This is a genomic window from Dactylosporangium roseum, from assembly GCF_025264685.1.
Taxonomy (GTDB): Bacteria; Actinomycetota; Actinomycetes; order Mycobacteriales; family Micromonosporaceae; genus Dactylosporangium; species Dactylosporangium roseum.
The window spans coordinates 7,682,926-8,144,298 of the sequence record NZ_CP073721.1; the positions used below are offsets into that span (position 1 = coordinate 7,682,926).

The window sequence follows — 461,373 nt, forward strand, 5'->3', positions numbered from 1 at the left end:
CGGCGACGTGGGCCTGTCCGGCGAGGTTCTCCTGCGTCATGCCTTTGTCGATGCGTAGAGCGCGCAGCCGTACGGCGAGCATGTTGGCCTGCTCGCGGAACCGGCTTTCCTCACGTCGGGTGCGCCCTGCTGGCACGCAGAGCATTGTAGTGATAAATTTTGACCGGTCAAAATTTCCTACTACTGGCAATCAATCGGCCTGGCTACGTTGAGGGCTGGTGGAGGTGATGCCCGGTGGCGACCCGGACCGCGATCGAGTGGACAGAGGTCACCTGGAACCCGACCACGGGTTGCGACCAGATCTCGGCTGGTTGCGACAACTGCTATGCGCTGACGCTGGCCAAGCGGCTCAAGGCAATGGGTGCGGTCAAGTACCAGAATGACGGCGACCCGCGGACGTCCGGGCCCGGCTTCGGTCTCACCGTGCATGAGACCGCGCTGCGGCAGCCTTACACCTGGACCGCGCCGAGCGTGGTGTTCGTCAACTCGATGAGCGACCTGTTCCACGCCCGCGTCCCGATCGGGTTTGTCCGCGACGTCTTCGCCGTCATCGCCGACACCCCGCAGCACACCTACCAGGTGCTCACGAAACGGTCGACGCGACTGCGTAGGCTCGCCGAGCGGCTGGACTGGCCGGCGAATCTGTGGATGGGCGTGTCCGTCGAGGACGTCGCCACGCTTACCCGTATTAACGATCTCCGCGTCGTCCCGGCGGCTGTCCGGTTCGTCTCGTGCGAGCCGCTCCTCGGCCCGCTCGACACGATCGACCTTGACGGTGTCGGCTGGGTCATCGCGGGCGGTGAGTCCGGTCCACGGCACCGGCCGATCGACCCGGCCTGGGTGACCCAACTCCGGGACCGCTGCATCGCCGCTGAGGTGCCGTTTTTCTTCAAGCAGTGGGGAGGCCGCACGCCGAAAGCCGGCGGCCGGCTGCTGGAGGGCCGTACTTGGGACGAGATGCCAACGCCGATGCTGGCGGCTACGGCGTGACTTGGCCGGGCGGTGCGACGACGAAGTCTCGCAGTTGCTTCGCGTTGCCGACCACGGTCAGTCCGCCCGCACCCTGCACGGCACGCACGGCCTTGCGGACCGTCGATTCGGTGACCACGCCGTAGGCGTCACCGAATACCGCCCAGACATGATCGACAAGACGAACCTGGCCTTGGCCAGCTATCAGGGTCCGCAGGTTGCGGATCACGGCACCCTGCGCGGCACGTTGCTCCGCCTCGATCTGTTGATCGACGGTGTCGCCGAAGCTGAACAACGCGTCATCTTCGTCATCGTCGGCCGGGCCGAGCGCTCGCATCCACTCCTGTCGGGCTCGCGCGACCGCGTCGGCGAACACCCAGATTCCGTGGGTGCGGCGGCTGAGAAAGATCAGGTGGTAGATCGGCTGGTGATGTACGCGGCGCCGTACGGGAACGGTCACCGGATGCATGCCGCCCACAGCGGCCAGCCGGCGCGCATACTCCTCCGCCACCGCGAAGGTGGCGGACTCGAAGTCGCGGGCCGCCGAGGCATTGTGGGCGTCGAGCGCGCATTGGCGCCACCATGTACCGCCGCAGGTGCGGTCCATCACCGGCAACGCGTCGTGGTCGAGCAGCCCGGCCTTCAGCGCACCAGCGGCCCGGCGGGTCAGATCCGCACTGAAGTTCAGGAGAACCTCGGTCGAGGGCCACACTCCCCGACGCGTTCCACCAAGCACATTTGCTAGCTCCGTGAACGGAAGATTCGCCCCGCACGGGTCCAGGAACAGAAACAGCGGCACACCTTCCGCCTGCCGCAGGACTGCCGGTAGATGAGACAGGACTTCGCCGGGCTGCGCCTCCGACTGGACTCCCCGGGAGCGATACTCGGCAACCACCGCCGACAGTCGCTTGAAGTCAGACGGCTTCTTCTCCACCAGCACCGACTCGATGACCGCCTGCGCGGCGCTGGCCGACGTCTTCAGGATCAGCTCCGCCGAGCCCGGACTGCCATCCGGGTACCGACCCCGGCCGGCGAACCCGTCGAGGACGACGACCCGCCGACCGGGCGCTTTCGAGCCGGTCATCTCCGCGAAGGGCATCACGTAGGTGCCAAGGATCTTGTGCTTAAAGATCGACTGGGCATGCTGCTCGTCCAGCAACCCCGAGGACGTGCCCTTGGCCATGCCCACCTCCCATGCGGCGGACACTCATTGTATTGATTGGTGTTCGTAGTGTCACGGTCGCATGGCGTCGACGCCCCGTGAAACTTGCTCCCCGATTCACATGGACGGGCGTCGCTGAGCAGGATCTGTGCCGAGTCGCTATGGCGACCTGAGGTCGCGAGCTGCTTTCGAGGTCTGGTGAAACAGCAGGCAGACGGCATTGCCGAGCTGCAATTTGGAGGAAAGGCGCCGTACCGCGCACGATGCCCTGTGCCCGGACAGCGCCTCCGCAGTTGTCATCTGCCGATGGCTCGCACCGCGTCGTCGTAGTGCCGCTTGCGTTCGATGAAGATGCGGGTGTTGAAGCCCAAGGCGTCGAGCACGGACGGTGTCATGCTGTACGACTTCGCCTTCCACGCTTTCGCGGCGTCGACGCTGAGCGAGTACGCCATAAACAGCTGGAAGTCACCGGAAATCCCCGCCTGCTGTAGCAGCGCCACGTAGCCGGCCGCGTACCGCAGCGCGTAGTCGGTGTTGTAGATGAGATTGGTGCGCACCACGATGTCTTCGCTGTCGACCGTGGACCAGTCCCGGTAGACCTTCAACGCCACCAACTTCGCGGTGTCGACGCGCATCTGACCGATCCCGACCGACCCGGAGTACAGCATCTCCGACTTCTGTGTCGCGCCCTTGCGCGCGGACAGGTAGTTGCCGCCCTCGTGGTAGATGATGTGCGCCAAGGTCTGACCTTGGATCTTCGCGTTCGTGGCGGCCTTGTCGAGCTGCGGGGCCAGTTGTAGCAGAGCGCGCTCTCTGGCACCGGCATCACCGCGCAGCCTGATGTGGGTCGGGAAGTATCCGGCCGTGCCGCCGCTGTTGCTCGTCGACCCGCCAGAGGTTGCGCCGCCGGATGCCGAGGTGCCGCCGCCGGGCGCTGCGGTCCACGTGACGTGGTTGGACGTGACGCGCCCGTCCGCGACGACCCAGTGGTCCGGTCCGTCGCCGGAGTAGCAGTAGCTCTGCGTCGCGGCTGAACCAGTCGTGTTCGTCGTCAGGGTGAAGGTGTAGAAGCCGCCGGGAGAGACGGAGTCGTAGCAGCGGACGCTAACCGCGGTGTTCGGTGTGAATCCGGTCAATGTGATCGCGTACCGGTAGCCGGCCGGAGCGGCTGGGCCGCGAGCCAGCGTCACCGAAGCAGTGGAGGCCTCTGGTGCGCCGGGGGCGGCGCCGCAGTCCGGCACGGCGGGGTCGACCCACGGTGTGCCACGCAGGCTGCCGGAGGTCGCGCCGTTGTTGTAGAACGCGTCGGCGGACACGTAGAAGCTGTCGTTCCAGGGCGACGACCCGACTCGGTACCACCACGGATTGCCGTCTGCCACCTGGAAGCCACGCACCTTGCAGCTGATCTGCACGGTGGCGTAGGCCGCGATACGCGGCCCAGCGGTGCCGCCGGCGTTGGTGTAGTTGGTCCAGGTGTTCGCCGCGCCACCGGTCGTCTCGGCACGACCAACGGCGGCGTGTCCAGTGGCCGGCGCCAGTGCGACACCCAGCATAGGCACTGCAAGGAGCGTTGCAGCCATCCGAAGCCAGCGCGTCCGGGCGGTGCTCGGGATCCGCGAACCTGGTGTCATCTCTTCCACGACCTCTTGGACTATCGGGCACGGGTTCGTGCCGACGACTCGACGGTCCTCAGGATCGTTGACCATGGCGGCTATAGCAGCTGATTAACCCGGCCCAGCGCACCATACGGGCGATTTGCGGCCTCTGTCATTCGGGGATTCCCCCGATCCGTGGAATCAAGTGGTCAACTGCGCACGAGGGTGCGCGGCGTGGGCGGCGCCGACCTACATGCCAACCGGCGCCCCACAGCGGGCCTCACTGGCCACCGCGTCCTAGAGGGGACGCCCGCCTCAGGCGGCCGACACTGACGCTGCTGCCCTGATCTCGCCGTATTCGACGCGCCCGTCAGTGGTCCGACCGTCGGTTGACGCCGCACGTCAGTGGGATTGTCTCGACGTAGATCCGTCGTAATGACCACAGCCACCACGGTGGCCTGCCGCGCCACGTCTAAAGGCTATCGAGATAGGCGTTGCCGTTGTCGTGGGCCGATTGGAGCATCGCATGCGCTTGTTCCACCACGGCCGCGGCATTCCTCAAGTGCACAGTCGCATCGATCAGGTACTGGCTGTTGGCCGCAGTCTGTTCCAGGCGAACAGCGGCCCTGTTCAGCGCCTCGAAGTGCGCCGCCAGACCGGCCTGCGATCACGCCGCGGTGGCGAGGCATTTCCGGACGGCGGACCGGAGATCCCCGACGTTTCGGATCGGCCAGTTGAGATCGCCGTCGTCGTCGAAATAGTCCGATGACGACCATTCCGGGGTAATGCCGGGCGGTGACATGGCAATCACGCTAGGTGCGGTTGGGTCTGCCGGTCCATGACGCCATCGGGGCGGCACGATCCTGCCATGGGGTGTCTGGCTGGCGCACCGGCCGACGCGTCGACGAGGATCGACGAGCGCTTGTCCCCTGGTCTGGAGGAGGTCACGGTTCCATGCAGGTGCGGATCGCCGTGACGGATCCCCTGCCCGTCTTCCGGCACGGCGTCGTCGAGATTCTGCGCGACGCCGGCTTCGAGTCTGAGACGCCGGACGATCTCTTCGCGTGGGTCCGCGACGAGCAGACCACCATCGTCATCCTCACGCTGCAGGCCGAGGCGGACTGGCGCACGCTCGAGGGGCTGCACCGCACAGCCGCCGGCCTCGTGGTGGTGGCCCTGCTTGAGCAGATGTCGGTGCGTGACTCCGTGCGGGCACTGCGCGCCGGGGCGGCTTGTGTCATGGCCCGGGATGCCACCCCGTCGGCGTTCCGTGAGCGGTTCCGGGCGGTGGTGCGTGGCGAGAGCGTGGTTCCGGTCGAGGTGTTGCGCGAGTTGGCCGCACCCGTGGCGGACTCGACCGTGTCGACCGAGCCTTCGCAGACCGAGCGGGACGGCTGCGTAGCCTGGCGCGGGGCACCACTGTCGGTCGGTTGGCGGCCGAGGCCGGCTACTCCGAGCGCATGATGTTCCGCCTGCTCCGGGACCTGTATACCCGGATTGGTGCGCGGAACCGGACGGACGCGCTCATCACGGCGCAACACCACGGCTGGATCTGATCAGCCGAGCATTGCCCTCACCCGGGGCAGCGGACTGCCCGGCCAGTTCGCGGTCAGGGCGGCGAAGAGCTCGCGCCGCCGGAACCGTGCGCCTCCCAGGTTCAAGATCTGTTGGGCCGCCTGATAGGCGCTGAGCGCCGCCTGCTCGCCCAATTCGGGTCGCAGCAACGTGAGCCCCGCGAGCGCGAGACCTTCGACCTCATACGTACGATAGCTGCCAGGCGCCGTGGCCCGCAGGTCACGAGCCAGGTCGGCGGCCGTCGCGAAGGCATGCAGGGTGCGCTCACCCGTGTCGCCTTCGCGGAGAGCGGCGACGCCCTGCACGGCGAAGGCCTCGGCCGCAAACAGACCCTGGGCGTACCGGGTGGCCAGGCTCGCCGCGGCGAAGGCGCGATCCGGAGCGCCCAGGCTGAGCTCGACGACCGCCAGAGTCGTGCCTGCGGTGCTCCAGAGATCCGGATCGCCGACCCGGACCGCCACGTCATGTGCGTGCCTCGGCTCGACGGAGGTCTCGCCGGAGCAGCCACACCCACGCGGCCAGGTCGTCGCAGCGTGCGGTCACGACGCGTTTGTTCAGCTTCTCCGCCCGTTCCCGCGTCTGCTTCAGTTGCACGACGGTCAGACCGTCCTCGCCCCGTTCAAAGTTGATCAAAGCGCGCAGGTAGAGGAGTGGAAGTGCGACGTTCGGATCGGCGGACTGCACGTCCGATTCAGCAGCATCGAGATGTTGATCGGCAGCCGTGAAAGCGCCCGCCTCGGCCAGGCATAGCGCCAGACCCAGGTGCGCCGTAGACACACCCTTGTGCCCGGCGGGTGAGTGGTCGAGCAGGGTTTGATACTGCTCGGCCGCCTTTTCCACCTGGCCAGCCCGGAAGTAGTACGCGGCCAGTTGCACGAGGAACGCCAGGTGCGTCGTCCGTTCCTCCGGCCTGGCGCTCATCATCACACCGCCATCGATGACCTCGATGGCTTTCGCGAGTTTGCCCTGCTGGGCCAGCGCGCGGCCGGCCAGCATGACGTAGAGCACCTGTTCCCGGAACCCGGGAAGTCCGCCGGCAATCCGGGTCAGCCACGGCGTCAGTGCGGCGGTCTGCCCCCAGCCCCGGAGGTAACGGTCTTCGAGCGCGGCCATCAGCCGGACCGCCCGTCCGGGTACGTTCGCATCGACGAAGAGGTCGACGGCGTGGAAGGCGTCCTCAAGGTCGTCGAGGCGGACGGCTTCCCGTTTGAGGGCGGCGTTCTCCAGGTACTCCGCTGCTCGTCCGCGCTGCGCGGCGATCTCTGCGGCCGGGATATTGCCGGCTATCCGGCCGGCTTCGCCGCCCGGCAGGTAGTAGTGATCGTCGTGTCGCCGGATGAGCCGGCACAGGACGAGTCGGTCGAGCACGGCACGCACCTGGTGGGCGCTGCTGCGGTCGAGGTGGGCGATCACAGCTGGCCGGACGGGCCGGTCGAGGACCGCCAGCAGGCGCAGGGCGCGTTCCTGAGACTCGTCCAGGCTCAGCAGCAGTGTCTTCGTCAGCGCCGTGGCGTCCGATGCAACATCGAGCGGCTCGGCGGCGGACCGTGCGTTGATGGCCTGAATGCCGAGCACCAGTTCGGCGGTCCGCGGATGCCGGTGGGTCGCCTTGGCCAGCGCACCCACGCGCGGAGCAGGGGCGCCCGGAATCGCCAGATCGCCCAGGAAGTCCGGGAAGTTCGGTAAGGGCAGCCCTTCCGTTACCGACTCGGTCGCCTTGCGGGGAACGGGCAGTGGCACCTCGGTCGCCAGCAGGACCTTGACGCGGTGCCCGGGTCTGCTCCCCAGTTCGTCGAGGACCAGGCCGAGGGCCTCGTCGCGCCACTTGCCGGAACTGGCCGTGAAGAGATCCTGCGCGTCGTCGATCACCAGCCAGACCCGGCCGCTGCCAAGCTGCCCCAGCACATCGTTGAGCCGCATCAGAAGGTCCGAGTCGCCGTCGTTCAGCCGTTCGACCAGCAACTGCCGATCCGCCGGATCAGCGACGGCCGTGGCGAGCTTCTCCAGCACGGAGAAGGCGTTCACTCCGGGTTTCTCCGCACGGCGAGGTAGCCGGGCGCGACGTTGTCCGGCCGTTTTCGCAGCAGCTCCGCGACAATGGCGGTCTTGCCGATGCCGGGAACGCCGACCAACTCGACAAACACCCCATCCGGTTGCGTCATCTTCGCCGTGAGATCACCCAGCAGGTTCCGGCGGTCATGCAGCGTGCCGGGTACGAACTCGGGAAGTCCGGGCACGTCCCGGTCGTCACCTGCCGGTTCGGGCGAGGTCGGCGTTGCCTGCCGGGAGCCATGGTGCACGTCCCCGAAGATGTTCGTGACGTTGGTCGTCCCGCTGCCGGTCACCTGGCTGACGTTGCCAGAGCCGACGCTGATGCCTGGTGCGGCGTCGTCGCCGGATTCGCTGCTGAGACGCCACAACGGAATCGCCACAACGATGCCGACGACGGTGAGGACGATTACGGATGGCCAAGCGTGCGTTTGAATCAGCCGAAGCGGCCCCGGCCAGTGTTTGTCGTCGCCCGTCGCGCCGTTGATCGCGATGCCGACGAAGGTGGTCATGATGCCGGCGATAGCCACGAGGAGAGCTGCCGCGAGCGCCCGGAAACGGCCTTTCGATCGCACCGCCACCTCCCGCGAACCCGCCACGCCCGCTCACGATGACACGTCCCTGCCATTGATCGCCATCACGTTGTGCACAACTCCGCCAACTGGGTGTGAGCGGACTGGGGGTCCGGCATCGATCGACTTGCTACTGCCGACTTCACGACAACGCTCGGAGAGCCGCGGACAGGTTAGTTCAAGTCGGCACTGGCGTCGTTGCGGCATCTGCACCGTTTGAAGATCACACCTGGGTCCGCCATGGCCGTGCCCTTCTCCTCGCCCGTCCTGATGTTCAGGGTGAGGGCTGGGCATGCATGCGGATGTCACCTGAACGAGCGACAGGTCTGATCGCGGCAACTCACACAGCCGTGATGTCCCAAGGCCGGCGACGGTGGCCGAGCATGCCAGGATCAGGGCCGAGGGACATCGAGGCGCGGTCTTCCCCACGACCTCCTGCTCGGCATCGAGGACCTCCAGCGCCTCGCGGATGCGCCCCTCCACCCGAGCGACGCGGCTAGGCTACGTGTTTCCGGTGCAGGTTCTGGAGGTGCGATGCAACCCTCAATCGAGTCGGACCGTGCTCGCCCTTCGCGTCTTCCGTCTGGCGTGAAAGTTCGGCGCACGCGGGTTGGCGTGCATCTCTTCGATGCGGCTACCGGGCTCAACGTTCTCCTCGACGAGGTGCCGGTGGACCCGCAGGCATGGGATCAGGCACCTCGGCAGGTGTCCATCGCACTCACCAATACCTGCGATCTGGCTTGCCCTTATTGCTACGCACCCAAGCTGAATGCCCGCCTGAACGCGACGCGCGTTGTGGGCTGGCTGAGAGAACTCGACGACAACGGATGCCTTGGTGTGGGCTTCGGCGGTGGGGAGCCGACGCTGTTTCCGGGTTTCACGAGCCTGTGCTCGACGGTAGCTAGCCAAACCGGGCTGGCGGTCACATTCACGACGCACGGGCACCGGCTCACCGCCGGGCTGTGTGACGAGCTGCGCGGGTCCGTGCATTTCGTCAGGGTCAGCATGGACGGGGTCGGTGCCACGTACAAGCGGCTCAGAGGGCGTCCGTTCGCCACGCTGTTGGCGCGCCTGGCTGATGTCCGCCGAGTCGCACCGTTCGGGATCAACTTCGTGGTGAACGCCGATACGATAGGCGATCTCGACAGCGCAGTGGACATCGCGGTGAAGGCTGGCGCGTCGGAGTTCCTCCTGCTGCCGGAACAGCCGACCGTACACCGGTCCGGCATAGACGAGGACACGGCCACGCGGCTGCGCGAGTGGGTCTGCAACAACGATCCGGCGTTGCGCCTCACGGTCAGCGCTGCAGGGGCTGACGGGCTGCCCGTATGCGTACCGCTGACCGGAGAGCTGCCGTCGGAAGCCTATGCTCATGTGGATGCGCAGGGTGTTCTGAAGTGGTCGTCCTACGACTTGGAGGGGGTCGCCGTGGATGATGCCGGGGTCATGGCGGCGCTGCACGTTCTCCGCGAGGGCAGAGGCGCGGCGTGAGAATCTGGGTGGGGTACGGATCGGAACACTCAATGAACCTCGTGATGATCGGCCACTTCGCGACCGCCGGTGACGCGGAGGCAGTTAAGCAGGCCATCGAGGAGATGGAGACGGCGGCGAACATCGAGATGGAGGCTGGCCGCCTGGTCGTCGGTGAACCAACCAGGCGCTTCCCCGAAGCCTTGTCCAACGTCATCCGGGCGCTGCACCTCTACTCCCTCAGCGCCACCGAGCTGGAGCAGTTTTGCTACGACGTCACGACGAAGCTGCACGACAACACGGTGATTCTCAGGACCGACGAGCCCGATGTGTCCGCCTACATGAAGCTCTTGCTCGACAGGGGCGCCCGCATCGAGGTCTTCTCGGCGCACGACTTCCCAGAGCGGGCGAAGTCACTGTGATGAACCGGGCGTAGCCAACATGACCAGCGTGAATTGGGACGTCTTCGCCGCGCTTCCTGGCAGCCAGCAGAACAACTTCGAGAATCTCGCCCGCCACCTGATCCACCGCCACTACGGGTCTTTCGGAGACTTCAAGGCGCTGGCGAACCAACCTGGCGTGGAGTTCCACCTCAAGCTTCGGGAAGCCTGCTCGCTGGGCGATGCCGGGCGTTGGTACGGCTGGCAGTGCAAGTGGTACGACCTCCCGCCTGGTAGAGCGATCGGCAACACCCGTAAGAAGGTCATCGAGGACGGGATCAAGAAGACCGCCACCCACATCCCCGGCGTCACGGATTGGGTCTTGTGGACCAAGCACCCGCTCACCAAGGACGACCAAGATTGGTTCTACGGGCTCGACAGCTACGGCATGACCTTGACCTTGTGGACCGGCCACAACATCGAGGAACTTCTTGCTGGGCCGGGCGAGATCTACCGAAGCACCTACTTCGGGGAGTTGATTCTCACTGACGATGCGCTTCGCGCCCTGCACACCCGGGCTGTCGCGCCGGTCCTCTTCCGATGGTTGCCCGAGGCACATCAGCCGGTCGACGCCGAACGTGCGCTACTGCGGATGCTCGGTGGGAAGCACGCCCGGGAGGAACTCCACGGCGCCGTGACCCGACTTCGGGCGGCTCAGACAGCGATCAACGCTGACCGCGCCGGCCTACCCGAGGACTTGGGGAAGTCTGTCGAGCCGGTCCTCGCGCACCTTGAAGAGACAGCCGTTCACCTGTCCGAGGTGACTAACGCCCTCGCCGCCGGGGACTGGGAGTCGCTGCAGGACCTCGCTTTGAATGTGCCAACGCTTCCCAAGGACGCACGTCAGCTTCCCCGCCGGCTTCGTGCACGACGCCAGCCTTCTATGTCGGTGACCAACGCGCTGGACGACCTGAACCAGGCACATGAGCTCCTCCAGGTGACCGATCGAGACACCCAGGTGGAGATCGTCGCGATCACTGCGGCAGCCGGGAACGGCAAGACCCACCTGTCCGCTCAGGTAACGGCAGCGGAGGAGGCACGCCCGGCAGGCGTATTCCTCCGCGGACACGGGCTGTCCGCCCGGGGGACGCTCGACGACCTCGCCCGCCAGGTCACGGTGAACGGGCAGCCGTGTGCGAGCATGGATGCGCTGATCGCCGCCGTCGACGCCGCAGGCGAACGCGCTCGCCGCCGGTTGCCGATCATCATCGACGGGCTGAATGAAGCTGAAGATCCCCGTGTCTGGAAGACCCTAATCGCCGGCGTCAAGAGCGTCTTGTTGGAGTATCCGCACGTCCTACTGGTGTGCACACTGAGGTCGACGTTTGTGGAGGAGTGTCTGCCGTCCGACACGCTCCAGGTCACTATCGACGGGTTCGCCGCCGACCAGGAGTCGGCGGTCGCTCGCTACATGGAGTATTACAAGATCGACCCCGGCGACGCCGATCTGCCCGAGGGGTTACTCGATCATCCGTTGACGCTCCGGCTGTTCTGCGAGGTGGCCAACCCCGACCGGGAGCACGTTGTTGGTGTCGAGTCGATTCCGCACTCGTTGACCGCGGTGTTTGTCAGATATCTGGAGCAGGTCGCCGCACGGGTCGCAGAGTTGTCGCCCGTAGGACACCGCTTCTACGAGAGTGATGTCCACGAGGGCTTGGAGAAGATCGGCCTGCGCCTGTGGAAGTACAAGGCTTACGGATTCCGGGTCTCCAGGCTGCGCGGACTCATCGACAACGGCGCCAGATGGGAGGGCAGTCTGATGCGGGCGCTGGAGCAGGAGAGCGTGCTACTCCGGGACCCGATCGGCGATACCGGCGAGGTCGGGGTGATTGTCAGTTACGACGCCCTCGCTGGACACATCATCGCCCAGGCGATCATCGCCACCCGGAGCCGAGATCAGATGGGCGCATGGCTCAACGATCCGGCAACCGTCGCCGCTTTCGCCGGCGACCGGGGTGACAGGCATCCTCTCGCCGAAGACATCTTCGTCGCGTTGGCTGGCCTGCTGCCGCGCCTCCACCGTCGGCAGCTGTGGGCCATCGTGCCCGACGAGATGCGCATCTGGGCACTGACTCTGTCCGCAGGGCTGGAGTCCACGTACCTCGACACGCCAACCGTTGAGGCGTTGGCCGAACACGTTCGGACCGCGCCACCGAACTCATCCGCGATCGTTCTGCGCCGGCTACGAGAGACCCGGGCCTCCCGCAACCACCCGCTCAATGCCGACTTCCTCCACGTGACGCTCAAAGCGATGTCTGTCCACGAACGCGACCTTCGCTGGACCGAGTGGACGCGCAAGGACTGGCGGGCAATGGCGCGCGACCTTCGGGGCCTGGAAGCTGGATGGCGCGCATCACCAGTTCGGACGTCTCACGACCCGCTTCGGGCACGCTGGGCTATGTGGACCTTGACTAGCACCGTGCGGGCGCTACGGGATCAGGCCACCAGGTCGCTGTATTGGTTCGGGCGACACGATCCCAAGGCGCTGTTCACGATGACCGTGGAGTCGTTCGACATCAACGACGAGTACGTCTCCGAGCGGATGGCCGCGGCGAGCTACGGCGTCATCATGGCCCACCAGGTGCACGACACGACGATCGCCCAAGCGCTTCCTCCGTTCCTGGCAGCCCTCGCCGAAACGCTCATCGGGCCAGCCGCCCGCCACCCGACCAGCCACTGGCTAACCCGCCTACACGTCCACGGCATCTTCACCTTCGCAGCCACGCACTACCCCGACTCGGACACAGCGGTCCTGGACGGCGACGGACGGATCGCCTTCGGTGCCGGTCCCGCCATTAACATCCTTGCGGACTCCGATCCGCGCGTTCAGGACGTTCGTGGCGCCATGCATATGGACTTCGAGAACTACACCCTTGGACGGCTGCTACCAGAGCGCGGCAACTACGACTTCGACGATCCCGGATACCAGCAAGTTCTGGCCAACGTGCGCAGCGCGGTCGTAGAGCTGGGTTGGTCACACGACAAGTTCGGAGCTATCGATGCCATGATTGCCGAACGCTCGTACCGAGACGCAGATCGGGAAGGCAACCCCGAGCGATACGGCAAGAAGTACAGCTGGATCGCCTTTTACGGGCACGCCGGCGCGCTCGATGACCGGGGAGATCTGAAGCCCCGCTCCGAGCGTCTCTCCGACCTCGGAATCGATCCGTCATTCCCCGAGAGGCCAGCCCCGCTTCCCGTCGCCATCGGGGACTGGGCCACGCCGACGCCGGCCACTGACGAAGAGTGGGTCATCCTCGGCAAGGTAGACGTCTCCGACGAACTGATGTACCCGGCCGAACTCAACACTCACCCCGGACCCTGGGTCGCGGTCGGAGGGTACCTCTCCACCAAGGGACAGACCCCTGGCCGAAGGGTTTGGGGGCTACTCGTGACTGCACTGGTCGCACCCGAGCACGTCGACGTCATCCGAGAAGCGCTCCAGTCACGTCCGTACCCAGGCCGTCATTGGATTCCTGAAGCACCCGAAGACCACTACACATTCGCCGGCGAGATTCCCTGGCATCCGCATTTCGCCCACATCCATGAAGACGACCCCCAGGATGATCCGTATCTCGGGTCCATCCAGCTTGAAAACCAGACCCTGGTCCCAGCCGAGATCTTGATGCATCAATTCGGTTGGGAGGGGTATCACTCCCCCCTCAACGACGCCGGCCACCCGCTCGTCCCCTCACGCAACCTGTCCACGGCAATGCAACTCAAGGCCGAACCACAAACCTTTGGCCAACGCGGACCCGACGGAACCGTCGTGGCGTTGACCTTCAGTGCCCCCAGCCGCTTCGAGGGCAACCTGCTATACATCCGTGAAGACACCCTCCGCAGCTATGCGGCAGGAAGAACACTGATCGGATTGTTCTGGGGCGAACGGCTCCCTACCCCGTATCCACACGACCAACCGAAGTGGCTCCAGGAGGCACGGGCGCGAAACGCCGAAGTCTGGAGGCGAGTAGTAGTCCGCGACTTTACAGCAGTCCAGGCTTCTCGCCGATCCACCAGGTCTCCGAGATCCCGCTCGAATACGCCTTCGACGTAGACAGCTATCGTGCGGCACCGCCAAATCGCGCGGGGGTCAGCGTGCAGAATCGGAGATCATTCGCCGAGTTTGGAACTCGAACACTTCTTCACCTGCTGGCTCTGACAACGTACTCAGGGTCGTATCGCAAAGGGGACCGGCACGCCGGCACAGGCCGGCGGTCAGGGCACATGGACGGACACCGTCGGACACAAACGCCGGCCCAACGGCCTGACCGGATGGTTCTAGATCCGCAACGAAACCCGCCGACGCGATCGGAACCGGCATAATCGTCGGCCTAGTGTGCCGGTCCCTCCTGCTGCCCATCTCGATCGGGTCGGGGGAAGCAACGGCGACTGAAACGAGCCATGAATGATCGGCTGACGCGCACCGGGCATAACGGTTGCCGCTACGGCCCACCTGCCAGACTCGCGGCGGCCCGCGGAACGGATGTAGACCCAAAGGGGTCTGTCGATCTATTCCTGCTCGCGGATAAACCGCAGAAGGTCGCCGACGGTGGTGAAGGGCGTCTCTTCTCCGACGAATGCCGCCGGCACCGGGCGTCGGGTGACGAAGAGCGGTCGTACCACGTAGCCGGTGTCCGCGGGCAGCGGGGGAAGGCCGAGCTTGGCGGCGACCTCGGCGGCGTACGGCGCCAGGTCGGCGAGCTTGCGTTGCAGCTGAGTTAGGTACGCCGGTTTACTCCGGTGCCCCACGTAGAAGGTGTCGAGGTGCCGGCGGATCTCGGGCGTTACGAAGATGTCGGCCGGGTCCTTAACCTCGAGGAGCCAGATGATGCGCGAGCCCAGGTGCCCCGCAACTGTGTCGATCTCACCGGACAGCGAGGGCACGCCGAGCCGGCCAGGGTCCGTCTCCTTGACCTGTGACCGGGTGGTGTATCCCGCGCCGGCAAGCAGGTGGTCGACATCGCTTTCGAGTGCCTTGTTCCGTTCGTCGCGAATGTTTTCCAGAGCCCGATTAATCGCCTTGGGCGGCTCCGGCTGGCTCCAGGGCAGCAGGCCTTGCCGCAGATAGTTCAGGTAGACGGTCATGGCGGCGTAGCAAAAGAACGGGGCGATCATCAGCGTCCCGGCGGGCAGCTCGACGAGCGGCTGGATGAGGATGCGGCGTTTGCGACTCCGCGCGTGCCATGGTCGCCAATCAGCTGCCTGAAGATCAGGAACTGTGCTGGTGAGTACGGTAATGGCAGCGCTCGCTCGGTCCGGTCCGCCGGCGATCTCACCGAGGTCGGTAGCCTCTAGAAGATATGCGACGGCATCGTCGCGTTCGACGATCACGAGGTGGTCACCGACGGCGGGAACCGGCCACCGGGCCAACGCGACTAGTACAGTCAGGATGTCGCCCGCCGACGCGCCGTAGCTGCCCAGCATGGCCTTGTCCAGGTGCTCGGGAACGAGATCACCACTCGGACTGACGTGGACATCGGTTTCGGTGGCCGAGTCAACCTCAGGATCGAGTGACAGCGGTGCACCCATCTGCTCGAGCAACCGTGCCTGCCGGTATTTCGTGACGTTTACGGCGTAGACCCGGCCCTGGCCGGCTCCAGCGGTTGCGGCTGTGCCCGAGGTGTCCGGCACGGTCTTGATCTCGTAGCTGGTCGTGATGGTGAGCGCGGTCGGGTTGAGCTGATGGTGGATCGCCTCGCTCCGGCCGGTCGCTTCGAGGTAGGACCAGGCGGCGGCCAGGATCTGCATCCAGCCGATCTGGTCCACGCGTGCCGGCCCGGCGGGTTCAGCCCGCAGCGCGGCTTCGATCGCGGTCTCGTTGCACCGTCGCAGGCGCAGGTGCGTCTCCTCGACCTCTGCGGAGCGGGTGACGGGATCCCAGGACAGCTGCATCGTACGAGCCCGGCGGATGTCGGCGATTTCGCGTTCTTTGGCGGCGACCGTGCGATCGAGTTGGCGCATCCCCGTGGCCACGAGGTCGCCCAGAGCGTGTCGGCTAAGCAGTTGGGTTAGCTCGGCCAGTGCCGCACGGGCGAGAACCTGGCCATCGAGCCGCTTGGCTTCGTCACTGGTGTAGGTTCCCGGCTCGACTCCGGCGCGCCGTACGGCCTCGGCCACGGCCAGCTGCGCTCCGGCAACGAGGGCGTCATCGAGGGGCCAGGGTGCCGGCAGCGAGGGCCGAGCCGTCGGCGACGTGGTGCTTTCGACTACGTAGGTCGGCTTGGCCGCCTCCCATGCAGTTCGCACCGTTTCCGCGGCGCCTTCAGGAACTGTGGCCTGCCGGATCAGGTCGTGGAACGCTGCGGCCATGGCCAGGCCTGCGGCATTGCCGTCCGCGACCGTGTCCTCGATCAGCCGGTCGATGTCGACGTGCAGCTCAGCCCGCACGACCCGCCGTTTCGGACCATCGTGGAAATGCACGTTCGCCGGCTCGATCGAGCGTGACGAAGGCGGCTGATCCGGGGATTTACCGGACTGTGCCCGGTGAAGGGTGCTGAGATAACCGGCCACGTCGACGTCGTGGTGGGCCGCGTTCCATGGACCCGCGATCTGGTCGATGCCGTACGCGAACGCCCCGGCTAGAGTGTTTAACGTTTCCCGGTGGGTGGGGTCCCACGCGTCGTCGGCACAGCGGACCGCGACCGGGACCTCGCCGAGGTGGATCTGCCAGCCGATCGGCGTCGGCATCGTTGTATCGGCCGGGTCGCGGTGCGGCTCGGGCTCGCCCTGCAGTTGGACGCTGCAGGACGACCAGCCATACACCGACGGCGGCCCGACTGCGGGATCCGTGGCGCCCATCCAGTCCTGGATCGGTGACAGCTCAAGGGTAGCGAGCGCCTGTTCCAGGCCGGCGTGACCCGCGCTGCGCTCCCACTCGGCCATGCCCCAGTGCGGTTCGATCGAGATCATGTGGGGCGCGTGCGCACCGCCGAACAGCGTCTTGCCGTTGGCGTGCCACCACTGCCAGATGTTGATCGCCTCGAAGGCGAGCAACTTGCCTCTGGTACCTCGAGCGAGCTCGCGGCAGAACAGGTACAGGTCCGTCTCCTCGTCGGCCGTGGTCGAAGCCCAGATGACGTCGTCCAAGGACATGATCGGCAGGCCCTGCGGCTGAGAGGGCGGGGCGACGTGCCCCGACGACGCGACGACCAGCAGTGGGACCACCTCAAGCCCAGGGCCGAGGTCGAGCACCCCACCAGGAACGCGGACGCGGACCGGCCGATCGGGGTACCGACGTGCCGCTTGGGCTACCCGGTACGCCTCGGGAGGTCCTGGGTAGGGCGGAGGGCCCGGCTTGAGCTGCGTCACCAGCTGAACCGCAAGTGCCCGTCCGTCACCGATCAGCGCGACCCACTGCACGACGTCGTCGGTGGTGCTGACCGAAGGCCCGTCAACGCCATCGGGCGCGCCGAGTACTTCGTCGGCGAAACGGAATAGCGCCCGGCGAAGGCGATCGGCCGCCATCTGGGCGAACCGCCGAGCGACTCGGGGTTCCTCGGCGGCTCGCGCCGCCAGCTCAACGACGCCATGTGCTGTGGCCTCGGGCAAGAAGGCAGGCGGCAACCAGAACCGCTGCTCCGGCACGACTTCAGGCTTCGTCAGCGACACCGCCAGGTAGCGCCCGAAGGCACTGTTCGGATCTGTGACGTCGTAGCTCAGCGTCCCGAATGGTGCGGTCGCCCAGTCGTACGCGGCCTGAGCCTGCGGCGAGACCAGCAGTCCTGCCGGCACGGGCGAGCCAAGCAAGTTCTGAACCGCCGCCAGCTCATCCGGTTCGAGCGAGACGGACTCGTCGTCGTCCGCTGGCGCGGCCGGCCATGCCGGCGCAATCACGGTGACCGCGTAGTCGGCGTAGCGAAGGGCCAGCTCAGTAAAGTGGCTGATGCCGAACCCGAGCTCCTCGATCAAGTACGAGTCCGTAGCCTGCGCGACCAGGGCCCATCGGGCGAGGTCTGCGACCGGCCGTTCCACGGACCCAGGAAACAGTCGCACAACGTCCGCGCCGACACGTCCCAGAACAACGAGCCGGGGATCCGCCGGAACGAAGTCCTCGTACCGGCTGATGCGTGGGTCGTCGGTCAGGCACTCCTCGACCAAACCCGGCAGATCCACCACGTCAACCGCGCGTCCGCCGCTTGAGCTACGCAGCGCCAGCGACAGCAGATGGCCAACGGACGGCCAGCGGTGACGGATGCTCGGGCTCGCGCCCGCCGCGGTCAACAACGCAAGAAGGCTGTCACGGTTGCGGCTCGCGATCCGCTTGCCGAGCGACACCCGACCGGTTCCACGGCCTCGCTTACGCTCTGCCATTCCCGCCTCATACTGTGATTCGCCAACCTCGTGCGTGCCCCAGTCGAGGACGGTAACAACGAACCCACCGCTGGACGACTCGATAACCATTCGAGTGACATCAGCAAGCACTACGGATCAAAGGTTAGGGTTCGAGTCCCTTCGGGCAAGCTTGATCGACTGGCGCCTGGCCTGCTGAAACGCAGGCCAGGCGCCATCGTCGTTCGTCCGGTGTGGACAGTGGGTGTCACGTAGGTGCGCCGTGGGTGCCTGCGGTTGCACGGGCTGCTCGGCGTGTTTCGGCTTCCTGACCTGGGGCTTCTTCGTCTCGGGTTGTGTGCCCACCGGACATGGCGCTCGAACGGAAGCACGGTGGTCAGCGGCAGGATCGGCTTCAGGCCGAAGCGCTCGGTCACCTCGATCCTGTCGGTGTCGAACTTCGCCGACGACAGCAAAGCGAAGTCCTCATCCACGGACACTGCCTCACTGGCGTGTACCAGTCCTGCACGTACGTTGTGCAGCTCCTCGATCGGTATTCAGTTAGCCCCGCCTCACTGTCTATGCATAACCTCTAGCAATGTATCCGCGCGGGCTCAATGATGATCACGAAACGGCGGTGCGTGCGGCCGCGTCCGCATTCCGTGCAGGGCTGGAGCGAGGTGGCCTCCGGATGGTCAGCCTCGCCGAGTTTCCGAAGGGCTCATGCGGAGACGCGTGCGAGCTGCTGGGCCAGTTCCTCGCCGACTCGGGGCTCGGTGACTGGCAGTACCGGTCGGGCAAGCGGGACGAGCCGTTCCACACGCATGCGTGGCTCGAGCAGGACGGGCTGATCCTGGATATCACGGCAGATCAGTTCCCGGACATCGACGAGCCGGTCATCCTTACCCGAGACTCGGGTTGGCACGCACAGTTCCAGCTCATGGGCGGAGGGCACGTGGCAAACCTCGGCCGGTTCGACGGCCATGACCATGTAGGCGACGCGCAGTGGACGTACGCAGAGCTGGTACGGCGCGCCACCGAGCCTCCAGCGGCATAGGGTCACGCACCACTCCCGAGGCGCCGGCCGATGGCGAGCCGGCATGTCCCACACGAGGCGGCTCCGGTCGTTGAGTCAGGCATACCGACGAGATGACCCGAGTGCGAGGCAGCGTGCCGATCTTCCTGAAGAACCTTCCCCCGGCCGACCGGGACCAAGACCTTCGGGTCTTCCTGCAGCTCGAAGCGATCGCCGACTTGCGGTGGCCCGACGACGTGGTGCGGCAGTGGCTCTACGACCACGGTGAACACCTTGAATTCCTCAGAGACTACGAAGACCTCGACCTCGCACGAATCCGGTGGAACCTTGAGGACGTCCCCGTTGCAGAACTCAAATCGATACCCACCGGCCCCAGCGACCAGGAGTGGCTCGAGGAGGTCGCGGCAGATCACGTCTACTGGCTGAGCAAGCGCCCGCAACGAATTCAGGACGCCTGGGAGAACGAGGGAACGTGGCTCGTACCACCGATCATGATCTCCCGCGACCTGCTTCATCCAGAAAGCCGCGGGCTGCAAGTGATCGAAGGACGGATGCGCACCGGAATCCTGCAGGGACGACGATCCGGTGACCTGCACGTCGCCGACAGCCACCAGGCATGGGTCGGACGATCCCGCTGATCCGTCCGCCAGGCGGCCGCGCCGGAGGGCGGCTGCCATCGAGCGTGGGACCGATCGTCGGGATCGCGTTGTGTTCCTAGCGTGATCGGACGTAGCACAACTGTCGAGCACAACCCGCACCAAACCAGCACGGACGCCGAGCGCTCGCGAGTCCGGCGGTTCCGACGGGAAGCGAGATCGCGTGGACCTGCGGATACGTATCGCGCCGTTCGAGTACGGAGCCCTTGCGAAACGACACGTTTTCGTGAGATGGTACAAGTGGTCCTCTGCGCCCGAAGCGTCTGACTACGGATCAGAAGGTTAGGGGTTCGAGTCCCTTCGGGCGCCCCACACGAAAGCAGGGAATATAGCCAACCGGCTATATTCCCTGCTTTCGTGTGGGGCGCATGTGGGGCGCGGTCCTGCCTCACGTTTGTGCAGCTCAGAGGGCGTATCCGCCGCGATTCTCGGCTCGAACACATTCCGAACGCCCGATCACAACAGGAACACAACGGTCCCATCTGGCGGGACATCCGCTTGTGATCGTGGGACGGCGTTCACTGTTTTCGCAGCTCAGCGACATCTTCTCTTGCCGTACGCGAAGCGATTCCGAGTCCCGACCATCTGATAACACGTCAGAAGGTTCCGCCCGCTCTACGCCGGGCTGCCCTGGCGTTGCGCGCGACACGGCGTCGTTTGGCGGCCGGGACCTCGGCTGCGTTCGGTCGCTGACCTGCGTGAGGGCGTCGGGGACGCTGAATGACCCGTTTGGTGACGGGGCGGCCTGCCAGACGATCGTCGCCAACCCCGAGGATCAGCCGGGCGGTAGCTTCGGCCTCAGTGCGTTGCACGGCGGGGAGCACGTTGGTGTACACGTCCGCGGTCATCGCGATCGTGGAGTGCCCGAGGAGGCCCTGGATCGTCTTGAGATCGGCGCCGGCGCTGTGGGCGAGGCTGGCTGTTCCGTGGCGCAGGTCCTGCAGGCGAATCGGTGGCAGGTCAGCCCGGTCGATGAGCAGACGGAAGCGTTGGCTGAAGTAGCCGGGATGGAACGGCGCGCCGTCGGGCCTGGTGAAGAATACCCACTGGGCAGGCAAAGCTTTCCGGCGTCGTCACGGCGTTCCTGTCGCCGCTCCTGGCCTCGACGGTGCAGACGCAGGACCTGCACGCTGTAGGGGTCCAGCGCGACGATTCGGCGGCTGGTAGCGGACTTGGGTGCCCCTTCGTGGACGGTGTAGCCGACCGTGGTGCGCTGACGGGCGATGGCCAGCTGGGCGTTATCGAGGTCGACGTCGGTCCACCGCAGTCCGGCGGCTTCGCCACGGCGCAGGCCACGCGCCGCGAGGAGCCACCACAAGGCGTACAGGTTGTCGTGGCGTACTGATTGCAGAAACTCGGCGAGTTGTTCCGGCGTCCAGACCGCGACGACGGGGCGCTCGCCAGTAGCCCGCCACGCGGCCACCCGCGGCGGCGTCCAGACCTCGGCGTGTGAGCGTTCGCGGGCCGGTAGTTCCACCCCGACCGCCGGGTTGGTGACGATGATGCCGTCGCGGACCGCGGCGTTGAGCGCTGCCCGCAGTGTTCGGTGCAGATGTTGCAGCGTGCAGACGGTGTGCCTGTGCCCGTAGCGGTTGGTGGCCCTGCCGATCTCGGCGAAGGCTGCGGTGAGTTGCCGCGTGGTCAGCTCGGCGAGGGTGAGATGGCCGACGGCTGAGATCAGGAATCGCTGGATGTCGTGGCTGTAGTTCGCCGCCGTGGTGGGCCGGATCCGGGGTGCGGCCGGCTATCCAGTACTGCAGCCATCGTTTGACGGTCCAGTTCTGTGCGGTGCGTTCCTCGGCCGACAGCCGCAGGAACTCGTCGCGGGCTTCACGAGCGGCCTGCTCGCTGGGAAAGCCGCCGCAGCGCACGCGTTCGGTCCGCCCGAGCAGGTCGTGGATCGCACTGGTGAAGTACCAGCTGCCGTGGTCCGGTTCGGGTAGGCGTGGGCAGCGTTCGCCCCAGCGCCGCTTGGTCGTCGGGTCGATGCAGCCGCATCGTTTGAAGATTCCGGCAGTGTTGCTCATGTGATCCCCGTGTCTGTCGCTCGTACTTCTCGTTCCGGTTCAACGGCTAGTTGGCTGGCGATAGAGCCGTTTCACCGAGCTCGCGCCGTGCCGCATAGACGCGTGGATGGGTCGGCCTGTCACTGGGCGGCTGACAAGCAGCGGCGTGACACCGTGCAACAGGTTTCAGAGGTTGCGTTCTTAGCCAAGCCGTGCCCTGCGGGTTTGATCGGCATGACGGCGGCTGCGGCGTCCGAGCGGGACCAGTACCCGCTCTGTCGGGCCCAGGGCCCTGGCTTGTTCTCGCTGAGAGGCGCCGCACGACCATCGACGCCGAGCTGGCTGGTTAACACTGCCTGGCCCTTGACGGTGCCGCGGGCCGTGCTGGCTACCGGCGTAGCGCTGTAGTTGCAGCAGCTTAGAGCCTACGCCTGTTCACCATGCCTGTACATGGCTCACCATGGTTACCCCTCGGCGACTATGGGTCTCCGGCCGATGGGATGGTCAGGAGGTGATCGACCGTGAAGGGCCTACCCCGCTATACGTGCAGGTGGCAGACGCCATCCAGGCACGCATCGACGCGGGCGAACTTCTGCCGAACCGGCCGATCCCGTCGGAGAACCAGCTCGTCCAGGAGTATGCAGTCGCCCGAGGAACCGCCCGCAAAGCGATCCAACTCCTCCGCGACCGTGGACTCGTAGCCACGGTCGTAGGCCGTGGTACCTACGTCGCCACCACCGCCAACGGTTAGCGATGGGAGTTCGGGCCGTCGTCCGGTGGCGCCGCAGCTACGTGGGTCCCTCGCGTAACGACCTCCGATCGTCGGCGGCAGCGTTCAGCTCAAGGGGTTGGGGTGTCCGTCCGGCCGGAGACGAATTCCGTACCTGCGGCGACGACGGCTTCGAGAAACTCGATGGGCATCGCCGACCGCGCCGCCAACGCATCGAGGTGGACACCCTCGGAAGCGAGCAGGCGCACCGCCTGCCCCGCGATGGATGGCACTTCGCGCGGACCGAGATCGCCGGGCTCCGGGTAGCCCCACTCGGCGAGCAGGGTCATCCCGCGGCGGTAGGTGTGGTCACGGTAGACGCCGATCTTATGACCTCGATAGATAAGCGCCTTCAGCGACATACCCCAGCGCCTTTTGAGCTCATGAAGACGGTCGAAATCGAGCCGTCCAGGCAGTTCGTCCCGTAGGCGACTGGTCGGGACGAGGAACTGCGAGGCGAACGCGGTGGCCTGCCCTTCAAGGATCTGGCTTCCGGGCTCGGCGTCGTGGTGCAGCAGCAGGTGGCCGAGCTCATGGGCAGCGTCCATCCTTGACCGGGCTCTATCGTTCTTGCTGGGACTGGTAAAAACAAACGGTCGTTGTCCGTACCAGTGAGAGAAGGCGTCCACTCGGTCGGAGGCGTCGGGCAGGGTGAGAATGATGATGCCGTGCGACTCAAGCAGCCGTGTGACGTGGGGAATCGGCTCATCACCAAGTTCGAAAGCGGCACGGGCCTCGATCGCGGCGCCCTCGATGCCCGCTGTCGTCGCTGGTTCCGGCAGGTCGAGCTGTGGTAGCCGTAGATCAGGAAGGTGAACATAGCGCTGCAGCACGTCGATGACCCGCCATGCGATTTCCCCGAAGGCGAGGGCCTGATCGCGTTCGGCCTGCGTGGTGACCCGCAAGCTTCGGAAATGCGCATGACCCGGCGTGGCGAGTGTCGGAAACCCGGCGGCGAAGAACTCGACGGGCAACGCAAGGGCGAGAGCAAGCCGACCCAGGACGCCGGCGGAGGGTCGAGCCTGACCGAGTTCGTACTGGCTGACGGCGGCGGGCGTGACCCCGGTGTGTACCGCAAGCTGCTTCTTGGACATACGGCGCCACCGCCGTGCCAGCGTGAGCGCGTGCGGCTGGAACGCCGCCACCGCCAAGGCTGGCGTGGCGGCGCGACTCGATCCTCGGATCATGCAGACATCGACACGCCCGCACTACGGGTGGTGCGACGCAGTTGCAGTTCGATGTCTGGGATCGGCAGTTCGCCGTGATGCTGCTGCATGCGCTCGGACGCTGGACGAGCTGGCTCGGTAGCGGGGTGAGCGGGCGCGCCGAACCATAGGGCGACTTCGAACCACGGTGAGCCGCCGTTACGGTTGTCGCGCGGCAGACCGAGGTAGGCGACTGCCTCGCCGGTGTCGATATCACCGGCGTGCGCGACCCGGATGTGCCGTTTGCGGGGCACCAGCCCTGCGAACGCGTGTGGGAACTGTTCGTCGTCGTCGAGGGCTAACTGTCCGTCTGTGCTGTTCTCCACGGCCCCGCCAAGACGGGTCTCGCTGCCCTCCCAGCGGATCGACTCGACGTTGGATTCGGTGCCGCCGTGCAGTGAGTAGAGCCGCAGGATGTAACCGGCGGTGAGGATCTCCAGAGAGTTGTCCTCGATCCGCGCGTCCACGCCGGACTGGCTAGCGAGCTGAGCGGCGCCGAGGTTGGTCAGGTTCCGCCACACTGTGGTGCCGAAGCTCATCGCGTCGTCACCCAGGGCGGGCTCATGACGTTCCGCTGCTCGTCGGTACACCTGCTGGATTAGGTCGGCGAGCGGAGTGAGTACACCGCGCTGGTCCAGCGTGGTGATCGCGTCAGTCAGCAGATCCACGCCCGAAAACCTAGCAGAGCCACCTGTTGATGTTGCCGAAATCAAGCAGGACTCGCTGATCTGTCCTGCGATCCTTTGCTCGGTGCCTCCTTCACGTGGCGCTTGATCGTTCAAGGTCGCGTCCCTACACAGCATCCCGCTCTGAAAGACCGGTCGAAGTGCACGGCTGATCCTGCTGGCGAAGTCTGTATGTGCAGGTCAGGCTGCTGCCGGGGTGTAGGTAGTGCAGAGTTGGTGGATGCGGGTGGGTCGGCGTTGGGTGGCGGGTTTGGTATCGAAGTAGGTGCCGAGGCGGCTGATGTTGATGGCCATAGCGCTCACGACGTTCTGCAGGTGGGTCTTGGCTAGGCCCCGGTATCGGGCGTGGCGCAGGTTCGGGCCGCGGACAGCTTCGGAGACGGTGCCCTCGATCCCGGCGCGGGCGTGGTAGGTCTTGCGCCACTGGTCGCTGTGCTGGGCGGTGTGGGCTGCCATCCGCGCCTGGTGGATGGGCTCGGGGTGCACGGTGATCCGGCGGGCGATGTGTTCGGCGGCCAGGGTGCACCGGTCACGGATCGGGCAGGGCCGGCAGTCACGGCGGGAGAATGCGAAGGTGACCAGGTCTCGCTTGTCGGGTTTCATTGATCGGCTGGTGGCCCCGGCGGGGCAGGTCGCCACGCCCGCGGCCCAGTTGATGGTGAAGTCGGCGGGGGTGAAGGTGCCCTTGCCGGCGTTGCGGCCGGTCTGCACGACGATCGGGGCGAGCAGGGTGATGCCCCGTTGCGCGCTGGCGGTGATGGTGGCGGCGCTGGGGTAGCCGCCGTCCATGAGATGCTCGCCCGGGGTTAGGCCGCGGGCGATGAGCTTGTCCTGGATGGCGGTGGTGGCGGTCACGTCGGGTTCGGTGGCTGGCATGGTGTGCACGTCGGTGACCAGGTTGGGCAGGTCGGGGTCGCAGGACTCGGTCAGGTGAACCTTCGACCCGACCCACTCCGTCGGCCGCCCGGGCGGCTGTTCGCTGGGGTGTTTGCTGCTGTAGCGGGCCTCGGGGTCGTACGGGGAATGCACCCGCACGGCCGCTGGGGACAGTTCCTGGGTGGTCTTCAGCCGCGGCGGGCCGGTACTGGTGGTGACGTACTGCTGCTGCCAGACCAGCCGCAGGGTCGCCACCTCGGGCAGTTCGTTCATCCAGCCCGCGACCGGGTCGGCGTCGATCGCCGAGAGGAGTTTGGCTCCGTCGGCGCCGATCTGGTCGGCCAGGGCCTGCGCGGAGGCGTTCTTGCGGCGCAGCAGCCGGCTGGTCTCGACCTTGCGGCCGTACCGTTCGTCCCATCCGGCCTCCAGCAGCAGCCGCGATCCAGCCCGGGCTGATCCCGGCGATCGTCTCCAGCGCCGCCCGCAGGGTCTCCCCGACCGTCTCGATCCGGTTCAGCCGCCGCACCCCGGCGATCACGTGCGTGGAGTCCGTTCGCTGCCGGCCACCAGCGCGGACCAGCCCGGCGGCCTTGAGCCGGTCGAGCATCAGTTCCAGCAACGCGTTCGCGCGTTCGTCGACGACCAGCCGGGCCCGGAACTCGGTGAGTACCGACGGGTCGAACCCGGCGTCGTCGAGGTCCAGGCCCAAGGCGTACTTCCAGGAAATGCGGTCGGCCACCGCCTGCGCCGCGTCGGCATCGGACAGGTTGTGCCGAAACTGCAGGATCGTCACCATGGCCAGCAGGGCCGGGGACAGGCCCGGCTGTCCGAGCGGGGAGTACATCCCGGCGAACCGGCCGCTGGTGAAGTCGGTGTCGGTGAACAACGGACCCAACGCGTCGCGCACCCGCATCTCATCGGTCCCACGCCGATGAACCTTCCACGCCAACCCGGCAGTGGCCTGCGGGATCTGCGATATACCGGCAGCGGGACGCAACAACGACAACTCCCTCGTGACAGCGCGACAAGCCTGAAACAGGACAGGCCGTCACTCTCCCACAAGATCCGCAACCGACTTCGCCAGTGGAATCACGGCTTGGGATTGGCGCGCCTGGGCCTCAATACTGACCGCCGAGGCGATGACCGCGCCATGCGACGCATCACGTTGCCAGGCATGCCTGTCAACGTCGTACACACCGGCAACCTCATACCCGAAGCGTCCAGGTTTCCGGATCGCCCAACCAGCGGATGCCTCGCCGAGCGCGAACCGGTCGACGCTTAGTGGCACAACGGATCAGGCAATCGGGAGATGTTTGATGGGGGTGGCAGCCCGCCCAGCAGCAGATCCGGTGTCGTCCATCTGGCCTATGGAAGATCCAATGCCTCAGCCGCGCTCCTACTTGCTGTGCGGAGGCCGCGCAGCGCGCAAAGCGCCGCAGCAGAGTGCTCACTTGCGCGATCTGCCATCATATTCAACGCTCGCACTGACCTCATCCACTTGTGGTGAATAGCTTGATCACGTGTGCGCTCGAAACCTTGAAGAAGATTGTCGGCGTCAGCGCAAACGACTGCAACTTTCCGGAAAATAAGACGCCGCGCAGAAGCCAGGGGTCGATGGCGCCAATGGTAAAATTCAATACTTGCTTCGACGCGAAGATCATCGTGTATCTGCGCGTGTTTCGGATCCAGTGACGGAACTCCCGTTTCGTCGAAGAGGAGCAGGGCTACATCACGAGAGTCTGTCGGATCTAACAGCAGCGGGTGCTCGTTTTCGAGTGAGTCGGCGGGAACCTGCGCACGTTTACCACTTGGTGACAGCGGAAAGAAATCCTGCTTGCCACCAGATGTGCCGCCTTCGACATCAACGCGGCGACTATTGCAGAAGGTACATGACCAGCGATAGTTCTCGAGAGCGAAGGTTAGCCACCAGTAGCCGCCATGGCTCTCGCCAGCAACCCGACCTTTCGGCCTATAATGGTCAACGGGATGGTCGGATCGCACATCTCGGATTTCGCAATACCAGCACTTCCCTTCCATTACGGTAGCTAAATGACGGCCGGCTTCTCGCCAGAGATCCTCATTTGCCTTCACGATTGCCTTGCGTCCAGCAACAGTAGTCGCTGCCGCCAACTCCTCGTTGACCTTCTTTGCCTTGGCATGCCACTCGGCCGGAATTACCGACTCAACTCGATCAAGAGCGACATGTCTCATCCTGTCAACCCTCCGAATTTGTTCCGAGAATGTCATCGACGATCGCCTCTGCGCCCGACTGAAATGTAAAGGCTAGTTCCTCATCGGCGTGGTATTTGGCGCGGAGATAGTTTGCGTAATCCGGGTCTTGATCCTCCATCAAGTAGCCCATATTGGACAGTTCTGCTGCAAGCGTGGCCAACTCCTTGGCCTCCTCCGTCGACAAGACATCCTTGGCAGCGAGACGACGCTTTTGATCGATCTTCTCAAGAGTGTCGACGTCAAGCGGTGCGCGTAGTCCATAAACATCGCTCATAAGCAAATTGCTTACCCCCATCCCTTGGGGGTCCTCCTCGGGCGCAACCGCACGAATGCTTCCCTCGTTCGTGCGCTGCAAAATTCGAACTTCATGTTTCTTGAGCGCGCTGACTACAAGTGGGTCGTGACTAGCCATAATTACGTGCGATTTATCGTCAAGGCCACCGAATCTTTCGAGGAATCGACGATACTGAGCACTCCATGCAGGATTAAGGTGTGTGTCAGGTTCGTCGAGCAGGAATAGCGATTCGTCTTCTCGCGTGAATCGCATAAGTCCGAGAACCAGTAGCAACTGTTGTTCGCCTTCGCTGAGCTCACGAAAAGTGAGAGGGGCACCCGCCTTTCGTAGGGTTACCCGAATGCGAACATCGAAAATTAAATCGGAAATGTAAGTACTTTCCAGCGCCTTGAAAAATTCTTGATTGCTCCTGTAAAACGACCGCAGCCCTCGGATCTCGGCAAGAGATGGCAGGAACAGATATAGGTGATTTCTTCTCACGGATCTCCGGCCACCCGATGCGATCCGAGGGCTCAAGCGCATCGGCGCAAGCGAAAGTCGATACAGAGCATCGAGAAAGACCTGAACAGTGCCGCGAGCGTACCAAAATCTCGGATCTCCAGTTTTACTCTTCCACTCGGGCTGCTGGAGTTCGAACAGTACGGAGTCCAGGCGCTCAATTTCCAAGTGCTCTCGCAGCAACGCCTGGACCTGTGGATCGTCCTCAAGGAAGAATGCCAGAAGAACAAAATTCGAATGCACGGCGCGGGCATAGAAAAGGGGCCGAAGCGGGTTCTCGCGACCACGAACTAGATCTTGATAGAACCGCTCTTGGTGGTAGAAAAAGTGTTGCTCTAGTCGGTTTGAAGGGCCTGAATAGTAGCCGAACACGAAGTCAGGACGATACTTTCGACCGTTCTCGCCGACGACCGTGCGCGATGGAACCGATTGATGGTCAACCTCGACCCGATATTCTCTTGAACCGGCTGTGCCGTCGATTGACACTACACTGCGCCGGCACTCGTATCTAACGCTAAATGACAAAGATGGCGGTTGGCCGAGATCGAGATCACGGAAGATCAGAGTAAGAGCTTCGAGGACGTTCGACTTCCCGGTCCCATTCCGACCAACGAGTGCAGTAACCGAAGCCGTATCATCAAAGTCGATTTTGAAATTGTTTAAGTTCTTGAACGAATCTATATGTAGGAAGTGTAGCCTCATATCTCGTTAGCCACCATCGTGAGAACCGTAGATGGGCCCGGCGGGACCTCTATCTCTCCATTCGCGACCGCTTCTCTTAGCGCAAGATAGAAGCTGTCGACACCGACTTCACTGAGGTTGAGCCGAGTGAATACCTCTTCTGGCGTAGCACTGCCGCCTAGCTCTCTAAGGGTCAGAACGAGTTGCGCAGCATCAACAGCTGCCATACCCGACGTGGACACTGCGACTCCCTGTCGTACTTCTTTGGCACTCCTATGCGAGGCCGAGGGTTCCGCTGCGACCCCTGCGAGAGCTTCTCCGACTGCTTGCTGGTCCATAGGCGCAACACCGGCTAGACGGACCTCTGGCGTCCTGTCGGCCCAGATTTGCTGCCATTCGCTCGTTGCGCTATTAGCGATCTCTCCGTAAACGATTGACCGTAGCCCTTCTTGCTCCAGAGATTGGGCCCAATCTGTGCCGGACTCTATTGCCGAAGACAATAGCGCTGCTCGGCCAGCTATCTGTTCCAGTCGAGTGACGACTCGAATCTGTTCCTGCAAATCGGGGAGCGGAACAGGAAGCTTGCGAACATCGCGCAAGTTTAAGCCTGGCATATCGATACCACGCATATGACCCTGAAGCCAGGATTGAGCAGCTCGGCTTGAAAGCCAATGTGCTAGAAATCTGTAGTTCACGTCATCCGAAGCCCGCAGGCGTGCCGTACCTTGTGTGATGTTCGCACCATCGAGTTCGGCCGGTACCGTTGCCACCCGCGTATGGCGAATTATGCCAAGCAGGACATCGTTGTGGCGTAGAGTTGACCGAGAGTGACGATTCGCGACTTCTCGAGAGCAGCGCAGGAGGCCGTGAGTCCGGATCTCCCACTGTTGTAGGTCTTGCCCTCTAATATAGGGGACGCCGTCTTCAACGTCCGGCCCGGGCTTCAAAATGCCGTAGGTGATTGGTGCGTCTGGGGCAACTATGTCCGCCGCGGCTCTTAACCCCCAGGGGCTAGCTCCTGCTCTACCGGTGGACCAAGAGTTCGCATCTTCGCCAAGGATAGCCTGATCCGCAGCAATGGGCAGTAGGTCGCGAAGCGTAAGTTTGACCGATTTGATTAGAGCCATCGTCTGGTCCAGGAGCATTTGCAGAGCCGCAGACCGCGATGCTAGTTCTTGTTGGAGATCCAAGGGTGGCAGCGGAAAAGGCAAACCCCTGAATCGCCCAAGTCCTAGATTTACTATGCCTGTGGTGCCTTTGGAAATCCGCGAGAAGACGCCTGATTTTTGGTAGGCACGAAACACTTGAAGCGCGTACTCTGGCAAAACGTTGGGGCCGGGGCGGAACCTGATAATGTGATTTTGAAAGGCAGCGTTCGTTATCTGCCCTTCGAACAGGGCGGCTCGTCCGACCAATTCTTTACTTTGTCCCTCGCAGAGAAGGACGTCGCCTGGGTTTAAAAGGAAGCGGTCCCGATCCGAAAAGGGCATCTCCGCAATGTCTCCGAGATCGAGGAAGCCGTCCTGTACGTTCGCTACCCGCAAATACGGGAGACGTACCCCGGAGGAATCTCGGACCTTCTGCTGTCCGATGGTTGCTTCGCCTACTTGGTCAACCCGATAGGCGAGCCAATGCCTGGGAAGGCGAATCGAAGTCATCGCGGCAAGTCTCGCGAGTACGGTTCGGAAATGATTTGCGCCATGTCGCGAGCCATGTCGAGCGCGCTTTGCAACTGCTCAATCAGAGAGTCCACCATCAGTTCAGGCGTCAGCCCCGGGACGTGCGTGAAACTTCTGGGAGAGGGAATATCGAGTGTTTCACCCAGAGTCCCAAGCTCTTTCCTGCTGGTCGAGTAAAACGTCTCGGACTCTTCTCGAGGAGACATCCCAAGCGGGTCCGGGCCGTACGATGATATGAAGTATTTGAGGTCGCTGGAAGACAGCTGGCGTTTTTTGGTATAGGACGTACCGCCCGACCGCAGATCGTAGGTCCACACCGTTTCGGTCGGCTGCGTCTTCGCAAAGAACAGAACTGACGTGCGGACGCCGGTTGCGTAGAATATTCCCGGGGGCAGCCGGAGAATTGTATGGACATTATAATTGTCGAGCATATGGCTACGGATCGATGACGCAACACCGGATTCGAAAAGCACATTATCGGGCACGACCACTGCTGCTCGTCCGCCTTCCTCAAGCGACGTATAGGCGTGCTGCAGGAAGGCCAGCTGTTTGTTCGACGTAGGGTATTGAAGTAAATTTTGCTGATTCGGCGCCAAGCCACCACGAACGCCGAAAGGAGGATTGGTAAGGCAGAGCGTTACTGCTAGTCGTTCAGGACTAAGTGACAGAGTGTCGCCGACTCCGAGGTCACCTTCGAAGCCATGGATCATGATATTCATCAGTGCCATGCGATGCACGTCTGGCACTAGCTCTTGGCCCGCGATTTTTGCATAGTCGTTGCCTGCCTGGCTCGCGGCAGCCGCGGAAATCAGGAAGCCGGCGGTTCCCGCAGCTGGGTCGTATACAGAGTCAGAGTGTGTTGGCTGCGTTACCGCCACCATCGCCTCGACCAGCGCACGTGGGGTGAAGTATTGACCAGCTCCGTATCGCGACTCGGAGGCGTTTTTCTCGATCAGGCCCTCATAGATGTCGCCGACGATGTGCGATCGGTCAGTATACCAATCGATTTCCGAAATGCCAGTAACTAGCTTGCGCAACGCATGCGGAGACTTGAGCCTTGTTTCCGTCTCTGAAAATATTTCTCTTATTTTCGGATTGGCGGCCGTCCGCGCGTCCCAAATCATTTGACGATAGCTGGACAAAAGTTCTGCGTCGCTTGTATGTGCGAGGCTTGTCCACGACGGAACTCCTGCCAGTTGGACTCCGATCGCACGTTCTTCAGCAAGCTTCAGAAACAGCAACGTGCTTAGTTCCGAGAGGTATTCATGGTATGAGATGCCGTCGTCCCGGAGGAAGTTGCAGAGGCCCCAAAGTCTGCGTACGACGTCGGCGACGGTGTCCACGTGTCTCCCTTCGACGTGTCAGTGGGGGTCTGGCCGGAACCTAGATTCGGTCAGCGATGCCTGGCTGCCCATTGGGTACTGCCTGAGCCGTACTCTAACTTGAGATGGCCCACTTGATCACTTCCCTCACCGCGAGCTATCACTTGATCTCACATAGTTACTGAGTGTGCTCGTGTATGTGAGTTGAGCTAGTACTGGGGTTGGAGACGATGGCCGGGTTTGGTGACACGCAGGCGACCTTCGCCGCGCGCGTCACAGCCGGCGGCGGTGACGTTCTGTGCAGGCTGACTGCGTCGTCCGAGGTGGACCACGGTTGTCGGTGGGGGCCGGTCTCGAACCAGGGCGGGACATTGGAGACCGTGTCGCATGGATGGGCTAGGGTGTTGCCTTTGACGCTGTAGACGATCCCGCGTTCGTCGAGCGCAGACCGGCACCGGCTGACGTCGCAGCATGCCTGGCTACCGAGCGCTGGGCCCTACCACGACTGCTAGTCGTGCGTCAGCCTGAGTAGGACATCGGGCTCGATCGTCATGTGATGAGCCATTTTCATCGTGGGTAGTGGCTGGTCTCGACGCGGTGGAGGACGAGGATGGCTTGCACGATCGCGGTCGCTCGGCGTAGGCAGCTACGGAGCTTCGTCAGGACTTCCAGGTCTTGAGGGTGGCGACCGCGCGTTCGCCGCAGGCGCGGAGTTTCGCGTGGGTCTTGTTCACCGCCTTCTGCCGACGCGACAGTCGGGGCCGGTGACGGTGGCGCTTGAACGGTGTACGCACGGTCCCGCCGGCGCCCTGGTAGCCCTTGTCGGCGAACGTCATCACGTCGGTGCTGCGCAGGGCGTCGATGATGCCGTGGGCACGGGCGGCGGTCAGATCGTGGGTCGCGCCTGGCAGCGCCGGTGACGCCCACACGACGCGACCGGCGGCGTCTGCGACGACCTGCACGTTGACGCCGTGTCGTCGGTGTTTGCCGGAGTGGCACGGCCGCTGGTCGGCGACTCGGTCGATCGGTTCGGCTGCACAGCGGGACCGAGGCGGGGTAAGACAGCACAGCGAGGCTCCCGGTCGGGGCATCGGATCTTGGTCGACTGCTGTCTTACCTGGAGCCTCGCCCTCATCGATGCCCGGGTCCGTCGCACCCAGTCTGAGCTGCAAGGTCAGCTTGGAAATGGCTCGATGTAGTGATCGGACGTTCCGCCCTGCCTGGTTCGACCACTGCCGCTTCGTCGCCACGCTCCAGCCCGACGCGAACTGCGGCCGCTCTCTCGCCGCATACGTGGAAACCTCGTTCCCGGCTCCCCGGCTGGGCCGTGTCGTCAACCCACTTTTCGCCCGGACGCTTGCGGCCCCCTTCGGCGCCGCATCCGCCTCACCGGCGTCGTCGTCTCTGCAAGATCTGAGATCTGAACCGCGGAAACGCAGTCCGCTCGGTCGATGCCTTCCACCGCCAGCGGCTCGGTCAGGTATTGGGGCGGTTGAGCAAGAGCCGATGGAGCGGCCTACTCGTTGGTGAACGCGAGCCGGGTGCGGAGGCGGTTGAAGTGGCTGTACGGGATGGTCTTGTCGTGCTGGAGGCGGCCGACGACGATGCCGGGATGGACACCGGCTTCCTTCGCCAAGGCGACGGCCTGCGCTTGGGAACGGACGGTGGCCAGGCGGCTGTCGAACGATCGAGGTAGCAGGATCCGACCGGCGAAGTCGTCTGCTTCGAGTTCCATGGCGTTGTCGGTGTCGGGGCGGTCGATGCCGTCAACGATGGTGAACCTTCTGCGGTCGTGCAGAAGGACGTGTGCTGCCTCGTGGAAGAACGTGAACCAGAAGATATCCGCCCAGCGGTGCCGGACGCTGAGCTGGATGAGTGGTCGTTCGCTGGGGAGCCAGCGAACGGCGCCGTTGATGCGGGCGCCGACGATCTCGCGCTCGACGACGAGTGCGACGCCGGCGTCAGCGCACAGGGATTCGAGTTGCGCCAGCCAGATCTGGGGGTCCTCAATGTTGGTGAGGGCGCGTATGCGGGGGAGGTGGTCACGAAACCGGTTGCGGTCGAATGGTGGTAGGTCGGCTCGGTCGGCCCGGATCTCGCCGATGCGCAGCCACGCCGCGAGCGCGCCGTAGTCGACGTCGAAGGCGCGGGACTGCCGATAGGCGGTCGGTACCGCCCAGACCTGGTGCCACGCGTCCGGCGAGGCGACCTTGAAGAAGGCAAGGACCTCGCGCAGCCGTTCGACCGGCGACGTGTCGCTGCGGACGAAGCCTCTGCGGATGAGTTCCGCGACCGGGAGGTGGTTCAGCCAGTCGACGTGCGCCTGCAGCCGGGTGGTTTCCACCAGCCGGGTCTGCGCCACCTGGTAGGCCGCCTCCAGCCCGGTCCACACCTGCGCGGCCACGCCGGTGACCAGCTCAAGCCTCACGGCCGTCTCGGCGCTCAGCGTCGCCGTGCCGAGCACGATCTGGTTGATGTGCTTGGTGGACAACCCGGTCCGCCGTGCCAGGTCGGCCTGACTCATGCCACGTTCGGCGAGGACCTCGACCAGCGTCTCGCCGGGCGGGACCGCGTAGTCGGGCCGGAACCGCCGGGTGTTACCGGTGTTTGTCATCGGCGAGTCCTTCCCCCTGGTTGATCGCTGACGGAGAGCACACGCACGGTGCCAGCGCCGTCGGACGTCCGGTCGTCCAAGGCGAACCGGATGACCGCCACGCCGCCAGCGTTGATCATCCACGTGTCGTCCGTCGCGTCGCGGCGCAGGCCGCCCGGAAGTGCGTGCAGCGCCTCGACGGTCGGAGCGGCCTCGATCTGCAAGAGTCTGCGGCCGACCACCCTCCCGCCCGCCGCCCCCCAGCGCGCCGTCAGCTTGGCTGCCCGGCTGCACAACTCGGCGGTCTCGTCGTCGCCGAACCAGATGTCCATTACCCCGGACTCTAGCGTTCCATGCACGGGTCACCTCTACACAACTGTCTCGTAGACCTATTCGGTGCATGAAACGATCTGGCCGTGAAGTATCGTGAGAGCAAGGTCGACAACAGGCTCGGCCCGAGACGGAGGCACGCAGGTGGCGGAACGGGGACGGCCAGTGGGCGGCGATCGGTTCCAGATCCTGTCGCTGGACGGGGGCGGGCTGCGGGGCATGTTCTCGGCCGCGGTCCTGGCGGGTCTCGAAGAAGACCTCGACATCCGCATCGTCGACCACTTCGACCTGATCGCCGGAACGTCGACCGGCGGGATCATCGCACTGGGCCTGGGGCTGGGCCTCACCCCACGGGAGGTCCTGCAGTTCTACACCGATCACGGCTCGCGGATCTTCCGCGACCGCAGCCGGCTGCGCGGCGTGCGGCACCTGCTGCGCGCCAAGTACGCCGCCGAGCCGCTGCGCACCGCGCTGACCGAGGTATTCGGCGAGCGTACCTTCGGCGAGAGCACCAAGCGGCTGCTGATCACCTCGTACAACATCGGCGCGGACGACGTCTACCTGTTCCGCACCCCGCACCTGCCCACGCTGAAGCGGGACTGGCGTGAGCGTGCGGTCGACGTCGCCATGGCCACCGCCGCCGCGCCGACCTACCTGCCCGGCATGCCGCTGGGCGGTGCACGGCTCGTCGACGGCGGTATCTGGGCGAACAACCCGGCGATGGTTGCGCTGACCGAAGCGGTCGGCCCGCTCGGCGTGCCGCTCGAGCAGATCCGGGTGTTCAGCCTCGGCACCACGACTGACCGGCGGCACCGCAGCCGCCGCCTCGACCAGGGCGGCCTGTTCCCCTGGGCGCGCGACGCGGTCGAAGTCCTCATGCGCGCACAGAGCGAGAGCGCCGCCAAGCAGGCCCGCCACTTCCTGGGCAAGGACAACGTCCTGCGGCTCAACCCGACCGTGCCGACCGGCGCGCTCGCCCTGGACAAGGTCGACGCCGACGCCCTGATCGGCCTCGCTGGGCACCACAGCCGCGACGCCTCACCGGCCTTCACCCGCTGCTTCGCCGACCACACCGCGCCGGCGTACGTCCCGCACTACCCGGCCCGGAAGGACTGACCGTGCACACCGTGGAACATATGGACACCATGGAGGAGATGCTGTCGATGCTGCTCGACGGCGCCGTCGAAACCCTCGACATCTCCCCGCACCTGTACCAGCTCGCCGTCGACAAGTACGAGGAGGTCGGCACCTGGCTGGCCGAGCACGGCACCCCGGACTGGCGCATTTACCCGCAGGGCTCGTTCCGGCTCGGCACCGTCGTGCGGCCGAACACTCCGACCGGGCAATACGACATCGACCTGGTGTGCTGGCTGCCGATCGCCAAGGAGTCCACCACCCAGGCCGAACTCAAGGAGCGCGTCGGGCGCATGCTGCACGCCTTCGTGCGGTTCAAGCACCGCCAAGGCCACGGTGACGGCCCCGCCAGCTGCGAGTCCACCCGCCGCTGCTGGACCCTGAGCTACCCCGACGACGGCTTCCACCTCGACGTCCTGCCCACCATCCCGGACGCCGACCTGCCGCCCACCGGCATTCTGCTCACCGACAAGCAACTGCGGCTGTGGCAGCACTCCAACCCGATCGGCTACGCCACCTGGTTCCAGCAGCAGTCGCAGCTCGATCGCCGCCTCGTCGAGGCGAAGCGGCACGCGAACGTCGCCGACGTGCCCGACTGGCAGGTGCGCAGCACCCTGCAGCGGGTCGTGCAGATCCTCAAGTGGCACGCCATGCTGTACTTCGCCGACGACGCCGACCACCGGCCCCCGTCAATCCTCATCACCACCCTTGCCGCCCGCGCCTACCTCGGCGAATCCGACCTCTTCGCCGCCACCCGCGCCGTCATGAACGGGATGAACGCGTACGTTGAGAACCGCCACGGCCAGTTCTGGGTGCCCAACCCGGCGCACGAGGACGAGAACTTCGCCGACAAGTGGAACGAGTATCCGGAGCGGCGCAAAGCCTTCCTCCGCTGGCACGACGACCTCGCCGTGCTGCTCGACGAACTCGTGCATCTGCAGCACAAAGGACTCCCGGCCCTCGCCGCCCGGATGTCGGAAAGCTTTACCGCCGACGCCGTGCAACGCTCCTTCCAGAGGCTTGCCGAGCGCCGGACCACCGAGGTCAGGACCGGCAAGTTGCACATGGCCACCGGCGGCCTGCTCACCACGACCGCGGCCGGACCGCGGGTCCCACGACACACATTCCATGGTCAGCATCCCCACCCGCGCGGTTAACCTCACCCGGCAGTTCGTCGCGATCACCACGGTGCTGCCCAACGCCGAAGGTGCCGTCCGCGGCGGCGAGCTCACCTGTACCGTCCGGCTCCAGCCGTCGCCGGCCAGCCGGAACTACACCGTGCACCTGGCCTACCGGCACGGACTCCGTCCCAAGGTCACCGTCATCGACCCTCCCGTGCTCGAGTTGCACCCAGAAGCGGAGTCGCTCCCGCACGTCTACCCCGGCGACGAACTGTGCTTGTACTACCCAGGCGAGTGGAAACACCACATGCTCCTGGCGACCACGATCCTGCCCTGGACCACCGAATGGCTCTTGCACTACGAGCTGTGGCTCATCATCGGGTATTGGGCCGGCGGCGGTGACACTCACGCGACCGGAGGAGCGGTGCGCTACCGAGCGAACCGTAACGTCTGACCATCGACGTGGGACAGGTCGGGCCTGGAGATCGAAAGGCTAGAGGCTTGAGTCCCTTCGGGGTCGCCGACCGTCACCGATACGGCCGGAAGGCCCAGCTGATTCCTCCCGCCGAGGGAAATGGGAGGGGTGCCCGCCGTTCGAGCGCGCAACCGGTCGTTGGATCGCGTTGTGTTCCTGATGTGATCGGACGTAACGCAACCGTCGAGCACAACCCGAACCAAACCAGCACGCACGCCAAGGGCCCGCGAGTCCGTCGGTACCGGCGGGAGGCGAGATCGCGTGGACCTGCGGATACGCGCCGCACCGTTCGAGTACGGACCCTTGCAAAACAGCACGTTTTCGTGAGACGGTAATGGAGTAGGAGGCTGACTCCAGCGTCGGACTACGGATCAGAAGGTTAGGGGTTCGAGTCCCTTCGGGCGCGCCACCTGAGCAGGGAATATAGCCAGTTGGCTATATTCCCTGCTTTCATGTGAGGCGCACGTGGGGCGCGGTTGTGGCTCACGTTTGCGCAGGTCAGAGGGCATATGAACCGCGTTTTTGCGGCTCGAACACTTTCCGAACACAGGATCACTTTGGGAACACAACGGTCCCATTTGGCGGGACACTCAGACACGAGCGCGAGACGGCGTCGAGCTGTTTTCGCAGGTCAATGCCCTCTTATCCGGGCGCATGCAATGCGATCTTGAGCTCCGACCATCTGATACCCAGTCAGACGCTCCCACTCGCCGGAGAACGCGTCTCCCGTGTCCTGCGCCGGATCACCGTGATGCCGCGTGCGGCGCGACGTCGGTTCACGGCCGGGACCTTGGCTGCGTTCGGTCGCGGACGTCGTGGACGCGGGATGACCAGCTTGGAACCAGTGCGTTCCGACGGCCGATCGGCGACCCCGAGGATCAGCCGGGCGGTGGCTTCGGCCTCAGTGCGTTGGACGGCGGGGAGCACGTTGGCGTAGACGTCCGCGGTCAGCGCGATCGTGGAATGTCCGAGGAGGCCCTGGATCGTCTTGAGATCGGCGCCGGCGCTGTGGGCGAGGCTGGCTGTTCCATGGCGCAGGTCCTGCAGGCGAATCGGTGGCAGGCCGGCCCGGTCGATGAGCAGATGGAAGCGTTGGCTGAAGTAACCGGGATGGAACGGCGTGCCGTCGGGCCTGGTGAAGAGTATCCACTGGGCAGACAGGGCTTTCCGGCGTCGTCACGGCGTTGCTGTTGCCGTTGCTGGCGTCGATGGTGCAGGCGCAGGACGAGCACGGTGTGGGGATCCAGGGCAACGAGTCGGCGGCTGGTCGCGGATTTGGGTGCTCCTTCGTGGACGGTGTAGCCGACGGTGGTGCGCTGGCGGGTGATAGCAAGTTGGGCATGGTCGAGGTCGACGTCGGTCCAGCGCAGTCCTGCGGCTTCACCACGGCCACCGCGGCGAGCAGCCACCACAAGGCGTACAGGCCGTCGTGGCGTACCGATTGCAGGAACTCGGCGAGTTGTTCCGGCGTCCAGACCGCGACGACGGGGCGCTCGCCAGTAGCCCGCCACGCGGCCACCCGCGGCGGCGTCCAGACCTCGGCGTGTGAGCGTTCGCGGGCCGGTAGTTCCACCCCGACCGCCGGGTTGGTGACGATGATGCCGTCGCGGACCGCGGCGTTGAGCGCCGTCCGCAGTGTCCGGTGCAGATGTTGCAGCGTGCAGACGGTATGACGGTGCCCGTACCGATTGTTGGCCCTGCCGATCTCGGCGAACGCGGCGGTGAGTTGCCGGGCGGTCAGCTGGTCGAGGGTGAGACCGCCGACGGCCGGGATCAGGAACCGTTGGATGTCGTGGCTGTAGTTCGCCGCCGTGGTGGGCCGGATCCGGGGTGCGGCCGGCTATCCAGTACTGCAGCCATCGTTTGACGGTCCAGTTCTGTGCGGTGCGTTCCTCGGCCGACAGCCGCAGGAACTCGTCGCGGGCTTCACGAGCGGCCTGCTCGCTGGGAAAGCCGCCGCAGCGCACGCGTTCGGTCCGCCCGAGCAGGTCGCGGGTCGAGCTGGTGAAGTACCAGCTGCCGTGGTCCGGTTCGGGTAGGCGTGGGCAGCGTTCGCCCCAGCGCCGCTTGGTCGTCGGGTCGATGCAGCCGCATCGTTTGAAGATTCCGGCGGTGTCGCTCATGTCGTCCCCCGTGTCTGTCGTTCGTTCTTCTCTGGCCGGCCCTGGCGGATTGCTGGCCGGCGATAGCGCCGTTCTCGCCGAGCCTGAACCGTGCCGCGCGGATGGGCCGATGGGCCGCCGCTGTCACGGGTCGGCTGGTAAGCAGCGGCGTGACGCCGCGCAGCAGGTGACCGAGGTTTCCGTCCTCGGCCGGAGCCGATGCCCCTACCGGTTCGGTCGGCATGACGGCGACCGCCGGCCGTCCAAAGCGAGATCGGCGCCCACGCTGAGGGAGCGCTACACGACCGTTGACGTCAACGCCGAGCCGGCTTGTTCTGTACCGGTCGGTCCCTGATCCTGGGTGGTCTGGGCCCTGCGAGGCGGCGCTGTCCTAACAGCAGCTTTCGAGCCTACGCCTGTTCACCACGCCTGCACATGGTCCACCATGGTTCCCCCTCGGCGACTATAGGTCTCCGGCCGATGGGATGGTCGGAAGGTGATCGACCATGAAGGGCCTACCCCGCTGTACGTGCAGGTGGCAGATGCCATCCAGGCACGCATCAACGCGGGTGAACTTCTGCCGAACCGGCCGATCCCCTCGGAGAACCAGCTCGTCCAGGAATACGCCATAGCCCGAGGAACCGCCCGCAAAGCGATCCAACTCCTCCGCGAACGCGGCCTCGTAGTCACGGTCGTAGGCCGCGGCACCTACGTCGCCGCCGCCAGCGGTTAGCGTTGAAAGCTCGGGTCGTCGTCCGGTGGCGCGCAGCAGTTGGGCGGTGGCCTTGGCGCAACGACGCTGCACGGCGGGCAGGACGGTGGTGTAGACGTCCGCGGTGACCCGATGCTGGCGTGGCCGAGTTGGTGTTGCAGCGTCTTCATCAGACCCGGCGCCGACGGTGTGTGCCGAGCCGACCCTGTCTTGGCGTGCTACGTCGTATCCGTGTCTGGACGTTCGGCAGCAGCGTTCAGTTCGGCGGGTTCAGGGTGTCTGTCCAGTCGCCGAAGGGGGATTCCGTATCTGCGGCGACGACGGCTTCGAGCAGTTCGATGGGCATCGCCGAGCGCGTCACCAGCGCATCGAGGTGGATGCCCTCGGAGGCCAGCAGGCGCACCGCCTGTCGCGCGATGGACGGCGCTTCGCGCGGACCGAGATCGCCGGGTTCCGGGTAGCCCCACTCGGCGAGCAGGCTCATGCCGCGGCGGTAGGTGTGGTCGCGGTAGACGCCCATCGTGTGGCCTCGGTAGATGAGTGCCTTCAGGGACATGCCCCAATGCCGTTTGAGCTCGTGGAGGCGGTCGAAGTCGAGCCGGCCGGGCAGTTCGTCGCGCAGGCGGTTGGTCGGGGCGAGGAACTGTGAGGCGAACGTGGTGGCCTGCCGCTCAAGGATCTGGCTGCCAGGTTCGGCGTCGTGGTGCAGCAGGAGGTGGCCGAGTTCATGGGCGGCGTCCATCCTGGACCGGGCTTTGTCGTTCTTGCCGGGGCTGGCGAAGATGAACGGTCGTTGCCCGTACCAGTGGGAGAAGGCGTCGACCCGGTCGGAGGCGTCGGGCAGGGTGAGGACGATGATGCCCTGCGACTCGAGCAGCCGCGTGACGTGCGGAATCGGCCCATCACCGAGTCCGAACGCGGCACGGGCCTCGATCGCGGCGCCTTCGATGTCCGCTGTCGTGGCCGGTTCCGGCAGGTCGAGCTGCGGTAGCCGCAGCTGCGGCAGGTGAATGTAGCGCTGCAGCACGTCGATGACCCGCCATGCGATCTCACCGAAGGCGAGGGCCTGGTCGCGTTCGGCCTGTGTGGTGACTCGCAGGCTCCGGAAGTGGGCATGGCCCGGCGTTGCGGGCGTCGGGAACCCGGCGGCGAAGAACTCGACGGGCAGCGCGAGGGCGAGGGCGAGCCGGCCCAGGACGCCGGCGGAGGGCCGGGCCTGACCGAGCTCGTACTGGCTGACGGCGGCGGCCGTGACCCCGGTGTGCACCGCAAGCTGCTTCTTGGACATGCGCCGCCACCGCCGGGCCAGCGTGAGCGCGTTCGGCTGGAACGCCGCCACCGCCAATGCGGGCGTGGCGGCGCGACCCGATCCTCGGCTCATGCAGACATCGACGCGCCCGCGCTACGGCTGGCGCGGCGCAACTGCAGTTCGATGTCCGGGATCGTCAGCTCGTCGTGACGCGGCTGCGTACGCTCGGACGCCGGATCGGCTGGCCCGGTAGCGGGGCGGGCGGGCGTGCCGAACCACAGGGCCACCTCGAACCACGGTGAGCCGCCGGTGCGGTTGTCGCGGGGCAGACCGAGGTAGGCGACCGCCTCGCCGGTGTCGATATCACCGGCGTGCGCGACCCGGATGTGCCGCTTGCGGGGAACCAGCCCGGCGAACGCGTCCGGGAACTGCTCATCGTCGTCGAAGGCCAGCTGTCCGTCGGCGCTGTTCTCCACCGCCCCACCGAGACGTGCCTCGCTACCCTCCCAGCGGATCGACTCGACACTGGAGTCGGTGCCGCCCTGCAGCGAGTAGAGCCGCAGGATGTAGCCGGCGGCAAGGATCTCCAGCGAGTTGTCCTCGATCCGCGCGTCCACGCCGGGCTGACCATCGAACTGAGCGGCGCCGAGGTTGGTCAGGTTCCGCCACACGGTGGTGCCGAAGCTCATCGCGTCGTCACCCAGTGCGGGCTCGTGACGTTCCGCCGCCCGCCGGTACACCTGCCGGATGAGGTCGGCCAGCGGGGTGAGTACACCGCGCTCGTCCAGCGTGGCGATCGCGTCAGTCAACAGATCCACGCCCGAAAACCTAGCAGGGTCACCTGTTGATGTTGCGGGAATCAAGCAGGACTTGCCGGCGTGTCCTCCGAGTCTCCCGTTTCGGCGCCGCTTTCGCGTTGCGCTCGGTCGCCTGAAGCCGCGTCGCTGCACAGCATCGCGTCCTGAAAGACCAGTCGCCCTACAGGGCTTGGGACTGACGCGTCTGGGCCGGCACGACTGACCGGCGATGTGACGACTGCGCTACGCGACGCGTCATGGCGCCAGGCGCGCCTGCCAACGTCGTACACACCGGCCACCGCGTACGCAAAGCGCCCAGTCGCCGAGCCGGCCATCCAGTAGTGCCTCACCGAGCGCACAAAATTGGTCGACGCCTTGTGAGATGCAGCCGTCGTCCAACTCCCGCCCTGTAGGCTCGCTCCCGCGACCCCGTTGCGGCGCCGTGCGCCCCGTACCAAGCCAGCGGCGCAGTCCTGCCCAACCAATGGGCAACGGCGCACGGCGATCCGCTGCCGGCGAACCTGCTCTGTGACGGCGACAGCTTGGGAGCACATCAGCCGCCAACTGCCGGCTGCGACCTCGCCGCGCTCTACACAATCGGCGCGCACACTAGCCCCAATGCCGGGTAGTTAAGCCCAGCGGTGGCTGGTCAAGTGGTGTGTTGGTGTGGATGTGGGCAGCGGGACTCCGGTAGAGAGGTACGTCCGCCAAGACATGCCTTGCTGCCGGGAGTCCCGCTGTTGGTTCAGTCTGTCATTACGCGTGTGGTGCGGGTCGCGGCAGGTCCGTTCGCGCCGGGTCATCTGGGTGAGTTGACCCAGCAGGTGCCGTTCGAGATGGTCGATGCCGTACTTGCTCAGACCCGCTGCATGCAGCGGCGGGTGCGGGATCTGCCGTCGCGGGTGGTGGTGTATCTGCTGCTGGCGGGTTGTTTGTTCGCCGAGTTGGGGTATCGGCAGGTGTGGCAGCGTCTGGTCGCCGGTCTGGACGGGCTGCCGGTCGCGTACCCGAGCGAGGCCGCGTTGACCAAGGCCCGCCAGCGGGTCGGCCCGCAACCGTTGCGGGCGTTGTTCGACCTGCTGCGCGGCCCGGCGGCGGCGATGGCGGGGCCGGTGCGCTGGCGGGGGCTGCTGGTCTGCGCGATCGACGGGACCATGTTGTTCGCGGCGGACAGCGCGGCGAACCTGACCCGGTTCAGCAAGCAGCGCGGCGGGCGCACCGGCGGGTCGGGTTATCCGATGCTGCGGCTGGTGACGGTGATGGCGTGTGGCACCCGGTCGGTGATGGACGCGGTGTTCGGGGCGATCACCTGCGGCGAGACCACCTATGCCAGGGATCTGTTGGCCCGGCTGCCCGCCGGGGTGCTGCTGCTGGCCGACCGTAACTTCGCCGCCGGGCATCTGCTCAAGATCGTGACCGGCCGGCAGGCGCATCTGCTGGTGCGGGCCAAGACCGGCCGCGGCGGCCCGAAACTGTCGATGCTGCACCGTTTCCGGGACGGCTCCTACCGATCGGTGTTCGGCGGCCAGCCGGTACGGGTCATCGACGCCGAGATCAGCATCGCGACCAAGGCCGGCACGGTCACCGGTGTCTACCGGCTGATCACCACCCTGCTGGACCCGCAGGCCCATCCGGCCACCGCGATGCTGCGGCTCTACCACGAACGGTGGGAGATCGAGACCGCCTACCTGGAGATCAAGTCCAGCATCCTCGGCGGCCGGGTCCTGCGGGCCCGGACCCCGGCCGGCGTCGACCAGGAGATCCACGCCTTGCTGGTCACCTACCAGATCCTGCGCACCGCCATGACCGACGCCACCAACAGCGACACCGCAGTGGACCCTGACCGGGCCAGCTTCACCATCGCCCTGCACGCTGCCCGTGACCAGATCGTGCACGCCGCCGGGGTGATCGCCGACACCGTCATCGACCTGGTCGGCAACATCGGCCGCCTCGTCCTGAACGATCTCCTGCCCGAGCGACGGCTCCGCGTCAACGCCCGCACCGTCAAACGAGCAATCTCCAAATACAACGCCCGCGGCCCGAACATCGACCGACGCACCTACCAAGCCACCATCAGCCTCACGATCCTCGCCGAACCCCCTTGACGACCAGCCCCGACCCTTAACTACCCGGCATTGACACTAGCCCCGTCCTCGACCACGCGATCGCGGCCAGAGTAAGCCGTCGGGATCGGCGCGGCGTTCGCGATCAACGCGATGCTGCTGTTCTGTAGGGAGATCCGGATGCACAGGCGCCCAGCCGGGCGCGTCCGGACGGCTCGCTGCAATGCCCGCGCGGCACATCACGAACGTGTTCGTGGCCTCCTGCGGCTCGCCGATTCGTAGCGCACGGCCCGTGCAGCGCCACGCTCCGTGGCACCCGAAGCGGCCGGCAGGGAAGACCACGACGGGGCCGTCGACTCGGGTGGGAGCATTCGGGCGCTTCATGACACCAGTCGTGCCGTGACAGCGCGAAAACTGCAGCCGTTGCGTAACTCGATCTATCGCAGTTTTTTGGGTAATGTCACGGACGGAACCGCTCGAAACTACATACGTGTAGTTTGCGCCAGCGGGCCAGTTTTCGATCGGGGAGGGGTTGTGCGATGGGCGAACCGAAGGCAGTAGTCCTACTGAGCGGTGGGCTAGATTCGACCACTGTGTTGGCCATTGCCCGCACGGAGGGTTTCGAACTTTATGCGCTGAGCTTCCGATATGGGCAGCGCCACACGGTCGAGCTTGAAGCAGCGGCCCGCGTCGCTGCCGTCTACGGGGCCCGGCGCCACGTGATCGCCGACATTGACCTGCGGACATTCGGGGGCTCGGCGCTGACCGATGACGCCATTGCTGTGCCGCACCATGGCAGTGTCGACGAGTTGGCCTCGGACATCCCGGTCACGTACGTGCCGGCCCGGAATACGATCTTCCTCTCGTTCGCGTTGGCGTGGGCGGAAACACTCGGCGCATCGGACGTGTTCATCGGCGTCAACGCCATGGACTACAGCGGGTACCCAGACTGCCGCCCGGAATACATCGAGGCATATGAGCGGATGGCGGACCTGGCAACCAGGGCGGGAGTCGAAGGGACTCAACGACTGAAGATCCACACGCCGCTGATCGCCCTAACGAAGGCCCAGACCATCCAACGGGGTCTGGACCTCGGGGTCGACTACGCGTTGACCCACAGCTGCTACGACCCTGTCGACGGCCGTGCGTGCGGCACCTGCGATTCCTGCCTCCTGCGCGCACGCGGCTTCGCGGAACTCGGTCAGACAGACCCGGCACTCGCACCGGTCAACTAGCGGTGTACCGCGTCAAGGAGATCTTCTACACGCTGCAGGGCGAAGGCAGCCACGCTGGCCGCCCGGCAGTGTTCTGCCGGTTCACCAGCTGCAATCTGTGGACTGGGCGTGAACGCGACCGGCACCGCGCGATCTGCCAGTTCTGCGACACCGACTTCGTCGGCACGGACGGACCAGGCGGCGGACGCTTTGCCACAGCGACCGACCTTGCCGCCGCCGTGGCGAAAGCCTGGCAGGGCCTTGAGCATCCCCGCAGCCGTCGCTACGTCGTGTGCACTGGAGGGGAGCCGCTGCTGCAACTCGACAACGCGGCGGTGGATGCCCTGCATGCCGAGGGATTCGAGGTGGCCATCGAGACAAACGGCACCCGGCCGGCGCCGGACGGCATCGACTGGATCTGCGTCAGCCCTAAGGCCGGGGCCGACCTCGTCCTGACCAGCGGCGACGAGCTGAAACTCGTGTACCCGCAACCAGGGGCGATGCCGGAGCGGTTCGAGCACCTCAACTTCACTAGGTTTCTCCTGCAGCCGATGGACGGGACCGAGCGGGAAGCGAACACAGCGGCGACCGTGTCGTACTGCCTGGAGCATCCGCAGTGGCAATTGAGTCTGCAGACCCACAAGTTCCTAGGGATCGCATAGTGGAGATTTTCCGCGAGTTCACCTTCGAAGCCGCACACCGGCTGCCGCAGGTGCCGTCGGGCCACAAATGCGCCCGCCTGCATGGGCACTCCTACCGGCTCGAAGTCCACGTCCAGGGCGAGGTCAACCCGACCCCAGGCTGGGTCATGGACTTCGCAGACATCAAGGCGGCCGTCAAACCGGTGATCGATCAACTTGATCACTACTATCTGAACGAGGTGCCCGGGCTGGAGAACCCAACCAGCGAGAACCTAGCTCGCTGGACCTGGAACGAGCTGACCAAGGCCGACAAGCCGTTGCCGCTGTCGGCGATCGTGGTGCGGGAGACATGCACCTCGGGTTGCGTCTACCGGGGCGAGTCATGAGCCTTATCGACGTCCAAGCGCTGCCTGACACCCGCGGCGTCGGACTCGACGAGGTAGGTGTCGACGGGCTGCGTTATCCGGTGTTGGTCTGCGACGGACACGGCAACAAACGCGACACCGTCGCGACGATGACCATGTCGGTCGATGTTGCCAGAGAGGTCAAGGGCGCGCACCTGAGCCGGTTCGTTGAAGTGCTACATGCGTGGCGTGATCAACTGAGCGCCGCCAGCCTGGTGCTGATGACCGACGACCTGCGCCACCGGATGGGTAGTGGCCGGGCCACTGTCGCGACTGCATTCGTCTACTTCCTGGAGCGGCGTGCACCGGCGACCGGGGCGGTCTCGTTCATGGACTACCCGTGCACGGTCACCGCGACGGTCGGCCCGGACGGAAGCGTGGTGCGGCTGCGGGTTGAGGTGGCGGTGACCAGCGTGTGCCCGTGCAGCAAAGCAATCAGCGACCGTGGCGCCCACAACCAACGCGGCCGGGTCATTGTCGACGTTGAACTCGCCGATCCTGATGACGGCCTGTGGTTCGACGAACTCGTTGACATCGCGGAACGGTCCGCGTCCTCGCCGCTGTACGCGCTGCTGAAGCGGCCCGACGAGCGGCACGTCACGATGGCCGCCTATGACAACCCAGTATTCGTGGAAGACATGGCCCGCAACGTGGCGGTCGCCCTGCGCCATGACCGCCGAGTGGTGCGGGGCAGCGTCCGGGTCGTCAACGACGAGAGCATCCACAACCACGCCGCGTACGCGCAGGTCTCTTGGTCCTGTGCGGATCAGGGAGGTGACGATGCCGAAGCCCGTCACTGACCGGCCGTTGCACATCGTAGTGACTTGCAGCAACCGCAAGCGGCACGCTGTGCCAGCGCAGCTTCGCCTCGGCGACCTCACCCACCGGCGACCGGCCGCCCGGTTCGCCGCTTGGACCGCTAGGTTAGGTAATGGCGTCCACCCCCATTACCGAGCCGTCGACCTGTACGCCGGGGAGCACTGGCAGGTCGCCAGGACCTTTACCACCGACACGCCTGCGGCCAAGAAAGCAATGCTGTGGATCGCGTCAGCCGGCTATGGCCTTATCCCGGCCGACACGGCAATCTGCGCCTACAGTGCCACGTTCTCCGCAGCCGCCCGCGACACGGTCGGCGCGAGCCTCGCCGAGGTCGCCGACTGGTGGCAACGGCTCGGCGACTGGCCCGGCCCCGAACCGGACCGACCGCGCACCCTCACCGACCTCGCCCGCCGCGGGCCAGACGCGACGATCGTGGCCGTGCTGTCTGAGGCATACCAACGCGCATGTGGCGACGACCTACTCTCCGCCGCGACCATCCTCGGCACCGACGCGCTGTCGGTCGTTGGGCCACCCGACGCCCACCCTCAGTTGGCCGACGTGTTGGTGCCGGTCACCGCCACGATGCGGCACACCGTCGGCGGAAGCCTGCAGGCGCTCAACGTCCGCGCCGCCAAATACCTGCTCGAGCACACTGCCGACAGCAGCCGGGCGGCACTGCGGGAAGCCGCGTGTGCCGCCGTGCCGGCGAACCCGCCCGTGCCCCGCAAAGCGGGGCAGCGGATGTCCGACGCCGAGGTCCGCGCCTACATTCGGGCGCAGCCGTCCACCAGCGCTACCCAGTCGTTGCGCCAACTGCGCGATACCGGCCGCTCATGTGAGCAGGGACGCTTCGGGCGCCTGCACGCCGAGATACGTGAGCAGGTGCACCGACCATGACCGAAAATACCGACCTGGTGCGCCGTGCCCTCAAGCTTGTACAGACCAACAGCCACCCCCTATACCTGTTTACGCTGACCGCTGCAGAAGTGCTTCAGATAGCCGACGTGTCGCGCGTTAGCCGCGACGAGGCCGGCACGCTCATCGGATACCAGCGCCCCGAGGTGCAAAGCCACGTTCAGGACATCGTCGACTACCTCGACAGCGATCCGGTGATTTTCCCCAACGCGATCATCATGGCGTTGTCATCGACCGTGAAGTTCGTCGCCGGCCGCGGCCCCAAGACCACCGACGGACTCGCCACCATTGGCACCCTCACACTGCCACTGCCGACCGGCGGTCAACCGAGACCCGCGTGGATCGTCGATGGTCAGCAACGTGCCGTGGCACTGTCCCGCGCCAGGCGCACAGACCTCCCGGTCCCGATCACCGCGTTCGTTGCCGATGCGGTCAGTCTGCAGCGCGATCAGTTCCTGCGTGTCAACAACACCAAGCCCCTGCCACGGAGCCTTGTCACCGAGTTGCTACCGGAGGTCGACAGCCCGCTGCCGACGCATTTGACCGTCCGCAAGGCCCCATCGTTTCTGTGCGATCGCCTCAACAACGATCCGGACTCGCCGTTCTACCGCATGATCAAACGCGCGTCGACCAGCAAGAAGGACGCCGCCCGCGCGGTGATCGCGGACAACAGCGTCGTGCAGATGCTTCAGGAGAGCTACACCTCGCCTGCAGGCTGCCTCTACCCATACCGCAACCTCAGCACTGGCGACACCGACATCGACGGCATCCACCACGCCCTGTGCGTGTATTGGAGCGCGATACGTGACGCGTTCCCGGATGCCTGGGGCAAGTCCGCTATCGACAGCCGCCTCATGCACGGCGCCGGAATTCGGGCAATGGGCCGCCTCATGGACCGTGTCCTCGGCACCATAGATGTCCACCAACCGGAAGCGACCGCTGAAATTCGCAAGCACCTCGACCTGGTCGCCCCGCACTGCCGTTGGACGTCGGGTACATGGGAGGAGAGCGGCCTGCGCTGGGACGCGGTCGAAAACGTCCACGGGCACATCCAGAAACTGTCGAACTACCTCATCCGTGTCTACCTCACCGCAAGGGCCAACATCCGATGAGGTTCTTCTTTCCCGACAGCCAAGACCAAGTCGACCCCGGCTTCGACTTCCTCACCGAGGAGCGCGACCCATACCGGGTCCGACAACGCGATGACCTCTACGCCCACGAGGTCCTTGACCCGCCCCCGTTTCACGGGCTGCTCGTCTCGAAAGCGATCGTCGACGGCCGCTCCGACGGCAGCGCCGGCAAGTACAGCACGCCGCAACGTCACCGCCTGTACCGCGAGGGGGCCGAACGGTTCTTCCGCCTGGACCACGCCAGTGGACCGTTGAAGATCATGGGTGACTGCGGGGCCTTCTCCTACGTCAACGACGTCTACCCACCCTACACAGTTGATGAAGTGATCGACTTCTACGACGGGTGCGGCTTTGACTACGGCATCGCGGTCGATCACGTCATCTTCCAGTACGAGCCCCAGACAAACCGCGACGATGAGCGCGCGACCGAATGGGTGCGACGCCAGGACATCACACTCACACTGGCCAACGACTTCTGGAAACGCTGCAACGACCGGCGCGTCACCTTCGAGCCGCTCGGCGTCGCTCAGGGATGGAGCCCGCAGTCCTACGCCGATTCAGTCTCCACCCTGCAGCGCATCGGCTACCGCCGGATCGCCATGGGTGGCATGGTCCCGCTCAAAACCCGCGAAATCCTCGCCTGCCTCCGCGCGGTCGACGACGTCCGCGACAACGGCACCCAACTCCATCTACTCGGGATCAGTCGCTGCGATGATATCCCCACCTTCGCCAGCCACGGCGTCACCAGCTTCGACAGCACCTCACCGTTCCGGCAGGCGTTCAAAGACGACCGCGACAACTACTACACCGCCAACAGCACCTACGTCGCACTACGGGTGCCACAGGTCGAGGGCAACGTCAAACTCCGCAAACGCATCAGTTCCGGCGAGATCGACCAGAAGCGCGCCCTCACGCTTGAGCGGTCGGCGCTGCGCCTGCTCCGAGAGTATGACGCGGGCACGGCGTCGCTGGAGGACACGCTGCAAGCCCTGCAGGACTACAGCGATGTGTGGGATGGCAAGACCGACCGCGGCGATGCCTACCGTCGCACGCTTCACGACCGGCCATGGCGGGATTGCCAGTGCGAAATATGCCGCGCCCTCGGCATCCAGATCATCGTCTTCAGAGGCACCGAACGAAACAAGCGGCGTGGTTTTCATAACCTGTACGTCTTCAGACAGCGGCTGCGCGCTCAACTGGGAGAGGACCAAACGTGACCCGGGCACAGGCCACACCGGCAAAGACCAGACGGCAGCAAGCGCTACGACTGCCAGCGCTTGAGATCCGCCAGGGCCCGAACCGGCGCATCTATACCTTCGCCATCGACGGCAAACATGTCGGCGACATCGCCGCCGTCGCTCGCATCCGCCGCGATAACCAGACCCGCCTGCACGGCTACCAACGCCCGGAAAGTCTCGCGCACGTCGCCGCGATCCGCCGTTACCTCGACACCGACCCAAGCCCATTGCTGCCCAACGCTGTCGTCATCGCCTTCGACGAACGCGTCCGCTTCCAAGCCGACAAGAACACCGGCGAAGGACCCGCGTTCGTTCGGCCCGGCACGCTGATCATCCCCGTGGTCGACGAAGACGACCCAGACAAGCCTGGGTTTATCGTTGATGGACAGCAGCGTAGCGCGGCCATCCGCGACGCCAAGCTCGAAGAATTCCCAATCTGCGTCACCGCATTCATCGCAGACACCCACGCCGACCAGCGCTCGCAGTTCATCTTGGTCAACTCGACCAAGGCCCTGCCCAAGGGTCTCATCCACGAACTGCTGCCCGAGGCGTCCGGGGCACTGCCGGCGCCGTTGATGGTGCGCCAGTTGCCGGCCACCCTCGTCGAACGTCTGAACTTTTCCAAGACCTCGCCGCTGCACCGAATGATCCAAACTCCAACCAATCCGAACGGGCTCGTCAAGGACAACTCGGTGCTGCGAATGTTGGAGAACAGCCTCAGCGACGGGGCGCTCTATCCTTACCGTGGTGACAACGCCGGCCCGAACTTCGGCTGCATGATTGCGGTCCTGGATAACTTCTGGACGGCAGTCGCCGAAGTGTTCCCCGATGCCTGGAACAAGCCTCCCCGCCGATCCCGACTCATGCACGGGGCCGGTATTATCAGCATGGGCTACCTCATGGACGCCATCGCCCACCAACGCGCAACCGCCGACGAGATCGTCGAGGTATCGGAGTTCGCGGCTGACCTGAAGGCGATCGCCGACGACTGCCACTGGACCGAAGGCGTGTGGCCGTTCGACGACGGCGACCGGGCGTGGAATGATCTCCAGAATACGACGCGTGACATTCAACGACTGACTGACTACCTGCTTGCCAAGTACCGCAGCGTTACAAGCTCGAAGCGTCACAACAGCCGACGCGCAAGGCGGACGACCTAGGAAGTTGAGGTGAGCGGCGGTGCCCGCCGCATTGGGATCGGCCTGATCATGGGCCTCGTTGCCGGCTCGTTCGGAGAGCAAAGCATGCTATGCCTGGGTGGCCTGCAGGCATGACCCGACGGTGCATGCTCAGTTGTCCTTCACGTCAAGCACCGGCCGCGTCCGATGATCGTTTGACTGTGTACGGACTTTCCCTCCTGCACGGCAGGTCGGAACGGATCGGGGCGTTCTCGAGAGAACCTTTCCGGTGGGTGGTCAGGCTGGCACTTCCTGTTCTGCGTCAAGGACAACCAACCGGGTCTGTTCGCCGCCCTCGTGCCCTGCCCTGGCGGGAGGTGCCGATCACCCACACCACGACCAGCCGGGGACACGGCCGGATCGAAACCCGCACCCTGCAGGTCGGTCAGGCTGGTGCGAAGGGGCCAACTGTGGTAGATACTGGTCGCCGTCGCGAGGTGCCAGTTGCCGATGCGTGCGATGAAGCGCCCACAGCCAGGCCGGATGGCTGGGCGCCAGTCGCATTCACTTCCGCAGCCACAGCGGGCATTTCGGGTATTTCTCGTGATCTTAGCGTGACGGTTGCCTCTCGCCACTGATTGTCGGACCTTGATGGCAGGATGTAGTCCGAGGCGTTGGGCAAGGGAGCGCAAGATCGGAGGATTCGGTGGGTCAGGTCCGGTCCAGTCGCGCCTCCGCGGTGGGGTGGCACGCGTGGTCCGATGATCGGGGCTGGGGCAAGATCGGCGCTGTCGAAGGACAGCGGATTCGCGTCGACTTTTTCGAGTCACCCGCCCGCCCATGCGCTGAGTCAACATGGGTGGCGCTGGACCGCCTCAAGATCGCTACATTGCCGAAGCAGACTCGGGTCTATTGGGAAGAAGCAGGTCAGTGGTATGCCGGGCAGGTGATCGCCGGCGATGCCGAGAACGGTTATGCGGTTCAAAAGCCGAATGCTTACTATCATCAGCGTGTTTCGAGCCTCGAACTCTGGGTGCGTTGGTCGCGGCCGGTAGAGGATCCGGTACAGGTTCTGCTGGCTGGTGCCAGCGAAACTCCGTACTTCGCCGAGGCGCGGCTGCCGTTCCTTCGGACCATCGTCTCCCAGCGTGCGGCCTGCTGCAGTGTGCCGGCAATCTTTTCGAGCGCGGTGGAACTTTACCCGCATCAACTGCGGGCCGTGCTGCGGGTGTTGCGCGATCCCATTCAGCGGTATCTGTTGGCCGACGAAGTCGGCCTTGGCAAGACCATCGAGGCGGGATTGGTGGTGCGGCAGGTGTTGCTCGACAACTCTAACGCCGCGATCACATTCATCATCCCCGACGCCCTTCGCCGGCAGTGGCGCGAAGAACTTCGGGAAAAGTTCTTCATCGACGACTTCCCCAAGGCCCACATCCGCATCGTCGCGCACGAGGAGCCGCAGCGGTGGCGCGGGGAACCGACACCTGATCTTGTCGTGGTGGACGAGGCCCATCGGCTCGTGGCGGCCGATACACCGGATCCCTCGCGGTCGCTGCTGGCTGAGGTCTGCCACGCGAGCCCGCGGTTGCTGCTGTTGTCGGCGACACCCGTGCTGCACCACGAACAGGCCATGCTTGGCCTGCTTCACCTGCTCGACCCGGTGGTGTATCGCCAAGAGGATCTTGAGGGGCTTACCGCGCGGGTCCGGGCGCGCCACGAAATCGCGATGGCCTTCTACGCCCTCGACCCGACTTTTCCCGAACTCGTCGCGCTGCATCTCGTAGCCGTTCGGGCGGCGTTCCCAGCCGATGCGCAACTGCAACTCCTAGCCGACGCCGCCGAGTCTGCCGCAGACGCCGAGTCGGACGCGCTGCCGGCAGCGCTGGAGCGGCTGCGTGGCTACGTCAACGAAACCTACCGGCTGCACCGTCGAGTCATTCGACACCGTCGCGATCGTGTGCTAGGCGCGCCCGGCTGCGGCCCGGGCAGTCCAGCCTTTGAAGTGACCGGCCGGCGCGCTCCTGCACTGCTTGAGATGAACAACCCACGGAGCGACACTGGCGAGCAACTGCTCGAGCGATGGCGGCAGAGCGTCCGGGACCGTCTGGTGGAGACGGGTGCCGAGCGTGAGATATGGGCCGCCTACGCCGCAGTGCACGCAATTTTGATGGAGCGATCCAGGGACCTCGCCGACGGTCTGCGGTCGGCAATGCGGTTCCGCCTGGGCGAGGACGCCCCAGCTGCACAGGCCGGCCTCGACCGACGCGAGGCGGCCCTGCTGCGGGGGTGCCCGGCTTTGGGCGCTGACGAGGACCTGCGGCAGGCACTCGACGAATCCAGCGACCCGGATGATCCGGTACACGAGGCGGCCCGGTTGATCGGGACACTGTGCCGCATACACCGCAGGCTCGTCGTCTTTGCCGGCACCACGCCCGCCGGGCGCCGTCTCGTCGACACTCTGCGCGCCGCCGAGTCCGGCGTCGACGTTGTGGCACATCTGCAAGGCGATGATCTAGCCCAGGTTGAGCACGGTGTGCGGCGGTGGCTGGCCGGCCAGGCCAGGGTTCTGGTCTGCGACCGCAGCGGTGAGGAGGGTCGCAACTTCCAGACAGCCGACGCCGTCGTGCATGCTCACCTTCCTTGGTCGGTGAACCGGTTGGAGCAGCGTCTCGGCCGTGTTGACCGCCACGGCGACAACGATCCGGCCGCCCAGTACGTACTCGCGTCCTCCCTGGAGGGCTCCGCCGCAGGCGCCTGGCTGACCGCGTTGTGCGACGGGTTCGGCGTGTTCCGGGCATCATTGTCGATGCTGCAATACGCGGTCGATGAGGTAACACCAGACTTACTCATGGAGCTGCTACGCCGGGGCGCGCAGGGGCTGCTGGAAGGCACCGACGCCATCAAGACCGGCCTGGAGAAGCGGCGCAAAGAGATCGCCGCGGAGGACCTCCTCGAGGCCACCTTCACCGGTGAACACGACCGGGTCGCGGTGTTTGAACCACTGGATGCGATCGAATCGCGATGGAGGGACCTGGGGCGGGCCGTCGATGACCTGGCGTGCGACGCCAAAGGATCGTGGCAGATGCAGCGCAGGACGACGGCCGGCGACCGAGCGACCCGACGCTATGTTCCCGGCAGCCGGGCCCTGCTGCCCGCCTATTTGCTGGCGCAGGCGGGGCCAGGCACATGGAATACGCCAGGGTGCTTCAACCGCACTGCGGCGCTGCGCAGGCCGGGCACCCGTGTGCTGCGCCTGGGTGCCCCCTTCATCGATACCCTTTGGCGGTGGGCGCAGCAGGACGAGCGCGGGCAGGCGTCGGCACTTTGGCGGTTGGCCAGGACCGTCGAGGGCGACCAGGTCTTCGTCGGGTTTGAGTTCGTCGTGGAAGCCGACATCGACCATGTTCGCACCACCTTCCCGGAATTGCCCCACGAGGCATTGCGCCGTCGGCTCGACGGCTGGTTCGCGCCGTTTACTGAGACGGTCTGGCTCGACCTGTGGGCAGGAGATGCTCCCGGCCCCGAACACCGACCGCTCCTAGCGTTTTCCTACGATCCGGGCCAGCGCGATGTTCATCTCAACCCGGACCGCTTTCCTGTCCTGCATGGCCTCTTCGGCGGTGCCTACGCCTTCCGTGAGGCGGTGCTGCGGGCGCAACGGGAGGCCCCGAAGCATCTGCGGCAAATGCGTCGCCTTGAGCAGCGCTCGGTTGCCGCCGAAGCTGCGGTGGCGACCGACCTCGCGCGTGAGGAGCAGCAGGCGAAGGCTCGCCGCCAGGCTGGCGCCCATCTCGGCCCCGAATCAGACGGCGCCGATGCCGTCGGCGTGGCGGCGGCACTGCGCCAGGCTTGCCGGATGCCAGCAACGCGGCTGGTCGCGGTGTCGTGCACCGTGCTCAGCGATCGGCCCTTTGCATCGGCGGCAGGGGAGTTCGGTGTTGATTCACACTGAGGCATGGCAGTGCGTGGAGGCTGCACTCGAGACCAGCCACGATGTGTGCCCGACGGCCGCGAGTGTTGCCCGCCCTCACCGGCGTCTGCTTGACGCTCTACGTGATCCGGATCTCGGCCAAGCCGATCTCGCCGTTCTCGTCCGTCACGTCTTGGGATGGGAGGACGTGCGCCGCAGCGATTTCGGCTTGCGTACGTGGCCGCACGCGGGTCTGCCTGATCGGTCGCTGTGGCGCGCCGCTGGTGTGAGCTGCACAGACCTGGTCGACGGCCGGATATACCTGCAGCGCGAACCCTGGGCACCCACGGGCGATGAGACGGCCGCCTTGCGTGGCGACCCGCTGCGGGAGGTCTACCTCGAAGGCGAGTCCACGCAGCGCCGGCACCTCGATTCCGTACCATCGGATCCGTTCTGGGCCCACGTACTGGGCTACCACGACTACCAGACGGCTGGCCAGCGGCAGGCGGCCCTGTCGCTGGCGACCGCACCACCCGGCGTCACCCTTGTCGTGAACCTACCAACATCCACCGGCAAGACGTCATTGGCGCTCGCACCCGGGCTGCTGCGGTCCGAGCCGGTGGGCGTCAGCGTCGTCGTGGTGCCCACCGTGGTGTTGGCGCTCGACCAGGAACATCGGCTGCGTAAGATCATCGCGGCCCGGGGGCTTCGCGGCTCGCCCTCCGGCCGCTACGCCTATCTCGGGGACATGCACGAGGAGGACAAGGCGGCGATCCGCGAGGCGGTGCGATCCGGCGAGCAGCGCTTGGTGCTTACCTCACCGGAGGCGTTCACGTCGGGGCTCGCTCCGGCGTTGCACGCCGCGGCCCGCTCGGGTCATCTGCGCTATCTCGTCGTCGACGAGGCGCACATCATCGACCAGTGGGGGGCCGACTTCCGCCCGGAGTTCCAGGCGATGGTGGGACTGCGCCGAGCACTCGTGGACGAGTCGGCCGACGACGTCAAACCAGCCACCGTGCTCATGACCGGCACTCTGAGCGGCTCAACCGCCGACACTCTGCATCGGCTGTTCGCCGATGACCGGCCTTTTCGGCTGGTCAGCAGTTCCGCGCTGCGATGCGAACCGGAGTACTTCATCTCCCGGTGGGACAACGGCGAGGCGCGCCTGCACGCGCTGCGAGAACACCTGTTGCATCTGCCTCGTCCCGCCATTATCTACGTGTCTAAACCCGACCAGGTCGACGAGGTCCGGGCCGCCCTGACCGCGTGGGGTTTTCGGCGGCACGCCGGCGTGAGCGGACGCAGCGGCTCGGCTGAGCGTCGCCGGATCGTGGAGGGCTGGCGCGCCGATGCCGGTGTCGCCCGCTTCGACGTCGTCGTGGCGACCTCCGCCTTCGGGCTCGGTGTCGACATGCCCGACGTGCGCGCGGTGATCCATGCCTGCGAACCGGAGACCATCGACCGCTTCTACCAGGAGGTGGGGCGCGGTGGCCGGGACGGCTACCCCTCGGTGAGCTGCCTGTTGCTGGCCCCCGACGACCGGCGCATCGCGCACCAGTTGGCCACCCCGACCCTGATGCTTCCGGACACCGCACAAGGCCGATGGGACGCGATGGCGGACACCGCGCGAGCCCTGCCATCAACCCGCCTACGCGTCGACCTCGACACCCGGCCACCGAATGTAACTGTCGAGGGCCCTTCCAACCGCGAATGGAATGTCTGCCTGCTCACCGCCATGGCAAGGACAGGCGCACTCGACCTCATCGCGCGAGAAGATGCCGAGGCGCACGAGGACGTCTCCGACCAGAACAGGGTCGGGCGGCACATCGACATCGCCGTCAAGGATGAGGTGAGCTGGACAGCTTATGCCGCCGAGCGGCGGCGCATCGCTGCGGCCAGCGACGCCGGACTGCAAGCGCTGACTATGCTCGAGGAAGAAGACGAGTGCGTCGGCGAGACCCTGCACCGCTGGTACAGCTTCAGCCGGCCGTGGGGCTCCTCCGAGGTGCCCCGCTCCTGCCGGGGGTGCCCGTCATGCAGGCGCAACGGCCGGGCGCCCATCCAGGGTCTATTGCCGCTTCCCTGGGTCGCGGACTGGTGTCCGCATGCTGCCCGGCTGACCGCACGGCTCGAAGCGCTCATGCCGCACGCGCGACTCACCGTCCTCCTCGCCGCGAACGACGAACCGCAGTACCGGCGGATCGCCGCGCGGGTTCTCGACCGCCTAATCGTCGCTGGCGTCGGCCACATCCTTGACGTCAGCGGCATCATCGCCGATGCCGAGTGGCGGCGGCTACAGACCGCCGCCGGTCCGCGACCGGTCATCCGCTCGATCGGCGGCCCGGCGCCGGTCCAGCCGCCAGTCCCGACCGTGGCTGTGCTGCCCTTCGGCGAGCGGGCCGCACCGGCAGACCTGCCGGACTGGTTCGATCGGTACCCCGCTCTTGTCCTGCTGGTCCCCTCCGACCTCACCGCGCCAAGCCGATCCCACATACCCTGGTCCGATCTGCACCCACCCTGCGTGACCCACGTTCGACTGCTCGAGGACCTCTGATGCCACTGCTCAACCCGCCGAACATCCTGCCCAACGGAATGCACCTGATCGCGAAGTACCTGGCGATCCACGGCAAGCCGGTCGACAGGCAGCGGCTCAAAGCGGCCCTCCAGCCCTCGACGCTGCCGCTGCGCAGAGACGGCACGAACACGTTCGACGCCTGCCTGAAGGCGCTGCAGGATCTCACCTTGATCACCGCCGACGGCGCAGCCATGTCCGCCGCCCCCGATCTGAAGGCGGTCGCGGACGCGCGCGCCTTCGGTGAGGTCCTCCTGTTCGCCGTCTGTTCCGGCGCCGAGGCGGGGCAGGACGACGCGGCGACGCCTCAACGGGATCTTCTCGTTGCGCTGACCTGGTGGTGCGCCCAGGACCCGTACGGTCCGCCGATCGGCTGGCAGGAGGTCGGTCGTCTGCTGTCACACGACCTTGGGACAGGCTTCGCCTCGTTTCCCATCGGTAACACCAACCCCTGGCAGTCGTTCATCCGTTGGGCCACAGCGCTCGGGTTCGCCGAGCACGACGGGCTCGCGCCCAGATCAACCTCGACCCTGGTGCCGGACATCACCAGAGCAGTCAAGGCGGTCCTGCGTCCACGCCAAGCCGACGGCGAGACGACGGCCTCTCGACTGATCGGCCTGCTACAGACCCGGCTGCCGATGATCGACGGGGGACTGCTCGCGACGGCCCTGCGAAGCGATTGGAACCTGCCCGCCGGGCGTCGGGCAGCGGCAAACGCCCTGGACGTGGCGTTGAGTCATGCCCTGCTCAGGTGTGAGGAGGATGGCGTCTTGAAGTTGGCCAACCGGTCCGATGCGGAGAAAGTGTTGTTGTCCGACGGCCCCGAGGTGAGACCGTTCAGCCACGCCGTCTTCCATGAGGTGGCGTCGTGACGGACACTTTTGCCGGATACGTGTGCTGGACGCGCGCCTCGGTCGACGACACCATCAACACCGAGGCGGTACACGCCGAGCGGGCCGTGTTCCTGGCGACCCACCGTCCCTTGGCGATCATTCGACGGGCCTGGGGATCAACGGTTCAGGGCGAGCAGGTCGACGAGGAGACCGTGCTCGATGACTTCATCCACCGCCCCCCGACGGGCGGGGTCGTCCTGATGCCGATCAGGGGCGAGTCCGGCACCGGGAAATCCCACCTCGTGCGCTGGGTGAAAGAGAACCTGCCACCCGACGCCCCAGACCAGCGCGTGATCTACCTTCGCAAGACCGACACGAATCTTGCCGCAGTCGTCAATGCCCTGCTGATCGATCTCGACGGACCTCCGTTCGACGACATCCGAAGCCGGGTCAGCCGCAACATCGGCCAGTACGACCCGGAGCAGTTGCCCCACGAACTGCTGGACCGGCTCGCCCTGGCCGTGCAGTTCTCAACACCTGCCGAACAACCACGAGACCGTCTACAAGCCGGCATGCACAAGATGCTCACCAGCGAACGCGGACTGCCGACATTGCTACGCGACTACGCGTATCGCCGGCACCTGCTGCACCCCGATGGTGTCATCGTCCGGTTCGCGACCGAACTGCTGCGCGGTCGCAGCAGCGATGAAGCCGAACGACCCGCCGCGTTCACCTCCGACGATCTGAAGGCCGACATCGGCAGTGCAGCTCTCGGACCGGTCGCCAATGACTGCCTTCGCCAACTTCTAGCCTCAGAGCCACTGCTCGAGGAAGCGGCGCGATTGCTCACCGAGCACCTCGGCAGCGCCGTCCTGCGGCTGACCGAACTCGACGGGGGCCGGCTCGCCGCCGCAATGATCGACATCCGGCGTGCCGTGCATGCTCGCGGCCAAGAGATCATTCTCCTGATCGAAGATTTCGCGCTGATTCAAGGGATCCAGCGCGACCTCCTCGACGCGATCAGCGAGACCGGCGTGCGCGAGGGCCGCCAAGAGGTGGCAACAATCCGGACCCTGATGGCTGTCACCGGCGGCTACTTCGACAGCCTGCCGGAAACGTTGAAGACCCGCGCCGCGGCCAGTGTGCCCTACGTGTACGATCTCGACGTTCCGCTGGGTGAAGGCCCGGTCGGTGTCAGCGACAAGCAATTGGTCGATTTCACGGCGCGCTACCTCAATGCCGCTCGCCTCGGCCGGGCGGCGTTAGTGCACGCGCACAGCGGGGGCGGAGGCGACAGCGGATGGATACCCAACGCCTGCAAGCTCTGCGCGTACCGTCCGCAATGCCACGACGCCTTCGGGGTGTCCTCTGACGGGTTCGGGCTGTACCCATACAACGAATCCGCGATCCGCCAGACCGTGCGGGTAACCGCGGCCCGCAACGATGACACCTTCAACCCGCGAAATGTGCTCAGCCGCGTCGTGCGCGTCGTCCTGGACAACTACGACGTCGCGTTGCGCGAAGGCCGGTTCCCTCCACCGGCCTTTCACGCCGACTTTCCCAGCAGTCGCCTCGACCGGATGCTGCCACCCGAGGTGGAAGCCCGGCTGCTGAGGCTGGACCCGGCCGACCATCAACGGCGGGTCGATGTCCTGAACTTCTGGGGCGGTGCCCCCACCGCCGTGGTGAACCTTGATCCCGTGCTTCACCAGGCCATGGGGCTCCCGCTGCTCGCGGCCTCCGCAGTCGAGGCGGTACAGGTCGAATCTGAGCCGGTGGCGGCGCCAGGAGTCCGCATCGAGCCAACGCCCCCGTCCGCCTTGCAAATGAAACTCGCCGAGGTCGACGCGTGGCACGGCCGCGGGGAACTGTTGCCCCAGGATCTTGCCAACAATCTCCGGTCGTGGCTCAGGGACGCCGTCATTGCCCGGGTGCTCTGGAACGACCTGGGACTTCCTACGCCCACGCAGGCCATCCGCAAGGCAGTGCTGGGCGACCCGCGCGGCAACGCCGTCGTCATCGACGGGGCTTTTGGCGAAAAGGGTACAAGAGCGACGTTCAGGGCCACCATCGTCCTGAACAAGGGCCCTGTCACTGCGACCCTCCTCAAGGCGGTGCTGGAACGCATCGAACGCGGGCACTGGAACTTTCCTGGAGGACCGGCGCAACAGCGCCTGCTGTTCCGCCGCCTCGACGAATGGTCCGCGTCGATGGTCGACGCCATGCGCGAGCACCTCGGACTACACCTACCGGCAACCGTGACCGCCGCCATCGAGGCATCCCTGCTCGGCGCGCGTCTGTTGGATATCGAAGGCAGCCGCACGCTGAACCGCGAAGATCTGCTGACGGCGTTGTTCGCCCCGGGCCCCACAGCTCAAACCACGGGCGCAACCCACCGCGACGCCGGCTCCCGTACCCCAGAATGGACCAAGCTCGCCGCCCATCACCTAACAGTGCGAACCGCGCTGGTGACCCAACTTCGCCAGGCGGTCGGCGCCGCCCAGGGCGACGGCGGCGAACAACTCATCGACGCCGCGCTGCTCCTGCCCGCGATCGACACCCTCGTGTCGGACTGGCGGCCCAAATCCGATCCAGACGGCCTGCCGGAGTGGGTAGCCCAGGCATACACACCGCTGCGACGCGGCCTGGACCCGGCGGTGCACGCCCAATACGCGCACCTGCACGAGCTAACGAACGAGTACCGGCTGCTGACCGGCGACGCGGATCCGGAGATCTTGCTCAAGGAACTGGATGGAGCCATCGGTACCCTGGCGTTGATCGCCCCCAGGGCGGGCGGGCGTAGCCCGGAGGAGTGGCTTGAGGACTGCCGGCAGGCCAGACGCTATCCATGGAAGAAGTGGCAGCGGCTGGCCGCGGACTTTCCGGCCGGCGGCGCGGCCGATGGCGCCCCCGCGAAAGTGACGCCGACCGGGGAGGACGAATTCCTCCAGCGTCTGCGCGTGACGGCCCCCGACCGCGGTGAGCAGTTCTTCGCGACGCTGTCTTTTCTTCGGCAGTGTGGCCGGTGGCTCGAGGATGCGCTTCGTCGGGCAGAACACGAACGCGGCCTGCAGCCGACGGATTCACTCCCCGAACTCAGCGACGTGCTCGCCGAGGCCAGCAGAGTGTTGGGCGCGCTGCAGGAGACACCAGATGAGTGAGTCGCTGCTGGATAAGGCGCGCCGCCTGCAAGAGCTTGCTGCCGAGGTCAAGGCTGCCAAGAACGCGGTCCAACACGCCAAACGACTGCAGAACCGCGCCAGGGACCTACGCGCCGCGCTGGATGCGCCGTCAAGCGCCGCACAGACGTGGATTGCCTGCCGCGCGGCCGGCGCGGCCGACCTGCCCATGCCCGACGACGCAGGTCTGGCGCGTGCCATGGCCGACCTCGGGCGTCGGCTGAAGGCGTCCGAGCCGCCGCCGGACACGGACTTCGACGCGGTCGAAAACGGACTGCTGGCATGGGCGCGCCGCACCAACGACGCAGTCGCCCGAGCATGGCCTGCCTTCGCGCGGTCGAAAGCCGCCACGGCGTTGGCGTCGGTCAGGGTCCTTCCGCCAGCCGCCCGCCAGTCGCTGAGCGAGACGATCAGCGCAGTCGAGCAGGCGCTCACCCGCCCGCCGACCAACGCGGCTCAGGTTCGGATGTTCCTGCGCAACGCGGCCGCTGTCGAACGGGAAGTCAGCGCGGCACGCCTGCAGGACCTGCCCGCGCCGCTCCTGCCGGTGCTCGAACGCCTCGGCGATGGAGGGATTCCACTGTCCGAACTCACCGACGAACAGGTGCGCCTGCTACGCGAACGCGGACTGGCCGACGATTTGGTGGTGCGGTGGACGGCATGACCACCTCACCGGAGGTTCTCGGCCACGTGCTAAACGCCGTCGAAAACCGGGAACTGCCGCTGTTGTCCTGGGGCATCGTCGACAGTTGGCTCACCGAAGCCGAGGTGCGCGAAGCCATCGCAGATGCGCTCGCCGAACTCGATGGCGATTACAAGGTGGACCCCACCTTCGACGCGCTCGCCGAGCATGCCTTGATCACAGAGGTGGCCGACGGGCGCTGGAGGTCCCGGCTGGCCGAGACTCTGCGCCTGCTGGTGCACTCCCGCCAGTTGTTCAACACGGGAAACGGCGAGTGGTGGCTACGCGGGCGGCGCCTCATCTGCGACTTCCGGCTCCTCGCGCAACCGCGCCGATACCCGAAGCGCGAGGTTTCATTCTCGGCCCTGCTCGACCGGATCGAGGAGATTCAGCCGCTGAGCCCGGTCGGGCGTCAGGTGCTCGCCGCGCAGGTGCAGCGGCTGCCCACCGCACCGCTGTCCGCGCAGGTCGACCAGCGGCCGTTGGCGCAGTTCCAGGTCGACGCCACAGCGGCGGTGCTGGAGTCGCTACGCAGCGACGGCACCCAGGCGGTGATCGTGGCCGCCGGCACCGGCAGCGGTAAGACGTTGGCGTTCTACCTGCCGGCCTACCTGTGGATGGCCGAACACCTCGGCGGACACCAGGTGCAGACACTGGCGCTGTACCCGCGCAACGAGCTGCTCAAGGATCAAGTCGGAGAGGCCCTGCGAGCCGCGCTGGGCATCGCCCCCGCGCTCGCGACGGCCGGTCGGCGCCCGCTGCGCCTCGGGGCGCTCTACGGCGACACGCCGTGGCGGGGGGCCCTTCTGGACACGTCGCCGAGACTGGACAACGCCTGGCGCAAGGTGGCCAACGGCAGGGTCTGCCCCTACACCAGTTGCCCCGCCTGCGGCGGAGACCTGGTCTGGCCAAGTCAGGACCGCGCAACCGGACTGGAGCGGCTCGTCTGCGCTGCCTGTGGTATCGAGGTGCCCGCCGAGATGCTGGCGCTGACTCGGGAAAAGATGCTGCAGCAACCGCCGGACATACTGTTCTCCTCCACTGAGATGCTCAACCTGGCCTCGTCAGCTCCTCGGCTGGGTGGCCTGTTCGGCTTCACACCCGCAGGATCCCGCCCCCGGCTGCTCCTCCTCGACGAGGTGCACACCTACGAGGGCGTGCACGGTGCCCAGGTCGCGCTGCTGGTGCGGCGCTGGCGCAATGCCGTCGGCCCGAAGGTCACCGTTGTCGGTCTGAGCGCGACTCTGCGTGACGCCGGGCCGTTCATGAGCCGCCTTGTCGGCATCCCCGACGCCGACGTGACCCACGTCGAGCCGGCAGAGGACGACCTAATCGAGGAGGGCCGGCAGTACCAGGTCGCGGTACGCGCCGACCCGACCACCGGCGCGAGCATGCTCTCCGTCACCATCCAGGCGTCCATGTTGCTGGGCCGCATCCTTGACCTGCCCGGGCGGGAAACCACCCTCGCAGGCAGTAAAGGCTTCCTGTTCACCGACGACCTCGACGTCACCAACCGGCTGTTCCACGACCTCAAAGACGCCGAGGGCGACGGGTGGACGGCCCGACGACGGTCCGGCGCTCACAAGGTCCTGGCCAACCTGCGCTCGACGGCGCTACCCGACCGGGCACGCCGCGACAGCGACGGACAGGTGTGGGCCCTCCTCGAGCAAATCGGCCACATGCTGCCCGGCACGTATCCGGCACGCGGCCTGCGCATCGGCAAGACCTCGTCACAAGACCCCGGCGTCGCTGACAGCGCCGACCTGGTCGTGGCGACCGCATCACTCGACGTTGGCTTCAACGACCCGCGGGTCGGGCTAATCGTGCAGCACAAATCGCCGCGCGACCCGGCCCAGTTCGTGCAGCGTCGTGGCCGCGCCGGCCGTACGCGTCAGGTCCGCCCACTGACCACCGTCGTGTTGAGCGACTTCGGCCGCGACCGCCTGACCTACCAGGCCTACGACCGGCTCTTCGACCCGGAACTGCCGCCGCGGGCGCTGCCCGTCGGCAACCGGTACGTGCAGCGGATGCAGGCGACTTTCGCGTTGAAGGACTGGCTGACGCGACAGCTGCAATGGCGGTGCGACGCGCGGGAGGTGCTGACGGCGAAGACCGGCAAGGGGCACGCCGCCTCCGGGCAGGTCGCGACCCTCCTTGAACAACTCCTCACCGATCCGCTCACGCAGCACGAGTTCGGCGAGTACCTGCGGTGGTCGCTGCATCTCGATGACGACGAGATCCTCGCGGTGCTGTGGGATCCGCCCCGGGCGCTGCTGACGGCCGTCGTTCCTACGCTGCTGCGGCGCGTACGCAGCGACTGGACGCCTGTAGATGACGATCCGGGCGGGGTCGGCGATTCCTACGCTCCGGAGTTCGCTCCCCGCGCCCTGTTCGCGCCGCTGAACCTGCCCGAGGTCGAACTGCTGCTGCCAGACACCTTCCTCGCCCAGGTCGACAGTCGGATGCCGGTATCGCAGGCGTTACGCGAGACCGCGCCCGGCCGGGTCAGCAAGCGCTTCGCGGTGCGGTCCGGCGCGCAGCGCACCTGGGTTCCGGTGCCGCTGGACAGCCCTTCAGCTGTGCTGTCGCTACGGGACTTCGTGGACCAGGGCAGCGTCGAAGGGGTCTGGACTGACGACGTCACGGGTGAGCAATACACGGTCGTGCGCCCATACCGTATCCGGGTTGGTGAACCTCTCTCCGCTGTCGCCGACACGGCCAACAGCAGACCATCATGGCGCACTCAGATGGTGGTCCACGATGGTCCGCCAGCGCGGCTGGAAGTTCCCGAACCGTGGGCCGCCCACGTCGAGTACCTCTCCGTTCACACGCACGCCAACCGGCGGCCGCTGCAGGTGCGTCGGTTCACACCCGGAGCCACCGCATCGCTGAAGGTCAGAGGCAATCGGGCTGGCGGGGCGACGCCCGCTCAGACTCGCTTGACGTATGCCACCCACCAAGGCCAGCCGGCCGCGCTGGGCTTCGCCCTCGACGTTGACGGACTGCAGTTGCGGCTGCGCCTGCCCGACACTGCGACGCTCGCGGCCATGCCGCGCCTGTCCACACCGTCGTGGCGTTCACAGTCGTTCCGGCACGCCGTGGCCGCCGACGACAGCATGGACCCGGTAGCGGACAGCTTCGTGCGATTGTGGCTGGGCCCGGTCTTCGAACGTGCGATTGTGCTGCGCGTCCTCGCCCGCGACGAACCGGTCGCCGACGCGTGCGCCACAGTCACTTCTGAGGAGTTACGCGAGGCGGTCGGCCAGATCACCGGCGTGATCGGCGGCGACCTGGATCGCACCGATGCCATCGATCAATCCGAGGACGATCCGCGGCAGTTGCGGGTCAAGCTACTTGCCGCACTGCAAACGCCGACGACAACGGACCGGCTGCGCCAGCATGCCCAGCGTCTGCACCGCGCCACCGACGCCGACGTCTACCTCGCACGGCACGTACTGGGCCGTACCATCGGCGCGGCCGTACACACCGCGGCCCTGTGTCTCGTGCCTGACGCCACTGAGCAGGACCTTAACCTCGACCTGCACGTCGGCGACGGTGGCGCGGACGTGTGGCTCACCGAGAACACCATCGGCGGCGCCGGCGTCATCGAGAAGGTCGTCAAGTCCTACGTCGACGATCCCCGCCGGTTCTGGCGACTGGTCTGGGCCGCCTTGCGCCAAGGCGACTTCGAAATCGTCGACCGCGAACTGCGTCGGCTGCTCGCCGATGTGGTGACCGCGCCAACCGGCCCGCTCGGCGCGGCCCTGGTGGGCGTGCGGCAAGCGACCAACAACGCCGTGGCCCGCGAGGCATGGCAGGAGTTGCGCCGCGAACTCGACCGCCGCGGCTACCTGGTATCCCACCCAGTCATATCGGCCATGGCGGTGCGACTGCTTCGCCCGGGAACCGGTGAACGCCACGACGCCGCCCTGCTCCATGTAATACAGACCTGGGACGACGCGACGCGAACCGTCGGGTTCGAGATCGACGCACGCACCTGGTCGTCGGTCGTCCTCAACCGCCATGCCGAACAGGTCGGCGACGTCTACCGCACCCCCGACCAGGTGTACTCGAGCCTATGGCCGCGGGGGGCGGAGACCTTCAACCGCGATCTCGAGGTTCCCACGATGTACGAGGAGTTCCCGCCGCCCCTGGACCGCGAACTCGCCGCCGGCCTGATCGACGACGACGTCGCCGAGGTGCTCGTCACCGACGATGGATGGCAGGCCGCCTACGAAGCGGAGGTCACGGCCCGCGGAGTGGTCGACCTCGTCGCGCCGACGGAGGCGGCGACGAGGCTCCAACAGGCAGTACTGACCGCCAGCACCCAGCCAATCGACACGGGCTACCTGTTCGTCCACCCCGTCGTGCGGGGCGCTCGCCGCGAGGAGGGTCGGCTCAAAGTGCGCCTCGAACTGCGGGAGGTCGAGCAGTGAGCACCGCCCGCACGCTGCGACGCGGCCACACCCGGACCACCGAGGACCTCCGCGCGCTCCTGCAGGCCGCCTTCGTCGGTGAATTGTTGGCGCCCAGCGAGGAGATCTGGCTAATCTCCCCATGGGTAAGCGACATCGCCGTGATCGACAACGTAGACGGTGGCTTCACCGGACTGGAGCCGACCTGGGGCGCGCGGGAGGTCAGATTGTCGGAGGTCCTTGCCTGCCTGACGTCACGCGGAACACGGGTCTTCGTCGAAGTGCGTCCCGACGAGCACAACCGACGCTTCCTACAGCGGATGCAGGCCCAGACGGCGGCAGGCACCATGGAGGTGCGCCGATCCCAGGTGCTGCACGAGAAGGGTCTGCTCGGCGACCGTTTCCTGCTCAACGGCTCGATGAACTTCACCTACAGCGGAGTCCACCTCCTCGACGAATGGGTGCGTTTCGACACCGATGCACAGGCCATCGCCGAGGCCCGACTAGCCTTTCGTGCCCGGTGGGGGCAGGGGTGATCGACACTCCCCGGTTCCTCGCTCAGTTCTTCGGCGAGGGCAACGACTTCAGCCTTCCACCGACATGGCGAACCGACGACCGCTACGCGCGCCTGGCCGCCTTCATCGACGACCTGGACGCCGTGCCCACCAGGCCCGTTCTCCTCCCGCGCGGCTACGACCGTCGCCGCTACATCTACGCGAAAGCGTTCAGCGCGGCGATGGGCCGCCGCCTTGCGGAGGCGCTTGCCGCGTTCGTCGGCCCCACCTACTCGCACTTTGCCCCTGCCCCAGTAGCGCCCCGCCGCGGCGACCAGGTCGAGACGGCCCTGCACGGGCTGGGTCCGGGCCCGATGTGGCGCCTGGAAGTCCCGAACGACCATTGGCATGCCGCCTGGGACGCCCTCGGCTTGCTCCGCACAACCTGGCTGGACCGGCCAGTGCGCAACAACGACGACGTTGTCCCCGTCGGACGGCTGCTACGCGACTTCCGTATCTCCTTGATCAGCGCCGACGAGCAGTTGTCTGCGGCATGCATCGAGCGCCTCATCGCCTCCGGCGCCTTCGACGCCGCCAACATCGCCTTCATGAAGGTGCGTCGACACGACGCGCTCGGCTTCCCGGAGCGGGCGCTCGACGGCGCAGAGATCGACGATCTCTTCCGGATGCGGCTGCCCTCCGCCGTCCGGGAGGCACTGCTCGTCGCCATACATCGCCGCTACCTCGCCACCGCGGCCGCCGGTCGGGACGTCGACGCCGCGTGCGACCTGCTCAGGCAGCATCCGGAATTCGCCACAGCGCTCGCCGGCCCGCCGAAACTGGACCGAACCCAGGCGCAGGCGGCGCTGTTGGCCCTGGCCTTGACGTACCCGCCGTCGGCGGACATGGTCGGACTACACACCGCCACCCGCGACGCGCACGATCCCTGGCTAGCGACACTGCGCGACCGCCTGCCGCTTCCCTCGGCCCCCACCCACGCGCCGAGCGCCGCTGATATCCGCGACCTCCTCGAAGCTGGCGCCTACGACGCCGCATGGAGGAACCTCACAACCCTGCCAGAAGGCACCGTGCGCGACAGGCTCGCCGTCCACTGCGTGCTCAACCTCGCCGACCCAGTCCGCAGCGGTGAAGTCCACACCGCCCTCATGCGCCACGGCAGCGATTACCTCCGCGAGGTCCTGACCCAGCAGTGGCAACTCGACGCCTGGCAGCGCCACCTGGAAACCATCGGCCTGCTCGGCCACGACGTGCCAACCGGATGGTTCGAGTTCCTCGACCGGGTAGCCGCCGGCGAGGACCTCACCGCCATCTCCAACACCCTCGACGACGTCGCCCGCCATTGGTCCATCCCGCCAGGTAGCGACCACACGCTGGCAGGAAAGCTCGCCCGCGCACCACTCGAGCACCCAGCGATCGGCGTAGTTCTCGACGCCCTGCCACTGTTGCTGGAGTCGCTGGAGGACGGCCGAGCAGGCGAAAGCAGCGGAGTAGCGATCAGCCTCATCCTCCTGTCGGAGGATCTCAACGAAGCCGCCCTCGTCGCCCTCGCCCTGGCACTCAGATCGTTCCTTGCCTCAGGTCCAGACGTCTCCCGATACCGTGAAGCCGTCGGCTCCTTGTCCGACGTCGCCTCGCAACTCGTCCAGGTCCGCACCATCGACCGAGTACTGGACCTAGTCGACCTCTTATTGGCCGGACCGGCGGTAGACGAGGGTATCCGACTCGCCGTGTGCGAGAGTCTGCTCGCACGCACGCGCGGTCTCGCGCGGCGGCTGACGCCCGCTCAACTCGTGCTCGCAGCCGAACTGAGCGCGGAGGCCGAACTCGGCCTGGACTGGCCCTCTCTGCCCGAACGGTCCTGCGAAGGTGACACACCCCGCCAACCGGCACTTGACCGGACCGTACTGCTGTACAGCCTGCAGGAACGCGTACTCGACCGCGTCCGACGCACCCTCGTTCAAGTCGCCCCAGACATCACCGTTCATACCAGCAGCGAGCACGACGGCAGCGACCGGCTCAAGGACCAGGCACGGGCGAGCCAACTCGTGCTCCTCGCAACCCGACGGGCCACCCACGCCGCAACCGGCTTCATCGAGCGATGGGCTACCGGCAAAGTCATCTACGTACCCGGTGCAGGGTCAGCAAGCATGCTTCACGCAGTCCTCGAAGCCCTGCGCCAGCCCGGCGACTAGGTTTCGTCCGTCGGCACGTCTCCGGAACGACCGTCCGTGCGGCGGAGGCGACACCCACGAAACCGGAGGTTCCGTAGGTTACGTACCGAACCGCGGCGCGTGACCATCGACGTGACCGACGCGGCCCGGGGGCTCGGGGAAGGAAACTTGATCTTGGTCCGACATGGTAGCCGGTCATGAGGATCTTCCAGTTCTTCAGAGTGAAGTGGCGGGATTGGTGGGGCCACGCTCGGCTTCGGGACGTGGTCCGACCGTGGCTTTTGGTGTCGGTCAACGTCCACCCTTCTCCTTGCGTCAACGTCCACCTTCTCCTTGCAGCGATACGAACGTTTCGCTGAGCAGTAGCGATCCTGCGGGCGCACGTGGCCGTGGACGTCGTGCGCCGGTGCCTGGTTTCACGGGCGGACCTCGACGCAGCAGTCCGGGGTTCCCAGAGGTGGATCCGGGTGACAGGCAGCCCAGCTTGGATGAGCGTGCCGAGGATGTGCGGCGCGACCCGCTCGGCGGTGGGGTTGTCGATGCTGTCGTTGAGCAGTGTGGTCGAGGCGGTCGATGAGGGCTCTCTCGACGGCCGACTTGAGGTCAGCGAAGTCGATCACGATGCCGTTGGTTCCGACGGGTCCGGTGATGGTGACTTCGAGGCGATAGGTGTGGCCGTGCAGGCGTGGGCGATTTCCGGATGCCAAGGCAGTTGATGCGCCGCGTCGAAGCTGAATGATCGGGTGACGCTGGCGGTTCTTGTCACGTCTCCTCGCTTTGAGCCGAATCGGCACCGATTCCCGCCATCCCTATGGTGCCGAGGGCGACGGCGCCGAGGTCGACCGGTCCGGTTCCGCTGCCGTCATCGGCGTGCAGGACGCCGCAGGTGCCCACGATGCAGGAGCCCAGGCCGAGATCGGCTGCGGCTAGGTGGACGAGCATGAGCAGCGCGCCGGTTTCACGCCAGAGCAGGGAGATACCACCGGGGTAGCGGCTGAGGGTTCGGTCGGGGTGGGCAACGGCGAGCACCGCAGCCGGCGGTAGACGCGTCTGGTCAATCGCCTGCGCGAGTTCTTGTAGCGCCTGAGTTATCTGATCGGGCGAGTGTGCACCACGGCGCAGGACTGCCGCGTCGGGATCCAGAATCCAGCTTCCCGGATCGAGACCACGGACATGCCGGGCGAGCAGGACGAGGGTCAGCGGATGCCGGCCCCCGGCGGAGGGGGCGGCGCGGTGGGCGATGGGGGCGCCGGCAAGATCAGTCGACCTGCTGCGGGTGAGCCCGGCCCGGGCGAGGACGGTACCGACCTGCGCGAGGTTCGGCGGGTGCAGGTGTCGCTCGCTGCGACGGGCGGTCACAACCTCAGCGAACGGACGGGTGACACCGGTATCGGTGACGGGTATGTCGAGCGGGATAGCCGAGACGGCATGCGGCGCTGCCAGGTCATTGACCGGACTTCCGCCGGACGATGCGGCCCTGACAGGCCGGACGGTGCGGGCCTCGGCGAACGCTAACGCGGCACGGGCCGCCGCAGCGTCTCGCGGCACCCCGATCACGGACCCGGCGTTTGCAGCAAGCCAAGGCGTTCGAGGACCTTGGCGCGTTTCCAGCAGCCCGGACACTGGCCGCAGGGCAGACTCGCCCGGTGGCACGAGACCGTCCAGGCAAGAACGTCTTCGCCCAGTCCGCTCCTGCCCACCAGCGCCGTCGAGGTCTCGTCGATCGCCGGTGTCACGACGCGGACATCTCCTTCTTGAAGCGCGAAGAGCCGGTCTAGCGCAGCGTAGAAGGCCGGGCTGCCGTCAGCGTGACGGTCGCGGTCATCGATCACCGTACCGACCATCACGGTGTGCAGGTTGTTGCGGAGGGCGACTGCGGCGGCCGCGGTGACCAGGATCTGGTTCCGGAAGGGCCACCACTCCGGACTCGGCCCACCCGGCAGCGGCCTGTCGTCTCGGAGCAAGCCGCCACCGGTGTCGCCGAGGTCGAGGCGAAGGTGTTCTATCGGAAGGTCGAGCGCGTCGGTGACCGCGGTGGCCGCGCGCACCTCGGCGGGCGCCGGACGTTGTCCGTAGTCGATGACCAAACACAGTGTGGGCCGTTCCAGGGCTGCCAGGGCGGTGCTGTCCAGGCCGCCGGACAGCAGCAGGACGCTTCCGTCCCGGCGTGCCGAAGTCCGGACGTCGTTACCGCCCACGTCCATTCTGCTCACGCGTGACCCGTGACGCGGCTGGGCGTCAACGGATGACCTTGGGCTGCCCACACCGCGCGGTACAGGGCGCTGGAGAGATCCTGATGCAGTTCGGCACAGGTCCCTACGAGCATCTTCGTGCCCTCGTGCGATGGGCCCTGAAGGAAGCCGACCACCGGCAGCCCCTTGCGGTGCGCCCAGCCGACCTCATAGACGGTGCCGGGGTCCCAGCCGTCGAGCAGGGCGAAGACCGCATGCGCGCGGTCCAGGCCGTCAAGATCACGGGAGGCGACTTCATCGCCGCCGGGTCCGACGTCGTGTAGCGGGCTGAAGACCTGTGCCCCAAGGCCGATCAGGACGCTGCGGCATGTCTCCACAAGCCATCTTTCGGCGAGGTTGAAGAACGGAGCGGCGAGGTAAACGAGCGGATCATTGTCAGGAACGGCGAGTTCGGGGCCCGCGTCGGGGAGCACCTCGTCGACGGGTGCACCGCCGAGCACCTGGTGCGGCACGACCGTGGCCCGCGTCCCGCTCCACCAGGCGGCACTGCTGCTAGCGATGCGAGCGGCCTCGACCGGCTCGGCACCTTTATCCCACGCGTGGGCGTAGGCGGCGGCGAAGACATCCCCGCTGCCCAGGGGCCAAACCGTCCGGGTCGGATAGGGGCCAACCCGGGTCAGGGTCCCCTCGCCGTCTCCGGTCAGGACCATACAGCCGCGGGCGCTGTCCTTCACGACGACCGCGACAGCTCCGCTGGCGCCGCGGACGCGACGCGCGGCCGCCCGGAGGTCGGCGATGCCGCCTGCCAGTGCACGAGTCTCTCGGGCGTTCGCCACGACCGCTACAGCGTCCGCGTGTAGGCCGGTCAGGTCGAGTCGGGTCAGGTCGCGGGGCCGTTGCGGGTCGACGACGAGCCGCCGAGCCCGGATGCTGCGCGGGCCAGTCTCGACCATGCCGAACGCCAACACCGTTTCGTCGTCGGCACTCAAGGCCGCGGTATGGGCCGCCGACGGTCCATCGATCACAGGTGCGGTGACCGGGCTGAAGTAGCGGAACCCCACCGGCTGATCGCGTTCCACCGGGGTCATGGTCAATCCGAGGGCGGCTGCGACCGATGCCGCCAACGGCGCGGTGGGCTCGTCGACCGCCGTGACCAGACGGGCCCGGTTCGGGCCGAGGCACGCGGCGGCCCGAAGTCCGCTACCGGCAAGTTCCTGGTGCGGAGGGACCGTCACCTCTTCGTGGTAGGTGCCACCGACGATTATCACCGCGCAGCCCGTACCTCGACCTGTACGGCTCCGCCGTGGACCGTCAGCACACCGGCCTGGAATAGCACGCCTTGTCGGAGGCAGTTGATCAGTTGGATGGTCGGCGAGATTCCGCCTGCATCGCGACCCTGGTTGTCGATGGCGACGACCAGGTCGGGTGGCCCCTCACGCAACAGGATCTCTAACGTATCCCCGGGTGCGAGTCGATCGGCCACCCCGGGAACGGGTGCTTCGATGTTCCGGATGAGACGCAGGCCGGCGCAGGCATCAATACCACCGCCACCCCCGCCGGTTCCCGTGCCGACAGGTGCGTCACTTCCGCTCATCGTGGCTCCACTCTCGATCCCGCTCCTTCCGGCGACGTTACTCCACGGCGGCGCGTCTTCCTGGGACCCGGGCCGCGTGCGCCCGTTCGGACCAAATGACCGCGTCGAGATCGGCCGCCCGAACCCCGCCCTGACCGGCCCAGGCCAGAAAGAACGCTTCGAGCCGTGGGTAGTCGACTGTCGGTCTCCAGGCCGGGTCGAACACGCCGGCGTCTGTGCCGGCGCGGAGCACGTGCACGTCGATGATCGCCACTTCGTCGCTGCCCAGATGATTACGCACGATCCATCCGGCGGTTTTGGGGCCGATGCCCGCTACCGGCAACAACCAGTCCCGCAGTTCGTGTGAGATGGTGGGAGGCCGCTGGGTAGAAACGTAGCGCAGCGCGGCGGCCAGCCAGCGGGCACGCTGGGCCGGGAAGCGGTAGTGAACGGTGCGGCCGCTGACATCGAGTGGCGCCCGTAGCACCCGTTCAAGCTCACCCTCGTCTGCGCAGCGGGTCAGCAAGCCGGCGTCGCGAACCGCGTGGAAGGCGGCCAGCCCGGTCTCGTAGGGCATGCCGTGACCGCCCAGCAGGCACGCCGCCACCTCTTCGGCAAGATTCCTTCCGAGGCGATGACGATGCGGCCCACGGCGCAACGTTCCGTCTGCGGCGGCAGCTTCGGTCACCGTAACCCAATACGCGGCCGTGCCAACCTGCCAGCTACGCCCCCAGGCAAGCACTCTTTCCGGGTATCCCACCGGGGCAAGGACCACCGTCGGCCCACTGTCGCTAAGGTGCATCGCCCGCGTCATGGCGTCTGGCGCCCGTCGCTGTCCACCGGATCGGCCTCCCGGGACGCCTGCACGTGTAGCTCATCGAGGCTGAGTTCGAGCACTCGAGCGAGACGAGCGACGGTCAGAAACGCCGGTGTCGGGACCCGACCGTTCTCCAGACTACGAACCGTATCGATGGCGACCGACGAGTCGCGCGCAAGATCCGGAGCGGAAAGCTGCCTGCGCTCGCGCCGCTCGGCGATCAGGCGTCCCAGACGTCTGCCGTGCCCTCGATCCTCCTCCGACGTCCTCTTACGCGTCATAGCCGATAACAATACATGTATTATTATCGGCCAGATGACGCCGGGGAGTGGCAGTCGCGTGAGAGTGGCGTGATCAGTGCAGGCAAGGTCGGCATCCGGGCGTCGGTAACCGATTGTCTTGAGGGGCCCGAGTCCCTTCGGGCGCGCAAGATCACTAGGTCTTGAAGATCCTGCCTATCCGTCCCACAGGAGGCTGCGCCGGAGGGTGTCCGCCGTTGAACGCTGGATCGGTCGTTGGATCGCGTTGTGTTCCTAACGTGATCGGACGTAGCGCAACCGTCGAGCACAACCTGTGCCAAACCAGCACGGACGTCCAATGTTCGCGAGCCCGGTCGCGCCGACGGGACGTGAGATCGCGTGGACCTGCGGATACGCGCCGCACCGTTCGAGTACGGAGCCCTTGCGAAACCACACGCTTTCGTGAGATGTTAAGCGGTTAGGGGACTGCACGGATCGTCTGACTACGGATCAAAAGGTTAGGGGTTCGAGTCCCTTCGGGCGCGCACCATCAAGAGGCGGTTGACCTGCGGAAACGTAGATCAACCGCCTCTCACGTTTCGTCCACTGTGGACCTGTTGTGTTCCAAAAGGGATCCACTGTTTCGCAACGGTCCAGGTCGGGGCATGCTGGTGGGGATCCGTCCGTACGGGCTGGTCTGGATCTTGCACTGGGCACCATGGCGTCAGCCAAGATCAAGCAGAGTCCCCGGATCGTGATCCACGGTGGCGCCGACCGTCTTCAGTGAAGATCATCTGCCGGGTCGCATCGCCGTGCGGACGTCCGCGACAGCGCCGGCCGTCCGGGCTGCTGGCTCCATCGCGCCAGCCGCACCCCCCAGTCCCCGCACCCTGACTGGGGCACCACCGCCAACCCGACCCCCGTCCGGGCCCCCACCGCAACCGGCCGCCGACCATCTGACTGCACCACCGCAGCCGATACGCATCCGGATCTGGCTCCCCTCTAGGTCAAGAGGTTGAGGCGGGCGATGCTGTAGGCTCGTCGGAGGCGGGTTCAGCGTGTGACTTGTCCGAAGTGCCAGCTATCGGGATTGGGCTGGCCGCGCTGGATTGCAGAGTCGCTCCCGGTTGTCCGGCTGGACCCGCCGCCCCCGCTCAAGCCTTCCTCGCGTCGCGGACCATGCGTTTGAAGACCACGTCAGATAGCTGGCGTTTGAGCGCGCGCAGCGCTTCCATGCTGGTCTTGCCCTCGGTCAGACGCCGGCGGTAGTAGGCGCGGCCCGGGGTGTCATGGCGGAGTTGGACGATCGCCATGATGTGCAGGACCCGGTTGATGCGCCGGTTCCCGGCCCGGGACAACCGATGGCGGCGTTGATCGCCGGAGGATGCCTCGATAGGGGCGGTGCCGTTCCAGGACGCGAAGTGGGCGGCGGTGCGGAAGCGGTCGACGTCGCCGACATCACCGAGCAGTCAAGCCGCTCCGGACGGGCCGATACCATTGAGCTCTGTGAGGGTGCTGCCGGTCGCGGTGACGAACTCGCGCAGTTGTTTGTCCGCGGTCCGGATCTTGGCGTCGATCGTGGTGAGCTCGTCGATGAGCTCGCGAGCGAGCTGGTGGCGGGTCTGGGCCACGACGCCGACCGGCGCCGGTGCGGTGCGCAGCAGGTAACTGGCTTGCCCACGCGTGAGCAACTTCTTCGCCCCGCCGGGAACAAGCTCAAGCAGCAGGTGGTGGATCCGGCTGACGGTCTCGGTGCGGGCCCGGCCCAGTTCGTCGCGGCGGTCGACCAGCAGCCGCAGCACAACTGCGGTGTCGTCGGCCTGGATCTGACGCAGTCCCGGGCTGCGCAGACCAGCCACGGCAACGCTGTGCGCGTCGACCGGATCGGTCTTTCGACCCTGCCCGGTGTCGAACACCCGCACCCGCGCGGACAGTTTGGCCGGCACGTCGACGACGGTCTCGCCGTCAGCGACCAGACGCTGCGCGACGTGCCGGCCAATCCCGGCGCAACCGTCCACCGCCCACGTCCGATCCACGAAACGGCGGCCGGCCTCGCGCATTCGCGTGTAGCCACCGGTGTCCGTGCCGTACCGGCCCTTCGCGAGGACCTGTTCCCGTTGGTCGATCACCTCGATGGTGGCTGACCGTTTGTGCGGGTCCATCCCGATCACCACACGGCTCATCCGCTTACGCCTCCTCGTTCGTACACTGTGGACGATCGGCGAGGAGGGCAACGCTAATTCGAGCTGGGCATACCCCTCTTGAGCCGCTCCCGGCCACGGTGGCCAGCGGGCGCATGCCAAATGAGAGTCACACCCCGAGTCGCTGTGGACAGCCGAAAGAGAGCTACCCGCTGGTCACCTCGACCCAGCCTGGCCGGGCTGAGGTCGTACATCAAGTGAAACAAGTAGCCGATGACAGCGCACCTGATCAAGCGCTCTCTACAGGCGCCGGCGATCCCGGCGCAGTAAGCAGCGCTGCGGCGACGGTGTCGACGTACCAGCGCTGGAAGCGGTCGGGCGGCCAGCCGCGTTGGCGCACGAGCCAGTCGTAATTACGCACGTCCATGGCGAGCCACAGCACGTCGGCCGCGGTGTCGACGGTGTGCTCCGGCCGCAGTTCGCCGGTCGAGGCGAGTTCGGCGGCGAACATGGTCATGCCGTTGCGGCGATCGTCGACGTTCTTGCGCCAGATCGCCGCGGCCTCCGGATCGGCGGTCGCGGCAGCGGCGAGGGCGAGCATCACCTGGGCCTGCCGGGCATGGGTCTCGACGAGGTGCCAGGCGTAGCGGCCCAGCTTTGAGCGCGCCTCGGTCAGCGCCCGGATCTCCGCGACGAACGGGCGGTCGGGCAGCGCCACGGGCTCGTCGTCGCCAGCCACCGTGACGTCGACCAGCGCCGAGAGCAGCGCCTGCTTGCTACCGAAGACCTTGTACACCGTCTGGATCGCCACCCCCGCCTCGGCCGCGATGGCCGTCAGCGGGGTGGCCGCGTAGCCGGGCTCGACGAATAGGGCGGCGGCCGCGTCCAGGATCGCCCGGCGTGTCTGCCGGGCCTGCTCCTGTCGATGTGCCGACTCGTATCGCCTCTTGACAGCCACCGCACGAGTGTAGTGCTCTATTGGTTAGAGTTTAACTCTACCAAAGGAGTGCCGATGTCGGCCAACACAGCAGCGCAGCGGGGTGCCCGAGTGATCTTCATACCGCCACCGCTGTACTACGCCGCCGGTCTGGCTGGCGGCATGGCGGTCAACGGCGTGGTCGCATTCCCGCTCGGCGGGCGTCCCGCCACCGCAGTCGTCGGGGCGGTCGTCACCGTCCTCGGGCTGACGTTGGCCTTTGCTGGTGTCGCCGCCGTGATCCGGCACCGCACCACGATCGTGCCCCACCGTCCGGTCGCCACCTTGCTCACCGGCGGCGCCTACCGGCTGTCCCGCAACCCGATGTACACCGGCCTGGCCATCGCCTACCTCGGTCTGGCACTGCTATTCGGCTCCTGGTGGCCGCTGGCGCTGTGGCCGCTCGTGATCGTCACCGTGCGCCAACTGGTCATCCGCCCCGAAGAGCACTACCTCACCCAGCGATTCGGCCAGGCCTACACCGACTATCAGTCCCGCGTACGCCGGTGGCTCTAGCCACACGGCGCCCCACCAACCAGGTGCGATCATGAGCATCGAGGCCTTCACCCGGCTCTTCGACGAAGTCTTCACCAAGGGCCACCTCGACGCGGCCGACCAACTCGTCGCGCCAGAGATCATCGAACACCAGTGCCAATTAGTGGGTTTCTGTGGGTGGGGATAGGGGGCTGTAACGGACAAAATGGCGGCGCGCATGGGATGCCGGTTCGTTCACCAGGTTGCTGAAGACCGTTGTGAGCGAAGGGATCCACGTGCGCGCCGCTGCTGTGATCAACCGTCTGCTGGGCTTCGAGGGAACGGTTGTGGACGACGTGTGTTTCACGGATACCGCGATGGTGGTGCAGGTCCGGCTTCGCTCGCAGGTGCTGGTCTGCCCGTGCGGGCGGACCAGCCGGGCCCGGTACGACCGTTCCCGCAGGAAGTGGCGTCATGTCGACTTCGGCCGGTACCGGGTGGTGATCGAAGCGGAGATCCGCCGGGTCGACTGCCGCGGCTGCGGGCAGGTCCGCAGCGAGTGGATGCCGTGGGCCCGGCCCGGCGCCCGGCATACCCGCGACTTCGAGGATATGGCCTGCTGGCTGGCGAAACGGATGTCCAAGAGCGCCGCGGCCGCGCTGCTGGGCACCACCTGGCAGACCGTCGACCACCTCGTAGCCAGGCTCGTCGATACCCACCTGGACAGCGAGCGTCTCGACGCGATCTACCGCATCGGCGTCGACGAGATCGCCTACCGCCGGGGCCGCAAGTTCCTCACCGTGGTCGCCGACCACGACACCGGCCGGGTGGTGTTCGTCGGCGAGGGCCGCAGGCAGGACGTCTTCGGCAGATTCCTGGAGTCTCTCGGCGAGGACGGCCGAGCCCGGATCGAGGCGGTCAGCATGGACATGACCGCGATCTACCGCGGCGCCGCCACCACCCACGTGCCGCACGCGGCGATCTGCCTCGACCCGTTCCACGTGATCAAATGGGCCGGCGAAGCGCTTGACCTGGCCTACCAGACCTGCCGTGAACAGGGCGTAAAGATCGCCGTGGCTGGACTGACACCCGCCCAAACCTGGCAGAAGGCCCGCGGCGCCCTGCGCCAGCCCGCCGGGCAACACGACCCCACCCGCACCGCGATCATCGAACAGCTCCGCCGCAAACACCCCCGCATCCACCACGCCTGGCGCCTCAAAGAAGACCTCCGCCGCCTCTACCAGGTCCCCACCAGCGACGCAGCCGACCACCTACGACGCTGGATCAACCGGGCCAAACGCAGCGGTATCAACGCCTTCGTCACCCTCGCCCGGCGACTGCGCCGCCACCGCACCGGCATCCTCAACGCCATCCACCTCCAACTGTCGAACTCGCTCCTCGAGAGCATCAACGCCGGCATCCGCCTCATCCAACGCCGCTCCCACGGCTACGCCGACCTCGACAACCTCATCGAAATGATCCACCTCTGCCACGGCGGCATCACCACATCACTACCCACAGAAACCCATTAATTGGCACACCAGTTCGCCCCGGACGGCCATCTCGGTCGACGCTGACCCGAGACCAGTTCAAACGATTCGTGCAAATGCTCCGGGCCGGCTGTCAAGCCCCGGGTTTGATGGAGAGTTGGTTAGCTGGTTTCCAGGGATGCGGTGACCGGCTGGGTCATCGCGTGTAGTACCTCGTGCTCGGCAGGCGGGATGTGGCCGAGTTCGCCGTGCAGGCGCCGATTGTTGTACCAGTCGATGTACTCAATGGTGGCCACCCTATGTCGTCGAACCCGCGCCAGGGTCCTTTGTTGCGGACGAGTTCGGCCTTGTAGAGGGAGTTGAACGCCTCGGCCATGGCGTTGTCGTAGGAGTCGCCCTTGGAGCCGACCGAGGCGACAGCGCCGGCTTCGGCGAGCCGCTGACTGTAACGAATCGCTCGATATTGTACGCCCCGGTCCGAGTGGTGTACGAGTCCTTGCAGGTCAGCGCCCCGACTCTGCCGACGCCAGATCGCCGTCTTCAACGCGTCCAACGCCAGATCGGTGTAGAGGCTCGTGGACACCTGCCAGCCGACGATCATGCGGGAGTACACGTCCAGCACGAACGCCGCATACACCCAGCCCACGGCAGTGCGCACGTAGGTCAGGTCCGCGACCCACAGCCTGATTCGGCGCTGTGGCGGTGAAGTCGCGTCTGACCAGGTCACAAGGGCGCCCGGTCTCGGCCGCCGGTCGGGTCGTGCGAGGCGACTTGTCGCGCAGCAGCCCGCGGAGCGCATCAGCCGTTCGACGGTGCACCGGGCCACCTTGACACCGCGTCGGTGCAGCTCGTGCCAGACCTTGCGGGCGCCGTAGACGCTGTAGTTCTCCGCGTGGATCTGCTTGATCATCACGGTCAGTTCGGCGTCGCGGCGGGAGCGGGTGCTGGCGGGGCGGGTCTTGGCAGCGTAGTAGGTGGACGGTGCGATCCGTGCCGGCGTATCTTCAAGTGCCCGCAGGACCGGCTGGACACCGTGTTCGGCCTATTTGAGAGTCGACGAACTCGACCCTCATCGCGACGGACGGTCCAGCTCCGCCGCGAAGAAACTCGCGGCGGACTTCAGGATCTGGTTCGCCCGGCGCAGCTCACGATTCTCCCGTTCCAGCGCGGCGATACGTTCGGCGTCGCTGCTGGTCGTGCCCGGCCGATCACCGGCGTCGGTCTCAGCCTTCTTCACCCACGTCCGCAACGCCTCCGGATGAACCCCGAGCTGATCCGCAATCCGCCGGATCGCGCCGGTTGCGGACGCCGGGTCGCGACGGGCCTCGACCGCCAACCGGGTCGCGCGCTCACCCAGCTCATCGTTGTACTTCTTCGGTGCCGGCATAACGGTGAATCCTCCGGGTGTTCGATGTCTCCATCAAACCCGGGGCGGGACACACCGACCTAATGAAGTACTACTGGCGCCTGTTTCGAAACCGTACGCGGCGAAGGCAGGTTTCGCGGTGGGGCCAGCCGTACAACCGACTCACGGGTACAGCCCACTGTGCTGCAGGTCTTCGTTGCGTTAGATGGGGGTGGTGTCAAACCAGACCGCAGCCACCATCGGGGCATCTGCAACCCCGCATCCACGCCGGCGGCGGCCGGCGCAGTCAAGGTGCGGAAAGTGCACCGCAGTAGTGCGGCCGCGCCGCAACGTGTGGTGCGACGGTGGCGCAGGTTTGTCCGCCGCGCCCATCGGTCCGTCGGTGTCGGGTCGACCTACGTGCACCGCCCAGTCGGGCTCGACAACCTCGGCTGCGGTGCGGCGCTCCACGGCGAATCGCTGCGAGGCGCACTCCAGCACGATGGCGTTACAGCACATGGTGTCCACGGACCCAGGTCGCCACCTTCGCTCGGAACGCGCGCCACCCACCACCAGTGGCCTCGCCGCGCAACCTCCTCAATCCGCGCCACCCGCACCGGCGCGCTCATGGCCACCACGCAAGGATCGCCGCCCCTGCTGCCCTTGAGCTGCACCACGCACCGAAGGGAAATGTATGTCCAGACGTGTTTCAACTCGCTCACCGTGGCGACGGATCGGCCGGCTGGCACGACTCGTGCCGCTGCTGGTCGGCATCGTCGTGACCTCAGGTCTACCGATGGCCGCGGCTCCACGCGCGGCAGCCTCCGCGCCGCCAACAGTTCAGCTCAGGCTGCCCGCACCGACTGGTCGGCACGGTATTGGCACAGTCTCCCTGCACCTCGTCGACCCGTCCCGTCCCGACCCGTGGGTACCCACTCAACCGTTCCGAGAACTCATGATCCAGCTCTGGTACCCGGCCGCCGCGGTCGACGGGTACCCACTCGCGCCGTGGCTGGAACCCGCCACGGTGGCCGCGTACGAACAGTCGAACGGCCTGCCCGCCGGGGTGCTAAGCTGGCCATCGACCCACGCAAATGTCGGCGCTCCGATGGCCCGGCACGCAGGCCGACGGCCCGTGGTGCTCTACTCGCACGGGCTGGGTGGCGGACGCACCGAGAACACCGGCCTCGTCGAAGACCTCGCCAGTCACGGCTACATCGTGGTAGCCATCGACCACATCCACGACGCCCGTGTCGTCGGACTCCCTGACGGACGCCTGGAGACCACGGCGATCCCCGAACTCACCCATGACAACGAGCTGCGACTGACCACCCAGGCGGTCGACGCCAGAGTCCGCGACACTCGCTTCGTCCTCGACCAACTCGCTGCGATCAATGGTGGCGACAACCCCGATGCCGAACGTCGGCCGCTACCCCGTGGCCTGCGCGGCACACTCGACCTCAACCACATCGGCATGTTCGGCCACTCAGACGGCGGCGCCACCACCGCTGCGGCCATGCACCTCGACTCCCGTATCAGCGCCGGAGTCAACCTGGACGGCACACTCTGGACCCCAGAGGCCAGAGCCGGCAGCACCCGCCCGCTCTTGCTATTCGGTAAGCAGAACCTCGACCCGTTCCAGGCGAACACCTGGGCGGCGTTCTGGGCCAGCCATCGAGGGCCGAAACTGCGGCTCAGTCTGATCGGCTCAACCCACGCCACCTTCGAAGACGTCGCCGTCCTGGTGCCACAGGCCGCCTCGACCCTCGGCATATCCGCAGAACGACTCGCTGCGGCGTTCGGAGCTATCGACGGACAACGCGCCATCGTCATCCTGCGTGCCTACCTCAAGGCCTACTTCGACGTGTACCTGCGCCACCGCGGCGACCGGCTCCTGAACGGGCCAACAGTGCGCTACCCCGAGGTGCAGTTCGTTTGCTGATGCCATTTGGCCGCCCGCGTACGCCGTCCGGCCCGCGTGTCTTGACGTGTGGCGACCCGAATCCGCGGCAACGCCGTAGCCCCGACGCTGACCTCGTCACCTGCATCGTGGGCGCCTCGGATCAGCACGACTGAGGCGGCAGCGCCGTGCATGCGAAAAGGCGGAAGCGCGCCGGCGCTCGGCCACACCAAGCGGGTCGGGTCGGCGACCCGACCCGCCGGCGCCGTGTGCCGACGCTCCGGTTCCGGCCCAGATCGCCGCGAAACCGCCGTCCGGTGCGGCCACTACGAACCCAGAATCGACGCTTCGCGGGCTACACGGATGGCTGCTGCGGCGTTCGCCGAGTTCACCCAAGCGATCTGACTGCGGCCCCAACATAGGGTATACGCGTTCGTCGATCCGCAACGCAACGGCGCCCCTTCCCGAGACCAACGATGCCTACCCAACCCGTCGGGCATAACAGCGACCGGGGAAAGCCCGGGTTCCACAGATGAGTAGCATTCTGAGAACGGACATGGTCATCTGTGGCGGTGGCTGCGGTCTGGCCGCGACGCCGCGCCGAGTCGGGGTCGTTGGTAGAGCATGACTAGCGCCAGCGCTGTGAGAACGCTGCAGAGCCAGGCGAACCAGTCGCCGAGCCGAACGTAGAGTGTGGTGGAGGGTCCTGCCGGAAGGGTGACGGTCGTGGCCGTTGTGCCGGCTGTCGTCCTGATGTCGGCGAGGACCCGCCCGTTGGCGTCCGATGCGGTGAGACGACCGCGGCCCGCGGAGCGCGCGATGGGGACGGCGGTTTCGACTCCACGCACCATCGCGGAGCGGCTGTGCAGCCATCCGTCGCGGTCGACGTCCAGGGCGGGCACGAGCAGCACGCTGACGCCTTGCCCGGCGTATCGCCGTGCGAGTGCCGGATAGTCCATGTCCTTGCAGATCGCCAGACCTATCTGGGTGTCCGGCAGCGATACGAGTTCGTTTCCGGGCGTGAAGTCGTCTTCCCAGCCGGGGACGAGGTGTTGCTTGTCGTATCGGACGGCTCCGTTGGCGGTGTAGGCCATGGCAACGTTGTGCACGCCCGTATCGTCTTCGAAAGTCAGGCCGATCACGATCGTCGTTCGATTGACGGCAGCGGCCACGGTGAGGCGATCTCCGAGGTCCACGATGTCGGTGCTCGTTACTTTGAACACCTTCTCCGGCAGGACAGCGATCGTTGCCCCGGAGGACGCCAGGGCGGGAAGCTGCTCGAGATACGTATCGAGTACCGTGCGGCCCTCCGGCGACCTCAGCGGCAACGAGTCCTCCGATTGCCGCACGTCGAGCAGCGCGATCGTTACAGACGGCGCAGACTCGATGGTGTGAAGGTGCCAGAACCCGTACCCAAGCGTGACGGCGGAGAGGACGGCGACGAGGGCAACGACCTTCGGCCATGCGGCGCGCGCGACCGTCGGCACGCAGAGAACCGCGAGCGCCGCGGGTGTGGCCATCAGGACGAAGCTGACTCCCCAGACCCCGGTCGCTGACGCCAACTGTATGACGGGCAGCGTGTCCGCCTGGGTGTAGGCGAGGCCGGGAAAGGCGCCGCCAGGCGAGACGAGCGACATGAAATACTCGCCCGCCGCCCACGCCGCGGGTGCCGCGAGTACGGAAAGAACCACGCGCCGCCGCCGCATCAGGGCTCGGAAGAGCACGATCGTGCCGGCGAACATGGTGGCCTGGAAGGCGAGGAAGGCGACGACGACTCCCGCAGGCATCTGGAGGTCGTCGCGGAAGTACGTCCACATGTTCAGCTCTCCGGCCGACCATGCAAGAGCAGCGGCGCATGCCGCAGCCCAGCTCGACGCGCGGGCAGCCACCGCGAACAGGGGTAGTGGCGCGAGCCACGTCAAACCGCTTATCGGGTTCAGCCCGGTGCCGAACCACAGCAACACCGCCGACGTCGCCGTCGCAAGGACCAGCACCCACAGCGGCGTGGCCCGTTCCGCAGCCACGGATGCTTCCGGTGACTTCTTGGCCGGCCGTCCTCGGGCCATGTCAAGCACGGAACCCATCAAGCATCCTTCCCACGAAGCGGTGACACAGAGCGCGGAACTCCTCTTCGGACAGATCGATACGGCCTGCGCCATAGAGCCGAACAAGCCCGTGGATCATCGCGGCGAACATGAGGGCGAGCTCCCACTCGTCCTCATCACGTAACTCGCCGCGGCGGATGCCATCACGTACCACGTCCGCGACGAGGTTCAGGGACGGCGAACCCCCGTCCCGGAAGTTGTCGGGCCACCGGCGTGCGCCTTCGCGCCGCTCCGTGAAGAGGAAGTCATACAGGCGGGGTTGACCGAGCGCGAAATCGAGATGATCGTCGAGTAGCTCGATCACCCGTTTATCGAGATCCGCTGAGCGGGGCCGGTGCGTCCAGCGATGGCCGATCTCGGCGAAGCAGGCGTGCGCGACGCTGTTCAGCAGTGCCTCGCGATTGGCGTAATGCCGGTAGATGGTCATGGGCGTGACACCGGCGGCTGCCGCCACGCGCCGCATGCTTACCGCGTCGGCACCTTCGTCAATCACAATCTCCCGCGCTATTGCCAGGAGACGCTCTGCGGTCGCGCTCACGTCTACACCGTAGACTAAGTCTACGGTGTAGACAAGCATCACGGGACATTCCCCACACCGGCGCCTACACCGCCACGGCCCGCGCCCAACGTGCCGCGGCTGAACCACCCGGACGGCATCCGCGCCGCCGAACACAAGCCGCTACAACAACTCGCCACGGTCGCCCAGGTCAGGTTCACGGTGCCGCCGACGCTGTCACCAACGACCCAGCCCAGCCGCGAGCGTTCGCCGACGAGTACGGGCGGATCGTCCACAAACCGTTGACCGGCGGCATTCTCGACAACGGCAAGGTGATGTACGCCAGCCTGATCGATCCGGACGCTTTGGAAAACAAGCGTGGCGGCAACCGCGCAACTGCTTCAGCAACAGGTCCCGAAGACCACGAGTTGCGCGTGACGGTGGTCGACGGAACCGTGTTCACATCGAGGGCCGCCGAATCGGCTACTCACCAGTGCCCTTGGCACATGCGACGGTGGAGGCTCCCAGCCTCCGGTGAGCCATACCGTTCCACACGCCTCCTGCTGCTGTCAGTCCCGCTCGCGATCTTGGCGCTGCTCGACCGCGGCGCCGACCAGCACAAGGTCACGGCCCTCCTACCCGCGCGCAAGCCCGCGTGAACGCGGGCTTGCGGTGCCGCTGGCGGTGGCCGGGTAGAGCTGGCCGCTAGCAATCTTGCCCACGAGGTAACGGGCACGGCTGCCCGCCACCGTCCTGGAGGTTATGCGAACAGCACCGCTCAGCCGACCAGTCTGCACGAGCTGTCGGGTTCCATGGCCGCAGGCGTTGACCCTGGTGGCGAGCCCCCGGTTCGACTGGTCGCGCCGCCCACCAAAGAACCTTGATGATTGCGGTAAAGGAATCTTGCGCTACGCCCTCAACAAGGAGTACGAGCCCCACCCCTGCGGGGCCGACGACTTGATGGAGGACGGGCATGATCGATCCGATCGGGTTCGGCGCGGCGCTGCTCGGCGCCCACGGCGTCTGGCGGCTGGCGGCGCTGCTGATCGAGCGCCGCATGCTGCGCGACCGGGCAGAGTTCGTGCGCAACGCCGCCGCGCTGGCGCCCGGGACCCGTATCGTGAGCCGGGACCCGAAGGGCACCGTCACGATGCTGGTCTCGACCGCGCCCGGCCGGGATGCCCAGCGATGACCCTCGAACAGCTCGCGGAGGTCGACGAGGTGGACGCAGCCGGCCTGCCACCCGACGTCGACGAGCGCTTCACGCGCTTCTATATCGAGCACCACCCGGCGCTGCTGAAGTTCGTGCGCAAGCTGTGCAGGCGATACCGGCTGCCTGAGTCCCGGGTCGACCCGCAGGACATCGTGCAGGAGGTGTTCCTGGCGGCTTGGACGAACTGGTCCACCGTCGACCACCCGGTGCGCTGGACCTATGTCGTCGCGCGGCGGCGAGTCGGTGACCGCGCCGATACGGCCCGCCGGCTCCCCGACCACACGCTGCCCGAGCACGACGGCCGGCACTGCCAGCCGCTCGAGGACCTCAGCGTGGCCAAGGACGAGCCGTTCGACGCGCTGCTCGTCAGCGAGATCTACACGGCGTTCCTCGCGCTGCCGCCGCAGCAGCGCAACGCCACCGTCCTGCGCCACGTCGCGGGGTTCAGCTCCGCCGAGATCGCCGAGCGGCTCGGCTGCTCGACCGCCACCGCCGACGTCCACGTCCACCGCGGCGTCAACGCTGTGCGGCAGCGGCTGGCCGAGCAGGAGCCGCTGTTCGTCGACGACACCGGCCGCCGCGCCCGGCGTATCCGCAGGCTTGTGACCGGTGCCGCTGCTGCGGCGATCGCCCTGGCCCTGGCCTGGATTGCCACCATTCTGCGGCTGGCCGGGCCGGCGCCCGACCCGAACGGCCCCACGCCGGATCCCGGCCGACCGTGGATTCCGCTCGGTGGTGTCAGCAGCGGCGGTGTCAGCCGGGTGCTGATCGCGCTCGGCGCGCTGCTCGTCGGCTTCGGGATCGTCGCCATCATGCTCCTGCTGCGCCGCCGCGACGACGAGTGATCGATCGGGAGATTGCCGCGCCGACGCTCGCAGGCCTCGGGCGTCATTCCGCTCTCCAACTCGGCGGCGAGCGGAACGACGTCGCTGCGCCGGGCCGACGCCGCTGTTGTGGCTCCTCGGTCGGGCCGGGCGAGAGCCGCACCGTCCAGCGGTCTACGACCCGGCCGAGCGTCCACACACGGCGATCGCAACGACCGAGGCCAGTACGAACAGCCCGATGATGGCATGGCCAGCGCCAACCAGGGGCGATGCCGGCGATCCGCAGCGAGCGGCGCGGTGTGATGTCGGCCTGGTCGGCGAGGACGCCGGTGGGATCGCCCTGAACCGCGGCCTGGTCCTCACCGCCATCGGGCACCTGCTCTCCCGCGGCGGCGTGGTCGCGTTCGACCCCGAAGGAGCCGGTCTTTGCCCCTGTCGAAGGTCGAGGTCGAGGTCGACTGCACGGGTGCCCGTAGTCCTCTGCGCGCGCGAGCCCGCGTTGGTTGACGGTCACCGGTCGTCACGGGCCGGGCGCGACGCGGCCTCGCCGTCTTCAGTCAACCCAAATCGGAGAAGCTGGCTGGCGCCAACGTTGTTCCCAACATCCGTGCACAGTTCGGCCAATTCTTGCAGGGCGTGGGTGTTGCCGCGATCGATGGCTTGCCGGTACACGGTTTCTGCACCCTCGGTGTCGCCGGACCGGCGCCGCAGTCCCGTCAGGCTCAGCAGCGAGCCGGTGCGGCCGCGGTCCGCGCCTCGCTGGAACAGGGCTTCCGCGCCTGCGGTGTCTCCATTTATCTCCCGCATCACGGCTAGAGCGTCGAACACGGCCGGGTTGCCGCCGCGGTCGACAATTTGCACGGCCAAAGCCTCTGCGGCGTCGGCGTCTGCGGCTTGTTCGCGTAACCATGCCAGGAACCACAACGTTTCGGTGTTGCCGTAGTCGGCGGCCGGCACGGCCAGTGCCTCAGCGTCAACGCTGTTACCGGTCGTTTCCCGCCGTCTGGCCAGGTCGTGCAGGGCGCTGGTGTCGCCGCGGTCGGCGGTCAGCACGGCGAGTGCTTTCGCCCCTTCGTCGACCATAAGGTCTTACAACGCACACCTAAGCCGTCTTACGGATCGGCTGAGCTCTCATGCCGCGGACAGCGCGTTCGCGATGGTTGCAATCAGTGCTATCGCCGCTGTCGGCGGCCCTGGGTGTTGGGGCTCACGCTGCTCGACCTAGCCACGGAACCTGTTCAAGCTCACGGCGCGCGGGGCCGGTGTCATCACTTCTGTTGGGCGCGCGGCACCGTGGCCGCCACAACGACGAACGGGTGGCGCAGCCGGTGCATCGCCACCTCGCCGCGGTCGGACGCGCGCGACGCGACGGCGTCTTCCGGGGCGGTGGGTGGAGCAAGGAACGGTGTCGTACGGTCACTGAACGCAGCAGTCACGGGTGATCTCGTCTCTGATTCGGGGATGAGGCCTGTCATGTCATATCCGCGACGGGTACCGCTACACGGATGTGATCCGGTCGGTGAGACCCGAGCGGCGGGGTGTCCGGCTAGCGAACGGTGCGGGTCCTGCCTGCGTCGTGGGCGGCCGTTGGCGCGAGGGCGGGATGGCCGGGGCGCACGGTCGTGCAGTGCGGCTGGATGCCGGCGCTGGCCATCAGGTGGTGGATTTTGCGGCGCTGGTCGGCCGAGACGAGGGTGAGCACGGTTCCGCTGCGTCCGGCGCGGGCCGTGCGTCCGCCGCGGTGCAGATAGTCCTTGCCGTCGGCCGGCGGGTCGACGTTGACGACCAGGTCGAGATCGTCGATGTGCACGCCGCGGGCGGCCACGTTCGTCGCGACGAGGACTCGCAAGGCGCCGTTGCGGAACTGTTCGAGGGCCCGGGTGCGCTGTCCCTGCGACTTGCCGCCGTGGATCGCGGCGGCGAGCAGTCCGGTGGCGGTGAGGTGCCGGGCGAGCCGGTCGGCGCCGTGTTTGGTGGCGACGAACATCATTGTCCGCGTGTTGCGGGCGGCGATGTCGGCCACGGTGGCGGCCTTGTCGGCGGGGCCGACCTCGAGGAGGTGGTGGGCCATCGTGGTGACGGCCGCGGCGGGCGGGTCCGTGCTGTGGGTGACCGGGTCGGCGAGGAACCGGCGGACGAGCTTGTTGACGGCGGCGTCCAGGGTGGCGGAGAACAGCATGCGTTGCCCGCCGGGCAGGACCTGGTCGAGCAGCGCGGTGACCTGGGGAAGGAAACCGATGTCGGCCATCTGGTCGGCCTCGTCGACGACTGCGATCTCGACCATATCGAGTCGGCAGTGTCCCTGGTGGACGAGGTCGGCGAGGCGGCCTGGAGTGGCGACGAGGAGTTCGGCGCCACGGGCCAGGGCGGCCGCCTGCGCACGCGGCGACAGGCCGCCGACGACCGTGGCGCAGCGCAGTCCGAGCGCCTGCGCGTACGGGGCGAGCGCCGTGGTGACCTGTTGGGCCAGTTCGCGGGTGGGTACGAGCACGAGCGCGAGGGGCCGCTGCCGGGTCGCTCGGCGGCTGCGCAGGCGGTCGAGCAGCGGCAGGCCGAAGGCGAGGGTCTTGCCGGAACCGGTCTGCCCCCGGCCGAGGATGTCGCGGCCGGCCAACGCGTCGGCCAGCGTGGCCGCCTGGATGGGGAACGGGGCGGTCAGGCCCCGGGAACGCAGCGCGGCGACGAGACGCCGGTCGAGGCCGGACTCGGCGAAGGTGCCGGGGGCCGTCGCCGGGCGGGTGTCAGGTGTGCGCAGTCGTCGCCGCTGCGGCGGCATGATCGTCGTGGTCATGTGGTGCCTTCCTCAAACGGCGCGTCGCGGGGAAGGCACGGGCCGCAGGCCACGGGACATCGCAAGTACGAACCTGGACGGATGACGGTAGGTGCAGCGCCGAACGGCGGCCCGCTGAACCAGCGAGCCGCCGTGGAAAAGCGTGGATCAGAGCGCGCGAACGTTCGCCGCCTGCGGACCCTTCGGGCCCTGGGTGATGTCGAACTCCACCCGCTGGTTCTCCTCCAGGTTGCGAAAGCCGCTCGCCGAGATCGCCGAGTAGTGGGCGAAGACATCGTCGCCGCCGCCGTCCTGGCTGATGAAACCGAAGCCCTTTTCGCCGTTGAACCACTTCACGGTGCCGAAAGCCATGTCTGCTCCTTCGCAGGCTGGTAAGAGACCGCACCATGCGGACTCTCGCGCCGCCGCGTTGATCACCCGCGTCGGAAAGACACGACATACAAAAAGCGCCTGGATCGGGTTCAGATACCCACCAGGCGCTAAAAACGTCTACGGAAATCAAAACTGCAACCTCAATACCGTAGCACACTACGGATCAGAGGGTTTGGGTTCGCGTGGCCTGCGAGGGGTAGCCGCCGCGGCGGGCGCGTTCTGGGGGGGCCGAGCAGGTCGGTGGCGGAGCAGTGGAAGCACCAACTGCCGTGCCCACGATCGGCGAGCTGCGCAGTAGCACTACCGGCGATCATCGCTAGCGACCGCTGGCCGTCCCAACCGCCATGGCCGTCAGAATCAAGATTGCGGGATCCCCGGCGAGAAGGCTCCCCACCAGCCGGATGACATTCTCGGCAAGCGCAATGCCCCGACCCTGGCTGCGTGTACACGGACCAGCGCGTCGCCGTCGCCGATCGCGGACCGGTCATTGTTGCGAGGCGCACAACGGTCCTCGGCTCGGCCGTAGCGCACCCATGAACCATCCATTGTGGCCGCGGCACGCGCCTCGGGCATTGCGGGCATCGGCTGGTTCAGCCGAGCGGTCACGGGGGGACGGGACGAGGCTCACGGTGCGCTCGCCGGTCACAGGCTTTCGTTGGAAGGCAACGGTTTCGCCGTCGCTGCGGCGGTGGCCTCGCGAACCGGCGGTGTCAGCGTCGATCGATGACCTGGGCCGCCCGTGCGCGGCGCGGGCCGGACGGCGGCATGGTGGCATGGCCGAGGCGCAGCAGCAGGTACGGGTAGCCGACGCAGCCGATCATGATCTGGACCGCTTGTCGCGTGGCGAGCACCTCGACGGCCGCGCTGAGCGGCAGGACGGAGACGCCGGCGGCGGTCGCGGTCAGCCAGCCGGCGGACAGCGCCTCGCCCGCGCGAAGCCAGTCTTCCGGCTCGTCGGTGTGGCCGTATAGCAGCGCGAACGTCGCGCCGCGGCCATCGGCGAGGCCCGCCGGCCCGACGCCGATCGAGCGGTCCCCCGATCCGGACGGTACGGGCAGGCCACCAGAGGCGACCCGGGCAAGCTCGAGCACCTCGTCCGGGTAGAGCACGTGGAGCGACGTCTCCTCGGCCCGCACCGCGGAGGTGACGGCCTTGAGCTGCGCGGCTGCGATCGGCACGCCGGTAACCGGCGTCCGGTCGGTGCGGCGCAGGGGAATGCTGCTCATGAGCGCCGCACCCGCCGGCTCGGCCAGCGAGCGCTCCTCGAGCCGCAGCGACGCGAGCCGGTCCGGGTCGGCGGGGTCCGGCCGGCGGTTCATCGTGAGCCGCCAGCCCGCCGCCGCCAGCGCGATCCGTGCGTGATGCAGGGCCGCACCGCAACTGATGATGGCCAAACGGCCGTCGACATCGACGTCATGGTCGATGCAGGCGCGGTCGAGGTACAGGGCCAGGGTGTTGCCGGTCAGTCGCCACCGCCATGGCTGGCTGTCGAGGATGGAAGGTGCGAACCCGGCCATTTCGGCCGCGGCCCGCAGCGCATGGACGACGGCTTGGACGCCGATCGGATGGATCGTCGCTCCGGCCGGCGCCGCAGCGGCCGATTTCACGTTCGCCGGACCCGTCGAGTCGTGCCGACGATCGGGCCTGGGCTTGAACTGCATGACCTGCATTGGACAGAGACCTCCGAACCAGCGCCGCAGAAACGGCGGGTGAAGGCGAGAAGGAGTAGTCGCCCCGGCCACACGCGGCCGCATTACCACGGGCCGCGGACCAAGCCTACGCCAGTTCGCGCGCACGCCCTATGACGGCCGTCGCCTTGATGCCGGGCGCCCGAAACGCCGGACCGCGCATATGCGAACCGGCCGGCCGGTCACTGTCGCCGGCCGGGTCGGCCCGGCCGGCGACGCATCAGCGGCCGGTGGGCGGAATCAACGAGGTGGTGTCGCCGGCGGAGTCCAACCGCTGCGCGTGCTGCAGCGCGGACAGCGGTGCGAGCGTCGACTCGGCGCCCTGGTTTTCGTTGGGCCCGGAGGCGGTCGGCCCGTCGCAGCCGCCGGTCGACGGCTCGTGCGGCGGCATCACGATTGCGCGCATCGACGGCCGTACGCGGGCCGCCGCAGTGCCGAGGCCCACAGCGCCCGGCCCCACCAGGCACCGGTCGGCCGCTCGTCCTGCCACCGCCGGTCCGGTTCGAGCCGGTTGCGGAACGCGCCGGCGGGTCGCCGTCCCCCTGGCCGGCGGCCGCTATCGGGGTTGGGGTCAGGTGGCGCCGGTAATGCGGTCAGCGCCTTCGTCGATGGCCTGCGCTTCGGCGGTCACGGCGTCGCCGAGGCGGTCCAGTCGCTGCCCGGTTGCCGCGTCCGGGGAGCGGCGGGCACTGCGATGTAAGGTCGCCTCGGCCTCTTCCAGTTGCTGCGCGGTGTTGCGCATGGTGTCTGCGGTCCGTGCACGCTCGCCGGTTTCGTCACGCAACGTCACCCCACCCTGATACCCGGCGGCCAGCCTGGGTAACCGCCGCGGTCGTCAGCGCCGCTCATCTCGGCGTCAGTGGCGGTCCCGCCGGGCTGCGGCGCGACGGTCGAACGGGCGGCGCCGCTGGCGGGGGCCCGGCGGTGCCAGCGGTTATCGACGGCCCGATTGCCCGCCGGCCGGTGCGCCACGGCGGCCGCTGACCGGCCCCGCGCGATCGACGACCATGTCGGCGTGCCCGGCGGATTGAGCACCGTGGCCGGGCATCTGCCGCTGCGGCAGCCGCTTCAGCGGTCGTTCCCGTGAGGCGCCCGGCGCCAGGCGGGCAGCGGCGCTTCCCCGGAGCTTCGGTGGATCACCCAGAGAATCTGTGCTGGAGACACTAGACATGCTCTCCATCGCCGACTAATCTTCCTCGAGTCGAGAACAGGGAGTACGAGAGACGCTGACGATCCGCCCCGACAGTTGGGTGGAGAGCTGAGCCGGCAACATTACGGTTCGCTCAGTACGGCAGTACGAGATGGAAACCCCGGATGTTCGGGGGTGCAGGTGGGCGAGCCGGAAATTCGTTGGCGGCATCGCCCGTAGGGCAGTTCGGCCGCCGGTGGGGTCGCGAAGTTGCGTGGACCCGCAGCACCGGCGGAGTGCAGCACAGAGCAACACACGGCAACACGAAGAGAAGCAGAGGAAAGGGAGGGCTCTACACCGCTGGATCGCCCGCACCGGCCGCAGTTCAGCTGGGCGGACACCGTTGTTTCCATCGAACGAGAGGTGGTCTCCGGTCACGCTTATGCGATCCTCGCACCCGACGCTGTCTGTGGCGTTCGGGGCGGACAAGACAAGCCGACGCACGTGTCGGCAGATGGTGTGTAACCCATAACCCTTGGGCCCCGGCGCTATCGCGCCGGGGCCCTCGACGCGGAGGCGCTATGACCCAACCCGATGACCTGTTCGGCGACGAGGATTACCCCGCCTACACGATGGGCCGCGCCGCGGACATCGTCGGCACGTCACAGGACTTCCTTCGCCGCCTCGACGAGCTGAAACTCATCACCCCGCAACGCTCCGCCGGCGGACATCGCCGGTACTCCCGCTACCAGCTACGCCTCGCCGCCCGCGCCCGGGAGATGGTCGACCAGGGCACCGCCGTCGAGGCCGCCTGCCGGATCATCATCCTCGAAGACCAGCTCGAGGAAGCGCTGCGTATCAACGCAGAACGCCACTCCACCTGACCTCCACCCGCCCCGGCCAGGTGCAGGCGACAACCCCGGTGAAGCGCCATACCGAAGGTCGCACTACCGGCGGTGCTGCCCGGCGGGCCGCCATCGACCTCCAGCGCGGAGCCGGGCGGCGAGTTCCGCCACGGACCGGCCATCTGCGGGTGGCTCCGCCCAGCCAGTCGGCACCATCGGTGCGGGAGAACCCGCCGTAGCCGGTGAACGCGACCGGGTACGGCGACACCCGCGTATCGCGGTGCAGATCAAGCAGGGAGCGAAGGGCTGTCGCGGCCTTCTTCACATGTGCGGATTCCGGGGCGGTCGGATGCTTCCGGGGTCGCCACGGTGCTGCCCCTCGACGGTGGTCCGATGGGGCAGACGCTGCGGACGCAGCAGCCGCAGGTGTTTGATGGCGGCGGCGTGTGGACAGTGTGGGCGCCGGTGACGGAGCGCGGTGAGACGATCGGGCTGCTGGAGCTGGTACTGCCGGTCGAGCCGGACGCCTCGGCGCTGGTGGAGGTGGGCCGGGTTGCGCATCTGCTCGGGTTCGTGGTGATCGCGAACCGGCGGCACACGGACCTGTCCGAGTGGGGGCAGCGCACCACGCCGTTCAACCTGTCGGCGGAGATCCAGCGCCGGCTGCTGCCCGGGGCGTTCACCTGCGAAGCGGGCGCGTTCACCCTGTCCGGGTGGCTGGAACCGGCGGCGAGCATCGGCGGGACACGTTCGACTACTCCCTCGCCCGGGACCTGCTGCACTTCAGCGTCACCGACGCCATGGGCCACGGCGTCGCCAGCGCGCTGACCGCAACCCTCGGCGTCGGGAGCTTGCGCAACACCCGCCGCCAGGAGGCGTGGCGGTGGTGCTCAGGCGGAGATGTCGGCTTCTGCCGCGTCGATGTCCTCGCTGAGGCGGATCAGGCGGTCCGCCGACGTGAGTTGCAGGACGTTGCGCACGACCGGCCGGGCCGCGGCCACATAGACGCGGCCGTCGCGGTCGAGTAGCTCCTTGTGCAGCCACACCATCATGCCGAGCGCGGTGGAGTCGATGAGCCGCACGGCGGCCAGGTCCAGCACGACGAACCGCGCGCCGTCGTCCAGCGCCCGCCGCAGGTGTCGACGCACCGGCGGGACGGTGCCCAGGTCTGTGGGACCCTGGGCTCGTTCGGCGCCGGCGCCCTCCAGGCGTCGGGTGATGCGGCGGCAGCGCCGCCGTCATGTGCAGCCGCATCAAGAGGTCCCCGGTTCCGAAGCGTTCGGCGGGATCGACGTGCCGCCGAGTCGTACCGGCGTGATTACCCGCAGCAGGTGAGGCAAAACGGTCCCACGGTACTCGTGGGCCAGGTCCTGCCCGCGACCGGCGAGCACATCACATACCGCATCGTGTGCTGGCCGCCGGGAGACGCCGCGCCGGGGACAGCGGCAACGACCGGCCACAGTCGGGCCGCCCTGGGTTGAGTCACCAGTGCTCGCCGGGATCTCCTGCGATCGGGCTCAGGCCCCTGCCACCGCAGATGCTTGCCGTATGACAACGGTTGCAGCTTGCCATGCATCCGTTATGGTCGCTTTCGCGTATATGGGGATCGAGGTGGAGCGTGGCACTGTCGGTAGACGTCCAGACCCGAGTGGGCGGGCCGGTTGCGATCACCCTGCGCGGCGAACTCGATCAGAGCACCGCACAGCAGCTACGCGCCGCGGTGACCGCCGCGCTGGCCTCCAGCCCGCTTCGGCTGTGCCTCGACATGACCCTGGTGACCTTCGTCGACTCCTCCGGATTCGGTGCCATGGTCGCCTCGCACAAGGCATGCCACGAACGCGGCTGCAACCTCACCCTCGAAGGAGTCAGCCACACCCTCTACCAGCGGCTCCATGTCACCGGCCTCACCGACCTGTTCGGGCTGACCCGGCCGTCTACCTAGTCGGCATACCCGCTCGTCGAGCGCGACGGCGAACGGGTACCGTCCCTTCCTGACGGTCCGCGCTCCGACGTTGCGTTTGACCACGACGCTGCTCGCGGAGCGGACGGGTGCGGAAAGGTGCCCCGTCGCCGGGGCTGTTCCCCGGCCAGCCACGAACCTAGCGGCAGGCCGATTCGCGGCAGCGCCAGAAGGTCGTGGGCCACCTCAACGGGCAGCGCTGGATCGACGCCGAGAACGGCACCTACGCGCGGCTGTCCCACGAGGTCCCGGTAGCCGACGAAGTCCCCGGCGAGCGTCAGACCCTTCTCGAGCATGTCGATGCCGGAGAAGTCGCCGCCGTCGACGGCCCGGGCGCTCTCCTCGACGCTGAGGATGGCCACGCGCAGCAGTGCGTGCTCCGGCGGGTTGGCGCTCACCGGCTGCCCCCTTCCTGGTCGGCCGCAGGCCCGAACGAGAACGCGTCGGCTGTGCCGAAGTGCGCGTAGAGGCTGGCCTGCAGGGTGTAGAGCTCGTGGTAGAGGCCGCCGAGCGCCATGAGGGCCGAGTGGTCGCCCTCCTCGACGATCCGGCCCTCGCTGAACACGTAGATGCGGTCGGCGGCGGCGATGTTGGCCAGCCGGTGCGAGACCACCACGGTTGTGCCCCCTGGACTGGCGGTTGTTCCTGCCCGAGTCTTGGAATGCGGTCAAAGCCGGCCCAGCGGCGGTGAAAGCGGCCAAGGCCAAGCAGCACCGGACGTTGAGCAGCGCCCGGCGGGCGGCCCCGCCGGCAGCGCCTGCCGGGAATGAGATCGATGTGGAGGCGGTCACCGAGGCAGCGCGGCAGCGGCGGCTCAGGTCCGCGATCCCGGACAGTGAAGGGCACCGTCCGAAGTGGACCCTTGGCGATGGCTGCAACTCGCACCGCCGCCGTGCGACCTGACGGGAGGAGAAGGCGGTTGTCGGAAGGATCGTGGGATCAACGCCGATCCTGAACACCGTCGCCTCATCCGTGCGGCACCGACATGTACGGAATTTCAAGAATCAATCATCCAGTCCCTCATCATCACGACAAAGGTGAATCCGGCGCTCGTCGGACGACGTAGCGAAATGTCGCACTTGATCCGGCGCAGCACCTCGTTTCTGCTGAGGCCGAGCCCTTGCGCGATGAGCCGCTCCGGACGCACCGGCACCGGATCCTCGAAGACGACCTCCACCTGGACCGGCCACGCCTCGTCGAGCCATGCCGACGGGGTATCCAGCCGCCAGGCCCCCTGCCAGTCCAGGGTGAACCGGTTGCGCCGGGCGAGCAGCGGATCCAACAGCGTGGCCGCCACCAACTCCGGATCGTTGGCGTGGTAGCCGTCAAGCTCAGCCGGATCGAAGGATCTGACCGGCGCTCGCTCGTACACGGTGATCTTGCTCGTCCGATCGCAGGCCACGCACCGGACCAGCAGCCACACGTCCAGCAACTTGCCGTTGGCGTTGACGCGGAACCTGCCCTCACCGGTGGTGGCCGACTCCGACCGACAGTCCACGCACCGCAACGACAGCAGAGGCAGACTGGTCCGACGAACGACCCAGGGCAGCACAATATGAGGTTGTGAAGACATGATGATCTCTCTCAAGACCTGACACGAGGCCGATTGCGCGCGGCCTCAAACGCTGCATGAACGGGCGCATACGAGCAGCCCGACAGAACCGACGGGAGGGTCGGCCTGAAGATGAGCGGAAGAAGGCGTCAGGTCTAAAGAGCAGGCGGGGTCACGCGGTTTGTCCTCTATCCTCGCTGCGACGGGGCCACAGGCAACCTATGAGAACGCGGAAGGGAAGCTCAAACGGTTTTCCGCTGCCCGCGGAGAGCCCTCGACGCCCTGCGCCACCGCCTACATCTCCAGATCATCGATGCTCTCGCCCACCGGCCAGCGAGCCCGGCAGCTTGACGGTGAACACCACGTTCGGCTCGGGAACCTCGACCCGGCCCGCTCCACATAGCGGCGGCCCTGACGCACCGAAACGCCGTACTGGTCGGCCAGCACCCGCGCAGCCGTGCCAGCCGACAGCCCGGCCGCGACCAAGTCGGAAGCGGCATCCGCACCGCGGCGTCACGTTCGCTAGCGTAGATCATGTACACGTTCTGGACTGCGGTAAAGATCCAGTCTGCATGGTTGTCGTCGGCGTCCGCCAGCGCTCGCGCGACCAGCGCCAGACCGGCCGGGTCTTTCCGACGAAGCAGCGCATCCGCGGTCACGAGGGTGACGAACGTGTCGTCAGCATCAAGCAGGAGCCGTCGCAGCGGCTGTGCCGACTCCGGCATCTCCGCAAAACTCGCCAGGGCCCGGCCGGCATCCGCCCGGTCCTGGTAGGCGCCGCTGCCGGCCAGCCTCAGCAGCGCCGCAACCACGGCACGTCGAGCTTCCACGTCCATGCCCGTCATCATCGAGGACGTCCGTTCGCGTTTCCGCCCCGACTCCGACCTACCAGCCGCATGGGACCGACTATCGATGTCCGATGGCGAGCACACAGCGGCAGATGTGCGCGGTCAGCACTCGTTGGCTAACGGCGCAGGTTGTCCCACTACGGGCTTGACGCCGAGTTCACCTGTGCTGAACCCACAGGTTTTCCTCGACGTATACGCCGCGGTCCCGTTCCCGATCGATCAGCACGAGGTTGAGCGCTCCGGGGACTACATATTCCCGGCTGACGGGAAACACCATGTCCGCCCAACTCTCCCATTCAGCGACGGTTCCTTCGATCACCATCGACCGCGGAGCTGGACAGAGCACCCGGGCCCCCATGCGCTGGTGGGTGCGGATCCATGGATCGATCGAGAGTCCGTCCGGGCGACTCCATCCGGCGTACTCGGCCATCGACACCATCGGGTAGCGGTGCTTCCACGTCGGTCGAAGCGGAGCGACCACATGCGTAAGGCCGTCGCTGCACGCTCGTCGCGCCAACTCCTCAAGCACGACACCGGCCATACCGCGCCTGTCATGCGATGAGCCCACGGCAACCGCCATGAAGCTCAGGCTCGTGGGCTCGATGCCGGCTTCTCGGCCGTCCACCGCACGGATCAACGCGTCGTCGTAGCCCGGGGGCAGGTCGTCAGCGCTGCCGTCCCAGGCCATCGGCACTCCCCAACCGCCGGCGACGACAGAACCCCCATCGAGCACCATGACGTCGTATCGCGCGAAGTACTCCTCAACCCGGCCCATGTATCTCTTCGGCACGTTGTCGTGGAAAACGAACTCTGGCCAGCGTTCGCGGAACACGACGGCCGCCGCCTCGTGCAGCTCGGGCCGATCGGCGCGAGTCACAATCTCCACGCCGGCAAAATATCGGCGTCGCCAAGTGGGCGCAACGCCGTTGTTCGGGCAATCCCCTGCACTCAACTCGGCAGCCTCCAGTCCGGGTATGCGTGGCGGACGCGGCGCAGCGCGGGTGGGTGAGCCGAGTCCCGGTCGGCCGTGGGGCGGAACGAGTCCGTCGTGTCGTGCAACACGACCGGCCCGCAGCTTCGTGTTAGGGGGGAGCAGGGAGGGCCGGTTGATATTCGAGGAGTACGTGGCGGCGCGGTTGCCCGCGCTGCTGCGGCAGGCGACGGTGCTAGCCGGCGATCCGCACGTGGCTGAGGACGTCGTCCAGGACGTACTGATCAAAGCGCAGCCGAGGTGGGCGCGGATCAGCGAGCTGGACGTGCCGGACGCGTACCTGCGCAAGATGATCGTGAATGAGCTGCTGTCAGCCCGCCGCCGGGTCGCTGCCGTCCTCCGCCGGGAACGGGTCCACTGGCCGGCGCCGGCCCAGGATGGCGTCGACGTGGTCGTGCGGCGCGAGGCGATCTTGCAGGTGATCCGTACCCTCCCGGTCCGTCAGCGCCTCGTGATCGCTCTGCGCTTCTACGAGGACATGACCGACGGCGACATCGCCGCGCTGCTGGGCTGCACCGAGGGGACAGTACGCAGTCAAGCGTCGCGTGCGCTGGCCAAGCTGCGCGAGATCGCCGCGTTGCAGCCGGTACGGGAGGACTGATGATCGACACCGATGCCATCCGAAGCGCCTTCGCCGCCCTCGCCGACGAGGCCCCGCCATCGGACCGGATCCGCGCCTCGCTGACCATCCGCGCGCGGCGGCACCGCCAGCGCCGGCTGATCCTGCGGCTCGCCGGCGCCGGTACGGTCGCGGCCGCCACCGGTGTCGCGGCGACCGGAGCGTGGCGTCTCACCCAACCCCCCGCGTCGAGGTTCCCGGTGCTTCATGCCGGACCCGGGGGCGGCTGGCTGGAGGTTCCCCTGCGCTTCCGTCCAGCATGGCTGCCCCGCAGCTACGGCGAGGGCAAACGCACCGTCATCGTGGACGGGACACAGGCCCCCGTCCTCTCGCGGGACTGGCAGCCAGGCACCGCGAACCAGGCGATCTCGCTGCTGATCGGCTGGCACCCGTCGCTCGATCCCGACCGGCCGAGCGGTCGGCCGACAACCGTCGACGTCAATGGCGTGCCCGGCCGGCTCGTCCAGGTCGCCGATCAGACCCCCGGCACGTACCTCACCTGGCAGCCGCCCGGCCAACCGCAACTGTTGGTGAGCGTACACACCGATGACGTCGCGGACGCCCAACAGGACTTGGCCCTGCGGGTCGCGCGTTCAGTGCGGCCGGATCCGGAAGTCACCTGGGTCGGCCCCCGTTTCGGCTGGCTGCCGCCGGACCTCGCCACCGTGCCGTGGCGGCTGAACCACGGGTTCGAGGACACGAACTGGACCCAGGAGGTGGCGATGAGCGACCCCGGCGGACGGCAGCTCCTCATCAGCATGGGGACCAGCGCCGCGATGCGGCTGGAAAACACGTTCGCCACCACGCCGATCCGCATCCGCGAGTGGAGCGGCTGGCAGGTGCCCGAGATGAAACAACTCTTCCTGACCCTGCCCGACGGCGTCGAGGTGTTCGCCCAACTCGACGACGGACCCGGCGACGAGCAGGCAATGCCCACGCTGATCCGGATCATCGAGGAGTTTGAGTTCGGACCATGGCCGGACATGAGCTGGATCGGTGGACGGTGATGTCCAGGATTGCCCCCAGACGCACTGACATCGGCATTATGCAGGTAATCCTTGTCAAGGGTCTGGTGAAGTTGATCCTGGTGAGGGCTGGTTATGACGTCCTATGGCAGGAGCGCGACACGACACTCGCCCAATGGATCAGACTCCTCCGGCCGTCGGGAAGGCTCGTGTTCATCGAAGGCCGGTGGACTACAGGTGCCGGACTGTCAGCGGCAGAGGCAAGCGCGCTCCTTCGACGTCATGGTCGGAGGGCCGAGCTGCGGCTGCTCAACGATCACGCGCTCTGGGGCCAGACCATCACCGACGAGCGCTATCTGCTGCTCAGCCGGCAAGGATGACCGTCACTGAACAAGTCGGCATCCGGACGCGCCGCCGATCACCGTCGTCGGCTCGCCGGCTCCCATCACGTTCCGTCTTGGCCTCGACGACCCCGGGGCCTACACGTCGGTGCGCGCTCGTGCCGAATTGAGTGCACTCGATCATGGCAGCAAGCAAGCACGCGATCATGCTGGGGCGCTGCGCCACGACGGCGGACGCGGCTTGGCATGATCTCGCCATGGCCACCTATGAAGTTGCGTTGGTGCTTCTCGTCGACGCCTCGGGGGCGGTACTCATGCAGCATCGCGATGATTGGACCTCGATCTCTCCGAATCAGTGGAGCTTGCCAGGCGGCCATGTCGAGCAAGGTGAAACGCCAGAACAGGCGGCGCACCGAGAGTTGCTCGAGGAGGCGGGCCTGACGGCGGGAGAGCTGCGCCTGTTGTGGAGCGGCCCTCGTCCATACGAGACAGGATTCCCGCACACGGTGACCGTTCACGTCTTCCACGGCACGACCAACGCTACGCAGCGGGACGTGGTTGTCGGCGAAGGACGCGCGATGGTGTTCATCCCGCGGGAACAGGTTCTCGACCGCGACTTGGCTGTGACGACCGCTACGATCCTGCCACTCCATCTGGGCAGCGCTGGCGACGCTCACTGATCCGCCGCCGATCGTGCGCGGCGTTTGCCGGGGCTCCGCCACGGTCCGTGCTGGCCGTCAGGGCGGCAACCGGCAGCAAGGGTACTCCATCATGCCGATGACAGCGCACCCGATCAGGCCGAGTCGCAGCCGAGGTCTCGACGGTCCGGCTCAAAGACGATTTCGAGCTGGTACTGCGGCGAGTCGTTCGATCCATGCAGGGTGAACCGGACTTGCTGGCTGTCAAACCGCTGGCCGGCGCAGAGCAGGACGGTCAGACCGTCGGCCGCGACGCGCCACCCGCCCTCTTCGAGCAGGCCTCGGTAGTACGCGATCACCGCGTCCCGGGTCATGGACGCTTCGGCGGCAACCGCGGCCGCCGCGATGCCCTGCTTGTCGCTGTCGCGCTCGCACGGCGCCGCGTGGTAGCTGCCCGTGCGGGTCAGGCCGTGCCGGACCTCGGTGAGGATCGGGCTGGCCGCGAGCTGTTCGGTAAGCCGCCGGTCGTGCTCGGTGCACTCGGGGACGGCGAACGCCGACAGCATGGGCGACACGCCCATCCACGCGATCGTCCCCAGGGCAATCACGATGACGGCGGTCGTCACCGCCGCGGCGGCGACAGCCCATCGCAGCCATCGTTCCGGCGGTTGAGCTGTGTCCAAGGGATCCCACACTCGGACATCATCGAGCGCGATCGGCAACCAGGCAAACCTCGCCGGCCATCGGCCCCGACCCAGACGTCGATGAATACCAGCCGGCTATGCGAAGGGTGCCGCAGACGCGACCCCGAGGCAGCCCTACGGCCGGACCGCAGGTCCGCGACGCGCCCCAGCAGTCGCGCCTGCGCCCGTCCGGGGAAGTTCGACGAGGATGGCAACCCGATCCCCACCCGACCAGCCACGCAGGACCCGGCCGATGCGGTTCTTCGATGCCGCCACCACTGCCGGTCCGAACGCCGAACAAGCGGTCACTTGACCTCCCGCCGCCGCGGCTGGGGCCGGGGCCGCGACGACCCCAGGATGGTTGCCGACAGGAGGGTCCCCATCACGGGCGTTGGCCACCGGCCAGTGAGCCCCCGCGCGGACACCGGACCGTTCGTGAGCAGGTTCTCTGCGTATACCGCGACTGAGCTGGTCACGGTCGGCCCGTGTCCGCCGCGGCGGGCTTCACGTCGTAGGACTTACACGGATACCTACTGTCGAAGGTCGGTCGTCGTGGGACCGGCTGGGACGGCGGGGGTTCGAGGCCATGTCCAGGCGGCGCGCAGGATGAAGGCCAGGAGCAGCACCTCGAGTCCGATGGAGAGGCCGTAGAAGGAGGCCCAGGCCCAGGACTCCCCTGCCGCGTTGAACACCGAGTAGGGAATGTAGAGCAATGCAACGACGAGGTTCGTGGCGCGGTTCACCCGGGCGGGCAGCGTCATGGAGAGCATCACCATCAGGGCCGGGATCGCCACGGACGCGAGCATAATGGTCAACAACGTCGGGCTGATGTCGAACTCAAAGACGACGCCAGCCAGGATGTCGTCGACGGAGCCAGGCTTGTAGAGGTGCAAGTAGTCGACGTAGATGTAGAGGAACATGAAGCTGGTCCATGCGGCGGCGAGCTTGGCCTGCACGGGGATCGGCGGGTTGTCGAGCAGGTTCGGGGTGTTCGTTCGGATGGTCATCGGTTCTTCTTTCGAGAGGAGCGGTCTCTCCGCCGGAGTGGCGGCAGGTTTGGGCGCGCACACGCACGGCTGGGTCGTTCTCGCCGGTCCGGTCGTCAGACGGTGACGACGACCTTCCCTCGGGTGTGGCCGGCCGCGACGTAGCGGAGGGCATCGGCTGCTTCGTCGAGGGGGTAGGTGCGGTCGATGACGGGCGTGACCCGCCCGGTCGTGAGCAGGTCGGCCAGGGTGAGCAGGTCCTGGCGCTTCTCGACCGACAGGAATGGCTTTAGCTGCTGACGGGTGAACCCGGACAGCACGCGCGCTTTGACGATCCGACCGAGGGGGCCGAGCCAGCGGCCGCCGTGGCCGCTGTTGGGGATCAGGGTGCCGGTGGGCGTCAGCGCTCGGCGGACAGCCGCCAGGGGCTGGGCTTCCACGTTGTCGAGGATGACGTCGTAGCGCTTCTCGGTGCGGGTGAAGTCGATCCTCGTGTAGTCAACGACGTCGTCGGCACCGAGCGACCGGACTAGGTCGACGTTGCGGGTGCTGCACACACCGGTCACCTCGGCGCCAAACGCCTTGGCGATCTGTACGGCGAAGGAGCCCACGCCGCCCGACGCGCCCGTGACCAGCACCGTCTGGCCCGGTCGAACGTTCGCGATGTCGCGCAATGCCTGCAACGCCGTCATGGCCGACGTGGGCACCGCTGCCGCGTCCACGACCGACAGGTTGGCAGGCACGGACACGAGGTTGTCCGCCGGGACGCAGGCGTACTCCGCGAGCGTTCCAGCGGTGCTCCAGCCGAACACCTCGTCGCCGGGGCGGAGAGCGGCGACATCCTTCCCGACCGCTGCCACCACGCCGGCGAGGTCCCTGCCAGGGATGCCGTGGCGTGGCCGGCGGAGCCCGAACGCCAGCCGCACCACGTACGGCTCACCGGTCATGACGAAGTAGTCGCCAGGATGTACCGAGGCCGCGCCCACCTGCACGAGCACATCGCCTCGACCGGGCAGCGGTAGCCCGACCTCGGACGACTCGAGCACTGAGGGCGGGCCGTAGCGGTGCTGGACGGCGGCCCGCATCGTCGTCGCCCCGGCCGGACTCGCCCCCGGCACCAGGCGTGCTCCGGCATTCGATCGCTGTTCGATTCCCACAGAAGCCCCTCATGTCCGAGCTACGACTCTCACTGGTTCGTACATCGTACGTCGTACACTGTACTAAGAGCGTACACTGTACGATGAACGTAGGCTGGACGATTGTCAAGCCGTTCGAGCGAGCGAGGAGACCCGTGCCTGCGAGGAAACAACGCCAGGTCGCGTCAGACACGGGGCTGAGCAAGCAACGGGTGGTGGTCGAGGCGGTCCGGCTCGCCGACCGCGAGGGGGTCGACGGGCTGAGCATGCGCCGGCTGGCTGGCGCGCTCGGCGCGGGAGCGATGTCGCTCTACCACTACGTGGCGAGCAAGGAGGAGCTGCTGGACGCCATGATCGACGTCGTGTTCGAGGAAATCGAGCTCCCGCCCGAAGAGACCGACTGGCAGTCAGCGATGCGACGGCGGGCGGTATCCGCCCGACGGGTTCTCGCAAGCCACCCGTGGGCGATCGGCCTGATGGAGTCGCGGACATCGCCGGGGCCCGCGAACCTCCGCCACCGCGAAGCGGTCATCGCCTGCCTGCGGAGGGCTGGCTTCCCAGTCGTGATGGCGACGCACGCCAACTGGTTGCTCGACAGCTACGTCTACGGTTTCGCCCTGCAGGAAGCCAGCCTGCCGTTCGACACCGCCGATGAGTTCGCGGACATCACCGAGGACGTCTTCCTGCCCCAGCTTCCTCCTGACGAGTTCCCCTACCTCAACGAGTCCGCCGCGGCGCTCGTCGCTGCCGGCTACGACCCGGCGGAGGAGTTCATCTTCGGCCTCGACCTCGTCCTAGCCGCTCTCGAGCCCCTGAGAGCCTCCACATAGCGACGCTCACGGACCATCGCGCGGCCCTCTGCACCGCAGGCTCCGCAGACGGCGCCGAAGTGCTCCGCTGGTCGGCCCCGTACGGCTGGCGCCGCAACAACGTCACCGTCTAATGGTCACTCGCAGTAATCCGCACCCCGCCACGTGGTCAAAGGTCGAATCTCCCGTGCCTCACCCCGCCGACGAATGCGTTCCACTCGTGTAATGGACCGCCTCGGCGGGCAGCGACCGGCCACCTGCCGAGCGTCGACCTCTTGCGGCGAGGGCCAGCGCCAGCAGCGCCGATCCCACCACGGCGACCAGTATCGCTGCGGCGGCCATGGACGACCACATCGGGACGCGGGGCCGGCCGGAGCCGGTGTCTTCGAGCATCGCACCGAGCGGGTTCAGTGCGAGCATGCCGATCGGCGTAAGCAGGATCAGCAGCGCCCAGACACCGCGGTAGTCGTGCCGGGCGGCCAGGCCGAACGCGAGCAGCGTCACGCCGATCAGCAGCGTCGCCCCGGCGGCTGGCAATGCTGTAGCGGCGGGCAGATAGTAGTCGCCGTAGAAGTTCAGGCGCAGTTCCGCGGCAACGGTGACCGGCATGGTCAATGCTGCGGCGGCGAGCGGCGTCAGCCGAACCCACCGGCGGTGCCGTGTGGCGGCGCCCACCGCGACGATACCGAGGACGAGCTGGGGCAGCAGCACGATCAGCGGTGGGCGGGGTATTCCGGTCAGCATCGCGGCCGGCACGACACCGGCGGTGACTAGCACGGCGAGGACCGCCAGGCGACGAAACCACCGGCCGGGAGCGACGACGTACACGACGGCCGTCAGCAACCAGACCGCCCACGCCGCTACCCCGAGGGACATGAAAGGACCGGTATACCTAGACCGGAACACTGTGGGTGCCAGCGCCTCGAAGATCGCCCACCCGCTCGCGAACGCGCTCGTGGTCGTCAGTGCGAGCAGGCCGGCGAGCCGGAAGCCGGGGCCGAGGCCGAGTGCGGTCCGTAGGTGCTGACGCAGCCCACCGGCCGCGAGGTCCGCGATGTCGGCCCGCGAGGGTCTCCTACGGTTGGGCGCGGCCAGGGACAGGTAGGTGTCCACCAGCTCCGAGCCACGCGTCCGCTGATAGTCGGCCGGATAGAACAGCGCCGTCCAGCGCGCATAGCGCCGTTCGAGATCGGTCATCGCAGGACGTCCTTGGTGATGCCCTTCCGGACGGTCCGGCTGGCTTTGCGGCAGACTCATGCGAATCTCCGGCTCGGGTGGGGCGCGACCTTGGCGGCGCGTAGCCGGGTGGTTGCCGCCTTGACGTTGCGGCGCATGCGTTCAGTCTCGCCGGCCAGCAGTTCGCCGCCCGGCTCGGTGAGCCGGTAGTAGCGGCGTAGCCGGCCGTCGACGATCTCCTCGTGGTCGACGCCCACCAGGCCTGCGTCGACCAGCCGGTCCAGCGCGCCGTACAGCGTGCCGGGCCGCAGCGAGACACGGCCGTCGGACAGCCGGGCCACCTCGGCGATCAGGCCGTAACCGTGCATCGGCTCGCCGGCGAGGGCGATGAGGATCAGGAATGTGGGTTCACGCAGCGGGGTTTCCACGCGCACCAATATATCGGCTGCGAAGGTATGACGGAACATCGCCACCGCTTGCGACCAAACAATCCTCGATCCGCGATCTTGGTACACGCATCTGCCGCTGTCTTTGCGCGGCGTGGCGGGGCCGACGGGGCGTTGCGGTCGCACCGCCATGCGGACGTCCACGACAGCGCCGACCGTCCGGGCTGTCGGCTCCATCGCGCCAGCCGCGGCCCCCAGTCCCCGCACCCAGGCTGGGCACCACCGCCAAGCCGACCCCCGTCCGGGCCCCCCACCGCAACCGGCCGCCGACCATCTGACTGCACCACCGCAGGCACCCCACCGCAGCCCATACGCATCCGGATCTGCCGAATGAGTGTGCCCAGCCGAACGGGAAAGCCGTGTGCCTGGGTGCCCTCACTGTGGCTGCTACTCAGCGTTGCCGGTGAGTGGGATGCGGCGACGCCGAGCGGCTCCGGGCCGGGTGGACGCCTCCCGCGCCTCGAACCGTTCCTGAGCGTCAAGGACCGCATCGGCGTACCGGGTGGCCCAGGCACTCATTGCCTGCATCGGCTCCAGCAGCGCGCTGCCCGCTTCCGTGAGCGCGTAGTCCACGCGGGGTGGCGCTTCCGGGTACGGCCGGCGCTCCACCAGTCCGTTGTACTCCAGCCGGCGCAACGCGTCGTTGAGTACCTTAGGGCTGATCCCGCCGATCCGGGTGAGGAGTGCCGCCGGACGCATCGGACCGTAAATGGCGATGGTGAAGACCACGACGCTGTCCCAGCAGTTGGCGAGCACCTCAAATGCCACACGGGCCCGGCAGTCGGAGGTGTAGTCGTCGAGCTGATCAGCAGGAATACCCATGCGCCCATCCTGCGCGATGCATTGCACACCGTACGGTGTGCATCGGCCTGCCTATCGTCCTGCACGGCGGTCTGAACCGAGGAGCCGCAGAGCGAGAACGGAGCAGACGGATGAGGATCGGCATACTCGGCGCGGGTGGTATGGCGGCAGCGCTTGGCGGCGCATGGACTGTGGCCGGACACGACGTGGTGATCGGCGGCCGGAATCAAGGGCGGGCGGAGCAGACCGCCAGACGCATCGGCGCCGCCGGGCATGGCAGCCTCGTGAACGCGGCGGGCCACGGCGATGTCATCCTCGTGGCGGTTCCGGCGGCAGAGGCGCCGCAATTGGTGGGCAGCCTCGCCGGGAGCCTCGCCGGTCGGACGGTCATCGACTGCACCAACTCCCTCGTACCGACCAGCGACGGGCCGATGCTCAACACCGGTGGCACGACGCCTGTGGCGCGGCAACTGGCAGGCGCCGCGCCCGACGCGCATGTGGTCAAGGCGTTCAACCTCTGCCACGTAAGCATCTGGACACTGCGTCCGCCAACCTTCGAGGGTGTACCGCTGGCCGTGCCATACTGCGCGGACCACGCCGAGGCAGCCGCGGCGACGGAGACCCTGATCAGCTCGATCGGCTGCACGCCGGCGCCCTGCGGCGGGCTGGAACGAGCGGCCTACCTGGAGGCGACAGCGGCGCTTGCGATCGGGCTGTGGTGGGCGGGCCAGCAACCGCGCACCGCGTTCCCCCTTCCAGCAGAGGCGCCGCCTCGCTGAGTTGGTCGAGTACGGCGGATCCGGCAGACGTGGGCCCGGGCTCAGCCGGGGTTCGGGTATGCGTCAGCAACTACCGCACCCGACGCCGCCACATCATCGACTCGATACCGGACAGCTACACCGACGTGATTCCGCTCGGCCGCCCCCTGGACGCCGGCGAGATCACCGCACCGATCGCGTTTCTCGCGTCGGCGGCGAACACCGGCATCACCGGTCAGGTGGTTGCCATCGACGGCGGCGTCTAGAAAGCGTCGTCCAGGGCGTACGTCATTGCCGAGTTCTGCGCGTTGCGGTACCTCGGTCGCGCATGGTCACCACGGCGATCCGGTATCCGGGACTCTCGAAGTCTGATCTGAGGTGTTGTTGACGCCGCCATGTGGCCTGGCTAACGTGGTACACCTGCACACTTGAGCAAGCGCTTGGTTGGAGAACGGCATATGGGCAAGATCGCGGTCCGGCTCAGGCCGGCGTCCCGACGAAAGCCGTGACGAACTTGCGCCGGGCGCTCTCGTCCAACAACAAGCCTGACTTGTACCTGGACTCCGGCCCGTCGACGATCATCACTGCGGTCCTATCGTTTCTCGAACAGAGCAAGATCTTGTTCTTCAACATCGCACCGACCACCGAATCCGCCGATCCGAGCAAGTTCCCGCTGAACTTCAACCTGTCGCCCACGCTGGACACGCAGGGCAAGGGCATCGCGACGTACGCCAAGGAGCGGGCTACAAATCCGCGGGCATCATCCAGGGCTCGACCGCCTCTGGCGAGGATTTCGCCAGGTCGGTGTCCAACGCGCTCAAGAGCGAGGGCACCGATGTCGTGGGCTCGGAGGGCTGCGCCAATGAGGCCTTGGACAAGGGTGTCGAGCGCCTGGGCCGGGACGTGCCGTTGATCGGTGACCTGTCCGTCGCAGCCACCGGGCTGGTCGCGATGGCCCACCGGACGGCCTGGTCGGCACCCCGTGTGTCAAGAACCTCAACTTCCTGGTGTTCAAGAGCACTGCGTGGTGGCCGGCCTGGTTGGGTCGGCGTCGTGGCGATCACTTCCGACCGGGCAGGGATCAGCATGAACGCTTCTCGGGACACCACGCCGCTGCTCGCGGTCGACGGTGTCGGCACCGGCTACGGCGACTTGAAGGTGGTACGTGGCGTCTCACTGAACGCACGCAGTGGACGAGTCACCGCCCTGGTGGGGCGCAACGGGGCGGGCAAGAGCGCGCTGCTGCGCGCGATCTGCGGCCTCTTCCGGCGCTTGACCGTGGAGCAGAATCTGCTGCTCGGCGGGTCCGCAAAGCGCTACTCACGCAAGCAGGCCAGGCCGGTGATCGACGAGATCCTCGAACTCTTCCCAGTGCTGGCCGCACGCCGCAGTGACCTCGCCGCCGCGACCGGCCCCTGCCGACGAGTTCAGCGACACCTCGCGGCTGCGCGACCTGTACTTCCCTAAGTCTCCCAGCACCGACGTCGAGAGCGGTTCCCGTCCTGAACGGGAGAATTCAAAGGAGTTGACAACCCTATGGAGCGAATCACCTACGCCCGCAGCGTGCATGGCGACGAGGAGATCGAGGCCGTGATCTCACTGCTGCGCGGCGGACACCAGGCACTTCGTATCGGTAAAAACGTGGACGAGCTGGAGCGCCGGGTCGCCGAGCTGTTCGGCAAGCGCCGTGGCCTGATGGTCAACTCCGGCTCGTCGGCACTCTACGTCGCGGTGGAGCTGCTGGACCTGCCCAAGGGGTCGGAGGTGATCACGTCTCCGTTGACCTTCTCCACCGACGTCGCGCCGATCGTACGCGCTGGCCTCGTGCCAGTCTTCGTCGACGTGGAGCCGGACACCTTCAACATCAACGTCTCCAAGATCGAAGAAATGATCACCGAGCGCACCCGCGCGATCCTGGTGCCGAACCTCGTCGGCAACGCGCCGGACTGGGACGTCATCCGCGACATCGCCGACCGGCACCACCTCAAGGTCATCGAGGACGCGTGTGACTCACTCGGCGCCACGCTGCGCGGCACCCCGACCGGCACCCGCTCGGACATCAGCGTCACCAGCTTCGCGATGGCGCACATCATCACCTGCGCGGGCAACGGAGGCATGGTTCTCGTCGACGACGAGGAACTGCGCGACCGTGCCCTGATGCTGCGCCGCTGGGGACGCCGCTCCGAGCCGAACCTGTACGGCTCGGGGGAGCGGCGTCGGGTGTTCCGCGAGGATCTCGACGGCGTTGCCTACGACAACGACTTCATCTTCGATGTGCTGCCGTGGAACTTCGAGCCGTCCGAGTTGGGCGCCGCCTTCGGCCTCAAGCAGCTCGACAAGCTCGACCAGAACTACAAGCGCCGCGCCGAAATCTTCGCCGCCTACACCGCCGCCTACGGCGCGTACCCGAAGCTGTTCCGCACCCCGAAGCCGCTGCCGGAGCTGCACACCGCCTGGTTGTGCTACCCGGTGATGATCCAGAAGGACGCCGGCTTCTCGCGCAGCGGCCTGCAGGAGGCGATCGAAGCCGACGGCATCGACACCCGTACCGTGTGGAGCGGCAACATCACCCGGCACCCGATGATGGCCGGCGTCGAGTTCCGGACCCCGCCGGACGGACTGCCGGTCGCCGACGAGGTCTTCGAGTACGGCATGTCGCTCGGCATGAGCCACGGCCTCAGTGAGGCCGAGGTCGAGCGGGTGACGGCGAGCATCCACAAGTTCGCGTCCAAGTACGTGTGAGCGGGGGTAGCGGGCCATGATCGGTAGAGCCGTTGTGCGGCGGCACCGCGGCTCCGGGTCGACCGCCGAGTCGTAGCCGGTCCGCGACCTGGGCCCGGGCGCCGCTGGAGCCCTCGGCGAACACACAGACAGGGCGCATAATGGACACGACCTTGCCGGTCTTGTTGTGATGGCTTCCTCTTCAGTCATCAACAGCCGGCAAGGCCGCGTCGTCTTCGCCCTCGGCGACCTACCCCGCGCCCGGTTAGGCGCAGAACCTCTGTCAACCCGCTTAGACGCCGAATGGTGCCGGGTAGATGATGGTGCCGCTCGGGACCGGGAGGGTGTTGTCGAACACGAGCGCCATCATCGCCTCATCGGGCACCTCAAAAGACGGGCGGATCCCATAGGCGGAGGCCCGGCTGAACCCGAACCGCGGGTAGTACTCGGGGTGGCCGAGCACGAGGACGAGGTTTTCGCCCATGGTACGAGCGACCTTCAGGCCAGCGCGGATCGCGGCAGAGCCCGCGCCCTGCTTCTGGTAACGGGACAGGACGGCGCAGGGGCCGAGTGCCAGGGCCGGGACGTCGCCGACGTGGCAGCGGGTGAACAGTGCGTATCCGGCGACGGTACCGTCGGCGCCTTCGGCCACGATGGACAGCTCGGGTAGCCATGCCGGGTCGGTGCGCAGCGCCTCGACGAGGTCGGCTTCCAGCGGTGTGGGGAAGGCGTCGAGGGTGACCTCGCGGATTGAGGTGATGTCCTGATCGGTTTCGGGTCGAGTGGTCCAGCTATAGAGCATATTGGATGTTCCTTCGGCGTTCTTTGAGATGGAGACGTAGGCGGTGCGGTGAGGTTCGGGCCGAGAACCGTCGTGTTCTGCGGCCGGCTGGCTCATGACCGTCCCTGCTGATCGCGGAAGGTGTAGGTCTCGCGCAGAGATCGGGTGATGGCCTTCCTGTGATCCTCGCGTTGGGCGCGTAGCCGTGCGTCGCTGCGAGAAGTTGCCCAGGCGTTCTCCCGCTGGAGCTTGCGGTAGCTGTCCAGACGACGCCTGCTCAGCTCGCCGGAGGCAATCGCGGCTTGGACGGCGCAGCCGGGTTCGGAGTTGTGGCCGCAGTCGCTGAACCGACACTCCGGCGCGAGCCGCTCGATGTCGGCGAAGACCTGTTGCAGGCCGTCGTCAGCGTCGAACAGGCCGATTCCGCGCAGGCCCGGGGTGTCGATGAGCACGCCGCCGTTTGGCAGCGGGACCATCTGACGGCGGACCGTCGTGTGGCGACCTTTGCCGTCTTGGGATCGCACGGCGCCGGTCGCCAGTACCTCGGTTCCCAGTAGTGCGTTGCCCAACGTCGATTTGCCGGCTCCGGACGGGCCGAGCAGTACCACCGTGCCGGTGAGCGTGGCCGTAAGCAGTTCCAGCCCATGACCAGTGGCGGCGCTGGTGGTGATGATCTCTACGCCGGGGGCCAGTCGGGTCAGCTCGGCCGTGGCCACGCTGGGGTCGGCTGACCGGTCGGCCTTGGTCAGCACGATTACCGGGAGCGCGCCGCTCTCCCAGGCCAGGGCCAGCAGCCGTTCGATGCGCCCGGGGTTCAACGGAACCTCGGCAGAGACGACCAGAGCGGCCGTGTCGATGTTGGCGGCTAGGGCCTGACCATGCGAGGAGCGTGAGGCCGAGGAGCGGACGATGACACTGCGACGTGGCAGCAGAGCGGTCAGCTCGGGCTCGTGGCCCGAGCGCAGAGCGGCCCAGTCGCCGGTACACGGAGCCGAGACCGGGTCCGATGCGCCCACCAGCGAGGTGCCGGCCCGTGTCGGGCCGGTCTCGGTGATGACGTCACACCTGCCGCGATCGACGCCGATGATGCGTGCGGGGATGAAGCCTGCGGCGCGATGCGATGTGAAGGACCGTTCGAGCTCTGTGTCCCAGCCGTAGGCGAAAAGGCCGCCGGAGGGAGACGATCTAGGGGAAAAAGAATCGGAAGACAGCAACGTGAAACCCTTGTGAAAAGGGGCCCTCGGAAGCTCTGCGTTGCGTCCGCGCATTCGGCGCGGATGTTGCGGAGGGATTCAGCCGAGGGGCCGGGACGTGAGGATGGACCGGACGCTGCAGGCAGCAGCCGTCACCACGGCGGTCATCAACCTCACCTCCCTTAAGAGTTCCTGTTGCCACCCTAGACATGGACGGCGGCTATTTTAGCACACTTCAGCGACCATGCCAGGGACCTCCGCTTCTGCTGCGATGTCGACCGGTCCGAATTCGCCATGGTCGGTGACGTCCGCAAGGACCACGTTGTCCTCGCACAGGTGCCGTGTTGAATTGACGCACCTTCCCCACAACGTCTGCCTGATTAGTTGTATCTCCTCACGACGTTGCTACCGTGGAGGCATGAGCACCTTCACCCTGGACGAACTTCTGGCGCTCGAACATGCCGGTTGGCGCTCCCTCTGTGAGTCGAAAGGCGGCACTTTCTACGGGGAATTGATGACCCCCGAGGCGGTGTTTATCCTGGTCAACGGCACAGCGATGACCCGCGATGAAATTGCTGGCTCACTCGACGGTGCGCCAGCGTGGGACGCCTACGAAATCACCGACGCGCGCATGGTCGAGGTCGGACAGGACACCGCCGCTATCGTCTATCGCGCCTCGTCATCGCGCGCCGACCTTGACGAGCCTTTCGTCGCTATCATGTCGAGCGTCTACCGTCGCACCGACGGTGGTCCCCGACTCGCGCTGTATCAGCAGACCACCATCACTCACTGACCTCCAGGCCGCTCAGCGCACTCACCGTGCCATTCCGTAGACCTGCCTCGGATGAGCAACCACACGCTGGAGGCACCGTGGGTCGAGTGCGCGTCACGGTTCGCCGACACTCACCGTGCGTTACCGAACCGCGAGGGGCATGTGGTATTCGGATCTGCCGATGTGCAGATACCCCACGCCGTTCCAGCGCCGACTGCGATACAGCTTCGCGGCCCGGCAGCACTCGTGAACACCGGAGGTCGGGTATGCCCATGGGTGGCGGCGGTCGGCGGAGACTCGGTTACGGCGTCTCTTCCGCGGCGTTGTCGGTTAGTGGAACCGATGGCATGCCCGGGAGCCGCCGGTCATAGTGTTCGATCTCCAGCTCTGCCTTGCGCACCTCCAGCGCGGTCTGCCTGTTCTGCTCCTCGGCCAGCTTCGCCTTCGCCTGCTCCAACTTGACCTTTTCCTGGGCCATCGCCAATTTGAACCTGTGCCGGCGGGACTGGAGGTGCTGTACGAAGCCCGCGGTACTGCCGCCGAAGAGGAACAGGAATATGACGATGTACCAGAACACGTCGTTGAACTTCACAGCGCCTCCGTAGGCCGGGCGACTTTCCTGGGCGAGTTGACGGAACCGCGACGCGGCAAGGCCACCATACGGGCATGCGTCAAGTTCGATGGACCGAGGAAGTCATTCGAGCCTTCGTCGGCTTCCTGGAGGACGATCCCACGATCGCGCTTCGGTTCCCATGGCGCCCGTGCACCGTTTGAGTGGTGTGCCGGAGGACTGCAGGCTCACTGATCTGCCGCGATGGGAGTGTTTCGTGAAGCCCGGATGCCGGCAGGTGATCCTGCTTCAGGATCGAGATGACGCGCGCTCATGCCGTCGATCGTGTGCGGCGTCTGCTAGAGCTGGCGGAACCTGCGGATCACCGGCATCGCGAGCAGGGCGCCGTTGGCCAGGACCTGCCAGCCGACGCCGATCGCCAGTACCGTCTCGATCGAGGTGGCCTCGGCGACCGGTCCGCTCGCGGCGAGGCCGAGCGGGCCGAGGGAGAACGCCCCGAGCGCGACGTAGGAACGGATCCGCGACAGCGCGTCCGCCGGGACCCGCTGCTGGACCGCGGTGGAGAAGACGGCGCTGAATGTGGTGCTGCCGAAGCCGGCCAGGAACGCCGCGACCACCACCGCGGCGAGCTGTGCCCGCAACGCCAGCGCCGCGGACGGTGCGGCCCAGGCGATCGTGACCGCGGTGGCGAGCACCAGCGGCCGGGACGGGCGTCGGCCGAGCATCGCCGCGCCGCCGACGCCGTACACCGCCATGACGATGCCCGAGGCACCACCGCCGCCGTAGTGCGACTGCATCTGCACCGGGCCCAGGACCAGGAACGGCGCCCAGACGAGCAGGTTGAACATCGCGAACTGCAGCGTGATCGCCCACAGCCAGCGCTGCGAGCGGAACAACGTCCACCCCTGCCGTAGCTGGCGCAACATCGACGGCCGGCGCTCGCCGGAGGTGTCCTGCAGATGCTTGTCCTGTACCCGCAGCAGCACCGTGGTGACGCTGACGCCGTAGCCGGCGGCGCAAACCAGCAGCGCGGAGACCGGACCGGCGACCGCGACGAGCACACCGGCGATGGCGGGGCCGCCCACCGCCGCCGCGGAGCGCAGCAGCCCGAGCAGCGCGTTGGCGTCGTGCAGTTGCTCGGTGGTGGCCAGCTCGGGCACGAGGCCTTCGAAGGCCGGCTCGAACAGCGCCTCGCTGAAGCCGACGAACGCGCACAGCGCCAGCACCGCCGCCAACGGCGCCTGGTCGAACAGGAAGCACGCGGCCAGACCGAACTGCCCGAGTAGCCGCAGCGAGTCGGCCACGGCCAGCACGTAGCGGCGCGGGAACCGGTCGCCGATCACGCCGCCGCCGAGCAGGAACAGCGTCAGCGGCAGGATCCGGGCGGCCAGCACGAGGCTCAGGTCCGACAGCGAGCCGCCACGCGACAGCACCGCGAAGGTGAGCGCGACGGCCGCCATGTTGGCGCCGAGCAAGGAGGACGCGAACCCCGCCGCGAAGATCCGGAAGTTTCGCTGCTGCAGCAGGACCAGACTGTTGCGATCGAATCCGACCAGACGTACGACGAGAACGCTCCTTCCAGGACACGGAATGCGCCGCGCACATCGGCTAGAAGAGTGCGTCGATCTTGGCTTGTCGCGAGGGTGCACGACCGGCGGTCGAGGGTCTCGTAGCCCACGCCGCAGCGATCGCGTTGTGTTCCGGCGGTGATCGGATGTAGCGCAACCGTTCAGCACGGCGGGCACCGTTTCGGAATAGGCACCAGTTATGTTCCGAAAGGATCCGCTGTTTCGGAAAGGTCCAGGCCGGTCCGTGCTGGTCGGCGCGAGTCCGTACCAGCTCGCCGGGCGGGCTCGAGAGGGCTTGCCGGGACGGTAGGCTGTCGGCCCTTCTGCCGGTCAGCGGTGGCTGACAACGTTGACCACCTTGCCGTCCGGATCGCGGACGAAGAAGCGCCGGACGCCCCACTGCTCGTCGGTAATCTCATGCACGATCTCTGCGCCCGTCGCGCGTACCGCCTCGTAGACGGCATCGACGTCGTCGACCTCCACGCTGAGGTCCGGGTTTACAGAGGCCGCCGCATCTTTGGTGATGAGGATGACCTGGGCGGTGGGATTGGACGGTGAGACCAGGTTGACCACCCAGCCCAGGTTCATTTCCTCGCGGAAACCCAAAAGCTGGTAGAAGCCGCTGCTCGCGACCGGGTCGGCGGTTGTGATATCTGGCACGGCACGGCGAATCGTCATGCCGGATTTTGACATGCGAAGACTGGCTTGTACGGGTAGAGGCCCTGCCCACCAGCCGCCAGGGCGGACGCTGCGGAGCGTTCAAGCCATACCTGCTGCGGCATCCGGATCTGCCGCCGACCGCGAGCGCAAGGTCGACGAACTCCGTCGCGCCGCGTGACGAACGGCCGGCACCGTCAGGTGAAGAGAGATTTCAGCGCGCAGGCGGTACGGCCTCAACTCGGGCGGCGATCGCGACACCGAGAACAAGCCTGCCCATGATCGATCAAGGCCGCGAAGCTGAGCCGTGCGGTCATCCGTCAACCCCGGTATTGCGCAACGGGATGGTGCCGCACAGTCGTGCGGGTCGCGTCCGGTCGCTTGTGGTCGCCACTGGATCGGGCGGCGCGTTCCGGGCCGGGCGACTCCATGATCATGGGAATGATCTGGCTACCCCGACAGCCAGATCATTCCCATGATCATGAAGGTTGAGCGGCATGACGGCGGATTGCGCGAAGTTCTCGCCCCGATCTCCCAGCCGAGGCAGCCAGCCCCGGTAAGTACCGAAATGAAAACCGTTACCATCAGGCCGGGATGTGGTCGCGGGTGCGCCGATGTCCGCGGCGTCTTGTCCGTGGACTTGACATTGTCACTGTGACAGGCTTTTGACTGGGGTATCGGAGGTGGTGCCCCATGAGCTCGGCACATGGGCATGTGCAGCACACGCGGCTGCTCGAGGCATTATCGGGTGAGAACTCGTCGACGCGGCTGCAGGCGGCCCTGGCCATCGGTACGCATCCCGAGCCCGGTTCGGTCGACGTGCTCGTGGCGCGGTGCGCGATCGAGCCGAACTTCTTCGTGCGCGACATGCTCACGTGGGCGCTGACCCGTCTTCCGCCGGAGATCACGGTTCCGAAGCTGCGCGCGGAGCTACGGTCCGGATGCGCACAGGCTCGTAGCCAGGCGTTGCATACCCTGTCAAAGATCGGGGACAGCAGCGTGTGGCCCGCGATCACGCGGTCACTGCTGCACGACGCCGACGACGATGTTGCGCGCAGTGCGTGGCGCGCTGCCGTCGTTCTCGTGCCTGACGGGGACAAGGAGGCGCTGGCTACTGAACTGGCCGCGCAGTTTGGTCGCGGTGACCGAGAGATGCGGCTGAGTTTGAGCCGTGCCCTCGTCGCGCTCGGCGACGTGGTCGAGCCGATCCTGCGGACTGCGATGAGCCATCACGACCCGGCGGTACGCGCGCATGCAGGCGCGACGGCACGGCTGCGGCGCGACCCGGACGCCGGGTTCGACCTCGCCGTCGATGCGGCGAGGCGGGTCGTCGCGCTCGGTCTGGATTCGGAGGAAACCACTTCGTGCTGATCGGTGAGGTGGCACGCCGCTCGGGGGTGAGCGCCCGGATGCTCAGGCACTACCACGCCCTCGGGCTGGTACGGCCGACCGGTCGCACCGTGGGCGGCTACCGGGAGTACACCCCCGAAGACATCCGACGGATCCTGTACGTGGAGGGTCTGCGGTCGCTGGGACTGTCGCTGCGTCAGATCGCACGCACGCTCGACGATCCCGGATTCACCCCATCCGCACTGATCGGCGACCTCATCGAAGAGAGCGAGGCAAGGCTGAAGCGGGAGCATGAGCTCCTCGAACGGCTGCGAACGGTCGATGCGGCCGAGCCCGCCGGTTGGCCCGACGTCGCGCGCATCGTCGAGCTCCTGCACGGGCTGGGTTCGCAGAATGCCGCGCGGCGACAGCAGGCCGTCCTGGCCCCGGCCGAGCACGCATCGGTACCCGTCGAGGTGCTGGCCAGGGCGGTTCTCACCGAATCCGATCCGAACGTTGCCGGGGCCCTGCGGTGGGCCCTTGTGCGTGCCGGCGGTGACGGTGTGGCGAGCGTGGCATCCGGCATGGCCTCCGACGACGCCGACGTCCGGCGCCGCGCGGTCCTGGCGCTCGCTGAACTGCCCGGCGACGAGGCGACCGCGGTGCTCATGGACGCGCTCGGGGACGCGGACATGACGGTCCGCAGTCATGCCGCTCTCGCACTGGGCGTGCGGGGCGTGACCCGAGCCGTGCCGACGCTCCTCGGGATGGTGGTCGAGGGCGCGAACGACGTCGAAGCGGCCGAGCTGCTGGGAACGTTTGCGCGGGACGCAGCGTGGGCGGACCGGATCATGAGTGCGCTGGTCGATGCACTCGCCGCGCACACTGCGGACTCGTCGGTACGGATGCGACTCACCCAGGCACTCGCGGAGATGCCGGGAACCATCGCGCTGAACGTCCTGCGGCAACTGGCCCACGACGACGATCGGCCAGTGGCCCTCATCGCTGCGGCCCTCGTGGGCGTGCTCGAAGAACGGCCGAACGACGAAACCAAGACGCCGCAGACTAGTAAACGTCGAATCGGTCCACCGCGTCCCCACGCAGAGCGGCCCGCCGATCCGGACCCGACATGAATGCTGGGGAGAGCAGACGCGTTGCGGTGCCCCGCGACCGCCGGCCCGACCGCCGCGCCGAAATGGATCTGTCGGAGTGCGGGTAGAAGCGGTACCTCTTCTGCCGCGCACGGTCGTCCACGCGGCGTGACCGCGCTGGAACCGGCGCAGGCCCGCAAACTCAAGGACGCGCTGAGCGAACCCCACGGCATGCGGCGCGGCGTGCCAGGAGCGGGCTCAGCTACTCGGCGGACTCTCGTTTCCCGGCATACGAGCATTACCGGTGGGTAAAGCCGGGCGCATGTTGAAGCGAGCGGTATGGCAGGGCCTGGTCTCAGGTCTGGCCGGCGCGGCGGTGATGACCGTGGCGGAGAAGGTCGAGCAGCGGCTCACCGGGCGGCCGGACTCGTACGTGCCGGCGCGGGTGCTGGCCCGTTTGACAGGTCTGCCGGAACGGAACAAGTACCAGCGGTCGCTGAACCTGGCGATGCACTACGGACAGGGCGTATTCGTGGGCGTGCTCCGCAGCGTCATGGCACAGGCCGGGTTGCGGGGACCCGTCGCGTCGGGCATGTTCACGGTGGCACGCCTGACCAACGACCAGATTCTGGAGAACGCCACCGGGGTGGGTGCCCCGCCACAGACCTGGCCGCGCCGTGAACTCGCTGCTGATGTCCTCCACAAGACCATCTACGGGTTCGTCACCGGTGCTGTCGCCGATGCCCTCGCCGCTCGCGACGGTATGGGCCCAGGGCAACGCCACGCCGCGCTGTGCGGCGGCCGGCGCTTCGGCGTCGGCCCGCCGCGCCGCTCACGCGCGTCGGGCGGGCCTCCTACGCTCCCGTAGGCGGGATGTCGCCGCGCCATGCGCCGGTGGCGTCGCCGCGCTGCTCGATGAACTCCTTGAAGCGCCTGGTGTCGGCCTTCACCTGCCGCTCGTCGATGCCGAGGGTGTCGCCGGCCTTCTCGGCGATGCCCGATGGCTCCCAGCCCATCTCGACGGTAACGCGGGTGTCCTGCTCTCCGAGGGGTTGAAAGCTGACCGCACCGGCGTGCTTGCTTTCGCCGCCGGTGCTCCTCCACGCGATCCGCTGGTCCGGGTGCTGTTCGGTGATTTCGGCGTCGAACTCTCGGCGTACACCGCCGATCCTGGTCACCCAGTGCGTGTGCCGGTCGTCGAGCTGCCTGACCTCCTCGACACCGCCCATGAACTGCGGGAACGACTCGAACTGCGTCTACTGGTTGTACGCTGTGTGCACCGGCACGTGGACGTCGATGGACTCTGTGACCGTACTCATCACAACCTCCCTACGGTAGTCCTCGCCAAACGTGCCCAGTAACGGCCGCGTGTAACGTCTCATCCTCCGGTACCACTCGCCACGCAGCATCCTGATCGGCACCAGGCCATCGGGATTTCAACGTCCGCGAGCATGCTGCTGCTCATCGCCGCCCGGGTGCTAATCGCCGCCGGTGCGGCGATTGTGGCGAAGACGTCGAGGCATGGCGGCACGGTCGAATGAGCAGCCGCTCACCCTAGGGGCGTCCGGCCGCCAGGACCGGCTGGCTACCGGGATGTGCGCGATGCGACGGCACGCCCCATCCGCATCGTTCCGAGGCCGCACGCCGTGATCAGCACTCCGGTGATGACGTTGGTGGCCACGGTGCCGCCGGCGACGTCGCTACCCTGGATGACCCAGGGTGCCACGATGGTCCACAGTCCCAGGAGCACCGGTGCCCACGACAGGCCGTGCGTGCGGCCGTACACGGTCGCGTAGCTCGCTGCGAGCAGCGCGACGACGATCCCGATGATCAGGTTGTTGATGGCCAGGTCGCGCTCGGCGGATCGAAACCCGACGACCCATGGTGAGACCGCGAGGAATACTCCGGACAGGAACATCAACCCATCGACCGACTGTGACGTCGGCGTCTCGGCGGCCTGATCGTACCGGGCTCGCAGGGCGGCAACGTCGGGTCGTTCCTGGATTGCCGTTCGGGCTCCGCCGACACCGCCTCGTTGCGAGCTGCCATGTGCGGTGAAGCCTTCGGCGTCTGGGCGAGTCATCACATACTCCCTCACTCCGGGTATGGAGCACTAGCCGATCTGGCGCCGAACAAACCTGAAGTGCGGGCGCGGTTACGTCGGTGACGAAGCGGCCCGTCCGTCAAGGCCATGACGAAGTGAATCGCGGGGTTGTCCGGGGTTCTGATCTCGACGAGAAGGTCGGTTTCCGCCGCATGCCCTGGTGACCTTGCCGTGTTCCGGGTCGCCGGTGCCGGCCGCAACGCCGCCTGGCAACGTCGGTCGTGTGCCAGGCTGTGGGTGGCCGCGATGAGTTCTGGCCGCTCGTGCCGTCAATGGTGGCGTCGGCAACCGTCGACGGAACACGGACAAGGAGCCACGAGTGGGCATGATCTACGCATCGATGTTCCTGACGCTTGATGGGGTCATGGAAGCGCCGCAGGTATGGCACCCGGCGTATGCCAGCGAGGAGAGCATCACCATGCTCGCAGAGCAGATGGCCGGCGCCACAGCCATGCTGCTCGGTCGCCAGACCTATGAGGATTTCGCCGGGTACTGGCCACGCCAGCCGAGCGAGGTCCCGCTCGCCGACGCGACCAACAACATCCAGAAGTATGTACTGTCCAGGACCCTGTCGGAGGCGGGATGGAACAAGACCACCGTGCTGGACGGAGATCTCGTCGAGGTGGTGCGCACGTTGAAGGAACAGGAGCACAGCGTCCTGGTGCCGGGCAGTGCCCAGTTGGTCCGGGGGTTGCTGCACGAACACCTCCTCGATGAGCTGCGGATCACGCTCGACCCGATCGTGGTTGGGTCCGGTCGCAGGCTGTTCCCAGGGGGATCACCGACGACGCGGCTGGAGTTGCGGGACTGCCGCCCTCTCCCGCATGGGGTGATCTACCTGGTGTACCGGCCGGTGAGGGCTACGGGTCCGCAGGGAAGCCCGTCGTGACGCGGCCCAGCGCCAGCACCGGCCCGGACGCGGTCGAGGAAGCGGATCTGGTCCGTGCGGCCCGCCGCGGCGAGGACGCGGCCTTCGCGCAGTTGGTGGCACGCTACCGGCCTGATCTGCGGCTGCACTGCTACCGCATGCTCGGCTCGCTTGAGGAGTCCGAGGACATGGCCCAGGAAACGCTGCTTCGCGCCTGGCAGGCCATCGGCCAGTACGAGGCCCGCGCCAGCATGCGCACCTGGCTGCACCGCATCGCCACGAACGCATGCCTCGATCTTCTGGCGCGCCAACAGCGGCGGCGCCGACTGCTCATGGCCGCGCCCGCCGACGACACCGACGTGCCCGCCCCGGTCGCGGTGTCATGGTTGCAGCCCTATCCTGACAGCCTCCTCGACGAGGCTGCCGACACCGCTGCCGAGCCGGCCGCGGCAGCCGTGACCCGCGAGACGATCGAACTGGCGCTCATCGCCGCCCTCCAGTTCCTCCCGGAGGCTCAACGCGCCGCGTTGATCCTGCGCGACGTGCTCGGCTGGCCAGCCGCAGAGTGCGCGCAACTGCTCGGCCTGTCGGTGCCCGCGGTCAACAGCGCACTCCAGCGCGCCCGTACGACCCTGCGGGGCCGGCTCGGCACCGACCGGGGCCAGTGGCGCCGCAACACCAACGTCACCGCGCAGGAGGCCACACTGCTGAACCGCTACATGCGCGCGATCGAGGCCGCGGACGACCAAGCCCTCGCGACGCTGCTCGCACCGACCGCTCGGGTCAGCCACCAGCCGGGCGCCGGCGGCCACTACGGAACAGAACCCACCTGGTACGCCGGACGCGCGACTATCCTCGAACGGTGGGCGCCGGCGTTGCACGGCACGCACTCCATCCGCATGCGGATGCTGGCAACCAGAGCCAACCGGCAACCCGCCGCAGCCACCTACATCCACATCCCCGGCGAACCTGCCTACCGGGCCTTCTCTCTCTCCGTCGTCACCATCCACCAGGGCTTGCTCACCGACCTCGCACAATTCGGCCCCGAACTCTTCCCCGCCTTCCGACTCCCCGACAGCCTGCCCCTCCACGCCAGTCCACCACCGATCAACGGCAGCTAACGATCTGACGATGAACGCGCGTGACGTTCCTAGTCCGAGGCCAGCGCGGCGGGTCGATACTGGTTGCCGCGCAGCGGCCGGATGGGCCGACCCGCTGTCGTTGAGCCCGCCGTTCAGGTCCGTTCAGGTCCGTTCGAGGAGTTCGCGGACCTCACGCTCGGTGCTGGCCGTTGCGCCGGCCTCGTACGCCTCGACAACCCTGGGGTCGACGTACGAGGCCCGGGCGACCGTTGGCGTGTTGCCCAGCAGTTCGGCCACCTCACGCATGGCCTGTGCCACCGCCCTGCGGCGCCCGGCTCCGGTCGACCGCGTGCCGGCGTCGTCGAGGGCTTCGGCGGCCTTGACGGTGCCGTGCCAGGTCCGAAAGTCCTTCGCCGTCATGGACTCGCCGCTGATCTCGCGCAGGTACTCGTTGATCTCGGCGGCCACGACCTCATGCCAGCGGCGTGCGTGCGGGTCCCAGTAGGCGAAGAGCCGGTCCTCGCCGTGGCGGCGCCGACGCAGGTCCCGCAGAACCACGCAGATCTCGCCGTCGTCGACCGTTGTGGCGTGCTCCACGCCGGACTTGCCGGTGAATTCCAGCACCACGCAGCCGCGGCGACTGCGCACATGGTCGGGGCGCAGCGTCGACAGTCCGTAGGAAGGGTCCTCGTCGCGGTCGGCCGATGAGGCACCGCCGACCCGGAACACGCCGCGGTCGAGCAGCCCGACGACGGCGGCGAGTACTCGGTCGTGTCCCAGCCCGTGCCCGTGGGTGAGATCGCGCCGCAGCCGGTCCCGCAGATCCGGAAGCCGCTCGGCGACGTCGAGGACATGGTCGAATTTCGCGCGGTCGCGATGCTCACGCCACTGCGGGTGGTACAGGTACTGCGTACGCCCGGCGGCATCCACGCCGGTGGCCTGGATGTGGCCCCGATCGTCCGGGCTGATCCAGACGTCCCGCCACGCGGGCGGGATAACCAGGCCCTTGATCCGCTCGACGGCGCCGGGATCGTCGAGCCGCCGACCGTCGGTGCCCAGGTAGACGAAGCTTCGGCCGGATCGGCGCCGGCCGAAGCCAGGACGGTCCGGACGGCTGCGTCGAAGTCGCATGGCGTGGCGATACCCGTCGATCTCAACGTCAAACCGAAATCCGGTACGGACGGTCCCAGCGCCGACGACGACAAGATCCCGACACGTCAGCGCGGTGGACGAGCGCAGCCGGCGTCCTCGGGAAGCTGCGCTCCGGGCCGCGCCGGCGGTGCTCGCGCCCACCGCCCGCACCCGTATCGGTGCCGACGCCGGATCCGGATGCCCACGCTTGGCGGCGCATACAACGTTGGCGATGGCGCGCACCGGTCGTGAGCCACGACAACCGCGCCTTCGCGGCGATCGGTGACCACGGCATGTCCAGCCGCGCCCTCAACGTCGCCGCTCGTGGCCGTCGGGCTCGCGCAGCCTCACATCCGCGATCTCAACACGTCGAACTCGCAGCCTGGCAAGGACGGGTCGAAGCCGTGCTCGACCAGCCAGCGGACCGCCACCAGACTGCGCCACGACCACCATCCGCGGATCACGTCGAGATCGACATCGGTGCCGTAGCCGGCGACCACGTCGTCAAGGTGCTCCTCGTGTCCGAGCGTCAAGACGGCGAGGTCGTACAGGGCATCGCCCTGGGCGGCCTCGGACCAGTCGATCACGCCGGTAATCTTGTCATCGTCGACGCCCCGGGAGATGACGATCTCGCGGTCGGCCGCCGCGGACCGCGCCGGCGCTCCTCGTCCCGTCACGCTCATCAGCTACTCCTCCCGCCTTGCCTGCTTCAGGTCCTGCACGTATGCGTCCAGCCGGTCGAAGCTCTCGTTCCAGAACCGCTCGAACCCGCCGGTCCACTCGTGGACCGGCCGCAGCCCACGGGCGTCAAGGCCGTACAGGCGCTGCTTGCCTGCCCTGCGGTCCCGCACCAGCCCGACCTCCCGGAGCACCCGCAGGTGTTTGGACGCCCCTGGCTGGGTCATCCCCAACTCCCGGGCCAACTCGGTCACCGGACGCTCACCCGCCCGCAGCAGCGCCAGGATCTCCCGGCGCTGCGGCTCGGCGATCGCGTTGAAGACGTCCGACGTCGTCGCTGCTCGTGCCATGATCGCCATCATATTCCCATATCAGCACGTGTCAAGCCGACAGGAATCGAGCGGGTCTTGCCGGATGACGATCGCAACGCCGGGCGGATGGCCCGCGGCACAAGATCAAGGAGCGGCCGGCCTGCGGTGACCACGACACCGGAGTGGCCGATCAGGTCCCGCAGCGACAGGTTCACGTGCTCGCCGAACCGCCGTGCACCCACGTCGTCCGAGCAGCGTCCGCACGGCCTCCGGCAGTGATGGGACGAGTGTACCGGGTGTGCGTTACGCTCGTAACATGGATGAGCACGACGTCGAGCCGGAGCCCGCCAGGGAGGCGTTTGTGCTGGTGAGCGTCTCAACCGCGGGTGGATCACCGGGGTTGCGGATGGCGGTGTGGCGCAAGCTGCGCTCGTTGGGCGCGTTGTATCTGCAGCAGTCGGTGTGCCTGCTACCGGACCGGGAGCTGGTGCGTCGGGAGGTGCGCCGGCTGCTGGCGCGGGTCCGTTCCGACGGCGGCACCGGCCGGGCGCTTCGCGTCGCCCTCCCGGATCCGGCCGAGTACGCCGAGGTGGTGGCCGAGTTCAACGCGGCCCGTGACGAGGAGTACGCCGAGGTGCTGCAACGGGCCCCGGCCTTGCTCGAGGAGATCGCCACCGAGACCGAACGCGGCCGGGCCACGTACGCCGAGGTCGAGGAGTCCGAGGCCGACCTGGACCGGTTCCGCACCTGGCTGTCCAAGATCGAAGCTCGGGACTACTTCGATGCTCCGGGCCGGACGGCGGCACAAGCGGCGGTCACGCGATGCGCCACGGCACTCGCCGAGTTCGAGAACGCCGCACTGCGCGCCGAAGCCGGCGAGAGCGTCACCGCCACCACCAACGCCGCTACGAACGCCGGCACTGACACCCCGTCACGACCGGCTCCGGCTGATCACCGGCCACAGCACCACACCTGACCGCCGCACCGCCGTGGTGCACGGCCGCTGGAGACAGGAGCCATGACCGACGCGCCGATCGCCATCACGAGCGCATCCACGGGATCCGCGGGATTCACGGGATCGCTGACCGATCAGCCACTGGCCTGGCACGCCGTCACCGTGCCGGACGTACTGACCGCGCTGGACAGCACACCCGACGGGCTGGCCGAACCGCAGCGCGCCGCACGGCTGGCCGGCTGCGGGCCGAACACGGTGACCAGCCGCAAGCCGAAGCGGTGGCTGCCGGAGCTGGCCGAGTCGTTCACCGAGCCGCTGCAACTGCTGCTCATCGCGGTCGCGGTGCTCTCGGCCCTGTTCGGTGAACTGTCCGACGCCGTCGCGATCGCGGTCGTCATCGCCGCGGTCGCCGTGCTGGAGACCGCCACCGAGATGCGCACCGCCCGCGCCATCGACGCGCTCAGGACGATGAGCGCTCCCACCGCCCGCCTCACCGCCGGCCGGCCGGTCCCCGCGGCCGACCTCGTCCCCGGCGACGTCATCCAGATCGCTGCGGGCGATCTCGTGCCGGCCGACGCGCGGCTGCTCGCCGCGCGGGGACTGCGGGTGGACGAGTCCACCCGCACCGGCGAAGCCCACCCGGTCGGCAAAGACCCGCGCCCGGTCCCCGCAGACACGGCGTTGGCCGACCGGGCCAGCATCCTGTACGCGGGCACCGCCGTGCAGGCCGGCGAAGGCACCGCCGTGGTCGTGGCCACCAGCGCCCGCACCGAACTGGGCAGGCTCGGCAAGCTGGTCGCCGATGCCAAGGAACCCCCGACCCCGCTGCAGCGCACCCTGGCCCAGCTCGCCCGCGCCGTGCTCGTGCTGGCCATCGCCGCGAGCATCCTCGTCCCGGTCGTCGGGTTGCTGGCCGGGCAGCCGCTGCAAGACATGATCCTGTCCGGGCTCACCGTCGCGTTCGCCACCGTGCCCGAGGAACTGCCGATCCTCGTCGTCGTCCTGCTCGCCGTGGGTGGCCGGCAACTGGCCCGCCACGGCGCCCTGCTGCGCCGGCTGCGGGCCGGGGAAACGCTCGGTGCGGTCACCGTCGTCGTCACCGACAAGACCGGCACCCTGACCGAGCACCAGCTCCGCCTCGGCGACATCCACGGCGAGCGGCGCCACGTGCTCACCGTCGCGCTGGCCACCCAACCGCGGCCCGGCGCCGCCCGCGATCCGATGGAGACCCAGCTCGCCGGCGCCGCACATCGGCTCGGCCTGCCCGACCCGGCCGAAGACCTCGTCGCGTTCCCGTTCGACCCGCACCGCAAGCTCGTCTCCCGCGCACACCCCAACCCGAACATCGGTCCGCAGCCCAACCGTGATGCGGGCGGGGTGTGGCTGGCGGTCGCCGGTGCGCCCGAAGCCATCCTGGGCCGCTGCCGGCTCGACCCGGCCCAGCGGGCGAAGCTCGACGCGCACGTCCATGACCTGGCCCGGCAGGGTCTGCGGGTCATCGCGTTCGCCGAACGTGTGTTGCCGGGCATTCCCCAGAACCGCGACGCCGCCGAAACCGACCTCACCTACGTCGGGCTGGCCACCTTCACAGACCCGCTACGCCCCGGTGTCGCCGAAGCTGTCGCCGCACTCACCACCGCCGGCGTGGCCACCATCGTCGTCACCGGCGACCACCCCGACACCGCCGCCGCCATCGCCGCCCAAGCCGGTCTCACCGCCGGACGCTCCATCCCCCGTGGCGGCGACCTCACCGAGCTCCCCGACGCCGACCTGCAACCCCTGCTCACCCACGGCGCCGTCGTCGCGCGAGCCACGCCGGCCACGAAACACCGCGTCGTCACCGCTCTGCAGCAGCGCGGCGAGATCGTCGCGGTCACCGGCGACGGCGCCAACGACGCCCCCGCTCTCGCCGCCGCCGACGTCGGGATCGCCCTCGGCGCCCGCGGCGCGGACCTGGCCCGCGCCGCCGCCGACCTCGTCCTCACCGACGACGCCTACCCCACGGTCGTCACCGCGATCGCCAAGGGTCGCAACATCAGCGCTCAGCTCCGCCGCGCGGTCGCCTTCTATCTGGGCGCGAAGCTCGCCCTCGTCATCGTCCTGCTCGCCGCCCTCACCTGCGGGCTGCCGGTCCCGTTCGACCCGGTCCACATCGTGCTGCTGGAGGTCTTCATGGACCTCGGCGCCTCCGTGGCGTTCATCGCCGAACCCGCCGCTCCTGCGGCGATGCGCCAGCCGCCCCGTCCACCCGGCGCTCGGTTCCTCGACCGGCCCGAGCTCGCCGCCCTCGCCGCTGTCGCGGCCACCCTCACCGTCGCCACCCTGCCCGGCTATCTCTTGCTCGCCCATACCCACCTCGGCGCGGCACGGGCCGCGGCCATCCTCGGCTGGCTCGCCGGACACGCCGCGATCGCCTGGACGCTGCGCACCCGCCCCGGCCTGTCCTGGCGCGCCAACCCCGCCTTCCCCGCCTGGGCGGCCATCGCGACGCTCACGGGATTCATCGTCGCCCTTACCCCGGCCGGCCGGCTCATCCATCTCAGTGCCCCGTCCGCGGCGGCGCTCGCAGGCGTCGGCGCCGCCGTCCTCACCGCGATCGTCGCCGCCACGATCACGCGCCGGCTACTGCGCTTCACCGCCCGACTATGAACTGACACCCGCACGGCAGCGCTCGTGTCAGGTACAGAGTCATCGGCAGGCGAGCATGCGTAAGCGTGGACTCACCGTCGAAGCTCGGCCACCTTGCCCAGCCGCTCGAGCTTCTGCGGGTTGCGGATCGCGTAGATCCGGGTGATCCGGCCGTCCTCGATGACGAACGACACGGCCGTGTCGTTCTCGCCGCCGGGGTCGATGCGCGCCGCGATGCCGCCGTTGAGATCGACGATGAAAGCGCTGGCGCCGGGCGCGACCTCGGCGAAGCGGGCCATCACCGGGGCGAGCTTCGCGGCCCCGCGGACCGGCTTCGGGATGGTCGGGGCCAGGCCGCCGCCGTCGCCCACGACGAGCACGTCGGGCGCCAGCACCGCGAGCAGTCCGGGCACGTCGCCGGTGGTCAGCGCGGCGAGGAACCGCTCGACCACCTGCTCCTGCTCGGTGCGGCTCACCGACATCCGCGGCCGGCGCGCCGCCACGTGCTTGCGGGCCCGCGTCGCGATCTGGCGCACCGCCGCCGGCGACTTGTCCAGCGCCTCGGCGATCTCGTCGTACGGCACATCGAAGACCTCACGGAGCACGAAGACCGCGCGCTCCGCCGGTAGCAGCGTCTCGAGTACCGCCAGCATGGCGATCGACACGCTCTCCGCCAGCTCGACGTCCTCGGCGACGTCCGGGCTCGTCAGCAGGGGCTCGGGCAGCCACTCGCCCACGTACTCCTCGCGCTGCCGCGCGAGCGTGCGCAGCCGGTTGAGGCACAGGCGGGTCACGATCCGCACGAGGTACGCCCGGGGGTCCCGGACCTCGCAGCGCTCGGCGTCGACCAAGCCTGCCCACCGCAGCCAGGTCTCCTGCACCACGTCCTCGGCGTCGGCGACCGAGCCGAGCATCTCGTAGGCGACGGTGAACAGCAGGCTGCGATGGGCGACGAAGGGGTCCTCGCTCATGACGCGGACGCTACTCCCGGTCGCTGGGCCAGCGGCTTCAAGCCACACGCGGCGGCGAAGCCGTCGGACTCGATGCCGAGCGCCACATTGCCACGCGTGCTCATGTTCGCGAATGCGATCACCGAGGTGAGCTCGACCACGGCGGGAGGTCCCAGCTCGGCGTTCAGCCGGTCCACCAGCTCGTCGGTCACGGTCGGCGGTGTCTGGCTCATCGCCTCGGCGTACTCCAGGACATCCCGCTCCAGCGGAGTGAAGACGTCCGCCTCCCGCCACCGCGGGATCTCGCGCGCCTTCTCCACGTCGAGCCCCTTGTTGCGGGTCTCGAAGTAGTTGAAGTCAAGGCACCACGTGCAGCCGACCAGCGACGCGACCGCCATGTGGGCGAACGACTTCAGGTTTTCGTCGCAGGCGTCCCACTTCTGCAGCTTGCCGCCGAGGCCGAAGCTGGCGAACAGCACCTTGGGGTTGTGCCAGTAGACGCCCATAGCCGTCGGCACCTTGCCCAGCTTCTTCTCGATCATCCGCTTGATCAGCGCTCCCTTGACGCCGGTGATCTCGGCCGGGGGGATGCGGGTCGTGTGCTCCATGTCTCCTCCTGTGTCGGTGGCTTGTGCCGACGGGTCGGTAGGTCGTCACCCATGGAGACACCGGCCGGGCCGCGGATGTGACATCGAGCGGGAGAAACGCCGAGCATGTCGCCGGCAACGGGTGGGTTCGCGATGACCAGCGTTCCCGCGGTCAGCGACGCCGGTACGCGCGCCGGCCCGACCGAGTCAGCTACTGGCGCGGATTGCGGTCGAACAGGTGTTTTGAACGTATCTCGTGAAAATCGGCCGATCGACTCACCTACCGAAACTCGATGGCCCTGTCGATCCGGCCTGTGCGAAGATCGGCAACCGGGTCGCTAGCTCAATTGGTTAGAGCATTCGGCTGAGTAGCGCGTCCGCTCTCCGCCCGTGCGGTTATGGCAGCGCTTCCTTCTTCTTGTTGGACCGAAGGGTTCGGGGTTCGAATCCCCGGCGACCCACTGTGCCGTGGCTGCGAGCCGGCGTCGGCCCCCGGTGGGCCTCCGGTCTGCCGCACGGTCGAGGATCACCACCAGCGGAACGGAGGGCCGCGTGATCGAGAAGCTGATCATTCAGAAGACACTGCGCGTGCCGGCGAGCACCGGCGCGGCCGGCGACAGCACGCCGGTGGCCCGGCAACTGGATGCGGCGCTGCTCGATGTCGGGTTCTCGGCGTCGCGGGCTTTGCTGGAACACGTCGGTGCCCTGGCCACCGGGCCGGCGCTGGACCTCGCCGCCACGGTCGTGTCCGCGGTGCGTGAGCTGGTCGGCGACCATGTTCGGCACAACGCCTATTTCATCGGCTTCCCGCACGACGTGCCGGACACCGTCGAGTTCTGGACGGAGCGGCTGCGGGCGGCCGTCCGCACCGGCGGCGGCGACGCGACCGACGCGCAACTGCGGGACGCGGTCGCCTCGGGTGGCGTGAACCTGCTCGACCTGCCGGGCTACGGCACCTACCGGCACACCTACGCGGAGCTGCTGGCCGCGCACGACGCGCTGATCGCCGCGGCCGGTGACCGGGTGACCCTGCTGCGGCTCGGCGACACCGCCGACGTGGAGGCAGAGCGGCTCTATCTGGCCCTGGCCGGTAGTTCGACGCCACACGGCGAGGCGGACCTCGCGATCCTCAGCGAGCTCGCAGTCGCCTCCGTCGACGGAGCGCAGCCGGAGCAGATCCCGGTGCGGGAGAACCGTGCCGTGCTCAACGCGATCCGGCTCGTCCTGGGCCGGTCGCTGGTCGCCGTGGACACCACGACCGACGTGCTGCGCCTTGCCTGCCAGGCCTCCGGCGGGGACACCTCGCTCGTCACACCCACGCGTTTTCGTGCCTTCCGGCGCCGGGAACGGCGGATCCTGCTGGCCGCGCTGAACGAGGTCGTCGGGGCGAGCCCGGACAAGCTCGGTGACGTCGGGCGCTACGCGGAGCGGTGGAAGCGGCTCGGGGAGCGGCTGCACCCGCACGAGTACGCCGAGTGGCCGCACGCGCGGGAGGTGTTCGCAGTCGCGCGTGGCGAGCGGCGGGCACACAACCTCGCCGGCCGCGCGGAGGCGGCGATCCGCGCCGGAGCCGTCGGCCCGGCCGCGTCGGTGCTGTCGGCCGCGCCGGGCTTGCTCCTGCGCTCCGCGGACCGGCTGCTGCGGCTGGCGTCGGCATCGGAGCGGACCGTTGTGGTCGAAGCGGTCACGGACGCGCTCGGCTCGGCCTCGGGCCGGGTGCTGTGCTCGCTGCGGGAGCATGTCGGCAACCGGTTGACGCCCGCGTCCGCCCGGATGTACGTGAACCGCTCGCGGCGCGCGTGGGTCGGGCCGGACGAGCGGCCACCGCTGCCGGCCGAGCTGGTGGCCGAGTTGTCGATGCTGCTCGACGCGGAAATCAGCGCCCGGCTGCCGGAGCCGCAGCGACCGCTGGTGGTGGACCCGGAGGTGCTCGACGTCGCCCTGCCGCTGTCCGGAAAGGCGGCCGAAGACGGGTTCGCGGTGCTGCCGAGGGGCTCGCGGGCGTCGGTCTCCGGTGAGCTGCTGCGCTTCTTCACATACTGGCGCCAGACCAGCCGGCGCACCGACTACGACCTTTCGGTGCTGCTGCTCGACGCCGACTTCCGCACCGCGGGCCAGGTGTCCTGGACGAACTATCACCATGACGGCGTGGTGCACTCCGGCGACCTCACCGACGCGAAGAACGGTGCGACCGAGTTCATCGACGTGCCTTTGACGGTCGGCGGGCACTATGTGGTTCCACAGGTGTACATCTATGCGGGCGAGTCGTTCGACGAGGTCGCCGAGTCGATGTTCGGGTACCAGACACGCACACGAGACCAGCGCGGCGCCCCGTTCGACGCACGGACCGTGCGGGCGCGTTCGCACATGCGCGGCCAGGGCCGCGTCGCGCTGCCGATGGTGTTCGCCAAGGGCCCGCGTGGCTGGCAGGCCGTGTGGCTGCACCTGTACCTGCGGGGTAGGCCGTCGTTCAACCGGGTGGAGGAGAACACGTTCAACACCGCCGACCGCGTACGAGCACTGATGGAGCGGCGTTACCTCACCGTGTCCTACCTTGTCGACCGGTGGCGCACACGGGCCGAGGTGATGATGTGGAACGGCCCGCTGCCGGACGAGCCGGTCACGTTCATCGGCATCGAGGCGCCCGAGGACCTGCCGGACGGATCGGAGGCGTATACACTGGATCGGCTCGGTGAGCTGATTCCTGCTTGAGCCGCGACAGCCGAGGCCATGCGGGCGCTTCCTGCTATTCCGTTCGATTCGGGACCTCCGCGCAAGCGGAGGATCTGGTATTCAGCGCCCGCGCTCTCCTCGGGTCGCGGCCGGCGGGCACGTGTCCGCATAGGACACGGCATCCACACCGACGACCACGGCCATCCGCACAAGCATCAGGGGTTCGCTTCGACCAGCCGCGCGAGCGGGGCGGGGCCGCGGGTCATGCACCTGACGGGAGCGGCACCGCCACCGCGAGTGCGACCCGGTCCGGTAGCGTCGCTGTGCATGGTGGATCACCAGGTGCTCCAGGACGACCCGCATCGGCAGGTCGTACGTATCGGCGACACCGTGCGCCGTCCCATGCACCCGTGGTCCCCGACCATCCACGAGCTCTTACAGCACCTGGAAAGCGTCGGATTCCCGTACGCGCCTCGGCTACTCGGAATCGACGCGGACGGCCGGGAGGTCCTCACCTACATCGACGGCGAGTCGGGCGGTGCCGCGTGGGCAAAGGTCGTCGAGGAGGCCGGTCTGGTCGCGATGGCACGTCTCCTGCGGGATTACCACGATGCTGTACGCAGCTTCCGTCCCAGGGCCGAGTCCGGGTGGGCCGGCTGTGCCGGCCGCTTCGGCGCAAACGATCTGGTCTGTCATGGTGACTTCGGGCCGTGGAACCTGGTGTGGCGGGGCACCCAGCCGGTAGGCATCCTGGACTGGGACTACGCGTGGCCGGCCCCGCCCGTCCACGACGTCGCCTATGCCTTGGAATACGTGGCACCGTTCCGCGACGACGACGTCTGTACCCACTCGTTGCGCCACCCCACACCGCCGGACCGGCGGCAGAGGATGGAGCGATTCGCCGAGGCGTACGGGCTTACGACAACCGCTGGTCTCGTCGACGAGGTCATCGCCCAGCAACACCATGTGTGGCTGCGTGCCCGGCAACTCGCGGCCGAGGGCCGGCAGCCTCAGGTCGCATGGCAGGAAGCCGGTGTCCTCGATGAGGTAGCCGCGCGGATCCGATGGAGTCGCGCTCACCGTCACCTGTTTGCCTGATCCCCCGGCATCCGCCTACGCCGTCCCGACATCGGCGTGGCGCCAGGGTGCTGGCCGCATCCCGCCGGCGAGCAATGCTCGAAACCTGTGGATGCTCGTCGAGAGGCGTACTCTCCCGACGAGTCCGAACCAGGGAATCGAGTAAGGCCCGCGCGAACGCGGGTCGGAAAGGTATGCCCGTGCTCACGGTAGTCAACCCCGACGACGCCGCGCGTAACGCTCCCAATCCGCAACCGGCCGCATCGGCAGATCAGTCGCCCGGAAACCGATGGTGACATTGCCGGACCATACGGCCGTAGGATGAGCGCAACAGGGAGGTCAGCATGCTGAGGCCCCGCACCGCCGCGCGACGCCGGACGGCGCCGCGGTGGGCGGCCGGACTGCTCGCCGCCGTCCTGGTCAGTTTGTCCGGCTATACGGTGATTGCGAGCTGGCGTCAGACCGGAATCGTGCAGGCCTCGACCACCGAGAACGCGAACACGGACGCGTACCAACACGCCGCCTACATGGCGGTGTGGGAGACCGCCCTGATCCAGGCGTCGCTACGCGAACCCGACGGTGAGGAACGCCACGATCTACCGGCAGTCACCCAAGAGACCGACGCCGCGCTGGCCGAGATGGCCGCCATCGACCACGAACACGCCGGCGATGCCGCCGAGATCGCCCGCCGGCATCGGCAACTCGGACCCGTCATCGACCGCTACCTGGCAGCACTCGACGCCGATGACATCCCGGCCGCGCAGCAGTTGCTGGAGGACGACATCGAGCCGGCGGCCTCAGCACTCGTCGACGACGTGCTGCAGGAACAGCAGGAACATCTCGCCGTCCACAACCGTGAGCTGGCCGCCGCGCAGCGCAAGGCACGCCAAATGCTGTGGGGAACCGTCTTCATCTTCGGTCTCAGCCTGCTCGTGCTGACCTTGTACGGCTGGTCGATGCGTTCATACCGACACCAGGTGGAGTGGATGGCCGCCATCGACCGTCTGACCGGCCTGCCGAACCGGCAGGCGTTCGTCGTCCGCATCCAGCAGGCGTTGAGCGGGGCGCGGCACCGGCGCGGCACGGACGGCCGCGCTGGCCCGCCCACAATGCTGGTCGTCGACCTGGACGGGTTCCGCGACGTCAACGAACAGCTCGGCCATGATGTCGGTGACGCGCTGCTGATCCAGGTCGCCGACCGCCTGAACGCCGCCGTGCTGGAACAGGACGTCATCGCCCGCCTCGGCGGTGACGAGTTCGGGGTTCTGCTGTCCGGCAGCGACCCGCACATCGGTCAGTCCACCGCGGCACGGCTGGCCGAGGCGTTCACTGCCCCGTTCCTCGTCGGTGACATCAGCATCGACCTGGAGATCAGCGTCGGCGCCGCCACCGCCCAGCCCGGCCAGGACACCGCCACCCTGCTGCAACAGGCCGACATCGCGGTCCATACCGCCAAGCAGCAGCGGTGCGGCTTCTCGCATTTCGCCGCCGGCCACGCCCCGGACACCGCAGCCCGGCTGACCCTGCTCGGCGACCTGCGGCGCGCCCTGGACGCCGACGAGATCACCCTGTACTACCAGCCGAAAATCGACACACGAAGCGGCGCGCTCGCTGGCGTCGAAGCCCTCGCCCGCTGGCAGCACCCGAGCAAAGGCCCCATCTCCCCGGCACAGTTCATCCCCGTCCTGGAGGCCACCAGCCTGATCCACCGCTTCACCGACCAGGCCCTCACCCTGGCGTTACGGCAAACCTCCGCATGGCTCGACGCCGGATACCGCATCCCGGTCGCCGTCAACATCTCGACCCGATCCCTGCTGGACAGCGCGTTCCCCGACCGGATCGCCGCGCTGCTGCACCGCACCGGCGTCCCCGGCGACCTGCTCTGCATCGAGGTCACCGAACACGCCATGATGAGCGACCCCGACACCGCGACCACGGTGCTGCACCGCATCCGCGAACTCGGCGTGAGAAGCTCGATCGACGACTACGGCACCGGCTACTCATCCATGGCCTACCTCAAAGCACTACCGGTCGACGAACTCAAGATCGACCAGTCGTTCGTCAAGGACATGACCCGTGACCACAGCAACCTGGCACTCGTACGGTCAGCGATCGACCTCGGCCACAACCTCGGCCTGACCGTCGTGGCCGAGGGAGTCGAGGACGCCGCCACACTCGCCGCACTCCACGCCATCGGCTGTGACCTCGCCCAGGGCTACCACCTCGCCCGCCCCATGAGCCCCGCCGCCCTCACCGGCACCCTGCATGGACAGCCGGCCCGCTCGGCCGACACCACCCCGGTGTCCGGTACCGATGTGGAACTTCAGTGTTTGTCCTGACCGTTTGGCGGCGGACACGAACATGATCGACTCGCCGTGACAGCGGGATGTCAGCGGTCTTCGCAACTGTCGGTCGGCGCCTTCACACCGACGATCCGGAGCGCGAACTCGCCGTACTGCCGACCACGGTGTCCTCGGTCAGTTCGCCGTCCTCGCGGAACCAGACCGCAACCCCCAGTCCCAGGTCGAGGATGGCGTAGGAGGCGAGGCGGGCGGAGCCGACGCCGAAGCGGCCCGCGCTGGTCCCGGCGTTGACCAACTCGCCAAGACGTTCTGCGCCGAAGCGGTCTGGCGGGTGGTCGACCGGTCGCACTGCCCGGCGGGCGGACGGTTCTGAGCACGCCAGCATCAGCGAGCAACTTGTCTGACAATTGTTGACAGTCATCAGCTAAGTTGTTCAGACTGTGGCGCGGGCACCGGCGGATCAAGAAGGCCGCCCGGTATGCGAATTCGGAGGAAGCCGTGAGAGTTTCGTCGGGTCCGGCCCGGGTTCTGCTGTGCAGCGTCATGTTGTTGTCCTCTGTTCCATCGCCGCCGACGGCGGCGCCAACGGCGTGGCCCGGATAACCCGCAACGTGATCACACGATTCGCGGCCGAAGCACCGCGAATTCCCGACGAAGGAGAGACACATGTCGAGCCAGCGTGATACGCCCGTCGGCTACCGGTATCCCCGGTTCGCCCACGAACTGACCGACGAGCAGTTGACCATGCCCGCCGAGGAACTGGCGGCGATCTCCCGCTACCAGTTGACCATCCAACCGGACACGGCCACGCTCTACCGGCAGCTAGCCCGGGAAATGGCCGACGAGTTACGGGCCAACAACGAACGTGGTGAACCCACCCGGTGGATCCTGCCGGTCGGGCCGAAGACGCAGTACCCGCTACTCGCCCGCATCTGCAACGCGGAGCGGATAAGCTGGGCCCAGGTGCACGCCTTCCACATGGACGAGTTCCTGGACTGGCAGGGCCGTCCCGTGCCGTCCACGCATCCGTTCAGCTTCCGCGGCTACTGTGATCGCAATCTCTACGACCTGCTCGACCCCGACCTGAGGCCGCACCCCGATCAGGTGGTGTACCCCGACGTGTTCCAGCCGGACCGTTTCGGGGAGCGGCTCCGGGAGGTTGGTGGGGCGGACACTTGCTTCGCGGGGTTCGGCTACCGCGGTCATCTCGCCTTCAACGAACCGCCGGTAACCCGTTGGCACCACTACAGCGTCGACGAGTTCGCCGCGTCCACCACGCGGGTGGTCCCCTTGTTGGAGGACACGTTGGTCGCCCACTCGCACCGCACCACCGGTGGCTACACCCAGGCCATTCCACGAATGGCGGTCACGCTGGGCATGGCCGAAATCCTCTCGGCCCGGCGGTTGCACCTGATCACCGACGGCGGGCCGTGGAAACGTTTCGTCGTCCGGGTACTCCTGCTCACGACCGAGCCGGAGGTGACACTGCCGGTCACCCTGGTCCACCGGCATCCCGACGTGCGGGTGACGGTGGACGCCGACAGCATCGCTCCGTGCGCGCTGGGGATCGCCTGATGCCCTGCCCGATCGGGGTGGCCCGATGACGGTCATGACGGTCGGCGCCTACGCCGTCGACCTGTACATGTTCGCCGAGCGCCTGCCGACGCCGGGCGAGAGCATCACCGCTACCGACATGGCCCTCGCGCATGGCGGAAAGGCCGCGAACGCGGCGGTCGCCGCCGCGCGTCTCGGCGCCACCGTGGAGTTCGTGGGCGCGCTCGGGCGAGATCAGGAAGGCGACGCCGCGTTGGCAGCCCTACGAGCCGAGAACATCGACGTGGCCGCCTGCCAGCGTGGCGCGCGACGTACCGCGCACAGCTTTATCACGGTCGACACCCACGGCCGGCAACACGTGACCACCTGGCCGGGCGCCGCCGCGGACCTAACCGCCGAACACGTCAGGTCGCGGGTCGCCCGCCTGACGAACGGCGCCGTGCTCGTCCTCCAGGGCGAGATACCCGTCACCGTGTCGACGGCGGCAGCCCTCGCCGCCGGTCGGCGGGTCACCGTGCTGCTCAACCCCAGCCCGACCGGCGGGTTCACCGGCGGCGCGGGTGCGGAGCTGATGCGCCGGGCCGACGTGCTCGTACTCAACGCCGACGAGTGCGGGCAGTTGTCCGAAGGACCGGGCGGGGACATCGCGTCGTCCGCGGTGATCCTGCGGCAGCGCGTCCGCGCCCGGGCGGTGGTAGTGACACTGGGCGAACGCGGCGCACTGGTCGTCGACGAGTCGGGAACAACCGCGGTGCAGGCGCCGCCGGTGACCCCGGTCGACAGTACCGGCGCCGGCGACTGCTTCACCGGAGTGCTCGCGGCGGCCCTGGCGGCCGGTGTCGAGCTGGTCGCCGGTGCGGCACTCGCCTGCCGGGCGGCGGCCGTCTCGGTCACCCGCCGGTTCTGCATGCCCAGCTACCCCACCGCCGCCGACCTCGCCGTGGCGCCACTGCGCCCGGGGCACCCGGCAGCCGGACATGGGGGCGGCTGAACCGGTGCGCGATGCTTATCGGGTGACCACTCCACGACGCACCCTTGCCGTCCAGTTGCGCGACCAGATCCGAGACCTTGTCACCACGGAGAGACTCAACCCCGGAGACAAGTTGCCTTCGGAGAACGACCTCATCGCCCGGTTCGGCGTCGGTCGGACAACCGTCCGGGAAGCGCTGAAGCTGCTGGAGCAGGACGGTGTCGTGCAGACCAGGCAGGGCGACGGCCGGTACCTGACCGCCCAACTCGGTCTCGATCGGCCGCTGACCCGGCTGGAGGGCGTCACCGAAATGCTCGCCAGCCGTGACCTGGCGGTCCACAACACCGTCCTGGACATCCAACTGGTCGAACCCGACGAGGAGCAGCGGCATCGGCTCCGCCTCGCCGCCGGCGAGGCATTGGTACGGCTCGAACGACGGCGCCAGCATCGCGACGATCTCCTGCTCTACTCCATCGACCTGTTCCCACGCTCGCTCGTGCCGCAACCACTGTCCGAAGTGGACTGGACCGGCTCGCTCTTCACCCTGCTGAGCGAACACGGGCATCTGATCGCCTACGCGTCGGCCCAGGTGAGTGCCGTGACCCTGGACCGGGCGCTGGCCCGGCGCCTCGGCCAACCCGCCACCGTCGCGTGGCTTCTGCTCACCCAGACCCACCATGACTCCGCCGGCCGCCCGCTGCTCTACTCCGAGGACTATCACCGTGGCACCGACTTCTCCTTCCACCTCGTCCGCCGCCGAGATTGACGCACCGGCGGCCACTCGTGCCGTGATCATGGATCACGACGGCTCCCTCGACGACCTGCTCTCCCTCCTGCTGCTGTCCCGCTACCGGTCGGTGGACCTGCTCGGCGTCGCGATCACGCCGGCGGACTGCCTCATCGCACCCGCGGTCGCCACCACCCGCCGGATCCTCGACCTGACCGGCCGCGAGCACGTCGTCGCCGCCGCCGGGACGCTCACCGGGCCGAACCCGTTCCCGATGGCCTGGCGCACCGACGCACTGAGGGTCGCGGCACTTCCCGTCCTCAACCGGCACACGCCCCTGACGACACCGACGCCGGACAGCTCGCTCCCCGCGCACCAGCAGCTCGCCGACTGGCTGCGTGCGGCGGACAGGCCCGTGACCATCCTGGCCACCGGCCCGCTGACCAACCTGGCCTGGTGCCTCGAGCATCACACCACGCTCATCGACGCCATCGAAGAACTGGTCTTCATGGGAGGCGCGTTCGACGTACCGGGCAACGTCGACGAGCCCGGGCACGACGGCAGCGCGGAATGGAACGTCTACTGGGATCCGGCCGGCGCGGCCAAGGTCTTCGACTCCCCGATCCCCATCACGGTCTTCCCGCTCGATGTGACCAACACCGCACCGGTGACCGACGCCTTCGTCCGGTCCTTCGGCACGCACTACGGCAATCCGGTCAGCGACCTCGCCGGCAGCCTGCTGGCGCTCAGCTTCGGCACGCTGGAGTCGACCGGCATCGAGTACTGCTGCTGGGACAGCCTCACCACGTCGTACCTGGCACAGCCCGACCTGTTCTCGTTCGACGAAGTGCGGTGCGACATCGTGACCACCGGCCCGAGCCAAGGGCGGACGGTGGCGTGTGCCGCCGGCCGGCCGGTCAGACGCGCCGTCTCGGCCGACCCGGCCGGCTTCTACCAGCACTGTGTCCAGACCCTCACCTGATCGGGAGCCGCTGATGTCCCACCCGCACACCACACCCACCCTCGACCAGCTCCGCAGCGCACCGAAGGTGCTGCTCCACGACCACCTCGACGGCGGCATGCGCCCGGACACGATCGTCGACCTGGCCGCCGAGTCCGGGTATCGCGACCTGCCCGCCGACGATCCCGACAGCCTGCGTGACTGGTTCGCCGCCGCGAGCACCAGCGGTTCGCTTCCGGCATACCTCGCCACCTTCGAGCACACGTTCGGTGTCCTTCAGAGCACCGAGGCAATCGCACGGGCGGCGCGAGAGAACGTCGAGGACCTCGCCGCCGACGGCGTCGTCTACGCCGAGAGCCGCTTCGCGCCCGAACTGCACCTACGGCGCGGGCTCACGGCGAGTCAGGCGCTCGACGCCGTGCTCGCCGGCACCCGAGAAGGCGTCCAAGGGGTCAAAGCCGCCGGTCGCGACGTCGACGTGCGCATCATCGTCTGCGCCATGCGCGACCGCGGCGCGTTCCACGACATGGCCACCCTGGCCATCCGGCGGCGTGATCCCGGCGTGGCCGGCTTCGACCTCGGCGGACCTGAGGCCGGGAATCCCGCGGCGCGATTCCGCGACCGGTTCCACGAGCTCCGCGACGCCGGCGTCCGCCTGACCATCCACGCCGGCGAGGGCGACGGTGTCGAGTCCGTCCGGCAGGCCGCCGTCGAATGCCGCGCGGAACGGCTGGGCCACGGCGTGCGCGTCATCGACGATGTCGATGGCGACACACTCGGACCGGTGGCCCGCTTCGTCCACGACCACCGGATCGTCCTGGAAACCTCGCCATCGTCCAATGTGCACACCGGGGCGACCTCCTCCATGGCCGACCACCCGGCGCCACGGCTGCACCGGCTGGGCTTCGCCGTGACCGTCAACACCGACAACCGACTCATGAGCCAGACCACCCTCAGCGCGGAATTCGACCACCTTGTCCGGCTGCACCGGCTCACCTGGCCGGAGATCGCGCAGATGACCACGGTCGCGGCCGCAGCCGCGTTCCTGCCCCCCGACGAACGCGACGACCTCCACAGCCGAGTGGTCACATGGCACCGCCAGCTTCCGAGCACGGCCCGATGAGTCCGCACCGGGGGCGTCTGCGGCACCTGATGATGTGACGTCGCAGCGGCGTCACATCGGATCGAGGGGCCCCGGCGGTGCGCCGGAAGTCAGGCGGCGCTTCGCAACCGGGGGCGACGACTAGAGGGAGGGTCACAGCTACGCATGCCCGTCACCTCCTCGGACCGATCCAGCAAGGGCGGTGGTGCAGTGTGCCACCTACTTGCGTCAATACGCAAATAGGCATCCGGTCACAGCGCCACGGCCGTGCGAAGGTGCCCTGTCATCCGACAGCGACGCCGACCAGCCGGCCGATGCCGAAGGTGACGGCCATCGCCAGCGCACCACCGATCACCAGGCGAGTCACCGCCCTGGTCACGCCCGCGGAGCCGAGGCGGGCACTGACCGCCCCGGTCAACGCCAACGCCAGGAGCACCACGACGAACGCGATCGGAACACGGATGACAACGGGCGGCGTGAGGATCGCCGCCAGTGGCAGCAGCGAGCCGATGGTGAACGCCAGCGCCGACGCGCCTGCGGCGTGCCACGGGTTGGACAGTTCGTGGGGATCGATGCCCAGTTCGGCCTCGGCGTGCGCGGCGAACGCGTCGTTGGCGGTCAGTTCGATGGCGACCTGCCGCGCCGTCGTCTCCGACAGACCCTTGGCGGCGTAGATCGCGGTGAGCTCGTCGAGCTCGGCCTGCGGGTCCGTGGCCAGCTCGACCCGCTCCCTGCCCAGCAGTGCCCGCTCGGTGTCGCGCTGGCTGCTGACTGACACATACTCGCCCAGCGCCATGGACACCGCTCCGGCCACCAGGCCGGCCACCCCCGCGGTGAGGATCGCCGCGGCGGAGGTGGTGGCACTGGCGACACCGACCACCAAGCCGGCGGTGGACACGATGCCGTCGTTGGCGCCGAGCACGCCCGCACGCAGCCAGTTGAGCCGACCGGCCAGCCCGCCGCGATGCGGCTCGCCAGGGTGCCCTGCCGGAACAGATCCGTCCATTCGGTCCACCCGGCTCAGCCTAGCCGCGGTCGGCTACTGAGGGCCGTTCGGTCACCGCGGGTCCGGGGCGCGGGGTGGCCGCGACGACCCGCCGTGCGCGGCGGGCCTGGGTCAGCACTGCCGGCAGGCCGGACAGCTCGTCGCGGACCAGCACGCGTCGGCGGTCTGCAACGCCAGGTCGGAGCCGTTGCGACCCATCGCGACACCGAGTTGCGCGGCCGCCGTCGCGGGGGCGTCGTCGACCCCGTCACCGGCCAGCAACACACACCGCCCCCGGGCCTGCAGCCCGCGCACGTGGGTGACTTTGTCGCCGGGCAGCAACCCGGCAGCGACCTGCCCGATGCCCGTCTCGGCGGCCACGGCGGCCGCGGCGCCGCTGTTGTCATCGGTGAGCAGGGCCGGTGTGCGACCGGTCACCGCGCTCAGCACCGCCACCCTCTGTGCCGCGTGCGGGCGGAGCCGGTCGTGCGTTCGGCGGGCCCGGGAGAAGAGTGACCACGGCGGATGCGGCGGGTGACGTGTTGGCCGACGGTGGGCCAGCCGCTAGGTTTTGTTGCGTGGTGAGGCAAGAACAGTTCGGGGCGATGATGGACGTGTTGCGGGCGCTGGCCGAGCCGACCCGGCTGCGCCTGGTGTGGGCACTGGCGGCGCGTGAGCATTCCGTCGGCGAGCTGGCCGAGCTGGTAGATGCGCACGTGGCGGCGGTGTCCCAGCACCTGGCGAAGCTACGGGAGGCGGGCATGGTCGCCTCCCGCCGTGACGGCACCCGGATCTTCTACCGCGCCGCCACACCACACCTGGCGGACCTGCTGGACCAGCTTGTCGTGGTCGGCGGGCACGTGGCAGGCGAACTGGACCTGCCGCGGCCGACGACACCGGTGACATCGATGACGACCACGGCGGCAGCGGCGCGACGAGCCGCACCGTCGCGGTCCCGGCCCGCTACGGGATGATGACGCACAGTCGTGCGGGCGGTGGCTATCGATGACGATCACCGCCGAAACCGGGCGGCGCATTCCGGACCGGGCGACTGCTTGATCATGGGAAAGATTTGGCTGTCGGGGTAGCCAGTTCGTTCCCATGATCACGGTCGAGCGGCATGGCGACGGATCGCGCCGCCACACGCGCCGCCCGGCACACGTCGGGCGGCAACGCCTCGCGAGCCCGCGCCCGACTATCCGCCTTATCCGGGTTGACAAGGGGCGGTTGGGCCGAACTTCGCGGCCTTGCTCGATCATCCGCCCGTACTCGTCATCGCCGAGCGCGCCGACCCGCCGATCTCCTCCCAGATCTCCGCGAACAACTGGCGAGCAGCCCCACGCCACCCTCGGCCATGATGCGACTCCACCCCTCGCCGATGCGAACGATTCCGGATCGATGATCGTCAACGGCTCTTTCGCCGACGACGCGATCGTTTCACCGCCCAATGGGCCCGGCTCTCCGGCCACAGCCAACCGGCTCCATCCCATGCCGACCCGAACTGAACCGAACCGAACTGAACCGACTGGAACCGAACTGAACCGACCGGAACCCGCCCAGGACCACACCGGTGCCGACCAGAGCCGGCGCTCCGCGCTCGGACTATTTCGCCGACGCGCCCCCGGCCCGAAGCATGCCGAGGATGCACACCGTTGAGGCGCAGCGTAGGCGTGTCATGCCGGATCAGTCACATGGAGAGCGCACAGGTGCCGAAAGCCGCACTTCAGTGCGCGGTTGCCAGCGACGCGCACGCTATCAGATTTACGCCGTTGAATGTAACTGTGAGCGACGTTATGATCTCTCTTTGTGACGAACGTCTCACTCGACTCAAGAGAATCAATGCGCCACGATATTGAGGGGCCACTGATCCTTTTCGCAGTCGACCGAGTTGAAGCCAGAACCTCGTTGCTTGCAGAGCCGTCGAGCCAATCACCTACAGACGTCCATGGGCGTGGCGGTGCCCCCTGGCAACACGTGAGGTCAAGCTGACCGCGCCGAGCGAATGGACCAACCCAGGAGGAACAGCTCATGGGCGACCTGTCCGTCTTCGAGCATTTGAGTGGCCAGTTGGCACGCTTATGCCACGTGGCTGGAGCCGATCCGGGCACACCCATCGACCTATTGAGAGATCTACTCGGCCCTGCCGGATCGCGGCGGCTGTCCGAGTTACCGGCCTGGCCGTCCAACGTCGCGGACGACCACACGCCCGTCGAATTCTCTGTCGCCTTCAACAAGGGAGAGCCACCAGCGCTGCGGATCCTGGGTGAGGCAATCGGTTCACCACCCGGCCCGCTGCCGAATCTGTCCGCCGCGCGCAGCTTTCTCGACACACAGGTGCACCGGTTCGGTCTGTCGACCGCCAAATGGGACAGGGTGCAGGACCTCTTCGCCACGGAGCATCCACAGGGAGAGTTCGCCCTGTGGTGGTCGCTGGTGTTTCGCAGCGGCCGGCGGCCGGAATTCAAGGTGTACTTCAATCCGGAGGTCGACGGAGTGCAGCGGGCCCCGGTGCTGGTGGCCGAAGCGCTGCGCCGACTCGGGTTTGGCACGTCCTACCGGACCATGCTGGACCGCGGTGTCCGGCCGGGCGAGCTGGGGCGGGCCGACCGGCTGACGTTCTTCGCGCTGGACCTGCACGACGTGCCGCAAGCCCGGGTGAAGCTCTACCTCACCCATCACGGTGCCGAGGTCCGGGACGTGATCCGGGCGGCCGGCGCGGTCGACGACGTGGACGTGACCGCACTCGCCGACTTCTGCGCGGCTGCCGGAGGCGGCACCGGCCCGTTCGACCGCCGGCCGCTCGTGAGCAGCTACACCATCACCCAGGGCGCCGACAAGCCGGTCGGCTACAGCCTGTACGTGCCGATCCGAAGTTACGTCCACGACGACGAAGAAGCCCGGGACCGGGCGGCGGTGCTGCTCGCCCGGCACGGATTCGACAGCTCAGCGCTCGATCGGGCGATCACCGCGGTGACACAGCGGCCGCTTCGCGCCGGTGTCGGGCTGATCGCCCACGTCTCATTGCGGCTGGGCCCACCACGACCGGGCGTGACCGTCTACCTGTCGTCCGAGGCGTACCAGGTGAGTCCGCCACGCCCACGGCGGGCACCGGCGATCCGAACCCCAGCCGAGCACCCGTTCGAGCAATCGGTCGAACTGCCGGCCGAACGCAGCGCCGCCTGACACCCGCGAACGTTCGAGGAGCGAGGCTATGCCCACAGGCCCGGCCAAACTGCCGCCGCCATACCGGATCAAGGTCGTCGAACCGATTCCCTTCCTCAGCGCCGAGGAGCGCCGACTGGCCTTGACGGAAGCCGGCTACAACCCGTTCAACCTGCGCGCCGACCAGGTCACCATCGACCTGCTCTCCGACTCGGGCACCGGAGCCACCTCGGCTGCGCAGGAGGCCGCCGCCGCGCTCGGCGACGAGTCCTACGCGGGGGCCCGATCCTGGTTCCGGTTCCGCGACGAGGTCCGTGACCTCACCGGCTATCCGCACATCCTGCCGGTTCACCAGGGCCGGGCCGGCGAACGGATCCTGTTCGGCAGCCTCCTGAAACCCGGCCAGATCTGCATCAGCAACACCCATTTCGACACCACCCACGCCAACGTCGAACTGGCCGGCGCCGAGCCACGAGACCTGCCGTGTCCGGAAGCGGCCGATCTCGACAGTGACGAACCGTTCAAGGGCAACATCGACCTCGACGCGCTGGAACGAGTCCTGACCGGCCCGGAGGGGCACCGCGTCGGGCTGGTCCTGGTGACCATCACCAACAACGGCCTCGGTGCGCAGCCGGTATCCATGGCCAACCTCGAGGCCGTCCGGGAGCTGTGCCGGCGCCACGCCGTGCCGTTCTTCTTGGACGCGGCGCGGTTCGCGGAGAACGCCTGGCTGGTTCGCGAGCGGGAGCCGGCCTACAGCGACTGGACACCGCGGCAAATCGCCACCCGCGCTTTCCAGCTCGCTGACGGATGCGTGGTGTCCTTGAAGAAGGACGGGTTGACGGCGATCGGCGGACTCATCGGCCTGCGGGACGACGACCTGTATGCCGTGTGTGAGGCGAACCTGATCGCCACCGAAGGGTTCAGCACCTACGGCGGGCTGGCCGGCCACGACCTCGAACGGCTCGCCCAAGGACTGCAGGAGGTCGTCGACCCGGCATACCTGCGATCCCGCGCCGCGTCCACCGCACGACTGACCCAGATGATCAACGACGCCGGCGTGGACACCGTCCAGCCGCCCGGCATCCACGCCCTGTACCTCAACGCCGGCAGGCTGCTGCCCCACCTGGCGCCGCACGAGTTCCCCGGACACTCGCTGGGGTGTCAGTTGTATCTCGACGGCGGCATCCGCTGCGCCGAGCTCGGGTCGCTGTATCTGGGCGGCATGGACGACGAGCACCAGCTCGTGACCCCCGCGCCCTTCGAGCTCGTGCGGCTGGCGATCCCGCGCCGGGTCTACACCGACACTCACTTCGAATACGTGGCATCAGTGCTCGCCGACATCGCCAAGGCGCCCGAGCGGGTCCGCGGCTATCGGATCGTCTCGTCACCGCGCCTGCTGCGGCACTTCAAGGTACGGCTGGAACCGCTCGCCCCAGGAGTCGTGGCATAGACGGAGGTTCAAGGCGGTCCTGAAGGCCGCTGCTGTGCGTGCTGACCAAGACCTGACCTCGACCCTGTGAAGGATGCAGCGATGCGCAGAATCCTGATTGTGGGCGCGGGCCAATGTGGACTGCTGCTCGGCCACGGCCTGCTCCAGGCAGGTGACTACGATGTGACCATCCTGTCGGCGCGGACCCCCGACGAGCTCCGTCGGGCCCGGCCGACATCGACCCAGGTCATGTTCGGCCCAGCGGTGGCCGTCGAACGGCGGCTCGGACTCGATCTGTGGGCCGACGACACACCCGCCATCGCCGGGCTGCACTGGACCGTCGCGGCACCACCCGGCGGTGACCGCCTGGACATCTACGGTGCCCTGGACGCGCCGGCGCGCAGCACCGACCAGCGGGTCAAGATGGCCGGCTGGCTGGAGCTGTTCGAGGAGCTCGGCGGTACCGTCCGCACCGAGGAGACGGCCGTCAGCGGTCTCGACGAGATCGCCGAGTCGGGCCGCTACGACCTGATCGTCATCGCCGCCGGCCGCGGCGACCTGACCGCGCTGTTCGACCGGGATCCCTCCCGCTCCCCCTACACCACACCGCAACGCGGCCTGGCCGCCGCCTACGTCCACGGCATGGGCCGCGACCCGGACACCGACCTGTGGCCCAACGTCTCGTTCACGGTGCTGCCGGGCGCCGGCGAGCTGATCCTCATCCCGGCGCTGACCACAACGGGACAGTGCGACATCCTGTTCTGGGAGTCCGTCCCCGGCGGGCCGCTGGACGTGTTCGGCGACCGTCCCGACCCTGGCGAGCACCTGACGCGGGCGGTCGGGCTGATCGGCGAACACACCCCGTGGCTGTACGAGCGTTGTGCCCACCTGGAGCTGACGGACCCGCACGCCACCCTGACCGGCCGCTTCACCCCCACCGTGCGGCGACCGGTCGGCGAACTGCCGTCGGGCGGGCTGGTCCTCGGGGCCGCCGACGTGGTCGTCACCAACGACCCCATCGTCGCGCAGGGCGCCAACGCCGCCGCACGCTGCGCCGCCGGCTACCTGGCCGCGATCCTCGACCACGGCGACGATCCGTTCGACCGTGACTGGATGCACAACACCTTCGAGCGGTTCTGGGCGGACACCGCCGAGCAGGTGACCAACTTGACCAACGGGATGCTCCAGCCGCCACCCGAACACATCCAACGCGTCCTCGCCACGGCGGCGCAACTCCCCGAGGTGGCCGGCCGCCTCGCCAACGGGTTCGCCGACCCGAACAGCCTCACCGACTGGTTCATGACCCCGGACGGCGCCGACCGCTACCTCGGCCAGGTCGCAGCCCGCGCCGGTCGGCCGGCGGTGAGTGCTTCCGAGCCACCGATCAACTGACCGGCATGCGTGCCATCGCGTGCCGAACCAGGGTGATCAATGCTTGTTTGCTGGATGCCTTGTCGCGGGCGTCGACCCACAGGAACGGAACGGAGGGATCGAGCTCCAAGGCCGACCGAATCTCGTCCTGGCTGTACGGACACTCGCCGAAGAACCGGTTGACGGCAACGACGAACGGGATACCCCGCCGCTCGAAGTAGTCGACGGCGGGGAAGCTGGTGCCGAGCCTTCTGGTGTCGACCAGCACGATCGCACCCACCGCACCCTGCGCGAGTTCGTCCCACATGAACCAGAACCGGTCCTGCCCCGGCGTGCCGAACAGGTAAAGCACGACGTCCGGGCTGATGGTGATGCGCCCGAAGTCCAGGGCGACCGTGGTGTTCGTCTTGTCCTCGATGCCCGTCACGTCGTCGACGCCGACACTGGCCTGGGTGAGGACCTCCTCCGTGGTCAGTGGCGGAATCTCACTGACCGAGGCGACCAACGTGGTCTTGCCGGTACCGAAGCCGCCTGCCACAACGACCTTGACTGATTGGCGATTCACGTATGTCAGTCCTCTTGCCTAGAGTCTTTCGAGACCGGCGAGCACCGTTTCCAACATCCGACGATCCACGATCGTCTGCTGCGCCGGAAATCCGATGCCGAGATACCCCTGCTCCAGGAGCACGTCAACCATGACTTTCATGATGGTGAGCGGGCAGTTCAGGTAGGCGGCGAGCTCGGCGATGGACATCCAGTTCACGCACCGGTTGACGATGTCCTCGTACTCCGGCTCCAGCCGTCTCGCGTGGGCCGGGAGGGCGATGACCTGGGTGGCGAGGTCCAGGTTGTTGTTCCGTGGACTCGTCTTCCCGTTGACAAGGATGTACAGCGGGACGAGCCGCCCGCCCTCCGCCGCGTCGTCGCCGTCCCATACGTCATGCGCCATGGCCCAGGCCAGGTTGACCGTTGGCCGTCATCGCAGCCGAGCGTGCTTCGGTGCCGAGATACTCGCCGATGCGGGTCACCAGGCGGCGCATCTCGTAGGCGACCGTGCCCATGTCGACGACTGACTCGCACAGCACCGCCAGGCGGGCATTCGGGCCGGCCGCGGCGAGAAACAGGACTCCATCGTGATACTCGATGACGACCTGATCCACCGCGCCGCTGCCGATCCGCCGGCCCGTTCCCGCGGCAACGCTGTACATCGAAGACGACGCGGCGGCCAGGATCTCCGCGGTGTCCTGCGGCAGCGACGTGGATTTCTGAATGATCAGCCCATCGGTGGACACGACGACCGCATCGCGAACATGCGGAACCTTGACAAGATCGTCCAGCAACCAGGTCAGGTCATTCTGCGGTGTTGAGTGGTTCATGCTTCCCCACCTTGATCAGCACTGGTGAAAGTGTTGTCGTAGTTCGCCGTCCGACCGTCGGACGGCGTCAATCCGGCCCGTCCTCGCTGGTACCGCGCGTACCGGTCCCGGACGTCTTCCGGCGACTTCGCAACCGTCGTCTCCTGCGCTCTGGTGGCTGGCGCGTCTTCCTCCAGCAGTTCGGGCGCGAGGTGCTGTTGGGGTTGGCGGTGCGGTAGCGCCGGCCGGGTGGCGGCTTGCGGATTGGGCGGCTCGGCGCCAAATCCACTCGCGGTGAACGACGCCGGTTGACGGGGAATGACAGCGCTTCCGTTGGAAAAGTCACTGCTCATCACTCCGCCGGTGAGGTCGGCTCGGCGATGTGTGCCGGAGTGGACGGCGTGGGTCTCGTGGGATTCCAGGATCGACCCGCTGGAGGCCGCCGGGGCGGTCGCGACGGCCGCGACGGTCGCGACCCCGGCTGTGGGGCGCAGGTCGTACCGTCGGACGTCGTCAGGTCGAGTGGCTCTCGGCACGGCCGGATGAGTGCGGGCGTCGGTCCGCTCAGCGGCGGGCACGTCGGGCGACTCGGCCCCGACGGCCCCGACGGCGGAGAGCACCCGCTCGGGCAGCAGCACGATGGCCAACAGCCCGCCGTACGCCGACCTGCGGAGACTGACCTGGACGCCGTCGCGCTTGGCCAGCTCGGCCACGACGTGCAGGCCGACCTGGGTGCCGCCCTTGAGCTCCGTCACGTCCGGAGTGGGCGCGGTGGCCAGCAGCTCGTTGGCGCGCTCCACGGCTTCTGCGTTCATGCCGACGCCGGCGTCTTCGATTTCCACCGCGACGCCGTGCGGGACCTCGACGCACGTGACCCAGACCGTTGTCGTCGGCGAGGAGAACGCCAGCGCGTTGTCCAGCAGCTCGGCCAAGAGGTGGACGGTTCCGGCGATGGCCGGCCCGACCAGTGCCACGTCAGGCGCGTCACGCAACGTGATCCGCTGGTAATCCTGCGTCTCGGCGAACGCCGCCAGCAGCACCCGGCGCAGCGGCACCGGATTCTTGAAACGCCGGCCGATCTGGCCACCGGCCAGGATGACGAGGTTTTCCAGGAAGCGCCGGGTCTGGTTGAGCTGGTGGTGGATGTCGAAGAGCTGCGGGAGCACCTCCTCGTCACCGATTCGGTTCTGCAGGCCCTCGATCACCTGGAGGCCGCGTTGCAGAGGGCGCTGCGGGCGGCGCGCGACGCCCATGAGCATCGCGGTGCCGGCAGCCCGGGTCTTCGCCTCGTCAACAGCCGCACCCGCGGCAGCGTGCAGCGACCGGTTGATGACGTCCGCGACCTGACCGATCTCGTCGCTTCCGTAGTCCTTCGTCGGTAGCTCGACGTCGAGATCAACCGGTTCGCGTCGGCGCAGCCGGTCCATCATGGCGGGCAGCCGCTGATCGACCGTCTCGGCGGCATCCCTGCCCAGCCGCGCCAAGCGCACGGACAGGCCCTGGTCAACCAGGATCTGCGATTGACGGACCGCCCACAGGATCGCGGCGATCGCGACGCAGAGGGCGATCAGACTTCCCAACGATGCGACGAGGAGCTGATTGTTCCCGGTCCGCAGGGTCTGGGCCGACACCTGGTCGGCTTCCAGAACGGTCAGATTGATCAGATCGTCGGAAACCTGGCGGGTCAGCACCTGCCAGCGAGCAACGTCGACGGGCAGTGCGCGAGGCACGCCGCTGCGCCACGGACCGTTGGCGATGATCGCGTTCTCCGCGATGACCAATTGCTTCCACGTGTCGCTCGCCATGACGTTCTCGTACCGCTGACGTACCTCCGGCTGCAGGTGTGGAGCAACGCTCGTCAGGCCGAACCGGTAGGCGCCCACCAGGTTGACGAATGCGAGATGGTCCTGATCGCTGAGCGCTCGGGCCCCGAACGCGGCCTCGATCGCCGATCCAGCACGGGACATCAGGTCGCTGGCCCGCCACACCTCGGTCGCCGCGATGCCCCCCTTGGTCGCCGTGGCGTCGGGCACCATCCGAGCCTGCGTGTCGAACAGGGCGGTGGCGGCATCGAGCAACTGGTTGTAGAAGTCGTACGCATCCTGGGCGTCGGCCGACTTGGCGTCGATCGTGCTTCGTACACCCGAAAGCTGGTCAAGGAAGCCTGTCACCGCCTTCCACCGCGTCACGATGGACTCCGGAGCGTTGGCCAACCCCGCGTCGGCGACCGTCCGCAGCTTCGACAACCGCTGGTCGGTCTGCTGCCGTTGCTCAAGCAGGTCCTGCACGCCCTTGGACGGCTGGCTGAGGTAGGCGACGCTCAACCGCCGCTCCTGCTGGATCGACGCCAACGCGGAAACCGCCGGAATCGACACCGTGCGGACGCCGTTGGCGACCTCCCGGTTGTACCAGCCTTGAAACACGAGGTAACCGGACGCTACGAGCCACAGGAGGACCGCCACGACACCAGGGACGAGGACCAGTCTGATGATCCGCCGCTTGATGGACCGCTGCCGGCCGCCGCGGCGGCTCGACTGATCGCGATCATATGAATCGTGCTGTCTGCTTGTGGGGTCGGCCACTTTTCGCGCCAACTCTCATCCAATCATAGGCAGCCCAAGGGGACGGCGGGCGACAATTGCTGGCCAACGCCGATGCGGGTCCAACCCTACCGGTGCGGTCGGTGCTCGCACTACCCATCCGACAGTGCACTGTATGGCTGGATTGATTTGCAGTGGTCAGCGGCGATGCCGCCGGCATAACCGGTGGACCGGTCCCGACAAGGAGAATCTCGGCGACGAGTTCGGCGACGATTCCCCCGAATTGTGATTGAACCTTCGTCGGCCGTCCGCGCCCCGAGCCCCTGTGTTTCCGTGCGACCCGGCCGTGTGGTCGGGCCTGGTACGGCGGCGGCCGGCTGCGCGTGCGTGCGGCCCAGGTTCGCGAGTGCTGCCGGGTGGCGACCGCTGCCGTCGCCGGCGCTCCCGGTCCGATGCCGACACCGACGCTTTCCTCGAAACGAGCAGCCGGTAGGCACGGTGAAGCCACCGCATGCGCAACCGCGGGACATCAATAGGCGCATGACGATATTGTCATACTCCAATTGTTACCGGTATTTTACGTGTGAGTATCCTTGTCCGTGACCCGGCGGCCGAACAGCTCCTCGCGCTTGTCCGCGACAAGCCCTTCGACGGCGTGGACGGCGGCGGCGGCGCGGGCGTCCCACGAGTGTCGCTCGGCGAAGTCGCGGCGGGCCTCGACCAGCTCCGGCACGTGGGACTCCGTCGCCGCCTCCCGCACCGCCGCCACGAAGGTCTTCGGCGTGTCGGCGACCCTGATGAGCGGCGTGTCGAGCCAGTGCACCGCCGGCAGGTCGGTGCTGACCGCCGGCCTGCCCGCGGCCAGGGTCTCCAGCGTCTTGAGCGGGAACGACGCACGGTTGAAGGCGGTGTCGCGATACGGCGTGATCCCGACGTCGACGGCACGCAGGAACGATGGCACCGCCTCGAACGGCTGCCGCCCCGCCCAGTGCACGTTGTCGCGGGCGGCCAGCGCGGCGAAGCGCTCCGGCTCCCAGCGCGCGTCGTGGGGGCCGACGAGGAGCAGTGAAAGCCCGTCGTCGGCAAGCGCTTCGAGCAGGTCGATGTCGATGCGCTCGGAGAGGTGCCCGAGCGCGCCGACGACCGGGCCCGGAAGTGCCGAGGCGGGCTCGGCCGGGGCGATGCCGTCCAGATCGCGGTAGGCGGAGGTCTGCACCCCGTTGGGGATCAACTCCAGGTGCCGCGCGCCGAGTGACGACCAGCGCTCCGCCAGCACCGAGGAGACCGCGAGGACCAGATCGGCGTGGGCGAGCTGGCGCCGCTCGTCCCGCGCGACCCGCTTCGAGTCGTGCCCCATGAGGTCGGCGCCGGCGACGTAGTCGTCCGTGCCGTAGAGGACCTTCACCACCCCGGGGTGCCAGCCGCGGAGCACGTCGACGAGGTTGCACGCGATCACCGCGTGCGGCCGTCGGCCGAGGTGGCGCAGCGCCGCCCGGGTCTGCGCCCTGACCAGCGCGGCGGTGCTTACCTTGACGAAGGGTCGGGTGTGCAACGGCAGTGCACGGGGGGTGAGCCGGGTGATCCGATCGTTCAGGCGCGCGAGTTTGGGCGTGACGCCGAACCGGGATGCGCCGTACCGGTAGCGGTCCGAGGTCGCCACCGAGATCGGCGGGTCGACCCACAGGATCTCGGCGTGCGCCGCCAACGCGGTGGCCAGGAGCCGGTCAGGACTCACCACACCGTCCCACGACGTTCCGGCGAAGATGATGTAAAGCGGCTCTACCACTGCCGTGTCCTTCTCTGGCCCCGGACCGGAACCCCGTCAAGATCAATGAGACGAGGCCCTCTACCCGGGTTCCACAGTTCGACACCCACGGCGATCCACGAACATTCGACGCCACGACGCCACGGCGCTACGGACCGATCGCCACCGTCGTCCAGGCTCGCGCCACCTCGCCGTCGGTGAACTCCACCAGGCCGAGGTATCGCCGGGCCGTGGACAGCGCCGACCACGACACGTCGAAGGACACCGTCTCGTCCGGGGCCGCCGGCGCCGAGGCCGGCGTCACGGACAGATTGGCGGGTGCGCCCGCGCCGACCAGGAACAGGTGTGCCCGCACCTTCTGCTCGGCGACGCCGGCAGGCAGGCCGAACTGCACCACGTACACCTCGAAGACCCCCGCGGTCGACAGCGGGATCTCCTCGTCGGCCGTCGTGCCGTCGCCGCGGCCGATCAGCGTGGTGCCGTCGTAGACGTACAAGTCGAGGTCGGTGCCGAGGGCGTGGTCGGCGGCGAACGTGGACACCCGCGCGAGCTTCGTGCCCGGCGGGACCCTGACCTCGAACGTGAAGATGCTCGGCGCCACGCCGGGGGCGCTCGGCAGGAACGCCGCCGTGCTGCCGACGAGCTTGCGGGTGTGGACCATGGACGGGGCCAGGCCGTACGCGCGGGCCGTCACCGTGCCCGAGTAGCCCGACCGCAGGTCGATCGTGCCGCGGCCGGCCGGGCCGGTGCCGGCGATCTCGCCGGGGCCGGTGAGCGCGACCGGGCGGACGCCGACGGGGCTGCGCACCGCGTGGCCGCGCAGGTCCGTCCACGTCATCGAGCCGAACGTCCACTCGCGGAACGGCGCCGACGTGCGGGTCACGGTGACGGTGAACGTCGCGCTCTTGCCCGCTCCCACGCTGATCGTCGACGGCGTGACCGTCAGGGTCGTGCCCGGCGGCGGCGACACGGTCGCCGTGTAGACGCTGGGCTGCTCGCCGACGTTGGTCACGGTCCGGGTGACCGTTGCCGTGCCGGGCAGCGAGCCGATCGCGATCGAGGGGTAGTTGAGGTCGCTCGGGTCGATCGTGCCGACGACCGGGCACCAGTCGCTGACGAGCTGCAACTGGCCGAGGCCGCACGCGTAGCGGACCCAGTCCCGCACGCCGGATTCGTAGACCAGGCCGGGGTCGAAGGCGCGGTCCGGGCGTACGTGACCCGCGCCGTAGTCGAGGGGTGTGGCGTCGACGTCGCCGCGCTGGATCCGGCCGTTCGTGTTGTCGACGACGCCGGCGGTGGTCATCAGCGCCGACTGGACCGCCGACGGCGACCAGCCCGGGTGCTTCGCGCGCAGCAGCGCGGCGATGCCGGCGATGTGCGGGCTCGACATCGACGTGCCCGACTCGCCGTCATAGAGGTTGCCGTGGTGGCCGGCCGGGGAGACACCGGCGACGATGTCGACGCCGGGCGCGGTGATGTCGGGCTTGATGAGGTCGCCGCCACCCGCGACGGCGGGGCCGGCCGACGAGAAGGCCGCCATCGCCGGTGCGCGCGGCACGACCTTCGACACCGCGGACAGCGAAGCGGTCGGGGAGGGTTCCGAGACGTACGCCTTGATCGCCGCGCCCGCGACGTGGTCCACGTGCACCGTGGGGACGACGTGGTAGTCGGCGTTGAGGGAGTTCTCGTCGGCGTTGTAGAGCACCATCCCGATCCCGCCGGCGTCGCGGACGGCGATGCTCTTGTCGGTGCGCGGGTTGACGCCCCGCCTGCACAGCACGATCCGGCCCTTGACCTTCGCCGGGTCTAGCGTGCCGGGATGGCACAGCTCGACCTTCGTCGCCTCCGCGGCGGGCAGGCCGGCGGCGACGGAGTCCACGAGCGGGGCGGACGGCAGCGCCGGACCCTGGCCGACGCCGGTGTAGGTCTTGCCGTTGCCGAGGGTCACGGACTTGACCGCGCCACGGTCGTGTGAGCTGGCCGCGACGGTCGTGACCCATGGGGCGTTGTGCGCGACGGTGGAGGCGCCGGGCCCGGAGTTGCCGGCGGACGTGGCGACGAACACTCCGGCCGCGGCGGCGTTGAGGAAGGCCAGCTCGATCGGGTCGACCACGAGCGACGCCGAGCCGGAGACGGAGTAGTTGAGGACGTCGACGCCGTCGGCCACCGCGTCGTCGACCGCGTCGAGCAGGTCGACGGTGCCGCCGGAGCCCTCGCCGTCGGCCTGGCGCCACAGCGCCTTGTAGACCGCGATCCGCGCCGCGGGCGCCATACCGGAGACGTTTCCGACGAGCTCGTGGTTGACGGTCGCCGGCACGTCGTGCAGGCCCGCCGCGGTGGTCGCCGTATGTGTGCCGTGGCCGTCGTAGTCGCGCGGCGACCGGAACTCCCCCGGCCAGTCACCGAAGCCGCTGCTGTCGTAGTAGCGCGCGCCGATCACCTTGTTGTTGCAGGTGATCCGCTGCTGCGGGGGGCCGGTGCCCTCGTCGCACCTGTCGACGCCGTCGGCGTACCACTTCTTCTCGATCGTCGCCCGGTCGGGCCGGGGCTCGGGCAGCGGGGCCAGGCTTGGGCTCTCCGGCCAGAAGCCGGTGTCGACGACACCGATGATCATGCCTTCGCCGGCGTGGGTCGGGTCGCCGAAGCGCTTCTCCCACCCGCCACCGGCGCCGCTCAGGCCGAGGAAGGCCGGCGTGGAGAAGGTCTGGACCGTCCGCTTCTCGTTCTTCCACAGCCGCACGACCCCCGGAGTCCGCTCGACACGGGCCTTCTGCGCCGGGGTCAGCGCCGCGGCGAAGCCGTTGAAGACGGTCTCGTAGTCGGCGACGGTCTTCGTGACGCCGGCGGCTCGCAGGACCGCCGCCCGGTTGGACCGGATGCCCGCCCGCAGCGACTCGCGCCGGCCGGTCGGGTCACCGGCCAACTGGACGATGTAGAGCGCCGGGTCCGCCTTCGCGGAGGCCGCCGGGGCGGGCAGCGCGAAGACGGTTGACAGCACCAGGGTGAGTGCGAGAAGGATTCGGCCCACGTGGCCAGCCTAATTGTGGCGATTTGCCCTAGCTCAAGAACGCCAGATGATCCTTGAGCAGCGCGTATCCGACGAACGCCACGATGTCCAGCAGCGAGTGGGCGACGATCAGCGGCATGACCCGCCGCGTGCGGCGGAAGAAGTACCCGAAGACGAGGCCCATCACGAGGTTGCCGGCGAACCCGGCGCCGAAGCCCTGGTACAGGTGGTATGAACCGCGGATCACGGCACTCGTCATGATCGCGATCCAGCCGTTCCAGCCGAGGTCCCGCAGGCGCGTCAGCAGGTAGCCGATCATGACGATCTCTTCGAGCACCGCGTTTTGGATCGCGGCGAGGACCAGCACCGGAACCGCCCACCACACCGGCTCCAGGGCCGCGGGCACGATCTGCGCGCTGATGCCGATCTCGCGCGAGAGCCAGACGAGGCCGAGTCCGGGCAGCCCGATGAGCGCCGCGAGCGCCGCACCGGTCCCCAGGTCGAAACCGGGACGGCGGAAGTCCAGGCCGATCGCCGGAGGCGGAGTCGAGCGTCCCAGGAGGTGTACGGCCAGCAGCGCCGGCACGACCCCCAGCGTGATCCCGGCGAGCTGGTAGGCGAGGTCGAGCCACGGCCGGTCCGGGGTCACCGACGGGTTGAGGGTGGCGGTCTGCTCCGACAGCGGCTTGACGAACGTGAGCCGGTCGACGATGCGCAGGATCGCGTAGATCGCGGACGAGCCGAGCGACACCCCGAGGACCAGCAGCACCTCGACCCGGACACCCCGCCTGTCGATCACCGCGCAACTGTAGCCGCACCATGGCGGCCAGGCGGACAGGCCGGCGCCGCACTGCCGGCCCGTCCGCGCGGTCTTTCAGGAATCACCGAAGGCGTCGTACTTGATGCGTATGGCCGGGACCTGCATCTCCGCGAGGGTGCGCAGGGTGGCGCGGACCATCGTGGCGGAGCCGGAGACGAAGAAGTCGTGATCCTGCCACGGTCCGTAGCGGGCCACGACCTGCGAGATGTTGCCGTGTTCGCCGGGGAATTCCGGGTCGTCGCTGGTCGCGGTGACGACCGAGAGCCAGGGGTACCGCGCCGCGAGGCGGTTGAGGCAGTCCAGGTCGTACAGATCGTCGCGGTCCCGGGCGCCGAAGAAGACGTGGACCCAGCGCGTCCGGTTGGCCCGGGTCATCTCCTCGATGAGGGCCTTGATCGGGGCGAGACCGGTGCCGCCGGCCACGCAGACGATGTCCCGGGTCGACCGGCGGTCGAGGGTCATCGAACCCATCGGCGCGCCCAGGCGGATCATGTCACCGGGCTGCACCCGCCGTACCAGCGCGGAGGACACCCAGCCGGCGCCCACCGCGCGCACGTGGAAGTCGACGGAGCCGTCCTTGCGGGGCGCGTTGGCCATGGAGTAGGCCCGCCACAGGCGCGGCTGGTACCTGGTCTCGACGCTGACGTACTGCCCGGCGCGGAATTCGAGCGGCAGCATCGGCCGGCAGGTGATCACAGCGATGTCCCGGCTGCGGCGCTCGTGGTGGAGCACCTCGGCGTGCCAGTAGGGCGGGTTGGCGCTGTCGGCCTCGGCGCCCTCGATCATCTTGCGCGCGATCGCCGCATAGCCGTCGCGCCACGCCTGCTCGTACTCGTAGCCCCACTCCTCGCCGGCGAACGTCCGCAGCGCCTCGATCAACGCGTCGCCGACGATGTCGTAGTGCTGGGGCTCGACGTGGAACTTGCGGTGATCGCGGCCGAGCGCCTCGAGGTAGTCCGCGAACTGGTCGGGATCGCCGAACGTCTGTACCGCTGTGACGATGGCGCCCAGCAGACGGGAGCGCTGGACGTCCATCTGGACCGGGAACAGGTCCCGCAACTGGGGGTTGTTGAGGAACATGCGCGCGTAGAAGTAGCTCGCGACCTTGTCCTGTTGTTCCTCGACGAGTGTCCAGCTCTCCTTCAGTAATCGCGACAGATTGCTCATCGGTACCCTTCGCCGTCCAACGTTAGGAGCCGTCTATGAAGCAGCGTCACTACCTGGGCGGATTTCTCATCGCACTGGATGTGCGACGCGGGACGGAGACGGCCGATTTCCCCGTGACGCGCCGCCGCCCGCGCTGGACAGGCAGCTCGACCGGCGGGGCCGTCGCACCGGCTGTCCGGCCACCTCCCGGACGCGATGTCACGGTGGATGACACCGTGCTCACGCCCCGGAGGTAACCGTGCCCGCACTGTCGGACCGTCAGGTTCTGTCCGAGCTCGACGACCGGATGCGGCTCTTCATCCGACGCCAGGCGGTGATGTTCGTCGCGACCGGCGAGCCGGACGACGGTCACGACTGCACGTTCGTCACCGGCGGAACGGGCTTCGTGCGGGTGCTCGACGTCAACCGGCTGGCCTGGCCCGAGTTCGACGATGTGAGCCTGTCGGACGCGATCGCGGACATCACGCTGGATCCGCGGATCAGCCTGCTGTTCGTCGACTTCGCCCGCGGTGCGGTCGGGCTGCACGTCAACGGCAGGGCGAAGGTCGTCGACGACGACGCGATGCGGCGCGCCTACCGGTCGGTGCGCCTCGACCCGAGCCTTGCGCTGGTGGCCGACCGGCGCCCGTCGCGCTGGATCACGGTGTACGTCGAGGAGGCCTACCTCTCCGCCGCCGGCGAACTGCTGTGAGGTCGGACCGCGCGGTCCGCCGTCGACCCCGCCGAACGCTCCGCCGGGCCCGCCCGGCCGGCCTGCGCCGACCCGATCGGGCCGCACCCGGCACCTCGATTCGCCCCGGAAGGCGTAGCACCTCGTTGAGCGCGATCGCGGTGAGCACACCAAGGGTCAACGGGCCCTGCGTGTTCACGAACAAACCGGAGACCAACCCGACAAGCACCGCGACGCCGACCGTGAGAATCCGAATCGTCAGGACGAATCCCATTGACATTCGCTGCTGTGGCATAACGCGATAGAACCGGTATTCATTCATGTGCAGCTAGATCCCGAGGGGTTCACACCCGGTTCACGGTCATTCACACTATGTGGATGGGTGCGAGCCGGGTCCCCGCCGACCGTGACGACCCCGAAACAGGCGAGCTCTCCGCCGCACACGGGGCCTTCAGCGCCGAGGTCCGCCGGTTGAGGCTGCTCGCCGGCCTGTCGCAGAAGTCCCTGGCGAGGCGGATCGGCTGCAATACCTCCTACGTCTCGAAAATGGAGTGTGGCGCCGTCCCACCCACGGTGGATTTCGCGCGCCTGGCGGACGACGCACTACGGGCCGGCGGTGACCTGGTCGACCGCTGGCAGACCTGGTACGAACTGCGCCGGCGTGGGGATGCGGGACGGCAGACGGCGGTTTCCGAGGCAATCAACGTCGAGACAGCGTCGACCACCCTGCTCGTGACGCACGAGCGCACCACCCTCTCGTTCGACGGCGACGCCTACGCGATAACGGTGCTGCGCGAGCTCGAGAACCGAACCGAACGGTCGTACAACGGCTACGAGGTCCGGATCCACGTCGATGCCTTTCCGGACGACGTCGAACGCTCGCGGGTACACCACCGGGCACATCCCCTGGTCTGGGACCACCTCGGCTTTCGGTGTTGGTGGGCGCCGATGATGAGCGATCTCGACCCGCGAAAACCGGGTGCGGGCCCCACGATCGAACTCGTCGCCGACCCGACCCAGACCGTCACCGACAAGATGATCGAGGGCTGGATCCGCTTCGAGGGCAAACGGTACGGGGAACTGTTGACGCTGCACCCCGGACGCCGACTGGCGCTCATGTACTCCTACACGGTCAGCTCGACACAATGGGGCACCTGGTACCAGCGCCGGATGCGCGTGCCGACGCGACGCCTCGACGTGGAACTGGACTTCCCCCAGGGATTACGCACGCTGGTATGGGGCAAGGCAATCACGGCCGGTGACCGCATCGGACCCCTCGGCTCGCAGATCGACGAGCATACGGAAAACGGCCGCTCGATCTGGTCGTGGACGAACGGCAAGCCGGAATTCGGCGACCGCTACCGCTTCGAGTGGCGATTCGGCAATCCGCCTTCTCGGCAACCAGAGGAGCACCGATGACCAGCGATGTGGCCTATGGCCCACAGACCACGGAAGCCTTCGGCATCGTCGATCAGAGACCGAGCGAGGTGATGTCGGCGCTCGGCATCGTCCAGTTGGGCAACCCCATCCTCACCAGAGCGACCCGGCCATTCGTGCTCCCGGACGAACAGGACGAGGTGCTGCGCATCCTGGACCGGCTCACTGCGGTTGCGGACGCGGTTGGGCGGGTGCACAACTTCACCACCGGCGCCATGGGCCTGGCCGCACCACAGATCAACGAGCCACGGTCCATCGCGGTGTTCCGTGCGGCGGGCCAGCCCCAGCTCGTACTGGTCAACCCGCGGGTCGTCGAGGTGGGGCCGCCCAGCGAACAGGAGTGGGAGGAGACCAGCGAGGGCTGTCTGAGCTTCTTCGACTTCCGCTGTTACCTGCGACGGCCCCGGACCGCGGTGATCAGTTACCTCACGGTGACCGGCGAACCGGTGACGGTACGGTTCGACAAAGGCAGATTGGCCCGCGACGTGCTGCACGAGGTGGACCACCTCAACGGCATCTTGTGCCTGGATCGGCTCGAGCCCGGAACGCCGACGATCTCGGTGGTGTGACCCGACCTCAGACCGTCGCCGGGGAGCCGACCAGCCTCTCGAAGGTCGCTACGTCAACGTCACGCAACGAAGCCACGTGAACGTGAGCGAGCGGCGACCGCACCGTGCTGGAGACGTTGAGCACCAGGCAACCGGCGGCTGCGGCACTTTCCACGCCGCGCGCCGAATCCTCCACCGCCACGCAGGCGCCGGTGGGAACGCCCAGCCGAGCGGCCGCGACGGCGTACGATTCCGGATCGGGCTTGGGTCGGTGGCCGTCATCGCCGCAGACGACGACGTCGAACGCGTCCGAGCCGGCTTCGGCCAGCACGTACGCGACCAACTCCCGATACGTCGAGGTCACCAGGCCTGTTCGGAATCCCGCCGCCTTCACTGCCGTGAGAAGTTCCCGCGCACCCGGGAGCCACAGCACGCCACGCGCATACGACTGGGATACCTTTTGCTGAACAGCGGCGACGTCGGCCGCGATGTCGTGGCCGACCCAGCCGAACTGTTCGTGGATGTACCGCATGGCCAAGGTCGAATCCAGGCCGCTGAGGCTCCGCAGCAGTTCTTCGGTGACCCGGCCCTGACGCGAATGCACAAGGCTCGTATTCGCCGCACCCCAAACAGGTTCGCTGTCAATCAACGTGCCGTCGAGATCGAACAGAATGGCGCGCAACGCGACTCCTCGTTGAGTACCCCGGGGGAAGAGGGTCATCCTAGCGTCGGCGAAGGACCCGCCCATCACACGCGGCGGCATCTCGGTCCACCCGATCGAGTACGCCGGCCGCGCGCAGACCGTTACGCGCGGCCGGCTCCACGAAAGGGGGATCCGCCCAGTCCTCGGGCTCCTCGACGGCGCCCTCGGGACGGGTGCCGCGGAACCTCCATTCCAGCCGGTAGTAGTCATGCAGTGTCGCGGCCTCGGTGTGCCACGAGAACACCGCCCGACCATCCTCGGACAGTTCCTGGGTGATGGGGGTCCGCAGCGGAACCTCCTCAGCGGACAGCGAGGTCTGCACCCCCCAAACCACCGGACGCATTTGCGCCGGAAACTCGACCTCGACTGTGAGCTGGCGGGTGGGCAGCCGGATGGCCCGCTCGAACCAGTTTCCCCATTTGTCGATCCCGATGTGCCATGAATACGCGATCGTGGTGCGCTGGCCCGGATATAGCGGGAACCGGCCTTGCGCATTCTCGAACAGCAGCCACAGCTCCTTGAGCGTGTCGCGGTCGGTCTTCGCCCGCCAGTCCATCGGTTCACCGGCACAGCTCGCCACAAGCGCCAGCTCGCCAAGCGACAGCGGGTGATCATGATGGTGGCGATTGGAGCGCGCGGGATCGTCCGGGTAGCGATCCACGGAGATCCGAACCAGATACCGGGTGATCGGCTCGGTGCCGGCGTTGTAGAGGGCACGGCGGACCGTGCACCGGTATTTGCCGTCGACGTAGGACAGGCGGGCGGTCTCCCGCTCCACGACCAGTCCCGTGCCGGGCGGCAGCCACTGATCCGGTACGGGCGGATCCCTCCCCGGCGGCCCCACGCGGCTGCGGGCGGTCGCACGCAGTTCGTCGTACTCCTTGTACCGCTGCCAGATGGCCCCGCCGCTCTGCAGGATCGCCTCGGCGCGCCGGGCGAAGTCCTCGGTGGGGCGGTGGCGGCGCGCCTCGACATGGCTGACGTAGGAGGCGTCGAAGCCCATCGCGGCCGCCAACTGCTTCTTGGACATGCCCCGGTCGACGCGCCACCGCGCGAACTCCGCGACGAACGTCTCAGACGCCCGCTGCACGGGTGAAGAGTCGTTCGTGGTCATCTCCGGCCCAGCCCTACAGGGAGACGGCCCCTGTCCGTTTAGTGTCCCCGAGTCCGGCTGCCGACCAGGTCAAGCGGACAGATTCCTGACAAAATGGTTGACAACACCGCGACATCAGTCTTGATCAACGCATTTCGATCACCGCGCGCCCTCCCGTCGACTACGTAACGTAGCCGCTCTGGCGCGACGATCAAACACTGGTTAGGCTTACCTAATACCTGTATCGTGGGCGCTTGGCAGGCATGTCTGGGGGTATCTGACGGTGGTGAGCACCAAGCACGCGCACAGCACGGCCGCGCCGTCACGGTGCCACCGGCTCGGGCCACCCACCGTTTTCGGCGACCCAACGTGACCGCGCTCATCAGTCGCGGCTCGGCCGAGCCGCTGGCACCCGTCGTGGCGACCCTGGCCGCCTTACAGCACCGGCACGGCAAAGATTCACTCCAGGGGCTGGTGCCCGGACTCGTCGCCGGACCGGCGCAGGGCTGGCACAGCGCGGGTGAGCTCCGGGTCCCCGATCTGCTGGACACCGCGGCCCGGCGCTGGAGCGCGCAGCCGCACGCCGCCGCCGCGCTCGCGTGGAAGTGCTACTCCTACTGGCTGGCGCTGCCGGCCGTCCTCGGCTTCGCCGCCTCCCGACGCGTGCCGCTGATGACGCCCGATCACGTGCTGGTGCGCTACTCGCCGAATCAGCCCTTCCTCACCTTGGCGCTGCACGACCCGGTGACCGCGGTGCTGGCGACCGACCCGGTCGTCACCACCGACACGCCCGGCCTGCTCATCGTCGACGACGAGGAAGAACTGCTCGGCGTGCTGCGCCGGTCGCTGGTCGACGCGCACCTCGACCCGCTGATCGACGAGTTCCACAAACACGTCCGCATCGGCCGGCGCACGCTGTGGGGCTCGGTCGCCTCCGGCGTCGCCTACGGCCTGTCGCGCGCCGGCGACTCCCTGCCCGGCCCTACGATCGACATCGCACGCCGGGTCCTCACCGTGCTCGACGCCGAGTCGCTGGTCGACCTGGCGGAACGACCCGGCGGCGGCCTCGACATTCAGCGCCGCACCTGCTGTTTGGCCTTCACCCTGCCGACACCGAAAGTGTGCAGCACCTGCTGCATCCAGCAGCAACTGCCGTAGTTCCGGGATCTCGGCGCGCGGCGTTCCTGCGGACCGCGTAATTTGAAGACCATCAGCGAGAGCATTTCGACCAAGCACACCAGGCACGTCCGCCTGGGCGATCACCTCTGCCTGCCGTTCGCCAGTGACGTCGAGCAGCGTGAGGTGGTGTCCGCGTACATCGCCGACGGGCTGACCCGCGGCGAACGGGTGCTCTACTACTCGGACAAGACCGCACCCGACGCCATCGACGCGTGGCTCGACCCGCGGGGCATCGACGGCGCGCTCGCCATCGCCCGTGGCCAGCTCAAGGTGCGTCCGGCCAGCGAGGCGACGTTCGACCCGGTCGACCTCGTCGACGGCATCCAACACGCGATCCGCGAGGCCCGGGTCGCCGGCTTCCAGGGACTGCGGCTCACCGGCGAGATGAGCTGGGCACTGCGCAGCCTGCCGGACACTGTGCGGCTGCACGAGTACGAGTCCGGCGTCGCCTCGACGGTCGTGGAGTCGGGTGACCTGGCGGCGATCTGCCAGTACGACGAACGGCTCTTCGAACGGGCCGACATGACCGGCCTGGTGGCCTGCCACACCAGCGTCGTGCGCATCGACCCGCTCCACGACGACCGGCGGCTGCGCATCGTCCCCACCTTCTCCCCGCGCGGTCTCAAGGTCGCCGGCACCGTCGACGACGCGACCGCCGGAGCCTTCGCCGACGCGCTCGCGCAGGCCGGGGCCTGGACCACCGCCGAGCCGGTGATCGCGCTCGACCTCGCCGACCTCCAGTTCATCGACGTGGCCGGCATCCGGGCCATGGTCCGTTTCGCCGAGTCGATCGCGCCAGAACGCAAGCTGCTGGTTCGCCACCTGTCGCCGACCCTGCGCAAGGTGCTGCGCATCGTCGGCTGGGACGCGACGCCCGGCCTGTCCTTCGACGGGGAGCCGACGTGCTGATCCATCAGGCACTGCTGTTCGACTCCCCGTCGACGTTCCTCGCCGCCGCCGTGCCCTTCGTGACCGAGGGCCTGCACCGAGGCGACACGGTCGTCGCGGCGACCTCGTCCGACAACACCGAGCTCTTGCGCGACCACCTCGACCACGGCACCGCCTCCGAGGTCACGTTCCTGTCGCCGACGAACTGGTTCGACTCGCCGGGCCGCACCCTCAACGCCCACCACCGCCGCATCGACGCCCTGCGCGGCGACAGGGGCATCCTGCGGGTCCTCGGCGAGCCCGTGTGGACCGGGCTCGACGATCTGGAGACGGCGGAGTGGGGCCGCTACGAGTCGGTCATGAACGTCGCGCTCGCAAGCTCCCGCGCCTGGGTCATGTGCGGCTACGACAGTCGCACCCTGCCTCCCGCGATCGTGGACGACGCCCGGCGCACCCATCCCGAGCTGGCCGTCGGCACCGGCAGCGAGAGCAGCAGCACGTACGCCGACCCGGCCTACTACTACACCGAGCACAACGCGCCGCTGATCGCGCGCCCCGACCACGACGTCGAATGGTTGCCGATCTTCGGTGACCTCGCGCCGGTCCGGCAGTTCGTCGCCGACCACGCGGTCCGCATGGGCGTCCCGGCGGCCCGGCTCGACGACCTCACGCTCGCGGTCAACGAGGTGGCGACCAACGCGCTGCGCCACGGTGCCGGCCACGGCGAGGCCCGGATGTGGGCCACGGACCGGCGGGTCGTCTGCGAGGTCGTCGACCCGGGCGTGGCGGCGGGCAACTTCCTCGGCTTCCTCCGCGCCGATCCGCAGGCGGGCAAGGGGCACGGGCTGTGGATCGCCCGCCAGATCTGCGACCTGCTGGAGATGCGCACGGATGAGGCCGGGACGACGGTACGGCTGCACATACGGCGCTCGTCGTAGGCTGCCCTGCGATGGACACACGGTTCAGCGAGGACTTCGAGCTCGAGGGCGAGCCGGAGCGCGAGTTCCATCCGGGGATCGCCAACCGCATGGCGCACAAGACGGTCGCCGCCGGAGCCGTCATCCGCGACCCGGACGACCGGATCCTGTTCGTCGTGCCGAACTACAAGCCGTACCTCGACCTCCCGGGCGGCATCGTCGAGACGGGCGAGCCGCCCTCCGAGGCGTGCCGCCGGGAGGTGCTCGAGGAGGTCGGGCTCGACCTGTCGATCCGACGCCTGCTGGTCGTGGACTGGACGCCGGGGCGCGGGCCGTGGAGCGACCAGGTGCAGTTCGTCTTCGACGGCGGCGTGATCCCGGCCGGCACAGCGCTGCGCCCGCAGGCGTCGGAGCTCACCGGTGTGCGATGGTCGTCCCCGGCGGACGCGCATCTGCGCGCGTCGCTGCGCCGGCGCCTGTCACTGGCCCTGATCGCACTGGAGACCGGTGCGGTCTTCCACGCCGAGTTCGGTCACCTGCTCACCACACCGTGATCAGACACTCACCTGCGCTCGGGGGAGTCCGGACGGCTCGACCGGCCCCTGAGTTACTCGGGGTCTCACACCCCAAGGCCGCGAAGCTGAGCCCCACAGTCTCTGACCGACCCTGACAAGATCGAAATTCGGGCGCGGGCGTCGCCGCCGAGGCGCGCCGGCCGGCTCGATCCGCCGCCGCCGGACCGCTCGATCCCATGATCATGGGAAGGATGTGGCTGCCCCGCTAGCTAGAGGTTTCCCATGATCATGGAGCCGCCCGGACCGGAACACGCTGTCCCAGGTCCAGCGGCGACCACGAGCGGCAGACACCCGCCCGAACGACTGTGCGTCACCATCCCGTAGCGCAACACCGGGACTGACGGACGGTCGCACGGCTTGTCTACGCGGCCTTTGTCTCACACCCACCGGGGCATAGACGTTGGCCGTGGAGACGTCCCGCGCCGGTGCGACGGCGCGGGGGTGGTCTCCACGGCCGGCTGATTTCAGGTCAGTCGTCCAACCAGTCGAGCGAGCGGCGGTTGCCGTTGCCGCGCTGCGAGCGGGCGCCGTCGTCGCCGGCGCCGTTGGCGTTGCCGTAACCGCCACGCTGCTCGTAGTCACCGCCGCCGTTGTAGCCGTTGCCGGCCCGCGGCGGCTCGGGCCGCTCGTAGCCGTCGCGCTCGTAGCCAGCGGCCGGCTCGTACCCACCGCGCTGCTCGTAGCCGCCACGACCGGCATACGGGCCGTCGTAGTCACCGCCGCCGTTGTAGCCGTTGCCGGCGCTCGGGCCGTAACCGTCACCCGCGCTCGGGCCGTAGCCGTTGCCGGCGCTCGGTCCGTAACCGTCGCCCGCGCTGGGGCCGTAGCCGTTGTCACCGCCGTAGCCGCCCTGGCCACCGGATCCGCCGGGGCCGTAGCCGCCCGCCGCGGGGCCGCCGTAACCGCCGCCCTGGCCGTAGCCGCCGTGGGCACCGCCGGCACCCGGGCCGCCGCCGTAACCACCGCCTGCCGACGGACCGTCGGCGTCGTAACCGTTGGCCTGGCCGCCGTAACCGCCGCCACCGCCGTAGTTGCCGGCGTCCGGCTCGTACCGCTGGGTCGCCTCACCGTATCCGCCGCCCGCGCCCGCACCGGCGCTGTAGCCCGGATCGTAGGGGTCGACCGGCGGGCGGGACGCCGGGCCGTAGCCACCCCGGTCGTTGTAACCACCGGCGTCGTTGTAGCCACCGCCGGCCGCGGGGCCATAGCCCTGGGCGGGCGGCGGGGATGCGGCGAACCCGCCTGTGCGGGGCGGTGGCGCGCCATATGGGTCCGGTGGCACGTCGAAGTCGTTGAAGCCGCCGGGTCGCACGATCGCGGTCGCGTCGTTGGCGGTACCCCGGTTGATCATCGTCGGGGCACCCATGGCACCGACCATGGTCGGGTCGGCCTGCGGTGCGCGGTAGCCGGGACGCTGGCCGCCGGGGCCGCCGCGCCGCGGGGCCGCCTCGTCGACGTCGTCGTCGTCATCGTCGCCGCCGCGACGACGCAGGAGCAGCACGATCGCCACGATGCCGAAGATCACCAGCAGCGCGCCCAGCGCGATGAGGATCCAGGAGTAGCTGGTGCCGCCGTCGCCGGAGGTCTTGGTCGTGTTGTCCGGCGCGGCGACGCCACCGGTCGCCGTAGTGTCCGGCGTCGCGTCACCGGCGCTGGGCAACGGGGCGGCCGACTCACTCGGGGCGAGCGGAGCCAGCGGGATCTTCGGCATGGTCACGGACCTGCCGGCGGCGCCGGTGGCCTCCTTCTGACCGTTCGAATACCCATCGAATCCGGCGCTCACCGTGATGGTGCCCGGGGCGATCACGTTGCTCTCGTTGCCGACGAACCGGTATCGCCCGTTGTTGTCCGACTGCGTCGTGCGGCTCTTGCCCGCGCCGTCCTGCATGACGACTTGCGCACCCTTGATCGCGTTGCCGGTCGTGGAGTCAGAGACGGTGCCGGAGACCTCGGTGACGGTCTGCGCACCTTGCGTGGGCTGCGCGTTCGACTTCAGGGTGGCGGTGAAGTTCTTGGTTTCGGAGCCACCGTTGGTAAGAATGACCTTGCCGGCGCCCTGCTTGGACTGGCCGGCCGGAATTGTGCTCTGCGCCGGCGGCTTGACCCCGATCGGCAAGTTCTTCTTGTCGCCGTCTGAAAGGGTGGCCAACGTACACGTCAGATGAGTGCCACTTCCGCTGCACTCTTCCGGCTTGTTGTCGACCGCCAACTGCATGTCGCCCGGCAGATCGAAGGTGAACGAAACGCCGATAGCCGGCGTGTCACCCGTGTTCTCCACCACAACGTTCACCGGCTGAGCACCGCCGCCCACAGTGAGCGTCACATCACTGACGCTCACTGTTACCTTGGCCGCCGCGAACGCCGGTGTTGCCACGCCGAGCAGAGCACCTGCCGCCAGAACAGCCACCGCCCCTGCTCGCAGCAGCAGGGCTCGTCGGTGCGCAGTCACGTCCACACCCCTCCGGATCTTGACTTTCACCCGAGCGTCGCTGCCGAGCATGTCTGTCGATGGTCCAACATGCGAGCGAGACTCGCCTTGCATGGTGCGCCGCAGCAAACTATGCCTTGTCCAGAGGGGTCGGCGAAAGGCGGACGGTGTTGCGACCGTCGCGGTGGCGGTCGTATCGTCCCGACATGTCCAATGCGCACCGATATTCCGACACGGTGCAGACCGTCCTAGATGCACTGAACGGCGGGCTCGTTCCCGACCGGCTCGCCCTGCGTGACGCCGTTCGAGAACTCCTCGGCGACCTGCGGTCCCGCGCACCGGGACGTTCGGTGGAGGTCCGCGTTCCTCCATACGGCGCGATTCAGTGCATCGAGGGTCCGAGACACACGAGAGGTACGCCACCCAACGTCGTGGAGACCGACCCCACCACGTGGCTCGAGATCGCCACGGGTCGGAAATCGTGGCACGAAGCCGTCACGGCGGGGAAGATCCGCGCGAGCGGGGTTCGAGCTGATTTATCCCCCTATCTGCCCTTGTAGCCCGGCAGACCGTGGGGCAGACTGGCGACAAACCGCGTGCGTTCTGTGGCTGTCCGTCAGGCCTGAAACCTCGCGTACACTGTGTTCCGCGACGGCGACCAGACCGCGGCGTCGGACCGCCGCCCGGCCGACCAGTTCTCCCCGGCGAGACATGGGCGAGACGCAGCCAGTTTCTTCCGAAGACCATCCCAAATCCGGCCAACTGCGACGACAGGAGCGGCACGTGCCCCGAGGCGATGGCCGGTTGAGCCACGAGCTCGACCCCCAGCGTCCAGGTCCCCAAGACAAGTGCGGTGTGTTCGGCGTCTGGGCGCCGGGCGAAGAGGTCGCGAAGATGACCTACTACGGGCTGTATGCACTACAGCACCGTGGGCAGGAAGCGGCCGGCATCGCGGTCTCGGACGGATCCGGTGTGGTCGTCTACAAGGATCTCGGCCTGGTGTCCCAGGTCTTCGACGAGCCGACGCTCGCGAGCCTGCGCGGTCACATCGCGATCGGACACACACGCTATTCGACCACCGGCGGCTCCACGTGGGAGAACGCCCAGCCCACACTGCGGTCCACCGCCGCGGGCGGCGACCGGGCCGGCACGACGATCGCGCTCGCGCACAACGGCAACCTGGTCAACACCGCCGAGCTGGCCCGCCGCGTGGCCGACCTGGGCGAGCGCGACGCGATCAACTCGACCAACGACACCGCGCTCGTGACCGCACTGCTCGCCGCCCGTCCCGACCTGTCCGTCGAGGCCGCGGCACTGGAGGTCCTGCCGACACTGCGCGGCGCGTTCAGCTTCGTCTTCATGGACGAGGACACGCTGTATGCGGCCCGTGACGTCAACGGCGTCCGCCCGCTCGTCCTGGGCCGCCTGGAGCGCGGCTGGGTGGTCGCGAGCGAGACCGCCGCCCTCGACATCGTCGGCGCGAGCATCGTGCGCGAGATCGAGCCGGGCGAGCTGATCGCCATCGACGAGCACGGCCTGCGGTCCAGCCGGTTCGGCACCCCGGACCCGAAGGGCTGCCTGTTCGAATACGTCTACCTGGCCCGCCCCGACACCACGATCGTCGGGCGCAACGTGCACGCCGCGCGCGTCGCGATCGGCCGGGCCCTCGCCCGGGAGCACCCGGTCGAGGCCGACATGGTCATCCCGGTGCCGGAGTCGGGCACACCCGCCGCGATCGGTTACGCGACCGAGTCGGGCATCCCGTTCGGCCACGGCCTGATCAAGAACGCATACGTCGGGCGCACCTTCATCCAGCCGTCGCAGACGATCCGGCAGTTGGGCATCCGGCTCAAGCTCAACCCGCTGCGCGACAACGTGCGGGGCAAGCGGCTGGTCGTCGTCGACGACTCGATCGTGCGCGGCAACACTCAGCGTGCGATCGTGCGCATGCTGCGCGAAGCTGGAGCGATCGAAGTCCACGTGCGCATCTCCTCCCCGCCGGTCAAGTGGCCGTGCTTCTACGGCATCGACTTCGCCACACGGGCGGAGTTGCTGGCCAACGGCCTCGACCTGGAGGGCATCCGCCGGTCGATCGGCGCGGACTCGCTCGGCTACGTCTCACTGGCCGGCCTGGTCGCGGCGACCGAGCAGCCGGCGTCCCGGCTGTGCAGCGCCTGCTTCGACGGGCAGTATCCGATCGAGCTTCCCGCTGACAACGTGATCGGCAAACACGTCCTGGAAGGTGTCGCGCGCGCTGCGGGGGCCGCGCCGACCACGACCGACGGCGGCTCGGTGAGTGTCGCCGCCAGTCCGGGTGGCGCGGGCGCACTGCTGCGCCCGTGACCCACCCACCCGAAGCAAGTGCGGTGGCCGCCGCGAGGCAATCAAAGGGGAGAAAGTGACGCACGTGGATGAGCGCGCCGAGAAGGCCGGTGAGACCGGCCAGGGCAGCACCCCCGAGCGGCAGCTCTGGACCGCCGGCAACGGCAGGAGTCGCAGGCGCACCGTGACCTACGCGGACGCGGGCGTGTCGATCCACGCTGGCGAGCAGGCCGTCGAGCTGCTCCGTACCAAGGTGCACCGGACCCATCGGCCCGAAGTGATGGGCGACATCGGCGGGTTCGCCGGGTTGTTCAAGCTGGACCTCAAGAAGTACAAGAGCCCGATCCTCGCCTCGTCGACCGACGGCGTCGGGACGAAGCTGGCCATCGCCCAGGCCATGGGCATCCACGACACCGTCGGCATCGACCTCGTCGCGATGGTCGTCGACGACCTGGTGGCCTGCGGTGCCGAGCCGCTGTTCCTGCTCGACTACATCGCCTGCGGCGAGGTCGTGCCGGACCGGGTCGCCGAGATCGGCGCCGGCATCGCGGACGGCTGCCGCTACGCCGGCTGTGCGCTGCTGGGCGGCGAGACGGCGGAGCACCCGGGCGTGATGCGCCCGGACGAGTACGACATCTCCGGCACCGGCGTCGGCGTCGTGGAGGAGGACGCGATCCTCGGCCGCGACCGGGTCGAGGTCGGCGACGTCGTCATCGCACTGCGGTCGAGCGGCCTGCACTCCAACGGCTATTCGCTGGTGCGCCACGTGCTGCTCGGCGCCGGACGGATGCGGCTCGACAGCGTCATCGACGAGTTCGGCAAGCAGCGCACCCTCGGTGAGGAACTGCTCACGCCGACCCGCATCTACGCCAAGGACTGCCTCGACCTGATCAAGGAGAGCGAGGTCCACGCGTTCGCTCACGTGACCGGTGGTGGCATCCCGGGCAACCTGGTGCGGGTCCTGCCGGAGCACCTCGACGCCGTCGTCGACCGCGCGACCTGGCGCCCGCAGCCGATCTTCGAGCTGGTGCGCACGAAGGGGCGCATCGAGGACTCGGAGATGGAGAGCACCTTCAACATGGGCATCGGCATGCTGACCGTCGTCTCCGCCGAGGACGCCGACCGCACACTGGCGTTCCTGGCCGGCCGAGGTGTCGACGCCTGGCAGGTCGGCGAGGTCATCGAGGGCACCGGCACGGTCCAGATGGTGGGCTCGCACACCCGCGGCTGACGCTCACCGGCTCCAGAGCCGAGCACGACGCCACAGGGCACCCGCACGGGTGCCCTGTGGCGTTCCTACCGGATTGCGCGCCATTGTGAACTGTCGCGGATTCGATCTACCGGGGCTTACCGCAACGGAGTAATACACCTAGGCTGAATCGGCACGTCCCTACACCCAAAAGGAGGACGGGCCGTGTCGTGGAGCGGCATGCGGGGGATCTCACCGATCCCGAGTTATGTCGTGCTCCAACCCACGACATTGTGCAACCTTGACTGTACTTACTGCTACCTTCCCTTCCGAGCGCGCAACGACCGGATGAGCCCGGCGGTGGCCGAGGCGGTGGCGGCGTCGGTCAACCCCTGGGCGGCGGCCGATGAGCGCTTCTCCGTCGTCTGGCACGCCGGTGAGCCGCTCGCCGCCGGACGGGCCGCCCTGGCCGAGCTGATGGCGCCGTTCGAAGGCGTGGAGCACCACGTGCAGACCAATGCGACGCTGATCGACGATGCGTGGTGCGAGTTCTTCGCCGAGCACCGGATGCGCGTCAGCGTGAGCATCGACGGCCCGGAGCCGCTGAACGGCGAGCGGATCAATCGTGCGGGGCTCCCGGCGTACCGCCACATCCTCAGCGGCGTCGAGGCACTCCGGCGTCACGGGGTGCCATTCTCGGTACTCTGCGTGGTCAGCGATCCCGGCCCGGGTCTGGCCACCCGGCTGTACGACTACTTCCTCGACCTGGACTGCGACGTCCTCGGGGTCAACATCGAAGAGCAGGAGGGTGTCAACGCGCGCGCGAACGACTTCGGCGCCGACGCCGTGCGGTCGTTCTGGGCGGAACTCGTCGCGGCGTGGCGGCGGGACCCGCGCATCCATGTGCGGGAGATCGAGTGGACGCTGCGCTACGCCGGTGCGGTCCTCGCCGGCAGCGCGGACGGCATCCTGCCCGCCGCGCTCGACCCGATCCCGACGGTGGCCGCGGACGGACGGGTCTTCCTGCTGTCGCCGGAGCTCGCCGGGTTCACCGACGCGCGGTACGGCGACTTCTCCTCCGGCAACGTGCTGGACACCCCGCTGGCGACGATCCTGGCCGGCGCGACCACCTCGGCGGGGTGGGTGCCGGAGTACCTGCGAGGCGTCGAGGCATGCCGGCAGCGCTGCCCGTACTTCGGATTCTGCGGCGGTGCGCACGCGGCGAACCGCTACTTCGAGCACGGCAGGTTCGACACCACCGAGACGAACCACTGCCGGAACAGCAAGATCCGCCTTCTGGAGGGAGTACTGGACCATGCCGGAGCACGCTGACCCCGTCACCACGCGCGTCTACGAAGCCGCGGACGGTCTTCGGGTGTTGCTCGACGAGGCTGCCGCGGCACGGGCCGCCCGCGCAGAGACGAGCGGCGACGACGGCAGGAGCGCCGTCTGCGCCTGGAACCACTTCGAGAACATCCCGACGTTCTACAACTGGAACAACCGTCCTCGTTGACGGAACCCAGCGACGCCGAGACACCCGCACGCTGAACCGTCGAGAGAACGGTGCACCGTGCGGGTGCTTACGACACGACTCGGGCACGTGGGGTTGTCCACGTGCCCGTGAGCCGGGTTGACCATCGGTCAACGACCCCGTGAGCGCCAATCACCGTCGCTGGAGGGGTCGTCGTAGTTGCCGTCGTCCTCGTCGTCAGCCTCATCATCGACGTGATCACCATACTCGGCGTAATCGTCGCGTGACTTAGGGCTGCCCGCCGCGAGCTCGCGCTGCAGCGCGTCGAGGTCGGTGTTGGGAGAGTGATACTTCAACTCCCTGGCCACCCTAGTCTGTTTGGCCTTCGCACGGCCGCGCCCCATGGCTCGACCCCCTCGCACAGAATTACGGGGCAGCCATTACCGGCAGGCCCCGACAACGTCAGGCATCTCTCGTGGCTCTTACGGTACATGTCGCGGGCACCTTTCGGCATCTCGCCCCTACCGACCATTTCGGTGGCGTTGCTTACCCGACCGGACCGGTTGGGTAAGCACCGCCTTCGTCAGTTGGTCGTCACGGGCCCGCGAGGGTCACACCAAGATGGTACGGAGCCTTCCGACCTCGGCCATCCGCCGTTCGGCGAGGCGGTCGGCGGCGACCGCAGGAGGCACGCCTTCCGCCGAGGCGAGCTGCAGGATCTGCTTCGTGATGTCATAGATCCGCCCCGCCCGCTCCTTCGCCCGGGCGAAGTTGAAGCCCTCGATCTCGTCGGCGACCTGGATGACACCACCCGAGTTGACCACGTAGTCCGGGGCGTAGAGCACGTCACGCTCCGCGAGCAGCTTTTCCACCCCCGGATGAGCCAACTGGTTGTTCGCGGCGCCGGCGACGATCTTGGCCTGTAGCAGCGGGACGGTCTCGTCGTTGAGGGCACCACCCAGCGCGCAGGGCGCGTATACGTCGAGCGGTTGCTTGATCAACTCGTCGTTGCCGTCGACCAGCTCCACCTGCGGGTAGGTGGAACTCACCCAGTCCAGGGCCTTCTCCGACACGTCGGTCGCGACCACGGACGCGCCGTCGTCGATCAGGTGCTTGGTCAGGTGCTTGCCGACCTTGCCGAGGCCGGAGATCCCGACCCGGCGGCCGGCCAGCGTCGGACTGCCCCAGCGGTGCTCGGCGGCCGCGCGCATACCCTGGAACACCCCGTAGGCGGTGAGCACCGACGAGTCGCCGGCCCCGCCGTGGGCCTCGGAACGGCCGGTGACGAACTTCGTCTCCTTCGCCACGATGTCCATGTCCTGCACGTACGTGCCGACGTCGCACGCGGTGTAGTAGCGCCCGCCGAGCGACTGGACGAACCGCCCGTACGCCCGCAGCAGTTGCTCGCTCTTGTCCTTGTCCGGGTCGCCCCAGATGACAGCCTTGCCACCGCCGAGATCGAGGCCGGCCAGAGCGTTCTTGTACGCCATGCCGCGGGACAGCTCCAGCACGTCGTGCAGAGCGTCCTCTTCCGAGGCATACGGATAGAACCGGGTCCCGCCGAGCGCCGGACCGAGCGCGGTCGAATACACGGCGATGATCGCACGCAGGCCGGACTGCCGATCGTGACAGAACACGACCTGCTCGTGACTGGTGGTGAAGACACCCATGGATGCTCCTGAGACGACGAGGGCCGTCCTCGTGAGACGGCGCCTGAACGAGGTGCGGTGATCCGACCCTAATACGTTCAGACTCGCGGACGGCTTCGCGTCGTTCGGACCTTTCGTGCGACGATCGGCCCGTGCCGTCGCTCTTCGCGTCATACCTGCGGGTGTACGAGCCGCTGGCCGCCTTCGACCGCGACCATCAGCTCTACTGGCGTCGCTATGTCAAGGAAGGCCGGGCCGTCACCCTCACCGACGGCCCCGTCAGACAGCGCACGGCGGTGCTGGAGGCGCTCGGCGCCGGCTGGACCCGCCTTCCCGACCTTCCTGACGAGGCCTACGTCCTCGAAGCCGACGACACGCTCCTGGTCTGCCCCTGGAACCTGCGCATCAGGGTGGCCGAGGCGGCTCTGACGGCCCGCGACGGGGTCCCCAGTGTCATTGCCGATGCGTTTGTACCTCCCGTGCTCGCCGGCCTGGCACAGACCATCGTGGACGACTGGCGCAGCGGCGACCGGGTCCTCGAACGGGGCCTGCCGCGGGTCCACGAGCAGGTCGCCACGTGGGGTGTGCCGCTGCGCTGGTTCGTCTTCGTCGACCTCGAGGAGCGCGAGCTGTCGCTCCGCCCGGGCCGGCGCGTCCTGCGCTACCGCACCGAGATCTCCAAGGCTCGCCGGCGTGCCCACCGGGCATGTGCGGTGCTGCGCCGCGCGATCGGCGACGCCCCGATCACGGTGGCGGTCGAGGAGACGGCCCGTTGGCTGGAGGAGTTCCATTCCCGGTCGATCGTGGAACTGGACTACGGCGGGCTGGTCACCCTGATGTCGGACGACACACTGGCCGCCGACGACTCCCCCGGCCTGGTCTCGGCCGGCCTGTCGAACGTGGCCCGCGGCGACGCGGACGCGGCGACCGAGGTCTACGAGAAACTGGTCGACCGCTGGCGCGCCGTCCAACTCCTGGAGCGCTGCAACTGACGGTGGCCGGGGGACGATCCCGATCGACCCCGCCGGCCAGGCCCCGCCCCGGACGGCCCGTCGTCGCCGAGCCCACCCCCTAATGCGGTGTCCCCCAACGCTGACCGGCTCCACCTTTGCCGATCTTGCAGTTGTGGTGCCCTGACACTCCCTGAATGTCCGGGTTTGACAGGCACCACAACTGCAAGATCGACGCACGACAAGCCGGCGAACGTTGGTGGACACCGCGCTAGGCGGGGCGGCGTTCCGTCGACGTGGCCGCGGCCCCCGTCGCGGGTCGAGGTGGTCACCAATCGGCAACCGCAGCGACGGCCGTCAGCGGGAGGCCGACGGCGAGACTTCCATCGCCATAAATGTCCGGTTTTACACCCGATCGAGTGTCACCCTCAGCAACCGAATCGCACCCTAAGCGTGTCCGTTATGCCATGTTGGGTGCTCTTTGTGATCTACCCATCACCCGCCGAGTGAGCTAGATTCGTGTCTGATCACTCACCCAGCGTCATATTCGGTCACCCTTTATCCCATTTCGTAACGTCAAAATGGGAAAATTCACTTATTCATCATCCGTCCATACAGGGACCTTCAGCCGTTCGGCCCATGTCGGACATCGGGGACTAGCCGGACCATAGGAAACGCGTCGGCCGGCGGGACCCCGTCCGACGTTCCTGGGTACCTGTGGAGGAGTGACCGATGCCATCTCGCACGCATGAACCTGAGCCGTTGCTTACGCCGGCTGAGGTCGCGTCGATGTTCCGCGTCGACCCGAAGACCGTCACCCGTTGGGCGAAGGCGGGCAAGCTCAGCGCCATCCGCACCCTTGGCGGACACCGGCGCTACCGCGAGTCCGAGGTGCGAGCCCTGCTGCAGGGCCAAATCCCCCAGCAGCGCCAGGGCGACTGACGCGAACAGTACAACGCCCCACTCCCTGGTGCCAAACGACACGCTTGTTTCGCAACGCGCTCGGATCCTCACCCTCCGGTGATCCGAGCGCGTTGCTTTGCGCTGTGATCGCGGTTCGTGCCAACGCGATCCGGCACCGGCGTACCGTTCGCTCCGACGCGGCCGAGAGTTCGCCGCAAACGCCCAGTCGAGGGCCGCCGTCGGAGCACCACATCCCCAGCCGGGCATCACACGCAAGGGTGAGGGGAGGCTAGTCTGATGGTCCAGCCCGAACCCTTCGGAGATCGTGATGAAGCTGTCGATCCTGATGCCGGTCTACAACGAGGAAGAGCGCGTCGCTGACGCCGTGAAACAGGCACTCGACGTGAACTACCCGACCGAGACCGAGCTTGTGATCGTCGATGACGGCAGTCGCGACCGCACCGCCGAGATTCTGGGCGCCGTCACCGACCAGCGCGTCCGTGTTTTCCTTCACCCCCGCAACAAGGGTAAGGGCGCGGCCATCCGCACCGCGGTGGAGAACGCGACCGGTGACTACATGGTCATCCTCGACGCCGACCTCGAGTACGACCCCCAGGACATCCCGAAGCTGCTCGAGCCGGTGCTGGACGGCCGGGCCACCGTGGTTTACGGCAACCGCACGTTCGGCAGCCACAGCTCGTTCTCGTTCTGGTATGTCATGGGCAACAAGGCCGTCACCACCGCGGCCAACATGCTGTTCAACTGCTACCTCGGCGACCTCGAGACCTGCTTCAAGCTCCTGCCGATCGAGCTGTACCGGTCGATGCAGATCCGCTCCGCGGGCTTCGGCATGGAGGCCGAGGTGACCGGCAAGCTGCTGCGCAACCGCCACCGGCCCTATGAGGTGCCGATCAGCTACCGTGCGCGCACCCGCGAAGAGGGCAAGAAGATCACGTGGAAGGACGGGGTCGAAGCGCTCTGGATCCTGTCCCGCGAGCGCGTCCGCAAGCCGCACCGTGCCCGCTGACCTGCTGACCATCGGCGAGCTCTCCGCACGGAGCGGTGTCGCACCGTCCGCGCTGCGGTTCTACGAGAAGCTCGGCCTGATCCGCGCGACCCGCACCGGCGGCAACCAGCGACGATACGAGCGCACCGAACTGCGGCGGGTGGCCTTCATCCGGATCTCCGCGCAGCTCGGCATTCCGTTGGAGACGATCAAGGAAGCGCTGGCCTCACTGCCGGCGAACCGGACCCCCACCCGAGCCGACTGGGCGCGACTGTCCAAGGGCTGGCGCGGCCATCTCGATCACCAGATCGCCCTGCTCGAGCGACTCCGCGACACACTCAGCGGCTGCATCGGCTGCGGCTGCCTCTCCCTGAAGAGCTGCAGCCTCGCCAACACCGACGACCGCCTGGCCACCAAGGGTCCGGGACCGGTGATCCTGACTAGGCCGTGAGCAGGATCTTGCCGAAGTGCTCGTTGGACTCCAGGAGCCGATGCGCGTCGGCAGCCTGGGCCATCGGGATCGTCGTGTCGATGACCGGCCGGATGAGACCTTCCTCCAGCAGGGGCCAAAGCTCTTCCCGTACACCTCGAAGGATTGCGGTTTTCTGTGCGGAGGTGCGGGAGCGCAGTGCGGTGGCGGCCACGGTGCCGCGCTTCGCGAGCAGGGCACCGAGGTCCAGCTCCGCGCGGCGGCCGCCCTGGAGGCCGATCACGATGAGCCGCCCGCCGTCGTTGAGGGCCTTGACGTTCCGGCCGAGGTACGCGGCCCCCATGATGTCCAGGATGACGTCAGCCCGCACGCTCTCGCTGAAGTCTTCCTGCGTGTAGTCGATGACCCGATCGGCGCCGAGCTCGACGAGCCGGTCGTGCTTGCTCGCCCGCGCGGTGGTGATGACCGTCGCGCCGAGAGCCTTTCCGAGTTGTACGGCGAACGTGCCGATACCGCTGCCCCCGCCGTGAACGAGCAGCGTCTCACCCGGCCGGAGCCGCGCCAGGTCGACGACGTTCGAGAAGACGGTGGCCGCCACCTCGGGCAGGCCGGCAGCGTCGACGGTGCGCACGCCCTTCGGCACGGGCAGCAGATGGGCGGCCGGGGCGGTGACGAGCTCGGCGTAGCCACCTCCGCCGATCAGCGCCGCGACCTCCTGACCGACCCGCCAGGTGTGCACGCCCTCGCCGAGCGCCTTGATCCGGCCGGAGACCTCCATGCCCGGATACGGCGGGGCACCGTCCGGCGGCGGATAGTTCCCGGCGCGTTGGAGGGCGTCGGCGCGGTTGACGCCGGCCGCCGTCACCTCGATCAGCACTTCGTCCTGGGCGGGCACCGGGTCCGGGACTTCGGTCCACCGCAGAACTTCCGGACCACCTGGCTGCTCGATCGTGATGGCATGCACGGCTCCATCATGCCGTCGATTCGCCGTCGCGCCACCGGGGCCACGGCCAGTCGTGGTGGTGCGGCCGTCCGCTGTGGCCCCTCGCCTGGTCGGCGGTCGGCTCCAGAGTCGGTTCCAGAGTCGGCTCCAGGGTCGGCTCCGCTGTCGGTTCCACGGTCGGTTCCGGCGTAGGCTCCGTTGTGGGCTCTGCCGTGGGTTCCGGTGACGCGGTGGCCGTTTCGATCGGCACCGGCAGCACGGTAGGCGATCGTCTCGTTGCTTCGGGCCGCCGCGGCCGCTTCTTCTCACTCGCCGGCGGCACGGTCGTCCGGCCCGGTCCGGCAAGATCCAACACCGGCACGGGAGCGGCGGGCACGGCGGCGAGGTTCAGCGACGGGCTGCGGTCGATGGTCGGCCGCTGGGGCAGGGCCACGCCGTTGTCGGTCGGCCCGTAGTCAGCGGTCGGCGGTCCATGGAGATGGGTCGCGCCGATGGCGACGAGGGCGAGGGCTCCCACTCCCCCCACGACAAGCGCGGAGGATGGCAGTCGCCACACCCGGCGGTGCTTCGTGACGTAGTGGGCCCGAGGATCGTTGAAGAAGAGACGCATGCCCGAGTCTGCGCAGGCCAACCCCGCGAACGGCGGGATTTGTGGCGGGGTGTCACGATGTCATACGGTAGCGGTCGGTTGGTCGGATCGGCCGACCACGCCGGACGGCGTAGCTCGTGTGGGTGATCGTTCCGCGACGCGGGCGATCTGGCACACTGATCGTCGTTCCTCGGGAGGGCTCGCCTAGTGGCCGATGGCGCCGGTCTTGAAAACCGGTGAGGCGTTCCGCGTCTCCGTGGGTTCGAATCCCACGCCCTCCGCCAAAGATCAGCAGAGACGCCGCCGGAGCAGCGAGAATGCTGCCCGGCGACCAACTTCGTCTATCCGGCCGCGAGCCTGCTGAGTCTCGCTCGAACTCGCTGTGGCCCACTCGTTGTGCATGAGCTGTGCATGGCATCCCAGAGTAGACAGGCTCCCCCCGAGGACGACCGCGCTCAGACCCTCACGTGACTGATAGGGTGCTTCGTCCGCCTCGACATTCGACTTTTGGGATCGCCGTGGATCTTGACGCCTATACGATGGATTGGTTGGACGGACAGACCCGCGCTCCTTCTGGGGAAAAGCCCGGCCGCCACGAGCTCGACTTGTACCGAAAGTCGATGGGACGTGTCACCGACGTGTTCCTGGCGCTCGGCAAGGCTGGCCGGATCGATCTAGCCGAGAAAGTTCTGCGGGATGAGCGTCGGATTGGTTATACCGAGCGGATGAGCTACGCCCAGCTCGCCGCCGCCTCCGCAGTCGTCGCTGGTGACACTGGAATCCGAATGTTGGCGGAGGTGGCCGCTGGTGATAGCTACAAGTCTTGGGCCAGCTACGGGATCGAAGCTCTTTGGCTTGCGGCATCCGACAAACCACTGCCCGCCGAAGGTTACGCTTCCTCCGCCTCTGAAGTTCGGTTCGAGATTCCAAGCATGATTCGAGCAAAAGCGCGCGCAGCTTTAGACGAATTGATTGTGAACTCCAAGGAAAACAGAGCGCTGTTCGCGAAAATTCTCACGCTTGCAAGCAATGAAGCAAACAAGAATCAGATCGTGGGCGGTGTAAACGACTTCACCGAACACATCATGAAGGTACTGACCGCCGGCTCCATCGCGGTGCCGGCATCAATTCTTGATGACTTCGAGGAACTCGTCTCGAAAGATTTGCCCGAGGAGCGCTACCAAGAGTTCCTTAAGAGGTATCCAACTGTGCTCGACCCCCTGGCGGCCGCAGTCATTCCGAAGCATCGGATGGGTACCGAGTTCGTCACTGACTTTGTCATCCGGCGCCACGACCTGCGCTACCTTGTGGTCGAAATTGAAAAGCCTCAGGATCGGATCTTCACTACAAACGACGACTTTACCCGAGAATTTACACATGCTCTTGGGCAAGTCCTCGACTTTCAGGGCTGGGTAGCGGAGCACGGGCCATACGCCCGGAACGCACTACCGAACATCGAGAATCCGCGGGGCCTGCTGGTTATCGGTAGGCGGGCGGCACTCAGCGCCCGCCAAGAGCGCAAGCTTCGACGGTGGAGCGTTAATAGCAACTTGATTGATGTTGTGACGTTCGACGACTTGGTAACGTCGGGTCGACAATTGCTCAGTAGCCTTCGCTCGCTGGTCGACTAGGCTCGATGCATTCGCCGCAACGCCAACCGAACTCAATTGCCTGACCCATCAACAATCAGCATCAGGGCGCGGTTGGCATACATCTTCGGGTGGTTCGGTATTTTGCTGCAACGCTGCCTCAATGCGGCGTCGGGCAGCTTCGTCCTGGCCGTCGATGCACTTTGCGTATACCTTTAGCAGCACGTTCACACTGTGGCCGGCCCAATCGGCGACCTGCGTGGCCGGCACGCCAGCATTGAGCCAAAGCGACACGGCAGCATGCCGGAGGTGATACGGCACCTTCGCCAGCGGCGAGCGCTGCTGCACCTCGGTCAAGGCCATTGCCCGCGCTTGTCGCCAAACCCGGCTGTAGGTTTCCTTCGACACTGGTCCGTGCTGGAAATACCGGCGAACGAATAGTCGGCCGTCGGCAGCCACCCCGTGCTCGGCAACATGCTGTCGCAGCAGGCGCACCAGCTCAGGCGCAGCCGGAACGATGCGCGTCGCGCTGGCCGCGCGGTGCTTTAACGCGCGGTCCTCCATGACCTCACCGCTGTCACTCCATTCCTGGCCGGCACGCTGAGTCGATCCGGTCAGATGCAGCGAACCCCATCCGGACTTCGGTAGGTCACAGTCGTCCAGGCGGAGATGCAGAGCCTCGGCCGGCCGAAGGGCCGCGAAGTACATACAGGCGAAGAATGCCTTGAGGCGCGCGTCCTTCTTCGCCACAGCGTCCAGCAGCAAGCGTGCTTGCGCGGGATTGACGACGACGCGCCGGTCAACCTCCTCGTCGTTCTTCGGGGCAGACCACTGCACGAAGTCCATCGGGTGTGTGTCGAGCCGGCGTAGCTCAACTGCGTACCGCAACGCGCCGTAGAAGACGGCTCGCTTGCGAGCGACTGTGTTCGGTGCCGCCGCCTTGCCCGTCCGTCTTCAACGCCAACTGATCCAACGCTTTCCGAACGAGCCCCGCGTCCGTCAACGCCGCGAGCTTGACGGTGTTCCTCCTCAGCCAGTCGATGGCGCGGACGTGCTCGTCATGTGGTGGGCCGGCGTCTCGCTGAGCCTTGTTGAACGCCCACGCATACAGAGCACGTCGGATCTCCCTGTCGCTCGGAGCGCCGCGTTCGGTCAAAAGCAGCGCCGGTGTCACGGTTGCAAGACTCTCAGCGATCGACTTGCGCTGCGTGGCTGCAGCACGGGGCCATTTCATGTCAACGAATTCAGTAGCGTGCTCGAACCACGAGCAAGCGCGCAGTTCCCGCGCCATCGGTTCGGGAAGTCCGCTCGGCTCGTCAAACGCGACGCCTTCCCGCTGCGCGACGATGAGCCTAGACCGGAAGCTCTCCGCCAACGCTTGGGTCTGGAACGCCTTGCTGAACCGCTTGCCGGCGACCAGCCATCGGAGCTGGTAGGCAAGCTTCTTCTTGCCGGTCTTGCGGTCCTTTACTTCGTAGGTACTGATCCCCCAGATACGCACGTCGTACGTGCTCATGCTGCGGCGTCCTCCTCGTGGGCGGTGAGCCAGGCGTCGAGATCGGTGCGGCGGATGCGGAGACTGCCGTTGGGGTACTTGATCGTTCGGGGTGCCTTCCCGATGGCCTTCCAGCGGAAGAAGGTGGACTTCGGGACGTCCAACTCGGCGAGCACCTGGGCGAGCGTGAGCAGCTCGCCGCCACGTGTCTTGGGTAGCCGGCTGACGTTGGGCGTGGTCATGCGGTGGTCCTCCCCGTGGGCGGTGCGGTGGTCAGGGGTCGCTCGGTGCGGCAAGCGAGGGGCCTTTCGCCTCGATCCGGTCGGCTGCTGAGCGGGGGGCAGGGCGGCGGTCGGGGTGCCGCCGCGATATCCGCGAAATGCCGTGCGGGGCGAGGGTTCTGCGGATTACGCGGATTGTGCGGACGGCTCATCGGGTCGCCGCCGTGAGCGGATGCACGGTGCCGGTTGGGCGGATCACGTCCGGGTGCACCAGCCACGCCGGCGAGGGCGGGCGGCCGGCGCCGGCTCGCGTCGGCGTTGGCTCGGCGCGGATGTAGCCGTGCGCCTGCAAGAGGTTGAGCGGCGGGTCAAGGTCGCTCGCCTTCGGGAACCGGCCTCGGGCAACGGCGCTGAACAGCTCGCGCGAAATCCGCGATCCCTGAGCCGTACGGTCGCGAGGTCATCGTGGCCGTCCGAGACACTGGGCGGCCGGTGGCGATCGTCAGCAACAACTCGGCCGGCGCGATCGAGGCGTACCTGTCCGAGCATCGGCTTGCCGGCCACATCGCCTACGTCGCCGGCCGCGCCTATGCCCAGCCGGAGCGGATGAAGCCGAACCCCGAGCCGATCTGGCGCGCGGCGACGGCGCTCGACGTCGAGCCGGCGACGTGCGTGCTGGTCGGTGATTCACTGTTCGACATCGAAGGCGCGCAGGCGGCCGGCGTGCCAGTCATCGCCCATGCCAACAAACCGCCGAAGGCGCAGCGATTCACCGACGCGTCAGCCGACGTGGTGCTGACCAGCATGGGCGACATCGCTTCGGCACTGCTGGCACTGGGTGAAGGCCGGTAGCCGATGTGCTGCTACGCAGCCGGCAACGGACGGAGCGCGTCGACCGCTCGGGCGGTCTTGCTCACCGCGTCGAGCGCGGCACGCAGTTGGTCGACCTGCGCCAGCGTCAAGTCATGCGCACCGCGCTCGCCGTAGAACGTGTGAAACCTCAGCCCCACCAACGGCGCGCCACTGCGTTCAACGTACTCGACGTTCACGCCACAGCCGGAACGCTCGTCGTACCGCACCGTGCAGTCTGGCGCAACGTCACTGGCAATCTCCTGGTCAACGCCTACGTCAACGCTCCTCAGCGCAAGTTGAGTTGGTAGTCGGCTCCGGCGTCCAGCCGAGAAACCGGTCATAGAGTTCGGGCAACGCGGCGACCCCGAGATCTTCGGACGCCTCAGCGACCCGCGCCGCCATCAGCACCGTCAGCGCACCAAGATTGTTCGCAAACTCGTCCGCAAGGTGGCGTCGCACCGACCCGCACGGCCAAGGCCGCCCACACCGGACACAAACCCACTCCGGCCGCGCCGGCGCATGCCGATCATCGGGCTGCCCAAGCGCGGCGGCGAGTTGACGCGCGTGCGCGGAGGCACCAGCGGCAAGCCGCAGCGCCCCTCGGACCGCTTCCACGGTTGGCCCGTCGTTACCGCTCATCAGGTGCAGCCGGTGTACATCGTCGGTGACGACCAGGACGAGGCCGCTGTAGTGACGCTCGGTTCGCGCGGCGACCGAAGGAAAGCCAAGACCTATCAGCCCGGCCGATGCAGCGTCGCTGCGCGGCGGTGCCTGCTTACGCATCCGACCTCCCGACGTCATCGCGGACGCATGTCGGCTCACACCGCCGAGGGCCGGGCCTGCTGAGCGTCGCCGCTGCTCAGGTGTGATCCGGTGGTGACGATGTGGATGACAGCCGCGACGTTCGCGCCGCTGTCATGCCCGCAGCACAAGGCTAGAGCTATACGTCCCTGTACGTCTATAGACGTAGCTGAAGGATCGCTGATGTACCTGCACATCTACGTTGCCGACATGGTCGATCCGGACGGCCCCACGCCCGTATACGTGCAGATCGCCGACATCATCCAGCAGCGGATCGAGGCCGGCGAGCTACAGCCCAACCGGCCGATCCCAAGCGAACTCGCCCTCCAGCAAGAGTTCGGCGTGGCCCGAGGCACCGCCCGCCGCGCCGTCGAACTCCTCCGCGACCGCGGCCTCGTCTTCACCGTTCCGCAGCGCGGCACATTCGTTGCCGATCGGCCCGCCGACGACGCATAGATCCCATGGGTCATCCCACAGAATTTCAGGCCAAACACACCAGCCAGGCCTCAAGATCTCTAGCCCAGCGAGGGCATTTTTGATCATGGCCCGAGTGTGAAGCCGAACGGGCGAGCCCTTCCGGCAGTAACGGCCGGTTATCATGACCGGATGAGGAAGGGGCCTATTGTGGATCTTGATCCCGCAAGGGCTCACCGCCTAGTCGAGATCATGAGCCCATTCGACCAAGCGCTCTGGAACCGAATCCTACGGGGGCCACTTCCATCTGTCCCCGACTTGATTCCCCTCGACCGCATACCTTCCTTCCAGCTTACTGTCGAAGCGGCGATAGCCGTCGACGGAAACCCTCTCGAAGGCGTTCGACCTCGCGACGTACAGACGCACCTGGTGCAGTCTGGCGCTAGCGCCTTGATGGTAGTCGACTTCCCCGACGCGCCTTTCGTTTTGGCCGCCATACCGTCAGAGTTCTCCGGCGTCTTTCACCTCGTGTCCACGGTGCCCGTAACCGATGGACGATGGAAAAGGGTTGAACGCCGAATTAGCACCTCATCAACGGTAGCCTCATGCTATCTCAACGAGGCAGACTTCACAGCGGCCGGCGACGCGCTTACAGAATTCGGAGACGTTGAGGTAAGTCGAGTAACGGCACGCGATTCAACTGACTGGTCTTCGTTGTCACGCGGCTGGCAGCGCTCACCTTTCGGTCGCCTATCCCACAGAGACGTACTCCGCTATCTCGATGAGGTGAACGCCTCGGTCCGAACAATGACCCTTAGTGTCAAGGATCGGCTTCACATTCACCTAAGGCGACTAGCTGGAACTACGTACTACAGTGGCGATCGGGCTCCGTTTGCGCGAGTACTTGACGTAATCTCGGCGGCAGCGGCGCGTCGACGAGAACTGCTGATTGGCAGAGAGCGGAGAATCAGCGTACCGGCCTCGGCTCCGATCGCCGTAACATTGCCAACACCAAGATTCTCGGACGCGAGCGCCACAGGCGACCTACTAACCGAACTCTCTCGAATTCAGAACTCCGGGATCGCCGTTCTACATCGCAACCCGTACCTGCATGTAGTATTCACCGATTACCTCGATGGTTCGAACTTCGATCTCTTCGTAACGGAAGCTAACGTAATTGAGATCCATCCGGGCTTCCGAGCAAGCGTTGGTGCAATCGCGCGGCTCGCGGATCGGCTTGCGGAGAGATTCGCTGCGGTGAGTACGGTCGAGTCTGGAGTTGCCGATACAGTGACACTCGACGACCTAACAGTGGCCCTATAGCGAGGCGGCGTGGCCCAAACCTCAGCACAAGAGCGCGCAGAGCGACAGCTCCTCGAAAGCTTTGAACGATACGATCAGTACGTTGATATCGTATCGGCGTTCGAGTGGCTCTTCACGGACGTTCGAGTGAAACAAGTGCCCGAGTACGTGTTGCACTTTGAACGCTTCCCGCGTGCCAAGAACCCGTCGGGCGATGAATTGACGCCCGATTTTACCGCCGCCTTTAAATCAGGCAACGGACTAGTCGGAGAAATCGCCACCATCGCCATTCACGAGAATAGCGTTGACAAGCTGTGCAAGCAGATACTTCGATACGACTCACTTACAAGTCTGCCGGATGGAAGCGGTGGACGGATCCGTTGCACATGTGACGTTATCTTGCTGGTTCCGTTCAGCGTTGGAGCCGCTGCCGCCCAGCGAATCTTGGTCGATCGTATGGCTAATGCCGATGATTCGTACAAGCCAACTCGCGCTCCGATAATTGTTCAGTATGCACGAGAAGGAGAGGCGTACGTCTTTCAGCGCTACAGTGACCCCGCCAACGGTGTCCTCGTAGAAACAGGACGCGAGCCTCCGATCTTGCCAAGACTTAACATTGGGCTCAAGATTCGAGCGGCCCAATTTGTGGCAATCAAGGCAGCTCGTGCGTTCATCAATGACGGCACCGATCCACTCTACCTGAGTACCCATTTGTGGACGAAGACTTGGCCAACTCAGCACGGAGCACCAAGGCGTGATCCGATCAAGGTAAACCCAGCCTCAACAGCGAATCTGCTACGGCGACAACACGGTAGGGGCTCGGCCGGAGAGGTCCGTGCCGCACTGGAGTTGCTGGCTCAAGCCGGTCTAGCCGCACAACAAGCGAAGTCTGGAAGCTGGGAGGTGGCTTGGGCTCGTCTCACCAGGCAAGGCGACAGCGACATTCACAAGATCATCGCCCGGCGAGCGTGCGGGGGCACGCCAACTCGTTCTCGTCGACTCGCCACGAGGACGCCAAGCGCATACGAGCAGGGATCGCTTTTTTGACGCCTGCCGTTCGAGATCGAGTCGCAGTCGCACGGGCCGTGCGCAGCACCCATGCCCGACGAGTGTCATGGCTATGGATGTCTTCGCCGTTTCCGCAGGTCAACATCCATGCGGTCTCTGGTCTTGAATCCGGTGAGGCGTTCCGCGTCTCCGTGGGTTCGAATCCCACGCCCTCCGCACAGCACAAGCAAGAACGCCCGCTGGGCAGCAGAAACACTGCCCAGCGGGCGTTCTGGTCTATCGGCCGGCTGTCCCGCTCGATCTCACCGAAACCCGCCTCGGCCCACTGGTTGTGTCATCACCGTGTCATCGGATGCCCTGAGGGCGAGGCCATGGCGCCAGTTAGGACGTGCTTGCCATGAGGCGCCTCCGCAGGTCCTGCGGCCGAGACATGAAGTCCAACAGATACAGGTAGCCCAGGAGTGGTAGGTCGTGCGAAATCGTGCCGTCGTGATTCGCAAGAAGAGCGTTCGTCTCGGCTACTCGACCGGCGTTCTTTGCGCCGTGGCCGTGAGTGGCGTCACGTAGTAGCTTGACGTATTTGGCAGCGGCGTTGACCTTAGAAAGCCCAAAAATCTTCATCTCGTCAGGCTTGGTTGAGCTAGATCGGATGAAGAAGCCATCCTGGACAGACTTCAAGGCGGCAACGGCGCGTTCTGCGAGCGGCAATAGCACTTCGGCCGCAGTGGGGCTCATGGTGCCCCGAAGCCGAGTTAGTGCCCGCTCCGCTGTTACAAGATGAGCCGACTTCTCCACGCTTTGCTGACTGATTCGGTCGAGGATGTCGAGTACCGTGAACAGCAGGACCTGCTGTGCTTCTGCATCTCGATACGACGTGAGGATCGATCCGGTGCGCCGGAACAATTGCTCGGCTGTAAGTAGCTTCTGGTGGTGTCTAACTGGGTCATATGTGTTGGTCTTGTCGGCGAACACGACCGGATCGCTGAGAACCGAAAAGATCTCATTGAGCTGCTTGGTCCACCAAGCAATCGCATCGGAGCATGCTGCGGGGCTAAGCGTAGGGCTCGTCCACGTTCGCGACGTTTCGGTCGTTCGCGGAACGAGGTGTAACAGTTCGGCGGCTCCGGGGTTGAGCCCGGCAAGATGGCGCCCAAAGCTGTAGACGACTGCACCGAAGGTCCGGTGCGCCGAAAAGGCCCAGATCTGCGGCGTCATGCAGCCGATGAGGGGCGCGAGGTAGGCGTCGAAGGTGTAAATACCGTGTAGAAGTCCGTCTCCGCTAGAGAACGGTCGATCACCTTTGGCAAGACTGTTCTTTATATAGGTAAAATCACCCGCTCTGAGTTGGTCATCGTGCGCGATGCGAAGAAGCACCGCAGGGAACTTCACTCTTCTCACTAGTGCTTCAGATCGGGTAACTACGTGCACGGCAGAATTTTCAAGAAGGTGCTCATTCGAATCGCCTTCGAGGGCCATGATGTGAAGCCCACGGTAAACGCCTTCGGCGGTTCCGGCGAGATCCTGCGGCCCTGCAACCATGGTTTGCAGAATCCACAGGTAGAACACGTCGACGATGGAATTTGACTTTAGAATGCGCTGCTCGATGTTATGTATCTGCTTCTGGGTGAACTGATCCAGGCTACTGCTTTCGCCTGCTCTTGTTGAGATTTGCGAAAGTGTGGGGAAGGTGCTGGATTGCTGGCGCGGCCCGGCAATGTTCTGGCTGGCGACGAGTGCTGGACGGTTGCGGTAATAGGATTCCTTAGTCTGAATCGAGAAGAAGCCGCTTTGCCGAGAGCTGCGTCGGACATGCAGATCTGCGCCGTTGAAGAACTCCAGCGGCATTCCACCCCAAAGCCATGCTGGTACTGCCACGTTGACGCACGGGATTGGTCGACTACTGCTCACAAAAGCAGCGTACTCCCGAGCTGTTATCGGGGCGACGCCTTATCGCACGCTGATCGTTGAGCGACCGGCCCGGTGAACTGGCTGCTCATTCCGGCAACGCGGTGCCGTGATTGCTTGCTGTCAGCAGAGCTGCTTCGATTCGGTGGCGGGCTGCTTCGTCTTGACCGTCGATGCACTTGGCGTAGACCTTGAGCAGGACATTTACGCTGTGCCCAGCCCCTTCGGCAACCTGGGTTGCCGGGACGCCTGCGTTAAGCCACAACGACACAGCCGCGTGCCGCAGATGATAAGGCACCTTCGCCAAAGGCGAACGCTGCTGAGACTCAGTGAGAGCGAGAAGGCGAGCCTGCCGCCACACTCGACTGTAGGTCTCTTTCGAGAAGCGGACGAACTTCGCGGCCTTTTCGAGGGCTTCTTCCCTGGTTGACCGATTCCGCCATTTAGGCGGCCCTTGTCTGTGCTATTGGCGCCCTGAGCGAGACGCGATCCTGAACTCTGTCCTCTCGTCCATCAACGTCCGGCGGCGACCTCGATACCCCATCGTGCGGTTGACGTCCAGTTCACAGGCGCTGCAGGTCCTTCCGAGCATCGTGGACTGGACTCGAAGGGACGGGCGGATTTCTGCCCACGCGGTCTGGGCTTACGCCGCTTCTCCTTGGTGCCGTTCCAGATATTCCTCGACCGCTGCCCGGATGATTCCGGATCGGCCGGCCCTGTCGCGGCCGGCAGCGCTGTCCAGTCTGGCGACCATGTCGCTTGGCATCTTCACTGTTACGACTCGTTCGACTGCTTCGCCGGCCGGGTCGACCTGGACGAAGGTTCCTGTTGGGCTTGTGGGCTTTGCCCACTCGCGCCAAGGAGTGATGTCGTCGGCCTCCAGCAGCCAGTTGGCGATCTCATCCCTGCTCATACGGTCGAAGTCCGGTGTCCCGGTCATCGCTGATCTCCTCTCTGCATCCACTGCTGACCATCGGTGGCGCCAGCCGCACGAGCGCTGTGCACCCGCCAGACGAACGAGTCGTCATTGCGCACGAGGAGCACCCGTACGAGCACGCGCGCGTCTGTCTCGGCCACGACGAGGAGCAACAGGTCGTTGTACGCCCGAAGCTGCGACCGCTCGTCACGATCCAGTACCTCGGCAACGTCGGCCACGTTCAGCCCATCCCGCAGGGTCGCCTGCGGGAGTTCGTCCGGCTGCGGCATCCGCCACTGCAACTCACTCATGGGGTATCAGTATTACCGGTAATACCGGCGATCGGTAGCCGATCGGCGGGATCGCCGCCCGGTGTCTCTGCGGAACGGTCCGGATCAAGGTCGCCTGGCCCGTGGCGGTGCCGCCTGCATCCGCGGTGGTCCCGTGCCTGAGGAGTGTCATCGATCTCCCAGTTCGGTCTATCGGCGCAGGTCAAGCCAGGCGCACGCTCTGGTCTTGAAAACCGGTGAGGCGTTCCGCGTCTCCGTGGGTTCGAATCCCACGCCCTCCGCTCTCTGACCTGCGACAACCACCGTTGTCACACCGGTGGTTGTCCCGGACCATCCCACACGGCGTCGCTCGTTTGGCCACCACATGGCCACACAAGGCAGCATGCTTACTCGCTTGGCCGCGGAGTGGGCGGCGGCAACAGCGCCACCACAGCCTCGGCCGCCGCGTCGTGCACCGTCCGGCGAACATTTTGGTACAGGTTCCTGGTCTGGTGATGTTCGTGTTCGCGTGGCCGAGCTGGTCCGACACGACCTTCACGTCCAGGCCCGCCTCCAGACCGAGCGTCGCCGCAGTGTGCCGGCCCGGCGTCGAGCGAGCCGGAGGATTGCGTACAGGAGCCGTTCGAGCCTGGTCTGCGTCTCCTTCGCGATCATGTTCTTCAGCGTCTCGAAGACCACGAACATCACCAGCAGGCCAGCGAGTCCGCCAACCAAGTGCCAGATCGTCACGCAACACCGCCGGCCGGGCGCGACTGGACCGGCGCGCGGGTGTACCCGATGGCCTGGTGCAGCTCGGCAAGTGCCCGCCGGGCATGAACGGCGCCGTCCGTGGTGAGGGTGTAGTACCGCCGGGCGGGCCTGCCCGCTTCGGCCTCCTCGATGACCTCTCGGTGTCCTTCAATCCATTCCGCCGCTTCGAGCCTGGCGAGGATCGGGTAGAGCGCGCCGGACTTGAGGCCGGAGGCGCGCATGAGCGCGTAGCCGTAGTGCTGGCGGCCGGGGTCGTCGAGCAGCGCCCGGAGCACCCTGGCGACGTTGGTGGTGATCTGGAACGGTTGACCCATGCCACTATCTTACACATGTCATAACATTACATAGGGGTGCAGTACCGGAAACGTCGACTGATCGACATCCACCCCGCTGTGGCACTTCGTCTAGCGCACTAGATGATTTTCGTCTAGTACACTAGACTCAGTGCATGAAGCGAGTCGACCTCCTGAAGAAGATCCGCACGGCAGCGGCGGGCAAAGGAGTCGACTTCGGACTGCACCGCGAGGGCACGTCCCACAGCATCTACCGGTGCGATGGCCAGAACGTCGTCGTCCCTCGCCACACCGAGATCAACGAAATCACGGCTCGCGCCATCATGCGCGACCTCGAAGACCAACTCGGGAAAGGGTGGTGGCGGTGAAGACTTACACGGCTACCTGCCGGCGCTCGGGCGCCTGGTGGGCGATCAGCGTCCCCGAACTCAAGGGACTCCACACCCAGGCGCGTAGGCTCAGCGAGGCCGAGGCCATGGTCCGCGACGCCCTCGCGCTGTTCCTCGACGTGGCGCCCGACTCGTTCGCCGTCACGCTGCACCCCGAGGTTCCGGAAGCCCGGTGCGAGCTGGCCGAGGCGCTGGATGCCCGGCAGGCCGCCCGAGAAGCGGACCAGAAGTCCACGACCGCGACCGCGGCGGCGGTCCAGCGCCTCGCCGCTCTGGGGATCACCGGCCGGGACGCCGCACAACTGCTCGGACTGTCACCACAGCGAGTGTCGCAGATCGCCAGCAGCTCACCGGCGATCAGGAAGACGACCCAACCGTCCACGGCACTCCGCATCGAGAGGCACCGCAGGAAGGCGGCGGCGAACAGGGAACAGGCTGCCAGAAGAGCGCAGGAGCGGAAGGCCGCTAAGGCGCCGAGCGACAGCACGGCCGCGCGAAGCGGCACCTGACGACGCGACCGAACGCGCCGTACCGCGCCCTCGGAAACAGCACGGCGACTTCCCCGAGGGGTATCTTTAGATCCCCTCGGGGAAGGCAGCGCGGAACCATCCTGCCCAACCGCGGCGGCCTCCAGGGTCGGCGCGGTTGTCGCACCATCCGCTCGCCGCGGGTGCGTACCCTGCCCGCGTGAATGCCGAAAGCCTCATCGCGCTGGACGCAGCCCTGCTCGCCGCCGCAGTGGCCATCGTCGTGCCTGTCTGGACCTTCAAGCGGACGCTTGAGTTCCGCCGGCCATCCTTGGGGAGCCGGCGGCTTGTCCTAAGTCCTTCCTGAGCGCACCTAGTCCGGCGCGAGACCTACCGCCTACGGTGCTGACATGACGAGATCCCTGACATGACCACGCCCATCGAGATCGTCACGTCCGTGAAGGGCAGCACGATCGTCGCGCATTGGCGGAAGGGACGTCATCAGCGTGCTTGGTCCGCCGGGGGCCGATCGCCGCGAAGTACAGAGCGATGTGCATGAGCAGGCACTCGACGCCCTGGCCGGGGCGATCAAGCACGCCACCAATCCAGAACTCTGGCACTCCATTCGCGAACAGGAGCGGCGGGAGTGGCAGGCGCGCATCTGTAGTCTGCGAGGGAAGTGCTACGCAGAGGAAAGCGGCAGAGGAACCACCGCGGTTCGGACCAGCGCATGGAACTGCCCACATGGCACTGTCCCGCCGCCGTCGACGGTTCCCGCGGTTATTCGAGGGACGATCGACTATGTCACGCAGTGGCGCTGAGCCTCTACCCTTTAGCAATGACGGACCAGGAACAGCGCGAGACCGTCCAGCCCCGCGTGAGTGTGCCCGTCCCGAGTACCCGGCCCAGAGACGACTACGGCCCGCCTCCCCCCATGAGTGCGAGGGGTGGGGTCGAGCTGGCGGCCGCCTTCATCGCCAGCGCCGTCGCGCAACAGCTCGTCGGCATCGCGGCCTGGGAGGCGCTGAAGGCCGGGGCCCGTCAGGCCAGGCTTCGCTTCGGCTGGCAGAGCGAGGCCCAGCAGCGACCCTACGCCGAGGCCACGGCCAAGCTGGCCGTCGCGTCGAAGCTCGACGCCGACGCCGGCCTCGACGTCACGGAGTGCCGTCGACTCGGTGATCAGTGGCAGGCGATCGTGATCGGCGAAGGGCGGCGATACCGTGTCCTGATTCCGGCGAAGCCCAAGGAACCGGACGAGATCGCCGTGAGCCTCGAATTGGAGTGAGTGCGTCAGACCGGGGCGAACACGCCGTTGGTCAGGACCGGGACCATGGCGGAAACGCCGGACTGGACGGCCAGGCTCACGTCCTCCGCGAAGCCTCGCTGCCTCAGCTCCTGGCCGCTCACACACTTGCGCACCGCCGCGGGTACGTTGCGTACCGCCGCCAGAGCCGCCAGCGTCACAGCGGCCTCCACCGACAGCGGGGCGCCCAGCATCGACAAGCCGTCGAGGACCGACGCGGCGCCCAGCAGGTCCTCCACACACGGACGGAGCGTGCCGTCCGGCCACAGCTCGCCGGCCGCCACCACGCCGACCGGGGAGGCGGCCGTGCCGTGGCCCTGCGTCACGAGCCAGCGCGCGACGGCCGGGGCGTTGCGCAGGCAGGCCGCCACCACCGCGGCACCCGTGGAGGCGGCCGCGGAGCAGATCGTCGCGCCGTTCGGCGATGGAAGTACCAGATCAGCGGCTATCGGGGCGGTCGACAGGGCGGCCGGGGAGAGCGACCACGGGTGGTCCGCCGTCGCCTGCGAGCGGCCGACGGCAAACGCGGCACCCATGCGATCGGCGTAGGCGCGGGCCTGGTCGGACCAGGGGAAGGGGTGGACGCGCATGCCGCGCGCCACCGCGATGTCCACGGCTGTCGAGAATGACAGCACGTCGACCACGACCAGGACCGAGCAGACGCGGGCGAGTTCGGCCGCACCTGCCGGTCCCCAGTCGAAACGGGCGCCAGAGCCGGGCTGGCTGAAGACGCCCTCGGCCATGTCAGGCGTCTGGGTCGGTGTCACCGGGCGACGCGGGTACTTCCGGCGGCTCGACCGGCTCGAAGAACGTGTCCACGGTGGGCGGCACGTAGGCCGGTGCCTCCGTGGACACCTCACCGAACAGGGCCGGCAGGGTGCCGGTCCAGGCGGCCCGCAGCTCATCGAGCGAGATCGTGAACTGGCCTCGCACGTCGAGGGCCCGGCTACGCCCGTCGACCGAACCGATCACGGTGACCGGCAGGCCGTGCTGCGCACAGAGGGTGACGAACGCCTTCTCGTGGCCGCGCGGCACGGACACCAGCGCCCGGGCGGTCGACTCCGAGAACAGCGCCACGAACGGGTTGAGATCCTCGGGCAGCGTGATGTTGGCCCCGTGGTCGTACCGCAAGGTCGCCTCGACCAGCGCCTGGGCGAGGCCGCCGTCGGAGAGGTCGTGCGCCGACGACAGGTGGCCACGCTCGCCGGCCTCGGTGAGGACCGAGGCGAGGATGCGCTCGCGGGTGAGGTTGACCCGCGGCGGCCGCCCGCCGAGGTGCTGGTGGGTCACCCATGCCCACTCGGAGCCGGACAGCTCTTCGGTCGTCTCGCCGAGCAGCATGATCAGGTCACTGTCGCCGCCGAAGCCCATCGGAACGCGGCTGCCGACGTTGCCCATGACGCCGAGCACACCGACGACGGGCGTCGGGTGGATGGCCTGCGAGCCGGTCGAGTTGTAGAAGCTGACGTTGCCGCCGGTGACCGGGATGCCCAGTTCGGCGCAGCCGTCGGCCAGGCCGCGGACGGCCTCGGCGAACTGCCACATGACCTGCGGGTCCTCGGGGGAGCCGAAGTTGAGGCAGTTGGTCACCGCGAGCGGGGTGGCCCCGGCCGCGGCGACGTTGCGGTAGGCCTCGGCGAGGGCGAGCTTGGCGCCGTTGTACGGGTCGAGCCGCGCGAACCGCGCGTTGCCGTCGACGGACAGCGCGATGCCGAGCCCGGTCTGCTCGTCGATGCGGATCACGCCGGAGTTCTCCGGCTGGGCGAGGATCGTGTTGCCCTGGACGTATCGGTCGTACTGCTCGGTGACCCAGCTCTTGTCGCACAGGTTGGGGCTGGCGGCCAGCCGCAGCAGCGTCTCGCGCAGCTCGACGCCGGTGCGCGGCCGCGGCAGCGTCTCGGCGCGGTCGGCCTGGAGCAGGATGAGGTCGGCCGGCTCACGCATCGGCCGGGCGTAGATCGGGCCGTCGTCGGCGAGCGAGCCCGGCGGGACGTCGACGACGGTCTCACCGTGCCAGGTGATCACCAGCCGGCCGGTGTCGGTGACCTGGCCGATGGCGGTCGCGATGACGCCCCAGCGCTCGGCGACGTGCAGCACCTCGTCGAGCTTCGCCGGGTCGACGATGAGCAGCATCCGCTCCTGGGACTCGCTGGCGAGGACCTCCTGCGGGTCCATCGACGCCTCGCGCAGTGGCACCAGGTTGAGGTCGACGTCCATGCCGGTGCCGGCCGCGGCGCTGGTCTCGGTGAGAGCGCAGGTCAGGCCGGCGCCGCCGAGGTCCTGGACGCCGACGATGAGGTCCCGCTCGTACAACTCGAGGCAGCTCTCGATGAGCAGCTTCTCGATGAACGGGTCACCCACCTGCACCGACGGGCGGCGGGCCGGGCCGTCGCTGTCGAAGGTGGCGCTGGCCAGGACCGACACGCCGCCGATGCCGTCGCGGCCGGTCTTGGCGCCGAGGAGCACGACGATGTTGCCGGGGCCGTGCGCCTCCTTGTTCTGCAGGCGGTTGACCGGCAGGACGCCGACACACAGCGCGTTGACCAGTGGGTTGCCCTGGTAGCAGGGGTCGAAGACGACCTCGCCGCCGATGTTGGGCAGGCCGAGGCAGTTGCCGTAGCCGCCGACGCCGGCGACGACGCCGGGCAGGACACGCTTGGTGTCCTCGTGGTCGGCGGCGCCAAAGCGCAGCGGGTCCATGACGGCGACCGGCCGCGCGCCCATCGCGAGGATGTCGCGGACGATGCCGCCGACGCCGGTGGCCGCGCCCTGGTAGGGCTCGACGAAGCTGGGGTGGTTGTGCGACTCGACCTTGAAGGTCACGGCGATGTCTTCGGAGACCCGGACGACACCGGCGTTTTCCCCGATGCCGGCCAGCATCAGCTCGGACTTCGGAGCCTTCTCGCCGAACTGGCGCAGGTGGACCTTGCTGCTCTTGTACGAGCAGTGCTCGCTCCACATGATCGAATACATGGCGAGCTCGGAGGTGGTCGGCCGCCGGCCCAGAATCTGCCGGATGCGCCGGTACTCGTCCTCACGCAGGCCCAGCTCCTCGTAGGGCTGCTCCTCGTCAGGGGTCTTGCCGGCCTGCTCGACGGTGTCGAACTCGTGCGTCGTGGCGGTCATACGCGGGCTCCCAGGTGTGCGAGCACGGACGTGAAGATGCCGAGGCCGTCGATCGACGGGCCGGTCAGCACCTCAACGGCGTGCTCCGGGTGGGGCATGATCCCGACGACGTTGCCCGCGGCGTTGGTGATCGCCGCGATGTCGTGCAGCGAACCGTTGGGGTTTCCGCGGATGTACCTCGCGACGATCCGGCCCTCGGCCTCGAGCCCGTCGAGGGTGCGCCGGTCGGCCATGTAGCAGCCTTCGCCGTTCTTGACCGGGATCACGACCTCTTGGCGCGACTGGAAGCCGTTGGTCCAGGCGGTGGACGCGTTCTCGATCCGCAGGCCCTGGTCGCGGTTGCGGAAGTGCAGGTGCTGGTTGCGGGTGAGAGCGCCGGGCAGGAGGTGCGCCTCGCACAGCACCTGGAAGCCGTTGCAGATGCCCAGCACGGGCAGACCGTCGCCGGCCGCCTTGACGATCGACTCCATCACGGCGGAGAACCGGGCGATGGCGCCCGCGCGCAGATAGTCTCCATACGAGAAGCCGCCCGGCAGGACGACCGCGTCCACGCCGTAGAGCTCGGCGTCGGCGTGCCACAGCGGGATCGGCGCGCCGCCGGCGAGCTGCACGGCACGGGCGGCGTCACGGTCGTCGAGTGAACCGGGGAAGGTGACGACACCGATGCGGGCGGTCACCGGGACTCGACCTCCGCCGGCTCCTCCACCCGCAGCGTGAAGTCCTCGATCACCGGGTTCGCGAGCAGCTTGTCGGCGATCTCACGGGCACGGTCGAGGTCGGCGGCGCCGTCGAACTCGATCTCGATCCGCTTGCCGATGCGCACTGAGGCCACGTCGGCGACGCCGAGTCGCGGCAGCGCGTTCGCGACCGCCTGACCCTGGGGGTCCAGGATCTCCGGTTTGAGCATGACGTCCACCACGACGCGGGCCACGGGGCACTCCTGACGTTGAGTCGGGCGCTCGAGGGCGAGCGACACGAGCCTACCGGGCGGGACAACGCCGCAGATCACCGGCCGTGACCCGGCATGGCCGATCTTGTAGCGCGGTCCGAAACATCGCCCACCACGCATCTTAGCGGCCTCCCGGAGAACCAAGATCGGCGTCAGAGAATGGGCGGCGGCACGTACGCAGCGGCCTCCGGATGCCGGGCGAGAACCTCGTCGATCTCCGCCACCACCGCGCCGACCTGCGCGGATGCGGCGCCGATGAATACCGAGGGGTTCGCTACCAGGCCTTCTACCTCGGGCCGGGACAACCGCAGCCGCTCGTCGTCGGCGAGTCGCTGGAGCAGGTCGTTGTCCTGGGCACCCTTCTCGCGCATGGCGAGCGCCACCGCCACCGCGTGCTGCTTGATCGCTTCGTGAGCATCCTCACGGCCGACGCCGTGCCCGACAGCCGCGACGAGGACCCTGGTGGTCGCGAGGAACGGCAGATAGCGATCCAGCTCACGCGCCACCACTGCGGGGTAGGCGCCGAATTCGTCCAGAACCGTCAGGAACGTGGCGAACAGCCCGTCGACCGCGAAGAACGCGTCGGGCAGCGCCACGCGGCGCACCACCGAGCAGGACACGTCGCCCTCGTTCCACTGGTCGCCGGCCAGCTCGCCGATCATCGACAGGTAGCCCCGGACCACAACCGCCAGTCCGTTGACCCGCTCACACGAGCGCGTATTCATCTTGTGCGGCATCGCCGACGAACCGACCTGACCGGCCTTGAACCCCTCGGTCGCCAGCTCGTAGCCGGCCATGAGACGGATCGTGGTCGCCAGGCTCGACGGCCCGGCCACGGCCTGCGCCAGCGCGGACACCACGTCGAGGTCGAGCGAGCGCGGGTAGACCTGCCCGACGCTCATGAGCACGTGCCGGAAGCCGAGGTGCTCGGCGACCTTTCGCTCGAGCTCGGCGACCTTGCCGGCGTCGCTCCCGAACAGGTCGAGCTGGTCGGCGGCCGTGCCGACCGGACCCTTGATGCCGCGGAGCGGATAGCGCTCCAGCAGGTTTTCGATCCGTCGGTACGCGATGAGGAGCTCCTCCGCCGCACTCGCGAACCGCTTGCCGAGCGTCGTGGCCTGCGCCGGGACGTTGTGCGACCGCCCGACCATCACCAACTCGTCATACTGCCGGGCGCGTGCCGCGAGCCGGGCGAGTGCGGCGACCATCCGATCCCGGACCAGCTCCAGCGACTTGCGGATCTGTAGCTGCTCGACGTTCTCGGTGAGGTCGCGCGAGGTCATCCCCTTGTGGATGTGCTCGTGGCCGGCGAGCTCGGAGAACTCCTCGATACGCGCCTTGACGTCGTGCCGGGTGGCCCGCTCGCGCTCGGCGATGCTGATCAGGTCGACGTCGTCGACGACCCGCTCGTAGTCCTCGACGACCCCGTCGGGCACGGGCACCCCGAGATCCCGCTGCGCGGTGAGCACCGCGAGCCAGAGCCGCCGCTCGAGGCGGACCTTCTCCTCCGGCGACCAGATGGTGACCAGCTCAGGAGAGGCGTAACGGGAGGCGAGCACGTCGGGAATCCGCGGTTTGTTCACGAGGCCCATTCTGCCTGCCGGGTCCGAGGGGCACCGCAGCCGCCGACCTTGCGCGTCCTGAAAGGCGACATGCGGGATGTGCGAGGTTCGTCGCCGCTGCTTCCGATCCTCTGGACGCGAGCCGCGAAGCCGATCGACTCTCCGCCGCCGCGTCAGGTGCGGGGTGGGTGGTCGCGCTCGGGCAGACCGACCCGCAGCGCCACGCGGTCGAGGTACCACAACTGGGCGGCGACACCCAGGAGCAGGAACAGCAGGAGCATCGGCAGCGGGAGCAGCCGGCCGTACGGCAGCCGGTCGAGGTCGAACGTCTGGAGGACCTCGACCAGCAGGAGATGGGCCGTCATGTGGCGGCTGGTCGCGGAGATCAACGGCCACAGCAGGTTTTGCGCCTGGACCACCCAGGTCACCAGGTACGCGAGCCCGAGCATCGGCAGGGCCGGGAGGACGAGGCTCGACCACGGGGCCGGGCGGTTCTCCTGCCGGAGGGCCTCGCGGCGCAGCGCCTGACCCCGGAACACCAGCGCCAGGATGAACAGCGCCGGGATGGCCACCCGCGACGGCGAGATCAGGCCGATGAACGAGTTCAGCCGGCCCGCGGTGGCCCCCGCGGCGTAGGCGCGCAGGGCCAGCGGGGCGATACCGACGAACAGGAAGAGGCCGAACGGCAACAGCAGCCACTCACTGTGCCGGCCCAGGGGACGCAGGCCGCTGATGCCGAACGCCGCGAGCGCCGCCGCCGTGACCCCGACGAGGGTGGACACCAGCGGGGGCAACCAGGTGTTGCCCCAAGTGGGGTCGGCGACCGGCGACGGGTTGGTGATGTCGGACAGCCACGGCCACAGGGCGAACCCGGTGCCCACCAGCACGACGACCAGCAGGATCCCGCCGACGACCCAGGGCGTGGGGCTCTTCGCCGGGGCGGGCTCCGGTGACGAGCGGTCCACCTCGAGGCGCAGGCCGGTCAGCACGATGATCACGGTCGCGGCCAGGCCGAAGAGCATCAGCGGGAGCAGCACCGTGGCGGAGACGGCCGCGCCCACGCCGAAGTCGCGCGTCCGGAACGACGTGTCGAACATCAGCCGGGCCGGGGTCCCGGCGGGCGAGGTGCCGAAGCCCTCGATGTAGGAGTACGTGAACTCCTGCAGCCCGGCCGCGATGACGGCGAGGACCGCGAGCAGCGCCGTGACGCCCACGGCGGGCCACGGGCTGCGGGTGGCGTCGCGACGCCGGAAGGCCGCGAGGTAGACGACGACCCCGGCGGCCGAGACGAGGCCGAAGGTGCCCAGCCAGTAGATCGGCCGGACTTCGGGCCGGCCGTCGCCGGTCAGGTCACGCGCGCGGTACGCGAGCGCGACGGCCATCGGGGCGAAGGCGGCGAGCGGGATGGTCAGCAGCGCTCGGACCACCCACCGTCCGGCGCGCCCGGTGCGGGCGGCGGCCCAGGCCAGGGCCGGCGCGAGGAGCAGGACCAGGGCGAGCGGCACGGCGGCGAGGCTCAGCCCGAAGAGGAGACTGCCGCCCAGCCCCACGTCGAACGCCTTCGCGTAGTTGTCGAAGCCGGCACCCTCGCCGCCGGGGTTGAACCGCAGGCCGGTGAACCGGTTGAAGCTGGACCGGAACGTCCAGACGGCCGGCTCCACGTAGCTCGTGAGCAGCAGCACGAACGCCGGCAGCACGAGCACGAGGCCGACGGCCGTCTGCCAGGCGGGCCGCGGTGTGGCCGGACGGAGCATGGTGGGCTGGATGCCGGTCATGTCTCCACGATATTGGCGACAGCCGTTCCCCGCCGTTCGACACCATCCCCCCTTGCCCTTTGCCCCCCCTTTTGCGCGTTGATCTTGCAGTTGTGGTGCCTGACAAACCCGGACATCCTGGGAGTGTCGCGGCACCACAACTGCAAGATCAACGCGCAAAAAGGGGGGTCAGCGCGACAAGATGGCGGTCACGCCCTGGCCGCCGGCCGCGCAGATCGAGATCAGGCCGCGGCCCTGGCCCCGCTGGGAGAGGAGCTTCGCCAGGGTCGCCACGAGCCGGCCGCCGGTGGCCGCGAACGGGTGACCGGTCGCCAGCGACGAACCGTTGACGTTGAGGCGCGATCGGTCGATCGGGCCCAGTGGCTCGTCGAGGCCCAGGCGGTCCTTGCAGAACGCCGGGTCCTCCCATGCCCTCAGGCTGGCCAGGACCTGGGACGCGAACGCCTCGTGGATCTCGTAGAAGTCGAAGTCCTGGAGCTTGAGTCCGGCCCGGGCGAGCATCCGCGGCACCGCGTAGACCGGGGCCATGAGCAGCCCGTCGTCGCCGTGCACGAAGTCGACGGCGGCGGTCTCGGCGGTGTCGAAGTAGGCCAGCACCGGCAGCTTCCGGGCGGCCGCCCAGGCCTCGGACGCCAGCAGTACCACCGCCGCACCATCGGTCAGGGCCGACGAGTTTCCGGCCGTCATGGTCGCCGACGGCCCCTTGCCGAAGACCGGCTTCAGCTTGCCCAGCCGCTCCAGGGTGGTGTCCGGGCGCAGGGTCTGGTCGCGGGTGAGGCCGAGGTACGGCGTGACGAGGTCGTCGAAGAACCCGCGCTCGTAGGCGGCCGCGAGGTTGTGGTGCGAGGCCAGCGCGAGCTCGTCCTGCTCGGCACGGGGCACGCCGAAGTCGACGGCGGTCAGGGCGGCGGACTCGCCCATCGACAGCCCGGTCCGCGGCTCAGCGTTGCGCGGTATGTCCGGCTTGAGCTGAGTCGGCCGGAGTTTGCTCACCGCGCGCAAACGGGCACCCAGCGAGCGGGCCCGGTCGAACTCCATGAGGATCCGCCGCATGTCCTCGTTGACGCCGAGGGGCGCGTCGGAGGTCGTGTCGACCCCGCCCGCGATGCCGGCCTCGATCTGCCCGAGTGCGATCTTGTTCGCCACGAGGATGGCCGCCTCTAGACCGGTTCCGCAGGCCTGCTGGACGTCGTACGCCGGAGTCCGCGGGTCGAGGCGCGATCCGACCACGGATTCCCGCGTGAGGTTGAAGTCACGGCTGTGCTTGAGCACCGCACCCGCCGCGACCTCGCCGAGCCGCTCGCCGGCCAGGCCGAACCGCGCCACGAGTCCGTCTATAGCGGCGGTCAGCATGTCCTGGTTTGATGCAGTGGCGTAGGCGCTGCCCGAGCGCGCAAAAGGAATGCGATTACCGCCGACGATCGCGACTCGAACCGGGGCCATCGGTGTCTCCATTCTCGACGCGCCAGGGCATCGTGAAGTTACCCTACTCGCGAGTAGGGTAACGCGTTTGTTGTGACTGGGGAGGCACTGCAATGTCCGATCGTTACGCCAACTTCGCCCACTCGGGCGCCGGGCGGTTCCTCGTCAAACGCCTTGGCCTGCCCGATCCGCCCAGGCTGCGCCGCCACAGCGCGGGTGACCCGGTGCTGGCCGGACCCGCGCAGATCGGCGGGTCCGGCCGGCTGGTCGAACCGCTCCACAAGATCATCGAAGGGCTGCCGAAGGCGGAGGGCGGCGACCACAACGCCGTCCTGATCTTCGACGCCACCGCCATCGTCGACACCGCCGGGCTGCGCGCGCTCTACGACTTCTTCCATCCGGTCATCCGCTCGCTTACCCCGTCCGGGCGGGTCGTCGTCCTCGGCAGCCCGCCCGAGCTTTGCGCCAACGCCCGCGAGGCGACCGCGCAGCGCGCGCTGGAAGGCTTCGTCCGCTCGGTCGGCAAGGAGGTCGGCCACGGCTCCACCGCGCAACTGCTGTACGTCGCGCCCGGCGCCGAGGACGCGATCGAGTCGACCCTGCGGTTCCTGCTGTCGGGCCGGTCGGCGTACGTCTCGGGGCAGGTCGTCCGCATCGGCCCGACGAGCGTCGACGTGCCCGAAGACTGGGAGCGGCCGCTCGTCGGCAAGACGGCGATCGTGACCGGCGCGGCCCGGGGCATCGGCGCGGCGATCGCCGAGGTGCTCACCCGCGACGGCGCGCACGTCGTCTGCCTCGACGTGCCGGCCGCCGGCGAGGACCTGAGCCGGGTCGCCAACGAGCTCAAGGGCACGGCGCTGCAACTCGACCTGACCGCCGAGGACGCGCCACGCCGGCTCGCCGACTTCATCGCGACGCGGCACGTGCACGCCGACGTGTTCGTCCACAACGCCGGGATCACCCGCGACAAGACGCTCGGCCGCATGGACGAGCAGCAGTGGCGGTCGGTGCTCGACGTCAACCTGTCCAGCCAGGAACGGATCAACGACGTCCTGCTGGCCGAGAACCTGCTCGGCGGCAACGGCCGCATCGTCTCGGTATCCTCGGTGTCCGGCATCGCCGGCAACCGCGGCCAGACCAACTACGCCACGTCGAAGGCGGGCGTGATCGGCCTGGTCGAGGCCAACGCGGCCGCGGTCGCCGCGCGCGGGCTCACCCTCAACGGGGTCGCGCCCGGCTTCATCGAGACGAAGATGACCGCCGCCATGCCGATGTTCGTCCGCGAGGCGGGCCGCCGGATGAACAGCATGTCGCAGGGCGGCCTGCCGGTGGACGTGGCCGAGACCATCGCGTGGCTGGCCAATCCCGCATCGGGCGGGGTCAGCGGCAACGTGGTCCGGGTCTGCGGCCAGAGCCTCCTGGGGGCCTGATGGGGACCGAGGTCGTGGAACTGGACCGCCCGCCGCGGCTGGGCCCGCTCTACCGGGCTGCGGCGCTGCGCCGCGGCACGGCCGCCGATCCGCGGCTGCCCGAACGCGCGCTGGTGCTGCGGGGCGTGCGGGTCGACCGCGAGCACATGGCCGAATACGACCGGGTGTGCGGGTTCCGCCTGCGTGACGAACTGCCCGCCACCTATCCGCACGTCCTGGCGTTCCCCCTCACCCTGACCCTGATGACCGGCGCCGACTTCCCGTTCCCGCTGCTCGGCCTCGTGCACGTCGAGAACCGCATCCAGGTCCTCCGGCCGCTGCTGTCCTCGGATGCGTTTGACGTGGCAGTACGGGCTGAGGCGCTGCGCCCGCACGACCGCGGCACCCAACTGGACGTCGTCGCGACCGCCACGATCGACGACGAGCCGGTCTGGAGCTCCCGCTCGACGTACCTGCGCCGGACCGGCACCGGTTCGGACCGCTCGACACCGGACGGACCGAAGGAGCGGGCCCGGCCGCCCCGTCCCAGCGCGACGTGGCGGATCCCGCGGCGGACCGGCCCCGACTACGCCGCGGTGTCCGGCGACCGCAACCCCATCCACACGTCGCGGCTGCTGGCCAAGGCGTTCGGCTTCCCGCGCGCGATCGCCCACGGCATGTGGACCAAGGCGCGCTGCCTGGCGGGGTTGGAGGGCCGCCTGCCGGACACGTACGAGGCGCACGTCGCCTTCAAGCTGCCGATTCTCCTACCCGCAACCGTCGGTTTCAGCACCGCGACCGATGGTGCGAGGTGGACGATCGGAGTGCACGACACACGGACCGGCAAACCGCATCTGACCGGCTCGATCGACACTGTCGAGGGAGGTCACGGCAGCGGGCCGCCGGTTCGGTGACCGTGCGTCAATCCTTCACCGTGTCCGGGGGCCCAGAAGACCGTGCAGACGCCCATCGAGGTCACCCTCGCGGAAGACGACGACGCCGCGCCGGCCGACGCGCGGGCCACCGCCGGCCGGCGGCGCCTCGTGACGGCCGGCCGGCTGTCGCCGCTGTTGTTGCTCGTCGCGACGGTAGCGGTCCTCTGGTGCTACGAGGTCCCGCCCGCCACGACCGCGATCTTCGCGCTCTACCTGGCGCTGGGCATCACCCTGCCCGGCACCCTGTGGTGGCGGTACCTCCTGCGGGGACGCGGCTGGTTCGTGGCCGACGTCGCCGCCGGCCTGGTGCTCGGCTACCTCGGCGAGGTCTTCTGCTACGTCGCGGCCCGCCTGCTCGGGCAGCCCCTGCTCGTGCTCGCCTGGCCGCTCGCCACGGTGACGCTGTTCACGACCGTCCCCGGCCTGCGCCGCTACTGGCGCAGCGATCCGGGCGCCGATCGGCCGCCGCCGCTGTGGCGCTGGTGCATGACGGGGCTGGCGGCGGTCCCGCTGCTGTGGAGCGTCAAGTTCTACCGGATCTACGGGCTGCGCTTCCCGTACAACTCGGCGCCCGACACCGACTCGACGTTCCACCTGGCGCTGCTCGGCGAGGCGAAGCACCACATGCCGATGGTCGTGCCTTGGGTCACCGACGAGCCGCTGTACTACCACTGGTTCACCTACCCGGAGATGGCGGCGACGAGCTGGGTCACCGGCATCGAGCCCAACGTGCTGCTGCTGCGGCTGTCGATGCTGCCGATGCTGATGGCGTTCACGGTGCTCGTGGGGCTGCTCGCGGGCAAGGTCACCGGGCGCTGGTGGACCTCGGTGGCGGCGTCGGGGGTGACGCTGTTCGTGCTGTCGCCCCATCCGTACCAGTGGCGGGTCGGCGAGTTCTACCGCAATCTCGCGTTCAGCGGCCTCGACGACGGCTCCTCGCTGCGGCTCACGGTCTGGACCGGGCCGACGCAGACGTTCGGCGCGCTGCTGTTCGTGCCGCTCGTCCTCATGCTGGTCGACCTGCTGCGTGACCACCGCGACGGGCGCCGCTGGGCGCTCTTCACGCTGCTGCTCGCCGGGGTCATGGGCGGCAAGGCGACCTATGTGCCGCTGCTGCTCTGCGGCCTGCTCCTCGTCGTCGCCGTCGAGCTGCTCCTGCGCCGCCGGCTCCACCGCGGCGCGCTGATCGCGCTCGGCCCGGCCGTCGCCGCGCTCGCCTTCTCCCAGCTCGTCCTCTTCGGCGCGACGAGTCAGGGCACCGCGCTCAAGCCGCTCGCCGATGTGGTCACCGGCGGGCTGGGTATCAGCACCGGCTACTCCACCGGCGAGGTCACCGGCCGCCTGCTCGTGCTCGCCGCGCTCACCGTCTTCGCGTGGGTGTGCGTCTGGGCGGGGCTGGCCGGCCTGCTCCGCCGGCGCCTGCCCGCCCCGGAGCTCACCGTCCTCGTCGGCGTCGGGATCAGCGGCGCCGCGGCCACGATGCTGACCGGTCAGTCCGGCGACAGCCAGCGGTTCTTCCTCGAGGCGGCCCGCCCGTACCTGTCGGTCGCCGCGGTCGCCGGACTGGTCGCGCTGCTGCCGGCCGGACGGATGACGGTGCGCCGGGCGCTGCCCCTGCTCGGTGCGGCGCTGCTCGGCGTCGTGGTCGTCCAGGCGATCCAGAGCTCCGGGCGCGGCTCCGTGCCGAACGTCGGCAACACCGGGTCGTACGGCAATCTCACCCGCGCGATCGTCCTGCCCCACGTCGCCCTGCTCGGGTTCGCCGTGGTGTCCCTGGTCGCGCTGCTGGTGGCCCGCCGGTGGCTGCCGATCACGCGGGGCACGGCCGCGGCGCTCGTGGTGGCGCTGCTGGCCGGCTACGGGCTCAACACGACCGTGCAGAACTTCTACCTCGTGCTGCGGGAGTCGCGGCAACACGGCTGGCGCGACGTCATCCACGGCTCGCCACTGGTCTCCGAGGGCACGCTCGAGGCCGGGCGCTGGCTGCGCGACCACTCCTCACCCGACGACCTCGTGGCGACCAACGCGCATTGCGTCACGCTCGAGGGACGGTGCAGCAATCTACACTTCTCGATGACTGCCTACAGTGAGCGCCGCATGCTCGTCGAGGGGTGGGGCTTCTCGACCACCGCGCACGAGGAGGCCGCCCGGCTCGACACCTGGGTCGGCCACGTCCCCTACTGGAAGCCGCGGATCCTGGCCGACAACGACGCCGTGTTCGAGGATCCATCGCCCGAAACGGTGGACGTGCTCCGCGACCGATACCGGATACGTTGGCTATTCGTTGACGAGACGCAGAGCGACGTCTCGCCGGCTCTTTCGACCTTCGCTACCGAACGCTATCGGTCAGGGGTCTGCGTCGTGTACGAGCTGCCCCGTTCCTGACCTGGCCGCCCGGGCGTACCGAACCCGCACAATCGCAGCATCCGTTAGGTAGGCTCCAGTGATTCCCACGAACCAGCTCACGGTTCCATTCAACAAGGGCTATCTGACCGGCGCCGAGGCCGACTACATGCGGCAGGCGATGACGAGTGGTCCGATGACGGGGGACGGCCCCTTCACCAAGCGGGCCAGCGCACTACTGACCGAGATCATCGGCGCCCGGCAGGCGCTGCTCACGACCTCGTGCACCCACGCGCTCGACATGACCGCGCTGCTGCTCGACCTGGAACCCGGCGACGAGGTGATCGTCCCGTCGTTCACGTTCTGCTCCACCGCCAACGCCTACGCGCTGCGTGGTGCCGTGCCCGTGTTCGTCGATTGCCGGCCGGACACCCTCAACCTCGACGAGCGGCAGGTCGAGGCGGCGGTCACCGAGCGCACCAAGGCGATCGTCGTGGTCCACTACGCGGGCGTCGGCGTCGAGATGGAGGCCATCAACGCGATCGCCGAGAAGCACGACCTCGTCGTGATCGAGGACAACGCGCACGGCCTCGGCGGCACCAACCACGGGCGCAACCTCGGCTCGATCGGCGCGATGGCCACGCAGAGCTTCCACGAGACCAAGAACGTCCAATGCGGCGAGGGCGGCGCGTTGGTCTTCAACGACGACCGCTACTTCGAGCGGGCCGAGATCATCCGGGAGAAGGGCACCAACCGCGCCCAGTTCTTCCGCGGCATGGTCGACAAATACCGCTGGATCGACGTCGGCTCGTCCTACCTGCCGTCCGACCTGCTGGCCGCGTTCCTCACCGCGCAACTGGAGCACTTCGACGAGATCCAGCGCCGCCGCCAGCACGTCTGGGCCAGCTATCACGAGCGGCTCGCGGCCTGGGCCGCCGAGCACGACGTGGTCCAGCCGACCGTGCCGGAAGGCCACGAGCATCCCGCGCACCTCTACTACCTGCTGCTGCCCGACCTGGAGAGCCGCCAGAGCATGCTCAAGCACATGCTCAGCCATGGAGTGCTCGGCACGTTCCACTACCAGCCGCTGCACGTGTCCCCGGCCGGCCAGCAGTACGGCCGGGTCGGCCCGCAGGGCTGCCCGGTGACCGAGGACGTCGCCGACCGACTGCTGCGCCTGCCGCTCTACGCCGGCATGACCGACACCGACATCGACACCGTGATCACCACGGTCGAGACGTTCCGGCCACGCGGATAACCCGGTCGCCGTGGTCGCGGAGCAGCAAGCGGGCGAGAAGACCGCCCCGGCCCGGCCATGGCTCATCCGCACGATCGGCACGCTGGCCGGCGATCGCCGCGTCCGCTACCTCACCGTCGGCGGCGTCTCCTCGGTGTCGTACTACGCCTTCTTCGCGGGCATCTACCTGCTCACCCGCGATCACCTGCACTACCTGGTCCCGACGGTGATCGCCAACTTCCTGTGCGCGCTCGTGACGTATCCGCTGCAGCGGCGCTTCGTGTTCCGGTCGACGGGACGGGTCGTCTCCGGCTTCGTCAAGTTCTACCTGGTGTGCCTGTGGGCGCTGGCCTACACGTTCGTCGGCCTGCCGGTGCTGGTCGAGCTCGTGCACATCCCGGTGCTGATCGCGCAGGCGATCCTGATCGCAACCGCGCCGATCATCAACTACCAGTTGAGCAAGCTCTGGGTCTTCCGCACCAACCCCTAACGCCCCCGCCCCCACCCCCGCCCTTCGTGCGTTGATCTTGCAGTTGTGGTGCCGAGACACTCCCTGAATGCCCAGTTTGTTAGGCACCACAACTGCAAGATCAACGCACGAAGGGCGCGGTGAACGCTGGGCTAGCGGCGGTCGGCGGCGGCGCCTCGGTTGATGTGCTCGCGGATGACGTAGGTGGGGCGGCCCATGCCGTGGGAATGCACCCGGCCGAGGTACTCACCGAGCACGCCGATGCCAATGAGCTGCGCCGACGAGAAGATCGCGACCAGTGAGGCGAGCGTCGTGAAGCCCGCGACCGTGGTGTCGCCGTGGAAGTACTGCCAGACGAGGCGGATCGTCAGCAGCAGGCCGCAGACGCCGATCAGGGAGCCCAGGTAGGTGACCATCCGCAAGGGCTTGGTCGAGTAGCCCAGGATCATGTTGACCGCGTGCTTCATGAGCGAGCGGAGCGTGAAGCCGGAGGTGCCCTCGGTGCGCTGGTCCATACGCACCGACACCGAGCCGACCCGGGTCGTGGTCCACGACAGCACGATGTCGACCGACACGTGCGGCCCGCTGACCTGGTCGAAGCCCGACCGCAGGAAGGTGCGGAAGATGCGCAGCGCGCCCAGCACGTCGGCGTTGGGAATGCCCATCGTGCGGCCCATGACCAGCGTCTTGGCACCCCAGGAGGTCAGGTTGCGGACGGCGCCGTGCTCCTCGACCTCGGAAACCGCATACACCACGTCGAGGTCGTCGGTGAGGGCGTCGACGAGCTTCGGCAGTTCCTCCGGCGGGTGCTGGAGGTCGTCGTCCATCGTGATGATGCGGTCGTGGGCCGCCGCGCGGATGCCGGCGATGAGCGCATTGTGCTGCCCGTAGTTGCGAGCCATGCGGATCGCCTGGACGTGCTCGAACTTCCCGGCGAGTTCGCTCGCGACGCCCCAGGTCTCGTCCGTGCTGTCGACGACCAGGATCACCTCGTGATCCGGGTGGATCGTGGGCAGAACGCCGTTCAGGCGCTCCACGAGCGCCGGGAGGATGCGCGCCGAGCGGTAGCACGGGACGACGACAGACAGCGACACCTTCGGAGACTCCTCACAGTAACCGGGCATCTCACCCAACGCCGGTGACCACGGTTCGGACTCGCCAAAGCTCTCTGACCGGGGTTGTTCAGCCGATTCAGGTCTGGATCGTGATGATCCGGGTGAACTCGTGCAGCAGGTCGAGCCCGTCCCAGACCCCGGCGAACGTCAGCGCCTGCCCGAGCGGCACGATGCGGTCGATGCCCCGGCCGGCGAGCGTGGTCACGAAGTCATCGAGCTCCGACATGGTGAAACCGAACTGGCTGAGCGTCTGGTCCTTGCGCCGGATCACCGGCGCCAGCTCGGCGAGCGACCCGATCGTGACGTGACAGATCGTGCCGGCCCCGAGCCAGTGCCGCTGGACCTCGTCAAGCCCGCCCAGCTCCACATGGGCCACCGCGTTGCCGGCGAACGCGACCCGGGTCGCCGCGCCGGTCGCGGCCAGCCCGTAGGTGGCCACGCGCTTCTCCACCGCCATCGCGGCGTCGACCGCCCAGCCCCGCCGCGCGACCACCTCGCCCAGCAGCGTCGCAAACTCGGCCCTCGCCTCCTCTGCCGCCGCGGCGTCGCCGACCCAGAACAGGTCGCGCGGCGACGAGCAGGCCGCCTGGTCGAACCAGTAGAGGTCGTTGGCGAAGCCGTCGGCCGCCGCCCGGCGCCGGGCCGGCGTCGCCGCCTGCCACCCGGGCACCGAGATCGCCGCGAACGACGAACGGTCCGGGAACGCGAGGTCGCGGGTCAGCGGCCGCACCGGGTGCCTGCGGAGCAGGTTCACCGACTGGTCGCCGCCCCACAGCACCCGCAGGTCGCAGGCGCCCATGAGCGCGCCGGTGACGGCGTCGTCGCGGTCGTAGGCGACCATCCGCTGGGTCTGCGTGATCGCCGGGTGGGCGTCGGCGAGCACGTCGTTGAGCGCCTCGAGCACCGTCTGCGCGGCGCCGGCGGAACGGCTGGAGATCCGGACGATGTTGTGGTTGCCGGCGAGGGCCGAGAGCGCCCAGGAGTACACGAAAATCGTGTCCACATTGGCCGGCGGGAAGTGCACGACCAGCCCGCGCGGGGCGCGGCGCCGGCCGCCGACGCCGTCACCCAGCCGTTCGACGGCCCGGGCGAGCTCACCCTTGCGGAGGAAGAAGCCCAGCGAGCCGAGCTCCGGATGCCGGCGGGCCAGGTCGGGCTTGAGCAGCCGGCGGGAGAAGGCGATGAGGAACTCGCGGACCCGCTCGTCGCCGACGGCCAGCCGGCCGCCGTCGGGCTCCTGGGAGACCTCCGCGAGCAGTCGTTCGACGCCCGAGACCGGCGCACCGGCGGGGAAGCGCGGCTCGACGGCCGTCATGCCGATCCCCCGGCAAAGGTGTCGCTGCAGCCCCGGGCCTCGGCCCTCGCCAGGCGGCCGAGGATCGAGAACCGTTTGCCCGGCCAGGCGCCGTCGTCGATGCCGTTGATCACACCGAGGTCCTCGGTGAGCAGGACGTGCCCGGGGTACGACTCCGGCAGCGTGCTGACCACCTCCACCAGGCCCGGCCTGCCCGGGGGCAGGGGCTCCCACGTCTCCGGGTCGCGGATGACGACGTCGGCGAAGTCGGGACAGTAGAGCGAGTCGCCGTCGGGGCCTTCGAGGTAGACGACGCCGATCTGCTCGACCATGCCGTAGAAGTTGTGGATCCGGGTGAGGCCGGTGCCGGCCTGAAAGGCCCGGCGGAACTCGGCGTTGTCGACCTGGCGATCGACCAGCTTCTTCCAGCCGCCGGAGTGGACCAGGATGCCGTTGCTGAGGTCGAGGCCGTTGTCACGGGCGAGCTCGTAGAGGTACAGCCACACCATGAAGGTGAAGCCGAAAATCAGGAACGGCTGATCGCCGTGCTCGGCGAGGAAGCCGCGCACCGCCGCCACGTCGGGCTCGCCGTGCTCGTCCAGCGCCCACACGTGGTCGCGGCCGAACGTCACCATGCCCAGCACACCGGCGCCCCGGGCACTGAACGAGCGCCGGTTCTTGACGATCGCCGTCGAGTCGACGATGAGCATCGGCAGCCGCTTCGGCCCGAGCACCGTTTGCAGGGTCCGGCCCAGCATCCGGGTCTGCGCCGCGGCCGCCGCCTTGTCCAGGTAGACGCGGCTGACGTCACCGGTGGTCCCGCTCGACGTGAGAACCTTGAAGACCTCGTCGTCCGGGATGCTCTTGAGCTGCCGGGTCTTGAACAGCCGGACCGGCAGCCAGGGCAGATCGGCGATCGCCTGGTACTCGCGGCCGGAGCCGTGGCCGATCGCGGCGAGGATGTTGGCGTAGGCGGCGCCGCGGGCGCGGTGCCGATCGGTCAGCTCGACCAGCCGGGGCAGGAGCTGGGCCTCCCGCTCCGGCTGGGCCAGCGTGAAGACGTTCATCGCGCGGACTCCAACGTGCGGTAGTCGGTCTTGCCGTTGCTCAGCAGCGGCAGCGCCCCGATGTCACGGACCTCGAAGCCGGACCAGTGCAACTTGAGCCGTTCGGCGAGGTCCTGGCGGAGCCGCGTGGCGTCACCTGCGCCGCCCACGACGAAGACGATGATCTTGTCGTCGCCGGCCACCGCCGCCGCCGGGCCGGGCAGCATGCCCTCGATGTCGTCGAGGTTGAGCCGGACGCCGAAGACCTTGCCGAAGCGCTTGAGCCGGCCGTCGATGAAGAGGTAGCCGTCGGCGTCGAGGTGGCCGAGGTCGCCGGTCTCGAGCAGACCGCCCTGGTCGTCGCCGCGGGCCAGGTCGGCGGCCGTCTCGGCGTAGCCGAGCATCACGTTGGGGCCCCGGTAGAGCACCTCGCCGCGCACATCGGGCTCGGTCGACTCGGTGCCGTCATCGAGCCGCACGCTGAGTTGCCCGCCGGGCACCGCCGGGCCGACCGACCCGAGCTTCTCGGTCAACCGGTCCGCCGGCAACGTCGTGAGCCTCGGTGCGGCCTCGGTCTGCCCGTACATCACGAAGAGCCGGCCCGACACCGACTTCATGCGGCCGTGGAAGTCCTCGATGAGCTCGGTCCGCAGCCGGCCACCCGCCTGGGTGAGCGTATGCAGGCTCGGATACTTCGCCGGGTCGAAGCGCAGGCGCCGCAGGATCTCGTATTGCGAGGGGACCAGCGCCAGCGACGTCACGCCGTGCTCGGTGACGGCGGGCCAGAAACCCCGGCCGAGCAGCCCGTCCGCCTCGACGACCACCGTCGCACCCGCGGCCAGGTGCGTGTTGAGCACCGACATGCCGAACGAGTAGTAGAACGGCAGGCTGCTCACCGTGACGTCGGCGCCGGTGATGCCGAGCGCCTCGATGATCGAGGCGGTGTTGGCCGCGATCGCGGCACGGGAGAGGCGAACCAGCTTGGGGTTGCCGGTCGAGCCCGAGGTGGCGAGCAGGACGGCCAGGTCCGGATGGGGCACGGCGGCCGACGGTGTCTCGCGCTCCCACAGGGGACCGAGCCGCTCGTCCGACGTGAACCGGTAGCCCTTCGGGGTGTCGTCGGGAAGGGGGCCGGCCACCACGGCGGGCTCGAACCGGTCGACGAAGTCGGCCAGCGTCTCCGCCGGGAGCGTCGGGTCGAGCAGGGCCAGCGGGCGACCGGCCTCGAACGCGCTGACGTATCGCACGACGGCGTCGACCGTGGTCGGCATGGGGAGGAAGACGACACCGGGCGTGCGGCCGGCGTAGGCGCCGGCGGCGGCGGCGAGTGCCGTGCCCGGCACGACGGCGCCGGTGACGGCGTCGATCAGCCGGGCGTCCGGGTGCGGCAGGGTCATACCACGAGTCCGCCGTCGACCTCGATCACCTGGCCGGTGACGAACCGGGCGCCGGCGGAGAGCAGGAACGCGACCACGTCGGCGACGTCCTCGGGCTCGCCGAGGCGGCGCAGTGCCGTGGCGGCGACCCGCTCGGCGCGGCCGGCCTCGTCGAGAGAGTCGAGCATCTCGGTCGCGATGAAGCCGGGCGCGACCGCGTTGACCCTGATGCCGGCCGGGCCGAGCTCCTTGGCGGCGGCGCGGGTGAAGCCGGCGACCGCGGCCTTGGTCGCGCCGTAGACCACCTGGCCGGCGGCGCCGGCGGTGCCCATCACCGACGAGAGCAGGACGACGGCGGGCGCGGCGCCGCGGCGCAGCAGTTTGACCGACGCCTGGACGGTGTGGGTGGCGCCGACCGCGTTGACCGCGAAGAGCCGCTCGACGGCGGTGTCGCTCATCATGCCGAGCAGGCCGGCCTCGTGGACGCCCGCGTTGACGACCAGGGCGTCGAGGCGGCGGTGCCGCTCGAAGACGAGGCGGACCATCGCCGCGACGTCGGCGGCCCGGCTGACGTCGCCGTGCACGACGAGCGGGTCGATGCCGAACTCCGCCGCCAGCTCGTCGGCGGTCGGCTTGGCCGAGCCCTCGCGCATCCCGTGCAGGACCAGTTGGTAACCCTCGGTGGCGAGTTTTCGGGCGATCGCCCGGCCGATCCCCCGGGACGAACCGGTGACGAACGCGACCCTCGCCGCATCAGCCGGTGAGCTCAATGCCGTGCTTCCCCAGGATCTCGACGGCCTTGTCGAAGGAGCTCAGGTCGATGACCTCATCGGTGTCGATCATGACGTCGAACGCGTCCTCGATCTCCGCCACCAGGGTGAGGTGGGCCAGCGAGTCCCACTGTTCAATGCCTCGATATTCAAGCTTGTCGACTTCAACCTCCTCCGGGAGACCCAGCGCGGTGCGAAAGGCGGCACGGAGACGATCGAGATTGCTCATCAGATCTGGGTCCTGTCCGATCAGGGCTCAAGCCGGTCGGCCGCCACCGTCTCGGGGCGGCACCCGCGAGCGAGTGTACCGTTGGCGTTTGACCATCTCGGGAGGTTTTCGGTGCTGCGCGACGCTTTTGACACGGATGTGGAAACCATCCGTCAATGGCGTAACCATCCGAGGACCCGCGGGGCAAGCATCCATACCGCGTACATCACTCCTGAGGGTCATGCGCAGTGGTGGACGAAGGTTCGGGCAGACCCGACCAAGCGGGTGCTGATCTTCTCGTACCGTGGCCAGGACTGCGGCGTGGTGACCTTCAACGACCACGACGAGGCCGCGGGCACGGCCGAGTGGGGCTTCTTCCTCGACGTCGACGGCCTGACCGAGCGTGGTGAGCTGCTGCCGGCGTGGATGGAGCTGGAGAAGGCGGCGGTGGCCTATGCGTTCGACGAGATGCGGCTGGAGTCGTTCGGCGGGCGCACACTGGCATGGAACAAGCAGGTGATCGCCCTGCACCGCCGCTTCGGCTTCGTGGAGGTGCCGGAGCGTGCCTACACGACGGAGATCGACGGTCAGGAGCAGTCCGTCGTATGGACCGAGAAGACGCGCACAACCTGACGCAGGATGTTCGCCGGCCAGGTGATTCACGCCGTCCGCAGGGTCTCATGAGGGGGTCGGGTAGCCGTCCCGGCTCTCATGCGGGGTCGGCAGCCGGCCCGGCTCTCATGCAGGGTCGGGCAGCCGGCCCGGCGCGAGGCGGTCCTCGGGATCGAGGGCCCGCTTGAGCCGGACCGCCGCGTCCGTCAGGTGCCCCGGCCCGTAGGTCTCCACCAGGTCGCGCAGCTCCACCGGGGCGCGCAGCAGGGTGCAGCCCCCGCCGCCCCGGGCGAGCAGGACCGTGCGGGCCGCGGTCAGCATCCCGTCGAGCCGCTCCGGCGCGATCGAGTCAGGCAGCGCGACCTCGGCGACGCCCAGCCCGACCGACCCGCGCACGGGCACCGGCGTCCCGGCCGCGTCCCGCAGCGCATAGACGACCGCGAACAGCTCGCTCGGCCGGCCCCAGATCTTCAGCGCGACGTCGTCGGCTCCGAACGGATACCGCCCCCACCAGGCCGGCGGCAACTGCTCGACGGTCGCACCGCCACCGAGAAGCTTGGCGGCCGCCTCGGCGCGGGCCAGGGCGGCCTCACGCGAGCCCTCGAAAAGCGCGGAGAGCTCCGCAGGGCGAGCGCCGGATCCGCCGGGGAGGTCGGCCTCGATCGCGGCCGGTTCCAGCGACGATCCGACGACGGCCTCGGTGAGCCGCTGCACCTCGCGCGGCGTGGCGACCGGGCGGACGACCCAGGCCCGGGCGGCGGGCATCGGCTCCAGCCGGACGGTCGCCTCCGTGATCACGCCGAGCGTGCCATACGACCCGCAGGCGTCCCGGGCGAGATCGCGCCCGTCGACCTGCCGCTCCAGGCTGCCCTCGTCGAGCGCCATCCGCACCCCGACGACGAGGTCGCGCGGCGCACCGAACCGGTGGCGCAAAGGGCCGGCCTCGCCGGTCGCGAGGACACCGCCCAGCGTCGCGCCCGGCGACCCGACGTCGAGTGGCAGCCGCTGGCCCTCACGCAGCAACCGTGCCCGGATCGCCCGCATCGGCGTGCCCGCCGCGATCGTGGCGGTCAGCTCGCCGGGCGAGTGCTCGAGCACCCCGGTCAGCCGGGCGAGGTCGATCAGGACGTCCACGTGTGTGGGCGGCGCGCCCCAGTCGAGTTTGGTACCGGCTCCGGTGGGCACGACCGACAGGCCCTCGGCCGCGGCGAACCGCAGCACCTCGGACACCTCGTCGGCGTCGCCGGGTGACACCACCCAGCCGGCCGGCACCCCGTCGACGGTATCGGCCCGACCCGCCTCCCAAACGTGGCTAGGACCGCATACCACCGCCAACGCCTCGATCACCGTCACCGCTGCTCCCGCTTCCCTGTTCACCAAACGCCACCGTGAGTGCGGGGAAGATCGGTCGAAGGGAATCGCGGTAGCCGGTCCTGGCTTTCCCAAAGACGCGCTCGAACCAGTATCGAACATGCGTTCGAGAGCCTATGCCGTGGCTACCTCAGTCGCAAGGCCTTCTTGAAGAACGCTACCCGGTCGGTGCCGGCGGCGGCGAAGCCGACCAGGTCGTGGCCGGTGTCGTAGTCCTTGCGCTCCTTCGTTCCGGCGACGGCGTCCGCCAGCTCGGCCCGCTCCGCCGCCGGCACGATCTGGTCCTGCCGGCCGAACTGGAGCAGCACCGGCCGCTTGCCACCGGCCGCGACGTAGGGACCGGCGTCGAACCGCCCGAGCGCGTTCAGGTAGGCGTGCCAGTCGGGTGGCACGTGCTGCTTGACCATCCAGCGGGAGATGCGGCCGGTACCGGCGGCCAGCACCACGGCGGACAGCCGGGTCTCCAGCCCGAGCAGGATCGCGCCCTGGGCAGCGCCCCAGCTATGGCCGGCGAACCCGATCCGCGAGCCGTCGCAGTCGGAGCGGCGGGCGAGCAGGTCGAGGGCGCGCCGCTGGGCGACGACCGAGTCGGCGACGGCCTTCGCGTCGGCCGCGGCGTCGCCGGTCGGCTTGAGCGGCAGACCCGGCACGCAGACCAGGGCACCGTGCCGCGCGACCGCCATGGCCTCCTCGAGCAGCGTGTCCCGGTTGCCGTCGCCGCCGGGGGCGTAGACGACGGCCGGCAGTCGCCCGGTGAACGACGCCGGGCCGATCACGTAGGCCGGGACCTCGTCGTGGCCGCGGGTGTCCGAATACGTGACGTCCTCGAGGATCACGCCGTCGCCGGTGCGCTTGTCGGTGAGCGTCGCGTTGAGGGTGGCGTTCTTGTCGTAGTTGAAGAGCTTCTTCAGCTCGGCGAGCGGAACCGCGGCGGGAACGTACCCCGAGGGGTCGAACGTCGACGCGGCCGGCCCCGACGGGGCAGGCGAGCCACCCCCCGCCCGTGGTGTCGTCGTCGACCCCTCGGAGCACGCCTGGACCAGCATCCCTGCCAGCCCGATCACTCCGATGTGCAACACCTCGCGACGCCGCACCGCATCCCTCCGTGGTCTCGCCCGAACTACGAGACCATGACGGTACCGGCGTCACTTCCTCCTGTTGCTGAAGACCGACGAACGACACCGACGGTTGCACCGACTTCGATGACACCTGGGTGCCACCCGGAACCTAGTAACGTTGGCATGCGTGACGAGCGAGCAGCCGCCTACCGCGAAGCGGGTCCCCCACGAACGGACGCACCACGGTGACACTGTGGTCGACGAGTATTTCTGGCTCCAGCAGAAGGACGATCCGGACACGGTGGCCTATCTCGAGGCCGAAAACGCGTTTACCAGCGCGGCGACCGCCCACCTCGAAAAGCTGCGCGACACGATCTTCAACGAAATCAAGACGCGCACCAAGGAGACCGACCTCTCGGTGCCCACCCGGAAGGGCGGCCACTGGTACTACACCCGGACGGAGGCCGGCAAGCAGTACGGCATCCATTGCCGTGTGCCGGTGGTCGACGGCCAGCTCGACCCGCCCGACATCGGCGCCGGCGCCGGACTGCCCGGCGAGGAGATCCTGCTCGACGGCAACGATCTCGCCGGCGACTCGGACTTCTTCGCCCTCGGCACCTTCGACGTGAGCGTCGACGCCAACCTGCTCACCTACAGCACCGACTTCTCCGGCGACGAGCGCTTCACGCTGCGGGTCAAGGACCTGCGGACCGGTGAGCTGCTGCCCGACACGATCGAAAACGCGTTCTACGGCTCGGCCTGGTCCGCCGACGGGTCGACGCTGTTCTACCTGACGGTCGACGAGGCGTGGCGGCCGAACAGGGTCTGGCGCCACACGATCGGCACACCGTCCACCGACGACGTGGTGGTGCACGAGGAGCCCGACGAGCGCTTCTGGGTCGGCGTCGAGCTGACCCGCAGCGAGCGGTTCATCCTCATCGACATCAACAGCAAGATGACCAGCGAGGTCCTGGTCATCCCGGCCGACGCGCCGACCACGCCGCCGCGCCCGGTGGCACCCCGCCGACAGGGCGTCGAATACTCGGTCGAGCACCACGGCCACCGGTTCCTGATCCTGCACAACGACGGCGCCGAGGACTTCGCCGTCGCGTACACCTCGGTCGACAATCCCGGCGCGTGGACCACGCTCATCGAGCACGAGCCCGGCACCCGCCTGCTCCAGGTGGATGCCTTCTCCGGCCACCTCGTCGTGTCGCTGCGCCGCGACGGCCTGACCGGGATTCGGGTGGTCCCGCTGCACGGCGCCGCGCCCTACGACATCAGCTTCCCCGAGCCGATCTACGCCGTCGGCCCGGAGTCCAACCTGGAGTACGACACCACCTCGTTCCGGCTGCACTACGCGTCGCTCGTGACGCCCGACTCGGTGTACGACTGCAACCTGGACAGCGGCGCGCTGACCTTGCGCAAGCAGAAGCCGGTGCTCGGCGACTTCGATCCGACCCGCTATGAGCAGCATCGCGAGTGGGCGATCGCCGAGGACGGCACGCGTGTCCCGATCTCGATCGTGGCGGCGAAGGGCACCCCGCGCGACGGCTCGGCTCCGGCACTGCTCTACGGCTACGGTTCATACGAAGCGTCGATGGACCCGTGGTTCTCCATCCCGCGGCTGTCCCTGCTGGACCGCGGTGTGGTCTTCGCGGTCGCCCACATCCGCGGCGGCGGTGAGATGGGCCGCCGTTGGTATGACGAGGGCAAGCTCCTGGCGAAGAAGAACACGTTCACCGACTTCGTGGCCGGTGCCGAGCACCTGGTGAAGGCCGGCTGGACGGCCACCGATCGCCTGATCGCGCGCGGCGGCTCGGCGGGCGGCCTGCTCATGGGCGCGGTGGCGAATCTGGCGCCGGAGTCGTTCGCCGGCATCGTGGCCCAGGTCCCGTTCGTCGACGCCCTCAACACCATCCTCGACCCGTCGCTCCCGCTGACCGTCACGGAGTGGGAGGAGTGGGGCAACCCGCTGGCCGACCCCGAGGTGTACCGCTACATGAAGTCGTATACGCCGTATGAGAACGTGACGGAGCGCCCGTATCCGGCGATTCTGGCCGTCACGAGCCTCAACGACACGCGCGTCCTGTACCACGAGCCGGCCAAGTGGGTCGCCCGCCTCCGCGCCCTCTCCCCGTCGACGGACGTCCTGCTGAAAACCGAGATGGGCGCCGGCCACGGCGGCCCGAGCGGCCGCTACGACGCCTGGCGCGAGGAGGCGTTCATCACCGCGTGGGCGCTCGACAAGCTCGGCAAGGCCTAGTTTCGTTCCGCTTTCCCAAGTGCCGTTTTCCCCAGGTGCCGGTCCGGCGAGTTTGGCGCTGGACCGGCACTGACCGTTCGCGGACGAGGGGCGGTTTTGGCGAGGGCGGGCGACTTTCGCGGACGCGGGCGACCCGCGAATACGGGCGGCTTTGGGGGCACGGCCGCTTGCGGACGCGGGCGACCCCTACCTTTTGCAATGTGACGGTGACGTACGGTCGCGCAGATGGCGTCCGTCGATCATTGTCGCGACTGGACCCGGGCGGCGCGTTCCGAATCGGGCAGCTCCATGATCAAGCAAGGCCGCGAAGTTAAGCCCAACGGCCTCTTGTCAACCCGGACCAGGCTGACAATTCGGGCGCTGTCCTCGGAGGCGTCGCCGCCGAGGACGCCGACCGGCACACGCTCCTGCGCAATCCCGCCGCCAGGCCGGGCGACCCCATGATCATGGGAAAGATCTGGCCGCCCCGATAGCCAGATCTTTCCCATGATCATGAAGTCGGGAGGCAGGGGGCGGATTGAAGCGGATTGAAGCGTAACCGGGGCCAGTCGGCGCACCTCGGCGGGTGACACTTCTTGAGTCCGTGCGTGCTTTGCCGGTTTTGTCAGGTTTGACCAAGGGCTATTGGATGCCTTCGCGGCCTTGTCGTCGGGGCAGCAGATTGCTTCCCGTGATCTGGGCGGACGAGCGGGGGGCGTGCTCCACCGGCGCCGTGAAGTGGTCCGCGAAGGGGCTTGCCCGTAGCTGATCCACAGGCCCTATGTGGCGAAACAAGGAGTTTTGCGTTATCCACAAGAGGCTGTTCCCATCTGTGGATAACCTACTGGCAGCCTGTGGATGAGTGCTGGTTGGGCTGTGGATAAACACGTGGGTGCGCCTTGGGTTCATCCGTGTATCACCAGGTTGATGGCTGCTGGCTGACGAAGATGGTCGATCCGTGGTCGGGTTACGGTGGTGCTGCCCACAGGCGTTACCCACAGGCTGTGGATAACCGCTGCCAGCCACCCGCGGCGAGCCGGCACAGCCGGAGAACGAGCCCGCCGGAGATACAGGCCAGCGGACACGAACCAGCCAGCGGACACGAACCAGCCAGCGGACACGAACCAGCCAGCGGACACGAACCAGCCAGCGGACACGAACCAGCCAGCGGACACGAACCAGCCAGCGGACACGAACCAGCCAGCGGACACGAACCAGCCAGCGGACACGAACCAGCCAGCGGAGGACAGGGCAGCGGAGGACAGGGCAGCGGAGGACAGGGCAGCGGAGGACAGGGCAGCGGAGGACAGGGCAGCGGAGGACAGGGCAGCGGAGGACAGGGCAGCGGAGGACAGGGCAGCGGAGGACAGGGCAGCGGAGGACAGGGCAGCGGAGGACAGGGCAGCGGAGGACAGGGCAGCGGAGGACAGGGCAGCGGAGGACAGGGCAGCGGAGGACAGGGCAGCGGAGGACAGGGCAGCGGAGGACAGGGCAGCGGAGGACAGGGCAGCGGAGGACAGGGCAGCGGAGGACAGGGCAGCGGAGGAGAGCTGGGCGCTGGGTGGACGAACCGGCACCAGGACGGGGGTCGGGGGCGGGGGCGCCTAGGCGAACAGGCGGGCGGCCAGTGCCGGGTCCAGGTTGCCGCCGCTCACCACTGCCACTGTGCGGCCGGCGGGGAGTTCGTCGCGGTGGTGGAGCACCGCTGCCGTGGTCACGGCGCCGCTCGGCTCGGCGATCAGGCGGGCCTTGCCGGCCAGGGTCCGGACCGTCTCCAGGATCTCGTCCTCGCTCACCGTGACGATCGCGTCCAAGTATGCGCTGAGGTGGGCCAGCGTCAGCTCTGACAGTGGGGTCCGCAGGCCGTCGGCCACCGTGCTCAGCATCCTAGCCTCGGGCCAGACACGGACCATGCCGGCGGCCAGGCTCTCGGCGGCGTCGGCGGCCACCGCGGGCTCGACGCCGATCACGGCGACGTGCGGGGCCAGGGCCTTCACGGCGGTCGCGACGCCGGAGGACAGGCCGCCGCCGCCGACCGGGACGACCACCACGTCGACGCTGGACAGGTCCTCGAAGATCTCCAGGCCCACGGTGCCCTGGCCGGCGATGATGTCCGGGTGATCGTACGGCGGGATGAGCGTCAAGCCTCGCTCGGCGACGAGCTGCCGCGCGACGATCTCGCGCTGGGCCTGCGGCACCAGGATGACCTCGGCACCGTATCCCCGGGTGGCCTCGATCTTCAGCGGCGTCGACACGTCGGGCATGACCACCGTGACCGGGATGCCGAGCGCGCGGCCCGCGTAGGCGAGGGCCTGGCCGTGGTTGCCGGACGAGTGGGTCACCACGCCGGCGTCGCGGTGCTCCAGGTCGAGCCGGTGCAGGGCGTTGGTCGCGCCGCGGAGCTTGAACGCGCCGATGGGTTGCAGGCTTTCCGGCTTGAGCCACAGTTCGTCGGCCCAGGGGCAGGGCAGCAACGGGGTGCGCACCACGAGGCCGGAGATCCGCGCGGCCGCGGCGCGGATGTCGTCCAGGCGAACGAGGTCTTGCTGGAGGGTGGTCACGCCGCCCATCCTGACATCATCCGCGGATGATCGCCCTCCCCGACAACGGCCGATGAGAGATCCATAACGCTGGACTATCCGCTGCTGTAGTACCTTGCGGCCCCCGGATGGAGGGGGACCGGATCGGTGTTGGGCGCTGTCGCCTTGTCGTAGTTGCCGCCCTCCGGGTGAACGCGGGCCAGCTCCGTTTGATGCTCGAAGAGGATCTTGGTCAGGTCGTGTGCGAGCTGCTCAGGCATGTCCGGCGAGACCACGATGAGGTTGCCGACGACGATCGTGTCGACGTCGGTGGGCGTGTTGTAGGCCGCCTTCGGCAGTTTCGCCACGCCGTAGACGGCGCCGTAACGGTACGTCAGCGCCTGTTGCAGTTCGCCGAGCGGCAGGATCGAGAACTGGCCGGGGGCGTTGGCCAGCAGGTCAGTGATGCCGGGCGTGGGCAGGCCGCCGGCGAAGAACATCGCGTCGGTGGTGCCGGCCAGCATGCCCTTGGTGGTCTCCGGCAGCGAGAGTCGCTGCCGGACGATCTCGGTGTCCGGGTTGATCCCGCCGGCGAAGAGCAGCCGACCGGCGGCGATGTCGATACCCGAGCCCGCGGAGCCGGTGGAGATCCGCTTGCCCCGCAGCCCGGTGAAGTTCGTGATCTTCGAAGTGTTGCGAACGACGAGGTGGATGTAGCTCTTGTAGACCCGGGCGAGCGCCACAACCTTTTGCGGCCGACCCTCGAACGGCCCCTTGCCGGTGTACGCGTCGGCGGCGGTGTCCGCCAGCGTCAGCGCGACGTCCATGTCACCGACGGCGACCCGCTGGAGGTTCTCGCCGGAGGCGCCGGTCGGCTCGGCTCGTGCCTCGTAGCCCGGGACGTACTTGGTGATGAGGTCGGCGTAGCCGCCGCCGAGCGTGTAGAAGACGCCGGTGGTGTTGCCGGTGGCGATGTAGATCCGCCCGCCGTGCCACAGACCCGCGCCAGGACGCTGTGGCACGCTCGCGCAGCCGGCGAGGAGCAACGCTCCCGCCAGTACCGCTGCGAAGATTTTGCTCCTCAAACGCATCACTTGGACATCGCGTCGCGCGGCAGCGGATCCAGGGCGTCGGCGACCCGGTGGACCAGCATCGCGGTCTCGTAGCCGACCTGGCCGAGGTCACAGCCGGGGGCTGCGAGGACACCGAGGAGGGCACGGTCGCCGACCGCCATGACGATCATGACGCCGCCGTCCATGTCGACGATCGTCTGCCGCACGTTTCCCGCCTGCATGAGCCGGGCCGCACCGAAGACCAGGCTGGCGAGGCCGCTGATGACCGCGGAGAGGTGGTCCGCCTGGTCCACCGGCAGGTCGGCCGAGCTGGCGAGCCGCAGCCCGTCGCCGGAAACGGTGATCGCGTGCGCGACGTCCGGCACCTGCCGCGCGAAACTGGTCATGAGCCAGTCGAGCTGTCCGGCGCCGGAGGGTTGCTGTGGTATGGCCATCTACTGATCCTTCTGTCCTGGGGCTGCGCTGCTGGTGCGACGTGTGGCGGCCGAGACGCCCTCGGCGAACGCGGTCAGCCGGGAGCGGATGAGCTCCGGGTCGACCACGCCGCCACGAGACGTCGGCGGCGGCTGTTCGGTGGTACCTGGCGCGAGCTGCGCACCGGGCCGGCGGCGGGGAAGGTTCTCTTCGGTCATCGAGCCGCCTCCGGCGCCGGACGGGTTCCCCGGGCGTGGTGGCCATTCGCCGGGAGGGGCCCAGGTTGGCTGAACTGGCGGCGGCGTCGGGGTGGTGCCGCTGCTGAGGTACGGACGGAACCAGGGCGCGGCCGGTCGGCTCGCTGCTGCCGCCGCCGGGGTGGTGACCGGCTGCGACTGGGATGCGGAACGCGGTCGTCCGAGCGGGGCACCGACGGTCGACGACACATGGACCGGCGCTTGACGCTGCGGCTCCTGCCGGGCGGCGGGCAGCGCGCTCATCAGCTCCAGGACGCTATGCGGCAGGGCCACGTAGGCGACCGTGCCGCTGCCCGTGGCGTGGAGCTGGACGCGAATCCCGTGCCGCGCGGCGAGGTGGGAGACCACGTGCAGGCCCATCGTGCCGGCGGCGGCGCTGCTCAGCGTGCTGGGCATGGACAGCCGGGAGTTGATCTCGGTGAGCCGGGCCGGCATGACGCCGATGCCGCTGTCGTGGACTCGGATCATGGCGCCGTCGACCGTCGCGCGGGCGTCGACACGTACCGGCTGGTTCGGCGGGGAGAACGTCGTGGCGTTCTCCAGCAGCTCGGCGAGCAGATGCACGAGGTCACCGACGACCGGGCCGGTGATCGCCAGTTCGGAGGTCCGCACCTCGACCCGGTGGAAGTCCTCGATCTCGGACGCGGCGGCCGCGACGACGGCGCCGACCCGCACCGCCTGGGTGGCCGGGCGGCCGGGCTCGCCGCCGGCGAGGACCAGCAGGTTCTCCCCGTTGCGGCGCAGACGCGCGGCGAGGTGGTCGAGGGCGAACAGACGGGCCAGCACGTCGGGGTCGGTCTCGTCGCGCTCGAACTCGTCGAGGAGCCGTAGCTGGCGGGTGATGAGCGTCCGGATGCGCCGGGCCAGGACCTCGGCCATGCGCGCCACGTCGACACGCAGCGCGGCCTGCTCGCCCGCGAGGCGCAGCGCCGTGCGGTGCACGGTGGCGAACGCGTCGGCGACCTGGCCGATCTCGTCGTTCGTCGCGGCGATGCCGCGGGTGACGGCCGCCGCGCTCCGGCCGGACTCGGTCGTCGACGGCGCTGCCGAGCCGGTGATCACGGAGTCGATGGCGTCGGGCAGGTCGCGCCGGGCGAGCTGTAGGGCCGCGCCCCGCAGCCGGCGCAGTCGCCGCGCGGTCCGCACCGCGAGCGCGATGGCGATGGCGAGAGCGGCGAGACCGAGGACGGCGGTGCCGATGCCGGTCGCCCAGGCGCGGCGGGAGGCGTTGATCGCGATCTCTTCGGCGCGCAGGTCGAGACGGTCGGAGAGGCCGAGGCGGACCAGGTTGAGGCGACGGATCACGCCGCTCTGCGCCACGAACCACGCGTCGGCGTCGGCCTTGAGGCCGCCGGGGTTCCGCTCCGCGTCGCGGGCGGCGGCACTCATCTTGCCGGCGTTGTCGACGTCGCTGCCGCGCATCTCGTTGTCGAAGGCGCGAGCCTCCGCGGCGGTCGCCGCGCGCCGGAATTCGGCCTGCCGCTGCTCGCGCGCGCCGCGGACCTCGGACATCGTGCCGAGTTCCCCCGGCTCGAGGCTGCCTCGGCTGAAGACGGTGCGCAGGAGGTCGCGCTCCAGGGCCGCGTAGTGCTCGACGGCGGCGACCGCGGCGACCGCGCGTGCGGCGTTGGCGAGCTCGATGTCCTCGATCTGCGCGGGCACGGCGTCGGCGATGGCCAGCAGCGCCTCCGCCAGCCCGCGGTACACCGGGTCGCTCATCAGCGACACCGGTGCGCCGTTCTCGGCCGCCTCGCGGGTGCTGTCGAGCCGGCCGTAGAGCTCGTTGGCCGTGCGGATTCCAGGTCTCAGTGCCGGCACGGCCTCGACCGCCTTGCGACTGTCGGTGAGGTACCGGCGGGCGGCCGCGTCGGTGCGCTCGCGCTGGGCCACCACGAGCGCGGAGCCGGACTTGCCACCGCGCCGGTGCAACGCCGTCGTCTCGGAGACCTCCCGCTCGAGCTCGTGGCCGAAGAGCACCGCACTGGTGGCCGTGAGCGCGACGGTACGGGCACGACCCGCGTCACGGGCGGCGTCGGCCGCGGTGGCTGCCTGGGCGGTGCTCAGGGCGGCGAGGCCGACCATGGCCACGATGATCGGCGCGAGCAACTGGGTGCGAACGGAGCGCAGCCGGCCGGGACGGAGGCCGCCGCCGCGCCGGTGCCCGGCGACGGACGTGTCAGCGCCGCCCGGGCGGCGCGCCTGACCGCTGCCGCCACCGCGCGGAATCGGAACACTGGGCGAGCCACTGCCTGCCAACCCGGAGCCTCCTCACGACAACCACGTCAGTCAATATAGGCGTTGACTAACGGTCAAATCGACGGTGACGGAGCGTGTCGAAAGGTGCTCCCACAGCGCAGCGGCGGAGGCCGAGCCACTACGGATCACGATCAGGCACGCTACTGGAAAGCAGCCCTCGCGACGAGAGCCCCTGCGCTCATCGGCGGCGCGCAGGAGCCGAACGGCGGAGCGGTTGACGACTAAGCGTCACGACGTCGTCGCGTTACGAACCAGACGGCCGCACCGGCGATCACGACCACAACGCCGAGGCCGATCCCGGGCGCCGATCGGCGGCTCGCCCGCTTCGGCGGCGGCGTGCCAGCGGGTGAGGCCGCATGGCTGGTCAGAGGGGTTGTCGATGCGGGCGGCGACGCCGACACGGACACGGTCGGGCGCCCCGACGGCTCCCGGATGGAGGGCAGCGAAGCGAGTGGCGGAATGGAGGACGGCTCATGGAGAGCCGGCGAACGACCACCGGGCTCGACGAGTGGTGGCGGACCGGGCAGGGGAACACCCGGCGGCGGCGTCGGCCCGGGCGCCACCACGCCGGCGGGTGGAGCCGGCTCCCCGGCCGGAAAAGCCGGCACCGCGGCGGCGGAAGGAGCCAAAGCCCCGCCGGCCAACACCAACGACAGCAACAGCAGTGGCTTCACACCGGCCCCAACGGCACCGCCGGCGGCCGGTTGAGCCTTTCGGCGCAATCAACCACCGGCGGAAACGTCAGGGGGCTACCGGCGGCGCTGCCCGGTCCGCACGCGGACCGGGGCCGGCTCCTGTTCACGCAGGTTGAGCACGAACCGGCCCAGCAGCACGGCCGAGACGACCACGCACAGCGCCAGCACCGTTGCGGCCACCGCGGCGGCGCCCGACGTCGCCAACCAGGCCGCGTCCGCCAGCAGCACGAGCAGCCAGAGCGCGGCGGTCGCCTTCAGGTCCGCCCGGGGCCGGCCGACGCCTGCGACGCGTGGCCTCGGTGCACGGTTGCGGTATCGAGTCATGTGGGTTCACCTCCGTGCATTGATGGATACCCAGACTCGCCGAAATGAAGCGCGTCAAGCCGTCTCCACAAAAACCGCCACGGTGCGTGCGGGAACAATGAACGAACCGTGAGCACTGTCGAAGGTGGACTGTCGCACCACCGGGTCGGCGGAGGCCGCCTGGACGGGGTGCGGGGCGCCCCGGTGTAGCCGGTCCGTGCCGGGGCGAGGCCGTCGCCCCACAGATGCAGGCCCCACCCGGTGTAGCTGCCGCCCGTCCGTCCATAGTGGACGGAAATGCCGTGCCCGGCGTCACTGCCTGAGGGTCTCGACGATCTGTTGACTGATCTCGCGGAGCTGCTCGACCTGCTCGGGGGTGAGCGGGTCGAACAGGTGGGTGCGGACGGTTTCGACGTGGCCGGGCGCGGCGGCCTCCAGCGCGGCGAAGCCGTCGTCGGTCAGGTCGGCGAACTGGCCGCGCTTGTCGTCGTCGCAGTCGCGCCGCCGGACCCAGCCGCGGCTCTCCAGCCGCGTGACCGCGTGTGAGAGGCGACTGCGGGACGAGCGGGTCAGGACGGCCAGCTCACTCATGCGCAGCGACCGGCCGGGCGACTCGGAGAGCACGACGAGAATCTCGTAATACGCATGCGGCATACCGGCGTCATGCTGCAACTCCCGGTCGAGCCGGTCGATGAGCAGCGTGGCGGCGGCATAGAAGGCGCGCCAGGCGCGCTGCTCGTCATCGTCGAGCCAGCGGGTCACCCCGTTATTTTTGCACGTACGGAAATCTTACCGATCATGCCCGACTGCTCTACCTTGTGACGCAAGGTACCGTGCCTGGCATGGATGTGTCGTCCGCCGTCCCGGCGCCGAGCGCAGGCTCTGTCCGCTGCTCGCCCGCCTCCGCCGGGCCGGCTGGGTCGAGACCACCTGGCGGGAGTCGCCCGCCGGCCCGCCGCGCCGCTGTTCCGAGCTGCCCCCAGCGGCCGCTCGGCGCTGCGCCACTTCCGGGACACCGTTGACCGAATCGCGGGAACGAGGGCGGCATGAGCACCTACGATGGCCTGGTCAACGACTATCTCCGCGCCGTCGAGCAAGCCTTGGCGGGCGTGCCCGCCAGTCGGCGCGACGAGCTGCTCGCCGACCTGAGCGAGCACATCGCCGCCAAGCGGGCCGAGCTGGCTCCGGACCGCGAGACCGAGGTCGAGGTGCGGTCGATCCTCGAGCTGCTGGGCGACCCGGCCGACGTCGCCGCCGAGGCCATGCTGGACGCCGAGCCGCGGCCTCCGATGGTGATCCAGCCCGGCAAGAAACTCGGCGCGGTAGCGTGGGTGTTGATCACGATCGCGGCGGTGTCGACCCTCTGCGTGGGGACGGTCCTGGTCGGCGTGCTGCTGTTCGTGGCCGGCAGCGACAGCTCGGACTCCGAGACCACCCCGATCGAGTCACCCGCCGCGGTGTCGCGGTCCCCGGTCCCCTCACCCACCTGAGTGGCCAGTTCAGCGGTATCCACAGCGGCCCGCGCCAGCCCCGGTCCCGTGACCCACCTGAGTGGCGCCGATCCGAGCGATTCCGGCAACGGGCCGCTGGTCGTTTCCGCCATGGCGATAACCGAAGCGCAGAGCATCGGTTTCATCACGGAGCTTTCGTGTCGCGGGTGCACGATGTCGTTGACTTCAACGTTCCCGCAGGCGGCCGGCGACGACCGCCCGGCCCTGGCCGCCGACTGCATGCCGGCGGCCGTCGCGGCCGTGCACAAGGCCGCGAAGGTGTGCCCAACAGCCCTTTCAGCCCGAACAAGGCCGACAATTCGGGCGCGGTGGCTCGGAGGCTCCACCGCCGAGGCGTGCCGGCCAGCGCCGTTCCGCCGCCACGCCTCTCGATCTCATGATCATGGGAAAGATGTGGCTGCCCCGATAGCCACATCTTTCCCATGATCACGAGTCGGGCGGACCGGAGCGCGCCGACCCGGGTCCAGCGGCGACCACGAGCGACAGACACCACCCGCACGACCGTGCGTCACCATCCCGTAGCGCAACACCGAGGTTGACAGACGACCGCCCGGCTTGGCGACGCGGCCTTGCGTCGGAGCAGCCAGACGCTTCCAAATGATCATGAGATCGAGCGACATGCGGCGGACTGCGTCGGAACGCGCGCCACCCCGACACCCCGGCGGCGCCCGAGTTGCCGGCTCCATCCGGGTTGGCCAGGGGGCTGATGGGCCGAACTTCGCGGCCTCGCACCTGGGCAGCCGGATGCTTCCAACGATCAAGGAATCCGGGACGGGCCGCGCGCTGCACGGCCGCCATGTCAACGTCATCTAGTGCCCCGATGGGCGGACAGTAGGCCGCCGGGTCCGCGGACACATGCCTTCCCGTGCTGGGTTAGCTCAAGGGGATCAGTCCTTTGCCGGCGAGGCGCTCAAGCGCCAGCGGATTGTGCAACTGCGACCCAGCTCGCGACCCCGCCTCACAACACAGGGAGCCGCCCGTCAGTCGCGGCGCCGCGCAGAAGCGGCCGCGAGGCCCGGCGAGACCTCGCGACCGCAGCTCCTGGAAGACGTCGCCGAGCGGACGGCGCTTGCGCGAGTCCGCTCGGCGACCAACGTCCGCATCGCCCCGTCCTCCCCAATTCGATACGGACGTGCCACCGCCCCCGATCGTGTCCGACCCGCGACCACTCCCCCCGGTCCGACGCCTTGTGGCTGGTGGGTCCAGGTCAGCGTATCTAGACGTCTAGGTTCGCGCAATTGTTGATTTGGGGAATTGTCGATAGCCTTGCGGCGTGCATGGCCGCCTCTTTCCAGTCGCCGAGGACTGGTATGAATGGCGCCAGGACGACCCGCCCCTGGCCAGGACGGTCCGGGTGCGGATCGGAGTGGGTGCCGGCGGGCGGCTGGTGCTGACCGGGCTGCTCATCGACGGCACACCCAGCGCCGATCTGTTGCGCGCGATCCCCGTCGGTCGCATCGAGGCCGCGGCCAACGCGCAGTTGGCGGTCGTCGACACCCCCCTCGGTACGACTCCTGTGCTCAGCACCAGGGCCCGACCTGTCACGGCGCCGGTCGCCGAGGATGTCGGCTGGGAAATGGTGGAGCCGGCGCTCGCCGTGGCGCGGACGGTCCCGAGCACAGCGGTGCGCCTGCGCGGCCGGCCCGACGTGTTCTACCGCGAGGTCGCCGACGTCTATCTCAACTTCGCCCAGGTCTCGCCCCGGCCGGCATGCGACCTCGCCGACCAGCGCGGAGTGCCGGTCAGCACCGCGCACCGGTGGGTCAAGGAGGCCCGCCGGCGCGGGTTCCTCCCGCCGGGCCGGCCCGGCAAGAGCGGTTGACACGGATCACCCGAGCTCCAGCCGGATCGGCGGGGATGCATGGCCCCGGTATGGTGGGGCCGTGTCGATCGACGACGCGTTACGCGCGAAGGTGCACCGGCTGGTGACCGACTATGTCGGCGGCCAGGCGGTGCCGCCCGACCTCAGCACGGCACCGGTGGCGATCCGCAGCGGCACTGCCGTGCTTTACCTGCGGCTCATCGCCAACGCTCCACCACTGGTCCGGATCTTCTCGCCGCTGCTGCGCAAGATCGACCGCTCGCCCGAGCTGCTGGTCGAGCTCAACGAACTGAACGGCCGGCTCAACTTCCTCCGGATCTTCTGGCGCGACCAGTCGGTCATCGCCTCCACCGAGCTGCTGGCCGAGACGCTCGACCCGATCGAGCTGAGCAACGCCTGCGACTGGATCGCCGACGCCGCCGACTACTACGACGAGCGGCTGCACGACCAGTTCGGCGGGGAGCTGGCATTCAGTCCGCCGCCGGCCGTCGAACGGCCCTGAAACTGTCAGTCCCTGGGTCCAAGATGGGCCCATGACGATCTCCCCAGATCTGGAGTACCGCCTGCCGGCGAGTTGACCATCGGCGACGCTATGCGGGAACCGGGATCGGAGGGGCGGTGGAGGCGGTGCGGCGGGTGCGGAACAGCAGCAGCGACAACGCCGCCGCCGAGATCGACAAGCCGCCCGCGACGTACCAGGCCAGGTCGTAGTTGCCCAGCCTGTCGCGGAGCAGGCCCGTCGACGTGGCGGCGATCGCGGCGCCGATCTGGTGCGACGCGAACACCCAGCCGAACACCACTGAGCCCGACATCCCGAAGTATTCCCTGCACAACGACACCGTCGGGGGAACCGTCGCCACCCAGTCCAGGCCGTAGAACAGGATGAACACCATCATGCTCGGCTTCACCGTCGCGGCGAACAGCATCGGCACGACCAGCAGGGACACGCCGCGAAGGGCGTAGTACCAGCCCAAGAGGATTCTGCTGTCCATCCGGTCCGTCAGCCAGCCCGACAGGATCGTGCCCGCGATGTCGAACAGGCCGACCAGGGCCAGCAGTGAGGCCGCCGTGGGCTCGGCCATGCCGTGGTCGTGGGCCGCCGGGATGAAGTGGGTGCCGATCAGGCCGCTCGTCGTGGCGCCGCAGATCGCGAAACCGCCGGCCAGCAGCCAGAACGCCGGAGTCTTCGACGCCGCGCGCAGGGTGCCCACGGCCCGGGAGGCCGCGCCCATCGTCGGTGGCGGGGGCGGCGGCTCGTCGCTCGTTGCGCCGTACGCCGTCACGCCCAGGTCGGGCGGGTGGTCCCGCAGGCGCCACAGCACCAGCGGCACCACCAGCAGCGCCGCGCCGGCCACCGTCAGTGCCGCCGTCCGCCAGCCGTGGTCCTCGACGAGCACCGCCAGCACCGGCAGGAACACCAACTGGCCGGCCGCTCCACCGGCGGTCAGCACGCCGGTGACCAGGCCGCGCCGCCGCACGAACCACCGTCCGGTGACCGTGGCCACGAACGCCAGCGCCATCGACCCGGTGCCGACGCCGACCAGCACGCCCCACAGTGCGATGAGCTCCCAGCTATGCCGCATGAAGACCGTCAGTCCGCTGCCGGCGGACACGAGCAGCAGCGCATACGCCACGACCCGGCGGATGCCGAACCGCTCCATGAGCGCGGCGGCGAACGGGGCGGTCAGGCCGAAGAGCAGCAGGTTGATCGAGACGGCGAGCGAGATCGTGCCGAGCGACCAGCCAAACTCCTCGTGCAACGGGCGGATCATCACGCCGGGCGTCGCGCGGAAGCCCGCCGCGCCGACGAGCGCGACGAAGGTGACGACGGCGACCAGCCAGGCGGGGTGGAGTCGTTTCACGATCCGATCGTCGAGCGTCGCGACGAGAAAGACGAGTGGCCCGAAAGCCATAGTGCGCAACAATCGGGCCATGGCCGAGAAGCACCTCGTGACCGTCATCGCACTGGACGGCGTGGTCCCGTTCGACCTGGGCACTCCGACCCAGATCTTCGGCACCGCGCGTGACGAGCACGGGCACCGCAAGTACGAAACCCTCGTCTGTACACCCGGCAAGCAACCGGTCCGAACCGCCTCGGGTTACCAGGTCCTCCCCGACCACGGACTGGAGATCACGGAGCGGGCGGACACGGTGCTCGTGGCCGGCGTCTCCTCCGGCGACCCGGTCGAGCGGGGCACGGTGGATCCGCGAGTCACCACAGCACTGAACGACGCGCTCGCCCGCGGCGCCCGGGTGATGTCCATCTGCACCGGCGCGTTCGTGCTGGCCGCCGCCGGCCTGCTCGACAACCGGCCGGCGACCACACACTGGTGGTGGGCGGACCGCTTCCGGGAGCTGTTCCCGCACGTCAAGCTCGACCCCGAGGTGCTGTTCATCGACGACGGCCCGGTGCTCACGAGCGCCGGCGTCGGCGCGGGCATCGATCTCTGCCTCCACGTCGTCCGCACCGACTTCGGCAGCGAGATCGCCAACCGGGCGGCGCGCCGCACGGTGGTCCCGCCGTGGCGGGAGGGAGGGCAGGCGCAGTACATCGAGCGACCGCTGCCCCGGCTCACCGACACCACGACCGCGCCGACCCGCGCGTGGGCCCTGGAGCGACTGAGCGAGCCGTTGACGCTCCAGAACCTGGCGACGCACGCCACGATGAGCGTGCGCACGTTCACTCGACGGTTCCGCGAGGAGACCGGGGTGAGCCCGGCGCGCTGGCTGCTGCAACAGCGGGTGGACCACGCCCGGAGGCTCCTGGAGAGCACCGACCTGCCGGTGGAGGTGATCGCCAGGAGGTCCGGACTCGGGACGGCGTCGTCGCTACGCCAGCACTTGCAGACCACGATCGGTGTCGCGCCGAGTGCCTACCGTCGTACGTTCCGGGTTGTGCCGGAGGGCGCGGAGCGGTAGGCAAGATGAGCGATCACCGTCGATCCTCTGGGGAGGCACCGTGCGAAGGCTCCTACCGTTCGTCCTGGTTCCGTTCCTGTTCGTCCCGGCCACGACGGCCGAGGCGGCCCGACCGCCGACACCGAGCGGGCCGACCGCCACCGGCTACGGCGGGGCCGTGACCTCGGTCGATCCGACGGCTACCGCGGTGGGGCTCGAGGTCCTCCGCGAGGGTGGCAACGCCGTCGACGCCGCGGTCGCCGTGGCGGCGACGCTGGGGGTGACCGAGCCGTTCTCCGCCGGGATCGGCGGTGGCGGCTTCTTCGTCTACTACGACGCCAAGACCGGTCGGATCTCTACCCTCGACGGACGTGAGACGGCGCCGCGATCGATGACGGAGACCGCGTTCGTCAACCCGGAGACCGGCCAACCGTATGCGTTCCAGGAGGCCCGCGTCAGCGGCCTCTCCGCCGGCGTGCCCGGCACGCTCGCCACCTGGGACGCCGCGCTCCAGCGCTGGGGCAAGCGGTCCCTGGCGAAGAACCTGCGCCCGGCCGGCGACGTCGCCCGGCGCGGCTTCCCGGTCGACCAGACGTTCGCCCAGCAGGTGAAGGACAACGAGGCCGCGTTCGCGCAGTTCAGCTCGACCTCGGCGCTGTTCCTGCCGGGCGGCGAGGTTCCCGCGGCCGGCAGCACGCTGCGCAACCCCGACCTGGCGGCGACCTACGACCTGATCGCCCGCCGGGGCATCGGCGCCTTCTACGGCGGCGAGGTGGGCCGTGACATCGTCACCACCGTTCAGCGCCCGCCGCTGGCGGCCGACCCGGCGCTGGACTGGCAGTACGAGATCCGCCCCGGCGGCATGACGCTCGCCGACCTGCGCGCCTACGAGGTGCGCCGTCCGGCGCCGACGCACGTGAACTACCGCGGCTACGACGTCTACGGCATGCCGACCCCGTCATCCGGCGGTGCCACGGTCGGCGAGGCGCTCAACATCCTCGAGCGCTCCGACCTGAGCAGGCTCGACAAGACCCAGGCGCTGCACCGATACCTCGAGGCGAGCGCGCTCGCCTTCGCCGACCGCAACCGCTACGTCGGCGACTACACCCCGCGGCCACTCCTCGACGCGCTGCTGACCGACGGCTTCGCGGCCGAGCGGGCCTGCCGGATCGACCCCGCGAAGGCGCTCGCCAAGCCGGTGCTTCCGGGTGTACCGGACGGTCGCTACGACGGCTGCGCCACGACCTCCGGCGGCGCCGCGACGGACTTCGGCAAGTCGACGACCAACCTCACCGTCGCCGACAAGTGGGGCAACGTGGTCGAATACACGCTGACCATCGAGCAGACCGGCGGCAACGGCATCGTGGTGCCCGGCCGCGGTTTCCTGCTCAACAACGAGCTCACCGACTTCAACTTCACGCCGACCCAGGGCACCGCCCACGACCCGAACCTGCCCGGCCCCGGCAAGCGGCCGCGCAGCTCGATGGCGCCGACGATCGTCCTGCAGCACGGCAAGCCGTTCCTGGCGCTCGGCTCGCCGGGCGGGTCGACGATCATCACGACCGTCCTGCAGATTCTGGTCAACCGGCTCGACCTCGGCATGAGTCTGCCGGAGGCGCTGGCCGCGCCGCGGGCGACGCAGCGCAACACGGCGTCGGTCACGGCCGAGCCCGCGTTCAGCAGCTCGGCGGAGGGTGTCGCGCTGGCCGCGCTCGGCCACACGTACACCCCGACGGCCGAGATCGGCGCCGCGACCGCGATCGAGTTCCTCGGCCACGGCAGACTCCTGGCGTGCGCGGAACCCGTCCGCCGCGGCTCGGGTTCGGCGGGCACCGTCCGCTGACGGCCGTCCCGTTGATCATGCAGTTGTGCTGCCGACAAACCCGGACGTCATGGGAGCGTCACGGCACCACAACTGCAAGATCAACGCGAGGAGGAGAGGGAGGCGGCGCGCGCCTGGAGGTAGCGCTGCTCCGGGAGGCTTGTCGTGCGGCGGGCCGCCAGCGCGTACCACTCCCTCGCCTCGTCGCGGCGTCCGGCCATCTCCAGCAGGTGGGCACGCACCGCGGCGAGGCGATGGTGTTTCGCCATCCGGGTGTCGCCGTCCAGTGCGGCGAGGAGCTGCAGCCCGGCCTCGGGGCCCTGCACCATCGCGGTGGCGACGGCCTGGTTGAGGGTGACGATCGGGTTCGGCGCGACCTGGCCGAGGAGCCGGTACAGCGCGAGGATCTGCGGCCAGTCGGTCTCGTCCGCCCGCGATGCCTCGTCGTGGACGGCCGCGATGGCCGCCTGGAGCTGGTACGGGCCGGGCGGCCCCTGCGGCAGCGTCTTCGTGATCAGCTCGACGCCCTCTTCGAGCATCGGGCGGATCCACCGGCTCCGGTCCTGCTCGGCGAGGGGCACCAGCGTGCCGTCGGGCAGCGCCCGTGCCGGGCGGCGGGCCTCGGTGAGCAGCATGAGCGCGAGCAGGCCGGCGACCTCCCCGTCGTCGGGAAGCAGCCGGTGGACCTCGCGGGTCAGCCGGATCGCCTCCGCGGTGAGGTCGCCGCGGTGGAGGGCGGTGCCGGAACTCGTCGTGTAGCCCTCGTTGAAGATGAGGTACAGCACCTGGAGCACGACCTGGAGACGGGCCGGGCGCTCCGCGTCGGGCGGCATCACGAACTGCGCGCCGGCCGCCTTGATCTTCTGTTTGGCGCGGCTGATCCGCTGCGCCATCGTGGCCTCGGGCACGAGGAACGCACTCGCGATCTCGGCCGTGGTGAGGCCGCCGACGGCGCGCAGCGTCAGCGCCAACTGGGAGGCCGGCGACAGGGCGGGGTGGCAGCACAGGAAGAGCAGTGTCAGCGCGTCGTCGCGGTCGGGCACCTCCTCCTCGGTCGGGGCCATCATGGCGACGGTCACCTCGCGGCGGCGCCGGGCGTCCTCGCTGCGCCACTGGTCGGTGAGCCGCCGCACGGCGACGGTGATCAGCCAGCCGCGCGGATTCGTCGGGACGCCCTCCTCGGGCCACTGCAGGGCGGCGGCGAGCAACGCCTCCTGGACGGCGTCCTCACAAGCGTCGAACTGCCCGTGCCGCCGGATGAGCGTCCCCAGCACCTGCGGGGCCAGGGTGCGCAGTTCGTCCTCGACGACGGTCACACCCCCTTGTCTACACGACGACGGGGCGCGCCTTGTCCGTCGCCAGCTTCACGGCGATGAGGCCGAGGAGCGAACCGGTGACGTACCGCTGGATCCGCAACCAGCCCGGGCGCTTGGCGAGGAAGACGGCGATCGTCCCGGCGGCGAGCACGATGCCCGTGTTGACGAGCATGCTCACGGCGATCTGCACGCCGCCGAGGACGAATCCCTGCACCACGAGGTGCCCGGTGCGCACGTCGACGAACTGCGGGATCAGCGACGCGTACATGATCGCCGCCTTCGGGTTGAGCAGGTTCGTCATCAGGCCCATCGTGAAGAGCTTGCGCGTGGAGTCGGGCGGCAGGTCCACGGGCGCGAACACCGACGTGCCGCCCGGGCGCACCGCCTGCCAGGCCAGCCAGGCGAGGTATGCGGCGCCGGCCAGCTTGACCGCGAGGTACAGGCCGGGGACGGTCGCGAACACCACGGAGAGACCGAGTGTGGCCAGCGTCAGGTAGACCAGGAAGCCGACGGCGACGCCACCGAGGGACACCAACCCGGCGCGGCGGCCCTGCGTGATGCTGCGCGAAACGAGGTACATCATGTTGGGCCCGGGCGTGAGCACCATCCCGAGCGCGACGAACGCGACACCGACAACCGCACCGATCGTGACCATGACACCGACGCTGCCCGCCCGCGGACCGGACGTCGACAGCCAATCGGCGGTTACAGGCCCTTGACCCAGCGTCGCCGGTCCGGTGCTTGCGTCGATCAGTTCGGCATCCCATGGATGGTGAACATCGTCCAGCCGCAGAGCTGAGGCGATCAGCCGCATACAGGTGCCATAGGGTCGGGGCATGCACCCTGAGGAGTTGATCGCGCTCGACCGTGAGCTCGTCTGGCACCCGTATGCGCCGATGCCGGCCACCCAGCGACCGCTCGTGATCGAGTCCGCACAGGGCGTGCGGTTGCGACCGGCCGAGCCGGTGGCGGGCCACGAGGAGCTCGTCGACGGCATGTCCTCGTGGTGGGCGGCGATCCACGGGTACCGCCACCCGGTCCTCGACGCGGCCGTGCGGGAGCAGTTGGAGCGCATGAGCCACGTGATGTTCGGCGGACTCACGCACGAGCCGGCGGTGCGGCTCGCACAGACCCTCGTCGACATCACGCCCGACCCGCTGCGGCACGTCTTCTTCTCCGACTCCGGGTCGGTGGCCGTCGAGGTGGCCGTCAAGATGTGCCTGCAGTACTGGCGGTCGCTCGGCCGTCCGGAGAAGCATCGACTGTTCACGTGGCGCGGCGGCTACCACGGCGACACCTTCCACCCCATGTCGGTGACCGATCCAGACGGCGGGATGCACAGCCTCTGGCGGGGCATCCTGCCCGCGCAGATCTTCGCCCCGATGCCACCGGTGGAGTTCAACCCGGCGTACGTCGCCTCGCTCGACGCGCTGCTCGGCTCGCACGCCGACTCGGTGGCGGCGATCATCGTCGAGCCGGTCGTACAGGGCGCGGGCGGCATGCGGTTCCACAGCCCCGAGTACCTCCGCGCGCTGCGCTCGCTGGCCGACGCCCACGACGTGCTCCTGGTGTTCGACGAGATCGCGACCGGGTTCGGCCGCACGGGCGCGCTGTTCGCGGCCGACCACGCCGCCGTGACACCCGACGTGATGTGCGTCGGCAAGGCGCTGACGGGTGGCTATCTTTCGATGGGCGCGACGCTGTGCGTGCCGCGGGTTGCCGAGGGCATCAGCCGCGGCGAGACCCCGGTGCTGGCGCACGGCCCCACCTTCATGGCCAACCCGCTCGCGTCGGCCGTGGCCGACGCCTCGACAGCGCTGCTGCTCTCCGGGGACTGGGCGACAACGGTGAAGCGGATCTCGGCGGGATTGGCGCAGGGCCTGGCCCCGGCGTGGGACGTGCCGGGCGTCGTGGACGTGCGCGTGCTGGGCGCCATCGGCGTGGTCCAGCTAGATCACGAGGTCGACATGGCGGCGGCGACGAGAGCGGCGGTGGAGCACGGCGTTTGGCTCCGCCCGTTCCGCGACCTCGTCTACACGATGCCCCCCTACGTCACCGACGACGCCGACGTCGCGCGCATCGCCGCCGCGGTGGTGGCGGCGTCGGCTCGGGGCTAGCGCCAATGCCGGGTAGTTAAGCCCAGCGGTGGCTGGTCAAGTGGTGTGTTGGTGTGGATGTGGGCAGCGGGACTCCGGTAGAGAGGTACGTCCGCCAAGACATGCCTTGCTGCCGGGAGTCCCGCTGTTGGTTCAGTCTGTCATTACGCGTGTGGTGCGGGTCGCGGCAGGTCCGTTCGCGCCGGGTCATCTGGGTGAGTTGACCCAGCAGGTGCCGTTCGAGATGGTCGATGCCGTACTTGCTCAGACCCGCTGCATGCAGCGGCGGGTGCGGGATCTGCCGTCGCGGGTGGTGGTGTATCTGCTGCTGGCGGGTTGTTTGTTCGCCGAGTTGGGGTATCGGCAGGTGTGGCAGCGTCTGGTCGCCGGTCTGGACGGGCTGCCGGTCGCGTACCCGAGCGAGGCCGCGTTGACCAAGGCCCGCCAGCGGGTCGGCCCGCAACCGTTGCGGGCGTTGTTCGACCTGCTGCGCGGCCCGGCGGCGGCGATGGCGGGGCCGGTGCGCTGGCGGGGGCTGCTGGTCTGCGCGATCGACGGGACCATGTTGTTCGCGGCGGACAGCGCGGCGAACCTGACCCGGTTCAGCAAGCAGCGCGGCGGGCGCACCGGCGGGTCGGGTTATCCGATGCTGCGGCTGGTGACGGTGATGGCGTGTGGCACCCGGTCGGTGATGGACGCGGTGTTCGGGGCGATCACCTGCGGCGAGACCACCTATGCCAGGGATCTGTTGGCCCGGCTGCCCGCCGGGGTGCTGCTGCTGGCCGACCGTAACTTCGCCGCCGGGCATCTGCTCAAGATCGTGACCGGCCGGCAGGCGCATCTGCTGGTGCGGGCCAAGACCGGCCGCGGCGGCCCGAAACTGTCGATGCTGCACCGTTTCCGGGACGGCTCCTACCGATCGGTGTTCGGCGGCCAGCCGGTACGGGTCATCGACGCCGAGATCAGCATCGCGACCAAGGCCGGCACGGTCACCGGTGTCTACCGGCTGATCACCACCCTGCTGGACCCGCAGGCCCATCCGGCCACCGCGATGCTGCGGCTCTACCACGAACGGTGGGAGATCGAGACCGCCTACCTGGAGATCAAGTCCAGCATCCTCGGCGGCCGGGTCCTGCGGGCCCGGACCCCGGCCGGCGTCGACCAGGAGATCCACGCCTTGCTGGTCACCTACCAGATCCTGCGCACCGCCATGACCGACGCCACCAACAGCGACACCGCAGTGGACCCTGACCGGGCCAGCTTCACCATCGCCCTGCACGCTGCCCGTGACCAGATCGTGCACGCCGCCGGGGTGATCGCCGACACCGTCATCGACCTGGTCGGCAACATCGGCCGCCTCGTCCTGAACGATCTCCTGCCCGAGCGACGGCTCCGCGTCAACGCCCGCACCGTCAAACGAGCAATCTCCAAATACAACGCCCGCGGCCCGAACATCGACCGACGCACCTACCAAGCCACCATCAGCCTCACGATCCTCGCCGAACCCCCTTGACGACCAGCCCCGACCCTTAACTACCCGGCATTGGGGCTAGCGCCGAGCCCACGGGCTGCCACGCGAGCAGGTCGCACCCCACCCACACCTTGTCGATCTTGCAGTTGTGGTGCCTCACAAACCGGGCATTCAGGGAGTGTCCAGGCACCACAACTGCAAGATCGACACGCAAGAAGCGGCGGCCCCGGGCAAACCGCGACTACGCGACGGACAGGTTCACCGCGGCGCTGACCGGGAGCGCCACCATCACCAGGAGGAACGCGAGCAGTGCCGCCGCGCCCTTCTGCTGCTGGGCGTGGATCGTCCTCAGCGTGCACTCGCCGGTGAGGATGAACCAGTCGATCACGTACCGCGCGACGTAGAGGCCGACATAGGCGACGCCGAGCGCCACGCTGAAGCCGGTCAGGCTGTCGCCCCAGTTCGTGAAGTCGCCGGCGATCGCGCCGTAGAGGATCAGGCCGACCGACGTGAGCACCGCGGCGCTCTCCAGCCCCTCCGTCACCCCGCCGGCCACGACCGCCTTGCGCAGGTCGCTGCCGCGTATCACCAGGCTGTGCAGCGCGAACGCGATGACCAGGCCGGCGACCCCGGCGATCGTGAAGACGAGCGTGGCGAGCAGCGCGGTGCCCAGGTCCGGCGCCGCGCCGACGAACGTCGCCCGCACGACCAGGCCGAGGCCGAGGTAGAAGCCGAGACGGACCAGCCCGACGGAGAGCGGCACCGTGTCGAGTTGACCGAGCGGGGTGTGACGGGTCCGCAGGATCATCCAGTCGGTGATCATGAAGCCCAGGGCGGCCAGGATCGTGGCCCAGACGAGACCACCGCCGACCCAGGCGAGCGAGCTCCACCGGTCGATGTCCTGGCCCACCAGACTGGACACGCCGATCACCTGGACGAACACGAAACCGACTCGTTGGGCCAGATAGCCCCAGTTGTTCGCGATCCACAGCTCCTCGTGGTCGTCGAACGCGGTGAGGGCGTTGAGCAACCACCAGCCGCCACCGACGCCCACCACGACGATGAGCACCTGGAGCACCGCGATCAGAGGCGCCGCATCTTCCATGCTGTCAGTTCTCCTCGGCCGGCGGGGGTCAGCCGGTGTGGTCGATGGTGTGGGGGACGAAGTGACTCAAATTGTCGGTGACGAGGCCGGCACTCTCGCGGATACCGAGGCCGGCGGGTTCGCCGTCGACCAACCACAGGCCGAGCACCGGATGCCACGGCACGCCCTGCTCGTCGGGGAAGCCGGGCAGGGGCGCATACGCCTGGCAGACGAACGGGCCGTCGCCGTACGGCCCCGGCGTGCTGAGCACCGGCACACCGTCGACGACGATCGACACGTTGGCGCCTTCCCGCCCGAGCAGCGGTTTGCGCACGTAGGAGGTGAGCCAGGCGGGCCGTTCCTCCTCGAAGTAGGCCGGCAGCAGCAGATCACGGCGGGCGGGGTCGTCGCCGTAGAGCTTCCAGAGCACCGGCAGCAGGCCCTTGTTGCTCCAGAGCATCTTGTACGGCGGCTCGATCCAGACGGTGCCGTCGCGCAGCGGGTCGCCCATGTCGCGGAAGCACTGGCGGGCGAACCGCTCGTCGGTCATCCACTCCCACGGGTAGAGCTTGAAGATCACGTGGATGCGTTCGCCGTCGGCGTCGTAGAAGTGGTCACCGGCGGCGATGTCACCCGCACCGATCTGGCTCATCCACAGGAACTTCACCCGGCAGCCGGTCGGCCCCAGTGCCTGACGGGCGGTCTCCATCAGGTATTCGGTGTTGAAGACGTCTTCACCGCTGTCGTCGGCGTCGTCGCAGGCGAAGTGGATGGTCAGCGGGTCGGGCAGGGCGGGGCGCGCCTGCCGGAGCCGGCCGATGTTGCGCTGCCAGGCGGCGATGAGCCGTTCGTGCAACGCGTTCCACTGGTCCTTGCCCTGGGCGGTCTGCTGGTGCCAGTACCACTGGATCACCGCCGACTCGGGCAACGCGGTGGGGGTGTCGGCGTTGAACTCCAGCAGCCGTGGCCGGGTGCCGTCGGTGCCGGCATAGCGCAGGTCGAAGCGGCCGTAGACGCTGGGCGAGAAGTCGCCGCGGGAGCGGCCGCCCGGCTCGGTCTCGTCGTCGTACCAGGTGCGGGCGATCTGGTCCCAGGCGAACTCCGGGATGCCGAGCCGGCCGAGCAGCCGCTCGTCGAGCATGTGGTCGCCGGCCGCGACGCACATCTCGAACAGCGTCTCGGCATCGGCGTGCAGCGAGTCCACCTCGGCCGAGGTGAGGTCGTAGAACGGCCCCTCGCGCCAGTACGACACCGCGCCGCCGGTCGGCAGCGCGGTGTCGTTGTAGACCAGGCCCTGGCCGGCGATGATCTCGCGCCAGCCCGGCCGGACGACTCCCGTGGGGATCCGGCGCACCTCAGCCGCCGGAACTGCCGGAGCTGGAGCTGCCGAAGCCGCCCTTGATCACATGGCCGTTGCTCACCTTGCCGGTGCCGGGCAGTCCGTTGCGCTCCCGGGCCGCCTTGTCGTTGTAAGCGATCCGCGTGCCGCCGATGAGCTTCTGCCCCGGCTTGAGCCTGCGGTTGTAGTTGCCGGCCCAGAGGTAGTAGCGGTCGTCCCGCCCGTCACACCGGTCGTCGTCGACGATCACCCCGTCCCGGTCGGCACAGTAGACCTGCCGGTCGGGTTGCCTGGCGCACGCCGTCATCAGGCCGGCACTCGTCGCCAGACTCGCCAGCGCCAGGTAGCTGCGCCCCAGCGGTACGGCGGTGGATCGCCTCATCGTGTGCTCCCTCGGTCAAGCCGAGTAGCACAGTAGTTGACCTCCGCAAATACGCAGTCGGGTAAACGGTCAGTGGCTCGGGTCCAGTGCGACCTTCAGCCAGCCGGGCCGGCGCTGGTCGAACTCCTTGTAGGCCCGCATGACCTCCCGCATCGGCTCGTGCTGCGTGAGGATGCGGTCCGGATCGACCGTCCCCGACTCGACCATGGCCATGAGCTTGCGGATGTACCGCGGGTGGTTGCCGTTGCCCATGTTGATCGTGAGGTTGCGATTCATGGCCGTGCCGATCGGGAAGAACCGGTCGGTCGGCGGATACACCCCGATGATCCCCAGCGTGCCGGCCTTGGCCAGGCATTCGACGGCCCAGGCGTGGGCCTGCGTGGGCGCGTCGCCGGGCTTCCACTGCCCGTTGTGCTCGTTCGTCCGCGGCGCGATCTGCCGCAACTCTTCACCGTGCTGGTCCGCCTGCTCACGCGCCCGACCGGCGGCCGGGCCGGACTTCGGGCTCTCCGCGTCGACACCCACGGCGTCGATCACCCGGTCGGGGCCGATGCCGCGGGTCAACTCCAGCATCGCCGCCACCGGGTCGACCTCGTTGAAGTTGATCACCTCGGCGCCCAGCATCTGCGCGCGCTCCAGCCGGTCGCCGTGCCCGTCGACCGCGATCACCCGGGCCGCGCCGCGCTGGAACGCCGAAAGGATGGCGAACTGGCCGACCGGGCCGCAGCCGAAGACCCCGACCACGTCACCGTCGGAGACCTCGGCGATGACGGCGCCGAAGTAGCCGGTCGGATAGATGTCCGACAGCGGGATCGCCTGCGCGTCGGAGACTGACTCGGGCAGACGGAACATGTTCGTGTGGGCGCACGGGACGCGGGCGTATTCGGCCTGCAGCCCGTTGATCGCGCCGTTCGCGACGGGTGCGCCATAGGTGGCGGTGCCGGAGCGCGGTCCGTTGGGGTTGACGGTGTCGCACTGGGCGAAGTATCCCGCTCGGCAGTACGAGCAGGAGCCGCAGCCGAGCACCGCCGACAGCAGGACCCGGTCGCCGGGGCGGAAGTTGCGGATGCCCTCGCCGACGTCCTCGACCACGCCGACCCCCTCGTGGCCGAGGACGGTCCCCGGCTTCATCCCCGGCACGGTCCCTCGGATGAAGTGCAGGTCGGTGCCGCAGATCGCCGAGGTGGTGATCCGGACGACGGCGTCGGTCGCCTGCTCGATCTTGGGCTCCGGAACGTCGTCGAGACGGATGTCCCCGACGCCGTGGAACACGACAGCTTTCATCGATCTCCCCCTTCAGTACCGTCAAAGGCGTGCGGCACCGCTGCCCGCGATCCGCCGCCTCTACCGCACCCACGAGGGCACTGATCGGGTCGGTCGTCGACGCAAGGTCGCGAAGTTCAGCCCAACAGACGCTGGCCCACCCGGATAAGGCCGACGATTCGGGCGGGGTGTGTCGCCGCCGGGGCGTGCCGGCCGGCGCGATCCGCCGCCATGCCGCTCGATCTCATGATCATGAAACTGGCGCCCGCTCGGCGCCTCAAGTGGACGCCATGATCGGGAAACTCAAGCCGATCTACGCCATCACCCGGGGTAGTCGCCGAGGCTCGACAACCTCACCCCACCGGGTGATCTGAGTCACTGAGTGCAACGCAGAGCAGCGATTTCATGGCCCAGGTCACACCGCACACAAACGGTACGCTGCGCAAGCGGATTGCTGTAGGTAGGCTGGCCGTCGGTCTCGTCCAGGCAGGCACCGCCCCCCGGTGCCGGGCGGGGCTGCCGCCAAATCGCCGTCCGCGGCGAGCCGGGGACCCACCGTTACGTTGGGGTGAATCCGCCCGCCCGAAGCCGGGACGGCGGTAGGGGTCGTTCCGTCCCGAACCCGTCAGCTAACTCGGTCGGCGGCCGACGGAAGGAACAACGACCTCGATGTCATCACGACATCCCTACCGACGGGTGTTCGTCGCGGCCCTCGCGGCCGTGGTGCTTGCCGGGCTCACCGCCGCACCGGCCTCCGCCGAGCCGGGTGACGACACCGGCGACGAGGGTGCGGGCGCCAACCCGACACTCGCCCAGGTCCTCGACGAGAGCACCCGCGCCTGGCTCGAGGCCAAGGACAAGTTCGACGTCTCGGTGAAGCGCCAAGCCGAGCTGACCACGCAGCTACAGACCACCGAGACACAGCTCGCCGCCCTCACCGAGCAGGTGTCCTCGATCGCCGTCGCGGCCTTCCGCACCGGCCCCCTCACCACCGTCGCCGTCCTGGTCGACTCCGACAGCCCCGAAAGTTTCGCCGCCCGGGCCGGCTCGATCGACGAGATCGCCCACCACAACGACAAACTGCTGCGCCAGTTCAATGAGCTCAAGCGGAACCAGTCAGAGCAGAAGCGGGCCCTCGACGCCGAGACCGCGACGCAGCAGGAGCAGGTCAACGTCATGGCGGCGAAGAAGAAGGACGCCGAGAAGGCGCTCGCCCAGGCGGGCGGCCCCAGCAACGGCTTCGTCTCCGCCAACCTGCCGCTGGCCAAGCCCGCACCGCGCAACGCCAACGGTTCGTGGCCCAGGGAATCCTGCAACGTCAACGACCCCACCACCAGCGGCTGCATCACGCCGCGCCTGCTCCACGCCATGCAACAGGCCCAGGCCGCCGGGTTCAAGCGGTTCGTCTCCTGCTACCGCCCCGGTGGGCCGTACGAGCACCCCAAGGGACGCGCGTGCGACTTCTCGGTGCAGGCGAAGTCCGGCTTCGGCGGTGACGCCACCGGCGAGGACAAGGTCTACGGCGCCAACCTCGCCACGTACTTCGTGAAAAACGCCGACCGCCTCGGCGTCATGTACGTGATCTGGTACAGGCAGGTCTGGACCCCCGCGGTCGGCTGGCACCGCTACAGCGGCGCGGGTGGCGACCCGTCCAGCGACCACACCAACCACGTACACCTCTCGATCCTCTGAGGTTCGTCTCACATTTCGCGGTGGCCGGCCGATAGGGAACCTGTCGACCGGCCATCGCGCAGGTGAGGGGATCCGCAGTGAAGTACCGACTCGTGACCCGCAGCGACTTCGACGGCCTTGTCTGCGCCGTCCTGCTGCGTCACCTGAACCTCATCGGCGACATCACGTTCGTGCACCCGAAGGACGTTCAGGACGGCACGGTCGATATCGGTCCGACGGACATCCTCACCAACCTGCCGTACGCTCCCGGCGCCCATCTGGTCTTCGACCATCACCACTCGGAGGCGCTGCGCACCGGCGGCACGGCGGCGAACCACGTGATCGACGCGGGGGCCCCGTCGGCCGCCCGCGTCATCTATGACCATTTCGGCGGCCGTGAGCGCTTCCCCACCGTCTCCGACGACCTGATGGAGGCGGTCGACCGGGCGGACTCCGCGCAGTACGACATCACCGAGATCCTCCAGCCGACCGGCTGGACGCTGCTGAACTTCCTCATGGACAGCCGCACCGGGCTGGGCCGCTTCCGGCAGTTCCGTGTCTCCAACTACCAGCTCATGATGCTGCTCATCGACGCGTGCATCGACCACCAGGACGTCGAGGAGATCCTCGCCCTGCCCGACGTGGCCGAGCGGGCGGAACTGTTCCGGGACCAGCGGGAGCTGTTCGTCGATCAGCTCAAGCGGGTCAGCCACATACACGGCGACGTGGTTGTCGTGGACCTGCGCGACGAGGACGTCATCTTCGCCGGCAACCGGTTCATGATCTACGCGCTGTTCCCGGAGGCGCGGATCTCGATCCACGTGATCTGGGGCCGGCAGAGGCTCAACACCGTGTTCGCGGTCGGCAAGTCGATCCTGGACCGCAGCTCGCCCACCGACGTCGGCGCGATCATGCTCCAGTACGGCGGGGGTGGCCACCTCGCGGCCGGCACCTGCCAGGTGCCGCACGACCAGGCCGAGCGGGTGCTCCGTGAGCTCATCAGGAAGGTGGGCACGCCGATGAGTTCGGCGCTCGGCGGTCGTAGTTAGCGGTATGACGTATTCAGTCCTGGTCGGCCTGCCGATCGCCGACCGCCGCACCTCCTGCGACTTCTACCGCGCCGTCCTCGGCCTCGAGCCGTTCGGGGCGCCGGCCGACGACGGCGTGCCCGAGCCGCTCCAGTTCGCGCTCAACGACGGCATGCGCCTCATGCTCATCCCGACGGGCGGCTTCGGCTGGGTGATCGGCGGCCGCCGGGTGGCGGCGCCGGGCGACAGTGAGTGCGTCCTGTCGCTCGACGCGGCGGACAGCGCCGCGGTCGATGCCATGATCGACCGTGCCCGGGCCGCCGGCGCGAAGGTCGTGGCCGAGCCCGGCAGCCAGCCGTGGGCCTACGCGGGCACGTTCGAGGATCCCGACGGTCACGTCTGGATGGTCGCCGCTGCCCCGACAGCGTCGCCGTCGCCTCAACAGAACCGTGAACATTCTTCATAAAACGATGACGTTCACTCCTCGGGGCGGCTCGGGCTGGTCGGACGCGTCGGAGTCGTCTCGAAGGAGTGAACGAAAGGTGTCGAGAGTTCGCCTGCGGTGGCGGCGGCACGGCCGCAACCCGGCCCAGGTCCAGAGCCGCGTCCAGGCGTATCAGCGCCTCGTGGCGATCCTGGGCGTGGGCGTAGGCCCGGGCGCACTGAGCTGCTGAGCCACCCTACGGCAGCTTGTTCTGATACTCCCGCATCGCGCGACGGGCGAACACCTGCTGGAAGGTCGCCACCCGCTCCGATCGGCCGCGGCCGATGAAGCTGACGAACCAGTGCATGACGGCGGTGACCCGGTTCTTGAACCCGACCAGGTACAGCAGGTGGACGGCCAGCCAGAGCAGCCAGCCGAGCAGGCCGGCGAAGTGGAACCGGCCGACGCTCGCGACCGCGTGGAAGCGCGAGATGGTCGCAAGGCTGCCCTTGTCGTGGTACTTGAACGGCTGCCCCGCCGGCTCACCGGCGAGCCGGCGCTTGATCTGTCCGGCGGCGTGCCGGCCGCTCTGGATCGCCACCTGAGCCACGCCGGGTAGCTGGTCGAGCGCCATCATGTCGCCGACCGCGAAGATCTCCGGATGGCCCGGCACGGTGCAGTCCGGATCGACCTCGATCCGGCCCGCCCGGTCGGTCTTCGCGCCGGTCGCCTCGGCGATCTGCCGGGCCAGCGCCGGCGCCGCGACACCGGCCGCCCACATCTTCGTCATCGACTCGATCCGCTGGTGGCCGCTCTTCGTCTCGACCTCGATGCCGGTCTCGTCGACGTCGACGACCTTCGTGCCGAGCTCCACCTCCACGCCGAGCCGGTGCAACTGGCGCAGCGCCTGGGTGGACAGGTGGTTGCCGAACGTCGACAGCACCGTGGGGAGCGCGTCGATCAGGATGATGCGCGCCTGGCGCGGGTTGATGTTGCGGTACTGGCCGGGAAGGTGCCGGTGCGCGAGCTCGGCGATCTGCCCGGCCATCTCGACGCCGGTCGGACCGGCACCGACCACGACGAAGGTCAGCCACCGCTCGATCGCGGCCGGATCGGTCTCCAGCTCCGCGAGCTCGAACGCGCCGAAGATCCGCCCGCGCAGCTCCAGCGCGTCGTCGATGCTCTTCATGCCGGGCGCGTGCTCGGCGAAGTCGTCGTTGCCGAAGTACGACTGCGAGGCGCCGGCCGCGACGATCAGCGTGTCGTAGCCGACGGTGTACGTGATTCCCGGCGCGACGACGGTGACCGTGCGCGCCTCGGCGTCGATCCCGGTCACGGTGCCCAGCAGCACCGAGGCGTTCTGCTGCCGCTTGAGGACCTCGCGGATCGGCGGGGCGATCTCGCCCTCCGAGAGGATGCCGGTCGCCACCTGGTACAGCAAAGGCTGGAACAGGTGGTGTGACGTGCTGTTGATCAACGTGACGTCGACCGGCGCGTTGCGCAGCGCCTTCGTGGCGAACAGGCCACCGAAACCGGCGCCGACGACGACCACGCGATGCCGCTGCTCAGCCATGTACATCTCCCGATGTGCCGCGGTTGATCGTACTCGTCAAGTACACCACCAGAACCGGTCCGTTGCCCTGTGTCTTCGGTGACGTTTCAGGTGTTCCGGAGCGGATGATGCTCCATCGGTCAGTCCGGCAGCAGGCCCCGCACGTAGGCGGCCTGCCCGACGTGCTGGATGTCGTCGTCGAGGACGCTGACCAGGCGCACGCCCAGCGTCACCGGTGGGTCCCAGCGCTCGTCGACGATCCGGTCGAGGTCGTCGGCGGTCAGCGTGGCCAGCCAGCCGCGGGTCCGCTCGTAGACCGCGTCGAAGTAGGCGCTCAGGGCGTCGGGGCCGGCCGGCCGTACCGCCGCCACCTCCGCCGCGGTGTGACCGTAGCCCGTGTTGCCCGGGTCGGACTCCAGCCCGAACCGGGACGCGTGGCCGCCGGTCGCCCACACCTGCTCCGCGCCGTCGATCAGCTCGGTGATGTGGTCGTCCTGCACGCGGGTGAGGTGCCAGACCAGCCAGCCGACGGAGTTCGCCCCCGGCGCCGGCGCCCAGCGCAACTGCTCCGCGGTGAGCCCGTCGACCGCGCCGCGCACCAACTCGGGCAGCCGGCCGTAGCCCTCGATCAGCAGCTCGTTCACCTGCATCGCCGTCACTTTCCTCTCCGTTTCGCGGCGCGCCGCCGTGGCACGTTTCCGGGATTTGATCGTCCGCCGGGATCCGTACCGTCTTACCCATCGCAAGGACATAAATGAGCGCTGAAGGGAACAAAGGATAATGACCGAGTACGGCGAGATCGAGGCGGGCCAGCAGAGCGGCGAGATCGAGGAGCTGCACCAGACGTCCGGGAGCGAGGCGGGCTACCAGTCGGAGTTCGGCGTCTACGGCCAGGACCACGCGGCGGCCGAGTCCACCAGCTTGCAGCAGGGTCACCACATGGAGTACACCGACCCGTCGGGTGCCCGCTACGAGGAGACGGACTTCACCAACTACGAGCACTCCGCGGTCGAGACGGACTCGGTCTTCGCGGCCGAGGGTTCGGAGTCGGCGACCTTCCGCGAGTTCGGTGAGCTCAACGCGCTCCGCGCGCAATTCGAGACCGCGTTCGCCCAGGGGACGGTGGCGTCCGCCTGATGCCATTCCGTCAAAACGGCCCGCTCTTTTCGAGCGGGCCGTTTTCGGGTGTTTCCCCGACGGCGAACGGGCGCGCGTCTCCGCCGAATCGCCGGGGTGGGCTTGGTACCACGGTCATCAATCCCTAGGCTTGGTCACCGTGGATCAGCAGCCGCACGAGCGCCCACCGTTCCCGGCCGCCCCTCTTGCCCCTCCCACACCCCGCGTTCGTTCCGCACCCCTCGCCCCTTCCGCTTCCCTCGTTCCCGCCGGACCCTCTGGCCCTCCCCCTGCTCCGGCCCCCGCGTCATCCACCCGGCCGGTCCGCGCCGGGCAGGTGGTCACCGCCGCGCAGGCCACCGCACAGTTGGCGGCCGTTCGGGCGGCCGGCATCGCGGGCGCGGCCGGACGGCAGACGGTCCGCGGCGCGAAGCGGGTCGGGTCGGGAGTCGGTCACTTCTTCACCGGTGTCGGCTACGTGTTCGTCGGCGGCGGACACTTCCTGCGCAGCCCCCGGCTCTGGCTCCTCGTGCTGGTGCCGGTGGCGTTGACCGCCGTGGCCCTGCTCGGCCTGCACGAGGCCACCGCCGCGCTGGTCCAGATGCTGGTCGACTGGCTCCTCCACTTCCTCGATGGCTGGCCGACCGCGATCCGCTGGGCCGTCGAGGGTGTCGTCTGGGTCAGCGTGACGATGCTCTTCCACAGCGCGATGACCGCCATGACCGTGCCGCTCACGATGCTCTTCGGCGCGGCGTTCTTCCCGTTCATCACCAGGTCGGTCACACGGCAGGTCGGCGGTGCGGCGGTGCGGCCTCCCGCGTGGCACCGGGCCGCCGGCGTCTGTCTCCGCCAGACCCTGATCGTGACGGTGGTACTACAGGCGGGCTGGCTCGTCATCATCCCGCTGCTGTTGATCCCGGGCGTCAACCTGGCCGCGGCGGCGGCGGTCGGCCTGGTCTTCAACGGCTTCCTCATCGGGCTGCTCGTCCTGGCCGTGCCGATGCATCACCACGGTGTCCGGCGGGTGGGCGAGCAGCTACGGTTCGCGTGGCGCCACCTCAGCTACACCCTGGGCTTCGGCCTGACGAGCCTGTGTGTGCTCATCATCCCGGTGCTGTCACTGCGGCTGCTCGTCCTGCTCCCGGTGAGCCCGCTGGTGGCCGCGCCGGGCGTGGCGCTCTACCTGCTGACCGCCCCTGCGGTGCTGGTCGGCGCGGTGCGGCTGTTCCGGCGGATCACCGACGGCCCGGCGCGCCTCGGCACACCGAGCGGCGCACTGGTCACTAACGTTGACCATCGGCAACGCTGATCACACCACCGCGCCGAAGGCCGAAGCCGCCATCAAACGCACGCTTCCCGCCGTGTTCGGCGTCGTCGCGGGCTTCATCGGACTAATGCTGCTCGTGCAGTACCGGTACCCCACCCTCATCCGGTCGGTACGGGGCGATGGCGGTCATTGGGGCGGCATCCAGGTTCAACTTGAAGCCGACGTGGGTGGCGGCGAAGCCGAGCCGCTCGTAGAACCGGTGCGCGTCCGGCCGTGCGACATCGGAGGTGAGTTGCACCAGTCGGCAACCGCGCCGTCGGGCCTCGTCGATCGCCCACTGCGTCAGCGCCGCGCCGAGCCCGCCGCCCCGCTCGTCCCGCGCCACCCGCACGGCTTCGATCTGCCCCCGGCAGGCACCGCGTCGGGCCAGTCCGGGCAGGATCGTCAACTGCAACGTGCCCACCGCTCGTCCGTCTCGCTCGGCGACCACCAGCATCTGGTTCGGATCGGCGTCGACGGCGGCGAAGGCGGCCCGGTACGGTGCCAGGTCGTCCGGCGACTCACGACCCGCGCTGAGCGGGTCGTCCGCGAGCATCGCCACGATCGCCGGCACGTCCGCGCCGGTCGCCCTGCGAATCCGCAGCTCCGCCACGCCTTGTCCTCCCGCCGGGTGCCACTCGTCGCACAGTCACCGTTCCGCTGGCCGAGCGTACCGTCGTCGGCCGCTGCCGTGCGTTGCCCAGGATTCATTCGGACATGTCCGGCCAGAACGCTTCGATCATGATGTCCTGGAAGCCGTCCACCGGCGGCGTTGCACGAAGCGAATAGCGTGCACCGGCACGACGAAAGGCTAGAAGGGCACGTGCCAGGCTCTCGCCACTCAGGTCAACATAGTGATGCCACTCGGTCAAGACTGCCCGAAATGATCCAAGCTTACCTTCGCGTGCTAGTTCTTCAAGCACTTCCTCCTCGGATCCCTCGATGTCGAGTTTCAGGAGAAAAGCGGGCCCCGTGCGCTCAAGAAGGTCTAGCAGAGAGACGGCAGGCACCTCGAACGCGCGCGTCCAGGAGTTGCGGTGCTCCCAAATGCTTGTGCGCAGGCTTGCCTCACTAGCCGAGGAGTACAGGCGCACGGTATGCGCTCCACGCCCGCACAACGCCGCATTAACCGCCAACGTGCGTGTGGGCGCCATCATCTTCAGGTTGTGCGCAAGGAAGGCGAACGCCTCAGGGTTAGGTTCAACGGCGATCACCTGCGCTTCTGGATAGCGCTGGAGGAACCATGAGGTAGCCGTACCGACGTTGGCCCCAGCATCAATGATTACCGGCGCGCTACTCGGCCGGTAACCCGGGTCGAACACCAAGTCCGCCGGGAGGATCGAAAGTATCGCTCGCCGAAGGTCTACGACCTCCGAGCGAGCCTGGCCCCGCGGCGGGGGCACCGCACAATTGTATACTTGATTGTGGAAGATCTCAGAAGCCAACCAGGCCAGCTTTCCTTCGTCGGGGCCGACCAGTAGGTGAGACCCTACCCGGATCGTGGGCCTGTCAGCTAGAACAGGCTCGATGATCGGATCGCTGGACCTGAAGGTCATCGCGTAAACATCCTAGCGAGCGTGGATACGTTGTCGTCGATAGTTCCGGAAGTAACTACGTTATAGTCGCAAGCAACGAGATTCACATACCAGCCGGGCGGATCGCGATATACCTCGGCGAGATGTGAAACCTCTTCCTGGGACGTCCAGTCGTGCGCACCTCGATGGCAGACGCGTTGCCATGCCAGTTCTCCATCGAGATCGAGTACGACGAGACGGTCTGGTCTGAGCAGAAGGCCGCGATCCAATCCATCCTCAACCCAGGCCCGGGTTTCGCTCAGGAACGACACTGGAAGTGTTCCACGGCTAGCGCTCGCGATCGCGAACGCTAGTGTGGATGAGTAGGCCCGATCGGCAATCGTCGGGGACGGAGCGGCAAGGACCTGCGCTTGCGACTTCGCGATGTCGTTGATCCGGAACATCCGCTGCGGCGTTCCCGGCAGCTTGAGAAGAGTCTCGTACTCCACCACGAAACCGGGTATCCCGACTAATCCAGGCACGAGTAACTGATCCAGCACCAACCCGATCGCGGTGGTCTTGCCGACACCGTGTGTGCCCTCGACCACGACATGCACGACTTCCCGCCTTCCGTCCTCATCTCACGCCTGATCCTGAGTCGGATGAACAGACTCGATGTTCTGTTTTGCTGTCGGAGGTCTTGTCCCGCCGCGCCTGAGCACCAACCGGGCATGCAGTAGGATTCCCGCCGCATCGAGAACCGGCCGCGCTATGAGCCCCGGGATTAGGAAAAGGCGACCAAGGGGTCTATCGGATAACCGACCCGAGGCACGAGGATAGGTCCCCGCGTCCTGGTAGCTGTCCACCGGCAAGAAATCTCGTCCAAGAAGGACGGCCGGTGCCACACTGAGTACGACGAAGGCACCCGCCGCCGCAGCGGCTTGAGCGAAGTCTTTCTCGACGAGCAGGAGAATGAAACCGAAGAAGCCAACAATCGGCCCGAGGAGCCACGTGATGAACAACTCGGACACGCGCAGTGTCGCGCCGATAGGCCGCGCAGACAGTCGGGACCACGCTGCTTGAACATCGCCCCAGAACCATCGCGCAACCATGCGCGTCTGCTCCCCCAGAGCAGCCGGCCACTGCGCGACGTCCAAAGCGGTATCGCAGGCGAACACCTCTTCGGGCGGCAGTATTTCGCTGAGCCGATAGCCGAGAAGGAGGTCTTCGGCAAGCACGTCTGAGCTCAGTCCGACGTCGAGAAGCCGACGTCCCTCTACGCCGATCCCGTGACCAACCACGTACCACATGCGGCGTCGCGATGCCATGCCGTGTTCAAATCCCAGGGACCAGCAGGTCTGCCAAGCTGCGGAGCCAGCGAGGAGGAAACTGCACGCGGTGGTGACTTTGTAAACCGAGGGTATGGTCATGACCGCGCATTGCACGTCGATCACGCCTCTGGGACGACTGTCGGAGTCGAAGATCATGACGCCATTGGCGACATCCCCAAGTCCGATTGCGGAAGCCGTGATTAGTTCTGCCTTGCTTGTCCCCCGAGCGATCAGTACGGATTCGGACGAGTTGATGTCGGCGGGTGCCAGTGCTTTGGTTAGCACTGATTGGCTTTCCGAATCATGTTCACTCAGCACCAGGGCGAAGTTGACCCCAGAACGGCGGCTTTGCTCTTTCCAGAACCGCCATGCCGTCACTGCGGCCTCCGGCTCCGCCCATGCCGGGACGAGGATTACCCAATCAGAGCGAATCTCGAAGCCGGCCCGCCGCGTGCGCGCGAGCCGGCGACCAACCCGGTACATGCGGAAAAGCACCGGAAGGCGCCGCGCGATGAAGCACAGTACAGCAATGGCGGCCATGCTGGTGACCACGCTCTACACGTCACTTCGCGCGTCAAGATGGGCGAGGAAATGCGTCGCATCGTTGGTAGGGCCGTCAGCCAGACCCATGATGGCGGCACTGTGCATAGCATGAATGTAATTTAGATCCACCTCAAGGCATGCACATCTACCGATGTGTTCGTCCAGAATGGAGAGTGCGGAAGTATTCCGCGGGCTAATCTCGTGGACGCGAAGAGCGGTCGCTGCGGCTGCGCAATGTTCGCCGACCGCATCCCACTGGGCTGCAGCGAGGAGCAAAAGCTCCGGGACCTCAGACAGGTCATTGAATCCGAGCTGGGTAGGTAGCGCCGGCTCGCTGCTGAGCAGGTTGGTCGGCGCCAACCACATCGCTCGTGACCGGAGCCAACGTTCAGGCGAGGCGCCAGGTTCTAGCAGGTCGGTTTCAAGGCTCATTCGCCACCATGAGAAATCCGGAACCGGGATGGTCGCAGGATTTCCGAACCGGCCCTGACCACACGCTGCGGTAACCGCGACAGCCAGTTCCTGGACCGCCTCTGCCTGTTGGGAGCGCGCCGCCAACTCCGCCATCACCAATAGGTCGGCGGCTGCTGGCGCTCGATCGGCCGAGGAGTGGTCCGTGACTGATGCCGGACCTTCGGTCGACAACGGCCGGAATGACGTAAGAAGGGATGCGCGTGCCTGGTTGGCAGAGTGCTCATACAAGTCGACGGCCTCGCAAGAAGCGTCTGACGTGAGCAACCACTGCTGCTCCAGTCGACTCCGATCCCACCGCGCCCTGTCCCACCGGACGCCACGGTCGAGCAGCCACGCGAGGTGCTCGGCGAGCGCGTCCTTCAGGAGTTGCTCGAAGGAGAATCGTGGCAGACGCGACTGCGCGGCATTGACTACTTGCAAACGAAGAGCACGGTTATTACATACCGCGATGGCCTCGTCCGTGAGGGTGTCGAGGTCGTAGGGGATGTACTCCCGCCCAGGGCGCAGCGCGGATGCGACCGCTTCGTTGCTCGCCTCGGCCATGAGTACGCACCCCGAAGCAATCGCCTCGAAGGTTCGCAGGTTGATCTCGCCGCGAACGGAGTAGTTCAACATCACACGAGACCGTAATGCTAGCTGCCTATAGGTATCAGGCGCGAGCCATGTCGCAAGGACTACACGAAGCCCGGCCCGGGCTAGGCCGGTGGCAGCCGCAAGCACTCTTTCGCGACCACGGTGAATGGCTTCATTTCGGGATCCGACGAAGAGTAGATCAATGTCACGATCCTGGTCATGTCCGCCGGACGCAAGCGGCACGATCGGCCAGGAAACGGGTTGCCAGCCCCAGGGAAGGTGCGACCGAACCTCCTGTAGCCCTAAGCCTTGGAGAACCTGTAAGCCTGGCTGATCACTAAGCACGGGAATTTCTGGCGTTTGCAGAAGCCAAGAGACCAAGCGACCTGCCACATTCCAGTCACCGACCTGGACGGCTACTGCGGAACAGAGTGATGTGTCGGCTACATCAACAGGCAACGGTCGATACTCGGCACCCCACTGGAGGTAGAGGTCGGCGCGGTCCCAGCCGACTGCGGCAATGCCATGCTCGAGGAAGGTCCGGTCCGGCCTCGTCGAGTTACCAGGAGGCGGCCAGTAGCTGCCGTACGATGGCCAGAAGACAACCTCCAGACCATCTGAAGATATTGAACGTGGCGCGGTCATGACTTGGCTCCCGCTTGGGCCGGCGGCCGTGACCTCGCCAGGGAAATGGCCGACGAGCACCCGCACTGTCAATATAGGTCAACCTTCTTCATACCGCGTTGCTCGCTCCTCAGGCGAAGTCTGCACGACCCGTTTGTCGACCTGGAAGTTGCTGGCCTTATATTGCATCTCGACCTATGTCAGGTGTCGATCGAACGATCATCCATATCCACATCGGCAGTGCGGGCCGCAGCCAAGGTCAAGAATGCCCCTGGCCCTCCGACGTCACTTCAACACTTCAACCGTCGCGTGCGAGTCTGCGCTGCTAGCGGGATCGGCGGGCCCAGCAGCCCCTTTGTCAAACCGGCCGAGACCGACAATTCGGGCGATGGACGTCGCCGCCGAGGGGTGCTGGCTGGCACGCGTTCCGCCGCAATCCACCGCCATGCCGCTCAATCTCATGATCATGGGAAAGATTCGGCTGCCCCGATAGCCACATCTTTCCCATGATCAAGGGGGTGCCCGACCCGGAACGCGCCGCCCGGAGTCCAGCGGCGACCACGAGCGACAGACACCAGCCCGCACGACTGCTCGTCATCATCCCGCTGGCCGCCACCGGACTTGTCAAGCAGCGGACGGCCCCGCCGCCCTAAACCGACACCGAGACTCGAGATCTGAAGGCTAAGATCACTGGCTCTGACAGTCGGAGGGCGTCGACATGACTCTTCATGAGCAGTCATCGACATTGTCGAGTGGCATCGAGTGGGGCCGTCGGCTGGGAGTCGCCGCCCTCGCCGGCGGCGTTGCCGGGTTGGTCGCCGGAGGCATCGGCGGGCGGCTGTTCATGCTTGCCCTAGCCCGTCTGAACCACCCCCGGGCAACCGGGGTACTCAGCGATGACGGCTTCGTCATAGGTCAGTTCACTCTCGCCGGCACCATCAACCTCCTGCTGGTCTGCACCGTCCTCGGCGTGATCGGCGGGCTGGTCTGGGTCGCCATCCGGGGTCTGCGCTTCGGTCCACCGTGGTGGCGGCGGGTCAGCGTGCCGCTCGGGGCGACCCTCGTCATCGGGGCGATGATGGTGCACAGCGACGGTGTCGACTTCACCCTGCTCGACCCGCCGCTCGTCGCCGTTGCCCTCAGTCTCAGCGTCCCGCTGCTCGCAACCCTCCTTGTCACCTGGCTCGGCGACCGCTGGATCGGCAACGACCAGACCATCTGGCAACGCATGCCAGCGGTCGCGTGGATTGCCAGGGTCGCCTTGACGCTGCTCGCCGGCTGGGCTCTGGTCGATCTCGCCACCACCGTCAGTCGCATCCTGTGACGGACGCCTGCCTACAACCGCGCTGGGTTCGTGTTTTGGCGAGTAGATCGGGGAATCCCCCGGAGTTGGGCATACACGGGGACGTCATGCCGAAGTTGTTGTTCGCCCGCCCGGCGGTCGACGCGGCCGAGGAGCACACCGTGCGGAAATGGCTGGTCGAGCACCCGCGCACCCCAGGTTGGGGGACGGCGTGCTCCACCAACCCGCTCTCTACGACACCGCTTTGTCTACCACCTCTAACGAACGCAGCACCAGGCGGCGCGTATCCGCAGGTCCACGCCGCCAGTACACAACGGAGCGGCTCCAATGCCGAGAGTAGTGGAATCACTTCATAAGAGTTGACTATTCGGCGGGTGTTGGAATGAGAGCAAAATAGAGCTTGCTTGGAAGTTGTTCCCATGCTCCCGCTTCACTGAGGACGTCTACCGACAACGGCCCGTCAATAACGTCGTCCTTTGGCCATCTCAGCAAGTAGATCGAGGCTCGTCCTTGCCCAACAAAAGCTGCGGCAACTTCGCGTGAAATAGCCCGCGCGTCATCGTCGCTAATTGACTGATATTCGCCGGACCGTAACAGATCGAACAGCTCATACAGTCCGACCGAGCCGACGTCCAAGAGATCGCTGACCTCCTGAGCTAGCCACGTCTGAGCTGTTGTCATGTCAGTATCCCTCTTTGAGAGCGGGGTTGCCCGCCATGGGCACCTTGGTCTTCGTGCCGTTTTGAGAAACTACCACGTAGGGGCCGTGAGTCATGGCATCTGGACGGTTCCGATCGGAATAGCCAGGCATCACGCGAATCTGTCTGCCGAAATTGTCCGGATCACGGTATGTGATGCCGCCACCGCTCTTGCTCGGAACTCGTTCCCAATCGCTCGGAATTGCCGCATCGATTTCGGCGGCAGTGCGGCCGGTGAGCATATTCGGGTCAAAGGTGTTTGGATTGCCCCAGTCGGCTTTGCCGTCGGTCTCGGCCTTGCTCTCCCTTTCGGTGATTTCGGGTGCGTCGGGTTGGGGCCCTGTGGTGTTCTCGTTGGCCGGGTCGAGGTTTTCGAGCAGGTCAGGCCCGTCTGGTTGAGTGCTGTTCTCAGTGCCTTGGGCGACTTCCAGAGGTTCGATCGATGCTGCGGTGGTGTCGGTGGGTTCTGTAGTTGTGGGCTCGGGTTCCGGCGGTGTTAGGGCTGAGGGGTTGGGGTCGCCGGGTTTGGTGCCCGCTTCGCTCGGTCTCGGTGCGTCTGTCGGTGGTGGGGCCAGTTTGTCGACCGGGTGTTGGCTGTTGGCTGTACCGGCATCGGCGATGGGTTTTGCGGGCGCTGACCGGTCCGCTCGGTCCGTAGGTTCGGAGGGTTCGGGTGGTTTGGGCGGGTCGAGTGGGGGTCGTGGCGGGTACGGCCGGCTGCTGAGTTCGCTCACGGCGTCCCCCCGATCGAGTCCGTCGTGGCGGGAAGGAATGCCGCCGGCCAGCGGCGGGCAACGGTGAGGTCGGCGAGCGCTTGTTCGAGGGCGGTCGACCAGTCCGGGGTGTCGTGTCGGTGGCCGACGGCGTTTTCCAGCGCGGATGGTGTGGTGTTTCCGTATAGCACTGCGTCGACCGCGGTTTGGTCGGCCAGCAGTTGCAGGCACCATCGGCGGACCAGGTTCTCCTGCTCGTGGCCGGTCGCGCCGTCGATGGGCCGGCCGTATTCGGCGGTCCAACGTTCGCTGTCGGGGTGGCGGCCGGGGTGTGGGTTGCCGGCGCAGTGGGCCTTGAGGGCTAGGAGGACGGGGTTCCAGGCGAAGCACGCGGCCAGCCAGCGTCGTGGCCGGTCGGGACAGCGGCCGCTGGGAGCCCCGGCGAGCTGCGCCCGGAGTTCGGCCGCGATGTGTGTGGCGAACTCCGCCGGGCTGTGGGATGCGGCAAGTGCCGCCGATCTGCTGGTCACCGCCGCGTCGACCGCATGGCGTATCGCGCAGTCCAGCAGGCGTGGATCGAGGGCGACGAGGTCGGCGTGTAGGTTCGGCCCGGGTGCTGGCGCGGGCATCCCGGCGAGGTGGCCGAGCACGGCGAGTTCAGCCCAGACCACCAGCCGCGGGTCGCGGTGCAGCAGTCGCCGGGCGGTGGTCATCGTCCGCAGTGTGCAGGGGTCGGCTTTGCATACTGCCGGGCACGTACCGTGGGGTTGGGTGATCAGCGCCGCGGGGGATGAGGTCCGTGTCGCCAGGGTGGATGCCTCCACGGTGGTTCCGTCCGGGACGGCGACGAGGATCGGGTGGTCCATGCCGTCGGTGAAGAACGCGCCGGTGCCGGGTGGGACGGTGACGAGAAACCGGGACTGGTCGTCGGTGAGGTTCATGGTCGCGCCGACGGTCTGCCGGTCGTCGGCTGCCGGCAGTCGGTGCACGATCTTGACGGCGGTGTTCTTGATGACGTCGGGTGCGAGCTTGGCGGGAATCTGCTCGGCGATGACCAGTCCCTCGCGGTAGGCGCGGACCTCGGCAAGCAGGGCGGCGAAAAGCTCTACCGCGTGCGCTGCCGGGCCGGGTTGGTCGGTGCGGCGAAGCAGCCGGTGCGCTTCCTCGATCACGGTCAGATGACGCAGCCCGCCGGCCTCAGGCGGCAGGGTGCGCTCGCGCATCCGTAGGTGCTCGACGAGCTGGATCATGGTGGCGCCGATCAGGAACGCCTTGTCCCGGTCGTCGCCGACATCCTCGATCTCCAGGACCACATTGGCGTGCAGCAGTCGGTCGAAGTCCAGACGGTGGCCGCCCTCGAAGAATCGGCCCGTGGTGCCCAGACGCAGGCTGGACAGGCGGACCCCGACGTACCCTCGGACGTTGTCGGTGATCTCCCGGCCGTAGCCGATCGTCTCGATCACCTCGTTGGCGGTTGCCTGGAGGTCGGCCAGGGTCGGCAGCCGCGGCCGCACGCCGGGATGGGCGGGTTCGCCGAGGGTGAGGTCCCAGCCCAACCGTTCGTAGCAGCGGGTCAACGCGGCGGCGAGGACCTGCGGGAACGGCTCGTCGGTCTGGAACGCCGCGATGAACAGCGCCCTGGTGAGGTCGGCGTGGGTCTGCAACGGGAACCCTTCGGCGGGTTCCAGGGGGTTGAACCCGACCGGCGGCGTGTCCTTGTCACCCGGCCGCAGCACCACCACCTCAGCACCCGGGAGACGGGCGGCCATGCGTCGGTATTCGGCCTTGGCCGGTTCGATCACCAGCCACGGCAGCCCGGCCCGGGTGGCCTGTTCCAGCAGGTGGCGCACGGTCTGGGACTTGCCCGCGCCGGTGGCGCCGCAGACGAAGGTGTGCCGGTTGAGACTGGTCAGCGGTACTGGCAGGTCGCTGGCGGGGATGCCGTCGCGGTCGAGGACTGCGCCGAGTGTGACGCCTGCTTCGGGCGTGACGCCTGGATCAGGCCAGCCGGTTTCGGGGGTGACGTCGAAGGCGGGCCTGGGCAGCACCCGGACACCCGGGATCTCCGCCGTCGGCGGCTGGGTCAGCGTGGCCAGCATGGGTGAGCCGGCCAGGAACGGGCTTTCCGCCACGTCCGCCACGGGGCATGCGGTGGTGTCCAGGGTGTTGTCCAGGTCGGTCGTTGTGGTGCCGGGGACGAGTGCGTACGGCAGGCCGGTCAGGTCGGTCGCCGCGCACAGCAACCCGGCGACCGCCCGCGCGGCCGGGGCGTCAACGCCGCCGGTGAGCAGGTGGATGCGCCACAGACCGGTGGACTGCGCCGCCCGCAGCTCGTGGTGGCGGTGGTGCATCCGCTCCGCGTGCACCGCATGCTCCGGAGCGGCGGCGCGGGCGCGGGCGGCGCGTTCTTCTTCGGCCGCCCCCCGGGCGAGTTTCGTGATCTGCGGCGGAGCAACCGGTTGGGCGACCAGCAGCCAGGCGAACGACTGGTGCCAGGCGCCGAGCAGCCCGTCCGCGAGGGTGGGCCCGGGTTCGGCGCCGGGCCGGTCCGGGGTGGTGGCGAGCAGGCCGTCGACCACCGCGTGGATACGGGTCCAGCATGGCAGCGGCTCGAACAGAGCCAGCACGTCCGGTTCGGTGAGGGGACGACCGCGGGCGCCGGGCGGGAAGCTCAACGCGGCAGTACCGATGCCGGTGCCGGTGTGGGCGGCGGTGGTGAGTACGGTGACCGGCCTGTTAGCCGCTGGCCGTATCCAGCCGAACACCAAGGGCCCCCTGTCCGTGGCGACCGCCTGGTGGTAGACAGCCACCAGCGCCGCGAGCCGCCGCGACCGGTCCCCGCCACCGCCCTCACGGCCTGCCGCGTGTTCCGGCAGGGGTGTCCGCTCGTAGAGCTCCCGCACGGCGCACACCGACGACCGGCGCAGCACGGCGGTGATTCCGGTTCCGATGGCGTCAACGGATTCGGCGACTACCGACATCACGGCTGGTTCACCCGCTCGCATCGTCACCTGGCCGCGTATCACGCGCGCCGGTCGCGGCGCCGCCCACGGTCGGGGACCGGCGAGGGGAACGCGAGCCGGGACCTGTACGAGCCGGCGTAAATGGGGCAAGACGCGGGTGGAGCGGTTCGAGCGCGCCGGTCAAGATCGTCCCTCCCTACCACGGGAACAAACCAGGCAGTGGGGTCACGGCCAAACGCCCGTTCGGCAATTCCTGGATCGATCTGTTCCCCGAACTGTTTGACGGACGGCAATGCTGGGTTAATCCGTGCTGCCATCGATCATGATCTTTATGCTCATGCCGTTGATGATCGTCGCAAGCTCACGGCAGAGCGCCGACATAGCTTCTGGTGTATCAGACGTCGTGCATTTTCCGCCAGCCCCGAGGGCCATAACTGTCTATTCATAGAGCGCAATCCGACATTCTGGCAAGATCGATTTATGGCGCTCGTTCGATTGCACTGCGGCGACGCCTTCGGACACGTCACGGCGGCGGCACCTGGGTCATGATCAACATTTTTGTGGCCCGCGATCGGCGTTTCCCAACCATGCAGTATTCGCTGTGTGAGTGAGGTCCTGGTGGTCTTGATGTGCGGGGTGGTGAAATGGTGTGGGTTTCTGCTTGAGTGGCGCGTAGCTATCGGGGACTGTGTTTGCCTGGGGGACACGGATCATGGATGTACCGCCGGTCCATTCGCCTGCGGTGTTTCCCGCTGTGCTGTTCACGCCGGGCGAGCGGCTGGGGTGGTCGTTTCGTGATCCCGGCGTGCACCAGCGACCATTCCCGAAACCTGAACCGCAGGTGGAGCCGGTACCGCAGCGGCTGCACACGGTGGCGGAGCAGGCGTGGGCCAGAACGCGTCGCCGGCTGCTGCGGATCTCGGGGCGGGCGGTGCTGGTCACCGCCGCCGTGGGGCTCGCCGGTGCGGTGTTCCATTTGCCGATGCGGGGACCGTTCCTCGCGCTGCTCGGATTCACCGCCGGGGTAACCGGGGTGATCGTGGCGTGGGGATACCGCCGCCACACGGCCGTCAGGCGCGCCGAACGGCGCCGCCGACGGCGTCACGCCCGGCGGCTGGCGGCGTGGCGGGTCGAACGGGCCGCGTTCGACGCGGCCGAGCGGGAACGGGTCGCGGCGTATCCGCGGTGGGGAGCGGCCGCGCCGGCGCCCGGAGCACGCCGTATCGACGTCATCGGCGGCAACCTGTGGGCCTGGGAAGCACTGCTCGCGGTGTTCGGCGCCTCCCTGCTGGGCACCCGAGGCCCGGTCACCATGGTCGACCTGACCGGCGAGGACGTGTGCCGGTCCACCAGAGACCTGGCCGAGGCCCACCAACTGTCCGTCGCGGTGCAGCGCCTTCCCGCCGAACTGGCCCGGTCCGACCTGCTCGGCGGTCTCCGCGCTGAGCAGGTGGTGGACGTCCTGGTCGAGTCCATGCACGGCGGTGAAGCGCCGGCCGACCGGTCCGCGCGAGCGACCGACGACCGGATCCTCTCAGCCGTCTGCCACGTCCTCGGCGACAACATGTCCATCGGGCGGGTAGGCGCCGCGCTGCGAGTCCTGATGGATGAACCCGGCGCCACCCCCGAACTCACCGACGACGAACGCGGCCAGGTGGCCGCGCTGTTCTCCGACGAGTACCGCCGCGGCGCCTTCGACCAGATCCGCCGCATGGAAGCCCATCTGCACCCGATACGCGACCTCGGCAGCGACAAGCGTCCCCAGCCCGACGCCGACCTCACCTGCCTGACCACCGTCACCAGCGGGCACACCGCGCGCGGCGACCTGCTCAACGATCTGATCGTGCAATGGCTGACCCGCCGGGTCGCCGAACAGCCCGACCGCACCCGCGCCCTGCTCATCACCGGTGCGGACCACCTCGCCCATCGGCACATCCAGGCACTGACCAACATCTGCGACCGTCGGCACGTCCTGCTCGTCCTGCTCCACGCGCACCTGCGCGACACCGCCCTACAGTCCCTCGGCGCCGGCCCGGTCGCGTTCATGAAACTCGGCCATCACGAACAAGCCACCGCCGCCGCCGACTTCATCGGCCACGACCACAGCTTCGTCGTCTCCGGACTCACCCACACCACCAGCAGCGAACACAGCACCAGCCATGCCCGCAGCGAGGGCGGCAGCCGTGAACGCAGCCACTCGCACAGCGACTCCACCAGCAGCGACCACACGGACCCGCTCCCCTTCGACCACACCCGAAGCCGCACCACCAGCCGCACTTGGGGCAGCGGGCAGAACTGGTCGACAACCACGACCACCAGCGACGGCAGCAGTTGGAGCGACGCCACCAACCTGCAACGCGTCCACGAACACACCGTGCAACCACGCACCCTGCAGAACCTGCCCGACTACGCGCTACTCCTCGTCGAACCACACCCCGACGGCCCCACCCTGCAAGCCGTCGAATTCCACCCCGTGATCAGCACACTTCCGGATGTCAGCATGGACCCGCTCCCCAACCTGTCCACAACTCGGCCCGCCACCGAATCCGCCCGCACACACAAACTGTCCTATCAGGACAGCCAACTGCCCCACCCCACCTGGCCGTCGGCCGCACCGCCCCCGATACACGACCTCCCGGAGAATCCCCGCAGGCAGGAAGGCTCCTGGTGAGGCCCGAAATCGTGGAGCGGCTGCGATGCCGCAGGACAATCCAGGCTGAGGCTACCAGCGCGTCCAAGGCGAACTGCTCGGCCTCGGACACCGCATCGGCGCCTCCACGATCCGCCGGATCCTCACCAGACTTCGTGCGGCAGCGGGCGCGGTCGATCCGCGCCCGCGTCAGCGCAGCCAGACGGTGCCGCCGACGGTGACCTCGCCGACGTGCCGGGGAGTGGCGTAGACACCGGCCCGGTTCCGATTCGCGCTCCTGACCGCCGCGAACAGTCCCAGATTGTCGTCGGCGCCGGAACCCGGTGCGAGATCGAGCACTTCACAGCGGGTCGTGTGCCGATCGACCCGCAGGATCGCGGCGTCGTTGCCGTCGCCGAGGCGTAGCTCTCGCCCGAGCCACTGCCGCTCCGGCCATGAGCGGCCGGGATCGGTCTCGATGACGACATTCGGCCGGAAGCGCTGCCAGGCCGGATCGCCGGCGCCCGCGAGGTCGGCCACCGCCCGCATCGTGGCGGTGGAGATGACGCTCACCGGCATCGCATCGTGTGTACCGCTCCACAGTCGGACGAGCATGAGCGGCTCGCCGAGCGCATCGGTTGCGAACTCGGCGAAGGCGGCGCGGGCCGCGAGATCCTTGGGGTCGATGAGCCAGTCGCGGTCAGGCGTGGCGATCCGCAGTGCTGTGGACGTCGGGACCGTACTGGCCGTCCATCGCAGGATTCTTGGGAACTGCCGCGACGAGACCCACGGCAGCCCCGACGGGTCCCCGGTCCGCAGCAGTGCGAACCCGCGGTCGTTGCTGACCCCGTGCCAGCCGATCCGAGAGCTGTCGAGGGCCTCACCGCCCGCGGCCTTCAACGGATACCGGGCGATGTGGCTCACCCGCCCGAGCGGCTTCCAGTCACCGCTCATGCGTAACCTCCTCTTTCCGGATGGCCGTCGGGCCGGTGTCGGTCATCTTCAGTGCGACGAGGAAGTTCTTCCAGGCCGCGTTGGTGCGCCGGGTGTCGTGCAGGCGCCGCGTGTGCTCATGGCCGTGCCCGCCGACGCCGGTGCCCGGGTCAACGGGCAGCGCGCTTCGCTCAGCCGGGGTCAGGCCGGCGCCGTATTGCGTGAGATGTGTGTTGATCAGGCCGACGTGAGCGCCGGAGCCGCCGCAGAAGGACCGGTAGAGGGCCCGCGCCGCCTCGCCGGCGGCGAGCAGGTTACGCGACGATCTGAGCCGCGACGCCACCTCGTCCGTCGGCGCGACCGACATCGTGGCCGCATCGCTGTATCCGGCCGCGGCACTGAGCGCGTCGATGACTGACGGCGTGGTCATGTACGTGTGCAGCAGGCGCCGCTCGTCGCCGTCGAGCTCGGGCACGAATCCCTGTACGTACCGCTCGTAATGCTCGTCCGCCGTTCCGAGCAGGAAGTCCGTCCCGGCCATGTCCACGATGTAGGCCGCATTCGGCCCGCCGTAGAGCTTGCCCGCGATGCGCGTTTTCGGCAGCCAGACGCGCATCTCGTTGAACTGCGCCGGCGTCTGACCGGGCAGTCCGTCGGGGCCGCGGTTGAAGTCGCGGAATTGCTGTTGTGCCTGATCGAGCACCGCCGCTGCGGCCAGGAGCAGGCGGGATGCGACGGACGAGCCGCCCGTCCGGACGTCGCCGGCGCAGACCGGCGCCAGGAGGCCGTGCACCGCCTGTCGCATGATGGTCTGTGACACCACGGCTGTCATGAAGAACCGCTCGTACGCGGAGCCCGTGAAGGTGAACTGGACGGGCGGAACGTTGGTCAGCCAGTACCCCTTGTGACTCAGCGCGGGACGGCCCCCTGGATCGGCCAGTCCGACAAGGACCTTGTCGAGCTTGGGCAGGCGGGTGAGGATCGCCCCAGGCGGGAACCCCAGCGGCTGAGCCAGGCGCTCGGCGGCCAGCACCACCATGCCACATCCACGCCGGAGAAGGTCCGCGTCGTCGGGGCCGACCGTGCCGGCGATCGATGCGACGGCATCGACAATCGGTGTGACCGTGCTGAGCCAGACGCCCAGAGCGATCCGCCCGTCCCGGCATGCGCAGTTGAGCAGGGGAAAGTCTTTCATCATAAATCGGGTAAACGTGGTCATCGCCTCGGCCGGCGACATCTTCGTGTGTACCATCTGAACGCCCCCCTTCTGGCCGTGTCTCCGTTGTATTCCTGGTGCGGAGAAGCGGGAGTGCGCCCGTGATGTCGCCGCTGTGAAGGGAGCCTTGGGCCGGTCCGTGACGCATCACATGTCTTTCACTAACGCTTCCTTCGCCGGCTCGTAAAGTTGTGGCATCAACTCGGTCAAGGTCTTGGGAGTGAGGTCCAAGCGTTCGTGATCAGGATCTGCACGTCGGAGCCGTCCGTGCCGCACGCCGACGGCAACATGCGGCCGGTCAAGGAAACCGCCGGTGTGCTGCTGCGCATCCTGTTGCTTGCTCCCGGCCCGCGCGTCCCCGTCGACGGCGCCGCCGCGGTGATGCGCATCGCGAAGGCCGGCTTCGGGCAGTACGTGGCGCAACTTCGGCATGCGCTCGGTAACGACGAACTGGTCGACCGGTCGGGCGGCGTGGTGCAGTACACCGGCGACCGCACGCAGAGCGACGCGGCGATCATCGAGCGGAAGCACGACGAGATTCTCAAGGCCATCGACGGTGACGAGGTGATCACCGCCGCACTGGCGGCGCGTATCCTGCCGACCCTGCTGGAGATCCGTGGGCTGTACGTTGGCAATCCCGCGATGGGCCTGTCCGGCTTCCAACTGGCCGACGTGCCGCCTGACTGTCAGCAATGGGCGATCGAACTCGACGACGTCACATCCGACTGGATGCAGCGGTGGAGCTCCGTCCAACTGATGCTCGCCGACTGCCTCATGTTGACCAGTCCCGGCAGGACCACGGGCCGAAGCCTGCTCAAGGAGCTGCTGAAGATCGCGCGTAACCCAGACCCCGCCGAGGAGGTCTTCCCACGGCTGTTGAAGGCGGCCGGCATGTCGGGCGACGTCCGCCAGCACCGCAATGCCTGGGATCTCACCCAGCGCTTCTACGAGCACGAGCAGATGGAGTTCCCGCCCGAGCTCGAGGAACTCGCGCCGACGGTGCAGAAGATAGCGAACACGCCGTGGGCACCGCACCGGGCGCGTCCACTGCAGCACCCGCTCGAGTACGGTTCCGGAACCGACGACGCGATCCACGACATCGCCCGGCTCCTTGGCATCACCTCCGTGCTGAAGCTTCGGGGCGCCGAGGTCGAGCCGGCGGAATGCATCGAGCGAACGACCCGCCGGCTGTATTTCTCCGGAGTTCTCGCATCGAAGTGGGTTTGTGACGCAGGCGTTCGTAGCGACTTCGAGCGGCTGCTGACGAGGCTGGACTCCGCGGAGGGCGACGGGAGTGACGTTCGCTTCCTCATCATCGACCCCGATGGCGACGCCTACAACCAGCTCTACCAACTGCGCGGCGGACGGTTGAGCAAGGAGTCGGTTCCGCTGCTGCAGGAGCTCGCCGTGCGGCACCGGTCGTTTCGAGTGCGCGTCGTCAATGCGCTGCCGGCATTCCGCATCGTTGTCATCGACGATGACTTCGTCACCTTCTCGCCGTACGCGATCGAGGGCGAGCGCTACGCCACCAGCAAGCTCGGCTGGGAAGCCCCGCATGTCATGCTTGATCCGCTGGCACCCTACCCGCTGGCCGATGCCTTCCGACTGTACTTCGAGGAGCGCTGGGCCAGCGCAAACGATCTGGACCTGTCGCGGAACCTTCCAAGGAGATCCACACGATGAGCAGCCCTTACGGCATTGTGCTCGGAAGGTTTCAGCCGCTGCACCTGGGTCATGTCGAATACCTGGAAGCGGCCAAGCGCGAATGCGAGCGGTTGTTCATCGGTGTGACGAATCCGGACGCGTCCCGGGCGACCATTTCCGAGGCGGACGCCAAGCGGTCCCTGGCCGAGAACAACCCGTTCTCCTATATCGACCGGCATTTGATGATCGAGCGGGCGCTGCTCGCCCTCGGATGGCCCGCTGAGTCCTTCTGCGTCATGGCGGCGCCGATCACGGATCCGGCGCGGCTGGCGGCATACCTGCCATCGCCAGATCGCTCCGAATGCTTCGTGACAATCTACGACGAATGGGGCGAGCAGAAGGCGCGTGAGATTGCGGCCCTGGGGTATCGCGTGACCACGCTGTGGAGACGCACGCACGACGAGCGGTTCACCTCGGGCACCTTCATCCGGACCGCCATCCGGCAAAACAAACCTTGGGAGCACCTGGTGCCCGCAGGCGTGGCGAGCTACATCATCGACAACGGGCTGATCGAGGCGCACAAGGCAAAATGATGATCGATCTTGGTACAGAGATTGCCGATCCGGACCGATACGGCTGGAAGGCACACTATCTGAGCCTGCTCGCGAAGGAGGGCTACACCGTCCCCGAGGCATGGGCGCTCGCGCCCGACCAGGCCGTCGACATGGACGAGCTAGATCTTGACCTGCCGTATGCGGTCCGCAGCTCCGGTCTTGCCGAGGACGCCCAGTCGGGCTCCTACGCCGGCCACTTCAGCACTCATCTCGACGTCCGCGGCGCCGGCAACGTTCGGTCCGCCATCGACGCGGTCCGCGCCAGTGCGGCGGGCGAGATGCGGATGGGGGTGGTCGTCCAGCGGATGGTCGAGTCCCCGGTACTCTCCGGTGTTGGCTTCTCCTGCCATCCACTGACGCTCGACCGTCACACCGCGACCGTGTCGTACGTCCGCGGCCTCGGCGGCGGCCTTGTCAGCGGCACGCAGGCGGGACACGACGTCGAGGTGCGCATGCCCGACGGTGTCGTTGTGGCCGGCGAGTGGCCTGTGGCCACGGAAGCGCTGGGGCGGATCACGGACGCGCTCGTCCACCTCGACGACCTCCTCGGTCAGCCGGTCGACATTGAGTGGTGTCTCACCCGATCGGGCGAACTCGTTCTGCTCCAACTGCGCCCCGTGGTGCTCCCCGAGCCGATGGTCCAGGACCTCGATTCGCCAGAGGCGTTCGCGGGCCTGCCGAGCATGATTGCCGCGCACAGCAAGCTGGCCCTGCGAGCAGACGCCATCCGCCTGGGCGTGCCGATGTCGACGGCGCGGGCAGTGCTGGCCACGTGCCACCGAGACTTGCCGACCCTGCCCCCGTTGGCTGCCGGCGACCGGTCCGCCGGACGAAGCGTCGTGCTGTTACACCCCACACACCTCGAAGGAAAGGTCGTCCGCGAGTTCGCCCAGGACTGCTCGACCGACGTCGAATTCTTCGTCCGAGGGTGTCAGCGTTACGCCATTCGCCAGTACCCACACCAGGCCGGGTCCGCTCGGTCGGTCGCGCATACGCTGCACCGGGGTCTCGAGCGCGGAGCCATCGCCTGCGTAATCGAGCAGGAAATCCTTCACGCCTACGCGACGGGCATCATCCGCGGGATGGCGGGCACATATCTGGTCGAGGTTGCCCTTGGCCACTTCGTGCCCAAAGGCAACGTGGCGACCTCGACCTTCGTGCTGTCCCACGACCTGCGGATCACGCACCACTCATATGCGCGGCAGAGCAAGGCCTACCACTTCATCAACGGACACGTCGTCGTCGAGAGCCCGCCCTACGAGCCACTGGAGATGGCCGACGCGGACCTGCGGCGACTCGTCCAGGTATTACGGCCGGTTCTCGCCGCACGACCGGGCGCGGCGCTGGAATTCGGGCTCCTCGGCCAGCCCGGGAGCCTGCAGCCGTACATGATCGATGTCGCCGACGGAGACCGGGACGCCGACCCGATGTCCACCGCCGATGTCGCCCGGGGCGTCGTCTCCAGCGGATTGGCCGCCGGGCCGGTCATCGATCTTCGCGAGTCGAGGACGCGTGACGACCTCAACACACACCTGTACGACGCGGCCATCGAGGGAGCCGCGTCGACGCTGAACCCGTCGATCTACATCGCCCGGCAAGCGTCCGTGGACCTGCTGCCCATCGTCCGTGCCTGCCATCCGGCGAGCGGTTTCATCTTCGAGCAGGCCTCGGTGCTGGCCCATCTGCCGGTGATCCTCCGCGAGCGGGGGGTGGCCGCGATTACCATGTCCGAGTCGTCGATCGATGCGCTCGTACGGCGCGGCGGCCCGCTGGCCATCGACACCGGCGAGCGGCAGATGGTGATGCCCCTGGAAGAGTCCAGCGCATGAGACTCGTGACGTCGTACATCAACCCCGATCTGGACGGAGTGGCCTCCGGCATCATCTACGCCACCTACCTGGCCGACCGGCGCGCGGTGGCGGCCTTCGCGGGCAGCCTGAACGCGGAGACGACCGGCGTGCTCGCGCACTTGAGCATCGCCGACGATCTCGAACTCGACCGGCCCGGGGCGGCGGACAACGACGGCGTCGTGCTCATCGACTGCCATCATCCCGCGCAGATACCGCACATCCCGGACCGAAGTGGCGTGGTCCTGATCATCGATCATCACCCCGACGGCGACGCGGCCGCGTTCCCGAATGCGCTCGTACAGAACGAGGCGGTTGGTGCGGCGGCGACGCTGGTCGCGGAGCGCGTGGCGGCCGCGGGGTCGGACGGCAGCCTGTCCCGGCTGGCGAGCGCGCATGCCGCCCTGCTCGCATGCGCGATCGCCTCCAACACACTCGATTTCTCGGCCCCGTCGACGACGGACCGCGACCGGCGGATGTTCGCCGCCCTCGCGGCGTTGGCCGACCCCGATGCAGCGCTCGACGCCCTGCTCAGCCGCATGCGTGAGTGGCGCCAGTCGTTCCTGTCCGCGCCGACCACGGAGGCGGTCCACCAGGACGTAAAGATCGTTGAGGGTCGGTTCGGCCCGATCGCCGTGGCCCAGTTGGAGGGAGACGGGGCGAGCCGCCTGCTGGCCCGCCCGGACCTGCGGCAGGCGGTGGAAGGCCTGGCCGACCGGCCGGCGGTGCAGTACGTCCTGCTGAGCTTGGTGGACACCGCGGCCGGCACGACGACGCTGATCACGCCGGACCCGCTGGTGCGGCAGGCGCTCATGGCGCTCTCGCCTGAGTCGGTCGATGACATTACGCTACGTCTACCCTTCATCGCCCTGCGCAAGACCCATGTGATCCCGGCCCTCACCGCTGGATACAGGCCGACGTCCTCCTACCCCGGCCGAATCTCGGGATGATCCACCAGACAGGCCCTAGCTGACCCGGCGCTGGACGCGCCACAGGCCGACCGCCGCGAGCAGCGCGCTGAACCCGAGATACAACCCCAGCTCGATCCATTGGAAGGGCCAGAACCGCTGGTTGGGCTGGTAGGCCAGGTCGACGTGGAGGTCGAGTTTCCCGAGACATGCCGCAGTGTCACCGAAGGTACCGGTAGCGCCGGTCTTCGGGGCGTTGTCGAGACATTCGTTGAAGGCGGCGTCGGAGAGTTGGCGGCCGTCAGACGTCAGGAACTTGCTGGTGTCGGTGACCCAGGCGTCCGGTATTTGGAGCCCTCCGACGACCGGCCCGCCGGTGATGCTGCCCAGCGACCTGGCTTGGTTGATGGTGTCGGCACTCATCGCTACGGTGACCCGCTCGGCGGGCATGTAGTGCGGTCGAAGCAGGTTCGGTATGGCGAACTGCACCACGACCACCGCCAGGAACACCAACGCCATCGCCGGCAGGGTGCGCCGTATCAGCAGCCCGGTTATGGCCCCGAAGGTGAAGCCGAAGGCGGCATACCCGATGGGCACGACACCGCGTGCGCCGAACAGGATCGCGCTGAACCGGTCGTCGGCCACCTGGTCGACCGGGCCCGCCGCCCACGTCAACAGTGCGCTGAGCGTACCGGCAACGGCCATGCTGGCAAGGCCGAGCACCGTCAGCTTGACCGCGAGCCAGTGGCGGCGGGACACACTCTGGTTCCACACCAGTCGATGGGTGCCGGTCTCCAGCTCCCGGGCGATGAGCGGCGCACCCCAGAACGCACCGACGAGCGCGGGTACCAGCCCGAAACCGGTGGCAAGGAACAGCATCGTCTGCCCGTACTGACTCTGGAGCTGGGATGGGTCGCGCACGGCACGGATGTCCCCACCGAGCTGAATCAGGTACGTGGCGGCCAGGACCAACAGGATCGCGCCGACGAGCGCCTGGACCCGGAACTGCCGCAAGCTCATCCGGATCATCGCGCCACCGCCGCACTCCCGCGGGACACGGCACCCGTTACGGCGGCCCGCGACATGTAGGCGAGGACCAACTCCTCCAGTGCGACCGGCTCAGCGCCCGGTACCGCTGCGTGGCCCCGGGCCAGGGCGCGACCGTGCTCCGCCCAGATGACCTCGACCCCAGCGATCCTGGCCGGATCGCCGGCGATCCTGTGGTGCGAGGCGAGCAGTTCCCGTACCGGACCGGCGACCTGGATGCGCGAGTCGCAGAGTACGACGAGGTAGTCACAGACCTGCTCTACATCGCTCAACAGGTGTGAGGAGAGCACGGCACTGGCCCCCAACTCACCGACGAACTCCACGAGACTGTGCATGAAGCCCCTGCGCGCCAAGGGGTCGAGCGCGGCGGCGGGCTCGTCGAAGATGAGCAGCTCGGGTCGCTTCGCGGCGGCGATGGTCATCGCGAGCTGCGCGCGTTGGCCGCCGGACAGCCGGCCCGCCTTCTGCGCGGGGTCCAGGCCGACCTCCGCGATCCGCCGGTTAGCCAGCGCCGGGTCCCAGGAGGAGTTCAGCCACGCACCCATCTTCAGGTGGTCGGCGACGCTGAACGAGGCGTACACCGGGGTGTCCTGGGCAACAAAGCCGACCCGGGCCAGGTGGTCCGCGTTGGCTGCCGGTCTGGACCCGAGGACGGACAACGTGCCCGAGGTGGGCCTGATCAGGCCGCAGGCCAGTTGCAGCAGTGTGGACTTGCCGGCGCCGTTCGGGCCGACCAGCCCGACGACATGCCCGCGCGGGATCATGAGATCGCAGTTGGTCAGTGCCGCGCGGCGGCCGTACCGTTTGGTGAGCCGCTCGGCGTGCAGGACGTGGGGTGTTTCCATGGGATTATCCTGCGAACGGCGGGCCGGGCCGGCATCGGTCCGAAGCAGGGGCCGGTCCGCGGACGACCCTACTTTTGGCCGGTTCGCGCGGGCCGGTGATCTTCTAGCGTCCTCGGCATGGACACGACACACCGAACCGTGACGAACGTCGTGCTGGGGCTGGTCTTCGTCGTGGGGCTCGGGCTCACGGCGTATCTGATCGCGGGTAGCTGGGGCAGCCTCTATTGGCTGTTCGACTGCGTGGCCGGGGTGGTGGCGGGGGTGCTCGCGCTGCTGCGTGGGCCGCGGCGGACCTGGCCGGCGGCGAGCGGGCTCGCGGTCGCCGCGGTGGCCGCCGTCGTGGCCCGGGTCGCCGACCTGCCGCAGGAACCGGGACCGGTCACCGCTCTGGCGCTGGCCGTACTCGTCGGCGCGGGAGTCCGGACGCTGCCGGGACCGCAGGCCGCGGCCATCGCGGCGGGCGGATTCACGGTGGTGGTCGGTACCTGGTTGACCGCGCTTCCGGACGCGATGGGCTTCACCGCGGTGACCGTCCTGAACACGGTCACCTGGCTGGTCGCCGTGGCACTTGGAATCACCCTGCGCGCGGTCGGGCGGGCCTCGTAACGTGACCAGGGTGAACATCTGGGACCGGCTGCTCAGGGTCGCGGCCACGGTGGGACTCGCCGTGGCCTTCCTCGCCGCGATCGGCATTCAGGCCGTGGCGTTCGCGCAGACGTGGGGCGCCCGATACTGGCTCGTGGGCGGTGCGGCCGCCGTCGTGGTCTGTGTGCTGGCACTGGTACGGCGGCGGCAGCGGGTGTTGGCGGCAGTCGCCGGTCTCGTGATCGCTGGACTGGCCATCGCGGCGGCCCGGGTGTTCCACCTCCCGACCGAGCCGGGACCGGCCATGGCGCTAGCGCTCGCCGTACTCGTCGGGTCGGCGGTGCGCGCGCTACCGCCCGTACCGGCTGGTGTGCTTGCCGCCGGATGGCTTGCGGTGCTGTGCGGCGCCTTTCTCGCCGCCCGGCCGCACTCCTCGGGCGCCTCGGGGGTCTGGGTGATAAACGTCGCGGCCTGGCTCGGCGCGGTCGGGGTCGGATTGGCGCTGCGCCTGCTGGACGACCGGGCGGCGGCCACCGCCGAGAAGGTACGCCGGGAGGAGCGGCTGGAGCTGGCCCGGGAACTGCACGACGCGGTGGCCCACCACATCACCGGCATGTTGATCCAGGCACAGGCCGCTCAGCTCGTCGCGCGCAAGAACCCGGAGCAGGTGGCCGAGTCGTTGACCGGAATCGAGGGCGCCTGCGCCGAGGCGCTGCGCGCGATGCGCCGCGTGGTCGGGCTGCTACGCGACACCGAGGACGTACCGCCCGCCTCGACCGGGCCGGAACAGCTCGACGTACTCGTCGAACGTTTCAACCGGCAAGGCCCGCCGGTGCGCCTACAGGTACCCGACGATAACGTGGCGTGGCCGCCGGAGGTGACCAGCACCGTCTACCGGATCGTCCGGGAGGCGCTCACGAACGTGGCCCGTCACGCGCCGCACGCCCACGGCGTCACCGTCACCGTCGACCAGAATCCTTCCGCCGTCACGGTCGAGGTGGCCGACGACGCGCCACCGGGTCCCGCCCGCGCCTCCTACCGCGGCGGGTACGGCCTGATCGGCATGCGTGAACGCGTCGAGACTCTCGGCGGCACGCTCCACGCCGGTCGCCGTCCCCGCGCCGGCTGGTCGGTCCTGGCCACCCTGCCGATTCAGGATGGACGGTCGCGATGACCATCCGCGTGCTGCTCGCCGACGACCAGGCGATGATCCGTAGTGGCCTGCGGCTCATCCTCGAAGACCAGCCGGACATCAGTGTCGTCGCCGAGGCGTCCGACGGTGTCGATGCGATCGCCCAGGCCCGCCAACTGCGCCCCGACGTCTGCCTGGTGGACATCCGCATGCCCCGGCTGGACGGCATCGAGGTGACCCGGGCACTCGCCGGGCCTGGCGTATCCCATCCGATGCGGGTCATCGTGGTCACCACGTTCGACCTCGATGAGTACGTATACGGAGCGCTGCGCGGCGGTGCGGCCGGTTTCATCCTCAAGGACGCCGGCCCCGCCCTGCTCGTCGAGGCGGTGCGCGCCGCCCACAACGGCGACGCGCTCGTCTCCCCGTCTGTCACGGTACGACTTCTGCGCCACCTGGCCACGCCGGCAGCAGAGCCCGACAAGTCGCTACCGTCGTTGTCGGAACGCGAAATCGAGGTGGTACGGGAGATCGCACGCGGCCGGACCAACCTAGAGATCGGCGCCGAGCTGTTCATCGCCCTGAGCACGGTCAAAAGCCACGTCTCGACCATCCAGACCAAGCTCCGCCTACGCAACCGCACCGAGATCGCCGTCTGGGCCTGGGAGAACCGGATCATCGAAACCGCCTGAACCGCCAGCGCCGGTCGGCCCGAAGGTGGAAGCCGACCTGACCGCCATGACGATAATGCGATCAAGGCAGTGCCGTCTGTGTATCGAATCGGTGACCTACCGTACATCTTGGAGAGCGGCGGTGATCGTGCGATGATCCGTCTTTTCGCGAGCCGGGAAGATCTGTTGCGGTGTCGCTTCGGTATTTCCCCGCTGTGGGAGACAGTTTCGGCTCTGCGGCTCGTGCTCGGACGCACCACCCTGCCCAGCAGCGCCGTCGTGGCTGGGTGGGGAGATGGGCTGGTGTCGTCCGTCCTTGGCGATATTGATGTCGAACTGTTGAAGCCGTTGTTTCCCCGCCAGGGTTACGTTCCGGACTTCCTCACTCCGCCGCCGCAGGCGCTGGAGGTCGACATCGAGCATGAGCTACAACGGGTTGCTCGAGTGCCCGATGAACGGTTTGCCGCCGAGGTCGACCGTGCGGCACGCCAGAGCGGCACGTGCGGCAAAGATCTGATCAGGAATCTCGGCACGCGACGCAGTCCGCAGGAGCAGGTGGTCCATCTGCTGCGTTCCTGTTGGCGGCGGCTGCTGGAGGCACGCTGGTTGGATATCCGCGAATTGCTCCTGGCCGACGTTTCCTACCGCAGCCGGCGCTTAGCACAAGGCGGCCTCGCCCTGTTGTTTGAGGACCTGCACGCGGACGTGTCGTGGCGTGATGGCGAGGTCCACGTTCGGCACCCGTCTTCGGACACGCGATCCTTGGCCGGCTCGGGATTGTTACTCATGCCGAGCCTCTACAACAGCCCGAAAGTGTCCGTGTACGTCGACGAGCCTTGGCAGTCCACCATCATCTACCCCGTGCGCGGCGCGGGCGCCTTGAAGAGGGCGGTCGCCGGCCCTGCCTTGGGGCGGCTGGTCGGCGCGGCACGGGCGAATGTGCTGCGGCAGGTGGCGGCACCGAAGACGACCACGGGTATCGCCGAGGTGCTCGCGCTCAGCTCGGCGACCGTGTCATTTCACCTACGGGCGCTGCTTGAGGCCGGGCTTGTGGAAAGGGAGCGGGTCGGGCGCCTGGTGCTGTACACGCAGACGCCTCTGGGTGCGGCACTCGTGAACGCCTCCGATTTGAACCACGTCGAAAGCTCGCCCTAGCGTGTCGTGGCTGCGACGGTGTGCGCATGCCATGGGCGCGGACACGGCCGCCGGCACACGACCCAGTTGTCGCCAGCGGCCCCTCTTGTAAGAGCACCAGATCCATCCGCCGCGGCGTCACGGCATACCGGATTCTGCTGGTGGCCGTTTTCTGCAACTTCGTAGCGATTGGCTCTCTGGTGCCGGCCATACCCCGCTACGTAGCTCAAACCATCGGCGGGCCGGAGGCGGTCGGTTTCGTCGTGGGCGCGTTCGGAGCCGCCGCACTGCTCGGTCGTCTGCTTCTGACGGCTACCACCCTACCGTGGTCATCGCGCGCCAGTGTCGTGGGTGGATCGGCGCTGCTGCTCATGTCCAGCTTGATCCTGCTGGTGCGCCCGGCCGCGGGACTGACCGTGGCCTCGCGGGTTCTCGCCGGGTTAGGCGACGCGCTGTTTCTCACCGCGGCGTTTGCCGCGATGTATGGCCTGCTGGCGGCACGGGACGCTACGCGAGCCGTCACGCATATGACAATGACGATCTATCTCGGACTGATCGCGGGTCCGCTCCTGCAAGAGCCGCTGTACCGGTCCGGCGGGTTCCAGATGGTATTTGCCTTCAGCGTCGCCGGATCGGCCGCCGCTCTGGCCGCATGCGCGATCCTGCCGGGTCGACGCACCGATGAGACACACACGCCCCAATTGCGGCCCGACGGCACCGCAGAGCGACCCAGCGGCCGACGCCAGAGCGCCTACGCGGCCGCGCTGACGCTCGTCATCTCATCCGGGGCCGCCGCATTCGCCACTGTCCTGCCACTCCAGACCGCTGCGAGCGGGAGCGATGTCGCTGTGGAGTACGCCGTCGTGGCGAGCACCACCCTCGTGCTCCGCCTGGTCGCCTCCGGGCGAGTTGGTCGGCTACCCGTCAGGGCTCTCATCGTTGCGTCCGCCGCGACAACAAGTGCCGGTCTTGTAGTGATCGCCTTCGGCGCGGGTCTCGCTCGGCTCGCGGGTTGTGCTCTGCTCGGGACCGGACAGGCGTTTGTCTTTCCGATTCTGCTGGATACGGCGGTACGCGGGAGCCCCGCACACCGCCGGACGCGGGTGATCGCGCTGCTCACAGGTGCCTACGACGCCGCGTTCATCTTGGGTCCCGTCCTCGGCGGGCTGATCGTGGCCGCCAAGGGCGTGCCTACAGCGTTGATCGTCATGGCGGGCGTCGTTGCCGTTGGCGCCTGCCTCACCCCCGCCTTGGCTCCGAACATCCGCCCCACCGTCAAGGAGACATGACATGGAACGACTTCTCGAACACTATGCCGCGGTCCTGCTCGACGTTGCTCTGCCGCTGCGCGCCGGCCAGGACCTCGCGATAAACGCCCAGCGGGAGCACGCCCCGCTGGTACACGCCTTGGCCGACGCGGCTTATCGCCGCGGCGCTCACTACGTCGATGTGTGGTACTGGGAGCCGCACACAAAACGGGCGAGGATCGAGCACGCCGCCGAGGACACGCTCGCCTGGACCCCACCGTGGCTCGATGTCAGGTATGAGGAGCTCGCCGCGAACGCCGGCGCTCTGATCAACATCGTCGGCGATCCCGAACCCGATCTACTGACCGGGTTGCCGCCCCGCAGAGCAGGCCTTGACCAGATGCCGGCACTCGGTAGTCGTTTCCGCGTCCAGTCCCGCGGGCAGGTTTCCTGGACGTTCGCCTGCTATCCCAACGAGGCATGGGCTCGCCGGGTATACGGCACGCCAGACCTGGAGCGCATGTGGCGCGACATCGCGGCGATGATACGCCTCGATCAGCCCGATCCCGCGGCTGCCTGGCAGGACCATTTGGCTCGGCTACGGGACCGTGCCGCGCGCCTGACCGAACACCGATTTGACCGGATACGCTTCCGCGGCCCTGGAACCGATATCGAGTTGGGGCTTATCGCGGGTGCGTCTTGGGAGATCAGTGAGCTGCTGGGTCCAAGGGGTGAGCCCAACGTGCTCAACCTGCCGACCGAGGAGGTGTATACCACCCCCCATAGGGCACGGGTGAACGGCGTTGTCTCCAGCAGTATGCCCCTCGCGCTCCGCGGTGTGGTCGTCGAGGATCTGCGGCTCTCCGTCAAGGACGGCAAGATCGTAGCGGTGGACGCAGCGCAGGGCAGCGACGCGGTCCGCGCTCAGCTCGAACACGACCAGGGTGCCGCCTACTTCGGTGAGGTGGCGCTTGTCGACGGGTCCTCTCCAGTTCGCAAGGCCGGCGTGTGCTTCTACGAGACGCTGTTGGACGAGAACGCCGCCTCGCACCTCGCCTGGGGCGGCGGCATCCCGTCCGTCCTACCCGACTGGCGCGACCTGGACGACGCGGAACTGAGCCGGATCGGGGTCAACCAGAGCAGCGTGCACACCGATTTCATGGTCGGCGGCCCCGACGTGGAGGTCTTCGGCATTCGGGAAGACGGGTCGGGCACCGCGATCATGGCAGGTGAGGATTGGTTGCTCGCGTCGTGAAGGCAGTCGACCTGAACGCTCGTCCGGCACAGTGGCTGCAGGAGCCTCCGGCGATGGCGCAGGCCCTACACGACGGAAGCGTCATCTGGGAGGACGTGGACGACAACGGCGACTCCTGGCTGCTGCGATCCACCACGGCAGGCCGCACCGACGACGTGCTGTCCGGTATCCGGCCGGGCAGCAACCTGTACGGGTACGGCGGCGGCGCGTGGCTTATGAAGGGTCGACAGATCGTCTACGTCGACAAGGCCACGCAGCAACTGTTCGCAAGCCGACCCGACGGAGTGACGACGGCGCTGACCAGGGCCGCACCGCCAGGCTCCGTCCACCTCGGTGACCTGGCGTGCGGACACCCCGGCCGCGCCGAGGTGATGGCAGTCCGCCACCTTCCGGCCAGCGGTCGCTCTCAGATCATCTCCGTTGACACCACAGGGCGTGGCGAGACCATCCTGGTCGACCGCGAGGCCTGCCTGGCATGGCCGACGGCGTCACCAGACGGCCACCGTCTCGCCTGGGTGGAGTGGCTACCTCCCGACATGCCCTGGGACCGATCCCGGCTGATGATCCTGGACACCCGCGACGGCATCATGCGCTCGGTACTTGCCGAAGAGGAAGCCGTCAGCGATCCGCTCTGGAGCCGGGAGCACGGACTCACCGCCACAACTGACAGGACCGGCTGGTGGCTACGATGGTCCGTCCCATTCGACGGCACTGATCCACACCCGCTCATCGTCGCCCGCACCGACATGGCCATGCCAAGGTGGTCCGCTGGACAGCGCTCTGCCGCCACCGTCGACGGTGGCACAGCCGTCGTGCACGGCGCGAGCACAAGCAGGCTCGGACTCATCGCATCCGGCGCCGGTAACCTCACCCCGCTCGGGCCGTCCAACCTGATCTGGCAGCCATACCTACATGCTTCCGGCCGCTATCTTGCCGGCATCGCCGGATCCGAGGAATCCGGCTGGGACGTCGCCGTCCTCGACCTACGTAGCGCTCGGCTCCGCATGGTGGGGCGACGGGCACCGCAAACCGCCCTGCCGGCCGCCGAAGTGCATCGTTTTCACTCCGACGGCCGATCCGTCGAGTGCATCCTCAACACACCCAACGGGCACGGCCCGTTCCCTGCCGTAGTCTTCGCGCACTCCGGGCCCACCGCACATGCTCAGGTCGTCCGCGACCGGGAGGTTGACGCCCTGCTCACCCACGGCATCGCTGTCATCCGCGTGAATTACACCGGCTCAAGCGGCTATGGGAGAGATTTCAGGCATGCGCTGTACGGGCAATGGGGGCGGGCCGACGTGCAGGACTGCATCCGCGCCGTGGACCATCTCGCGAGACTGGGCCGAGTGGACGGGCAGCACGTAGCCATCCGCGGAAAAAGTGCCGGCGGATGGACCGCCATGCACGCCGCCGCCACAGATCGCTTCCGCGCTGCGGTCGCCTACTACGGCGTCAGCGACGCGCACCTGCTCTCCACGACCACGCACCCTTTCGAACGCGGATACGTGCGCCGCCTGGCCTTTGACGGCAAGGACCATTGGTTCGCCAGCCCGCTACAAACGGTAGACGCAGTGAAATGCCCGGTACTGCTGGTACAGGGTGACGAGGATCAAGTCGTACCAATCGAACAGGCTCAGATGTACGCACAGGCCCTATGGCGCCGCCAGCGCGACTGCCGTCTTCTGATCCTGCCGGGCGAGGGGCACGGCATACGGGCCCACGCCGCCCGGGAACTCGCCATACAGGCCGAAACGGATCTCTACCAGAGAATGCTACTGCAATCCTGATCTGCGGCCTTGCCAGGGCGTTGAACGCGACGCTCCCCGTGCCGTGGTTCAGCACGGGGAGCGCCGTGGAGTTGGTGCGGTTAGAGGTTAGTGATTAGTAGCGGGTGCTGACGGTGACGCCCGAGCAGGCGGTCTTGCCGTACAGGCTGATGTAGTTGTAGCCGGCGGGCGGGTTGGTGATGGTCAGGGTCTCGGCGTTGGTGGTGCCGGTGGACGACCGGGTGTAGCTGCTGGTCGTCGCCCAGCTCGACGAGTTGTAGTACAGGTCGCAGTTGCCGGTGCCACCGCTGACGGTGATGGTCAGGCTGGTCACCCCGGACGGCAGGTAGGCGTACAGGTAGTCGTAGTTGCCAGCCGTGGCGGAGCGGTTGGAGCGCTGGCAGTTGCGGCCGAGCGTGCGGGCGTCGGAGCCGGTGCACTCCGGCAGCGTGGTGCCGCCGCCGGTGGAGACCGAGATCGACCGGCTGGTCGTGGCGGTGGCGCCCTGGTTGTCGGTGACCTTCAGGGTGACCGTGTAGGTGCCGGCCGTGCTGTAGGTCTTGCTCGGGTTGGTGGCGGTGGAGGTGGTGCCGTCGCCGAAGCTCCACTGGCGGGACGCGATGCTGCCGTCGCTGTCGGTGGACAGGTCGGTGAAGCTGGCGGTGAGCCCGGTCGCCGAGACGTTGAACGACGCGGTCGGCGGCTGGTTGGTCGGTGGGGTGGTTGTACCGCCGCAGTCACCGGTCGAGCAGCGGGTCAGCCACGCGTAGAAGTCCGAGTCGTACCGGCTGCCGATGGTGTTGGTCAGGTACGTGCGGGCGGTGGTGAACGCCCCGGTCCGGTAGTAGCCCAGCACGGTCATCATGTCGGAGCGGTGCGACTGGAGCATGTACCGCACGGCCAGGTAGCCCCAGTTGTAGATCCGGGTCTGGTCGTGGCTGTACGTGGTGTCGAACAATGTCCGCAACGTGTACGTGTGGTAGCCGGCCTGCGTCTGCGCACTGGTGTAGGCCACGTTGCGGTACGAGTACGAGATGTACTCGGCGAAGCCCTCGATCCACCAGATGGTCGGCGTGGTGATGTTCGCGTTGAAGTCGCCGTACATGTTGTAACGGCCGTCGAGGTAGTGCGTGTACTCGTGGTTGAGGTTCCAGATCTGGAAGGTCGGGCGCACCCACTCGGCCTCGTAGGCGATGAACCGCGCCTGGTTGTTCGGGTCCGACGGGTTGCCCTCCAGGTACATACCGCCGTTGTTGGTGTCGATGCCGTAGATCGCACCGGCGTAGGTCTGGTAGTCGGTGCTGGAGTCGAACACCACGACCTCGATGTCCGTGTTCACGTCACCGGAGACCGGGCCGGGGTCGGACACCACGCTGTGGAAGTACGCGTCCTGCGACAGCAGGCTGCTGCAGGACGAGCTGAGCTCCGAGGAGGTCATGCTCTGCGCGATAATCTTGATGGACGAGCTGCAGGTGTAGTTGATCGGCAGCACCGAGCTGGTAAGCCGGGCGGAGAGGTTGCAGGTGTTGTAGTAGCTGCAGTTCGCCGCGTCGTAGTACTGCGTCATCTCGGCCACGCCGACCCACAGCGGTGCGGTCCGGCCGGTCATGCTGCTGCTGTTGAGCAGCCCGAGCACCTGCGGCCGGACGGTGGACTGCAGCGCCGTCTCCTGGAGGAACCGGCCCAGCTCCCGACCCGCGTTCGAGGTCAGGTAGCCGTTGTCGGTGCCGAGCAGGTCGAGGTGGCTCTGGGCGAAGTTGTACAGGTTGTTCAGCACGGTCCGGTCGGACTGCACCGCGGTGACGAACGCGGGGACCTGGTGGCCCCGGAACAGCACGGTGTAGACGTTGTTGATCGCGTTGAGCATGTACCACGACGTGTTGTAGGACGTGTTGTAGTTCGTCAGCAGGCGGTTGACGACGTACAGGTAGCGGGCGTTCTCCTGGGCGCTGTCGATCAGCGTGACCGCCTCGGCGAGGGTCTCACCGTTGGCGTCGGTGACGTCCCAGGCGTGCGAGCTGGCGAAGAACGCGTCCAGGCCCGACCGGATGGCCGTCTGCAGCGACGCCCCGTAGGTACCCACCGAGGTGTCGTACCACTGCACGTAGTAGCCGGCACGTAGGTACAGCACCAGTTGCGGCATGCCCGTGCTGGAGTTGCCGGGGTAGCTCGACGAACCGTCACGCACCGCATAGGCGACGGAGGTCATCTGCGCCTCGCGGAAGGCGTTGTAAGCGTCGCTGCCGGAGAGGCTGAACAGGCTGTTGATGCAGTCGATCGAGGACGCCTTGATCTGACTCACCAGCGCCGATCCGCTACGGCTGGTGAAATCCGCGGCGCTACAGGTAGCCGCCGCCGCGAGGGACGTGCGGTCGGACGGGCGGGCCCGACGCGCGTTGTTGTCCTTCAGGTCGTAGTCGGTCCGGGTGGCGGTCTTCGACGACGGTTGCGGCGCGCGGCGGTTGGCCGGCTGCGCCTGCTTCGAGACGTGTTCGTCGCTGGTGGCCGGGTCGGCCGCGGTGGGCGGGGCCTGCGTGCTGTGGGGCGCGGCGGCCGCCCCGCCGGAGGGTACGGCCGGACCGGCGGCGGCCGGCACCGCCGCCAGCCCGCTCGCGAGAGCGAGCAGCAGCGCCGCGCCGGACAACCGGGCCATTCTTCGGCGGATCTGACTTGTGGTCACGCGATCTCCTTGGGGGTTTCGGCGAGCCGAAGGACGGACCAGCTCTCATGGTTACGGCCTTCTATGCACGGCTCGGCGGTGGACGCTAGCCACCACTGAAGATCGGCGACAAGAGATCCATATGGGAGGGTCAGGTTCGGCCGTGCCGAAGCTTTCTGCAGCCTTTACCGGTGGCTTGTCGGTACCGGCGCGGGGCAGGGGTCTGGGCGAGGGGGTTGTTTGCGCAGTTCAAGGGAGTTGTGACGACTACGCATCGTGCTTGCCCGCCGGCATCGGGGCCGTTGCGGGCGGCCTCGGTCCGGACGTCGTGCGTGAAGACCCCGGCCTGCAGACCGAACCGGGACCGGTCGACCGCGACGACGGCGACGACCGGACCGAAGACCTCGTCCGCTCAGACCTTCGCGTCCAAGGCCGCGCCGGCGAGAGCCGTTGGGGCGTAGGTCGTGCCGCCGCGCTGGCCGCCGGCGAGGACCTTCGCGCCGCCGGTCACCGCCTCCTCGACCCAGCGCTCGATCCGTTACGCCGCAGGGAGATCGTCGGTGGCCTCGTCGGCCGGGTCGCCGGTCCGCAGCGCCTGCACGTGTGCGACGAGGCGCGCGACCAGGCCGTCCTAGACCGCGCGGTCGGCGTAGACGCGCTGAACCGAGACGCAGGACCGGCCGGCCTGGTAGCTGGCAAGCGTGGGGGCGTTGCGGCCACTGCCCGCGGCGTTGTCCGCAGGCGACAGCGCATCGTCGTTCTTCGTTTCTATGGCAACCTGATCCAGTCGCAGATCGCCGCAAATCGCAGTACACGCGTCTCATCTGCTGCGCGGCGTCTCGAACCTGTCAAGCCGACCACGTCAGGGAGTCTTGGCGACGGTCAGCAGCGCGGCGGCGTCTTCGACGGCTTCCAGGCTGTGCCGGGCGGGCGGCACGATGAGCAGGTCCCCGGTTCTGCCCTCCCACGAAGTGTCGCCGCTGTGCAGCCGTACCCGCCCGCGCAGCACCAGCAGCGTCGCCTCGCCGGGATTTTCGTGCTCGGCCAGGGACGTGCCGGCGCGCAGTGCGATGAGGGTCTGGCGCAGGGCGTGTTCGTGTCCGCCGTAGAGGGTCTCGGCACTGCGGCCGGTATTGGATGCGGTCGCACGCTCCAGATGCTCGCGCACCCGGGCGTCAAGGGAGAGCTTCTGCATGGCACGGGCCTTCCGTTTCTGTCAGCAGTTCTGTCGATAGCGGACGCGAACGCGGCCACCGCCCGGACACTTCAGCCGGCCAGCGCCGGGGCTCGGCGCCACTGCTCGGAGCCGAACACCTCGTAGCGGATCCGCTCGTCGGGGACGCCCCGGCGACGCAGACCCGCGCGGACTGCCCGCATGTACGGGACCGGGCCACACAGGTACACCTCGGCACCGGGGCGGACCGGGATGTCGTCCACGTCGACCAGGCCAGTGAACGCGTCCGGGGCCGGCTGCTCGTACCAGACGAGAGAGTCGAAGGAGTGCAGCCGCGCGCCGCTGGCGTGCATGTGGACACGGAGCGGGTGCCGGTCGAGGCTACGGTCGGCGTGGACGGCGGTGACGTGCCGGGCCGGCTGGGTGCGAGCCACGTGGTCCAGGATGGCGGCCATCGGAGTGACACCGACCCCGGCGCTGACCAGCAGGAGCGGCGTGTCGCCGGCGGTCAAGGCAAGGTCGCCGTACGGCTGGCTCAACCGCAGCCGGTCGCCGGGGCTCGTGTGGTCGTGCAGGTAGCCGGAGACCACCCCGTCCGGCGCCCCGCCGGTGCCGCGCACGCGCCGCACGGTGATGCGCAAGGTCTGGCCGTCGGCGGCCTGCGACAGGGAGTACTGGCGGAGCTGGCGCGTGCCGTCGGGCAGCTCGGCGGCGACGGTGACGTACTGCCCCGGCAGGAACCCGGGGGCCGGGCGGCCATCGGCCGGTGTGAGGACGAGCGAGACGGTGTCGTGCGCCTCGGCGGTCTTGCTGTCGATGACGTACTCGCGCCAGGGGTTCTCGCCGTCCGTTCCGGCCTCGGCGTAGATGCGCGTCTCGCGGCCGATCAGCCGGGTGGCGAACAGCCAGTAGACCTCGTCCCAGGCGGCGGCGACCTGCGGGGTCACGGCGTCGCCGAGCACCGCGCCGACCGCTCCGAGCAGGTATCGACCGACCATGATGTACTGCTCGGGGCGGATGCCCAGCGCACAGTGCCGGTGCGCGATCCGGTTCACCAGGTGCTCAAACTGCACCGCGTCCGGACCCGCGCCGACCAGGTGTGCCGCGAAGGCCGCCACCGCGCCGGCCAGCGCCTGCCGCTGCTGACCGGTGGCCTGCGCGCTGCGGCTGAACAGGTTGAGCAGGTCCGGATTCTCGCCCAGCATCGTGTCGTAGAAGACGTCCGAGATGGCGTCGAGGTGGTCGCCGACGACCGGAAGGGTCGCCTCAACGACCGGGAAGTTCGTGGCTGACAGCATGGTTGTCCTCCGGATGAGGGGAATGGGCCGCACGATCAGGAGCGGCCCAGGCTCAACAACACCTGCCGCACCGGCGGCGCGGTGAGGTCATCGATGGTGATCGGGTCGAGGGTGGCGTAGAACGCCTCCTGCGCGCGCCGCAGCGCTGCGCGCAGGAGGCAGCCCTGGCTCAGCGGGCACGCCGGGTCGCCGGTGCACTCGACGACCTCCGTCTCGCCCTCGAGCTCACGCACCAGCCCGCCGACGGATGCCGTGCGGGCTGCGGCGGCCAGGCGCACCCCGCCGCTGCGGCCGCGCACGGTCTCCAGCAGCCCGAGGTGCTGCAGGCGCTGCACGACCTTGGCCAGATGATGCCGCGGCACGGCGACCGCCCCGGCCAGCTCATCGATGGTGAGCAGGCTCTCCCGGGTGGCACCCAGCATCAGGATGCGCAGGCTGATGTCGGTGGAGCGGTTGAGGCGCACAAACCGACCCTACCCAAAGAGGACTATAAGATTCCTGTTTTATGGGGTGTATCACTGAGTACCCGCCTATCGGGCCGGCGGCGCTGGCGATGCTTTCGGGTTCGACGTCAGTCAGGCGATGAGCGGGAAGTCCCGGCATCCACAGTAGGTGCACATGATCGTTTCTCCAGGCAGATGGTGGCGGGCGTCGACTGTGGGCGGGTCGCTGTTGCGGGACGGATCAGCGGTGTCAGACGGTGAGCGGTTGGCGGTACAGGCGGATCTGCCATACGTCAGGGCCTTCCTGCAGCCACGTGATGTCGATCTGACCCGGGTAGCGGGCATCGATCTCGGCCAGCAACGGCCGTGGCGCGTGCGGGGCGATGAGCACGAGGGCCGCGTCGGCGGGCAGGGCGTCGACCGCGGTGAGGACCCGGGCGTGACGCTGGTCGTGGGGTATGCCGCGGACGTCGACGCGGGCGTCGAGACTCAGTACCGGCGCGGCCACGTCGGCCCGACCCGTGTCGCCGCCGCACCCGCAGCCGCCCTCACCGCCGCCACCGCCGCAGCTACCGGGGGCCTCCTCCGTGCCGAGAAGGGTGTGCATGCCCGTGTCCTGGCAGGCGGCGTCACGCACCGCCGCGACATGGCGGGTCGAGTCGGCGGCGAGCTGCGTGTGGTGGGCCACGACCGCCGCGGCGGCGGCGCGATCGGCGTTCGACTGTGACATGGCACCCTCTCCCGAGTTTTCTTGTCGTTTGACGTTATAACGTTAGACCTTGTGGAAACTATGCGGCCAGGCCCCTCCGGGGAGACGATCGACACGCCCCGGCACCGTGCGCTCGGCTCGGCGAACCGGGTGGCGATCCTGCGGCTGGTCCGCGCCAGCGAGGCCGGCCTGACCGGCGCCGAGGTGGTCGAGCGCACCGGGCTGCACCCCTCGACGGTGCGGGTTCATCTGGAGCGGCTGGTCGAGGCGGGGTTGCTGGTCAAGGCGCGAGCCAGCGGCGGGGCTCCCGGGCGACCGGCCTGGCGGTACCGGGGTGCTGCGGCCGAGCCCGCCCCGGCGCCGTACCGGACCCTCGCCGCGGCGTTGCTGGAGCACCTGGCCGGTGCTGGCGGCGGCGCCCCGGCGGCCGCGGCCGCGGGTCAGGCGTGGGGCCGACGACTGGCCACCACCGTGGCCGGCTCGGCGGGGAACTCCGCCGAGCCGGCCACGGTGGTGGTGGACGTGCTCACGCAGCTCGGGTTCGACCCGCAGCCCGCACCGTCGCCCTCAGCACCTCCGGGCGATGGGACGCCGCCGGGCGACACCGCCGTGGAGGTGCACCTGCGGACCTGCCCGTTCCTGGACCTGGTCGGGCAGCATCCGGACGTGATGTGCGGCCTGCACGCCGGAATGATCAGCGGCGTACTGCACACCGCCGGCGCGCCGGACGGGCAGTCCGTGCTCGAGCCGTTCGGCGCCCCCGCCGCCTGCGTCGTGCGGCTGCGTCTGCCGGACCCCACGGTGCCGGGCGACCGGCCGTGACCCGCACCGACTCCGTCGGCGTCGCCTGGCGGCTGCCGATGGTGGCCGCTGGCGGCCTCGCGCTGCTCGCCGGGCTGTACGCCGCGCTGCTGCTGCTCGGCTTCGGCCTACCGGTGCCCCGCCCGTACCTGGCCGACGTGCACGGCCCGGTGCTGGTCCTCGGGTTCGTCGGCACCCTCATCGCCCTGGAACGTGCCGTGGCACTCGGCACCCGGTGGGCCTTCGCCGCACCCGGCTGCGCGGGTGCCGGCGGCCTCGCCCTCGTCGCGACAGGACCGACGCTGCCTGGCAAGCTGCTGCTCGCCACCGCGGGAGTGCTGCTGCTGGCCGTCTACCGGGCGCTGTGGCGCCGCCAACCCGGAGCGGCACTGCTCGCCCAGGCGACCGGTGCGTTCGCCTGGTATGCCGCGACCCTGCTCTGGCTGGCCGGTCTCCCGATCCCCGACCTGGTGCCGTGGCTGGCCACCTTTCTCATCGCGACCATCGCCGGGGAACGCCTCGAACTGGCCCACGTCGCCCTCACCGGCCCCCGCCCGCAGCGCTGGTTCCTCGCCGCGCTCGCCGCCCTGATCGCCGGGACCACCGCGGCGACCCTGTGGCCCACCGCCGGCACCTACCTGTTCGGCGGGGGTGTCCTCGCCGTCGTGGCCTGGCTGGCCGTCTTCGATGTCGCCCGGCGCACCGTCCACGCTCGCGGCCTGCCCCGCTACGTCGCCGCCGGGCTGCTCACCGGCTACGCCTGGCTGACCCTGGCCGGACTGTTGTGGGCCGGCGCCGGACCGACAGTGGCCGGTCCCCGCTACGACGCCACGGCACACGCGGTGTTTCTCGGGTTCACCATGTCGATGATCTTCGCCCACGCGCCGGTGATCCTGCCCGCGGTGCTGCGCCGCCCGTTGCCCTACCGGCCGGTGCTGTACGCCCCACTCGCCCTGCTGCACGTCTCGCTGCTGGTCCGCCTCGGCCTCGGCGACGGCGCCGGCTGGGAGGGGGTATGGCGGTGGGCCGGCGCCGCCAACGGCACCGCCGTACTCGCATTCGCCGCCTGCGCCGTCACCCTCACCGTATGCGCCGGGCGTAACGCGGTGCGAGCCGACTCGGTGCAGCGTTCCGGATCACGGCAGATCACGGCCAGCGCTGGGGAGTCGCGGTGAGCGCGGCACCGGCCCCAAACCCGCCGACCGGGCGGGCCCGGTGGCACCGTCGCAGCAACCTGCCGCCACTGGGCTACCTCGCCGGCATCGTCGCGGTCGGCCTGGCTCACCCGGCCTTGCCGCAGTGGCGGTGGCTGGCCATTCACCTGCTGCTGCTCGGCGCGGTCAGCAACGCCATCGTCATCTGGAGCGCCCACTTCACCGCCGCGGTACTGCGGGTCCCGGCCCCGGCCAGCCGGCGCGGCGGCACCATCCGCCTCGCTGTGCTCAATGTCGGTGTCCTAGCCGTGCTCGCCGGCGGAACGCTCGGCCTGCCGTGGGTCGGCGTCGGCGGCGCCGCCGTCGTGTTCGCGGCGATCTGCGCCCACCTGCACTGGCTGTACGCTCAGGTTCGGGCGGCGTTGCCGGCCCGCTTCGCCGTCACCGTCCACTACTACCTGGCCGCCGCGCTCGCGCTGCTGGCCGGGATCCCGGCCGGGGCGTGGATGCTCGTCACCGACGACACCGCCCGGCCCCGGCTGATCCTGTTCCACGCCCACGTCAACCTGATCGGCTGGGTCACCCTCACCGTGCTGGGCACGGTCCTCACGCTGTGGCCGACCATCCTGCGCACCCGCATGGCCGATGGCGCCGTCGCCACCGCCCGCACCGCCCTGCCCGTCGCCATCGCCGGGCTGGTCGGGCTCGCCGTCGGCGGCCTGGCCTGGTGGCCGGTCCTCGCCGTCGGCGGCCTCGCGCTCACCGCCGTCGCCGTCGCCGTCGTGATCCGCCCGGCGGTACAGGTTGCCCGGCACAAATCCCCGGCCTCGTTCGCCGCCTGGTCCCTGGTTGCCGCCGGCGGCTGGCTGTTCGCTGCCCTCGCCGTCGACGCCACCACCCTCGCCACCGCCACGGGCCCCGCCGACGCGGCCGACCGGTTCAGCGGTGTGCTCGTGCCGCTGCTGGTCGGCTTCACCGCCCAGACCCTGCTCGGCGCCCTGACCCACCTGCTGCCCGTCGCGCTCGGCGGCGGCCCAACCCAGGTGCGCGCCGCAATCGCCGTCCTCGAGCGACACGGCCCGCAGCGGGTGACCATGGCCAACCTCGCGCTGCTGGTGTTCCTGCTACCGGTCCCGCCCTACGTGCGGATCACCACCGCACTGCTCGTGCTCACCGCACTGGTGCAGTTCCTGGTCCCGGCCGCCCGACTCGTCCTCGCCAGGAGACCACCCGTGACCACGCCGACCGTCCCCGCACCAGACCTCCCATCGCACGCCCGGACCGCGCCAGCCACCACACCACCGGCAACGCCGGCAACACCTCCGCCGACGCCGCCGGCCCGGCCGCTCGGCGGCGTCGCGACTGGCACCGCCCTGGTCCTGCTCGCCGTCCTCATCGGCGTCGCCGCCCAACACACGACCAACCCCGCCACGGCACCGAACGCCGCCGCGGTCGACGTGCCGGCCACCGGGCACACCACCACCGTCCAGGTCACCGCCGACGGCATGCGATTCCACCCCGACCGCATCACCGTCCCGGCCGGGAACCGCCTCGTCATCGAACTGACCAACCACGACAACCGCCGCCACGACCTCGTCCTGGCCACCGGCCCCAAGACCGCCACCATCAACCGCGACGCCACCGCACACCTGGACGCCGGCGTCATCGGTGGCACCGTCGAAGGCTGGTGCTCCCTACCCGGCCACCGACAGGCCGGCATGACCCTCACCATCACCACCACCGCCGGTACGACGTCCGAACACGAGCACGGCCCCACGTCCGCGTCCACCACCGCCGCTCCGCTGGCGACACCGCAGATCGATCCCATGGCCGACCCCGGCCCCGCGTTCACCGCCCACGACGCCACCGCCCCCACCACCGGCACGCAGCGAATCCATCGCCTCGAACTGCGCGTGCGAGAGGTGACCCGGGAGGTCGCCCCCGGCGTCCGGCAGCAACTGTGGACGTTCAATGGCACCGCCCCCGGCCCCACCCTGCGCGGCAAGATCGGCGACACCTTCGACATCACGCTCATCAACGACGGCACCATCGACCACGGCATCGACTTCCACGCCGGCGCCCTCGCCCCCGACACCCCGATGCGGCCCATCGACCCCGGCCAGCAGCTCACCTACCGGTTCACCGCCACCAAAGCCGGCATCTGGATGTACCACTGCTCGACCATGCCGATGCTGCTGCACATCGGCAACGGCATGTACGGCGCCGTCATCATCGACCCGCCCGACCTCGCCCCCGTCGACCGCGAATACGTCCTCACGCAGTCCGAGCTCTACCTCGGCCCCGACGGCCACCCCGGCGACCTGACCAAGATGCAGACCGAGCGCCCCGACGCCGTCGTGTTCAACGGCTACCCCGCCCAGTACACCCACCGGCCACTTACCGCCACCGCCGGGCAACGGGTCCGGATCTGGGTCCTCGACGTCGGCCCCAGTCGCCCCACCGCCTTCCACATCGTCGGCGCCCAGTTCGACACCGTCTACCGCGAAGGCCACTACCAGCTACGACCCGGAGACCCCGGCGGCGCCCAGGTCCTCGACCTGCCCCCGGCCGGCGGCGGCTTCGTCGAAACCGTCCCGCCGGAAGCGGGGCATTACCCGTTCGTCTCGCACATCATGGTCGACGCCGAACGCGGCGCACGCGGCATCCTCGACGTCCAGGGACGCCCATCATGACCTCGCAGACAGGTACCGGACCGCGGTCGGCACCGGCCACCGGCGCGCGGGTCGGGCGGCCGGCATCGCCACGCCGCCGCGCCGTGCGCCGGTTCGTCCCGCCCCAGCACGGGGCCTGGGCGATGCTCCTGTTGCCCTGGCTCGCCGGCGTCCTCACCGTCGGGTTCCGCTGGCCGCACCTGCCCCTGCTGGTCGCGTGGCTCAGCGGTTACCTGCTCAGCTACTACCTGCTGCTGGCGGTCAAGACCCGCCGGCCCGAACGGTTCCGCGGCCAGCTAACGGTTTACGCGATACCGACCGTCCTGCTCGGTGGGCTCGTCGTCGCGGCCGTGCCGAGCCTGCTGTGGTATGCCCCCTGCTACGCGCTGCTCCTCGCGGTCAACGTTGGCTACGCGGCCCGCCGCGACGAACGCGCGCTGCTCAACGACCTCGCCTCCGTCGTACAGAGCTGCTTGATGGTGTTCGTATGCGCCACCATCGCCCACGTCCCACCCGCCGGCGTCACCGTCGCCTTCGTCACGCTGCTGGCCTACCTCGCCGGCACCGTCCTATACGTCAAGACCATGATCCGGGAGCGCGACAGCATCGGCTACCGACGGGCATCGATCACCTTCCACCTCCTCACCGCGGCGGGAATGTTCTTGTTGAACCCCATCGTCGGCGCCGGGTTCCTGCTTCTGGCGGCCCGCGCCTGGGCACTCCCAGGACGCCAGCTCAAGCCGGTCCACGTCGGTGTCATCGAGATCGGCGCCTCGCTGCTCGTTCTCCTCGCCACAGTGATCAGTTGACACATCACGGCTGGCTCAGGCTCACGGCACACGTCGACCGACCCGGGCGGCTGCCGCCCAGTCAGCCGTCAACCGGCTGCTGCCGCTGGACGAACCCGTCCAGTGCGGACGGCGCCGGTCAGCGGCCAGTATATCGAAGGACGTAACCATGTACTAAAATGAATCATCATCACACTACCTGGGGGGGATAGTGGCGGAGCTGCAAACTCGTATCGCAGCGGCATCAGCAATGGCCATGGCCATGCACGGTGCCCACTGGTCTAGTCGTGGACTTGTCGCGACCGATGCCAGCGCATCCGCGAGTTCGAGCACCGCGACGGCCCCTAACGGGGCGACAGACACCACCGGCGCCGGCCGTCGGTGGCGACGTGTGGACCGATCGTGGCGGCTGGACCGCGAACCCGAAGCGGCCCCCGGTCTAGTTTGACCCGCGGGGCGACATCCATACTCATCACCCGCCTCCGTTCGCCCGCGGCTAGTGCATAGTTCCTCAAAGGCAGTACACGAACTTGCGGCGTAGTGTGCGGGTCGGTGGTGCCGGGCGTCCCCAGATCCAGGGCTTGGCGCGGGTGTTGAGCTGGGCGGTGGCCACGTCCACGGCGTGGGTGATCTCGTCGGTGTCGACAAAGGACTGTCCGGCGAACGCGGCCCGGCGCAGCAGCCGCCACCAGCCCTCCGCCATATTCAGCCAGCAGGCCCGCTTCGGGATGAAGACCTGCTGAATCCGGGGGTGACGGGCCAGCCACCGCTGTACCTTGCCGCTGCAGTGGCTGGACAGGTTGTCGGTGATCACCCGGATCTGCCCGCGCGGGTTGGCCCCGGCGACCTTTGCGAGGAGCTGGATCCAGCCGTCGCTGTTACGGGAGGGGGCGCAGCAGGTCACCTCGGTGCCGTCGCGGATGCGTAGCCCACCGTAGACCCACAGCTTGTCCGGACCGCGGGAGTATTCCAAGGGTGCTTTGATGCGGTGGCCGTCGGGTGACCAGCCCGGCGCCGGCGGGAACGTCCGCGGGATCACCGGCCCCAGTTCGTCGGCGCAGATCACCGTGGTCCGCGCCGGCGGGTGGGTGTAGAGCCCGACGACCGCCGCCCTTTTGAGACGAAGTCAGGATCCTCGCTGTGCGCCCAGGAGCGGGTGTGCCGCCAGCGGACCTTCTCCGCCAGCAGGATCCGCCGCACCTGGCTGCGGTGCACATCGATGCCTTCGGCCTGGGCGGCCTCGGTGAGGCTGTTCAGCGTCCACCGCGGCGCGCCGTGCTCATCCGCAGCGGCCAACTGCCCGGCGTCATCACGGACCGGCCGGCCCGCAGGAACCGAACGAGCCAACGCGATGATGCGACCACGCTGCTGTTCGGTGATCCGGCGTTTGCGTCCCGCTCCGGGCAGGTCACCCAGCCCATCGACACCCTCGGCGTTGAACCGGGCCAGCCGTTCCCGCACCGTCTGCATGTGGCAGCCGAGCTGGGCGGCGATCGCACTGGTACGGGCTCCGTCCCAACTGGCCGCGATCATCTTCGCCCGCATGATCCAGTCCGCTGGGGCGTGCCGCGACCCCGCCAACTTCCGGATCTTCCGCTCCTCCTCCGCATCCGCGGGAGGACGCGCGTACAGCAACTTCGGCATGACAGATCGCCTCCCCACCAGCATCCCACCAGCAGGGCCGATCTACACCCCCAAAGAGGAACTATGCACTAGCAGCCGCGGCATCGGCGAGGCGAACACGAACGCGACGGCCCCGCCGTGTCCGACGGCGAGGAGAAGGTCCGCCTGCTCCAGATGCGTCATGTGCTGTTGAAACCCGACCGGGCGCATGCGCGCGGCGAGGGTCTAGCGGTCGAGGCTGTACACAACGCGTCGACGCCGGGCATCGAGCACGATCCTGTGGGATATGCAACGGCAGGATTGACTACGGACGGCGAAAAACCGACCGTGACGGGCATGACCATCCAGCCGGCCACCGACCCAAGCGATGAAATGCCAACCGGGATGGCCCGCCTTCGGAACGCCATCGCCTGCGAGTTGCACGCGCAACTCGCCATGCGTGGCGAAACGATCAACCTTGCAGACGTCCCCGAAGTCGCCTTCGCCGTGACCATGCAGCTCCGGCACGCGTTTCGCATCGAGTGGGCACCTCGATGGATCGACGAACGGGACGACGGTGAATCACTCGGCTTGGATGCCACCGTCTTCCGTGCATCGACCCTGCCGAACGAGGAAACCCAGGGATCAACAGACCGATACCCAATCTTCGACCACGGATGGCCACGCCGGCTCTGACATCTACCCATTCGACAAAACACGAAGTGCGGCTGGAGTACGCCGCCGCCGTCTGAGTCAGGAGGGAATGCCAGTTCGCCGTGCCACCCGATCAGACAGGTGCAACTGTGCCGCCGGGAATCCCGACGCGGGACGGTGATCGCCGTGGGTGCTCCGTGGGTGCTCGGATGTTCAGGACCGTGGACGGACCAGCCCGGATTCCGCGACTGACGGCACACTGCCCTGTTCCACAATGTGAACCAGCAACGCCCGGACCAGGCAATACGCGCCAGGACGGAAACGGACGAGAGCTGGCAGGGACGGACGAGGTACCCTATTCGCGCGGGCTGCTAGCTCAATGGCAGAGCTGCGGACTTTTAATCCTCAGGAATGCGCCATCGTTGCCGATCAAGATGGCCGTTGAGCAGCCAAACGCAGACGCAGACTGTCTACTGTGGATCTAAAGTGCTCGGTGGGCGCTCGTCTGTTCGGAGCGATTGAGTGTGCCCACGTCCGACCGGAGGCGACGTTGTCCGACGGAGTCCGCAGGACAGCGCGCCTCGGAAGCCGGCGAGTGATCGAGCCGCGCGGTAGCCATGTCAACGGCGATGGACAAGAAGGACGCAACAAGATCGGCGCGAGAATTGGATAGGGCAATGACCAGCACGGATGTATTTTTCGGCGGTCACACCGTTCCAGCGACAGGATCAAGGAACGACGCCGGCTGAGATCGGCCCGGGCGGTGAGCCGGCGGAGCACCGGCGCACCGACATCGTCGGCGGACAGCAGCACCTCCATGGCGGTGACGTCGTCGCCCTGGTCAGCCAACTCATCCGAGCGCGCCAAATGTCGTCGCACATACAGCATCGGGGACGCAACCAATGGCGCTTCCCAGCACCGGCGCTCACGGGCGCAGGACCTGTCAGCGTAGCGTCCAGGTGGCGGTGTCGGTGTATGCCGTTCCGGCGTGGACGCCGGTCACCTCGATGGTGTTGGTGCCCGGTGCCAGCGTGACGTTGGACCAGGTGTAGGCGTGACCGGTCAGCGGGGTCGCTGCGCCGACCTGGACGCCGTTGACCTTCAGGGTCACGCTGTCGGCTGTCCCGTACACCTTGACGCTCGTGGCCGGGTCGGTCCGGTCGACCCAGCGCCGGCTGGTGATGTACACGAACGGCGTCGCGGTCCAGTTGGCTTTGTACCAGTAGAACGCGTCCTTGCGGGTGGCCCGCTCATAGGTCACCAGACCCTTGTCGTTGCGTCCGGGGGTGTCGCCCTCGCCGCGCTGGTCGGCAGCGAAGTCGAACATGTTCCATACGAAGGTTCCCCACAGGTACGGGCGGGCGCTGATTTGCGCCCAGTACCGTTCGTGGAGCAGCGCCTGATACTCCTCGGGGTGCCAGGCACCGGCCGGTTGCGGGGGTGGCGGGTCGGCCTGGTGCTGCACGATGCTGGCGCCGGCGCCGTACTCACTCAGCGCTATTCGCTGCGCCGGCTGCTCCCGGTGCAGGTTGTCCAGAAAGACGCCGAGCCGGTCGGCCGAACCGTAGTACCAGCCGTAGTAGCGGTTATATCCGGTGACGGCCGAGTGCGCGGTCAGGCCGCCGTCGATGACCGCGGTGCTGTGCGCGTACGTGGACAGCCTGTCCGGGTCCTCGGCGGCAGCCAGCTTGGCGAGGGACGCGAGGACGCGGTTGGTCGCGGGGTCGTCGGCGTGCTGTTCGTTGCCGATGCCCCAGAACGCGATCGACGGATGGTTGTAGTTCTGCCGGATCAGCTCACGGAGTTGCTGTTCGGCATTGCCGGTGAATGCCAGACCGTCGGTGATCGAGTCGACCAGCGGGATTTCCGTCCACACCAGATAGCCGCGTTCGTCCGCGAGGTCGTACACCTTCTGATCCTGCTGGTAGTGCGCGGTCCGCAACGCGTTGACACCCATCTCGTCCATGATGTCGAAGTCGAGCTTGTGATCGGCGTTGGTCAGCGCCCAACCTCGGTCAAGCCGGTCCTGGTGCCGGTTCACGCCGTGCAGCGCCAGGTGATCGCCGTTGAGGAACAGGCCACGATCCGGGTCGATGGACACGGTGCGCAACCCGAACCGTTCGGTCACGGTATCCGTCACGTTGCCGGTCGCAGCGTCGCGAATCTCGACGTTCGCTCGGTAGAGAAACGGGTCTGCGCGCCCGCGCCACAGCCGCGGGGCGGTAATGGTGACCGGCTGGACGACTCGGATGACGGCGCCCGGGGCGACACGCTGGACCGCGCTGGTGGCGTCGGCGACCGCGACGCCGTCCGTGCGTGTGACGGTTGTCCGGACGATGACCTCGCGCCGCTGTTCACTGCTGTTGCGAACGCGGACCGAAACATCGACGTCCGCGGAGGTGCCGACGCTGCGCTGTCGCACGTACACGCCCGGTCCGGCGCTGTCGAGCAGGTCGACAGCCAGCGCGTCCGTCGCCAACAGGTGCACGTCGCGATAGATTCCCCCGAAGAACGTGTAGTCGGCGCTCAGAGGCGGCACATCGGGGTCGGGGGCGTTGCTCACCCGTACCGCGACGACGTTGTCCCGACCCGGCGCCAACGCCCCGGTGGCGTCGAACCTGAATCTCGCGTAGCCGCCCCGGTGCTGGCCAAGATGAGTTCCGTTGACCCAGACGTCGGCCACACTGTTCGCGCCGTCGAACTGCAGCCACAGCCGTTTGCCCGCCCAGTCCGCCGCGGGCGTGTAGTGCCGGCGGTACCAGCCCGTGCCGCGGTGGTAGTCCGCGCCGCCGTCCTGACCGTCGGAGCCGTTCCAGGTGTGCGGGACGCTCACCGGCGTCCAGCCCGCGTCGTCGAAGCCGATCCCGTCGGCACCCGGCCGGTCGCCCTGGAGGAACCGCCAATCCGCGTTCAGCCCGACCTGCAGGCGCCCGGCCGGCGTGCCGTCCCCGTCGAGCTCCGGTGGCGCCGAGAACGCCAACGACAGCAGCACCGCGGACGCGGATAGCGTCACGATGGCGAAGAAGGCAGAACCCAGCCTGCGCCATCTCACGGGCCGGGGCGCCGTGCGTACGAGATTCGAGTGCATCGGCTGCGATGCTGCCAGACGACCGCACGCGAACATAGGCGGCCATCCCCAGAGGCCGCGGCGGCGGCGCCGTAGGCGATCCGCAGGTGAGTTCCGTCGACGTGCCCAACGTGGCGGGCGTCCGGTCACACAGTGGGATGGGAAGCCTGCACCGCGGCGGAAGTTCAAGCGGGAGTACGGCTTGGCTCCCGGTCGGTACCGCCAGCAGTCACGGAGATAGTCCGGTCGGCGCGACGTGACGACGACGGCCTCCTGTTGGACGCCAACCCAATCTGCTTGATATGCAGGTAATCCTCCTTTGCCGCCGGCATGTTTGTGCCGGTAGGCCGGGCCGAGAGGTTCCTGCATGTCGCGAAGCGGTCTGCGTGTCCATCGGTCCCGGAACGCGGCTGGCGATCTTGTCGTGCGGTTCGGTGCGGCGTTGTTGGGTGCGTATCTGGAGTTTCTGGTGGTGCGGTGTCAACGGCCATGGTGGTGTGGGCTCTGGCACGACGCTCGTTTGCGCTGGGCCGAAGGCGGCCCAGGCTATCGCTGCGGCGGGCGAGGTGATGTGCGTGCCCGATACGCAACGCGCTGCCGTGGCCCCAGTTCCTGACCGGCGAGATCACGGCGTTCGACACCCTGCTGCGCGAACTGGCCGCCTGCGGCCGACACCTGGCGCAACTGCTGCCCGACGCGCCCGCCGGGGTGCTGACCTTGATCCCGGCATCGGCGTGCTCACCCCTCCTACTACGGCGCGGCCCTCGGCCATCCTGTCCGGTTCGCCGACAACGGCATCGACCTACCGCTACTCCGGTCTGGCCCCCGACCGGCTACGAATCGGCCGGCGGCGCGCCGCCACCGTGCACATCACCTGGCCATAGTCGGAGACACCTGGCGGTCCTGATCAGCGCCATCGTGGGCCACGCCGGGTGGGTGTCCGTTGATCAGGCGGCATGCGAGAAGGAGCGAACTACAGGCTGGGAGCCGGCAGCACCTCGAATTCGCCGATGTCCGCACTGACGATGAGCGTTTCGAGGTCGTCGCTGGGGCCGCCTCCGCGGAAGGCGTGCATTGCGGCGCGATCCGTCCAGCATTCGTAGACGTTGACACGCTCGGCGTCGATCGGATCGGTAGCGACGACAAAGTCGTGACATCCGGGGGCGGTGCGGGCAAGCTGGATGTCTTCGCGCGAGAGGGTCAGGAAGCGTTCACGGTCGCCGGTGCCGACGCGGAGGTGACCGGCAACGATGATCATTGCGCGGCCGTTTCGTAGGCGAGGAGCATCGCGCCGGAAGCGAACTGGTGCGTGTGCGCCAGGCACAGTTCGGCCTTCGGGTAGGTCCCGTCGAACAAGCGGGCACCGCCGCCGAGCAGCACGGGATTGACGATGAGTCGAAGCTCGTCGAGGACGCCGAGCCCAACGGCGGTCGTGGCAGCGCGGGCGCCGGCAAAGAGCGCGAGGTCGCCTCCGTCCCGCTGTTTGAGCCGGGCCAGCGCAGTGGCGGGATCGTCGCCGAGCAGGTGGGTGTTGTGCCAGCCGGCGCGCTTGAGTGTCCGGGACAGGACATACTTGGGCAGCTCGTGCATCTTGCGCGCCTGGACGGCAGATACTTCGTCCCCCGCCGTGGGCCAATACGCCGCGAGCTGCTCGAAGGCCACCCGCCCGAAGATCATGCCATCGATGGATTCAAGAAGCTGGTCCAGGTAGCGCTGGAATTCCTCGTCAGAGAAGTGCCAGTCGATGTCACCAGCCGTATCGCAGATGTAGCCGTCCAACGACACGTTGATGTGCAAGAAGATTCGTCTCATCGCATCTCCCCTGGTTGCGCGCCACGGGCGCTCGTGGGCGGGTGGTTCAAAGCTGGACATCGGCGCGGTCGCCATGCCGATATTCTTGGCCGATACTTCTTGATTGAGTGAACAATAAGTCGGCACCCTATGACTTCTTGAACGAACTGTCAATAAGTCGTAGCATGTCGCCATGCCTCGAACCGGCCGGCCGCGTACCTTCGACGAAGACCACGTGATCAACGGCGCCAAGGACGTCTTCTGGCGGCGCGGCTACGCGGCAACCTCCCTGAGAGACCTCAAGGACGAACTCGGCGTGTTGCCGGGCAGCCTCTACGGTGCCTTCGGCGACAAGCACGCATTGTTCCTGCGGGCATTGCAGCGCTACGCCGATGACACACGCGTGGCCGCCTCGGCCGTCCTGGCCGACGGCCCATTGTTGCCGCGCATCAGTGAACTGCTCCGTAACGTCTTGGCCGCTGCCCGTACGGCACCAGGGCGCGGCTGCATGCTCGGCAACACCGCCGCAGAGCTGCTTCCAGACGATGAGGCCGCCGGTCGGGTGGTGAGCGGCGCGTTCAGCACGCTGGAGCATGCGATCGAGCAGGCGCTGGCTGTCGCGCAGCGGACCGGCGAGATCCGTGCGGACGTTGATTGCGCGGCCCAAGCCCGCCTCCTTGTCGTTCTCATGCAAGGCCTGCATGTGGTCGCCCGCACAGAACCTGACCCCCACCGGCTTGACGATGTCGTCCACATAGCCCTCGCGTCGCTTACACCCACGCACGCACGCGCCGCGGAATGCACAGGCCAGACTCGGCGATCAGCGCGGCCATAGTCGGTACGTCCGCCGCCGCGGTGCAGGAATGGGCATCAACGTTCGTCGGACTACGACACCCGCGGTGGCACCCAACGCGCCATCCGCAACCGCATCCGAGCCCTGCACAACCTCGGCTACGTCGTCAACCTGCAACCCGCCGCATAACACAGGCAACAACCCTCCCGGCTCCGCCGGGAGCTGCCGCCCGCCACTCACCGTTCATTTTCGAGCTAGAACTGCCGCTCAACTGTGGAACGTGGGAGAAGGTACGGTGGGCGCGCTCCGCCTTCAGTGCACGGTGAGCCGCGAGGGGTGTCATGTTCAATCACAAGCCGGACGACTATGTGTGCCCCTTCTGCCACGTGCTCATCGTGCCGAATGATCACTACGAGAATCTGTACGACCTGCCGTCTCACTACGGGCACGCGATCCATGACCTGGCCCGCGAGGTCGCAATCGGCATGCGGCATACCTACGGCTGCGATGGAACCTCCGTGCGCCAGCACAACGAGCCGGCCGGCAACCAGGATTTCTGGCTGTCAACGCTTCCGGAACCAGTCTTTCGGGAGCGGCGACACTGGCACTACCACATGCATGTCTTCCCGCGATATACCGGTGACAACCTCTACTTCACCTACCCGGACCAAGATTTCAGACCGGCCGAGCAGCGCGCAGTGTTCGCGGACAAGCTGCGCGAGCACTTCGAGTCGACGTCACCGAACTGATCCGAGACGGCCCGGCGCCGCTGGCACACTGCCGTAGTTGGCATGACCTGCGGGTTGTCGACCGATTCAGGGACCACCTCGCTCGGGTGGTTGAGGGTGACACCCACCGAGGTGGTCACCGACGCCGCGGCGGTCTACCCCGCAGTGCCCGACGAGCTGATCCCGTTGGCCTGGCACCACGTCAAGTGCCATGCCAACAACCCGATCGAGGCCGATCACGGTCTGCTCAAGCACCGGCTCAGACCGATGCGCGGACTGCGCACCGACCGCACTGCGCAGACGATCATCGCCGCACACGCCTTCATGCAGAACCTCCGTCGCGGCCACGACGAACTCGGGCTCGACGCACCACGCGGTCTCCGCATCGCCGCGGCGTTCACCGAACTCGCCACCGCCGTCTGAGTCAGGAGGGAATGCCAGTTCGCCGTGCCACCCGATCAGACAATGCAACTGCGCCCACCGGGCACCCCGACGCGGGACGGTGATCGCCGTGGGTGCTCCGTGGGTGCTCGGATGTTCAGGACCGTGGACGGACCAGCCCGGATCAACCCGGATTCCGCGGCTGACGGCACACTGCCATGTTCCACAATGTGGACTGGCAACGCCTGGACCAGGCAATACGCGCCAGGACGGAAACGGACGCGAGCTGGCACGGGCGGACGAGGTACCCTATTCGCGCGGGCTGCTAGCTCAATGGCAGAGCTGCGGACTTTTAATCCGTAGGTTCAGGGTTCGAGTCCCTGGCGGCCCACTCGTTGACCTGCACTTTTGCGCTGCTTGCCTGTCCTGTGTGGTCGGTGGTTGCTCGCCGCGCGCTTCTTCGCGCTCTTGCTCTTCGGTGGTCGTGCCGGGCGCGGCGCGGCGGCCTGACCTGCGGTTTCACGGTTCGGGGGCCGTTCCGGGGCGTCGAGTGTTGCGGATCGGGCGCCGTGGTCGCCGCATTCGTTGCGTCGCTTCTTGATCTGTTTGCGGACGGCGGTGAGCACGAACTCGGCGGTGGCCGTCGCGGCTCGGCGCTGGGCTTCGGGTAGGACGCTGGTGTAGGTGTCTGCGGTGAGGACGATGCTGGCGTGGCCGAGCTGATCCTGGACGGTCTTGAGGTCGGCGCCGGCCTGGTGGGCGAGGGACGCGGCGCCGTGCCGGAGGTCGTGCAGCCGGACCGACGGGAGTTCGGCGGTCTGGCACAGGCGGTGGAACCGATAGGTGAGGTAGTCCGGGTGCAGCGGCTGCCCGTCGGCCCGGGTGAAAACGTAGCCGGTGTCCTGCCAGTTTGTCCGGCGGCGAGCCGCTCTAGGCGCTGCCGGCGGGCGTGCTCGCACAGGACCTGGACGGCGCCGGTCCAAGGCGATGACGCGGCGGCTGGCGGCACTTTTCGGTGGTCCGACGTAGGGCCGAGGAAGGGATTGACCGGCTCCGGGCTTTGACGACGCTGGGGGCGGCCGCAGCGGGCTGCGGGGCGCTTGGCCGCCGACATCTTGAACAGTGCCGATCCCGGCTGTCGACCGCGTCGCCGAGTAGATCAGCCTGCTCGAGGATGACGAACAGTGCGTCTGCAGCGCAGGCCACCATCTCGCTGGCTTCCTCGGCGCTCGCGCCGGATGAGGCTGACTGGCCGCGGTACGCCGAAGCGTTCGCAACCATGCACCGGCTGACCGGCGACTGACTTGCCGGACCGACCGACCCGAGTTCGTTCGTCTATCGCCTGCGGGCGGTGATGGCGCTGGTGGGCGAAGGGTCTGGGGCGCGGAGCTCGATCGGATCGTGTCGGGCCTGGAGGAACAGCAGATCCTCCCTCCGTCAGCCGCCCTTGTGGCGTCATATAGAGCGAAGGAGGCACCGTGACCCTGCGGCAGGATGCGGCGCGGCGAGGTTTCGACGACTTCGTCCGTGCCGAGAGCGATGCGCTGATCAGGTCGGCATACCTGCTCACCGGCGACCGATATCACGCCGAAGACCTGGTGCAGACCGCGCTCGCCCGGGCGGCGACTCGATGGCACAAGATCGAGGAGCCCCGCGCGTACGTCTACCGCATTCTCTACACCCAGTCTGTGAGTTGGTGGCGCAGGCGGCGAATCCGGGTGGTCGAGACGCTCACTGGGGATGTGCCCGAGCGGCAGGCGCCAGCCGGGCCGGATCTGGAGCTAGCGGTGGTGCTGCGCCAAGCGCTGGGCCGGCTGACCCCACGGCAGCGAGCGGTGCTCGTGCTGCGCTTCTACGAGGACCACAGTGAGGCCGAGACCGCGGTACGCCTCGGCTGCCGGATCGGCACTGTCAAGAGTCAAACCAGGCACGCCCTCGACCGCCTGCGCCGGCTCGCGCCCGAGCTCGCTGAGTTGGTCAACCTGAAAGCTGAGGTGGGATCATGAGCACTGAGACGCGGCTGCGTGAGGGCCTGCGGGTCCTCGCCGGTCAGGCACCGCCCGCGGCGGTCCCCGAAGACCTCTTCGACCAGGCCCACAACCGCGCCAGGCAGCGGCGGGCCGTGCGCGGCATCGCTGTGGTGGTTACGTTGCTTACCTTGACGGTTGGTCTGGCGTTTCGTCCCGGCGGCACCAGCATGCCGGGCGACCCCACGTCGGTCACCGTCGGCCTGCCGCGCAAACTCCACGTGCCGCCGCTTCGGACCGCGCACGTCGGTCAGTCGCCACCGGGTACCGCCGCCGCGATCTTCGGTGGCACGGCCACCACTGACGACTGGAACGAGGGGCGATTCGCCGTCGTGGCGGCTGGCAGCGACCGTTACCGGGTGTTCAACGAGTTCACCTACACGGCTCCCGGGTTCGACGCGCTGCTGTCCCCGGACGGCGACCTCGTCGCACGTAACCGGACGGTACGGTCGCTCCGCCCCGACCGTCGCGTCTCGATCGCCCTGCCCGGCGACCCACGCGCGTTCTCGCCGGATGGGACGCTGCTGGTGTACGAAACAGGAGATGGCACGACGTACATCGATGGCGTCCAGCACCGGGAGAGCCGGATTGCTGTCTACGACCTGACCAGCCGGAGCGAGATCGCCAGCATTGACAACTCCGACAATCTCTCGGCTCCGGTGGTAGCGCTGTCGCGCGACAACAGCCGCCTCGCGGTCCAGGTACGCGACCAGATCCGGCTCTACCACCTTGACAGTCCGAACCCGGCGCCGTACGCGATCGTGGCGCTGGACGCCGAGACGTTGGCCGGACCCGGCGCTTGGCTGCCCGACGGCCGGTCGTTCGTCACCGCCCGACGCGGCTCGGATGGAACGTGGCGGCTAGTGCCTCACAATGCCGACACCGGCGCGGCCCAGCCGGCGAGTCCCTTCCCGAACGTGGTCGACGCTCGCTATCTCCGGGTGATCGGCTGGCGCGCCGACGGAGCCGCGATCGCCATCGTCGCAGTGCCGCGGGCAGGCGCACTACCGGCCCTGCTGTTTCAGGACAAAATCACCTGGGTCCCGTACCCCGACAGCAACACCGCCCGCGCGCGCCTTGTCGCGCTAGCCCCGAACACATTCGACCCGACGGTATTACTGGAGACACCGGACGGCGTAAGCGATCTCGACGTAGCCGCCGATCTGGCGATCTCCGGGCAGTTCCGCACATCGGGGAGTCCTGACTACGGTCCGCCCTCGCCCTTCTTCCTGGCCGCCGGAGGCGTACTGATGCTGCTGGTCGGCGTGCCCCTGCTGTGGCTGGTCCTACGCGTTCGTCGACGCGTCACGGAACGCAAGGCCCGCGCCGCGCCAGCCATCGGGTGAGAGTGCGTGCCGGTGATCCTGTGGAGTTCCAAAACCCTTCTTGCAGCACGGCGACGAGCACCGACTACGCAGCGTGGTGGATGACTCGCGGTCGTGTACGGATTGGCCGATGAGCGTGCGTTCGGATGCACGCTCATCGGCCATAGGCTCGGCTCGTCGCCCGTGCCGCGAGGGCCAGCGGCATCGAAACCAGGCCGACCATCAACACCAGCACACGGGAGCGTTCCGGTCCTGGTAAATTCCGTCGATCATGGCCAGTGTGGCGGACTGCCCGATCATGTTCCTCGACGTCGATGGCGTGCTGATCCCGCTCCGTGCTCGGCCGACCGAGGCGACCTCGGTCGAGGGCTGCGCAGCTCTGCCGGTCGATGATGATGCGGGCAATCCGCTGCTGGGGCGGCTCGACCAGGAGGACGGGCGCCGGCTTCTGTCGCTGGGATGCCAACTGGTGTGGGCGACCACTTGGATGTCGGACGCGAATGAACTGGTCGCGCCCCGGCTCGGACTGCCGGAGCTGCCCGTGGTCGACTTCCCCGACGATGACGGGAAGCCCGAGCACGGACTGCATTGGAAGACGCGGTTCCTCATCAGGTGGGCCGCCGGGCGTACGTTCGTCTGGCTCGACGACGAGGTCACCGACGCTGACCGGCGATGGGTTCGAGCCAATTATGCGGGGAATGCCTTGCTGCACCGAGCCGATCCGACCGTCGGAGTCACCGCCACGGACTTCGAGGCGATCAGGCGATGGATCGGGCGGGCAAGCAAGTCGTGGAGATCCACTCGATTCGGCACCGGCGCGACGCCTACCGCATGACCTGCGGTTTCAGGCCGGGTCCGGGCCTATCGTCGCATGGCGGGTCGCCTGCTGTGGGTCCACGCGCGCAACGCCCATTCGAACGGGCCGTACCGGAACCGCCGCATCCACCAGTAGCTGGCAGCCGCCTGTACCACAAAGATCGTCAGCGCGATGAGCAGCGTCTGCGCCGGCGATGTGTGGCCGGCCAGGCCCAACCCGACGCCGGTGAAGACGAGCACGCAGACGAGCGACTGGCCCAGATAGTTTGTCAGCGCCATGCGTCCCGCGGGCGCCAACGCGTCCGCGAGACGCGGCCGCCGTGTGAACAGACGCAGCAGGGTCGCGGCGTAGGCCGCGGCGAGGAACGGGGCGGTGACGATGCTGACCATCAGTCCGGTCATGTTCGCTGTGCCGCCGCCGATCGCGAACACGGTGGCGCCGGCCAGACCGACCGGATAGCCGACCCGCTCGCATCGGCGCAGCAGGTTCTCGTGGGTGTGCACGGCGGCGAGCATCCGGTGCTTGCCGGCGGCGAGACCGACGAGGAACGCGGCGAAGGCCAACGGCCCTTGCACGGCAAGTGCGCCGAACATTCCCGGCAACGAGCGCAGGTGCTCCAGGATGACATCACCGAGCCCGCCGCGAAGGGCCTCCGTCGAACGCGCACCGGCGGTGATCGCGGCGGCCTCGTCCGGGACCACCGCGGCACCAAGAACCGCGGCCAGACCGACCACAAACCCGATCACGCCCACGATGATCGCCGCCGCGAACAGGGCAGTGCGCGGCTCGATCCGCCGAACGGCGAGCAGCACGAGACCGAGCAACGCGTACGTGGTGAGGATGTCGCCGTGGTACAGCAGCACCGCGTGCAGCGCCCCGAGCACGAACAACCCGGACAGCCGGCGCAGGAACGGCCGGCCGAAGGCCGCCCCACGCCGGGCCGCCGAGTCGAGTTGCAGGGTGAAGCTGTAGCCGAACAGGAATGAGAACAGCAGGTACGCCTTCATCGCGAACAGCAGTTCCGCCGTACCCGCGACCAGCCGGTCGAGCGCACGGTGCGCCGGATCGTCGACCAGTTGGAACTCATATCCGGAGCTGAAGTACCACACATTGGCCAGCAGGATGAGCAGCAGCGCGATCCCGCGCAACGCGTCCACAACGTTGATCCGGGCGTCGTCAGTGTTCTCAGCGGCGGTATCCAGGGCCCGGTCCTGCCGGTCAGGTCGGAGCGCACTCATGGCGTCGAGCCTCGCGAGACCCGGAGGGCGCCGCGCAGGTCGAGCGCGCCGGTCGGCTCGTCGGCGAAGAGGGATCCATAACCGCCGTGAAACTGCCCGCGGCGAAGCCGATGGTGCGACTCCAGACGAACGACATCAGTCATGCCGTACAGCGTATGAGTGCACTAGTATCGGTAATAGTGAGGCTGTCCCCCGTATTCGTCCTCGGGGTACCGTGACTGCACTAGTGCACGGGAGGCCGCTGTGGAGGAACCGCCGTACCGCCGGATCGCCGCCGATCTCGCCGACCGGATCGCGTCGGGCGAGCTCGCGCCCGGGGCGAGGATCCCGTCGACCCGGCAGCTCATGGCCGAGTACGGGGTAGCGATGGCGACCGCGACGAAGGTCCTGGCGGCCCTGCGCGAGCGGGGTCTCGTCGAGCCCATGCGGGGCGTCGGCACCGTGGTCGCCGCGGTCGGTGCGGGTAGAGCACCGGGCCCCGACCGCGAGCAGGTGGTCGCCACCGCCGTGGCCGTCGCCGACGCCGAGGGGCTGCACGGCCTGTCGATGCGCCGGCTCGCCGGCCAGCTCGGCATCCCCACGATGGCGGTCTACCGGTACGTGGCCGACCGGGAAGAGCTGCTGCTTTTCATGATCGACAAGGTCATGGCCGACCACCCGCCCCCGGCCCTCATCCCGGACCGCGACGGCTGGCGGGCCTGCCTCGAGGCCGTCGCCCAGCTACAGTGGGCGATGTACCGCCGGCACACCTGGCTGGCCCAGGCGGTCTCCTTCACCCGGCCGCTGCCGGCCCCACACGCCATGGCCCACACCGAGTGGATGATGCGGGCCCTGGACGGGCGCGGGCTCGACCTGAACGCACAGTTCACGGCGGCGGTGACGGTGGCCAACTACGTGCGCGGCACGGCGGTGAACCTGGCCGAGGAGGCGCAGGCCGAGCAGGACAGCGGCCTGACCGGCACCCAGTGGATGGAGGCCCACGAAGAACGGATCGGCACGGTCCTGGCCGACGGGCGGCTCCCGCTGATGGCCCGCTTCGTCACCGCCGACGACGGGGTGTGGAACCTGGACGTGCTCTTCGAGTTCGGCCTCCAGCGCCTCCTCGACGGCCTCGCCCCGCTCCTGCGATGACGGAATCCGCCTCGCGCGGCAGCGACGCTTGCCCTACTCAAGAACCGCGAACCAAGGCTCCATGATGCAGCCGGTTCGGCTCGGCTCCCGCTTGAGCTGCCGGACGGCCTTACCCAGATCACCGCGCACGAGTTCCGCATGCCAATCGGCTGGCGGTGGACGTTGGCGGCGAATCCGTGATCGAATGTCGCACTGCCCTTCATTGCGGCCGGCGCGGGGTGGCATGTCGGTTTTACGCCACGACGCTCGTCGCAGCTCCCAGCGGAGCTGCCCTTCATTGCGGCCCGGCACCGGGGATGCTGCGCACCGCGGTCGCGGCTCCCAGCGGAGCCGGCCGCCCCGGCCGGGTTGAACATGAGAGCAAACAGAAACTCCGCGAAGACGCTCTCCAACGTCGCCGGACTGTACTGCCGGCTGTCGAACACGGGTTTCCGGGAACAGTCCGGGCTCGGCCCTGATCCGGCCCGGGGCCCGGACGGGCGAGGATCGACGTCGTGCTGCTACGCCGGATGAACCTCAACCACGTGGCGCTCGGCGGCTTCGCGCTCGCCGCCACCCTGGCCGTCGACGGCCACGTGGACCCCAACGACACGCTCGACCCCTGGGCGCTGACCGTCAGCGACTTCGCGGTCTCCGACCGCGGCGGGGTGGTCGACGCGGCCATGGTGGTCATGGCGGCCGCGTCGATCGCGCTCGTCCTGGCGCTGCGCCGGTCGGGCGTCCGGGTCGGCCGCCGGGTGACGGCGCTGTTCGCGGTCTGGTGCGGGGGCCTGCTCGCGGCGGCCGTCGTCCCGACCGACGAGCCCGGCCTGCCGCTGACCACGGCCGGCTACGTCCACCGCTACGCCTCGGTGGCGGCCTTCGCGGCTCTCCCGGCCGCCGGGTGGCTGCTGTCGAGGCACGTGCTCCGCACCCGCTGGGTGCGGAGCACCGCGCTGCTCAGCGTGTTCTTCGCGCTGGCCATGGTCTGGTCGGCGATTCCCGGCGACCGCGTCATGATCGGCCTGACCGAGCGCCTCCTGCTCGCCGCCGAGACGGGTCTGCTGGTGGCCCTGGCCTGGCCGGTCAAGGCCACCGGAGTGATCCGCAGGCCGGCGGCTATGCGCACCACCAGGTCGTCGCGGGCGAGGGTGCCGCCGCTCGTGGCGGTCAGGTTGACCGCCACCCATGCCTCGAACGTGGTGGCGGTGCCGGCGAGCAGCCGGTCGAGGAGCGCGCGGGTGGAGCGCTCCGCCTGGCCGATGATCTGTCCATTGAGGGGCATGGCTACTCCTTGGGATCCGGTGGTTCCAGTGGTACGGCCAGCAGCGTCCGCAGCTCGCCGGCGAACGCCGCCGTCCGCTCCGCGTCCAGGCCGCCGAGCGGGGCCAGGAGCTGATCGAGCAGGCGACTGACGATCACCACCGCCCGGCCGGTGACGTCGCGCCCCTCGGCGGTGAGCACGAGCTGGACCGCTCGGGTGTCGGCCGGGTCGGGCAGGCGGTCGACCAGGCCGGCCGACTCGAGCGCGCGGGCGAGCTTGGAGACGTACAGCGGCTCGAGACCGGTCCGGTCGGCAATGGCTAGTATCTACAGGATCTCGGTGTCCCGGAGCAGGCGCCACAGGCCGGCGCCGTCGGGGGCGCGCAGCCAGCGCTGAGCGCCCGACGGCACACGTTTCGAGCTGTCGGCCGGGCTCGGGAAGGCACCGGCCAGCACCGCCTGGGTCGGCGACAGGTGCCGGATCGCGACGGCCGCCACGCTCTCCGGGTGCTCGGCGACGAACTCGGCGTAGATCTCCGGGTCGTGCTGGCCGTCATCGCCGACGAGCAGCCAGCGGATGTTCGGGAACTCGTCCGCGAGCCGCGCCAGCGAGGCGCGCTTGTGTGCCTGACCGCTGCGGAAGAACCGATCGGGCTGCGGCCCCCAGTCGGTCAGCAGCAACGGGCCGGCCGGGTAGAGGTGCCGGGACAGGAAGCGGGTCAGGGTGGCGGCGACGTTCCACGCACCGGTGGACAGGTAGAACACGGGTGCACCGGGGTTGGCGTTGACCAGCCGCTCGTACAGCACCGCCATGCCGGGGACGGAGGCGCGGGCGTGCTCGTCGAGCACGAACGTGTTCCAGGCGGCGAGCATCGGCCTGGGCAGGGCGGTCACCATGACCGTGTCGTCGACGTCGGAGACGACGCCGAAGCGGATGTCCGGATCGATGATGCGCACCGGCGCCTCGACCGCGGCGCTGTCCTCGACGCGCAGCGTGACCGTGGCCCAACCGGGAGCCAGGTCGGCCTCCACCACGGTGTCGATGAAGCCACCCCGGTCGCAACGGACCTCGCACGTACGGCCACCGGCCTCGATCCGCACGAGCGCGTCATTGACGGAGACCGCGGTGAAGGACCGCCACCCGCGCAGCTTCTTCAGGCGCTTGGCCGGCTTCGGGTCGATCCGGGCGAGCAGGACCCGGCCGAGCACACGCACCCAGCCCGGCTGTTCCGGGGTCATGCTCGCGCCGTATCCGGTGTAGGCGGTGACGGCGACCTTCCAACCCCGCCGGCGCAGCCGCCGCTCGATCACGTTGTGGATGGCGTCCTCGACGCGGGCAGCGCGGTGCAGGGGCAGGGGCGCGGCCGAGGTGCTGCTGGAGGCTCCGTTGGGGGCCCCGTTGGGGATCACCGACACGGGCCCAACCCTGTCACAGCCAGCACGTCCACGCACAGGACGTACACCTCGAAACGCCTGAGGATCGTGATCAGCTCACGGTGACAAGACGACGACGCTGGCATGAATCCGTGAGCCCGAACCGGCGGGGCACTTCTAGCGTAGTTGTCATCGGGAACACCAAGGATTCCCAGAGGGCGCACGGAGGTGCGAAATGGCAACCACGATCGAGGCCGTTCGGGCCGAGGCGCTCTTCGCCTCGACCCTGCAGTCGTCGGAGACGCCCGCGAGCGGTGAGATCCGCGCCGCGGTCGCGGTGACGCTGCGGCAGATCGGCATCCAGGGCTGCGCCGCGCGGGTCGCGAGCGAGTTCGGGGACCACCCGGAGACCGCCGTCGCGCGGATGGTGTGGGCGTTGGCGCAGATCCGGGCGACATACCCGGCCAAGGGCAGCAAGGCGATCCGGGCCATCCGGGCGATGCGCCGCCCGGGCGCCGTGATCCGCCCGCTCGCGTTGACCGCATAGTCGCCGCCGGCCGGTTTTCCGACCCGGCCGGTGGGGTAAGCGGCAGGCATGCAGGAGTTGCATGTATCGCTCGATCCGGCCGAGCTCGACCCGGCGACGCAAAAGCTGCGGGAGCCCCTCGAAGCCCAGCTAAGCTCGGCGCTCCAGCGGGCGGCGGAGACGATCGAGCGTGACTACCACGGCGAGTCGGTCGCGGAGGTGAGCCGGCGGCTCCTGGACGTCGCCCGGTCGAGCCTCCACCCGGACATCGCCACAGGCTTCCAGCCCGACGAACGCGAACTGCGGCAGGCCGCGCAGGCGGTCGTCAACGCGGCGCGATCGTGAGGGATTTTCCTCGAACACCCCGGGACTGCAACCTGCCCGCTCCACACTGAGGCCCAGTGAACGACCGTCGGTGCCCGTACGTCCTGGGAGGTCAGCGTGGAGCGGCACAAACTCACGATCGACATGAACGACGCCACGATCGAGAAGCTGCGCGACCACCACTTCGCGCTCTTCGGGCTCCACGCGGTCGCCACCTCGGCGAGCGGCGCCCCGACGATCTGGCTCTCCGTGCACTACCTCGAGCGCCGGCTCGAGGTGACGTGGCAGGAGACCTATTCGATGTACACCACCCGGCACGGGACGACGGCGCCGAACACGAGAATCGTGGCGACCCACAACTACCCGGCGCCGCTCGGCAGCGTGCTCACCGTCTCCGGCAACGACGGCGCCGGCATCGTGTCCCCCGGCGGGCCCGCCGGGCATCTGGAGATCGACAACACCGGGCGGACCGACCTCGGCGCGGGCCTCTGCGTGCACGACGCGCACGGCATGTACCAGCCCATCGGCATCTTCGACCTGATCGACGTCGACCTGTTCCAGCCGATCCCGAAGGTCGCGTTCTTCTTCTCGCCGATCCCGCACATGGCCGGGGAGATCACGACCAGGGCGCTCGGGCCCGGGGTCATGCTGGACTACTCGATGGCCCGGGACCACTCGCTGTCGATCGAATACGACCTGCACGACGGCTGGGCATGCGACAACCGGCCGTACGCGAAGCCGATCGACGCCAACGAGCCGCTCGGCCCGCTGTTGCTGCAGCGTTCCGCGGCGTTGCAGGCGCTGGCCATGCAGCGCCAGCGCAGCACCAGTCGCTAGTCGTTGCGGATGTACGTGACGGCGTGGGCCTCGGTCAGGTCCGGCGGCTCCCATCGATCGGCCGTCCGGGTGATCACCGAGTCGGGAACCGGGTGCGGGCGGGCCCGGTTCCGCCGTCTGAGCAGCTCCGGCGGGCGTAAGCCACGCACCGTGGACGATGTAGCGGTCCCGCGGGATCGGCCACAGCTCGTACGGCACGCCGGCGGCCCATGCCTTGAACGGGGCGAACTGCTTCTCCCGCGGGCCGCCGGTGAGGTAGTGGCCGCGGGACTGTAGCAGCAGCGTGCCGCCGGCATCGAAATTGATCGCGGTCTTGGTGCCGTCGAGCTTCTCCTCGACGACGAGGAACCGCCCCGCCAACTCGCCGAACGGGACCTGCGCCAGGCTGCGGCCGCGACCCCGGGCAGATGGGGCGTTCGGGGGAACTCGCGCAGCATCCGCACGTTGTACGGGAGACAAATCCGTTGCCGACACGGGTTTTCTCGGGTGAGGGAAAGGGTGTTCCGGCTTCCGCGCGCCGACGCCGGTCGAAACGATCGGCATGACATCGTTTGGCCCGAATCACTTGCCCGGAACACACACCAGGGCAAATTTGGGAGGGTTGTGTGGAAAGAAAGTCCGTGAAGGGGCTGGTCCTCTTCACCGCGGCGGCCACGGTGCTGGCCGTGGCGCCGACGTCGAGCGCCCTGGCCGCACCCGCGGCGCCAGGGCAGCCCGAGGCCGGCGCCGCCGGCATCCCGTGGGGGCAGTGCGCGAGCCCCGGCCTGCAGCGGCGCGGCGCCGAGTGCGGCCTGCTGAGCGTTCCGCTCGACTACAGCAAGCCCAACGGCAAGAAGATCCAGATCGCGGTCTCGCGGATCAAGGCGAAGGTCGCGGCCAAGGACTACCAGGGCATCATGCTGGTCAATCCCGGTGGCCCCGGCGCCTCCGGCCTGACCTTGTCGGTGCTCGGCGAATTCGTGCCGAACGGTGCCGGCGAGGCGTACGACTGGATCGGCTTCGATCCGCGCGGCGTCGGCTCCAGCGTCCCGGCGCTCTCGTGCGACCCGGACTACTTCAACGGGCCACGTCCCGAGTACATCCCCTGGAACCAGAACATCGAGAAGACCTGGCTGAACCGTTCGAAGGGCTACGCCAAGGACTGTGGCACGGCGGGCGGTAACCTGCTCGACCACATGACGACGGTCGACTCGGTCAACGACATGGAGTCGATCCGCAAGGCACTGGGCGCCAAGCAGATCAACTTCTACGGCTTCTCGTACGGCACCTACCTCGGCCAGGTGTACGGCACGCTGCACCCGGACAAGGTCCGGCGCATGGTCCTCGACGGCAACGTCGACGTGCGCAAGGTGTGGTACCAGGCCAACCTCGACCAGGACGTGAACTTCGAGCGTAACGTCAAGATCTGGTTCGACTGGCTGGCGAAGTACGACAGCGTCTACCACCTCGGCAAGACCGGCAAGCAGGTCGAGCTGCGCTGGTACGCGGAGCAGAACAAGCTGCGCGCCAAGCCCGCCGGCGGCGTGGTCGGTCCGGACGAGTGGACCGACATCTTCCTGTACTCCGGCTACTACCAGTCGACGTGGCTCGAGTTGGCCGACGCCTTCGCGGGCTGGGCCAACGACGGCAACACCGACGTCATCGTCGCGGCCTACGAGGACTACATCGGCCCCGGCGACGACAACGGCTACGCGGTGTACAACGCGGTGCAGTGCACCGACGTGCAGTGGCCGCAGAGCTGGAACCAGTGGGAGCGCGACAACTGGCGCACCTTCCTGAAGGCCCCGTTCATGACCTGGGACAACGCCTGGTACAACGCGCCGTGCCTCTACTGGCCGGCGAAGGCGTCGAAGCCGGTCAAGGTCGACGGCTCGAAGGTCAAGAGCGTCCTGTTCGTCGGCACCACCCTCGACGCGGCGACGCCGTGGGAGGGCAGCCTCGAGGCCCGCCGCCGCTTCCCGAACGGCAGCCTCATCGCCGAGGTCGGGCAGACCACGCACGCCAACTCGCTCAACGGCAACGCGTGCGTCGACGACGCCATCGCCGACTACCTCGCGACCGGCAAGCTACCGGCCCGCAAGAACGGCGACCGGCCCGACCTGTCGTGTGACGCCCTGCCGCAGCCCGACCCGACGGCGGCCTCCGCCCAGGCGAAGGCGCTGCGCGCGGACAGCCTCACTCGCGAGCCCCTGTACCCGGTCCACCACTGACCACCCGCCAGGAAGGGGGCGCCCGCACTGACGGGCGCCCCCTTCCCTTTGGCGTTGATCATGCAGTCGTGGTGCCTCGACACTCCGCTTTTGTCCGAGTTTGTCAGGCACCACAAGTGCATGATCAACGCTAGAAACGAGGGCGGCTACTGCTGGACGATGAACTCCACGCGGCGGTTGATCGCGTTCGCGGGGTCGTCGGTGCCGGGGACCTTCGGGCGGCTCTCGCCGAAGCCCTTCGACGTCAGCCGGTCCGGCGCGATGCCCAGCGACACCAGTGTTTCCAGCACCGTCTTGGCGCGGGCCTCGCTCAGCACCTGGTTATGGTCGGGCGTGCCGCGGAGGTCGGTGTGCCCCTCGATGCTCACCCGGACCGCCGGGTTCGCCTTGAGGATCGAGGCGACGTTGGCCACTACGGCCTGCCCCTGCTGGGTCAGCGTCGCGCTGTTGTTCTCGAACTCCACGGTCGGCAGTGCGCCGAGCTGGGTCTGCACCTGCTCCGGCGCGGCGGCCGCGCCGACGACGAGCTCGTTCCTCACCGTGCCGGCCACCGCCTTCGCCGCGACCTCAGCCTTGTCCTTGACCTCCTGCGACACGACGGTCCCGGTCAGCGTGACCGTGCCGCCGGTCGCATCGATCACGCCGGCCTTGGTGTCCTTGCCGAGCGCGGCCACCACGGGGCCGAGGCCGGCCAGGTCGGCGCCGCCGGCCGTACGCTTGGCGTCGACCGTGATCTCGTCCAGCACGTTTTCCGCGCCGAACGCCGTCTTGGCCGCGTCGACCAGCGCCGCGTGAGCCGCGTCCGTGGGCACGGCACCGGTCAGCACGACCTTCCCGGCGTCGACGAGCAGCTTGACGGCGGCCGGCTGTGGCGGGACCGCAGCCTTCGGCGGCGCCTCGACCCGCACGACGCGGACGCCGTCGAGGTCCAGCGTGATCCTCTTCGCCTGGTCGACCTGGTCGGCGGACTCGACGTTGACCGTGCCGTCCCGCCCGACGAACCGCACGTCGGCATCGATCCCGGCATTGGACAGCGCGACCTTGGTGCGATCGGTGAGATCGCCTTCGATGTTGTGCCGATGCGGTACCTCGAACGCGTAGACGAGCGCCGCCAGCCCGACGATCCCGACCCCGATCGGGACCAGCGGGTTCCGCCGCCGGACCTCCCAGCGGACGCTCCTGGTCCGGGTCGCCATCACGCCCGCCCGGTGTCACGCCCGGCGACGAGCCGCCGGGTAAGGTCGGCGAATCCGTTCTCGTCGCCCTCCGCGAGCAGCTTCGCCTGACGGGCCCAGGTGACGAGGCTCGGCGCGAACCGCAGGTTGGCAGCCTCGAGGGCGGCGCGCAGGGTGTCGACGTCGGCCGCGGCGAGCTGGGCGTACGTGCGGATCCCCGAAGCGATCAGCGCGGCGGACATCTTGGGCCCGATGCCTTCGATCCGCTTGAGGTCGTCGGCCGGGGTGTCGTCGGCAGCGGCGGCCTGCGCCGGTACCACGGCGACAGGCTGCGGCTCAGGATCCGGCGCGGGCTCCGGCTCCGGCTCAGGCTCCGGCGCGGGCTCGGGCTCCGGCGCGGGCTCGGGCTTCGGCTCAGGCTGCGGAGCGGCTGCCTCGGCGGGGGCCGGGGAGGCGTCGACCGGCACTTCTACCGCGACATCCATCGCCGCATCGGCTGCTGCATCAGCCGGGGCATCGGCAGACGTCTCGGACAGAGCATCGACGGACGTCTCGGCCGGGGCATCCACCGGCGTCGCTTCCGGGGTAGGGTCGGCCATCGGCTCGGTCGCCGTGGGAGCCTTGGTTGCCTTCGCTGTGACCTCACGGCCGGCGATCAGGCGGCCGGTGAGCTCCAGGAAGCCTTGCTCGTCGCCGTCGGCCAGCAGGCGCGCCTGGCGGCCCCACGTCGACAGGCTCGGCGCGAACCGCAGGTTGGCCTCGGCGAGCGCGTCCTCGACGGTGCTGCGGTCGGCGTCGGCCAGCGCGGCATACGTCGCGATGCCCGCCGCCCGCAACGCCGCCGCGATCTTCGGGCCGATGCCCTCGATCCGCTCCAGGTCGTCGGGCTCGGAGGCGGTGGCGAACGCGGATTCGACCTCGGCCACCAGCGCATCGTCCACAATGGTGGGAGTCGGCTCAGCCGCCGCCCGCTCCGCGACCGGCTCGGGTTGCAGGACCGGCTCGGGCCCGGCCGCGACCGGCTCGGGAACCGCTGCCGGATCGGGGGCCGGATCGGCCGGCGGCGGCGCCGTGAGGGGAACGGCGTCCGTGGTGGACGCATCCGACCGTACGCGGCGGAGCTGCCGGCCCCACCACAGATAGCCGACGAGAAGGCCGAGCAGGAACGCCAGCGCGATGAGCAGGAGTGACTGGTTGGTGAACCAGACCACGACGGGCCTCCGAGGGGGACGTGACCGACGCGTGAAGAGGGAGTTCGCGGGGCAGCCTTCCACACCTCGATGCCGAGCAACAGAGCCGCGAAGACGACCTGTGCCTGCCGGTTCCGGCGGTCTGTCGCCAACGCTCCCGGCCCATGGCGGCATTTCCGCAGATAGAACGCATTTGCCGGAGGTACGGCACATGAGGTACCGAAGAAGGCACCAGACTGCCGGTGGAGGCTTGGTGCTGAAGCTCACGACTATCGGAGGCGACTGAGCATGGGGAAGACGACGCGAGTGCTCGCCGTGGCGGCAGTGGCGGCTGCGGCCGCCGGTGTCGCGTGGGCTCTGCGTGACCTGCCGGCGCAGCTAGGTGCGGTGCCGGCAGGCGGGCGGGCCGAGCGGATGCGCCGGTCGCCGCAGTTCGGCGAGGGCCGGTTCCGCAACTCGGTGCCGGCGGACATCGTCCCGCCGCACGCGATGCGCAACGCCTTCGTCGAGCTGCTGACCGGCAAGGAGCCGCGCCGGCCGGCGGGGACGATCCCGGTGGTGCGCCCCGATCTGGGCGGCAAGCTGGCCCCCGACTGGCTGCACGTGACGTGGCTCGGCCACTCGACCGCGCTGGTCGAGATCGAAGGTGTGCGGGTCCTGTTCGACCCGGTGTGGAGCGACCGCTGCTCACCGACGTGGTTCCTCGGGCCGAAGCGGATGCACCCGATGCCGCTGCCGATCGACGAGCTGCCGCGTATCGACGCGGTGGTGATCTCGCACGACCACTACGACCACCTCGACCTGGCGAGCATCCGGGCGCTGCTGCGCACTCAACAGGCGCCGTTCCTCGTGCCACTGGGTGTCGGTGCGCATCTGGAGCGCTGGGGCGTGCCGCGGGAGCGGCTGGTCGAGCTAGACTGGGACGAGCAGGCGATGATCAAGGACGTGCGGCTCACGGCGACGGCGGCGCGGCACTTCTCGGGGCGGCGGTTCGCCCGTGACGGCACGCTGTGGGCGTCCTGGGTGGTCAAGGGTGCACGGCGCAGCGTGTTCTACACCGGCGACTCGGGCTACTTCGACGGCTACAAGGAGATCGGCGCGCAGCACGGGCCGTTCGACGTCTCGCTGATCCAGGTCGGCGCGTACAACGACGCGTGGCCGGACATCCACATGAAGCCGGAGGATGGCGCGAGCGCACACCTCGACGTCCAGGCCGGGGTGCTTATCCCGCTGCACTGGTGCACGTTCAACCTGGCGCTCCACGCGTGGTCGGAGCCGGTCGAGCGGTTGCTGGAGGAGTCGGCGGCCCGTGACGTCACGCTGGTCGTGCCCCGCCCGGGTGACCGGATCGACATCGACGTGTTGCCAGCGGTTGAACCGTGGTGGCGCTCTATTGCCTGAGCATGAAATGAGCAGGTCAGGGACACGTGTCCCGGCGCAGTGGGCCGGCGCGCGTGAATGACAGTGTGGGAGGCAGGTCACCGCCTGCCTCCCACACTGTGGTCTTCCCTCAGCGAAAATCGATCGTGGAATTGATCGCCGTGCCGCTCAGCGCGGATCGCGCCACATCGGCCACATCGCCGGGTCCGGCCCGCCGTCGGGCAGACCGAACGGCGCGTCCAGGTCGGTGTAGCCGTGCCGCAGGTAGAGGGCCCGGGAGCCGGGGCTGCTCGCCTCGAGGTATCCCGGGACACCCTGCCGGTCGAGGTGGGCGTGGTGCTCGTCGAGGAGCCGCGCGCCCAGGCCCGCCCCCTGATGCCGCGGGCCGACCGCCAGCAGCGCCAGGTGATCGTGCGGCGCATGGAGCGGGTGCGCCTTGTGCATCGCCTCGTCGAGCTGCTGGAACCTCGGCGTGTGCACGCCGCAGGCGGCCAGCAGCCGCTCGTCGTAGTCGGGGATGTCCGGCACACCTTCCGGGGCGCCGGTGTACCAGACCGCGACCGCGGTGTGGTCGTCGGTCGTGTACACCACGCCGTGCTCCACGCCGTGCCGGACGAGGATCTCGAAGTCGTCCTCCAGGATGCGACGCCGCTCCGCCGGGTTCGGCACCAGCCACTGGCAGACCGGAAGCGGTTCAAACGCCTCGGCGACCAGTTCGGCCAACACCCGTACCTCCGGCAGCGTCGCCCGGCGGATCGGCGTTCCCGTCATGAACGGCTGTCCGCGAACGGGGCCTGGGCCTCGATACGGGCGGTGTTCGCCTTGGCGCCGAGGCCGATGGCGTCGTAGTCCGAGCGGTTGACGGCCCGCAGGATCAGCGCCCAGATGACGCCGATGACCGCGACCGCGCCGTACGCGGCCGGGAAGGCCCAGACCGCGGCGTTCTCGGTGCCGGGCGCGAAGCCGAGCAGCCCGCCGAAGTTGTCGACCACCAGCCAGATGATGTACCCGAGGGCGATCGTCGCCAGGATCGGCGCGAGGAGCCGCGACCAGGCGCCCTCACCGCGGGCGTCCTTGGCGAAGTAGAAGATGACCGACAACGAGGTCGCCGTGACGAGGAACAGCACACCGACGCCGCCCGAGGTGCCCAGCCAGAAGAACAGGTTGAGCAGCGGGTCCCAGCCCTGCACCGCGAAGACCACGAGGACAGCGAGCGCGATGACGGTCTGGAACAGCGAGCCGGAGGCCGGCGCGCCGGAGCGGGCCCGGGTGCGGCCGAAGAACGCCGGGAGCACCCGCTCGCGGCCGAGCGCGAAGGCGTACCGCGCGGTCGTGTTGTGGTAGCTCAGCGCGGCGGCCGCGATGCTGGTGGTCAGCAGGATGAGGCCGGCGTCGGCGGCCCACGCGCCACCCTTCTCCGCGAGCGTCGGGAAGAACGGGCCGCCGCTGGCAGCCATCTCCTGCGCCGCCGGGACGGTCTTGTCCACGCCGATGCTGGCCGCGGCGGCCCAACTGGTGATCGCGTAGGAGAACACCATGACGCCCAGGCCGAGGAACGTGGCGGCGGCGACGGTGCGGTTCTTGCTGCGGGCCTCCTCGGCGAAGACCGGTGCGGCCTCGAAGCCGACGAACGCGGTGACCGCGACGGCGAACGCCGGGCCGGCCGCGCCGCTCAGGGCGCCCCAGGTCCACGGCTCGAAGCTGATCGAGCCGCCGTCCGGGTTGCTGAAGAAGATCACGTCGAAAATGGTCACGACGATGAGCTCGGCGCCGAGCAGGATCATGAGGACCTTGCTGTTGACGTCGACGCGCAGCAGGCCGAGCACCGCGACGACGAGCCACAGCGCCAGCGCCAGGATCCACCACTTGACGTCGACGTCGGCCTTCTCCGCGAGGATCAGCGAGGCGTAGAAGCCGAACGCGCCGTAGAGGCCGATCTGCAGCAGGTTGTAGGCCAGCAGCGCGACGAGGGCACCGGCGACGCCGAGCGGCCGGCCGAGGCCCTGCGAGATGTAGCTGTAGAACGCGCCGGCGTTGGTGATGTGCCGGGACATCGCGACGTAACCGAAGCTGAACACGGCCAGGACGACCGCGATGATCACGAACGCGAGGGGGAAGCCGGTGGTGCCGACCCAGCCCCACGCGCTGGACACCAGGGCGCCGACCACCATCAGGGGCGCGGCGGCCGTGAGAGCGAACATGATGACGGAAGGCACGCCCAGCCTGTCGCGGGCTAATGCCTGTGATACCACGCTAGGTCGCGAAGGCGCCGTAGCGGACATCGGTCCTCCAGGGGTTGAGGGGGAAGGGGAGAGGGAAGTCCGAGTCGCGCCGTCACCCGCGCTGCGAGAGCACCGCGTCGCCGACCGCCGACTCGACCTCGAGGATGAGGTCGCGCAAGGGCGGCGGCAGGGCGGCGATCGCCTGTTGAAGTCTTCTGATGCCGGCCTGGTCGGTGTCCCAGAGGACGTGACCGGTGAGCCCGGTCGCCTCGGCCAGGCCGGCGAGTGTGGTGTCGGCGACCCGCATCGGCTCCGCGCCGGTGAGCAGGCGGCGGAGCCGCACCACACGACCGGCGGGGAGGTTGATGTCGGTCGATACCCACCGGGTCGTGCTGCGCAACAGCCGCCGGACCGTGGTCTGCTCGACCAGCCCGACACGCGCGAGGCGCTGCCCGACCGCGTCGACCGCCGTCTGGCCCAGGAACAGCAGCCAGGTGCGCACCTCGCGGTGCTGCGTCTCGGCGATCATCGTGGCCAGGTTGGTGTGCGCGAGCGGGTCGGACGGTGGTTCGCGGCTGATCACCCGCAGTCGCGGGCCCTCGCAGACGATCCTCTGCTCGAGCACCAGCTCACCGAGCATGGCGCCGGCCAGCCCGAGCTCGACCGCGCGCTGCGACAGGCGGGACTTGCCGTCCCGGTCGTCGTGCGCGATCAGGAAGAAGTCATCGGCAAGCAGCATCCGCCAGCACTCCCGCGCCGTCCCGGAAGGCGCGCAGGGCACGCCGCGCCGTTGAACCCACCCAGGCGCGCACCGTCACCGCACTTCCGTCTCGTCGTGCGACCCCCTCGGGCCGCACGCTTCCCGGGGCCTTCCCGCACGGCCCGAGGTTCCGCCGATTTCCTGAACCCTTCAAGTTCGGTCCCGAAAGATCTCGGGACCCAACGCGAAAGCATGCACCGCGCGTTAGCGTCTTCGCAACTCCGCAAATAAAGGTTTGTGTTAACAAGGACCAACAAAGTGGTATTGACGGTAGCCGCGCGAATCGCGAGCTACTGAGCGTCACGGGTGAGATTTCGCTGCCAGCGGTACTTTCCGTGACATGCGAGCAAGCATATGTGACATGTTGTCGGTCCTTAGACGACAGCGGATCGCATCGATCTCGGCGCCACCCTCTCGGCGCCACCAGTGCGGATGCAGATCTACGATCGTCGTGCGATGCTCCATGAGATTCCGCGAAATGGCCGGGTTGCTTTCGACTCGACATGACGCGTGGTGACGTCGAGCTATCGCGAACAAGATTCACCATGGCTACCGCCCGTACGGACCGTAGCCATGGGCCGCCCGGCGGTGAACGCTACGCGACGGACGGCCCGCTCGCCGCCTCCGCGGCCTCGTCGACGGCCTCCAGCAGCTCCTCCAGCGAGTAGCCGCCGTCGTGCCGGACGCCGTTGATGTAGAACGTCGGGGTGCCGTTGACTCCGCTGCGCACGCCGCCGACGAAGTCCCGGCGGACCCGGTCGAGGTGCAGATGGGCGCCGACCTCGTCGGCGATCTCGTCGGACGGAAGGTCGAGTTGCTCCACGCCGACCATCAACTGCCGGGGGTTGATGGCACGCTGGTGCTCGAACAGCCAGTCGTGCATCGGCCAGTACTTGCCGCGCGCACCGGCCGCCTCGGACACCTCGGCCGCGAGCTCCGCGTACGGATGGACGTTCGTCAGCGGAAAGTGCCGGAACGTGAAGCGCACCGCGTCCTGGCGCAGCCGCAGCAGGTCCCGCACGATGGGATGCGCCATGCCGCAGTACGGGCACTGGAAGTCGCCGTACTCGACCAGCGACACGGGTGCCGTCTCCGGGCCGATCGTGTGGTCCTCGGGGCCGACGGGCACCACCAGTCGAGCCAGGGTGACCTGGAACGGAGTGGTTGTCATAGCACTGGCCGCCTTCCGCTGTCGAGCCCCTCGAGGGCGTTGAGGATCCCGTCGGCGCCAGGGTTCACCCCCGGCGGGGAGACCTGACTCCAGACCACCACGCCGTCGGCGTCCAGCACGAACAACGCACGCTCACACGTCCCGGTGGATTCGTCGTAGACGCCGTAGTCGCGAGCGACGGCCCCCTTCGGCTCGAAGTCGGCGAGCAGCGGGAAGCGGATGCCTCGATCCTCCGCGAAGGCCTTGTGCGACCACACGCTGTCGACGGAGATGCCCAGCACGCCGGCGTTGTAGCGCTCGAACTCGGGCATGACGGCCGAATAGAGCGCCATCTGATCGCTGCAGACCGGGCTCCAGTCCGCCGGGTAGAAGGCGAGGACCGCGGGGCGCCCGCGAAACTGCGTGGTGCCGACCGTGTGGGCGTCCGGACCGGCCGGCAGCTCGAAATCGGGCGCGTGCTGCCCAGGCTGAGGAAATGGACCGCTCATGCCTTAACGGTTCGCCGCCCCTGAGCGGGCGTGTTCACCCGGATCGGGTGTCCTTACCGGGTCAGACCGAGGTCACCGTCTGCGGGGTCAGCGGGCTGCCGGTGCACACGGTGCGGGCCTCGGGATGGGGCACACCCACGACCTTGACCTGCTGGCCGTCGCGTAGCTTCGCCGCGTCGGGGCCGAGCAGCGTCCAGGTCACCGAGTCGGTCACGAGGTTGACGCACTGCCCCTCCACCCGGATCCTTCCCTGCGCCGTGACCTGTGGGAAGTCGTCGGTCGGCGGCTCCGGATCCGTGGTCTTCGGCAGGCCGGACGGCAGGCTGACGGTGGGCAGCGGCCGCACGCTGCGCGGCGAGGCGGCTGGCGTGCCGGCGGAGGCCGGGGCGGACGCGGCGGCCGTCCCCGAGGCCGAGGCCGCCGGTGCGGCGGTGTCGGCGCCGCCGGAGGAGCGGGCGGCGCAGCCGGCGAGAACCGCCGTGGCGGCGAGGAGGAGGCCCAGTGTTCTCATGCCCACTTGGACCTCCTCCTGCCGTGCACGGTTCCGTTCGACCCTCAACGGGTCGGGCGAACGGTCAGGCCTTGACCAGGATGGTCATGGACGTGCCGTTCTCGAAGAGCGTGAAGATCTTCACGCCGTTGTTCGGGACCTTGACGCCGTAGTAGACGTTGTTGGCCGGAACCTCGCGGTAGTAGCTCTTGCTGTCGTCGAACAGCGGGTTGCCCCACTGGCCGCCGAGCGTGCTCGACGCGTTGTTCGCCCCGTAGTGCAGGGTGAACTTGTCCGTCTTCCGCATGGAGAACGGTGCGTCGAACCCCTGGATCCGCGGGCGCCACGGCGTGCCGTCGCCCTTCAGCATCAGGTCCGGGTGCGAGTCGACCGGCAGGATCATGCCCTCGCCGTGGTGCTGGCTCGTGTTGTTGTCCCGGTACGAGGTGTCCCAGTACGTGACCAGCAGGCCGGTCTGGTACGGGAAGTGCTCGACGTAGTCCGGCCGGTCCGCGAAGCCGAAGTTGTACGGGCCGGTCTTCATGTACTTGTCGAACGACTCGTACGTGCGGTGCGAGGCGATGAGGTAGTTGTCGTACTCGGTGGTGAAGCTGTTGCCGATGGCGCTGAAGCCGACCGCGGTCCAGCCGTTGGCGCCCGACTCGGCACCGTCGGCGAAGATCGTGGTCGCGCCGTTGGTCACCTTGATGTCGTCGGCGAAGAAGCCCTGGCCCCCCGTGTTGGTGTCGGTGGAGTACCGGAACCGCAGGCCGACCGTCTTGCCCGCGAAGGCGGACAGGTCGAAGGTGGCCGGAACCCAGCCGGAGCTCGTGCCCTTGACGCCGGCGCCGCCGTCGGACTCGGGCCCGTTGGTGATCGAACCCTTGACCGGCTTGAACCCGGTGCCGTCGTCGACCTCCACGTAGGCGTAGTCACACGGGTCGGAGCCGCAGTCCTCGATGTCCCACGACGCCTGGAAGCTCAGCGCCGAGGTGCCGGCGGGCAGCGTCACCGTGCGGGTCAGCGTGTTGCTCAGGTTGTTGCCCGCACCGCTCCACCACGACTTGCTTCCCTCCGGCGGGACCGGCAGGTTGGTGACGACCCGCTTCTTCGGCAGGTTCACGATGACGGCCTGTGACTTCTTGCTGTTGTACTCGTGCGGTCCGAGGTCGACGAGCTTGGTTTCGCCTGCGTTGACCGCCTTGTAGTCCAGCCAGCCGAGCTGGAGCTTGTCCCATGCGCCGAGGTCGGCGGCGCGGGCCGCAATGCCGTTGTCGCTGGGCAGGCTGACCCGGCTCTGGCCCATGATGGTCCACCAGTTCACCGGGTTCTCGGCGTTGCCGCCGGCGCCCGTGGTGTCGTAGTGGTCCGGCAGGCCGAGGTCGTGGCCGTACTCGTGCGCGAAGACGCTCAGGCCGCCGTTCTCCGGCTGGATCGTGTAGTCACGCACCCACAGGCCGGTGGCGCCGACCTGCGTGCCACCGAACTTGTTGAAGTCGGGGCCGGAGGTGGTGTTCTGGAACGCGGCCCAGCGGTGGCTCCAGATCGCGTCCTCGCCCTGGTACGGGTCGCCGTCGGCCTGGTCGCCGCCGGAGTGGACGATCTGGAAGTGGTCGATGTAGCCGTCGGGCTCGTTGAAGTCGCCGTCGTGGTCGTAGTCGTACCGGTCCCACGTGTCGTACGAGGCGAGCGCGGCCTTGATCTCGGCGTCGGTCTTGCCCTGGGCGTGCTGCCCGTCGACCCACGCGTTGACGGCGTCCTGGACGAGGTACCAGACGTTGCTGCAGTTGTTGGAGGCGCACGGGTAGCCGTTGGAGCGACCGTAGCGGGCCTCGTTGTACGGGACCTTCACCCAGTCGGTGACCGTGCCCTCGACGCTGTAGCGGCCCGAGGACTGCTTCTCGTAGTAGGTCTTGAGCGACTCCGCGCCGTTGCCGGTCGCGAAGTACATGTTCTCGAAGTACTGCTTGCTGAAGTCCTGCTGCCAGATCGTCGAGTTGTCCACGGCACGGTTCGGCGCCGGGATCTCGTTGTGCAGCGGGCCGTCGAAGCGGACCGGACCCTCGAAGTTCGGGCTGGTGTCCTGGTCCGGGTAGCTCGGGTGCCGCTGATTGCCGAACTCGGCGAGCACGACGAAGATCTTGTCCGTCTTCTCGCGGCTCAGCTCGACGTACTTGTCGACGTGACCCCTGCGCTTGTCGCCGATCTTGACGACCGTGCTCGCTCCACGCTTCTCCGTAGCCGCCTGGCCCGACAGCACCTTGGACAACGCGACCTCACGAGCCTCGCGCCGCTTCTCCTCAGCCGGGTTGGGCAACTCGTCGGAGGGTGCCGCGGTGTCGAAGGACGGTGGCTGCTTGGCCGGGACGGCATGTGCCGCGCCTCCGCCGACGAACACCCCCATCCCCGACGCAAGCGTGAGACTCAGCAGTCCCACGGTCAATTTACGCACAGGTTCCTCCCTGGTGGGGCATGTAAGCACCAAGGCACTATGTCGATGCCTCGATGCACCTGTCGCGAGAGATTAGGGGCTGTGCGCACCCATTGAAGATCCACTTCGGGGTATATGCATAGTTGCAAGGGTCAAAGCAAGGGTGACCCCGCCTATTGAGCACGATCTCTCAACTCGGAGAGATCGCGAACGATCACGTACAGGCGTCCGGTCTGGATCAAGCCCTCTTCACGGAGCGTGCGCAGCGCCTTGGTCACCGCCTCGCGCGAGGCCCCGGTCCAGCCGGCCAGTTCGTCCTGGGACAGCGGCAGGTTGATCCGCAGCCCGTCGCCGGTCTGTTCACCGAAGCGCTCCGCCAGCTCGACCAGCCGGGCGGCCACCCGTCCGGTGGTGTCGTACGCGCCGAACTCGATGCGCTTGCGGTCGGCGTCCCGCAGCCGGCGGGCCAGCTCCCGCATGAGGAGGAACGAGACGCGGGCGTGGCCCAGGAGGTACCGCTCGAAATCAGGCGACGGCACAGACAGGGCGGTGACGGGTTCGAGCGCGGTGACGGTCGCCGAACGGGGACCGCCGTCGATCGCGGACAGCTCCCCGAGCAGCGCGCCCGGGCCGCGGACGGCGAGCACGACCTCGGTGCCGGAGGCGGTGTCCGAGGAGACCTTCGCCCGGCCGGAACGCACCACGACCACCGAGTCGGACCGGCTGCCCTCGCGGTAGATGACCGCGCCGCGCTTCCACTGCTTGCGGTGCCCGGCCGCCTCCAGGGCAGCCTGCTCGTCAGGGAGCAGAAGATCGAAGAACTCGGTCACCCGCCCTCCGCTTCGCTCCGGCCGGGCAACCTCCGCCCTGCGCCCCCGGTGACCGGCCTCTCCGCTTCGCTCCGAACCGGTCACGACAAAGCCTCCACCGCGTACGCCCGGACTGTCTGCCGGCGACCTTTCACTTCCAGGTCGCCCAGGAAGGCCGCGCGGGCCCGGCCGGCGACGGCGTCGAAGGTGGTGCCGCCGATCACGACCTGGCCCGGCTCGGCGATGGTCTGCAGCCGGGCCGCCACGTTGACCGCGTCACCCATCGCGTTGAACCCGCGCAGCAGCTCGCTGCCGATGTTGCCGACCAGCGCCGGTCCGGTGTTGGCGCCGACCCGGAACCGCGGCCAGTCCGGCCGGCCCTCGGCGATCTCCCGGACCGCGGCCTGCATCTCCAGCGCGGCGCGCACCGCCCGCAGCTCGTGGTCGGCCTGCCGGGCCGGTGCGTTGAACAGCGCCAGCAGCGCGTCGCCGACGAACTGTACGATCGTGCCGCCGTTGTCGAGGATGCACGGCACGGCGACGCCGTGGTACCGGTTCAGCATCTCGACGATGTCACCCGGCGCATGCGCCTCGGAGAACGTGGTGAACCCGCGCAGGTCGGCGAAGAGCGCGGTCACGTCGACGAGCTGACCGCCGAGCGCGGCCTGGTCGGGATCGGCGAGCAGCGCGGCCGCGACGTCCGGCGACATGTACTGGCGGAAGAGCGTCGATAGCTGCCCGTACAGCCGGGCGTTCTCGAGGCCGATCGACAACTGGTTGGCGAGGGTGGCCCGCAGCTCCGCCCGGCCGCCGGACGGGATCCGCACGGCGCCGGCGACCTGCCCCTTGACCGTGAGCGGAAGGGTGTCCTCGCCCCGCAGATCGAGGCGCCCGTCGGAGATCAGCCCGATCTCGACGGGTCCGAACGAGGGCGCGACGGCCGCCGCCGCCGCCCGCAGGAACTCGTGCTCCCCCGCGCCGACCCTGGCCTGCTCCCCCACGGTCACCAGCGCGCCGAGCCGGCCGGACAGGTCCCGCTCGGCGAGCAGCGCCGCGGCCGCCCGGTCCAGGACCGCGGCCTGCTTCTCGGTCAGCCCGAAGCGCTCCGCCATCCGCGCGGCCAGCCGCTCCGGCCGCTCGCCCCGCTCCGACTCCTGCAGCGCGGTGACGAGTTCCTCGAGCGCCGCCTCGTACCGCGCCCGGACCCGCCGGGTCGTCTCGGCGACCGCGATGCCGTCGAAGAGCCCGGCGGCGGTGCCTTCCCTGCGGTACTGCACGTAGGCCGAGTAGCCGACGAAGAGGAAGGCGGCGGTCAGGATCAGGTGCCACTCCCACCAGGACATTCGCCATTTGTCGGCCAGCGTCACGGCGACCATCGCCTCGGCGAGCAGGACGAACGCCGTCACGACCGAGATCAGCACCGCGCTCGGCGCGCGCCGGTGGAGCAGGTAGAAGCGCACCGCCGCGACGACGTACAGCACCACGGCCGCCAGCGCCGGCCACACCATCACGCCCTCGACCTCGCGGACCTGCGTCTGACGGCTCAACGGCGGCAGGTCCAGCAGCGAGACGGTCATCCAGGCGAAGAGGATCAGCGCCAGCGCGACCCGCAGGCCCGACTGCCAGCGCGGGATGCCCGCGGGGAGTCGCAATGACGACAGTACGGCCAGCGCCGCTCCGATGATCAGACCCACCGCCATGGCGGTGTCGAACCCGGCGTTGGGGTGGCCGATCAGGACGCCGGGGGTGGCGATCGCGTGCGCGAAGAGGAACCCCGCCGCGGCGAGGAAGACCAGGGAGACCAGGAACAGCCGGCCGTCCGAGCGGTTGTGCGCCGCGATGCTCATCGCCACGCCGATCGCGACGTTGACGGCCGCCACGGCGAGCACCAGCCAGAAGTGGGCCTGATGGTGCTGCCAGATGACATCGGCGTCGGGCACCGTCAGCAACAACCAGAGTCCGGCGATCGGCAGCGCGAGATGCGCGGCCCAGACGACGACGCGAGGCATCGGCGCACCCACCCTTCGAGGTCACTTCGGCGACATTGCACGGTTGGCGTTGTGCGTCTTTGGACGCAGACACGCTACGCCAACCTCGGTCTCATGTTCACCGACAGCACCTGACAGGTGCGATCACTCTGTGGGAGCCACCGATGAAGTTCAAGGGACCGATCATCACCCTGGGCGCCGGCCTGGTCGTCGCCGGCGCGCTCTACACGCTCAATGTCGACCTCAGCAACGACGCGGCGCGCAACAACGCCGCCGCGACGCAGACCACGACCGCGGCGGCCCCGGCGGCCACCACACAGACGGCGGAGCCGCCACCTCCTCCCGCACCACCGTCCTCGGCGGCGGTGACCGGTGACGGCAGCGGCCCGGCCGGCCAGCAGGGGACCGTGACGTACGCCGGCTCCGTCGCCGGCGGGGCGGCGTCCCTCGCCATCGTCGTCAACAAGGGCAAGGCGATCGCGTACGTCTGCGACGGCAAGTCCGTCGAGGCGTGGCTGGAAGGCACCATGGCCGACGGGCAGATCGTGCTGAAAGGGCCGAAGGGCAGCCTCGCGGGCACGTACGGCAACGGGCAGGCCAAGGGCAGCGTCACCGCCGGCAGCAAGACGTGGGAGTTCACCATCAAGCCCGCGCCACCGCCGTCCGGCCTCTACCGCTCGGCGTCCGCGCTGCGCAACCGGCTCGACGCGAGCTGGGTCGTCCTGCCGGACGGGCGCCAGGTCGGCGTCGACAACACGGGCGGCAACCCGAGGCCGGCCCCGGCGTTCGACGTGAACAACCGGACCGTCACCGTCGACGGCACCGCCGTCGCGATCGAGGCCACCCTGCCCGCCGGCAGCGGTAGCTGAGGAGGAGTCACGACGATGTCAGCCCCGATGGAACAACCGCTGCCCGCAACCGACTCCTGGCCCACACCGGCGAAGCTGCCGCCACCCGCGGTCGAGCCGGCCAGCCCGAAGACCGCCGCCGCGCTCATCGTGCCGGTGCTTGCCGGCTGCCTCGCCGCCGGTGCGCTCGGCGCCTACGGCAAGCTCCACGAACCGACCGGCATCGCGGTGAACGTCGCCGGCTTCTCCAGCCCGCAGACGGTCAAGGTCTGGCTGGCCACGCTCGCCTTCCTGCTGGCGCTGGTCCAACTGTTCACCGCGCTCGTGATGTACGGCAAGCTCCCGGTGTTCCGCGACGCCTCCTGGCTCGGCGGTGTGCACCGCTGGTCGGGCCGGGCGGCGTTCATCGTGTCGATCCCGGTCGCGCTGCACTGCCTGTACGCGCTGGGCTTCGCCGACTACGACACCCGCGTGCTCGTCCACTCGCTGCTCGGCTGCTTCTTCTACGGCGCGTTCGCCACGAAGATGCTCGTCCTCGCCAAGAAGGGCGTGCCGAACTGGGCGCTGCCGGTCTTCGGCGGCCTCGTCTTCACGGGCCTGTCCGGCCTGTTCGTCACCTCCGCGCTGTGGTTCTTCACCACGTTCGGCGTCAAGTTCTGAAAGGAAACCTGCTGTGAGCAACCAGACGACTCGCCGAGCCCTGCTGGCCGGTGCGGGTGCGGCGGGCCTCACCGCCGCGCTGGCGGGCTGCGCGGCCTACGGCGACACGGGCGGCGGCGCCGCACCGGCCACGGCCGACCAGGGAGCCGGCGCGACCGGTAGCGGCGCGACCGGCGGCGGCACCGGCGCGCAAGGCGGCGGATTCGCCAGGACCGGTGACATCCCCGTCGGCGGTGGCAAGGTCTTCGAGGATCAGAAGATCGTGGTGACCCAGCCGGCGGCCGGCACCTTCAAGTGCTTCACCGCGGTGTGCACGCACGCCGGATGCGTGGTGGGAGACGTGTCGGGCGGCACGATCAACTGCCCGTGCCACGGCAGCAAGTTCAAGGTGACGGACGGCTCGGTCGCGGACGGCCCGGCGAAGAAGCCGCTCGCCGCGGTGGCCATCACGGTCGACGGCGACGCCATCAGGAAGGCCTGACTCCCACAGAGCCGACTGCCCGGTCTCCGTCCACATCGGACGGACCCGGGCAGTCGGTCGTGGCCGCACCCGCCAGGGCGACCTGCGTCGATCTTGCAGTTGTGGTGCCTGACAAACTCGGACAAAAGCGGAGTGTCGAGGCACCACAGGTGCAAGATCAACGGGTCAGGAGGGGGTGGGGGGCAGGGGGATGGTGACGCGGAACGTGGCGCCCTCGCCCGGAGCAGTGCGCAGGGTCACCTGGCCGCCGTGGGCGTGGACCAGGGCGGCCACGATCGACAGGCCCAGGCCCGAGCCGCCGAGCGCCCTCGTGCGGCTCGGGTCGGTCCGGTAGAACCGCTCGAAGACGCGGGAGGCGTCCGCGGCCGTCATGCCGGGGCCGTTGTCGGCGACCTCCAGGATCGCGTCGCGACCCTCGGTGCCGACGAACATGGTCACCTCGGTCCCCGCCGGCGTGTGGGTCAGCGCGTTGGACAGCAGGTTCTGCACCACCTGGCGCAGGCGGGCCGCGTCGCCGAGGACGATCGCCGGCTCGACGTCGGCGTCGTCGTCGGCGCTGCTCGGGGTGCGCAGTCGCAGCCGGTGATCCTTGGCGGTGACCCGGGCGTCGATCAGCGCGTCGGTGGCCAGGGCGAGCAGGTCGACCGGCTTCTTCTCCAACGGGCGCTGCTGGTCCATCCGGGCGAGCAGCAGCAGGTCGTCGACGAGCAGGCCCATCCGGGTGGCGTGGCGCTCGATCCGGCCGATCGTCTCCTCGGGCTTGCCGCCGGACTGGCGGTGCAGCTCCGCGAAGCCGCGGATCGAGGTCAGCGGGGTGCGCAGCTCGTGGCTGGCGTCGGCGACGAACCGGCGCATCCGCTCCTCGGACACCTTGGCGGCCTCCTCGGAGGCGCGCGCCGCCTCTTCCGAGGCTCGCCGCTCCTCGAACGCGGTCTCGATCTGCCCCAGCATCGTGTTGAGGGCCTGCGACAGGCCGCCGACCTCGGTCCGCGGGTCGGCCTCGGGCACCCGCCGGGTGAGGTCACCGGCGGCGATCGCCTCGGCGGTCTGCTCCACCTCGACCAGCGGTCTCAGGCTGGAGCGCACCAGCAGGTACGCGACGACCGCGAGCAGGATCAACACTGCGCCCCCGACCTCGGCGCTCACCCGGATCTGCTGGTTGACCGTCTTGTCGACCTCGTCGAGGCTGAACGCGACGACAACCGCCTGCACGCCACCGGGCGACTGACGGGCGGTGAACATCACCCGCCAGTCGTGTCCGTCTCCGCCGGCCGCGGGCACCGTCGTGTAGTAGGGCAGCCGCAGGCTGGTGGCCGAGGCGTCGGCCAGGTCGGCGACATTCGTCGGCAGTTTCGGACCCTGCTGCCCGTGATGACTCGGGATGAAGGCCGAGCGTTCGATCTCGCCGGTATTCCAGTCGACACACCCCACGTAGTAGCCGGTGAGCTGCTTCGGACCGTGCCGGTCGTCGGCGTTCACGAAGCCGCGCCCGCAGTCCATGAAGGCCCCGTCAGCGCTGGTCCTGAGCTGGTTGTCGAGGCGGTCGCCGAGATAGTCGCGCGTGTTGTAGACACCGATGGCGCCGGTCATGACCAGCGCCACGGCAAGCAGGACCAGCATCAAGCCGACGAGCTTGATGCGCAGTGGCAGGGCGTTCATGTCCGTGGCAGGCGCAACGAATAGCCGACGCCGCGGAGCGTCTGCAGCAGGCGCGGCTCGGTGGTGTCGATCTTCTTCCGCAGGTAGGAGACGTATGACTCGACGACGCCGGCGTCGCCGCCGAAATCGTACTGCCAGACGTGGTCCAGGATCTGCGCCTTGGACAGCACGCGGCCGGGGTTCGTCATGAAGTACCGCAGCAGCTTGAACTCCGTCGGGGAGAGCTGGACCTCTTGTCCGGCCTTGAACACCTCGTGGGTGTCCTCGTCCAGCTCGATGTCGGCGAAGGTGAGCCGCGAGGTCTGCACGCCGGCGCCGCTCGCCGGGTCGGCCACCCGGCGCAGGACCGCCTGGATGCGGGCCAGGATCTCGGAAAGGCTGAACGGCTTGGTGACATAGTCGTCGCCGCCCAGCGTGAGCCCCTTGATCTTGTCCTCGGTGGCGTCGCGCGCGGTCAGGAACAGCACCGGGACACGGGTGCCCTCACCGCGCAGCTTGCGCAGCACCTCGAAGCCGTCCAGCTCGGGCATCATGACGTCGAGGAGGATCATGTCGGGCCGGAATCGGCGGGCCTCCTCCATGGCCTGCCGGCCGCTGGTGGCGCTCGCCACGTCGTAGCCGTGGTACCTCAGGCTCGCGGTGAGCAGCTCGACGATGTCCGGCTCGTCGTCGACCACAAGCAGCCGCGTCATGGTTCGCTCCAAATAGCGTCAGGGTTCCCTTGTCATGTCGAGAGTGCCGCCGGTTGCTGGCCACTGGGTGCGCTTTCCCTGAAAACCTGCTGTGAACCGGCTGCATCGAAATCCGTCCGGAGCGCGAGCAGCATCGCGAGCAGGACGGGGAACTCCAGGTACGCGTGGTAGGAGGCGAACGCGCTGTACATCGCCCGGCCGGAGGCGTAGTCGATCACGAACAGCACGGCCAGGGCGGCGCCGAGGCCCGCGCCGAGCGCCCAGGCCCGGCCGCCGGTGAGCCACGGCGCGCGCCGCTCGAACGCCCTGGTCGCGTCCGGGGCGTGCCGCGGCAGGAACCAGACCCACACGAAGTAGTGCATCGTCTGGAGAAACGCGAAGATCACCAGGAACCGGGCGCCGATGATCGACTCCGCGCCCGGCGGGGCGCTCAGGGCGATGATCCGGGCCGGGTCACCGGCGAACGCGGCGACGGTCGTCCGCTCGACGCCGGCCAGCGCCGGGTCGGCGACGCCGGCCAGCAGGAGGGCGGGCACGGCCAGTACCCACCCGAGCTGTGTGGCGCGGAACCAGCGGCGGGCCGTCACGTTGCCGATACGGCCGGCCCACTCCCACAGGAAGAAGAGTGGAACGACGTTGTGCAGGTGCGCGAGGACCACGAAGTGGTACCCGGGCCAAGCCAGCGATATCGCCGCGGCGAGTGCCAGGACCGCGCCGGCGCCGGCCAGCCACCAGCGACGCAGCGCGTGGACGCAGCCGGCCGCGAGCACGGCGTAGCCGATCAGGATCTCCGCGTACCGCGCCGGGTCGCCGACGAACATGGCGGCGATCCGGCAGAGCACGATCGCACTGATCAGCCCGAGCAGTACGGCCAGGAAGCGCCCGTTGAGGACCGGCGCGAACCTTCCGGTGACGTACCGCAGTTCGAGCACGTTGTGCAGCACGCCGAACGCGATCAGCCCCAGGACGGTCGTCGCCAGCGGCGCCTGGAGGCCGACAGCGAGCGCGGCGGCGGCCGCGGCGGCGAAGAGCAGGCTTATCTTCATGCGATGCTCCCCGCGCTGCTGCTGACCCTGGCGGTCGAGGTGCCGCTGTACACGGCGGCGCTGGTCGCGCTGGGCCTCGCGACCCCCTGGCGGGCGGCGGCGCTGGGTGCGCTGGTCAACCTGCTGACGCATCCGGCGTTGTGGTGGTTCCTGGCGCCACGCCCGTCGGCCACCCGGTTCTGGGCGGCGGAGGCGATGGTCGTCGTGGTCGAGGCCCTGGCGCTGTCGGTGGTCGTGCGGCGGGATGCCTTGCTGCTGGTCGTGACCAGCGTCGGTGCGAACGCCTGCTCGGTGCTCATGGGACTGCTGGTGCTTTAGAACTTGCTGTTCTTGGTGCGGCGGAGCAGCCAGACGACCAGGACCACGATCGCGGCGACCACGGCCACGCAGATCAGCGCGACGACAACGGCCGTCCCGGCGAGAAACCCCGGCTCCGGCGCCGCGTCGGCAAGCACGATTTCCATGCTGGGAGTCTGCCGCCCGCCCCGTGCCCGGGTCGCTCCCCCCGACGGCCCTTTTCCCGTTGATCTTGCAGTTGTGGTGCCGCGACACTCCCTGAATGACCGGTTTGTCAGGCACCACAACTGCAAGATCAACGCGGAAGGGGCGGTCAGTGGGTCAGGTGGGTGCTCAGGAGGTCTACGAGGTCCTGGGCCGCGTACGGCTTGTCCAGGAAGGCATCGCAGCCGGCCGACATCGCCGCCGCCCGCTCGTGCGGCAGGACGCTGGCGGTCAGCGCGATGACCTGTGGGCGGTCGCCCAGCTCGCGCAGGTCGGCGGCGAGCGTGAGGCCGTTGCCGTCGGGCAGGTTGACGTCGAGCAGGACCACGTCGACCGGCCCGTCCGCCAGGGCCGTCCGCGCACTGGCCAGGCTGCCCGCCTCGACGAGCTCGACCGTGCGGACGGCGTCGTCGCTCGCCCGGGCCAGGATGGCCCGGACCAGGACCCGGTTCAGCTCCTCGTCCTCGACCAGCAGCACCTTGCTCACCTGGGGAAGCCTTCCTGACGGGCGTCGGACACCGCACCGGCGACCGCGCCGAGATCGATCCACTCGCGCAGGCCGTCCGAGGCGGCGGCGCTGCGCGGCACCGTGCCGATGACCTTGCCGGTCAGGCGCCGGCGGTCGGCGTCCGGCATGTCCGGGGCGGTCAGGGCGAGCACCGGGATGCCGCGCGTCGCCGGGTTCACATCCAGGCCGGCCAGCAGAGCGAAGCCGTCGACGTCGGGCATCTGCAGGTCGCAGACGATCAGGTCGAAGCGCCGGTCGCGGGACAGGCGCAGGCCCTGCGGCCCGTCGTCGCACGTCACGACGTCGATCCCGCTGTCGCGCAACTGCCGCTCCACCACCGCGCGCGTGTGGTCGTCGCGGTCGACGACCAGTACCGACGCCGGATCATCGCCGGCCATGGGCGCGATGTGCCGGGCCAACTGGGCCAGGAGGGCGTCGTGGTCGACGGGCTTGACGAAGAAGTCCGCCGCGCCCAGCGACAGGCCGGCCTTGCGGTCGTCGATGATCGTGGCGAAGAAGACCGGGATGTCACGCAGGGTTTCGTCGCGCTTCAGTTCGCGGATCACGTCCCAGCCGTCGAGGCCGGGCATGATCACGTCGAGCAGGATCGCGTCCGGCTGCCACTCGTGAGCGGCGGTCAGGCCCTCTTCACCGCTCTTGGCGACCCGCACCTGGTAGCCGGCCGCCGCCAGGTAGGTCAGCAGCAGTTCCGCGGCGCTGGCGTCGTCGTCGACGATCAGCACCCGGCCGCGGGCGACGCCCTGCTGCTCGACGACCCGGACCGGGTCCCGTGCCGCGAGCACGGCGGCAGGCAGGTGGACGGTAAACCGGCTGCCCTCGCCGAGGGTCGAGGCCAGCGAGATCGTGCCGCCGTGCGCCTCGACCAGGCGCCGCGTGAGCGCCAGGCCGAGCCCGGTGCCGGCGTTGCGCTGAGCGGCGTCGCCGAGCTGCTGGAACTCCTCGAAGACCCGCTCCTGGTCCTCGGGGGCGATGCCGATCCCGTTGTCGGCGACCGTGATCGCCACGCGGTCGCCGTCCTGATTGACGGTGACCGCGATGAGGCCCGCCTCGGGTGTGAACTTGATGGCGTTGGACAGCAGGTTGTCGAGGATCTGCCGGAACCGCAGGGCGTCGGCCCGCACCGCGATGGGCGGCACGTCGACGTACACCTGTAGCCCTTTGTTCTCGGTGAGCGGCCGGAGATTGGTGGTGACCTCGGCGATGGTGGTGTCGAGGGCCAACGGCCGCGGGTCGAGCTCCAGCCGGCCGGCCTCCACCTTCGCGAGGTCGAGGATGTCGTTGATCAGCCCGAGCAGGTGCCGGCCGCTGTTGTGGACGTGGTCGACCCATTCGGCGGGAACCGAGCGGCGGTCGCCGTCGGGCGACTCGGCGCGCATGAGGTCACTGAAGCCGATGATCGCGTTCAGCGGGGTGCGCAGTTCGTGGCTCATGCCCGCGAGGAAGTCGCTCTTGGCCTGGCTGGCGTGGGTGAGGGCGGCGACCGAGTCGGCGAGCTGCTCGGCCAGGTTGCGTTGCTCGGCCATGATCATGCTGCGCTCGGCGAGCAGGCGGGCCTGGCCGCCGAGGACACGGGCGAGGCGCAGGTCGTCGACGGTGAAGAGGGCGCGGTACCGGTCGAGGAGCAGCACGGCGCCCCGGCGGTGATCGGCGAGTTCGATCGGCAGCGCGGTCACCACGCGGGTGCCGGTGAGCAGGACAAGCGGGTGGTCCGCGCGCAGCGAGGCCGGTTGCCGCTGGTGGATCAGCTCGTCGAGCGTGAAGCCGGTGATCGGCCCGTGCGGCAGCCGGGCGCCGGACCGGCAGACCGCGGCGATCCGGTGGAGCCGCTCGTCGAGCAGCATCACCGCGTCCGTGCCGGTGGTCTCGTGCACCACCTGCACGTAGCGCCGCCACACCTGGTCGGTGCTGACGGCGGCCGGCAGGCGCTGGAGGTCCTCGGTCGCCTCGTACCAGACCCTGGCCGACATGACCCGGCGCAGCCACACCGGCGGCATGAACGCGACGAGGTACAGCAGGGCCGAGACCATCCCGACGGCCCGGCCGGCCTGGGAAAGCCAGCTCATGGTGTTCGGGTACATGACCGCGCCGCCGAAGAGCACCAGGATCATGACGGCGAAGAGGTACGTCGCGGCGGCGGCGAGCTGCAGCCGCACCCGGGCCGCGCCGGAGCGTCGTTTCGCGCCGTTGAGCAGGAACGATCCCGCGATGATCTCGGTGACCATGAAGGTGACGACGATCAGGAGGAGGTACCCGAGGCGCAGCGGCCGGGGCGCGAGGACGGCCGTCGCGAAGCCGACGAGCATCAGCACCAGCAGGGCGCGGTCGAGCCACCGGGGCACGTGGCGCAGGCGGGCCGTGAGGCGCAGCGTCAAGTACGGCTGGACCATGAGCAGGGCCGTGGCCGAGCTGCCGGCGGCGACGGGGAGCGGGCGGTCCGAAAGTTCGCGGAACAGGCCGTTGGCGCAGACCGCGAGGGTGGGCAGGAAGATCAGCGTGATGTCCCGCTGCACCGGATCCCGGTCGCGGAGATACCCCGTGAGTGCTCGCAGGAAGATCACCGCGACCAGGAATGTTGTGACTAGAGTTATCATAAGACTACGCCCCGTAACTTCCGACGGGACTCACTCTAGTCAGCCTTGAAGAGCAGGGAGGGCCGGATGGGCGACGAGGCGCTCGCCGAACTGCGGGCCGAGGTGTCCTCGTGCGCCCACGACCTGTCCAACGCCCTCGGCGCGATCATGAACTACACGACGTTCCTCGCCGAGGATCTGGCCGGCGCGCCGGCCGCGGCCGACTACCTCCCCCACCTGCGCAGCGCGGCCCAGCGCGCCCTCGACCTGGTCGAACGACTGAACTCGGCTACCGCCGCTCGCTGATCGACTTGCAGGTCACGCACAGGGTGACCGACGGGAACGCGGCGAGCCGGGCGACCGGTATCTCCTCGGAGCAGGTCTCACAGGTGCCGTAGCGTCCGGCCGCGAGCCGATCGAGCGCGCGGTCGACCTGGTCCATGCGGCTGCGGATGGACAGGACGAGGGCGAACTCCTGCTCCCGGTTGAAGGCCTTGGTGCCGAGATCGGCGACGTCGTCCCCGGCGTCGACCACGCCGGCGAGCGTCATCTCGGCCACGGCTTCGGCATGTTCCGTCTCGAGCTCCTGCCGGCGGGCGGCGAGCGCCTCACGGAGGTCCTCCGTCCGGGCGTCATCGGCGCTGCGCCGCGTGCTGGTGGCGATGACGGTCTCAGGATGGACGAGCATGTGGACCCCCGGACTTCGTGCGGTGCGGAAATGATTGGCTTCCGGAGTGCCCAGACCGGGTGCGGTGCAAACCTGCTCGCAGGGCCGTTCGCGAGGCCCGTCCGGCCACCCTAGCGCCAATGCCGGGTAGTTAAGCCCAGCGGTGGCTGGTCAAGTGGTGTGTTGGTGTGGATGTGGGCAGCGGGACTCCGGTAGAGAGGTACGTCCGCCAAGACATGCCTTGCTGCCGGGAGTCCCGCTGTTGGTTCAGTCTGTCATTACGCGTGTGGTGCGGGTCGCGGCAGGTCCGTTCGCGCCGGGTCATCTGGGTGAGTTGACCCAGCAGGTGCCGTTCGAGATGGTCGATGCCGTACTTGCTCAGACCCGCTGCATGCAGCGGCGGGTGCGGGATCTGCCGTCGCGGGTGGTGGTGTATCTGCTGCTGGCGGGTTGTTTGTTCGCCGAGTTGGGGTATCGGCAGGTGTGGCAGCGTCTGGTCGCCGGTCTGGACGGGCTGCCGGTCGCGTACCCGAGCGAGGCCGCGTTGACCAAGGCCCGCCAGCGGGTCGGCCCGCAACCGTTGCGGGCGTTGTTCGACCTGCTGCGCGGCCCGGCGGCGGCGATGGCGGGGCCGGTGCGCTGGCGGGGGCTGCTGGTCTGCGCGATCGACGGGACCATGTTGTTCGCGGCGGACAGCGCGGCGAACCTGACCCGGTTCAGCAAGCAGCGCGGCGGGCGCACCGGCGGGTCGGGTTATCCGATGCTGCGGCTGGTGACGGTGATGGCGTGTGGCACCCGGTCGGTGATGGACGCGGTGTTCGGGGCGATCACCTGCGGCGAGACCACCTATGCCAGGGATCTGTTGGCCCGGCTGCCCGCCGGGGTGCTGCTGCTGGCCGACCGTAACTTCGCCGCCGGGCATCTGCTCAAGATCGTGACCGGCCGGCAGGCGCATCTGCTGGTGCGGGCCAAGACCGGCCGCGGCGGCCCGAAACTGTCGATGCTGCACCGTTTCCGGGACGGCTCCTACCGATCGGTGTTCGGCGGCCAGCCGGTACGGGTCATCGACGCCGAGATCAGCATCGCGACCAAGGCCGGCACGGTCACCGGTGTCTACCGGCTGATCACCACCCTGCTGGACCCGCAGGCCCATCCGGCCACCGCGATGCTGCGGCTCTACCACGAACGGTGGGAGATCGAGACCGCCTACCTGGAGATCAAGTCCAGCATCCTCGGCGGCCGGGTCCTGCGGGCCCGGACCCCGGCCGGCGTCGACCAGGAGATCCACGCCTTGCTGGTCACCTACCAGATCCTGCGCACCGCCATGACCGACGCCACCAACAGCGACACCGCAGTGGACCCTGACCGGGCCAGCTTCACCATCGCCCTGCACGCTGCCCGTGACCAGATCGTGCACGCCGCCGGGGTGATCGCCGACACCGTCATCGACCTGGTCGGCAACATCGGCCGCCTCGTCCTGAACGATCTCCTGCCCGAGCGACGGCTCCGCGTCAACGCCCGCACCGTCAAACGAGCAATCTCCAAATACAACGCCCGCGGCCCGAACATCGACCGACGCACCTACCAAGCCACCATCAGCCTCACGATCCTCGCCGAACCCCCTTGACGACCAGCCCCGACCCTTAACTACCCGGCATTGACCCTAGCGCCGCCGCGCCGGTCCGGTCCGCCACCTCCGCCGGGCGGGCTGTTCTTTCCGGCAGCGGCGGGGCACCATGAATGACGTGGATGCGGATCAGGTCGAGGTGGACGTCCCGGAAGGGCACGCTCGGCAGGCCCGGCGGGTCATCTCACGGGCACTCGACTCGTGGGGGCTGGCCCACCTCAGCCGCAGTGCGGTCATGGTCGGGCACGAGCTCGTCGCCAACGCGCTGCGCCATGGCATGCCACCGGCCATCCTGCGTCTGCTCCGGCGCGGTGATGTCCTGATCATCGAGGTCGGCGACGGCAGCGAGCAGGTCCCCCGCCTCTCGGAGATCGACAACAGTACGAGCATGTCAGGGCGTGGCATGCGGATAGTGAGCAAGCTCGCGCGGGCCTGGGGGGTCCGCCCGCACCCCGGCGGCAAGACCGTCTGGGCCGAGATCGCCCTGGTCCAGCCCGCCGTCAGGCGTTCGCACCGTCCCGCATGACCGTCAGGATCTGGTCCAGGCCGGTGATCTCCAGGGTCATGGCGACGTCCTCGTTCGGGTTTGCCACGACCAGTGTCGCGCCGGCATTCTGCGCCCGGCGCCAGCAGCCGACCAGCGTGCCGAGGCCGCTCGAGTCGATGAAGGACAGGCCGGCCAGGTCGATCACGACCGCCGTGACCCCGTCCTCCAACTGGTGAACCACCTCGGCCAGCAGTTTCGGCGCGGAGTCGAGGTCGAGCTCGCCCACCGCCATGAGCTGGGCACGGCCGTCCTGCCGGCGCACGGACAGCTCCCAGACCGTCTCGTCGTCAACCACCTTCAGACGTTCCCTTTCCTGCTCACGTCCGCCATTCGCTGGTCAACAGTGTGTAATACCCAATCGGCGGAGTTCAAACGCCGGCGAGCGCCGCACCGCCAGGCGGCCGCGTCACGGCGAATACGTGAGTAGCTGGTCGACGGGAGCGTAGTCGTCGGTGAGCACCGCGGCGTCGCCGATGAAGTCGCGCAGTCCGTCGCCCGTCAGCACCCGCGCGTCGATCGGCGCCTCGAAGGGCCGCAGCGGCTCCGGCGAGCCGAGCACCACGAAGTTGCTCCCCGTCTCGCCGCGCAGGGCCGCCGGCGGCGCGATCAGCGCCACGTGCGCGAACACCGACGCGACGGTCGCCACCTCGGCGCGGACGAACCGGCGGGCCTTGCCGTCGATGACATTCAGCGCGTAGACGCCACCCGGCCGCAGCACTCGCCGGACGTCCTCGGTCAGCTCGCGGGTGGCCAGGTGCCAGGGGACCACCAGGTGGCCGAAGGCGTCGCCGATCACCAGGTCACGCGACCCGGACGGTTCGCGGTGCAGGTTGACGCGGGCGTCGCCGGTGACGACCCGCAGCTCCGGGCCGGTGACCAGGCCGAGCCGCTGCCGGTCCAGCGCCACCAGCGCGGCGTCGAGCTCGAGCACCACGCTGTCGGTGCCGGGGCGGGCCGCCGCGAGGTACCGGGGCAGCGTGAAGCCCCCGCCGCCGAGGTGCAGCGCGTCGAGCCGGCCGGGCGGCAGCTCGTCCACATAGGACGCGATCCAGCGGGTGTACGCGTATTCGAGGTGGGCCGGGTCGTCGAGGTCCACATAGGAGTGCTGTGCGCCGTTGAGCAGCAGCGTGCGCCCCGACGGGCGGTGGCGGTCGACGGCGACGCTCGCGCAGTGGTACGCCGTCTCGACCTCGCACGGGTCCGGCGCGAAGACGGCGACGGGCACGCCGGCGGCGATCACGGCGAGGGCGGTGACCGCCGGTGCGCGCTTTCGCCAGTACCCCATCAGCCCGAACCCGGCAAGGGCCAGGACCCCCGCCAGTCCGAAGAGGATGCCACTCGTCGGTGCGGTGGCGACCAGCACAAACCCGGTGCCGAGCGTGGCGGTGATCGCGCCGAGCGTCCCCACGCTCGACAGCCGGCCGACGACCCGGCCGGTGTGGGCGAGGTCGCCGAGCTGGAGCTTGACGACCACCGGGGTGACGGCCGACAGCAGCGCCGCCGGCACGAACAGCGCCAGCATCGCCAGGAGCAGCACGCTGGTGGGATCGGTGCCGCGCAGCCACTCCCCGGCGATGCGCACGATCGGCAGGGTGGCGGCGGTCGCCAGCGCGCCGAGCAGCAGCAGCGGGGACAGCAGCTTCGCCGGGTCCAGGCGGCGGTCGGCGAGCCAGCCGCCGGTCCACGCGCCGTAGGCGATGGCGCCGAGGGCCACCCCGATGACGGCGCTGCTCGTCTCGAGCGTCACCCCGACGTACGGTCCGACGAGGCGCAATCCGGCGACCTCCAGCACCAGGACGGCGCCGCTGCTGAGGAAGACGAGACCGGCCGCGACCCGGTTATTGAGCGGTGTGGCAGTCGTCACCGCTTTAGCATGGGGCACATGCCCGATTCCGCACGTGTCCCGGACCGACCGACTCTCGACGGCCTCGAGGAGCGGTGGGCAAAGGTATGGGACGCGGAGGGCACGTATCGCTTCGACCGCACCGCGCGGCGTGCCGACGTCTTCTCGATCGACACGCCGCCACCGACGGTGAGCGGCGCGCTCCACATGGGACACGTGTTCTCCTACACGCAGACCGACCTCATCGCGCGGTACCGGCGCATGCGCGGCAAGACGGTGTTCTACCCGATCGGGTGGGACGACAACGGGCTGCCGACGGAGCGGCGGGTCCAGGTGACGTATGGGGTGCAGTGCGACCCGACGCTGCCCTACGACCCGGACTTCACCCCGCCGGAGCGCCCCGGGAAGACCCCGGTGAAGATCAGCCGGCGCAACTTCGTGGAGCTGTGCCATCGGCAGACCGCGGTCGACGAGCAGGCCTACGAGGCACTGTGGCGGCGCGTCGGCCTGTCCGTCGACTGGTCGCACCTCTACACCACGATCGGCGACCGCGCGCGGGCCACCGCCCAGCGCGGGTTCCTCAACGCCCTGGCCCGCGGCGACGCCTATCCGCTCGACGGGCCGACGCTGTGGGACGTCACGTTCGGCACCGCCGTGGCGCAGGCCGAGCTGGAGGACCGCGAGCGGCCCGGCGCCTTCCACCGCCTGCGGTTCGGCGAGTTCTTCATCGAGACCACGCGGCCCGAGTTGCTGCCGGCCTGCGTGGCGCTGGTCGCGCACCCCGACGACGAGCGGTTCCGGCCGCACTTCGGCACGACCGTCCGCACGCCACTGTTCGATGTGGAGGTGCCGCTGCTCGCGCATCCCCTGGCCGACCCGGAGAAGGGCACCGGCCTGGTCATGCTGTGCACCTTCGGCGACCTCAACGACGTGACCTGGTGGCGTGAGCTGGACCTGCCGACCCGCACGGTGATCCAGCGCAACGGGCGGCTCGCCCTGGAGCCCCCGCCGGGTGTCGCGGACGACGACTACGCGCCGATCGCCGGGCTGACCGTGCACCAGGCGCGGGAGAAAATCGTCACGCTGCTGCGGACGTCCGGCCGGCTCGACGGGGAACCGCGCCCGGTCGAACACGCGGTGAAGTTCTACGAGAAGGGCGACAAGCCTCTCGAGATCGTGGGCACCCGCCAGTGGTACATCCGCAACGGCGGACGGTCGCCGGAACTGCGCGCGGCGCTGGTGGCTCGCGGGCGTGAGCTGGAGTGGACACCCCCGTTCATGCGTGCCCGCTACGAGCACTGGGTCGAGGGACTGACCGGCGACTGGGTGATCAGCCGCCAGCGGTTCTTCGGCGTGCCGATCCCGCTGTGGTACCACCTGGACGCCGATGGCCGGCCGGTGTACGACGAGCCGATCGTGCCGGAGTCGTTGCCGATGGACCCGAGCAGTGACACGCCGCCGGGGTTCGAGGAGGTCGACCGCGGGCAGCCGGGCGGCTTCATCGGCGACCCGGACGTGATGGACACCTGGGCGACGTCGTCGCTGAGCCCGCAGATCGTGGGCGGCTGGCTCGACGACCCGGACCTGTTCGACCGGGTGTTCCCGATGGATCTGCGGCCGCAGTCACACGAGATCATCCGCACCTGGCTGTTCGCCACTGTGCTGCGCGCGCACACCGAGCACGGCGTGCTGCCGTGGCGGCGCGCGACGATCGCCGGCTGGATCCTCGACCCGGACCGCAAGAAGCTCGCCAAGTCGAAGGGCAACGCCCAGGACTCGCCGGAGCACATCCTGACCCGGTTCGGTGCCGACGCGGTGCGGTACTGGGCGGCGAGTGCCCGGCCGGGCGTCGACACCGCGTTCGACACCAACCAGATGAAGGTCGGCCGGCGCCTCGCGGTGAAGCTGCTCAACGCCAGCCGGTTCGTGCTCGGCTTCGGCAACAGGTCAAGCGCCGAAGGCGTCGACCAGGCCGGGGTGAACAGCAGGTCAAGCGCCGAAGGCATCGACCAGGCCGGGGTGAACAGCAGGTCAAGCGCCGAAGGCATCGGCCAGCCCGGGACGGACATCGGCGCGCCCGACCCGGCCCTGGTGACCGAGCCGGTCGACCGCGCCCTGCTCGGCGCGTTGTCCACAGTGGTCGAGGAGGCGACGGCGGCGTTCGAGGCCTTCGACTACGCGCGGGCGCTCGAACGCACCGAGCAGTTCTTCTGGTCGTTCTGCGACGACTACCTGGAACTGGTGAAGGCCCGCGCCTACGGCGAGGCCGGACCGTCCGAAGTGGAGTCCGCACGGGCCGCGCTGGCCGTGGCCCTGTCGACGCTGCTGCGCCTGTTCGCACCGTTCCTGCCGTACGTCACCGAAGAGGTTTGGTCCTGGTGGCAGCGAGGCTCGGTGCACCGTGCGCCGTGGCCGACGCCGCCGCTGGTCGCCGACGCCACGCCCTTGGCCCTGGCCGCCTCGGTCCTGGGCGCCATCCGGAAGGCGAAGTCCTCGTCCCAGCAGTCGATGCGGGCCGAGGTGGCCCTGCTGACGGTGGCCGGTCCGGTCGACGCGCTGTCGCGGTTGCGCGCCGATCTGACAGCGGCCGGCAACGTGCGCGACTGGTCCGTCTCGGAGGCGCCTTCGCTGTCGGTTACCGTCACGTTGTGATGGAACTCCAGGCCATCGGGGTCCAGCACCCCGCCGTGCGACAGGTACAGCACATCCAGAACAACACCGCCCCCAACCGGTACAAGCTCTTCGTCGCCGAGGGCCTGTGGGCGCACAACATGCTGCTGTCGCACAACGCGCCGATCGACACGTTCTTCTGGTGCCCGGAGGCGATCTACGCCGACGAGGCGCACCGGCGGGCGGAGGAGACCGCGGCACGGGCCGAGCGCGCGTTCCGGATCTCGCTGCGCACGCTGGAAAAGATCTCGGAGCGCGACAAGCCCGACGGCCTGCTGTCCCTGGCCGCCCTGCCCCGCTGGACACCACGGGACCTGCGCTTCGGCCGCTCGGCGTTGGTGCTGGTCGCCGACGGCCTGGAGATCCCGGGCAACCTGGGCACGCTGATCCGCACGCTGGACGCCTGCGGCGCCGACGCCCTCGTGCTGACGAACCGCAAGACGCGGCTGACCCATCCGAAGGTCATCCGAGCCAGTCAGGGGACCATCCTGTCGGTGCCGACGCTGGAGTTCGAGGAGGTGGCCGAGGCCGCCGAGTGGCTGTCGTCGCAGCGCTTCACGACGTATCTTGCGGACACCGACGAGGCGCTGAACTATCGGCAGGCGGACTATTCGGGGCGGACGGCGCTGGTGGTCGGCAGCGAGCGCTACGGCATCGGCAAGGCGTGGTACGAGCATGGCCACTCGCGCGTCGCCGTCCCCATGCTGGGCTCGGGCGACTCCTTGAACGTCTCGGTGTCCGCGTCGATCCTGCTCTACGAGGCAAGGGCACGAAAATCCCGCTGGTAGCCCGCACCGCCTCGGCCCGGCAGCACGGGTGCTACTTCGGCTGGGTGACCTGACCGCGCAGGGAGATCGCCTGCAAGAAGATGTCGCCGATCTTCGCCGGGTCCGGGGCCACGAACGTGCCGCCGCCGATCGCGTCGGTGATCTGGCGCATCTGGGCCTCGCCGACCTTGTTGCCGATGCCGATGAGAATGACCTGGACCGGCCTCGCCGGATCGGCCGTCTTCCTCAGTTCGGCGATCAACTGCTCCAGCGACAGACCGCCGGCCGGGTCGTCGTTCTCGCCGTCGGTCATGACGATCAGCGAGTTGATCCGGCCGCCGTCCCAACCGGACTGGACGGCCTTGTAGCCGGCCAGAATGGTGTCGTAGAGCGCCGTGTCACCGTTCGGCTTCGGCTGGATCGACTGGAGCGCCTGGAGGCACTGGGTGCGCTGGCTGACCAGCGGGCCGATCGGCACCAGTTGCCGGTAGTCCTTGGCGCCGTCGAGCTGTGTGGAAAATGTCCACACGCCCAGCGCCCACGAGTCGTCGAAGAGGCTCATGCCCTTGCGCGCCGCCTCGAGCGTCACCTGCATGCGCGTGACGTTGCCGGCGGTCGGCACCTTCTCCAGCATCGAGCCGGAGACGTCGATGACCGCCAGCATGCGCGCCGGCAGCGTGATCGCCTGCCACTTCTGCAACAGACCTTCGACGGTCGCGGCGTCGGGCAACTGGCTCGCGGCGATCGCGCCGGGCGCGTTGGCCGGGATCTGGAAGCCCTTGCCGGGTGCGCCGTCGGCGCCGCGCAGGCCGATCGCGCCGAGCTTGTCGCGGAACGACTGGGTGTCGAGGGACTTGAGCAGCTCGGTGGCGACCGCGGACCGGTCGGCGTTGAGCACCACGAACGGGTAGTCGAGGCCGGGCGGGGCCGGATCGGCGTAGATCGCGGCGAGACGGACCGGCGGCTGCTGGGCGTTGTACTGAATGATCGCCTGCTCCGACAGCGGCGCGACGGTCAGCCCGCCGCTGAGCGCCGTGGCGTCGCTGCCGCGCGGGAACTTCCGCAGCAGGTCGGCCTTGAGCGGGGAGCGCCCGGAGGCCAGCGCGCGCAGGGCCGCGGTCGCGGTCTGGGTGGCCTGTGCGGCGTTGCCACCGCCGGCCTCCTGCGCGGCGGCGGCGAGGGCCAGCAGGCCACCGAGGCTGGTCGAGTCGCGGCTCGGGTCGACGATGCCGACCTTGACCTTCTGGTCGGCCGAGACCTTCTTGATCAGATCGACGTAGCCGATCTTCGTCTGCGGCCAGCCGAAGGTGGTGGCGATCGGTTCGGGCATGGCGAGCAGCACCGGACTGCGGGCGATGGACCTGGTGCCGGCGGGCACGCTCTGCGGGTTGGCGACCTTCAGCCGCTGCAGCCACAGCGACGAGTCCGGCACCCAGATGTCCGGGATGCGGGTCCTGCCGTTGGCCTGCCCGACGCCGGTCAGTGCCTTCTCCGACTTGGCCGCGACGGCGGCGGCGATGTCCGCGGGGTCGGCCTCGAACACGTCGATCTCGGCGCAGATGTCGTCGGCCTTCGCCCGCTCCGCCCACTCGCCGGCCTGGGCCTTGAGGGCAGGGGCGAGGTCCGCGGGCGCGCCGATACTGAGCTTCCCGGCACTGCCGCACGAGGGCTCGGAGAACTTGTCGAACGCATACCAGCTACCGGCGAGGACGACGAGCACGGCGACGGCGGCGGCGCCGATTCTGAGCGCTCCGCCTGACGACCCCGCTAAGCGGTGGCGACCTTTCACGGCTCATATCCTCCGGGCCGGCGGCCTTTGCGGCCTTGTACCTTCGGTTGAAAACCACTGACGGTACGCATCCCAACAAACGAACGCCCAATCTACAAGGCGCCGAAGAATCGTAGTTATGCGAACACGCCTCGCAATCGTGGCCGGACGCACCTCTGCAACAAGGCGTTCCAGTCGGGCGCAAATCCGCCCTAATCGATTTCCAGCGTGCCTGGTCGTTCACGGAACGTCACCATCAGTGGCCGATGATCGGACACGGGCACGTCCGGGCTGGCCACGTCGACGACCCGGGGCAGGCGTTCGAAACCGCGCCGGTCGGCGAGCACATGGTCGAACTGGACTCGAGGCGCAGGTGAGGGATAGGTGGGACGGCCGGCCAGGCGGTACCAGCCGGAAAAGAACCGTGGAAGACCGCCCGGAAGGTTCAGGTCGGCGAGCAGCACTCGGGGGGCCGGCATCCTCCGCAGTGCCCGGACCACCAGGCGGAGTTGTCGCACGTTCCAGCCGGGCACGAACGAGAGGTGCGTAGTGGCGATGGTCACGCGTCCGACCGGTGTCTCGACCACCGCGGCGATCAGCACCCGCGGCTCGTCGTCGACGAGCATCATGCGCGCCTTCGGCCCGGGAATGAGGATCGGCGCGCGCAGCGGCGCGGGAGGCAGGCGCGTGATCCGCCAGTCCGACACCGGGAAGCGGCTGACGAGCGCGATGCCGTAGTGCGGGTCGGCGCCGTGCAGGTCGTCGTCGGTCGCCACCCGGAAGCCCGCACCCGGTGTGCCGACGACCGCCGGCACGAACAGCATCTCCGCGGCGCCCATCGCCTCGGCCGCGATCCGGGCGAGGTCGGCGTGACCGCTGCGCTGCTGGCCACGGTCGACCTCCTGCAAGCCGAGGACGTCGGCGCCGAGCCCCTCGATCGCCGCGCGCACCCGGCCGGCGTCGACGAGCCCGTCGTCGAGTGACCGCCCGTGCATGAGGTTGAACGTCCCCAGCCGCATACTTCATTGTCGTTGCCGCACCTTGCGGACCGCCGCCTCGGCGACGGCCTCGGTCTCCGACCGGTCGACCGCCGACTGGCCGAAGTGGACCAGGATGCAGGTGGTCGCGCCGAGCCGGACGAGCACCAGATAGCCGCTGAGCGTGTAGGCCGCGTCGCCGGCACCGCCGCTCACCGCCATCCGGAACGCCGCCGTCTCGTCGCCGAGTCCCGGGAAGTCGGCGACGGCCGAGACGGTGACGGTGGTCGTGTCGCCGTCGGCGCCGGTTTCGGTGAAGGTGGCGCACCGCCGTGTGAGGTCGCGCTGCCGTGCCAGCTCGGCGCCGTCAGTGGAGAGCTCCTCGGCGACGAACGGCCCGGTGCCGCCGCCCTCGAACCGCACGGTCGCCGTCCCGTCGCCGCCGCCGGCGCGGAACCGCTCGAGCAGCGGGCCGCAGCCCTCGACGCTGACCGTGGTCTGTGCGCTCATCTCGGGCACGGCCTGCGGCGGGCTGACCATGTATCCGTCGGGGAGGTCCGCCACCTCGAGCAGGGCCGTGCCCGCCCGCGTCGCCTCCGGGCTGGCCGCCCGCCGGTCACCGGAACATCCGCCGGTGAGGACCAGCGCGCACCCGAGCACGGCGGGCAGCAACCTATGGCTCATACCGGCATCATGCACGCTGTTCACGCAAAACGGCCCCGGTTCCAGGGGAACCGGGGCCGGTGCGCTGCGGGTCAGGGCCGGACGGTCGGCTGCGAGCCGCGGTGCAGCGGGGTGCGCTTGCCGGTGCTCAGGTTGACCGCGGTGACCCAGGAGCGGCCCTGGTGGGCGGCGGTGAGCACGCCGGTGCGGGTGCCGGCGTAGACCATCTCGCGGTCGTCGGGCTTGCCGATGACGCGGCGGTTGGCACCGTCGGCGTCGGCTTCGGTGACGGCGACCGCGGTGCCGTCGGCGGTGTACGTGGTCCAGGTGACCTTCCGGCCGTCGGCGCGCCAGGCCGGGACGACCCCGAAGCCGCTGGTGCCGTTGCCGCCACCGCCGTAGACGTCGATCGCCCGCTCGCCGCCGGTGGCGACGTTGCCGACGCTCAGGCAGTTGTCCGCGATGCTCTCGCACTCACCGCCCCGGAAGGCGATCCTGGCGCCGTCGGGCGACCAGGCGACGGCGTCGTCGCCGCGCAGGCGGTCGACGAGCGACGGGCCCACGACGGCCGAGCCGTCGGTCGGCGCGCCCGTCGCGTAGCCGACCTCGGGCACCGCCTGGTCCCGGCAGGACGCGGGGAACAGCGGCTCGGAGGCGGTGCCGCCCGTCGCCGGCACCCGGAAGACGCCGGGACCGCCGGTGCAGGACAAGGCCGAGTAGGCGATCCACCTGCCGTCGGGGGACCAGGACGGGCCACCGGCGGCCCGGTCGCTGACCTGGTGCTTGCCGGAACCGTCGGCGTTCATGACCCAGACGGTGCCGTTGTGCAGGTACGCGAGGCGGGTGCCGTCGGGCGAGAACCGCGGGCGGGCGTTGACCTCGTCCTCGGTGAGGCGGACCTCGGCGGCGCCGTCACCGCGGTAGATGACACCGTCACGGACGTACACGACGGACCGGCCCGGGGTGGCGGCCGCGTTCGAGGCCGAGGCGGCGGTCGCGCCGATCACGCCGCCGAGCCCCGCCAGCGTGGTGAGACCAGCGAGCGTCAGCGTCCTGGTGATCGTCGTGCCCTTCATCCGTGCCCCCCATGATGCCGTCGCGTCCGTGTGACGCCGAGACCATCGGCGCAACCTTGTCGCACCTGAACGGTTCCCGAAGAGGAACTTTGAAATTTCCGCCAAACGGACAAAACGCCTGGCCGTACGGCCATCCGCAAGAATTTGCACTCAGAGTGCCTTTTCAGGACCGTGTCTTACGGGCGAGGATCGAAACCATGACGAACACGAGCAACAGCCGGGTCGCGATCGTGACCGGCGCGGCCCGCGGCATCGGCGCCGCGACCGCCACCCGCCTCGCCGCCGACGGCCACGCGGTCGCCGTGCTGGACCTCGACGAGAACGCGTGCGGGGACACCGTCGAGCAGATCACCGGCGCGGGGGGCCGCGCGATCGCCGTCGGCGCGGACGTCTCCGACAGCACACAGGTCACCGCCGCCGTCGACCGCGTCGCCGCGCAGCTCGGACCGCCCGTCCTGCTGGTCAACAACGCCGGGGTCATCCGGGACAACCTGCTGTTCAAGATGACCGAGGACGACTGGGACACGGTCATGGGCGTGCACCTGCGCGGCGCGTTCCTCATGAGCCGGGCGGCGCAGGTCCACATGACCGAGGCGCGGTACGGCCGGATCGTCAACCTCTCGTCGTCGTCCGCCCTCGGCAACCGCGGACAGGCCAACTACTCCGCCGCCAAGGCCGGCCTCCAGGGCTTCACGAAGACCCTGGCCATCGAGCTCGGGCCGTTCGGCGTGACCGTCAACGCCGTCGCGCCCGGCTTCATCGTCACGGAAATGACCGCCGCGACCGCGGCCCGCATGAAGCTCGACTTCGAGACCTTCCAGAAGGGCGCCGCCGAGCAGATCCCGGTGCGGCGCGTCGGGCGGCCGGAGGACGTCGCCCACACCATTTCCTTCCTCATGAGTGAGGGTGCCGGGTTCGTCTCCGGCCAGGTCGTCTACGTGGCCGGCGGGCCGCTGTCCTGAGCACCGGCAGCACTCGCCCGCGACTTCCTGCGGTCGCACGACCCGGCCGGGTTCTTGCAGGCGCGCTCCGACGCCCACTCCGACGCCGCCCCACCCACCCCTCCCCGTTGATCATGCAGTTGTGGTGCCTCGACACTCCCAGAATGTCCGGGTTTGTCAGGCACCACAACTGCATGATCAACGGGGGCTGCGAGGCTCGGCGGCGCCTCCGAGGCGCGCGCCCGGATTGGCGGTCTGGCCAGGTTGGCAATGGGGGTGGGGGCTGGACTTCGCGACCTTGGCCGATCAGCGGAAGCGCGGGGTCAGATGAGGAAACGGGTCAACGTCTCGGCTACGCAGACCGGCTTCGCCGCACCCTCGCGCTCCACCGTGACCCGGTTCTTGAGCTGGATCCAGCCCTCACCCAGGTCGTCGGCGACGAGCAGCTCCACGCCACCCCGGACCCGGGAGCCGGCGGGCAGCGGGGCGGGGAACCTAACCTTGTCCAGGCCGTAGTTGATGCCCATCCGAACGCCTTCCACGCGGTACACCTGCGAAACCAGGCTCGGCACGAGCGAAAGTGTCAGGAAGCCGTGCGCGATCGTGCTGCCGAACGGGCCGGCCGCGGCCCGCTCGGGGTCGACGTGGATCCACTGGTGGTCGCCGGTCGCCTCGGCGAAGAGGTTGATGCGCTCCTGCGTGATCTCCTGCCACTCGCTGTGGCCGAGATGCTCCCCGACCGCTGCCAGCAGGTCGCTGGCCTTCGCAAACGTTCGCATGACCTTGATCCTGCACATCATGTGCAAGATTCGTCAACGGCCGGCGGCCGGCCCCGTGCGGTGTTCACGGGACCGGCCGCCGAAGGTGTTGCGGTGATCAGGTGCCGGTGCGGTTGAACCATCCGGTCACCGTCACGTTGGACTTGACGATCGTCGTGCCCGGGACCGCCGGGCTGACGACCGACGTCGTCACCGTGCCGGTGCCGGGCAGCAGACCTCTGACCGTCACCGTGTACGAGGTCGACGCGCCGGGCACCGGGTCGGTGCTGACGACACGGAGATCCTCGGTGGGCAGCGTGTTCAGCGGCAGACCCTCGCCGCCGGTGCCGTTGAGGTTCTCGGCCCCGACCACCAGGTTCTGCCCGTTGGGCAGGGTGGAGACGCTGGCGAGGTCGTAGGCGAACACGATGTCCTGCGCGCCGCCGGCACCGAGCCAGACCTGGAACGACCGGTTGGTGGTCGTACCGAAGTCGCGCACCCGCCACTCGACGACGATCCAGTCGCTCACGCCGTCGGTCAGCACGCCGACGAACAGGCCGGCCGTGCCGGTGCCGTCGAGGTCGGTCCAGAACGGCGCGAGGACGTTGTTCGGCTTCGCCGGGTCCGGGATCGGGGTGATGTTGCAGCAGTTGTTGTTCTCGTTGCCGTCATCACTGCCCGGGTAGAGGTACCCGTTGGAGTCGATCGTCAGCGAGCTGTAGTCGATGCCGTTGTACTTGAAGGTCGGCACGTTGAACGAGGTGAGGTCCTCGTCGCCGATCGGCACCGGGGCGATCCCGAAGATGTCGAGCGGGATGTAGCCGGCGATCGTGCCCGGCCGCAGCGACGGCGTGCCCGGGACCGCCCCGGCCAGTGCCGCACCCTTCTTCTCGGCCTTCAGCGGATTGACCACCGTGGCACCGCTCGCGCCCACGATCGGCAGGTTGAGTGTCGACGTCGTGGTGAAGTCGGCGGTGGTGTCGACGTAGGTCTCGTTGGTCGCGGTGACCGTGCAGACGCTGGTCTGCAGCAGCTTCACCGCGGACGGCGCGCAGGACTGGGTCACCTTGATGTCGCCCTGCTTGGGCACGAAGGCCACCGGCAGGTGCAGCGCCGGAACGCCGCTGGTGACCGGCTTGAGCCGGACCTCACCGAAGTACTGGCCCTCGGCGGCGCCGGACTTGATGGTGATGTTGATCTGCTGCGTCCTGCCCGGTGCGACGGAGAAGACTGCCGGCGACACCGTGATCGACGCGCCGGCCGGGGACGTCGTCTCGACCCGGTAGGTGAGCGTCTTGTTGGTGACGTTCTTCGCCGTCCGTACCGCGGTGAGCTTGCCCGGCATGACCGGGGCGTTCACCGACGGCAGGTTGATCTGCACCGCGTTGACCGGGTCGTTGCCCAGCGCGAACAACCGGTCCGCCGTCTCGTCGAACGTCAGGCCGGGGTTCGCGGCCAGGTTGACCTGGACGCGACCGGCACCGAGGTCGAACGGGTCGGCGGGGGTGGCACCGTCCTCCTTGAGGACCTTGGTGGTCGCCGTGGTCATCAGCGCCGACTTGATCTGACCCGGGGTGAAGTCCGGGTGCAGTGCCTTCTGCAACAGCGCCGAGCCGGCGATGTGCGGTGAAGACATCGACGTGCCGGCGATGGCCTGGAAGTACTCGCCGGACGGGCCACCCGCCGCGTCGTCCGGGGTCGGCGTGTTGCCGGCCAGGATCTGCAGGCCCGGTGCGCTGATGTCGGGCTTGATGAAGTTGCCGCCGGGGCCGCGCGACGAGAAGCTCGCCATCACGTCGCCGGAGGTTTGGACCTTCTCGCCCTGGGTGAACTTCGCGGTGACGCCGGGGTGCGCCGCGAGGTACGTCACGAAGGCCGAGCCGTCGGCCAGGTGCACCGTCGGCAGCCAGTGGTTGTCGCTCATCGCGTCGGCCGGGGTGGCGTTGTAGAGGATCATGCCGGCCGCGCCGCCCTGCTTGACGTTGAAGCCCTTGATGACACGGCCGGGGCCGCGCTCGCAAGCGACGATCTTGCCCGCGAAGAGGCCGGGCGGAGCCGGTGCCTCACACCTGGGGTTGTTGTACGGCGCCGCCGAGGCCAGGACGACCGGGAGCGGGCTGCTGACGCCGGGGGTGATCGAGACACCCTTGTAGGTCGCCTGGCTGCCGTCGCTGGAGGCGACGGTCAGCGTCGACTGGAAGGCGCGCTTCTGGGTCGACGCCGCGACGGTGGTGACCCACGCCGACAGGTGGTCCGTCGTGGCGGCACCGGGGCCGCTGTTGCCGGCCGAGGTGGCCACGAAGACGCCGGCCTTGTAGGCGTCGAAGAACGCCAGCTCCACGATGTCGGTGTACGGGCTCGAGCCACCCGAGATCGAGAAGTTGATGACGTTGACGCCGTCCTTGATCGCCTGGGCGACCGCGGCGGCCGAGTCGGTGCTGTAGCAGCCGGTGGCGCCACAGACCTTGTAGACCGAGACCCACGCGCCGGGTGCGACGCCGTTGATCGGGCCGCGCTCGATGCCGAAGACCTTCGCCGAGGGGACCGCGTTGCCGGCCGCGGTCGACGCGGTGTGGGTGCCGTGGCCGTCGGAGTCACGGGCGGTGTACCCGTACTGCTCCATCGGCTGCAGCGCGTTGTAGGTGTCGAGGAAGCCCTTACCACCGATGAGCTTGTGGTTGCAGGCGAACGGGTCGGCCGCGGGGGTCAGCGGGTTGTCACCGAAGTCGCAGGCGCGCGGGGTGCCGTCGGACTTGGCGGGCGGTGCGCCGAGGTTGCCGTTGTCGGCGAACGACGGGTGCTCCGGCCAGACACCGCTGTCGAGGCTGCCGAAGATCACGCCCTTGCCTGCGTTCGGCTTGCCGCCGAGTTGGGGGTAGACCTGGTCGGCGCCGATGAAGGCGGTGCTGGAGTCGGTCTGCGGTGCGCGTACCACGTCCGCCTGGACCGCCACGACGTTGTCGATGGTCAGGATCGCGCCGATCTTGTTGGCCGGCACCGACATCGCGACACCGCCGTAGACCGTGCGCAGCCGCTGGCCCACCTTGGCGTCCGGGACCTGCTTCTTCAGGTCCGCGAGGAACTTGTCCTCGATACCGGCGATCCGGTTTTCGTAGCGTTTCTCCGCCGCACTTCCGGAAAGCGCCTTTCCGGTGACGGAGGGGCTGGTCGCCTCGTATCCGGCGATGCCGCCGGAATAGGTGGCGGTCGAGTCGTAGTCCAGCTTCACCGCAATCGGCACCCGGGTGGTGTCGGTGCGATTCAGCAGGGAAGGGTCGGTCTTGGCCATGCGGCTCGTCGGCGATTTGGCCGCCGACGTCTGTTTGGCCGCTTTCAGGCTCTGCACCAACGACAGGCTTCCGGCGGGAACCGGCGCGGCCTGGCCCGGGCTTGCCGAGACGATCACGAGTAGTGGCGGAACGAGTGCGGACGCCACCGCGGCGCGCACCCATCTCCGTCGACTCATCCTGCCCCCTCTCGTGGACGGGCTGATTGGGCACGCATCCCAAACCCTCGATGCACCCAGGAACAATGCATCAACATGCCAGCTTTCTGACACTCTGGAAAGAGGGCGTCACGCTGCGGAAACACTCAAGCGGTGAAATGTAGGGGAATGGCAAGGGTAGGCCTGGGCAACTGTTGGTTATATCAGCGAATTGCTATGTCCAACTCGTCCGAGTTCGCACAGTAAAACACCCCTGCGGAAGCCGCAGGGGTGTTGGTAACCGTCAATCAGCGCTCGTCGTTCGGTGGCGGAGAGTTGATGACGATGGTCTTGTCGTCCGGGTCGCCGGACTTCGGCGGTGGCGACGCCGTTACCGTCGGCACAACCATCGTCGGCGAGTCGGCCGTGCCCGGGATCGGGCCGGACGTGGGCCGCATGATCTGCAGTCCGCTCTCTGCCGCCGCCGCCTTGCGAGCCTGCTCCTCGGCGGCCCGGCGGGCCTCCTCCTCGGCCGCGCGCCGGGCGGCCTCCTCCTCGGCGTCCCTCCGGGCGGCGGCCTCCGCACGGCGGGCCTCCGCGGCCGCGCGGACCCGCTCGGACACGGCCGGCGCCTCCTGCTCCATCCGGCCCAGCCAGCCCTCCCAGCGCTGCTGCATCGGGCGGACGAGGCCACCGCCGACGCCGACGACGAGGATCCCGGCGATCGTCGCGAGCACCGCGATCAGCACCGGCGTCGTGACGGTGGTGGCGATGCCGATCTGGTTGAGCGCGGCGATCACACCGAGGCCGAGAATGAACCAGTACGCCAGGCTGGCCAGCAGCCGCCCGTACGACAGACCGCCGAGCGCGCCGGTCGTCAGGTCACGCACCCCGTTGGCGAGGGCGGCGGCGACCACGACGATGACGATCGCGACGACGGCCCTGGGCAGCCAGGCCACGATGCTCTCGATCAGGTCGGAGACGGGGTTGGGTCCCCAGACGCCGAACGCGATCTGCAACGTGAACAGCAGGATGGCGTAGTACACGAGCTTGGCGAGCAGATCGCTCGCGTCGAACCGGCTCCTGGCGAGCGCCCGGCCGACACCGCCGCGCTCGACCAGCCGGTCGAACCCGACACGGGCCAGCAGCTTGTGGACCGCGGCGCGCACGAGCACCGCCAGGAACCAGCCGATCAGCAGGATGACGACGAACAGCAGGAACGACGGCACGAACCGCACGACGTCCCCGACCGCGTCGCGGACAGCACCCATCAGGCCTCCTCCCAAGGTTGGTACCTGGGAGTTGCCCGATGCGCGCGGAAATTAATCGAGGCGCATGAAGGTCAGTCGTCCATGCCGGCCAGACCTTGCGGGCTCTCCGGCTCGCGGGCGTGCTCGGGGCCGCCGTCGAGTTGCTCCGCGAGGGTCACGCTGCGGTGCTCCACCGCGAAGTCGCCGAGATCATCGGCGTCGAAGCCGGGGAAGGGGTCGGCCACACGAAGCTCTGGCTCGGTCATGTACTGGGTGATACCCCTTCGCGGATGGGTATCACCCAGTACATGACACGACCCGTGACCGGTGTGCTGTTCGACGTCGACGGAACCCTCGTCGACAGCGTCTACCTCCACGCGGTCGCCTGGTGGCACGCGTTCCGCCAGTTCGGGCACGACGTGGAGACCGCGCGGATCCATCGGGCGATCGGTATGGGCTCCGACAAGATCCTCGACCACCTGCTCGGCCCGGACCACGACACCGCCGAGGACGACGCCCTGCGGGCCGCCCACAGCAGCCTCTACGCCGTGCACTGGACCGCGTTGCGCCCGCTGGCCGGCGCCCGCGCGCTGCTGCACACCTGCGCCGCCCGGGGCCTGCGCAACGTGCTCGCCACGTCCGCGTCGAAGCCCGAGCTGAAGGCGCTCCTGCGCTGCCTCGACGCCGACTCGGTGATCAACACCGTCACCAGCGCCGACGACGCCTCGGAGAGCAAGCCGGCGCCGGACATCGTCGAGGTGGCGCTGCGCCGGTCCGGCCTGTCGGCGGAAGAGGTCGTCTTCGTCGGCGACTCCATCTGGGACGTCAAGGCGGCCGGGGCGCTCTCCATCCCCTGCGTCGGCCTGACGACCGGCGGCGTCTCGATCGCGGAGCTGCTCGACCACGGCGCCGCGGCCGTCTACGAAGACCCGCAGGACCTGCTGGACAATCTGGACGAAGCGCTCACCACGGCCTTTCGGGTGGCGTTGACGACCGCCTGATCGGCCGGCTCAGGGCATGGCCAGCGGCGCCGGATACCGCAGCCGCCTGCGGCGCGCCTCGGGGAGTTTCCACGGCGTGTGGACGGCGCCGCCCTCGAGATCGGCGAGCTCCGGCACGTATCGGCGGACGTAGTCACCCTGCGGGTCGAACCGCTCGGCCTGGCGGACCGGGTTGAAGCGGCGGTACGGCCTGGTGTCGTTGCCGGTGCCCGCCACCCACTGCCAGTTGCCGTAGTTGTTGGCGACGTCGCCGTCGAGCAGCAGGTCGAAGAAGTGGTCGCCGCCGAGGCGCCAGTCGGCGCGGAGGTGCTTGGTGAGGTACGACGCCGTGATCAGGCGGGCGCGGTTGTGCATCCAGCCCTCGGACCGCAACTGCCGCATGCCGGCGTCGACGATCGGGATGCCGGTGTGCCCCTCCTGCCACGCCTGGAACGCGCCGGCCTCGTCACGCCAGGTGTCCGCGGCACCCGCCCGATACTTCTCCCGGCGCAGGCCCGGGAAGGCGAGCAGCACCTGGTGGTAGAAGTCGCGCCAGCATAGCTGCCGGATGAACGGCTCGGCGCCGGCTCTCCCCTCGACGCGGGCCGCCAGCTCACGCGGCGAGAGGCAGCCGAAGTGCAGATACGGGCTCAGCCGTGAAGTGCGGTCGGCGGCCAGATCGTCGTGAAACTGGTCGTACACCTCGAGGTGACGCAACCAGCCGGTGAGCCGATTGCGCGCGGCCGTCTCGCCGCCCGCCGCGTCCGGGTGCACCTTCCGGTCCCGGAACCACGACCTCGGCAGCACCTTGGGCAGCCGGAGCCGGCGTGGCGCGCCTTCGACGTCGCGCGGTTTCCGGCTCTGCCAGGCGCGCCAATACGGCGTGAACACCTTGTAGTGATCACCGCCGCCCGGGCGGACCGCGTCGGGCGGCACGATCGTCACGCCGGGGAACGTCCTCAGGGCGATCCGCTCGTCGGCACACGCCTGCTCCAGCCGGCGCTCCCGGTCGCGGGCAAGGCTGCTGACGTCGCGCGCGAGACCCAATCCCTCGGCGCCGACCGCCTTCGCGACCCGGACGGCCTCGTGGACCGGGTCGCCGCGCAGCTCGACGAGGTCGGCGCCGAGCCGGCGCAGCGACTCCTTCAGGTCGGTGAGGGACTCGTCGAGGAACCAGCGGCGGTTGCGGCCCGCGGGCAGCGCCGGGTCGTGCACGAACAGCGGCACGACGTGCTCGGCGGCCCGGGCCGCGGCCGACAGCGCCGGATTGTCGTGCACCCGCAGGTCGCGGGTGAACAGGACCACGGCGACCTTCATGCGGGGAGCCCGCTCTCCCGCAGGTCGGGGAACGGGTCCGCCGCGCGCTGCTGCGGCACGTCCAGCTCGCGCGGCGCCGGGACCGGGGCGCCCGGGCGGGTCAGCACGCAGGAGAGCGCGACGGTGAGGCGGCGCAGCCGGGACACCGTGGCCCGGCGGACGAACACGTCACAGTCGGCCGCCTCGACCTCGTCCAGGATGCCGCTGTAGAGCCGGAAGGCGGCCCGCATGCAGGACTGCGACGTGGGCGCCAGCATCGGGATGCCGGGCGCGGCCGCCGCGTAGTGCCGTCGGGCGCGTGCCAGCTCGTGCCGGACCAGCGCCTTGAGCCTGTCCGAGGCGATCCGCGAGGCGACCGCCTGCCGCAGGTCCTCGTGGGTGACCCCGAACCGGTCGAGGTCCTCCCTCGGCAGGTAGACCCGGCCGCGCTCGAAGTCCTCGGCGACGTCGCGGATGAAGTTGGTGAGCTGGAACGCGAGCCCCAACTGGCGGGCCGGCTCGCGGGCGGCGGCCCGGTCGTGCGACTCGAGGATCGGCAGCATCATGGTGCCGATGACCGCGGCGGAGCCCTCCATGTATTCCAGCAGGTCGTCATACGTGGCGTATTCGGTGACCGTCAGGTCCATCGCCATGCTGTCGAGGAACTTGCGGAAGTCCTCCAGGTCGATGTCGAAGACCTGGATGGTGTGCAGCACCGCGGGCAGCAGCGGGTCGTCGGCCGGCCGGCCGCGCAGCCCGGCGACGAACGCCGCGGACCAGTCGGCGAGCTCGGCCGCGCGCTGCTGCGGGCTGAGCGCCTCGGTGCGATCCACGATCTCATCCGCGTAGCGGGTGAATCCGTACAGCGCGTGCACATGTCGGCGCTTCCACCCGGGCAGGAGCTTGGTGGCGAGATAGTAGGTGCGGCCATGCTGGCGGTGCAGCGCTTCGCACCGCCCATAGGCGGCGGACAGGGGCGCTGGGTCCATTTGGCCTCCAGGATAGGTGCTCACCGAATCGACGCAGAAATCGACGCAAGCCCGAGCCTACGCTACGCTCAGGGTCTGAGCCAGGCGAAACTTCCCAGGGAGCCGCGATGCGAACCGTTCAAGGGCCGACGGATCGCGTCGTCGTGGTCGGCGCCGGGCTGGGCGGCCTGGCGACCGCCATCCGACTGGCCGCCGCCGGGCGTGAGGTCACCCTCCTCGAGCGGGAGGATCACCCGGGCGGCCGGGCCGGGCGGCTCGCCGTCGACGGATACGAGTTCGACACCGGCCCGACGGTGCTGACCATGCCGTCGCTGCTCGAGGACCTGCTCGGCACCGTCGGCGAGGACCTCTCGTCCTGGCTCTCGCTGACCCGGCTCGACCCGGCCTACCGGGCGCACTTCCCCGACGGCTCGACGCTCGACGTCATCGCCGACACCGCCCGCATGGCCGGCGAGGTCGCGCGGGTCTGCGGCTCCCGGGAGGCCGACGGTTACCTGCGGTTCGTCGATTACGCGCGCAACCTGTGGGCGCTGGAGCGCAGGGACTTCATCGACCGCAACCTCGACCGGCCGCGCGACCTGGTGACCGCCAACCTGTGGCGGCTGATCCGGCAGGGCGGCTTCGGCCGGCTGCAATCCAAGGTCGATTCGTTTCTCAAGGATCCGCGCACCCGCCGGATCTTCTCCTTCCAGGCGATGTATGCGGGCGTGGCGCCGCACCGGGCCCTGGCCCTCTATGCGGTGATCGCCTACCTCGACTCCGTCGCCGGGGTCTACTTCCCGCGCGGCGGCATCCACGCCGTGTCCCGGGCGCTGGCCGACGTCGGCGTCAAGCACGGCGTCTCGATCCTCTACGGGACGACGGTCGAGCGCGTCGAGACCGCCAACGGCCGCGCGACCGGCGTCGTCACCACCGACGGCCGCCGCTTCCCCGCCGACACCGTCGTGCTGAACCCGGACCTGCCGGTGGCCTACCGCGATCTGCTGCCCGCGGGTCCGCGCTGGCGCAATCCGCTGCTCGGCAGGCTGCGCCACTCGCCGTCCTGCGTCGTGCTGCACGTGGGCTCCCGCCAGTCGTACGGTGCGATCGCCCACCACAACATCCACTTCGGGCGGGCGTGGCACGAGACGTTCGACGAGGTGATCGGCCAGGGCCGGCTGATGAGCGACCCCTCGCTGCTGGTGACCAACCCGACCCGCACCGATCCCACGCTGGCCCCCGACGGCCGCCAGACCTACTACGTCCTCGCGCCGACTCCGAACCTGACCGCACCCACGCTGGACTGGCGCGGGTCGCTCGCCGGCACCTACCGCAGCGAACTGATCGAGACCCTCGAGCAGCGCGGCTACGTGGGATTCCGCGACGGAATCGAGGTCTCCACGTTCGTCACCCCTGCCGACTGGGCAGATCAGGGCATGGCGGCCGGCACCCCGTTCGCCGCGGCGCACACGCTCCGGCAGACCGGGCCCTTCCGGCCCGGCAACCTCCACCCCACACTGTCCAACGTGGTTTTTGTCGGATCGGGCACCCAGCCCGGAGTCGGCGTGCCCATGGTCATCATCTCCGGCCGGCTCGCCGCCCAGCGCATTACGGGAGCGTCGTGAACACTCGAGAGCACCACCTGGTCGAACTCGTCGGCACCGACGGCAGTCCGATCGGCGAAACGACCGTCGACGAGGCCCACCGCGCGCCAGGACGGCTGCACCGCGCCTTCTCGGTGCTGCTCATCTCTCCCGACGGCCGGCTCCTGCTGCAACAGCGCGCCGCGGTGAAGACCCGCTTCGCGCTGCGGTGGGCCAACGCCTGCTGCGGCCACCCCACGCCCGGCGAGGCCGTCACCGAGGCCGCCGGGCGCCGGCTGGTCGAGGAGCTCGGCGTGACGGCCGTGCCGCTGACCGAAGTGGGGGTGTACGTCTACCAGGCCGATGATCCGGAGTCCGGCCGCGTCGAGTTCGAGTACGACCACGTGCTCGTCGGCGCGTTCTCGGGAAAGCCGTCCGCGGTCGACCTCGCCGAGGTGGCGGCGGTCGAGTGGGTCGCGCCCGACGAGTTGGCCGTCGCGATGGCGCGGTTCCCGGAGCGCTACGCGCCGTGGCTCGCCGGGGTCGTCGACGCCTGGCGGTCGTCCGGTTGATGAGCCCCGCTGCCACGTATTCCGCCGGGGCGGTGGCCCGGCGCCTCGGGGTCGCCGTCACCACGCTGCGGACGTGGCATCAGCGGTACGGCATGGGGCCGTCGCTCCATGAGCCGGGCCACCATCGCCGTTATACCGAGCAGGACATCGAACGGCTCGAAGTGATGCAGCGGCTGATCTTCGAGGGCGTCGCCCCCAACGAGGCGGCGCGCTGGGCCAGCCGGCTACCGCTGTCCCCGGGCACGTCCGTGTCCGACGCTCCGGACACGGGCGCCACCGTTCGTGGTCTCACGCGCGCCGCCCTGCGCCTCGACGCGCCCGCGGTGCGGCAGCGGATCTTCCGGGCCGTGCAGGACCTCGGCGTCGTGGCCGCATGGGACAGCGTGCTGCGCCCGGTGCTGGCCGCGATCGGCGACCGGCACGAGGCGACCGGCGCCCTCGTGGAGGTCGAGCACCTGGTGTCGGGCTGCGTCTCCGCGGTCTTCGGTGCCGTGCCGCGCCCCGACGCCGGCGTTCCGGTCGACATCCTGCTCGCCTGCGCCGACGAGGAGCAGCACAGCCTGCCGATCGAGGCGCTGGCCGCCGCGCTCGCCGCCGAAGGTGTGCCGGCGCGGACCCTCGGCGCCAGAGTGCCCCCGGCGGCACTGACCGCGGCGATACGTCGCACCGGCCCGGCCGCCGTGCTGGTGTGGTCCCACCTCGCCTCGACCGCGAACCCCGCCCAGCTCGAACGCGTTCTCGCCGAGCGTGGGCGTCCGGTCGTACTGGCTGCGGCCGGCCCCGGCTGGAGTGAGGCCACGCTTCCGGAAGGCGTCCTACGTCCGGGTACCTTGACAGAGGCTTTGGTGATTCTCACCTCGGCATCGACCTAGGCGCTTGCGTAAAAGTCCCTTGTAGAGGTACTCCCAGGTTCGTGCCATGGGCTGAACGCCGGAGGTTGTTGGTGCTCCGAACTCGCTAGCGTGTGGCTTCGTCGCTGTCCGTCGTCACGCCACCCGCCGTGCTACCGCCCTCGCGCCACCCTCGCGAAGGCCCCGACCCCTCGGAGCCCACCATGTCTCGTCCCCGTCTCGTCCTGGGAGCGCTGATCAGCATCGCCGTCCTGGCTCTCGCCGGGTGCGGCACCGGCGCATCACAGGCGTCGTGGCACGAGGTCGGCTCCGGGTCCGGGTCCGGCTCGACCGGCCAGGGCGGCAGCGACCCGGTCACGCGGCAGGTCGGCGACACCACGACCTCGCAGGCGGCCGCGGCCATGCCGGCACCGTCGGCCTCGGCTTCCACGTCCGCCTCGGCGTCGCCGTCCACCTCGGCGTCGGCCTCCGCGCCGGCCTCCGCCCCGCCGTCCGACGGCATCCAGCGGACCACCGGCACCGCCGCCGTCGCGCTAACGTTCGACGACGGCCCGGGTCCGGAGACCCCGAAGCTGCTCGCCATGCTGCGCCAGCACGGCATCAAGGCGACGTTCTGCCTGGTCGGGGTCGAGGTTCAGGCGTACCCGCAGTACGTTCAGGAGATCGTGAAGGACGGCCACACGCTGTGCAACCACACCTGGAAGCACGACACCGGCCTGGGCAAGAAGTCGGCGGACACGATCCGGGCCGACCTGCAGCGCACCAACGACGAGATCCACAAGGCCGTGCCGAACGCGCCGATCAAGTACTTCCGCCACCCGGGCGGCAACTTCACACCGGCCGCCGTGCAGATCGCCAATGAGCTTGGCATGGCGTCGCTGGGCTGGACGGTCGACCCGTGGGACTGGAACGTGAAGAAGTGGTCGGGCGCGAAGATGACGGAGCACATCGTCGCCACCGTGAGGAACAACACCCGACCGGGTTCGATCGTCCTGTCACACGATGCCGGCGGCGACCGAACGGCGACGATGGCGGCCTACAAGACCCTGCTGCCCGAGCTGAAGGACAAGTTCACGCTGGTGGCGATGCCCGTCTGAGCTGGCGTTTTCCCGCGCCGCGCCGCGACCGGATACCCATTTGGTGTTGGGGGACGGGGTCACGTATGCTCTGAAAGCCTCCGGCGGGGCCGGATGGGAGCAACACCGCACAACTCGCGAAGTATGCGATGATTGCGGGGCCGCCCTCATCGTCTAGCGGCCCAGGACGCCGCCCTTTCAAGGCGGTAGCACGGGTTCGAATCCCGTTGGGGGCACGACCGGGTTTTCCCGAAACCAGGTCCTGTGGAGCAGTTGGAGTGCTCGCCGCCCTGTCAAGGCGGAGGTCGCGGGTTCAAGTCCCGTCAGGACCGCAAGGCCCAAACTTGGGCAGGTAGCTCAGTCGGTACGAGCGTCCGCCTGAAAAGCGGAAGGTCGGCGGTTCGACCCCGCCCCTGCCCACAAGTCCTTCGCCGGGCTTCGGAGACCCTGACCAGCGGAAACGCGGTCAGGGTCTTCTGTTTTCCGGCTCCGTCCGTTGACCGTCGCTACCCGGTTCTTACCCCTGTTGGCCGTCGCTAGTTGCACGTATGTTGCACGGCCCTGAGCGACACGCTGCGCCCTTTCCAGCCCTCCAGCCCAAGAAGGCGCACGGCAAGCTCCGCCCCGGCAACTGCAAGGGCCGCGTCCACCAACGTTCGACCCTCGGCATCGGCGGCCGGCGCATCCTCGTCTCCCGCGATTGGTCCGGCTCGCCGATGCGGGGCGATGCGGTGCGACAGGCGTTCGTTCGCGCCCGAACCAAGGTGGGTATGCCGGGGTTCCGGTTCCACGACTTGCGGCACACCGGCCAGACGCTCGCTGCCTCCACGGGCGCGACGGTCAAAGACCTGATGCGCCGGCTGGGTCACGCTTCGCCGGTAGCGTCATACCGCTATCTGCACGCTGTCGACGGCCGCGACGCCGAGATTGCTTCCGCATTGTCGGAGCTTGCAGCACACGGAACGCCGCAAAACTGCCCAGGGCGATCGTTGTCAAGCACTGACCAACGCGAGCGCGTGAGTGATCGTGAGTGCTTGAAGTACCAATCAAAGCTTCCAAGTGGTAACTTGCTAAGAGAGCGGGGAAGTAGGGCATCGCCCCGAAGGGGAAGTGGGGTAGGCTATGTCGGACGTGTTGATCGAGCTTGACGACCGGCGGCGCGTCTCGCTTGGCAAGGTCGGACGCCCTGAGCACCGGCGATACCTGGTGCACGAAGAGGCGGACGGGACGCTCGTCCTGCACCCAGCGGTGGTCATGACGGAAGCCGAGGCTCGGCTGATGTCCAACCCCGAGTTGGTTGAGCAGGTCGAGAAGACCATCACCGACCCTGCTAGCCGAGTCCGCCGAGGTCGCCCGACGCGCAAGGGGTGACGGTGCTCGAACCGGAGTACGGAGAGCACGTAATTCCCGTTCTCGACGCGATCGAGAACGACCCAACGCGGCAGGCGTTGTGGAACGCCATCTGCGACGCCATCGATGTCGTCTGCGATCACCCGGACAGCGCGGAGGCGCGACGGGAGGCGGTCCGGACGCCGGGCGGCTTCAAGGTCTGGCAGGTGCCGATCCGATGCCGGACCGAGGATGACGACTGGGTGCTTCTGTGGCACGAGGAAGGTCCCAATGCCGTGATCGTCTACGTCGGCTCTCGTATGTTCCGCTGACCACTGTTGCACGTGGAACGCACGGCTAATCAGAGCAAGGGCACTGACCTGCGGATATAGGTCTCCCTGAAAAGCGGAAGGTCGGCGGTTCGACCCCGCCCCTGCCCACAAAGCTCTTCGCCGGGCTTTCAAGACCCCGACCAGCGGAAACGCCGGTCGGGGTCTTTGTACGTCCGGCTCAGATTCGGTCAGTCAAGATCGTTATGTGGCAACGCTGGTGGCAGTAGGCCTACTTGAGGCGCTCATCCAGCTTCCGGAGCGCCTCCCGCTTCTCGTCCAGGGAGGCGTGCGCGTAGATCGTCATCGTGACTCCGATGTCCGCGTGGCCGACGATGTCCCGCATGGCCCTCACGGAGACAGCGCCCTCGGCATGTGGACGGGCATGAGCCGCGACGGCGATCTGTTGTCGGGGGTGGGGTGCTTTAGGAAAGTCCGAAGATCAAGTCGTGACGATCGTCCGGGACCTGAAGGGCACACGGGGCGTCAAGGCGCTGCGAACGGCAGCCACGAACGAAGGGGATCAAGTGGCAACTGACCATGTTATAGCCCTAACCACGACGCCTACCGAGGAAGAGGGGCGGCAGCTTGCCCACAAGCTGGTGGAGGCTCGACTTGCCGCATGTGTCCAGGTGACCTCAAAGATTCAGGCGGTCTACCGCTGGAAGGGCGAGATCTACGACGAGCCGGAATGGCAGCTCTGGATCAAGACTGCGTCGGACAAGGTAGACGACCTTGTTGCGTGGCTTCCGAAGAATCACAGCAGCGAGGTGCCGGAGCTGATCATCCTGCCTATCACTGGCGGGTGGGTTACCTACCTAGACTGGATCACCGCAGAGACTCGCTCCTGATCATCGCCCTCATTGTGCGTCGATCTTGCAGTTGTGGTGCCTGACAAACCGGGCATTCAGGGAGTGTCTCGGCACCACAACTGCAAGATCAGCAAGGGTTGGGGGCGGCACGGCGCTAGCCAGGATCAGCTACCGAGGACGTTGCCCAGCAGGCCGCCGCTGCTGCCCGACTGCTGCGGAGCGGGCCGGCCCTCACTGGGCTGGACGATCACGAAGCCCTGGCCGGAGAGGGCCAGTTGGAAGAGCTCGCCCGAGCCACCGCGCAGCATCGACTTGAGGCTCTGCGACTTCTGAATCGTGGTCTGCAGGCTGCTCGACCAGCCGACGACCGCGTCGGTGTCCACGAGCACCGGCATCTGCGGGGACACCGGGATGACGATCGGGGCGCCCTCGGAGACGATCGCCAGGCGACCCTGGCCGGTGAAGACGCAGTTGAAGAGGCCGCCGCCGAACATGCCGGCGCCGCGGACCATCTGGATGTCGTAGCGCAGCGTCGGGTCGAAGCACAGGACGCTGCGCCCGTTGATGGACAGCGCGTCGTTGGGCTCGATGTCCAGGATGAAGCAGTCGGACGCGCCGGACGCGAACCACACCTCGCCCTGGCCGCGGACCGACATGAGGGACACGCCCTCGCCGGTGACGGCGCGCTTGAGGAAGTTGCCGACGCCCTGGCTCTTCACCTCGAAGGCCAGGTTGCCGCGGAAGGCCACCATGGCACCCTGCCGGGCCAGGGCCTCGCCGTTGACGGCGTACTTGACGCACTTGGAATGTTGCAGGCTCATGCCTGCCTGGGTCGGGGGCTGGGCCATGTTCTCGGCCTTGAAGATGTCACCGCGCACGATCCGCAGCGTAGCGAACGGCAACGGGCCGTCCGCGACCCCGGCGGGCGGCCCGTTGCCGAAGAGTGATCAGCTAAACAGGTTGCCGAGGGCTCCACCGGACTGCTGGCTCTCGCCGCCGGCGATACCCTGCGGCGGCTCCTCCGAGGGCTGCACCACGACGAAGCCCTGACCGGCGAAGCTCATGGTGAACGCCTCGCCGGTGGTGCGGCCGAGCAGCGTGCCCAGGCCGAGCTGGTCGGCGCGGTGGTAGCCGGTCTGCAGGCTGGCCGACCAGCAGATCGCGGCCTGCGGGTCGACGTAGGTGGGCTGGTCGATGGTCAGCACGACCGGGGTGCCCTTCGTGGTGATGGCGAGGCGCCCGTGGCCGGTGAACACGCAGTTGAACAGGCCGGCCGACGACATCATGCCCATGCCCTGGACCATCTTGATGTCGTACTGCAGGGTCGAGTCGAACGCGAGGACGTTGGCGCCGTTGATCGAGATCGCGTCACCCGGCTCGAGGTCGATGAGGTGCACGTCGGCCGCGCGGTCGGCGAAGAACACGTCGCCCCGGCCGGAGACCTTCATCAGCGGCACGCCCTCGCCGGTCAGCTTCTGCTTGAGCCATTTGCCGACGCCGCCGGAGCCGAGCGCCTGGAACTGGACCTGGCCCTGATAGGCGACCATCGTGCCGGTGCGAGCCATCATCTCGCCGTTGAGCTCGGCCTTGAGCATCTTGGAGTTTTGCAACCGCAGCCCGGGCTGTTGCGACTCCTTCTCCATGTTTTCGGCGGCAAACAGCGCACTGCGCATTGGGATGTCCCTTCGAAGACGTTCGTGACCGCACCGCGCACGGTAGTTGCTCGGTGCAACCCCGGACCAGATCACGGTCCGGAAAGCGACCAGCGCATTCAGCCCCAGCCCAGGGCGTGGAGACGGGCGTCGTCGATGCCGAAGTGGTGCGCGATCTCGTGCACGACCGTGATGGCCACCTCGTCGACGACGTCGTCCTCATCGTCACAGATGGCGAGGATCGGGTTACGGTAAATCGAGATCCGGTCCGGCAGGACGCCCGAGTAGTCCCAGCCGCGCTCGGTCAGCGCGTGGCCCTCGTAGAGGCCGAGCAGGTCCGGTTCGCCCGGCGGCGGGTCGTCCACGACCAGGATGACCACATTGTCCATGAGGTCGAGCAGCTCGGGCGGCACCTCGTCGAGCGCGTCGCCCACGAGTTCCTCGAACCGCTCCTTGCTCATCGTCACCGGCATGCGAAGAGGGTCCCCTACGCACGGGGACCCTCTCAAGATTTCCGGGGTCAGACCAATTGCGCGTCGAGGGTGATCTCGACCGCGGAGAGCGCCTTCGAGATGGGGCAGTTGGCCTTGGCCTCGAGCGCCTGCTTCTCGAACTCGCCCGCGTCGATGCCGGGCACGTCGCCACGGGTGGTCAGGTCGATGCGAGTGATGGCGAAACCGCCCTCCACCTGGCCGAACTGGACGGCCGCGGTGGTGTCCACCGACGTGGGCGGGTAGCCGGCCTTGGCCAGGCCGTTGGAGAGGGCCATCGAGTAGCACGCCGCGTGCGCCGCCGCGACGAGCTCCTCCGGGTTGGTGCCCTGGCCGTTCTCGAAGCGCGACGGGAAGGAGTAGGAACCCTGGAACGTGCCCGAGCCGGTGGAGACCGTGCCGGAGCCGGACCGGAGGTCCCCCTCCCAGCGGGCGGATGAAGTGCGAGTTGGCATGAACCAGACGCTAGCCCATCCCCCGTGCTCCGTGGGACGAGCTCGGCACTTCGGGAGAGGGCGAGTCGACGCGGCGCAAACCGGTGCGAACCGATGGGCGGACGGCCGGGCCGGCCGGGTCACCGTGCAGGCCGCTGCCTGACATCCGGCGGCTCTACTATGCGCGATATGCCTGAGCAGGAGCCGAAGCCCGCAGACATGATCGAGTGGAGCAACCCGCCGGCGGGACCGGACATGGCGCCGCCGGCGCCGGTCGCCGCACCGGTCGCCGCGCCCGAGCCGAGCCCGGTCACCGAGCCGCCGGCGGCGCAGCGTCCGAACCCGATCGCATACGCACTGCTCGCGATCGGATTCGGCCTGGCGCTCGCCGCGCAGTACCTGCCGTGGAGCTCGTTCCAGACGGGCGTCTCCACCGCGGACGACGACACACGGGTCAGCCCCACCCGCCGGCAGATCCCGTCGAGCGTCGACATCAACCTGGCGAACCTGAACACCGGTCACGTCGTGGCCTACCTGTCGACGATCGTGCTCGCACTCTGCGCGATCGCGATCCTGCTCTCGGCCGACGGCGTCGTGCGCCGGACGGCGACGGCGGCCGCGGGCGGCCTGCTCGCCGGCAACCTGCTGGTGCTGGTGGGGTTCAAGAGCGCGATCGACAACCTGGGCATGAGCTCGTCCCCGGCGTTCGCCCTCCCCGACGACGCCATCAGCGTCGGTGCCGGCTACCCCGTGGCGGTCTCCGCGGCACTGCTGCTCGCGGCCGGGGTGATCGTGGCGGCACGCGGCCCGCTGCTCCGCGGCAGGCGCGGCTTCGGCAGGAAGATCGCCGAGGAGCCGGAGAACGGCGGCCCGCTCGATCTGACCGTGACACCGGTCCCGCCCAACCATCTGCGATAAGGAATACGTCGTACGTTCGGTCGGGATTTACTCGCATGCTGTGACGAGAGGGGATCCGAGAGGTACGGTTGCTGCCCCGCGCAGGCGGAAGGAGCACCACATGCGCAGCTCAGGGCTACCGAAACTGATCGCAACCGACCTCGACGGCACGCTCGTCCGCAGTGACGAGACGGTCAGCGAATATACGCGTGCCGTTCTGGAACGGGTCAAGGCCGCCGGCATCCACATCGTCGGCGCGACCGGCCGGGGTCCCCGCCTGACCGAACTGGTGCGCTTCGACATTCCCGCCGCGGACTTCCTGGTGATGGGCGGCGGCAGTCGCGTGGTCGACCTCCGCGACCCGGAGCATCCGGCGGTCCTGCGCGACGAGCGGCTCGCCGGCGACGTGCTCGCCGGCGTCCTGACCCGTCTGGAGCAGGAGCTGGGCACACTGTCGGTGCTGATCGAGGCGGGCGACCACCACGAGGCGCCGCTGTGGGGCGACGCCGATCCGGCGTGGCGGTATCCCGACGTGGTCGAGGCCCGGATCCGCGCCGAATGCCTGACCGGCCCGGTGATCAAGGGTTTCGCGCGGCATCCCGAGTGCGACGTCGACCAGCTCCTGAAGGCCGCGCAGCGGCTCGTGCCGCCGACGATGGCCACGGTCACCCAGGCCGGCCTCGGTTACATCGAGATCTGCCCGCCCGGCGTCGACAAGGCCTCCGGCCTCGCGGTCGTCGCCACGGCACTCGGCGTCGACCCCGGCGACGTGCTGGTCTTCGGCGACATGCCCAACGACCTGCCGATGTTCCGCTGGGCGGGCTTCGGCCGGGTGGCGGTGGCCAACGCACACCCCCAGGTGCGCGCACTGGCCGACGAGACCACGCTCACCAACGACGCGGACGGGGTGGCGACCTACCTCGACGCTATGTTGAAGCTGTGAAACTTGTTGCCACGGATCTGGACGGGACCCTGGTCCGCGGTGATCGGACCGTCAGCCCGCGCACGATCAAGGTCCTGCACCGGCTGGACGCCGACGGGATCGTGATCGTCCTGGTCACCGGGCGCCCGATCCGGTGGCTCTTCCCGGTGTACGACCAGTTGACCGTCCGCCCGCTCGCGATCTGCGCCAACGGCGCCGCCACGTACGACCCGGGGAGCGACGCGATCGTGCACAGCACGCCGCTGGAGACGGACGCGCTCGCCGAGGCCTGTGCGCGGCTGCGGGACAGCGTGCCGGGTGTGGTGTTCGCGGTCGAGCGGGACGGCGGACGGCAGATGTGGCACGAGCCGGAGTTCCCGGTCGGCCCGTGGGAGGTCGACCACGAGTCGGTGGGCCCGGCCAGCTTCGCCGAACTGCTCAGCCGTCCCGCCTCGAAGCTGCTGGTCCGCGCGGGTGCGCAGCCCGCCGACGAGTTCACCGCCCGCGTCGGGGCCTGCCTCGACGGGGTGGCCGAGGCGACGAACTCCTCGTCGAGCGGCATGGTCGAGGTCTCCGCGGCCGGCGTGACCAAGGCGTCGGCCCTGGCCCGGGTCGCGCGGGGACACGCGCTCGCGGCCGAAGACGTGATCGCCTTCGGCGACATGCCCAACGACCTGCCGATGCTGACCTGGGCCGGGCGCGGCGTGGCGATGGCCAACGGACACCCGGCCGTCAGGGCGGCGGCCCACGATGTGACCGCCGCGACCAATGAGGACGACGGCGTCGCCGCCTATCTCGAAGGCCTCTACAGATACTGACCGGTGCCGGTCGGATGGGGATGCCCGGGCACGGCGCCGGGCTGACCCGAGGTCAGCGCCGGGCGGCCACGCATCTGCTCCAGTTGGACCCGTGCCGCCATCTGCTGCGCGACCAGCGCCGCTTGGATGCCGTGGAACAGGCCTTCGAGCCAGCCGACCAACTGGGCCTGCGCGATCCGCAGCTCGGCTTCGCTGGGCGTCGTGCCGTCGTCGAACGGCAGCGACAACCGCTCCAGCTCCTCTCGCAGCTCAGGAGCGAGACCGTCCTCCAGCTCGCTGATCGACCGGCGGTGGATCTCCTTGAGCCGCTGCCGGCCGGCCTCGTCGAGCGGAGCCGCCCGAACCTCCTCCAGCAACTGCTTGATCATGCTGCCGATGCGCATGACCTTGGCCGGCTGCTCGATCAGCTTGCTCGGATCTTCCGCGCCGTCTTCGTCACCGGTGGACATGGTGCCCAGCGGTCGCCCGTCGGGGCCGACGACCATCACGGTTCGCGACTCGTCCTGCGCCTGTTCTGCCATGGCTTCTAGTCTTGCGTACGGCGCTCCGTGGCGACCACAAAGGGTGCCCACCCGGCCCCTGTCGCCACCCTTGGTGACGCGATAACGTCTGCCGGTGACGAGTAACCCCCGGGACGTGCTCAGCCGACAGGCCCCTGCGGCCGACTTCACCTTGCGCTACGGGGAGGACCCCGACCAGGTGGCCGACGTGCGGCTGCCGATGGTGGCCGGGGCGCCGCTCGTGCTGTTCATCCACGGCGGGTTCTGGCGCCGCGAGTGGGACCGCACGCACACCGGCCCGCTCGCCGCCGACCTCGCGGCCCGCGGTTACGCCGTGGCCACCGTCGAGTATCGGCGCACGGGCCAGCCCGGCGGCGGCTGGCCGGGCACGTTCTCCGACGTGGCGTCGGCGGCGGTGGCGGTGCCGGACCTGCTGGCGAAGGAGATCGCGCACCGGGGGCTCCGGCCGGTGTCGGTCGACCGGCCCATCCTGGCGGGCCATTCGGCCGGGGGGCATCTCGCATTGTGGTATGCGGCGGTGGCTCCCGACGCGATCGGCGGCGTCGTCGCCCTCGCCCCGGTCGCCGACCTGGTCCGCGCCCACGAGCTCGATCTCGACGGAGGCGCGGTCGCCGACCTGCTCGGCGGGCCGCCCGACCGCATGCCTACCGCCTATGCCTCCGCCGACCCGATGGTCAACCTGCCGTCGACCGTCCGCACCGTGGTCATCCACGGCGCCGACGACACGATCGTCCCCGTCGAACTCTCCCGGGAGTACTGTCGCAAGGCCCGCCGTGCGGGGGACGACACCACGCTGGTCGAGCTGGCCGGTGTGGAACACTTCGCTGTGATTGACCCGGAGTCGGCCGCCTGGCCTGCCGTCCTCGCCGCGTTCGGGACGATGACCAGGGGCGAGGGCGCCGACACCGATTGACTGTCCGCCACGATGGCGGTAGAACGCAGCGTGGGTGTCGAGGTCCTCGGCACCGCATGGTGTTGGGGAGGAAGAGCACGTGTCCCACCTGAACCGCCGCCAGGCGCTCCGGCTGCTCGCGGCCGCCGGTGCGGCGGGCATGGCCGCGCCGATCCTGTCCGCGTGCAGCGACGACTCCGGCAGCTCGCCGGACAACACCGTGCTGCCGAGTGGTCCACCCGTGAAGATCGGCATGATCGTGCCGCTGACCGGGATGTACAAGGACTTCGGCAATGACATGGACAACGGTTTCAACCTCTACTTGCAGCTACACGACAACAAGCTCGGCAACCGTGAAGTACACCTGATCAAGGTCGACGAGGGTGAGACCGCGGACAGCGGCAAGGCCGCGGCGGAGAAGCTGGTCAAGGAGGACAAGGTCCTCGCCCTGACCGGCGTCGCCAACAGCCAGGCGATGCTCGCCTTGAAGGACACCGTCGAGGGTGCCCAGGTGCCGCTGATCGGCTCCAACGCCTCACCGGTCGCGCTACAGGGCGCCAAGTACATCTGGCGGACCTCGTACGTCGCGAGCGACCCGGGCGCGGCGATGGCCCGCTGGGTCCTCGACAACTACGGCTCGTCGCTCGCGGTCGTCGCGGCGCAGGGCCCGTCCGGCGAGGCCGACGAGGTCGGCGCCTTCATCGACAGGTTCAAGGGCGCACAGGGCACCATCAACGGCTCGCCGCGCCTCACACCGTTCGGGAGCCGCGAGTTCAGCGGCATCCTCGGGCAGGTCAAGCAGTCCGGCGCGACCTCGATGGCCGCCTTCTACTCGGGCGCCGCGGCGGTCGAGTTCGTCAAGCAGTTCCGGGCGGCGCGATTCCCGAGCGGCTTCAAGCTCTTCGCGCCGGGCACCCTCACCGAGGGATCCGTGCTGAAGCAGCAGGGCGACACCGCGCAGGGCATCTACACGGCGATGAACTATTCGCCCGACCTGGACAACGCGGTCAACCGCCGGTTCGTCGCCGACTACCAGAAGGCGTTCGGGGCGATCCCGTCGAGCTACGCCATGGCCTCGTACGATGCCGCCGCGGTCCTCGACAAGGCGATCGGTGACGCCACCCGCAGCCTCGACTCGTTCTCGCTCAACGCGGCGATCGGCCGGCTCGGTCAGATCGACAGCCCGCGCGGTGCCTGGCAGTTCAGTCAGAACCGGACGCCGCTGCAGCGGTGGTACCTCCGACAGGTGCGCCTCGACGGCGCAGTCCTCTCCAACGTGCTGACGGCGGAGCTGACCACACTCGGATAGGGGCACCGTGACCATCCCCGACCCGACCGCGGCTCCGGTCGCGCCGCCGCACATCCCGCAGCAGCGGCAGCCGGCACGTCCGGTGGCGCCGCCCTGGTATCCGCCACAGCCGCCGCCCTGGCCGCCGCCGCTGCCCCCGCAGCCGCGGCGGAGCTATCTCTGGCCGGTCCTGACGGTTCTGCTGGTGGTCAGCATGGTGCTGGCCCTCGGCGGGGCCGCCACAGCCGCCTGGGCCCTGCGCGACGACGGCAACGGCCCGATCGCGTCGACGTGGGTCGACATGCGGCCGGACGTCGGCGGCAGGGCCATCGAGGCGGTGCTGCACCGACACGCGGAGGCGGTCCGCAAGAAGGACCTGGCGGCGTGGATGGCGGACGTGGACCAGACCGACGCCGTCTTCGCGAAGCGGCAGAAGCAGCTCTTCGAGAACCTCACCAAGATGCCGTTCGCGGAGCTGGCCTTCCAGCGCGAGGCCAAGCCGCCGCGGGGCAGCGCCACGTTCCTGCCCAGCCAGCTCTTCGACCGGTACCACGCGGCGGTGCACGTGGAGGCGGTGACCATCCGGCACCGGATCGAGGGTGTTGACAGCAAGCCGGTGGGGACGCCCTGGCTGCCTGTGTTCGGCTACACCGGAGGCAAGTGGCTCATCGCGGGTGACGGCGCGGGCGCCGAGCTGCCCACGGGCGCCAACGGGCAGCCGTGGGACGCCGCCGGGCCGGTGACCGTGAAGACCAGCGATCACGTCGTGGCCGTGCTGTCGGCCGACGACGCCGACCGGGCAAAGACGCTGCTCACCCTCGCCGAGGACGGGCTGAGGAAGGTCGCCACCATCCGGCCGACGGGCTGGGACGGCAAGGTGTTCCTGACCGCGATCCAGGACAAGCGGATCTTCGACACGTACTTCGCGGAGTCGCCGGACCGCGTTGCCCAGGTGGCCGCGATCGCCGTGCCGTACTACAACCAGGTCGCCGACTGGGCCACCGCGCCCGCGTACGGCACCACCCGGGTCGTGTTCAACCCGACGGAGCTGTCGGCGCAGACCGAGGAACTCGCCCACGACCTGACGCACGAGTTCGCCCACGCCGCGATGGGGCCGGTCACCGGGGCACGCACACCGCGCTGGGTGGTGGAGGGGTTCGCGGAGTACGTCGCGTACAAGGACAGGAAGATCAGCTCCAACGGCGTCCGCGCGGCGCTCGGCGACCTGGTGATCGGGGCGTTCCCGACCGATCAGCAGTTCTACAACGAGCCGCGCAACTACGTCAGCGGCTGGCTGGCCTGCCGGATGATCGCCGAGAAGTACGGGCAGGCGAAACTGATCGCCTTCTACGAGGCCTTCCAGCGCATGTCCGAGGTCGACTCGGTGTCACGCGAGGTGCTCGGCGTCGGCGCGGCGCAGCTCGAGACGCAGTGGCGGGACTACGTCGCACAACAGCGCGGCTGAGATCTCCCCAGCCGCGCTGTCGGTCGTCCTCGGAGTTTCGGGGTCAGCCCTCGGCGCTCGCGGGCGGCATGCCGCCGTCACCGTCGACGACCTCTTCCGGCGTGCCGTCCTGGTCGAGGTCGCTCATCGTGATGTCGACCTTGCCGTCGCCGTTGGTGTCGAACTGGAACAGGTCGGCCTTGCCGTCCCCGTCGGTGTCGACCGCCCAGAGGTCGGCCTTGCCGTCGTTGTTCGTGTCGCCGACGAGCAGCTCCACGCGGTCGTCACCGCGCGTCTCGACGGTCTCGTTCTCGCTCATCCGGGGGTCCTCTCACCTCACTCGGGGCCAACCTGGTTCACCGTAGGCCCCCGGCCTGTTCCGCGCGAGTCGTGCGATCGTCGCTATGACTTGACCTTCTCGGTGATGAGCGCCTTGATCGCCAGCGCCGACTCGTCGAAGCCGACCAGCAGGATCCCGGTGGCGTCAAACGTCTTGACCTTCGCGGCGAGCGGCGTGAACAGATTCCCGTCGGTCTTCGCGTCGTAGGTGTCCTTCGCCTCGTACTTCAGCACCAGCAGGTCCGTCGGCTTGATGCCGGCGGCCGTCAGGTCGTTGCGGACGCTCTCGGCGAGGCCGCTGCCGTAGCTGTCGTCGCGGGCGATGATGGCGACCTTGCTGTGCCCGTCGCGCATGATGATGTCGGCGATGGCCTTGGCCTGCAGCAAGTCCGGCGGTGAGGTCCGGAAGAACAGGCCCTTGTCCTCCAGTTTCGTCAGCTCGTCCGACGTCGCGGACGGCGAGATCATCACCTTGCCGGCCTGCGCGACGCGCGGGATGACCGCCTTGCTGACGCCCGACGCACCGGCACCGATGATCACGTGCACACCGTCGGTGATGAACTTCTCTACGGTCGCCTTGGCGACGTCGGGGTTGGTGCCGTCGTCGCCGTCCACGACCTGGACCGGCTGGCCGAGCACACCACCGGCATCGTTGATCTCCTTGGCGGCGAGCTTGGCGGCGGCGAACATCGGCGGGCCCTGGAACGCGAGCGAACCGGTCTTCGGCAGCAGCAGCCCGTATTTCAACGCGGGCTTCTGGCCGCCGCCCTTCCCGCCGGTGCCGGCGGGTGGCGCGGCCCCCTTCTGCTCCGTCTTCTCGTCACCGGCGCCGACGAACTCGGTCTTCGCGTCGTCGATGGTGTTGTTGCGGCCGAAGTTGAGCACGCCGTACATCGCCGAGCTGGGCTCGCCGGCCTCGGTGAAGCCACTGCGGCGCAGCGAGACGCCGCGGTACTTGAAGTCCTTGCCGGACTTGGCCATGGCGAGGCAGGCCGCGACGGTCTCGCAGACATTGTCGCCGGTCGTCACGCCGATGAGCTGTTTGGCGAACTGCGGCGGATCGACCGTCTTGGCGATCTCGGCGGCCAGGGCGGCGATCACGACGGCGTCATACGCCTCACCGGCGTAGTTGAAGTCGGCGAGGTTCGGGTCGATGCCCCTGACCCGCCGCTTGAAGTCGTCACTCAGCGGAGTCAGCGGCGTGGTGCCTTTCATGCCGGCGAGCACGGCCGGCGAGTCCTTGAACGCATCACCGAAGGAGCTGGCCATGTTGCCGTCGGTGCCGTACAGCTTCACTTGCCGCGGGGTGTCGGCGTCGCTGTTACTCTGCGCATTCGATCCGCAGGCGGACGCGGCGAGCAACAGTCCAATCGCGGCAATCGCTCCCACGGTGGCGGTGGCGGACCGTGCGCGCATGAGTGTTTCTCCTCCCCAAAGGTGCCGTGCGCACCTTAGCGCGGTCGGGCTCAGGACTTAAGCGGGGAGGTGCCGGGGCTTTTCGTACCTGCGGGTAACGTCTGTCCGCATGGCGGAAACAGAGATCACGGTCGGTGAGGAAACCCTGCCCACGCAGGGCGGCCTGGCGGAGCGGATGGGCATCGTCCTGGTCGAGGCGGCTCCGGAGCGGGTCGTCGGCACGATGCCGGTCGAGGGCAACACCCAGCCGTACGGGTTGCTGCACGGCGGCGCTTCGGTCGTCCTGGCCGAGACACTGGGCTCGATAGGCTCGGCGCTACACGCGGCGCGGCTGTTCAACGGGATCGCGGTGGGCGTCGAGATCAACGCGACGCACCACAGGTCCGCCCGGAGCGGCATCGTGACCGGCGTGGCGACGCCGCTCCGGCTGGGCGGCATGATCGCGACGTACGAGATCGTCATCACCGACGAGTCCGGCGAGCGGGTCTGCACCGCCCGCCTGACGTGTGCCCTGCGCCGCTCGTAGCGCCCCTCGACCGCACCCGCCGGTTTCACCGAGAGTCTCACTGCGGCCGGTCAACCCGCCGGCCGCCGCGGGTCCCGCCCGCGGGCGCGGGGGGTGTTTCGGCGGGTTACGGCGCCTTTCGGAATTTTCAAGTCTTCGGCCGCGGAGCTTGACGACGCGGCATACGGTTGCGGCGTGGATGACCCGGGAGACGAGACGTATCAGGATGCGGCGCTGGTCCTGGAGTCAGCACTCGCGGGCGACGGCGACGCCGTGGTCCACACCTTCGACTCGGTGGTGGACCGACGCGGCATGAGCGCGGCCTACGACGTGGCGTGGCATTTGGCCGGCGAGATGGTCGGCGAAAACCTGGCCCGCGGACCGTGGCGCCTCGACTTTCCCGACATCGACGACGCGGACTACGACCGGCGCTGGGTGGCGCGGTTCGTGAGCGCATACGTCAACGACGACATCCCGAGTGGCACCGCCCTGTTCACGGTCGCACTGGTCGACGGCAAGCTGTCCGAATGCCTGCTGACGCTGGCCGGCTCCACGGTGGCCACCCTCCGCCGCCGTGGCGCCGCCTGACCGCGGTCGGGTGGGTGAACAGGCGGGCGCCCCGCACACCAACTGGCCTTGGTGACGCCGAGCGCCCGCCCTATCCCTACCCGCTCAACGAGAACCAACCGGAGACCGCACCCGGGACTCCTCCGGTCGAGTCACGCCGCCCCGAAGCCGGGCTCCGGATCGGTGCGGGTCAGGCCGAGCAGTTGCAGTCGAGAGCGGACGCCGCCCTCGGTCCGGCCCAGCTCGGCGCTCAGGGTCTTGACGGTCGCGCCTTCGCGGAACCGGGTCGCCAGCAGCTCGAGATCCTGCTGTTCCCATGGCTTGCCGGCGTTGGGAGCCGCGGACCGGTGCGCGGTCCACCAGTCGTCGGGCGGATCGTCCGACTCGCCGGAGGGTCGCAGGTGTGTCAGCGCGGACGCCAGCAGCGACACCACGTCGAGCGCGTCTGCCGCAGGGAGCTCACCGGCGATCTCGGTCGTCATGCAGCCACCGCCCCAGCCGGCCATCCGCACCGCGATGAAGCCGCCGCCCGTGCTGAACGCCAGCACGTCGTAGTCCCGGTCGTCGATGGTCAGCCGGCGGTGGACCTCGTTGCGGCGGGCAACGGACAGCTCGTGGTCCCAGTCGAAGTCACTCATGCCCCGCACCGTACGACCACCCACCGACACTTCCGCGCCGCCGTAACCGCGCGGTCACCGAACGCGTCAGGTGAGCTCGCCGGCGCGCAGACGGGCCAGCCACGCCCGGGCGTCGGCGAAGTCGTCGTCTGCCAGGCCGGGAGCGGGGCGCGGCAGCGCGTCGCCCTGAACGGCCCGCGGATAGGAGCCCAGGAACCGCACGTCGGCGCAGATCCTCCGCAGGCCCTGCAACGCCTCGCCCATCTGCGCGTCGGCCACGTGGCCGCCGCAGTCGAGGAAGAAGACGTACCGGCCCAGCCGCTCGCCTGTGGGGCGTGACTCGATGCGGGTGAGGTTGACGCCGCGGACGGCGAGCTCGGTCAGCACCGCCAGAAGGGCACCCACACGGTCGTGCGAGATGTAGACGGCCAGCGTGGTGAGGTCGTCACCCGTCGGCGACGGCGGTGGTCCCGGGCGGGACACCAGCGCGAACCTGGTCATCGCGTCGGGATTGTCGGCGATGCCCTTGCCCAGGACGTGCAGCCGGTAACGGTCGGCGCCGATCTCCGCACACACCGCCGCGTCGAACTCGCCCTCTGCCGCGCCGATCGCGGCCGCCGCGTTGGACAGCACGTCGACGACGGTGGCCTGCGGAACGTGGTCGCGCAGCCACTTCCGGCACTGAGCGCCGGCCTGCGGGTGCGCGGCCACGGACGCTACCGAATCCAGGGACCGGTCCTCGCGCGCGGCCAGCACGAACTGCACGGGCAGCACGACCTCACGCGTGATCACGAGCGGATCGCCGTTGGCCAGCTCGTCGAGCGTGACGCCCACCTGGCCGCCGATCGAGTTCTCCAGCGGCACCAACGCCGCGTCGGCCTCGCCGGAGCGCAGCGCATCCAGCGCCTCCGGCACGCTCCGTGCCGGGGTCAGGATGCCCCGATCGGCGGTGGGGACGGTCTTGAGCGCCTGCTCGGAGAAGGTGCCTTCCGGCCCCAGGTAAACGAACCGCGTCGGCGGCACACCAGGCATACCACCCAGCGTAGTCGAGCCGGGGTGCGCGCCGCTCAGCAGGCAGCGGCGTTGAGCAGCGCGGGCGGTGCGGTCGCCTTGACCTCGACCGTGCAGGGATCCGTGCCCGCGGTGACGACGGTCAACGCCTGCGGGGATCCCTTGGTCATCACCTGCATGGGTTCACGGTCGGCCACATTGAGGACGGTGTACTGCCAGATGCCGGCGCACAGCGGCTGACTCTGCACGGTCACGCCGGATCCGGCGGGCAGGTTGGCGCGGAATTTCCGCACCGCCACGATGACCTGTTCGCCGCTCGGCCTGCCGTTGCACCGGACGACATACACCTCGGAGAACGTGCTCGGGCTCGGTGACGCCGAGCGGCCGGCCGACGGCGCATGCGTCGGGGGGACGATGGGGGTGCTGGCGGGAGTGGGTGACGTCGATGCACCGGGTCGTTGTCCGGCACCCGCTCCGGACGGCGGCAACGGCCCAGGATCGCCGTCGTGGCCGGTGCAGCCGGTCAGCAGACATCCAAGAGCGACGATCGCCAGCGCGGTGGCCGGAGTGCGCATGCGCCCATCGTAGGAGTGCTCGAACGGCGCCGGCAGTCAGGTGGCGCCCGGGATCAGGGCGTCGTGACGCGGTGGCCCGCGGCACTCAACGCGGCCAGCGCCTCGTTGAGCCGGACGGCCGGCACGACGACGTAGTCGGTGTCGAACGTGGAGAACGCGAAGATGTTCACGCGCGCGTCGGCGAGCGGGGTCACGATCGACGCGAGGATGCCGGTCAATGCGAGCTGGACCGGGCCGGCCACCCGCAGGCAGCGCCACGGCGTCTCGACGGCCGCGCCGTCGGGTGCCAGGTCGGCCGGGCAGAGAATCGAGACCTCGTCCGGCGTCCAGGTCACCGAGATGACGTCCGGAAGGCCGACTGCCGCCTCGATGAAGCCGCCCGGCAGTGACGATGCGGCCGGCAGACGGCAGATCGCGTAGTCGCCAGGCAGCAGCGCGAGGTCCAACATGACATGGAGCGTACGGCCCGAACTCACACTGTGGCGGCAAGCGGTGAGCGACGCCACGATTACGAGTCTTCAGACGGCGCTGAAAAAGGTGAGTGACCCGACGACCTGATCGTCCTGGATGAGCGGTGCGGCGATCGCGTCGAACGTGCGCGGGCCCGCGGCGCAGCGGACACGCACCAGGCCGCGGGCCAGCCGGCCCGACTTCAGCGCCAGCAGGGGCGGCGTCTTGGCGACCTCCGCCGCGTCGAGCGCACCGCCGTCGGCGAAGTCGAGTAGCTGCAACACGCCGTCGAGCAGCGGCCGGTCGACGGCCGGCTCGGTCAGGCCCAGCAGGTCTTCGAGCGACGCGGACACCGCGACGACAAGACTCTGGTCGTCGATCACCAGGCTCGGCTCGGCCGCGTCCGCGACGGTGTCACCCCAACGGTCCAGAGTGGACTCAGCAGTGCGGCTGGAACGGGGATCCGAGATGGACAGCTCGACATGCGGCACAGCGCCTCCTCAGGCACCGGTGCTGCGGACGCGGACTCGCAGCGCACTCATCATCGCATCAGTCCGGGCGAGATTCCGCTTCCACGATTGCTCAATCCGCACGGGCGCATCACCCCGCAGAGGCTACTCCCCGTGACCCCACTTGTCAGTGCCCACCTGTTCGCCGTCGCGGTGCCAGCGGTAGTCCTCGGCGAGGGCGTCGTAGTCGGCGGTGAACCAGGTCGCCGGGTGGGTCGCGAGGGCGAAGACCTTGTCGACGGTCTCGACGGCGAGCCGGTTGCCGCGGGCGTCGAGCACCCGAGGAAGCTCGTGGTACGCCGTGACGAGACAGCCTTTCGGCACCCCGTAGAAGCTGATCTTCCCGCTGCCGGCGAACGCGAGCACGGGCATGACCGGGATCGAGACGCCGGCGCTGCGGGAGAGCGCCTCGGCGGCGGCACGGGCCTCGCCGCGGGCCTCTTCGACGTACTTGGGGCGCTTGCCGTCGATCTGCACCACGTCACCGGCGAACGAGACCCGGCTGCGGCCGTGGTCCTTGACCGTGACGGCGAAGACCCCGCCCGGGCCCACCGCCAGGAAGCTGTCGTGCTGGTGGCCGCTCAGCTCACGCAGGTCGAGGACGTGCCAGTCGTCGCCGAGGTGCCCGATCAGGTTGCCGATGCGCCGGTAGAGCCGACTGTGCGCCGCCTCCTCGCGTCGGACGACGCGCTCCGCCCGGCGGGAACGAACCCAGGTCATGGGGGAAGGTCGGCCCGCATCGACGGTGATGCGTTCGTCGAACCCTTCGGGTTGCGCATCTTGACCGCTGCGATACAGCATCTCGGTCATCTCTCGCACACCTCCGATGTCGCCGCTTCGGTTGCGTGTGTGTCCAGATACCGTACGTGTTTGCGGCGCGACACGGCAGCGCGGGACAGCGGAATGACACGGAATGACTGGGATGAATGCCACATTCAGGTACACCCATGAATTTGCACATGGTGCCCAATCGGCCTATATCGGGTCACCGATAGGCTGAATTCGTGAACCACCACGTCGACAGCGAGGTCGGCCGCCTCGGGACCGTGCTCCTGCACCGTCCCGGCGCCGAGCTGGCCCGGCTGACTCCGCGCAACAACGGCTCGCTGCTCTTCGACGGCATCCCGTGGGTCGGGCGGGCTCAGGAAGAGCATGACACGTTTGCCACCGCTCTGCGGGAGCACGGCGTCGAGGTGCTCTACGTCGCCGGTCTGCTGGCCGAGACCCTCGCGATCCCCGAGGCGAGGAGCGAGGTGACCGCGACGGTGCTCGCCGACTTCCGGCTCGGCGACACGCTGCGCCATCACGTCGCCCGGCACCTCGCCGACCTCGACCCGCCGACGCTGGCGACCACGTTGATCGCCGGTCTGTCACAGGCCGAGCTACGCACCGGCAGCGGTCTCGTGCACGCGCTCATGGATCGGGCGGAGTTCGTCATCGACCCGCTGCCCAACCTGCTGTTCACGCGCGACTCATCCGTCTGGATCGGCGACGAGGTGGCGGTGACGAGCCTGGCGATGCGCGCCCGGCGCCGGGAGACCACGCTGACGCATGCCATCTATCGGTACCATCCGCGGTTCGCCGGCACGCCGCTACTGTTCGAGCCGACGATGGAGCACCTGGAGGGCGGCGACGTGCTGCTGCTCGCCCCCGGTGTGGTCGCGGTCGGGGTCGGCGAGCGGACCCGGCCGTCCGGCGCGGAGCGGCTGGCCCGCCGCTGCTTCGAGCGCGGGCTGGCCCACACCGTGCTGGCGGTGCCGATCGCCCAGGAGCGGGCCACGATGCACCTCGACACCGTGTGCACGATGGTCGACGTCGACGCCGTGGTGATGTACCCGAACGTCGCCGACAGCCTCCAGGCGTGGACCGTGACGGCCGGCCCCGACCCCGAGGCGCCGCTGTCGGTCAGCGGCCCGGAACCGTTCATCGTCGCGGCCGCCAAGGCGATGCGGATCGACACGCTGCGGATCATCGACACCGGCCTCGACCCGGTCACCGCCGAGCGGGAGCAGTGGGACGACGGCAACAACACGCTCGCCGTCGCCCCGCGGCTGTGCGTCGCCTACGAGCGCAACGTGGAGACCAACGCGCAGTTGGAGCACAACGGCATCGAGGTCATCCGGATCCCCGGCTCCGAGCTGGGCTCGGGCCGGGGCGGTCCGCGATGCATGTCCGCACCGATCGCACGGGCGGGCCTCAGCGCAGCGGCTGGAGCCGCCCGATGAGGCCCTGCTTGCTGCGCCGCTCGGCGGCGGTCAGCGGCTCGGTGACGGCGAAGGCCTCGGCGTAGCGCTTGGCGAACCCGGCCACCGGCACCTCCCACTCCTCGGCCTCGACCTCCAGCGGCAGGTCCCACACCGGCGCCAGGAGGCCGTGTGCGCGGAACATCCCGGCGAACTTGGTCTGCTCGCCGAGGAGCAGACCACCGCCGGCCGCGAGGCGCGACAGGGCGTCGAGCGCGCGGTCCTCGTTGTCACCCAGCACGAGACGGACGTGCGAGCGGTCGGTCACCCGGCACCAGTACGTGGCCGGGGCGGCGGCCAGCTTGACGGTCGGAAAGATGCTCGCGTTCGCGCGCTCCAGCGACGCCCGGACGGCGGGGTCGTCGATCGCGTTCTCGTCGAGCCAGAATTCGAAGCCGGTGTGGACGGTGATGTCCAGCGGCGCGTTCTCGATGACGTCCTGGAGGCGGTCGCCGACGCCGGGCAGGGCGGGCACGGCGACGGACTGCCCGGGCGGGGTCTCGAGCGCACATTGGAGGGCCACGGCGAGGTCGCGGGAGATGTCGCCGGACTGGACGTGGCGCTGGAGGCCGATGAAGACCCGGCCGTCGGGCTTGGTCATGGCGGGCCAGGCCATCGGCAGGACCGTCGCGAGGGTCACGGGCCGGTCGCCGTAGCGCTCGACGTAGGCCGGCGACAGCTTCAACGGTGCCGCGGCGGCCGGCACCAGCTCCCTGAGGGCGATCCACTCCGGCTCGTCGGCCAGGCCCTCGAACGGGCGGCCGACGTAGACGTCACGGATCTTCTCGCGCTTCTCACCATTGCTGGCACGGCCACGGGGGGTTTTCGCACGCTTGCTCACGGCGGTCCAGCCTAGGCGGTCGTCCCGGACCGCGGGCGCACACCGGCCCTTCGGCGCGTCACTCACCCGGTCCGGCCGCCCGGAGGCAGGTGCCGGACCGGCCTCAGAGGGTCGCCCAGACGCACTGGCCCAGGCCGTCGCGCTCCACTCCCCAGCCCGTCGCCAGCGCCGCCACGATCGTCAAGCCACGGCCGTCGATCGCGTCCGGGCCGGCCACCCGTAGCTGCGGACCCGCCGGGGAGCCGCCGTCCGTCACACGGATCTCCAGCGTGCCGTCAGCGATCAGACGCCATGCCACCCGGATGACGTCGCCCGGAAGCGGGGCCGCGTGCCGTACCGCATTGCCGACCAGCTCCGCGGCGATCGCGATCGCGTCGTCCAGCCGGCCGGGTGCCATCAGGGCGTCGAGCTCGTCCGCGAGGCGGTGCCGGGCCAGGTGCGCACCGCGGGCGTGATGCGGCACAACCACGCACCAGGCGCGCTCCGCAACGGTTGTGGACACGCTCTTAAGCCTCCCCGTGGCCGTCGGCTCGGGGCAGTCGCACCTCGGCGACCGTCCCTCCCCCTTTGCGTGGTCGCAATGACACCCATCCATGTTGACGCTCGACGATCCTGCGCACCAGATACAGACCGAGACCCACCCCGCCACCGGTCCGCTGGTCGCCCGTCTCCAACTGCCAGAACCGCTCGAACGCCCGCTCGACGTGCTCCGGCCGGATGCCGGTCCCACGGTCGGCCACCCTGAACCAGACGGTCTGTGGATCCGCTCCGGCCGTCAGTTCGACTTCTACCCAATTCGGCGAGTACTTACCCGCATTGGTCACCAATTCGACCAGTACCGTCGCAAGACTCACCCGGTCGCCGTACGCCTTCGGCAGCGATCGCGGGAGCATGACCTTGAGCGACCGGCGCTGCTCGGCACTCAGCTCATCGACCGCCGCCGCCAGGGACTCGACGAGGTCGAACGGCATCAGCGTGGCGGAGTCGACGCCGGTGCCGTCGTCACCGGCCGCGCTGAGGAGGCGGTCGACCAGGCGGCTGAGCTGCCGGGCGCGCTGGCCCACGACGAAAATCGCCTCTCGGCGGGCGCCCTCGTCGAGGGACTCCCAGTGGTCGACGAGCGTGTCGGTGTATCCCCTGATGACCGTGATCGGCGTGCGCAGCTCGTGGCCGGTGAGCGCGATGAACAGGTCACGGCCGTCCGGCGGCTGCTCCGGGCGGGCGCGGAACGACACGGCCCGGTCGGTGCTGCCGGGCACCCTGGCCGCGCGGATCTCGATCCGGGTGCCGCACGACATCCGATGTTCGACGGTCTCGTCGGCGACCGGCAGCGGAAACGGCCAGGGCGCGCCGATCGCGGTCTCGGCCGGCCGGGCGGTCAGCAGCGCCGCCGCCGAGTTCCACGAACGCACCCGCTGCTCGGCGTCGATCAGCGCGAACGGGCCGACGGTCGGGTCGATCGCCGGGCCGTCGCGGTAGACGGGCAGGCCACGACCCAACCCGTACTGCAACGAGACGAACGAGGCGAGGAACCCGAGCGCGGCGCGCTGGTCCGTGTCGGCGGCGCCCTCCGCGTCGGGATAGGTCACGCCCAGCACACCGACCGCGGTGCCGCTCGCCGAGACCTCGGCCGCCATGATCCGGTGCAGGCCGCGGCTGTGAAGCTGGTGACCGCCGAGCGTGCCCATGAGGCTGCTCGGGAACTCACGGACGCGGGATCCGTACTGCAGCAGTCCGCGCAACGACGGGTGGAGCGGGTCGACCCGGCGGCCGAGGGCCCAGTCGAGGTCGCCCGCAACGGCGACGACCCGGCCGCTGTCATGCGCGTATTCGATGAACACGGCGCCCGTCGCACCGGTGGCGACCATGCTGACGTCGACGGTCCGCTGCAGCGCCGCCAGCCCTGCGCCGCCCGTGTTGAGCTGCTCAACGACCTCGGTCAGGGCACCGAAGACGGCGGAACCCTCGACCGGGGGACGAGCATCGACCATGGTTGGAGTTTGCCTCGCCGCAGCCTGCTTTGAAAGGTTGTCGACAAAAGTTGTTGAGACGTGAATCAGTCGCAGTTCACGTTCACGACGGCGGAATCCGTCGCCAGCGCCGGTCAGTCGCGGAGGCCCAGTTCGCGGAGGCGGTCGATGACGTACGCGGGCCGGTCGGAGATGATCCCGTCGGCCTTCAGCTTGACCACCAGATCAACCTCGTCGGGCTCGTTGACCGTCCAGACGTAGACCGGGAAGCCCCGCCGGTGGAGACGCTCGACCGTCTCGGGTGCGGCTCGCAGCAACTGCACGCCCGGGCCCGCGATGCTGCTGCCGGGTGGCATCCAGCCGATCCGGTTCGGCACCGACCACACGTCGATGAGCATGACGGTCGGCACGGTGGGTGCCTGTTGACGCACGCGGCGGATCGCGGTCGCCGAGAACGACATGACCGTCACCTGGAGGGCGCGCTCCGGATCCGAACGATCCAGCCCGTACCGCCGCAAAAGCTGCAGCAGGGCGAGCTCCACGGCACTGCCGTGCCGGGTCGGGTGCTTCGTCTCGATCAGCAGCCGCATCGGCCGGCCCGCGTCGGTGGCCACCCCGAGCAGCCGGTCGAGGGTCAGCACGCGGCCGCGCCATCGGTCGTCGACCAACTGCCGGTCGATGATGAGCTCGTCGGGTGAGTCCGGCAGGTCGGCCCGCCAGGAGCTGAAGTCGAAGCGGTCGAGCTCGGCCAGGGTCTGCACACTCACCCGGCCACGACCGTCACTCGTCCGGTCGATGCGGGAGTCGTGGAGGCAGACGAGGTGTCCGTCGCGGGTGAGGCGCACGTCGCACTCGAGGCCGTCGGCACCCTCCTCGATCGCCAGCAGGTAGGCGTCGAGGGTGTGCTCGGCATGTCGTCGCGACGATCCCCGGTGCGCGAACACCAATGGCCGCTCAGGCGACCCGAGGAGCACCGCCGTCCTCACTCACCATCGGCCGGCCGGCGGCGGCCCAATGCGCCATGCCACCGTCGAGGTTGATCGTGCGCTCCAGCCCGTTTTGCTGGAGGAACGCGACGACCTGAGCCGACCGGCCGCCGACCCGGCAGACCACGACCACGTCGCGGTCGGCGGGGATCTCGTCGATCCGGATCGGGATCTGCATCATCGGCAGGTGCATGGCCTCCGGCGCGTGACCGGCGGCCCACTCGTCGTCCTCGCGGACGTCGAGGATGAAGGCATCCTCGGTGACGTCGTTGATCGAGACGGTCGGAACTGAAGGTCCCCTGAACACTTCGCCAGGCTACATGTGGTTGACCCAGGTCGGGTTCTCGACCGCCCACGAGTCCAACTGGTCATCACGCATGGCCGCGTAGAGCGACTCGGCTTCCGGCAGGGCGACCACGTAGGAGATGCCGCCGATGTCCTGCGGCTCGGAGGGCACCTGGAGACCGATCAGGTTGTTGGGGCTGACCTTGCGCAGGCCGAACATCAGGTCGGCGAGCGAAACGCCGTTGGTGTCGACGGTGAGCGCCTGGCCGATCACCCGGATGAACTTGTCCAGGGCGATCGGGTTGGTGGTCAGATCCTTCTGCTGCGCCTTGTCCAGCAGCGCCCGGATGAACTTCTGCTGGTTCTTCTGGCGGTCGTAGTCGCCGTTGGCCAGGCTCTTGCGCTGCCGGACCAGGTCGAGCGCCTGCCAGGACTCCAGGTGGTGGCAGCCGGCCTCGTAGACGGCCGGGCGGCCGCCCTTGGTCGGGTCCTTGTAGTTGCCGTTCTCGTCGTAGCCGAGGTGGATCGAGGTGACCTTCTGGTCGATGCACATGTCGACGCCGCCGAGCAGGTCGACGGCGGCCTTGAAGCCGTCGAAGTTGACGATCGCGGCACCGTCGAAGCGGATGCCGAGCACGCCGGTCAACGTCTCGGCGAGGAGTTGGACGCCGCCCTGGCCGCCGCCGCCGTACTGGAACGCGCCATTGATCTTCTCATGCGCGGCGCCGTCGAAGCCGGTCGCCGGGAACGCGGGAATGCGCACCCGCAGATCGCGCGGGATGGACAGCAGGTAGGCGCGGTCCAGGCTGGACGGGATGTGCACGATGATGATCGAGTCGGAGCGCTGCCCGTCCTCGGGGTCGAGGGCGCGCTGGTCCGAGCCGAGCAGCAGGAAGTTGAGCGGGCCCCTGATGTCGCGGTGCTTCGCGGCGGCCTCCCCGCCGCCGACGCGGGAGTTCTCGCCGAGGAGCGTCTGCTGGTTGACGCTGCCGCTGTATCGGCTGGCGAGCACCCGGGTGGCCGTGATCGCGATGCCGGCGAGCACAACGAGGATGACGCCGAAGACGATGAACGACTTGGCCCAGATCGGATCGCGGCCGGGAAGTTTCACCGGCGCGGGTCTCATCTCCGGGGTGGCCGGTGCAGCGTCGGCCTCGGTCGGTTGTGCGGTTTCGTCTCCGACGACCTTTTTGGTCGTTTCCGCCGCCCGAGTGTCGCCACCGTCACCGCTGGACGCCTGGTCCTGTCGCATCCGCATGCCCCCGAGCCGGCCGCCCGCACAATAGCGGGAATCAATCCGAGTCTACGTTCGCGGCGGAAAGAATGCGCACCAGAGCCACTGCGCAAGATCGTTCAGGAACCGCGGAACAGGCGATTTTTACTCGCCGGAGTGCCGCCTCGGCAATGAGATCTATACGACAGCCCGGGCATGCAACCCCGACGCGGAGGAGACATGCCCGGGATTGCCGGAATTATCACTTCGCCTTGGTGGTAGCTCCGGTTGACGGCTGGCTCGACCCCTTCGGCTTCGGCGCGTTCGTGACCGCCCATTCGGCCATCTTGTCGGTGCGCATCGCGGTGTAGAGGGCGGTCGCCTTCTCCTTGTTCGGCACCACGACGTCCTCGCCGTTGACCCTCTTGCTGCCGTCGTGCGGGCTGACGAGGAACGTCAGGTCGTCGCTGCGGAGGTTGCGGAACTGCAGCGCCATGTCGGCGAGCGAGAAGTCCTTGTCGACGGTCATCGCCTTGGTGACGGCCTTCAGGAAGGCGTTGAGCTTGCCGGGGTTGGTCACCGTCCCGGAGCTGACCGCCTTGTCCAAGATCGCCTTCATCATCTCCTGCTGGTGCCGCATACGGGCGAAGTCACCGTCGGGGAACTGGTACCGCTGCCGCGCGTAGTCGAGGGCCTCGTCGCCGTTGAAGTGGTTCATGCCCTTCTTGAACTGCCGCTTCGGCGGGTGGACCGAGGTGATGTCCCGCTCCACGTTCATGTCGATACCGCCGAGCGCGTCGATCACCTGCTTGAAGCCGGCGAAGTCGATGAGCAGCACGTGGTCCATCCGGACCTGCGTGTACTCCTCGATCGTCTGCACGGTGAGCGGCGTGCCACCCCACGAGAAGGACGCGTTGAGCTTGGCCATCGTGTCGCCGTACTGCGGGTTGGCCTTGCTCTTGGGGACGTGGACGTAGAGGTCACGCGGCATGGAGACCAGGTAGGCCTTGTCGTGGCCCGCGGGGATGTGCAGCACGATCATCGTGTCGGTGCGCCACTCGCCCGCCTTGCCCTTGCTGTCGGGGTCGCGGGAGTCGCTGCCGAGCAGCAGGATGTTCAGCGCGCCGTCGGCCACCTTCGCCGGACGGCCGCCGGTGATATCCGAGAACGGGTCCTCGCGCTGCAGGCCGGAGTCGACGTGCTTGTAGTAGATGAACCCACCGAGGCCGGCGAGCAGGGCAAGGACGACGATCGCGCCGCCGGCGACCAGGGCGATGCGGCCCCAGCGGGGGCGGATCCTCTTCTTGCCGGAGAATTCGTGGCCGCGTCGCGGCGGCAGGCCCGCGCCGCCACGACCCGAGGACGAACGGCCGTAGACGCCCGGCGCAGACGGACTGGTCGGGGCTGCGGCCGACACACGGGCGCGCGCACCTGACGTCGGTGCGAGCGAGCCGGGCACTCGAGCGCGTCCCGAGGAGGGGCCGTTGGAGGCAGGCGTGGTGGGCATGAAACCACCATACGAACCAGCCGTCGCACCGCCACGCAACCGCGGCTGGCGCGGCACGATCCGGGGAGAGTCACCGGGCCTTGAAATACGCTACCGTGCGTGCGAGCCCTTCCTCGGGACCGACCAACGGCTCATATCCGAGCAGCTCACGGGCCTTTGTAAGGTCGGGACGCCGACGCTCGGGGTCGTCGGCCGTGCGCGCGATGAGTGCCACCCGAGAGGTGCTGTCGGAAAGGCGCACGATCGTGTTCGCCAGCTCGAGCATGGTCATCTCGTGCTCGGTGCCGCAGTTGATCGGGCCGGTGGCCGTCGAATCGAGGAGCAGCAGGATGCCCCGGACGAGATCGGACACGTAGCAGATCGACCGTGTCTGGGTGCCCGAGCCGTGGACGGTGATCGGCTCGCCACGCAGCGCCTGGGTGATGAACGTCGGGATCGCCCGGCCGTCGTCGGGGCGCATGCGCTCGCCATAGGTGTTGAAGATCCGCACGATGCCCACGTCGGCGCCGCGGCCACGGTGGTAGCCCATCGTGGCGGCCTCGGAGAAGCGCTTGGCCTCGTCGTAGACGCTGCGGATGCCGATCGGGTTGACGTTGCCCCAGTAGGTCTCCGGCTGCGGATGGACCAGCGGGTCACCATAGGCCTCCGAGGTGGACGCCAGGATGAACCGGGCGCCGTCGGCGACGGCCCGCTCCAGCAACTGGAGGGTCGCGAGCGAACCCACCCGCAGGATCTCCACGGGGAGCTGCTCGAAGTCGGTCGGGCTGGCCGGCGACGCGAAGTGCATGATCGCGTCGAACCGCGCGCTCAGCGGCTCGACGGGCGGCAGCGGCTCGCTGACGTCCGCCTCGACGAGCGTGAATCGAGGGTGGTCGACCAGGCGTGCGACATTGTCCTTACTGCCGGTGATGAAATTGTCGACCGCCACCACGTGCGCGCCGCGCTCGATCAGGGCATCGGCGAGGTGAGACCCGACAAATCCGGCTCCACCGGTGAGCAGAATCCGGTGCCCCTCGCCGTAACGCTGCGCAACGACCATGAGCAACAGCCTAACGCCTGCCGGGGACCGGCCCCGCGCGCCGACCCCGCCGATGGTGTTGATCTTGCAGTTGTGGTGCCTTGACACTCCCAACTTGTCCGGGTTTGTCGGCACCACAACTGCAAGATCAACGCCGAAATGGGGGGTTAGTGTGCGCCGGCGCCGGTCATTGAACGGGCTTCCAGTTCCGCGAACTTGTCCGGGTCGCGCTCCTTGCTGGTGAGTGCGCCGATCGCGGCGAAGATGAACCCGATCGGGATCGAGATCAGACCCGGGTTCTCCAGCGGGATCGGCGCCGCCGTGGTGCAGCTAAACAGCGCCGTCGCGTTGGAGACCGCCTTCGACTCCTTCGCCACGCCGCAGGTCTTCGCCTGCGCTGCGGTGAGCGTCGCCGGGGTGCGCGCGTCGCTGACGCCGCCCCAGGCGATCGGGCTCAACAGCACCACGCCGACCGCGGACAGCAGACCGGCGTAGATGCCCCAGGTCGCGCCCCGGGTGTTGAACCGCTTCCAGAAGAGCGAGAACAGGATCGCCGGCAGGTTGGCCGACGCGGCGATCGCGAACGCCAGCGCGACGAGGAAGGCCACGTTGAGGTTGCGGGCGAAGACGCCGAGGACGATCGCCACCGCGCCGATGACGAACGCGGCGTACCGGGCGACGACGACCTCCTGCCGCTCGGTCGTCTGGCCGCGCTTGACCACGTTGGCGTAGAGGTCGTGTGCCAGCGAGGAGGACGACGCCAGGGTGAGGCCGGCGACGACCGCCAGGATGGTGGCGAAGGCGACGGCGGCGATGACCGCCAGGAGCAGCGATCCGCCGAAGTCGCCGCCGAGGTAGCGCTTCCCGAGCGCTTCGGCGAGCTGTGGTGCCGCCGTGTTGCCGCCTGGGTCCTGGGCCAGGATGGCCTGCCGGCCGACCAGCGCCGCGGCGCCGAAGCCCAGGGCCAGGGTCATCAGGTAGAAGACGCCGATGATGCCGATCGCCCAGACCACGCTCTTCCGGGCCGCCTTGGCGTTCGGCACCGTGTAGAAGCGGATCAGGATGTGCGGCAGGCCGGCGGTGCCGAGCACCAGGGCGAGACCGAGCGAGATCAGGTCGAGCTTGCTCGCCAGTGTCGCGGCGGCATTGCCGGCGAACTCACGGCCGTAGCGCAGGCCGGGCTCGAGGAACGCCTCGGGCGGGGTGCGGCCGGACTTGGCGGCCGCCTCGCCGAGCAGGGACGACAGGTTGAACTTGAAGGCGGCGAACACCAGCAGCGTCAGGAGCAGCGCGCCGATCATCAGCATGAACGCCTTGACGATCTGGACGTAGGTCGTGCCCTTCATGCCACCGACCGTCACGTACACGATCATCAGCACGCCGATGAGAGCGATCGTCACGATCTTCGCGGTCTCGGCGCTCATCCCGAGGAACGTGTCCCCGGCCTTGATGCCGAGCAACAGTGCCACCAGAGCGCCGGCGCCGACCATCTGGGCGAGCAGGTAGAAGATCGAGACCACGATCGTGGAGATGGATCCGGCGGTACGGACGGGTGCCTGCCGCATGCGGAAGGCGAGCACGTCGGCCATGGTGTAGCGGCCGGAGTTGCGCATCAGCTCGGCCACCAGCAACAGGGCCACCAGCCAGGCGACCAGGAAGCCGATGGAGTACAGGAAGCCGTCGTAGCCGTTGAGCGCGATGAGGCCGGCGATGCCGAGGAAGCTCGCCGCCGACATGTAGTCGCCGCCGATCGCCATGCCGTTCTGGAAGCCGGTGAACGACCGGCCGCCGGCGTAGAAGTCGGCCGCGCTGCGCGTCTGGCGGCTGGCCCAGACGGTGATCCCGAGCGTGACCGCGACCAGCACGACAAAGAGCGTCAGCGTCAGCGTGCGGGTCGTGGTCGCGGACACCGCGAGGTAGGTCTCGCTCACTGCTCGCCTCCCTCGATCTTCACGCGCAGGTCGTCGGCGAGCGGGTCGATCTTGCGGTCGGCGTACCGCGCGTACAGCCAGGCGATCAGGAACGTCGACACGAACTGCAACAGCCCGAAGATCAGCGCGATGTTGACGTGACCGACGACCTTCGTGCTCATGAAGCCACGGGCGTAGGCGGACAGCAGGACGTACAGCGCGTACCAGACGAGGAACGCGGCGGACACGGGGAACACGAACCGCCGCAGGGCGCGGCGCAGTGCGTCGAACTCCGGTGTGCGGGCCACCGCGACGTATCGGTTCTCGTCGGTGCCCGCGGGCACCGGTGTCTCGGTGCTCATGGGGGGATCACCACCTGCCGGTTGGGGTGTAAGTACGCGCACGGTAGGGACCCGGCAGGCAGCGGTGAAGATCTCCGCCTGGCAGGGGTCCGGCGGTGCGCCCAGCGGCAGGATGGGTGCGCCCGGTGACACCCGTCACACCGCTTACCGGCGATACCTCCCCCGCTCGTGGATGAGCGGCGCGCCCGCCTCTTCGATATCGATGTGCTCGATCGTCCCCTCGACGAGCAGCGACCAGCCGAGCGGCCGCGCACCGTCGAACCGGCAGCCGGCCCACGTCCGGCCCGGCTGCACCGGCCCCCAGTCGGTCTGCCGCCAGTCACCGGTGGCGAACAGGCCGCCCGGTGCGGGCATGAGCCCGGCGAACCGGTCGGCGAGCTGCTGGTCGTCGGCGCCCAGCAGGGTGACGGCGAACCGCCCGCCGCGCTCCAGCACCGGCCAGAGGTCGCTCTCGTCGTCGACCAGCCCCACCACGCGGCCCGGGTCGCCGTCGACGACAAGCGTCGATGACACGGTGAGTCCGACGCTGGGGTTCGCCGTCCACAGCGTGACGGCGGCGGGCAGCCGGCCGCGCAGGCGCCGCACCGGCGAGCGCTGGTCCTCCGGGGTGGCGAACGGATCCGAGGCGTGGATGTTCACCGCACCATTGTCGGACATGACCGGTGTGTACGGACCGGCCTACGCCTTCTTCGGCGTAACCGCCACCAGCACCTCCGGCGCGCGGCGCTCCAGCAGGTGCCCGGCGACCCGGGTGCCGACCCACGCCAGCGCGAAGCCCCAGATCAGGCCCGCCGGCAGGATGAGCCAGCTCAGGGCGGCGGGCAGCAGCGCGAACGCGACGGTCAGCGGCGCCGTGAGCACCCACGTGACGATCATGCTGACCAACGAGAGCAGGCTCTTGACGCTGCCCCGGCCGGTGTTCATCGCGAACGGGTTGTTCGTGTCCGGCATCGGATACGGCGCGATCACCGACATGATGCCCGCGGCGCCGACGGAGATGCCGAACGCGCACAGGCCGACGCCGAGCGCCGCCGGTAGCTGCGCCGCGTGGCCGGTGAGCACCGAGACCACGACGGTGCCCCCGGCGAGCAGCGGGAAGGTGAGGATGCCGACGCCGAGCGCGCGGGCGGCCAGCTCGACCTGGCCCGGCACGTTGGTAAGCATGTGCAGCGCATAGGCGGTGCCGTCGTTGCCGAACTGGTTGACCAGCACCAGCCCGACGAACGCACCGGCGAAGAGCAGCGAGTAGACCAGCGCGTTGTCGCTGAGCCCGCCGGCGGTGCCCGCACCCGGCCCGGTCGCCGAGCCGCCGGCCCGGGTGCCGAACGTGAAGGCGAACGGGATGACGATCGACGCGGCCAGGAGGGAGATCAGGCTGGCGCGGCGGCGCGGGTCGCGCAGCCAGTACCGGATCTCGCGGGCCAACAGGCCGGCGAAGCGGCCGGTGGGCAGGAGCCGCACGACGCCGGGCAGGAACGTGTGCACCGGGCGGCCGGTCGGCGCGGCCTTCCGTGCCGCACCCGGGCCCGACGTGGTGCCGAGCATCGCCGACTCGATCGTCCGCAGCCACCACCACAGCAGCGCGGCCACCCCGGCCACGCCGATGAGCAGCCGGGCCGCCACGAGCGCCCAGTCGCCGTCGATGGCGTCGAGATAGGCGACGTACGGCGCGGCCAGCGGGGTCCAGGACAGGATCTCGGCGATGGTCGTGGCCTGCTTCGACTCGCCGTGCCGCACGATCGCGAACATAAGCTGGAACAGCGGGTTGCAGGAGATGCCGAGCAGGGCGATGAGCAGGGCGGCCAGGTCACGGACCCGGCGCGACCGCAGCATCCGGGCGAACGCGCTGGTCACCGCGCGGCTGGCGGCGACGCACAGGGCGAGGCCAACGAGCGAGCCGACCACTGCGACGGCCCCGGCGGCGATCCCGCCGTCGCCGATCGCGCCGATCAGCGAGCCGAGTGTGGCGAGGAACGTGACGACCGGCGGGATGCCGACGAACGCGGCTGCGAGCATGCCGAGCACCAGCGTGCGGCGGGGCACCGGCAGCAGTGCGAACCGGGCCGGGTCGAGCGTCTCGTCGACGCCGAAGAACAGCAGCGGGAGGAAGACCCAGGCGAGGACCACACCGGCGCCGGCCAGCGCGGCGACCACCCGGCGGAGGTCGCCGCCCGCGATGCTGCTGCCGGCGAACGCGGTGAAGCCGATGAACGCCATCCACAGGCCGAGCAGCGCGCCGAGGACGAACAGGATCAGCCGCGAGTGCCGGCCGAACCAGCGGGACTTCTGGTCGCCTCGGTGACGGCGGCCCGGACGGAGGCTGTTGCGCAGGATGCGCAGCTTGAGCCGGACGAAGTAGCTGACCTTGGGCCGGCCGGCGGCGACCGGAACGGCCGGCGCCTCGACCGGTGCGGTCCGCTGGGCGGGAATGTACGGTTCGGGCGGCGGTGGTGTCACAGCCACGAGAGCTCCGCGCCGGTCGCCACCCGGCCGCCGACGACGTCGACGAAGACGTCCTCCAGCTCGCGCCCGCCGCGGACCTCGTCGATCGTGCCGACGACCTTGATCTGGCCGTCGGCGAGGATCGCGATGTGCGTGCAGAGGCGCTCGACGACCTCCATGACGTGGCTGGAGAAGATCACCGTGCCGCCGTTGCGGACGTATCGGATCAGGATGTCGCGGATGAGCGCGCCGGAAACCGGATCGACCGCCTCGAACGGCTCGTCGAGCACCAGCAGGCGCGGAGCGTGCAGCATCGCGCAGGCCAGGCCGATCTTCTTCCTCATGCCGGCCGAGTAGTCGACGACCAGCGTGCGACCCGCGTCGGCGAGGCCCAGCACGTCGAGCAGCTCCGCCGCGCGGGTGTCGATCACGTCCTGCGGCAGGCCGCGGAGCAGGCCGGTGTACGCGAGCAGCTCACTGCCGGAGAGCCGGTCGAACATACGGGCCGAGTCGGGCAGCGCGCCGAGGCGCCGCTTGGCCTCCACCGGGTCGGACCAGACGTCGTGGCCGAGCACATAGGCGTGGCCGGCGTCCGGGCGCAGCAGGCCGACCGCCATGGACAGGGAGGTCGTCTTGCCGGCTCCGTTGGGACCGAGCAGGCCGAAGAACGATCCGGTCGGGACGTCGAGATCGACCCCGGCGACCGCGACCTTGTCCTCGAAACGCTTGGTGAGCCCCCGCAGCGCGAGGGCCGAATCCGGCTCCCGATCCGTCACAGTCCGACCGTAGGTCACACCCGCCACCCCCGCCACCCCCGCTACCCCCGCTACATGCGCAGCGCATCCGGCGCGTGCAGGCGAAGCATGATCGCTCCGACCCCGGAGGGCAAGCGGTGCCTGGTGAACAGCGACACCGAGATCATCACCAGGAACGCCAACGGCACCGACCACGCCGCGGGCTGGGTGGTGAGCACGCCGGCCCAGCCGTCCAGCGGCCCGCCGAGGACCGTGAGCAGTACCGCCGAGGCCGCCGCCCCGCCGCCGACGACGATGCCGGCCGCGGCGCCGACCGCGGTGAGCCCGCGCCACCAGATGCCGAGCACGAGCAGCGGGCAGAAGCTCGACGCGGCCACGGCGAACGCCAGCCCGACGACCTGCGAGACGTCGAGGCTCGCGACGAACAGGGCGAGCAGCAGCGGCACCACCCCGGCGACCAGCGCCGACCGGCGGAAGTCACGGACGGAGCCGTGGCCGAGGACGTCGGTGGACAGCACACCGGCGACGCTGGTGAGCAGCCCGGAGGAGGCGGAGAGGAAGGCGGCGAACGCACCGGCGGCGACCAGCGCACTGAGCAGTTGGCCGGTGATCCCGTTGCCGAGCGCGGCCGCGGGCAGCAGTAGGACGACGGCGTCGGTGTTGCCGGTCATGAGCAGTTGCGGGGTGTAGATGCGGCCGAGGACGCCGTAGAGGGTCGGGGTGAGGTAGAAGACGCCGACCATGCCGAGGACGACCATGGTGGTCCGCCGGGCGGCGGCGCCGTCGGGGTTGGTGTAGAAGCGGACCAGCACGTGCGGCAGGCCCATGGTGCCCAGGAAGGTGGCGAGGATCAGCGAGTAGGTGGCGAACAGTCCCTGCGAGTGGTCACCCGGCAGCAGCCACTCGGCGGGGCTGTCGCTCGACACCGCGGCGACCGTCGGGAGGGCGGCGTCGGCGGGGAAGGCAAGCGTCGCACCTTCGGCGATGACATGCTCACCCGGCGTGAGAGTGACGGGTCCGTCGATCTGCCGGTCGTCGAGTTTGCCGTGGATCGTCACCGCAGTCGGCTCGCCGACGGTGAGGGTGGTCGAGTCGTCGACGACGACGTTCGTCGCCGCCGGGAAGCGTGGGCCGTCCGGCGCGGTCAACGCGGGACGGCCGTCGGCCTGCCACTGCATGAGCAGGAAGACGAAGGGCACGGCGAGGGCGGTGAGCTTCAGCCAGTACTGGAACGCCTGGACGAACGTGATCGACCGCATGCCGCCGAGTGCGACGTTGAGCGTGACCACCACGCCGACGAGGAACGCGCCCAGCGCGTAGGGGGCGCCGGTGACCGTCTGCAGCGTGAGGCCGGCTCCCTGCAGTTGCGGCACCAGGTACAGCCAGCCGATGAACATGACGAACGCGGTGGCGAGCTTGCGCAGCCGCTTGGAGCGCAGGCGGACCTCGCAGAAGTCGGGCAGCGTGAAGGCGCCCGAGCGGCGTAGCGGGGCGGCGACGAACAGCAGCAGCGCCAGGTAGCCGGCGGCGAAGCCGACCGGATACCAGAGCACGTCGACGCCGTGCTTGAGCACCAGCCCGGCCACGCCGAGGAAGCTCGCCGCGGAGAGGTACTCGCCGCTGATCGCGGCGGCGTTCCAGCTCGGGCTCACCATGCGCGAGGCGACCAGGAAGTCCGACGTGGTACGGGCGAGCCGCAATCCGTAGATCCCGATGGCGACGGTGGTGAGGGTGACGGCGACGACGGCGGGCAGCGCGTACGAACTCATGGCTGCTGCTGTCCGCCCCGGTCCTCGACCAGGGCGACGAACTCCTGCTCGTTGCGCTCGGCGAGGTGCACATAGACGGCGCCGACCAGGCACAGGAACGGGTAGGCCAGCACGCCCAGCAGCAGCCACGGCAGCGAGACGCCGAAGAGGTGGGCGCGGGCGACCGCGGGCGCGGCCGCGAACAACAGCGGCAGCCCGCCGAGCCCCACCGCGACCACGGCGGCGAGCCGGACGGCGACCGCGAGCTGGGCCCGCACGAGGCCACGGGCGAGCGCGGCACCCACCGGGCTCTGCTCCTCGAGCTCCACGCGGGTCCGCGCCGGGTCGATGCGGGTGCGGGCGACGTCGCCGAGCACCACGCGGACACGCGGCCGGGGCGGATCCATGGTGCGCAGTCTCGCAACGCTCGCGAAACAAAAGCAAGGCCGACGTCCCCCGTCCGAACGTCGGCCTTGCTCGATCGCCGAACCCTTCAGTACCGCCGGTAGCAGGGGTATCCGGTGGCCTGCACCCGCTCGGGAACGATCTGCCGGGCCTGCGAACGGCCCAGGTTCCAGCCGCGCCAGTCGTCCGGACTCTCGGCCAGGTCCGCCGAGATGTCGGAGAGCGCGCACTCCCGTGCCCCCGGTGGCAGCCGGTCGAGCTCGGGCGCGGCGTCGGCGGAGAGCGTCCGCAGGTACCAGACGTCGGCGTTGTGGGCGTTCACCCGGTCGACGTTGCGTGCCGCGATGAACCGGTCCGGATTCAGCACCGCGAGGCCGAGCAGCGTCACGACCCAGAGCGCGACCGCGACCCGCGGCAGCCAGGTCGCCCGCCGCCCCAGCCCGGCGATCAGGACGAGCACGAACAGGGCACCGAGCCACAGCTCGAACGCGTAGACCAGGACCCGCAGCCGGGTGAAGCCGTAGGCGTCCTGGTACACGTCCATCCGGCGGAGCGCGGACGCGACGATGACCAGTGAGCAGACGGCGAGCAGGCCGAGGACGGCCCTGAGCAGCACCCGGTCGGCGGTCTTCGCCCGGGGCGCCTTGCGGACCGTGACGGCCATGACGACGAGGGTCAGCAGCGTGACGACCAGGAGCTGCCAGAAGCCCTTGCGGGCGTACTCGGCGAAGGTCAGCCCGACCGTCCGCATCACGTAGTCCCGGTCACCGAAGAGCACCGTGAGCTGGATGCCGACGAAGAGGACGAACATCAGCAGCAGTGCGCCGACCGGCACCAGCCACTCGATCCGCCGGACGGTGCGCGGCTCGCCGGCCGGCCCGTCGCCGATCGACGACGGGCTGTCGACGAGATACGCGGCACCGAACAGCAGCCAGGCCGCGACAACCGCGACGAGCACCCAGCGGACCACCGTGGCGGCGGAGAAGTCGGGCAGAATCCCCGACACGACCCGGTCGAACGCCGCGTCCGCGCTGGCGAACAGGGCACCGAACACGACGAGCAGCACCGCACCGAGGCCGATCGAGAGGGTCAGGCGGATCAGATTGTCGGCGCCGTCGGCATGACGCTGCCGGACGAAACCCCACCGCACCCACGGCAGGGATCGGAAGCCGGCGATCGGCAGGTTGACCACCGCCGTGAGGACGGCCGGCACGCGACGGCCCCGGCCGACCGCGAGCGCCACACAACCGAAGGCGGCCAGCAGGCAGAGTACGAAGAGCCAGCCGGCCGCGCGGAACGCGCCGACCGAGAGCAGCGCCAGCGCCGCGACGCTCCAGATCGTCGCCTCGGCAGGGGTGGTACGGCCGGCGCCGCGCCCGCTCCGCACCAGCACCACGGCGAGCGAGACGAGGAGCCCGAGCCCGGCGGTGGGCCAGCCGATGCCCGGCCGGTCGACCGGCACCGATGCGGCGGCGATGACAGCGGTCACGATGCCGCCGATGAGGACCGGCCGCTCGGCCGCGGCGGATCGCTGTGGCCAGCGCCGCTGGAAGAGCGTCGGCTGGGGCGGCCCGAGCAGGACCGGGCTGATCAGGGCCGGGTTGACCGGCCGTGGCACCGGCGGAGGCTGACCACCCGGCGGTGCGGGGTATGCGGCGATGACGTTCGCGACCTGCGGGCCACCGCTCGGGTGCGGCGTGCTCGGCCGGGGGCCGTTGTGCGGCGGGCTGCTCCGGCGGTCATCACGTGGACCACCCCGGCCACCTTGCCCGGCGCCTTGCCCGGCGCCTTGCCCGGCGCCTTCACTGCTGGGCCCGGCGCTTTGCGGGGGTGCCGGGGCGTCGGTCGGCGATGCTGCCCGGGGCGCGGGTGGTGAGAACGGCGCCGGCCGGTCCCGGGCCTCGGGCGACGGGGGTCCTTCCCCCTCCGGTGCGGGGTCGTGGTGCTGGTCGTTCGCGGGGTCGTCCGGCGAAGCGGGCATGACAACAAGGCTCCTCAGGGCGCACGGATCCGCACCACCGGCGGCATGCGCCGGTCGCGGCTGCGGGGACGGAACTGCGGAGGACCGCTACACGGGCAGCGACACCCGGATGCGGCAGCCGGGCTGGTTGTCCGGCTGTTCGATGACGGCGATCGTGCCGTCGTGGAGCTGGATCAGCCACTGCGCGATGGCCAGGCCCAGGCCGGTGCCGCCGCCGGAGGCGCGGGCGCCGCGGGTGAACCGCTCGAAGACTCGTTCGCGCTCGGCGTTCGGGATGCCGGGACCTTCGTCGACCACCTCGATCATGACCCGGTCCGCGTCCCTGCGGCCGATGATCGTGACCGTGCCGCGGTCCGGGCTGTGGCGGGTGGCGTTGTCGACGAGGTTGGTCAGCACGTGGTGCAAACGGGCCCGGTCCGCGCTGACCAGGGCGTTCTCGGGGAAGGAGCAGGAGAGGTACTCGACCTTGTAACCGGCCGCCGTGGCCTTGACCTCGGCCTCGGCCACAACCTCGTGCAACAGGTCCTCGATGTAGAAGGTCTCGCGCTCCAGCGGTACGACGCCGGCGTCCAGACGCGAGATGTCGAGCAGCTCGGTCACCAGGCGGCCCAATCGCTCGGTCTGCGCGAGCGCGGTGCGCAGCGTCGCCGGGTCGGGGTCGGCGACCCCGTCGACCACGTTTTCGAGGACGGCCTGGACAGCGGAGATGGGCGTCCGCAGCTCGTGGGAGACGTTGGCGATCAGCTCGCGCCGCTGCTGGTCGGCGGCGGCGAGTTCCCCCGCCATCTGGTTGAACGCGACGGCGAGCTGGCCGACCTCGTCTTTCGACGTCGCGCGGACCCGCACGGAGTAGTCGCCGCGGGCCATCGCCTTGGCCGCCGCGGTCATCTCGCGCAGCGGCGAGGTGACGCCGTGGGCCAGGATCTGCGAGGTGAGCAGGCCGACGATCAGCGCGATCGCGCTCGTCGTCGGCGGCATCCAGCCGATGCCGATCCGGAAGACGACGAGGCCGGCACAGGCGGACGCGAACAGCAGCACCGCGAGCTTGAGCTTGATCGACCGCAGCGGATCCAGCGGCCGGGGCAGGAGATCGAGGATCTTCTTCATGCCGACTCCAGGGCATAACCGACGCCGTGGACCGTCCTGATCAGGTCGGCGCCCAGCTTGCGGCGGAGCGCCTTGATGTGGCTGTCGACGGTGCGGGTCCCCGACGCGTCCGCCCAGCCCCAGACCTCGGCCAGCAGGCGCTCGCGGGGAAGTACCGTCCGGGGCCTCGCGGCGAGGTTGACCAACAGGTCGAACTCGGTCGGGGTCAGGTGGGCCTCCACGCCGGCGCGGGTGACCCGCCGCTGTGCCCGGTTGATCTCCAGATCGCCGAGGATGATCGGGGCCTGGTCGGGATCCGGCCGGACCTGCGCGAGCCGTTCAAGCCGCCGGAGCAGGACGTGGACCCGCGCGGCCAGCTCGCGCATCGAGAACGGCTTGGTGAGGTAGTCGTCGGCGCCGACCGCCAGCCCGACCAGCATGTCGGTCTCGTCGTCACGGGCGGTGAGCATGAGCACCGCGACGGGTCGCTCGGCTTGGATCCGCCGGCAGACCTCAAGGCCGTCGAACCCGGGCAGCATCACGTCGAGAACGACCAGGTCGGGCCGGATGAGCTTGGCCGCCGCGACCGCGGAGGGCCCGTCGTGCGCCTGGTCGACCGCGAACCCCTCGGCGCGCAGCCGCACCGCGATGGACTCGGCGATCATCCGCTCGTCCTCGACGACCAGCACTCGCCGGCGCTCCCCTGCTGCGTTCATGCTTGGCAGCGTATTCCCGGGTCGTGCAGGGCCTCAGTCGGCAATGTGGAGGCTTTGTGGAGAACTTCGTCAGGTCCACGACTTGGCGGCGCGCACAAGACGGTCCTTCAGCTCCCTGGTGTGGCGCCGCGAGACCGGCAGCTCGTGGTCGTCGATGAGCACGACGTATCCGCTGTTGGTCATCCGCAGCTCGGTGATCAGCTTGAGTTGCACCAGGTAGGAGCGGTGCACCCGCACGAACCCGGCGTCGGCCCAGCGCTCGGCGAGCGTCGCGAGCGAGACGCGGACCAGGTGCGAGGCGTCGGCGGTGTGCAGGCGCGCGTAGTCGCCCTGCGCCTCCACCCAGCGCACCGACGACCTGGGCAGCATCCGGGTCGTGCCGGCGAGCTCGACGGGGATCGTCGGGTCGTCCTGCCGGTCCCGCCGCCCCGCCACCGCCGGGTGTGCGGGGACCAGCCGGGCGGCGAGCACCCGGCGCAGCGACTCGGCGATCCGGTCGGCGCGGACCGGCTTGCGGACGTAGTCGGCGACGCCCAGGTCGAAGGCCTCGGCGGCGCGGTCGTCGTACGCCGTCACGAACACGACCGCCGGGGGCTTGGCGAACCGGCCCAGCACACGGGCGAGCTCCATGCCGTCCAGGCCGGGCATGCGGATGTCGAGGAACACCACGTCGACGTCGACGTCACGCAGGACCCGCAGCGCCTCGGTGGCGTCGCCGGCGGTGTGGAGCCTGCCGACACGGGGATCGGCGCGCAGGAGGTACGCCAACTCGTCGAGGGCCGGCACCTCGTCGTCGACGGCGAGCACGCGCAGGTAGCCGGTCTGGGCCGGCTCGACGATCACGCCCTTCACGCGCTGCTCCTGACTCCCGGATGGAACTTCGGCACCCGCATGCTCACCTTCGTCCCGGCGCCGGGTGCGGTTTCGACCACCACTCCGAAGCCGTCCCCGAAAACCGAACGTAGCCGATCGTCGACGTTGCGCAAGCCCACGTGCTGACCGGTGTCGACGCCGTCGTCACTGGACAGCAGCGCGGCCGGGTCCATGCCCACGCCGTCGTCTTCGACCGTGATGTGACACTCGGCGCCGGCGTCCCGCGCCACGATGCTGATCGTGCCCATCCCGGGCTTGCGTGACAGCCCGTGCCGCACAGCGTTTTCGACCAGGGGCTGCAAGCAGAGGAACGGCAGGGTCACCGGCAGGACTTCGGGGGCGATCTGGAGCCGTACCTGGAGGCGTTCGCCGAACCTGGCACGCTCGATCGTGAGGTACCGGTCGATGGAACGCAGCTCCTCGGCCAGCGTCGTGAATTCGCCGTGCGCGCGGAAGGAGTACCGCGTGAACTCGGCGAACTCCAGGATGAGCTCACGGGCCAGCTCAGGATCCGTGCGGACGAAGCTGGCGATCGCGGTGAGCGCGTTGTAGATGAAGTGCGGGCTGATCTGTGCCCGGAGCGCCCGCACCTCGGCACGGGCCAGGCGGGCGCGCGAGGTGTCGAGCTCGACCAGCGCGAGTTGGGTGCCGACCCAGCGGGCCGTCTCGACGGTGGCCTGCACCAGTCCCGGCGCCGGCGGACCGTCGGACAGCGCGACCAGGGCTCCTTCCCGCTGCGCCAGCGGCACGACCACCGCGCCGCGCACCGGGCAGTCGACGAGATCGCAGGGCAACTCGTCACTGCCGAGCACGGTGGAGCGCCCGGCGGTCACCGCCTTCGCGGCGGCGACCGCGACCTGTTCGCGGTGGTGGTCTCCGGCACCGTCGAAGGCGAGCATCCGCGCGGCGTCGGTGACCGCGATGCCGGCGGCTCCGGTGAGGGTCCGCAGATGCCGGACGGCCTTGCCGGCGGCGGCCTCGGTGAGCCCGGTCCGCAGCGGTTCGGCGGCGAGGGCCGCGATGTGGAGGACGTCGTACGTGGCCCGCTGCGCCGCGGTGGCGATGGCTCGCCGGCTGCGCAGCCGGGCGACGGCGTAGACCGCGGCGGCGAGCGCGGCCGCGAGAACGACGACCACCAGGGCCGCCGCGAGATTCCCTCCCACGCCACTCATGCTGCCCGCCCTCACCCGCGTTGGGTAGCTCGCGGTGTCGAGGCCTCCGTGGCGCCTAGTACGCGCCCTTGCGGAAGACCACCACGCCGACGGTCCGCCACATCGTGTGGAGGTCCAGGACCAGGGACCAGTTGTCGACGTAGTACAGGTCCAGGCGAACCGCGTCGTCCCACGACAGGTCGCTCCGGCCGCTCACCTGCCACAGGCCGGTGATGCCGGGACGGACCAGGAGCCGGCGGCGGACGTCGCCCAGGAAGTCGCCGTCCTCGGCCGGCAAGGGGCGCGGGCCGACCAGGGACATCTCGCCGACCAGGACGTTGAGAATCTGGGGCAGCTCGTCGATCGACGTGGCGCGCAGCCACTTGCCGACCTTGAACACCCGCGGGTCGTTCTTCATCTTGAAGAGCAGCCCGTCGCTCTCGTTCTGGCCGTCGAGCATGGCCTGGCGCTCTTCGGCGTCGACGTACATCGTCCGGAGCTTCCAGACCTTGAACGTCTTGCCCTCACGGCCGACCCGCGGCTGGCGGAAGAAGATCGGGCCGGGATCGGAGATCTTGATCGCCAGGGCGATGATCGGGAAGAACGGCAGCACGAGCAGCAGGACGATGAGCGCGAGCACGCGGTCCATGACCGTCTTGAACAGCCAGCCGATGCCGGAGAGCTTCGGCTCCTCGACGTAGAGCAGCGGGATGCCCTCGATCGGCCGGATGTGCACCCGCGGGCCCGCGATGTCGGTCAGTTGCGGCGCGACGGCCAGGTCGATGCCGGTGCCCTCTAGCTGCCAGGCCAGGCGGCGCAGCTCGACCGGCTCGGCGCTGGCGGAGCCGCACACCGCGATCGTGTCGGCGTTGATCTCACGGACCAGGGAGAGGATGTCGCGACCGGCGTGCACGGGCACCGGGGTCGTGGCGCTCGGGTGCGGCGCGTAGCCCTCGGTCAGGTGGATGCCGACCGGCACCAGGCCGGCGGCGGGGTCACGGGCGATCGCCTGGTGGACCTCCAGCGCCTCCTGCAGCGTGCCGATGAGCAGCACCCGATGGGTCGCCAGGTGGAACCTGGTCCGCCCGACGTGCAGGGCACGGCGGGCCAGATAGCGCAGCATCAGCACGAACAGCAGCGCGCCGATGAGGGCCGCGCCGACGGAGGTCCGGGACACGTCGGTCTTGAAGGCGAAGGCCGCGAAGGCGACGATCGCCACGACGGTCCACGAGGCACGCACCACGCGCTTGAACTCGTCGGTGCCGGTGCCGAGGTATCGCCGGTCGTAGGCGCCGTGGCCCCACAGAACCAGGATCCAGACCGCCGGGAGCAGCACGTAGGCGATCAGGTTGAACAGGCCGGGCTGCCCCTTGAAACCGGCCGTGATCTTGTCCGGATCCAGGTTGGCCGTCGCCGTGAGGCTCGCGAGCGCAGCTCCACCGAGGTCGAGCAGGAGCAGGAGCGCGGCATAGGGGCGATGCCACCGGGAGGCGCGCTTGGTGCGCTGCCAACTGGAGCGGGGCACGCCGTTGGGGCCGAGCGGCGTCGTCAACTCGTGGTCCGGGAGGATCTCGAAACTGTCGAGTTCACCCAAGGTCGATCTCCGGCTCGGCGGGGTGGCCGGACGTTGGAGACTAGCGGTCACCTCAGTGCGTCCTCTCGCACCGCGATGCTGGACCGCGGCGCTCAACTGCTCGACCGGTTGCGTTGCGTCCGTCTTGCCGGTTGGTTCACGGACACCGGAAAGCACGTCAAGAGTGTCCCATGGCAGCCGTGACAACCGACGACGACCGGCCGACACTAGTTGCTCAACGTGTTCGCTGTCGAGTGCTGTGCCGTAGGCCGGACAGAACTCCGCGTGACAATTACCCCGAGTAGCGCAGCACCCACCAAACAACACAGAAGGGGCAGCAAACTGCCGGCCGGCGGTTGCCATGCGCCACCCAACGGATCCAGCCCGTGGCTGATGCCGTGCTGGAACCGCGTCATGACCCGGGCCAAGGCATAGAGCTGCATCGGTACGGTCAACGCCACCCCGATCAGCACGGACGGCCGAAGCCAGCCCTTATCGGACAACCACGCTGCGTAACGTTCGGCCGCCCCTGCCAGGAGCACCACGCCGACGCCGAGGGGCATGACGTACCGGCCGTGTGCGAAGTGCCCGACCTTCGGCGCGAAGTAGAGTTCGAGGGCCACCAGGAGCGCCGCACTCGCCACGCCGGTGGTCACGACGGCCACCCGCAGGCGGCGGCCGCCGAAGTACAGCGCGGGGAGCACCAGGGCGGCGATCAGGAGGTACCACAGCCCGATCATGCCGATCGACACCGTCGTCTCGCCGTAGTTGAACTGGCCGATGATCTGGCGGGTCCAGAACTCGGCCCGCGCGTCGGCGATGTCGCGCAGGATGGCGCCGGATGTCGTCGGCGGGATCGGGCGGGTCGTCCCCAGGTCGCTGCCGCGCGCGGCGACGGTCGCCCAGAAGATCGCGAACACGGCGCCCGCCGCGGCCGGGACCAGAAACGGCCGCCGGAGCAGCTCGCGAGGTGACGTTCGAGTCACGAAGAGTGACGCGGCCAGCACTGCCACCACAAACATCGGTCCCAGATCGCGGATCGTGAACAGCAGGGCGGCGGCGATCCCCGCCGGCCAGCCGATCGACCGGGTCAGGAGCGCGACGAAGAGCAGGATCGCGGCGCTGATCTCCATGCCGTTGGGGTTGATCGAACCGTTGAGGTTGATCACCATCGGGGTCGCGGCGAGCACGACCGCCGCGGTCAGCAGCGGGTTGCGGGCGCGGACGGCGAGCGCCACGGCCGTGGCGAGCAGGAGCGCCGTCAGCGCCGCGGAGAGCACGCGGGACCCGATGAGGCCGGCGTTGTCGGGGCTGATCCGCAGCGGGAGCCCGACGAGCGCATAGTAGACGGGGCTGTACCGCGCGGCCGCGCTCGGCATCAGGGTATCGCTGCGATCACCGTTGGTGACCAGACAGGAGGCGGGGCGGTACTGCGGCTTGTCGATCCAGGTGCAGTCGGCGTTTTCCGGCAGGAGGCTGCGCGGACCGGTGAACGCGTGGGTCTCGATGCCGCTCGCGTCGACGGCGCGGTCGTGCGGCAGCCACTGGCCGGTCCACACCGCATAGGCGCGGACCAGGTGCTGCTTCTCGTCATACGTGCCGTTGACCGGCAGGGCAAGCGCCCAGGCGACCCCTAAGAGGAAGAAGGCGGCGAAGGCGAACGAAAAGGCACGGCGCACCGCGTCAGCGTACGAGCTTGGACAGTCGGCGGTCCGCCAAGGGCTTGCCGTTGGTCTGGCAGGTGGGGCAGTACTGCAACGACGTGTCGGCGAACGACACCTCACGGACCGTGTCGCCGCAGACCGGACAGGGCAGGCCGGTGCGCGCGTGGACCGCGAGCCCGGAGCGCTTCTCGGACTTGAGCGTGGCGGCCTTCTGCCCGACCGACCTGGTGACCGCGTCGGCGAGGACGGTGCGCATGGCGGCGTGGAGCCGGCCCATCGCGTCGTCGGCGATCTTGTTGGTGAGCGCGAAGGGGGACAGCTTGGCGGCGTGCAGGATCTCGTCGGAGTAGGCGTTGCCGACTCCGGCGAGGATGGTCTGGTCGGTGAGGACACCCTTGATCTGACCGTTTCGTGACCGTATGGCGGCCGCGAACTCGTCCTCGGAGACCGACAGTGCGTCGGGGCCGAGCCGCGACACGCCCGGCACGAGCCGCGGGTCGGTCACGAAATAGGCGGCCAGGCTCTTCTTCGTGCCGGCCTCGGTCAGGTCGAAGCCGCTGTCGTCGTCGAGGCGCACCCGCAGCGCGATCGGGCCGGAGCCGGGCTTGAGCGGCGTCTTGGCGTTGAAGCCGTCGCGATAGTGCAGCCAGCCGGCACGGGCCAGGTGGACGACGAGGTGGAGGTCGTCACCCACGTGGATGTCGAGGAACTTGCCGTGCCGGGACGCGCCGGTGATCGGCTGACCGGCGGCACCGGTGATCGGAGGATCGAAGGTCTTCAGCGCGCTGATGGCGGACACTTCGATCCGCTCGACGGTGTGGCCGACGGCGCGCTCCCGCAGGAACGCGGCGAGCGCCTCGACCTCAGGAAGCTCGGGCACCCGTACAGTCTGCCGTAAATCGCGGGCCGTAGGCTTTTTCCGTCATGAAGCCCGCCATGAAGGTCGTCGTCGCGCACAACAGGTATGCGTCCGGTCAGCCGTCCGGGGAGAACGTCATCGTCGACGCGGAGATGGCGCAGCTCGCGGGGGCCGGGCTCACGGTGCTGCCGTTCCTGCGCAGCTCCGACGAGATCGGCACGTTCTCGACCGCGCAAAAGGTGCTGCTGCCCCTGTCACCGATCCGCAACGGCGCCGCACAGCGGGCGCTGGCGGCGCTGCTGGCGGCCGAAAAACCGGATGTTCTGCATCTTCACAACCCGTATCCACTCATATCACCATGGGTCGTGAAGACCGCGCACGCCCACGGGGTGCCCGTCGTACACACCGTGCACAACTACCGGCAGGTCTGCGCCCCCGGGCTGTACTTCCGCGACGGGCGCATCTGCACCGAGTGCCGGGGCAAGGCGTTCGCGCTGCCGGCGATCCGGCACACCTGCTACCGCGGCTCGAAGGCACAGTCCGCGGTCATGGCGGCGACCCTCGCGTACCACCGCGGCACCTGGCGGCACGTGGACCACTTCATCGCGCTGACCGACCGGATCGCCGCACATCTCGTCGACTTCGGCATTCCGTCCGAGCGGATCACGGTGAAGCCCAACGGCATCCCGGACAGCGGTGCGGCGACCGCGCCGGGCACCGGGTTCCTCTACGCGGGGCGGCTGACCCCGGAGAAGGGCCTCGAGCTGCTGCTCGACGCGTGGCAGCGGCATCCGGTCGGTTCGCTCGGCGAGCTGCGGATCGTCGGTGACGGCCCGCTGCGGCCGCTCGCCGAGTCCACCGCCGCCGCACGCACCGACGTGACCTACGTGGGGCCGCTCGACAACACCGGGACGCGGGCCCAGATCGCGGCCTCGGCCTGCGTGATCGCCGCGTCGACGTGGCACGACGTGCTGCCGACGATCATCCTGGAGGCGCTGTCCGGCGGCCGGCCGGTGCTGGTCACGGACCGTGGCGGCATGCCGTTCCTGGCCGGTGACGCCGGCTGGGTCGTCCAGCCGGACGCCGCGTCCCTCGCCGAGGGCCTGCGAGCCGCCGCCGACGGCGCCGCCGCCCTCGCCGAGGTCGCCCGGCGCCGGTACGAGGAGCACTTCTCCCCCGACATCCTGGTCCGGCGCCTGATCGGCATCTACGAGTCGGTGCGCGACCGGTCGTGACGGTACGGGTCCGGTGGACGATCGCCGCGGTGGTGGCCGCCGGGCTGGCCGCCGGGGCGGTCGAGCTCGCGGTCGACGACAGCGCCACCGACGCGCTGCTGGCCCTGCTCGCCGGGCTGATCGCCGGCGCGACGGGTGCGCTCGGCGTGTCGCTGCTGCCGCTGGCCGACTGGCGCGGGCTCGTCGTGGGCGCGGTCTTCGTCGGCGCGGGGGTGCTGAGCTGGACGTACACCGACACCGGCGGCGTGGTGTGGACCCTCCTGCTGCTGTCCGGGCTGCTGTTGCTGTACTGGGCGTGGCCGTACCGGACCCGGCCCGCCCTGCCGCTGCGCCTCGGTGGCGCGTGGCTCGGCGTCGCGTACTGGGTGCTGGGTGTGCTCGGCGCGCTGCTGGTGCTCAAGGCCGACATCGCGCTGCAGCGGCTGCTCTACGCCGGGTACTTCGGCCTGGTCGTGCTGGTCGTCGTCGCCTTCGCCGGCGCGCGGTTCAGCCTCGGGATCGCGGCGTCGTTCGTGCTCGGCCTCGCGGTGCTGCTGCTCGCCGGCTCGGGCAACCTGTTCACCTCGCCGCACGTCGTGCCGGACACCCCGTGGGGCACCGGGTTCGAGTACCGCTTCTGGGGCATGCGCTGGCTGTTGTACCACCCGAACGCGATGGCGCTGGTCTCGGTGCTGGCCGCGATCCGGATCGGCGCCGACCGCACGCCGGCCTGGTGGCAGCGCTCCGGCGTCGTGGCACTCGCGGTGCTGATCCTGTGCGTCAGTGACTCGCGCACCGGTTTTCTGGTGCTGCTCGTCGCGGCGGCGGCGTATGTCTTCGTGTCGCGGACGGAGGCGGTCGTACCGGCTGTCGCGCTGGTCGCGGTCCTGGCCGTCAACGGGCCGTCGTTCATCGTCAAGGAGCGGTACGGCAGCGACGCCGGGATGAGCAGCGGTCGCGTGGAGACGTGGCGGCAGGTCGCGGCGGACTGGCGGGCGGACAGCGCCGCGGAGAAACTGCTGGGCAACACCCGGGACGCCCGGGCCACGGTGTATCGGGCCAGCAGCGGTCCGGACATCAAGCTGACGGTCGACAACGCCCCGATCGCCGCGCTGCGCAAGGCGGGCGTCGTGGGTGTGCTGACCTTCGTGGTCGGCGTGGTCCTGCTGTCGTGGAACCTGTGGCGCCGCCGTGCCCACGCCCCGCCCTGGCTGCTGGTGCTGTTCCCGGCGGCCCTGGTGAGCACAGTGACCAACGAGTGGCTGCTGGGCGGCACGGGCAGCACGCTGTGGCTGCTCCTGCTGTCCGGCGAGGCGGCGCTGCTGACCGTCCGGCGAGAGGCTGTGCCGGCTGAGGCGGGACCCGCGCGCTAGCGCCTGGTCAGGCGCTCTTGGCCGCGTCCAGGCGAGGCGTCGCCGGGGACTCGGGAGGAGGGCCGACCCGCTTCAGGGCTTGGAAGTAGAGCGTCATCATGCAGATCAAGCCGGCCGTCGAGCCGGTCAGGAGACCCCACGCGGCGCCGTGCAGGCCGTAGTTCGCGCCGATCGAGAGGCCGGTCAGCGAGATGGTCGCGAAGACGACGTACTGCACGAAGAGCATCCGTGCCCGGTGCATGCCGCGCATCGCGGCCGTGAACGGGACCTGCAGCAGGTAGACCGCCCCTTGCAGGGCGATCGGCAGGGCCAGCGGCGCGGCCTCGGAGAACTTGCCCGTCCTGGTGAGCGCCCACGACACGAGCGGCCAGACGATGATCACCATCAGCGTGCCCAGCACCGCGAACGCGATCGCCAACTGGCGGGTCTGGCGGCGCAGGGTCGCGGCCGCCTCGATACCCTCGGCGCCCGGCCTGGCGGCGGCGGCCGCGTTGCGCGAGGCGCGGGGCACGAGGAGGCCCTGGATCGCCGCGACCAGGTTCTGCACCGGCTGGAGCTGCACCGTCTGCACGAAGCGCAGGTTACCCAGGTCGATCTTGGAGAGCTTGCCGGCGACCAGGAAGCTGATCGACAGCACCTGCACCTGGGCCACGACTGCGGTCGCGGTGAACCAGCCCGACAGATGGCGGGTCTCGGCGAGCCACGCCTTCGGGTTGCCTCCCCACGGCAGGTGCCCCTCGCGCAGCACGTAGACCGTCGCGCCGGCGGTCGCGCCGATGCCCCACGCGGCGAGCAGGCCGCCGGGGGTGGAGTGGCCGATCAGCACCATGACGAGGATCGCGATGCCCTGGGTGCCCGCCCAGACGAGGTCGATGCCGAGGGCCTTCTCCGGCCGGCGGTCGGCGAGGTAGTCACACCGGGCGGTGTCGTGCAACATGATCGGGACCATGAACGGGGTCAGCCAGATCAGTTCATGCAGGTCGATCTTCCCGCTGTGCGGCCACATCAGCCAGATCCCGACGAAGATGACCGTCGTGACGAGCCCGGAACACAGGGCGGTCGTCAGCCCGTTGCGCACCAGCCGCACCCGGTGGTCGCCGTCGTACCGTGACGCCAGCGCGAGAAGGACGTCGCCGACGATGGCCCGGTTGAGGTACATGGAGAAATAGCCGACGCTGAGTGCGAGCGCGAGCGCACCGAACTGTTCCTTGGCCAGCAGGACGCCGCCGAGCAGCGTGTTTGCGGCGTTGGCGGTGGCGATGACCACCTGGTCGAGCAGGCCGGCGCCGACAAAGCGGGAGGCAGCACGCAACGCCTGGCCGCGGCGGGACGGCTGGTCGGTCACGAGCCGTGCGGGTTGCGAGCGGGCTTCACGACACGCACCATACGGGACTTTTGGGTGACGCGACTATCCGCTGCCGAGGCAATCACCAGCTCACGTCGAGCGGCTTCCCCTCCGCATAACCCGCCGCGCTCTGGACACCCACCGTCGCACGCTCAGCGAACTCCACCAGGTCGGCCGCACCGGCATAGGTGCAGGCGCTGCGCACACCCGCCACGATCGCGTCGAGGATGTCCTCGACGCCGGGGCGGCGCGGATCGAGATACATCCGGGAGGTCGAGATACCCTCCTCGAACAGTGCCTTGCGGGCCCGCTCGTAGACGCTGTCGTCGGCGGTGCGGCGGCTGACCGCGCGGGCCGAGGCCATGCCGAAGTTCTCCTTGTAGAGCCGGCCGTCGGCGTCGCGCCGGGGATCGCCCGGGGACTCGTGCGTGCCGGCCAGCCAGGAGCCGATCATGACGTTGGACGCGCCGGCGGCCAGTGCCAGGGCGACGTCTCGCGGGTGGCGGACGCCGCCGTCGGCCCACACGTGGCGGCCCATCCGCCTGGCCTCGGCGGCGCACTCGAGCACCGCGGAGAACTGCGGCCGGCCGACGCCGGTCATCATCCGGGTCGTGCACATCGCGCCGGGCCCGACACCGACCTTGACGATGTCGGCACCGGCCTCGAGCAGGTCGGCGGTGCCCTCGCGGGTGACGACGTTGCCGGCGACGATCGGCACGCCCGGGTCGAGCGCGCGGACCGCGCGCAGCGTGCTGATCATCCGCTCCTGGTGGCCGTGCGCGGTGTCGACGACCAGCACGTCGACGCCGGCGGCGATCAACTTGTCGGCGCGGCCGGCGGCGTCGCCGGTGATGCCGATCGCGGCGCCGATGCGCAGCCGCCCGTCGGCGTCGACGGCCGGCTGGTAGAGGGTTGCCCGCAGCGCGGAGGTGCGGGTGAAGATGCCGACGAGCCGGCCGGCCTGGTCGATCACCGGCGCCAGCTTGTGGTGGCCTGCGGCGAGCCGGTTGAAGGCGTCCTCGGGGGTGATGTCGTCGGGCAGCGTCAGCAGTCTTCGCGACATGACGCCCTGCAACTGGCTGAACCGGTCGACGTCGGCGCAGTCGCTCTCGGTCACCACGCCGATCGGCCGGCCGTCCTCGACCACGATCACCGCGCCGTGTGCACGCTTGGGCAGCAGGTCGAGCGCGAGCGACACGGTCTCGGTCGGCCCGAGGGTGATCGGGGTGTCGTAGACGAGATGGCGGCCCTTCACCCAGGACACGGCTTCGGAGACGACATCGATCGGGATGTCCTGCGGGATGATCGCGAGTGCGCCCCGCCGCGCGACGGTTTCCGCCATACGCCGACCGGCGACGGCGGTCATGTTGGCAACGACGATCGGGATCGTGGTGCCACTGCCGTCGCGGGTGTTGAGATCCACCGCCATCCGGGACTCCACGGCCGAGCGGCTCGGCACCATGAAGACATCGTCGTAGGTGAGATCGTGAGCAGGCGTCTGGTCGTTGAGGAACCGCACGTTTCCGAACTTTATCTCGATGCCTCAGATTGATGGGCAAGTCTTGAGAGTTGGCCTCAGGGGCGGGAGGATGTCCGTACCGTGCCTTGCGAGGAGTGATGCGCCCATGCAAGTACACGAAGCCATGTCCGCGGTCGTGGTACAGCTCGGCCCGGACCATACCCTGCGTCAAGCCGCACGGCTGATGTCCACCCACAAGGTCGGTTCGGCGGTCGTCGCCGACCCCGACGGCGCCGGGGTCGGGATCATCACCGAGCGGGACATCCTCAACGCGCTCGGCACCGGCCTCGACCCAGACGTCGAGCGGACCGCCGAGCACATCACCTGGGAAGTCGTCTACGCCAGCCCGACCTGGACGATCGAGGAAGCGGCGAGCGCCATGGTGCGCGGCGGCTTCCGCCACCTGGTCGTCCTCGACGAGGATGACGTGCTCGGGGTGATCTCCGTGCGCGACATCATCCGAGTCTGGGTCCAGACCACCATTCCGGCCTGACCGCGGCGGTCCCGGCCGGCCGTGTCCCAGGTCATACTCCCGGGCCCGACGCTCGGGATGACCGGCGTGGGGCACGCTCGGCCGGAAAAGCATGGCGCCGATCCGGGCATCGGCCGAAAAACCGCCGCACTCCGCCCGGTGGACGAGCCGGAACTCGGCTGAGTCGTCCGCGGCGGCTCTCGTAGGCTGCCATCATGCAGCTCATTTCTTTCGCCCGTGGCGCACCCAGTCTCGACATCGTCGACGTCGACGGACTCAAGGCCGCCGCCGTGCGGGCCTTCGAGGCCGACCCGGCTGGCATCACCGCCTACGGCACGTCCGTCGGCTACCTTCCTCTGCGCTCGTGGATCGCCACCAAGCACGGTGTGGAGGCCGACCAGGTCATCGTGACCAACGGCTCGCTGCAGGCCGACGCACTGCTGTTCGAGCACCTGGTCAAGCCCGGCGACGCGGTGGTCGTGGAGAAGCCGACCTATGACCGCACCCTGCTCAACCTGCGCAACCTGGGCGCCGAGGTGCACCAGGTGTCGGTCGAGGAGGACGGCCTCGACGTCGAGGAGCTGCGGAAGCTGCTCGACAGCGGCGTCCGCCCGACCCTCGCGCACATCATTCCGAACTTCCAGAACCCGGCCGGCGTCACCCTGTCGGCGGACAAGCGGCGAGCCCTGGTCGCGCTGGCGGAGCGGTACGGCTTCACGATCTTCGAGGACGACCCGTATGCGGACATCCGCTGGCGGGGCGAGAAGCTGCCGACGATGCTGTCCCAGGACACGGCCGGCGTCGTCGTCCACGCCAGCTCCTTCACCAAGACGGTCGCCCCCGGCCTGCGGGTCGGCTACCTGGTCGGTCCGCAGGCGACGATCGCCGCGATCGCCAAGCGGGCGACGAACCTCTACATCTCGCCGAGCATGGTCGCCGAGGCGATCACCCACCAGTTCTGCGTGAGCGGCGACATCGAGCGGTCGATCGCCAAGGTGTCGGCGACGCTGGGCGAGCGCGCCCGGCTGCTGGCCGAGGGCCTGCGCAAGCACGTGCCCGACGCGCGGTTCGTGGAGCCGGACGGCGGCTACTTCCTCTGGGTGGAGCTGCCGGAGGACGTCGACACGACGGAGCTGGAGAAGGTCGCGGCGCGGGACTTCGGCGTGGCCGTGGTCAAGGGCAGCGACTTCCTCCTCGAGGGCGGTCGCAACGCGGTCCGGCTGGCGTTCTCGGCCGTGCTGACGGATCAGATCGACGAAGGCGTGGCCCGCTTGGCCGCGGCGATCGAGGCCGTTCGCAAAAGCTGACACCAAACCGTGATGATGGGGGTGGTTCCCCAGCCGGTACCGGATGGATCAAAATCCAGCCCGGCGCGCTTTGCGAATCGCGCCGCAGGCATCACCCCCGCCCCCCAACGGCACCGGGTGGGCCGACCGCGCCCCCACCCCCCACCTGCGGTCGGTCCACCCGGTGCCAACGTTCGTTCCGCCTGGGAGGTCGTGATGGCCGACAATCAGCAGAACACCGCCGGCTCGCTGTCGCGTGCCTTCTCCCGGCCTGTCCGGGCGATGTCGCGGATGCTGAGTTCGCCGGCGCCGGCCGTGCCGGCGGTGCAGCCCGCCGTGGGCAGCGCGATCGTCGACTGCGCGCTCTACGTCGACGGCGTCCGCCAGCCCGGTGAGTGGCACTACGCGGAGGCGCTGCACGCGGCGCGCCGGCACCGCAGCGGCTTCGTGTGGATCGGCCTGAAAGAGCCGCACGCCGACGAGATGTCGGCCATCGCCGAGACGTTCGAGCTGCACGAGTTGGCCGTCGAGGACGCGGTGACCTCGAAGCAGCGGCCGAAGGTCGAGCGGTACGGCGAAATGATCTTCGTGACGATGCGCACCGCGCGATACGTCGAGCACGACGAGATCACCGACACGAGCGAGGTCGTCGAGACCGGCGACGTGCTGATGTTCATCGGCGAGCACTTCATCATCACCGTGCGGCACGGTGACGCGAGCCGGCTCGCCCCGGTCCGCTCCGGCCTGGAGCAGCGCCGAGAGGTGATGGCCCGCGGGCCGTGGGCGGTCGCCTACGCCGTGACGGACAGCGTCGTCGACACGCTGGTCGAGGTGGCCACCGGCATCGAGGAGGACGTCGCGGCGGTCGAGGACCAGGTGTTCGCCCCGTCGCGGAGCAGCGGCACGAGCCGGATCCAGAGGGTGTACCAGCTCAAGCGCGAGCTGATGGAGTTCAAGCGCGCCGTGCTGCCGCTCCAACGGCCCCTCGCCGGGCTGGCCACCGGCCAGTTCACGGAGGTACCCGACGAGATCCGCCGGTACTTCCGCGACGTCAACGACCACCTGGCGCGCGCGGTCGAGCAGGTCCTGTACCTCGACGACGTCATCAACTCGGTGCTGCAGGCGCGGCTGGCGCAGGTGAGCGTCGACCAGAACAACGACATGCGCAAGATCGCCGCGTGGGCCGCCATCGCCGCGGTCTGGACCGCGATCGCGGGCATCTACGGGATGAACTTCGACTTCATGCCGGAGACCAAGTGGGTCTTCGGCTACCCGGGCGTGATGGCGTTGATCGTGGCGATCTCCGCCGGGCTCTACCGGGCCTTCCGCCGCAGCGGCTGGCTCTGAGCACATCTGAGGCGCACATAGGTGGGCCGTCCCCCGTGGCCGGGGACGGCCCGCCTACGCGATCGATCGTGCTAAGAACGACTGTTCTTCGACGCCGTCTGCGGCATCGAGGGCTTGTCGTGCTCACCGCCGCCGGACGTGCCGGTGCCGGTGCTCTTGCTACCGATCAGGTCGGAGGCGCGGTCCTTCGCCGCCTCACCCATCGTCTTGGCCTTTTCGACGCCGGCGTCCATCGTGGACTTCGCCGATTCGAGCATCGCGCCGGTGTCGCCGGTCGTGCGAGTCGAGCCGTACTCGTCCCAGGCCTGCTGGTTGCGCCGGCGCCGCAGCATGGCGGACGCCATGCCCACTGCCGCACCGGCGACCAGGAGGCCACCCAGCGTCATCGGCCAGCGCCGTGTGCGGCCCTGGTTCCCCATCATCCTGGTTTTCCCCTTGCGCCCCATCTTCTCGGCCTTCTTGCCGGCCTGGCGGGAACGGTCGCGGGCGATCACGAGCACCGCGTCCATCCCACCCATCGCCGCGCCCTGTGCCTTGCGCAGACCCGGCTTGACCGCCTGACGGGCGGACTCGACGCGTGGCGCCAAGGCGCCCGAAGCGCCATCGGCGGCATGCGCCGCGGCCATCCGCAGGTGATCGAAGCTTTCCCCGAGCTCTTCCCGCATGAGCCGGCTGTGCGTCTTCACCCGACGACGTCGAAACACTTGCTCCACCTCCCGTGGCCGCGAAACCGTCCAACCCCCGGTTACCCCATTCCGACCGGGGAGAACCTCACGGACGTCACCGCTGCTGGTCATCGTGCACCGAACGGGCGGCCCGCACACCCGGATCCGGCAGAATGCCCGTCAGATACGGTGATGACGGAATGTCACCAATGAAAGGGAGAACTGGTGGCCGAGCAACTGTTCGCGACGCTGCACACCAACGCCGGTCCTATCCGGCTTGAGCTGTTCCCCAACCACGCGCCGAAGACGGTGCGCAACTTCGTGGAGCTCGCCGAGGGCAGCAAGGAATACACCGACCCGCGCACCGGCCAGCCGGGCTCGGGCCCGTACTACAACGGCGTCATCTTCCACCGCGTGATCGACGGCTTCATGATCCAGGGCGGCGACCCGACCGGCTCCGGCCGGGGCGGCCCCGGTTACACCTTCAACGACGAGATCCACCCGGAGCTGCACTTCAACCGGCCGTACCTGCTGGCGATGGCCAACGCGGGCACCGACCGCTTCACCGGCGGCGGGACCAACGGCTCGCAGTTCTTCGTCACGGTGGGCCCGACCCCCCACCTCAACGGCAAGCACACGATCTTCGGCGAGGTCGCCGACGACGACTCCCGCAAGGTCGTCGACCAGATCGCCGGCACGCAGACCGGCCCGGGTGACCGCCCGCGGCAGGACATCGTGATCGAGCGGGTGGAGATCGAGCGGGTCGCGTGAAGGGCTAGCCCGGAAGGGCTAGCTAACCTTGGTGCATGACTCAGCCGCCGGCGAACGTGGTCCCCGTCTGCTATCGGCACCCCGACAAAGAGACGTATGTCCGGTGCAACCGCTGTGACCGGCCGATCTGCCCGAACTGCATGAACGAGGCGTCGGTCGGCTTCCAGTGCCCGGAGTGCGTCCGCGACGGTGCCAGGTCGCAGCACCCTGCCAGGACCACGTTCGGCGGTGGATCTTCGGGCACTCAGGGCACGGTCACCATCACGCTGATCGTGCTCAATGTGATGGCGTTCCTGGCCACCATCGTCAGCGCCGGCACGGGTGCGGTGGCCGGCGGCGGCTGGGGCGGCCTGCTCAGCGGCATCACCCCGCTGCATCAGCACTTCGGCGAGCTGGGCTACGCGTCCTACGCCCCCGGCGGCGCGCCGCACGGCATCGCGGCCGGGGAGTACTACCGTCTGCTCACCGCGATGTTCCTGCACTTCGGCGTCCTGCATCTGGCGCTGAACATGTGGGGGGTGTGGGTCGTCGGCCGGCCGCTGGAAGCGGCTCTGGGCCGCGGCCGGTTCCTCGCGCTCTACCTCATCGCCGGACTGGGCGGCGGGGTCGCCGCCTACCTGTTCAGCGCGCCGAACACGATCACGGCCGGCGCCTCCGGGGCGCTCTTCGGCCTCTTCGGCGCGCTGGTCGTGGTCCTGCGCCGGCTGCGCCTGAGCATCGCCGGTGTGCTGCCGGTGCTGGTGCTCAACCTGGTGATCACCTTCTCCTTCTCGCAGATCTCAGTCGGTGGACACATCGGCGGCCTGATCACCGGCGCGCTCGCCGCCATCGGGCTGGCCTACGCGCCACAGAAGCACCGCACGCTCGTCCAGACCCTGACGATCGCGGTGCTGGCGCTCGTCCTGGTCGTGGCGGCCGTCTGGCGAACGGCAAGTCTGGTGGGCTAGTGTCGCCGCCCCCGACCTGATCCCAACGGCCTCTTCTCAACCCCGATCAGGCCGACAATTCGGGCGCGATCCTCGGAGGTGTCGCCGCCGGGGTGCGTCGGCCGGCGCGCGCTGCGGCGCGATCCGCCGCCAGGCCGCTCGATCCCACAGATCATGGGAAAGACATGGCTGCCCCGACAGCCACATCTTTCCCATGATCTGGAGTCGCCCGGCCGGACCGCGCCATCCCGGGTCCAGCGGCGATCATGAGCGACAGACACCCACCCGCACGACCGTGCGTCACCATCCCGTAGCGCAACGCGGGGATTGACAGACGACGGCGCGGCTCGACGTCGCGGCCTTGGCGCTGGCGCCCGTTCCATGTTCCTCATCGAGCCGGCGGTCACCTCGGGTGCCGCGCGGCGGTGCTCCCGGAAGGGGATGTGACCTCGAACCACTCACCCCTTGTGCCGACTGGCGGCCCGCCGACCGCGCGGACAGGGCCGGGGTACGCGCACAATCCCTGTCGGCCCGCTTGGCCGGTCCGTCAGCGGGACGGACCCTCTTGGGCGCGCCAGATCCTGCCCCGCAGCAGGGACTCGGCGCCGACCCAGACGAAGTTCATCATCCGCGTCGCGGTGTGGTCCGGGTCCTCCTCCTCGTGGTCGGCCAGCCAGTCGGCCAGGGACTCGGCGGCGCCGACGTAGGCGTAGGCCATCGCCGTGAAGTCGCCCGGGCGGGCGGGGACCGCGGCCGCGGCGCAGGCGCTCTCCAGCAGCCCGGCGACGACCTCGACGATCCGCGCCCGCATGCCGGCCAACTCGCCGGTGAACTGCGGCTCGCTGCGCGCCTGGCGGTACAGGACCCGCCAACCGTCGCGGTGGGCACCGACGAAGGCGAAGAAGGCTCGCAGGCCGTTCCACAACTGCTCGTCGGGGCGGGCGGTGGGCCGTACACCCGCTGCCACCGCCTCCATCAGGCGGGTCGCCTCCCGCCGCAGGCAGGCGACGAAGAGCTCGTCCTTGGTCCCGAGGTAGGCGTAGACCATCGGCTTGGAGATGCCGGCGACCTCCGCGATCTCGTCCATCGAGGCCGTGTGGAAGCCGCGGCGGGCGAAGACCTTGACCGCAGCGTCGAGCATCTGCTGCTCGCGGACCACGCGCGGAAGCCGTTTCAGCATCTTGCCACCTTACCTACTCGTGCGTAATGTTACGCACGAGTAGGTAAATATCAACGGAGGCCATCGCCATGACCGACCTTGACGCCCTCGGCGACTTCACCAACGTCGACCCGACGCAGTTCGCGCAGCTCGTGAAGAACGCGCCGGACTCGCAGCTCGCCGACATCATGAAGAGCGACCAGCGCGGCAAGATCCTCGACACGATCTTCTCCCGCTTCCCGGGGCTGTTCCGTCCCGACCGTGCCGGCTCGACCAACGCGGTGATCCACTGGACCATCACCGAGCGGCCCGACGGCGGCGTCGACACCTACGAGCTGGTCATCGCCAACGGCACCTGCACCCTGTCGCCGAGTCCCGACCAGGACCCGAAGCTCGCGATCACGGTCGGTCCCGTCGATTTCCTCAAGGTCGTCTCCGGCGCCGGCAACCCCATGATGATGTTCATGACCGGCAAGCTCAAGGCCAAGGGTGACCTGGGCCTGGCGGCCAACATCGCCAACCTGTTCGACATCCCGAAGCCCTGAGCCCCAGCGCGTTGATCTTGCAGTTGTGGTGCCTGACAAACCCGGACAACAACGGAGCGTCGCGGCACCACGACTGCAAGATCAACGCGGGGAGAGAGGAAGGAGGGGCGCATGCCGGAGTTCTCGCTCGACCTGAACGAGGAGCAGCGGGACCTTCGTGACTGGGTGCGCGGCTTCGCCAGCGACGTCGTTCGACCGGCCGCCGCGGAGTGGGACACCCGCGAGGAGACACCCTGGCCGATCATCCAGGAGGCGGCCAAGATCGGAGTCTACGGGTTCGAGTTCCTGGCCAACTGCTGGGCCGACCCGTCCGGGCTGTCACTGTGCCTGGCCAACGAGGAGCTGTTCTGGGGTGACGCCGGGATCGGCATGGCGATCTTCGGCACCAGCCTCGCCGTGGCCTCGATCTACGCGTCCGGGACGCCCGACCAGATGCTCGAGTGGGTGCCGCAGTGCTTCGGCGACGCGGCCGACCCGAAGGTCGCCGCGTTCTGCACGACCGAGCCCGAGGCCGGCTCCGACGTCGGCTCCATGAAGACCCGGGCACGGTACGACGAGGCCACCGACGAGTGGGTGCTCAACGGGCAGAAGGCCTACGCGACCAACGGCGGGATCGCCGATGTCCATGTCGTCACCGCGAGCGTCGACCCCGAACTCGGCTCCCGGGGACAGGCCGCCTTTGTCGTGCCACCCGGCACGCCCGGGCTCAACGGCTCGAAGAAGCTCAAGAAGCTGGGCCTGCGCGCCTCACACACGGCCGACGTCTTCCTCGACGACGTGCGGGTGCCGGGCCGCTGCCTGCTCGGCGGCAAGGACGTCCTCGACGCCCGCCTCGCCAAGGCCCGCGAAGGACGCAAGGCGCAGGGCCAGGCGGCGATGCGCACGTTCGAGCTGTCCCGTCCCGCGGTCGGCGCACAGGCGCTCGGGGTGGCCCGCGCCGCGTACGAGTACGCGCTGGACTACGCGAAGCGCCGCGTCCAGTTCGGCCGGCCGATCATCGAGAACCAGGCCGTCGCGTTCGCGCTCGCGGACATGCGGACGGAGATCGACGCCGCTCGCCTGCTGGTCTGGCGGGCCGCCTGGATGGGCCGCAACAACCGCCGGTTCGAGGCCGGCGAGGGCTCGATGAGCAAGCTCAAGGCCGGCGAGGTCGCCGTGGCCGTCACCGAGAAGGCCGTGCAGATCCTGGGTGGCGCGGGCTTCCTGCGTGAACACCCGGTCGAGCGGTGGTACCGGGACGCGAAGATCTACACGATCTTCGAGGGCACCAGCGAGATCCAGCGGCTGGTGGTGTCGCGGGCCATCTCAGGCATCTACGTTCGGTAGGGACATGACCGCGAAGAAGACATTCGTCTTGCGCACCCTTGCCCGCCGCAGGGTGCTCGCACCCGGCCGCCCCACCCGCGTCGTGCGGCAGCTCAACGCGCTGCGCAGGTGGGGCTTCGGCCTGTTCGGGGAGATGCGGTCCGCCGCCGCCCGCTCCCCGGAGCACGTCGCCGTCGTCGACGAGCGCCGCGCCGTCACCTACGGCGAGCTCGACGTGCGGGTCCGCCGCCTGGCCAACGCGCTGCGCGCCGAGCACGGCGTGGGCCCCGGCTCCCGGGTCGGGCTGCTCTGCGACAACTCGGCATACTTCGTCGAGAGCATGATGGCCGTCATCGCACTCGGCGCGCAGGCGGTGCTCGTCAACACCAGCCTGGGCAACGCGCAGCTCGAGACCGTCGCCCACGACCAGGGCCTGACGCTGCTGCTGCACGACGAGTCGCTGCTCGGCCTGCTCGCCGCGATGCCGCCGCACCTGCCCCGAGTGGCCGTCGAGCGGATCGACGGCCTCATCCGGCGTTCCCCGTCGGCCGAGCTGGAACCGTCGTCCAGCCCCGGCTCCGTCGTCGTGCTCACGTCGGGTACCACCGGAGCCCCCAAGGGCGCCAGACGGAGAAATCCCACCGGTCTCGGCCCCCTGGCCTCCGTGGTGTCGCGGATCCCCCTCAACGCCGGCGAGCGCATGTTCGTCGCGGCGCCGCTGTTCCACACCTGGGGCCTCGCCGCGCTGCAGCTCTGCCTGGCCCTGCGCGGCACCATCGTCGTCGCCCGCCGGTTCACCCCGCCGTCCGCCGTGCACGCCGTGCGCGCACACGGCTGCACGTCGCTGTTCGCGGTGCCGGTGATGCTGCAGCGGCTGCTGGAGGCGCCGGGGAAGATGCCCTCGCTGCGCGTCGTGGCGGTGTCCGGCTCGGCACTTACCGGTCCTCTCGCCACGCGGTTCATGGAGGTGTACGGCGATGTGCTCTACAACCTCTACGGCTCGACGGAGGCGTCGTGGGCGTCGATCGCCACCCCCGGCGAGCTGCGCTCCTCGCCCGGGACGGCGGGCCGCCCGCCCCACGGGACGCGCGTGGCGATCCTCGACGAGGCCGGCCGGCCGCTCCCGACGGGCGTGATCGGACGCATCTTCGTCGGCAACGACATGCTCTTCGAGGGGTACACCAACGGCACCGGCCGCGAGTCGCGCGGCAGCCTGCTGGCGACCGGCGACCTGGGGCACGTGTCCGCCGACGGCCTGCTCTTCGTCGACGGCCGCGAGGACGACATGGTGATCTCCGGAGGCGAGAACGTGTATCCCGCGGCGGTCGAGGACGTCATCGCCGAGCTGCCGCAGGTCCGTGAGGTCGCGGTGGCCGGCGTGCCGGACGAGGAGTTCGGCCAGCGGCTGGCCGCCTGGATCGCGCTGCACGAGGGCGATTGGGTGGAGCCGGACGCGGTCCGCGAATATGTGCGGCACCGCCTGGCCAGGTTCTCCGTGCCCCGCGACATCCACTTCGTGCCCGCCCTGCCCCGCAACGCCACCGGCAAGATCGTGCGCCGCCAGCTTTTTCCCAGGTAGCCCCGCTACCCTGGTTCGGTGGACGGGAGTAGTACCGGGCCGCTCCTGCGGCGGCACCGATGAGTTCAACCTGGGTCGAGCTGGCGCTCGTCATTGTGCTTACGCTGCTCAACGCGGCGTTTTCCGGCAGTGAGATGGCACTGATCTCGCTACGGGAGGGTCAGCTCCGACGGCTCGAGCGGCAGGGCAAGGCCGGCCGCACGCTCGTCCGGCTGGCCCGTGACCCCAACCGCTTCCTGGCAACCATCCAGATCGGCATCACCCTGGCCGGGTTCCTGGCCTCGGCGACGGCCGCGGTGTCGCTCTCGGCGCCGCTCGCGCCGCTGCTGAGCTTCCTCGACGGCGCCGCCGCGCCGGTCGCCATCGTGATCGTCACGCTGCTGCTGACATTCCTCACGCTGGTCATCGGTGAGCTGGCACCCAAGCGGATCGCGATGCAGCGCGCCGAGGGATGGGCGCTCGTCGTGGCCCGCCCGCTCTACGTGCTGTCCGCCCTGCTGCGGCCGGTCAACTGGGTACTCGGCAAGGCGAGCGACCTCGTCGTGCGCATGGCCGGCGCCGACCCCGACGTCCGCCAGGACGAGATCAGCCCGGAGGAGCTGCGCGACCTGGTCGCCACGCAGCGCACCTTCACCCGGCAGCAGCGCTCGATCATCTCGGGCGCCGTGGAGATCGCCGGACGGACCCTGCGCGAGGTGCTGGTGCCCCGGCCGGCGGTGTTCAGCCTGAGCGCCGACATGTCGGCCGCGCAGGCCGCCGCGTCGCTGGCCGGCACCGGTCACTCGCGGGCGCCCGTGGTGCACAACGGCGACCTCGACAGCGCGATCGGCATCGTGCATTGGGCCGATCTGATCACCGCCGACGGCATGGTGCGCAGCGTCATGCGGCCGGCGCTGCTGCTGCCCGAGTCGCTGCCGGTCGCGCAGGCGATCCAGCGGTTCAAGAGCGAGCGGCAGCAGCTCGCCCTGGTCGTCGACGAGCGCGGCGCCATCGACGGCATCGTCACTCTGGAGGACCTCATCGAGGAGGTCGTCGGCGAGATCTACGACGAGACCGACTCCGACATCCAGCAGGTCCAGCGGCGCGCCGACGGCAGCATGCTGCTGCCCGGCACCTTCCCGATCCACGACCTGCCCGACATCGGCATCGAGAACGACCACCTGCCCGGCACCGGCTACACCACGGTGGCCGGCCTGGTCCTGGCCCAGTTGGGTCACCTGCCGACGGCTCCCGGGGAGACGGTGACGGTGGAGCCGTGGACGTTCACGGTGTCCCAGATCCGCGGTCGTGCGATCACCGCCGTGACGGTCCGGCAGGACGCCCACGCGGCCGCTCACGGATAGGCCGTCAGCACGGCAGGAACGCGGTGCGCCGCGGGCGGTCGGCGAGCAAAAACAACGGCGGCACCGGATTCCGGTGCCGCCGTTGCGCGAGTCGCGGATCGGTCAGGCGACGAACTTGATGTTGCGCCGGCGACGGTAGGTCAGGAACAGCACCGCGCCGATGACCACGAGGCCGCCGCCGATGCCACTGATCAGCGGGACGTTCGAGCCGGTGACGGGAAGCTGCGGCGCGGGGGTCGGGCTCGGCGACCGAATGGCCGAGGCCCGTATCACGCTGCGTGAATGGGAACGGACACGCGGTTCTCCGCCGCGGCGAGCGCGATGTCCGTGCGGAACTGCGCCCCCTCGAAGCGCACACCGTGCACCAGTTGATATGCCGAGCGGCGCGCGTCATCCAGCGTCCCGCCGAGCGCGGTGCAGGTGAGCACACGGCCACCGTTCGTCACCAGTACGCCGTCAGACCGCCGCGCGGTGCCGGCGTGGACGACGCCGGGGACGCCGTCGGCGCCGGTGATCACGTCGCCCTTGCTGGACGACTCCGGATAGCCGGCGCTCGCCATCACGACACACACCGCGGCACCCGGGCGCCAGGCCAGCGGCGGGCCCTCGGCCAGCCGGCCGAGCGCCGCCGCCTGCAGCACACCGGCCAGTGGCGTCTCCAGGCGGGCCAGGACGACCTGCGTCTCGGGGTCGCCGAACCGGCAGTTGAACTCGATGACCTTCGGGCCGTCGGCGGTGAGCGCCAGGCCGACGTAGAGCACACCGGAGAACGGCGTCCCCCGGTGGCGCATCTCGGCCAGCGTCGGCTGCACCACCTCGGCCATCACCCGGTCGACCAGGCCGGCGGGGGCCCACGGCAGCGGCGAATACGCCCCCATGCCGCCGGTGTTGGGGCCGGCGTCCCCGTCGTGGATGCGCTTGAAGTCCTGCGCCGGCTGCAGCGGTACCGCCGCCGTGCCGTCGGTCACGACGAAGAGCGAGACCTCGGGGCCGGCGAGGTACTCCTCGACGACCACCCGCTCGCAGGCCGCGCCGTGGGCGAGGGCGGCGTCACGATCCTCCGTGACGACCACACCCTTGCCCGCGGCGAGCCCGTCGTCCTTGACCACATACGGCGGGCCGAACGCGTCCAGCGCCGCCCCGAGCTCCTCCGGGGAGGTGCACACGAACGAACGGGCCGTCGGCACGCCGGCGGCGCTCATGACGTCCTTGGCGAACGCCTTCGAGCCCTCCAGTGCCGCGGCCGCCTGGGACGGTCCGAAGCAGGGGATGCCCTTGGCCCGGACCGCATCGGAAACCCCGGCCACCAGAGGTGCCTCGGGCCCGACGACAACCAGATCGGCTCCGCTGTCGACGGCGAGCGCCGCGACGGCGGCCGGGTCGAGCGGGTCGACCTCAGCCAGCTCGCCCAGCGCCGCCATGCCCGGGTTTCCGGGCGCGCAGATCAGGGTGGTGACCGCCGGGTCCGCGGCGAGAGCAGCGGCGATGGCGTGTTCACGACCGCCGGTGCCGATGAGGAGTACGCGCACGGCCCAAGCCTAGAGCAGACTGTGGCGCACCACGTTTTCGTCCCGGCCGGGTCCCACCCCGACGATGGACACGCGGGTGCCGGCGAGCTCCTCGATCCGCTCGACATACCGCTGCGCGTTGGCCGGCAGCTCACTGAACTCCCGGGCGCCGGAGATGTCCTCCCACCAGCCGGGCAGCTCCTCGTAGATCGGGGTGGCGTGGTGGAACTCGGTCTGCGTCAACGGCATGTCGTCGGTGCGCTTGCCGTCGATCTCGTAGGCGACGCAGAGCGGCACCGTCTCCAGGCCGGACAGCACGTCGAGCTTCGTGACGACCAGGTCGGTGATGCCGTTGAGGCGGGTCGCGTATCGCGCCACGACCGCGTCATACCAGCCGGTGCGCCGCTCGCGGCCGGTCGTCGTGCCGTACTCCCGGCCGACCTTGCGCAGGTGGACACCGTTGTCGTCGAACAGCTCGGTCGGGAAGGGGCCCGAGCCGACGCGCGTCGTGTAGGCCTTGGTGACGCCGATCACCCGGTTGATCGCGGTCGGCGGGATGCCCGCGCCGACGCAGGCGCCGCCCGCGGTGGGGTTGGACGAGGTCACGAACGGATACGTGCCGTGGTCCATGTCGAGCATCGTGGCCTGCGCGCCCTCCAGCAGGACCGTCCGGCCCTCCTCCAGGCCCTTCCACAGCACCGCGCGGGTGTCGGTGATGTACGGGCGGAGCCGCTCCGCGTAGGTGAGGTACTCTTCCACCACCGCGTCGACGTCGATCTCCTTGCGGTTGTAGACCTTGAACAGCACTTGGTTGCGCTCGCGCAGCACGATTTCGAGCTTCTTGCGCAGGATGCCCGGGTCGAGCAGGTCCTGGACCCGGATGCCCATGCGCGCGACCTTGTCGCCGTAGGCCGGGCCGATGCCGCGGCCGGTGGTGCCGATGCGCGACGAGCCCAGGTAGCGCTCGACGACACGGTCGAGCGCCCGGTGATGCGGCATGATGAGATGTGCGTCACCCGAGATCATCAGGCGGGACACGTCGACGCCACGCTCGGCCAGCCCGTCGATCTCGGCCAGCAGCACCTTGGGATCGACGACCACGCCGTTGCCGATCACGATGGCCGCGTTGGGCCACAGCGCGCCGGAGGGCATGAGGTGCAGGGCAAACTTCTGCCCGTCCGGCGTCACCACGGTGTGACCCGCGTTGTTGCCACCGGAGTAGCGCACGACGTAGTCGACGCCGCCGCCAATCATGTCGGTAACCTTGCCCTTGCCCTCGTCGCCCCACTGAGCGCCGATGAGCACGATCGCTGGCATGTCTGCTCGCCCTCCAAGGCGGTCGGGTGACCCGGATGCCAGGCTAACAACCCCGAGCAGTGCCGCTTACTACGAGGAAGGCTGACAACCGTGGTCGACGTCGTGTTGCTCGCGCTGGGCGAAGGCACGGAGTGTGCCTGCGAAAACGGCGCGTGCGGCACGCGTACCCCCATTCTCGCCTGCCGCGATGCGCTGCGCATAGCGGGTGCCCAGGTCGAGACGGTGATCGCACACAACGACGCCGAGATCGACAAGGCCTTGGCCGTGGCGCCGCCCGCCCGGCTCGTCGTGGCGACCGCGGCCGACGGCCAACTGCGCGCGGTCATGCGGCGCATGGTCCGGCTCCACGCGCCGGCACCGAGCAAGCGGCCTGACACGCTGGCCGACGACCGCACCATCCCCGACCTGCCGCCCATCGGCATCCTGCCGCTCGGCCCCGACCCCACCGACCTCGCCACCCGGCTCGGCCTGCCACGCAAGCCCGCCGACGTCGCCGCGGCCGTGCTCGGCGGCCGGACCCGGCGCCTCGACCTGCTGCGCAACGACGGCGGGTCGGTGACCCTCGACGGCGCACTGCTCGGCGGGGTCACCGCGCAGGGGACCACCGGCACGTTCCTGGCGCGGGTCGAAGTGGACGACGCGATCCTGGCCGACGGCACCGAACCCGTGCTGATGTCGGTGATCGCCAACGCCTCGCGCTACGCGACCGTCGACGGTCTGCCGTTGGTCACCGCGCCTTCCCTGGAGGATGGCGTACTGGATGTGGCCGTCGCCGTGCCACGCACCGCCCGCCGCCTGTTCCGCCGCCCGCGCGTCGAGATCGAGGTGCGACGCGCCCACGGCCGGGCGGTCGCCGTGACCCCGCGCGTCGACGTCCCGTTCGTCGACGACGGCGTCGAGGGCTCCCTCAGCCGCAAGCGCTCCTGGTGGATGGAGCGCGGCGCCTGGGCCGTGTACGTGCCCTGACCTCCACCCGCCCGGATGTCGGACTTCGATCCCGTCGCATACGGTGGAGGGCGCATCGCGGGAGGTAACTGCTGTGGACGACGGGATCTGGCCACCGGACGAAGACATCGCGGGACGTCGACCGGAGCGATCCGCCGGGTCGCCGCCGGGCACGTCAGCCACACCGGAGTACGTAGGCTCGCCGTGGTCCCAGCCGCCGGGTGAAGCTTGGCCGGACGGCGTCCACCACGGACGCCCCGTGCCGCACGTGCCCCCCGCAGGCGAGCCCGTGAAACCCTCTCCGGCGATCCCGGTCTCCGGCAGCGGCGCCGTCCCGGTCTCCGGCCCGGGCGCGATCCCCGTGTCCGGCCCGGGCACCGTCCCGGCGTCAGGCGCGGCCAGCCCGGTGTCAGGCGCGGGCGCAAACCCGGTGTCAGGCAGGACCGCCACTCCAGCACCACCGCGCCTCGGCTCGCCGCAACCGCCCAACGGCGGTCCGGCGAACGTCGGCGCCCGTCCGCACGCCGCGCCGCCACCGGTCGGAGCACCGCCGCACCCCGGACGGCCGCCGCACGCCGCGCCGCTGCCGCCTGCCGGGGCGCCGCACGTCGGGGCGGGCTGGCCGGCGCAGGAGCCGTACGTTCCGCAGCCGCGGCAGGAAGAGTCGTCCGGGGGCTTCCCGCCCGATGAGGCGTACGGGCCGGTTGACGGGGCGCTGACCGTACCGCCGCTGCCACCGCTGCCGCTGCCCAACTGGTCCGACGGCAGCACGCCCACCGCCGACGAGTTCGCCCAGCGACGGCAGGCCCGGCCGGCCGACCCCGTCGCCGCACGCGGGGTCCGTGGTGCGCTGTCCAGGGGCACACTCGGCCTGGTCACGCTGCCGCCGGGGCGGCGGGAGGTCGAGTATCGGCAGTACGTGGAGATGGTGCGCCGCAACTTCGGCGGGCTCCGCCAGGTCACCGTCGTGAACCCGAAGGGCGGCGCGGGCAAGACCGTCGCCGTCCTGCTGCTCGCGATGACCTTCGGGCAGAAGCGCGGCGGCTACGTGCTGGCCTGGGACAACAACGAAACCCAGGGCACGCTCGGCATGCGGGCCCAGCAGGACTTCCACACCCGGACGGTGCGGGATCTGCTGCGGGACCTCGACCACTTCCAGGGGGCGCAGGGGCGCGTCGGCGACCTCTCCCAGTACGTCCGGGCACAGGGCGAGGGCATGTTCGACGTGCTCGCGTCCGACGAGTCGGCGACCGCGGGCGAGATGCTGACCGCACAGGCGTTCGGCGAGATCCGTGACGTGGTCAGCCGGTTCTACAAGCTGATCGTGGTCGACACCGGCAACAATGTGCGCGCCCAGAACTGGCAAGCCGCGATCGACGCGACCGACCAGCTCGTCGTGACGATGTCGGCGCGCAACGACTCCGCGGAGACCGCGTCCCGGATGCTCGACCACCTCGAACAACACGGTCGACAGCGGCTGGTGCGACAGGCGGTGACGGTGGTCTCGATGCCGCCCAGCCGGCGGCACGTCGACATACCGGCGATCACCCGGCACTTCGCGGCGCGGACGCGGACGGTGATGCTGGTGCCGTACGAGCGATTCATCGACTCCGGGGAGCCGATCCGCTACGCCGGGCTGACCTCCGCCAGCCGCGACGCCTGGTTGAAGGTCGCCGCGGCCGTTTCGGAAGGGCTCTAGCGGTTCAGTGCCGCGGTGGCCGCCGGGTCGCTGTCGTTGAGGAACTGGGCGCAGCGCTCGGCCTCCTCGGTCTCGCCGATCGCGGCGGCCGCCTGACCGAGGGCGTGGAGGGCGCGCAGGAAGCCCTGGTTGGGCTCGTGTGACCACGGGACCGGCCCGGCGCCCCGCCACCCGTTGCGACGCAGTTGGTCGAGGCCCCGGTGGTAGCCCGTGCGGGCGTACGCATACGCGGTCACCGGCTCGCCGCCCTCGATGGCCAACTCGGCGAGGCGCGCCCACGCGGCGCTGTATGTGGGGAAGGCCGCGGCAACCGCCTTGACGGCCTCTTCGGTATCGGCCTTCGCGAGCAGTTCGTCGGCGTGCGGGTCGGCCGGGAGTAGCGTCGGATCGGGCTGAGGCAGCAGGTTCTGCATGTCGGCAATTACATCAGGTCCGCCGCGAGTCGGCCGACGCCTCCGCAGAGGTGGCTAAACGGTTGAGGCCGCGTCCCGCGACCGGGGGGTGTGTGCGCCAAGGCACAGGGACTACAAATGGAAGTCCGGAGCCTCCCCAGGACCCGGTTACGCGATGGCCCGATCTTCACCGGTCGGGCCATCGTCTTGTGTCCTTTTGACAGGATGGTCGGGTGCCTACTCCGCCACCGCCTGACGTCGTCGCGCTCCACGATCACTCGCCTGACGAGATCGAGTCGCCCGCGGAACTGCTGTTCCACGTGCGCGCCGGATCGCTGGCGAACAAGACCGTGCAGGGCCTCGACCTGGCCGCCGTGGATCTGTCCACTGTGGACGTGCGCGACACGCTGTTCATCGGCTGCCACTTCAGCGAGCTCACCACGGTCGTCGACCTGCTGCTGCGCGGATCGGTGGTGGTGCCGGAGTTCGCCGGCCCGCCCTACCCGACGCACCCCTCCCAGTTGTATACGCCCGAGAACCTGTCGGCCGGTTTCGCCTCCGACGGCTTCGCCGGCATGTTCGACACCGTCGTCTACCAGCACTTCCGGGCGACGGGCGGGGCGACGCCGGAGATCCGCGAGGCGGTCGCGCAGCGGATGCACGACTCCGGCATCGACAACGCCCTAGCCAACGTCACCGCAGGCTGGATCGGTGCGCGAGGCCCGTCGGCGGCGGTCGGGATCATGGGCGGCCACGCGGTGCCGCGCGGCTCTACCGAGTTCCGCGATGCGGCCGAGTTGGCCTGGCGGCTCGCGCGTGCCGACCGCCTGGTCGTGACCGGCGGCGGCCCGGGCGTGATGGAGGCGGCCAACCTCGGCGCGTTCCTGGCCGATCACCCGCTGGAGACCCTGCGCGACGCGATCGACAAGCTGGCGACGGCGCCGGACTTCCACGATCACGATCCCTACACGGCGGTGGCTTTGGCGGTACGGTCAGCCTTCGCCCGACCCGTGCCCCCCACGCCCGACTCGGTGGAACCGGCCGACCAGACGGCGGTGGACCCGGTGACATGGGCGCGCCGCGGCGGCCTGGCCATCCCGACCTGGCTATACGGCCACGAGCCGGCCAACCTGTTCGCGGCCAAGATCGCGAAGTACTTCTCGAACGCCATCCGCGAGGACACGATTCTCCGCCTGTCCCGCGGCGGCATCGTGTTCGCGCCGGGCATGGCGGGCACGGTGCAGGAGATCTTCCAGGCCGCGACGAAGACGTTCTACGCGACGGACGGTTCGAGCGGCCCGTTCGTGTTCCTGGACGTGAAACACTGGACCGAGAAACTCCCGGTCCGCGGCCTGCTCGAACCACTGCTGGCCACGTCCCCGGTGGGCGATCTGCGCCCGTTGCTCCACATCACCGACGACGTGGCCGAGGCGGCGGAGATCTTGACGGCCTGACCCCCACTTGCATGATCCGGAAGACGCAAGGCCGCGAAGTTCAGCCGTGCGATCGCCCGTCAACCCCGGTGTTGCGCTTCGGTGCGGGTGGCGTCTGGTCGCTCGCGGTCGTCGCTGGCCCCGGGACGGCGCGCTCCGGCCCGATCCGCCGCCGGGCCGGGCGACTGCTTGATCATGGGAAAGATGTGGCTGCCCCGACAGCCGGACCCTTCCCATGATCAAGCAGTCGCCCGGCAGCGCAAAGTCTTCCGGATCATGAAACGGCTCGGGCACGGCAGGGATCGGCGCGGTGGCGGGACACTGTGGCGGGGTGGCCGCGCTCCGGGCCTGAACTTGCCACAAACTTGACTACTCTGAGTAATGTGAATGTTACTTTGGGTCCGCATGCGTAGTGGGTGCCGCATCTCCTGCAGGGGCATGCACCGCACCAGAGAGGACCCACCCTGATGTTGCTCCATCGGACCTGGCGGAAGCGGGCTTTCGCCACCACCTTGAGTGCCGCCGCCGCAACCGCCACCGTGCTGGCCGGGCTGCCGGCGCCCGCGCAGGCGGCGGCGCTCACCGGGACCATCACGATCACCTCGCCGATCGGCGGAAAGGTCGCCGCCGACACCGCCAAGCAGGTCATCCTGCTCACCGTCGCCGGACAGACGCTCTCCGAGGCACTCGTCACCAGCGTCGACCTGGGCGAGGACACCGACTGCCAGGGCATCACCAGCTACGTCGTCACCAGCCCGACGACCATCGCCGTCAAGACGCCCACCGGCGGCTGCGCGGCCACCTCGCCGGCGTTGACGGCGGGCGACAACATCGTCATCAACTTTGCCGGCTCGAACACACTGACGAAGACCGGCGGGCTGTTCCTGATCAACCCGCCGGCCATCGCGGCCCTGTCCGACAAGCCGATCATCGCCGACAACAGCTCACAGCTTCAGACGACGAACCAGGTCCAGCGCTTCGTCACGAACGGCGGGCAGATCGTGCGGGTGAAGGCGGACAGCACATATGCCTTCGACCCCCGTACGGCTGCCGGCCTCTCCGTCACGTTCAGCGGCAAGCCGGCGACCGAGGTCAAGGTCTACACCGGCGACGGAACGCAGATCCTGCCGAACACGCCGTCGGCGCCGGCCGCCGGCAACTACATGACGTTCAAGACCCCGATCGGGCTGAACGCCAACGACTCCAACATCACGATCACCCAGAACGGCGTGAGCAAGACCTTCACGACGACCGACACCGGAGTGAGCGTGGTCGCCGCGCCCACCGTCAGCACGCTGACCGTCACGTCCGGCAAGGCCAGGGGCTCGACGAACACGGTCGTCAACGGCACCGGATTCAGCAAGGTTCTGACCGACTACACGACCGGCGCGACGTGGGCGGTCCAGTTCTGCGGCGTCGCCGGCACGGTCACCGCCGTGAACGCCACCGGCACGGCGATCACGGTCACCACCCCGGACGTGACCGACACCAACCCCGGCCTCGGCTCGGGGATCTTCGCCGGTACGTGCGGCGTGCGCGTCGTCGACGTCACGAACTCGATCAGCAGCCCGCTCACCCCGGGCAGCTACTTCAACTTCCTCGCGGAGTAGGCGACCACGAAGAGCCGAGCAGGCGACCACGAAGAACGGCCCGGCACCCTTCGCGTGAAGGGGCCGGGCCGCGGTGCCGTCAGACCTACTTCGACAGGGTCGTGCCGGTCGAGCGCAGGTGCTCGCACGCCTCGACGACACGCTGCGCCATGCCGGCCTCGGCGGCCTTGCCCCAGGCGCGCGGGTCGTACGTCTTCTTGTTGCCGACCTCGCCGTCGACCTTGAGCACACCGTCGTAGTTGGTGAACATGTGCGCGGCGACGGGACGGGTGAAGGCGTACTGCGTGTCGGTGTCGATGTTCATCTTGACCACGCCGTAGTCGAGCGCCTCCCGGATCTCCGAGAGCAGCGAGCCCGACCCGCCGTGGAAGACGAGCGAGAGCGGCTTCTCCTTGCCGTACTTCGCGCTGACCGCGTCCTGGATCTGCTTGAGGATCTCGGGGCGGAGCTTGACGTTGCCCGGCTTGTAGACGCCGTGCACGTTGCCGAAGGTCAGGGCGGCCATGTAGCGGCCCTTCTCGCCGAGACCGAGCGCCTCGACCGTGGCCAGGCCATCCTCGACGGTGGTGTAGAGCTTCTCGTCGATCGCGCCGACGACACCGTCCTCCTCGCCGCCGACGACGCCGACCTCGATCTCCAGCACGATCTTGGCCGCGGCGGTCCGCGCCAGCAGCTCCTCGGCGATCTGGAGGTTTTCGGCGAGCGGCACCGCCGAGCCGTCCCACATGTGGGACTGGAACAGCGGGTCTTCGCCCTTGGCGACGCGCTCCTGCGAGATCGCGAGCAGCGGCCGGACGAACTTGTCGAGCTTGTCCTTCGGGCAGTGGTCGGTGTGGAGGGCCACGTTGACCGAGTACTTCTTGGCTACCTCGTGCGCATAGGCGGCGAACGCGACCGAGCCGGTGATCATGTCCTTGACGGTCGGGCCGGAGAGGTATTCGGCGCCACCGGTCGAAACCTGGATGATGCCGTCGCTCTCGGCCTCGGCGAAGCCGCGCAGGGCCGCGTTGAGCGTCTGCGACGACGAGACGTTGATCGCCGGGTAGGCGAACGCGCCGGCCTTGGCACGGTCGAGCATCTCGGCGTAGACATCGGGCGAGGCGATGGGCATGACGGCGCTCCTTGGCTGTCTGGATCGTGCGGTATGGAGCCGACAGTCACGGCTCCACGCGGACCGCGCTGTCCTGCACGAAGTATCTCGCAGCGCCCACCGTCCACCGACGCCGGGTGACGGCACGGGGTCGCAATGGGAGGTATTCGTCCAGCTCGGAGGCGAACCGGACGATTCAGTCGTACGGTTGAGGGCGGCCGAGGAGGAGCGACGACCACAGGGAGAGTGCGGCGATGACCCAGCCTGACGAGGAACTGGTGACGCTCGATGACCGGCTCGACCCCGACACCCGGGACCCTGAGGCGCCACCCGCGGACGCCGCGGAGCAGGCGCTGCCTGCCAACCCCCTGGACCGGCCGGCCACGACACACCCCATGCCGTGGGAGGCGAACGAATACGACGCCGTCGAGCAGGACCGCGTGGTCGACCTGGACGACGAATACCGGTAGCCGTCGCGGTGCCCAGGGCCGTGAACCGGTCGGCCGCGGCACCGGACCGCACCACCGGGTCGTCTGTCGAGCCATGGCCGCCTGACACGTGGCCGAGCTGGATCGGCTAGGGAATCAGCGGAGGGTGGTCGGGGTCGAGCAGACCGCGGTCGAGCAGCTCGGTGTAGAGCGGCGTCGTCTCCGGATAGTGGCCCCACGAATGGTCGCCGTCGCTGCCGCCGACACCGCCGAGCAACTGCTGCTGGACCGGGTTGAGCCGCGCCCACCAGGGCTTGCCGGGCAGCGCGCCGACCTCGTCGCGGATGCTGATCCAGCGGTACGTGTAGCCGAGGAACACGCACTTGCGCGTGATCTTCGAGAGGTTGTCCGAGCGGGCGTGCCAGATCCGCCGGTCGAAGAACACCACGTCGCCGGCGTTGACGGTGACCTGCCGCGCACCGTCCGGGGTCGGCCACGGCACGTCGCGCTTCGGCGGGCCGGGCAGCCAGTTCGTCTTGTGACTGCCGGGGATCAGGGTCAGGTTGCCACGACCGGTCCGCGAGACGTCCGACAGCCAGTAGGCGAGCTTCACCGAGAGGCGAGGCCGCGGATCGGTCTCCAGCTCGCGGTTCTGCCGGCCGCCGTCCTGGTGCCAGTGCCACCAGTCGGGCTTCGGCGCGGTCAGCGGCGGGTGCACGTCGAGGTGCGAGTGGTAGATGTGGATGTTCCATCCGAGGACCGACCAGACCAGCGGGAACGTCGCGGGATGGTCGATCAGGTCGACGAGTTCCGGGCAGTTGGCCACCGCGCTGAGCAGATGCAGCGAACCGTCGGATGCGCGCGGGTGCCCGGCGTGGGCGGCGTCGAGCACGGAGGAGTAGTGACGCACCTCGTCGGGGCTGAGGACACCCCGCAACACGAGGTAACCGTCCGTGTCGAACTGTTCGCGCTGCTCGCTGGTCATCGGTGTCCAGGTCGGCGCGGCCGTCGTCGTGACTGACATGGCCCCGTAATCTCCAAGTTCCGGCGCCGTCCGCAGGCGCCTCCAACCCACTGACGGGTTCGGGGGACCGCTCCAGCGGTCGTCCGTTCGGCCATGGTCTTCTGGACAGTCCGCGCGCAACGGATGACGCGTCTATACCGTCAGTGACGCCGCCAGGTAGCCGACGACCCGGCCCCGGGGCCCGCCCTCGTCGGCCGAGGTCGCGAGATGGAGGACGGTCGCTGAGCGCCGGTTCGAGGCGGCCCAGGCGAGCAGGCCGCGCAGCGCGTGCCGGCCGCACGCGTCCCGGGAGCCGATGCGGGTCGGGGAGAGCGCGACGATGGCCGCCACGGTGGCCACGTCACGCAGCCGCGCCTCCTCCTCGGTGAGGTAGTGCGACAGGTCGGTGCTGCACAGCACAACCGTGTCCGGCCGGCTCACGGCCGCCACCACGGTGGCGATGTGCTCCGCTGTGGACTGTCCGATGCAGATCGGCAGCAGCCGCACGTCCGGGAGCTGTTGCAGGAACGGTGCCTGCACCTCGATCGAGTGCTCCGGCGCGTGTGGCCGGTCGTCGGCGATCGCGAGCCGGCGCGCGACGAGCTCACGCGCGCCGTCGGTGTCGATCGCGATCGGCCCGAGCGGCGTGGCCCAGCGCCCGTCGGTGGGCACGGCGGCGCCGCGCAGGGGCACACGGTGAGCCGGGCCGAGGACGGCGACCCGGGCGGGCCTGCGGACCATCAGGCGCCGGTAGACGTGCGCCGCGGTGCGGCCGGACCACCGGTACCCGGCGTGCGGGACGATGTAGGCGTCGGCGCCGTCGGCGGACGGTTCCGGGACCGACGAGAGCAGGTCGTCGACCATTGCCTGCAGATGCGACGGCGAGGCCGGGTAGAAGGTGCCGGCCACCGCCGGTCGCCTCATCCGATGCTCACCGGCAGGCGGCGCCGCCCCCACCCACCGGGCGGTCCGTCGAACACGCCGGGGATGGCATGTCCACAGAGGACGCAGTGACCGTCGTCGGTGAGCTCGTAGGAGCGCAGATCGTACCAGTCGCGGACGACGACGGGCGTCGCGCAGCCGGGGCAGCGCGTCGACTGGCCGTCGGGGTCGTGGACGTTGCCGGTGTAGACATACCGCAAACCGGCGTCGAGGGCGATCTTCCGTGCCCGGGTCAGCGTCTCTGGCGGGGTGCGCGGGACGTCACGCATCTTGAAGTCGGGGTGGAACGCGGAGAAGTGCAGCGGCACGTCGGGTCCGAGGTGCTCGGCGAACCACGCGCACTGGCGGCGCAGCTCGTCGTCGCTGTCGTTGCGCTCCGGGATCAGCAGCGTCGTCACCTCGAACCAGACGTCGGTGGTCCGGAGGTACTCCAGGGTGTCGAGCACGGCGCCGAGCCTGGCGAAGGTGATCTTCTCGTAGAACCGGTCGCTGAACGCCTTCAGGTCGATGTTGGCGGCGTCGATGTGCCGGTAGAACTCCTCCCGCGGCGCCGGGTTCACGTATCCGGCCGACACCGCGACGGCCTTGATCCCGCGGGCCCGGCAGGCGTCGGCGACGTCCATCGCGTATTCCATGAAGATGACCGGGTCGTTGTAGGTGAACGCGACCGAACGGCAGCCCAGCCGCTGCGCCGCCGCGGCCAGATCCTCCGGCCCGGCCGAGGCGGCGAGGGTGTCGATCTCGCGGCTCTTCGAGATGTCCCAGTTCTGGCAGAAGCGGCAGCCCAGATTGCAGCCGGCGGTGCCGAACGACAGGACCGGCGAGCCCGGCAGGAAGTGGTTGAGCGGCTTCTTCTCGATCGGATCGACGCAGAACCCGGACGACCGGCCGTAGGTGGTCAGGACGATCTTGTCGCCGGCGCGCTCCCGCACGAAGCAGAAGCCGCGTTGCCCCTCGTGGAGGCGGCAGGCCCGTGGGCACACGTCGCATTGCACCCGGCCGTCCTCCAACCGGTGCCAGTGCGTGGTGGGCACCACTGCCATACACCGACTGTACGCCCGGAAAAACCAGCGGTACCGGCGAAAGAACCGCGTCTTCGTGACCTCGGGCGCAAACGTGGCCTTGCCCTGCGCGAGCGGGGGCTGGGCGTCGCCGCGCTCGACCCGCTGGCCGAGAGCGCCGCCGCGGGGCGGGTCCACCAGCCGGTTTTCGCGGTACTCGCATGTGAAAGCAAGCCGGTGGATCCACGGCTGTAGCGTGGCTCACGTACGCTGGTTCGCCGTGGAAGAAAAGACGCGCGCCTTCGGCGACCTGCTCTCCCTCAACCCGCTTGACGCGAAGGGACTGCTGAGCACGTTCGGCGTGATCGGCGTCTGGGTCATCATGTTCGTGGAGACGGGCCTCCTCGTGGGCTTCTTCTTCCCCGGAGACTCGTTGCTGTTCCTCGCCGGCGTCGCCTCGTCGCCCGCCGCGACCGACCTGCTGGGCACCCAGCTCAGCCTGCCACAACTGCTCGTCGGCGCACCGATCTGCGCGATCGTCGGTGCGCAACTGGGCCACTTCCTCGGCGCCCGCTACGGCCGGCAGATGTTCGACCGGCCCAACTCCAAGATCTTCAAGAAGGCGTACGTCGAGAAGGCCGAGTACTACTTCGCGAAGTTCGGCCCGGCCAAGGCCGTGGTCCTCGCCCGGTTCATCCCGATCGTGCGCACCTTCCTCAACCCGGTCGCCGGCGTCGTCGGCATGCCGGCCCGGCAGTTCTTCCTGTGGAACGTCATCGGCGGCATCCTGTGGACCGACGGCATCATCTTCATCGGCTGGGCGCTGGCGAAGCAGATCCGCGAGCTGATCCCGCCGGAGAAGATCGACACCTATCTGCTGCCGGCGGTGCTGTTCATCGTGCTGCTCTCGGCGATGCCGATCTTCATCGAGATCTTCAGGGGCTGGCGGGAGCGCCGCCGCGGTCACGCCGCCGCAGCGGCGCCGGGCGCCCAGGAGGGCACCCGCCGTCCGGGCGCCCACCGCGTCCCGGAGTAGTGCCCAGCCGGACCTGATCAACGCCTACCGCAAGATCTGCTCGGGTCCCGGACCACGAACGGCCGGCCTCCGGTGGTGGCGGTCTCGTCTGTCTCGTCGGTCCTGCCTGTTGACATCGAGCCTGATGGCGGAGAGCCACATGGCGACCTCGCGCACGGCGCGAGCGACTCCGGGTGGCCGCTACGCGGTGGCGTTCTCGGCGTCCAGCCAGGTCGTAGGCAGTGGCTCGGGGGTGCGGCCGAGCAGCAACGCACGGTACGTCATCCGGGCGGCCTCCTCCAGATAGAAGGCGCGCTTGTGGGCCAGCTCGATCGAGTCGGCGATCACCGAGCAGCCGTGGCGGGACAGCACGACGCAGTTGGTGCCGTCGGAGCAGGCCTTGGCCGCGAGGGTGCCCACCTCGGGGCGGCCGGGCGGGATGAAGGGCATGGTGGCGACCCGCCGCAGGTAGAAGGCGTGGTCGGTGGTGAGGATCTGGATCGGCGCACCGATCGCGTCGAGCAGCAGGACGGTCTGCGGGTGCAGGTGCACAACCGCGTTGACGTCGGGGCGGGCGCGATAGGTGGCGAGGTGGAGCGCGAGCTCCGATGACGGCGCGGCCTTGGCGTCGGACGAAGTCCTGTCAAGTGCCGCGCCGTCGCTGATTCGGATCCGAACGAATGAACCGCGGTCGAGTCGGTCGAGCCATGTCCCGGCCGCGGTTATCCAGCATTCGTCGGCGCCCGGCGCTCGGGCGGAAAGGTTGCCGCCCGAGCCCACCACGAGTCCGGCCTGCACGACCGCGTGCCCGACGTGGGCGAGTTGATCGCGCAGATCACCGGTCTCGTTGTTCTGCAAGGCCTTACCGAGGAGCCTTCTTGGTCGCACGCTTGCGCGGCGGCGTGAGAAGGTCGGCGATGGTGCCGATCGCGGAGGGCACCAGGCGGTAGAACGCCCACACACCCCGCTTTTCGCGCTCCAGCAGCCCGGCCTCGGTCAGGATTCGCAGGTGATGGCTCACCGTCGGCTGCGAGAGGCCGAGCGGGGCCGTAAGGTCACAAACACATGCCTCGCCGTCGGGTGCCGACTGGATCAGGCTCAAGAGCCGGAGTCGGGCCGGGTCGGCAAGTGCCTTCAGGACGCCGGCAAGACGCTCGGCATCGGCGCGGTCAATCGGCTCGCCGGCAAGCGGCGAGATCTGGGGCAGGGTCATCTCAGCCAGCGCAGTTCCCACGTTTTCCATCCTTCCACCAACACCATCGATCCGCCTGCATATGCGCAGGTCCGAATCGACAATTTTTCAGCCCTGTTGGCCGAGGTCGGCCAACGAAAATACTGAGCGATAGCTCAGCCCCGCGGCGCGAACCGCCTTTTCCGCGCCACGATCGACGATAACGGCCACACCGACCACTTCGGCGCCGGCCTCGCGGAGCGCCTCCACGGCCGTGAGGACGCTTCCCCCTGTTGTGGAGGTGTCTTCCACCGCCAGTACGCGTCGGCCGGCAACGTCGGGTCCCTCGATCCGACGTTGCAGACCATGAGCTTTATCACTCTTTCGGACGACGAACGCGTCGAGCGTCCGCCCACCACGGGCAGCCGCCGCATGCAACATCGCGGTGGCCACCGGGTCCGCGCCGAGGGTCAGCCCTCCCACGGCGTCGAACTCCCAATCGTCGACCAGATCCAGCAGAACCCGGCCGACGAGCGGTGCACCAGCATGGTGCAGCGTCAAGCGACGAAGGTCCACGTACCAGTCGGCAACTTGTCCTGACGACAGCGTCACCCGTCCGCGCACAACGGCGAGATCACGCACGAGTTTCAGCAGGTCGTCACGGTCGGTCATGACCGAAAGCGTACGCGCTCAAACGCCTCGGCGAATCGATGACCCGCACTCTCGCACCAATTTAGGTCCGTCAAGTGGACGAGGAGGAATACGAAGGTGATCGCAGCGATCACCGCGAGTGACACGAGGGGTGACGGTGACGGGGGATTTTGACGCACCGATGCACCCTTTTCTCACCGTGGATGATCTCGGCGACAAGCCGGTCACACTGCGTTGACCTGCGGAAATACGGAGGCGATCGATCCAGCCGGCGCCAGGGCCGGGATCGGCGGCGCCGGCCGGGGAGGTTACCGGAGGACGTGATCACAATCATGCTCAATACACAGGAAACTCAATGCTTGCTGTACCCCACGTATCTGCCCAGGTGGAGGAGGGTGTGCGCCGGGTGGAGGAGAGCTCAGTGCTCCGCACGGCCGATGCGACCGCGGGTGCCCTTGGAGACCCGGTGCACCAGCCCGCGTGGGGCATGCCGGACGGCGAAGGTCGTCAGCTTGTACTTCCAGCCGGGCACGCTGACCATCTTGCCCTTCCGCAGGTCCCGCAGCCCGACCCGGACGACGTCCCGCGCGTCCATCCACAGCCACTCGGGGGTCTTCGACGTGTCGATCTCGGCCCGCTGGTGAAACTCGGTGCGCGTGTACCCCGGGCACAGCGCCATCACGCGCACGCCCATGCGGCGCACCAGTTGTGCCTGCGACTCGCTGAAGTTGGTCACCCAGGCCTTGCTCGCCGGATACGTCGAGCCGGGCATCAGCGCCGCGAAGCCGGACACCGACGAGACGTTGACGATGTCACCCCGGCCGCGGGCGGTCATCATCGGCAGGGCCGCCAGGGTCAGGCGCATGACCGCGTGGACGTTGATCCGGAGGAGCAGCTCCTCGAGCTCGACGGTCGAGCGCGGGAACGACCGGTTGAGACCCATCCCGGCGTTGTTGACCAGAAGGTCGACGGGCCGCTCCTGGTCGGTGAGACGTTCGGCGACGGCGTCACACCCGGCCGGGGTGGAGAGGTCCGCCGGCAGGGCGGCGACGTCGACGGCGGAGAGCTCCCGCGCCATGCCTTTCAGCCGCTCTTCGTCCCGGGCGACGATGATGAGGTCGTACCCTTCGGCGGCCAGTTCCCGCGCGAAGGCGGCCCCGATGCCGGCGGTGGCCCCGGTGACAAGCGCGGTTCGCCGTTCGGTCACGGCGGCAATCTACTCCTGTTCAGCCCAAAAAGTTGACCTTGGTCGACATCCGTGGCCCCTGCCACCGAATCCACCAAGGTCAACGACATCAGGACGTCGGCGGGACGGGCGGCTCCCACTCCTGCTGGACAGTGCGGAAGTACGGGTGCGACTTCGGCAGCGCCAGCAGGATGATCGCAACCAGGATCGCGATCACCGTCAGCACGCTCAGGACCATGGTCACCGGCTGGTACCAGCCCGGGACCTCGGAGTAGAGCAGCTCGTTGTACCGCTCCCAGGTCGGCAGGGACGGATCGTTCTTGCGGGCCTGCTCCCAGAATGTCGAACCGAGCATCGCGAAGCCGAACGCGCCGATCGTGCAGCACAACGCGAGACCGCCCACCACCCAGGTGAGAATGCGGGCGACCTGCTTGCCCTGGCCGACGAAGAAGGCGAGGAGGCCCAGCAGGACCGCGATCACCAAGCCGACGACGATCGAGACGACCGAGGACACGCCCTGGCCGGCGTTGGCCTGGGAGGTGCCCTCGACGGCCCTCTTCGCGCCCTCCGCGAGCTTGCCCGCGTAGACGGCGCCGAGAATGACGTAGATCAGTTCGAGCGCCGCCGCCGCGTAGAGCAGATTGACGGCGAGGCTGACAGTGGACGGACGGACACGTGGCGCCGACGCGGGGACGGCGGATGTCATCGGATCTCCTCCCGTGGTTCGTTGAGGATCACCGTATCGATGTCCGGCTAATCACGCAGCCGCTCCGCGGCATACCGTCCCAGGGTCGTGCTCCCCATGATGCAGCCGTTGAAGGTGGTAACGGCGTCGTCCTGCCCGGCCAGGCGCTGCCAGGCGGCCCGGCCGGCGTCGGCGTCGATGTGCGTGAGCAGCTCGGCGGCGAACACCCGGCCGGCCGGGGTCGCCTTGCCGAGCAGGGCCTCCAGCTTGGGGCGCAACTGTGCGCCGTGCTGCCGGAGGCCTTCCTCGATCGCGAAGTAGGCCTTGGTGGCCGGCGGGAGCGTGCCGGCGATACCCACCCCGCCGAACGCCAACGTGTCCGCATCGGCGAGAAGCCGCAGTTCGTCCTCGAACGCGCCGCGCTTGGTCCTGAGCATCGCCCCTACACCTCCATGTGCGATCAACCGGCCGACACGGTCAGCGCCTTCTTGTCGTCCGCCAGGTCGACGACCACCTTGTCGCCGTCTCGGATCGCTCCGCCGAGCAGCGCCTTGGCGAGCTGGTCGCCGATGGACGTCTGCACCAGGCGGCGCAGCGGGCGTGCGCCGTACACCGAGTCATACCCAAGACTCGCCAACCAGTCACGCGCGGCGTCGGTGACGTCGAGCAGCAGGCGTCGTTCGGCGAGCCTCCGGCCCAGCGCATTGAGCTGGATCTCAACGATCGCACGCAGGTCCTCCTGCGACAATGCGTCGAACACCACCATGTCGTCGAGCCGGTTCACGAACTCCGGCTTGAAGTGCTGCCGGACCGCGGCGATCACCGCGTCGCGACGCTGCTCGGCGTTGAGCGTCGGGTCGTCGGCCAGCACGTCCGTGCCGAGGTTCGAGGTCAGGATCAGGATCGCGTTGCGGAAGTCGACCGTGCGGCCCTGCCCGTCGGTGAGGCGGCCGTCATCGAGCACGGCGAGCAGCACGTCGAAGACGTCGGGGTGGGCCTTCTCGACCTCGTCGAGCAGCACGACCGTGTACGGCCGGCGGCGGACCGCCTCGGTGAGCTGGCCGCCCTCCTCATAGCCGACGTAGCCGGGCGGGGCGCCGACGAGCCGGGCGACCGTGTGCTTCTCGCTGTACTCGCTCATGTCGATGCGGACCATGGCCCGCTCGTCGTCGAAGAGGAACTCGGCGAGGGCCTTCGCCAGCTCGGTCTTGCCGACGCCGGTCGGGCCGAGGAACAGGAAGCTGCCGGTCGGGCGGTCCGGGTCGGAGATGCCGGCCCGGGCACGGCGCACGGCGTCGGAGACCGCTTGGATCGCCCGGTTCTGGCCGACCACGCGGGTGCGCAGCGACTCCTCCATGCGCAGCAGCTTCGCCGTCTCACCTTCCAGGAGGCGACCGGCCGGAATGCCGGTCCAGGAGGCGACCACCGCGGCGATGTCGTCGGCGGCGACCTCCTCCTTGAGCATCGCACCCGCCGCCTGCAGGCCCTCGAGCTCCCGTTCCGCCTGGGTGAGCTCGTGCTCGAGCTGTGGGATCACGCCGTACCGCAGCTCCGACGCCTTCGCCAGGTCGATGTCGCGCTCGGCGCGCTCGGCCTCGCCGCGGAGCTGCTCCAACTGCTCCTTGGCGTTGGAGATCTTCTGGATGTGGGCCTTCTCGTTCTGCCAGCGGCCGGTGAGCTCGGTGAGCTGCTCGCGCCGGTCGGCGAGCTCGGCGCGCAGCCGCTGGAGCCGCTCGGCGGAGGCCGGGTCGGGCTCCTTCGCCAGGGCCATCTCCTCGATCTCGAGCCGGCGCACGCTGCGCTCGACCTCGTCGACCTCGACGGGCCGGGAGTCGATCTCCATGCGGAGCCGTGAGGCGGCCTCGTCGACGAGGTCGATCGCCTTGTCCGGCAGGAAGCGTTCGGTGATGTACCGGTCGGAGAGGCTCGCGGCGGCCACCAGCGCGGCGTCGGTGATCCGCACGCCGTGGTGGACCTCGTACCGCTCCTTCAACCCGCGCAGGATGCCGATGGTGTCCTCGATCGACGGCTCGCCGACGAGCACCGGCTGGAACCGCCGCTCCAGCGCGGGGTCCTTCTCGATGTGCTCGCGGTACTCGTCGAGCGTGGTCGCGCCGACCATCCGCAGCTCACCGCGGGCGAGCATCGGCTTGAGCATGTTGCCGGCGTCCATCGAGCCCTCGCCCTTGCCGGCGCCGACGACCGTGTGCAACTCGTCGAGGAAGGTGATGACCTGCCCGTTGGAGCCCTTGATCTCTTCGAGGACGGACTTGAGGCGCTCCTCGAACTGCCCCCGGTACTGCGCGCCGGCGACCATGGCGCCGAGGTCGAGGCCGACGAGGCGCTTGTCGCGCAGGGACTCCGGCACGTCGCCGGCGACGATCCGCTGGGCCAGGCCCTCGACGATCGCGGTCTTGCCGACGCCCGGCTCACCGATCAGCACGGGATTGTTCTTGGTGCGGCGGGAAAGTACTTGAATGACGCGGCGGATCTCCGAGTCGCGGCCGATGACGGGGTCGATCTTGCCGTCGCGAGCGGCCTGCGTCAGGTCGACGCCGTACTTCTCCAGCGCCTGGTAGGTCTGCTCCGGATCGGCGCTGGTGATCCGCCGGTCGCCGCCGCGAACCTGCGGGAACGCGGCCACGAGCGTCTGCTCGGTGGCGCCGGACTCCTTCAGCAGCGCCGCCACCGCCCCGCCGACCTGGGCGAGGCCGGCCAGCAGGTGCTCGGTGGAGGTGTACTCGTCGCCGAGCGGGCGGGCGATCTGCTCCGCCGCCGCGATCGCGTTGGCGAACTCGCGGGCGACGTTGGGCTCGGCGACGCTGGCGCCGCGGGCGCTCGGCAGCCGGTCGACCGCGTGCAACGCGGACCGGCGCACGTTCGCGGGGTTGGCGCCGACGGCCCGCAGCAGGCTCGCGGCGGTCGACCCGCCGGTGTCCAGCAGTGCGAGCAGCAGGTGCCAAGGCTCGACGGTCGCGTGTCCGCGCTGGCTCGCCGCGTCCACGGCGGCCTTGATGACCTCGCGACTCTTGGTGGTCAGGCGTTCGGCGTTCATGGGCTCCTCGTTCCAGTGCTACCCGTTCTGTGGGTATGACACCTACGAGGTTGAGTCTATTCCACTCAAGTCTCATCGGGCTATCCGGCGGCGACCGCAACTCGCGACCAGTCGCAGTTGGGCTGCGTCTTTTCCGTAAGAGTGCACAGCCAAACCTCGCCCGACTGTTGGGCCGGGTAGCCGAGAATGGTGGTCGCGTCGAGCCGGCGCAGCCGGAAGACCGTGCGGGCGGCCTCGTCGCGGACACGCTGGGTCAGGCTGACGAGCCAGACGCCCTGGCCGCTGGCGACCAGCAGGTTGCCGCCGCCCAGCACTTCGGCGCTGTAGATCTCGGCCACCTCACGCACGGCGGTCGCCTCGGTCCACTTGCCGACGCCGGTCCGCATCGCGGCAAACCGGCCGCCGACGAGCCAGACCGCGGAACCGCCGGGATTCACCGCGAGGCGCGGCTCCACGGTCGGGTCCGGCGGGTGGACGCTGCCCTCGGAAACCCAGTGCTGCCCCTTGTCGACGCTGGTCCAGACACTGATCGTGGCGACGGGCGGGTTGGCCGTGCCGTCCACGGCCTTGGCCGACAGCCAGAGCTTGCCGTCATCAGCGGCGGCGAGGCTGGTGAAGACGTGGTTGCCGGCCGGCTTGCCGGGCAGCGCGGTGCGGACCCCGTTGTCCGCGACCTGGGTCAACTGCCGGGTCGGGCAGTCACTGGCGCCGACCTCTGGGCAGTTCGCCTGGTACCTCGGCTCGGCGAGGTTGAGCTCGGACGGCGGCGGCTCGAGCGGACGCTTCTCAAACGTGCGCCCGGTGTCGCGGGAGACGTAGTAGCCGCTCGGCGGAGCCTTGACGATGAGCACGTTGCCCCGCCCGAGCCGCATGTCGACCTCGGTGGCGGCGTCGAACGGCAGCTTGCGGGCGACCCAGCTAAAGCCGCCGTCGAGCGTCAGCACCAGCCCGGCATTGCAGGCCAGACCCGCGACGCACGAGGTGAACAGGGCGTATCCGGTGTCGGCGTCGGTGAACTCGACGGCGCGCGGCGACGTGCCCTTCGGCACCGGCACCACGGATCGCCGGTTGTGCGGGTCTTCGCTGCCGGTCGGGGCAGGGGGAAGCTCCTCGTAGGAGACATCCGGGGCAGGCTCCTCGGACTGCGCGGACTTGTCGGGCCGGCAGCCGCCCGCGGTGAGTGTCACGCCCAGAACGGCGGCCAGCGCGACGGCCACGGCTCGCCTGCGGGCTGCTACCAACGCCACCACCAGAAACGCCGCTGGTAGCGCACGCACACGCTGCTGCTGCGCAGCTCGCCGTTGATCCGCAGGACGACGCCGAATCCATGCGTGTCGTAGGCGGCCGGCACCTTCAGCCGCACGCTGCTCGAGTGATTGTCGAGGCCGTCGACGTCGGCGGAGCCGCCCCGGGGCAGCACCAGGTCGATCGAGCTGGCCTTGGCCTGGATCTGGACCTCGACCTCGTTGTGCGTGAACACGGCCTCGGTGAAGTCGAGCTTCACCGAACCGGAGCGGGTCTCGATGCTCAGGCGGCGCGGCACCGTCCAGCGGCCCTTGCGCTTGAGGCTCGACGCGCGGCTGCGAATGGGCAGGACGTCGGGCACCCTGGCCGAACTCTGCACGGGAAGGTCGCCGACATAGGGCTCGAGCTCGCCGTGGGTGCGGGACCGCAGGACGCCGTCGACGCGCTCCTCGAACTCGGCGAGCGTCAGCCGGCCCTCGGCAACCGCCGCGTTGAGCTGGGCGACGACGGTCTCACGCTCGGCATCTGAGAGTCGCATGTCCGGGCGCTCGCTGCTCACGACGACACTGTAGACCTCCGGCCAGTCGTTGACATCCCAGGTTTTTGCGCGATCGGAAGCGGGAAATTTCCTGACTTTTGGCCGTATCCGGAGGGTAACCAAGCTCTTCGGCTCTTCCGCAGCCGCTAGGTGGCGGGCTACGGTGTCGCCGAACCCAGGACCCCTGGCGATGACAAACCCGCTGGCCACGGGAGCAGACGGTGAGCGTGCAACAAGCGGGTTTCCGAGGCTTCGCGAACCCGGTCGACCCTACTCCGGCCGAGCTGCGCGCGTGGGCCTACCACCCCGACGCGGCCGTGCTGCAGACGATGCCGCCCGACTGGGATCTGCTGGTGGCCGGCGACCGGCTGGTCGGCACGCTGTTCGACCTGGCCATGGACCCGGCGTGCCCGGCCCGCCGATTCGCGCTGCATTGCCTGTACATCTACGCCGCCGACGGCATCCGCACGCACTTCCGCGCCCACCCGAAGCGGCGCCTGAAGAAGTTCGTCGAGCAGGCCGAGGAGCACGGCGACGAGTTGCTGACCACGTGGGCGCACAACACTCGGATGCTGCTGGCCCGGCCCGAGCTGTTCGAGTATCACGACTGGTGTGAGGGCGGCCTGGTCCGCTCACCCCGCCGATTGAGTTGAAGGACGCCGCGAACGGCGTCCTTCAACTTGACCACACCCCTGCGCGTCCGCCCCGGTCAGCCTCCGGAACATCCGCACCATTCCCTGCGGTCAGGGTGCCCTGCGGGGCGCCCCGTCAAACGTCACATCGCGTCCCTGCGAGTGGGACGCCAGACGACCAGAGCAGTCCGGCGCTGGTCCGACGGCACCAGGTCGCGGCGCGGGAACCCCGCCGCCTCGACCTGGGCCAGTCTCGCCCGGGTCTGCATCAGCTCGGCCTCCAGCTCGACCACCCGCTGCCGCAGGTCGCCGACGATCCCTTCGAGCTCGATGATCCGCTTGATGCCGGCGAGGTTGACGCCCTCCTCCTGACTCAGCCGCTGCACCTCCCGCAGCAGTGCGACGTCGCGCTCGCTGTAGCGGCGCCCGCCGCCGGTGGTGCGGCCGGGCTGCACCAGGCCCATGCGGTCGTACTGCCGCAAGGTCTGCGGGTGCATCCCGGCCAGCCGGGCCGCGATGGAGATGATCAGCACCTTGGCGTCGGAAACCGCCTCGAAGCTGAAAAAGATCTCCCGCTCCTCGCCGATGTCATCGCTCATAGCTACTGCGCTCCCGTGCGATCGCGTCGAGCCGCTCGCGCGGCGCCGGCGGCGCCGCAGCCGCGAAGTCGGACAGCGCCTTCCGGGCCTCCTCGGACAGCTCGGACGGCACGTGGACGTCGATGGTGACCAGCAGGTCACCGACATTGCCGTCGCGCCGGGCGACGCCCTTGCCGCGCACCCGCAACGTCCGGCCGCTGGGCGTGCCCGGCGGCACGCGCAGCGTCACGGTCGCGTCGAGCGTCGGCACGCGCAGGTCGGCACCGAGGGCCGCCTCCGCGAACGTCACCGGCACCGTGAGCGTCAGGTCGTCGCCGGACCGGCCGAAAACCGGGTCGGATCGGACCTTGATCAACACGAACAGGTCACCGGCCGCGCCGCCGCGCGCGCCCGGCTCGCCCCGGCCGGCCAGCCGGATGCGCTGGCCGTCGGCCACCCCCGGCGGGATCCGCACGTTGATCGTGCGAGTCTTGGTGATCCCGCCGGTGCCGACGCACTCGGGGCACTTCTCGTCGACGATCGTGCCGACACCCTGGCACTCCCGGCAGGGCTCGGTGAAGCTGAACGAGCCCTGGTTGCTGCTCACCACGCCGAGCCCGCGGCACTTCGGGCAGGTCCGCGGGGACGAGCCGGGCGCCGCACCGTCGCCGTGACAGGTTTCGCAGGTGCCGGGCGTGCGCAACGTGATCGGCAGCGTGGCGCCCTGCACCGCGTCCGCGAAGTTGAGCACGACCTCGGTCTCGACGTCGCGGCCCCGGCTGCGCCGGCTCGTTGCCGGGCCGGCCGCCCCGCCCCCTCCGCCCGAAAAGATCGAGCTGAACAGGTCGGAGAAGCCGGCTCCGCCGAACCGGCGGTCACCGCCCGCCGTGGTGGTTCGCGGTCCGGCCCCGTTGCCGAACAGATCATTGAAGTCGAACCCCGGACCGCCAGCACCGGCCGGACCGCCCGCACGCGCGTTGCGGCGGAACTGGCCCGCGCCGAAGAGCGACCGCATCTCGTCGTACTCCTTGCGACGGCGCTCGTCGGAGAGCACGTCGTAGGCCTCGGACACCGCCTTGAACCGCTCCTCGGCCGCCGCGTTGTTCGGATTGCGGTCGGGGTGCAGCTCACGGGCGAGTTTGCGGTACGCCTTCTTGATCTCGTCGGTGGAAGCGGATTTGGTGACGCCCAGAACCGCGTAGAAATCCTTCTCCAACCAGTCCTTCGAACTCATCGCGCCACCTCCTCCAGGTGTTCGTCTACTCCGGGTCGGCGACCGCGACCATCGCCGGTCGCAGCAGCCGCTCGCCGAGAAGGTAGCCGCGACGCATCACGTCGACGCATGTGGGCTCGGTCACCTCGGCCGAGGTCAGGTGGGCCACCGCCTCGTGGCGGGTCGGGTCGAACGGGTCGCCCTTCGCGCCGAAGACGGTCAGCCCGAACTTGGTGAGTGCCGTGGTCAACTGGTCCGCGACCGCACCGAACGGTCCGACCAGGTCACCGTGATCGCGCGCCCGGTCGAGGTCGTCGAGCACGGGCAGCAGTGCGCCGAGCACGTTGCCGGTGGCCTGCTCGACCACCAACGCCCGGTCCCGGTCGACCCGCTTGCGGTAGTTCGCGTATTCGGCGGTGACCCGCTGCAGGTCACGGGTGCGCTCGTCGAGCTCGGTGCGCAGCGCCGCCAGCTCGGCACCGAGGCCGTGCTGGTGCGCGTCGTCGGTCGTGCCCTGCGCGGCGGCGCCGTGCGGGGCGGCCCCGTCGACCTTGCTCGGCTCGTCCGCGTGCACGGTGAACGGCTCGTCGACGATCTCGCCCTCCACCGGAGCGTCGTCCGCCTGGACGTCGCCCGCCGGTGATTCGGCGGTCGCGGCCGTGGGGTCATCCGTCTTGGTCGTCTCGACCTCCACGTCAGCCTCCTCCGCGGTCGTTGGCGCGGCGTTCGCCGCGGGCGAACCCGCGGTGTCCACCGGCTCGTCATCCTTGGTCGTCACAACGCGCTCCGCCGGCTCTTCCGAGCCGGCGGCGCGGGCTTTGCCGGTCACTTCTTGTTGTCCTCGTCAATGATCTCGGCGTCTACGACGTCGTCCGGCCCGGGCTTGCCGGCCTGCGGACCGCCCTGGGCACCCGCACCGGCGGCGTCACCGCCGGCTGCGGCCTGCTGCCGCTGCTGCTCGTAGAGCGCGCTGCCGGCCTGCTGGGAGACCTGCGCCAGCTTCTCGTGCGCGGCCTTGATCCGCTCGGTGTCGTTGCCGCCGAGCGCGGAGCGCAGGTCGCCGAGCGCCTCGTTCATCTGCTCGCGGGCGTCCGCCGGGATCTTGTCGCCGCTCTCGGCCAGGAACTTCTCGGTCTGCCACTGCAGGGCCTCGGCGAGGTTGCGGGTCTCCGCCTCCTCGCGACGACGCTTGTCATCGTCGGCGTGGTCCTGCGCGTCGCGCATCATCCGCTCGATGTCGTCCTTCGGCAGCGCGGAGCCGCCGGTGATCGTCATCGACTGCTCCTTGCCCGTGCCGAGATCCTTGGCGGACACGTGCACGATGCCGTTGGCGTCGATGTCGAACGTGACCTCGATCTGCGGCACGCCGCGCGGCGCCGGCGGGATGCCGGTCAGCTCGAAGGTGCCGAGCCGCTTGTTGTAGGCCGCCATCTCACGCTCGCCCTGGAAGACCTGGATGAGCACAGAGGGCTGGTTGTCGTCGGCGGTGGTGTAGACCTCCGACCGCTTGGTCGGGATGGTCGTGTTGCGCTCGACCAGCTTGTGCATGATGCCGCCCTTGGTCTCGATGCCGAGGGACAGCGGGGTGACGTCGAGCAGGAGGACGTCCTTGACCTCGCCCTTGAGGACACCGGCCTGGAGGGCCGCGCCGACGGCGACGACCTCGTCGGGGTTGACGCCCTTGTTGGGCTCCTTGCCGGTGAGCTGCTTGACCAGGTCGGTCACGGCCGGCATCCGGGTCGAGCCGCCGACCAGGATCACGTGGTCCAGCGACGACACGTTGATGCCCGCGTCCTTGATCGCCTGCTCGAACGGGACCTTGGTGCGGTCCAGCAGGTCCTGCGTCATCCGCTGGAACTCGGCCCGGGAGAGCTGGGTGTCCAGGTGCAGCGGGCCGTCGGGGCCGGCGGTGATGTACGGCAGGTTGATCGACGTGGTGGTGGCCGCCGACAGCTCGATCTTGGCCTTCTCGGCCGCCTCCTTGAGCCGCTGCATGGCCATCTTGTCGGCCGACAGGTCGATGCCGTGCTGGCCGCGGAACGTCTTCACCAGGTGGTCGATGATCCGCTCGTCCCAGTCGTCACCACCGAGGTGGTTGTCACCCGAGGTCGACTTGACCTCGACGACACCCTCGGCCAACTCCAGGACCGACACGTCGAAGGTGCCGCCGCCGAGGTCGAAGACCAGGACGGTCTGCTCCTTGGAGCCCTTGTCCAACCCGTAGGCCAGCGCGGCGGCCGTGGGCTCGTTGACGATGCGCAGGACGTTGAACCCGGCGATCTCGCCGGCCTCCTTGGTGGCCGTGCGCTGCGAGTCGTTGAAGTATGCCGGCACGGTGATGACCGCGTCGGTGATCTGCTCGCCGAGGTAGGCCTCGGCGTCACGCTTGAGCTTCATGAGCACCCGCGCGGAGATCTCCTGCGCGGTGTACTTCTTGCCGTCGATGTCGATGGCCCAGTTGGTGCCCATCTCCCGCTTGACCGAACGGATGGTCCGGTCGGGGTTGGTGACGGCCTGGCGCTTGGCGACCTCACCGACCAGCACCTCGCCGTTGCGGGCGAACGCGACGATGGACGGCGTCGTGCGCGCACCTTCGGCGTTGGCGATGACGCTGGGCTCGCCGCCCTCCAGGACACTGACCACCGAGTTGGTGGTTCCGAGGTCGATGCCGACCGCACGTGCCATAGCTGCTTGACCTCCAAGTGACAGTCGGCGAGGAAGCCGGCTGCAAAGTTGAGTGACTGCCACTCAATAGTGCCACGAGACTCACGATCGTCAAGTCCGACCTTGAGCGCGTCCGGCGCAACTTCTCACACGCCGGACGGACTCGGGGTGAGATTGCGCTGGGTTACATCGATGGCTGCGCGCATTGCATGGCGCTGCCCGGCCGTATCGTGCACGCTTTACCCGTGACCACACAGGGCGAGTCGGTGTCCGCTCGGTCGACGGCCCCGACCCATTCGTCGGATGGCCCGTCCTCCGGCCGTCCGCCGTGCGCCCAGGTCCCCGAGCCGTCACCGGTCGGCCCGCTCGTCGATGCGCTCGTCGAGCTCAGGGAAACCGTCAAAGCGACCCGTTTCGCTCTGCCGCTTCCCAGCGCCGAGCGGGCCGCGGGCGTCGCGAAGAGCATGGTCGACCAGCTCGACGACTATCTGCTCCCGCGGCTCGACCGGCTCGACGCGCCGCTGCTCGTGGTCGTCGGTGGCTCGACCGGAGCGGGCAAGTCGACGCTGGTCAACAGCCTGATCCGCACCCCGGTCAGCCCGGCCGGCGTGCTGCGGCCGACGACCCGCGCGCCGGTGCTGGTCTGCCACCCGGCCGACATGCCGTGGTTCTCCCAGGGCCGCGTCCTGCCCTCGCTGGCCCGCACCTCCGGGCCGAGTGCCGACCCGCGCTCGCTCCAGGTGGTCTCCGCCCATGCCCTCACCCCCGGGCTCGCGTTCCTCGACGCGCCCGACATCGACTCGGTCGTCGACGCCAACCGCCGGCTCGCCGGCCAACTGCTCGCCGCCGCCGACCTCTGGCTCTTCGTCACCACCGCCGCGCGGTACGCCGACGCGGTCCCCTGGGAAATGCTGCGCACCGCGCGCAACCGGGGCACCGCCGTCGCGCTGCTGCTCGACCGGGTGCCCGGAGGCGGCGCCGTCGACGAGATCGGCCCGCACCTGACCTCGATGCTGGAGGAGCACGAGCTGGGTGGCGTGCCGCTGTTCGTACTGCCGGAAACCCGCCTCGACAGTCAAGGGTTGCTCAGCGAGGCACAGGTCGCCCCGCTGCGCGACTGGTTCACCCGCCTCGCCCACTCCGCGGAGGACCGGGCCGCCGTGATCCGCCAGACCGTCGGCGGCGCGATCGACGCGCTCACCGGCGAGATCGCCGTCCTGTCCGCGGCCGCCGAGGACCAGCTCGCCGCCGCCCGCGTGCTGCGGGAGGCGGTCCGGGGCGCCTACCGGTCGGCCACCGACTCCGTCGAGAAGGGCATCCACGACGGCGCCCTGCTGCGCGGTGAGGTGCTCGCCCGCTGGCAGGAGCTCGTCGGCACCGGCGACATCATGCGGGCGTTGCAGGCCCGGGTCGGCAAGGCACGCGACCGGATCGTCGCCGCCGTCACCGGCCGGCCCGCTCCCGGCGCACGCTTCCAGGAAGCGATCGGCTCCGGCCTGGCGGTGCTGCTCAAGGGCGCCGCGACCGACGCCGCGGACAACGCGGGCGCCGCCTGGCGGGCACATCCCGCCGGGGCGGCGCTACTGGACGCCGCACCCGGCCTCACCCGCCCGTCCGACGACCTGGACGAGCGCATCGCCCGGCTCGTCCGCGACTGGCAGCGGTCGGTGCTCGACCTGGTGCGGACCGAGGCCGGCGACAAGCGGATGATCGCCCGCGCGAGCGCCTACGCGGTCAACGCCACCGGCCTGCTGGTCATGGTCAGCGTGTTCACGGCCACCGCGTTCATCCCGACCGGGGCGGAGATCGCCGTGGCCGGCGGCACGACCGTGGCGGCGCAGAAGGTCCTCGAGGCGATCTTCGGCGACCAGGCCGTGCGGTCGCTCGCCGAGCGGGCCCGGCACGACCTCGACGACCGGGTGAAAGCCCTCTTCGACGAGCAGGCCGGCCGGTTCCACAACGCGCTGGAGGGCGCCGGAGTCGACGAGGACGTCGCGGCCCGCCTGCACGGCGTGAGCGGCACGGTCCACACTGCGCGCACCGCCGGCCTGGATGTCGCCCGATGAGTCTCGTGGAACGGATCAAGCAGGTGATTCCCCGGCAGGGAGGTGGGCCGGTGGACGCGGACCGGCTCGCCGGGCGGGTCGACTCGCTGCGCCGGTTCGTCCGGGCCGCCGAGGGGCACGTGCCGGAGGACCGGCTCGTCACCACCCGCACCGTCATCGACCGAGCCGGTGAACGGCTGGCGTTGTCCCGCGCGCACACCGTGGTCGCGCTCGCCGGTGCCACCGGCAGCGGCAAGTCGAGCCTGTTCAACGCCATCTCCAAGTTCCAGCTCTCCCGGGTCGGGGTGCGGCGGCCGACGACCGGGGTCGCCCACGCGTGCGTGTGGGGCCCGCAGGGTGCCGGCCCGCTGCTCGACTGGCTCGGCGTGCCGCCGAGCCGCCGGTTCACCCGGGAGAGCGCGCTCGACGGTGAGGACGAGGCCGGCCTGCGTGGGCTGGTGCTGCTCGACCTGCCCGACTTCGACTCGATCGAGGCGCAGCACCGGACCGAGGTCGATCGGCTGCTGCGCCTGGTCGACCTGGTCGTGTGGGTGCTCGACCCGCAGAAGTACGCCGACCGCGTCGTCCACGAGCGGTACCTCGCCCAGTTCCAGCGGCACCGCGACGTGACCGTCGTCGTGCTCAACCAGGCCGACCGGCTCACCCGAACCGACAGCGAGCGGATCGTCGCGGACCTGCACCGGCTGCTCGACGCGGACGGGCTCGGCGGGGTCCCGGCGTTCGCCACCTCGGCGAAGGGCCATCCCGGCCTCGACTCGCTGCGTGCGACGCTGGAGCGCGCCGTCGCGGAGCGGCAGGCCGCCCTGCGCCGGCTCGCCGGCGACGTCGACGACGCCGTCGACGCGCTCGAGCCGGTGGTCGCGCTCGACACGCGCGGCGCCGACCGCATCTCGCGGGGCACGGTCGACCGGCTGTCCGGCGCGCTGTCGGTCGCGGCCGGAGTGCCGATCGTGGCCGACGCCACCGAACGGACGTATCGCCATCGGGCGACCGGCGTGCTCGGCTGGCCCGTCGCCCGCTGGATCCGCCGGCTGCGCCCCGACCCGTTGCGCCGGCTGCACCTGTCCACCGCGCGACTGGAGGCCCCGGCCGCCACGTCGCTGCCGGAGTCGACCGCCGCGCAGAAGGCGGCGGTCGGGCTGGCCTCCCGCGAGGTCGCCGACGAGGCCTCAGCCGGGCTGCCGGAGCCGTGGCCGGCGGCGATCACGGCGGCGTCAC

The 461,373-nt window shown here is 68.8% G+C and carries 428 protein-coding genes, 6 tRNA genes, 16 pseudogenes and 1 riboswitch (2 of these 451 cut by a window edge); of the genes and pseudogenes, 202 read left to right on the forward strand and 248 right to left on the reverse strand.

Annotation, left to right across the window (positions count from 1 at the left end):
• Window positions 1-136, reverse strand: the 5' portion of a protein-coding gene (locus Drose_RS36135) for a helix-turn-helix domain-containing protein (RefSeq protein ID WP_260725687.1). Its footprint begins 107 nt before the window's first position; 136 of the gene's 243 nt are visible here — the first part of the coding sequence; the start codon lies at window positions 134-136; its stop codon lies off the left edge, out of view.
• Window positions 137-234: 98 nt separating this feature from the next.
• Here Drose_RS36135 and Drose_RS36140 point away from each other — a divergent pair, with 98 nt between their 5' ends.
• On the forward strand, window positions 235-990 hold the full coding sequence (locus tag Drose_RS36140; RefSeq protein WP_260725688.1) for a DUF5131 family protein: 756 nt from the start codon (window positions 235-237) through the stop codon (window positions 988-990).
• On the opposite strand, the gene tcmP is transcribed toward Drose_RS36140, so the two are convergent.
• Complete coding sequence (tcmP, locus tag Drose_RS36145; RefSeq protein ID WP_260725689.1) at window positions 980-2,152, reverse strand: three-Cys-motif partner protein TcmP; 1,173 nt, start codon at window positions 2,150-2,152, stop codon at window positions 980-982. The genes Drose_RS36140 and tcmP overlap by 11 nt on opposite strands.
• Window positions 2,153-2,427: 275 nt before the next feature.
• Window positions 2,428-3,690: a hypothetical protein gene (locus Drose_RS36150; RefSeq protein WP_260725690.1), complete on the reverse strand. Its 1,263-nt coding sequence runs from the start codon at window positions 3,688-3,690 to the stop codon at window positions 2,428-2,430.
• A 562-nt stretch (window positions 3,691-4,252) separates the two neighbouring features.
• On the opposite strand from Drose_RS36150, the gene Drose_RS36155 reads away from it, so the two are divergent.
• Window positions 4,253-4,495: a hypothetical protein gene (locus Drose_RS36155; RefSeq protein ID WP_260725691.1), complete on the forward strand. Its 243-nt coding sequence runs from the start codon at window positions 4,253-4,255 to the stop codon at window positions 4,493-4,495.
• A gap of 185 nt (window positions 4,496-4,680) precedes the next feature.
• On the forward strand, window positions 4,681-5,190 hold the full coding sequence (locus tag Drose_RS36160) for a DNA-binding transcriptional response regulator (RefSeq protein WP_260725692.1): 510 nt from the start codon (window positions 4,681-4,683) through the stop codon (window positions 5,188-5,190).
• A gap of 92 nt (window positions 5,191-5,282) precedes the next feature.
• Here the strand turns inward: Drose_RS36160 and Drose_RS36165 are convergent, their stop codons facing one another.
• From Drose_RS36165 to Drose_RS36175, 3 genes are read right to left on the reverse strand one after another with little or no spacing between them, the layout of a single operon-like run.
• Complete coding sequence (locus Drose_RS36165; RefSeq protein ID WP_260725693.1) at window positions 5,283-5,762, reverse strand: hypothetical protein; 480 nt, start codon at window positions 5,760-5,762, stop codon at window positions 5,283-5,285.
• A 1-nt stretch (window position 5,763) separates the two neighbouring features.
• Window positions 5,764-7,326 (reverse strand): hypothetical protein, encoded by a 1,563-nt coding sequence (locus Drose_RS36170; protein ID WP_260725694.1) that lies wholly within the window; start codon window positions 7,324-7,326, stop codon window positions 5,764-5,766.
• Window positions 7,323-7,862 carry a hypothetical protein gene (locus Drose_RS36175; protein ID WP_260725695.1) on the reverse strand — a complete coding sequence of 180 codons (540 nt, stop codon included), beginning with the start codon at window positions 7,860-7,862 and terminating at the stop codon, window positions 7,323-7,325. Before Drose_RS36175 ends, Drose_RS36170 begins: the two co-directional genes overlap by 4 nt.
• A 675-nt stretch (window positions 7,863-8,537) precedes the next feature.
• Here Drose_RS36175 and Drose_RS36180 point away from each other — a divergent pair.
• From Drose_RS36180 to Drose_RS36190, 3 genes are read left to right on the forward strand one after another with little or no spacing between them, the layout of a single operon-like run.
• A complete protein-coding gene (locus Drose_RS36180; RefSeq protein WP_260725696.1) occupies window positions 8,538-9,413 on the forward strand; it encodes a radical SAM protein in 876 nt (291 codons plus the stop codon).
• Window positions 9,414-9,445: 32 nt separating this feature from the next.
• A complete protein-coding gene (locus Drose_RS36185; protein WP_260725697.1) occupies window positions 9,446-9,814 on the forward strand; it encodes a DUF6375 family protein in 369 nt (122 codons plus the stop codon).
• Between the two features lie 28 nt (window positions 9,815-9,842).
• Entirely contained in the window at window positions 9,843-13,886 is a 4,044-nt protein-coding gene (locus Drose_RS36190; RefSeq protein WP_260725698.1) for an NACHT domain-containing protein, read from the forward strand.
• Window positions 13,887-14,341: 455 nt separating this feature from the next.
• Here Drose_RS36190 and Drose_RS36195 read toward each other — a convergent pair whose 3' ends face one another.
• Window positions 14,342-18,106: a hypothetical protein gene (locus Drose_RS36195; RefSeq protein WP_260725699.1), complete on the reverse strand. Its 3,765-nt coding sequence runs from the start codon at window positions 18,104-18,106 to the stop codon at window positions 14,342-14,344.
• A gap of 592 nt (window positions 18,107-18,698) precedes the next feature.
• On the opposite strand from Drose_RS36195, the gene Drose_RS36200 reads away from it, so the two are divergent.
• Both Drose_RS36200 and Drose_RS36205 read left to right on the forward strand, forming a co-directional pair.
• Window positions 18,699-19,157, forward strand: coding sequence for a hypothetical protein (locus Drose_RS36200; RefSeq protein WP_260725700.1), 459 nt, complete (start codon window positions 18,699-18,701; stop codon window positions 19,155-19,157).
• 113 nt (window positions 19,158-19,270) lie between these two features.
• On the forward strand, window positions 19,271-19,774 hold the full coding sequence (locus Drose_RS36205; RefSeq protein ID WP_260725701.1) for a hypothetical protein: 504 nt from the start codon (window positions 19,271-19,273) through the stop codon (window positions 19,772-19,774).
• A gap of 614 nt (window positions 19,775-20,388) precedes the next feature.
• On the opposite strand, the gene Drose_RS36210 is transcribed toward Drose_RS36205, so the two are convergent.
• Window positions 20,389-20,850, reverse strand: a complete 462-nt coding sequence (locus Drose_RS36210; RefSeq protein WP_260725702.1) for a tyrosine-type recombinase/integrase — start codon at window positions 20,848-20,850, stop codon at window positions 20,389-20,391.
• A 128-nt stretch (window positions 20,851-20,978) separates the two neighbouring features.
• Between Drose_RS36210 and Drose_RS36215 the strand changes: the two genes are divergently transcribed.
• Both Drose_RS36215 and Drose_RS36220 read left to right on the forward strand, forming a co-directional pair.
• The gene (locus tag Drose_RS36215) at window positions 20,979-21,137 is read left to right on the forward strand and encodes a hypothetical protein (RefSeq protein ID WP_260725703.1); all 159 of its coding nucleotides are present in this window, start codon (window positions 20,979-20,981) and stop codon (window positions 21,135-21,137) included.
• A gap of 1,172 nt (window positions 21,138-22,309) precedes the next feature.
• The gene (locus Drose_RS36220; RefSeq protein ID WP_260725704.1) at window positions 22,310-22,549 is read left to right on the forward strand and encodes a GntR family transcriptional regulator; all 240 of its coding nucleotides are present in this window, start codon (window positions 22,310-22,312) and stop codon (window positions 22,547-22,549) included.
• A gap of 89 nt (window positions 22,550-22,638) precedes the next feature.
• On the opposite strand, the gene Drose_RS36225 is transcribed toward Drose_RS36220, so the two are convergent.
• From Drose_RS36225 to Drose_RS36270, 11 genes and pseudogenes are all read right to left on the reverse strand, one after another.
• Window positions 22,639-23,661, reverse strand: coding sequence for an XRE family transcriptional regulator (locus Drose_RS36225; RefSeq protein WP_260725705.1), 1,023 nt, complete (start codon window positions 23,659-23,661; stop codon window positions 22,639-22,641).
• Window positions 23,662-23,750: 89 nt separating this feature from the next.
• The gene (locus Drose_RS36230) at window positions 23,751-24,440 is read right to left on the reverse strand and encodes a hypothetical protein (protein ID WP_260725706.1); all 690 of its coding nucleotides are present in this window, start codon (window positions 24,438-24,440) and stop codon (window positions 23,751-23,753) included.
• A 198-nt stretch (window positions 24,441-24,638) separates the two neighbouring features.
• Entirely contained in the window at window positions 24,639-25,607 is a 969-nt protein-coding gene (locus Drose_RS36235) for a transposase (RefSeq protein ID WP_260725707.1), read from the reverse strand.
• A 424-nt stretch (window positions 25,608-26,031) separates the two neighbouring features.
• Window positions 26,032-26,247, reverse strand: a pseudogene (locus Drose_RS39265) (transposase); the annotation flags it as partial.
• Between the two features lie 452 nt (window positions 26,248-26,699).
• Window positions 26,700-27,545 (reverse strand): HNH endonuclease family protein, encoded by an 846-nt coding sequence (locus Drose_RS36245; RefSeq protein WP_260725709.1) that lies wholly within the window; start codon window positions 27,543-27,545, stop codon window positions 26,700-26,702.
• A 4-nt stretch (window positions 27,546-27,549) separates the two neighbouring features.
• Window positions 27,550-29,061 carry an AAA family ATPase gene (locus tag Drose_RS36250; protein ID WP_343871412.1) on the reverse strand — a complete coding sequence of 504 codons (1,512 nt, stop codon included), beginning with the start codon at window positions 29,059-29,061 and terminating at the stop codon, window positions 27,550-27,552.
• On the reverse strand, window positions 29,058-30,698 hold the full coding sequence (locus Drose_RS39270) for a restriction endonuclease subunit S (RefSeq protein WP_390891273.1): 1,641 nt from the start codon (window positions 30,696-30,698) through the stop codon (window positions 29,058-29,060). The genes Drose_RS36250 and Drose_RS39270 overlap by 4 nt, the downstream gene beginning before the upstream one ends.
• The gene (locus tag Drose_RS36255; protein ID WP_260725711.1) at window positions 30,695-32,062 is read right to left on the reverse strand and encodes a class I SAM-dependent DNA methyltransferase; all 1,368 of its coding nucleotides are present in this window, start codon (window positions 32,060-32,062) and stop codon (window positions 30,695-30,697) included. The genes Drose_RS39270 and Drose_RS36255 overlap by 4 nt, the downstream gene beginning before the upstream one ends.
• 546 nt (window positions 32,063-32,608) lie before the next feature.
• Window positions 32,609-33,132, reverse strand: a pseudogene (locus Drose_RS36260) (transposase family protein).
• A gap of 425 nt (window positions 33,133-33,557) precedes the next feature.
• Window positions 33,558-34,655 (reverse strand): HigA family addiction module antitoxin, encoded by a 1,098-nt coding sequence (locus Drose_RS36265; RefSeq protein ID WP_260725712.1) that lies wholly within the window; start codon window positions 34,653-34,655, stop codon window positions 33,558-33,560.
• On the reverse strand, window positions 34,652-34,966 hold the full coding sequence (locus Drose_RS36270; protein ID WP_260725713.1) for a hypothetical protein: 315 nt from the start codon (window positions 34,964-34,966) through the stop codon (window positions 34,652-34,654). The genes Drose_RS36265 and Drose_RS36270 overlap by 4 nt, the downstream gene beginning before the upstream one ends.
• 163 nt (window positions 34,967-35,129) lie before the next feature.
• Here Drose_RS36270 and Drose_RS36275 point away from each other — a divergent pair, with 163 nt between their 5' ends.
• The 3 genes from Drose_RS36275 to Drose_RS36285 are packed head-to-tail and all read left to right on the forward strand — an operon-like array spanning window position 35,130 to window position 37,673.
• Entirely contained in the window at window positions 35,130-36,080 is a 951-nt protein-coding gene (locus Drose_RS36275) for a CBASS cGAMP-activated phospholipase (protein WP_260725714.1), read from the forward strand.
• Window positions 36,081-36,100: 20 nt separating this feature from the next.
• On the forward strand, window positions 36,101-37,255 hold the full coding sequence (locus Drose_RS36280; RefSeq protein WP_260725715.1) for a nucleotidyltransferase domain-containing protein: 1,155 nt from the start codon (window positions 36,101-36,103) through the stop codon (window positions 37,253-37,255).
• Window positions 37,227-37,673: a hypothetical protein gene (locus Drose_RS36285; protein ID WP_260725716.1), complete on the forward strand. Its 447-nt coding sequence runs from the start codon at window positions 37,227-37,229 to the stop codon at window positions 37,671-37,673. The genes Drose_RS36280 and Drose_RS36285 overlap by 29 nt, the downstream gene beginning before the upstream one ends.
• A 714-nt stretch (window positions 37,674-38,387) precedes the next feature.
• Here Drose_RS36285 and Drose_RS36290 read toward each other — a convergent pair.
• On the reverse strand, window positions 38,388-38,855 hold the full coding sequence (locus tag Drose_RS36290; protein ID WP_313900059.1) for a tyrosine-type recombinase/integrase: 468 nt from the start codon (window positions 38,853-38,855) through the stop codon (window positions 38,388-38,390).
• Between the two features lie 1,437 nt (window positions 38,856-40,292).
• Here Drose_RS36290 and Drose_RS36295 point away from each other — a divergent pair.
• A complete protein-coding gene (locus Drose_RS36295) occupies window positions 40,293-40,529 on the forward strand; it encodes a GntR family transcriptional regulator (protein ID WP_260725717.1) in 237 nt (78 codons plus the stop codon).
• A gap of 235 nt (window positions 40,530-40,764) precedes the next feature.
• Here Drose_RS36295 and Drose_RS36300 read toward each other — a convergent pair whose 3' ends face one another.
• Window positions 40,765-41,889: an XRE family transcriptional regulator gene (locus tag Drose_RS36300; RefSeq protein WP_260725718.1), complete on the reverse strand. Its 1,125-nt coding sequence runs from the start codon at window positions 41,887-41,889 to the stop codon at window positions 40,765-40,767.
• Complete coding sequence (locus tag Drose_RS36305) at window positions 41,886-42,575, reverse strand: hypothetical protein (RefSeq protein ID WP_260725719.1); 690 nt, start codon at window positions 42,573-42,575, stop codon at window positions 41,886-41,888. The genes Drose_RS36300 and Drose_RS36305 overlap by 4 nt, the downstream gene beginning before the upstream one ends.
• Before the next feature lie 791 nt (window positions 42,576-43,366).
• On the opposite strand from Drose_RS36305, the gene Drose_RS36310 reads away from it, so the two are divergent.
• The 17 genes from Drose_RS36310 to dpdD all read left to right on the forward strand — a co-directional run bounded on the left by Drose_RS36310 (window position 43,367) and on the right by dpdD (window position 70,394).
• Entirely contained in the window at window positions 43,367-44,659 is a 1,293-nt protein-coding gene (locus Drose_RS36310) for an IS4 family transposase (protein WP_260725720.1), read from the forward strand.
• Between the two features lie 551 nt (window positions 44,660-45,210).
• Window positions 45,211-45,852, forward strand: coding sequence for a 7-cyano-7-deazaguanine synthase QueC (queC, locus tag Drose_RS36315; protein ID WP_260725721.1), 642 nt, complete (start codon window positions 45,211-45,213; stop codon window positions 45,850-45,852).
• Between the two features lie 2 nt (window positions 45,853-45,854).
• The gene (gene queE / locus Drose_RS36320; RefSeq protein ID WP_260725722.1) at window positions 45,855-46,493 is read left to right on the forward strand and encodes a 7-carboxy-7-deazaguanine synthase; all 639 of its coding nucleotides are present in this window, start codon (window positions 45,855-45,857) and stop codon (window positions 46,491-46,493) included.
• Window positions 46,493-46,858: a 6-carboxytetrahydropterin synthase QueD gene (gene queD / locus Drose_RS36325; RefSeq protein WP_260725723.1), complete on the forward strand. Its 366-nt coding sequence runs from the start codon at window positions 46,493-46,495 to the stop codon at window positions 46,856-46,858. The genes queE and queD overlap by 1 nt, the downstream gene beginning before the upstream one ends.
• A complete protein-coding gene (folE2, locus tag Drose_RS36330; RefSeq protein WP_260725724.1) occupies window positions 46,855-47,676 on the forward strand; it encodes a GTP cyclohydrolase FolE2 in 822 nt (273 codons plus the stop codon). Before queD ends, folE2 begins: the two co-directional genes overlap by 4 nt.
• A gap of 49 nt (window positions 47,677-47,725) precedes the next feature.
• Window positions 47,726-48,592 (forward strand): hypothetical protein, encoded by an 867-nt coding sequence (locus tag Drose_RS36335; RefSeq protein ID WP_260725725.1) that lies wholly within the window; start codon window positions 47,726-47,728, stop codon window positions 48,590-48,592.
• Window positions 48,589-49,722 carry a DGQHR domain-containing protein DpdB gene (gene dbpB / locus Drose_RS36340; RefSeq protein ID WP_260725726.1) on the forward strand — a complete coding sequence of 378 codons (1,134 nt, stop codon included), beginning with the start codon at window positions 48,589-48,591 and terminating at the stop codon, window positions 49,720-49,722. Before Drose_RS36335 ends, dbpB (Drose_RS36340) begins: the two co-directional genes overlap by 4 nt.
• On the forward strand, window positions 49,719-50,957 hold the full coding sequence (dpdA, locus tag Drose_RS36345) for a tRNA-guanine transglycosylase DpdA (protein ID WP_260725727.1): 1,239 nt from the start codon (window positions 49,719-49,721) through the stop codon (window positions 50,955-50,957). The genes dbpB (Drose_RS36340) and dpdA overlap by 4 nt, the downstream gene beginning before the upstream one ends.
• Entirely contained in the window at window positions 50,954-52,138 is a 1,185-nt protein-coding gene (gene dbpB, locus Drose_RS36350) for a DGQHR domain-containing protein DpdB (protein ID WP_260725728.1), read from the forward strand. The genes dpdA and dbpB (Drose_RS36350) overlap by 4 nt, the downstream gene beginning before the upstream one ends.
• 697 nt (window positions 52,139-52,835) lie before the next feature.
• Window positions 52,836-56,048, forward strand: coding sequence for a protein DpdE (gene dpdE, locus Drose_RS36360; RefSeq protein WP_260729938.1), 3,213 nt, complete (start codon window positions 52,836-52,838; stop codon window positions 56,046-56,048).
• A gap of 43 nt (window positions 56,049-56,091) precedes the next feature.
• Window positions 56,092-58,560 (forward strand): protein DpdF, encoded by a 2,469-nt coding sequence (dpdF, locus tag Drose_RS36365; protein WP_260729939.1) that lies wholly within the window; start codon window positions 56,092-56,094, stop codon window positions 58,558-58,560.
• Window positions 58,560-59,450 carry a protein DpdG gene (gene dpdG / locus Drose_RS36370; RefSeq protein WP_260725729.1) on the forward strand — a complete coding sequence of 297 codons (891 nt, stop codon included), beginning with the start codon at window positions 58,560-58,562 and terminating at the stop codon, window positions 59,448-59,450. The genes dpdF and dpdG overlap by 1 nt, the downstream gene beginning before the upstream one ends.
• Complete coding sequence (dpdH, locus tag Drose_RS36375; RefSeq protein WP_260725730.1) at window positions 59,447-62,572, forward strand: protein DpdH; 3,126 nt, start codon at window positions 59,447-59,449, stop codon at window positions 62,570-62,572. Before dpdG ends, dpdH begins: the two co-directional genes overlap by 4 nt.
• Window positions 62,565-63,254: a hypothetical protein gene (locus Drose_RS36380; protein WP_260725731.1), complete on the forward strand. Its 690-nt coding sequence runs from the start codon at window positions 62,565-62,567 to the stop codon at window positions 63,252-63,254. The genes dpdH and Drose_RS36380 overlap by 8 nt, the downstream gene beginning before the upstream one ends.
• Window positions 63,251-67,708 carry a protein DpdJ gene (gene dpdJ, locus Drose_RS36385; RefSeq protein WP_260729940.1) on the forward strand — a complete coding sequence of 1,486 codons (4,458 nt, stop codon included), beginning with the start codon at window positions 63,251-63,253 and terminating at the stop codon, window positions 67,706-67,708. The genes Drose_RS36380 and dpdJ overlap by 4 nt, the downstream gene beginning before the upstream one ends.
• On the forward strand, window positions 67,705-68,223 hold the full coding sequence (gene dpdK / locus Drose_RS36390) for a phospholipase D-like domain-containing protein DpdK (RefSeq protein ID WP_260725732.1): 519 nt from the start codon (window positions 67,705-67,707) through the stop codon (window positions 68,221-68,223). Before dpdJ ends, dpdK begins: the two co-directional genes overlap by 4 nt.
• On the forward strand, window positions 68,220-70,394 hold the full coding sequence (gene dpdD / locus Drose_RS36395; protein ID WP_260725733.1) for a protein DpdD: 2,175 nt from the start codon (window positions 68,220-68,222) through the stop codon (window positions 70,392-70,394). Before dpdK ends, dpdD begins: the two co-directional genes overlap by 4 nt.
• 395 nt (window positions 70,395-70,789) lie before the next feature.
• Here the strand turns inward: dpdD and Drose_RS39275 are convergent, their stop codons facing one another.
• From Drose_RS39275 to Drose_RS36445, 11 genes and pseudogenes are all read right to left on the reverse strand, one after another.
• Window positions 70,790-71,167, reverse strand: coding sequence for a 6-pyruvoyl trahydropterin synthase family protein (locus Drose_RS39275; RefSeq protein WP_390891275.1), 378 nt, complete (start codon window positions 71,165-71,167; stop codon window positions 70,790-70,792).
• On the reverse strand, window positions 71,136-71,930 hold the full coding sequence (locus Drose_RS36405; protein WP_260725735.1) for a nitroreductase family protein: 795 nt from the start codon (window positions 71,928-71,930) through the stop codon (window positions 71,136-71,138). Before Drose_RS36405 ends, Drose_RS39275 begins: the two co-directional genes overlap by 32 nt.
• Window positions 71,927-72,571: a 7-cyano-7-deazaguanine synthase gene (locus tag Drose_RS36410; RefSeq protein WP_260725736.1), complete on the reverse strand. Its 645-nt coding sequence runs from the start codon at window positions 72,569-72,571 to the stop codon at window positions 71,927-71,929. The genes Drose_RS36405 and Drose_RS36410 overlap by 4 nt, the downstream gene beginning before the upstream one ends.
• A gap of 11 nt (window positions 72,572-72,582) precedes the next feature.
• Entirely contained in the window at window positions 72,583-73,653 is a 1,071-nt protein-coding gene (locus Drose_RS36415) for a PfkB family carbohydrate kinase (protein WP_260725737.1), read from the reverse strand.
• A 176-nt stretch (window positions 73,654-73,829) separates the two neighbouring features.
• A complete protein-coding gene (locus tag Drose_RS36420) occupies window positions 73,830-74,159 on the reverse strand; it encodes a hypothetical protein (RefSeq protein WP_260725738.1) in 330 nt (109 codons plus the stop codon).
• 37 nt (window positions 74,160-74,196) lie between these two features.
• Window positions 74,197-74,826, reverse strand: coding sequence for an 8-oxoguanine DNA glycosylase (locus Drose_RS36425; RefSeq protein WP_260725739.1), 630 nt, complete (start codon window positions 74,824-74,826; stop codon window positions 74,197-74,199).
• 122 nt (window positions 74,827-74,948) lie between these two features.
• The gene (locus tag Drose_RS36430) at window positions 74,949-75,236 is read right to left on the reverse strand and encodes a helix-turn-helix transcriptional regulator (protein WP_260725740.1); all 288 of its coding nucleotides are present in this window, start codon (window positions 75,234-75,236) and stop codon (window positions 74,949-74,951) included.
• A gap of 1,112 nt (window positions 75,237-76,348) precedes the next feature.
• The gene (locus Drose_RS36435; protein ID WP_260725741.1) at window positions 76,349-76,507 is read right to left on the reverse strand and encodes a hypothetical protein; all 159 of its coding nucleotides are present in this window, start codon (window positions 76,505-76,507) and stop codon (window positions 76,349-76,351) included.
• A gap of 9 nt (window positions 76,508-76,516) precedes the next feature.
• A pseudogene (locus Drose_RS39280) lies at window positions 76,517-76,663 on the reverse strand (transposase); the annotation flags it as partial.
• Window positions 76,664-77,377: an IS110 family transposase gene (locus Drose_RS36440; protein WP_260725742.1), complete on the reverse strand. Its 714-nt coding sequence runs from the start codon at window positions 77,375-77,377 to the stop codon at window positions 76,664-76,666.
• 247 nt (window positions 77,378-77,624) lie between these two features.
• Window positions 77,625-78,293, reverse strand: coding sequence for a TetR/AcrR family transcriptional regulator (locus tag Drose_RS36445; RefSeq protein ID WP_260725743.1), 669 nt, complete (start codon window positions 78,291-78,293; stop codon window positions 77,625-77,627).
• Window positions 78,294-78,347: 54 nt separating this feature from the next.
• Here Drose_RS36445 and Drose_RS36450 point away from each other — a divergent pair, with 54 nt between their 5' ends.
• Genes Drose_RS36450 through Drose_RS36460 form a run of 3 tightly spaced genes read left to right on the forward strand, consistent with a single transcriptional unit; the run spans window position 78,348 to window position 80,317 of the window.
• Complete coding sequence (locus Drose_RS36450) at window positions 78,348-78,827, forward strand: methyltransferase family protein (RefSeq protein WP_260725744.1); 480 nt, start codon at window positions 78,348-78,350, stop codon at window positions 78,825-78,827.
• Window positions 78,828-78,858: 31 nt separating this feature from the next.
• Entirely contained in the window at window positions 78,859-78,993 is a 135-nt protein-coding gene (locus Drose_RS36455) for a hypothetical protein (RefSeq protein ID WP_260725745.1), read from the forward strand.
• 55 nt (window positions 78,994-79,048) lie between these two features.
• On the forward strand, window positions 79,049-80,317 hold the full coding sequence (locus Drose_RS36460) for an ISL3 family transposase (protein WP_260723251.1): 1,269 nt from the start codon (window positions 79,049-79,051) through the stop codon (window positions 80,315-80,317).
• Between the two features lie 119 nt (window positions 80,318-80,436).
• Here Drose_RS36460 and Drose_RS36465 read toward each other — a convergent pair whose 3' ends face one another.
• The 3 genes and pseudogenes from Drose_RS36465 to Drose_RS36475 form a co-directional block, all read right to left on the reverse strand.
• Complete coding sequence (locus Drose_RS36465) at window positions 80,437-80,571, reverse strand: IS3 family transposase (RefSeq protein ID WP_260725746.1); 135 nt, start codon at window positions 80,569-80,571, stop codon at window positions 80,437-80,439.
• Between the two features lie 77 nt (window positions 80,572-80,648).
• A pseudogene (locus tag Drose_RS36470) lies at window positions 80,649-81,293 on the reverse strand (IS3 family transposase); the annotation flags it as partial.
• 51 nt (window positions 81,294-81,344) lie between these two features.
• Complete coding sequence (locus Drose_RS36475) at window positions 81,345-81,662, reverse strand: transposase (protein ID WP_260725747.1); 318 nt, start codon at window positions 81,660-81,662, stop codon at window positions 81,345-81,347.
• Window positions 81,663-82,575: 913 nt separating this feature from the next.
• Here Drose_RS36475 and Drose_RS36480 point away from each other — a divergent pair.
• The gene (locus tag Drose_RS36480) at window positions 82,576-83,562 is read left to right on the forward strand and encodes an alpha/beta hydrolase family protein (protein ID WP_260725748.1); all 987 of its coding nucleotides are present in this window, start codon (window positions 82,576-82,578) and stop codon (window positions 83,560-83,562) included.
• A gap of 518 nt (window positions 83,563-84,080) precedes the next feature.
• Here the strand turns inward: Drose_RS36480 and Drose_RS36485 are convergent.
• Entirely contained in the window at window positions 84,081-85,604 is a 1,524-nt protein-coding gene (locus tag Drose_RS36485) for a nitrilase-related carbon-nitrogen hydrolase (protein ID WP_260725749.1), read from the reverse strand.
• The gene (locus Drose_RS36490) at window positions 85,588-86,163 is read right to left on the reverse strand and encodes a TetR/AcrR family transcriptional regulator (RefSeq protein ID WP_260725750.1); all 576 of its coding nucleotides are present in this window, start codon (window positions 86,161-86,163) and stop codon (window positions 85,588-85,590) included. Before Drose_RS36490 ends, Drose_RS36485 begins: the two co-directional genes overlap by 17 nt.
• Before the next feature lie 260 nt (window positions 86,164-86,423).
• On the opposite strand from Drose_RS36490, the gene Drose_RS36495 reads away from it, so the two are divergent.
• The 3 genes from Drose_RS36495 (at window position 86,424) to Drose_RS36505 (ending at window position 88,179) form a co-directional block, all read left to right on the forward strand.
• Entirely contained in the window at window positions 86,424-86,780 is a 357-nt protein-coding gene (locus Drose_RS36495) for a hypothetical protein (protein WP_260725751.1), read from the forward strand.
• A 314-nt stretch (window positions 86,781-87,094) separates the two neighbouring features.
• Entirely contained in the window at window positions 87,095-87,313 is a 219-nt protein-coding gene (locus tag Drose_RS36500) for a hypothetical protein (protein ID WP_260725752.1), read from the forward strand.
• The gene (locus tag Drose_RS36505) at window positions 87,310-88,179 is read left to right on the forward strand and encodes an RNA polymerase sigma factor (protein ID WP_260725753.1); all 870 of its coding nucleotides are present in this window, start codon (window positions 87,310-87,312) and stop codon (window positions 88,177-88,179) included. Before Drose_RS36500 ends, Drose_RS36505 begins: the two co-directional genes overlap by 4 nt.
• A 489-nt stretch (window positions 88,180-88,668) precedes the next feature.
• Here Drose_RS36505 and Drose_RS36510 read toward each other — a convergent pair whose 3' ends face one another.
• The 7 genes from Drose_RS36510 to Drose_RS36540 all read right to left on the reverse strand — a co-directional run bounded on the left by Drose_RS36510 (window position 88,669) and on the right by Drose_RS36540 (window position 93,799).
• Window positions 88,669-89,241 carry a hypothetical protein gene (locus Drose_RS36510; RefSeq protein ID WP_260725754.1) on the reverse strand — a complete coding sequence of 191 codons (573 nt, stop codon included), beginning with the start codon at window positions 89,239-89,241 and terminating at the stop codon, window positions 88,669-88,671.
• A 185-nt stretch (window positions 89,242-89,426) separates the two neighbouring features.
• On the reverse strand, window positions 89,427-89,594 hold the full coding sequence (locus tag Drose_RS36515) for a hypothetical protein (RefSeq protein ID WP_260725755.1): 168 nt from the start codon (window positions 89,592-89,594) through the stop codon (window positions 89,427-89,429).
• Between the two features lie 110 nt (window positions 89,595-89,704).
• Complete coding sequence (locus Drose_RS36520) at window positions 89,705-90,949, reverse strand: DEAD/DEAH box helicase (protein ID WP_260725756.1); 1,245 nt, start codon at window positions 90,947-90,949, stop codon at window positions 89,705-89,707.
• A gap of 147 nt (window positions 90,950-91,096) precedes the next feature.
• Window positions 91,097-91,300 (reverse strand): cold-shock protein, encoded by a 204-nt coding sequence (locus Drose_RS36525; protein ID WP_260725757.1) that lies wholly within the window; start codon window positions 91,298-91,300, stop codon window positions 91,097-91,099.
• Window positions 91,301-92,031: 731 nt separating this feature from the next.
• Window positions 92,032-92,982 carry a nitroreductase family protein gene (locus Drose_RS36530; protein WP_260725758.1) on the reverse strand — a complete coding sequence of 317 codons (951 nt, stop codon included), beginning with the start codon at window positions 92,980-92,982 and terminating at the stop codon, window positions 92,032-92,034.
• Window positions 92,983-93,229: 247 nt separating this feature from the next.
• A complete protein-coding gene (locus tag Drose_RS36535) occupies window positions 93,230-93,415 on the reverse strand; it encodes a hypothetical protein (RefSeq protein ID WP_260725759.1) in 186 nt (61 codons plus the stop codon).
• A 165-nt stretch (window positions 93,416-93,580) separates the two neighbouring features.
• Complete coding sequence (locus Drose_RS36540; protein WP_260725760.1) at window positions 93,581-93,799, reverse strand: hypothetical protein; 219 nt, start codon at window positions 93,797-93,799, stop codon at window positions 93,581-93,583.
• A 920-nt stretch (window positions 93,800-94,719) separates the two neighbouring features.
• Here Drose_RS36540 and Drose_RS36545 point away from each other — a divergent pair.
• Window positions 94,720-95,022 (forward strand): helix-turn-helix domain-containing protein, encoded by a 303-nt coding sequence (locus tag Drose_RS36545; RefSeq protein ID WP_260725761.1) that lies wholly within the window; start codon window positions 94,720-94,722, stop codon window positions 95,020-95,022.
• A gap of 354 nt (window positions 95,023-95,376) precedes the next feature.
• Complete coding sequence (locus Drose_RS36550) at window positions 95,377-95,811, forward strand: hypothetical protein (protein ID WP_260725762.1); 435 nt, start codon at window positions 95,377-95,379, stop codon at window positions 95,809-95,811.
• Between the two features lie 62 nt (window positions 95,812-95,873).
• Here the strand turns inward: Drose_RS36550 and Drose_RS36555 are convergent, their stop codons facing one another.
• The gene (locus tag Drose_RS36555; RefSeq protein ID WP_260725763.1) at window positions 95,874-96,131 is read right to left on the reverse strand and encodes an STAS domain-containing protein; all 258 of its coding nucleotides are present in this window, start codon (window positions 96,129-96,131) and stop codon (window positions 95,874-95,876) included.
• 470 nt (window positions 96,132-96,601) lie between these two features.
• On the opposite strand from Drose_RS36555, the gene Drose_RS36560 reads away from it, so the two are divergent.
• Complete coding sequence (locus Drose_RS36560) at window positions 96,602-96,925, forward strand: STAS domain-containing protein (RefSeq protein WP_260725764.1); 324 nt, start codon at window positions 96,602-96,604, stop codon at window positions 96,923-96,925.
• On the opposite strand, the gene Drose_RS36565 is transcribed toward Drose_RS36560, so the two are convergent.
• From Drose_RS36565 to Drose_RS36580, 4 genes are all read right to left on the reverse strand, one after another.
• Entirely contained in the window at window positions 96,922-97,341 is a 420-nt protein-coding gene (locus tag Drose_RS36565) for a hypothetical protein (RefSeq protein WP_260725765.1), read from the reverse strand. The genes Drose_RS36560 and Drose_RS36565 overlap by 4 nt on opposite strands.
• Entirely contained in the window at window positions 97,338-97,559 is a 222-nt protein-coding gene (locus Drose_RS36570; protein ID WP_260725766.1) for a hypothetical protein, read from the reverse strand. Before Drose_RS36570 ends, Drose_RS36565 begins: the two co-directional genes overlap by 4 nt.
• A 381-nt stretch (window positions 97,560-97,940) precedes the next feature.
• Window positions 97,941-98,531, reverse strand: a complete 591-nt coding sequence (locus Drose_RS36575; protein ID WP_260725767.1) for a DUF1062 domain-containing protein — start codon at window positions 98,529-98,531, stop codon at window positions 97,941-97,943.
• A gap of 969 nt (window positions 98,532-99,500) precedes the next feature.
• Window positions 99,501-100,229: a hypothetical protein gene (locus Drose_RS36580; RefSeq protein WP_260725768.1), complete on the reverse strand. Its 729-nt coding sequence runs from the start codon at window positions 100,227-100,229 to the stop codon at window positions 99,501-99,503.
• Window positions 100,230-100,449: 220 nt separating this feature from the next.
• On the opposite strand from Drose_RS36580, the gene Drose_RS36585 reads away from it, so the two are divergent.
• The 4 genes from Drose_RS36585 to Drose_RS36600 all read left to right on the forward strand — a co-directional run bounded on the left by Drose_RS36585 (window position 100,450) and on the right by Drose_RS36600 (window position 102,939).
• A complete protein-coding gene (locus Drose_RS36585) occupies window positions 100,450-100,935 on the forward strand; it encodes a SigE family RNA polymerase sigma factor (protein WP_260725769.1) in 486 nt (161 codons plus the stop codon).
• On the forward strand, window positions 100,935-101,960 hold the full coding sequence (locus Drose_RS36590) for a hypothetical protein (RefSeq protein WP_260725770.1): 1,026 nt from the start codon (window positions 100,935-100,937) through the stop codon (window positions 101,958-101,960). Before Drose_RS36585 ends, Drose_RS36590 begins: the two co-directional genes overlap by 1 nt.
• Window positions 101,927-102,298, forward strand: a complete 372-nt coding sequence (locus tag Drose_RS36595; protein ID WP_260725771.1) for a hypothetical protein — start codon at window positions 101,927-101,929, stop codon at window positions 102,296-102,298. Before Drose_RS36590 ends, Drose_RS36595 begins: the two co-directional genes overlap by 34 nt.
• A 143-nt stretch (window positions 102,299-102,441) precedes the next feature.
• Window positions 102,442-102,939 (forward strand): NUDIX hydrolase, encoded by a 498-nt coding sequence (locus Drose_RS36600; RefSeq protein WP_260725772.1) that lies wholly within the window; start codon window positions 102,442-102,444, stop codon window positions 102,937-102,939.
• A gap of 113 nt (window positions 102,940-103,052) precedes the next feature.
• On the opposite strand, the gene Drose_RS36605 is transcribed toward Drose_RS36600, so the two are convergent.
• The 3 genes from Drose_RS36605 to Drose_RS36615 form a co-directional block, all read right to left on the reverse strand.
• On the reverse strand, window positions 103,053-103,619 hold the full coding sequence (locus Drose_RS36605) for a hypothetical protein (RefSeq protein WP_260725773.1): 567 nt from the start codon (window positions 103,617-103,619) through the stop codon (window positions 103,053-103,055).
• 491 nt (window positions 103,620-104,110) lie between these two features.
• Window positions 104,111-104,587, reverse strand: coding sequence for a DUF6326 family protein (locus tag Drose_RS36610; protein ID WP_260725774.1), 477 nt, complete (start codon window positions 104,585-104,587; stop codon window positions 104,111-104,113).
• 95 nt (window positions 104,588-104,682) lie between these two features.
• On the reverse strand, window positions 104,683-105,651 hold the full coding sequence (locus Drose_RS36615; RefSeq protein WP_260729941.1) for an NAD(P)-dependent alcohol dehydrogenase: 969 nt from the start codon (window positions 105,649-105,651) through the stop codon (window positions 104,683-104,685).
• Between the two features lie 206 nt (window positions 105,652-105,857).
• Here Drose_RS36615 and Drose_RS36620 point away from each other — a divergent pair, with 206 nt between their 5' ends.
• Window positions 105,858-106,532: a TetR/AcrR family transcriptional regulator gene (locus Drose_RS36620; RefSeq protein ID WP_390891476.1), complete on the forward strand. Its 675-nt coding sequence runs from the start codon at window positions 105,858-105,860 to the stop codon at window positions 106,530-106,532.
• 171 nt (window positions 106,533-106,703) lie between these two features.
• Here the strand turns inward: Drose_RS36620 and Drose_RS36625 are convergent, their stop codons facing one another.
• The 3 genes from Drose_RS36625 to Drose_RS36635 form a co-directional block, all read right to left on the reverse strand.
• Window positions 106,704-107,708 (reverse strand): hypothetical protein, encoded by a 1,005-nt coding sequence (locus Drose_RS36625; RefSeq protein WP_260725776.1) that lies wholly within the window; start codon window positions 107,706-107,708, stop codon window positions 106,704-106,706.
• Between the two features lie 56 nt (window positions 107,709-107,764).
• Complete coding sequence (locus Drose_RS36630) at window positions 107,765-108,115, reverse strand: PadR family transcriptional regulator (protein ID WP_260725777.1); 351 nt, start codon at window positions 108,113-108,115, stop codon at window positions 107,765-107,767.
• 405 nt (window positions 108,116-108,520) lie between these two features.
• Window positions 108,521-108,955 (reverse strand): winged helix-turn-helix transcriptional regulator, encoded by a 435-nt coding sequence (locus tag Drose_RS36635; protein ID WP_260725778.1) that lies wholly within the window; start codon window positions 108,953-108,955, stop codon window positions 108,521-108,523.
• A 140-nt stretch (window positions 108,956-109,095) separates the two neighbouring features.
• On the opposite strand from Drose_RS36635, the gene Drose_RS36640 reads away from it, so the two are divergent.
• Both Drose_RS36640 and Drose_RS36645 read left to right on the forward strand, forming a co-directional pair.
• The gene (locus Drose_RS36640) at window positions 109,096-109,713 is read left to right on the forward strand and encodes an NADPH-dependent F420 reductase (RefSeq protein ID WP_260729942.1); all 618 of its coding nucleotides are present in this window, start codon (window positions 109,096-109,098) and stop codon (window positions 109,711-109,713) included.
• A gap of 29 nt (window positions 109,714-109,742) precedes the next feature.
• Window positions 109,743-109,958 carry an SDR family oxidoreductase gene (locus tag Drose_RS36645; RefSeq protein WP_260725779.1) on the forward strand — a complete coding sequence of 72 codons (216 nt, stop codon included), beginning with the start codon at window positions 109,743-109,745 and terminating at the stop codon, window positions 109,956-109,958.
• Window positions 109,959-110,172: 214 nt separating this feature from the next.
• Here Drose_RS36645 and Drose_RS36650 read toward each other — a convergent pair whose 3' ends face one another.
• The gene (locus Drose_RS36650; RefSeq protein ID WP_260725780.1) at window positions 110,173-110,388 is read right to left on the reverse strand and encodes a hypothetical protein; all 216 of its coding nucleotides are present in this window, start codon (window positions 110,386-110,388) and stop codon (window positions 110,173-110,175) included.
• Window positions 110,389-110,496: 108 nt separating this feature from the next.
• Between Drose_RS36650 and Drose_RS36655 the strand changes: the two genes are divergently transcribed.
• Together Drose_RS36655 and Drose_RS36660 are read left to right on the forward strand one after the other, a co-directional pair.
• Window positions 110,497-111,159 (forward strand): ATP-binding cassette domain-containing protein, encoded by a 663-nt coding sequence (locus tag Drose_RS36655; protein ID WP_260725781.1) that lies wholly within the window; start codon window positions 110,497-110,499, stop codon window positions 111,157-111,159.
• Window positions 111,160-111,228: 69 nt separating this feature from the next.
• A complete protein-coding gene (locus tag Drose_RS36660) occupies window positions 111,229-112,434 on the forward strand; it encodes a DegT/DnrJ/EryC1/StrS family aminotransferase (RefSeq protein ID WP_260725782.1) in 1,206 nt (401 codons plus the stop codon).
• Between the two features lie 271 nt (window positions 112,435-112,705).
• Here Drose_RS36660 and Drose_RS36665 read toward each other — a convergent pair whose 3' ends face one another.
• Together Drose_RS36665 and rsgA are read right to left on the reverse strand one after the other, a co-directional pair.
• Window positions 112,706-113,311, reverse strand: coding sequence for a GNAT family N-acetyltransferase (locus Drose_RS36665; RefSeq protein ID WP_260725783.1), 606 nt, complete (start codon window positions 113,309-113,311; stop codon window positions 112,706-112,708).
• Complete coding sequence (gene rsgA / locus Drose_RS36670) at window positions 113,308-114,408, reverse strand: ribosome small subunit-dependent GTPase A (protein WP_260725784.1); 1,101 nt, start codon at window positions 114,406-114,408, stop codon at window positions 113,308-113,310. Before rsgA ends, Drose_RS36665 begins: the two co-directional genes overlap by 4 nt.
• 397 nt (window positions 114,409-114,805) lie before the next feature.
• On the opposite strand from rsgA, the gene Drose_RS36675 reads away from it, so the two are divergent.
• Window positions 114,806-115,180, forward strand: a complete 375-nt coding sequence (locus tag Drose_RS36675) for a nuclear transport factor 2 family protein (protein WP_260725785.1) — start codon at window positions 114,806-114,808, stop codon at window positions 115,178-115,180.
• A gap of 280 nt (window positions 115,181-115,460) precedes the next feature.
• Here Drose_RS36675 and Drose_RS36680 read toward each other — a convergent pair whose 3' ends face one another.
• From Drose_RS36680 to Drose_RS36690, 3 genes are all read right to left on the reverse strand, one after another.
• Entirely contained in the window at window positions 115,461-115,751 is a 291-nt protein-coding gene (locus Drose_RS36680) for a hypothetical protein (protein WP_260725786.1), read from the reverse strand.
• 317 nt (window positions 115,752-116,068) lie between these two features.
• Window positions 116,069-117,475 carry an MFS transporter gene (locus tag Drose_RS36685; RefSeq protein WP_313899974.1) on the reverse strand — a complete coding sequence of 469 codons (1,407 nt, stop codon included), beginning with the start codon at window positions 117,473-117,475 and terminating at the stop codon, window positions 116,069-116,071.
• A gap of 153 nt (window positions 117,476-117,628) precedes the next feature.
• On the reverse strand, window positions 117,629-117,976 hold the full coding sequence (locus Drose_RS36690) for a VOC family protein (RefSeq protein ID WP_260725788.1): 348 nt from the start codon (window positions 117,974-117,976) through the stop codon (window positions 117,629-117,631).
• A 672-nt stretch (window positions 117,977-118,648) separates the two neighbouring features.
• Here Drose_RS36690 and Drose_RS36695 point away from each other — a divergent pair.
• From Drose_RS36695 to Drose_RS36705, 3 genes and pseudogenes are all read left to right on the forward strand, one after another.
• Complete coding sequence (locus Drose_RS36695; RefSeq protein WP_260725789.1) at window positions 118,649-119,326, forward strand: HEAT repeat domain-containing protein; 678 nt, start codon at window positions 118,649-118,651, stop codon at window positions 119,324-119,326.
• Window positions 119,320-120,303 (forward strand): annotated as a pseudogene (locus Drose_RS36700) (HEAT repeat domain-containing protein); the annotation flags it as partial. The gene Drose_RS36695 and the pseudogene Drose_RS36700, both read left to right, overlap by 7 nt.
• A gap of 394 nt (window positions 120,304-120,697) precedes the next feature.
• On the forward strand, window positions 120,698-121,243 hold the full coding sequence (locus Drose_RS36705; RefSeq protein WP_260725790.1) for a hypothetical protein: 546 nt from the start codon (window positions 120,698-120,700) through the stop codon (window positions 121,241-121,243).
• On the opposite strand, the pseudogene Drose_RS36710 reads toward Drose_RS36705, so the two are convergent.
• Both Drose_RS36710 and Drose_RS36715 read right to left on the reverse strand, forming a co-directional pair.
• Window positions 121,230-121,694 (reverse strand): annotated as a pseudogene (locus Drose_RS36710) (SRPBCC family protein). The gene Drose_RS36705 and the pseudogene Drose_RS36710 sit on opposite strands and share 14 nt — an antisense overlap.
• Before the next feature lie 266 nt (window positions 121,695-121,960).
• Entirely contained in the window at window positions 121,961-122,458 is a 498-nt protein-coding gene (locus Drose_RS36715) for an SPW repeat protein (protein ID WP_260725791.1), read from the reverse strand.
• Between the two features lie 346 nt (window positions 122,459-122,804).
• Here Drose_RS36715 and Drose_RS36720 point away from each other — a divergent pair, with 346 nt between their 5' ends.
• Window positions 122,805-123,368, forward strand: coding sequence for a dihydrofolate reductase family protein (locus Drose_RS36720; protein WP_260729943.1), 564 nt, complete (start codon window positions 122,805-122,807; stop codon window positions 123,366-123,368).
• Complete coding sequence (locus tag Drose_RS36725; RefSeq protein ID WP_260725792.1) at window positions 123,365-124,468, forward strand: RNA polymerase subunit sigma-70; 1,104 nt, start codon at window positions 123,365-123,367, stop codon at window positions 124,466-124,468. The genes Drose_RS36720 and Drose_RS36725 overlap by 4 nt, the downstream gene beginning before the upstream one ends.
• A 123-nt stretch (window positions 124,469-124,591) precedes the next feature.
• Here the strand turns inward: Drose_RS36725 and Drose_RS36730 are convergent, their stop codons facing one another.
• From Drose_RS36730 to Drose_RS36740, 3 genes are all read right to left on the reverse strand, one after another.
• Window positions 124,592-125,560 (reverse strand): DNA topoisomerase IB, encoded by a 969-nt coding sequence (locus Drose_RS36730; protein ID WP_260725793.1) that lies wholly within the window; start codon window positions 125,558-125,560, stop codon window positions 124,592-124,594.
• A 347-nt stretch (window positions 125,561-125,907) separates the two neighbouring features.
• Window positions 125,908-126,243: an aminoglycoside phosphotransferase family protein gene (locus Drose_RS36735; RefSeq protein WP_260725794.1), complete on the reverse strand. Its 336-nt coding sequence runs from the start codon at window positions 126,241-126,243 to the stop codon at window positions 125,908-125,910.
• Between the two features lie 3 nt (window positions 126,244-126,246).
• A complete protein-coding gene (locus tag Drose_RS36740; protein WP_260725795.1) occupies window positions 126,247-126,588 on the reverse strand; it encodes an ArsR/SmtB family transcription factor in 342 nt (113 codons plus the stop codon).
• A gap of 277 nt (window positions 126,589-126,865) precedes the next feature.
• On the opposite strand from Drose_RS36740, the gene Drose_RS36745 reads away from it, so the two are divergent.
• Both Drose_RS36745 and Drose_RS36750 read left to right on the forward strand, forming a co-directional pair.
• Window positions 126,866-127,525: a Chromate resistance protein ChrB gene (locus Drose_RS36745; protein ID WP_260725796.1), complete on the forward strand. Its 660-nt coding sequence runs from the start codon at window positions 126,866-126,868 to the stop codon at window positions 127,523-127,525.
• A 42-nt stretch (window positions 127,526-127,567) separates the two neighbouring features.
• Window positions 127,568-130,153, forward strand: coding sequence for a cation-translocating P-type ATPase (locus Drose_RS36750; protein WP_260725797.1), 2,586 nt, complete (start codon window positions 127,568-127,570; stop codon window positions 130,151-130,153).
• Window positions 130,154-130,224: 71 nt separating this feature from the next.
• Here Drose_RS36750 and Drose_RS36755 read toward each other — a convergent pair whose 3' ends face one another.
• Together Drose_RS36755 and Drose_RS36760 are read right to left on the reverse strand one after the other, a co-directional pair.
• The gene (locus Drose_RS36755) at window positions 130,225-131,103 is read right to left on the reverse strand and encodes an RNA polymerase sigma-70 factor (RefSeq protein ID WP_260725798.1); all 879 of its coding nucleotides are present in this window, start codon (window positions 131,101-131,103) and stop codon (window positions 130,225-130,227) included.
• Entirely contained in the window at window positions 131,100-131,690 is a 591-nt protein-coding gene (locus Drose_RS36760) for a carboxymuconolactone decarboxylase family protein (protein WP_260725799.1), read from the reverse strand. Before Drose_RS36760 ends, Drose_RS36755 begins: the two co-directional genes overlap by 4 nt.
• A 311-nt stretch (window positions 131,691-132,001) precedes the next feature.
• Between Drose_RS36760 and Drose_RS36765 the strand changes: the two genes are divergently transcribed.
• From Drose_RS36765 to Drose_RS36780, 4 genes are all read left to right on the forward strand, one after another.
• A tRNA-OTHER gene (locus Drose_RS36765) sits at window positions 132,002-132,130 on the forward strand.
• A 91-nt stretch (window positions 132,131-132,221) separates the two neighbouring features.
• On the forward strand, window positions 132,222-134,381 hold the full coding sequence (locus tag Drose_RS36770; protein ID WP_260725800.1) for a TerD family protein: 2,160 nt from the start codon (window positions 132,222-132,224) through the stop codon (window positions 134,379-134,381).
• A 288-nt stretch (window positions 134,382-134,669) separates the two neighbouring features.
• Window positions 134,670-135,440, forward strand: coding sequence for an aminoglycoside phosphotransferase family protein (locus Drose_RS36775; RefSeq protein WP_260725801.1), 771 nt, complete (start codon window positions 134,670-134,672; stop codon window positions 135,438-135,440).
• Window positions 135,441-135,763: 323 nt separating this feature from the next.
• Window positions 135,764-137,758: a putative bifunctional diguanylate cyclase/phosphodiesterase gene (locus Drose_RS36780; protein WP_260725802.1), complete on the forward strand. Its 1,995-nt coding sequence runs from the start codon at window positions 135,764-135,766 to the stop codon at window positions 137,756-137,758.
• 82 nt (window positions 137,759-137,840) lie between these two features.
• Here the strand turns inward: Drose_RS36780 and Drose_RS36785 are convergent, their stop codons facing one another.
• Window positions 137,841-138,143 (reverse strand): hypothetical protein, encoded by a 303-nt coding sequence (locus Drose_RS36785; protein ID WP_260725803.1) that lies wholly within the window; start codon window positions 138,141-138,143, stop codon window positions 137,841-137,843.
• 245 nt (window positions 138,144-138,388) lie between these two features.
• Between Drose_RS36785 and Drose_RS36790 the strand changes: the two genes are divergently transcribed.
• Genes Drose_RS36790 through Drose_RS36810 form a run of 5 tightly spaced genes read left to right on the forward strand, consistent with a single transcriptional unit; the run spans window position 138,389 to window position 143,057 of the window.
• Complete coding sequence (locus tag Drose_RS36790; protein ID WP_260725804.1) at window positions 138,389-139,297, forward strand: 6-phosphogluconolactonase; 909 nt, start codon at window positions 138,389-138,391, stop codon at window positions 139,295-139,297.
• 25 nt (window positions 139,298-139,322) lie between these two features.
• Entirely contained in the window at window positions 139,323-140,267 is a 945-nt protein-coding gene (locus Drose_RS36795; protein WP_260725805.1) for a PfkB family carbohydrate kinase, read from the forward strand.
• Between the two features lie 22 nt (window positions 140,268-140,289).
• On the forward strand, window positions 140,290-141,012 hold the full coding sequence (locus tag Drose_RS36800; protein WP_260725806.1) for a GntR family transcriptional regulator: 723 nt from the start codon (window positions 140,290-140,292) through the stop codon (window positions 141,010-141,012).
• A gap of 28 nt (window positions 141,013-141,040) precedes the next feature.
• A complete protein-coding gene (locus Drose_RS36805; protein ID WP_260729944.1) occupies window positions 141,041-141,955 on the forward strand; it encodes a nucleoside hydrolase in 915 nt (304 codons plus the stop codon).
• A 13-nt stretch (window positions 141,956-141,968) separates the two neighbouring features.
• A complete protein-coding gene (locus tag Drose_RS36810) occupies window positions 141,969-143,057 on the forward strand; it encodes an adenosine deaminase (RefSeq protein ID WP_260725807.1) in 1,089 nt (362 codons plus the stop codon).
• Window positions 143,058-143,319: 262 nt separating this feature from the next.
• Here the strand turns inward: Drose_RS36810 and Drose_RS36815 are convergent, their stop codons facing one another.
• Complete coding sequence (locus tag Drose_RS36815; protein WP_260725808.1) at window positions 143,320-144,042, reverse strand: VIT1/CCC1 transporter family protein; 723 nt, start codon at window positions 144,040-144,042, stop codon at window positions 143,320-143,322.
• Between the two features lie 111 nt (window positions 144,043-144,153).
• On the reverse strand, window positions 144,154-144,459 hold the full coding sequence (locus tag Drose_RS36820) for an HAD family hydrolase (RefSeq protein ID WP_260725809.1): 306 nt from the start codon (window positions 144,457-144,459) through the stop codon (window positions 144,154-144,156).
• 140 nt (window positions 144,460-144,599) lie between these two features.
• On the opposite strand from Drose_RS36820, the gene Drose_RS36825 reads away from it, so the two are divergent.
• From Drose_RS36825 to Drose_RS36840, 4 genes are all read left to right on the forward strand, one after another.
• Window positions 144,600-144,995: an ArsR/SmtB family transcription factor gene (locus tag Drose_RS36825; protein ID WP_260725810.1), complete on the forward strand. Its 396-nt coding sequence runs from the start codon at window positions 144,600-144,602 to the stop codon at window positions 144,993-144,995.
• Window positions 144,996-146,049: 1,054 nt separating this feature from the next.
• Window positions 146,050-147,204 carry a tryptophan dimethylallyltransferase family protein gene (locus Drose_RS36830; protein ID WP_260725811.1) on the forward strand — a complete coding sequence of 385 codons (1,155 nt, stop codon included), beginning with the start codon at window positions 146,050-146,052 and terminating at the stop codon, window positions 147,202-147,204.
• Window positions 147,205-147,232: 28 nt separating this feature from the next.
• Window positions 147,233-148,636, forward strand: coding sequence for a tryptophanase (locus tag Drose_RS36835; protein WP_260725812.1), 1,404 nt, complete (start codon window positions 147,233-147,235; stop codon window positions 148,634-148,636).
• Between the two features lie 81 nt (window positions 148,637-148,717).
• Complete coding sequence (locus Drose_RS36840; protein ID WP_260725813.1) at window positions 148,718-150,007, forward strand: styrene monooxygenase/indole monooxygenase family protein; 1,290 nt, start codon at window positions 148,718-148,720, stop codon at window positions 150,005-150,007.
• On the opposite strand, the gene Drose_RS36845 is transcribed toward Drose_RS36840, so the two are convergent.
• The 8 genes from Drose_RS36845 to Drose_RS36890 form a co-directional block, all read right to left on the reverse strand.
• Window positions 150,000-150,551, reverse strand: coding sequence for a GTP-binding protein (locus tag Drose_RS36845; protein ID WP_260725814.1), 552 nt, complete (start codon window positions 150,549-150,551; stop codon window positions 150,000-150,002). The two genes, Drose_RS36840 and Drose_RS36845, sit on opposite strands and share 8 nt — an antisense overlap.
• An 18-nt stretch (window positions 150,552-150,569) precedes the next feature.
• Window positions 150,570-150,935 (reverse strand): DUF742 domain-containing protein, encoded by a 366-nt coding sequence (locus tag Drose_RS36850; RefSeq protein ID WP_260725815.1) that lies wholly within the window; start codon window positions 150,933-150,935, stop codon window positions 150,570-150,572.
• Window positions 150,925-151,362, reverse strand: a complete 438-nt coding sequence (locus tag Drose_RS36855; RefSeq protein ID WP_260725816.1) for a roadblock/LC7 domain-containing protein — start codon at window positions 151,360-151,362, stop codon at window positions 150,925-150,927. The genes Drose_RS36850 and Drose_RS36855 overlap by 11 nt, the downstream gene beginning before the upstream one ends.
• Window positions 151,359-153,803, reverse strand: a complete 2,445-nt coding sequence (locus tag Drose_RS36860; RefSeq protein ID WP_260725817.1) for a sensor histidine kinase — start codon at window positions 153,801-153,803, stop codon at window positions 151,359-151,361. Before Drose_RS36860 ends, Drose_RS36855 begins: the two co-directional genes overlap by 4 nt.
• Window positions 153,804-154,458: 655 nt before the next feature.
• Complete coding sequence (locus tag Drose_RS36865) at window positions 154,459-155,667, reverse strand: glycosyltransferase (protein ID WP_260725818.1); 1,209 nt, start codon at window positions 155,665-155,667, stop codon at window positions 154,459-154,461.
• Between the two features lie 127 nt (window positions 155,668-155,794).
• Window positions 155,795-158,674 (reverse strand): S8 family peptidase, encoded by a 2,880-nt coding sequence (locus Drose_RS38890; protein ID WP_313899975.1) that lies wholly within the window; start codon window positions 158,672-158,674, stop codon window positions 155,795-155,797.
• 28 nt (window positions 158,675-158,702) lie between these two features.
• Window positions 158,703-159,452, reverse strand: coding sequence for a CPBP family intramembrane glutamic endopeptidase (locus Drose_RS36885; RefSeq protein WP_260725819.1), 750 nt, complete (start codon window positions 159,450-159,452; stop codon window positions 158,703-158,705).
• A gap of 75 nt (window positions 159,453-159,527) precedes the next feature.
• Window positions 159,528-160,640 carry a globin domain-containing protein gene (locus tag Drose_RS36890; protein ID WP_260725820.1) on the reverse strand — a complete coding sequence of 371 codons (1,113 nt, stop codon included), beginning with the start codon at window positions 160,638-160,640 and terminating at the stop codon, window positions 159,528-159,530.
• 238 nt (window positions 160,641-160,878) lie between these two features.
• Between Drose_RS36890 and Drose_RS36895 the strand changes: the two genes are divergently transcribed.
• The 3 genes from Drose_RS36895 (at window position 160,879) to Drose_RS36905 (ending at window position 163,316) form a co-directional block, all read left to right on the forward strand.
• Window positions 160,879-161,331: a pyridoxamine 5'-phosphate oxidase family protein gene (locus Drose_RS36895; protein WP_260725821.1), complete on the forward strand. Its 453-nt coding sequence runs from the start codon at window positions 160,879-160,881 to the stop codon at window positions 161,329-161,331.
• A 450-nt stretch (window positions 161,332-161,781) separates the two neighbouring features.
• Entirely contained in the window at window positions 161,782-162,729 is a 948-nt protein-coding gene (locus tag Drose_RS36900) for a helix-turn-helix domain-containing protein (RefSeq protein WP_260725822.1), read from the forward strand.
• A complete protein-coding gene (locus Drose_RS36905; RefSeq protein WP_260725823.1) occupies window positions 162,726-163,316 on the forward strand; it encodes a peptide deformylase in 591 nt (196 codons plus the stop codon). The genes Drose_RS36900 and Drose_RS36905 overlap by 4 nt, the downstream gene beginning before the upstream one ends.
• Before the next feature lie 7 nt (window positions 163,317-163,323).
• Here Drose_RS36905 and Drose_RS36910 read toward each other — a convergent pair whose 3' ends face one another.
• Together Drose_RS36910 and Drose_RS36915 are read right to left on the reverse strand one after the other, a co-directional pair.
• On the reverse strand, window positions 163,324-163,977 hold the full coding sequence (locus Drose_RS36910) for an HAD family hydrolase (RefSeq protein WP_260725824.1): 654 nt from the start codon (window positions 163,975-163,977) through the stop codon (window positions 163,324-163,326).
• Between the two features lie 97 nt (window positions 163,978-164,074).
• Window positions 164,075-165,112: pseudogene (locus Drose_RS36915) on the reverse strand (helix-turn-helix domain-containing protein); the annotation flags it as partial.
• Between the two features lie 348 nt (window positions 165,113-165,460).
• Between Drose_RS36915 and Drose_RS36920 the strand changes: the two are divergent.
• Genes Drose_RS36920 through Drose_RS36935 form a run of 4 tightly spaced genes read left to right on the forward strand, consistent with a single transcriptional unit; the run spans window position 165,461 to window position 168,629 of the window.
• Entirely contained in the window at window positions 165,461-166,249 is a 789-nt protein-coding gene (locus tag Drose_RS36920; protein WP_260725825.1) for an IucA/IucC family C-terminal-domain containing protein, read from the forward strand.
• A gap of 42 nt (window positions 166,250-166,291) precedes the next feature.
• Window positions 166,292-167,179 (forward strand): MEDS domain-containing protein, encoded by an 888-nt coding sequence (locus tag Drose_RS36925; RefSeq protein ID WP_260725826.1) that lies wholly within the window; start codon window positions 166,292-166,294, stop codon window positions 167,177-167,179.
• Window positions 167,173-168,096, forward strand: coding sequence for a sensor histidine kinase (locus Drose_RS36930; RefSeq protein ID WP_260725827.1), 924 nt, complete (start codon window positions 167,173-167,175; stop codon window positions 168,094-168,096). Before Drose_RS36925 ends, Drose_RS36930 begins: the two co-directional genes overlap by 7 nt.
• An 11-nt stretch (window positions 168,097-168,107) precedes the next feature.
• Window positions 168,108-168,629: an NUDIX domain-containing protein gene (locus tag Drose_RS36935; protein WP_260725828.1), complete on the forward strand. Its 522-nt coding sequence runs from the start codon at window positions 168,108-168,110 to the stop codon at window positions 168,627-168,629.
• Between the two features lie 490 nt (window positions 168,630-169,119).
• Here the strand turns inward: Drose_RS36935 and Drose_RS36940 are convergent, their stop codons facing one another.
• Entirely contained in the window at window positions 169,120-171,099 is a 1,980-nt protein-coding gene (locus tag Drose_RS36940; RefSeq protein ID WP_260725829.1) for a carboxypeptidase-like regulatory domain-containing protein, read from the reverse strand.
• Between the two features lie 185 nt (window positions 171,100-171,284).
• On the opposite strand from Drose_RS36940, the gene Drose_RS36945 reads away from it, so the two are divergent.
• The 5 genes and pseudogenes from Drose_RS36945 (at window position 171,285) to amcA (ending at window position 176,102) form a co-directional block, all read left to right on the forward strand.
• Window positions 171,285-171,638 carry a sterol carrier family protein gene (locus Drose_RS36945; protein WP_259860208.1) on the forward strand — a complete coding sequence of 118 codons (354 nt, stop codon included), beginning with the start codon at window positions 171,285-171,287 and terminating at the stop codon, window positions 171,636-171,638.
• A gap of 223 nt (window positions 171,639-171,861) precedes the next feature.
• Window positions 171,862-173,421: an amidophosphoribosyltransferase gene (purF, locus tag Drose_RS36950; RefSeq protein ID WP_260725830.1), complete on the forward strand. Its 1,560-nt coding sequence runs from the start codon at window positions 171,862-171,864 to the stop codon at window positions 173,419-173,421.
• A 55-nt stretch (window positions 173,422-173,476) separates the two neighbouring features.
• Window positions 173,477-174,631: a phosphoribosylformylglycinamidine cyclo-ligase gene (purM, locus tag Drose_RS36955; protein ID WP_260725831.1), complete on the forward strand. Its 1,155-nt coding sequence runs from the start codon at window positions 173,477-173,479 to the stop codon at window positions 174,629-174,631.
• Between the two features lie 198 nt (window positions 174,632-174,829).
• A pseudogene (gene amcB / locus Drose_RS36960) lies at window positions 174,830-175,931 on the forward strand (cyclophane-forming radical SAM peptide maturase AmcB); the annotation flags it as partial.
• Window positions 175,932-175,964: 33 nt separating this feature from the next.
• Entirely contained in the window at window positions 175,965-176,102 is a 138-nt protein-coding gene (amcA, locus tag Drose_RS36965) for a multiple cyclophane-containing RiPP AmcA (protein WP_390891477.1), read from the forward strand.
• A 128-nt stretch (window positions 176,103-176,230) separates the two neighbouring features.
• Here amcA and Drose_RS36970 read toward each other — a convergent pair whose 3' ends face one another.
• Together Drose_RS36970 and Drose_RS36975 are read right to left on the reverse strand one after the other, a co-directional pair.
• On the reverse strand, window positions 176,231-176,464 hold the full coding sequence (locus tag Drose_RS36970; protein WP_260725833.1) for a DUF3073 domain-containing protein: 234 nt from the start codon (window positions 176,462-176,464) through the stop codon (window positions 176,231-176,233).
• A gap of 207 nt (window positions 176,465-176,671) precedes the next feature.
• On the reverse strand, window positions 176,672-177,730 hold the full coding sequence (locus Drose_RS36975; protein ID WP_260725834.1) for a Glu/Leu/Phe/Val dehydrogenase dimerization domain-containing protein: 1,059 nt from the start codon (window positions 177,728-177,730) through the stop codon (window positions 176,672-176,674).
• Window positions 177,731-177,861: 131 nt separating this feature from the next.
• Between Drose_RS36975 and Drose_RS36980 the strand changes: the two genes are divergently transcribed.
• The 4 genes from Drose_RS36980 to soxR all read left to right on the forward strand — a co-directional run bounded on the left by Drose_RS36980 (window position 177,862) and on the right by soxR (window position 181,019).
• Window positions 177,862-178,701: a hypothetical protein gene (locus Drose_RS36980; protein ID WP_260725835.1), complete on the forward strand. Its 840-nt coding sequence runs from the start codon at window positions 177,862-177,864 to the stop codon at window positions 178,699-178,701.
• Between the two features lie 690 nt (window positions 178,702-179,391).
• Window positions 179,392-179,601, forward strand: coding sequence for a BldC family transcriptional regulator (locus Drose_RS36985; RefSeq protein ID WP_033365012.1), 210 nt, complete (start codon window positions 179,392-179,394; stop codon window positions 179,599-179,601).
• Between the two features lie 289 nt (window positions 179,602-179,890).
• Window positions 179,891-180,589, forward strand: coding sequence for a glycosyltransferase family 2 protein (locus tag Drose_RS36990; RefSeq protein WP_260725836.1), 699 nt, complete (start codon window positions 179,891-179,893; stop codon window positions 180,587-180,589).
• Window positions 180,579-181,019: a redox-sensitive transcriptional activator SoxR gene (gene soxR / locus Drose_RS36995; RefSeq protein ID WP_260725837.1), complete on the forward strand. Its 441-nt coding sequence runs from the start codon at window positions 180,579-180,581 to the stop codon at window positions 181,017-181,019. Before Drose_RS36990 ends, soxR begins: the two co-directional genes overlap by 11 nt.
• Here the strand turns inward: soxR and Drose_RS37000 are convergent.
• On the reverse strand, window positions 181,009-181,962 hold the full coding sequence (locus Drose_RS37000) for an NAD(P)H-quinone oxidoreductase (RefSeq protein WP_260725838.1): 954 nt from the start codon (window positions 181,960-181,962) through the stop codon (window positions 181,009-181,011). The two genes, soxR and Drose_RS37000, sit on opposite strands and share 11 nt — an antisense overlap.
• Window positions 181,963-182,723: 761 nt before the next feature.
• Between Drose_RS37000 and Drose_RS37005 the strand changes: the two genes are divergently transcribed.
• Window positions 182,724-182,814 (forward strand) — tRNA-Ser (locus Drose_RS37005).
• Window positions 182,815-183,048: 234 nt separating this feature from the next.
• Window positions 183,049-184,161, forward strand: coding sequence for a Shedu immune nuclease family protein (locus tag Drose_RS37010; protein WP_260725839.1), 1,113 nt, complete (start codon window positions 183,049-183,051; stop codon window positions 184,159-184,161).
• A 48-nt stretch (window positions 184,162-184,209) separates the two neighbouring features.
• Here the strand turns inward: Drose_RS37010 and Drose_RS38895 are convergent, their stop codons facing one another.
• The 3 genes from Drose_RS38895 to Drose_RS37020 are packed head-to-tail and all read right to left on the reverse strand — an operon-like array spanning window position 184,210 to window position 185,856.
• A complete protein-coding gene (locus tag Drose_RS38895) occupies window positions 184,210-184,965 on the reverse strand; it encodes a tyrosine-type recombinase/integrase (RefSeq protein ID WP_313899976.1) in 756 nt (251 codons plus the stop codon).
• A 25-nt stretch (window positions 184,966-184,990) separates the two neighbouring features.
• Window positions 184,991-185,635 (reverse strand): hypothetical protein, encoded by a 645-nt coding sequence (locus tag Drose_RS38900; protein ID WP_313899977.1) that lies wholly within the window; start codon window positions 185,633-185,635, stop codon window positions 184,991-184,993.
• Entirely contained in the window at window positions 185,632-185,856 is a 225-nt protein-coding gene (locus Drose_RS37020) for a helix-turn-helix transcriptional regulator (RefSeq protein ID WP_260725840.1), read from the reverse strand. The genes Drose_RS38900 and Drose_RS37020 overlap by 4 nt, the downstream gene beginning before the upstream one ends.
• A gap of 405 nt (window positions 185,857-186,261) precedes the next feature.
• Between Drose_RS37020 and Drose_RS37025 the strand changes: the two are divergent.
• A pseudogene (locus Drose_RS37025) lies at window positions 186,262-186,687 on the forward strand (HAD family hydrolase); the annotation flags it as partial.
• An 11-nt stretch (window positions 186,688-186,698) separates the two neighbouring features.
• Here the strand turns inward: Drose_RS37025 and Drose_RS37030 are convergent.
• Window positions 186,699-186,914, reverse strand: a complete 216-nt coding sequence (locus Drose_RS37030) for a hypothetical protein (RefSeq protein WP_260725841.1) — start codon at window positions 186,912-186,914, stop codon at window positions 186,699-186,701.
• A gap of 49 nt (window positions 186,915-186,963) precedes the next feature.
• Complete coding sequence (locus Drose_RS37035) at window positions 186,964-187,470, reverse strand: hypothetical protein (protein ID WP_260725842.1); 507 nt, start codon at window positions 187,468-187,470, stop codon at window positions 186,964-186,966.
• Between the two features lie 201 nt (window positions 187,471-187,671).
• On the opposite strand from Drose_RS37035, the gene Drose_RS37040 reads away from it, so the two are divergent.
• From Drose_RS37040 to Drose_RS37050, 3 genes are all read left to right on the forward strand, one after another.
• Window positions 187,672-187,944, forward strand: coding sequence for a GntR family transcriptional regulator (locus tag Drose_RS37040; RefSeq protein ID WP_390891278.1), 273 nt, complete (start codon window positions 187,672-187,674; stop codon window positions 187,942-187,944).
• 150 nt (window positions 187,945-188,094) lie between these two features.
• Complete coding sequence (locus tag Drose_RS37045) at window positions 188,095-189,225, forward strand: hypothetical protein (protein ID WP_260725843.1); 1,131 nt, start codon at window positions 188,095-188,097, stop codon at window positions 189,223-189,225.
• Between the two features lie 9 nt (window positions 189,226-189,234).
• Window positions 189,235-190,251: a hypothetical protein gene (locus Drose_RS37050; protein ID WP_260725844.1), complete on the forward strand. Its 1,017-nt coding sequence runs from the start codon at window positions 189,235-189,237 to the stop codon at window positions 190,249-190,251.
• Window positions 190,252-190,593: 342 nt separating this feature from the next.
• On the opposite strand, the gene Drose_RS37055 is transcribed toward Drose_RS37050, so the two are convergent.
• The 6 genes and pseudogenes from Drose_RS37055 to Drose_RS37080 form a co-directional block, all read right to left on the reverse strand.
• Complete coding sequence (locus Drose_RS37055; protein ID WP_260725845.1) at window positions 190,594-192,057, reverse strand: hypothetical protein; 1,464 nt, start codon at window positions 192,055-192,057, stop codon at window positions 190,594-190,596.
• Window positions 192,058-192,205: 148 nt separating this feature from the next.
• Window positions 192,206-192,490: pseudogene (locus tag Drose_RS37060) on the reverse strand (integrase); the annotation flags it as partial.
• Window positions 192,491-192,760: 270 nt separating this feature from the next.
• Window positions 192,761-193,057 carry a ribbon-helix-helix domain-containing protein gene (locus tag Drose_RS37065; RefSeq protein ID WP_260725846.1) on the reverse strand — a complete coding sequence of 99 codons (297 nt, stop codon included), beginning with the start codon at window positions 193,055-193,057 and terminating at the stop codon, window positions 192,761-192,763.
• The gene (locus Drose_RS37070; RefSeq protein WP_260725847.1) at window positions 193,054-193,344 is read right to left on the reverse strand and encodes a hypothetical protein; all 291 of its coding nucleotides are present in this window, start codon (window positions 193,342-193,344) and stop codon (window positions 193,054-193,056) included. Before Drose_RS37070 ends, Drose_RS37065 begins: the two co-directional genes overlap by 4 nt.
• A gap of 513 nt (window positions 193,345-193,857) precedes the next feature.
• Window positions 193,858-194,037: a hypothetical protein gene (locus Drose_RS37075; RefSeq protein ID WP_260725848.1), complete on the reverse strand. Its 180-nt coding sequence runs from the start codon at window positions 194,035-194,037 to the stop codon at window positions 193,858-193,860.
• Window positions 194,038-194,048: 11 nt separating this feature from the next.
• Window positions 194,049-194,387, reverse strand: coding sequence for a PadR family transcriptional regulator (locus Drose_RS37080; RefSeq protein WP_260725849.1), 339 nt, complete (start codon window positions 194,385-194,387; stop codon window positions 194,049-194,051).
• Window positions 194,388-194,521: 134 nt separating this feature from the next.
• Between Drose_RS37080 and Drose_RS37085 the strand changes: the two genes are divergently transcribed.
• The 4 genes from Drose_RS37085 (at window position 194,522) to Drose_RS37100 (ending at window position 196,507) form a co-directional block, all read left to right on the forward strand.
• Window positions 194,522-194,734, forward strand: coding sequence for a type II toxin-antitoxin system HicA family toxin (locus tag Drose_RS37085; RefSeq protein ID WP_260725850.1), 213 nt, complete (start codon window positions 194,522-194,524; stop codon window positions 194,732-194,734).
• On the forward strand, window positions 194,731-195,264 hold the full coding sequence (locus Drose_RS37090; RefSeq protein ID WP_260725851.1) for a type II toxin-antitoxin system HicB family antitoxin: 534 nt from the start codon (window positions 194,731-194,733) through the stop codon (window positions 195,262-195,264). Before Drose_RS37085 ends, Drose_RS37090 begins: the two co-directional genes overlap by 4 nt.
• A 178-nt stretch (window positions 195,265-195,442) precedes the next feature.
• Window positions 195,443-195,589: a hypothetical protein gene (locus Drose_RS37095; protein ID WP_260725852.1), complete on the forward strand. Its 147-nt coding sequence runs from the start codon at window positions 195,443-195,445 to the stop codon at window positions 195,587-195,589.
• 567 nt (window positions 195,590-196,156) lie between these two features.
• Entirely contained in the window at window positions 196,157-196,507 is a 351-nt protein-coding gene (locus tag Drose_RS37100) for a hypothetical protein (protein WP_260725853.1), read from the forward strand.
• 5 nt (window positions 196,508-196,512) lie between these two features.
• Here Drose_RS37100 and Drose_RS37105 read toward each other — a convergent pair whose 3' ends face one another.
• The 7 genes from Drose_RS37105 to Drose_RS37135 form a co-directional block, all read right to left on the reverse strand.
• Window positions 196,513-197,268 carry a 2-phosphosulfolactate phosphatase gene (locus Drose_RS37105; protein ID WP_260725854.1) on the reverse strand — a complete coding sequence of 252 codons (756 nt, stop codon included), beginning with the start codon at window positions 197,266-197,268 and terminating at the stop codon, window positions 196,513-196,515.
• A gap of 1 nt (window position 197,269) precedes the next feature.
• Window positions 197,270-199,651, reverse strand: a complete 2,382-nt coding sequence (gene purL / locus Drose_RS37110) for a phosphoribosylformylglycinamidine synthase subunit PurL (protein ID WP_313899978.1) — start codon at window positions 199,649-199,651, stop codon at window positions 197,270-197,272.
• Complete coding sequence (gene purQ / locus Drose_RS37115) at window positions 199,648-200,328, reverse strand: phosphoribosylformylglycinamidine synthase subunit PurQ (protein WP_260725855.1); 681 nt, start codon at window positions 200,326-200,328, stop codon at window positions 199,648-199,650. The genes purL and purQ overlap by 4 nt, the downstream gene beginning before the upstream one ends.
• On the reverse strand, window positions 200,325-200,582 hold the full coding sequence (gene purS, locus Drose_RS37120) for a phosphoribosylformylglycinamidine synthase subunit PurS (RefSeq protein WP_260725856.1): 258 nt from the start codon (window positions 200,580-200,582) through the stop codon (window positions 200,325-200,327). Before purS ends, purQ begins: the two co-directional genes overlap by 4 nt.
• Before the next feature lie 170 nt (window positions 200,583-200,752).
• The gene (purB, locus tag Drose_RS37125) at window positions 200,753-202,192 is read right to left on the reverse strand and encodes an adenylosuccinate lyase (RefSeq protein ID WP_260725857.1); all 1,440 of its coding nucleotides are present in this window, start codon (window positions 202,190-202,192) and stop codon (window positions 200,753-200,755) included.
• 143 nt (window positions 202,193-202,335) lie between these two features.
• On the reverse strand, window positions 202,336-203,937 hold the full coding sequence (locus tag Drose_RS37130; protein ID WP_260725858.1) for a sugar ABC transporter permease: 1,602 nt from the start codon (window positions 203,935-203,937) through the stop codon (window positions 202,336-202,338).
• 168 nt (window positions 203,938-204,105) lie between these two features.
• Window positions 204,106-205,380 carry an acetyl-CoA C-acetyltransferase gene (locus tag Drose_RS37135; RefSeq protein ID WP_260725859.1) on the reverse strand — a complete coding sequence of 425 codons (1,275 nt, stop codon included), beginning with the start codon at window positions 205,378-205,380 and terminating at the stop codon, window positions 204,106-204,108.
• Between the two features lie 92 nt (window positions 205,381-205,472).
• Here Drose_RS37135 and Drose_RS37140 point away from each other — a divergent pair, with 92 nt between their 5' ends.
• From Drose_RS37140 to Drose_RS37160, 5 genes are read left to right on the forward strand one after another with little or no spacing between them, the layout of a single operon-like run.
• Window positions 205,473-206,789 carry a 3-oxoacyl-ACP reductase gene (locus Drose_RS37140; protein ID WP_260725860.1) on the forward strand — a complete coding sequence of 439 codons (1,317 nt, stop codon included), beginning with the start codon at window positions 205,473-205,475 and terminating at the stop codon, window positions 206,787-206,789.
• Window positions 206,789-207,682: a MaoC/PaaZ C-terminal domain-containing protein gene (locus tag Drose_RS37145; RefSeq protein WP_260725861.1), complete on the forward strand. Its 894-nt coding sequence runs from the start codon at window positions 206,789-206,791 to the stop codon at window positions 207,680-207,682. The genes Drose_RS37140 and Drose_RS37145 overlap by 1 nt, the downstream gene beginning before the upstream one ends.
• Before the next feature lie 42 nt (window positions 207,683-207,724).
• On the forward strand, window positions 207,725-210,088 hold the full coding sequence (locus tag Drose_RS37150; RefSeq protein ID WP_260725862.1) for a hypothetical protein: 2,364 nt from the start codon (window positions 207,725-207,727) through the stop codon (window positions 210,086-210,088).
• Between the two features lie 58 nt (window positions 210,089-210,146).
• Entirely contained in the window at window positions 210,147-211,304 is a 1,158-nt protein-coding gene (gene rffA, locus Drose_RS37155; protein WP_260725863.1) for a dTDP-4-amino-4,6-dideoxygalactose transaminase, read from the forward strand.
• Window positions 211,305-211,314: 10 nt separating this feature from the next.
• Window positions 211,315-211,773: a GtrA family protein gene (locus Drose_RS37160; RefSeq protein ID WP_260725864.1), complete on the forward strand. Its 459-nt coding sequence runs from the start codon at window positions 211,315-211,317 to the stop codon at window positions 211,771-211,773.
• 131 nt (window positions 211,774-211,904) lie between these two features.
• Here the strand turns inward: Drose_RS37160 and Drose_RS37165 are convergent, their stop codons facing one another.
• From Drose_RS37165 to Drose_RS37190, 6 genes are all read right to left on the reverse strand, one after another.
• Complete coding sequence (locus Drose_RS37165) at window positions 211,905-212,846, reverse strand: glycosyltransferase family 2 protein (protein WP_260725865.1); 942 nt, start codon at window positions 212,844-212,846, stop codon at window positions 211,905-211,907.
• Window positions 212,847-212,943: 97 nt separating this feature from the next.
• On the reverse strand, window positions 212,944-214,182 hold the full coding sequence (locus Drose_RS37170) for an acyl-CoA reductase (protein WP_260725866.1): 1,239 nt from the start codon (window positions 214,180-214,182) through the stop codon (window positions 212,944-212,946).
• Window positions 214,179-215,228 carry a LuxE/PaaK family acyltransferase gene (locus Drose_RS37175; protein WP_260725867.1) on the reverse strand — a complete coding sequence of 350 codons (1,050 nt, stop codon included), beginning with the start codon at window positions 215,226-215,228 and terminating at the stop codon, window positions 214,179-214,181. The genes Drose_RS37170 and Drose_RS37175 overlap by 4 nt, the downstream gene beginning before the upstream one ends.
• On the reverse strand, window positions 215,225-216,604 hold the full coding sequence (locus tag Drose_RS37180; RefSeq protein WP_260725868.1) for an AMP-binding protein: 1,380 nt from the start codon (window positions 216,602-216,604) through the stop codon (window positions 215,225-215,227). Before Drose_RS37180 ends, Drose_RS37175 begins: the two co-directional genes overlap by 4 nt.
• Window positions 216,601-217,353, reverse strand: coding sequence for an SDR family NAD(P)-dependent oxidoreductase (locus Drose_RS37185; RefSeq protein WP_260725869.1), 753 nt, complete (start codon window positions 217,351-217,353; stop codon window positions 216,601-216,603). Before Drose_RS37185 ends, Drose_RS37180 begins: the two co-directional genes overlap by 4 nt.
• Window positions 217,337-217,582: an acyl carrier protein gene (locus tag Drose_RS37190; RefSeq protein WP_260725870.1), complete on the reverse strand. Its 246-nt coding sequence runs from the start codon at window positions 217,580-217,582 to the stop codon at window positions 217,337-217,339. Before Drose_RS37190 ends, Drose_RS37185 begins: the two co-directional genes overlap by 17 nt.
• Before the next feature lie 111 nt (window positions 217,583-217,693).
• Here Drose_RS37190 and Drose_RS37195 point away from each other — a divergent pair, with 111 nt between their 5' ends.
• Entirely contained in the window at window positions 217,694-218,194 is a 501-nt protein-coding gene (locus Drose_RS37195; protein ID WP_260725871.1) for a GNAT family N-acetyltransferase, read from the forward strand.
• Window positions 218,195-218,299: 105 nt separating this feature from the next.
• On the opposite strand, the gene Drose_RS37200 is transcribed toward Drose_RS37195, so the two are convergent.
• Together Drose_RS37200 and Drose_RS37205 are read right to left on the reverse strand one after the other, a co-directional pair.
• Window positions 218,300-219,445, reverse strand: coding sequence for an FAD-binding oxidoreductase (locus tag Drose_RS37200; protein ID WP_260725872.1), 1,146 nt, complete (start codon window positions 219,443-219,445; stop codon window positions 218,300-218,302).
• A 224-nt stretch (window positions 219,446-219,669) separates the two neighbouring features.
• The gene (locus Drose_RS37205; RefSeq protein ID WP_260725873.1) at window positions 219,670-220,638 is read right to left on the reverse strand and encodes an alpha/beta hydrolase family protein; all 969 of its coding nucleotides are present in this window, start codon (window positions 220,636-220,638) and stop codon (window positions 219,670-219,672) included.
• 151 nt (window positions 220,639-220,789) lie between these two features.
• Here Drose_RS37205 and Drose_RS37210 point away from each other — a divergent pair, with 151 nt between their 5' ends.
• Window positions 220,790-222,868, forward strand: coding sequence for a S9 family peptidase (locus Drose_RS37210; RefSeq protein ID WP_260725874.1), 2,079 nt, complete (start codon window positions 220,790-220,792; stop codon window positions 222,866-222,868).
• 1,583 nt (window positions 222,869-224,451) lie between these two features.
• Here the strand turns inward: Drose_RS37210 and Drose_RS37215 are convergent.
• The 8 genes and pseudogenes from Drose_RS37215 to Drose_RS37240 all read right to left on the reverse strand — a co-directional run bounded on the left by Drose_RS37215 (window position 224,452) and on the right by Drose_RS37240 (window position 231,126).
• Window positions 224,452-225,408 carry a threonine ammonia-lyase gene (locus tag Drose_RS37215; RefSeq protein ID WP_260725875.1) on the reverse strand — a complete coding sequence of 319 codons (957 nt, stop codon included), beginning with the start codon at window positions 225,406-225,408 and terminating at the stop codon, window positions 224,452-224,454.
• A 74-nt stretch (window positions 225,409-225,482) separates the two neighbouring features.
• Entirely contained in the window at window positions 225,483-226,388 is a 906-nt protein-coding gene (locus Drose_RS37220) for a TAXI family TRAP transporter solute-binding subunit (RefSeq protein WP_260725876.1), read from the reverse strand.
• A 68-nt stretch (window positions 226,389-226,456) separates the two neighbouring features.
• Window positions 226,457-226,873 carry a roadblock/LC7 domain-containing protein gene (locus Drose_RS37225; protein ID WP_260725877.1) on the reverse strand — a complete coding sequence of 139 codons (417 nt, stop codon included), beginning with the start codon at window positions 226,871-226,873 and terminating at the stop codon, window positions 226,457-226,459.
• Window positions 226,874-229,366: a sensor histidine kinase gene (locus Drose_RS37230; RefSeq protein WP_260725878.1), complete on the reverse strand. Its 2,493-nt coding sequence runs from the start codon at window positions 229,364-229,366 to the stop codon at window positions 226,874-226,876.
• A gap of 749 nt (window positions 229,367-230,115) precedes the next feature.
• On the reverse strand, window positions 230,116-230,385 hold the full coding sequence (locus tag Drose_RS37235) for a hypothetical protein (RefSeq protein ID WP_260725879.1): 270 nt from the start codon (window positions 230,383-230,385) through the stop codon (window positions 230,116-230,118).
• A gap of 54 nt (window positions 230,386-230,439) precedes the next feature.
• Window positions 230,440-230,622, reverse strand: a complete 183-nt coding sequence (locus Drose_RS39290) for an alpha-1,6-glucosidase domain-containing protein (RefSeq protein ID WP_390891279.1) — start codon at window positions 230,620-230,622, stop codon at window positions 230,440-230,442.
• Window positions 230,619-230,663, reverse strand: a pseudogene (locus Drose_RS39295) (hypothetical protein); the annotation flags it as partial. The gene Drose_RS39290 and the pseudogene Drose_RS39295, both read right to left, overlap by 4 nt.
• Window positions 230,664-230,676: 13 nt before the next feature.
• Window positions 230,677-231,126 carry a MarR family winged helix-turn-helix transcriptional regulator gene (locus Drose_RS37240; RefSeq protein ID WP_260725880.1) on the reverse strand — a complete coding sequence of 150 codons (450 nt, stop codon included), beginning with the start codon at window positions 231,124-231,126 and terminating at the stop codon, window positions 230,677-230,679.
• Between the two features lie 284 nt (window positions 231,127-231,410).
• Here Drose_RS37240 and Drose_RS37245 point away from each other — a divergent pair, with 284 nt between their 5' ends.
• The 3 genes from Drose_RS37245 (at window position 231,411) to Drose_RS37255 (ending at window position 234,199) form a co-directional block, all read left to right on the forward strand.
• The gene (locus tag Drose_RS37245; RefSeq protein ID WP_260725881.1) at window positions 231,411-231,854 is read left to right on the forward strand and encodes an HAAS signaling domain-containing protein; all 444 of its coding nucleotides are present in this window, start codon (window positions 231,411-231,413) and stop codon (window positions 231,852-231,854) included.
• Window positions 231,855-233,148: 1,294 nt separating this feature from the next.
• Entirely contained in the window at window positions 233,149-233,697 is a 549-nt protein-coding gene (locus tag Drose_RS37250; protein ID WP_260725882.1) for a hypothetical protein, read from the forward strand.
• A gap of 61 nt (window positions 233,698-233,758) precedes the next feature.
• The gene (locus Drose_RS37255) at window positions 233,759-234,199 is read left to right on the forward strand and encodes a YbjN domain-containing protein (RefSeq protein ID WP_260725883.1); all 441 of its coding nucleotides are present in this window, start codon (window positions 233,759-233,761) and stop codon (window positions 234,197-234,199) included.
• A gap of 88 nt (window positions 234,200-234,287) precedes the next feature.
• On the opposite strand, the gene Drose_RS37260 is transcribed toward Drose_RS37255, so the two are convergent.
• Entirely contained in the window at window positions 234,288-235,610 is a 1,323-nt protein-coding gene (locus Drose_RS37260) for an MFS transporter (RefSeq protein ID WP_260725884.1), read from the reverse strand.
• A 19-nt stretch (window positions 235,611-235,629) separates the two neighbouring features.
• Between Drose_RS37260 and Drose_RS37265 the strand changes: the two genes are divergently transcribed.
• On the forward strand, window positions 235,630-236,616 hold the full coding sequence (locus Drose_RS37265; protein WP_260725885.1) for a GlxA family transcriptional regulator: 987 nt from the start codon (window positions 235,630-235,632) through the stop codon (window positions 236,614-236,616).
• A 40-nt stretch (window positions 236,617-236,656) separates the two neighbouring features.
• Entirely contained in the window at window positions 236,657-238,438 is a 1,782-nt protein-coding gene (ggt, locus tag Drose_RS37270; RefSeq protein ID WP_390891280.1) for a gamma-glutamyltransferase, read from the forward strand.
• Window positions 238,439-238,518: 80 nt separating this feature from the next.
• Here the strand turns inward: ggt and Drose_RS37275 are convergent, their stop codons facing one another.
• Both Drose_RS37275 and Drose_RS37280 read right to left on the reverse strand, forming a co-directional pair.
• The gene (locus Drose_RS37275) at window positions 238,519-239,733 is read right to left on the reverse strand and encodes an RNA polymerase sigma factor (protein WP_260725886.1); all 1,215 of its coding nucleotides are present in this window, start codon (window positions 239,731-239,733) and stop codon (window positions 238,519-238,521) included.
• 10 nt (window positions 239,734-239,743) lie between these two features.
• Window positions 239,744-240,388, reverse strand: a complete 645-nt coding sequence (locus Drose_RS37280) for a LysE family translocator (protein WP_260725887.1) — start codon at window positions 240,386-240,388, stop codon at window positions 239,744-239,746.
• Between the two features lie 181 nt (window positions 240,389-240,569).
• Between Drose_RS37280 and Drose_RS37285 the strand changes: the two genes are divergently transcribed.
• Both Drose_RS37285 and Drose_RS37290 read left to right on the forward strand, forming a co-directional pair.
• Window positions 240,570-241,850, forward strand: coding sequence for an adenosylmethionine--8-amino-7-oxononanoate transaminase (locus Drose_RS37285; RefSeq protein ID WP_260725888.1), 1,281 nt, complete (start codon window positions 240,570-240,572; stop codon window positions 241,848-241,850).
• 199 nt (window positions 241,851-242,049) lie between these two features.
• A complete protein-coding gene (locus Drose_RS37290; protein WP_260725720.1) occupies window positions 242,050-243,342 on the forward strand; it encodes an IS4 family transposase in 1,293 nt (430 codons plus the stop codon).
• A gap of 199 nt (window positions 243,343-243,541) precedes the next feature.
• Here the strand turns inward: Drose_RS37290 and Drose_RS37295 are convergent, their stop codons facing one another.
• The 4 genes from Drose_RS37295 to Drose_RS37310 form a co-directional block, all read right to left on the reverse strand.
• Window positions 243,542-244,405, reverse strand: coding sequence for a DUF350 domain-containing protein (locus Drose_RS37295; RefSeq protein ID WP_260725889.1), 864 nt, complete (start codon window positions 244,403-244,405; stop codon window positions 243,542-243,544).
• Between the two features lie 28 nt (window positions 244,406-244,433).
• The gene (locus Drose_RS37300; protein WP_260725890.1) at window positions 244,434-245,738 is read right to left on the reverse strand and encodes a glutathionylspermidine synthase family protein; all 1,305 of its coding nucleotides are present in this window, start codon (window positions 245,736-245,738) and stop codon (window positions 244,434-244,436) included.
• 1 nt (window position 245,739) lies between these two features.
• The gene (locus Drose_RS37305) at window positions 245,740-246,105 is read right to left on the reverse strand and encodes a hypothetical protein (protein ID WP_260725891.1); all 366 of its coding nucleotides are present in this window, start codon (window positions 246,103-246,105) and stop codon (window positions 245,740-245,742) included.
• A gap of 69 nt (window positions 246,106-246,174) precedes the next feature.
• A complete protein-coding gene (locus Drose_RS37310) occupies window positions 246,175-247,389 on the reverse strand; it encodes a zinc-dependent alcohol dehydrogenase (protein WP_260725892.1) in 1,215 nt (404 codons plus the stop codon).
• Window positions 247,390-247,878: 489 nt separating this feature from the next.
• Window positions 247,879-248,028, forward strand: a riboswitch (cyclic di-AMP (ydaO/yuaA leader).
• Between the two features lie 9 nt (window positions 248,029-248,037).
• Between Drose_RS37310 and Drose_RS37315 the strand changes: the two genes are divergently transcribed.
• The 4 genes from Drose_RS37315 (at window position 248,038) to Drose_RS37330 (ending at window position 250,741) form a co-directional block, all read left to right on the forward strand.
• Window positions 248,038-249,060 (forward strand): coiled-coil domain-containing protein, encoded by a 1,023-nt coding sequence (locus Drose_RS37315; RefSeq protein WP_260725893.1) that lies wholly within the window; start codon window positions 248,038-248,040, stop codon window positions 249,058-249,060.
• Between the two features lie 77 nt (window positions 249,061-249,137).
• Window positions 249,138-250,088, forward strand: a complete 951-nt coding sequence (locus Drose_RS37320; protein ID WP_260725894.1) for a DHH family phosphoesterase — start codon at window positions 249,138-249,140, stop codon at window positions 250,086-250,088.
• 4 nt (window positions 250,089-250,092) lie between these two features.
• On the forward strand, window positions 250,093-250,533 hold the full coding sequence (locus Drose_RS37325; RefSeq protein WP_260725895.1) for a VOC family protein: 441 nt from the start codon (window positions 250,093-250,095) through the stop codon (window positions 250,531-250,533).
• A 76-nt stretch (window positions 250,534-250,609) separates the two neighbouring features.
• The gene (locus Drose_RS37330; RefSeq protein ID WP_260725896.1) at window positions 250,610-250,741 is read left to right on the forward strand and encodes a hypothetical protein; all 132 of its coding nucleotides are present in this window, start codon (window positions 250,610-250,612) and stop codon (window positions 250,739-250,741) included.
• Between the two features lie 6 nt (window positions 250,742-250,747).
• On the opposite strand, the gene Drose_RS37335 is transcribed toward Drose_RS37330, so the two are convergent.
• Window positions 250,748-252,064 (reverse strand): NAD(P)/FAD-dependent oxidoreductase, encoded by a 1,317-nt coding sequence (locus Drose_RS37335; RefSeq protein ID WP_260725897.1) that lies wholly within the window; start codon window positions 252,062-252,064, stop codon window positions 250,748-250,750.
• A gap of 119 nt (window positions 252,065-252,183) precedes the next feature.
• Entirely contained in the window at window positions 252,184-252,693 is a 510-nt protein-coding gene (locus Drose_RS37340) for a mycothiol transferase (RefSeq protein ID WP_260729949.1), read from the reverse strand.
• Window positions 252,694-252,823: 130 nt separating this feature from the next.
• Between Drose_RS37340 and Drose_RS37345 the strand changes: the two genes are divergently transcribed.
• Entirely contained in the window at window positions 252,824-253,180 is a 357-nt protein-coding gene (locus Drose_RS37345) for a hypothetical protein (RefSeq protein WP_260725898.1), read from the forward strand.
• A gap of 316 nt (window positions 253,181-253,496) precedes the next feature.
• Entirely contained in the window at window positions 253,497-254,468 is a 972-nt protein-coding gene (locus tag Drose_RS37350) for an EI24 domain-containing protein (RefSeq protein ID WP_260725899.1), read from the forward strand.
• A gap of 82 nt (window positions 254,469-254,550) precedes the next feature.
• On the opposite strand, the gene Drose_RS37355 is transcribed toward Drose_RS37350, so the two are convergent.
• The 5 genes from Drose_RS37355 to Drose_RS39390 all read right to left on the reverse strand — a co-directional run bounded on the left by Drose_RS37355 (window position 254,551) and on the right by Drose_RS39390 (window position 259,545).
• Window positions 254,551-255,078 carry a GNAT family N-acetyltransferase gene (locus Drose_RS37355; RefSeq protein WP_390891281.1) on the reverse strand — a complete coding sequence of 176 codons (528 nt, stop codon included), beginning with the start codon at window positions 255,076-255,078 and terminating at the stop codon, window positions 254,551-254,553.
• Window positions 255,079-255,172: 94 nt separating this feature from the next.
• Complete coding sequence (locus tag Drose_RS37360; protein WP_260725900.1) at window positions 255,173-256,021, reverse strand: FkbM family methyltransferase; 849 nt, start codon at window positions 256,019-256,021, stop codon at window positions 255,173-255,175.
• Window positions 256,018-256,596, reverse strand: a complete 579-nt coding sequence (locus Drose_RS37365; RefSeq protein WP_260725901.1) for a nucleoside/nucleotide kinase family protein — start codon at window positions 256,594-256,596, stop codon at window positions 256,018-256,020. Before Drose_RS37365 ends, Drose_RS37360 begins: the two co-directional genes overlap by 4 nt.
• Window positions 256,597-256,620: 24 nt before the next feature.
• Window positions 256,621-257,862: a hypothetical protein gene (locus tag Drose_RS37370; RefSeq protein ID WP_260725902.1), complete on the reverse strand. Its 1,242-nt coding sequence runs from the start codon at window positions 257,860-257,862 to the stop codon at window positions 256,621-256,623.
• Window positions 257,863-257,865: 3 nt separating this feature from the next.
• Complete coding sequence (locus Drose_RS39390) at window positions 257,866-259,545, reverse strand: glycosyltransferase family protein (RefSeq protein WP_425545092.1); 1,680 nt, start codon at window positions 259,543-259,545, stop codon at window positions 257,866-257,868.
• 697 nt (window positions 259,546-260,242) lie between these two features.
• On the opposite strand from Drose_RS39390, the gene Drose_RS37380 reads away from it, so the two are divergent.
• Window positions 260,243-260,848 carry a hypothetical protein gene (locus Drose_RS37380; RefSeq protein WP_260725904.1) on the forward strand — a complete coding sequence of 202 codons (606 nt, stop codon included), beginning with the start codon at window positions 260,243-260,245 and terminating at the stop codon, window positions 260,846-260,848.
• A gap of 342 nt (window positions 260,849-261,190) precedes the next feature.
• Here the strand turns inward: Drose_RS37380 and Drose_RS37385 are convergent, their stop codons facing one another.
• From Drose_RS37385 to Drose_RS37395, 3 genes are read right to left on the reverse strand one after another with little or no spacing between them, the layout of a single operon-like run.
• Window positions 261,191-261,508: a hypothetical protein gene (locus Drose_RS37385; protein WP_260725905.1), complete on the reverse strand. Its 318-nt coding sequence runs from the start codon at window positions 261,506-261,508 to the stop codon at window positions 261,191-261,193.
• 1 nt (window position 261,509) lies between these two features.
• On the reverse strand, window positions 261,510-262,259 hold the full coding sequence (locus Drose_RS37390; protein ID WP_260725906.1) for a hypothetical protein: 750 nt from the start codon (window positions 262,257-262,259) through the stop codon (window positions 261,510-261,512).
• Window positions 262,256-265,219, reverse strand: coding sequence for an ATP-binding protein (locus Drose_RS37395; protein ID WP_260725907.1), 2,964 nt, complete (start codon window positions 265,217-265,219; stop codon window positions 262,256-262,258). The genes Drose_RS37390 and Drose_RS37395 overlap by 4 nt, the downstream gene beginning before the upstream one ends.
• A 694-nt stretch (window positions 265,220-265,913) precedes the next feature.
• Between Drose_RS37395 and Drose_RS37400 the strand changes: the two genes are divergently transcribed.
• Complete coding sequence (locus Drose_RS37400; RefSeq protein ID WP_260725908.1) at window positions 265,914-267,872, forward strand: hypothetical protein; 1,959 nt, start codon at window positions 265,914-265,916, stop codon at window positions 267,870-267,872.
• 168 nt (window positions 267,873-268,040) lie between these two features.
• On the opposite strand, the gene Drose_RS37405 is transcribed toward Drose_RS37400, so the two are convergent.
• Together Drose_RS37405 and Drose_RS37410 are read right to left on the reverse strand one after the other, a co-directional pair.
• Complete coding sequence (locus tag Drose_RS37405; RefSeq protein ID WP_260725909.1) at window positions 268,041-268,784, reverse strand: MOSC domain-containing protein; 744 nt, start codon at window positions 268,782-268,784, stop codon at window positions 268,041-268,043.
• Entirely contained in the window at window positions 268,774-270,015 is a 1,242-nt protein-coding gene (locus Drose_RS37410) for a hypothetical protein (RefSeq protein ID WP_260725910.1), read from the reverse strand. The genes Drose_RS37405 and Drose_RS37410 overlap by 11 nt, the downstream gene beginning before the upstream one ends.
• Before the next feature lie 231 nt (window positions 270,016-270,246).
• Between Drose_RS37410 and Drose_RS37415 the strand changes: the two genes are divergently transcribed.
• The 4 genes from Drose_RS37415 to Drose_RS37430 all read left to right on the forward strand — a co-directional run bounded on the left by Drose_RS37415 (window position 270,247) and on the right by Drose_RS37430 (window position 275,034).
• A complete protein-coding gene (locus Drose_RS37415) occupies window positions 270,247-271,662 on the forward strand; it encodes a hypothetical protein (protein WP_260725911.1) in 1,416 nt (471 codons plus the stop codon).
• Window positions 271,659-272,216 carry an adenylyltransferase/cytidyltransferase family protein gene (locus Drose_RS37420; protein ID WP_260725912.1) on the forward strand — a complete coding sequence of 186 codons (558 nt, stop codon included), beginning with the start codon at window positions 271,659-271,661 and terminating at the stop codon, window positions 272,214-272,216. The genes Drose_RS37415 and Drose_RS37420 overlap by 4 nt, the downstream gene beginning before the upstream one ends.
• Window positions 272,217-272,347: 131 nt before the next feature.
• On the forward strand, window positions 272,348-274,066 hold the full coding sequence (locus Drose_RS37425; protein WP_260729950.1) for a PEP/pyruvate-binding domain-containing protein: 1,719 nt from the start codon (window positions 272,348-272,350) through the stop codon (window positions 274,064-274,066).
• Window positions 274,063-275,034 carry a DHH family phosphoesterase gene (locus Drose_RS37430; protein WP_260725913.1) on the forward strand — a complete coding sequence of 324 codons (972 nt, stop codon included), beginning with the start codon at window positions 274,063-274,065 and terminating at the stop codon, window positions 275,032-275,034. The genes Drose_RS37425 and Drose_RS37430 overlap by 4 nt, the downstream gene beginning before the upstream one ends.
• Window positions 275,035-275,049: 15 nt before the next feature.
• Here Drose_RS37430 and Drose_RS37435 read toward each other — a convergent pair whose 3' ends face one another.
• Window positions 275,050-276,021 (reverse strand): ABC transporter permease subunit, encoded by a 972-nt coding sequence (locus tag Drose_RS37435; protein ID WP_260725914.1) that lies wholly within the window; start codon window positions 276,019-276,021, stop codon window positions 275,050-275,052.
• Entirely contained in the window at window positions 276,018-276,884 is an 867-nt protein-coding gene (locus Drose_RS37440; protein WP_260725915.1) for an ABC transporter ATP-binding protein, read from the reverse strand. The genes Drose_RS37435 and Drose_RS37440 overlap by 4 nt, the downstream gene beginning before the upstream one ends.
• 117 nt (window positions 276,885-277,001) lie before the next feature.
• On the opposite strand from Drose_RS37440, the gene Drose_RS37445 reads away from it, so the two are divergent.
• From Drose_RS37445 to Drose_RS37475, 7 genes are all read left to right on the forward strand, one after another.
• The gene (locus Drose_RS37445) at window positions 277,002-277,490 is read left to right on the forward strand and encodes a hypothetical protein (protein WP_260725916.1); all 489 of its coding nucleotides are present in this window, start codon (window positions 277,002-277,004) and stop codon (window positions 277,488-277,490) included.
• A gap of 10 nt (window positions 277,491-277,500) precedes the next feature.
• Complete coding sequence (locus tag Drose_RS37450; protein ID WP_260725917.1) at window positions 277,501-278,643, forward strand: sensor histidine kinase; 1,143 nt, start codon at window positions 277,501-277,503, stop codon at window positions 278,641-278,643.
• Entirely contained in the window at window positions 278,640-279,293 is a 654-nt protein-coding gene (locus tag Drose_RS37455; protein ID WP_260725918.1) for a response regulator, read from the forward strand. Before Drose_RS37450 ends, Drose_RS37455 begins: the two co-directional genes overlap by 4 nt.
• 132 nt (window positions 279,294-279,425) lie before the next feature.
• Window positions 279,426-280,427: a helix-turn-helix domain-containing protein gene (locus Drose_RS37460; RefSeq protein ID WP_260725919.1), complete on the forward strand. Its 1,002-nt coding sequence runs from the start codon at window positions 279,426-279,428 to the stop codon at window positions 280,425-280,427.
• Window positions 280,428-280,567: 140 nt separating this feature from the next.
• Entirely contained in the window at window positions 280,568-281,695 is a 1,128-nt protein-coding gene (locus tag Drose_RS37465) for an MFS transporter (protein ID WP_260725920.1), read from the forward strand.
• A 1-nt stretch (window position 281,696) separates the two neighbouring features.
• Complete coding sequence (locus Drose_RS37470; RefSeq protein ID WP_260725921.1) at window positions 281,697-282,908, forward strand: aminopeptidase; 1,212 nt, start codon at window positions 281,697-281,699, stop codon at window positions 282,906-282,908.
• Window positions 282,905-284,695 carry a S9 family peptidase gene (locus Drose_RS37475; protein ID WP_260725922.1) on the forward strand — a complete coding sequence of 597 codons (1,791 nt, stop codon included), beginning with the start codon at window positions 282,905-282,907 and terminating at the stop codon, window positions 284,693-284,695. The genes Drose_RS37470 and Drose_RS37475 overlap by 4 nt, the downstream gene beginning before the upstream one ends.
• Before the next feature lie 94 nt (window positions 284,696-284,789).
• On the opposite strand, the gene Drose_RS37480 is transcribed toward Drose_RS37475, so the two are convergent.
• The 5 genes from Drose_RS37480 to Drose_RS37500 form a co-directional block, all read right to left on the reverse strand.
• On the reverse strand, window positions 284,790-287,354 hold the full coding sequence (locus Drose_RS37480) for a collagenase (protein ID WP_260725923.1): 2,565 nt from the start codon (window positions 287,352-287,354) through the stop codon (window positions 284,790-284,792).
• An 841-nt stretch (window positions 287,355-288,195) separates the two neighbouring features.
• Complete coding sequence (locus Drose_RS37485; protein WP_260725924.1) at window positions 288,196-288,528, reverse strand: cupin domain-containing protein; 333 nt, start codon at window positions 288,526-288,528, stop codon at window positions 288,196-288,198.
• A gap of 71 nt (window positions 288,529-288,599) precedes the next feature.
• On the reverse strand, window positions 288,600-289,805 hold the full coding sequence (locus tag Drose_RS37490; protein ID WP_260725925.1) for a globin domain-containing protein: 1,206 nt from the start codon (window positions 289,803-289,805) through the stop codon (window positions 288,600-288,602).
• A gap of 35 nt (window positions 289,806-289,840) precedes the next feature.
• Entirely contained in the window at window positions 289,841-290,269 is a 429-nt protein-coding gene (locus tag Drose_RS37495) for an RrF2 family transcriptional regulator (RefSeq protein WP_260725926.1), read from the reverse strand.
• Between the two features lie 229 nt (window positions 290,270-290,498).
• On the reverse strand, window positions 290,499-290,978 hold the full coding sequence (locus tag Drose_RS37500; RefSeq protein ID WP_260725927.1) for a DUF2249 domain-containing protein: 480 nt from the start codon (window positions 290,976-290,978) through the stop codon (window positions 290,499-290,501).
• Between the two features lie 60 nt (window positions 290,979-291,038).
• Here Drose_RS37500 and Drose_RS37505 point away from each other — a divergent pair, with 60 nt between their 5' ends.
• Genes Drose_RS37505 through Drose_RS37520 form a run of 4 tightly spaced genes read left to right on the forward strand, consistent with a single transcriptional unit; the run spans window position 291,039 to window position 296,393 of the window.
• A complete protein-coding gene (locus tag Drose_RS37505; RefSeq protein WP_260725928.1) occupies window positions 291,039-291,779 on the forward strand; it encodes a helix-turn-helix domain-containing protein in 741 nt (246 codons plus the stop codon).
• Window positions 291,776-292,933: a hypothetical protein gene (locus tag Drose_RS37510; RefSeq protein ID WP_260725929.1), complete on the forward strand. Its 1,158-nt coding sequence runs from the start codon at window positions 291,776-291,778 to the stop codon at window positions 292,931-292,933. The genes Drose_RS37505 and Drose_RS37510 overlap by 4 nt, the downstream gene beginning before the upstream one ends.
• On the forward strand, window positions 292,930-295,605 hold the full coding sequence (locus tag Drose_RS37515; protein ID WP_260725930.1) for a multicopper oxidase domain-containing protein: 2,676 nt from the start codon (window positions 292,930-292,932) through the stop codon (window positions 295,603-295,605). The genes Drose_RS37510 and Drose_RS37515 overlap by 4 nt, the downstream gene beginning before the upstream one ends.
• Window positions 295,602-296,393: a YwiC-like family protein gene (locus tag Drose_RS37520; RefSeq protein WP_260725931.1), complete on the forward strand. Its 792-nt coding sequence runs from the start codon at window positions 295,602-295,604 to the stop codon at window positions 296,391-296,393. The genes Drose_RS37515 and Drose_RS37520 overlap by 4 nt, the downstream gene beginning before the upstream one ends.
• Window positions 296,394-296,883: 490 nt before the next feature.
• Here Drose_RS37520 and Drose_RS37525 read toward each other — a convergent pair whose 3' ends face one another.
• Window positions 296,884-297,438, reverse strand: coding sequence for an IS630 family transposase (locus Drose_RS37525; protein ID WP_260725932.1), 555 nt, complete (start codon window positions 297,436-297,438; stop codon window positions 296,884-296,886).
• A complete protein-coding gene (locus Drose_RS37530; protein ID WP_260725933.1) occupies window positions 297,435-298,016 on the reverse strand; it encodes a helix-turn-helix domain-containing protein in 582 nt (193 codons plus the stop codon). Before Drose_RS37530 ends, Drose_RS37525 begins: the two co-directional genes overlap by 4 nt.
• A 117-nt stretch (window positions 298,017-298,133) precedes the next feature.
• On the opposite strand from Drose_RS37530, the gene Drose_RS37535 reads away from it, so the two are divergent.
• Complete coding sequence (locus Drose_RS37535; protein WP_260725934.1) at window positions 298,134-298,670, forward strand: hypothetical protein; 537 nt, start codon at window positions 298,134-298,136, stop codon at window positions 298,668-298,670.
• Window positions 298,671-299,571: 901 nt separating this feature from the next.
• Here Drose_RS37535 and Drose_RS37540 read toward each other — a convergent pair.
• The 3 genes from Drose_RS37540 to Drose_RS37550 form a co-directional block, all read right to left on the reverse strand.
• On the reverse strand, window positions 299,572-301,641 hold the full coding sequence (locus Drose_RS37540; RefSeq protein WP_260725935.1) for a glycoside hydrolase family 2 protein: 2,070 nt from the start codon (window positions 301,639-301,641) through the stop codon (window positions 299,572-299,574).
• A 1,027-nt stretch (window positions 301,642-302,668) separates the two neighbouring features.
• A complete protein-coding gene (locus Drose_RS37545; RefSeq protein ID WP_260725936.1) occupies window positions 302,669-302,953 on the reverse strand; it encodes a putative quinol monooxygenase in 285 nt (94 codons plus the stop codon).
• A complete protein-coding gene (locus Drose_RS37550; protein WP_260725937.1) occupies window positions 302,950-303,507 on the reverse strand; it encodes a dihydrofolate reductase family protein in 558 nt (185 codons plus the stop codon). The genes Drose_RS37545 and Drose_RS37550 overlap by 4 nt, the downstream gene beginning before the upstream one ends.
• 172 nt (window positions 303,508-303,679) lie before the next feature.
• Between Drose_RS37550 and Drose_RS37555 the strand changes: the two genes are divergently transcribed.
• The 4 genes and pseudogenes from Drose_RS37555 (at window position 303,680) to Drose_RS37570 (ending at window position 305,779) form a co-directional block, all read left to right on the forward strand.
• Window positions 303,680-304,321 carry a TetR/AcrR family transcriptional regulator gene (locus Drose_RS37555; protein WP_260725938.1) on the forward strand — a complete coding sequence of 214 codons (642 nt, stop codon included), beginning with the start codon at window positions 303,680-303,682 and terminating at the stop codon, window positions 304,319-304,321.
• A gap of 299 nt (window positions 304,322-304,620) precedes the next feature.
• The gene (locus tag Drose_RS37560) at window positions 304,621-305,028 is read left to right on the forward strand and encodes an HIT family protein (RefSeq protein ID WP_260725939.1); all 408 of its coding nucleotides are present in this window, start codon (window positions 304,621-304,623) and stop codon (window positions 305,026-305,028) included.
• Window positions 305,029-305,130: 102 nt separating this feature from the next.
• Window positions 305,131-305,430: pseudogene (locus tag Drose_RS37565) on the forward strand (DDE-type integrase/transposase/recombinase); the annotation flags it as partial.
• 277 nt (window positions 305,431-305,707) lie between these two features.
• Window positions 305,708-305,779: transfer RNA gene (locus Drose_RS37570), tRNA-Lys, on the forward strand.
• On the opposite strand, the gene Drose_RS37575 is transcribed toward Drose_RS37570, so the two are convergent.
• Entirely contained in the window at window positions 305,754-306,347 is a 594-nt protein-coding gene (locus Drose_RS37575) for a tyrosine-type recombinase/integrase (protein WP_260725940.1), read from the reverse strand. The two genes, Drose_RS37570 and Drose_RS37575, sit on opposite strands and share 26 nt — an antisense overlap.
• A 215-nt stretch (window positions 306,348-306,562) precedes the next feature.
• Here Drose_RS37575 and Drose_RS37580 point away from each other — a divergent pair, with 215 nt between their 5' ends.
• The 4 genes from Drose_RS37580 (at window position 306,563) to Drose_RS37595 (ending at window position 309,575) form a co-directional block, all read left to right on the forward strand.
• Window positions 306,563-306,691: a hypothetical protein gene (locus Drose_RS37580; RefSeq protein ID WP_260725941.1), complete on the forward strand. Its 129-nt coding sequence runs from the start codon at window positions 306,563-306,565 to the stop codon at window positions 306,689-306,691.
• 175 nt (window positions 306,692-306,866) lie between these two features.
• Window positions 306,867-307,394 carry a SigE family RNA polymerase sigma factor gene (locus Drose_RS37585; RefSeq protein ID WP_313899979.1) on the forward strand — a complete coding sequence of 176 codons (528 nt, stop codon included), beginning with the start codon at window positions 306,867-306,869 and terminating at the stop codon, window positions 307,392-307,394.
• 116 nt (window positions 307,395-307,510) lie between these two features.
• A complete protein-coding gene (locus Drose_RS37590; RefSeq protein ID WP_260725942.1) occupies window positions 307,511-308,761 on the forward strand; it encodes a WD40 repeat domain-containing protein in 1,251 nt (416 codons plus the stop codon).
• A gap of 250 nt (window positions 308,762-309,011) precedes the next feature.
• Window positions 309,012-309,575, forward strand: coding sequence for an HAD domain-containing protein (locus Drose_RS37595; protein WP_260725943.1), 564 nt, complete (start codon window positions 309,012-309,014; stop codon window positions 309,573-309,575).
• Window positions 309,576-309,601: 26 nt separating this feature from the next.
• On the opposite strand, the gene Drose_RS37600 is transcribed toward Drose_RS37595, so the two are convergent.
• Both Drose_RS37600 and Drose_RS37605 read right to left on the reverse strand, forming a co-directional pair.
• The gene (locus tag Drose_RS37600) at window positions 309,602-310,795 is read right to left on the reverse strand and encodes a DUF418 domain-containing protein (RefSeq protein ID WP_260725944.1); all 1,194 of its coding nucleotides are present in this window, start codon (window positions 310,793-310,795) and stop codon (window positions 309,602-309,604) included.
• Complete coding sequence (locus tag Drose_RS37605; protein ID WP_260725945.1) at window positions 310,792-310,938, reverse strand: hypothetical protein; 147 nt, start codon at window positions 310,936-310,938, stop codon at window positions 310,792-310,794. Before Drose_RS37605 ends, Drose_RS37600 begins: the two co-directional genes overlap by 4 nt.
• Window positions 310,939-311,038: 100 nt before the next feature.
• Between Drose_RS37605 and Drose_RS37610 the strand changes: the two genes are divergently transcribed.
• Together Drose_RS37610 and Drose_RS37615 are read left to right on the forward strand one after the other, a co-directional pair.
• Window positions 311,039-311,926, forward strand: coding sequence for a TetR/AcrR family transcriptional regulator C-terminal domain-containing protein (locus Drose_RS37610; protein WP_260725946.1), 888 nt, complete (start codon window positions 311,039-311,041; stop codon window positions 311,924-311,926).
• A 494-nt stretch (window positions 311,927-312,420) separates the two neighbouring features.
• Window positions 312,421-313,320: a DUF998 domain-containing protein gene (locus Drose_RS37615; RefSeq protein WP_260725947.1), complete on the forward strand. Its 900-nt coding sequence runs from the start codon at window positions 312,421-312,423 to the stop codon at window positions 313,318-313,320.
• A gap of 106 nt (window positions 313,321-313,426) precedes the next feature.
• On the opposite strand, the pseudogene Drose_RS39300 reads toward Drose_RS37615, so the two are convergent.
• Together Drose_RS39300 and Drose_RS37625 are read right to left on the reverse strand one after the other, a co-directional pair.
• Window positions 313,427-313,495, reverse strand: a pseudogene (locus Drose_RS39300) (hypothetical protein); the annotation flags it as partial.
• Entirely contained in the window at window positions 313,496-314,578 is a 1,083-nt protein-coding gene (locus Drose_RS37625) for an App1 family protein (RefSeq protein ID WP_260729952.1), read from the reverse strand.
• 199 nt (window positions 314,579-314,777) lie between these two features.
• Between Drose_RS37625 and Drose_RS37630 the strand changes: the two genes are divergently transcribed.
• The 3 genes from Drose_RS37630 to Drose_RS37640 all read left to right on the forward strand — a co-directional run bounded on the left by Drose_RS37630 (window position 314,778) and on the right by Drose_RS37640 (window position 316,229).
• Window positions 314,778-315,089, forward strand: coding sequence for a hypothetical protein (locus Drose_RS37630; RefSeq protein WP_260725948.1), 312 nt, complete (start codon window positions 314,778-314,780; stop codon window positions 315,087-315,089).
• A gap of 48 nt (window positions 315,090-315,137) precedes the next feature.
• Window positions 315,138-315,413 carry a hypothetical protein gene (locus Drose_RS37635; protein WP_260725949.1) on the forward strand — a complete coding sequence of 92 codons (276 nt, stop codon included), beginning with the start codon at window positions 315,138-315,140 and terminating at the stop codon, window positions 315,411-315,413.
• 96 nt (window positions 315,414-315,509) lie between these two features.
• Window positions 315,510-316,229: a hypothetical protein gene (locus tag Drose_RS37640; protein WP_260725950.1), complete on the forward strand. Its 720-nt coding sequence runs from the start codon at window positions 315,510-315,512 to the stop codon at window positions 316,227-316,229.
• Window positions 316,230-316,424: 195 nt separating this feature from the next.
• Here Drose_RS37640 and Drose_RS39305 read toward each other — a convergent pair.
• Window positions 316,425-316,772, reverse strand: a pseudogene (locus Drose_RS39305) (RNA ligase family protein); the annotation flags it as partial.
• A 62-nt stretch (window positions 316,773-316,834) separates the two neighbouring features.
• Here Drose_RS39305 and Drose_RS37645 point away from each other — a divergent pair.
• Window positions 316,835-318,439: an alpha/beta hydrolase gene (locus Drose_RS37645; protein WP_260725951.1), complete on the forward strand. Its 1,605-nt coding sequence runs from the start codon at window positions 316,835-316,837 to the stop codon at window positions 318,437-318,439.
• A gap of 146 nt (window positions 318,440-318,585) precedes the next feature.
• Here Drose_RS37645 and Drose_RS37650 read toward each other — a convergent pair whose 3' ends face one another.
• A complete protein-coding gene (locus tag Drose_RS37650) occupies window positions 318,586-319,635 on the reverse strand; it encodes an OmpA family protein (protein ID WP_260725952.1) in 1,050 nt (349 codons plus the stop codon).
• Window positions 319,635-320,825 (reverse strand): helix-hairpin-helix domain-containing protein, encoded by a 1,191-nt coding sequence (locus tag Drose_RS37655; protein ID WP_260725953.1) that lies wholly within the window; start codon window positions 320,823-320,825, stop codon window positions 319,635-319,637. The genes Drose_RS37650 and Drose_RS37655 overlap by 1 nt, the downstream gene beginning before the upstream one ends.
• Window positions 320,826-321,092: 267 nt before the next feature.
• On the opposite strand from Drose_RS37655, the gene Drose_RS37660 reads away from it, so the two are divergent.
• On the forward strand, window positions 321,093-322,205 hold the full coding sequence (locus Drose_RS37660; protein WP_260725954.1) for an MBL fold metallo-hydrolase: 1,113 nt from the start codon (window positions 321,093-321,095) through the stop codon (window positions 322,203-322,205).
• Between the two features lie 147 nt (window positions 322,206-322,352).
• Here Drose_RS37660 and Drose_RS37665 read toward each other — a convergent pair whose 3' ends face one another.
• The 9 genes from Drose_RS37665 to Drose_RS38905 form a co-directional block, all read right to left on the reverse strand.
• A complete protein-coding gene (locus tag Drose_RS37665) occupies window positions 322,353-322,955 on the reverse strand; it encodes a GNAT family N-acetyltransferase (protein WP_260725955.1) in 603 nt (200 codons plus the stop codon).
• The gene (locus Drose_RS37670; protein ID WP_260725956.1) at window positions 322,952-324,385 is read right to left on the reverse strand and encodes an APC family permease; all 1,434 of its coding nucleotides are present in this window, start codon (window positions 324,383-324,385) and stop codon (window positions 322,952-322,954) included. Before Drose_RS37670 ends, Drose_RS37665 begins: the two co-directional genes overlap by 4 nt.
• A gap of 133 nt (window positions 324,386-324,518) precedes the next feature.
• Window positions 324,519-325,145 (reverse strand): GOLPH3/VPS74 family protein, encoded by a 627-nt coding sequence (locus tag Drose_RS37675; protein ID WP_260725957.1) that lies wholly within the window; start codon window positions 325,143-325,145, stop codon window positions 324,519-324,521.
• 616 nt (window positions 325,146-325,761) lie between these two features.
• A complete protein-coding gene (locus Drose_RS37680; protein ID WP_260725958.1) occupies window positions 325,762-326,337 on the reverse strand; it encodes a DsbA family protein in 576 nt (191 codons plus the stop codon).
• Entirely contained in the window at window positions 326,334-326,825 is a 492-nt protein-coding gene (locus tag Drose_RS37685) for a redoxin domain-containing protein (protein WP_260725959.1), read from the reverse strand. Before Drose_RS37685 ends, Drose_RS37680 begins: the two co-directional genes overlap by 4 nt.
• Window positions 326,826-326,886: 61 nt before the next feature.
• The gene (locus Drose_RS37690; protein WP_260725960.1) at window positions 326,887-327,342 is read right to left on the reverse strand and encodes a hypothetical protein; all 456 of its coding nucleotides are present in this window, start codon (window positions 327,340-327,342) and stop codon (window positions 326,887-326,889) included.
• Window positions 327,343-327,400: 58 nt separating this feature from the next.
• On the reverse strand, window positions 327,401-329,767 hold the full coding sequence (locus Drose_RS37695; protein ID WP_260725961.1) for an immune inhibitor A: 2,367 nt from the start codon (window positions 329,765-329,767) through the stop codon (window positions 327,401-327,403).
• A gap of 152 nt (window positions 329,768-329,919) precedes the next feature.
• Entirely contained in the window at window positions 329,920-330,576 is a 657-nt protein-coding gene (locus Drose_RS37700) for a Crp/Fnr family transcriptional regulator (protein ID WP_260725962.1), read from the reverse strand.
• An 80-nt stretch (window positions 330,577-330,656) separates the two neighbouring features.
• Window positions 330,657-332,564 carry an adenylate/guanylate cyclase domain-containing protein gene (locus Drose_RS38905; RefSeq protein WP_313899980.1) on the reverse strand — a complete coding sequence of 636 codons (1,908 nt, stop codon included), beginning with the start codon at window positions 332,562-332,564 and terminating at the stop codon, window positions 330,657-330,659.
• A 143-nt stretch (window positions 332,565-332,707) separates the two neighbouring features.
• Here Drose_RS38905 and Drose_RS37710 point away from each other — a divergent pair, with 143 nt between their 5' ends.
• The 3 genes from Drose_RS37710 to Drose_RS37720 are packed head-to-tail and all read left to right on the forward strand — an operon-like array spanning window position 332,708 to window position 334,532.
• Window positions 332,708-333,412 carry a hypothetical protein gene (locus Drose_RS37710; protein ID WP_260725963.1) on the forward strand — a complete coding sequence of 235 codons (705 nt, stop codon included), beginning with the start codon at window positions 332,708-332,710 and terminating at the stop codon, window positions 333,410-333,412.
• Window positions 333,413-333,427: 15 nt separating this feature from the next.
• Window positions 333,428-334,051 carry a DUF6529 family protein gene (locus tag Drose_RS37715; RefSeq protein ID WP_313899981.1) on the forward strand — a complete coding sequence of 208 codons (624 nt, stop codon included), beginning with the start codon at window positions 333,428-333,430 and terminating at the stop codon, window positions 334,049-334,051.
• Between the two features lie 13 nt (window positions 334,052-334,064).
• Window positions 334,065-334,532 (forward strand): Rieske (2Fe-2S) protein, encoded by a 468-nt coding sequence (locus Drose_RS37720; RefSeq protein WP_260725964.1) that lies wholly within the window; start codon window positions 334,065-334,067, stop codon window positions 334,530-334,532.
• A gap of 165 nt (window positions 334,533-334,697) precedes the next feature.
• Here the strand turns inward: Drose_RS37720 and Drose_RS37725 are convergent, their stop codons facing one another.
• From Drose_RS37725 to Drose_RS37735, 3 genes are read right to left on the reverse strand one after another with little or no spacing between them, the layout of a single operon-like run.
• Window positions 334,698-336,191 (reverse strand): sensor histidine kinase, encoded by a 1,494-nt coding sequence (locus tag Drose_RS37725; RefSeq protein ID WP_260725965.1) that lies wholly within the window; start codon window positions 336,189-336,191, stop codon window positions 334,698-334,700.
• Window positions 336,188-336,883 (reverse strand): response regulator transcription factor, encoded by a 696-nt coding sequence (locus Drose_RS37730; RefSeq protein WP_260725966.1) that lies wholly within the window; start codon window positions 336,881-336,883, stop codon window positions 336,188-336,190. The genes Drose_RS37725 and Drose_RS37730 overlap by 4 nt, the downstream gene beginning before the upstream one ends.
• 32 nt (window positions 336,884-336,915) lie before the next feature.
• Complete coding sequence (locus tag Drose_RS37735; RefSeq protein ID WP_260725967.1) at window positions 336,916-337,929, reverse strand: hypothetical protein; 1,014 nt, start codon at window positions 337,927-337,929, stop codon at window positions 336,916-336,918.
• A gap of 3 nt (window positions 337,930-337,932) precedes the next feature.
• Between Drose_RS37735 and Drose_RS37740 the strand changes: the two genes are divergently transcribed.
• Window positions 337,933-338,247: a hypothetical protein gene (locus Drose_RS37740; RefSeq protein ID WP_260725968.1), complete on the forward strand. Its 315-nt coding sequence runs from the start codon at window positions 337,933-337,935 to the stop codon at window positions 338,245-338,247.
• On the opposite strand, the gene Drose_RS37745 is transcribed toward Drose_RS37740, so the two are convergent.
• The 3 genes from Drose_RS37745 to Drose_RS37755 all read right to left on the reverse strand — a co-directional run bounded on the left by Drose_RS37745 (window position 338,244) and on the right by Drose_RS37755 (window position 341,517).
• On the reverse strand, window positions 338,244-338,393 hold the full coding sequence (locus Drose_RS37745) for a hypothetical protein (protein ID WP_260725969.1): 150 nt from the start codon (window positions 338,391-338,393) through the stop codon (window positions 338,244-338,246). The genes Drose_RS37740 and Drose_RS37745 overlap by 4 nt on opposite strands.
• A 146-nt stretch (window positions 338,394-338,539) precedes the next feature.
• Complete coding sequence (locus Drose_RS37750; protein WP_260725970.1) at window positions 338,540-338,917, reverse strand: response regulator; 378 nt, start codon at window positions 338,915-338,917, stop codon at window positions 338,540-338,542.
• Complete coding sequence (locus Drose_RS37755; protein ID WP_260725971.1) at window positions 338,914-341,517, reverse strand: hybrid sensor histidine kinase/response regulator; 2,604 nt, start codon at window positions 341,515-341,517, stop codon at window positions 338,914-338,916. Before Drose_RS37755 ends, Drose_RS37750 begins: the two co-directional genes overlap by 4 nt.
• 78 nt (window positions 341,518-341,595) lie before the next feature.
• Between Drose_RS37755 and Drose_RS37760 the strand changes: the two genes are divergently transcribed.
• Window positions 341,596-341,835 carry a histidine kinase gene (locus Drose_RS37760; protein WP_260725972.1) on the forward strand — a complete coding sequence of 80 codons (240 nt, stop codon included), beginning with the start codon at window positions 341,596-341,598 and terminating at the stop codon, window positions 341,833-341,835.
• Here Drose_RS37760 and Drose_RS37765 read toward each other — a convergent pair.
• Window positions 341,819-342,217, reverse strand: a complete 399-nt coding sequence (locus tag Drose_RS37765) for a TraR/DksA family transcriptional regulator (protein ID WP_260725973.1) — start codon at window positions 342,215-342,217, stop codon at window positions 341,819-341,821. The genes Drose_RS37760 and Drose_RS37765 overlap by 17 nt on opposite strands.
• A gap of 313 nt (window positions 342,218-342,530) precedes the next feature.
• Here Drose_RS37765 and Drose_RS37770 point away from each other — a divergent pair, with 313 nt between their 5' ends.
• On the forward strand, window positions 342,531-343,823 hold the full coding sequence (locus Drose_RS37770) for an IS4 family transposase (RefSeq protein WP_260725720.1): 1,293 nt from the start codon (window positions 342,531-342,533) through the stop codon (window positions 343,821-343,823).
• 118 nt (window positions 343,824-343,941) lie between these two features.
• Window positions 343,942-344,349, forward strand: a complete 408-nt coding sequence (locus Drose_RS37775; protein WP_260725974.1) for an ATP-binding protein — start codon at window positions 343,942-343,944, stop codon at window positions 344,347-344,349.
• On the opposite strand, the gene Drose_RS37780 is transcribed toward Drose_RS37775, so the two are convergent.
• Window positions 344,324-344,665 (reverse strand): STAS domain-containing protein, encoded by a 342-nt coding sequence (locus Drose_RS37780; RefSeq protein ID WP_260725975.1) that lies wholly within the window; start codon window positions 344,663-344,665, stop codon window positions 344,324-344,326. The genes Drose_RS37775 and Drose_RS37780 overlap by 26 nt on opposite strands.
• A gap of 111 nt (window positions 344,666-344,776) precedes the next feature.
• Window positions 344,777-346,234 (reverse strand): fused MFS/spermidine synthase, encoded by a 1,458-nt coding sequence (locus tag Drose_RS37785; protein ID WP_260725976.1) that lies wholly within the window; start codon window positions 346,232-346,234, stop codon window positions 344,777-344,779.
• Between the two features lie 18 nt (window positions 346,235-346,252).
• On the opposite strand from Drose_RS37785, the gene valS reads away from it, so the two are divergent.
• Window positions 346,253-348,865: a valine--tRNA ligase gene (valS, locus tag Drose_RS37790; RefSeq protein WP_260725977.1), complete on the forward strand. Its 2,613-nt coding sequence runs from the start codon at window positions 346,253-346,255 to the stop codon at window positions 348,863-348,865.
• Window positions 348,865-349,671: a TrmH family RNA methyltransferase gene (locus Drose_RS37795; protein WP_260725978.1), complete on the forward strand. Its 807-nt coding sequence runs from the start codon at window positions 348,865-348,867 to the stop codon at window positions 349,669-349,671. Before valS ends, Drose_RS37795 begins: the two co-directional genes overlap by 1 nt.
• 31 nt (window positions 349,672-349,702) lie before the next feature.
• Here Drose_RS37795 and Drose_RS37800 read toward each other — a convergent pair whose 3' ends face one another.
• The 4 genes from Drose_RS37800 to Drose_RS37815 all read right to left on the reverse strand — a co-directional run bounded on the left by Drose_RS37800 (window position 349,703) and on the right by Drose_RS37815 (window position 354,134).
• The gene (locus Drose_RS37800; protein WP_260725979.1) at window positions 349,703-351,439 is read right to left on the reverse strand and encodes a VWA domain-containing protein; all 1,737 of its coding nucleotides are present in this window, start codon (window positions 351,437-351,439) and stop codon (window positions 349,703-349,705) included.
• A gap of 191 nt (window positions 351,440-351,630) precedes the next feature.
• Window positions 351,631-352,437: an endonuclease/exonuclease/phosphatase family protein gene (locus Drose_RS37805; protein WP_260725980.1), complete on the reverse strand. Its 807-nt coding sequence runs from the start codon at window positions 352,435-352,437 to the stop codon at window positions 351,631-351,633.
• A 3-nt stretch (window positions 352,438-352,440) separates the two neighbouring features.
• The gene (locus Drose_RS37810) at window positions 352,441-353,079 is read right to left on the reverse strand and encodes a hypothetical protein (protein WP_260725981.1); all 639 of its coding nucleotides are present in this window, start codon (window positions 353,077-353,079) and stop codon (window positions 352,441-352,443) included.
• A gap of 71 nt (window positions 353,080-353,150) precedes the next feature.
• Complete coding sequence (locus Drose_RS37815; RefSeq protein ID WP_260725982.1) at window positions 353,151-354,134, reverse strand: TolB family protein; 984 nt, start codon at window positions 354,132-354,134, stop codon at window positions 353,151-353,153.
• A 197-nt stretch (window positions 354,135-354,331) separates the two neighbouring features.
• On the opposite strand from Drose_RS37815, the gene fabG reads away from it, so the two are divergent.
• On the forward strand, window positions 354,332-355,096 hold the full coding sequence (gene fabG / locus Drose_RS37820; protein WP_260725983.1) for a 3-oxoacyl-ACP reductase FabG: 765 nt from the start codon (window positions 354,332-354,334) through the stop codon (window positions 355,094-355,096).
• A 302-nt stretch (window positions 355,097-355,398) separates the two neighbouring features.
• On the opposite strand, the gene Drose_RS37825 is transcribed toward fabG, so the two are convergent.
• The 4 genes from Drose_RS37825 to Drose_RS37840 all read right to left on the reverse strand — a co-directional run bounded on the left by Drose_RS37825 (window position 355,399) and on the right by Drose_RS37840 (window position 360,773).
• Complete coding sequence (locus Drose_RS37825) at window positions 355,399-355,854, reverse strand: MaoC family dehydratase (protein ID WP_260725984.1); 456 nt, start codon at window positions 355,852-355,854, stop codon at window positions 355,399-355,401.
• A gap of 97 nt (window positions 355,855-355,951) precedes the next feature.
• Window positions 355,952-359,299, reverse strand: a complete 3,348-nt coding sequence (locus Drose_RS37830; protein WP_260725985.1) for a S8 family serine peptidase — start codon at window positions 359,297-359,299, stop codon at window positions 355,952-355,954.
• A gap of 266 nt (window positions 359,300-359,565) precedes the next feature.
• Entirely contained in the window at window positions 359,566-360,528 is a 963-nt protein-coding gene (locus tag Drose_RS37835; RefSeq protein WP_260725986.1) for a mechanosensitive ion channel family protein, read from the reverse strand.
• A gap of 71 nt (window positions 360,529-360,599) precedes the next feature.
• On the reverse strand, window positions 360,600-360,773 hold the full coding sequence (locus Drose_RS37840; RefSeq protein WP_260725987.1) for a hypothetical protein: 174 nt from the start codon (window positions 360,771-360,773) through the stop codon (window positions 360,600-360,602).
• Window positions 360,774-360,815: 42 nt separating this feature from the next.
• On the opposite strand from Drose_RS37840, the gene Drose_RS37845 reads away from it, so the two are divergent.
• Window positions 360,816-361,508 (forward strand): HAD family hydrolase, encoded by a 693-nt coding sequence (locus Drose_RS37845; RefSeq protein WP_260725988.1) that lies wholly within the window; start codon window positions 360,816-360,818, stop codon window positions 361,506-361,508.
• A gap of 9 nt (window positions 361,509-361,517) precedes the next feature.
• Here the strand turns inward: Drose_RS37845 and Drose_RS37850 are convergent, their stop codons facing one another.
• Both Drose_RS37850 and Drose_RS37855 read right to left on the reverse strand, forming a co-directional pair.
• Window positions 361,518-362,804: a cryptochrome/photolyase family protein gene (locus tag Drose_RS37850; protein ID WP_260725989.1), complete on the reverse strand. Its 1,287-nt coding sequence runs from the start codon at window positions 362,802-362,804 to the stop codon at window positions 361,518-361,520.
• Entirely contained in the window at window positions 362,801-363,772 is a 972-nt protein-coding gene (locus tag Drose_RS37855; RefSeq protein ID WP_260725990.1) for a phytoene/squalene synthase family protein, read from the reverse strand. Before Drose_RS37855 ends, Drose_RS37850 begins: the two co-directional genes overlap by 4 nt.
• A gap of 107 nt (window positions 363,773-363,879) precedes the next feature.
• Here Drose_RS37855 and crtI point away from each other — a divergent pair, with 107 nt between their 5' ends.
• From crtI to cutA, 11 genes are all read left to right on the forward strand, one after another.
• Window positions 363,880-365,376, forward strand: coding sequence for a phytoene desaturase family protein (gene crtI / locus Drose_RS37860; protein WP_260725991.1), 1,497 nt, complete (start codon window positions 363,880-363,882; stop codon window positions 365,374-365,376).
• The gene (gene idi, locus Drose_RS37865) at window positions 365,373-365,906 is read left to right on the forward strand and encodes an isopentenyl-diphosphate Delta-isomerase (RefSeq protein WP_260725992.1); all 534 of its coding nucleotides are present in this window, start codon (window positions 365,373-365,375) and stop codon (window positions 365,904-365,906) included. Before crtI ends, idi begins: the two co-directional genes overlap by 4 nt.
• The gene (locus Drose_RS37870; RefSeq protein WP_260725993.1) at window positions 365,906-366,778 is read left to right on the forward strand and encodes a MerR family transcriptional regulator; all 873 of its coding nucleotides are present in this window, start codon (window positions 365,906-365,908) and stop codon (window positions 366,776-366,778) included. The genes idi and Drose_RS37870 overlap by 1 nt, the downstream gene beginning before the upstream one ends.
• 182 nt (window positions 366,779-366,960) lie before the next feature.
• A complete protein-coding gene (locus Drose_RS37875; RefSeq protein ID WP_260725994.1) occupies window positions 366,961-367,854 on the forward strand; it encodes a polysaccharide deacetylase family protein in 894 nt (297 codons plus the stop codon).
• Window positions 367,855-367,996: 142 nt separating this feature from the next.
• A tRNA-Glu gene (locus Drose_RS37880) sits at window positions 367,997-368,069 on the forward strand.
• 22 nt (window positions 368,070-368,091) lie between these two features.
• Window positions 368,092-368,165 (forward strand) — tRNA-Asp (locus tag Drose_RS37885).
• A 14-nt stretch (window positions 368,166-368,179) separates the two neighbouring features.
• Window positions 368,180-368,253 (forward strand) — tRNA-Phe (locus Drose_RS37890).
• A 296-nt stretch (window positions 368,254-368,549) separates the two neighbouring features.
• Complete coding sequence (locus tag Drose_RS39310; RefSeq protein WP_390891478.1) at window positions 368,550-368,981, forward strand: hypothetical protein; 432 nt, start codon at window positions 368,550-368,552, stop codon at window positions 368,979-368,981.
• Complete coding sequence (locus tag Drose_RS37895; RefSeq protein WP_260725995.1) at window positions 368,956-369,204, forward strand: hypothetical protein; 249 nt, start codon at window positions 368,956-368,958, stop codon at window positions 369,202-369,204. Before Drose_RS39310 ends, Drose_RS37895 begins: the two co-directional genes overlap by 26 nt.
• Window positions 369,205-369,206: 2 nt before the next feature.
• Window positions 369,207-369,494: a hypothetical protein gene (locus Drose_RS37900; protein WP_260725996.1), complete on the forward strand. Its 288-nt coding sequence runs from the start codon at window positions 369,207-369,209 to the stop codon at window positions 369,492-369,494.
• A 446-nt stretch (window positions 369,495-369,940) separates the two neighbouring features.
• Window positions 369,941-370,342, forward strand: a complete 402-nt coding sequence (cutA, locus tag Drose_RS37905) for a divalent-cation tolerance protein CutA (protein ID WP_260725997.1) — start codon at window positions 369,941-369,943, stop codon at window positions 370,340-370,342.
• Between the two features lie 125 nt (window positions 370,343-370,467).
• Here cutA and Drose_RS37910 read toward each other — a convergent pair whose 3' ends face one another.
• The 4 genes from Drose_RS37910 to Drose_RS37925 form a co-directional block, all read right to left on the reverse strand.
• Window positions 370,468-371,181: an AIM24 family protein gene (locus tag Drose_RS37910; RefSeq protein ID WP_260725998.1), complete on the reverse strand. Its 714-nt coding sequence runs from the start codon at window positions 371,179-371,181 to the stop codon at window positions 370,468-370,470.
• Between the two features lie 69 nt (window positions 371,182-371,250).
• Window positions 371,251-371,976 (reverse strand): AIM24 family protein, encoded by a 726-nt coding sequence (locus Drose_RS37915; RefSeq protein WP_260725999.1) that lies wholly within the window; start codon window positions 371,974-371,976, stop codon window positions 371,251-371,253.
• 98 nt (window positions 371,977-372,074) lie between these two features.
• Window positions 372,075-372,422 (reverse strand): metallopeptidase family protein, encoded by a 348-nt coding sequence (locus tag Drose_RS37920; protein ID WP_260729954.1) that lies wholly within the window; start codon window positions 372,420-372,422, stop codon window positions 372,075-372,077.
• Between the two features lie 53 nt (window positions 372,423-372,475).
• Window positions 372,476-372,901, reverse strand: a complete 426-nt coding sequence (locus Drose_RS37925; RefSeq protein WP_260726000.1) for an OsmC family protein — start codon at window positions 372,899-372,901, stop codon at window positions 372,476-372,478.
• A 168-nt stretch (window positions 372,902-373,069) separates the two neighbouring features.
• Here Drose_RS37925 and Drose_RS37930 point away from each other — a divergent pair, with 168 nt between their 5' ends.
• From Drose_RS37930 to Drose_RS37940, 3 genes are all read left to right on the forward strand, one after another.
• The gene (locus Drose_RS37930) at window positions 373,070-373,798 is read left to right on the forward strand and encodes a hypothetical protein (protein WP_260726001.1); all 729 of its coding nucleotides are present in this window, start codon (window positions 373,070-373,072) and stop codon (window positions 373,796-373,798) included.
• Window positions 373,799-373,898: 100 nt separating this feature from the next.
• The gene (locus tag Drose_RS37935) at window positions 373,899-374,720 is read left to right on the forward strand and encodes an HAD family hydrolase (protein ID WP_260726002.1); all 822 of its coding nucleotides are present in this window, start codon (window positions 373,899-373,901) and stop codon (window positions 374,718-374,720) included.
• A complete protein-coding gene (locus Drose_RS37940) occupies window positions 374,717-375,517 on the forward strand; it encodes an HAD family hydrolase (RefSeq protein WP_260726003.1) in 801 nt (266 codons plus the stop codon). The genes Drose_RS37935 and Drose_RS37940 overlap by 4 nt, the downstream gene beginning before the upstream one ends.
• On the opposite strand, the gene Drose_RS37945 is transcribed toward Drose_RS37940, so the two are convergent.
• Window positions 375,505-376,038, reverse strand: coding sequence for a bacterial proteasome activator family protein (locus Drose_RS37945; RefSeq protein ID WP_260726004.1), 534 nt, complete (start codon window positions 376,036-376,038; stop codon window positions 375,505-375,507). The two genes, Drose_RS37940 and Drose_RS37945, sit on opposite strands and share 13 nt — an antisense overlap.
• A gap of 94 nt (window positions 376,039-376,132) precedes the next feature.
• Here Drose_RS37945 and Drose_RS37950 point away from each other — a divergent pair, with 94 nt between their 5' ends.
• From Drose_RS37950 to Drose_RS37960, 3 genes are all read left to right on the forward strand, one after another.
• The gene (locus tag Drose_RS37950) at window positions 376,133-376,951 is read left to right on the forward strand and encodes an alpha/beta hydrolase family protein (RefSeq protein WP_260726005.1); all 819 of its coding nucleotides are present in this window, start codon (window positions 376,133-376,135) and stop codon (window positions 376,949-376,951) included.
• A 79-nt stretch (window positions 376,952-377,030) separates the two neighbouring features.
• A complete protein-coding gene (locus Drose_RS37955; protein ID WP_260726006.1) occupies window positions 377,031-378,239 on the forward strand; it encodes an ABC transporter substrate-binding protein in 1,209 nt (402 codons plus the stop codon).
• Between the two features lie 7 nt (window positions 378,240-378,246).
• Window positions 378,247-379,683: a hypothetical protein gene (locus Drose_RS37960; RefSeq protein WP_260726007.1), complete on the forward strand. Its 1,437-nt coding sequence runs from the start codon at window positions 378,247-378,249 to the stop codon at window positions 379,681-379,683.
• A gap of 43 nt (window positions 379,684-379,726) precedes the next feature.
• Here the strand turns inward: Drose_RS37960 and Drose_RS37965 are convergent, their stop codons facing one another.
• The gene (locus Drose_RS37965) at window positions 379,727-379,981 is read right to left on the reverse strand and encodes a hypothetical protein (RefSeq protein ID WP_260726008.1); all 255 of its coding nucleotides are present in this window, start codon (window positions 379,979-379,981) and stop codon (window positions 379,727-379,729) included.
• A gap of 83 nt (window positions 379,982-380,064) precedes the next feature.
• Window positions 380,065-381,417 (reverse strand): ABC transporter substrate-binding protein, encoded by a 1,353-nt coding sequence (locus Drose_RS37970; protein ID WP_260726009.1) that lies wholly within the window; start codon window positions 381,415-381,417, stop codon window positions 380,065-380,067.
• 109 nt (window positions 381,418-381,526) lie between these two features.
• Between Drose_RS37970 and Drose_RS37975 the strand changes: the two genes are divergently transcribed.
• Together Drose_RS37975 and Drose_RS37980 are read left to right on the forward strand one after the other, a co-directional pair.
• The gene (locus Drose_RS37975) at window positions 381,527-381,943 is read left to right on the forward strand and encodes a hotdog fold thioesterase (RefSeq protein WP_260726010.1); all 417 of its coding nucleotides are present in this window, start codon (window positions 381,527-381,529) and stop codon (window positions 381,941-381,943) included.
• Between the two features lie 174 nt (window positions 381,944-382,117).
• The gene (locus tag Drose_RS37980; protein WP_260726011.1) at window positions 382,118-382,510 is read left to right on the forward strand and encodes a hypothetical protein; all 393 of its coding nucleotides are present in this window, start codon (window positions 382,118-382,120) and stop codon (window positions 382,508-382,510) included.
• A gap of 131 nt (window positions 382,511-382,641) precedes the next feature.
• Here the strand turns inward: Drose_RS37980 and Drose_RS37985 are convergent, their stop codons facing one another.
• The 6 genes from Drose_RS37985 to Drose_RS38010 all read right to left on the reverse strand — a co-directional run bounded on the left by Drose_RS37985 (window position 382,642) and on the right by Drose_RS38010 (window position 386,461).
• Entirely contained in the window at window positions 382,642-383,127 is a 486-nt protein-coding gene (locus tag Drose_RS37985) for a hypothetical protein (RefSeq protein ID WP_260726012.1), read from the reverse strand.
• 66 nt (window positions 383,128-383,193) lie between these two features.
• Window positions 383,194-384,138 (reverse strand): prephenate dehydratase, encoded by a 945-nt coding sequence (gene pheA / locus Drose_RS37990; protein WP_260726013.1) that lies wholly within the window; start codon window positions 384,136-384,138, stop codon window positions 383,194-383,196.
• 35 nt (window positions 384,139-384,173) lie between these two features.
• Complete coding sequence (locus Drose_RS37995) at window positions 384,174-384,692, reverse strand: hypothetical protein (protein WP_260726014.1); 519 nt, start codon at window positions 384,690-384,692, stop codon at window positions 384,174-384,176.
• A 53-nt stretch (window positions 384,693-384,745) separates the two neighbouring features.
• Window positions 384,746-385,141, reverse strand: a complete 396-nt coding sequence (locus tag Drose_RS38000; RefSeq protein WP_260726015.1) for an ACT domain-containing protein — start codon at window positions 385,139-385,141, stop codon at window positions 384,746-384,748.
• 69 nt (window positions 385,142-385,210) lie between these two features.
• A complete protein-coding gene (locus tag Drose_RS38005) occupies window positions 385,211-385,633 on the reverse strand; it encodes a hypothetical protein (protein ID WP_260726016.1) in 423 nt (140 codons plus the stop codon).
• 123 nt (window positions 385,634-385,756) lie between these two features.
• The gene (locus Drose_RS38010; protein ID WP_260726017.1) at window positions 385,757-386,461 is read right to left on the reverse strand and encodes a hypothetical protein; all 705 of its coding nucleotides are present in this window, start codon (window positions 386,459-386,461) and stop codon (window positions 385,757-385,759) included.
• 194 nt (window positions 386,462-386,655) lie between these two features.
• On the opposite strand from Drose_RS38010, the gene Drose_RS38015 reads away from it, so the two are divergent.
• Window positions 386,656-387,876 carry an arginine deiminase gene (locus tag Drose_RS38015; protein ID WP_260726018.1) on the forward strand — a complete coding sequence of 407 codons (1,221 nt, stop codon included), beginning with the start codon at window positions 386,656-386,658 and terminating at the stop codon, window positions 387,874-387,876.
• Here the strand turns inward: Drose_RS38015 and Drose_RS38020 are convergent.
• The 23 genes from Drose_RS38020 to Drose_RS38130 form a co-directional block, all read right to left on the reverse strand.
• Entirely contained in the window at window positions 387,848-388,735 is an 888-nt protein-coding gene (locus tag Drose_RS38020; protein WP_260726019.1) for a DUF5926 family protein, read from the reverse strand. The genes Drose_RS38015 and Drose_RS38020 overlap by 29 nt on opposite strands.
• Window positions 388,736-388,838: 103 nt before the next feature.
• On the reverse strand, window positions 388,839-389,237 hold the full coding sequence (locus tag Drose_RS38025) for an ATP-binding protein (RefSeq protein WP_260726020.1): 399 nt from the start codon (window positions 389,235-389,237) through the stop codon (window positions 388,839-388,841).
• A 4-nt stretch (window positions 389,238-389,241) separates the two neighbouring features.
• Window positions 389,242-390,726 (reverse strand): sensor histidine kinase, encoded by a 1,485-nt coding sequence (locus tag Drose_RS38030; protein ID WP_260726021.1) that lies wholly within the window; start codon window positions 390,724-390,726, stop codon window positions 389,242-389,244.
• A gap of 113 nt (window positions 390,727-390,839) precedes the next feature.
• Window positions 390,840-391,649 carry a glycerophosphodiester phosphodiesterase gene (locus Drose_RS38035; protein WP_260726022.1) on the reverse strand — a complete coding sequence of 270 codons (810 nt, stop codon included), beginning with the start codon at window positions 391,647-391,649 and terminating at the stop codon, window positions 390,840-390,842.
• Between the two features lie 10 nt (window positions 391,650-391,659).
• On the reverse strand, window positions 391,660-391,998 hold the full coding sequence (locus Drose_RS38040) for a rhodanese-like domain-containing protein (RefSeq protein WP_260726023.1): 339 nt from the start codon (window positions 391,996-391,998) through the stop codon (window positions 391,660-391,662).
• Between the two features lie 9 nt (window positions 391,999-392,007).
• Entirely contained in the window at window positions 392,008-393,087 is a 1,080-nt protein-coding gene (locus tag Drose_RS38045) for an LCP family protein (RefSeq protein ID WP_260726024.1), read from the reverse strand.
• Between the two features lie 364 nt (window positions 393,088-393,451).
• The gene (locus tag Drose_RS38050; protein ID WP_390891284.1) at window positions 393,452-394,696 is read right to left on the reverse strand and encodes an LCP family protein; all 1,245 of its coding nucleotides are present in this window, start codon (window positions 394,694-394,696) and stop codon (window positions 393,452-393,454) included.
• A 70-nt stretch (window positions 394,697-394,766) separates the two neighbouring features.
• On the reverse strand, window positions 394,767-395,735 hold the full coding sequence (locus Drose_RS38055; RefSeq protein WP_260726026.1) for a UDP-glucuronic acid decarboxylase family protein: 969 nt from the start codon (window positions 395,733-395,735) through the stop codon (window positions 394,767-394,769).
• Between the two features lie 146 nt (window positions 395,736-395,881).
• Window positions 395,882-397,645, reverse strand: a complete 1,764-nt coding sequence (locus Drose_RS38060; RefSeq protein ID WP_260726027.1) for a solute symporter family protein — start codon at window positions 397,643-397,645, stop codon at window positions 395,882-395,884.
• Entirely contained in the window at window positions 397,642-397,986 is a 345-nt protein-coding gene (locus tag Drose_RS38065) for a DUF485 domain-containing protein (RefSeq protein ID WP_260726028.1), read from the reverse strand. The genes Drose_RS38060 and Drose_RS38065 overlap by 4 nt, the downstream gene beginning before the upstream one ends.
• Window positions 397,987-398,130: 144 nt before the next feature.
• Complete coding sequence (locus tag Drose_RS38070; protein ID WP_260726029.1) at window positions 398,131-398,643, reverse strand: flavin reductase family protein; 513 nt, start codon at window positions 398,641-398,643, stop codon at window positions 398,131-398,133.
• A 21-nt stretch (window positions 398,644-398,664) separates the two neighbouring features.
• Window positions 398,665-400,449, reverse strand: a complete 1,785-nt coding sequence (locus Drose_RS38075; protein WP_260726030.1) for an ABC transporter permease — start codon at window positions 400,447-400,449, stop codon at window positions 398,665-398,667.
• Window positions 400,440-401,204 (reverse strand): ABC transporter ATP-binding protein, encoded by a 765-nt coding sequence (locus Drose_RS38080; RefSeq protein ID WP_260726031.1) that lies wholly within the window; start codon window positions 401,202-401,204, stop codon window positions 400,440-400,442. The genes Drose_RS38075 and Drose_RS38080 overlap by 10 nt, the downstream gene beginning before the upstream one ends.
• Window positions 401,205-401,254: 50 nt before the next feature.
• Entirely contained in the window at window positions 401,255-402,952 is a 1,698-nt protein-coding gene (locus tag Drose_RS38085) for a sodium/solute symporter (RefSeq protein WP_260726032.1), read from the reverse strand.
• Window positions 402,949-403,338 (reverse strand): hypothetical protein, encoded by a 390-nt coding sequence (locus Drose_RS38090; protein ID WP_260726033.1) that lies wholly within the window; start codon window positions 403,336-403,338, stop codon window positions 402,949-402,951. Before Drose_RS38090 ends, Drose_RS38085 begins: the two co-directional genes overlap by 4 nt.
• An 86-nt stretch (window positions 403,339-403,424) precedes the next feature.
• The gene (locus tag Drose_RS38095) at window positions 403,425-404,954 is read right to left on the reverse strand and encodes a DUF4153 domain-containing protein (protein WP_260726034.1); all 1,530 of its coding nucleotides are present in this window, start codon (window positions 404,952-404,954) and stop codon (window positions 403,425-403,427) included.
• Between the two features lie 450 nt (window positions 404,955-405,404).
• Window positions 405,405-406,424, reverse strand: coding sequence for a HAMP domain-containing sensor histidine kinase (locus Drose_RS38100; protein ID WP_260726035.1), 1,020 nt, complete (start codon window positions 406,422-406,424; stop codon window positions 405,405-405,407).
• Window positions 406,421-407,119 (reverse strand): response regulator transcription factor, encoded by a 699-nt coding sequence (locus Drose_RS38105; RefSeq protein ID WP_260726036.1) that lies wholly within the window; start codon window positions 407,117-407,119, stop codon window positions 406,421-406,423. The genes Drose_RS38100 and Drose_RS38105 overlap by 4 nt, the downstream gene beginning before the upstream one ends.
• A gap of 69 nt (window positions 407,120-407,188) precedes the next feature.
• Entirely contained in the window at window positions 407,189-407,962 is a 774-nt protein-coding gene (locus tag Drose_RS38110) for a LytR/AlgR family response regulator transcription factor (protein WP_260729955.1), read from the reverse strand.
• A gap of 5 nt (window positions 407,963-407,967) precedes the next feature.
• Window positions 407,968-409,155 carry a sensor histidine kinase gene (locus tag Drose_RS38115; RefSeq protein WP_260729956.1) on the reverse strand — a complete coding sequence of 396 codons (1,188 nt, stop codon included), beginning with the start codon at window positions 409,153-409,155 and terminating at the stop codon, window positions 407,968-407,970.
• A 64-nt stretch (window positions 409,156-409,219) separates the two neighbouring features.
• Entirely contained in the window at window positions 409,220-410,737 is a 1,518-nt protein-coding gene (locus Drose_RS38120) for a sugar transferase (RefSeq protein ID WP_260726037.1), read from the reverse strand.
• Window positions 410,738-410,943: 206 nt separating this feature from the next.
• On the reverse strand, window positions 410,944-412,395 hold the full coding sequence (locus tag Drose_RS38125) for a DUF2142 domain-containing protein (protein WP_260726038.1): 1,452 nt from the start codon (window positions 412,393-412,395) through the stop codon (window positions 410,944-410,946).
• Window positions 412,396-412,399: 4 nt separating this feature from the next.
• Window positions 412,400-413,260 (reverse strand): Fpg/Nei family DNA glycosylase, encoded by an 861-nt coding sequence (locus Drose_RS38130; RefSeq protein WP_260726039.1) that lies wholly within the window; start codon window positions 413,258-413,260, stop codon window positions 412,400-412,402.
• A gap of 56 nt (window positions 413,261-413,316) precedes the next feature.
• On the opposite strand from Drose_RS38130, the gene Drose_RS38135 reads away from it, so the two are divergent.
• A complete protein-coding gene (locus Drose_RS38135) occupies window positions 413,317-414,474 on the forward strand; it encodes a glycosyltransferase family 4 protein (RefSeq protein ID WP_260729957.1) in 1,158 nt (385 codons plus the stop codon).
• Entirely contained in the window at window positions 414,471-415,826 is a 1,356-nt protein-coding gene (locus tag Drose_RS38140; protein ID WP_260726040.1) for a hypothetical protein, read from the forward strand. Before Drose_RS38135 ends, Drose_RS38140 begins: the two co-directional genes overlap by 4 nt.
• A gap of 7 nt (window positions 415,827-415,833) precedes the next feature.
• On the opposite strand, the gene Drose_RS38145 is transcribed toward Drose_RS38140, so the two are convergent.
• Both Drose_RS38145 and Drose_RS38150 read right to left on the reverse strand, forming a co-directional pair.
• The gene (locus Drose_RS38145; RefSeq protein ID WP_260726041.1) at window positions 415,834-417,171 is read right to left on the reverse strand and encodes an MATE family efflux transporter; all 1,338 of its coding nucleotides are present in this window, start codon (window positions 417,169-417,171) and stop codon (window positions 415,834-415,836) included.
• Between the two features lie 82 nt (window positions 417,172-417,253).
• Entirely contained in the window at window positions 417,254-418,690 is a 1,437-nt protein-coding gene (locus Drose_RS38150; RefSeq protein WP_260726042.1) for a GuaB1 family IMP dehydrogenase-related protein, read from the reverse strand.
• 106 nt (window positions 418,691-418,796) lie between these two features.
• Between Drose_RS38150 and Drose_RS38155 the strand changes: the two genes are divergently transcribed.
• The 3 genes from Drose_RS38155 to Drose_RS38165 all read left to right on the forward strand — a co-directional run bounded on the left by Drose_RS38155 (window position 418,797) and on the right by Drose_RS38165 (window position 421,795).
• Window positions 418,797-419,183, forward strand: a complete 387-nt coding sequence (locus Drose_RS38155) for a CBS domain-containing protein (RefSeq protein ID WP_260726043.1) — start codon at window positions 418,797-418,799, stop codon at window positions 419,181-419,183.
• A gap of 194 nt (window positions 419,184-419,377) precedes the next feature.
• Window positions 419,378-420,469 carry an aminotransferase-like domain-containing protein gene (locus Drose_RS38160; RefSeq protein ID WP_260726044.1) on the forward strand — a complete coding sequence of 364 codons (1,092 nt, stop codon included), beginning with the start codon at window positions 419,378-419,380 and terminating at the stop codon, window positions 420,467-420,469.
• A 195-nt stretch (window positions 420,470-420,664) separates the two neighbouring features.
• Window positions 420,665-421,795 (forward strand): magnesium and cobalt transport protein CorA, encoded by a 1,131-nt coding sequence (locus Drose_RS38165; RefSeq protein WP_260726045.1) that lies wholly within the window; start codon window positions 420,665-420,667, stop codon window positions 421,793-421,795.
• A gap of 71 nt (window positions 421,796-421,866) precedes the next feature.
• Here Drose_RS38165 and Drose_RS38170 read toward each other — a convergent pair whose 3' ends face one another.
• Window positions 421,867-422,460 (reverse strand): hypothetical protein, encoded by a 594-nt coding sequence (locus Drose_RS38170; protein WP_260726046.1) that lies wholly within the window; start codon window positions 422,458-422,460, stop codon window positions 421,867-421,869.
• A 225-nt stretch (window positions 422,461-422,685) separates the two neighbouring features.
• On the opposite strand from Drose_RS38170, the gene Drose_RS38175 reads away from it, so the two are divergent.
• Together Drose_RS38175 and Drose_RS38180 are read left to right on the forward strand one after the other, a co-directional pair.
• Window positions 422,686-423,231, forward strand: a complete 546-nt coding sequence (locus Drose_RS38175; RefSeq protein WP_260726047.1) for a peptidylprolyl isomerase — start codon at window positions 422,686-422,688, stop codon at window positions 423,229-423,231.
• 35 nt (window positions 423,232-423,266) lie between these two features.
• Window positions 423,267-424,178, forward strand: coding sequence for a rhomboid family intramembrane serine protease (locus Drose_RS38180; RefSeq protein ID WP_260726048.1), 912 nt, complete (start codon window positions 423,267-423,269; stop codon window positions 424,176-424,178).
• A gap of 526 nt (window positions 424,179-424,704) precedes the next feature.
• Here the strand turns inward: Drose_RS38180 and Drose_RS38185 are convergent.
• Window positions 424,705-425,337: a TetR/AcrR family transcriptional regulator gene (locus Drose_RS38185; RefSeq protein ID WP_260726049.1), complete on the reverse strand. Its 633-nt coding sequence runs from the start codon at window positions 425,335-425,337 to the stop codon at window positions 424,705-424,707.
• A 68-nt stretch (window positions 425,338-425,405) separates the two neighbouring features.
• On the opposite strand from Drose_RS38185, the gene Drose_RS38190 reads away from it, so the two are divergent.
• The 4 genes from Drose_RS38190 (at window position 425,406) to Drose_RS38205 (ending at window position 430,088) form a co-directional block, all read left to right on the forward strand.
• Entirely contained in the window at window positions 425,406-425,861 is a 456-nt protein-coding gene (locus Drose_RS38190) for an SCP2 sterol-binding domain-containing protein (protein ID WP_260726050.1), read from the forward strand.
• A 111-nt stretch (window positions 425,862-425,972) separates the two neighbouring features.
• A complete protein-coding gene (locus Drose_RS38195; protein WP_260726051.1) occupies window positions 425,973-427,187 on the forward strand; it encodes an acyl-CoA dehydrogenase family protein in 1,215 nt (404 codons plus the stop codon).
• 4 nt (window positions 427,188-427,191) lie between these two features.
• On the forward strand, window positions 427,192-428,745 hold the full coding sequence (locus tag Drose_RS38200; RefSeq protein WP_260726052.1) for an AMP-binding protein: 1,554 nt from the start codon (window positions 427,192-427,194) through the stop codon (window positions 428,743-428,745).
• A gap of 59 nt (window positions 428,746-428,804) precedes the next feature.
• Entirely contained in the window at window positions 428,805-430,088 is a 1,284-nt protein-coding gene (locus Drose_RS38205) for a hemolysin family protein (protein ID WP_260726053.1), read from the forward strand.
• A gap of 102 nt (window positions 430,089-430,190) precedes the next feature.
• Here Drose_RS38205 and Drose_RS38210 read toward each other — a convergent pair whose 3' ends face one another.
• Genes Drose_RS38210 through Drose_RS38220 form a run of 3 tightly spaced genes read right to left on the reverse strand, consistent with a single transcriptional unit; the run spans window position 430,191 to window position 432,913 of the window.
• Window positions 430,191-430,361, reverse strand: a complete 171-nt coding sequence (locus Drose_RS38210; RefSeq protein WP_260726054.1) for an LPXTG cell wall anchor domain-containing protein — start codon at window positions 430,359-430,361, stop codon at window positions 430,191-430,193.
• Window positions 430,358-431,617: a phosphoribosylamine--glycine ligase gene (purD, locus tag Drose_RS38215; RefSeq protein ID WP_260726055.1), complete on the reverse strand. Its 1,260-nt coding sequence runs from the start codon at window positions 431,615-431,617 to the stop codon at window positions 430,358-430,360. The genes Drose_RS38210 and purD overlap by 4 nt, the downstream gene beginning before the upstream one ends.
• Before the next feature lie 9 nt (window positions 431,618-431,626).
• Window positions 431,627-432,913 carry an adenylosuccinate synthase gene (locus Drose_RS38220; RefSeq protein ID WP_260726056.1) on the reverse strand — a complete coding sequence of 429 codons (1,287 nt, stop codon included), beginning with the start codon at window positions 432,911-432,913 and terminating at the stop codon, window positions 431,627-431,629.
• A gap of 90 nt (window positions 432,914-433,003) precedes the next feature.
• Here Drose_RS38220 and Drose_RS38225 point away from each other — a divergent pair, with 90 nt between their 5' ends.
• Window positions 433,004-433,879, forward strand: a complete 876-nt coding sequence (locus tag Drose_RS38225; protein WP_390891286.1) for a diacylglycerol kinase family protein — start codon at window positions 433,004-433,006, stop codon at window positions 433,877-433,879.
• A gap of 361 nt (window positions 433,880-434,240) precedes the next feature.
• A pseudogene (locus tag Drose_RS38230) lies at window positions 434,241-435,557 on the forward strand (MinD/ParA family ATP-binding protein); the annotation flags it as partial.
• On the opposite strand, the gene Drose_RS38235 reads toward Drose_RS38230, so the two are convergent.
• Window positions 435,554-435,970, reverse strand: coding sequence for a DUF3151 domain-containing protein (locus Drose_RS38235; RefSeq protein ID WP_260726057.1), 417 nt, complete (start codon window positions 435,968-435,970; stop codon window positions 435,554-435,556). The pseudogene Drose_RS38230 and the gene Drose_RS38235 overlap by 4 nt on opposite strands.
• Window positions 435,971-436,182: 212 nt before the next feature.
• On the opposite strand from Drose_RS38235, the gene Drose_RS38240 reads away from it, so the two are divergent.
• Together Drose_RS38240 and Drose_RS38245 are read left to right on the forward strand one after the other, a co-directional pair.
• A complete protein-coding gene (locus Drose_RS38240) occupies window positions 436,183-437,403 on the forward strand; it encodes an LOG family protein (protein ID WP_260726058.1) in 1,221 nt (406 codons plus the stop codon).
• A gap of 446 nt (window positions 437,404-437,849) precedes the next feature.
• Entirely contained in the window at window positions 437,850-438,992 is a 1,143-nt protein-coding gene (locus Drose_RS38245) for a hypothetical protein (RefSeq protein WP_260726059.1), read from the forward strand.
• A gap of 85 nt (window positions 438,993-439,077) precedes the next feature.
• Here Drose_RS38245 and fbaA read toward each other — a convergent pair whose 3' ends face one another.
• On the reverse strand, window positions 439,078-440,103 hold the full coding sequence (gene fbaA, locus Drose_RS38250; protein WP_260726060.1) for a class II fructose-bisphosphate aldolase: 1,026 nt from the start codon (window positions 440,101-440,103) through the stop codon (window positions 439,078-439,080).
• Between the two features lie 233 nt (window positions 440,104-440,336).
• Here fbaA and Drose_RS38255 point away from each other — a divergent pair, with 233 nt between their 5' ends.
• Window positions 440,337-440,552 carry a hypothetical protein gene (locus Drose_RS38255; RefSeq protein WP_260726061.1) on the forward strand — a complete coding sequence of 72 codons (216 nt, stop codon included), beginning with the start codon at window positions 440,337-440,339 and terminating at the stop codon, window positions 440,550-440,552.
• A gap of 106 nt (window positions 440,553-440,658) precedes the next feature.
• On the opposite strand, the gene Drose_RS38260 is transcribed toward Drose_RS38255, so the two are convergent.
• From Drose_RS38260 to amrS, 3 genes are all read right to left on the reverse strand, one after another.
• Entirely contained in the window at window positions 440,659-441,534 is an 876-nt protein-coding gene (locus Drose_RS38260; RefSeq protein WP_260726062.1) for a phytanoyl-CoA dioxygenase family protein, read from the reverse strand.
• Window positions 441,535-441,666: 132 nt separating this feature from the next.
• Window positions 441,667-442,437 (reverse strand): AmmeMemoRadiSam system protein B, encoded by a 771-nt coding sequence (amrB, locus tag Drose_RS38265; protein WP_260726063.1) that lies wholly within the window; start codon window positions 442,435-442,437, stop codon window positions 441,667-441,669.
• Window positions 442,434-443,498: an AmmeMemoRadiSam system radical SAM enzyme gene (gene amrS / locus Drose_RS38270; RefSeq protein WP_260726064.1), complete on the reverse strand. Its 1,065-nt coding sequence runs from the start codon at window positions 443,496-443,498 to the stop codon at window positions 442,434-442,436. The genes amrB and amrS overlap by 4 nt, the downstream gene beginning before the upstream one ends.
• A gap of 48 nt (window positions 443,499-443,546) precedes the next feature.
• On the opposite strand from amrS, the pseudogene Drose_RS38275 reads away from it, so the two are divergent.
• Both Drose_RS38275 and Drose_RS38280 read left to right on the forward strand, forming a co-directional pair.
• Window positions 443,547-443,711: pseudogene (locus Drose_RS38275) on the forward strand (hypothetical protein); the annotation flags it as partial.
• A 25-nt stretch (window positions 443,712-443,736) separates the two neighbouring features.
• The gene (locus Drose_RS38280) at window positions 443,737-444,492 is read left to right on the forward strand and encodes a DedA family protein (RefSeq protein ID WP_260726065.1); all 756 of its coding nucleotides are present in this window, start codon (window positions 443,737-443,739) and stop codon (window positions 444,490-444,492) included.
• A 180-nt stretch (window positions 444,493-444,672) separates the two neighbouring features.
• Here Drose_RS38280 and Drose_RS38285 read toward each other — a convergent pair whose 3' ends face one another.
• From Drose_RS38285 to Drose_RS38325, 9 genes are all read right to left on the reverse strand, one after another.
• Window positions 444,673-445,329 carry a class II aldolase/adducin family protein gene (locus tag Drose_RS38285; protein WP_260726066.1) on the reverse strand — a complete coding sequence of 219 codons (657 nt, stop codon included), beginning with the start codon at window positions 445,327-445,329 and terminating at the stop codon, window positions 444,673-444,675.
• 4 nt (window positions 445,330-445,333) lie between these two features.
• Window positions 445,334-445,714 (reverse strand): ArsR/SmtB family transcription factor, encoded by a 381-nt coding sequence (locus Drose_RS38290; RefSeq protein ID WP_190248465.1) that lies wholly within the window; start codon window positions 445,712-445,714, stop codon window positions 445,334-445,336.
• 57 nt (window positions 445,715-445,771) lie between these two features.
• Window positions 445,772-446,314 carry an orotate phosphoribosyltransferase gene (gene pyrE, locus Drose_RS38295; protein ID WP_259860457.1) on the reverse strand — a complete coding sequence of 181 codons (543 nt, stop codon included), beginning with the start codon at window positions 446,312-446,314 and terminating at the stop codon, window positions 445,772-445,774.
• 397 nt (window positions 446,315-446,711) lie between these two features.
• Complete coding sequence (locus tag Drose_RS38300) at window positions 446,712-447,509, reverse strand: SDR family NAD(P)-dependent oxidoreductase (RefSeq protein ID WP_260729959.1); 798 nt, start codon at window positions 447,507-447,509, stop codon at window positions 446,712-446,714.
• 79 nt (window positions 447,510-447,588) lie between these two features.
• Entirely contained in the window at window positions 447,589-448,185 is a 597-nt protein-coding gene (locus tag Drose_RS38305) for a hypothetical protein (RefSeq protein WP_260726067.1), read from the reverse strand.
• A 47-nt stretch (window positions 448,186-448,232) separates the two neighbouring features.
• Window positions 448,233-448,601 (reverse strand): hypothetical protein, encoded by a 369-nt coding sequence (locus Drose_RS38310; protein WP_260726068.1) that lies wholly within the window; start codon window positions 448,599-448,601, stop codon window positions 448,233-448,235.
• A gap of 23 nt (window positions 448,602-448,624) precedes the next feature.
• A complete protein-coding gene (clpB, locus tag Drose_RS38315; protein ID WP_260726069.1) occupies window positions 448,625-451,219 on the reverse strand; it encodes an ATP-dependent chaperone ClpB in 2,595 nt (864 codons plus the stop codon).
• An 80-nt stretch (window positions 451,220-451,299) separates the two neighbouring features.
• On the reverse strand, window positions 451,300-452,496 hold the full coding sequence (locus tag Drose_RS38320) for a beta propeller repeat protein (protein WP_260726070.1): 1,197 nt from the start codon (window positions 452,494-452,496) through the stop codon (window positions 451,300-451,302).
• On the reverse strand, window positions 452,454-453,023 hold the full coding sequence (locus Drose_RS38325; RefSeq protein ID WP_260726071.1) for a DUF1707 SHOCT-like domain-containing protein: 570 nt from the start codon (window positions 453,021-453,023) through the stop codon (window positions 452,454-452,456). The genes Drose_RS38320 and Drose_RS38325 overlap by 43 nt, the downstream gene beginning before the upstream one ends.
• Before the next feature lie 200 nt (window positions 453,024-453,223).
• Between Drose_RS38325 and Drose_RS38330 the strand changes: the two genes are divergently transcribed.
• Window positions 453,224-453,655 (forward strand): hypothetical protein, encoded by a 432-nt coding sequence (locus Drose_RS38330; protein WP_260726072.1) that lies wholly within the window; start codon window positions 453,224-453,226, stop codon window positions 453,653-453,655.
• 122 nt (window positions 453,656-453,777) lie between these two features.
• Here the strand turns inward: Drose_RS38330 and Drose_RS38335 are convergent, their stop codons facing one another.
• Genes Drose_RS38335 through dnaK form a run of 4 tightly spaced genes read right to left on the reverse strand, consistent with a single transcriptional unit; the run spans window position 453,778 to window position 458,110 of the window.
• Window positions 453,778-454,233 (reverse strand): heat shock protein transcriptional repressor HspR, encoded by a 456-nt coding sequence (locus tag Drose_RS38335; RefSeq protein WP_260726073.1) that lies wholly within the window; start codon window positions 454,231-454,233, stop codon window positions 453,778-453,780.
• On the reverse strand, window positions 454,223-455,446 hold the full coding sequence (gene dnaJ / locus Drose_RS38340) for a molecular chaperone DnaJ (protein ID WP_260726074.1): 1,224 nt from the start codon (window positions 455,444-455,446) through the stop codon (window positions 454,223-454,225). Before dnaJ ends, Drose_RS38335 begins: the two co-directional genes overlap by 11 nt.
• Window positions 455,447-455,471: 25 nt before the next feature.
• Window positions 455,472-456,203, reverse strand: coding sequence for a nucleotide exchange factor GrpE (gene grpE / locus Drose_RS38345; protein ID WP_260726075.1), 732 nt, complete (start codon window positions 456,201-456,203; stop codon window positions 455,472-455,474).
• Window positions 456,204-456,250: 47 nt separating this feature from the next.
• Complete coding sequence (gene dnaK / locus Drose_RS38350; protein WP_260726076.1) at window positions 456,251-458,110, reverse strand: molecular chaperone DnaK; 1,860 nt, start codon at window positions 458,108-458,110, stop codon at window positions 456,251-456,253.
• 224 nt (window positions 458,111-458,334) lie between these two features.
• Here dnaK and Drose_RS38355 point away from each other — a divergent pair, with 224 nt between their 5' ends.
• Both Drose_RS38355 and Drose_RS38360 read left to right on the forward strand, forming a co-directional pair.
• Window positions 458,335-460,155, forward strand: a complete 1,821-nt coding sequence (locus Drose_RS38355; RefSeq protein ID WP_260726077.1) for a GTPase family protein — start codon at window positions 458,335-458,337, stop codon at window positions 460,153-460,155.
• Window positions 460,152-461,373, forward strand: the 5' portion of a protein-coding gene (locus tag Drose_RS38360) for a GTPase (RefSeq protein WP_260726078.1). The gene runs 443 nt beyond the window's last position; only the first 1,222 of its 1,665 coding nucleotides appear in the window; its start codon is at window positions 460,152-460,154; its stop codon lies beyond the right edge, outside the window. The genes Drose_RS38355 and Drose_RS38360 overlap by 4 nt, the downstream gene beginning before the upstream one ends.

Excerpts from the sequence above, each read along its gene's own strand:
- tcmP (WP_260725689.1), bottom strand. The coding sequence starts at position 2,152 with ATGGCCAAGGGCACGTCCTCGGGGTTGCTGGACGAGCAGCATGCCCAG.
- Drose_RS36155 (WP_260725691.1), top strand. The coding sequence starts at position 4,253 with ATGCGCTTGTTCCACCACGGCCGCGGCATTCCTCAAGTGCACAGTCGC.
- Drose_RS36160 (WP_260725692.1), top strand. The coding sequence starts at position 4,681 with ATGCAGGTGCGGATCGCCGTGACGGATCCCCTGCCCGTCTTCCGGCAC.
- Drose_RS36175 (WP_260725695.1), bottom strand. The coding sequence starts at position 7,862 with ATGACCACCTTCGTCGGCATCGCGATCAACGGCGCGACGGGCGACGAC.
- Drose_RS36185 (WP_260725697.1), top strand. The coding sequence starts at position 9,446 with ATGAACCTCGTGATGATCGGCCACTTCGCGACCGCCGGTGACGCGGAG.
- Drose_RS36200 (WP_260725700.1), top strand. The coding sequence starts at position 18,699 with ATGTATCCGCGCGGGCTCAATGATGATCACGAAACGGCGGTGCGTGCG.
- Drose_RS36225 (WP_260725705.1), bottom strand. The coding sequence starts at position 23,661 with ATGTCCAAGAAGCAGCTTGCGGTACACACCGGGGTCACGCCCGCCGCC.
- Drose_RS36235 (WP_260725707.1), bottom strand. The coding sequence starts at position 25,607 with ATGAACGAACTGCCCGAGGTGGCGACCCTGCGGCTGGTCTGGCAGCAG.
- Drose_RS36245 (WP_260725709.1), bottom strand. The coding sequence starts at position 27,545 with ATGAGACATGTCGCTCTTGATCGAGTTGAGTCGGTAATTCCGGCCGAG.
- Drose_RS36250 (WP_343871412.1), bottom strand. The coding sequence starts at position 29,061 with ATGAGGCTACACTTCCTACATATAGATTCGTTCAAGAACTTAAACAAT.
- Drose_RS39270 (WP_390891273.1), bottom strand. The coding sequence starts at position 30,698 with ATGACTTCGATTCGCCTTCCCAGGCATTGGCTCGCCTATCGGGTTGAC.
- Drose_RS36265 (WP_260725712.1), bottom strand. The coding sequence starts at position 34,655 with ATGACAAACACCGGTAACACCCGGCGGTTCCGGCCCGACTACGCGGTC.
- Drose_RS36270 (WP_260725713.1), bottom strand. The coding sequence starts at position 34,966 with ATGGACATCTGGTTCGGCGACGACGAGACCGCCGAGTTGTGCAGCCGG.
- Drose_RS36280 (WP_260725715.1), top strand. The coding sequence starts at position 36,101 with ATGGACACCATGGAGGAGATGCTGTCGATGCTGCTCGACGGCGCCGTC.
- Drose_RS36285 (WP_260725716.1), top strand. The coding sequence starts at position 37,227 with ATGGTCAGCATCCCCACCCGCGCGGTTAACCTCACCCGGCAGTTCGTC.
- Drose_RS36300 (WP_260725718.1), bottom strand. The coding sequence starts at position 41,889 with ATGAGCCGAGGATCGGGTCGCGCCGCCACGCCCGCATTGGCGGTGGCG.
- folE2 (WP_260725724.1), top strand. The coding sequence starts at position 46,855 with ATGAGCCTTATCGACGTCCAAGCGCTGCCTGACACCCGCGGCGTCGGA.
- dbpB (WP_260725726.1), top strand. The coding sequence starts at position 48,589 with ATGACCGAAAATACCGACCTGGTGCGCCGTGCCCTCAAGCTTGTACAG.
- dpdA (WP_260725727.1), top strand. The coding sequence starts at position 49,719 with ATGAGGTTCTTCTTTCCCGACAGCCAAGACCAAGTCGACCCCGGCTTC.
- dpdG (WP_260725729.1), top strand. The coding sequence starts at position 58,560 with ATGCCACTGCTCAACCCGCCGAACATCCTGCCCAACGGAATGCACCTG.
- Drose_RS36380 (WP_260725731.1), top strand. The coding sequence starts at position 62,565 with ATGAGTGAGTCGCTGCTGGATAAGGCGCGCCGCCTGCAAGAGCTTGCT.
- dpdJ (WP_260729940.1), top strand. The coding sequence starts at position 63,251 with ATGACCACCTCACCGGAGGTTCTCGGCCACGTGCTAAACGCCGTCGAA.
- Drose_RS36415 (WP_260725737.1), bottom strand. The coding sequence starts at position 73,653 with ATGACCCCGGTGGAACGCGATCAGCCGGTGGGGTTCCGCTACTTCAGC.
- Drose_RS36420 (WP_260725738.1), bottom strand. The coding sequence starts at position 74,159 with ATGAGCGGAAGTGACGCACCTGTCGGCACGGGAACCGGCGGGGGTGGC.
- Drose_RS36430 (WP_260725740.1), bottom strand. The coding sequence starts at position 75,236 with ATGACGCGTAAGAGGACGTCGGAGGAGGATCGAGGGCACGGCAGACGT.
- Drose_RS36435 (WP_260725741.1), bottom strand. The coding sequence starts at position 76,507 with ATGGCGATCGTCCAACTCCGCCATGACACCCCGGGCCGCGCCTACTAC.
- Drose_RS36440 (WP_260725742.1), bottom strand. The coding sequence starts at position 77,377 with ATGAGCCGTGTGGTGATCGGGATGGACCCGCACAAACGGTCAGCCACC.
- Drose_RS36450 (WP_260725744.1), top strand. The coding sequence starts at position 78,348 with ATGTCGGCCAACACAGCAGCGCAGCGGGGTGCCCGAGTGATCTTCATA.
- Drose_RS36455 (WP_260725745.1), top strand. The coding sequence starts at position 78,859 with ATGAGCATCGAGGCCTTCACCCGGCTCTTCGACGAAGTCTTCACCAAG.
- Drose_RS36475 (WP_260725747.1), bottom strand. The coding sequence starts at position 81,662 with ATGCCGGCACCGAAGAAGTACAACGATGAGCTGGGTGAGCGCGCGACC.
- Drose_RS36480 (WP_260725748.1), top strand. The coding sequence starts at position 82,576 with ATGATCCAGCTCTGGTACCCGGCCGCCGCGGTCGACGGGTACCCACTC.
- Drose_RS36485 (WP_260725749.1), bottom strand. The coding sequence starts at position 85,604 with ATGGGTTCCGTGCTTGACATGGCCCGAGGACGGCCGGCCAAGAAGTCA.
- Drose_RS36500 (WP_260725752.1), top strand. The coding sequence starts at position 87,095 with ATGATCGATCCGATCGGGTTCGGCGCGGCGCTGCTCGGCGCCCACGGC.
- Drose_RS36505 (WP_260725753.1), top strand. The coding sequence starts at position 87,310 with ATGACCCTCGAACAGCTCGCGGAGGTCGACGAGGTGGACGCAGCCGGC.
- Drose_RS36510 (WP_260725754.1), bottom strand. The coding sequence starts at position 89,241 with ATGGTCGACGAAGGGGCGAAAGCACTCGCCGTGCTGACCGCCGACCGC.
- Drose_RS36520 (WP_260725756.1), bottom strand. The coding sequence starts at position 90,949 with ATGACCACGACGATCATGCCGCCGCAGCGGCGACGACTGCGCACACCT.
- Drose_RS36525 (WP_260725757.1), bottom strand. The coding sequence starts at position 91,300 with ATGGCTTTCGGCACCGTGAAGTGGTTCAACGGCGAAAAGGGCTTCGGT.
- Drose_RS36530 (WP_260725758.1), bottom strand. The coding sequence starts at position 92,982 with ATGCAGTTCAAGCCCAGGCCCGATCGTCGGCACGACTCGACGGGTCCG.
- Drose_RS36535 (WP_260725759.1), bottom strand. The coding sequence starts at position 93,415 with ATGCGCGCAATCGTGATGCCGCCGCACGAGCCGTCGACCGGCGGCTGC.
- Drose_RS36545 (WP_260725761.1), top strand. The coding sequence starts at position 94,720 with ATGACCCAACCCGATGACCTGTTCGGCGACGAGGATTACCCCGCCTAC.
- Drose_RS36550 (WP_260725762.1), top strand. The coding sequence starts at position 95,377 with ATGGGGCAGACGCTGCGGACGCAGCAGCCGCAGGTGTTTGATGGCGGC.
- Drose_RS36590 (WP_260725770.1), top strand. The coding sequence starts at position 100,935 with ATGATCGACACCGATGCCATCCGAAGCGCCTTCGCCGCCCTCGCCGAC.
- Drose_RS36595 (WP_260725771.1), top strand. The coding sequence starts at position 101,927 with ATGGCCGGACATGAGCTGGATCGGTGGACGGTGATGTCCAGGATTGCC.
- Drose_RS36600 (WP_260725772.1), top strand. The coding sequence starts at position 102,442 with ATGGCAGCAAGCAAGCACGCGATCATGCTGGGGCGCTGCGCCACGACG.
- Drose_RS36610 (WP_260725774.1), bottom strand. The coding sequence starts at position 104,587 with ATGACCATCCGAACGAACACCCCGAACCTGCTCGACAACCCGCCGATC.
- Drose_RS36615 (WP_260729941.1), bottom strand. The coding sequence starts at position 105,651 with ATGCGGGCCGCCGTCCAGCACCGCTACGGCCCGCCCTCAGTGCTCGAG.
- Drose_RS36625 (WP_260725776.1), bottom strand. The coding sequence starts at position 107,708 with ATGACCGATCTCGAACGGCGCTATGCGCGCTGGACGGCGCTGTTCTAT.
- Drose_RS36635 (WP_260725778.1), bottom strand. The coding sequence starts at position 108,955 with ATGGGTATTCCTGCTGATCAGCTCGACGACTACACCTCCGACTGCCGG.
- Drose_RS36640 (WP_260729942.1), top strand. The coding sequence starts at position 109,096 with ATGGCGGCAGCGCTTGGCGGCGCATGGACTGTGGCCGGACACGACGTG.
- Drose_RS36660 (WP_260725782.1), top strand. The coding sequence starts at position 111,229 with ATGGAGCGAATCACCTACGCCCGCAGCGTGCATGGCGACGAGGAGATC.
- Drose_RS36665 (WP_260725783.1), bottom strand. The coding sequence starts at position 113,311 with ATGAGCCAGCCGGCCGCAGAACACGACGGTTCTCGGCCCGAACCTCAC.
- Drose_RS36675 (WP_260725785.1), top strand. The coding sequence starts at position 114,806 with ATGAGCACCTTCACCCTGGACGAACTTCTGGCGCTCGAACATGCCGGT.
- Drose_RS36690 (WP_260725788.1), bottom strand. The coding sequence starts at position 117,976 with ATGACGATTCGCCGTGCCGTGCCAGATATCACAACCGCCGACCCGGTC.
- Drose_RS36695 (WP_260725789.1), top strand. The coding sequence starts at position 118,649 with ATGAGCTCGGCACATGGGCATGTGCAGCACACGCGGCTGCTCGAGGCA.
- Drose_RS36705 (WP_260725790.1), top strand. The coding sequence starts at position 120,698 with ATGTTGAAGCGAGCGGTATGGCAGGGCCTGGTCTCAGGTCTGGCCGGC.
- Drose_RS36715 (WP_260725791.1), bottom strand. The coding sequence starts at position 122,458 with ATGACTCGCCCAGACGCCGAAGGCTTCACCGCACATGGCAGCTCGCAA.
- Drose_RS36720 (WP_260729943.1), top strand. The coding sequence starts at position 122,805 with ATGATCTACGCATCGATGTTCCTGACGCTTGATGGGGTCATGGAAGCG.
- Drose_RS36730 (WP_260725793.1), bottom strand. The coding sequence starts at position 125,560 with ATGCGACTTCGACGCAGCCGTCCGGACCGTCCTGGCTTCGGCCGGCGC.
- Drose_RS36735 (WP_260725794.1), bottom strand. The coding sequence starts at position 126,243 with ATGAGCGTGACGGGACGAGGAGCGCCGGCGCGGTCCGCGGCGGCCGAC.
- Drose_RS36740 (WP_260725795.1), bottom strand. The coding sequence starts at position 126,588 with ATGGCACGAGCAGCGACGACGTCGGACGTCTTCAACGCGATCGCCGAG.
- Drose_RS36745 (WP_260725796.1), top strand. The coding sequence starts at position 126,866 with ATGGATGAGCACGACGTCGAGCCGGAGCCCGCCAGGGAGGCGTTTGTG.
- Drose_RS36750 (WP_260725797.1), top strand. The coding sequence starts at position 127,568 with ATGACCGACGCGCCGATCGCCATCACGAGCGCATCCACGGGATCCGCG.
- Drose_RS36755 (WP_260725798.1), bottom strand. The coding sequence starts at position 131,103 with ATGAGCGAGGACCCCTTCGTCGCCCATCGCAGCCTGCTGTTCACCGTC.
- Drose_RS36760 (WP_260725799.1), bottom strand. The coding sequence starts at position 131,690 with ATGGAGCACACGACCCGCATCCCCCCGGCCGAGATCACCGGCGTCAAG.
- Drose_RS36775 (WP_260725801.1), top strand. The coding sequence starts at position 134,670 with ATGGTGGATCACCAGGTGCTCCAGGACGACCCGCATCGGCAGGTCGTA.
- Drose_RS36780 (WP_260725802.1), top strand. The coding sequence starts at position 135,764 with ATGCTGAGGCCCCGCACCGCCGCGCGACGCCGGACGGCGCCGCGGTGG.
- Drose_RS36785 (WP_260725803.1), bottom strand. The coding sequence starts at position 138,143 with ATGACTGTCAACAATTGTCAGACAAGTTGCTCGCTGATGCTGGCGTGC.
- Drose_RS36790 (WP_260725804.1), top strand. The coding sequence starts at position 138,389 with ATGTCGAGCCAGCGTGATACGCCCGTCGGCTACCGGTATCCCCGGTTC.
- Drose_RS36795 (WP_260725805.1), top strand. The coding sequence starts at position 139,323 with ATGACGGTCATGACGGTCGGCGCCTACGCCGTCGACCTGTACATGTTC.
- Drose_RS36805 (WP_260729944.1), top strand. The coding sequence starts at position 141,041 with ATGGATCACGACGGCTCCCTCGACGACCTGCTCTCCCTCCTGCTGCTG.
- Drose_RS36810 (WP_260725807.1), top strand. The coding sequence starts at position 141,969 with ATGTCCCACCCGCACACCACACCCACCCTCGACCAGCTCCGCAGCGCA.
- Drose_RS36815 (WP_260725808.1), bottom strand. The coding sequence starts at position 144,042 with ATGGACGGATCTGTTCCGGCAGGGCACCCTGGCGAGCCGCATCGCGGC.
- Drose_RS36830 (WP_260725811.1), top strand. The coding sequence starts at position 146,050 with ATGGGCGACCTGTCCGTCTTCGAGCATTTGAGTGGCCAGTTGGCACGC.
- Drose_RS36835 (WP_260725812.1), top strand. The coding sequence starts at position 147,233 with ATGCCCACAGGCCCGGCCAAACTGCCGCCGCCATACCGGATCAAGGTC.
- Drose_RS36840 (WP_260725813.1), top strand. The coding sequence starts at position 148,718 with ATGCGCAGAATCCTGATTGTGGGCGCGGGCCAATGTGGACTGCTGCTC.
- Drose_RS36850 (WP_260725815.1), bottom strand. The coding sequence starts at position 150,935 with ATGGCGCATGACGTATGGGACGGCGACGACGCGGCGGAGGGCGGGCGG.
- Drose_RS36855 (WP_260725816.1), bottom strand. The coding sequence starts at position 151,362 with ATGAACCACTCAACACCGCAGAATGACCTGACCTGGTTGCTGGACGAT.
- Drose_RS36890 (WP_260725820.1), bottom strand. The coding sequence starts at position 160,640 with ATGAGCAATCTGTCGCGATTACTGAAGGAGAGCTGGACACTCGTCGAG.
- Drose_RS36905 (WP_260725823.1), top strand. The coding sequence starts at position 162,726 with ATGACCAGCGATGTGGCCTATGGCCCACAGACCACGGAAGCCTTCGGC.
- Drose_RS36935 (WP_260725828.1), top strand. The coding sequence starts at position 168,108 with ATGGACACACGGTTCAGCGAGGACTTCGAGCTCGAGGGCGAGCCGGAG.
- Drose_RS36945 (WP_259860208.1), top strand. The coding sequence starts at position 171,285 with ATGTCCAATGCGCACCGATATTCCGACACGGTGCAGACCGTCCTAGAT.
- Drose_RS36970 (WP_260725833.1), bottom strand. The coding sequence starts at position 176,464 with ATGGGGCGCGGCCGTGCGAAGGCCAAACAGACTAGGGTGGCCAGGGAG.
- Drose_RS36975 (WP_260725834.1), bottom strand. The coding sequence starts at position 177,730 with ATGGGTGTCTTCACCACCAGTCACGAGCAGGTCGTGTTCTGTCACGAT.
- Drose_RS36985 (WP_033365012.1), top strand. The coding sequence starts at position 179,392 with ATGCCATCTCGCACGCATGAACCTGAGCCGTTGCTTACGCCGGCTGAG.
- Drose_RS36990 (WP_260725836.1), top strand. The coding sequence starts at position 179,891 with ATGAAGCTGTCGATCCTGATGCCGGTCTACAACGAGGAAGAGCGCGTC.
- Drose_RS38895 (WP_313899976.1), bottom strand. The coding sequence starts at position 184,965 with ATGGACTTCGTGCAGTGGTCTGCCCCGAAGAACGACGAGGAGGTTGAC.
- Drose_RS38900 (WP_313899977.1), bottom strand. The coding sequence starts at position 185,635 with ATGAGCACGTACGACGTGCGTATCTGGGGGATCAGTACCTACGAAGTA.
- Drose_RS37020 (WP_260725840.1), bottom strand. The coding sequence starts at position 185,856 with ATGACCACGCCCAACGTCAGCCGGCTACCCAAGACACGTGGCGGCGAG.
- Drose_RS37035 (WP_260725842.1), bottom strand. The coding sequence starts at position 187,470 with ATGCGTAAGCAGGCACCGCCGCGCAGCGACGCTGCATCGGCCGGGCTG.
- Drose_RS37040 (WP_390891278.1), top strand. The coding sequence starts at position 187,672 with ATGTACCTGCACATCTACGTTGCCGACATGGTCGATCCGGACGGCCCC.
- Drose_RS37045 (WP_260725843.1), top strand. The coding sequence starts at position 188,095 with ATGAGGAAGGGGCCTATTGTGGATCTTGATCCCGCAAGGGCTCACCGC.
- Drose_RS37055 (WP_260725845.1), bottom strand. The coding sequence starts at position 192,057 with ATGCCGCTGGAGTTCTTCAACGGCGCAGATCTGCATGTCCGACGCAGC.
- Drose_RS37065 (WP_260725846.1), bottom strand. The coding sequence starts at position 193,057 with ATGACCGGGACACCGGACTTCGACCGTATGAGCAGGGATGAGATCGCC.
- Drose_RS37070 (WP_260725847.1), bottom strand. The coding sequence starts at position 193,344 with ATGAGTGAGTTGCAGTGGCGGATGCCGCAGCCGGACGAACTCCCGCAG.
- Drose_RS37080 (WP_260725849.1), bottom strand. The coding sequence starts at position 194,387 with ATGGGTCAACCGTTCCAGATCACCACCAACGTCGCCAGGGTGCTCCGG.
- Drose_RS37085 (WP_260725850.1), top strand. The coding sequence starts at position 194,522 with ATGAAGCGAGTCGACCTCCTGAAGAAGATCCGCACGGCAGCGGCGGGC.
- Drose_RS37100 (WP_260725853.1), top strand. The coding sequence starts at position 196,157 with ATGAGTGCGAGGGGTGGGGTCGAGCTGGCGGCCGCCTTCATCGCCAGC.
- Drose_RS37105 (WP_260725854.1), bottom strand. The coding sequence starts at position 197,268 with ATGGCCGAGGGCGTCTTCAGCCAGCCCGGCTCTGGCGCCCGTTTCGAC.
- purL (WP_313899978.1), bottom strand. The coding sequence starts at position 199,651 with ATGACCGCCACGACGCACGAGTTCGACACCGTCGAGCAGGCCGGCAAG.
- purB (WP_260725857.1), bottom strand. The coding sequence starts at position 202,192 with ATGGGCCTCGTGAACAAACCGCGGATTCCCGACGTGCTCGCCTCCCGT.
- Drose_RS37130 (WP_260725858.1), bottom strand. The coding sequence starts at position 203,937 with ATGACCGGCATCCAGCCCACCATGCTCCGTCCGGCCACACCGCGGCCC.
- Drose_RS37135 (WP_260725859.1), bottom strand. The coding sequence starts at position 205,380 with ATGGCCCCGGTTCGAGTCGCGATCGTCGGCGGTAATCGCATTCCTTTT.
- Drose_RS37140 (WP_260725860.1), top strand. The coding sequence starts at position 205,473 with ATGTCCGATCGTTACGCCAACTTCGCCCACTCGGGCGCCGGGCGGTTC.
- Drose_RS37145 (WP_260725861.1), top strand. The coding sequence starts at position 206,789 with ATGGGGACCGAGGTCGTGGAACTGGACCGCCCGCCGCGGCTGGGCCCG.
- Drose_RS37170 (WP_260725866.1), bottom strand. The coding sequence starts at position 214,182 with ATGACGGCCGTCGAGCCGCGCTTCCCCGCCGGTGCGCCGGTCTCGGGC.
- Drose_RS37175 (WP_260725867.1), bottom strand. The coding sequence starts at position 215,228 with ATGAACGTCTTCACGCTGGCCCAGCCGGAGCGGGAGGCCCAGCTCCTG.
- Drose_RS37180 (WP_260725868.1), bottom strand. The coding sequence starts at position 216,604 with ATGACCCTGCCGCACCCGGACGCCCGGCTGATCGACGCCGTCACCGGC.
- Drose_RS37190 (WP_260725870.1), bottom strand. The coding sequence starts at position 217,582 with ATGAGCAATCTCGATCGTCTCCGTGCCGCCTTTCGCACCGCGCTGGGT.
- Drose_RS37225 (WP_260725877.1), bottom strand. The coding sequence starts at position 226,873 with ATGGCCATACCACAGCAACCCTCCGGCGCCGGACAGCTCGACTGGCTC.
- Drose_RS37235 (WP_260725879.1), bottom strand. The coding sequence starts at position 230,385 with ATGACTCGATACCGCAACCGTGCACCGAGGCCACGCGTCGCAGGCGTC.
- Drose_RS37245 (WP_260725881.1), top strand. The coding sequence starts at position 231,411 with ATGAGCACCTACGATGGCCTGGTCAACGACTATCTCCGCGCCGTCGAG.
- Drose_RS37260 (WP_260725884.1), bottom strand. The coding sequence starts at position 235,610 with ATGGCTTTCGGGCCACTCGTCTTTCTCGTCGCGACGCTCGACGATCGG.
- Drose_RS37265 (WP_260725885.1), top strand. The coding sequence starts at position 235,630 with ATGGCCGAGAAGCACCTCGTGACCGTCATCGCACTGGACGGCGTGGTC.
- Drose_RS37280 (WP_260725887.1), bottom strand. The coding sequence starts at position 240,388 with ATGGTCACGATCGGTGCGGTTGTCGGTGTCGCGTTCGTCGCGCTCGGG.
- Drose_RS37285 (WP_260725888.1), top strand. The coding sequence starts at position 240,570 with ATGCACCCTGAGGAGTTGATCGCGCTCGACCGTGAGCTCGTCTGGCAC.
- Drose_RS37295 (WP_260725889.1), bottom strand. The coding sequence starts at position 244,405 with ATGGAAGATGCGGCGCCTCTGATCGCGGTGCTCCAGGTGCTCATCGTC.
- Drose_RS37305 (WP_260725891.1), bottom strand. The coding sequence starts at position 246,105 with ATGAGGCGATCCACCGCCGTACCGCTGGGGCGCAGCTACCTGGCGCTG.
- Drose_RS37310 (WP_260725892.1), bottom strand. The coding sequence starts at position 247,389 with ATGAAAGCTGTCGTGTTCCACGGCGTCGGGGACATCCGTCTCGACGAC.
- Drose_RS37315 (WP_260725893.1), top strand. The coding sequence starts at position 248,038 with ATGTCATCACGACATCCCTACCGACGGGTGTTCGTCGCGGCCCTCGCG.
- Drose_RS37325 (WP_260725895.1), top strand. The coding sequence starts at position 250,093 with ATGACGTATTCAGTCCTGGTCGGCCTGCCGATCGCCGACCGCCGCACC.
- Drose_RS37335 (WP_260725897.1), bottom strand. The coding sequence starts at position 252,064 with ATGGCTGAGCAGCGGCATCGCGTGGTCGTCGTCGGCGCCGGTTTCGGT.
- Drose_RS37340 (WP_260729949.1), bottom strand. The coding sequence starts at position 252,693 with ATGCAGGTGAACGAGCTGCTGATCGAGGGCTACGGCCGGCTGCCCGAG.
- Drose_RS37345 (WP_260725898.1), top strand. The coding sequence starts at position 252,824 with ATGACCGAGTACGGCGAGATCGAGGCGGGCCAGCAGAGCGGCGAGATC.
- Drose_RS37360 (WP_260725900.1), bottom strand. The coding sequence starts at position 256,021 with ATGACCTTCAGGTCCAGCGATCCGATCATCGAGCCTGTTCTAGCTGAC.
- Drose_RS39390 (WP_425545092.1), bottom strand. The coding sequence starts at position 259,545 with ATGACCGCGCCACGTTCAATATCTTCAGATGGTCTGGAGGTTGTCTTC.
- Drose_RS37380 (WP_260725904.1), top strand. The coding sequence starts at position 260,243 with ATGACTCTTCATGAGCAGTCATCGACATTGTCGAGTGGCATCGAGTGG.
- Drose_RS37385 (WP_260725905.1), bottom strand. The coding sequence starts at position 261,508 with ATGACAACAGCTCAGACGTGGCTAGCTCAGGAGGTCAGCGATCTCTTG.
- Drose_RS37395 (WP_260725907.1), bottom strand. The coding sequence starts at position 265,219 with ATGTCGGTAGTCGCCGAATCCGTTGACGCCATCGGAACCGGAATCACC.
- Drose_RS37400 (WP_260725908.1), top strand. The coding sequence starts at position 265,914 with ATGGATGTACCGCCGGTCCATTCGCCTGCGGTGTTTCCCGCTGTGCTG.
- Drose_RS37405 (WP_260725909.1), bottom strand. The coding sequence starts at position 268,784 with ATGAGCGGTGACTGGAAGCCGCTCGGGCGGGTGAGCCACATCGCCCGG.
- Drose_RS37410 (WP_260725910.1), bottom strand. The coding sequence starts at position 270,015 with ATGGTACACACGAAGATGTCGCCGGCCGAGGCGATGACCACGTTTACC.
- Drose_RS37420 (WP_260725912.1), top strand. The coding sequence starts at position 271,659 with ATGAGCAGCCCTTACGGCATTGTGCTCGGAAGGTTTCAGCCGCTGCAC.
- Drose_RS37425 (WP_260729950.1), top strand. The coding sequence starts at position 272,348 with ATGGACGAGCTAGATCTTGACCTGCCGTATGCGGTCCGCAGCTCCGGT.
- Drose_RS37430 (WP_260725913.1), top strand. The coding sequence starts at position 274,063 with ATGAGACTCGTGACGTCGTACATCAACCCCGATCTGGACGGAGTGGCC.
- Drose_RS37435 (WP_260725914.1), bottom strand. The coding sequence starts at position 276,021 with ATGATCCGGATGAGCTTGCGGCAGTTCCGGGTCCAGGCGCTCGTCGGC.
- Drose_RS37440 (WP_260725915.1), bottom strand. The coding sequence starts at position 276,884 with ATGGAAACACCCCACGTCCTGCACGCCGAGCGGCTCACCAAACGGTAC.
- Drose_RS37445 (WP_260725916.1), top strand. The coding sequence starts at position 277,002 with ATGGACACGACACACCGAACCGTGACGAACGTCGTGCTGGGGCTGGTC.
- Drose_RS37455 (WP_260725918.1), top strand. The coding sequence starts at position 278,640 with ATGACCATCCGCGTGCTGCTCGCCGACGACCAGGCGATGATCCGTAGT.
- Drose_RS37460 (WP_260725919.1), top strand. The coding sequence starts at position 279,426 with ATGATCCGTCTTTTCGCGAGCCGGGAAGATCTGTTGCGGTGTCGCTTC.
- Drose_RS37470 (WP_260725921.1), top strand. The coding sequence starts at position 281,697 with ATGGAACGACTTCTCGAACACTATGCCGCGGTCCTGCTCGACGTTGCT.
- Drose_RS37485 (WP_260725924.1), bottom strand. The coding sequence starts at position 288,528 with ATGCAGAAGCTCTCCCTTGACGCCCGGGTGCGCGAGCATCTGGAGCGT.
- Drose_RS37490 (WP_260725925.1), bottom strand. The coding sequence starts at position 289,805 with ATGCTGTCAGCCACGAACTTCCCGGTCGTTGAGGCGACCCTTCCGGTC.
- Drose_RS37500 (WP_260725927.1), bottom strand. The coding sequence starts at position 290,978 with ATGTCACAGTCGAACGCCGATCGCGCCGCCGCCGCGGCGGTCGTGGCC.
- Drose_RS37505 (WP_260725928.1), top strand. The coding sequence starts at position 291,039 with ATGCGGCCAGGCCCCTCCGGGGAGACGATCGACACGCCCCGGCACCGT.
- Drose_RS37520 (WP_260725931.1), top strand. The coding sequence starts at position 295,602 with ATGACCTCGCAGACAGGTACCGGACCGCGGTCGGCACCGGCCACCGGC.
- Drose_RS37530 (WP_260725933.1), bottom strand. The coding sequence starts at position 298,016 with ATGCCGAAGTTGCTGTACGCGCGTCCTCCCGCGGATGCGGAGGAGGAG.
- Drose_RS37545 (WP_260725936.1), bottom strand. The coding sequence starts at position 302,953 with ATGATCATCGTTGCCGGTCACCTCCGCGTCGGCACCGGCGACCGTGAA.
- Drose_RS37550 (WP_260725937.1), bottom strand. The coding sequence starts at position 303,507 with ATGAGACGAATCTTCTTGCACATCAACGTGTCGTTGGACGGCTACATC.
- Drose_RS37555 (WP_260725938.1), top strand. The coding sequence starts at position 303,680 with ATGCCTCGAACCGGCCGGCCGCGTACCTTCGACGAAGACCACGTGATC.
- Drose_RS37560 (WP_260725939.1), top strand. The coding sequence starts at position 304,621 with ATGTTCAATCACAAGCCGGACGACTATGTGTGCCCCTTCTGCCACGTG.
- Drose_RS37580 (WP_260725941.1), top strand. The coding sequence starts at position 306,563 with ATGACGAACAGTGCGTCTGCAGCGCAGGCCACCATCTCGCTGGCTTCC.
- Drose_RS37595 (WP_260725943.1), top strand. The coding sequence starts at position 309,012 with ATGGCCAGTGTGGCGGACTGCCCGATCATGTTCCTCGACGTCGATGGC.
- Drose_RS37600 (WP_260725944.1), bottom strand. The coding sequence starts at position 310,795 with ATGAGTGCGCTCCGACCTGACCGGCAGGACCGGGCCCTGGATACCGCC.
- Drose_RS37605 (WP_260725945.1), bottom strand. The coding sequence starts at position 310,938 with ATGACTGATGTCGTTCGTCTGGAGTCGCACCATCGGCTTCGCCGCGGG.
- Drose_RS37630 (WP_260725948.1), top strand. The coding sequence starts at position 314,778 with ATGGCAACCACGATCGAGGCCGTTCGGGCCGAGGCGCTCTTCGCCTCG.
- Drose_RS37635 (WP_260725949.1), top strand. The coding sequence starts at position 315,138 with ATGCAGGAGTTGCATGTATCGCTCGATCCGGCCGAGCTCGACCCGGCG.
- Drose_RS37650 (WP_260725952.1), bottom strand. The coding sequence starts at position 319,635 with ATGGCGACCCGGACCAGGAGCGTCCGCTGGGAGGTCCGGCGGCGGAAC.
- Drose_RS37660 (WP_260725954.1), top strand. The coding sequence starts at position 321,093 with ATGGGGAAGACGACGCGAGTGCTCGCCGTGGCGGCAGTGGCGGCTGCG.
- Drose_RS37665 (WP_260725955.1), bottom strand. The coding sequence starts at position 322,955 with ATGACGGGAACGCCGATCCGCCGGGCGACGCTGCCGGAGGTACGGGTG.
- Drose_RS37670 (WP_260725956.1), bottom strand. The coding sequence starts at position 324,385 with ATGTTCGCTCTCACGGCCGCCGCGCCCCTGATGGTGGTCGGCGCCCTG.
- Drose_RS37675 (WP_260725957.1), bottom strand. The coding sequence starts at position 325,145 with ATGCTGCTTGCCGATGACTTCTTCCTGATCGCGCACGACGACCGGGAC.
- Drose_RS37680 (WP_260725958.1), bottom strand. The coding sequence starts at position 326,337 with ATGACAACCACTCCGTTCCAGGTCACCCTGGCTCGACTGGTGGTGCCC.
- Drose_RS37685 (WP_260725959.1), bottom strand. The coding sequence starts at position 326,825 with ATGAGCGGTCCATTTCCTCAGCCTGGGCAGCACGCGCCCGATTTCGAG.
- Drose_RS38905 (WP_313899980.1), bottom strand. The coding sequence starts at position 332,564 with ATGCCTCGCGTCGTCGTCTGGGCCGCGCATCTCGCGCTGCCGATCGCC.
- Drose_RS37710 (WP_260725963.1), top strand. The coding sequence starts at position 332,708 with ATGAAGTTCAAGGGACCGATCATCACCCTGGGCGCCGGCCTGGTCGTC.
- Drose_RS37715 (WP_313899981.1), top strand. The coding sequence starts at position 333,428 with ATGTCAGCCCCGATGGAACAACCGCTGCCCGCAACCGACTCCTGGCCC.
- Drose_RS37725 (WP_260725965.1), bottom strand. The coding sequence starts at position 336,191 with ATGAACGCCCTGCCACTGCGCATCAAGCTCGTCGGCTTGATGCTGGTC.
- Drose_RS37730 (WP_260725966.1), bottom strand. The coding sequence starts at position 336,883 with ATGACGCGGCTGCTTGTGGTCGACGACGAGCCGGACATCGTCGAGCTG.
- Drose_RS37735 (WP_260725967.1), bottom strand. The coding sequence starts at position 337,929 with ATGAAGATAAGCCTGCTCTTCGCCGCCGCGGCCGCCGCCGCGCTCGCT.
- Drose_RS37740 (WP_260725968.1), top strand. The coding sequence starts at position 337,933 with ATGCTCCCCGCGCTGCTGCTGACCCTGGCGGTCGAGGTGCCGCTGTAC.
- Drose_RS37745 (WP_260725969.1), bottom strand. The coding sequence starts at position 338,393 with ATGGAAATCGTGCTTGCCGACGCGGCGCCGGAGCCGGGGTTTCTCGCC.
- Drose_RS37765 (WP_260725973.1), bottom strand. The coding sequence starts at position 342,217 with ATGCTCGTCCATCCTGAGACCGTCATCGCCACCAGCACGCGGCGCAGC.
- valS (WP_260725977.1), top strand. The coding sequence starts at position 346,253 with ATGCCCGATTCCGCACGTGTCCCGGACCGACCGACTCTCGACGGCCTC.
- Drose_RS37795 (WP_260725978.1), top strand. The coding sequence starts at position 348,865 with ATGGAACTCCAGGCCATCGGGGTCCAGCACCCCGCCGTGCGACAGGTA.
- Drose_RS37805 (WP_260725980.1), bottom strand. The coding sequence starts at position 352,437 with ATGCGGCTGGGGACGTTCAACCTCATGCACGGGCGGTCACTCGACGAC.
- Drose_RS37810 (WP_260725981.1), bottom strand. The coding sequence starts at position 353,079 with ATGAGCCATAGGTTGCTGCCCGCCGTGCTCGGGTGCGCGCTGGTCCTC.
- Drose_RS37815 (WP_260725982.1), bottom strand. The coding sequence starts at position 354,134 with ATGAAGGGCACGACGATCACCAGGACGCTGACGCTCGCTGGTCTCACC.
- fabG (WP_260725983.1), top strand. The coding sequence starts at position 354,332 with ATGACGAACACGAGCAACAGCCGGGTCGCGATCGTGACCGGCGCGGCC.
- Drose_RS37825 (WP_260725984.1), bottom strand. The coding sequence starts at position 355,854 with ATGCGAACGTTTGCGAAGGCCAGCGACCTGCTGGCAGCGGTCGGGGAG.
- Drose_RS37830 (WP_260725985.1), bottom strand. The coding sequence starts at position 359,299 with ATGAGTCGACGGAGATGGGTGCGCGCCGCGGTGGCGTCCGCACTCGTT.
- Drose_RS37835 (WP_260725986.1), bottom strand. The coding sequence starts at position 360,528 with ATGGGTGCTGTCCGCGACGCGGTCGGGGACGTCGTGCGGTTCGTGCCG.
- Drose_RS37840 (WP_260725987.1), bottom strand. The coding sequence starts at position 360,773 with ATGACCGAGCCAGAGCTTCGTGTGGCCGACCCCTTCCCCGGCTTCGAC.
- Drose_RS37845 (WP_260725988.1), top strand. The coding sequence starts at position 360,816 with ATGACACGACCCGTGACCGGTGTGCTGTTCGACGTCGACGGAACCCTC.
- Drose_RS37850 (WP_260725989.1), bottom strand. The coding sequence starts at position 362,804 with ATGAAGGTCGCCGTGGTCCTGTTCACCCGCGACCTGCGGGTGCACGAC.
- Drose_RS37855 (WP_260725990.1), bottom strand. The coding sequence starts at position 363,772 with ATGGACCCAGCGCCCCTGTCCGCCGCCTATGGGCGGTGCGAAGCGCTG.
- crtI (WP_260725991.1), top strand. The coding sequence starts at position 363,880 with ATGCGAACCGTTCAAGGGCCGACGGATCGCGTCGTCGTGGTCGGCGCC.
- Drose_RS37870 (WP_260725993.1), top strand. The coding sequence starts at position 365,906 with ATGAGCCCCGCTGCCACGTATTCCGCCGGGGCGGTGGCCCGGCGCCTC.
- Drose_RS37875 (WP_260725994.1), top strand. The coding sequence starts at position 366,961 with ATGTCTCGTCCCCGTCTCGTCCTGGGAGCGCTGATCAGCATCGCCGTC.
- Drose_RS39310 (WP_390891478.1), top strand. The coding sequence starts at position 368,550 with ATGCGGGGCGATGCGGTGCGACAGGCGTTCGTTCGCGCCCGAACCAAG.
- Drose_RS37895 (WP_260725995.1), top strand. The coding sequence starts at position 368,956 with ATGTCGGACGTGTTGATCGAGCTTGACGACCGGCGGCGCGTCTCGCTT.
- Drose_RS37915 (WP_260725999.1), bottom strand. The coding sequence starts at position 371,976 with ATGCGCAGTGCGCTGTTTGCCGCCGAAAACATGGAGAAGGAGTCGCAA.
- Drose_RS37925 (WP_260726000.1), bottom strand. The coding sequence starts at position 372,901 with ATGCCAACTCGCACTTCATCCGCCCGCTGGGAGGGGGACCTCCGGTCC.
- Drose_RS37930 (WP_260726001.1), top strand. The coding sequence starts at position 373,070 with ATGCCTGAGCAGGAGCCGAAGCCCGCAGACATGATCGAGTGGAGCAAC.
- Drose_RS37935 (WP_260726002.1), top strand. The coding sequence starts at position 373,899 with ATGCGCAGCTCAGGGCTACCGAAACTGATCGCAACCGACCTCGACGGC.
- Drose_RS37945 (WP_260726004.1), bottom strand. The coding sequence starts at position 376,038 with ATGGCAGAACAGGCGCAGGACGAGTCGCGAACCGTGATGGTCGTCGGC.
- Drose_RS37965 (WP_260726008.1), bottom strand. The coding sequence starts at position 379,981 with ATGAGCGAGAACGAGACCGTCGAGACGCGCGGTGACGACCGCGTGGAG.
- Drose_RS37970 (WP_260726009.1), bottom strand. The coding sequence starts at position 381,417 with ATGCGCGCACGGTCCGCCACCGCCACCGTGGGAGCGATTGCCGCGATT.
- Drose_RS37975 (WP_260726010.1), top strand. The coding sequence starts at position 381,527 with ATGGCGGAAACAGAGATCACGGTCGGTGAGGAAACCCTGCCCACGCAG.
- Drose_RS37985 (WP_260726012.1), bottom strand. The coding sequence starts at position 383,127 with ATGAGTGACTTCGACTGGGACCACGAGCTGTCCGTTGCCCGCCGCAAC.
- pheA (WP_260726013.1), bottom strand. The coding sequence starts at position 384,138 with ATGCCTGGTGTGCCGCCGACGCGGTTCGTTTACCTGGGGCCGGAAGGC.
- Drose_RS37995 (WP_260726014.1), bottom strand. The coding sequence starts at position 384,692 with ATGCGCACTCCGGCCACCGCGCTGGCGATCGTCGCTCTTGGATGTCTG.
- Drose_RS38000 (WP_260726015.1), bottom strand. The coding sequence starts at position 385,141 with ATGTTGGACCTCGCGCTGCTGCCTGGCGACTACGCGATCTGCCGTCTG.
- Drose_RS38010 (WP_260726017.1), bottom strand. The coding sequence starts at position 386,461 with ATGACCGAGATGCTGTATCGCAGCGGTCAAGATGCGCAACCCGAAGGG.
- Drose_RS38030 (WP_260726021.1), bottom strand. The coding sequence starts at position 390,726 with ATGGTCGATGCTCGTCCCCCGGTCGAGGGTTCCGCCGTCTTCGGTGCC.
- Drose_RS38050 (WP_390891284.1), bottom strand. The coding sequence starts at position 394,696 with ATGCCCACCACGCCTGCCTCCAACGGCCCCTCCTCGGGACGCGCTCGA.
- Drose_RS38055 (WP_260726026.1), bottom strand. The coding sequence starts at position 395,735 with ATGGTCGTTGCGCAGCGTTACGGCGAGGGGCACCGGATTCTGCTCACC.
- Drose_RS38065 (WP_260726028.1), bottom strand. The coding sequence starts at position 397,986 with ATGAGCACCGAGACACCGGTGCCCGCGGGCACCGACGAGAACCGATAC.
- Drose_RS38070 (WP_260726029.1), bottom strand. The coding sequence starts at position 398,643 with ATGTCCGACAATGGTGCGGTGAACATCCACGCCTCGGATCCGTTCGCC.
- Drose_RS38085 (WP_260726032.1), bottom strand. The coding sequence starts at position 402,952 with ATGAGTTCGTACGCGCTGCCCGCCGTCGTCGCCGTCACCCTCACCACC.
- Drose_RS38090 (WP_260726033.1), bottom strand. The coding sequence starts at position 403,338 with ATGGATCCGCCCCGGCCGCGTGTCCGCGTGGTGCTCGGCGACGTCGCC.
- Drose_RS38100 (WP_260726035.1), bottom strand. The coding sequence starts at position 406,424 with ATGAAGAAGATCCTCGATCTCCTGCCCCGGCCGCTGGATCCGCTGCGG.
- Drose_RS38105 (WP_260726036.1), bottom strand. The coding sequence starts at position 407,119 with ATGAACGCAGCAGGGGAGCGCCGGCGAGTGCTGGTCGTCGAGGACGAG.
- Drose_RS38135 (WP_260729957.1), top strand. The coding sequence starts at position 413,317 with ATGAAGGTCGTCGTCGCGCACAACAGGTATGCGTCCGGTCAGCCGTCC.
- Drose_RS38155 (WP_260726043.1), top strand. The coding sequence starts at position 418,797 with ATGCAAGTACACGAAGCCATGTCCGCGGTCGTGGTACAGCTCGGCCCG.
- Drose_RS38160 (WP_260726044.1), top strand. The coding sequence starts at position 419,378 with ATGCAGCTCATTTCTTTCGCCCGTGGCGCACCCAGTCTCGACATCGTC.
- Drose_RS38165 (WP_260726045.1), top strand. The coding sequence starts at position 420,665 with ATGGCCGACAATCAGCAGAACACCGCCGGCTCGCTGTCGCGTGCCTTC.
- Drose_RS38170 (WP_260726046.1), bottom strand. The coding sequence starts at position 422,460 with ATGCGGGAAGAGCTCGGGGAAAGCTTCGATCACCTGCGGATGGCCGCG.
- Drose_RS38180 (WP_260726048.1), top strand. The coding sequence starts at position 423,267 with ATGACTCAGCCGCCGGCGAACGTGGTCCCCGTCTGCTATCGGCACCCC.
- Drose_RS38185 (WP_260726049.1), bottom strand. The coding sequence starts at position 425,337 with ATGCTGAAACGGCTTCCGCGCGTGGTCCGCGAGCAGCAGATGCTCGAC.
- Drose_RS38190 (WP_260726050.1), top strand. The coding sequence starts at position 425,406 with ATGACCGACCTTGACGCCCTCGGCGACTTCACCAACGTCGACCCGACG.
- Drose_RS38195 (WP_260726051.1), top strand. The coding sequence starts at position 425,973 with ATGCCGGAGTTCTCGCTCGACCTGAACGAGGAGCAGCGGGACCTTCGT.
- Drose_RS38200 (WP_260726052.1), top strand. The coding sequence starts at position 427,192 with ATGACCGCGAAGAAGACATTCGTCTTGCGCACCCTTGCCCGCCGCAGG.
- Drose_RS38205 (WP_260726053.1), top strand. The coding sequence starts at position 428,805 with ATGAGTTCAACCTGGGTCGAGCTGGCGCTCGTCATTGTGCTTACGCTG.
- Drose_RS38220 (WP_260726056.1), bottom strand. The coding sequence starts at position 432,913 with ATGCCAGCGATCGTGCTCATCGGCGCTCAGTGGGGCGACGAGGGCAAG.
- Drose_RS38235 (WP_260726057.1), bottom strand. The coding sequence starts at position 435,970 with ATGCAGAACCTGCTGCCTCAGCCCGATCCGACGCTACTCCCGGCCGAC.
- Drose_RS38245 (WP_260726059.1), top strand. The coding sequence starts at position 437,850 with ATGTTGCTCCATCGGACCTGGCGGAAGCGGGCTTTCGCCACCACCTTG.
- fbaA (WP_260726060.1), bottom strand. The coding sequence starts at position 440,103 with ATGCCCATCGCCTCGCCCGATGTCTACGCCGAGATGCTCGACCGTGCC.
- Drose_RS38255 (WP_260726061.1), top strand. The coding sequence starts at position 440,337 with ATGACCCAGCCTGACGAGGAACTGGTGACGCTCGATGACCGGCTCGAC.
- Drose_RS38260 (WP_260726062.1), bottom strand. The coding sequence starts at position 441,534 with ATGTCAGTCACGACGACGGCCGCGCCGACCTGGACACCGATGACCAGC.
- amrB (WP_260726063.1), bottom strand. The coding sequence starts at position 442,437 with ATGAGGCGACCGGCGGTGGCCGGCACCTTCTACCCGGCCTCGCCGTCG.
- amrS (WP_260726064.1), bottom strand. The coding sequence starts at position 443,498 with ATGGCAGTGGTGCCCACCACGCACTGGCACCGGTTGGAGGACGGCCGG.
- Drose_RS38290 (WP_190248465.1), bottom strand. The coding sequence starts at position 445,714 with ATGGAAAACGTGGGAACTGCGCTGGCTGAGATGACCCTGCCCCAGATC.
- pyrE (WP_259860457.1), bottom strand. The coding sequence starts at position 446,314 with ATGACCGACCGTGACGACCTGCTGAAACTCGTGCGTGATCTCGCCGTT.
- Drose_RS38305 (WP_260726067.1), bottom strand. The coding sequence starts at position 448,185 with ATGACATCCGCCGTCCCCGCGTCGGCGCCACGTGTCCGTCCGTCCACT.
- Drose_RS38310 (WP_260726068.1), bottom strand. The coding sequence starts at position 448,601 with ATGCTCAGGACCAAGCGCGGCGCGTTCGAGGACGAACTGCGGCTTCTC.
- clpB (WP_260726069.1), bottom strand. The coding sequence starts at position 451,219 with ATGAACGCCGAACGCCTGACCACCAAGAGTCGCGAGGTCATCAAGGCC.
- Drose_RS38335 (WP_260726073.1), bottom strand. The coding sequence starts at position 454,233 with ATGAGCGATGACATCGGCGAGGAGCGGGAGATCTTTTTCAGCTTCGAG.
- dnaJ (WP_260726074.1), bottom strand. The coding sequence starts at position 455,446 with ATGAGTTCGAAGGACTGGTTGGAGAAGGATTTCTACGCGGTTCTGGGC.
- dnaK (WP_260726076.1), bottom strand. The coding sequence starts at position 458,110 with ATGGCACGTGCGGTCGGCATCGACCTCGGAACCACCAACTCGGTGGTC.